A 449,972-nucleotide genomic window follows, 5' to 3' on the forward strand; every position below is an offset into this window, starting at 1 on the left:
GGCGACCTGGTCCGCGCCGGGCAGCAGGTGGCCAAGGCCGGTTCCAGCGGCCGCTCCACCGGTGCGCACGTGCACTTCGAGGTGTGGGAGAACGGGCGCGTGGTCAATCCGCGCCAGTTCCTGGGCGACAGCCGGACGCCGGTAGCCAGGCGCGGCCGCGGCTGACGCCAACCGGGCATGTCCGCGTCGAGGCCCGTTCCCGCAGGGGGCGGGCCTTACGCTTTTCCGGCCGGGTTCGCCGGGCCGCGGTCGCCGCCCAGGCGCGATGCCGGCTGCCCGGCGCCGCGCGGGACGAGGCGCCGGATCGCAGCGGTGCCGCCCGATGCCCCCAAGGCATGCGGCCGCCTTGAGATCGCCGCTTGGCGTCCCAAGCTACAATGTCACGTTGCCGCGGACCCGTTGCTGACGCATCCGGTCCCGTTCGGGCTGCCCCTCGGCGGCGGCCCTCCGGCGTTCATTCCCAACCGGCCTCATCGATGATCAACAAACTGCTCACCCGTGTCTTCGGCAGCCGAAACGAACGGCTCCTGCGCCAGCTTGACCGCACCGTCGCCAAGATCAACGCGCTCGAACCGGAGATGCAGCAGCTTTCCGACGAGGCCCTGAAGGCCAAGACCCCCGAGTTCCAGCAGCGCATCGCCGGCGGCGAATCGCTGGACAAGATCCTGCCCGAGGTCTTCGCCGTCTGCCGCGAGGCCAGCCAGCGCGTGCTGGGCATGCGCCACTACGACGTGCAGTTGATCGGCGGCATGGTCCTGCACCTGGGCAAGATCGCCGAGATGCGCACCGGCGAGGGCAAGACCCTGGTCGGCACCCTGCCGGTGTACCTCAACGCCCTGGAGGGCAAGGGCGTGCACGTGGTCACCGTCAACGACTACCTGGCCCGCCGCGACTCGGCCTGGATGGGCAAGCTGTACAGTTGGCTGGGCCTGAGCGTGGGCGTGGTCTACCCGGGCATGCCGCACGGCGACAAGCACGCCGCCTACGCCGCCGACATCACCTACGGCACCAACAACGAGTTCGGCTTCGACTACCTGCGCGACAACATGGCGCTGTCCAAGGCCGACCGCTTCCAGCGCGGCCTGCACTACGCCATCGTCGACGAGGTCGACTCGATCCTGATCGACGAGGCGCGCACCCCGCTGATCATCTCCGGCCCGGCCGACGAGTCGCCGGAGCTGTACATCCGGGTCAACCGCATCGTGCCGCAGCTCAGGCGGCAGGAAGAAGAGGAAGGCGAGGGCGACTACTGGGTCGACGAGAAGGGCAAGCAGGTGCACCTGTCCGAGGCCGGCATGGAGCATGCCGAGGGCCTGCTGCGCCGCGCTGGCATCCTGGCCGAGGAGGACACCCTCTACGGCGCCAACAACCTCTCGGTGGTCCACCACCTCAACGCCGCGCTGCGCGCGCACGCGCTGTTCCAGCGCGACGTGGACTACATCGTGCGCGACGGCGAGGTGGTGATCGTCGACGAGTTCACCGGCCGCACCCTGGCCGGCCGCCGCTGGTCCGACGGCCTGCACCAGGCGGTGGAGGCCAAGGAGGGGGTGCAGGTCCAGCGCGAGAACCAGACGCTGGCGTCCATCACCTTCCAGAACCTGTTCCGCATGTACAAGAAGCTGGCCGGCATGACCGGCACGGCGGACACGGAAGCCTACGAGTTCCAGAGCATCTACAGCCTGGAGGTGGCGGTCATCCCCACCCACAAGCCGGTGCAGCGCATCGACCACCCCGACCAGGTCTTCCTCAACCGCGAGGCCAAGTTCCGCGCGGTGCTGGCCGACATCCAGGACTGCCACCGGCGCGGCCAGCCGGTGCTGGTGGGCACCACCTCGATCGAGACCTCGGAGATGCTCTCCGACTTCCTCAACAAGTCCGGCGTGGCCCACGAGGTGCTCAACGCCAAGCAGCACGAGCGCGAGGCGCAGATCGTGGCCAACGCCGGCCGCCCCGGCGCGGTGACCATCGCCACCAACATGGCCGGCCGCGGCACCGACATCGTGCTGGGCGGCTCGCTGGAGACCGAGTTCACCGAGCTGGGCGAGGACGCCAGCGAGGCCGACAGGGCCAGGGTCAAGGCCGAGTGGCAATGGCGCCACGACAAGGTCAAGGCTGCCGGCGGCCTGCACATCGTCGGCACCGAGCGCCACGAATCGCGGCGCATCGACAACCAGTTGCGCGGCCGCTCCGGCCGCCAGGGCGACCCGGGCTCCTCGCGCTTCTACCTGTCGCTGGAAGACAACCTGATGCGCATCTTCGCCTCCGACTGGGTGCAGAAGGCGATGCGCATGATGGGCATGAAGGACGACGACGTCATCGAGGACAAGCTGGTCAGCCGGCAGATCGAGAAGGCCCAGCGCAAGGTCGAGGCGCACAACTTCGACATCCGCAAGAACCTGCTGGAGTTCGACGACGTCAACAACGACCAGCGCAAGGTGATCTACGCCCAGCGCGACGAGCTGCTGGAGGCCGATTCGGTCCACGACAACATCGAGGGCATCCGCGGCGACGTGGTCAACGAGCTGGTGACCCGCCACGTGCCGGCCGAGTCGGTGGACGAGCAGTGGGACCTGCCGGGGCTGGAGGCCGCGCTGGAGGGCGAGTTCGGCCTGCGCCTGGACCTGCAGCGGCTGGCCCGGGAAAGCGAGGAACTGGACGCCGATCAGATCGACCGGCACGTGCAGGCCGCGGTGGTGGAGATGTTCGCGCGCAAGGAAGAGCAGCTCGGTCCCGAAACCGCGCGCGCGCTGGAGAAGCACATCATGCTCAACGTGCTCGACCAGGGCTGGAAGGAACACCTGGCGAGCATGGACTACCTGCGCCAGGGCATCCATCTGCGCGGCTATGCGCAGAAGCAGCCCAAGCAGGAATACAAGAAGGAAGCCTTCGAGCTGTTCGCCGAGATGCTGGAGAACGTCAAGCGGCAGGTGGTCACCCTGCTGGCGCGCGTGCGCATCCGCAGCGAGGAGGAGGTCGCCGCGCTGGAGGCGCAGGAGCGCGCCCAGGCCGAGGCCAAGCTGCGCCAGGCCCAGTTCCATCATGCCGAGACCGGCGGCTACGGCACCGAGGACGAGGTGGCGCAGATGCAGGGCCGGGTGGGCGCGGCCATGGGCAGCGGGCAGGTGGTGCGCGAGTCGCCCAAGGTCGGCCGCAACGATCCGTGTCCCTGCGGCAGCGGCAAGAAGTACAAGCACTGCCACGGCCAACTCGGCTGACGCCGCCGTCCCCGTGGGCAACGGCAAGGCCGGACGGTTCCTGCACGGCCCGTCGCGCCCCGCAGGCGCCGGCGTCCGCGGGCCCGGCCTTCCTGTGGGCTTCGGCCGGCGACCGGCATCCGAAGCCGAGCGCCGGTGCGCGGGCATGGCCGCCACCGCCGGTGCCAGGCTCCCATGCGCCAGGGGACGCATGCCGGCGGGAGCCCGCCCGATTCCAGGCATCCCCGCGCTCCCGGTAAGCTGGCGGGCATGAGTTCCCCCCTGCGTTCCATTCACGTGGTGGCCGGCGTCATCGTCGACGTGCGCGGCCGGGTGCTGCTGGCCCGCCGTGGCGAGGACAGCGACCTGGCCGGCCTGTGGGAATTCCCCGGCGGCAAGCGCGAGCCGGGCGAGACCTCCGAGCAGGCCCTGGTCCGCGAATTGCACGAGGAGCTGGGGATCGAGGCCGAGGTCGGCGAGGCGCTGATCGAGGTGCCGCAGGAATACCCGGGCAAGCGCCTGCGCCTGGAAGTGCGCCGGGTACCGCGCTGGAAAGGCACGCCGCGCGGCCGCGAAGGCCAGGCCCTGACCTGGGTGGCGCCCGACCGGTTGCTGCGCTACTCGATGCCCTCGGCCGACCTGCCGGTGGTCGGCGCCCTGCGCCAGCCCGACCGCTACCTGGTCACGCCGGAGCCGGGCGCGGACCTGGATGCCTGGCTGGCCGGGCTGGACGACGCGCTGGCAGGCGGGATCGCCCGCGTGCAGTTGCGCGCGCCCGGCGCCGCCGCTGGAACACCGGCCGGCCGCTGGCGCGACCTCGCCGAGGCCACGGTGACGCGCTGTCGCGACGCCGGTGCCGAGATCCTGCTCAACCGCGACCTCGCCCTGGCCGCCGAGCTGGGCGTGGGCGTGCACCTGGGCAGCGAGCAACTGGCCGCGCTGGCGTCCCGCCCGCTTCCGCCCGGCGCGACGGTGGGCGCCTCGTGCCACACCCTGGCCGAACTGGAAGCGGCCCAGGCGCTGGGCTGCGATTTCGCGGTGCTCGGCCCGGTGCGCGCCACCGCCACCCATCCCGGCGCCGCGACCCTGGGATGGGACGGATTCGCCCGCCTGCGCGAGCGGGTCGGGTTGCCGATCTATGCCATCGGCGGCCTTGGCCCCGACGACCTTCCCGAGGCGCGCCGCCAGGGTGCGCAGGGCATCGCCGCCATCCGCAGCTTCTGGCCGGCCTCGTAAGCGCGGACGAGCCGGCCTGGGCCGGCTTCGGGGACCGGGGGGCGGCATGCGGGCATGGCGGTCGCCGGCTACCCGGCTCCTACAACCGTCCGGACTTGTCGGTGCCTGCCGGGACGCGCTTGGACGGGATGCCTTGAGCCTCCGTTCGTCGTCGCAGCCGCACGCCATCGTGCGCCAGCGCTCGCTAGGGCGGGGCGGCGGCCAGGGCGAGGTAGCGCCGGTGCAGCATGTCCACGGCGGTGTCCAGGCGGTCGGGGTGGCCGTCATTGAGCAGCACGTCGTCGGCGATCGCCAACCGCGCCTGGCGCGGCGCCTGCGCGGCGATCATCCGCGACGCCAGCGACTCGTCCACGCCGTCGCGCAGCATCAGCCGCGCGTGCTGCAGCTCCACCGGCGCATCCACCACCAGGATGCGGTCCAGCCAGGGATAGGCCGTGCACCCGCCGGCCTCGGCCAGCAGCGGTATCGCGGCGATCGCGTACGGGCCGGGCGCCGCCCGGCATCCGGCTTCCAGCGCGGCGCGGATGGCCGGATGGGTGATCGCCTCCAGCGCCCGCCGCTCGCCGGCGTCGGCGAAGATCCGCTCGCGCAGGCGCCGCCGGTCCAGGCGCCCGTCCGGCCGCAGGGCAGCGTCGCCGAAGTGCGCGGCGATCCGCGCCAGCGCGGGTTGCCCCGGCTCGACCACCTCGCGCGCGGCCAGGTCCGCATCGGCCACGTGCACGCCCAGCGCCTGGAAGCGGCGGGCGACCTCGCTCTTGCCCGATGCCACGCCGCCGGTGAGACCGATGATGAAACCGCTCATGCGCGCCCGTCGCTGGAAAGGGCCACCAGTCTAGGGCCGCGCGCGCAGGCGGGAACAGGCCGGCGGCGGTGGCCTGTCCCGCCAAGGGCGCCCCGCGTCTGCCGGGGCGGGAAGCGCCATGGTCCCGCCGTCTTCGGTACGAGGCCGATCTCGCGCGAGTACCGGGACGAGCGCAAAGGTCCCGCCGTCCCCCGGCGGTGCGAGGCACGGCGCAGGCCGGCTGCCCGGGTGCCGTCCAGGCGGCGTGATCGGCACCGTCGCTTCCGCCGGTATCATCGCCGCTGGCTTCCGATCCGGTCCTCGCCATGAAGGATTCCCTGCGCATCGCCCTGGCCCAGTTCGATTTCCCGGTGGGCGCCGTGGCGCGCAACGCCGAGCGCATCGCGGAGATGATCGCCGAGGCCCGCGACGAGTACGGTGCCGACGTGGTCCTGTTCCCGGAGCTGGCGGTCAGCGGCTATCCGCCGGAGGATCTGCTGCTGCGGCCCGCGTTCCTGGCCCAGTGCGAGGCCGCGGTGCGGCGGATCGCCGCCGGCGTGGAGGGCATCGTGGCGGTGGTCGGCTGGCCGGAGGCGGCCGGCAGCGCGCTCTACAACACCGCCAGCGTGCTGCGCGACGGGCGGGTCGAGGCCAACTGCCGCAAGCGCGAGCTGCCCAACTACGCGGTGTTCGACGAGCGCCGCTACTTCGACGTCGACCCGGCCGGGAATGCCTGCGTGTTCGACATCGGCGGCGTGCCGGTGGGCCTGCTGGTGTGCGAGGACCTGTGGTACCCCGAGCCGCTGGCCGACGTCGTGCGCGCCGGCGCGCACCTGGTGCTGGTGCCCAACGCCTCGCCGTTCGAGCGCGGCAAGCACGCCCAGCGCGACGCGCTGCTGGCCCGCGGCACGCGCGAGTCCGGCGCGGCGCTGGTCTACCTCAACATGGTCGGCGGGCAGGATGCGCTGGTGTTCGACGGCGCCTCGGTGGTGGCCGATGCGGACGGCACGGTGCACCCGGCCGCGGCCGCCTTCACCGACCAGTGGCTGGTGCTGGACTACGACACCGCCGCGCGCGCCTTCATCCCGCTGCAGTGGATGGACGACGGCGACGAGAGCATGGACGCGCTGGCCTGGCGCGCGGTGGTGCGCGGCATCCAGGACTACTGCGGCAAGAACGGTTTCTCGAAGGCGTGGCTGGGCCTGTCCGGCGGCATCGACTCGGCGCTGGTGCTGGCGCTGGCGGTGGATGCGCTGGGCGCGGACAACGTGACCGCGGTGCGGCTGCCCTCGCGCTTCACCGCCGGCCTGTCCAACGACCTGGCCGCCGAGCAGTGCGCGGCGCTGGGGGTGAGGCTGGAGACGGTGCCGATAGAGCCGGCGTTCCAGGGGTTCCTGCAGGCGCTGGGGCCGCTGTTCGAGGGCCGGGACGCGGATGCCGCCGAGGAGAACCTGCAGTCGCGCAGCCGCGGCGCGATCATGATGGCGCTGGCCAACAAGTTCGGCGGGCTGCTGCTGACCACCGGCAACAAGAGCGAATACGCGGTGGGCTACGCCACCATCTACGGCGACATGTGCGGTGGCTACGCACCGCTGAAGGACCTGTACAAGACCGAGGTCTACGGCCTGTCCAAGTGGCGCAACACCGTCGGCGGGGCGCCGGTGATCCCGCCGGCGGTGATCGAGCGGACGCCCTCGGCCGAGTTGCGCGAGAACCAGACCGACCAGGACTCGCTGCCGGCCTACGACGTGCTCGACGGCATCCTCTACCGCTACGTGGACCAGGAGCAGTCGCGCGAGGAGATCGTCGCCGCCGGCTATGCCGCCGAGGTGGTGGACCGGGTGCTGCGCCTGGTGCGCACCAGCGAGTGGAAGCGGCACCAGGCCGCGCCGGGCCCCAAGGTGTCGCGGCGTGCCTTCGGACGCGAGCGGCGCTACCCGATCAGCAACGGCTTCGACGGCTGAGCGCGCCGCACGCGCGGCCGCACGTGGCCGCGGCATCGGCCCGGAGAAGCGGGATGCAAGCACGCCGGCCTTTCCGTGGGGCCGTCGCCGCCTGAAGCCGGCTTCTGCAAAGGCCACGGCGGTCCTGCCTGCCGCCGGCCCGGGGCGGAATCGAAGCGCCGCCTGGCCGTGGTCGTTCCCACGGCCGGGCGGCTCAGCGGCTGATCACCGCGTTGGGCTGGCCGGTGGGCGACTTCTCGCCGGCGAACGGGTTCAGGCGGCGGATCACCCATGGGTACTTGGGCCAGTCGCCGCTCAGGTAGGGGTGCTGGGGGGCGTTGAGCCTCAGCACCCGCACCGCGTCGTCGGACAGGGCTGGCTCGCCCAGCTCCTTGTAGGACTCGGCCAGCGCGGCGATCGCGTCGTATTGGTAGTCGCTCTGCGGGTAGGTTTCCAGGATGTAGCTGGCCCGGCTCACCGCCGACAGCCAGGCGCCGCGGCGCATGTAGTACAGCGCCGTGTCCATCTCGTGGCGGGCGAACACGTTGCGCAGGTTGACCATGCGCGCGCGCGCGTCGGCGGCGTAGCGGCTGTTGGGGTAGCGCTGCAGCACGCTGTTGAAGTCCTCGTAGGCCTGCTGCGGCGAGGACAGGTCGCGCCGGCTCGGGTCCAGCGACCACGCCCGGCGCAGGAACACCGCGTCGCGGTTGGAGTTGCACATGCCGCGCAGGTAGTAGAAATAGGCGATGTTGCGATGGGTCGGGTAGGTGCGGATGAAGCGGTCGATGGTGGACACCGCCTCGTCGTGCCTGCCCGCCTTGTACTGGGCGTAGGCCGTCTCCATCAGCGCCTGCTCGGTGTGCGGGCCGTAGGGGTACTGCGCGACCAGGCGCCGGAAGCCGATCTCGGCCCCGTTCCAGTCGCCGCGCTCCATCTTGTGGTGGGCCTTCTCGTAGAGCTCGGCGACCGGCACGCCCTCGTCGGCGTCCTTCTTCTTGGCGTTGCGTCCGCAGCCGGCGGCCAGGAACACGACCGCGAGCAGCAGCAGGGCCAGGCGCAGCGGGGCGGGGACGGTGAAGCGGGTGCGATGGGCCATCGGTGGGCGTGCTGGCGCGGAAATGGAAGGGCCGATGATAGCCTAGTGGCCTGTCCGGCGACTGACCGCGGTGCCGGACCGTCCCCGCAGCGACCCCGACCATGCCTCAGCCTTCCCCCGACCCGCGCCAGGCCATCGTTCCCGACGAGGCCGCCGGCCGCCGCTTCGACGCGGTGCTGGCCGAGCTGTTCCCCGAGTACTCGCGCTCGCGCCTGGCGGCGTGGATCAAGTCCGGCGACGCCCGGCTGGACGGCGCCCTGACGCGGCCGCGCGACCCGGTGAAGGGCGGCGAGACCGCGACCCTGGCCGCGGTGGCCGAGGTCCAGACCCAGGCCGAGCCGGAGGACATCCCGCTGCAGGTGCTGTACGAGGACGAGGACCTGTTCGTGCTGGACAAGCCGGCCGGGCGGGTGGTCCACCCCGGTGCCGGCAACCCGGCCGGGACCCTGGTCAACGCCCTGCTGTACCGGGACCCGGCCCTGGCCGCGCTGCCGCGCGCGGGCATCGTCCACCGCCTGGACAAGGACACCAGCGGGGCCATGGTGGTGGCGCGTACCCTGCCGGCGCACACCGGCCTGGTCGCGCAACTGGCCGCGCGCCAGGTCCATCGCCAGTACCTGGCGGTGGTGGTGGGCGCGCTGGTGGCCGGCGGCACCGCCGATGCGCCGATCGACCGCCACCCGCGCGACCGCCTGCGCATGGCCGTGCGCGAGGACGGCCGCCAGGCGGTCACCCACTATCGCCTGCGCGAGCGCTTCCGCGCCCATACCGCCCTGGAGTGCCGGCTGGAGACCGGGCGCACCCACCAGATCCGCGTGCACATGCAGCACCTGCGCCATCCCATCGTCGGCGATCCGCTGTACGGCGGCCCGCTGAAGCTGCCCAAGGGCGCCAGCGAGGAACTGGCCGCGGAGCTGCGCGGCTTCAGGCGCCAGGCGCTGCATGCCGAACGGCTGGAGTTCGCCCATCCGCGCAGCGGCGAGGCGGTGCGCGTGTCCGCGCCGCTGCCGGCCGACATGGCCGCGCTGCTGCGCTCGCTGCGCGAGGACACGCGCGCCTGGGACGAGAGCCAGCGGCGGTGAGCGCCGCGCCGCCGCGTGCAGGCGGCCCGCGGCCGGGCATGGGCCGGCGTGCGGCCGCGCCGCGGCCGCGCCGCGCCCGTCCACCGGGGCCTGGCAGATGAGCGGGCCGATCCTCCGCGCCGACTGGCCCGCGCCGCCGCGGGTATGCGCCTTCGCCACCCTGCGGCACGGCGCCGGGGATTCGGCCGCGCCTTTCGACACCTTCGACCTGGGCATGCGCAATGGCGACGACCCGGGCGTAGTGGCGGCCAATCGCGCGGCGTTGGCGCGGATCGGCGGGCTGCCGTCCGCGCCGCACTGGTTGCGCCAGGTGCACGGCACCGGGGTGCTGCGCTTCGACGCGCCCCTGGCCGTGCCGCGGGCGCGGGAGGACGAGCCGGAAGCCGATGCGGCGGTGACCTCCACGCCCGGCACGGTGCTGGCCGTCCTCACCGCCGATTGCCTGCCGGTGCTGCTGGCGGCCGCCGATGGCGGCGAGGTGGCGGCCGCGCACGCGGGCTGGCGCGGCCTGGCGTCCGGCGTACTGGAGGCCACCGTGGCGGCCATGCGCACGCCGCCGGGGGAACTGGTGGCGTGGCTGGGCCCGGCCGCCGGGCCGCTGGCCTACGAGATCGGCGCCGAGGTGCGCGACGCCTTCCTCGCCGGCGACCCTGCAGCGGCCTTCGCCTTCGCCGCCACCCGCGCCGGCCACTGGCGGATGGACCTGTACGCGCTGGCCCGGCGCCGCTTGCAGGCAGCGGGCATCGCGGCCGGGGCGGTCCACGGCGGCGGCCTGTGCACGATCTCCGATCCCCGGCGCTTCTATTCGCACCGCCGCGACGGGCGCGGCGGGCGCATGGCCTGCATCGCGTTCATCGAGCCGTCGCGCGCCGGGTAGCGCGCGACGGAACGGCGTTCAGTCCCGGCCCGGGTCCGGCGCCCAGCGGTAGGCGCGCACCGCGTGGTCCAGCAACAGCGGCACCACCAGCAATTGCCGGTCGACCACGTAGTGGTGGTCGGCCGCGCCCTTGGGCAGGGTGAACAGCCGCGTCGGCTCGCCGTCGGCGGTGAGGTGGATCACGTGGCCGCGGGTCCAGTCGGTCACCGTGTAGCCGCCCAGCCCGTCCGGCTCGATGCCGTCGATGTGGCCGATGGGGACGGTGCCGATCCGGCCCAGCGCGCGGTCGGCGTAGGCGACCGTGGAGATGTGGCCCTCCTGGTCGCCGTCGGGGCCGGGCACGACCCAACTGCCCAGCAGCAGGCGGTCGCGCTCGGCACGCAGCCCGTTGGGCTTGCCGGTGCGCGCCGTGTCCACCTCGGCCCAGGGCTCGAAGCGGCCGCCGGCCAGGCGGAACACCGTGTCCAGCCGGCCGCTGAACACGTAGACGTTGCCGTCCGGGTCGGCGGTGCAGTCGTTGAAGCGGCCAGGGCCGTCGGCCGGCGCGTGGCGAGCGAGGATGGCGCCGGCGTCCGGGTCGATCTCCACCAGGTCGTCGTCGTCGGCCACATATAGCCGGCCGTTGGCCAGGGCCAGGCCCTTGGGGTTCTCCAGTCCGGTCACCCATTCCCGCTCCAGGACCCGGCCCTGGCCGTCCAGCAGGCTGACGAAGCCGTCGCCCGGCACGGCGCCCTCGCCCCAGGTCGCCATGTTGGAGACGTAGAAGCGGTCGCGGCCGGCGTCGAACACCACCGATTCCGGCGCCAGCAGGCCGGTGGCTTCCCACAGCGGCACGGCGGCCACGCCCGCGGCGTGCGCCGGCGCCGTGTCGGCAAGCACCGGGCCGGCCAGTGCCAGGGCGGCGGCGGCGGCCAGCGCGCGGGTGCGGATCGATGCGTTCATGCGGACTCCCGATGACATGCCGGCGGCGGGCGCCGCCCTCAGCGGAAGTTATAGACCAGATTGACCGTGGTCAGCGTATCGGTCCTCTCGACCCCGGCCGTCCGGTCCACGTCGGTGTTGTGGCGCGCCTGCAGGCCGGCCTTCAAGGCGAAGCGCTCGTTCATCGCCACCGACACGCCCAGGTCGTTCTGGACGAAGGTGTTGTCCCGGCCCGATTCCACCAGCAGCGTGTCGAACAGCTCGGTGTTGGCGGTGAGCTGGTGGCGGAAGTCGAGCAGGCCGCGGCCGATCAGACTGCTCTGCACCAGGCCGGTCTCGGTCTCGCGCGCACGGCGGTAGCCGGGGCCGATCTCGCCGACCAGCTTGGTGCGTTCGTTGTCGACGAAGCGGTGGCCGTAGCCGAGGGTGAGCGTGGCCTGGTAGTCGTATGAGGAGAAATCGTCGCGCTCGTAGCGGGCCGAGCCGTAGGTGTGGTTGCGCGGGTCGAAGCGGTAGGCGCTGGTCGCGCCAAGATCGTAGCGGTTGGCGCTGAGCACGTAGCGCCGCTCGGCCACGCCGTCGCCGTCGAAGTCGCCGTTGACCTCGCCCTTGGCGCGCAGCGCGGCCGCGCTGAAGGCGTGCTTCCACTGCGCGTCCTCCCGCGAGAAGGCGATCTTGGCGTTGAGGTTCTCCGAGCGCGAGTTGCCGCGCGCCATGGCGAGGCCGAGTTCGCCGGTGCCTTTCCAGCCATCGTCCTGGGGGGTGTCCTGGGCCAGGGCGGCGAAGGGGAGCAGGGCCGCCAGCAATGCGGAGGCGGGCAGCGATGCGATCGATGTGGGGTGTGGCATGTGGGTCCTGTGCATGGCGAGAGGGTCGAGGGTGGAAGCTGGAGGCCCCGCCGCCGCATCCTGCGCGCGGCCGGGCCGTGCGCGATGCGGCGGGGGCCGTGCGCGTGCTACATGATGCGAAGCGTTCCTGAGCCGGACCTGTCAGGCGCTCTCGAGCGCGGCCAGGTAGTTCTTGCGCCAGGCGTGGATGTCGCGCTTGCGCAGCCGTTCCATCATCGCGTGCCAGCGTTCCCTGCGCTCGTCCAGGGGCATCGTGGCGGCGGTGGCGATGGCGTCGGCAACGCCGTCCAGGTCGTGCGGGTTCACCTGCAGGGCCTCGGGCATTTCCTGAGCCGCGCCGGCAAGCAGGGACAGCACCAGCACGCCGGGGTTCTCGCGGTCCTGCGAGGCCACGTATTCCTTGGCCACCAGGTTCATGCCGTCGCGCAGCGGGGTCACCAGGCCCACCCGCGCGCTGCGGTAGAAGCCGGTGAGGGTGGCATGGGGGAAGTTGCGGTTGACGTAGCGCAGCGGCGTCCAGTCGGGCGCGGCGTGGGCGCCGTTGATGTGGCCGGCGATCTGTTCGAGCTGGTTGCGGAGCTGCTGGTACTCGCCCACGTCGCCGCGCGAGACCGGGGCGATCTGCAGGTAGGTCAGGCTGCCCTTCTGGTCGGGGTGGCGCTGCAGGTAGCGCTCGAAGCCGTGGAAGCGCTCGGGCAGGCCCTTGGAATAGTCCAGCCGGTCCACCCCGATGGCCAGCATCCTGCGCTCCAGGCTGGTGCGCAGGTTGCGCAGCGCCGGCTTGGACATGGCCGCGGCGGCTTGCCGCTCGATCTGCGCGGTGTCGATGCTGATGGGAAAGTTGCCGGTGCGGAAGCGGCGCCCGTCCGGCGCCTGCAGCAGGTCCGGCTCGATGATCCGCCCGCCGCCGTACAGGCGCACGTAGGACTGGAAGCGGTCGTTGTCGCGCCGGGTCTGGAAGCCGAGCAGGTCGTAGGCGTAGAGCGTGGAGAACAGCCGGCGGTGGTCGGGCATGGCCATCATCAGGTCGGCCGAGGGCACCGGCACGTGCAGGAAGAAGCCGATCCGGCAGCCGATGCCGCGCTCGCGCAGCAGCGCCGCCAGCGGGATCAGGTGGTAGTCGTGGATCCAGACGGTGTCGTCCTCGCGCAGCAGCGGCGCCAGGCGGTCGGCGAACATCGCGTTGACCCGGCCGTAGCCCAGGCGGGTATCGCGGTCGTAGTCGACCAGGTCCAGGCGGAAGTGCAGCAGCGGCCACAGCGTGCGGTTGGAGAAGCCGTTGTAGTAGGCGTCCAGGTCGGCGCGGTTGAGGTCGACGGTGACGTAGCGGATGTCGCCGTCGCGCTGCTCGTGCAGCTCGCCGCTGTCGCCGCGCACGGTGCGGCCGCTCCAGCCGAACCACATCCCGCCGCGCTCGCCCAGCGCTGCCTGCAAGGCCACGGCCAGGCCCCCGGCCCGGTTCTCGCCCGGGATAGCCACGCGGTTGGAAACCACGACCAGACGGCTCATGAAGCCTCCTGCCAGGAACGCGAAAGCCGCGTGGCGGCGATGATCAGGCCCACGTGCGAGTAGGCCTGCGGGAAGTTGCCCCAGCCCTCGCCGTCCTCGAAGGCCATGTCCTCCGAGAGCAGGCCCAGCCGGTTGCGGCGCGCGAGCACGCGCTCGAACAGTTCGCGCGCCTCGTCCATGCGCCCGATCGCCGCCAGCGCATCGATGTACCAGAAGGTGCAGATGGTGAAGCTGGTCTCGGGCGTGCCGAAGTCGTCCGGGGCCACGTAGCGGAACACCCCGTCGCCGTGGCGCAGTTCGCGGCCGATGGCCTCCACCGTGGCCACGTAGCGCGGGTCGTCCGGGGGCAGGAAGCCGATGTCGGCCAGCAGCAGCAGCGAGGCGTCCAGGTAGTCGCTCTGGAACGAGGCGCTGAAGTGGCCGGCCTCGGCCCGCCAGGCGCGCGCCAGGGTCGCCTCGCGGACCACGTCGGCGCGTTCGCGCCAGTAGCCGGCGCGCGCGTCCAGGCCCAGTCGCAGCGCGATCTTGGCCAGCCGGTCGCAGGCCGCCCAGCACATCGCGGCGGTGTAGGTATGGACCTCGGCGCGGCCGCGGAACTCCCACAGGCCGGCGTCGGGCACCTCGTACAGGGCGAAGGCGCGCTCGCCCAGCGGTTCCAGCTTGGCGAACGCGTCCGCGTCGCCGGGGTCGACCAGGCGCTGGTCGAAGAACAACTGGGTGGAGGCCAGGACCACGCTGCCGTACACGTCGTGCTGCTTCTGCACCCAGGCCAGGTTGCCGCGCCGCACCGGGCCCATGCCGCGGTAGCCGGCCAGCGATTCGACCTCGTGCTCGTCCAGGCGGTCCTCGAAGCCGATGCCGTACAGCGGCTGAAGGCTGCCGTCGCTGGTGGCGATGTTGAAGATGTAGCGCAGGAACTCCTCCATGCTGCGGGTGGCGCCCAGGCGGTTGAGCGCGCGCACCACGAAGGCCGCGTCGCGCAGCCAGCAGTAGCGGTAGTCCCAGTTGCGCGAGGTGCCCGGCGCCTCCGGCACGGAAGTGGTCATCGCGGCGATGATCGCGCCGCTGTCCTCGTACTGGCACAGCTTCAGGGTGATCGCGCTGCGGATCACCGCCTCCTGCCATTCCAGCGGGATGGACAGGTAGCGCACCCATTCGCGCCAGTAGTCCAGGGTGCGCCCCAGCGCCTCCTCCACGTAGCCGGCGATGGAACGGTCGAGCGGTTCGTCCGGGCCCAGCACCAGGTGCAGGCGGTGGGTGAGGGTGAAGGGCAGGCCGTCGCGGACGAAGCGCACCGGCACGTCGGTGGTCAGGCGCAGGGCGAAGCCGGGCAGCAGCCAGCGCATGTGGTTGCTGCCCCAGGTGTACTCGGGCACGCGCGCGCCCCAGTCGGCCAGCGGGCGCATGCGCACGCGGATGCGCGGGCTGCCGGCCAGCGGGGTGATCCGGCGGATGATCGACACTGGCCGGTAGACGCGGCCGTTCTGCTTCCAGCGCGGGGCGAAATCGACGATCTCCAGCGCCCCGCCGCGGGTGTCGTGCAGCACCGTGCGCAGCACCGCGGTGTTGGGCAGGTAGGCCTGCTCGGCGTGGCTGAAGTCCTCCAGGTCGATGCCGAAGTCGCCGCCGGCGTGGTTGCGCGGCGACAGCAGCGCGCAGAACGCCGGGTCGCCGTCGAACGCGGGCAGGCACCCCCAGACCACGCGCCCCCGCGCGTCCACCAGCGCGCCGAAGCTGCCGTTTCCGATGACGCCCAGTTCCAGGTTCGATTCGTGAACTTCCATTTCCTTCCCAAGGTCGGGGCGGCGCGCGGGCGCTACCGCGTGGTGGCTTCCTCTTCCCGCACGGCATTGGCGGCCAGCCAGGCGTGCACGGCGCCGGTGCCGGGCAGCGCGTGGGTGGCGATGCTGCCGGCGCGCTCGCCGACCAGCACGCTCCAGCCTCCGGCGCGATGCGCCGCGGCGAAGCCGAACTCGTCGGTGAGGTCGTCGCCGACGAATACCGGCACGCGTCCGGCGAACGGGGCGCGCGCCATCATCCGCTCCAGCGCGCGGCCCTTGTCGGCGCCCTCGGGCACGAACTCGATCACATGGTCGCCGGGCTGCAGCCGGTAGCCGGGCAGCGAGGCGATGCGCTCGCGGGCGAAGCCGGTCACCCGTTCGGCTGCTTGCGGCGCGGTGCGCCAGTGCAGCGCCAGGCTCACGCCCTTGTCCTCCACCAGGACGCCGGGATGGGCGGCGGCCAGTTGCGCGGCCTGGCGGTGCAGTTCGTGGAGGAGACGGGAGGCGGCGTCGAGCGCCGGCGCGCCGGCCTCGGCTTGCGCACCGGCGCGGAGCTGGTGGCCGTGCAGGCCGGCGGCGGGCAGCCGCAGCGGCGCGAACAGGGCGTCCAGTTGCAGCAGCGGGCGGCCGCTGACCAGGGCCACGGCGCCGCCGAGGCGGTCGCTTATCCGGCCGATGGCCTCGCGCACCTGCGGCAGCAAGCGCACGCTGGCGGGATCGGGAGCGAAGTCGATCAAGGTGCCATCCACGTCGAGGAACAGCGCGCAGGCGTCGTCGAGCGGCGGTGGCGACGGGCGGTGGGGAATCGCGTCGGCCATGCCTCCATTCTGCACGAATGCGGCGTGAGGGTCAGGTTGTGGATGCGCGCCCGGCCGCGCCGCGGCCTCCGCCACCGGGTCCGGCGGATAGCCGCGCGGTATGCGGGAGCGCGCCGGAACGGCCCGCGGCGCTATGCTTCATGCCATCTTCGTACCCGCCAGACCCATGTATCCGACCGTGTTCCAGCAGGTGCTGCGCGCGCCGTTCTTCACCTTGCCCGACGCGGTGCGCGCGCTGCACTCGATCCGCGGGCGCGGCACCTATGCCGGACGCGTGGACATCCAGCGCGGGACCAACGCACTGGCGCGGCTGTGCGCGGCCGTGGCCGGGCTGCCGCCGGCGATGCGCGACGCCCCGCTGCGGGTGGAGTTCACCGCCGGCGCGGACGCGGAGACCTGGCGCCGCGACTTCGGCGGGCATCCCATGGCCTCGCGGCTGCGTTGCCGCGACGGCCTGCTGGTCGAGCGGCTGGGGCCGCTGCAGTTCCGCTTCGCCCTGCACACCGCCGGCGGCGCGGTGTACTGGAACGCGGTCGGCGCGCGCCTGTTCGGCATCGTGCCGCTGCCGGCGCGGCTGTTCGCGCAGGTGCGCTGCCGCGAGCGCGTGCACGAGGGCCGCTACCAGTTCCTGGTCGAGGCGACGCTGCCGCTGCTCGGCCTGCTGATCCGCTACGAAGGCTGGCTGCAGCCGGCCTGAACCGCGCCGGTGGAGCGGGGTGCAGATCGTGCGCTCGGCCGCGGAGGCGGCACCGGCGCAGCGGCATCCGGGCTGCGCCGCCTTGCCGGCCATGGCCGGCGCCGATGCAGGACGGCCAGCGCCAGCGGGGCGTCCCGTGCCGGCGATCACCATGGGCTCCGGCCGCGGGCCAGCGGGCACCATGCCGAGGCCGAGCGCGCGTTCCACCGTTCCAGTGGCGGCGGCAACGCCTGGGCGAGGGCAGCGGCATCACCTGGTACAGCGCCGCGCTGTGGGGGCAGCGAGCTGCGCCGAATCGGCCGCACCGGCCGAAGCCGCCGACATCCAGCGCGACGCCCTGCGCCGGCCGGGCAGCCGCCGTGCACGCCGGCCGCGCCGTTACGCCACCGGCGTGGCGGCGCGCGCGGGATCGCCCCCGGCCTCCTCGTCCAGCAGGAAGGCCAGCTTGCGCTCCCGCGGCAGTTGCCGGATCGCCCATTCGGCCCGCGCGGCGGCCGCGCGGTCGGCGAAGCGGCGGCTGCCCAGCAGGCGCAGCGGCGGGTTGGCGCGGGTGTAGCGGGCGCCCTTGCCGGCCGCGTGCGCACGGTAGCGCGCCTCCACGTCGTTGCTGATCCCGGCGTAGTAGGCGCCGTTGCGGCACAGCAGCAGGTACAGGTACCAGGGCGCGGAGGCGGCGGGCATGGCGGCATTATCTCCCGGTGGCGGCATGAACCGGGGGCCGCGGCGCCCTTGAAACGGAGGGGGGCAGCCGCATCTGGATAGCATCGCCGGCGCCGCCGGCCGCGGTTTCCACTGGGAGATTCCCGATGCGGATGGACAAGCTCACCTCGCGTTTCCAGCAGGCGCTGGCCGACGCGCAGTCGCTGGCCGTGGGCCGCGACCACAACCTGCTCGAGCCGGTGCACGTGCTGGCTGCGCTGCTGGACCAGTCCGGCGGCAGCACCCGCCCGCTGCTGGCCCAGGCCGGGGTCAACGTGCCGCTGCTGCGCGAACGCCTGGGCGAGGCGCTGGAAGCGCTGCCGAAGGTCTCCGGCCAGGCCGGCAACCTGTCGGTCGGCAACGACCTGACCCGCCTGCTCAACCTCACCGACAGGCTGGCCCAGCAGCATGGCGACCAGTTCATCGCCAGCGAATGGTTCGTGCTGGCCGCGCTGGAGGACGGCGGCGCCGCCGGCCAGGCACTCAAGGCGGCCGGGGCGGCCAAGGCGAAGGTGGAAGCGGCGATCGGGAAGATCCGCGGCGGCGAGAGCGTGCAGTCGGAGAACGCCGAGGACCAGCGCCAGGCGCTGGAGAAGTACACCATCGACCTCACCGAGCGCGCCGAGTCCGGCAAGCTGGACCCGGTGATCGGCCGCGACGAGGAGATCCGCCGCACCATCCAGGTGCTGCAGCGGCGGACCAAGAACAACCCGGTGCTGATCGGCGAGCCGGGCGTGGGCAAGACCGCCATTGTGGAAGGCCTGGCCCAGCGCATCGTCAACGGCGAGGTGCCCGAGGGCCTGCGCGGCAAGCGCGTGCTGTCGCTGGACATGGGCGCGCTGATCGCCGGGGCCAAGTTCCGCGGCGAGTTCGAGGAGCGCCTGAAGGGCGTGCTCAACGACCTGGCCAAGAACGAGGGCCAGATCATCCTGTTCATCGACGAACTGCACACCGTGGTCGGCGCGGGCAAGGCCGACGGCGCCATGGACGCGGGCAACATGCTCAAGCCGGCGCTGGCCCGCGGCGAGCTGCACTGCATCGGCGCCACCACCCTGGACGAGTACCGCCAGTACATCGAGAAGGATGCCGCGCTGGAGCGCCGCTTCCAGAAGGTGTTCGTGGGCGAGCCCAGCGTGGAGGACACCATCGCCATCCTGCGCGGGCTCAAGGAGCGCTACGCCATGCACCACGGCGTGGAGATCACCGACCCGGCCATCGTCGCCGCCGCCACCCTGTCCAACCGCTACATCGCCGACCGCCAGTTGCCGGACAAGGCCATCGACCTGATGGACGAGGCCGCCAGCCGCATCCGCATGGAGATCGACTCCAAGCCGGAGGAACTGGACCGCCTGGAGCGCCGACTGGTCCAGCTCAAGATCCAGCGCGAGATGCTGAAGAAGGAGAAGGACGAGGCGAGCAAGCAGCGCCTGGCCGACCTGGAGGCCGACATCGACAAGCTCGGGCGCGAGTTCTCCGACCTGGACGAGGTGTGGAAGTCGGAGAAGGCCGCGCTGCAGGGCGCCACCCGGATCAAGGAGCAGATCGAGCAGGCCCGGCTGGAGCTGGAGGCCGCGCAGCGGCGGCAGGACTACACCCGCATGGGCGAGATCCAGTACGCCACCCTGCCGGCGCTGGAGAAGCAGCTTGCCGCCGCGCAGGAGGCCGAGCAGAAGGAGTTCAGGCTGGTCCAGGACCGGGTGACCGACGAGGAGATCGCCCAGGTGGTCTCGCGCTGGACCGGCATCCCGGTCAACCGGATGCTGGAAGGCGAGCGCGACAAGCTGCTGCGCATGGAAGCCGAGCTGGGCGCCCGCGTGGTCGGCCAGGAGGAGGCGATCCGGGTGGTGTCCGACGCGGTGCGGCGCTCGCGCGCCGGCCTGTCCGACCCGAACCGGCCGATCGGCTCGTTCCTGTTCCTGGGCCCCACCGGCGTGGGCAAGACCGAGCTGTGCAAGGCGCTGGCCGGGTTCCTGTTCGACAGCGACGAGGCGATGGTGCGCATCGACATGAGCGAGTTCATGGAGAAGCACTCGGTGGCCCGCCTGATCGGCGCGCCGCCCGGCTACGTGGGCTACGAGGAGGGCGGCTACCTGACCGAGGCGGTGCGCCGCCGGCCGTACTCGCTGATCCTGCTGGACGAGGTGGAGAAGGCGCACCCGGACGTGTTCAACATCCTGCTGCAGGTGCTGGACGACGGCCGCCTCACCGACGGCCAGGGCCGCACCGTGGACTTCCGCAACACCGTCATCGTGATGACCTCCAACCTGGGCTCGCACCAGATCCAGGAGCTGAGCGGCGACGGCTCGGCCGAGGCCTACACGCAGATGAAGGCGGCGGTGATGGGCGTGGTGCAGGCGCACTTCCGCCCGGAGTTCATCAACCGGCTGGACGACATCGTCGTGTTCCATGCGCTGGACAAGCGGCAGATCAGGTCGATCGCGCGGATCCAGTTGCGCGGGCTGGAGAAGCGGCTGGCCGAGCGCGGGCTGAAGCTGGATCTCTCCGAGCCGGCGTTCGAGCTGCTGGGCGACGCCGGCTTCGACCCGGTGTACGGCGCGCGCCCGCTCAAGCGCGCGATCCAGGCCCAGGTCGAGAACCCGCTGGCGCAGAAGATCCTGGCCGGCGAATTCGGCAACGGCGACACGGTCCGGGTCGATGCCGAAGGCGGGAGGCTGGTGTTCGCCAAGGAGTAAGGGCGGTTCCCGGCGCATGGCCGGGGAGGGCGCCGCCGGCGCGGCGCATCCGCCCGGCCGCCGCGCCGGCTCATGCCCGCGCGCGATGACGACATGCCGCCCCGCACTCCGTAACAACTGAAAGCGTACATGCCCGCGGGCGGGCGCTGGGCTATCGTGACCGATGCCGTCACACCGAGTGCATCGCCATGACCGAACAGAACTGGAAGCCCGAAACCATCGCCGTCCACGGCGGCTACAGCCCCGACCCGACCACCCGCTCGGTGGCCGTGCCGATCTACCAGACCGTCGCCTACGCCTTCGACAACACCCAGCACGGCGCGGACCTGTTCGACCTGAAGGTGCCGGGCAACATCTACACCCGGATCATGAACCCCACCACCGACGTGCTGGAGAAGCGGGTGGCGGCGCTGGAGGGCGGCATCGCCGCGCTGGCGCTGGCCTCCGGGCAGGCGGCGGTCACCTACGCCATCCAGACCATCGCCGAGGCCGGCGACAACATCGTCTCCTCCAGCGCACTGTACGGCGGCACCTACAACCTGTTCGCCCATACCCTGCCGCAGTTCGGCATCCAGGCGCGCCTGGCCGACTACCGCGACCCGGACGCCTTCGCCCGGCTCATCGACGACCGCACCAAGGCGGTGTTCGTCGAGTCCATCGGCAACCCGCGCGGCAACGTCACCGACATCGAGGCGGTGGCCAAGGTCGCCCATGCCCACGGCGTGCCGCTGATCGTGGACAACACCGTGGCCTCGCCCTACCTGCTGCGGCCGATCGACTTCGGCGCCGACATCGTGGTGCACTCGCTGACCAAGTACCTGGGCGGGCACGGCAACAGCATCGGCGGGGCGATCGTCGATTCCGGCAGGTTCCCGTGGGCCGAGCACAAGGCGCGCTTCCGCCGCCTCAACGAGCCGGACGTGAGCTACCACGGCGTGGTCTACACCGAGGCGCTGGGCCCGGCCGCCTACATCGGCCGCGCGCGGGTGGTGCCGCTGCGCAACACCGGCGCGGCGCTGTCGCCGTTCAACGCCTTCCTGATCCTGCAGGGCATCGAGACCCTGGCCCTGCGCATGGACCGGATCAACCAGAACACCCTGGCCATCGCCAGGCACCTGCAGAAGCACCCGAAGGTGGCATGGGTGAACTACGCCGGCCTGGACGACCATCCCGAGCACGCGCTGGTGCGCAAGTACCTGCCCAAGGGCGCCTCCGGGCTGTTCACTTTCGGCCTGCCGGGCGGACGCGAGGCGGGGGCGAAGTTCCTCGACGCGCTGCAGTTGTTCACCCGCCTGGTCAACATCGGCGACGCCAAGTCGCTGGCCACCCACCCGGCCTCCACCACCCACCGCCAGCTCTCGCCCGAGGAGATGGAGAAGGCCGGCGTCAGCGAGGACACCGTGCGCCTGTGCATCGGCATCGAGCACGTGGACGACCTGCTGGCCGACCTGGAGCAGGCGCTGGCTGCGGTCTGACCCGGCGCCGCGTTGGGCCGCGGGCGGCCGCCGCCGCGGCGTCGCCTCAGCGGCCGCGCCCGAAGGAGAACAGCGCCTTGAGCGGGTGCGGCCGCCGTTCGAGGGTGGCGCGCAGCAACCCGGCGCCCAGCGCGGAGTAGGTGATGCCGTTGCCGCCGTAGGCCATCGCGAACAGCACCCGCGGTCCCCACTGCGGGTGCGTGCCGAACCAGGGCAGGCCGTCCTCGGTCTCGGCGAAGGTGCCGGCCCAGGCGAAGGCCGGCCGCAGCGGCAGGTGCGGGAACAGCTCCTGCGCGCGGGCGGCCAGCTTCCGGGCCTTGGCCATCACCCGCGCGTCGCGCCGGGCCGGCAGGTCGACGGCATCGTCCTGGCCCCCCACCAGCAGGCGATGGTCGGGGGTGGTGCGCAGGTACAGGTAGGGGCGGGCCGTTTCCCAGACCAGGCTGTCCACGAGCCCGCCCAGCGCTTGCGGCGGCAGCGGGTCGCTGACGAAGGCATAGCTGCTGCGGTTGCGGGCCACGCGCTTGCGCAGCCAGCGCTGGCTCTCGTAGCCGCAGGCCAGCACCACGTGCCCGGCCCGCACCCGGAAGCCGGACACCGTGCGCAGCACCGCCCGCCGCGAGGTCGCCCGCAACTCGGCGATCTCCTCGTGGTCGTGCACGGGCGTGCCGCCGCGCGCCAGCCGCTGCAGCAAGGCCAGGGTCATGCGATAGGGGTCGACCTGGGCGGCCTGCCGGCTGAGGATCGCCGCCGGCGCGCGGAAGCCGTAGGCGGCCTGGATGTCGCCGGCCTCCCACCACTCCACCTCGATGCCGTGGCGCAGGCGCGCGGCGAACTCCTCGCGCAGGCCGCGCACGTGCCGGCGCCGGCTGGCGTAGTAGAGGCTGCGGCAGGGGGAGAAGGGAACCCGGCCCAGGCCGGCGGCGCGTTCGTGCAGCCAGTCGATGGCGTCCACGCAGGCACGGTAGGCCAGCACCGCATCGGCCTGGCCGTAGCGCCGGGCCAGGTCGACCAGGTGGGTGTCGATCTCGTACTGCAGCAGCGCGGTGCTGGCGCTGGTGCTGCCCCAGCCGAGGTCGCGCTTCTCCAGCACCGCCACTGCGTGCCCGTGCCGGGCCAGTTCGTCGGCGATCAGCGCGCCGGTGATGCCGCCGCCGACCACGGCCACGTCGCAGTCCAGGTCGGCGTCCAGTGCCGGCCGCGGGCGCGCCAGCCCGTTCCTGATCGCCCAGAAGGGATATCCGCTCTTGAGGTCCATGTCGCAGTCAAGCCCGCGCCGGCGCATGGTGTCGTGAAGATCGGGCGCGGCGTGCGGGGCGCGGCTGCCGGTCCGCCGGTGCCGGGAACGCGGACCGAAGCCGGCGCCTGCAGGGGGCGAGGCGGGCCGCGTTCCCGGGGCCGGGCGGGCGGCGCCGGGAAGCGACCGGTGCGCCGGCGGCCGCGGCCCGGGGGTCAGACCGGAGGCAGCGCGGTTTCGCGGCCGATGTAGCGGAACGGCGGGGTGGCCATGATCATCTCGGCCAGCGAGTGGGCCAGCTCGCGCTCGGCCATCACCGCGCCGTCGGCGCCGTGCGCCAGCAGGTGCCTGACCTCGGTGTCGCTGTGCGCGCGCGCCAGCAGGGTCAGCCCCGGGTTGATCGCGCGCAGCTTGGCCAGCGCCTCGCCCGCCTCCAGCGGCTGCGGGATCGCCAGGACCGCGATCTTGGCGCGTTCCGGGTGGGCCTCGGCCAGCACCCGGTCGGCGGCGGCGCTGCCGCGGATGGCGGGGATGCCTGCGCGGTGCGCGCGCTCCACGTGTTCCTTGTTGTCGTCGATCACCAGCACCGGCACGCCGCGTTCGCGCAGGATCGCGGCCAGGGTGCTGCCGACCCGGCCGTAGCCGATGACGATGGCATGGTCGTGCAGGTCCAGCGGCGGCCCGGGCGGCACTTCCGGCTCGGCCTTGGCGGGCAGGGCCTCGGGATGGCGCAGTACCCAGCGGTCCAGCAGGCCGAACACGAACGGGTTGAGCATGATCGAGATCAGCGCGCCGGCCAGCACCAGCGACTGCGCGGTGAGCGGCAGGATCTTCAGCGACACGCCCAGCCCGGCGATGATGAAGGCGAACTCGCCGATCTGCGCCAGCGAGGCGGAGATGGTCAGCGCCGTGCCCTTGGAGTGGCCGAAGGCGCGCACGATGAAGAACGCCGCCGCCGACTTGCCGAAGATGATGATCAGCACCGTCGCCAGTACCTGCCACGGGTGCTGCACCAGGATCGCCGGATCGAACAGCATGCCCACCGAGACGAAAAACAGCACCGCGAAGGCGTCGCGCAGCGGCAGCGAGTCGTGCGCCGCCTTCTGGCTCAGCTCGGACTCGTTGAGCATCATCCCGGCGAAGAACGCGCCCAGCGCGAACGACACCCCGAACAGGTAGGCCGCGCCGAACGCCACGCCCAGGGCGATGGCCAGCACCGACAGGGTGAACAGCTCGCGCGAGCCGGTGGCGGCGATCTTCTCCAGCACCCACGGGATCACCCGCCGGCCGACCACCAGCATCACCGCCACGAACAGGCCCAGTTGCACGAAGGTCCAGCCGATGGAGGCCAGCACGCTGCCGAGGCTGGGCTGCCTGCCGGCCTCGGGGCCGAACACCCCGGCGATCACCGGCATCATCACCAGCGCCAGCACGCAGGCCAGGTCCTCCACGATCAGCCAGCCCACCGCGATCTTGCCGCGCGTGGTGTCCAGCAGGCGGCGTTCCTCCATCGCCCGCAGCAGGACCACGGTGGAGGCGGTGGCCAGCGAGAAGCCGAAGATCACCCCGTGCAGCGCCGGCCAGCCCATCAGCGAGGCCACGCCCCAGCCCAGCACGGTGGCCACGAGGGTCTGGCCGACCGCGCCGGGGATGGCGATGGTCTTCACCGCCAGCAGGTCCTTGATCGAGAAGTGCAGGCCCACGCCGAACATCAGCAGCATCACCCCGATCTCGGCCAACTGGTGGGCGATCTCCTGGTCGGCGACGAAGCCGGGGGTGAACGGGCCCACGCAGATGCCCGCGAGCAGGTAGCCCACCAGCGGCGACAGGCGCAGGCGGTTGGCGATGGCGCCCAGCACGAAGGCAAGGGCGAGACCGACCGCGACGATGTCGATCAGGCTGGTGTCGTGGTGCATCGGGGGGCAGAGGCGTGCGCGGTGCGCTCGGGTAGGGAGTTTCGCCGATCGACCGGGGCGACGGCAAACGGGACGGCCGCCATTCCCGGCCCGGCTGGCCCGTGGCGGCGCGGATCGCGCCCGTGCGGCGGCACCCGCCGGCCCGCATGCCGGGCCGGGCGCGAACATCGCCGCGGCCGGCCAGGGGAAACGGCGCCCCGCCGATGCGGGACGCCGGTGCGCTTACCAGCGGTAGGCGATGCGGCCGTACACGTACGCGCCGTTGAAGCCGGCCGGCGAGTAGTTGCTGTACGGGAATACGCCGTAGGTGCTGTTGAGCTCGTTGACCTGGCGGTCGGGGTAGCTGTCGGTCACGTTGTCCGCGCCCAGGGTCACGGTCCAGGCCGCGCTCGGGCGGAAGCTGGCCGACACGTCCACCACCCACTGCTCGCCGTAGCGCTGGTCGCGCGCGGTGCCGGCGGCGTTGCGCACGGTGAAGTCGCCGTAGCGGGTGGCGTTCACGCCCAGGGTCCAGCGGTCCGAGGTCCAGGCGGCGCCGAGGATGCCCTTGTCCTTGGGAAAGCTCTCCTCGATGCGGCCCAGTTCGTCGCGCCCGATCAGCGAGGTGGTGATGCCCAGGTCGGCGAACACCGCCGGCGAGTCGGCCGCGCGGGTGATCTCGGTATCGTTGTAGCTGTAGCTGGCGGTCAGGGCCAGCGAACTGGCGGCCAGCGGCACGGTGTAGGTGGCCACCACGTCCACGCCCTCGGTGGTGGTGTCCAGGGCGTTGGTGAAGTAGGCGAAGCGGTCCACCGGCGACAGGCCCAGGCCGGTCAGCAGCGCGCGCGCGGCGGGCGTGGCGGTGATGTTGGAGGAGTAGACGATGCGGTCGTCGATCTTGATCCGGAAGGCGTCCACGGTGACGTACAGCCGGTCGGTGGGCTGCAGCACCAGGCCCAGGCTGTACGAGGTGGAGGTCTCGGCCTGCAGCGGCTGCGCGCCCAGGGCCTGGGCGGCGGCGCTGCTGGCCGGGAACGTGCCGCGCTCGGTGAACACGCCCGCGTCGATGATGCTCGACACCGCCTGGTAGCCCTGCTGGGCCAGCGACGGGGCGCGGAAGCCGGTGGACACGGTGCCGCGCAGGGCCACCGCGTCGCTGAAGGCGTAGCGCGCCGAAAGCTTGCCCGAGGTCTCGCTGCCGAAGTCGGAGAAGTCCTCGTAGCGGGCGGCGAGGCCGGCGGAGAAGTTCTCGGTGAAGTCGCCCTCCAGGCCCGCGTAGGCGGCCCAGTTGTGGCGCTTGGCGTGCACCGCATTGACCGGGGTGAAGCCCGGGAAGCCCTGCGCGCCGCCGTCCTCGTAGGAGCCCGGCTCGCCCGGCGACTGGTTCCACTTCTCCTCGCGGTACTCGGCGCCGAAGGACAGCGTCACCGGGTAGGCCAGGCCCCAGTCCAGCGACTGGGTGAAGTCGGCGTTGAGGATGTTGTGGGTGTATTCCAGCGCGCCGTCGTAGAAGCTGCTCGGGCTGGCGGTGCCCAGCGAGTAGTTGATGGTGTTGCGGGTGTGGAAGTCGATCAGGTCGTAGCCGTAGTTGTAGCTGACGTCCCAGTTGAAGCCGCCGTCGGTACCGCCCTTGACGCCGGCGACCAGCGAGCGGTCCTTGAGGTACTGGTTGATCTCCGGTACGTAGCCATCGGGGTAGACCTGCGCCAGCAGCGCGCCCTCGCCGCCATGGGTGCGCGAGCGGTAGAAGGCGAAGGAGGTGATGTCGCGGTTGCTGGCGATGGCGCTGGCGTAGCCGCTGACGCTGTCGCTGAAATCGAAGCTGCCGTTGGCCGCCACCGCCGCGGTCTGCGCCTGCGGGTCGCCGATGATGAACGCGGTCTCGCCCACGCCGGGGAAGTTGCCGGTGTGCGGTGCGGTGCCCTGGTAGGGGCCGCTGCGGTTGGTCTCGTCCTGTTGGCTGAGCTGGCCGGCCAGGTGCAGCCGGCCGCGGCCGTCGGCGAAGCCCAGCCCGGTGTCGCCGGAAAGCTGGTAGCGGGCGCCGTCGCCCTTGGAATGGCGGCCGTGGTCCACGGCCAGGCTGCCGCCTTCGCCGGCGCCCTTGAGCACGATGTTGACCACGCCGGCGATGGCGTCCGAGCCGTACTGGGCCGAGGCGCCGTCGCGCAGCACTTCCACCCGCTCGATGGCCGAGACCGGGATCGCGTTGAGGTCCACCGCCGAGGAGCCGCGGCCCATGCTGCCGTTGATGTTGAGCAGGCCCGACAGGTGCCGGCGCTTGCCGTTGACCAGGATCAGCACCTGGTCCGGGGCCAGGCCGCGCAACTGCGCCGGGCGCACGCCGCTGGTGCCGTCGGTCAGCGCCGGGCGCGGGAAGTTGAGCGAGGGCAGGGCGCGGGCCAGGGCGGTGGCCAGCTCGCCGGCGCCGGTGGCCTGCAGCGACTCGGCGGTGATGATGTCGATCGGCGACTGCGACTCGGCCACGGTGCGGTCGGCGATGCGGGTGCCGGTGACGATCAGGGTGTCGAGCACGGTGGTCGGGCGGGCCGCGTCCTGGGCCTGCGCCCAGGCGGACGGGGCGAGCAGGGTGGCGACGGCGGCGGCGAGCAGGGAGGGCTTCAGGGGCATGGGGGGGACTCCGAAGTGGTGCGGTGATGCGGATGCGGGGATGCAGGGATGCGGTGACGCCCGCCGATGCGGCGGGAGGCGCCGGGGTTTTCGTGTACGCCGACCCCGTGCGCAATGTCAAGTATTCGTTAAAATAGAAGGAATGTCGCAGTATTCATCGGCATCTGCTGATTCCCGTTTCTTCATAAGCCTCGCCGCCTGTAGCCCTTTCCCATGATTTCCTTGCGCAATTTCGCCCTGCGCCGCGGCGAACGCCTGCTGCTGTCCAACGTCGACCTGGCCCTCCACGCCGGCTACCGGGTGGGCGTGGTCGGCCGCAACGGCACCGGCAAGTCCAGCCTGTTCGCCGCCATCCGCGGCGAGCTGGAGGCGGACAAGGGCGACGTCGACCTGCCCGGCAAGGTGCGCATCGCCTCGGTCGCCCAGGAGACCCCGTCGCTGCCGGACCCGGCCATCGATTTCGTGCTCGGCGGCGACGCGGTGATCGCCGCCGTGCTGCGCGAGGAGGCCGCGGCCAATGCGCGCGAGGACTGGGAGGCGGTGGCCGCCGCGCACCAGAAGCTGGCCGAGCTCAACGGCTACGACGCCGAGGCCCGCGCCGGCCGCCTGCTGCACGGCCTCGGCTTCCCGGCCGACACCCACCGCCGGCCGGTGGCCTCGTTCTCCGGTGGCTGGCGCGTGCGCCTGAACCTGGCCCGCGCGCTGATGATGCCCAGCGACCTTTTGCTGCTGGACGAGCCGACCAACCACCTGGACCTGGATGCGGTCTACTGGCTGGAGCAGTGGCTGCTCAAGTACCCCGGCACCCTGCTGCTGATCTCCCACGACCGCGAGTTCCTGGACAACGTCGCCACCCACACCCTGCACCTGCACGGTGGCGGGGCGAAGCTGTACGTGGGCGGCTACACCGACTTCGAGCGCCAGCGCGCCGAGCAGTTGCGCCAGCAGCAGATCGCGCACGAGAAGGAGCAGGCCGAGCGCGCCCACCTGCAGAGCTTCATCGACCGCTTCAAGGCCAAGGCCTCCAAGGCCAAGCAGGCGCAGAGCCGGATGAAGCGCCTGTCCAAGCTGGCCGGCACCGAGGCGGTGCGCGCCGAGCGCGAGTTCCGGATCGAGTTCGCCCCTCCGTCGAAGCTGCCGCACTCGCTGATCCGCTTGAACGAAGTGGACTGCGGTTATCCGCTGCATTCGCGGCCCGGCGATGCGGACCCCGCGCAGCGCGAGGGCCTCGCGCCGGCGCGAGAACCGGCATCGGGCGAGCGCCACGTCCTCGTCCTCCGGGAGATCGGCTTCGGCCTGGAGGCCGGCGACCGCATCGGCCTGCTCGGCCCCAACGGCGCGGGCAAGACCACCCTGGTGCGCACCCTGGTCGGCGAGCTGCCGCCGCTGGCCGGCGAGCGCGGCGCGCACCCGGACCTGCGCATCGGCTACTTCGCCCAGCACACGGTGGAGTCGCTGCACGAGGGCCAGTCGCCCATCGACCATTTCCGCGACCTTTCGCCGGACACGCCGACCCAGGCCTTCCGCGACTTCCTCGGCAAGTGGAACTTCCCCGGCGACCGCGCCTTCGAGACCGTGGACGGCTTCTCCGGCGGCGAGCGCGCGCGCCTGGCGCTGGCGCTGATCGCCTGGCAGCAGCCCAACGTGCTGCTGCTGGACGAGCCGACCAACCACCTGGACCTGGAGATGCGCGAGGCGCTGGCCGAGGCGCTGAGCGACTTCGACGGCGCCATCGTCATGGTCAGCCACGACCGGCACCTGATCGGCCTGGTCTGCGACACCTTCTGGCGCGTGGCCGACGGCGCGGTGGAGCCGTTCTCCGGCGACCTGGACGACTATGCGGCCTGGCTGCGCACCCGCCCGGCCGCGCAGGGCACCCGCCAGCGCATGGCCGAGGCCGTGCCCGTGCCCGCGCCGGCGACACCGGCCGTGGCGAGGAAACCGGCCAACCCGGTCAAGCTGGCCGCCGCCGAGAAGCGGGTGACCGAGCTGGAGAGCCGGATCGCCGACCTGGACCGGCAACTGGCCGATCCATCGCAACTGTCCGACCCGGCGCGGGTCACGGTGCTGGGACGCGAGCGCGAGACCGCCGCCCAGCACCTGGAGCAGGCCGAGCAGGCCTGGCTGGAATTGCTGGAAAGCGCCGGCTGACCCGCGCACCGCCGGCACCAGGGGTGTCGGGATTCGCCGCCGCCATTCGTAGGAGCCGACTTCGGTCGGCGACACCGCCCCGAAGCCACGAAACGGCCAACCCGCCCGCAGGCCAGCGCCGGCCGAACCAGTGCTTGCTCCCTTTCTCGGGGCGAAGAACCTAGAATCCCTCGTTGCCGGCGCTCGCCGGCCGTACCAACCCCCTCGACTTCCCGTTGCCATGCCGATCTACGCTTTCCAATGCACCCTGTGCGGCCATGCCTTCGACCGCCTGCAGAAACTTTCCGACGCCGATCCCGAGACCTGCCCGGCCTGCGCCGCCGCCGGCGGCATCCGCCGGCAACTGACCGCGCCCTCGTTCCGCCTGGCCGGCAGCGGCTGGTACGAGACCGACTTCAAGAAGGACGGCGACAAGAAGCGCAACCTGGCCGATGGCGGCGAAGGGGCCAAGCCCGCCGCCGCTTCCACGCCGGACGCCCCCGCCGCGGCCGTCAAGCCCGACAGCGCCCCGGCGCCCGTGTCCAAGCCGGCCACGCCCGCCAGCGACAACTGATCGGCCCGGAGCCGGCCGCACCACATCGCCCGCGACGGCCGGAATCGCCAGGCCGCCGCGGGCTGTTCCGGGCCCGGACCGCGCGCGCCGCCGCGCCGCCGCGCCGCCGCGATGGCGGCGACCCGAGGAGCGTTCAGCCGCCACAGGACGGTCGCCCACGGGTGCCGGCGCGGCCTGGACACGTGCGACCGTAGCCATGGCCGCTGCCCGGATCGCCCGCGGTCGCCGGCGCGGCCTTCGGATCAGCGCGCGCCGAAGCGCGCCCGGCAGCCGCCGTTGACCCAGATCGTGCCGTTGCCGTCCCAGCCCCAGTTGCGGCCTTCCTGGCAGCGGGTCTTGGAGATCTGTTCGACCAGCACCGGGCGTCCGCGGCGCCGCTCCCAGGTGCAGGTGCGCGCGCGGTTGTCCTCGCTGCTGCAGACGAGGGTGTAGCCGCTGTCGCCGCGGCCACCGCCGCGGCGGTCCTCGGCGAACTCGCCCCGGCAGCCGCCGGACACCCAGATCGAGCTGCCGCGCTGGCCCCAGGTGCGGCCCTGGATGCAGGCGGCCTTGGACAACTGCCGGACCAGCACCGCCGGGTTGCCGAAACCGGCCGGGCAGGTGCGGTCGCGGTTGTCCTGGCTCTCGCAGCGCACGGTGCGCGCTTCGCTCGTGCCGCCACGGCCCTGGGCGAAGCGCCCGCGGCAGCCGCGGTCGACCCACATCGTGCCGCCGCCGCCGCCGAAGTTCACGCCCTCCACGCAGCGCGTGTCGGAGATGTTCTCCACCAGCACGGGGCGGCCGCCGAACGGGGTGCGGCACTCGCGCCGGCGGCGGTCCTCGCTGGAGCACACCAGGGTCTGGCCGTTCCAGTTGGAGCCGTTCCAGCCGCCCTGGCCGGCGCCGGGCCGGTGCCCGCCGCCGTTGCCGCGCAGCGATGCGGAGATGTCCTGCCTGATCCGGCTCATGCCCCAGCCCGAACCGGCGCGGTCCAGGTAGAACTCGAGCTGGTCGTCGGGAATGCGGCGGCCCCGCGACTGCTCGGCGTACTCGCGCTCGATCGCCCGTGCCCGCTCGGGCGCGGGAAGCGCGCGCAGGTTCTCCGGTGCGTGGGCGCGGGCCGGTTGCGCGGCGGCCGGCGCGGAGGGCGCCGCGAAGAGGGCGAGGCCGAGGGCCAGGCACGCGGTGGACAAGGAACGAACCATCACCAACCCCCTGCAAGCCGCCATACCGTGGCGGGTTGGGCGGATTTACCCATGTACCGGCTTAATGCCGGCTCACCGCGACGGGGAAGGCGCGTCAACCTCCGGCCATCGTGCGCGCCGGGCGTCTCTGCGGCACCAGCGCGATGCGCTCGACCTCGATGTCCTCCGCGTAGTCCAGCCAGGCGCGGATCACCAACTGGTCCACGGCCGAATCCAGCCACAGCGGCAGGCGGATCTGGCCGCCGCTGCCGCCCGGTTCGATCTGCACCCATTCGCGCGCGCGGATCACCTTGCCGTCGTCGGACACCGCCTCCAGCCAGAAGGAGTGGTTGGGCAGGCTGCGGGTATTGACCCGAACCTGGTACTGGCCGGGTGCCATCGGCCGGCTCTGGCGGCTGAGGGTGAACGCGCGGCGCGGGCGCGGGCGCGCCTGGCTGCTGGCCTCCAGCGGCGAGTCGACCTGGATGCCGCGCTGCAGTTGCCAGTCCGGGTACAGCTTCAGGCCGTTGTGGCGGTCCACCAGCAGCGCGCACCACTCGCCGCTGGAAGGGTCGTCCACGAACGCGGTGCAGCGGTCGATGTAGGCCAGGATGTTGTCCGGGTCGCTGTCGGCGAACTGGCGCGGCGCGTCCTCCAGCACGATCGACTTGATGTTCCAGCCGCTGTCGTACTCCAGCATCACCGGCGGCTTGATCCGCTGCAGCCCGGTCACCACCTGGTCGTCGTCGATGCGCAGGGTCCGGGTCTCGGTGCCGGTCCACAACTGCCGGGCGAAGCCCAGGTACAGCGGATAGCGCGCGCCGTCCCCGGTCAGCGCAGCCACGCTGGCGCTGGGCTGCGGCGCCTGCGCCAGCAGCGAGCGGCCGAAGCCCAGTTCGCCGATGTCCGGGTCCAGCAACTGCAGCAGGGTCGCACCCGAGTCCAGGGTGCTGCCGGTGCGCGCCAGTTGCTGCGGTTCCAGGCCGGTGCCCAGGAACAGCAGTAGGTTCTCGCGCTCCATCCCGGCCAGCACGTGGCTGAGATGGTTGGGCATGGCCAGGTGGTCGGAGGCCACGACGATCAAGGTGTCGTCGGCGTATTCGCTGTCGCGGATCCGGTCGACCAGGCGCGAGATCAGCCGGTCGCTGCACGCCAGCGCGCGCAACAGGCCGATGTCGCCGTGCTCGCTGTCGTAGCGCACGTCGCGGCAGGCCACCGGCAGGTGCCCGGCCGGATGGTGGGTGTCCATGGTGAGCGCCGAGAGCAGGAACGGCTGGCCGGCCGCGGACAGGCGCAGGAAGTCCTCGAACACGTCGTCCAGCAGCACGTCGTCGTGCACGCCCCAGTTGGAGAAGTGCTTGCGGGCCACGCCCTTGTCGCGGAAGTGGCGCTGGTCCTTGACCGTGTCGAAGCCGTGGCTGGCCAGGAACTTGTCCTTGGCGGCGAAGGCCGCGTTGGCGCCGCCGCTGAAGTGCGTCGCGTAGCCCTGCTGCTTGAGGTAGTCGCTCAGGCAGAACGCGCCGGGCAGGAAGTGGTCCATCCGGCCCATGCTGTTCTCGTCGCCGCGCGCGGCGGTCAGCGGCACCCCGCACAGCGAGGAGACCAGGCCGGCGATGGTCCAGCCGCTGCCGTCGGCCGAGGCGATGCCGCGGAAGTCCAGCGCCTGCCCGGCCAGGCGGGCGAGGTCGGGCATCAGGCCGGGGAAGGTGCGTTCGTCCAGGTAGGTCCGTTCCAGGCTTTCGGCGTAGATCCAGACGATGTTCTTGCGCTGGCGCAGCGGCCGGTCCGGGACCGCGTACTCGGAGGCGACCTGGCTGGTGTCCACCGGGCGCGAGTCGCGGTACAGGCGCAGTGCGTCGCCGGCCAGCGGGCTGCTCAGCACCGCCACGGCGAACACCGCCGCGAACGCGGGCGCTGCCGCGCCGCCAGGGATGCGCGGCCGTGGCCGCCGCACCCGCACCAGCAGCAGCGGCGCCAGCGCCAGCGGGACCAGCGCGGCCAGGCCCAGGATCGGGCGGGCGAAGTCGCCGACCCCGGCGCCGTCCATCCCGCTGTGGAGATGGTAGATGGTGGCCGAGTTGATGCCGTCGCCGCTGAGCTGGTCGATGAACCACCAGGCGCTCAGCGCGAGCAGCAGGCCGCTCAGCGATGCGGCCTTGGCCCATGCCCCGCGCGGGGAGGCCAGCAGCAGCGCCAGCAGGGCCAGGATGCAGGATGCCAGCACCAACGCCGGCACGCTCATGCGGTGCCGTTCCTGGCCGGGGATTGCCGCCGTGCCGCGTGCCCGCCGCGCTGCCGATCGATCATGGTTACGCCCTCTCCGTCGTGACCGGCGGACAAACTGCCGGGCCTTGCCTGAACGAAATGTATTTCCAGGCCCGGCCGCCCGCGCCCGCGGCTCCCGCGCCGGCCATGCCGCAGCGCTCCGGCGCCGGGTTAAAATTCGCGCCGTCGCCCCGATCCGGGCGCGCGTCCCCTCTCGCGGAGCCTTCATGCGTACCCATTTCTGCGGCCTGATCGACGAGTCGTCGATCGGCCAGACCGTCACCCTCGCCGGCTGGACCGACGTGGCCCGCAACCTGGGCGGGGTGTGCTTCATCGACCTGCGCGACCACGAGGGCATCGTCCAGGTCACCGTCGAGCCCTCCAACGCCGAGGTCTTCGCGGTGGCCGCCTCGCTGGGCTACGAGGACGTGCTCCAGGTCGAGGGCACGGTCCGCGCGCGCGAGGCGGTCAACGAGAAGATCCGCAGCGGGCGGGTGGAGGTGATCGCCACCCGCATCACCGTGCTCAACAAGGCCGCGCCGCTGCCGTTCCACGCGCACGAGAACCCGGGCGAGGAAACCCGCCTGAAGTACCGCTACCTGGACCTGCGCCGCCCGGAGATGCAGCGCATGCAGCGCACCCGCATCAAGCTGGTGCAGGCGCTGCGCCGGCACCTGGACGCGGCCGGCTTCCAGGACATCGAGACCCCGATCCTGACCAAGGCCACGCCCGAGGGCGCGCGCGACTTCCTGGTGCCCGCGCGCATGCACCCCGGCGAGTTCTACGCGCTGCCGCAGAGCCCGCAGTTGTTCAAGCAGATCCTGATGGTGGCCGGCTTCGACCGCTACTACCAGATCGCGCGCTGCTTCCGCGACGAGGCCCTGCGCGCCGACCGCCAGCTCGAGTTCACCCAGTTGGACATGGAGTTCGCCTTCGTGCGCGAGCGCGACGTGCAGGACTTCGTCGAGGCGATGATCCGCGCGGTGTTCGCGGAAGTGGTCGGCGCCGACCTGGGCGCGCCGTTCCCGCGCATGACCTGGGCCGAGGCCATGCGCCGCTACGGTTCGGACAAGCCCGACCTGCGCATCGGCCTGGAGCTGGTGGACGTGGCCGAGCGGGTCAAGGACAGCGGCTTCGCCGTGTTCTCCGGCGCGGCCAACGATCCGGACGGCCGCGTGGCCGCGCTGCGCATCCCCGGCGGCGCGGCGCTGTCGCGCAAGCAGATCGACGAGTACGCCGCGCACGCGGCCAAGTTCGGCGCCAAGGGCCTGGCCTACATCAAGATCGACGCGGCCGGAAGCGTCAGTTCGCCGATCGCCAAGTTCTTCGACGAGGCCGCGTTCGCCGCGCTGATCGCCGACGTGGGCGCGGGCAACGGCGACATCGTGTTCTTCGGCGCCGGCGCCTACGGCAGGGTCTGCGACTTCATGGGCGCGCTGCGGCTGAAGGCCGGCCGCGACTTCGGCCTGGTCGCCGAGGGCTGGAAGCCGCTGTGGGTCACCGACTTCCCCATGTTCGAATGGGACGAGGAGGCGCAGCGCTACGTGGCCCTGCATCATCCGTTCACCGCCCCGGCGGTGAACGACATCGCCGAGCTGCGCGCCCATGCCAGGACCGCGGTGTCGCGCGGCTACGACATGGTGCTCAACGGCAACGAGATCGGCGGCGGCTCGATCCGCATCCATCGCCCGGAGATGCAGAGCGCGGTGTTCGAGCTGCTGGGCATCGGCGCGGAGGAGGCGCAGGCCAAGTTCGGCTTCCTGCTCGACGCGCTCAAGTACGGCGCCCCGCCGCACGGCGGCATCGCCTTCGGCATCGACCGCATCGCCGCGCTGATGGCCGGCACCGAGTCGATCCGCGACGTGATCGCGTTCCCCAAGACCACCACCGCGCAGTGCCTGATGACCGGCGCGCCCTCGCCGATTCCCGAAGCGCAACTGGCCGAGGTGCACGTGCGCGTACGGGCGGACGGAGCGTCCGAATGACCGGGCCCGCGTTCGCTTTGCAGTGGGAAAGGCTGGACAACGAAGGCGCCGAGGTCGGGCTGGTGACCGAGCGCGCCCGCGTGTTCGGCGGCTGGCTGGTGCGGGTGGGCGGCTCGCCGGCGTCGATGGCCCTGGCCTTCGTTCCCGATGGCCAGGGCCGCTGGGACGGCGAGGACTTCGGCGAGGACGACTACGAATACGAGGAAGAAGAGGACGAGGACGAGGACGACGAATACGAGGAGGATGAGGACGGCCTCGAAGAGGAAGCGGGCGAGGACGCCGAAGAAGACGAGGACGCGTGAGCCTGCGCATCCGCCGCGCCGGGCCGGCCGATGCGGCGACCCTGTCGGCGCTGGCCGCGCGCACCTTCACCGAGACCTTTGGCCACCTCTATCCGGCCGAGGACCTGGAGGCCTTCCTGGCCGGCACCTACACCGTCGCCCGGCAGGCGACGATCCTGGGCCATCCCGACTACGCGGTGTGGCTGCTGGAAGAGGGCCATACGGCCGTCGGCCACGCCGCGGCCGGCCCCTGTGGCCTGCCGCATGCGGACGTGGCCCGGGGCGATGGCGAGCTCAAGCGCCTGTACGTGCTGGCCGGCCACCAGAATGGCGGCTGGGGCGGCAAGCTGTTCGACGAGGCCGAGCGCTGGCTGCTGCGTGACGGTCCGCGCGCGCTGTGGGTCGGAGTCTGGTCGCAGAACCTCGGCGCCCAACGGTTCTATGCGCGCCACGGGTTCGAGCGGGTCGGCAGCTACGAATTCCCGGTCGGGCGGGTGCGCGACCTGGAGTTCGTCCTGCGTCGGCCAGCCGGCGGCGGCTGATGCCGTGCCTGCCGGGCGTGGACGGAAGAACGGCCGCTTCGCAGCGGCCGTTTTCCTTTTGCGGCGCGCCCCAGGGGCGCGCCCGCGCCCGCATCACTTCCGCAGGAACTCCAGCAGGTCCTGGTTGAGCCGGTCCTTGTGCGTGTCGCTCAGGCCGTGCGGCGCGCCGGGATACACGATCAGCTCGGCGCCCTTCACCAGCGCGGCCGAGGCGCGTGCCGACGCGTCGATCGGCACGATCTGGTCGTCGTCGCCATGGATCACCAGGGTCGGCACGTCGAACCTGGCCAGGTCGCCGCGGAAATCGGTGGCCGAGAACGCGGCGATCGAGTCGTAGGTGGCCTTGTGCCCGGCCTGCATGCCCTGTACCCAGAACGACTGGATCAGGCCCTGGCTGGGCGTGGCGCCGGGCCGGTTGAAGCCGAAGAACGGGCCGGAGGCGATGTCCAGGTACAGTTGCGAGCGGTTGTCCAGCGAGCCCTTGCGGATGTCGTCGAAGGCCTCGATCGGCAGCCCGCCCGGGTTGTCGGCGGTCTTCAGCATCAGCGGCGGCACCGCGGCCACCAGCACGGCCTTCCTCACCCGCGCGGTGCCGTGGCGGCCGATGTAGCGCGCGACCTCGCCGCCGCCGGTGGAAAAGCCCACCAGGACGACGTCCTTCAGGTCCAGCGCCTGGATCACCGCGGCCAGGTCGTCGGCATAGTGGTCCATGTCGTGGCCGTCCCAGGGCTGGCTGGAGCGGCCATGGCCGCGGCGGTCGTGGGCAACCACGCGGTAGCCCTTGGAAGCCAGGAACAGCATCTGCGATTCCCAACTGTCCGAGTTCAGCGGCCAGCCGTGGCTGAAGGTCACCACCTGCCCGTCCTTCGGGCCCCAGTCCTTGAAGTAGAGCTGCACGCCGTCGGCGGTGGTGACGTAGCTGCCCTGCGCGGTGGCGCGGGCGGCGGCGGAAGCGGGGGTGGCGTCGATGGACATGGGGATGTCTCCGGAAGGTCGTTGGGGGAGGGAATGCCCGGCGGGCAGGACGTACTTTGCGCTTCTGGCGCGTACTTGGCGGGATGTAGAATCCTGAAAAATTGATCGGGAGTACGGAATGGTCGATCGCCTGGCGGTCCTGCTGGAGCGCTTCCCGGTAAGCGCGCAGGTGTTCCACGCCGGCCCGCTGTGCGGCATCAACACGCTCGAAGGCGAGCGCGAACTGGGCCAACTGCACCTGGTGCAGCGCGGCCCGGTGGAGGTCTTCCATGGCGGGGAGACGGTATGCGTCGACCGGCCCAGCCTGTTGCTGTACCCGCGGCCGCTGACCCATCGCTTCGCCACCGACCCGGAGCGCGGCGCGGACATGGCCTGCGCCAACCTGCGCTTCGAGGGCGGCGCGCAGAACCCGGTGGCGGCGGCGCTGCCGGCCTTCGTCTGCCTGCCGCTGGAGGCGCTGCACGGCACCGGGCCGGTGCTGGCGCTGCTGTTCGAGGAGGCGTTCGCGCGCAACTGCGGCCGCCAGGCCATGGTCGACCGCCTGTTCGAGGTGGTGATGATCCAGGTGCTGCGCCAGTTGATGGAACGCGGCGAACTGCGCGGCGGGATGCTGGCCGGGCTGTCGCATCCACGGCTGCGCCACGCGATGGTGGCCATGCACGAGTCGCCGGCGCGTGAATGGACGCTGGAGGACCTGGCCGCGGCGGCCGGCATGTCGCGCAGCGTGTTCGCCAGCGCCTTCCGCGAGCGGGTGGGGCTCACCCCGGGCCATTACCTGCAAGGCTGGCGGGTGGGGCTGGCGCAGCGCGCGCTGCGCCAGGGACGGCCGTTGAAGGTCGTCGCCGCCGAGATCGGATACGGCAGCGAGGCGGCGCTGTCGCGTGCGTTCAAGGCCCACTGCGGGCTGTCGCCGCGCGCATGGAAGCAGCAGGACGCGGCCGCGGCGGCGGAATGAGCCGGCCCGGCGACACGCCGCGGGTGGTGCTGGTCCACGGCCTGTGGAACGCCAGGTCCTGGCTGGCGCCGCTGGCCTGGCGCCTGCGGCGCGCCGGTTTCGCGGTGGAAGGCTTCGGCTACCCCAGCATCCTCGGCGGGCCGGAGGCGGCGATCGAGTCCCTCGTCCGCCGCCTGCGCGCGGGCGGGCCCGCGTACCTGATCGGGCACAGCCTGGGCGGGATGCTGGGGCTGGAAGCGCTGCGCCGCGCGCCGGAACTGCCGGTGGAGCGCATGGTCTGCCTGGGCTCGCCGTTGCGCGGCAGCGGTACCGCGCGCGCGCTGGCCGCCCGTCCCCGCCTGGGCTGGGTGCTGGGCCGCAGCGCCTGCCTGCTGCGCGGCGGTTGCCGCGCGTGGGACGGGCGCGTGCCGGTGGGCATGGTGGCCGGCGACGTGGCCCACGGCGTCGGCCGCCTGCTCGCGCGTCTGGACGCGCCCTCGGACGGCACCGTGGCGGTGGCCGAGACGCGCCTGCCCGGGCTGGCGGCCCATTGCCTGGTGCACGCCAGCCATACCGGGCTGGTGTTTTCCGCCGCCGCCGCGCGGCAGGCCGCCGCGTTCCTGCGCGACGGCGCCTTCCTGGACGATGCCGCGGGGCCATCCGCGCGGCGGCCGCTATAATCGCGCCTTCGCTCTTCAATGCAGTGTGGTGGCACATGGGTCGTGGTCCCTCGATCGAAGCCCGCAAGAACGCCAGCGACGCCAAGCGCGGCAAGGTCTTCACCAAGCTGATCCGGGAAATCGGCGTGGCCGCCCGCGGCGGCGGCGGCGACCCGGCCAACAACCCGCGCCTGCGCGCGGCGATGGACAAGGCGCTGGCGTCGAACATGTCCAAGGACGTGATCGAGCGCGCGATCAAGAAGGCCACCGGCGAGCTGGAAGGCGTGGAGTACGAGGAAGTGCGCTACGAGGGCTACGCCCCCGGCGGCGTGGCGGTGATCGTGGACTGCCTCACCGACAACCGCGTGCGCACCGTGGCCGACGTGCGCCATGCCTTCTCCAAGTGCGGCGGCAACATGGGCACCGAGGGCTCGGTGGCCTTCATGTTCAAGCGCCTGGGCGTGCTCAGCTACGAGGGCGGCGCGGACGAGGAGCGGATCACCGAAGCGGCGATCGAGGGCGGCGCCGACGACGTGGTCGTGTACTCCGAGGACGGCGCCATCGACGTGGTCACCGCGCCGGAGAGCTTCGAGGCGGTCAAGCAGGCGATGGAGGCCGCCGGCCTGGCCCCGGGCTACGCCGAGGTGACCTTCCGCGCCGACAACGACATCGCCGTGTCCGGCGAGACCGCCCAGCAGGTGCGCAAGCTGCTGGGCATGCTGGAAGACCTGGACGACGTGCAGAACGTCTATTCCAACGCCGAGCCGGGCGGCGAGGACTGAACGTGCGCCGGCCCGGGAGCGAAGCGCCGGCACGCATGGCCCGGACCCGTTTCCCGGAGCCGGCGTGAGCGCCACGCGCGCGCCGGCGGCGCCGGTGGCGGTCCGCATCCTCGGCATCGACCCGGGGTCGCAGCGCACCGGCGTGGGCATCATCGACGTGGACGCCGGCGGCCGCGCGCGCCACGTCCACCACCAGCCGCTGCTGCTGCTGGGCGAGGGCGGCTTCGCCCTGCGCCTGCGCCGCCTGCTGGACGGGCTGTCGCGGCTGATCGACGAGTACGCGCCGGACGAGGTGGCCATCGAGCAGGTGTTCGTCGGCCGCAGCGCCGCCTCGGCGCTCAAGCTGGGCCAGGCGCGCGGCGCGGCGATTTGCGCGGTGGTGCTGCGCGACCTGCCGGTGAGCGAGTATGCCGCGCGCGAGGTGAAGCTGGCGGTGGTCGGCAGCGGCGGCGCGGAGAAGGCGCAGATCCAGCACATGGTGGCGGCCATGCTCGGCCTGTCGGGCAAGTTGCAGGCCGACGCCGCCGACGCCCTGGCCATCGCCCTGACCCACGCCCACGTGCGCGCCACCGCGCAGCGGCTGGGCGTGGACGCGCGCATGGCCTGGAGCAGGAAATGAGGAGCACGACATGATCGGTCGCCTGCGCGGCATCCTCGCGCACAAGCAGCCGCCTTGGCTGGTGGTGGACGTGGGCGGCATCGGCTACGAGCTGGAGGCGCCCATGAGCACGTTCTACGACCTGCCCGAGCTGGGGCGCGAGGTGGCGTTGTTCACCCACTATGCGCACAAGGAGGACAGCGTGGCGCTGTACGGCTTCCTGCGCGAGGCCGAGCGGCGCCTGTTCCGCGACGTGCAGCGGGTCAGCGGCATCGGCGCGAAGATCGCCCTGGCCATCCTATCCGGCGTGAGCGTGGAGGAGTTCGCGCGGCTGGTTCAGGCCGGCGACGTCACCGCGCTCACCCGCATCCCCGGCATCGGCAAGAAGACCGCCGAGCGCATCCTGGTCGAATTGCGCGACCGCGCCGCCAGCCTGGCCGGCGGGCCCGCGGCCGGCATGCCCGCCACGGCCGCCGACCCGCAGTCCGATGCGGTCACCGCGCTGCAGCAACTGGGCTACAAGCCGGCCGAGGCGGTGCGCATGGCGCGCGAGGCCGGCGCGCCCGGCGACGACGCGGCCGCGATCATCCGCAAGGCGCTGCAGTCGGCGCTGCGCTGACGCGCCCGCCCACCCCCATCCCGCACCGGACCGCGCCAGGCCAGCCCATGCCCTCCACTCCTTCTCCCGTGCCCGATCCCGACATGCGCCGGCGCCCCGGGCACGGCGGCAAGGGCGCCGGCCTGGCCCTGGCGATCGGCGCCATCGGCGTGGTCTTCGGCGACATCGGCACCAGCCCGCTGTACACGCTCAAGGAAGCGTTCTCGCCGCACTACGGCCTGGACAGCGACCACGACACCGTCCTGGGCGTGCTGTCGCTGGCGTTCTGGTCGCTGATGATCGTGGTCACGCTCAAGTACGTGACCATCATCATGCGCGCCGACAACGAGGGCGAGGGCGGGATCATGGCGCTGATGGCGCTGGCCCAGCGCACCCTGCGCAACGGCTCGCGCTCGGCCTACGTGGTGGGCATTGCCGGCATCTTCGGCGCCTCGCTGTTCTTCGGCGACGGGGTGATCACCCCGGCCATCTCGGTGCTGGGCGCGATCGAGGGGCTGGAGATCGCCGCGCCGGGCCTGCACCACTTCATCGTGCCCATCACCGTGGCGGTGCTGCTGCTGGTGTTCATGGCCCAGCGCCTGGGCACCGAGAAGGTGGGCAAGGTGTTCGGGCCGATCACCACGCTGTGGTTCCTGGCACTGGCGGCCATCGGCACCTGGAACATCGTCCAGTCGCCGGAGGTGCTCAAGGCGTTCAACCCGTGGTGGGGTGCGCTGTTCTTCATGGAGCACGGCTGGCACGGGGTGTTCATCCTCGGCGCGGTGGTGCTGGCGGTCACCGGCGGCGAGGCGCTGTACGCGGACATGGGCCACTTCGGCGCCCCGCCCATCCGCCACGCCTGGTACTTCTTCGTGCTGCCGTGCCTGGTGCTGAACTACCTGGGGCAGGGCGCGCTGGTGCTGGAGCACCCGGAACTGGTGCGCAACCCGTTCTACGAATCGGTGCCGGGCTGGGCGCTGTACCCGATGATCGTGCTGGCCACCCTGGCCGCGGTGATCGCCTCGCAGGCGGTCATCACCGGCGCGTTCTCGGTATCGCGTCAGGCCATGCAACTGGGCTACATCCCGCGCATGCGGATCAAGCACACCTCGCGCGACACCATCGGCCAGATCTACATCCCCGGCATCAACTGGCTGCTGGCGGTGATGGTCATCGGCCTGGTGCTGGTGTTCCGCAGTTCCTCCAACCTGGCGGTGGCCTATGGCATCTCGGTGTCGGCCACGATGCTGATCGACACCGTGCTGCTGGCCCTGGTGGCGCGCGCGCTGTGGCCGGGCCGGCGCGGCTGGGTGCTGCCGCTGTGCGTGGTGTTCATCCTCATCGACGTCGCCTTCGTGGTGGCCAACGGCGCCAAGCTGCTGCAGGGCGCCTGGTTCCCGGTGGTGCTGGGCATCGTGCTGTTCACCCTGATGCGCACCTGGCGGCGCGGCCGCGAGCTGTTGGGCGAGGAAATCCGCAAGGACGGCATCCGCGCCGACACCTTCCTGCCCGGGCTGATGCTGGCGCCGCCGGCGCGCGTGCCGGGCACGGCGGTGTTCCTCACCGCCGACGTCGCGGTGGTGCCGCATGCGCTGCTGCACAACCTCAAGCACAACAAGGTGCTGCACGAACGCAATGTGTTCCTGACCGTGGAGACGCTGCCGGTGCCGGTCGCGCCGGCGGCGCAGCGGCTGCGCATGGACCAGATCGGCGACGACTTCTACCGCATGGTGGTGCGCTTCGGCTTCATGGAGGTCCCGGACGTGCCGTTGGCGCTGATGCGCGCCTGCGATGCCGGGGTGTCGTTCGACCCGATGGACACCACCTACTTCGCCAGCCGCGAGACGGTGGTGTCCAGTGCGCGCCGGGGCATGCCGATCTGGCGCGACAAGCTGTTCGCGGTCATGCACCGCAACGCGGCGCCGGCCACCGGGTTCTTCCGCATTCCCGGCAACCGCCTGGTGGAGCTGGGCTCGCAGGTGGAGATCTAGCGCCCGCCGGCCACGCCCCGGCGAAAGCGCATGGATTCCCGAGGGAATGGCCGGCCACCGCCGGCGCGGCGGCGGCCCCGCGGCCCCCCTGGCGCGGCGCCGCGAAGCCGCCGGCCGTGCGAACATGGCCGCATGAGCGAGCAGCGCATCATCACCGCCGGCGTCACCCACGAGGACGAGGCCGCCGAATCCTCGATCCGCCCGCAGCGGCTGGACGAATACCTGGGCCAGCAACCGGTGCGCGAGCAACTGGGCATCTACATCGAGGCCGCCCGCCGCCGCGGCGAGGCGCTGGACCACGTGCTGATCTTCGGCCCGCCGGGGCTGGGCAAGACCACGCTGAGCCACGTCATCGCCAACGAGCTGGGGGTGAACCTGCGAGTCACCTCCGGCCCGGTGATCGAGAAGGCCGGCGACCTGGCCGCGCTGCTGACCAACCTGCAGCCGCACGACGTGCTGTTCATCGACGAGATCCATCGCCTCTCGCCGGTGGTCGAGGAAGTGCTGTACCCGGCGATGGAGGACTTCCAGATCGACATCATGATCGGCGAGGGCCCGGCCGCGCGCTCGATCAAGCTGGACCTGCCGCCGTTCACCCTGATCGGCGCCACCACCCGTGCCGGCCTGCTGACCGCGCCGCTGCGCGACCGCTTCGGCATCGTCCAGCGGCTGGAGTTCTACACCCCCGAGGAACTGACCCGGATCGTGCGCCGCTCGGCGCGGATCCTGGGCATCGACTGCCAGGCCGAGGGCGCCGGCGAGATCGCCACGCGCGCGCGCGGCACCCCGCGCATCGCCAACCGCCTGCTGCGCCGGGTGCGCGACTACGCCCAGGTCAAGGCCGGCGGCCGCATCGACCATGCCGTGGCGCAGGCGGCGATGGGCATGCTCAAGGTCGATCCGGAAGGCTTCGACGAACTGGACCGGCGCATGCTGCGGATCATCGTCGAGCACTTCGACGGCGGGCCGGTGGGCGTGGAATCGCTGGCCGCCTCGCTGTCGGAGGAACGCGGCACCCTGGAGGACGTGATCGAGCCCTACCTGATCCAGCAGGGTTTCCTGGTGCGTACCGCGCGCGGGCGCATGGCCACCTCCAAGGCCTACAGCCATCTGGGCCTCAAGGCCCCGGCGCGCGAGGCCGGCGAGTTGTTCTGACGTCGCGGGCTGGCGGCCGCTTCGCCCGTTTGCCTGGAGGAGCCGGCTTCCGTCGGCGACCGGGGCCGGGCAGGATCGGCGTGGGATAGGGCGCTCGCCGGAGGCCGCCTACAGGGAAGGCGGCGGGCCGTAGAAGCGCGCCAGGTGCGCGGCCACCGCCGGCATTTCCTCTTCCAGCAGCGCCGGGGCGGAGAAGTGGTATTCGCTGACGACTGCGAAGAATTCCTCCGGCGCCTCGGCCGCATAGGGGTCGATGGCGGTCTTGCGGCCGGCGTCCACCTGCGCGCGGAAGGCATCGTAGGCGCGCTGGAAGTCGCGCGCCCACGCGTGCTGCCAGCGCGCCGGCAGCGGGGGCGTGCCATCCAGCTCGCCGTCCAGCGCGTCGAGCTTGTGCGCCATCTCGTGCACCGCCACGCAGTAGCCGGCGTCGGGCTCGTCCAGGTCGGCCTGCACGTCGGCCCAGGACAGGATCAGCGGGCCGTGGTCCCAGGCCTCGCCGATCAGGTCGTCGTCCCATTCGTGCAGCACGCCCGCGGCGTCGACGTGGCTGCGGCGCACGCGGAAGGCCTCCGGGTAGACGATCAGTTGCGACCAGCCGCGCAGGCCGGCCCGGCCGAATTCAAGCAGCGGCAGGCAGCACAGCGCGGCCAGCAGCACGCGCTGCTCGGACGCCAGTTCCAGGCCCGCCAGCGGGGTGATGGTCTTCTCGTGGAGGAAGCGCGCCGCCAGCCGGCGCAGGCGCTCGCGCCGGGGCGGATCGAGCGCGGCGGCCCAGGGCAGGCGCGCGCTGGCGCGCTCCCAGAGGGCGTCGTCGATGCAGGGCGGGCGCGGCCGCAGCCAACGGAACAGCGTGCCGATCAGCGGAACATGCCCGGCAGGAAGCTGTGCCAGCGCGGGCCGCGCGCGCGGGGCGCCATGGGCGCTTCCGCATCGCCGCCGCCGCTGGCCGGCTTGGGGACGCTGCGGGCCACCGCAGGCGTGGCCGGCCGCGCCTGCGGGGCGTCGTGGTCGGGGGCTGCCGTGGCGGCGGGGCGCACGTAGACGCAGGCGCCCCGCTTCGGGGCCGCGTCGGGATCGCCGTCGGCGGCCCAGCACAGCGCCGGGGCGGCGAGCAGCAGCAGCGGGACCAGGCAGCGCATCGTCGGTCCATGGACTGGAGCGGAACGCGGACTATAACGCGCCGGGGCATCGCCGGCATGTGCCGCCGTCCCGGCGCCGCCCGGGAACGGGCGATAATCGGCCGTCATGGAGCCGGGGCCACCGGCGCCGAGGAGCGGATTTGGACGATCGCGAACTGCTGGTCCGGCTGAGCGCCGGGGGCGTCTCCGGCGATGCCCTGGCGCGCGCGGCGGGCATCACCCGCGCCGCGGTCTGGAAGCGGATCCGGGGGCTGCGCGCGGCCGGGGTGGAGATCCTGGCCCGGCCGGGCCAGGGCTACGTCCTGGCGCATGCGCCCGACCTGCTCGAGGCCGCGCGCCTGCGCGCCGCGCTGCCGGCCGGCCTGCTGGATCCCCAGGACACGCTGGAGGTGGCCTGGAGCCTGGACTCGACCAACAGCGAGCTGCTGCGCCGGCCGCCGCCTGCGGGCGTGTCCGTGCTGCTGGCCGAGCGCCAGACCGCCGGCCGCGGCCGCCTGGGCCGGGCCTGGGCCTCGCCGCTGGGGGCGCAGGTATGCATGTCGGTGCGCCGCGGCTTCGACGGGGGGCTGGCCCGCCTGGGCGGCCTGAGCCTGGTGGCCGGCGTGGCCGTGGCCGAGGCGCTGCGCGGCCTGGGCTGCGCCCAGGTCGGGCTGAAATGGCCCAACGACCTGGTGGCCGGCGGCCGCAAGCTGGCCGGGCTGCTGGTGGAAGGCGGCGGCGAACACGGCGGCCCGGTGCACGCGGTGGTGGGCATCGGCATCAACGTGCGCCTGCCGGCCACGGTGGGCGCGGACATCGACCAGCCATGGACCGACCTGGCGCGGCTGTCGGGCGGGCGTGCGCCGCCGTCGCGGCAGGCGGTCGCGGCCGCGGTGCTGGCGGCGCTGCTCCCGGCCCTGGCCGGGTTCGACCGCGACGGGCTGGCGCCGTTCCTGCCGCGCTACGCGGCCCTGGACGCGCTGGCCGGGCGCGAAGTCCGGGTGATGGCCGGGCATGCGGCCTGCAGCGGCCGCGTGCTCGGGCTCACCGCCGACGGCGCCCTGCGGGTGGATGCCGGGAGCGGCGAGGGCGGAGAGCGGGTGTTTCATGCCGGCGAAGTGAGCGTGAGGCCGCAATGAGCGACTGGCTGTTCGACCTGGGCAACTCGCGCTTCAAGGCCGCGCCGTGGCGGCCCGACGGCGGCATCGGCCAGATCCTGGCCTGGCCGCACGGTGCCGACGCGCTGGCCGCCGGCGACGCCAGCCAGGGACCGCTGCCGCGCGGCCGCCGCGCCTGGGTGGCCAGCGTCGCCGCACCGGCGCTGACCCTGCAACTGCTGACCCTGCTGCGCGAACGCTTCGAACAGGTACGCATGGCCGAGAGCCGGGCCGAGTGCGCCGGCGTGCGCGTGGCCTACGCGCAGCCGCAGCGGCTGGGCGTGGACCGCTTCCTGGCCTTGCTCGGCGCGCGCGCGGTAGGCGGCGACGTCCTGGTGGCGGGGGTGGGCACGGCGCTGACCATCGACCTGCTCGGCGCCGACGGCACCCACCATGGCGGGCGCATCGCCGCCTCGCCGACGCTGATGCGCCAGGCGCTGCACCAGCGCGCGGCGCAACTGCCGGCGAGCGGTGGCGGCTATCGCGAGTTCGCCGGCGACACCGAGGACGCCCTGGCCTCCGGATGCGACGGCGCGGCGGTGGCGCTGATCGAGCGTTCCCTGCGCGAGGGCCAGGCGCGGCTGGGGCGCGCGCCCGCGCTGCTGCTGCACGGCGGCGGCGCGCCGGCGTTGCAGCCGCTGTTGCCGCAGGCACGCGCGCATCCGGCGCTGGTGCTGGAAGGATTGGCGCTGTGGGCGAGCGTGGACCCGGATGCCTAGAATCGATCTTCCACAACGGCCTTCCGCCATGCTCGCACGTGCCCTGATCGTCGTCCTGCTGGCCCTGAACCTGGGCGTGGCCGCCTGGTGGCTGCTGCGTCCTTCGCCGCCGCCGTACCGTGTGCCGGCCTCGGACGCGGGCGGCCTGGAACTGCGCCTGGTCCCGCCGCCGGCCGGCGGCGCGCCGGCCGCGCCGCTCGCCGCGTCCGGACCTTCCCGGGCGCGGCAGTGCCTGCGCGCCGGCCCCTTCGCCGAGCTGGTCGCCGCGCAGGCGGCGCAGGCCGCGCTCGCCGGCCTGGCGGATGGAATGGTGCTGGAGGAAGTGCCGGGCGAGGCGGCCGGCTATCGCGTGCTGCTGCCGCCGGCGGACGACCTGGCCGAGGCGCAGGCGCTGGCCGGACGGATCGCCGCCGCCGGCGTCCAGGACTACCTCATCGTCCGCCAGGGCGAGGAGACCCATGCGATCGCGCTGGGCAGCTATCGCAGCCGGGAGGCCGCGCAGCGCCGCCTGCAGGCGCTGCGCGATGCCGGCTTCCCGGCCGTCCTGCGCGCGCAGGGCCGGGCGGCGTCATCGCAATGGTGGCTGGAACTGGAAGTGGACAGCGTGGATGCCGATGCCGCGCGCGCGCGACTGGAAGTGGAAGGCACGGAAACGGCCGCATGCCTGTTGCCGCGCGACGCGGCCACGTCCACCGCCGTGCAGGCACTGCGCTAGAATCCTGCGCCAATGCCGCTTTAGCTCAGTTGGTAGAGCAACTGTCTTGTAAACAGTAGGTCGTCCGTTCGATTCGGACAAGCGGCACCAGTTCCCTTGCAGTCGGCGGATTTCCGCGCTGCGCTTCATGGGCCTCGGTCGGAGCCTGGCCGCGCTGCTCCCGATACTTGACCGGAAATCCGAGCAGCGGCACATACCCGGCGCGGTCCGGCATGGTCATATGCGGTTTCCGGCATCCGAGACAATTCCGCAGGGGTTCTAGATCCTTAGTGCTATTGCTTTCGGTATTCGTCTAAATCCACAGATTCGCCAGAGATGATGCGTTTATAGATATCCTTCATCACCTTCGGTGTCGTGTCCTTGTCGATGAACCGGAACGCTGAGGTTCCCACGTACTCGCGCAGGATCTCGAACGCCATCCACCGACGCCCTTGCGCCTCTGCCACTTGGCCGGTGGTGTTGGAACCGCCGAAGATGTCCACGACGAGGTCGTCGGGGTCCGTCAGCATCCGAATGAAGAACTCCGGCAGTTTCGCGGGGAAGCGTGCGGGGTGCCCCTTGAGGTCGACGGCCTTGCAGCCGGACAGGTACTGCCCATTGGACTCGGAGTTCGGAATCTGTAAGAGGTTGGGCGGGATCGCGCCGCCATTGTCCTTCGCGAAGCCCTTGCCGATATCGTGCCCCGAAGGACGGACCTTGGGAGTGTAGAACTTGTCTGGGTCCTCGATCAGCTTCTTCATGCGGTCGCTGTAGGGGGCAAGGACCCTGGTGATGTCCGACTTGGGCCACTCGGTCTTGCTGAACCACCAGACGGTATTGATCGCGTCCTTGACGCGCATCTTGCGCTTGTTCACCCATTCGATCGGGCTCGGAAGCTTGGACGGATTGAACCAATAGAAGTCTTCCGCGAGGAAGAACCCCAGTTCGTCCACGATTCGGATCATCACACGAAAGTTGTAGAGACTCCGGGCCGGCACCCCCTTCATGTAAGCCCCGCCGAAGTCGACGACGAAGCTGCCGTCGTCCTTCAACTTTTGATGCACCAGCTTCGCGAACCCAAGGAACCAGTCGATGTACTCGTGCTGGTCGAGGTTGCCGTATTCCTTCTGTCGCTGGAGTGCGAAGGGAGGACTGGTCATTACCAGGTTGACGCTGTTGTCGGGCAACGTGGCCAGGAGCTTGCGAGCGTCGCCTATGTAGGCCGCACCCTTGCAAGTGAAATAGGCCGGGGAGAAATCATCGCCCATGCCGCATGCTACTCATCGTCTGTAGATTCATTGTCATCATGCTTCAATTATCCCTTGCATGAAGAAGAAGTTAAAGCTCTCTGAGGCACGGCAGCGGTTCGCCGTGCACCTAAGGGTCGCGCGGGGGAGGCTCGGATTATCGCAAGAGGCGCTAGCCGATGCGGCGGGCCTGCATCGGACCTACGTGGGTTCGGTGGAGCGGGGTGAGAGGAACATCTCCATAGACAACATCGAGCGGCTAGCAATCGCTCTGGGCGTTTCTCCCGCGTCACTGCTGGAGGAACCGAAGGAATGACACTGAAGCCGCACGCCGACTACGGACGCCTGCAAACCGTCTGGCCATCCGTCGAGGAGTATCAGAGGCTGGCGACCGAGCATGGCATTGACGATGTTTTCCAGGACAACGGGGGCAAGCTGCTGCAGGTGCTACTTCTTCTTGGCCTGCGCATCATCCCTGGTCGCGAGGGCAATGACGCTATTGACGCAGACGGCCGCGAGTACGAGCTCAAATCGGTGAACATCGAATTGACCAAGGGCTTCTCGACTCACCACCACATGAACCCCGCCATCATCGCCAAGTACCGGCAGGTGCCTTGGGTCTTCGCCATCTACCGGCATATCGCGCTCCAGGCCGTGTATCTCCTGGAGTCCGCAGCCTTGGAGTTCTATTTTCTGAAGTGGGAGCAAAAGTGGCACGCGGATGGCGGCAAGGACATCAACAATCCAAAGATCCCAGTCAAGTACGTCATGGAACATGGGCGCCTAATCTATGGTCAGGCTCCTGAGCTATCGGCCCGGCGCCGCATACAACCGACTCCAACAGATGCCGCGGGTTTCGGGCCTGACGAGGCATAGGGAAGCATTCCGCAACCTCTCACGCCGCCCCCGTCGACGGCCGCGCACCCCACAGCGCGTAGAACAGCACGTACAGCTCGCAGGCCGCGGTCAGCAGGAACGACATCTGCAGGCCGTAGCGGTCGGCCAGCCAGCCCTGCACCACCACCAGGGCGCCGCCGGCGATGGCCATCACCAGCAGGCCGGCGCCTTCCTCGGTGAGGGGGCCCAGCCCGCGGATGCCCAGTGTGAAGATGGTCGGGAACATGATCGAGTGGAACAGGCCCACCGCGATCAGCGACCACATCGCCAGCTTGCCGCTGGCCAGCACGGTCGCGACCATCGCCACGAACGCGCCCACCGCGAACAGGGCCAGCACCTTCTCCGCCGCGATCGTGCGCATCAGGACGCTGCCGGCGAAGCGGCCGACCATCATCCCGCCCCACAGCAGGAACAGGTAGTGCGAGGCCTGCGCATGGGTGAGATCGCCGATGTGCGGCTGGGAGACGAAGTTGATGAACAGGTTGGACACGCCGATCTCGGCGATGAGGTAGATGAAGATGGCGGGGATGCCCAGCACCAGGTTGCGGTGCGACCACAGCGAGTGGCGCGCGCGTTCCTCGCGGCTGGCGCGGCGGGTGGCCTGGCCCAGCGCGGGCAGGCGGAAGCGGGCGATCACGATGGCCAGCAGCACCAGCACCGCGGCCACGATCAGGTAGGGCAGTTGCACCGACTGCGCATCGGCCAGGCGCTCGGCCGGGGACAGCACCGCGTCGGCGGCGGCGGTGCCGGAGGCCGAGCGGCCGAGGATGAGGTAGCCGCCGAACAACGGCGCCAGAGTGGTGCCGAACGAGTTGAACGCCTGCACCAGGTTCAGCCGCGAGGATGCCGTCTCCGGCGAGCCGATCACCGCCACGTAGGGATTGGCGGCCACCTGCAGCAGGGTGATGCCGCTGGCGATGACGAACAGCGAGACCAGGGTGACGGTGTAGGAGGGCAGCCGCGCGGCCGGGATCATGCCCAGCGCGCCCAGCGCCATCACGGCCAGGCCGATCACCAGCGCGCGCTGGTAGCCGACCCGCTCGATCAGCCGGGCCGAGGGCAGGGAAGCGACGAAGTAGGCGATGAACCACACCGACTCGATCAGCGTGGCCTGCGTGTAGGTCAGGTCGAACACGCTGCGCAGGTGCGGCAGCAGGGTGTTGTTGATGACCGTGATGAAGCCCCACATGAAGAACAGCGAGGCCAGCAGCGACAGCGCCGCGCGATGGGAAACGCCGCGCGCGCGCGCGGCAGCCGGAGCCAGGGGCTCCACCGGTCCTGTCATCGGGGCGTTCCCTCCGCAGCGGTCGATACGAGATGCCGGGCGCGCGTGCGTACCCGTCCATCCCACCGGGCCGCAGCATAGGCGGCGGGCGTCCCGCGCGACCAATGACGAGACAGGCGCCTCGCATATCGCATTTGCAATGCTGCGACGCAGCGGCGACGGGGCGTGGGAGATACGGATGCCGCCCCGCTGCTGCGATGCGGCGTGGGGCCCGCGTGCGGATGGCTAGACTGGCGGCATCTTCCAACAATCGCGCGGGAGCGGGCTGCATCCATGATCCGAGGCCATCCACCCATATCCCTCATCGGCGTCCCCACCGACATCGGCGCCGGCCACCGCGGCGCTTCGATGGGGCCGGAGGCGCTGCGCATCGCCGGCATCGGCCAGGCCCTGGCCGCGCGCGGCGTCGATGTGCGCGACTGCGGCAACCTGGCCGGTCCGGCCAACCCCTGGCAGCCGCCGGCCGCCGGCTACCGCCACCTGGGGCAGGTGGTGGAATGGAACCGCATGCTGATGGAGGCCAGCCTGCGCGAGCTGCGCGACGGGCGCCTGCCGGTGATGCTCGGCGGCGACCATTGCCTGGCGATCGGCTCGATCACCGCGGCGGCCCGGCATTGCCGCGATACCGGCAAGCGCCTGCGCGTGCTGTGGCTGGATGCGCACGCCGACTTCAACACCAGTGCGGTCACGCCCTCGGGCAACGTACACGGCATGCCGGTGGCCTGCCTGTGCGGGCTGGGTCCGGATGCGCTGACCCGCCTGGGCGGCGACGCCCCGGCCATGCGCCCGGACCAGATCCGCCAGATCGGCATCCGTTCGGTCGACGCGGAGGAGAAGCGCCTGGTCAAGGAATACGGCCTGGACATCTACGACATGCGCTACATCGACGAGATCGGCATGCGCCGGGTGATGGAGCAGGCGCTGGACGGCGTGGACGATGCGACCCACCTGCACGTCAGCTTCGACGTGGATTTCCTCGACCCGGGGATCGCGCCGGGCGTGGGCACCACCGTGCCGGGCGGGCCGGACTACCGCGAGGCGCAACTGGTGATGGAGATGATCGCCGACACCGGGCGCATGGGGTCGCTGGACATCGTCGAGCTCAACCCCGCGCTGGACGACCGCAACCGCACGGCGCAACTGGCGGTGGACCTGGTGGAGAGCCTGTTCGGCAAGTCGACGCTGATGCGGGACTGAACGCGGCGGGTGCCGAATTCACGCCGGTTCGACGGCCCGCCGTGGAGATTGGCGCCACCGCCGCACCGCTGCGTGCGGCCCCCGCGTCACAAGGAGCCCACCATGAAACGCATCATCGTCATGTCCATGCTGAGCCTGTTCTGCGCAGGCATGCTGCCCGCCTGCAACACCATGAAGGGTGCCGGCCAGGACGTCCAGAAGGTCGGCGAGAAGCTCGAGGACAAGGCGCAGGACTGCAAGGACGGCAGGTGCTAGAAGTCGCTTTTGCGCAGGGATGTGCACGTTCGACCACGGGGCCGGAAACGGCCCCGTTTTTTGTCCGGCGCTTGTCGCCCGCGCTTTGCGTTCAGCCGGCTAACACCGCGTTGACGCGCGCTGGACCCCGGCCCAACGCACCCCTGCGCAGACTGTGCGTGCGGCCGCTGCATGGCCGCCTTCCCAACACGCAGGAGCAGTCTATGAACCGCGACATCATTGCTGGCAACTGGAAGCAGCTTAAGGGCCAGATCCAGGCCAAGTGGGGCGATCTGACCGATGACGTCTTCGACGTCGCCGCGGGCGACGCCAAGTACCTGGCCGGAAAGCTGCAGGAACGCTACGGCTGGGAGCGCGACCGCGCGGAGAAGGAGGTCACCGAGTTCGAGCGCGGCCTCGACGAGCGCTATCGCCACTGATGCCGTCGGGCGCACTGCGCGCGCCGTGCCCCGCGCATCGATGGCCCGCCATTCTCCGGAGTGGCGGGCATTTTCATGGACGGTGCGGGTTCCTTGAGCGCCGGCTTCAGTCGGCGACGGTATCCGGCGCCACGCAAGGTCGGCCGGTAACCGCATGCGCAGCCGCGCGCGTGGACACGCGGGCATGGGCGGTCGCCGGCTTGGCCCGGTTCCTGCAACGCCCTGGAGTTTTCCGGGGAGGGTCCGCCCGCTCACGGTCTGGGCCCGTTGCAGCAGGGCGGGTCCGGCACGAATCCATGATGGGGGAATGCGCGCGGTTCGGCCGGGTCGCGGTGCGGCCGATGCGGCGCGTGCGGCGCGATGTCGATGCCGCGCGCCAGCAGGGCGTGGCGGGTGTCGTAGCGCAGTTCGGTCAGTTGCGCCGGTGCCGGCTCGCGGACGAAGCCGGTGCGGTAGGCCGGGGCGCTCTCCACGCTGCCGTGGCCGGTTCCCAGGCGGGGCCGCATGTCCGCATGCGTGGCGCGATGGCCCGATGAGGCGCCACCGGAGTCGTGCGCCCGGTCCTGCGCCGGCGATGCCGCTTCCGCCGCCGCTTCGGCGTGCGCGTCGGTCGCGCGCGCCGAAGGCGCGGCACCGGCGATCCGGGGGATGGGCGATGCGGGCAATGGCCGCTCGCGGAACACCGCGATGCCGATCACGCCGACGTTGCCCGGGCGCCCGGTACGCGCCGCGTAGCTGGCGGCCGGGTCCACGAACACGAAGCCGGCCACCGCCTCGAGCGACTTGCGCCAGCCGGCGATCTCCAGCGTCTGCCATGGCCCGAGCACGTAGCCGGCCTGCCGCGGGTCGGCGGTGCGCCCGTCGACCACGTTGACGCCGTCCACCGACACCACGGCCAGCACGCGCTGCGGGCCGTGATTGCGCAGGCGCAGCGCGTAGCGGCGGCCCGGCTCGCCGGGCAGCCAGGCCTGGCCGCGGTGGCGGTACTGCGGCAAGGGCATGCCGCTGTCGCGGTCGATCACCGCCAGCTCGACCAGCGGCGTGCGCGGCTTGGGCATCGATGCCAGCGCCGGGGGAAATGCCGGGAACGCCAGCAGGGAAAACGCAAGCAGCGCCCGCCAGGGGCGCCGGGACAGGATGGATGGCAGGTGCATGGTCTCGCTCCGCGTCGGGCCTGGACGGGGGAACGGGCCAGGTGGGCCATTGGGGTCGCCATCGGACCGGGGCCGCGGCCATCACGCTAGAATCGCCGGGTCTCCCTGCCGTATTCGCCATGACCGTCCGCGTCCTCACCGGCATCACCACCACCGGGACCCCGCACCTGGGCAACTACGCCGGCGCCATCCGCCCGGCCATCGCCGCCAGCCGCGCGCCGGGCGTGGAAAGCTTCTTCTTCCTGGCCGACTACCACGCCCTCATCAAGGCCGACGATCCGCGGCGCGTGGCGCGCTCGCGCCTGGAGATCGCCGCCACCTGGCTGGCCTGCGGCCTGGACCCGGAGAAGGTGACCTTCTACCGCCAGTCCGACATCGTCGAGATCCCGCAGTTGACCTGGCTGCTGACCTGCGTGGCCGCCAAGGGCCTGCTCAACCGCGCCCATGCCTACAAGGCGGCGGTGGACAGGAACCGCGAGGCCGGCGAGGACCCGGACTTCGGCGTGACCGCGGGCCTGTACATGTACCCGGTGCTGATGGCCGCCGACATCCTGGCCTTCGGCGCGCACAAGGTGCCGGTGGGCCGCGACCAGATCCAGCACATCGAGATGGCGCGCGACATCGGCCAGCGCTTCAACCACCTCTACGGCGACGCCTGGCGCGCGGCCACCGGGCAGGCTGGCGAGCCGCTGGCGCTGCCGGAGGCGCAGATCGACGAGAGCGTGGCCACGCTGCCGGGCCTGGACGGGCGCAAGATGTCCAAGAGCTACGACAACACCATCCCGCTGTTCGCGGCTCCGGCGGAGCTGAAGAAGCTGGTGATGTCCATCGTCACCGACTCGCGCGCGCCGGGCGAGGCGAAGGACACCGAAGGCTCGGCCGTGTTCCAGCTCTACCAGGCGTTCGCCACCGCGCACCAGGCGCAGGAGATGCGCCACGCCTTCGCCGAGGGCATCGGCTGGGGCGACGCCAAGCAGCGCCTGTTCGCGCGGGTCGACGAAGCCGTGGCGCCGATGCGCGAGCAGTACGCGCAACTGGTCGCACGCCCAGCGCGGCTGGAGGAGATCCTGCTGGAAGGCGCGCGCAAGGCGCGCGAGGTCACCGTGCCGCTGCTGGACGGGCTGCAGCGCGCGGCCGGCCTGGGTGCGTTCGCCGCGCCGGGCGCCACCGCCGGGGCGCGTCCGGCCGTCGCCGCGAAGCTGCCGCAGATCAAGCAGTACCGCGAGGCCGACGGGCGTTTCCACTTCAAGCTGGTCGACGCCGAGGGGCGGGTGCTGCTGCAGGGCGCCGGCTTCGACTCCCCGCGCGAGGCCGGGCAGTTGATCGCCCGGCTCAAGCGCGAGGGTGCCGACGCGCTGCATGAGATGGAACAGCGCGCGGTGGGCCTGGCGGGCGAGCGGGTCGGCGTGCTGGGCGAGGATGCGGCCGGGGTGGCCGCGATCATCGATGCACTGCGCCTGATGGCCGAAGGCCAAGCCTGATGGCCTGGTTGTCGCTGTTGCTGTTCCTGCCCTGGTTCGGGCTGATCGGCACGCTGTACTGGTGCTACCCGCGCCGGCCCCGGCCGCGCGCGCGGCGCCTGTTCGACGCGGCGGTGCTGGCGCTGGCGCTGGTCCTGAGCGTGGCCGGGATGCACTGGGGCTACGCCGAGGGCGTGGCCCATGCGGGCGCCGGCCCAATCTGGCGCCAGGTGCTGGCGGTGCTGTACGCCTACGGCGCGTTCCTCGCGGTGCTGGCGCTGGCCGTGCCATGGCGCATGCGCCTGCTGGCCGGGCGCTGGAGCGGCCATGGATGAGCGTCCGTTGCCGGCCGGGCGCAGGTTCGCGCGCGCCTGTGCCGGCCTTTCGCTTCCGGCGTTCCTGGGCCTGGCGTGGCTCGGGCTGCTGGCGGCCACCCCCGGGCGGGCGCAGGACGCTTCGCCCCCGGCTCCCAAGAGCCTGGAGGAAGTGGTCGCCCTGGTGGACCAGTACTGCGGCGCCTGCCACCGGGTGCCGCCCCCCGATGTGCTGCCCAAGCGAAGCTGGCCGGCCGCGGTGCAGACCATGGCCGAGATGTCGCGCGAGATCATGGGCCACGAATTCATCCCGGTCGACGCGCTGCCCCACATCAAGGCGTACTACTACGGCAGCAGCCCGGCCGAGCTGCCGCGCCTGCCCTACCTCCCGCCGGCCGCCTCGCCCGTGGCGTTCCGCGTCTCGACCATCGGCGCCGGCTCGGATGCGCCGCTGGTGACCAACATCGCCCCCGGCCTGACCGGCGCGCCGACCGACTTCCTGGTGGCCGACGCCGGCCAGCGCCAGGTGATGCGGGTGTGGCACGAGGACGGCCGCTGGAAGGAGCGGGCGCTGGCGGACATGGCCGTGCCGGTGCACACCCAGGTGGTCGACCTGGATGGCGACGGCATCCAGGACATCCTGGTGGCCGAACTGGGCGAGCTGCCGCCCTCGGGCAAGAAGGTCGGCAAGGTGGTCGTGCTGCGCGGGCAGGCGTCCGGGGAATTCGTTCGCCACACCCTCGTCGAGGGCCTGGGCCGGGTCACCGACGTCCGTGCCGTGGACCTGGACGGCGACGGCGACCTGGACGTGGCCGTGGCCGTGTTCGGCGGGCAGAACCAAGGCGAGATCCTGTGGCTGGAGAACCGCGACGGCTCCTACCACCCGCACACGCTGGTGTCGCTGGCCGGCGCCCTCGGCGTGGAGCCGGTGGACCTGGACGGCGACGGCCGGCTGGACCTGGTCAGCCTGGTGGCCCAGGAGCACGAGATGGTGCTGGCCTTCCGCAACCTGGGCGGCGGCCGCTTCGAGCAGGAGGTGATCGCGCGCGCGCCGCACCCGATGTTCGGCTCCACCTTCATGCTGCCGGTGGACCTGGACCAGGACGGCGACATCGACCTGGTGTTCACCAACGGCGACGCGTTCGACCTGCAGACCGAGCCCAAGCCCTACCACGGCGTGCAGTGGCTGGAGAACCTGGGCGGCATGGAGTTCCGCTTCCACGACATCGGCCGCCTCTACGGCGCGGCCACCGCGGCCGTCGGCGACCTGGACGGCGATGGCGACCTGGACATCGTGGTGAGCAGTTGGGTCAACTACTGGAACGACCCGGGCCGGCACACCCTGGTGTGGTACGAGAACGACGGCCGGCAGGGTTTCACCGCCCACCCCATCGCCAGCCGTCCGGCCGGGCTGGTCTCGCTGCGCCTGGCCGACGTCAACGGCGACGGCCGCACCGACATCGTCGCCGCCGCGTTCCGCATGGACCTGCTGCTGGAGCGGATGGGCTTCCCGTTCAACCCGGACACCCGCCCCAAGATGCCGGAGGACGGCGGCCAGGACAGCCCGCGGCTGCTGCTGTTCGAGAACCTGCCCGCCAGCGGGGGCGCCGGTACCCGCTGAGCGCGTGCGGCATATCCCGCTTTCGCCGGCGCGAGGAATGTCCGGGTGAAGGCGCCGCAACGCCAGACGCACACGGTCGGATAAGATTCGCACCTCCTTTCCCGCCCGGGCGTCTCCGGGCTCCCGCCAGGGCATGCCCAAGCGCCGATGAAGCTGGCGATCCTTTCCCGCAACGGTTCGCTGTACTCGACCCGGCGCCTGGTCGAGGCCGCGCGCGTGCGCGGCCACACGGTGCGCGTGCTCGACCCGCTGCGCTGCTACCTGCGCATCGCGCCGGGCGGCTTCGCCATGCGCTACAAGGGCAAGCCGGTGGCCGGCTACGACGCGGTGATCCCGCGCATCGGCACCTCGGTCACCCGCTACGCCACCGCGGTGCTGCGCCAGTTCGAGCTGATGGGCGTCTACAGCCCCAACCCGTCCGACGCCATCCTGCGCGCCCGCGACAAGCTGCGCGCGCACCAGTTGCTGGCCGCGCAGGGCATCGGCCTGCCGACCACGGTGTTCGGCGACAACCCGGACGACACCGACGACCTGCTGTCGCTGCTGGGCCCGCCGCCGCACGTGATCAAGCTCAACGAGGGCACCCAGGGCGCGGGGGTGATGCTGACCGAGAAGCCCGCCGCCTCGCGCGCGGCGGTGGAGGCGCTGCGGGGCCTGTACGCCAACTTCCTGGTCCAGGAGTTCGTGGCCGAGGCCGGCGGCGCCGACCTGCGCTGCTTCGTGGTCGGCGACCGGGTGGTGGCGGCGATGCGTCGCCAGGCGCCGGACGGCGAGTTCCGCTCCAACCTCCACCGCGGCGGCCAGGCCAGCCCGGCGCAGGCCGATGCCCAGGAGCAGGCGGTGGCGGTCGGCTCGGCGCGGGCGCTGGGGCTGGGGGTGGCCGGCGTGGACCTGGTGCAGTCCTCGCGCGGCCCGCTGGTGCTGGAAGTGAACTCCACGCCGGGCCTGGAGGGCATCGAATTGGCCTGCCGAGTGGACGTGGCGGGGGCGGTAATCGAATACGTGGCCGGGAATATCTCTTGTTGAATCAACGGGATGGACATGAATGCGGGGCGCCTCCCCCGACCCGGGCACCGGTTTTTAACACGCCTTTAATCGAAATCGGCTTAGTCTCCCGCAGACCGCAGCTCCATCGTCAGCCGGCGACGCCCGCGCCGCCGGATGTACCAAGAGATACGGTAATCGGGGCAATCCTTTGGCCCAGGCGGTGCCACCGCTTGGGCCTTTTTGTGCCCGGCCGGCCGCTGGACGCGGCGGCGGGCGCGGTTTGCCCTGCCATGCGGACACCGGCATCATTCGGCGTGGATGCCGGCCGCGTGGCCGTGCCGGTCCGCGCACGCAACCGAGACAGGGATGCGGATGCGCGGGCGGTCCGGTCGCGCGAGCGGAACCGGGCGCGATGCCCACGCGGCGGCGCACCGGCCGCCGCGCCACACCCCTTCACGAAAGGCCGCTGAAGGCCGGAGCAGAACGTGCGCATCCTCGTCATCGAAGACAACAGCGACATCGCGGCCAACCTCGGCGACTACCTGGAGGACCGCGGGCATACCGTGGACTTCGCCGCCGACGGCGTGACCGGCCTGCATCTGGCCGTGGTCCACGACTTCGACGCCATCGTGCTGGACCTGAACCTGCCGGGCATGGACGGCGTGGAGGTCTGCCGCAAGCTGCGCAACGAGGCGCGCAAGCAGACCCCGGTGCTCATGCTCACCGCACGCGACAGCCTGGAGAACAAGCTGGCCGGCTTCGATTCGGGCGCCGACGACTACCTGATCAAGCCGTTCGCGCTGCAGGAGGTCGAGGTGCGCCTGAACGCGCTGGCCAGGCGCGGCAAGGGCGTGCAGACCCGGGTACTCAACACCGGCGACGTGGAGTACAACCTGGACACGCTGGAAGTGCGCCGCGAGGGCAAGCTGCTGCAGCTCAACCCGACCGCGCTGAAGATCCTGCAGGCGCTGATGGAAGCCTCGCCGGCGGTGGTCACCCGGCAGGAACTGGAGACCCGGGTGTGGGGCGAGGAACTGCCCGATTCCGACTCGCTGCGCGTCCACATCCACGGCCTGCGCGCGGTGATCGACAAGCCGTTCCCGGTTCCCTACATCCAGACCCGGCATGGCATCGGCTATCGCATCGCCGCCCCCGATGGCGGCAACTGACGGGGCCGCCCCGCCGCCCCGGTCGCGGCGTTTCCGCCGGCGGCTGCGTACCCGCATCATCCTCTCGTTCCTGCTGCTGGGCACGGGCCTGACGGCCCTGTTCGCGTTCCTCACCGACTACTCGCGCCAGCGCGTGGAGAGCCAGTTGGTCGAGGACGTGATGAACAAGAACATCGACGAGTTCGCACGGCTCTACTACCTGGACCCCTCGCGCAACCCGGAACTGCCGGTGCAGCAGATGCGGGCCTGGGTGTACCCGGCCGACCGCTTCGACCGGGTGCGGCAGGAATACCCGGAGTGGGCGCGGCTGCCGAACGGCAACCACACCATCACCAACATCGGCCCGGACGGCGAGTCGTTCCCGTACCGGCTGGCGGTGCGCAAGACGCCCGACACCTGGTTCTTCCTGGCCTACGACATGAGCCAGGCCACCCGCGGCGAGGCCCAGCTCAAGCGCGCGCTGATCGCCTCGATCCTGCTGTTCAGCGCGCTGTCGCTGCTGATCGGCTGGTGGTCGGCCTCGCGGGTCATGCGCCCGGTGACCGACCTGGCCGCGCGGCTGCGCGCCTATCGCGGCAGCAGCCAGCCCAAGCGGCTGGCCACGCACTTCCCCGAGGACGAGGTGGGTCAGCTCGCCGAGGCGCTGGACGACTATTCCATCCGCCTGACCGAGGTGGTGCAGCGCGACCGCGAGTTCAACGCCGACGTCAGCCACGAGCTGCGCACGCCGCTGGCGGTGATCAAGGGCGCAGTGGAGCTGCTGCTCTCGCGCCCGGAACTGGACGAGCGCACCCGCGCGCGGCTGCAGCGCATCCAGCGCGCCGAGCAGCAGTGCAGCGACCTGATCGGTTCGCTGCTGCTGCTTTCGCGCAACGAGCGCGGCCAGGGCCGCAGCGACGTGGCCAAGGTGGCCGAGCAGTTGCTGGATTCCCACCGTGCCCAGCTCGGCGGCAAGCCGCTGGAGCTGCGCCTGGAGGGCGAGCCGGGCGTGGTGGTGGTGGCGCCTGAGGCGGCGCTGTCGGTCGCGCTGGGCAACCTGGTCGGCAACGCGGTCAAGTACACGCCGCAGGGCGAGGTGGTGGTACGGCTGCTGTCCGATGCGGTGGAGGTGGTCGACAGCGGACCGGGCCTGAGCGAAGAGGATGCCGCCGGCCTGTTCCGGCGCGGCTACCGCGGCACCCATGCCGGCCATTCGCAGGGCGCCGGCATCGGCCTGTCCATCGTCAGCCGGTTGTGCGACCTCTACGGCTGGGAGGTCAGCGTGCGTCCGCGCACCGATGGCGAGCACGGCGTGGTGGCCGCGCTGGCGTTCGGTCCCTCGGCGGAGCCGGAAACGGGCGACGCCGCGGGTTGAGCGCGCCGGCCGCCGGCCCTCGGATCAGACGTATTCCAGCCAGCCGCGCGTATCCGCCGTGCCGCCGTCGAACAGGCCGAAGAACAGCTTCTGCAGCCGCCGCGTCACTTCGCCCGGCTTGCCGTCGCCGACCGGCTTGCCGTCGACCGAGCGCAGCGGGGTGATCTCGGCGGCGGTGCCGCACATGAACAACTCGTCGCACAGGTACAGGTATTCGCGTGGGATGTCGCGCTCGACCACCTCGATGCCGGCGTCGCGCGCCAGCTTGATGATGGAATCGCGGGTGATGCCGGTGAGGATGGAGGCGCTGGCGGGGGTGGTGTGCAGCACGCCGTCGAACACCAGGAACAGGTTCTCGCCGGCGCCCTCGCTGAGCAGGCCGGAAGAGGCCAGGGCGATGCCCTCGCCGTAGCCATGGCGTCGCGCCTCGCGGGTGATGAGCTGGCCGGAGAGGTAGTTGCCGCCGGCCTTGGCCCCGGCCGGCACGGTGTTGGGCGCGAAGCGCTGCCAGCTCGACACGCAGGCGTCGATGCCCTGTTCCAGCGCCTCGGCGCCGAGGTAGCGGCCGAAATCCAGCGCGGCCACCGCCACGTCGATCGGGGTCTCCGCGGCGATGCCCACGCTGCCCACGCCGCGGAAGGCGACCGGGCGCAGGTAGGCGCTGCGCAGCCCGTTGGCCTTGACGATGTCGCGGCAGGCGGCGTTGATCTCCTCCAGCGCGTACGGGATGACGATGTCGTAGATCTTGGCCGAGTTGAACAGGCGCTTGTTGTGCTCGGTCATCCGGAAGATCGCCGTGCCCCGGGGCGTGTCGTAGGCGCGGATGCCCTCGAACACCGACGAGCCGTAATGGATCGCGTGCGCCATCACGTGGGTGGTGGCCTCGGCCCACGGCTTGATCGTGCCGTTGTGCCAGATCTTCTCGGGGAACTGCATCGACCTGCTCCGTGAGGGGAAGGGGCTATTCTGCCGCAAGCGCGGCTGGCCTGCCGCCCGCCGCCGCCATCGCCGGGCCGGTGCGCTCAAGTCCTGCGCCGCCGGACCGATAGTGGACTTGAGGGAGACCATCCCTTGGGGGCGATATGGACCTGGTACCGCTGCACAGATCCGATATCCAACTGGGTCGCGAGGCCCCTTTCGATATCTACGACCCGCACGGCAACAAGCTGTTGTCGAAGGGCGTGCTGATCGCCAGCGAGGCGGTGTGGGAGCGGTTGCTGGAGCGTGGGCGGCGCGATTCGAGCGACGAGGGGGCGTCGGGTTCGAGGAACGCCGAGCGCGAGGTCCCGCCGCCGCCCACGGTGTTCGACAAGGTGGAGGCGTTCTCCGGAGAGCTCGGAGCGCTGCACGATTCCCTGGTCGGCGGCCGTGCCTCGGGCGCCGCCGCCGCCTTCCATGCCCTGTCCGACCGCGTGGTCGCCTGTTTCGACGCCGACCAGGACGCCATGCTGGCGGCCTTCCAGATCGGTTGCGGGGACGACACCCCGGCCACGCGGATGCTGCACGTGTGCGTGCTGTCCGAGCTGATGTCCGCGCGCCTGGAACTGGAGCAGGCCGCGCGCCGCCTGGTCCGCGTGGCCGCCCTGAGCTACGACCTGGGCATGCATGCGCTGTACGGGCAACTGGCCCTGCAGGCGTTCGGGCTGAGCCGGGAACAGCAGGCCCAGCTCCACGGCCACCCGCAACTGAGCGTGGAACTGCTGCGGCGGGCGGGGATCGAGGACGCGGGCTGGCTGGAGCTGGTACTGAGCCACCACGAGCGGATCGACGGCAGCGGCTATCCGCGGGGCCTGCACGACTCGGACATCACCCGGCCGGCGCGCATCCTGGCGATCGCCGACATCTACTCGGCCATGATCCGCCCGCGCGCCTACCGGGGCGCCATCAACGCGCGCGAGGCGATGCGCGAGATATTCCTGGAGCGCGGCCGCTGGGTGGACCCGGACCTGTCCGCCATTCTCATCAAGGCGGTGGGCATGTACCCGCCGGGCAGCTTCGTGCGCCTGGCCAGCGGCGAGGTGGCCGTGGTCGTCGGCCGCACCGACAACGCCAGCCTGCCGGAGATCCGCTCGGTGGTGGGCATGGAGGGGATGCCGCGGGCCGTGCCGGTGGCCCGCGATCCGCAGGACCCGCTCTATGCCATCGTCGCCACGGTCCCGCCCAGCGAGTACCGGTTCCCGATGGCGCCCGTGCGCAAGCTCTGGCGATAGGCCGGGCCGCGTACGGGCCTCGCTTCACAGCGCGATCCACAGGCAGCCGAAATTGCGGCGCAGGCCGAACACGGTACGCATCGGCGTGGCGCCGCCGGCCAGGGTCTGTTCCAGCCGCAGTCCCACCGGGCGCGGACGCGTGGTGGTGGCCCGGATCGCCGCCGTTGCGGCCTCGGCCGGTACCGGTGCCGGTGGCGGGTCGGTGCGGCGGGGCCAGTTCGGCATCCAGGCCGGACTGGCCGGGGCGGGTTCCAGCAGGGCGCCTTGCGCGGCCGGCAAGTTCCCGTCGCCCGGCACGGGCATGCCGGTGCCTTCCGCCGGATCGGCCGCCATGACCGGGGCGACATCGACCAGCGGCCGCGCCACCACCGCTTCGAGCCGGTCGAGGATGCGGCTGGCCGAGGCGTTGGAGACGCCGGCCCAGTCGTAGACGCCGGCCAGCCTGTTCACGTCGCCGGCCCGTACCGCCGCGCCGACCTCGCCGGCCAGCGCGCCGAGCGTGCGCGCGCAGCCGATGCGCTGCAGGCGCCCGTCCGTGGCCGCCGTGCCGCGGGGCGGCGGCACCCGGTCGACCGCGCCCAGGTCGGCGCAGCGGCGGTCGGTGTAGAGGGTGCGCCCCTCATCGGTCACGCAGCGCTGCACCGGGCCGGCCGCCGGCGCGGGGTTCTGCGCGACGGCCAGCATGGCGGCCGCGGCGGCGAGCAGCGTGGGCAGGCGAAGGCGCATGGTGGAACAGCCTAGCCTCGCGCACGTCGCGGGGAAAGCCGGGGATGCCGGCGCGGGCGGAAGCTTCAGCCCAGGCGCTGCAGCACCGCCTCGGTGGGCCTGGCCAGGTTGAGCGTGTAGAAGTGCAGCGCCGGCGCGCCGCCGGCGACCAGGCGCCGGCACAGGGCGGCGACCGCGTCGGCGGCGAACTCGCGTACCGCCTTGGCGTCGTCGCCGAAGCCCTGCAGGCGCTTGTCCATCCAGCGCGGAATCTCCGCGCCGCAGGCTTCGGAGAAGCGGCGCAACTGGGCGTAGTTGGAGATGGGCATGATCCCGGGGACGATCGGCACGTCCACGCCCAGCGCGCGCGTGTCGTCCACGAAGCGGAAGTAGGCGTCGGCGTTGTAGAAGTACTGGGTGATGGCCGCGTCCGCGCCGGCATCGACCTTGGTCTTGAAGTGGCGCAGGTCGGCCACGGCGCTGTCGGCCTGCGGATGGGTCTCCGGGTAGGCGCCCACTTCGATGCGGAAGTGGTCGCCGTGGTCGGCGCGGATCAGTTCCACCAGTTCGGCGGCGTAGCGCAGGTCGCCGGGATGGCCCATGCCCGAGGGCAGGTCGCCGCGCAGGGCGACGATGCGGCGGCAGCCGATGGCCCGGTACAGCCGCAGCAGTTCGCGGATCTCCTCGCGGGTGCCGCCGACGCAGGACAGGTGCGGGGCGGCATCGAAGCCATGCTGCTGGTGCAGGTGGCGCACGGTCTCGGAGGTGTAGCTCAGGGTCGAGCCGCCGGCGCCGAAGGTGCAGGAGACGTACTCGGGCGCGTGCGCGCCCAGGCGCTTGGCCGCGCGGTCCAGTTGCGCGCGCTGCTCGTCGCTCTTGGGCGGGTAGAACTCGAAGCTGATCGGGGTCATCGCGGGGCGGGCTCGGAAGTCTGGCCGAGATAATATCTCTTTATCGCGATGGATGTGAATAGTGATGTGTGCTGGGCGCTTGCAGCGTGCCGCGGGCACCGGCACCCGGTGCTTCTACCGGCCCGTTCCCCACCGTATGCTGGGGCCATGCCAGACCGAACCGACGCCGATCCCCACCGGCTCCAGCAGCGCCATCGCGACTTGCTGGTGCAGGAGGCCGTCGAGACGCGGCAGCGCGCGCGCCTGGGCGGCTGGTTCTATGCGGTGGCCGCCGCGCTGGCCTTCGCGGTCACCGGCCTGGTGCCGCCCTACGGCATGATCGGGCTGCCGGTGGTGGGCGGTCTGCTGGCCCTGGCCTGCCTGCGCGTGCTGGTGCCGCTGCCGGCCGCGCCGGGCGAACGCGAGGCCGCGCGCTACCTGCGGGCGATCTGGGCGGTGGTGCTGGTCACCACCCTGGCCTGGGGCGCGTTCAGCGCCTGGGCCCAGTCCGCGCTGCCCGATCCGGCGCCGCTGATTGCGCTGCTGTTCTCCGGCGCGTTCGGCATGGCGCTGGCGCACACCATGTGCATGCGCATCCTGCCCTCGATGCTGACCGTGCTGCTGGTGATGCTGCCCACCCAGGGGGTGCTGTGGCGCGACGTGTCGATGGGCGTGGGCGCGATGTGGCTGGTCTACACCCTCTACATGCTGCTGGTGATGCGCCGCAGCCACCGCGAGTACCGCGCGCGCATCGAGCTGGAGGAGGAGCTGCGCCACCAGCGCAACCTGTTCGAGCGGCAGAGCCGGCTCGACGGCCTGACCGGGCTGCCCAACCGCCGCGAGTTTTCCGCCTCGCTGGAGCGCGCCCGCGACATGGCCGCGGACGGCCGGCCGCTGTCGCTGTTGATCCTGGACATCGACCACTTCAAGCGGATCAACGACAGCTTCGGCCACGTGGCCGGCGACGCCTGCCTGCAGGCCTTCGCCGGACGGCTGCAGGCCTTCTTCCCCTGCACCGACGACGCGCTGTGCGCGCGCCTGGGCGGGGAGGAGTTCGGCGTGATCCTGGCGCTGGACGGCGCGGCCGCCCACCTGCGCGCCGAGGCGTTCCGCCAGGAGCTGGCGCGCGCCGAGCTGGCGTTCGACGGCCTGCGCGAGGCGGTGACCGTGAGCATTGGCTGCAGCGGCTTCGATGCCGCCCGCCATGGCGATGCCGATGCGCTGTACCGCCATGCCGACGCGGCCCTCTACCGGGCCAAGGTCGGCGGCCGCAACCGCAGCGAACTGGCCGTCTGAGCGGCGCACGCGCGGACCCGGGGCCGTCGTGTCCGTCGCGCGGCGGACTCCCGCGCTTGCGGCCAGACCGCGCTTGCGTGGCGGTAGGCGGGCCTGCCGCTAGACTGGCTCCGTCTTTTTCGCCGGCCCCCGAGCATGTCGATCTTCCTGACCCCGTTTGCCCGCACCCGCCTGTTCCCGCGGCAGCCGCGCGGCAACACCCTTCGCGACTGCACGCCCGAGCAGTTCGAGCGCCATCTCAACGAGCACCCTCCGCTGAAGGCGCTCGACGGCTACGCGCCGTTCTGCAAGCTGCACGTGCACCGCAACTGGACCTCCACCCGCTGCCTGACGGTGCCGATCACCGCGGCGAACCGGCACCGGCTGCGCTCGGCCTACGAGGCGCGCGCGCGCGAGGAGCTGCCGGTGCTGGTGCGCTGGTTCGAGGGCATCGAGCCGCCGGTGGCCGACTACCTGGTGGTCATCCTCTACAGCCGCGAGCAACTGGCCCTGGAAGGCACGCCCATCGATGCGGATTGGGGCGTGGTCGGCTGCCTGTACACCGCCACGCCGGAGGAAATCCCGATGGCGCCGATCACGATGATGCGCAATGCGCTGGGCGTGGAGGAGGGTGGCTCGGGCGTGCCGCTGGACCGCGCGGCCTATTGGCGCGCCGTCGATTTCTGGGAGAACAACGCCAACTGGCGGCCCTAGAGTCGCGGCGCGGCCCGGCCGTGGAGAAGCAAACGGGCGCCTTGCGGCGCCCGTTCCGTATCCTGCATCGGCGCCCGGCCAAGGGCGGCGCATGCGGGGTCAGGGGGCGGCCGCGGCCTGCGGCGCCGGGCCCAGGTAGGTCGGCGGCAACGGGCCTTCGGCGACCACCAGCTTCTGCAGCACCACGTTGTCGTCCAGGCGCCAGATCTTGACGGCGTGGCGGCCGGCCGGCACGCCGGCGAAGCGGGCCTGGATCATCCGTGCGTTGTCCTCGACCGCCGCGTTCCAGTCGCGCTGCGCCTGCAGCGTGGTATCGGTCGGAGCCGGGACCAGGCTGTCGGTCAGCACCTGCACCGGGCCGTCGTCGATCGACACGCCCACCCGCAGCCGGTCGCCGCCATCGACGTCGAGCGTGGGCACCAGGTACAACTGCACGGCCAGGTCGCCGGAACCGGCGGTGGTCACGTCGTACTCCAGACGCATGCCGTCCTCCACCGTGGTGGCCGGCCGGCCCTGGGGCAGGGCGACGACCGCGCCCCCGGTGCGGCCCAGGTGCGCGATGGCGTGCCAGCGCAGCCCGGCCGCATCGACCTTGCGCGCGTAGTGCGGGGCCTCGAACGCGGTCGCGCCCGGCGCCACCGGGAAGGCGGCGGGGCGGAAGCGGACCGGCGGCGCGGCGCCGGTGGCGCGCACGCGCTTCACTTCCGGCATCACCTGCTTCTCCGGCTGCTGCCAGTTCGTGTAGCCGATGTGGGTCTGCAGCATCATCCCGTCCCACTTGCCGCCGTTGAGCGCGTGGTACTGCGCGCTGATCGCCTCGTCGCGGGCGAACGCGGCCCGCGCCCGCTCGGCGAAGACGTTGGCGCGCGCATCGCCGGCCGCGGCCAGGCGCCGGTTCCAGGCCACCGCGTAGTACAGCCGGTACAGGTTGGCCATGGCGATGACGGGGTGCTCGACCAACTGGAAGTAGGCGTCGTGGTGGCCGGCCGGCAGGGCGGCCTTCACCCGCAGCGCCTGTGCTTCCAGCGCGTCCCATTCGGCCACCATCGCGCCGAACTCGCCGCCGTCTAGCTCCTCGCCGATGCCCTCGCCGAGCGGGAAGCTGCCGGCGTCGATCAGCTCCGGCTTGCGCCGCGCCGAGTACTGGCTGAAGCGGGTCACCAGGTCGGCGATGGCCTCGGCCTGTTCCTCGCCGAAGCTGGCGCGCGCCCACTCCCGCGGGAAGCGCCGCAGCGCATCGGCATCCATCGCCTCCGGGTCCCAGGCGTGCTTCATGAAGAAGTCCAGCGGGTATTCCACCGGCTTGATGTCGCCGACGTTGACGATCCACATCGCGCGCGCGCCGCGCCGGTAGGAGAGGTCCATCTGCTGCCAGGTCTTCTCGACCTGGGTGGTGTTGAGCCACTTGTAGTTGCGCGGCCCGCCCACGTAGTCGAAGTGGTAGTACACGCCGAAGCCGCCGGGGCGGTCGAAGTCCTTGGTCGGCAGGCGCCGCACCTGGCCCCAGTTGTCGTCGGCGAACAGCAGGATCACGTCGTCCGGCACGGTCATGCCGTGGTCGTAGTAGTCCTGCACCTCCTTGTACAGCGCCCACACCTGCGGGGTTTCCGTGGCGGGACGGCCGGTGGCCTCCTCGAGGATGCGGCGCTGGTCGGCGACGATGGTCTCCAGCAGCCGGGTCGCGGTGCCCTCGGACATGGCCTCGTCGCCATCGCCGCGCATGCCCAGGCTGACCACGCTTTCGTAGGGGCGGCCGTCGCCGCGCGACATCATCCGCTCGATGCCGCCGCGCCAGAAGGCGCGCAGGTTCTCGCCGTTGCTGGCGTAGTCCCAGCGCCCGCCGGTGACGCCGCCGCCGGTGTTGCGGTGCCACTCGTCGTGGGCGCGCATCATCGGCTCGTGGTGGGTGGTGCCCATGACCACGCCCATCGCGTCGGCCAGCACCATGTTCTGCGGGTCGTCGTCGTTGAAGGCCTTGGGCGTCCACATCGCCGGCCACAGGTAGTTGCCCTTGAGCCGCAGCAGCAGCTCGAACACATGCGCGTACATGGCCGAGTTGATGCCGCCGAAGCGCTTGCGCGCCCAGGTGCCGAACGCCGGCTCCTCGTCGTTGATGAAGAAGCCGCGGTACTTCACCTTCGGCTGGTCGTGGCGTGCGCCGGCCGTCAGGTACACGCCGGACCTGCGCTGGACCGGGACGTCGGCAAACCAGTGCCAGGGCGAGACGCCGATCTTCTCGGACAGGTCGTACAGGCCGAACACCGCGCCGCGGCGGTCGGCGCCGGCCACCACCAGGGCCCGCTCCACGCCGGGCCAGGGGTGCTCGACCACGGCCTGGCGGTAGGCTTCCCACTGGCCGGCCAGGCCGTCCGCGTCGAGCTTGCCGGCGCGTACCAGGGCATCGATCAGCGGGCTGTCGCCCAGCACGCCCACCACCACCAGCGCGCCGCGCGCCGCGCCGGTGTCGCCCACGCGCTGCGGCGCTTGGCCGCCGACCCGTTCCAGGTCGGCGGCGAAACCGTCCGCCGCGTGGCGCACCGCCGGATCGGCGGAGGCTTCCACCAGCAGCGCCGCGGGGCGTCCGTCCTCGATCAGGGCGAAACTGCCCTTGGCGCCGTGCGCGCAGACCGAAACGGGTGTGGTGCAGGCCAGCGCCGCGGGCGCGGCCAGGGCGGCGATCAGGGCCAGGCAGGTCAGTAGGGGTTTCATGTCTGTAAGGTCCATCCCTTCGGGTGAGGCGGCGTTTCGGAAGGCGACCGCATAACTGGTAGCGCTATCATTTCGACTATAGCCAATTCCTGCCCGGGGGGCGTGCTGCGCTGCGGCGCAAGGCCGAAGGGACAAGGTTTGCCGGGCTCGCCGCCGCCCGATGCGCGGCCTTGCAGGGAGCCGGCTCCAGTCGGCGACCTTCCCCCGGACGCGGCATTCCCATGCACCCGGCTCAGGATATTCCCGCGGCGGCCGATCTGCTTGTGTCCCCCGGCCCTCGGTGGCGGGCTGTCGCCCCGACGCGCGCCACGGGCCGGAGACGCCTCCCTTCCCACTTCCCCCCGACCCGCATGACCCTCTTCCCACTCATCCTCATGGCCATCCTGGCGGGCTGGGCCGTCACCGCGACCCTGCTGGCGGCCAGCCTGGGCGGGCGGCTGCGGCGCGAGCGCCAGGAGCACGCCCAGGCGCAGGAACGGAACGCCCGCTACCGCGCCGCCCTGCGCCTGCTGGAAGGGAAGGCCGCCGCCATCGCCGCCCGGTTCGAGGCGCTGCAGCGCGAGCACGCCGACCTCAGGCAATCGGTCGAGGCCCGGGACCGGGCGCCCGTGGAGCGGCCGCTGCCGACGATCGTAGTCGACAGCCTCGACATCTCCGGGGAGGTCGGCACCCTGTTCGAGCACGTCGCGCGCGTGGCCGTGGCGATCAGGAACTACAGCGCCTATACCCGCGGGCACTACGGTCCGGAGCCGAACAAGGCCCGCTACGACCTGCTCTGGCTGGCGGACTGCCTGCACACCTTCGACCGGGTCGGGAAGGCGCTGGCGGCCGGAAGCCAGCGGGAACTGGCGGCGGCCAGTGGGGAGCTGCTGTCCATGTACGACATGTACCTCAAGGACGGCTCCGGCTACGACAGCCGCGATACCTTCAGGCGGCTGGCCGAGCGCGTGCCGCTGGCCGGCGTGACCGACGCCATCCGCTCGATCGCGATGAAGACCGCGCCGGACCCGGAGGAGGCCACGGGCGCGCAGGTTCCAGCCGCGGGCGCCGCGCCGCCGGTGTCCGCCGCCGCGCAGGGCTGAAGGAACGGTCCGCCGGCGGACGCTTTCCCGCGGCGCATCGCCACGGGTGTCCCGGCGCACGCCGGCGAGGGTCTATGCACCAGGGTTGCGCGCCTGGGGGTGCGCCTGCGCCCGTATCCGCCCGAGGGCGCTTGCCGGGGCCTGACGAGATGGCGTTCACCGCAACGGGAACGGGCGCCCTGCGGCGCCCGTTCCGTATCCATGCGGCATGGACGCCGCTCAGTAGCGGTAGTGCTCCGGCTTGTACGGGCCGTCCACCGGGATGCCCAGGTAGTCGGCCTGGGCCTGGGTCAGCCGGGTCAGCTTCACCCCGATCTTCTCCAGGTGCAGGCGCGCCACTTCCTCGTCCAGCTTCTTCGGCAGGCGGTAGACCTCCTTGCCGTAGGCGTCCTTGTTGGCCCACAGGTCGATCTGGGCCAGGGTCTGGTTGGAGAAGCTGTTGGACATCACGAAGCTGGGATGGCCGGTGGCGCAGCCCAGGTTCACCAGGCGGCCCTCGGCCAGCAGGAAGATCGAGTTGCCGGCTTTTCCATCGCTCGTCGCGAAGGTGAACTTGTCCACCTGCGGCTTGATGTTGGTCCGCACCGCGCCGGAGGCGTACAGCGCGTCGACCTGGATCTCGTTGTCGAAGTGGCCGATGTTGCAGACGATGGCCTGGTCCTTCATCGCCTGCATGTGGGCCAGGGTGATGATGTCCTTGTTGCCGGTGGTGGTGACGTAGATGTCGGCGGTGCCCAGGGTGTCTTCCACCGTGTTGACCTCGAAGCCCTCCATCGCCGCCTGCAGCGCGCAGATCGGGTCGACCTCGGTGACGACGACGCGGGCACCGTAGGCGCGCAGCGAGTGCGCCGAGCCCTTGCCGACGTCGCCGTAGCCGCACACCACGGCGACCTTGCCGGCCAGCATCACGTCCATCGCCCGCTTCAGGCCGTCGGCCAGCGACTCGCGGCAGCCGTACAGGTTGTCGAACTTGCTCTTGGTCACCGAGTCGTTGACGTTGATCGCCGGCACCAGCAGGGTGCCGGCCTCGGCCAACTGGTACAGGCGGTGCACGCCGGTGGTGGTTTCCTCGGACACGCCCTTCCAGTCGGCGACCACGCGGGTCCAGTAGCCGGGACGCTCGCCGGCCACGCGCTTGAGCAGGTTCTTGATCACCTGCTCCTCGTGGCTGCCGGAAGGCGTATCCACCCAGTCGCTGCCGTTCTCCAGCTCGTAGCCCTTGTGGATCAGCAAGGTCACGTCGCCGCCGTCGTCCACCACCAGCTCCGGGCCGGTCAGGGTGCCGTCGGGCAGGGCGAAGGTCAGCGCGTCCAGGGTGCAGTCCCAGTATTCCTCCAGGGTCTCGCCCTTCCAGGCGAACACCGGTGTGCCGGTGGCGGCGATCGCCGCGGCGGCGTGGTCCTGGGTGGAGAAGATGTTGCACGAGGCCCAGCGCACGTACGCGCCGATGTCCTTCAGGGTCTCGATCAGGACCGCGGTCTGGATGGTCATGTGCAGCGAGCCGGTCACGCGCACGCCCTTGAGCGGCTGCGCGGCGGCGTACTTGCGGCGGATCGACATCAGCCCGGGCATCTCGTGCTCGGCGATGTCGATTTCCTTGCGGCCCCAGTCGGCCAGGGCGATGTCGGCGACCTTGTAGTCGCCTTCGGTGGAGAAGGTCTTGGCGACGGCGTTCATTGCGGGTGCTCCGGTGTGGGGCGAGACGGGGTCTCGCTTTGGCCGGGCGCCGTTGTTGCATGTTCGTAACCTGCGCCGAGCCTGGCCGTGGAAGCCCGGCACGTCGAAGTGCCGGCGCCTGCGGAAGGTTCCGCCGGTCCACGGTCGCAGCGCCCCTCGGCGGGCGTCGCGCATTATATCGGCCCGGGCACGGTCCGGCGGCCGGCCGGGGGCGAGGAAGCCCGGCGCGGAGCCGTGCCGGCCTTCACGCGCGCACTCCCGCGGAACCCGGCGCGGTCGGGAGGCCGCGCGGCGCGCGGCGCGCCGGCGCCGCGGCGCGAACGCCTTCGGGAGCGCGGCGCGTGGGGGTGCCGCCGGCGGGCGTCGCGGGCGGATCGGAGGGCGTCCGGCGTACGCGGACGGCGCATTTGGACGGGGGTCGATTCGGTTGAAACTTTTGCGGCGGCGCACAAAACGCGGCTAAGCTCGGGAGTTCGCCCTTGATCTACGGAGTCGCGCGCTTCGATGAACGCCCCCCGCAACCTCGAATTCGCCTCCCCGGACCTGCCGCTGCGCGACGACGTGCGCCGCCTCGGCGCGCTGGTCGGCGACATGCTGGTCGAGCAGGTCTCGCCGGCCTTCCTCGACGAAGTGGAGCGGGTACGCACCACGGCCATCGCCCGGCGCCAGAACGGCGGGGAGATGGAATCGCTGTCGGCGCTGCTGGACGGCCTGGCGCCGGCGCACGCCGAGGCGCTGGTCCGTGCCTTCAGCACCTATTTCCAGGTGGTCAACATCGCCGAGCGGGTCCATCGCATCCGCCGCCGCCGCGACTACCAGCGCGCCGGCACCGGCGTGCCGCAGCCGGACAGCCTGCACGACGCGCTGCACCGGCTCAAGGACAAGGGCGTGACCCCGGCCGAGCTGGGCGGGTGGCTGGAGCGCATCGACATCGAGCCGGTGTTCACCGCGCACCCGACCGAGGCGGTGCGCCGCGCGCTGCTGGAGAAGGAGCAGCTCATGGTGGCCGCGCTGATCGACGACCTCGACGGCGGGCGTACCCCCGACGAGCGCGCCGCGGACCTGGCCCGCTTCCGCATGGCCCTGACCTCCACCTGGCAGACCGCCGATTCCTCGCCGGTGCGTCCGGACGTGGAGGACGAGCGCGAGCACGTCGGCTTCTACCTGACCGAGGTGCTGTACCGGATCATGCCGGCGTTCTACGAGACCCTGGAACAGGCCATCGGCGAGACCTTCGGCATCGCCACCGAGCTGCCGCGCCTGCTGCGCTTCGGCACCTGGGTCGGCGGCGACATGGACGGCAACCCGAACGTGGATGCCGGCACCATCCGCAACACCCTGCAGGTGCAGCGCCGCAACATCCTCGGCAAGTACCTCAAGGAACTGCAGCAACTGGCCACCCTGCTCACCCAGACCATCAGCGTGGTCGCCGTGGACCCGCAGGTGCTGGCCCAGGTCGAGCGCTACCGCGCGCTGCTGCCCGAGGCCGCCGCCGCCGCGCGCCCGCGCCATGCCGACATGCCGTACCGGCTGCTGATCGACCTGATGCGCGCGCGCCTGCAGGCCACCCTGGAGGACCGCGACGAGGGCTACGAGTCGCCGGAGGCGTTCGCCGCCGACATCGACCTGATCCGCAAGAGCCTGGAGCACAACCGCGGCATCCACGCCGGCTGGTTCTCGGTGCGCCGGCTGGTGTGGCGCCTGCGCACCTTCGGTTTTCACCTGGCGCGGCTGGACGTGCGCCAGGAGTCCAGCATGCACGCCCGCGCGGTGGCCGCGGCGCTGGGCGACGAGCAGTGGGAGTCGCGCGATGCGGTCGACCAGGCCACCCGCCTGGGCGCCTACGCCGCCGGCACCGAGGCGCTGCCGCAGGCGGACGACCCGGGCAACCAGCGCCTGGACGCGGTCTTCTCCGCGCTGGGCGATGCCCGCCGCAGCCATGGCGGCGACGCCGTGGGCGCCTACGTCATCAGCATGGCGCGCAGCCGCGCCGACGTGCTCACCGTGCTGGCCCTGGCTCGCCGCGGCGGCCTGGTTGCCGACGCCGGCCCGGCGTCGAAGGGACACGTCCCGCTGGACATCGCCCCGCTGTTCGAGACCGTGGACGACCTGCGCCAGGGGCCGGACACCCTGCGCGACCTGCTGGCCGACCCGGTGTACCGCGAGCACCTGGCCGCGCGCGACAACGTGCAGATGGTGATGCTGGGCTACTCCGACAGCGGCAAGGACGGCGGCATCGCCGCCTCGCGCTGGAGCCTGCAGCGCGCCCAGGTCGAGCTGATGCAGGCCGCCGAGGAGCTGGGCATCAAGCTGACCTTCTTCCATGGCCGCGGCGGTTCGCTCAGCCGCGGCGGCAGCAAGACCACCCGCGCGGTGGACGCCTCGCCGCGCGGCAGCGTCGACGGCCGCCTGCGGGTGACCGAGCAGGGCGAGGCGATCCATCGCCGCTACGGCATCCGTGCCCTGGCGCTGCGCTCGCTGGAGCAGGCCACCGGCGCGGTGCTGGTGTCCAGCATCCGCCCGCGCGCGCCGGAGCCGCGCGAGGAGCGGTGGCGCGAGGTCATGGCCACCGTGGCCGATGCCAGCAGCCGCGCCTACCGCGGCTTCGTCGGCGCGCCGCGGTTCATGGACTACTTCCGCAGCGCCACCCCGATCGACGTGATCGAGCGCATGACCCTGGGCTCGCGCCCCTCGCGCCGGCTCGGCCAGGATGCGGCGCTGACCAACCTGCGCGCGATCCCGTGGGTATTCGCCTGGAGCCAGGCGCGCGCGGTGATCCCCGGCTGGTACGGCGTGGGCAGCGGCCTGCAGGCGGCGGTGGCCGCGCACGGCGAGGACGTGCTGCGCGAGATGGGCCGCGACTGGCCCTTCTTCAAGGTGTTCCTGGACGACATCTCGATGGTCCTGGCCAAGGGCGACATCGACATCGCGCGGATGTTCTCGCACCTGGCCGGCGACGAGCTGCACCAGGAGTTCTTCCCGCGGATCGAGGCCGAGCATTCGCTCACCCGCGAATGGGTGCTGCGCCTGAACGGCAACGAATGGCTGCTGCAGCACGACCAGCGCCTGGCCCTGTCGATCCGCCTGCGCAACCCGTACGTGGACCCGATCAGCCTGCTCCAGGTGGACCTGCTGCGGCGCTGGCGCGCCAGCGGCCGCGAGGACGAGGCGCTGTTGCGGGCCCTGGTGGCCAGCGTCAACGGCGTCTCCCAGGGCGTGCAGAATACCGGCTGACCGGGGAAGGCCCGGGGGTGCCGGAGGGGGACGGGGGATGGAAGAGGGCAGCGGGCGTTACCAGCGGGTCAAGCGCATCGTCCTCGAGGCCCTGGAGCTGCAGGGCCGCGCGCGCGAAGCGCTGATCGAGCGCGAGACCGGCGGCGACCCGGGGCTGGCCCAGGAGGTCCGCGCGCTGCTGGCCGAGATGGAGGCCGACCCGACCCTGGCCGTATCGCTGCGGCCCGCGCCCGGCAACGACGACCCGGGCAGCGACCTCAGCGGCCAGGAGACCTCGGCGCAGACGCCGCGCGAGTACCGCCTGCTGCGCCGGCTGGGCGCCGGCGGCATGGGCGTGGTCTACCTGGCCGAGCGCAGCGACGGCGGCTTCGTGCAGAAGGTGGCGCTGAAGCTGCTCAACGCCGTGGCCGAAGCCTCGCCCGAACTGCGCGAGCGCTTCGCCCGCGAACGCGAGCTGCTGGCGCGGCTGGACCACCCCGGCATCGCCCGCCTGCTGGACGGCGGCATCCTCGCCGACGGCCGTCCGTTCCTGGCCATGGAATACGTGGAAGGCGAGCGGATCGACCTGCATGCCGAGCGGCTGCCGCTGAACGAACGCATCGCCCTGTTCGCCAAGGTCTGCGAGGCGGTGGCCGACGCCCATCGCTGCCTGGTCATCCATCGCGACCTCAAGCCGGCCAACATCCTGGTCGACGCCCGCGGCCAGCCGCGCCTGCTCGACTTCGGCATCGCCCGCCTGATCGAGGACGAGGACGTGGCCGCGCAGACCCAGACCGGCCAGCACGCCCTGACCCTGGCCTACGCCAGCCCGGAACAGGTGGCCTGCCAGCCGCTGACCACCGCCACCGACGTGTACTCGCTGGGCGCGGTGCTGTACCAGTTGGTTTGCGGCAGCGCGCCGTTCGCCGACGTCGATACCCCGGCCGGCCTGTACCACGCCATCGTCCGCACCGACGTGACCCCGCCCAGCCGGCGGGTGCGCCGCGGCGAGCCGCCGCCGCCGCGCGGCCGCGGCCGCGCGGTGCCGGCCGACATCGACGCGATCGTGCTCAAGGCCCTGCGCAAGGAGCCGGAGCAGCGCTACGCCTCGGTGGCCGCGCTGGCCGACGACCTGCATCGCTACCTGCGGCGCCGGCCGGTGGCCGCGCGCGGCGGCGAGCGCTGGTACCGCCTGCGCCGCTTCCTGCGCCGCAACGCCTGGTCCATCGCCGGCGCGGCGGTGGTCGCCCTGTCGGTGCTGGCCGGCCTGGTCGCCTCGCTGTACGCGTTGCGCGAGGCGCGCGTGCAGCAGGCGGTGGCGGAGACGCGGGGCCGCGACCTGCAACGGATCGTGGATTTCCAGCAGTCGATGCTGGAAGGCGTGGACATCGATGCGATGGGCCATGCGCTGACCGACACCCAGCAGCGGCAGGTGCTGGCGGCGCTGGCCGGGCAGCCGCCGGGAACGGCGCTGGAGGAGCGGCTGGAGCAGGCGTTCGCGCAGGTCGGGGCGCCGTCCATCGCGCGCGATGCATTGGATGAGCACGTGGTTTCGTACGCGCTGTCGCGGCTGGACCAGGATTTTTCGGACGCGCCGCTGCTGGCGGCGGACATGCGCCAGTCGCTGGCCCGGGTGCTGATGGCGATCGGCCACTACCCGCACGCGGCCGAAGAGCTGCGGCGCGTGCTGGAGGCCCGCTTGGTGGCGCTGCCGGCCACCGACGCCAGGAGGCTTTCGGCACGGGTCGACCTGGGCCAGGCGCTGCACCTGCAGGCCCAGGACGAGGAGGCCGGCCGGGTATTGGCCCGCGCCCTGGACGATGCCGCGCGGCTGCCGCCGCTGGACCCGCTGCGGCGCGCGGCCGAGGCGGGCGCGGCGCGGGTGACGGCGGCCCGGGGCGGGTTGCAGGCGGCGCTGGCCCGGCAGGGCGAACTGCGCGATGCCTGGATGGCGGCGCTGCCGGAGAACGACCTGGAACTGCTCGCGCTGCGCCGCGACTACGCGGACACGCTGGTCAAGCTGGGCCGGCGCGACGACGCCCAGACGGAGATGGAGCATCTGCTGCCCCTGTACGTGGCGCGCTTCGGCGAGGATTCCAACAAGACCCTGGCGGTGAAGCAGGTCCTGGCCGAGCACGCCTTCACCCGCCACGATTTCGAGAAGTCCGCCGAATTGGCCCGCGCCGTGGCCGAGGCGCGCGAGCGGCGGTTGGGCGCCGAGCACCCGGACACCCTGAGCGCATGGGGTACGGCCGCCACCAGCCTGGTGCGCCTGGCGGTCACGCCGGAGGACTTCGTCCAGGTGCACGCGCTGCTGGACCGGCTGCTGCGGGTGCAGGGGCGCATCCTGGGCATGGACCACCCGGCCACCCGCCAGTTCGTGGTCGACCGGATCCGCCTGCTGAGCAAGGAGGAGCGCCAGGAGGAGGCGCTCGCGCTGCAGCGCGAGCACTACGCGCGCTGCCTGCATGCGCTGGGCGCCGAGCATCCGGACACGTTGTTCGCGCGCGGCTCGCTGGCCAGCCTGCTCAGCTACGCGGGCCGCTACGACGAGGCCCGTGCGCATGCGCAGGCCACCCTGGACGCCCAGCGCCGGGTGATGGGCATCGAGCACCCGATCGGCACGGCCACGCTGGACCTGATCGGCCGGATCGAGCGTGGCGCCGGCAATTGGGAGGCCTCGCGCGATGCCCATGCCCAGGCGCTGGAGATCCGCGCGCGCACCCGCGGCATGCTGGACGCGCACACCATCGAGAGCGCCTCGCGCCTGTACGTGTCGCTGTACCACCTGCACGACGAGGCCGGCATGGCCGACATCCGCGCCCGCTTCCTCGACCCAGTGATCGCGCTGGACCCGGGGACGATCAACGCCAGCATGCGCAGCGTGCGCGATGCCTCGTTGCGGGCGCTGGAGGGGCGCTGGGAATAGCGCCCTGGCCTGGAGCCGCGCCCCGGCGGGCTGACCCAAGTCGCCGGCCGGCGGCGTCGCCTGCGGTCGGACGACGGACCAAAAAAAGAACGGGCCGCGCGAGCGGCCCGTTCCGGTGGCACGGAGGCGGGCGCGGGCCTACTTCAGCTTGGCATCGGCGCGCAGCGCCTCGGCGCGGTCGGTCTTCTCCCACGAGAACGCGGTGGCGGCCTGCTTCTTGCCGGCCGCGTCGGCGTAGCTCACTTGCTGCGGCTTGCGGCCGAAGTGGCCGTAGGCGGCGGTGGCCTGGTACACCGGGTGGATCAGGTCGAGCATCTTGACGATGCCGTAGGGGCGCAGGTCGAAGTGCCTGCGGATCAGCTTCTCGATCCTGTCGTCGCCGATCTTGCCGGTGCCGAAGGTGGTGACCGAGATCGAGGTCGGCTCGGCCACGCCGATGGCGTAGGAGAGCTGCACCTCGCACTTGTCGGCCAGGCCGGCGGCGACGATGTTCTTGGCCACGTAGCGGGCGGCGTAGGCGGCCGAGCGGTCCACCTTCGACGGGTCCTTGCCGGAGAACGCGCCGCCGCCGTGGCGGGCCATGCCGCCGTAGGTGTCGACGATGATCTTGCGGCCGGTCAGGCCGCAGTCGCCCACCGGCCCGCCGATCACGAAGATGCCGGTCGGGTTGATGTGCACCTTCTTCCTGGGCAGCGACTCCAGCCACTTCCTGGGCAGCACCGGCTTGAGGATGTGCTCGTACACGCCGTCGAACAGGTCCTTGTACTTCACTCCCGGGTCGTGCTGGGTGGACAGCACCACCGCGTCCAGGCCGATCACCTTGTGCGCGTCGTCGTAGCGCAGGGTGACCTGCGACTTGGCGTCCGGGCGCAGCCACGGCAGCGGCGAGTTCTTCTTCTTGCGGATCTTGGCCTGCTGCTCGACCAGGCGGTGGCTGTAGTAGATCGGCGCCGGCATGAACTCCGGGGCCTCGTTGCAGGCGTAGCCGAACATCAGGCCCTGGTCGCCGGCGCCCTGTTCCTCGGGCTTCCTGCGGTCCACGCCGGCGGCGATGTCCGGGGACTGCTTGCCGAGCATGTTGATGATGGCGCAGGTGTGGCCGTCGAAGCCGACGTTGGAGTTGTCGTAGCCGATCTGGTTGATCACCCGGCGCGCCAGCGCCTCGATGTCCACCCACGCGGTGGTGGTGACCTCGCCGGCGATGATCGCCGCGCCGGTCTTCACCAGGGTCTCGCAGGCCACGCGGGCGCGCTTGTCCTGGGCCAGGATGGCGTCGAGGACGGCGTCGGAGATCTGGTCGGCGATCTTGTCCGGATGGCCTTCGGAGACCGACTCGGAGGTGAAGAGATAGCTGGACATCGAGGCTCCTGGGACGTATCCCTGTATTCGGATGAAGAGATGGGTGCGCATGATACACGGGCGCGGGCCACGGTGCATTGTGCCGGGGCAGGGGTTAAACGGGTGGAAGGCGGTGGCCGGCCGCGCGGTTGCGGGTATCCGCCCGGGCCGGTCGGGCCTGGGGTGCCGCGGGCCCGGCTGCTAGCATCCGGCGCATGGATTCGCTCACCCAGATTCTCCTCGGCGGCGCGGTCGCCGCCGCCATCGCGCCTGCTTCGCACCGTCGCGCGGCCCTGCTGGCCGGCGCCGCGCTGGGCACCCTGCCGGACCTGGACGCGCTGCCGATCATGCTGTTCAGCGACGACCCGGTCGTGCTGATGACGGTGCACCGCAGCTTCAGCCATTCGCTGCTGGTGCTTCCGCTGGTCGCCTGGGCGGTCTGGTGGCTGTTCCGCCGCTACGGCCGCGGCCGGGTGGCGGAGGCGCCCGGCCGTTGGTTCTGGGCGATCCAACTGGCGCTGCTCACCCATCCCGTGCTGGACGCCTTCACCGTCTACGGCACCCAGTTGTGGTGGCCGCTGCCGGTGGCGCCGACGATGTGGTCGAGCGTGTTCATCATCGATCCGCTCTACACGGTGTGGCTGCTGCTGGCCTGCGCGGTGGCCTGGCTGGCCCGCGCGCGGCCGCTGGCGCGGCATGCGCTGCTGGTCGGGCTGGCCTTGAGCAGCGCCTACCTGGGCTGGTCGCTGGTGGCCAAGGGCATGGTCGAGCGCGAGGCGCAGCGCAGCCTGGCGGCGATGGGCCTGGGAGACGCACCGCGCTTCTCGGTGCCGATGCCGTTCAACACGCTGTTGTGGCGGGTGGTGGCGATGACCCCATCCGGTTTCGTCGAAGGCGAGCGCTCGCTGGTGGCCGACCGCGGGCCGATGCAGTTCCGCGGCCATCCGTCGAACGCGCAGGCGCTGGCCGAGGCCGGCGACGTCCCCGCGGTGCGCCGGCTGGCCTGGTTCAATCATGGCTTCATGAAGGCGCGCGAGCGCGATGGCCGCCTGGAGCTGAGCGACCTGCGCATGGGCGCCGAGCCGGACTACACCTTCGTGTTCGCGGTGGCACAGCGCGACGGCGGCCACTGGCGCGCGATCCCGCCGCAGCAGTTGCGCGAACCCTGGCAGGCGCGGCGCCGGCTGGGGCAGATGTGGCAGCGCATCTGGCAGGCGCCGGCGGCGGTGGCCGGCAGCGGGCAGGCGGTCCCCGCGGCGGCCGAGTGAGGCGATGCGCGGCACCGGTCGCCGGTCCGCGCTTCTTGCGCTTCCTTGCAGGAGCCGGGTCCAGCCGGTGTCCCCATGTCCGTGCAGTCGGCCCGCTTTCCTGGCGCCGGGAACCGTCGCCGGCTGAGTCCGATTCCTAGGCGACCAAGGGGGCAGCGCGGTGCGCAGGCACGGCCGCTCCGCCGCCAAGGCCGGCCCTAGGCCGCGTCGGGCAGCGCCGGTGCCAGCCCGGCTTCCAGCGCATGGAAGTAGTCGCCGGTCAGTTCCAGTTGTTCGTGCGCGGTCCGGGCGCGGTTGACCACGGCGCGGAAGGCCGCGTTCTCCGGGCGGTCCTTGGCGTACCAGCCCAGGTGCTTGCGGGCGATGCGCACGCCGTGTTCCTCGCCGTAGAACGCATGCAGCGCCCGCAGGTGACCCAGCAGGATCTCGCGCACCTGGGCCAGCGGCGGTGGGGGCAGTTCCTCGCCGGTGGCCAGGAAGTGGGCGATCTCGCGGAAGATCCACGGCCGTCCCTGCGCGGCGCGGCCGACCATCACCGCGTCGGCGCCGGTGTCGCGCAGCACCTGCGCGGCGCGGCGCGGCGAGTCGACGTCGCCGTTGGCGATCACCGGGATGCGCAGGTCGGCCTTGATCCGGGCGATGGTGTCGTACTCGGCGCGGCCGGCGTAGTGCTGGTCGCGGGTGCGGCCGTGCACGGTCAGGGCCTGGATGCCGGCGGCCTGGGCGATGCGCGCGATCGTCGGCGCGTTGCGATGGTCCGCGTCCCAGCCGGTGCGGATCTTCAGCGTCACCGGCACGTTCACCGCGGCCACCACCGCCTCCAGGATGCGCCCCACCAGCGCCTCGTCGCGCATCAGCGCCGAGCCGGCCCAGGCGTTGCACACCTTCTTGGCCGGGCAGCCCATGTTGATGTCGATGAGCTGCGCGCCGTGCTCGACGTTGTGGCGCGCGGCATGCGCCAGTTGCGCCGGTTCGGTGCCGGCGATCTGCACGCTCACCGGTTCCGGCTCGCCGGCATGGTCCATGCGGTGCAGCGACTTGCGGGTGTTCCAGAAGCGCGGGTCGCTGATGGTCATTTCCGACACCGCCAGCCCCGCGCCCAGGCCCTTGCACAGCAGCCGGAACGGCTTGTCGGTGACCCCGGCCATCGGGGCCAGGACCACGCGCGGATGGATGGAATAGGGGCCGATGCGCATGGCGTCATTCTAAGGGCGCCCGCGCCGGACATCCCTTCCTTCGCCCGGATGACGCCAGCGACGAGCGCGCTGCCGCGCAGCGGGGCGCACCGCGCGTTCGCCTCACTGGCCGAAGCGCGCCTCCACCTCGGCCCGCAGCGGCATGGCCAGCGCCGCGCCGGCGCGCTCGGTGGACAGGCCGGCATAGCGGTTGGCGAAGCGTACCTGCGCGCAGAACGGCTGCCCGGGGGCGCGCGCGAGCGCGGCAGCCAGGGCGCCGTTGAAGGCATCGCCGGCGCCGGTGGTGTCGATGGCCGCCACGCTTTCGGCGCCGAGGCGGTAGCCCGGCTGGGCATCGCCGCGCGGCGCGTGCGCCGGGTGCGAGACGAACACGCCGACCGATCCCAGGGTCACCACCACGCTGCCGTGGGGCAGCAGCTTGCGGCACAGCGCGTGCAGACTGGCGCCGTCCAGCGCGGCCACCGCGTCGGCGTCCACCCGTTCGCCCACGTGGCGGGCGAGCAGGGCGGCGAACTCGGTCTCGTTGGGCGTCAGCAGGTCGGCCAGGCGCAGCAGGCCGGCGGTGGTGGCCGCATCGGCCGGCGCCGGGTTGAGCAGGGTGGTCGCGCCGGCATGGCGCGCGCCGTCCAGCGCCGCCGCGATCGCCTCCGGCGGCGATTCGAGCTGGGCCAGCACCACGTCGCCGCGCGCCGGCCGCGCCGCGCCGGAGGTGGCGTGCACCGGGTCGAGCGTGCCGTTGGCGCCGGCGCCGACGACGATGGTGTTGCGCCCGCGCGCATCCACGTAGATGCCCGCCGTGCCGGTGGGCAGCTCGCTGGCCTGGGCATGCAGGGCGATGCCCTCGGCCGCGGCCAGGTCGCGGGCCAGGGTGCCGCCGGCGTCGTCGCCCAGGGCGCAGGCGAACGTGGTGGCGGCCCCCGCGCGGGCGGCCGCCATGGCCTGGTTGAAGCCCTTGCCGCCGGGCCCGCTGGCGTACCGGCCGGCGAGGGTGGCGCCCACCGCCGGCAGCTCGGCGCAGTGCCAGACGTGGTCCACGTTGAACGAACCCACGACGATGACCGAACCCATGTGCGACCTCCGCATCGCGGTGGAGAAAACGGCGCGCCGGCAGGCGGGCCCGCGCGGCGCCGGAATCAGCCCAGGTGCGTCAGCACCCCGGCGATGGTGGCGGTCATCAGCGTGGCGATGCTGCCGCCGAGCACCGCGCGCAGCCCGAACCGGGCCAGGTCCTGGCGCCGCTCCGGCGCCAGCCCGCCGATGCCGCCGATCTGGATGGCGATCGAGCTGAAGTTGGCGAAGCCGCACAGCGCGTAGGTCGCGATCAGGCGGCCCTGCTCGGTCAGGGCCACGCCGCCCACCCGGCCGTTGACGATGTCGGCCAGTTGCAGGTAGGCGACGAACTCGTTGATCACCACCTTCTGCCCGATCAGCGAGCCCACCGTGGTCGCGTCCTGCCACGGCACCCCGATCACCCAGGCGATGGGCGCCAGCAGCCAGCCGAAGATCGTGGACAGGTCGGTGGGCCGGCCCAGCATGGCCTGCAGCCCGGTCGCCTCGCCGATCCAGGTCAGCGGCCAGTTGACCATGGCGATCAGGGCGATGAAGGCCAGCAGCATTGCGCCGATGTTCAGGGCCAGGCGCAGGCCGTCGCTGGCGCCGGCCGCGGCCGCGTCGATCACGTTGGCGGTGGTCTTCTCCACCTCCATCCTCACCGTGCCGCGGGTCAGCGGCTCGCCGGTCTCCGGGACCAGGATCTTGGCCACCACCAGGGTGGCCGGCGCAGCCATGATGCTGGCCGCCAGCAGGTGCTTGGCGTAGAACGCCTGCTGCTCCGGGTCGCCGCCGCCGAGCATGCCCACGTAGGCGGCCAGCACGCCGCCGGCGATGTGGGCCATGCCGCCGATCATCATCGTGAGCAGCTCCGACTCGGTCATCCGGGCGATGTACGGGCGCACGGTCAGCGGCGCCTCGGTCTGGCCGATGAACACGCTGGCGCACACGCTGGTGGTCTCCGCGCCGGACACGCGCATGACCTTGGTGATCGCCCAGGCCATGGCCCGCACCACCGCCTGCATCACCCCCAGGTGGTACAGCACGCCCATCAGCGAGGCGAAGAAGATGATGGTTGGCAGCACCTGGAAGGCGAAGATGAAGCCGTAGGTCGAGACGTCCATCAGGTCGCCGAAGATGAAGGCCGACCCGGTGTTGACGAAGGCCAGGATCCTGACGAAGCCATGGCCCAGCGCATCGAACACCTCGCGCCCGCCCGGCACCAGCAGCACCAGCGCGGCGAAGGCGATCTGCAGGGCCACCCCGGTGCCCGCCAGCTTCCAGTCCACCGCGCGCTTGTTGTTCGAGAACAGCCAGACGATGCCGACCAGCACGGCCAATCCGAACAGGCCGAAGCCGATCCGCCCGAGTGCCTCGATCATGGAATGCCCTGGGTATGTTTGAGGACCCGCGGAAGCCTAGCAGGTCGACGGTGGACGCGTCCGTCGCGCCGGCGCTTACACTGCCGCCATCGCGCGCTCCATGGAGAACGAACATGCACTACCGCCGCCTCGGCGCTTCCGGCCTGCAGCTCTCGGCGCTCTCGTTCGGCGCGTGGATGACCTTCGGCCGCCAGGTCGGCCGCAACCAGGCGCGCGAACTGGTCGCCGCGGCCTGGGACCACGGCGTCAACTTCTTCGACAACGCCGAGGCCTATGCCAATGGCGAGGCCGAGCGGGTGATGGGCGACGTGATCGCCGACCTGCGCCTGCCGCGCGACGGCTTCTGCGTCTCCAGCAAGGTGTTCTTCGGCGCGGCCCAGGCGCCGCGCCCCACCCAGCGCGGGCTGTCGCGCAAGCACGTGATCGACGCCTGCCACGCGGCGCTGCGGCGCCTGCGCGTGGACTACCTGGACCTGTACTACTGCCACCGCCCCGATCCGGACACGCCGGTGGAGGAGACCGTGGCGGCGATGGACCTGCTGGTGCGGCAGGGCAAGGTGCTGTACTGGGGTACCTCGGAATGGCCGGAGGCGCTGATCCGCGAGGCGGCGAAGTTCGCGCGCGGCCACCACCTGGCCGCGCCGGCGATGGAGCAGCCGCAGTACAACCTGCTGCACCGCGAGCGGGTGGAGCTGGAGTACGCGCCGCTGTATTCCGAACTGGGCCTGGGCATGACCACCTGGTCGCCGCTGGCCTCGGGCCTGCTGACCGGCAAGTACGCCGGCGGCGTGGGCGCGGAAGGGCGGCTGGCCCGGCCCGAGGCCGGATGGCTGCAGGAACAGGTGGTCGGCGACGGCGGCGAGCGCCGGCTGGAGCGCGCGGGGCGCTTCGCCGAGGCGGCCGCCGAACTGGGCGAGCGGCCGGCCCCGCTGGCCATCGCCTGGTGCCTGCGCAACCCGCACGTGAGCAGCGTGATCCTGGGCGCCAGCGGCACCGCGCAGTTGCTGGAGAATCTGGGCGCGCTGGAACTGAGCGCGCGCTACGACGAGCCGGTATGGCGCCGGCTGGAGGCGGCGGTGATGCAATGACCGCTTGACATGCGAATGCGAACAATTATCATTCATCGGGTTCCGCGCATTCCTCCCTGGAGCTCCGCCATGAACGTGCATCGCCTGACCCTGCCGCACTCCTCCGCCCCGAACGCCGTCTCCGCCGTCCCCGCCGCCGTTCCGGAGGCGCTGGACAGCGAACACCTGCTCAAGGGCCGGCGCGAGATCCTGATCCGCCATGGCGACAAGCTCTACCGCCTGCGCCATACCAGCAACGACAAGCTGATCCTGACCAAGTGACCGCCGCCGCGCGTCCGTCGGCGATGCCCGGCATGGCGCCGAGGCGGCGATAGCCATGGCCCGCCTTGCCCCGGGCATGGCCCAGATCGTGGCGAACGCGGCGGCGCACCGCGGCGCGGCGCTGCCGCAGCCGCGGCAACTGGCCGAACTGGGTACGGTGCTGTGCATGTACCGCCCGCAGCGGGGCAGCGAACTGGCCGGCTGGACCCAGGCGGTGCGCGCCGAGTGCCGCACCGGCATGGACAGCGACGGTCCGTACGAGAGCCTGCGGTTCTTCGATTGCCATGGGCGCTGCTGCTGGCGTTTGTTCCTGTTGCCGGACAGCGACTTCCTCGCCTGGGACATCCTGGTCGCGCAGTTGCCCGCCCGCGCCGAGGAGGAAGGCGCGCAGGGCGGGGTCACCGAGCGCCTGTGGCGGCGGCTGGCCGGGCGCCTGGGCGGCGGCGACTGGCGGCTGTGCGCACTGCGCCTGCATGCCCTGCCGCAGTCCGGGTGGACGGCGGCCCTGGCCGCCAGCCCGGCGCCGGTGTCGGCGGTGGGCGTGGCGATCGCCCGCCGCATCGCCCGCCAGGAAGGCGCCGTCGGCGAAGTGAGATTGGACGACTGCTGCTGCGCCGGCGCGGCGGTGGCGACGGGGCTCTCTCCCACCGGTGGCAGCGAGGTGCCGCTGGTCAGGCTGTAGCACGTGGACCTCGCACCGCCACGGATGGCGCCCTCCCATCACGCACGGAGCCGAACATGCGCCGGTCGCCCTTCCCGATGAATCCGCCGCCGGCCGTCGCGCGTCGGCCCCTCGCGCCGGCGAGCGCCGTGCTGCTGGCGATCGTGGCACTGGCCTCCATCGGCACGGCGCGCGCGGCGGACCCGGAGCGCGATCGCCGGAGCATCCTGGCGATGCGCGGCGAGTACCGGGTCGATTTCGCCTTCGACGAGACGGTGCTGCTGGCGCCGGGCTACGCGCGTGCGCCGGCCATGCGCAGCGGCGGCGACGAGGTGGTGATCGTGGTCGAGGACGGTCCGCGCAGGGTGGTGCTGCAGCACCTGCTGGTGGAGCCGAAGAGCGGGCACGTGACCAAGCACTGGTGCCAGGACTGGACCTACGAGGCGCCGCGGCGCTTCGAGTACAGCGCCGAGCGGACCTGGACCGTGCGCGAACTGCCGCCGGAGCTGACCCGTGGCGCTTGGACCCAGTGCGTCTACGAGGTGAGCGATGCGCCGCGCTATTGCGGCACGGGCCGCTGGCGCTACGACGACGGCGTGGCCACCTGGACCGGCGACCCGTCCTGGCGCCCGCTGCCGCGCCGCGAGTACACCCGGCGCAGCGACTACAACGCCTTGTCGGTGGTGAACCGGCATACCATCGCCCCGGGCGGCTGGACCCACGAGCAGTTCAACACCAAGGTGCAGCGCGGGCCGGATGGCCGCCGCCGCGAGATCGCCCGCGAGTTCGGCTTCAACGACTACCAGAAGGACACCGACGTGGACTTCGCGCCGGCCCATCGCTACTGGCAGGCCACCGCGGCGTACTGGGCCAGGGTGCGCGCGCGCTGGGAGCGGTTCCTGGCCGGGCCGCCGGGCCTGCGCATGAAGACCGGGGTGGACGGCATGGCGATGATCGTGCCGCTGTTCGTCCAGGCCGGCCGGGTGGAGCAGGGCGAGGCGGTGGCGGACGCGCAGATCGATGCGGTCTTCGCCCAATGGGTGGAGCCGGCGCCCTGACCCGGGCCGCGCCCCGGGCGGGCCGGACGGAAGGCGGGACCGGGCCGGCGCGCGGCGTGCGGCCATGCCGCCTGAAGGGCGCGGCGGCGGCCTCGGCCGGGCGCCTCGGCGGCCCTCGCGCGGGGCGCGCTTCCCGGGGCACCGGCATGCCTATACTGGAACGTCATGGAATGGCCGGACGGCCGGGAGGATGGGATGTTCCCTACGAGTTTTCTTGCACTGGTATTGCTGGTCGCCGGCGTGATCGTGCTGTTCAAGACCGTGCGCATGGTGCCGCAGGGGTTCGAATGGACGGTCGAGCGCTTCGGCAAGTACACCCACACCCTGGACCCGGGCCTGCACTTCCTGATCCCGGTGGTCTACGGGGTCGGCCGCAAGGTGAACATGATGGAGCAGGTGCTGGACGTGCCCAGCCAGGAAGTGATCACCAAGGACAACGCGGTGGTGCGCGTGGACGGGGTGGTGTTCTTCCAGGTGCTGGACGCGGCCAAGGCCGCCTACGAGGTCGCCAACCTGGAGGTGGCCTCGATCGCCCTGGTCCAGACCAACATCCGCACCGTGATCGGCTCGATGGACCTGGACGAGTCGCTGTCCAACCGCGAGCGGATCAACGCCCAGTTGCTCAACGTGGTCGACCACGCGACCAGCCCCTGGGGCATCAAGGTCACCCGCATCGAGATCCGCGACATCCAGCCGCCGCGCGACCTGGTCGACTCGATGGCCCGGCAGATGAAGGCCGAGCGCGACCGCCGCGCGGTGATCCTGGAGGCCGAGGGCCACCGCTCCTCGGAGATCCTGCGCGCCGAGGGCGACAAGCAGGCCGCGATCCTGCAGGCCGAGGGCCAGAAGGAAGCGGCGTTCCGCGAGGCCGAGGCCCGCGAGCGCCTGGCCGAGGCCGAGGCCAAGGCCACGCAGATGGTGTCCGAGGCGATCGCCAATGGCGACGTGCAGGCGATCAACTACTTCGTCGCCCAGAAGTACGTGGAGGCGTTCAAGGAGCTGGCCACCGCGCCGAACCAGAAGTTCGTGCTGATGCCGATGGAGGCCAGCGGCATCATCGGCTCCATTGCCGGCATCGCCGAGCTGGCCAAGGAGGCGCTGGGCAAGCAGCAGGGCGCCACCGCCACGCGCCTGGCGCGCGGTGCGCAGCCGCCGCGGATGGGGGACTGAGCCATGCGCTGGGACGTGACGACCTGGGCGGTGGTGGCGCTGGCGCTGATGGCCGCCGAGACCCTGGCGCCGGGCGCGTTCATGCTGTGGATGGGCTTCGCCGCCGCGGCGGTGTTCCTGGCCGTGCTGCTGGTGCCGGGCATCCCGGTGCTGGCCCAGGTGGCCGCGTTCGTGGTGCTGAGCTTCGTCTCGATCCAGATCTACCGGCGCTGGTTCCGCAAGGGCGCCCGGCAGAGCGACCGCCCGCTGCTCAACCGCCGCGCCGAGCAGAACATCGGCGCGGTCGCGCCGCTGGACCAGGCGATCGCCGGCGGCCGGGGGCGCATCAAGCTGGGCGACGCCTTCTGGGCGGTCGAAGGCCCGGACCTGCCGGCCGGGACGCCGGTACGCGTGATCGCCGTGGACGGCATGGTGCTGAAGGTGCAGGAAGCCTGACCCGGATGCACAGCAGCCCGGCTTCTGCGCCGCCGAGGGCACGGCCGGGAGGCGGCTGATGGCGGGCTGCTGCGGATGCGAGGTCGAGGTGCGCCTGCTGCAGGCGCGGCAGCGGCGCGTGCTGGCCTGGGTGCTGGCGATCAACGCGGCCGCGTTCGCCGGGATGGTCGCCGCGGCGCTGCACGCCGGTTCCAGCGCGCTGCTGTCCGGCGCGCTGGACAACCTCGGCGACGCGCTGACCTATGCGCTGAGCCTGGCGGTGGTGGGTGCCTCGCTGCGCGCCAAGGCCTGGGTGGCGATGTTCAAGGCGGCCCTGATCCTGGGCGCGGCCGCGGCGGTGTGCGGTTCCATCGCCTGGCGCCTGCTCGTCGATCCGGCGGTGCCGCTGTTCGGCACCATGGGCTGGGCCGGCGGTCTCAACCTGGCGGCCAACCTGCTGTGTCTGTGGCTGCTGCGGCCCTACCGGGACGGCGACGTCAACCTCGCCTCCGCCTACGAATGCGCGCGCAACGACATCGCCGACGGCGTGGCGGTGCTGGCCGCCGGCGCGGCGGTGTGGTGGACCGGCGCGGGATGGCCCGACCTGCTGGTGGCCGCGCTGTTGCTGGCGGTGTTCCTGCGTTCGGCCTGGCGCGTCTTCCTCGCCGCGCGCCGGGCGCTGGCCGAAGCCGGCCGCGCCGCGCCGCGGCCGGGCTGACGGGGGCGGGCGGCGCATCTGGGATAATGGCGTCCTTCCCTTTCGCGAGACCGCCATGACCCGCAAGACCGTGCTCAACGACAGCCACCGCGCGCTCGGCGCCAGGATGGTCGACTTCGGCGGCTGGGACATGCCCATCCACTACGGCTCGCAGATCGACGAGCACCACGCGGTCCGGCGCGAGGCCGGCATGTTCGACGTCAGCCACATGACCGTGGTCGACCTCCACGGCGCGCGCGCGCGCGCGTTCCTGCGCCGCCTGCTGGCCAACTCGGTGGACAAGCTGCAGACGGCGGGCAAGGCGCTTTACAGTTGCATGCTCGACGTGCGCGGCGGCGTCATCGACGACCTCATCGTCTACCTGCAGGACGAGTCGTTCTTCCGCATGGTCGTCAACGCGGCCACCCGCGAGAAGGACCTGGCGTGGATCCGCGAGCAGGCCGCGCCCTTCGGCGTGGACGTGCGCGAACGCACGGAGCTGGCGATCATCGCCGTGCAGGGGCCGCAGGCGCGCGCCCGGGTGATCGGCCTGCTGCACGAGGGCGACCGCGCGGCGGCGCAGGAACTCGGCCGCTTCGCCGCGGTGCACGTGCGCTCGGCCGGCGGCGCGCCGCTGTTCCTGGCCCGCACCGGCTATACCGGCGAGGACGGCTTCGAGGTCGTGCTGCCCGAGGATGCGGCGGTGGCGTTCTGGAACGCGCTGCTGGCGGCCGGGGTGACGCCGGCCGGCCTGGGCGCGCGCGACACCCTGCGCCTGGAGGCGGGCATGAACCTCTACGGCCAGGACATGGACGAGAGCACCACGCCGTGGGAGGCGGGGCTGGCGTGGACGGTGGCGCTGGACGAGGCGCCCGCCGGGCAGCCGCGCGACTTCATCGGCCGCGCCGCGCTCGAGGCGCAGCGCGAGGCCGGGGTGCCGCGCCGGCTGGTCGGCCTGGTGATGGACGGTAAGGGCGTGCTGCGCCACGGGCAGAAGGTGCTCACCGCGCAGGGCGAGGGCGAGATCCTGTCGGGCACCTTCTCCCCGACCCTGGGCAAGGCGATCGCCTTCGCGCGCGTGCCGGCCGGCGAGACCGGCCGGGTGCGGGTGGACATCCGCGGGCGCGAGGTGCCGCTGCGGGTGGCCCGGTTCCCGCTGGTGCGCGAGGGCCAGGCGCAGCCGGACGCGCTGGGCTGAACGCGCCGCCGGCAGGATTCCTGCGCCGTCCGGTCCTCCGCTAAACTGGCCTCCCTTCCCGAAGCAGCGTGTGACCGGAGCCACCCATGAGCGAGATTCCTGGCGACCTCAAGTTCCTCAAGTCCCACGAATGGGCCCGCGTCGAAGGCAATGGACGCATCACCGTGGGCATCTCCGACCATGCCCAGGGCCTGCTTGGCGACCTGGTCTACGTCGAGCTGCCCAACGTCGGCGACAGCATCGAGGCCGGCAACCCGGTGGCGGTGGTGGAGTCGGTGAAGGCCGCGTCCGACGTCTACAGCCCGGTCGGCGGCACCGTGGTGGAGGTCAACGCGGCGCTGGCCGACAAGCCCGAGACCATCAACGAGGACGCCTACGGCGAAGGCTGGCTGTTCGTGGTCGAGACCAGCGACGCCGACCAACTGGCCGACCTGCTCTCGCCCGACGACTACGCCGAGCTGATCGAGGAAGACGACCACTGAGCCGCCCGGCGCGCACGCCGGTTCCTCGGTTGTCGCAACGACGCCCGCCTGCCCAGGCGGGCGTCCGCGTTTGCGGGCATCGGTTTCTCCTGCGGCGCGCGCGCGATCGCTCGCCGAAGACGCCGAATCGGCTTGCGCAGTTCTGCGCAAATCGGCTTGTGCGGCGCGAAACGGAAGCGCCGCCCGAGAAATTTTTCGACGCGTCGTGACGGCGCCTTGACGCGCCGTTCCGGCATGCCGGCGCGCATGCGACGCCATCGGCGCGCGGCGATGGTCGACGACGCCATCGCGAAAAATCGCTTGTTTTACGCATCCGTTTGCGAAGCGCCGCGCGGCGGCGGGCGGCGCGGACGGCACATGGCGCCCGCGTGGCCGGCCGCCGGCAGCGGATCGGCCGCGCGCGGCGCGCAAAAAAAATCCGCGCGGGTGTTGACAGTAAAAAAAACCGTGATTAGGTTTCGCCCAGCAGACGCTGCCTGCCGAAGCGAGTGAGTCGAATCAACACCACAACGCAAAGCACAACCCGGGCATCCGCCAAGAAGATCACGACGGTGGATCAGGCCCGCTTCCCTCCGAAAAAAGCAGCGAACCCCAATTCTTCCGCCCGCGCCGTCGCAACGCGCGGGCTTCCCCGTATCCGTATCGACGTGCGTACCGCGCCGACGGACTCCCCTCGGCGGATGTCGCCGCGGGTTTTCGCGACTGGGCGTTACCCATCCGTAATCCACTGACGAGGAGCCAACCATGGCTGTCAAGAAAGCTGCCAAGAAGAAACCCGCCGCCAAGAAGGCGGTGAAGAAGGTCGCCAAGAAGGCCGCCGCCAAGAAGGCGGTGAAGAAGGTCGCCAAGAAGGCCGCCGCCAAGAAGGCGGTGAAGAAGACCGCCCGCAAGGCCACCGCCAAGAAGGCGGTGAAGAAGACGGCGAAGAAGGCGGCCAAGAAGTCCACCGCCAAGAAGGCCGCCAAGAAGACCGCCCGCAAGGCCACGGCCAAGAAGGCGGTGAAGAAGACCGCGAAGAAGGCCACGGCCAAGAAGGCCGCCAAGAAGGCGGTGAAGAAGACGGCGAAGAAGGCCGTCGCCAGGAAGACCGTGAAGAAGGCGGCCAAGAAGACCGCCAAGAAGGCCGCCGCCAAGAAGCCGGCCGCGAAGAAGGCCGCCAAGAAGCCGGCCGCCAAGAAGACCGCGAAGAAGCCGGCCAAGAAGAAGCCGGCCCCGGTCGCGCTGCCGGCCACCCCGGCGCCGCTGATCTGATCGATCCCCGATAGCCGTACGACCATGACTCCCTCCCCGATGCCCAGCGGGGAGGGAGTTTTTTTATGGGCGCGAGGCGGAGGCCCGCCGGGTCATCGCGGCGAGGCGACCGAGGAGGAGGAGGAGACGCCCGCCGACGGCGAGGCCGGCGAGGTGCCGTCGTCGGCCATCAGGTTGTCGCTGCCGAAGTCGGTGTCCACGTCCAGCCAGCGTTGCGCCGGCATGCCCAGGGCGCGGTCGAGGATGGTGGGCAGCAGGCCGGAGGGCAGGTTGCTCTCGCCGTTCCAGAGAATGGCCACGCCCAGGTCGCGGCCGGGCAGCAGCGCGGTCAGGCCGCGATAGCCCTGCACCGCGCCGGCATGGAACACCACCTCCTCGCCGGCGTAGTCGAACACGCGCCAGCCCAGCGCATAGCTGGCCGAGTTCACCCGCTCGTGCCGCCAGCCCGAGCGCATCTCCCCGGGCGTGGCCACGATGGGGGCGTGCAGGGTGGCCAGCAGCGGCGCCGGCAGCACGTCGGGCCGGTGCCCGGTCTGCGCCAGCAGCCATTGCGCCATGTCGCTGGCGCTGGCGTTGACGCCGGCGGCGGGCGGCAGGCGGTAGTAGGTCGGCTTCGGGTTCAGCGACACCCAGCCGTTGCGGCTGCGCGCGTGCGGCTTGGCCCAGCGCGCGCTGCCCTGCAGCCCGGCCAGGCCCAGGCTGGCGTCGCGCATGCCCAGCGGTTCGAGCAGGCGGCGTTGCACCGCCTGCTCGTAGAAGGACCCGGAAGCGGCGAAGACCACGTCGCCGACCAGGCTGAAGGCCACGTTCTGGTAGGCGTAGCACTCGCCCGGCGCGCAGCGCATGGGCGCGGCCGCCAGTTTCTGCACCACCTGGTAGTACTCGGCGTTGCCTTCGATGTCGCGGTCGAAGGCGTTGTACGCCTTCAGCCCCACCCGATGGCTGAGCAGGTCGGCCACCGTGACCTGGCGGGTGTAGCCCTCGTCGGTCAACTGGAAGCCGGGCACGTAGTCGGACACGTGGCTGTCCCAGCGCAGGCTGCCGTCGTTGACCAGCAGGCCGGTCATCGCGCCGGCGAAGGCCTTGGACAGCGAGGCCAGGCGGAACACGGTGTGGGCGTCCACCGGCTGCGGCCGGACCACGTCGGTGACGCCGTAGCCGCGGGCGCTGAGCACGCGGCCGTCCTGGACGATGGCCATCGCCAGCCCGGGCACGCGTTGGCCCTGGACCAGTTGCTCGGCCATCGCCTCGAACCGGGCCACGTCGAACCCGGCCGCCACCGGCTGCACCGGCGCGGCGGGGAAGGTGCGGTACGGCATCGGCTGGGTTGGCGGCAGCGCCGGCACGTCGGCCGACAGGGTGGGCGTGCGCGCGATGGAGGGCAGCGCCATGGCCAGCAGCAGGGCCAGCGATGCGGTCTTCAGCGACCGGGAGCCGTAGGCGTGGGACGAGGGCCTTGCCGGCCGGCGCGCGCGTGCATCGTTCATCGCTGCTGGTGCCTGTAATCTACTGCTTGGATCGATTCTAGCGCCGGCTTTCCGGAATGCACAAACCAGGAGAAGATGAATGGGCAGTTTGTTGATCCTGTTGGTATTTTTGGGTCTTCTCGCGGCCGTGGCGCTGTGGGCGGTGGGCATCTACAACGGGCTGGTCACCAGCCGCAACGGCTGGCGCAACGCCTTCGCCCAGATCGACGTGCAGTTGCAGCGGCGCTTCGACCTGATCCCCAACCTGGTGGAGACCGCCAAGGCCTACATGGCCCACGAGCGCGAGACGCTGGAGGCGGTGATCGCCGCGCGCGCGGCCGCGCAATCGGGCCTGGCCGCGGCCAAGGCCGATCCCGGCGATGCGGTGGCGATGGCGCAACTGGCCGCGGGCCAGGGCCAGCTCAACGGCGTGCTCGGCCGGCTGCTGGCGGTGGCCGAGGCGTACCCGGACCTGAAGGCCAACCAGAACATGATGCAGCTCAGCGAGGAGCTGTCCTCCACCGAGAACCGGGTGGCGTTCGCGCGGCAGGCCTACAACGACGCGGTGCTGGCCTACAACAACAAGCGCGAGATGTTCCCCTCCAGCGTGGTGGCCGGCATGTTCGGCTTCGCCCCGGCCGCGCTGCTGGACATCCCCGCCGACACGCCCCAGGTGCGCGAGGCGCCGAAGGTGCAGTTCTGATGGACCGCCGGCCCCGATGAACCTGCGCGCATGAACTTCTTCGAGCGCCAGGCCGCGGCGCGACGCGGTTCGGGGCGGCTGGTGGTGCTGTTCGCGCTGGCCGTGCTGTGCATCGTCTTGGCGGTGGACGCGGCGACCCTGCTGTTGACCGGCAGCGCCGGCGCCACGCTGGCCGCGACCGTGGCCACGCTGGCGGTGATCGGCCTGGGCTCGCTGTACCGGATCGCCTCGCTGCGCGGCGGCGGGGCGGTGGTGGCCGCGCAACTGGGCGGCACCTGGGTGCCCGAGGACACCCGCGACCCGTCGCTGCGGCGGCTGCGCAACGTGGTCGAGGAGGTCGCCATCGCCTCCGGCGTGCCGGTGCCCAAGCTGTTCGTGATGGAGCAGGAGCCGGGCATCAACGCCTTCGCCGCCGGCTACAGCCCGTCCGACGCGGCCATCGCGGTGACCCGCGGCGCGCTGGACCGGCTCAACCGCGACGAGCTGCAGGGCGTGATCGCGCACGAGTTCAGCCACGTGCTCAACGGCGACATGCGCCTGAACGTGCGCCTGATGGGCGTGCTGTTCGGGATCATGATGCTGGCCCTGATCGGCCAGCGCATCCTCATCTACGGGCGCGGCGGCCGCAGCCGCAACGGCGGCGCGGTGCTGGTGGCCGCGCTGGTGGCGATGGTCGTGGGCGGCATCGGCGTGTTCTTCGGCCGCCTGATCAAGGCCGGCGTCAGCCGCCAGCGCGAATACCTGGCCGATGCGGCGGCGGTGCAGTTCACCCGGCAGACGCGCGGGCTGGCCGGCGCGCTGAAGAAGATCGGCGGTCTGCCCGCCGGTTCGCGCCTGGACGACAAGGCCGACGCCGAGGAGATCGGGCACATGCTGTTCGGCCAGGGCAGGGCGGCGTCCTCGTGGCTGGCCACCCATCCGCCGCTGGCCGAGCGCATCCGCCGGCTGGAACCCTCGTTCGACGCGCGCCAGTTGCAGGCGCTGCAACAGCGCTGGCGCGCGCATCCGCCCGATGGCCTGGCCGAGGACGTCGCGCTCGGCCTGGCGCAGGCGCCCGTGGCCCCGCCGTCCTTGCCGGCATCCGGCGCACGCATGGCCATGACGCCGCCGCAGGTGGCCGGCCAGGTGGGCGCGCCGGCCGAGGACGACTACCGCCATGCCCACGACCTGGTGGAGGGCCTGCCCGAGTCGCTGCGCGAACTGGCGCGCGGGCGCGCCACCGCCATGCCGCTGCTGGCCGGCCTGCTGCTGGAGGCCGACCCGGCCGTGGCCGCGCGCCAGCGCAGCGAACTGGTGGCGCGCTGCGGCGAGGCCATGGCTGCGCACGCCTTCGAGCTGCGCCGGCAGCGGCTGGAAGCGCTGCACCCGATGCAGCGCCTGCCGCTGGCGGCGCTGGCCTTCCCGGCGCTGCGCCAGCGGCCGCGTCCGGAATTGGACGCCTTCCTCGGCGCGATCGAGGCGATGGTCCATGCCGACGGCCAGGTCTCGGTCTTCGAGTACTGCCTGTCGCGGCTGCTGCAGGTGCAGGTGCGCGAGGCGCTGGACCCGTCGCGCCATGCGCGCTTCGGCCGGCGCAAGGCCAGCGGCGTGCGCGAGGAGTTCGCCACCTTGCTGGCGGTGCTGGCCCAGGCTGGGCACCCGGACCAGCCGCTGCAGGCGCAGCGCGCCTACCTGGCCGGGCTGCAGCGGGTGCTGCCGCGCGACCACGTGGCGTACGCGCCGCCGGCCGAGGGCGTGCGCGCCCTGGACGCGGTGTGGGAGCCGCTGGACGCGCTGGCGCCGCCGGCCAAGCAGGTGCTGGTGGAGGCCCTGGTGGACGCGGTCTCCCACGACGGCCGCGTCGGCGTGGCCGAGGCCGAGCTGCTGCGCACGGTGTGCGCGCTGCTGCACTGTCCGCTGCCGGCGATGCTCGAGCGGGGCCGATGAGCCCGGCCGCCGCGGCCCCGTCGCGGCTCGGCCGGTTCCGCGCCGCGCTGTCCGAATCGCCCCCGCTGCTGTGGGCCTTCGTCTACTTCTTCTGCCTGCTCAGCGGCTACTACGTGCTGCGCCCGGTGCGCGAGGCGATGGTGGCGTCCAGCGACATCGAGGCGGTGTTCCCGCACGCCATGGTCGCCTTCTTCGCCGGCCGCGGCGTGGCCCTGGGCGAGTTCACCCTGCAGGTCATCTTCACCGCGGTGTTCGCGATCATGCTGCTGCTGCAGCCGGTGTACGGGTGGCTGGTGAGCCGCTTCCCGCGGCGGGTGTTCCTGCCGGCGATCTACGGGTTCTTCATCGGCACGCTGCTGCTGTTCTACCTGATGTTCGACAGCGGCGTGGCCGGCCGCGGGCTGGCCTTCATCCTCTGGATCACGGTGTTCAACCTGTTCGCCGTGGCCGTGTTCTGGAGCTTCATGGCCGACGTCTTCGACAACGCGCAGGCGCGCAGGTTCTACGGCTACATCGGCGCGGCCGGCACCTTGGGGGCGTTCCTCGGCCCGATGCTGACCAAGGCCCTGGTCAAGCAGGTCGGCATCGCCAACATGATGCTGGTCTCGGCCGTGCTGCTGAGCGCGTGCGTGGTCTGCATCCTCAAGCTGCGGGCCTGGGCGGTGCTGCGCGAGCGCGAGCGGCGCCTGGCCAGCGGCGAGGTGCCGATGGGCGGCAAGTTCCTGGCCGGGCTGAAGCTGGTGGCGCGCGAGCCGCTGCTGCGCTGGCTGGCGTTGGTCGTGATCGCAGGCGTGGGCGTGGGCACGCTGCTGTACAACGAGCAGAACGCCATCGCCCGCACCGCCTTCGCCACCGCCGCCGAGCGCGCCGACTACTTCGCGACCCTGGACCTTGCGGTCAATTCGCTGACCCTGCTGGTGCAATTGTTCGCTACCCGGCCGCTGCTCTCGCGCTTCGGCATCGCCCCGGCACTGCTGATCCCGGGCTTCGCCATCATCGTGGGCTTCTCGGTCCTGGCCGCCTCGCCGCTGCCGTTGATGGTGGCCGTCGTCCAGGTGGTCACCCGCGCCAGCGAGTTCTCGCTGGCCAAGCCGGCGCGCGAGACCATCTACACCCGGGTCGGCCGCGAGTGGCGCTACAAGGCCGGCGCGGCGATCGACACGGTGATCTACCGCGGCGCCGACCTCGGCTTCGTGTGGCTGCACAAGCTGCTGTCGGCGTTCGGCTCCAGCGCGGTGTTCGGGGCCGGGTTGCTGGTGGCCACCGGCATGACCGTCGGCGTCCTGCGCCTGCTGCGCGAGGAGGCCAAGCTGCCGTCCGAGCGCGGCGCCGGAGGAGCGGTGGAGGATGCGCCGGCGTCGCCGGCCTGAGGCGGCGGCCCACATCAGGCGGCAGGACGGGTGCGGTGCCCGTGTTCGGTCGCGCAGCCCGCGCCCGGCGTCGTCAGGCCCGCAGCGGCAGCGCGAACAGCGCCGCGCCGAGCACGAACAGCGCGGTCAGCACGTGGACCAGCGGACGGTTCACGCGCAGGAAGATGAACTGTTCGAGCGCGCGCCCGATCCAGAACAGCACCATGAACCACAGCAGCGCGCGTCCCAGTGCCGTGCCGCGCAACTGCGCCGGATACAGCAGGCACAGCAGGCCGATGCCGAGGAACACGTAGACCAGGCGCAGGTTGAGGATCTGGACGATGGCGCGGGTCGGCAGGCCGACCTTGGCCAGTTCGCGCTTCCAGCCGAACAGCCTCCAGAACGCGAGATGGAACGCGGCGAAGCCGAAACTGTGCAGGGCGCAGAGCAGCAGCGGGAGATCCGGGCGCATCGGGGGGTCCTCAGGCGGCGGCCTGGCGGCCTGGCGGCGGTGCCACGGCAGGGAAGGGATGCGAAGACGGCGGGCACGGGGCCCGCCGTCGTGGCAATGCCGCCAGGCGCGCGGGCGGCTCAGGCCGCTTCGCGCTTGCCGGCCGGGTGCTTGTCGTAATAGCCGGCCGAGCGCAGCTCGTGGACGTCGAAGTCGTCCACCGTGATCGTCTCCAGGGTGATCCGGCGCAACTCCTCCAGCAGCACCCGCTCCTGCGCGGTGATCACGCCCTCGGCCACGGCCTCGTCCAACTGCGTGTGGAACTCCAGCGCCTCGATGCCGCGGGTCTTGATCGCCTTGAGGAACTTGCGCTCCACCGGCTCGGCCTGGATCGCCGTGGCCAGGTAGCTGTCGATGCGGCCGCCGGGATTGTTCGCGCAGGGGGTGGTGAACACGCCCGCGCCCAGGCGGTCGCGCGCCTCGTTGGGCGACATCAGCAGCGCGGCCACGCGATGGCACAGGCGGTCGCCGGGCGCCTCGGCGCGGCGACCCAGCGGGAACACCAGCAGCCACAGCGCCCAGCCCACCGGGCGGATCGGGAAGTTGCGCAAGGCATCGGACAGCGCGGTCTCGATGGCGTGGAAGCTGTTGTACATGCTCCACGCCAGCAGCGGCTTGTCCGCCTCCGGCGCGCCCTCGTCATGGTGGCGCTTGAGCACCGCGCCGGCCATGTACAGGTGGCTGAGCACGTCGCCCAGGCGTCCGGACAGCGACTCCTTGAACTTCAGCTTGCCGCCCAGCAGCAGCATCGACGCGTCGGCCAGCAGGGCCAGGTTGGCGGCGTAGCGGTCGAGCTTGCGGAAGAACGGGCGGGTGTAGCCGTCGCCGGGCGCACCGCCGATCCTGGAGCCGGTGATGCCGAACCAGAACGAGCGGAAGGCGTTGGAGACGCCGAAGCGCACGTGCCCGGACAGGCTTTCGTCGAATGCGTCCAGCCCGGCCTTGTGGTCTGGGTCTTGCGCGGCCTTCATCTCCTTCATCACCCACGGATGGCACAGGATCGCGCCCTGGCCGAAGATCAGCAGGCTGCGGGTCATGATGTTGGCGCCCTCGACGGTGATGCTGATCGGCGCGGCCTGCCAGTTGCGGCCGGCGAAGTTGCGCGGGCCCAGGATGATCCCCTTGCCGCCGATCACGTCCATCACGTCGGACACGACCTCGCGGCCCATGTTGGTGCAGTGGTACTTGGCGATCGCCGACGGCACCGACGGCACGTCGCCGCGGTCCACGGCGGCGGCGGTGGCCTGCGACAGCGCGCTGATGGTGTAGGCCTTGCCGCCGATGCGGGCCAGCGCTTCCTCCACGCCCTCGAAGCGGCCGATCGACAGGCCGAACTGCTTGCGGATGCGGGCATAGGCGCCGGTCACCCGCGCGCCGATCTTCGCCCCGCCCGAGGCGGTGGAGGGCAGGGTGATGGAGCGGCCCACGGCCAGGCACTCGTTGAGCATGTTCCAGCCCTTGCCGGCCATCTCCGCGCCGCCGATGAGCTGGCTCAGCGGGATGAACACGTCGCGGCCGCGGATCGGCCCGTTCTGGAACGGCGAGTTCAGCGGGAAGTGGCGGCGGCCGATCTCCACCCCGGCGGTGTCGCGCGGCAGCAGCGCCAGGGTGATGCCGATGTCCTTGGTGTCGCCGATCAGCCCGTCCGGGTCGTACATGCGGAAGGCCAGGCCGATGAGCGTGGCCACCGGCGCCAGGGTGATGTAGCGCTTGTCGAAGGTCAGGCGCACGCCGAGCACGTTGGCGCCGTTCCACTCGCCCTTGCAGACGATGCCGAAGTCGGGGATGGACGTGGCGTCGGAGCCGGCGAACGGGCCGGTCAGGCCGAAGCACGGAACCTCCTGGCCGGAGGCCAGGCGCGGCAGGTAGTGGTCCTTCTGCTCCTGGGTGCCGTAGTGGTTGAGCAGCTCGCCCGGGCCCAGCGAGTTGGGTACGCCCACGGTGGAGCTGACCACGCTGGAGATCGAGGCGATCTTCTGGATCACCTTGTGGTGGGCCAGCGCCGAGAAGCCCAGGCCGCCGTACTGCCTGGGGATGATCATGCCGAAGAACCTGTTCTGCTTGATGAACGCCCACAGCTCCGGCGGCAGGTCGGCGTGGATGTGGGTGATCTCCCAGTCGTCGATCATCCGGCAGAGTTCCTCCACCGGGCCGTCGAGGAAGGCCTGCTCCTCGGCGGTGAGCTGCGGCTTGGGGTAGTCCAGCAGCTTCTGCCAGTCCGGGTCGCCGGTGAACAGCTCGCCCTCGAAGCCGACCGAGCCGGTCTCCAGGGCGATGCGCTCGGTCTGCGACAGCGGCGGCAGGACGCGGCGGAAGACCTTGAGCAGCGGCCCGGTGACCAGCGGCTTGCGCAGGAAGGGCAGCAGCAGCGGTACCGCCACCAGCGCGGAGACGGCGGCGACCGTGGCGGTGGCTGCCGGGTGCGCGCCCAGCAGCCAGCAGGCGGCCAGCGCGGTGGCCTGCAGCGCGGCCCAGGTGGCCAGGCGCAGCCGGTGGTAGGCGGCGAACCCGCCGATCAGCACGAAGGCCAGGATGGGTGCGGCGATACTCATGAGCTTGCTCCGGTGACGGGCATGGGCGCCCGATGCGCGGGGGAGCGTCCGGTCCCCTCGTTCCGGTCCAGGTCCGCCAGGCAGTCCAGGACGGCGGCGGTGAAGCGGTCGTTGTCGTCGCCGGCCAGCATATGCGTGGCATCGGCCAACTGCACGTGGCGCGCGTGCGGCGCCAGTTCCATGAAATCGGCCACGGTACGCGCCGATACCAGGTCGCTGCGGCCGCCGCTGACCAGCAGCAGCGGGCAGCGCACCGCGCGCGTGGCCGCGGCGATGGCGTCCTGGTGGCGTTCGCCGTCGCGGGCCAGCTCGTCCACCAGGCGCCGGTCCCAGTGCCAGTGCCAGCGGCCGTCCGCGTCGCGGCGCAGCAGCTCGCGCAGCGCGCCGGGCGGCCCGGCCGCGTCCGGCTCCCGGCGGCGGTGCGGCAGGTAGGCGGCGATGGCCGCGGCGGCCTGTTCCAGCGACGCGAAGCCTTCGGGGAAGGCGGTCATGAAATCGATAACGCGCTGCAGGCCCGCGCTTTCCCAGCGCGGGGTGATGTCCACCAGCACCATGGCGCGGAACAGGCCGGGCCAGCGCGCCTCGGCCAGCAGCCCGAACAGGCCGCCCATCGAGGCGGCGACCAGCAGCGGTGGCCGTGGCAGTTCGCCGGCCAGCACGATCAGGTCGTCGGTGAACTGGTGGCCGGTGTAAGGATCGTCGTCGGCGTTGCGGCCGGAGCCGCCATGGCCGCGGGCGTCGTAGGCCAGGCCGGCGAATCCGCGCGCGGCCAGCGCGTCGGCGGTGGCCGCCCACGCGCGCCGGGTCTGGCCGAAGCCGTGCGCGTACAGCACCGAGGGCATGCCCGCGTCCTGCCCGGCCCGCGCATGGGCGGTGGCGGCCAGCGTGACGCCCGCACCGGCCAGGCTCAGGCCGGTGGAACCGAAGGAGACGGGCACGGAGCAAACCATACCAGTTAGTATGGATGGCCGCGGAGGATTGTCAATACGACTGCGTATGGGCAAGTCCGCCGCGGTGCGGAATTCCTGCCAGCCCTTGCCGCGCCTTGGTTTCCGCCGCAACCGCATACTGCGACGAACCACAGCGTATGGTTAAATCCGGAGCATGAACACGATGACCACGCCTGCCATCCCCACTCCCACCGCCGCCGCCCCGGCCTCCGCGCGCAACACGCGCCTGAGCGCCGCCGACTGGGCCCAGGTCGCTCTCGACGTGATCGCCGAGCAGGGCGTGTCCGCGGTGGCGGTGGAGCCGCTGGCGCGGCGGCTGGGCGTGACCAAGGGCAGCTTCTACTGGCACTTTCCCTCGCGCGATGCGCTGCTGCAGGCCGCGCTGGAGCGCTGGGAGGACGTGGAGCAGGAGCAGGTGTTCGGCAGCCTGGAGGAAGTGCCCGATCCGCGCGAGCGGCTGCGCGTGCTGTTCCAACTGGTGGGCCACGAGACCAAGCCCCACGCGATCTACAGCGAACTGCTCAAGGCGCTGGACCATCCGGCGGTACAGCCGGTGGTGGAGCGCGTCTCGCAGCGGCGCCTGGACTACCTGACCGCGTCCTTCCGCCAGGCGGGGCTGGTCCGGAGCGAAGCGCAGCACCGCGCGCGCCTCACCTACGCCGCCTACGTCGGCTTCCTGCAGTTGCGTCCGCAGCAGCCGAAGATGACCCACGAGGAATTCGACGAGTACCTCGAGCACGTGATCAATACGCTGATCCCGGGCTGATTCGCGGTCGCCGTTCCCCGGCACAGGAACCTGCCTCAGTCGGGGCTGGCCCGGCGGCGCGCCGGCTGCCCGCGTCCCTCCACACCGGGCCAGCACCGGCCGAACCCGGCTCCTGCAAGCAGCGGGCCCGTGGCGGCGCGATCGTGCCAGGCGCCCTCAGGCCGCGAATGCCGGCCGCGTCAGGTTCTCCGGCGCGTCCTCGGTGCAGGCCACGTCGTCCTCGATGCGGATGCCGCCGTAGGGGCGGAACGCCTCTACCCGGGCCCAGTCCACGCTGTCGGCGCGCCCGTCGCCCTTCAGTTCGTCCAGCAGCATGTCGATGAAATAGATGCCCGGCTCGATGGTCACCACCATCCCCGGCTCCAGCACCCGGGTCATGCGCAGGTAGGGGTGGCCCTCCGGGCGCGGGATGCTGCCGCCGCGGTCGCTGGCGGCGAGGCCGGCCACGTCGTGCACCTGCAGGCCGATCGGGTGGCCCAGGCCGTGCGGGAAGAACGCCGCGCTCACGCCGGTGGCCAGCGCCGCCTCCGGCGAGGCCTTCAGCACGCCGAACTCGCGCAGGACGCCCATCAGCGCCAGGTGCGCGTCCAGGTGCAGTTGCCGGTAGTCCGCGCCTGCGCGCACCGCGGCGCACATCGCCTGCTGGGCGGCGTCGACCGCCTCGATCATGGCCTGGAACTCGCCGCCATGGTCGCTGGCGTGGGTGCGGGTGATGTCGGCCGCGTAGCCGCAATGACTGGCGCCGGCGTCGATCAGGAAGCTGCGCGGCTCGGTCGGCGGGGCGCGGTCCAGTTCGGTGTAGTGCAGCACCGCGCCGTGCTCGTTCAGGGCGACGATGTTCTGGTACGGCACCTCGGTGGCGTCCTGGCGCGCGGCGGCGCAGTAGGCCATGTGGATCTCGAACTCGCTGGCGCCGGCGCGGAACGCGGCCTCGGCGGCGACGTGCGCGCGCGCCGCCCGGTGCTGGGCCATGCGCATCAGCGCCAGCTCGTACGGGGTCTTGAACGAGCGCTGGTAGTGCAGGTAGTCCAGCGCCGGCGCCGGGTTGTTCGGTGCGTAGTCGCCCAGCGCGCTGTTGGCCTCGCCCAGGATCGCGCAGCGCGCGGCGGGGCCGGGCAGCAGCGGCAGGGCTTCCTCGGGGGTGCGGACCACGTGCACGTCCACGTGCTCCACCCACCAGCCGCCGGGCGCGTCCGGCACCACGTGCCAGTAGTCCCGCGGCTGCAGGTAGATGACCTTCGGCCGCTGGCCGGGGGTGTACGCCAGCCAACTGTCGGCCACGGCGGTCAGCGGCAGCCAGTGCTTGAAGTGCGGGTTGACCGCGAACGGGTAGTCGCGGTCGTCGAACGCCTGGTAGTGGCGGCGGCCGCTGGGAATGAGCAGGTGGTCGTGGCCGCTGCGGGCCAGCGCCTCGTCGGCGCGCGCGCGCAGCACGGCCAGGTGCCGGGGATAGAGCAGGGCGGGATCGGTGTCGTTCATGGCGCGGGTGGAAAGCGGGAAGACCGGTAGTGTGCCCCATCCGCTCCCGCCGGGAATCCGCGGCCGCAGCAACCCCGGGTGCTGCTCGTGATCGTGTCGTGTGGCGGCGCATCGCCTCGGAAGGCGGAGGGTGCGGCGGCGTACCGCGACACGAGTGTCCTCCGGCGCCCACTGGACGGCTCCCCTTTGCTGCGTGCCGGCAGGACGTACGACGCACGCGTGCCGATGGCCGCCGCTGGCGGGAGGGCGCGAGCGATGCGGCGGTGTGGAGTCCGTTTGCGCGAAGTGGAGATGGCCGGCGATCAGCGCGCCGCCGCGTCCTCGCCGACCCAGTCGCGGATGAGGCCGCGCTGCTCGTCGGAAACGGTCAGGAAGCGGAATCCGCACCAGGCCTGGCCGGGCGTATTGGCCGCGCCGGACCAGAGCAGGTGCACGCCGACCATGATCGGCGCCGCGCCGCGTCCGCCGAGATGGAAGCGCAACTGGTACAGCGCATCCTCCAGCAGCGGGCTGGAGGCCAGCAGCAGCATGCCCGACTCGGACAGGTTGCCCAGGTGGCCGACGATCTCGTCGGTCATCACGTCCACCACCGGTACGCTGTCGGCGACCTGGCGGCGCGGGGCGCGGCGGGCTTCGTGGATCATGCGCCGCCCACCTCGGTCCCGTCCGCCGATGGCGCGGCCCTGCCGCCGGCCAGCCCGCGCAGCGTGCGCAGCGTGGCGTGCCAGGCGCGGTCGATCAGCCGGCCGCGGTCCTCGGTGACGATCCGCGCCTGTCCCTGCGCCATCAGCCGCGCCAGGGCGTCGAGCGAATGCTCGCCCACCTTGTGCCCGCGGGCGTTGACGAACAGTGCGTTGTCGGTGACCGGGCTGTACCAGGACAGGCGCTGGCGGCGCACGTCGCCCTGCTGGTTGGACACGAACTCGAACCAGGTGCCGAACGGCAGCGTGCGCAGCCGCTCGTAGCAGGCCTGCTCGCCGTCCGAGCGCGGCGGCAGGTGCGCGCCGCGCGCCTCGGCCTGCTCGCCCTCGCCCAGGCGGGTGCGGGCCTTGAGCTTGGCGGTCAGTTCGGTGCGCGAGGTGGTTTCGTCGTCCTCGCTGCGCGAGAGCCGGCGCGAGATCGCACTGGCCTCGTCGGCGTGATAGCCCACCTGGCGCAGCGCGGTGTCGATCTGCCCGGCCAGGGCCGGGTCGGCCGGCGCGTCGGGCGCGCAGGTGATCTCGACGATGCGCGAAGTGGCCTCGTCGCGCTCGCGCCATTCGGGCGAGTCCTCGCCATGGCGCAGCGCGGTCAGGGTCAGCACGTCGGCCCAGGCCTGGCCCAACAGCGCCTGCACGAACTGCGGCGGCTTGCGCCCGCCCAGGCGCGCGGCGATGGCCTCGGCGGCGCGGTGCTTGGCCGTCTCCAGTCGGTCGCGCCCGCGCGCGGCCTCCACCTGGCGGCGTTCGCCGACCTCGGCCTTGCGCGCCTGCGCGCGGTGGTGCTCCTGCACTTCGCGGTTGGCCCGCTCGAACACGGCCTCGTCGCCGTCGTACTCCTCGACCACGCGGTCCACCGCGCGCTCCAGGCGCTGCACCAGTTGCGGGTCGGCGTCGTCGTCGGCCAGCCAGGTCGCGCCGGACTCGGCCACCGAGTTGAGCAGCTCGCGCGCCGGATGCTGGTCGCGGACGAAGAAGCTGCGGTCCTGCACCGCGGCGCGGGCCACCGGCACCTGCAGGCGTTCGAGCAGGTCCTGCGCCGGGGCGTTGCGGTGCACCTCGCGGCCGATCTCGCGGTAGAGCATGCCCAGCAGCTCGAAGGTGTCGCTGTGCTCCTGCGAGAGCCCGGCCTCGGGGCCGTGCGACTGGCGCACGTGCTCCAGCATCGAGTGGTGCAGGTCGTCCATGGTCCGCCGGCGCTTGCCCGGCAGGCGCGCGGGCGGGGCCGATTGCAGCGTGCCCAGCGCATTGGTCACCGCATCCAGCGGCAGGATGCGGCCCGGTGCCTGTCGCGGCGTGGCGCCGCCGGCCGTGTTGGCCTGGCGGTGTGCGGACAGCATGCCCTGCAGCGCGCCGAACACGGCCTGCTCGGGAAGCCCGGGACGGGCGCCGGGGCTGGCGGGAGCGGCCGCCGTGGCCGCGCCGCCCTCCACCACGCCGGGTGGCGCCTGCGGGGCTTCGGGCAGCCCCGCCAGCAGCGCCCCGTTCCAGTCCGAGCGATGGCCCTGGCCCTGCCATCCGGTCAACGGCCGCGGTCTGGGGGTGCCGGCGGTGCCAGGCGCCCCGGGCGCCCCGGGCCGGGCCGGGCGCCGGCTCTGGCCCGCGGTGCGCGGCCGGTACGGCAGGTAGGCCAGCCCGGGCAGCACGCCCTCGTGCGCCAGCAGGGTGTTCAGGCGCCCGACCAGTTCGCCGTAGCGGTCCATCACCTGGCGCTCGAACATGCGGTACAGCAGCAGTTGCGAGTCCAGGTTCATCCGCAGCGACTCGCCCGCCTCGCGCAGAATCCGGCACAGCGCGAACGGGCCGATCGGCAGGCGCTCGGGATCGAAGGCCGGGCGCGCGGCCAGCACGCCGAAGCGCTGGCCCAGCAGCAGCAGCGGGGTGCCGCCGCGCTGGGCCTGGTGTCGGGCGATTTCGCGCAGCACGATGTCGCGGTCCAGGTCGGTATCCTCGACCAGGGTCAGGCGCTGGTACTGCAGCGGGTCCTCGGGTTCCTCGGCCGGCGCCTCGGGCATAGGCGCCTCGCGCAGGCGCGCCAGTTCGGCTTCCAGCGCGGCCAGGTAGCGGGGGATGAGGTCGGCGCGATGCTGGCGCAGGTACTGCAGCTCGGCGAAGCACTCGGCCTGGTGCTGGCTGCTGCGGGCCCGCTCGGCCTGCTTGAACAACTGCCGTTCCAGTTCGTTGAGCGCCAGTTCCAGCGAGGTGGACAGGTACTGCGCGGCCAGCGCGTTCACCGCCCCCAGCAGGTGGCGCACGCGCGGCGGCAGCGCGGCGCTGGCCAGCGTCGTCGGTGGCGCGTCGCGGCGGGCGGCGGTGTGGGGGCTGGGGGACATCCGGCGGCGGCTTTCCCTGTGCACAGGGGCGTTGGCGTGTCGCCGCGGGGGCGGCGAGCCACACCGGCGAGTATGGCCGATCGGGCGGGCTACAGGAACAAGCCGATGACGTCGTTGGCGAAGCGGCGGCCCAGCGCGGTCGGGCGCACGCGATCACCCTCGACCTGCAGCCACTGGCGCTCGCAGGCCTGCGCCAGCGCGGCGTCCAGGCTGTTCCCGGGCAGCCCGGTGCGGGCCTGGAAATCGGCCAGGGCGAAGCCCTCGTGCAGGCGCAGCGCGTTGAGCATGAATTCGAACGGGCGCCGCTCCGGATCGATCCGCTCGTCACCGCCGATGGCGCCGGCGGTGCCGGCCGCGGCCATCCACGCCGCCGGGTGCCGCTGCTTCCAGCGGCGCAGGATGGCCTGCTCGGCGCCCAGGGTGATCTTGCCGTGGGCACCGGCGCCGATGCCCAGGTAGTCGCCGTAGCGCCAGTAGTTGAGGTTGTGCGCGCATTGCCGCCCGGGGCGGGCGTAGGCGCTGGTCTCGTAGTGCGCGTAGCCGGCCCGGGCCAGCAGCGCCTGGCAGCGTTCCTGGATGTCCCAGGCCAGGTCGTCGTCGGGGATATCCGCCGGCGGCTTGGCGAAGAACACCGTGTTCGGCTCCAGGGTGAGCTGGTAGTGGCTGACGTGCGCCGGCCGCAGGGCCAGGGCGCGTTCCAGGTCGTGCTCGGCCATCGCCAGGTCCTGGCCGGGCAGGGCGTACATGAGGTCCAGGTTGAGGTTGTCCAGGCCGGCGTCCTGGGCCAGCTTCACCGCCGCCTCGGCCTCGGCGCCGTCGTGGATGCGGCCCAGGCGGCGCAGGCAGCCGTCGTCGAAGCTCTGCACGCCGAAGCTGACCCGGTTCACTCCGGCGGCGCGGTAGCCGTCGAAGCGGCCGTGCTCGGCGGTGCCGGGATTGGCCTCCAGGGTGATCTCCGCTTGCGGCGCGATCCGCAGCCGCGCCGAGGCGGCCTGCAGGAAGCGGTCGATGGCCTGCGGCGGGAACAGGCTCGGCGTGCCGCCGCCGAAGAACACGCTGTGCACGGTGCGGCCCCAGGCCAGCGGCAGGTCGTGCTCCAGGTCGCGCACCAGCGCGTCGACGTAGTCGTCGAACGGCAGCGCGCCCTTGGCCGCGTGCGAGTTGAAGTCGCAGTAGGGGCACTTGCGCACGCACCAGGGCAGGTGCACGTACAGCGCCAGCGGCGGCGTCAGCAGCGCGGGCGTGGCGGCTTGCTCCACGGGCCGCGGCGCGTCCGGCGGCGGCGTGCCGGGCCGTGGTCCGGCAGGGCTAGGCGTGCTCGCCATGGAACGCCGCGGTGCCGGCCAGGGCGGCCAGGTCCAGCCCGCCCAGGCGCGACTGCAGCACGGCCAGCGCCTTGCCGCGGTGGCTGATGCGGTTCTTCAGCGCCGGCTCCAGCTCGGCGGCAGACAGGCCATGTTCCGGGTCCAGGAACACCGGGTCGTAGCCGAAGCCGCCGGCGCCGCGCGGTGCGTCCAGGATGGTGCCGGCCCACGCGCCCTCGGCGATCAGCGGCTGCGGGTCGTCGGCGTGGCGCAGCAGCACGATCACCGCGTGGAAGCGGGCGGTGCGCCGCGCCGGCGGCAGGCCCGCCAGTTCGTCCAGCAGCCGGGCGATGTTGGCCGCGCTGTCGCCGTGGCCGCCGGCATAGCGGGCCGAATACAGGCCCGGCGCGCCGTCCAGCGCGTCCACGCACAGGCCGGAATCGTCGGCCAGCGCCGGCAGGCCGGTGAGGCGTGCGGCATGGCGGGCCTTGAGCAGTGCGTTCTCCACGAACGTCAGCCCGGTCTCCTCGATGTCCTCCACTCCCAATTCGCCCTGCGGGACCAGGACCGCGCCGGTGCCTTCCAGCAGCGCGCGCAGCTCGGCCAGCTTGCCGGCGTTGCCGCTGGCCAGGACCAGGCGCGGAGCGGGAAGGGAGGCCACGGGTGCGGGGCTCAGGCGTCCAGCGCCTTGCGCTGGGCGGCGAGCAGGTCGCCGATGCCCTTTTCCGCCAGGGCCAGCAGCGCGTCCAGCTCGTCGCGTCGGAAGGCATGGCCCTCGGCGGTGCCCTGCAGCTCGATGAAGCCGCCGCCGTCGTTCATCACCACGTTCATGTCGGTATCGCAGGCGCTGTCCTCGGCGTAGTCCAGGTCCAGCACCGGCACGCCCTGGTACACGCCCACCGACACCGCGGCCACCGCGCCGAATACCGGGTTGCGCTTGATTTCGCCGCGCTTGAGCAACCAGTCCACCGCATCGACCAGGGCGACGTAGGCGCCGGTGATCGCGGCGGTGCGGGTGCCGCCGTCGGCCTGGAGCACGTCGCAGTCCAGGGTGACGGTGCGCTCGCCCAGCGCGGCGCGGTCCACGCAGGCGCGCAGGGTGCGGCCGATCAGGCGCTGGATCTCCAGGGTGCGCCCGCCCTGCTTGCCGCGCGCCGCCTCGCGGTCGGAGCGGGTGTGGGTGGAGCGCGGCAGCATGCCGTATTCGGCGGTGACCCAGCCCTCGCCCTTGCCGCGCAGGAACGCCGGCACCCGGTTCTCCACGCTGGCCGTGCACAGCACGCGGGTCTGGCCGAAGCAGACCAGCACCGAGCCTTCGGCATGGCGGGTGAAGCCGCGTTCGATGCTCACCTGGCGCAACTGGTCGGGAGCGCGGCCACTGGGACGGACGACGGTCATGCGGGATTTCCGGCTGATGAGGGAGTGGAGCGGGCGGCGGCATCCGCCGCACGGGCGGCCGCGCAGATGCACGGCGTGCCGCGAAGGGCCGGCTAGATTACCATTCGCGCCTTGCCATCGATGGATTCGCGCATGATCCGCAGCATGACCGCCTTCGCCAGCGGCGAACGCTCCACCCCGTGGGGTGTCCTGGGCTGCGAGCTGCGCTCGGTCAACCATCGTTTCCTGGAGACCGGACTGCGCCTGGCCGATGACCTGCGCGCGCTGGAGCCGGCCCTGCGCGAACGCGTGGCCGCGCGCGCGCAGCGCGGGAAGCTGGACCTGGCGCTGCGCCTGCGCGCGCCGGAAGCGGCGGCGACGCTGGCGGTGGACGAGGCGCTGGTGGAGCGGCTGGGCGCACTGGCGCAGCGGCTGGACGCGAAGTTCCCGCGCCTGCGCGTGGAGTTCACCCAACTGCTGCAACTGCCCGGCGTGCTGCAGGCGCCGGTGGCCGACGGCGAGGCCCTGCAGGCGCAGGCGCTGGAGCTGCTGGACGAGGTGCTGGACGAGTTCGTCGCCGCGCGCGAGCGCGAGGGCGCCAAGCTGGAGGCGGCCATCGGCGAGCGGGTGGATGCGATCGAGCGCATCGCCGCGCAGGTGCGCGAGCTGATCCCGGCCATCCGCGAGGGCCAGCGCGCCAAGCTGGCCGCGCGCCTGGCCGAACTGCCGCACCCGGTCGATCCGGGCCGCACCGAGCAGGAACTGGTGATGTGGCTGCAGAAGCTGGACGTGGACGAGGAACTGGACCGCCTGGACAGCCACATCGCCGAGATCCGCCGCGCACTGCGCCAGCCGCAGCCGGTCGGGCGCCGGCTCGACTTCCTGCTGCAGGAATTCAACCGCGAGGCCAACACGCTCGGCTCCAAGTCGGTGGATGCGCGCACCTCCAATGCGGCGGTGGAGCTGAAGGTGCTGATCGACCAGGTCCGCGAGCAGGTGCAGAACATCGAATGAGCATCAGGGGCACGCTGTACATCGTCGCCGCGCCGTCCGGGGCCGGCAAGAGCAGCATCGTCAACGCGGTGCTGGAGCGCGACCCGGGCATCCGCCTGTCGGTCTCGTTCACCTCGCGCGCGCCGCGCCCGGGCGAACGCGACGGGCAGCACTACCACTTCGTTTCCGCCGCGGAGTTCCAGCGCATGATCGATGCCGGCGACTTCTTCGAGTACGCCCTCGTGCACGGCGACTGGAAGGGCACCGCGCGGCAGTCGGTGGAGCCGCAACTGGCCGCCGGCCACGACGTGCTGTTGGAGATCGACTGGCAGGGCGCGGCCCAGGTGCGGGCCAAGGTGCCCGACGCGGTGAGCGTGTTCATCCTGCCGCCTTCGCGGCAGGCGCTGGAGCAGCGCATGCGCAAGCGCGGCCAGGACAGCGACGCGGTCATTGCCCGGCGCCTGGCGGCGGCGCGCGAGGAGATGTCGCATTACGCCGAGTTCGACTACGTGATCGTCAACGAGGTGTTCGACGCCGCCGTGGACGAGATGTGCGCGGTGTTCATCGCCAGCCGCCTGCGCCTGGCCCGGCAGCAGGCCCGCCAGCGCGGGCTGATCGAGGCGCTGGTCGCGCCGGACGTGCCGGACGTGCCGTGATGGGCGGCTTGTTCAGGAGTCGTCGGCTTCAGTCGGCGCCCGCCATGCTGGCGAGCCGACCCTGGCCGGTTCCCGGGCCCTGTCGCCGACCGAAGCCGGCTCCTGCAGGCGCCGCACCGGATAGCGCTGGCGGCTCCGTCATCCCCGCCGCGCCTACGCCCAGTCGATCTGCCCGCGCACCACGCTGACCACCCGGCCGCCGGACCAGACCTCGCCGTCGGCGTCCACGCGCATGTCCAGGCGCGCATCGTGGCCGACCTCGCGGCCCTGGCTGACGCGGTAGCGCCCGTCGGCGCCCGGCAAGGCGCCGCGCAGCGCCAGCCATGCGGCCAGGGTGGCGTTGGCCGCGCCGGAGGCGGCGTCCTCGAAGATTGCCGGGCCGCCGACGAAGGCGCGCGCGGCGATGTGGTAGTCGCCGCCATGGCAGCGGGCGAAGGCCAGCACCCCCATGCTGTCGGTGGCATGGGCCAGCGCGGCGACCGCGTCCCAGTCCGGCGCCGCGCCGCGCAGGCCCGCCTCGTCCCGTGCCTCGGCCACCCACCAGCGGCGGCCGCCATCCATCAGCGCCGGCGGCAACTCGCCGGGCGGCAGCCAGCCCAGCGCGGCGTGCGCGGCGCGCGCATCGGCGGTCTCGACCAGGCGCGCGCGCGGCGTGCGGATGGCGATGCGGCGCGCGCCCTCCGCCTCGTCCACCTGCAGCGGCAGCACCCCGGCGATGCCTTCCTGCAGCAGCAGGCCGTCGCGCGGCCGGGCCCGCCCGGCTTCCAGCACGACGTGCGCGGTGCCCACGCTGGGATGGCCGGCGAACGGCACCTCGCGCTTGGGGCTGAACATGCGGATCGCATAGCCGGCGCCCGGGCGCGTGGGCGGGAACACGAAGGTGGTCTCCGGCAGCCGCGTCCAGCGCGCGATGGCCTGCATCGCGACATCGTCCAGGCCGGCGGCGTCGAGCACCACGGCCAGCGGATTGCCGGCGCCGGGCCGGTCGGCGAACACGTCCACCTGGACGAACGGGCGCAGGGCCATCGATGGCGATCCTCGGAGCGAAGGGCGGCCGAGCTTACCAAGCCATCGGCCGGTGTTCGTCGGCATGCGGCCAGCTCGCAACCGGCGGGCGCAGCGTGGCGGCAGGATTCGCCGCTTCCGCGCGGTGCCGCCTGGCTGTTCGCAGGGGCCGGGCAGGGCCGGCGGCCGCCGCGCCGGTGCATCGAACCATCCCCGGCATCCGGCCGAGATCGCCGGCCGAAGCCGGCTCCCGCAGGAGAGGGTCGCGCGCCGGGCGATCGCCGGCCGGGCGGCACGCCGAAAGCCGCGGCGATGGTTGCGCGTGTGACGCTTCTACGCCTGCGAAAAGCCACGTGGAACGGCGATTCCGCAGGGCGATTCGGCTTAGAATCGGCAATTCGTGCCCGATGATCGGGCGTTCTTCCGAAAGCAGCCCCATGTCCGCAGTTTCGCCCGCGCAAGACGCCGCCTCCGGCGGCTGGATCGTCCTCAAGTTCGGCGGCACCTCGGTGTCGCGCCGTCATCGCTGGGACACGATCGGCAGGCTGGCGAAAAAACGCGCGGACGAGACCGGCGGGCGCGTCGTGGTGGTGGTGTCGGCGCTGTCGGGCGTGACCAACGAGCTGACCGCCATCACCGATGGCGCCGCCGACACCGCCCAGCGCATGGACGCCCTGGAGCGGCGCCACCGCGAATTCCTGGCCGAGCTGGAACTGGACGCCGACGCGGTGCTGGGCGAGCGCCTGGCCGCGCTGCGCGCGCTGCTGGCCGACCCGCGCGCCGCGTCGCGCCCGCTGGACTGGCAGGCCGAGGTGCTGGGCCAGGGCGAGCTGCTTTCCTCCACCCTGGGCGCGGCCTACCTGCGCGCGCAGGGGCTGGACTTCGGCTGGATGGACGCGCGCGACTGGCTCGACGCGCTGCCGCCGCAGCCCAACCAGAGCGAGTGGTCGCGCCGGCTGTCGGTCAACTGCCGCTGGGAAGCCGACGATGGCTGGCGCGAGCGCTTCGCCGCCCAGCCCGCGCGCATGCTGATCACCCAGGGCTTCATCGCCCGGCACCAGGACGGCGGCACGGCGGTCCTGGGCCGTGGCGGCTCGGACACCTCGGCCGCCTACCTGGGCGCGCTGCTGGGCGCGCGCCGGGTGGAGATCTGGACCGACGTGCCGGGCATGTTCAGCGCCAATCCGCGCGAGGTGCCCGACGCGCGGCTGCTGAGCCGGCTGGGCTACGCCGAGGCGCAGGAGATCACCACCACCGGCGCCAAGGTGCTGCATCCGCGCTCGATCAAGCCGTGCCGCGATTCGGGCGTGCCGATGGCGGTGCTGGACACCGAGAACCCGGACCTGTTCGGCACCGTCATCGACCGCAGCGCGGCCACCGTGCCGGGGGTCAAGGCGATCAGCCGCCGCAACGGCGTGGTGCTGGTGTCGGTGGAGGACATCGGCATGTGGCAGCAGGTGGGCTACCTGGCCGACGTGTTCGAGCTGTTCCGCACGCACGGCCTGTCGGTGGACATGATCGGCACCTCGCAGACCAACGTCACCGTGTCGCTGGACCCCAGCGAGAACCTGCTCAGCCAGGACGTGCTCTCGGCGCTGGCCCAGGACCTGCAGAAGATCGGCCGGGTCAAGGTGATCGTGCCGTGCGCGGCCATCACCCTGGTCGGGCGCGGCATGCGCTCGCTGCTGCACCGGCTGCCGGAGGTGTTCTCGCGCTTCGGCCACGAGCGCGTGCACATGATTTCGCAGTCCTCCAACGACCTCAACCTCACCTTCGTCATCGACGAGGCCGATGCCGACGGCCTGCTGCCGCAGTTGCACGCCGCGCTGATCGACAACGGCGCCATGCCGGTGCAGGAGGCCGAGGTGTTCGGCCCGCGCTGGCGCGAGATCAACGGCGCGGTGCGCCCGCGCCCGCGGCCGTGGTGGCGCGGCGAGCGCCGGCGGCTGCTGGACCTGGCCCGGGCCGGCACGCCGCGCTACGTCTACCACCTGCCCACCGTGCGCGAGCGCGCCCGGCAACTGAAGGCGGTGGCGGCCGTGGACCACCGCTACTACGCGATCAAGGCCAACCCGCATCCGGCGATCCTGCGTGCCCTCGTGGACGAGGGCTTCGGCCTGGAGTGCGTGTCGCTGGGCGAGCTGCGCCACGCGTTCGCGGCGCTGCCGCACCTGGACCCCAAGCGGGTGCTGTTCACCCCCAGCTTCGCGCCGCGCGAGGAGTACGAGCAGGCGTTCGCGCTGGGCGCCACGGTGACGGTGGACAACGTGGAGCTGCTGCAGCGCTGGCCGGAGACCTTCCGCGGCCGCTCGCTGTGGCTGCGCATCGACCTGGGCCATGGCGACGGCCACCACGAGAAGGTCAACACCGGCGGCAAGGCGGCCAAGTTCGGCCTGTCGGCCGCGCGCGTGGACGAGTTCGTCGAGCGGGCGCGCACGCTGGGCGTGGCCATCGCCGGCCTGCACGCGCACCTGGGCAGCGGAGTGGAGACTGCCGGGCACTGGCGGCTGATGTGCGACGAACTGGCCGGCTTCGCCCGCCGCATCGGCAGCGTCGGCATCCTCGACATCGGCGGCGGCCTGCCCATTCCGTACAGCGCCGACGACGAGCCGTTCGACCTGGAGGCGTGGGCGGCCGGCTTGGCCGAGGTGCGGCAGGTGCATCCCGCATTCGAGCTGGCGATCGAGCCGGGCCGCTTCCTGGTGGCCGAGGCCGGCGTGCTGCTGGCCCGCGCCACCCAGGTGGTGGAGAAGGACGGCGTGCTGCGGGTGGGCCTGGACGCGGGCATGAACGCGTTGCTGCGCCCGGCGCTGTACGACGCCTGGCACGACATCGTCAACCTGAGCCGCCTGGACGAGGCCGACGAGGGCATGTTCGACGTGGTCGGCCCGATCTGCGAGTCCAGCGACATCTTCGGCCGCCGCCGCCGGCTGCCGGCGGCCACCGCGCCGGACGACGCCATGCTGGTGGCCGACGCCGGCGCCTACGGGCAGGCCATGGCCAGCACCTACAACCAGCGGGCGCTGCCGGTCGAGGACGTGCTCGATGGGGCCGCGGGCTGACTCGGCTCGGCCGGCCGAGCCGCGCGGCAGCGGCATGCCGGCCGGCGCACGGCCGCGGTGGCTGCCTTCCATCGAGCTTGGCGCTACGCTGGCGGCCCTGAGCGCCGGCATCCTGCCGGCCCTGGCCATCGCCTTTTCGCCCGGCGGCTGCTGCAGGCACCGGCCGGCATGGCTCATCACGGATACCGCATGACCACTTTCGACCGAGACGCCATCCAGGTTTTCCGCTTCGTGCGATGCGGCTTCGACGCCGCCACCGGCGTGGCCGAACTGGTCTACGCCTTCGACGACGGCCCGGAACTGGTGGAGACCGTGACCGTGCCCGGCGCGCCATTCGCGCTGGCCGGCGCGCGCGCGGCGGCGGTGGAACGGGCGCTGCGCCTGCTGCACCTGATCGCCGGGGTGAGCTACTACAAGGCGGCGGTGCCGCCGCGGATCGCCATCGACGGCTACGCCATCGACGCGGACACCGCCGCGCTGGTGGAGCGGATCTACGTCAACGGCCTGGGCGAGTTCGCCTATCGCAACGGGCTTGACCTGCATGGGCGGATCGGGTTCCCGGCCGAGGCGGGCAGCGGCCCTCCATGGCGCGGCGACGCTGGCTCCGGCGAGGGCGCGGCGGATGCCGATGGAGCGCCTGCCGGGCGCGCGCTCGTAGCCATCGGCGGCGGCAAGGATTCGCTGGTCAGCATCGAGGCGTTGCGCGCGGCGGGCGTGGCGCAGACCGTGGCCTGGATCGGCAGCTCGCAACTGATCCGCACCTGCGCCGAGCGCACCGGCCTGCCCACGCTCAACATCGGCCGCGCGCTGGCGCAGGAACTGTTCGAGATCAACCGCCAGGGCGCGTACAACGGCCACATCCCGGTTACCGCGGTGAACTCGGCGATCCTGGTGCTGGCCGCGTTGCTGACCGGCCACGGCCAGGTGGTGTTCTCCAACGAGCGCTCGGCCAGCTACGGCAGCTGCATCGTCGCCGCCGACGGCACGGTCACCGGCGAGGTCAACCACCAGTGGTCCAAGGGCTGGGACTTCGAACGCGCCTTCGGCGAGCACGTCGAGCGCCACGTGGCCGCCACCGGCGCTGTCCCGGCGCTGCGCTACTACTCGCTGCTGCGGCCGCTGTCCGAGCTGGCGGTGGCGCGGCAGTTCGCCCGCAACGACCACTACGACGCGCACTTCTCCAGTTGTAACCGCAACTTCCACATCCTCGGCGAGAAGCCGGCGCAGCGCTGGTGCGGGCTGTGCCCGAAGTGCCAGTTCGTGTTCCTGGCGCTGGCGCCGTTCATGTCCAAGACCCGGTTGATGGGCATCTTCGGCCGCAACCTGCTGGACGACGCGGCGCAGGCGCCGGGCTTCGACGCGCTGCTGGAGTTCGGCGACCACAAGCCGTTCGAGTGCGTGGGCGAGGGCCGCGAGTCGCGCGCGGCGATGGCCTGGCTGGCCGAGCGCCCGGAGTGGCGCGAGGACGCGCTGGTGGCGCGCTTCGCCCGCCAGATCCGGCCGCTGCTGGACGAGGCGGAACTGGCGCTGGAGCCGTTGCTGGCGCCGGACGGCGAACACCGCGTGCCCGCCGAGGTGTGGGAGCGGGTGCGTGCGTATTTCGCAGCTTGAGGGGCAGCGCGTCGCGCTGTGGGGATGGGGCCGCGAGGGCCGCGCGGCGTACCGCGCCCTGCGCGGGCGCGAGGCGCCCGGGTCCCCGCTGCCGCTGACCCTGTTCTGCACGCCGGCCGAGGCCGGGGAGGCGCACGCGCTGGGCGATGCGGCGCTGCAGGTGGAGACCGAGGCCAGCGCCGAGCGCCTGTCCGCGTTCGAGGTGGTGATCAAGTCGCCGGGCATCAGCCCGTACCGGCCCGAGGCGCAGGCCGCGGCCGCGCGCGGCACCCGCTTCGTCGGCGGCACCGCGCTGTGGTTCGCCGGCCATGCGCAGGCGCGCGCGGTGTGCGTCACCGGCACCAAGGGCAAAAGCACCACCACCGCGCTGCTGGCCCACCTGCTGCGCGCCGGCGGCCACCGCACCGCGCTGGCCGGCAACATCGGCCTGCCGCTGCTGGACGTGGCCGAAGAACCCGCGCCGGAATTGTGGGCGATCGAACTGTCCAGCTACCAGACCGGCGACGTGGCCGCCGCCGGCGTGCGCCCGGAGGTGGCGGTGGTGCTGAACCTGTTTCCCGAGCACCTGGACTGGCACGGCAGCCAGGCGCGCTACGTCGAGGACAAGTTGGCGCTGGTGACCGCGGCGCGGCCGCGCACCGCGGTGCTCAACGCCGCCGACCCGCGCCTGGCCGCGCTGGACCTGCCGCACAGCCACATCGCCTGGTTCAACCGTGGCGACGGCTGGCACCTGCGCGGGGATGCGCTGTACCGCGGCGATGCCTTCGTGCTGGATGCCGGCGAGGTGCCGCTGCCCGGGCGCCACAACCGCGGCAACCTGTGCGCGGCGCTGGCCGCGATCGAGGCGCTGGGCGTGGACCCGGTGCCGCTGGCGCCGGCCGCGCGCGATTTCCGCCCGCTGCCGCACCGCCTGCAGTGGCTGGGCGAGCGCGATGGGATCGGCTGGGTCAACGACTCGATCAGCACCACCCCGCACGCCAGCCTGGCGGCGCTGGACTGCTACGCCGGCCGCCGCACCGTGCTGCTGGCCGGCGGCCACGACCGCGGCCTGGACTGGCACGATTTTGCCGCGCGGATGCAGGCGCATGCGCCACTGGGCATCGTGACCATGGGCGCCAACGGCCCGCGCATCCACGCCCTGCTGCAGCCATTGGCCGCGGCCGGCCGGCTGCGGCTGGGCGCGGCCGGAGGCCTGGCCGATGCCGTCGCCCAGGCGCGCGCGCTGCTGGCCGGCGATGGCGTGGTGCTGCTGTCGCCCGGCGCGCCCAGCTTCGGCGCCTACCGCGACTACACCGAGCGCGGCCGCCACTTCGCCGCGCTGGCCGGTTTCGACCCGGACGCGATCAGCGCCATCCCCGGGCTGGGCGTGGCCTGAGCCCGGCCACGCCGGCGCGCGCCGGGGCCGGGCGCCTGCCGGCCGGCGGGACGGCCGCAGGCCATGCACGGGTGCCGGCCGCATTACACTCGCCCTTCCCGACCGCAGGAGGCCGCACCATGCGCAATTCCTCGATTGCCTCCGGCAGGCTGTTCGCCGCCATGCTGGCCTCCGGGCTGGCGGCGTTGCTGGCGCTTCCGGCCGCGGCGCGGCCGCGCGCCGAACCGGTGGAGTGGACCATCGGCCACGAGCGCTTCAGCGGCTTCCTGGTCTACGACGACCAAGGCGATGCCAGGCGCCCAGGGCTGGTGATGGTGCCGAACTGGAGGGGCGTGAACGAATCGGCCGTGGCCAAGGCGCGCCAGGTGGCCGGCGACGACTACGTGGTGCTGGTGGCCGACGTCTACGGCAAGGACGTGCGCCCCAAGGACAACCAGGAGGCCGGCCGGGTGGCGGGCGCCTTGCGCGATACCCCGGCCCTGCTGCGCGCGCGCGCGCGGGCGGCGGTGGAGGCGCTGCGCGCCCAGGCGGGCCGGGCGCCGCTGGACCCGGCGCGGATCGGTGCGTTCGGGTTCTGCTTCGGCGGCACCACGGTGCTGGAACTGGCCCGTGCCGGCGCGCCCCTGGCCGGGGTGGTGAGCCTGCATGGCGGCCTGGGCACCGCGGCGCCGGCCGCGCCCGGCGCGGTGACGACGCCGGTGCTGGTGCTCAACGGCGCGGCGGACAAGGGCGTGGGGGCCGAGGACATCGCCGGATTCGGGCGCGAGATGGACGCGGCCGGCGCCGACTGGCAGTTCGTGAACTTCAGCGGCGCGGTGCACTGCTTCGCCGAGGCCGATGCCGGCGACGACCCGGCCAGCAACTGCCGCTACGACGCGCGCGCGGCCAGGCGCGCCTACCGCATGCTGGAAGACTTCTTCGACGAGCGCTTCGGCGACTGACGCGGCCGGCCATCGCGGCGGCGGTGCGGCGCCCGCTGCCCGCCGCCACGGCTCAGTGCGTGCGTTCGACCGCGTAGCGGGCCAGCCCGCGCAGCGCGGCCAGGGCCTCGGACTCGGGCAGCCCGGCCAGCGCCGCCTCGGCGGCGACGGCGTATTCCCGCGCGCGCCGGCGGCTGTATTCCAGCCCGCCGGTGGCGCGGATGGCCGCCAGCACCGCCGGCATCGCCGTGCCGTCGCCTTCCTGCACCGCCCGGCGCAGGCGCTGGCGGGTGGCTTCGTCGGAGTGCGCGATGGCGTGGATCAGCGGCAGGGTGGCCTTGCCCTCGGCGAGGTCGTCGCCCAGGTTCTTGCCCAGGTCGCCCGCCTCGGCGGCGTAGTCGAGCACGTCGTCGGCGATCTGGAAGGCGTAGCCCAGGTTCATGCCGTAGTCGTACAGCGCCTGCTGCACGGCCTCGCCGGCGCCGGAGGCCAGCGCGCCCAGGCGGGTGCCGGCGGCGAACAGCACCGCGGTCTTGCGCTCGATCACGCGCAGGTAGGCGGCCTCGTCGGTGTCCGGGTTGCGCACGTGCAGCAACTGCAGCACCTCGCCCTCGGCGATGCGGTTGGTGGTGTCGGCCAGCACCTGCATCACCTCCATCCGGTCCAGCTCGACCATCAACTGGAAGCTGCGCGAATACAGGAAGTCGCCCACCAGCACGCTGGCGGCGTTGCCCCAGATCGCGTTGGCGGTGCTGCGCCCGCGGCGCAGGTCGGACTCGTCAACCACGTCGTCGTGGAGCAGGGTGGAGGTGTGGATGAACTCGACGATGGCCGCCAGTTGGTGGTGGTCGGCGCCGGTGCCGGCATCGGCGGCGCTGGCCTGGCCGGCCAGCAGCACCAGCATCGGCCGCAGGCGCTTGCCGCCGGCCGAGACGATGTGCTCGGCGATCTGGTTGATCAGGACCACGTCCGAGGCCAGGCGGGCGCGGATCAGGGCGTCGACCGCGGCCATGTCGGCGGCGGCCAGGGCCTGGATGCGCGGCAGCGGGGCGTGGGGGAGGGGGGAAGGGTGATCGGCCATGCGAGGCGCCCGGGAAAGTGCCTGAATTATAAGGCGGCGATGGGAAGAATCCCTACATCGCCGGGCGTTGTTCAGCGCTGGCGCATGGCGCGCGGCTATACTCCAATGCCTTTCGAGCGGGCCCGGCCGGGCCCGAAGACGGAACCCACACTATGGCGCGCGGCATCAACAAGGTGATCCTGGTCGGCAACCTCGGCAACGACCCCGACACCAAGTACACCCAGGCAGGCATGGCCGTGACCCGCATCAGCCTGGCCACCACCAGCGTGCGCAAGGACCGCGAGGGCAACTCCCAGGAGCGGACCGAGTGGCACCGGGTGGTGTTCTTCGGCAAGCTCGGCGAGATCGCCGGCGAGTACCTGCGCAAGGGCTCCCAGGTGTACGTGGAAGGCGAGATCCGCTACGACAAGTACACCGGCCAGGATGGGCAGGAGCGCTACAGCACCGACATCGTCGCCAACGAGATGCAGATGCTTGGCGGCCGCGGTGGCGGTGGCGGCGAGGGCGGCGGTTCCGACCGCGGCGAGCGCCCGCCGCGCAGCGCCCCGCCGCGCCGCGAATACCCGCAGCGCAACGCACCGGCGGCCGCTCCCGCCGAGCCGGCCGCCGGCGGCTTCAACGACGACTTCGCCGACGATGACATCCCGTTCTGAAGACGGACGGGTGTGCAGCCGTTTTCCCGAGTGTGCGTGAGGAGCGATCCGTGCCGACCTGGCTCGTGACCGGCGGCGCCGGTTTCATCGGTGGCAACTTCGTGCTGGAAGCGGTGGCGCGCGGCGTGCGCGTGGTCAACCTCGACGCGCTGACCTACGCCGGCAACCTGCACACGCTGGCCGCGCTGGACGGCCATCCGGACCACGTCTTCGTGCATGGCGACATCGGCGACCGCACGCTGGTGGCGCGGCTGCTGGCCGAGCATCGCCCGGACGCGGTGCTCAATTTCGCCGCCGAGAGCCACGTGGACCGCTCCATCGACGGCCCGGCGGCCTTCGTGCAGACCAACGTGGTCGGCACTCTGGCCCTGCTGGAGGCTGCGCGCGACCACTGGCGCGCGCTGGAGGACGGCGCCCGCGAGGCGTTCCGCTTCCTGCACGTGTCCACCGACGAGGTCTACGGCGCCCTGGGCGACACCGGCACGTTCAGCGAGACCACGCCCTATGCCCCCAACTCGCCGTACTCGGCGAGCAAGGCCGCCTCCGACCACCTGGTGCGGGCCTTCCACCACACCTACGGGCTGCCGGTGCTCACCACCAACTGCTCCAACAACTACGGTCCGTACCACTTCCCCGAAAAGCTCATCCCGCTGGTGATCGCCAAGGCGCTGGCTGGCGAGCCGCTGCCGGTCTACGGCGACGGCCGGCAGGTGCGCGACTGGCTGTACGTGTCCGATCACTGCGAGGCGATCCGCACCGTGCTGGCCCGCGGCCGGGTGGGGGAGACCTACAACGTCGGCGGCGACGCGGAGCGGCAGAACATCGAGGTGGTGCGCACGGTCTGCGCGTTGCTGGACGAGCGCCGTCCGCGCGAGGACGGGCTGCCGCGCGCGCGCCAGATCGCCCACGTCGCCGACCGCCCCGGCCACGACCGCCGGTATGCGATCGACGCCTCCAAGCTCAAGGGCGAACTGGGCTGGACGCCGGCCTACACCTTCGAGCAGGGCCTGGCCGCCACCGTGGACTGGTACCTGGACAACCAGGACTGGGTGCGGCGCGTGCTCGACGGCAGCTACCGGCTCGAGCGCATCGGCACCACGGTCTAGACGCGGGTTCCACACGGGCGCCCGCATGCTTTCCAGGCGCGAGCCGGCGCGGGCGCCAGGCATCCTTCCAATGCGGGTCCCTCGCAACAGCCCGCATCTCCCCGCGCGGGCCACCAAGGGCAAGGCGAAATGACACAACGCAAGGGCATCATCCTGGCCGGCGGCTCCGGCACGCGGCTGTATCCCATCACCCGCGCCATCAGCAAGCAATTGCTGCCGGTGTACGACAAGCCGATGATCTACTACCCGCTCAGCGTGCTGATGCTGGCGGGCATCCGCGAGGTGCTGGTGATCAACACCCCGCACGAGCAGGCGCTGTTCCAGGCGCTGCTGGGCGACGGCTCGCAGTGGGGCCTGGACATCCACTACGCGGTGCAGCCCAGCCCCGACGGGCTGGCCCAGGCCTACCTGATCGGCCGCGAGTTCGTCGGCGCAAAGCCCAGTTGCCTGGTGCTGGGCGACAACATCTTCCACGGCCATGGCCTGACCGGGCTGCTCGCGCGCGCGGGCGCGCGCAGTGAGGGCGCCACCGTGTTCGGCTATTGGGTGCGCGACCCCGAGCGCTACGGCGTGGCCGAGTTCGACGCGCAGGGCCGGGTGGTGGGCATCGAGGAGAAGCCGGAGCGGCCGCGCTCCAACTACGCGGTCACCGGGCTGTACTTCTACGACGGCCGGGCCAGCGACTATGCCGCCGAACTGAAACCCTCGGCGCGCGGCGAGCTGGAGATCACCGACCTCAACAAGCGCTACCTCGCCGATGGCGAGCTGTACCTGGAACCGCTCGGCCGCGGCTACGCCTGGCTGGACACCGGCACCCACCGCTCGCTGCTGGAGGCGTCCACTTTCATCGAGACGATCGAGGCGCGGCAGGGGCTGCGCGTGTGCTGCCCGGAGGAGATCGCCTTCGGCAACGGCTGGATCGACGCGGCGCAACTGGAAGCGTTGGCCGCGCCGCTGGCCAAGAACGGCTACGGCCAGTACCTGATGGACCTGGCCCGGCGCGGCACGGTGGTGCGATGAGGCTCGTCCAGACCGATCTGCCCGGTTGCGTGGTGGTCGAGCCGGCGGTGTTCGGCGATGCCCGCGGCTTCTTCTACGAGGCCTGGAACGCGCAGCGCTACGCCGGGCACGGCCTGCCCGGAAGCTTCGTGCAGAGCAACGTGTCCTCGTCCTCGCGCGGCGTGCTGCGCGGGCTGCACTACCAGTGGCCCAACCCGCAGGGCAAGCTGGTCAGCGTGCTGGAAGGAGAGGTCTACGACGTGGCGGTGGACATCCGCCGCGGCTCGCCGCATTTCGGGCGCTGGACCGCGGCCGTGCTGAGCGGGGAGAACAAGCGCCAGTTCTGGATTCCGGAAGGCTTCGCGCACGGCTTCCTGGTGCTGTCGGAGCAGGCGTTGTTCAGCTACCTGTGCACCGCGCCCTACGACAAGGCCGCCGACGCCGGCATCCGCTGGAACGATGCGGCCATCGGCGTGGACTGGCCGGAATCGGCGCCGCTGCTGTCGGACAAGGACGCGGCCGCGCCGTTCCTGGATGCGATCGCGCCCGAGCGCCTGCCGGTCTTCCCGGGATGAAGCTGCTGCTCGTCGGCGCCAACGGCCAGCTTGGCCGCGAACTGCGGCGCAGCCTGCGGACGCTGGGGCAGGTGGTGGCGGCCACGCGCGACGGGCGCCTGGACGATGCCGGCGCGGGCGACGCCGCGCCGGGGCCGGGCGCCTGCGCGGTCGCCGACCTGTCCGATCCCGCCGGCCTTGAGGCCCTGGTCGGCGCGGTCGCGCCCGACGCGGTGCTCAACGCCGCCGCCTACACCGCGGTGGACCAGGCCGAGGGCGACGCGCAGAACGCGTTCCGGGTCAACGCGCAGGCGCCGGGCATCCTGGCCCGCGGCTGCGCCGCCGCGGGCGTTCCACTGGTCCACTATTCGACCGACTACGTGTTCGACGGGCAGGGCACCCGCCCGTACCGCGAGGACGACCCGACCGCGCCGCTGGGCGTGTACGGCGCCAGCAAGCTGGCCGGCGAGGACGCGGTGCGTGCCGCCGGCGGCCGCCACCTGGTCCTGCGCACCGCCTGGGTGTACGCCACCCACGGGCACAACTTCCTGCGCACCATGCTGCGCCTGGGGGCCGAGCGCGAGGAATTGCGCGTGGTCGCCGACCAGGTCGGCACGCCCACGCCGGCGGCGTTGATCGCCGACGTCACCGCCGCCCTGCTGGGGCAGGCGCTGGCCGACACCTCGCTTCGCGGCACCTGGCACCTGACCGCCGGGGGCGATACCAGTTGGCACGGCTTCGCCGAGGCGATCTTCGCCGAAGCGGTCTCCACCGGCCTGCTGCCGCGTGCGCCGCGGGTGCGGCCGATCGCCACCGCGGACTACCCGACCCCGGCCCGCCGCCCGGCGTACTCGTGCCTGGACACCGCCCGCCTGCGCACCGATTTCGGCATCGAGCCGCCGCACTGGCACGACGGGCTGCGTGGGGTGATCGCGGCGCTGGCGGCCGCTCGCTGAGCCGGCCGCGCCGGTTCCCGCACCGCATCGATCCATGGCCCCCGCCTTCCGTGTAGGGGCCGGCTTCGGTCGGCGACCGGGCACCGGAGCCGGAGCCGGCATGTACGCCCGGGCGTCGAACGCCGGCCCGCCCGGCTTCCAGCAAATCCAGGCCGGCGGCCCCCGGCCTTCCTCCACTGGACTTGCCGCCGCCGGGCCGATAGCGTGTCGGGCTTCATGATTGCAGGGGAAACCAAGTGGCCCATCCCGCCGGTACGCCGCAACTGACCTTCCGCGCTGTGGTCCTGGCCATCGTCCTGGCCGTGGTGCTGGCGGCGGCCAACGCCTACCTGGGCCTGTTCGCGGGCCTGACCGTGGCCACCGCGATCCCCGCGGCGGTGGTGTCCATGGGCGTGCTGCGGCTGCTGGGCGGCGGCACCATCCTGGAGAACAACATCGTCCAGACCGGCGCCTCGGCCGGTTCGTCGATCGCGGCCGGCGTCATCTTCACCATCCCCGCGCTGGTGCTGATGGGCTACTGGCCCGACTTCAAGTACTGGTGGGTGCTGGGCATCGCCGGCCTGGGCGGGCTGCTGGGCGTGCTGTTCTCGGTGCCGCTGCGGCGCTCGATGATCGTCGAGGACCCGCTGCCGTTCCCCGAGGGCAAGGCCGCCGCCGAGGTGCTCAAGGCCGGCGACAACCCGGGGCCGGGGCTGAAGATCCTGGGCCTTTCGGCCGGCATCGGCGCCCTGGTCAAGCTGGCCGCGGGCAACGGCCTGCGCCTGATCCCGGACAGTTGGGCGGTGGCCGGCTACTTCGCCGACAATCGCGTGATCGGCTACCTGGGCACCGGCCTGTCGCCGGCGCTGCTGGGCGTGGGCTACATCGTCGGCCTGAACGTGGGCATCGTGGTCCTGTCCGGCGCCATCCTGTCCTGGCACATCGCCATCCCGCTGTACCACGCCTTCTTCCTCCAGAGCGACCCGTCGCTGGCCGCCGCCATCGCCGGCCAGCCCGCGGCCGATGCGGCGTTCGCGATCTGGAACGCGAAGATCCGCTTCCTGGGCGTGGGCGCGATGCTGGTGGGCGGGGTGTGGACCCTGTTCTCGCTGCGCAACTCGCTGCTGGCCGGCATCCGCAGCGGCTTCGCGGCCGCGCGCAAGGGCGCCGCGCAGGGCACCGCCGAGACCGACCGCGACCTGCCGATGAAGTGGATGCTGGCGGCGCTGGTGCTGTTCGTGCTGCCGCTGCTGGCGCTGTACCAGGCCATCGTCGGTCAGTGGCATGTCAGCATCCCGATGACGATCATCATGATCGTCGCCGGCTTCCTGTTCGTGTCGGTATCCGGCTACCTGGCCGGCCTGGTCGGCTCGTCCAACAACCCGGTCTCGGGCATCACCATCGCCACCATCCTGTTCGCCTCGGTGGTGCTGCTGGTCTTGCTGGGCAGCGACGGCCAGACGCAGGTGGGCGGCGCGCCGCTGGGCGCGGTGGCCGCGATCATGATCGGCGCGGTGGTGTGCTGCGCGGCGGCGGTGGGCGGCGACAACCTGCAGGACCTGAAGACCGGCTACCTGGTCGGCGCCACGCCGTGGAAGCAGCAACTGATGCTGGGCATCGGCGCGTTCTCCTGCGCCCTGGTCATGGCCCCGGTGCTGAACCTGCTGCAGCAGGCCTACGGCATCGGCTCCAAGACCCTGCCGGCGCCGCAGGCCAACCTGATGGCCTCGGTGGCCAAGGGCCTGTTCGGCGGGCAGTTGCCGTGGACGATGATCGCCATCGGCGGCGTGGTCGGTGCGCTGGTGATCGCGCTGGACGGCTGGCTGAAGGCGCGCGGCTCGCGCTTCCGGGTGCCGGTGCTGGCCGCGGCCATCGGCATCTACCTGCCGCTCGAGTTGATGGTGCCGATCTTCCTCGGCGGCCTGCTCGCGCACCTGGTGCAGCGCCTGCACAAGGTGCGCGACGACGACGAGGCCGGGCTGGACCGCGTGCACCGCCCCGGCGTGCTGTTCTCGGCCGGCCTGATCACCGGCGAGGCGCTGATGGGCATCGCCATCGCCCTGCCCATCGTGATCGCCCGCGACTCGGAGGTGCTGGCGCTGCCGCTGGATTCCGGCGCCTGGGCGCAGTGGATCGGGCTGGCGGTGCTGGCCTTCGTCGGCTGGCTGCTGTACCGAACCGGCAAGCGTGGCGAAGCGGCCGCCTGATGCCATCCCGCCGGCGGGGGGCAGCGCCTTCCGCCGATGCGCCGGCCCGGCGGCGCTGTCCAGCACCCGGGACCGTTCCCGCCAGGAGAAGCCCCGGATGAAACCCGACCGTTCCCTCATGTTCGCGCTTGCCGGCCTGCTGGGCCTGGCGATGCTTCCTTCCGCGGCCGAGGCCGCGCGCGGCTTCGACGTGCGCGACCTGCAGGCCCTGAACCGCGTGTCCTCGCCCACCCTGTCGCCCGATGGCGCGCGGGTGGTGTTCGCTCAGCGCGAGATCGCGGTCGAGGGCGCGGGCGGGGACCTGGGCAAGGCCACCACCGGGCTGTGGATCCGCGACCTGCGCACCCGCGACCTGGCGCCGCCCAGGCGGCTGACCCCGGAGGACTGGAGCGTGAACTCGCCGGCCTTCGCCCCCGACGGCCGCACGGTGTACTTCCTCAGCGCCAGGTCCGGCACGGCCCAGCTCTACGCGGTCGCGGCCGCCGGCGGCAAGCCGCGCCAGTTGACCGACTTCGCCCTGGACATCGGCAGCTACCGGTTGTCGCCGGACGGGACGCGGGTGGCGTTCAGCGCGGACACCTTCGCCGACTGCGCGGCCGATTTCGCCTGCACCCGCAAGCGGCTCGACGCGCGCGCGGCGGGCAAGGCCAGCGGCGTGCTGTACGAGCAACTGTTCGTGCGCCACTGGGACACCTGGAAGGACGGGCGCCGCAGCCGCCTGTTCGTGGCCGCGCTGCCCGCCTCGGGCGGCGGCGCGGTGCAGGCGGCCACGGCGCTGAGCGCGGCGCTGGACGGCGACATCCCGGCCAAGCCGTTCGGCGGCAACGACGACTACGCCTGGGCGCCGGATGGCGCCAGCGTGGTGGCCAGCGTGCGCATCGCCGGCGGCAGCGAGCCGTGGTCGACCAACTTCGACCTGTACCGGCTGCCGGTGGACGGCGGCGCGCCGGTCAACCTGACCGCGGCCAACCCGGCCTGGGACGCGGGCCCGGTGTTCAGCGCCGATGGCGGGACGCTGTTCTACCGCGCGATGAAGCGGCCCGGCTTCGAGGCCGACCGCTTCGCCCTGATGGCGCGCGACATGGCCACCGGGCAGGTGCGCGAGATCGCCCCGGACTGGGACCGCAGCGCCGACGGCATCGTCGCCTCGGCCGATGGGCGCACCCTGTACACCACCGCCCAGGACACCGGCGAGCATCCGCTGTTCGCGGTGGACGTGGCCAGCGGCAGGGTGGACAGGCGGGTCGGCGGGGGCACCCTCGGCGCGTTCGAGATCGCCGGCGACACCTTGGCCTTCACCCGCAACTCGCTGCACAGCGGCGACCAGTTGTTCACCGCCTCGCTGTCCAGCCCGCAGGTGCAGCGCGCGATCACGCCCAGCGCCGGCGATGCGCTGCCGGAGGTGGCCTTCGGCGCCTACGAGCAGTTCAGCTTCCCCGGCTGGAACGGCGAGACGGTGCACGGCTACGTGGTCAAGCCCTGGAACTACGAGGAGGGAACGAAGTACCCGGTCGCGTTCCTGATCCACGGCGGTCCGCAGGGCAGCTTCGGCGACGGCTGGAGCTACCGCTGGAACCCGCAGACCTACGCCGGGCAGGGCTACGCGGTGGTGATGATCGACTTCCACGGCTCCACCGGCTACGGCCAGGCCTTCACCGATTCGATCAGCGGCGACTGGGGCGGCAAGCCGCTGGTCGACCTGCAGAAGGGCTGGGCCGCCGCTCAGGACAGGTACGCCTTCCTCGACGGCGGCCGCGCCTGCGCGCTGGGCGCCAGCTACGGCGGCTACATGATCAACTGGATCGCCGGCAACTGGTTCGACGAGGCCGGCGCCTCGCCGTGGAAGTGCCTGGTCAACCACGACGGCGTGTTCGACACCCGCTCGATGGGCTACGTGACCGAGGAACTGTGGTTCAGCGAGTGGGAGAACGGCGGCACCCCGTACCAGGTGCCGGAGAACTACGAGAAGTTCAACCCGGTCAACCACGTGGCCAAGTGGCGCGTGCCGATGCTGGTGGTGCAGGGCGAGAAGGACTACCGGGTGCCGGTGGACCAGGGCCTGTCCGCCTTCACCGCGCTGCAGCGCCGCGGCATCGAGTCGCAACTGCTGTATTTCCCGGACGAGAACCACTGGGTGCTCAAGCCGGCCAACAGCGTGCTCTGGCACGACACCGTCAATGCCTGGCTGAAGAAGCACATCGGGCAGTGATCCAGCCGATGGCCGGCGCGATGCCGGCCATCGCCTCTCCGGGGCTGTGGACCGGGACGAACAGGAGAACCGACGCCGATGGCGATCCAGGCCACCGCACCTTCCGCCGCACTGGTCCAGAACGACATCGTCCTGTTCGGCCTGATCGCCGCCACCCTGGGCGCGATCTTCTGGCTGGCCAGCGGGCCCACGCCGTTCTGGAGGAAGTTCTTCGCCTGGATCCCGGCGCTGCTGCTGTGCTACTTCGTGCCGGCGCTGTACAACACCGTCGGCCTGATCGACGGCGTCGACAACCACATCTACAACCCGGTGGCCAGCCGCGTACTGCTGCCCGCCGCGCTGGTGCTGCTGACCCTGTCCGTGGACCTGAAGGGCATCCTCAGGCTCGGCCCGCGGCTGCTGTTCGTGTTCTGCGCGGGCACCCTGGGCGTGGTGCTGGGGGCGATGGTCTCGTTCCAGGCGATGGCCTGGCTCCATCCCCCGGCGGTGGCCGGCGATACCTGGAAGGGCATGGCCGCGCTGGCGGGAAGCTGGATCGGCGGCGGCGCCAACATGGTCGCCATCCGCGAGGTGTACCAGGTCGACGCGACCTTGTTCGGGCAGTTCGCGGTGGTGGACGTGGCCATCGCCAGCCTGTGGATGGCCACGCTGCTGTTCCTGGCCAACCGCGCCGCGCGGATCGACGCGCGCAGCGGCGCCGACACCCGCGCGCTGGACGAGATGCAGGCCCGCATCGTCGCCTACGAGGCGGCCAACGCGCGCATCCCCAGCCTGACCGACCTGATGCTGATCGTGGGGCTGGCGTTCGGCGCGGTGGGGCTGGCCCATGCGCTGGGCGCGCCGGTCGCGGCCTGGTTCGCCGCGAACGTGGCCAACGCGTCGCAGTTCAGCCTGGACTCTTCCTTCGTCTGGGTGGTGGTGCTGTCCACGCTGGCCGGCCTGGGCCTGAGCTTCACGCCCGTGCGCCGCCTGGAAAGCGCCGGCGCCTCGAAGCTGGGCACGGTGTTCCTCTATTTCCTGATCGCCAGCATCGGCATGCAGATGGACTTCATGGAACTGGCCGGGCGGCCGGAACTGCTCGCCATCGGCGCGATCTGGATGCTCACCCACGTCCTGGTGATCTGGCTGGCGGCCAGGCTGCTCAAGGCGCCGCTGTTCTATTTCGCGATCGGTTCGCAGGGCAACATCGGCGCGGCCGCCTCGGCGCCGGTGGTCGCCGCAGCGTTCCATCCGAGCCTGGCGCCGGTGGGAGTGCTGCTGGGCACGGTCGGCTACGCCAGCGGCACCGTCATCGCCTATGGCATCGGCCAGATCCTGCGCGTGATGGCAGGGCAGTAGCCAGTGCCGTAGCCGGCCGTCGCATGCGGCCCTGCAGGAGCCGGCCATATCCGGTTCCTGCGGGCACGCCGCCGCCGCGCGGCGTCAACAGCACCTGAACCCGGAGCGCCCGCCGAAGCGGGCCTCCTGGCGTTCGCGGAAGAAGGCCTTGTAGTCCATCGGCTCCCGGTCCGGATGCTTCTCCAGCATGTGCCGGACGTAGGTGTCGTAGTCCGGGATGCCGCAGCACAGCCGCGCGGTCTGCACCAGCCGGCGCCACACCCGCTTGTGCGTGGCGAAGTAGTCCAGCGGCACCAGTTGCCCGGCCATCACAGCCACGCCTTCTGCTGCTCGGGGGCGAGCGCCACGTAGGGCGTCTCCCGGTCGGTACGCGCCGGATTGGCGCGTGCCTTGCGGATCGCGCCCACGGAATAGAACAGCACGCTCAGCACCACCAGCATGAACAACAGGGTCAGCCCCGCGTTGACGTAGTTGTTCACCATCACCTGCTGCATGCCGCCGAAATCCTTGGACGGGGCGATCAGCTCGCCGGCGGCCAGTGCGTCGCGGTAGCGGTTGGCCTGGGCCAGGAAGCCCACGCCCGGGTCGGCCGAGAACAGCTTGATCCAGCCCGCGCTGAGCGTGCAGGCCAGCAGCCACACGGTGGGCAGCACCGGCACCCAGGCGTAGCGGTCCTTCTTGGCCTTGAACAGCACCACCGTGCACAGCATCAGCGCGATGCCCGCCAGCATCTGGTTGGCGATGCCGAACAGCGGCCACAGCATGTTGATGCCGCCCAGCGGGTCGGTGACGCCCTGGTAGAGGAAGTAGCCCCACAGCGCCACGCAGCCGCCGGTGGCGACCACGTTGGGCACCCAGGCGTCGGTGCGGCGCATGGCCGGGACGAAGCTGCCGAGCAGGTCCTGCAGCATGAACCGGCCCGAGCGCGTACCCGCATCCACCGCGGTGAGGATGAACAGCGCCTCGAACAGGATCGCGAAGTGGTACCAGAACGCCATCATGCCTTCGCCCGGCAGCGCGCTGTGCAGGATCTGGGCGATGCCCACCGCCAGCGTGGGCGCGCCGCCGGCACGCGAGAGGATGGACGGTTCGCCCACGTCCACCGCGGTCTGCTGCAGCACCTCGGGGGTGACCACGAAGCCCCAACTGGACACGGTCTGGGCCACGCTGGCGACATCGGTGCCGATCAGCGCGGCGGGGCTGTTCATGGCGAAGTACACGCCCGGGTCGATGATCGCCGCGGCCACCAGCGCCATCACCGCCACGAACGATTCCATCAGCATGCCGCCGTAGCCCAGATACGTGGCATGGCGCTCGTTGGCCATCAGCTTGGGTGTGGTGCCCGAGGCGATCAGCGCGTGGAAGCCGGACACCGCGCCGCAGGCGATGGTGATGAACAGGAACGGGAACATCCCGCCCTTCCATACCGGGCCGGTGCCGTCGGTGAAGCGGGTCAGCGCCGGCATGCGCAGCTCGGGCATGACGATCACGATGCCGATGGCCAGCGCCAGGATGGTGCCGATCTTCAGGAACGTGGACAGGTAGTCGCGCGGCGCCAGCAGCAGCCACACCGGCAGCACCGCGGCGACGAAGCCGTAGCCGATCAGCATCCAGGTGATCTGGGTGCCGCTGAAGGTGAAGGCCGGGCCCCACACCGGATCGGCGGCCACCCGCCCGCCGAACCAGATCGCCGCCAGCAGCAGGACCAGGCCCACCACCGAGATCTCGCCGATCCGCCCGGGGCGGACATAGCGCATGTACAGGCCCATCAGGATGGCGATGGGCATCGTCGCGATCACCGTGAACATGCCCCACGGGCTCTCGGCCAGCGCCTTGACCACGATCATCGCCAGCACCGCCAGGATGATGATCATGATCAGGAACGCGCCGAACAGGGCGATGGTGCCGGGCACCGGGCCCATCTCCTCGCGCACCAGGTCGCCCAGCGAGCGCGCGTCGCGGCGGCTGGAGATCACCAGCACCATGAAGTCCTGCACCGCGCCAGCCAGGACCACGCCGGCCACCAGCCACAGCAGGCCGGGCAGGTAGCCCATCTGCGCGGCCAGCACCGGGCCGACCAAGGGGCCGGCCCCGGCGATGGCGGCGAAGTGGTGGCCGAACAGCACGTGCTTGTTGGTCGGCACGTAGTCCAGGCCGTCGTTGTTGAGCATCGCCGGGGTGGCCCGGGACGCGTCCAGGCCCAGCACCCGGTCGGCGATGAACAGCGCGTAGTAGCGGTAGGCCACCAGGTAGATGGACACCGCCGCGACCACGATCCACAGCGCGTTGATCTGTTCGCCGCGGCGCAGGGCGATGGTGCCCAGGCAGAACGCGCCCAGCAGGGCCAGCGCGGCCCAGGCGACTTTGGAAAGGGCTTTCATGGAGGACGCCTCCGAAGGGACCGGCCAAGGGTCCGCCCGCGCGTCGGGCAGGTCAATGCGCGGTGCGCAAATGCCGCTGCGACTTTGGTCGAAGCGTGCGCGCGATCGCACGGGAAGGCATCGCGACGCGTGCCGGCGCCTTCACAGCCAGCGCGCGCGCTTGAACAGCCGGTACAGCCCGAAGCAGGCCACGGCCAGGCCGGCCACCAGCAGCGGATAGGCCCAGCGCGGTTCCAGTTCGGGCATGTGGGCGAAGTTCATGCCGTACCAACTGGTGACCAGGGTCGGCGCGGCCAGCAGCGCGGCCCAGGCGCCCAGGCGCTTGACCGTCTCGCCCTGGGCCAGGGTGACCAGCGACAGGTTCACGCTCAGCGCGGTGCCGAGCATGTCGCGCAGGGTGTCGATGGCGTCGTTGATGCGCAGCACGTGGTCGTGCACGTCGCGCAGGTAGACCCGCACCTCCTCGCGGATCAACTGGCCCTGCGCGGCCTGGCTGCGCATCAACTGGGCCAGCACGTCCTGCAGCGGCGAGACCGCCACGCGCATCGAGGTCAGGTCGCGCTTGAGGTCGTACAGGCGCACCACGATCGCGCGGCGGTAGGTGTCGGAGAAGATGTCGCGCTCCAGCGCCTGCAGGGTGTCGCGGTGTTCGTCGACGATGGGCAGGTAGTTGTCGACCACGAAGTCGAGCGCCGCGTACAGCGCCATCGCCGGCCCCAGCCGCAGCAATTCCGGCTCGCGCTCCATGCGCGCGCGCACGGCCGCGTAGGACAGCGAGGCGCCGTGGCGCACGGTCAGCAGGAAGCGCGCGCCGAGGAAGGCATGGGTCTCGCCGTAGCGGATGCGGCCGTCGACCATCTGCGCGGTGTGCACCGCCAGGAACAGGGTGTCGCCATAGGCCTCCACCTTCGGCCGCTGGTGCGCGTTGCGCGCGTCCTCCACCGCCAGCGGGTGCAGGCCCAGTTCCTCCTGCAGCCGCGCCAGCACGTCGTCGGTCGGTTCGTATAGCCCGACCCAGGCGAACCCCGGCGCGCCTTCCTCCAGCCGGTCGCTCAGCCGTTCCAGCGGCAGGTCGTGGCGGTGGCCCTGGCCGTCGTACCAGACGCAGTTGACGACGCAGGTGGGATTGACGGGGGCGGCCTGGGGATTCATGCGGCGCATCCTGCACTGCGCCGGGAGGAGGGGCAAGGCGAGCGCCGCGGCCCCGAGGCCGGGCGCACCGCAGGATGCGGCAAGGACGGCGGAGGGGGTGCCTGCGTGCCGATCGTCCCGGGCTCGGGCGGTCGCCGCCGCCCGAAGCTGGCCCCTACGGTGCGGCGACCGGGTCGCGGCGCGTGCGCGGCCTGCGGCCCAGCGCCAGGGCCAGGGCCGCGTGCACCGGCAGCAGCAGCGCGATCCACGGCAGGTTGTACTGCGGGGCCTGGCTGAGCCATTGCAGTATCCAGCCCAGCGCGGCCAGCGCGGCGACCGCCCACAGCGCGAGGCGGAAGAACCCGCCGGGCATGCGCCCGCGCAGCAGCGCCACCGCCCCGGGCAGCAGCAGCAGGCACAGCGGATCGAGCAGCCACAGGTTGCGGTTGGCCCAGGCGGCCTGGTGCGCGGTGAAGCCCCACAGGAACACCAGCAGCGTGCCCCCCGTCCCGCACAGCAGCCAGAACGGCAGTGCGATCCCGCCCAGCAGGCGCGTCCGGCGGCGCGCGGCCAGCAGCGCGGCGGCGGCGGCCAGGCCGGCCAGCAGCCACGGCCAGGCGCGGCGCGGCCGTTCGGACGGCTCGGGGGCGATGCGGTGCGGCAGCAGTTCCTCCTCGGCCAGCACCAGCGGCCGGCCGTCGGGGGTGTGCGCCTCGCGCAGGCTGTCGGCCAGGCGCATCGGCACGAAGGCCTCGTCCCAGCGCGACAGCCGCCGGTCGGCGTACGGCCCCAGGCCCAGGTCGAACCCCAGCCACATCCACGCGGCCGGCCGCGCCAGGCGCACCGACTCGCTGCGGAAGGTGTTGCCGCGCGAGCGGCCGGACAACTGCGCCTTCAAGCCGCCGTCCAGGGCGTCGTCCAGCGCGTCGCGCACCTGGGTGGCGCAGTTGGCGGTGAAGTAGTCGTAGCGGTAGCGTGCGTTCTCCGGCCGCGCCCGCTCGGCCAGCGCATCGGCCAGCGCCCGCGCCCGCGCCGGTTCCAGGTCCAGCCACTGCACGCGCACGCCGCGCCCGGCGTCGCGATACTGGCCCAGGTCCTCGGCCATCGGCAGGGCGACCAGGTAGTACATCATCTCGCCGCGCACGAAGCGGCCGAGGAAGTCCGGCTCGGAGGGGTCGAAGTAGCCGAAGTTGTACGAGGTCGCCGTGCCGGTGCCGGCATCGGCGACGAGGATGGCGTCGTGGCCGAAGCGCTCGAAGAACGCCTCCCCCGGCTGCATGGTCATCACCCCGATGCGCGGCGCGGCGGCCTGGGCCGGGCCCGGCAGCCATGCGAGCAACAGCAGCAGGAGCCATGCCCGCGGGCCGCGCGTGGCGACGCGGGTGCGCGCCACCGGCGGCGCGCTCCGTGACTCGGGCGGGGCCGGCCGGCGCGGCCGCGGTGACGCCGGCGCGCACGGGCGCATCAGTCCTCGTCCTCCGGCTCCGGCGCCAGCACGCCGACCTGGAACGCCAGCACCCGGCGCGCATCGGCGCGGATCACCCGGAAGGCGAAGCGGTCCAGGGTCAGTTCCTCGCCGGACTCGGGCAGGTGGCCGATGGCCTCGGTGACCAGGCCACCGATGGTGTCGTACTCGTCGTCGGGGAAGCTCGCGCCGAAGCGCTGGTTGAAGTCGCCGATCGGGGTGAGCGCGTCGACCACGTACTGGCCGTCGGCCTGGGCCGCGATCAGCGCGCTGTCGTCCTCGGCCTCGTCGTGCTCGTCGTCGATCCGGCCGACGATCTGCTCCAGCACGTCCTCGATGGTGACCAGGCCGGCCACGCCGCCGTATTCGTCCACCACGATCGCCATGTGGTTGCGCGAGAGCCGGAATTCCTTGAGCAGGACGTTGAGCTTCTTCGACTCGGGGATCAGCACCGCCGGGCGCAGCAGCGCATGGATGTCGCCGGAGCCGTTGTCGGCCACCACGCCGCGCAGGAGGTCCTTGGCCAGGAGGATGCCGAGGATCTCGTCGCGATCCTCGCCGTGCACGGGGAAGCGCGAATGCCCCGACTCGACCACCTGCCGCAGCAGCTCGGCGAAGCCCGCGTCGGCCGGCAGCGAGACCATCTGCGAGCGCGAGACCATCACATCGCCCACGGCCAGCTCGGACACCGACAAGGCGCCTTCCATCATGCGCAGGGTGTCGGCGTCGATCAGCCCGTTGCCCTGCGCGTCTTGCAGCACGGCCAGCAGGTCCTCGCGGGTGTCGGGCTCTCCGGAGAAGGCGGCGCTGATGCGCTCCAGCCAGTTGCGCCGCTTCTCGTGCGGTTCGGATGCGGTTCGGCTGCTACTGTCGTCTTCTGACATCGGGGGCGGACGGGCGCCGGAGATACGGCGTTGGCCGGAGTCTAGCGCGGAACGGCGGCGGCCGGCGAGGCGGCGGCGGCCTGCTGCGGGGCTTCCGCCGCGTCCTGCGGCTCCAGCGGGTCGCGGCTGTAGCTGCAGCCGGCCAGGGTCTTGCCCGGGTGTGAATCGACGTTGGATACGGTGACCACGGCCGAGTCGATCCAGACGATCCCGTCCTCGCCGGCCGGCAGTTCCTCGGCGCGCACCTCGCGCCCGAACAACGCCTTGTCCGGGGTGTCGATGCCGGCCTCCAGCGCCAGTTCGCGGGCCAGCACGCGCGGGTCGGGCAGGTCCAGCACCGCCACCACGCCCTCGCCGGCCAACGCGATGTGGTCGCTGGCATGGCCGAACACGGTGATCGGCGCATTGAGCCGGTACTCGGCCATGAACGGATTGGCCTGCGGCTGCGGGCGCCAGCCCAGGGCCACGGCCGCGAGCGGATCGGCCTGCACCGGCGCCAGGGACATGAAGTCCTCGTAGCTCGCGCGGCATTCGATCAGCGCGGCCAGGTCCGGCGGCGCGGCCGCGGCCTCGTCCCGGGCGAACGCGGCCAGCGGCGCGAGCAGCAGCGCCAGGACGATCACCCACCCGGTCATGGAGGGGACGCAGGCGTCCGCTCGTGGCGCCGCCGGTTCCAGGATGCGCATCGGTTCACTCCCCGGCATACGGGTCGGGCAGGCCCAGGCCGGCCAGGATCTCGCGTTCGAGCTGTTCCATGGCCTCGGCCTCGCGGTCGTCCTCGTGGTTCCAGCCCAGCAGGTGCAGCACGCCGTGCACGGTCAGGTGCGCGTAGTGCGCGTTCGCCGGCTTGCCCTGTTCCCGGGCTTCGCTGGCCACCACCGGCGCGCAGATCACCAGGTCGCCCAGCAGCGGCAGCTTCACCCCCTTGGGCAGGCCCTCGGGCAGCTCGGCCGGGAAGCTGAGCACGTTGGTCGCGTAGTCCTTGCCGCGGTAGTGGCGGTTGAGCGCGCGGCCTTCCTTGGTGTCGACGATGCGGATGGCCAGGTCGGCCTCGCGGATGCGGCCGGCCAGCGCGGCGGCGGCCCACCTGCGGAAGCTGGCCGCCGCCGGCACGCCGGTGCGCGGCACGGCATAGCTGATGGCGACGTCGAGGCGGACGGGGCCACGGGTCATGGCCGTGGGCTCCGGTGTGGCCGGACCCGGCTGCCCGCGGTGGAGACCGCGGCGGCGCCGTCCTCGATCGGCCGCAGGGGCTTCATGTCGGCCCGGTCTCCCGGTCCTGCGCGTCGCGCATGTCGTAGGCGCTCACGATCCGCGCCACCAGCGGGTGGCGCACTACGTCGCGGGCCTCGAAGAAGGTGAAGCTCACGCCCTCCACGCCGCGCAGGACGTCGATGGCGTCGCGCAGGCCGGACTTGACGTGCTTGGGCAGGTCGATCTGGGTCAGGTCGCCGGTCACCACCGCGGTGCTGCCGAAGCCCAGGCGGGTGAGGAACATCTTCATCTGCTCGATGGTGGTGTTCTGCGCCTCGTCCAGGATCACGAAGGCGTCGTTGAGCGTGCGCCCGCGCATGTAGGCCAGCGGTGCGATCTCGATGACGCTTTTCTCCAGCAGCTTGGCCACCTTCTCCACGCCGAGCATCTCGTACAGCGCGTCGTACAGCGGGCGCAGGTAGGGGTCGACCTTCTGGGTGAGGTCGCCCGGCAGGAAGCCCAGCTTTTCGCCGGCCTCCACCGCCGGGCGTACCAGCACCAGCCGCTGCACCCGCGATTCGTTGAGCGCGTCCACCGCCATGGCCACGGCCAGGAAGGTCTTGCCGGTGCCGGCCGGGCCGACGCCGAAGTTGATGTCGTGGGTGGCGATGGCGTGCAGGTAGCGCGACTGGTTGGCGCCGCGCCCGCGCACGGTGCCGCGGCGCACGCGCACCGCCACGTCCTGCGGCTGGTAGCCGGGCTCTTCGGCCTGGTCGACGTTGGCCGCGTTCAGGCGCAGGTGGATGACGTGGCTGTCGTAGGTGGTCTCGGCGCTCTCGGCGTAGAGCGCCTGCAGCAGGCGCTCGGCGCGGACGACGGCCGGCTCCGGGCCGCTGACGCGGAACACGTTGCCGCGATTGGCGATCTCCACGCCCAGGCGCATTTCGATCTGGCGCAGGTGTTCGTCGAACGGGCCGGCCAGGTTGGCCAGCCGCTCGGTGTCGGCCGGGTCGAGGGTGAAGTCGCGCTGGGTGGGGACGGTCATCGGTGGACGGCACCGCGCGCGGGCGCACGGTCGCCGTGATCGCGGCGGGGCAGGGAAGCGTAGCGCGGTCCGGGGTCCGGCGGCCAGCGGGGCCGCACCCGCCTGGGCCGGGCCGCGGCCACGCGCCGTGCGGCGGCCGTGGCGCCGGCGGTCCGTACCCGGCGGCGGGCACCTGCCCGCCGGCCTGCGCTAGGCCGCCGTGCCCGCCGCGGCTTCGTCCCCGCGCATGGCCACCCGGCCGCGCAGGGAGTTGGCCAGCGCCTCGGTGATGACGACATCGGCGAACTGTCCGACCAGGCGCCGCGGCCCGGGGAAGTTCACCGAGCGCATGTTCTCGGTCTTGCCGGTCAGCTCGTCGGGGTTCTTCTTCGAGGGGCCTTCCACCAGCACGGTCTGCACGCTGCCCACCATCGCCCGGGAGATGCGCGCGGCGTTGGCGTTGATCGCCGCCTGCAGCCGTTCCAGGCGGGCGTGCTTGACCGCATCCGGGGTGGTGTCTTCCAGGTCCGCGGCCGGGGTGCCGGGGCGGCGCGAGTAGATGAAGGAGAAGCTCTGGTCGAAGCCCACGTCCTCGATCAGCTTCATGGTCTTGTCGAAGTCGGCATCGGTCTCGCCGGGGAAGCCGACGATGAAGTCCGAGCTGACCGAGATGCCCGGCCGCACCGCGCGCAGCTTGCGGATCTTCTGCTTGAACTCCAGCGCGGTGTAGCCGCGCTTCATCGCGCTCAGCACCCGGTCGCTGCCGGCCTGCACCGGCAGGTGCAGGTAGTCGGCCAGTTGCGGCACGTCGCGGTAGGCCTCCACCAGCGAGTCGGAGAACTCCAGCGGGTGCGAGGTGGTGAAGCGGATCCGGCCGACGCCCTCGATCTGGGCGATGGCGCGGATCAGCAGGCCCAGGTCCGCGGTCTCGCCGTCCTCGCCGTAGGGGCCACGGTAGGCGTTGACGTTCTGGCCCAGCAGGTTGATCTCGCGCACGCCCTGGGCGGCGAGCTGCGCCACCTCCACCAGCACGTCCTCGAACGGGCGGCTGACCTCGGTGCCGCGGGTGTAGGGCACCACGCAGAAGCTGCAGTACTTGGAGCAGCCCTCCATGATAGAGACGAACGCGCTCGGCCCTTCGGCGCGCGGCTCGGGCAGGCGGTCGAACTTCTCGATCTCCGGGAAGCTGATGTCCACCTGCGGCCGGTTCTGCTCGCGGCGGGCGCGGATCAGCTCGGGCAGGCGGTGCAGGGTCTGCGGGCCGAACACCAGGTCCACGTAGGGCGCGCGCTTGACGATGGCCTCGCCCTCCTGGGACGCCACGCAGCCGCCGACGCCGATGATGACCTCGCGGCCCTGGTCCTTGAGCCTGCTCTCCTTCAGCACGCGCCAGCGGCCGAGCTGGCTGAACACCTTCTCCTGCGCCTTCTCGCGGATCGAGCAGGTGTTGACCAGGACGACGTCGGCCTCTTCCGGGTCGTCGGTCAGTTCCAGCCCCTCGTGCTCGGCCAGCACGTCGGCCATCTTGGCCGAGTCGTACTCGTTCATCTGGCAGCCGTGGGTCTTGATGAACAGTTTCCCGCGCGCGCCGCCCGGGATGGCGCGCGGCGTGGCGCCCGGCAGCGGGACCAGGGCGGGGGCGGCGGAGGGAGCGGGCGCGATGGCGGCGTCCGGAGCGGCGTCCGGCGTGGCGTTCATCCCGGTCATGGCGGTCAATCCAGGCGGGCGGAAGGCGCACAGTGTAGCGGCCGGCGCCCGCCATGGCGCGGCCCGGAGCGTCCGCGGCCGCGACTTTCCTCTTTGCGGACAACGGCTTGGCAAGCGCCCGGGAAGCTGGGAAACTCCGCGCCATGAAGGGGATGCCGGGGATCCTGGGGCTTGTGCTGTTCGCGCTGGTGGCCGCGCCCGCCGGTGCCGGCACCCTGTATCGCTGCGTCGGCCCGGACGGCGCGACCAGCTACGTCAACACGCGGATTGCCGGCGCGCAGTGCGCGGTGTTCAGCCGCTACGTGCCGGATCGCTCGCCGGCCCGGCCGGCGCCTCCGCCTCCGCCGCCCCCGGCAGTGGCGTCTGTCGGTGGGGCCGATGCCGCGCCGGCAAGCCTGCGGGTCTCCCATGCGCCGCTGCCGCCCGGGCCGCACCGCAGCAACGCCGGCAGCGCGCCGCAGCGCCGGGTCGCCGGCCAGGTGTATTCCTACATGCAGGACGGCGTGCGCCACTTCAGCAGCCGCCCGCCGGCGCGCGGCGCCGCCGCCGAACAGGTGCGCACCATCGCCTACAGCTTCATCGAGACCTGCTACGCCTGCGCGCTGCAGCCGGGAGTGAGCTTCGCCACGGTGCGGCTGAACACCAACGCCTACCAGGGGGAGATCGCCGCCGCCGCCCGCGAGTTCGGGGTCGATGAGGCGATCGTGCGCGCGGTCATCCATGCCGAGTCGGCGTTCAACCCCACCGCGCTGTCCCGGGTGGGCGCGCAGGGGCTGATGCAGTTGATGCCGGCCACCGCGCGCCGGTTCGGGGTGGCCGACAGCTACGACGCCGGGCAGAACATCCGCGGCGGCGTGCAGTACCTGGCCTGGCTGCTGAAGCGCTTCAACGGCGACCTGACCCTGGCCGCGCCGGCTACAACGCCGGCGAGGGCGCGGTCGACCGCTACAAGGGCGTGCCGCCCTACAGCGAGACCCAGCGCTACGTGCAGCGCGTGGCCATGCTGGCCGAGCGCTACCGCGGGGTGCAGGCCGCGCGTTGAGGCCGGGAAACGTCGCCGCGGCGACGCATGGGGGGTGCGCAAAACGGGGCGCACCGGGGCGGGCGGCGGCGTCCGCCATTGTCGGCCCGTTAAGCGTTCCGTTACACTTCGTTGTCTTTTGCGGCCGGCCTGCCTCTCCTGGCAGGTTCGGGTCGCAGGCAGCCAACGCTACCAGCAGAAGATTTTCGGAGTGCCGGATGGCCAATGATGAGGTCCAAGCGCCCGTGAACACGGGTCGACGCCGATTCCTGACTGCGACCACCGCCGTGGTCGGGGCGGTCGGTGCCGGGTTCGCAGCAGTTCCCTTCATCAAGTCCTGGAATCCCAGCGCGCGGGCCAAGCTCGCCGGCGCTCCGGTGACCGCGGACATCAGCGCGTTGCAGGAAGGCCAGCGCCTGATCCTGGAATGGCGCGGCCAGCCGATCTGGATCGTCAAGCGTTCCAAGGCCGTGCTCGACGCGCTGCCCACCCTGGACGGCCACCTGCGCGACCCCAAGTCGGAGAACGCCGACCAGCAGCCGGAGTACGTGCGCCAGGCCAACCCGGAGCTGCGCTCGCTCAAGCCGGAGATCTCGGTGCTGGTGGGCCTGTGCACCCACCTGGGCTGCTCGCCGGAGATGGCCGCCGAGATCAAGCCCGAGCCGTACGATCCGGACTGGAAGGGCGGTTATTTCTGCCCCTGCCACAAGTCCCGCTTCGACATGGCCGGGCGCGTGTTCCAGGGCGTGCCGGCGCCGACCAACCTGGTCGTGCCGCCGCACCACTACGTCGACGACGGCACCATCGTCATCGGCGTCGATCCCTCCAACGGCACGGGGGCGTAAGCCATGGCGAACATCTTCACCCGCACCGCCACCGGCGCGATGGACTGGGTCAACGCCCGCGCCCCGGCGCTGGCGCCGATGTACCGGAAGCACATGTCCGAGTACTACGCGCCGAAGAACTTCAACATCTGGTACATCTTCGGCGTGCTGTCGATGGTGGTGCTGGTCAACCAGATCGTCACCGGCATCTTCCTGACGATGCACTTCAAGGCCAGCGCGGCGGAAGCCTTCGCCTCGGTCGAGTACATCATGCGCGACGTGGAGTGGGGCTGGCTGATCCGCTACATGCACAGCACCGGCGCCTCGCTGTTCTTCATCGTCGTCTACCTGCACATGTTCCGCGGGCTGATGTACGGCTCCTACCAGAAGCCGCGCGAGCTGGTGTGGATACTGGGCATGCTGATCTACCTGGTGCTGATGGCCGAGGCCTTCATGGGCTACGTGCTGCCGTGGGGCCAGATGTCGTTCTGGGGCGCGAAGGTGATCATCTCGCTGTTCGGCGCCATCCCGGTGATCGGCAACGGCCTGACCGAGTGGATCATGGGCGACTACCTGCCCTCCGACGCCACCCTCAACCGCTTCTTCGCCCTGCACGTCATCGCCCTGCCGCTGGTGCTTTTGCTGCTGGTGGTGCTGCACCTGGGCGCGCTGCACGAGGTCGGCTCGAACAATCCGGACGGCGTGGAGATCAAGAAGGGCCCGAAGGGCAACCGCTGGTCCCCCACCGCCCCGGCCGACGGCGTGCCGTTCCACCCGTACTACACGGTGAAGGACACCTTCTACGTGTTCGCGATGCTGGTCATCGCCGCCTTCATCATCTTCTTCGCCCCGGCGTTCGGCGGCTGGTTCCTCGAACACGACAACTTCACCGAGGCCAACAGGCTGGTCACCCCCGAGCACATCAAGCCGGTGTGGTACTACACCCCGTACTACGCGATGCTGCGCGTGGTCCCGCACAAGCTCAGCGGCGTACTGGTGATGTTCGGCGCGATCGCCATCCTGTTCGCGCTGCCGTGGCTGGACCGGGCCAAGGTCAAGTCCTACCGCTACCGCGGCCTGCTGTCCAAGGTGCTGCTGGGCCTGTTCGCTCTGAGCTTCGTGTGGCTGGGCAAGATCGGCGCCGGCCCGGGCACCGACCCGGTGGAGACCATCGTCGGCCGCTTCCTGACCGCGTATTACTTCCTTTTCTTCCTGACCATGCCGCTGTGGACCAAGCTGGACCAGACCAAGCCGGTGCCGGAACGGGTGACGACGCATGACTAAGAAGTGGATTGCCCTGCTAGCCGCAGCCGCCACCGGGCTCCTGTTCTCCGCCACCGCGCTGGCCGCGGCCGGCGGCCCGGTCCAGCAGGCCGACAACGACCTGTCCGACCGCGCCTCCCTGCAGCGCGGCGCGCAGTTGTACATGAACCACTGCTCCGGCTGCCATTCGCTGAAGTACCTGCGCTATTCGCGCATGGCCGAGGACCTGGGCCTGACCGAGGACGAGGTGATGAACCACCTCAACTTCACCGGCGCCAAGTACGGCGAACAGATCCACGTGGCCATGACCCAGGCCCAGGGCGACAAGTGGTTCGGCAAGATGCCGCCCGACCTGAGCGTCATCTCCCGCGTGCGCGGCAGCGACTGGATCTACACCTACCTCAAGTCCTTCTACCTGGACGAGTCGCGCCCGCTGGGCTGGAACAACAAGCTGTTCCCCAACGTGTCCATGCCCAACCCGATGTGGGAGCTGCAGGGCCTGCAGCACGCCGAGTTCGGCGAGCCCGACGCGGTCGGCGAGCGCCACCCGGAGCGGCTGGTGGTCACCACGCCGGGGCACCTGTCGGCGGCCGAGTTCGACCGGGCCGCGCGCGACGTCACCAATTTCCTCGAATACGCCGGCGAACCGGCCGCGCTCAAGCGGCAGGCCATCGGTGTGTGGGTGATCCTGTTCCTGGTCGCACTGACCTTCCTGGCCTACCTGCTCAAGCAGGAATACTGGCGGGACGTGCACTGAAGTGCTGCGATGCGGCGTGCCCGTCCGGCCGGCGTGCCGGCCCCGGGCGGCCCCCGCCCTTGCGCTTTTCCGCCGGGGGATAGCACACTCGGGGACTGTGACGACCGTCGGCGAGGGGCTGGCGGCAGCGGTACGGCCGGCGGATTCCGGCCGTCGGAGGCCTAGATGGCAGCGAGCGTGCGCATGCGCAATACCCTGACGTTGTTCTCCTCCGTCGATGACGTTCTTTGTCATCGCGTGCGGCTGGTCCTGGCGGCCAAGGGCGTGACCTACGACCTGGTGCCGGTCGACGCGCAGAACCCGCCCGAGGACCTGATCCACCTCAACCCGTACCACTCGGTGCCGACCCTGGTCGAGCGCGAACTGGTGCTGTACGCGGCGTCGGTGGTGAGCGAATACCTGGACGAGCGCTATCCGCACCCGCCGCTGATGCCGGTGGACCCGCTGTCGCGGGCGCGCCTGCGCCTGGCGATGCTGCGCATCGAGCACGACTGGGTGCCGCAGGTGCAGGCCATCCAACTGGGCAACAAGCAGCAGGCCGAGGCCGGTCGCAAGCGCCTGAAGGAACTGCTGACCGAGTCGCTGCCGCTGTTCAAGGCCAGCAAGTTCTTCCTCAACCCCGAGATGAGCCTGGCCGACTGCGCGATGGCGCCGATCGTCTGGCGCCTGCAGGCGCTGGACGTGCCGCTGCCCAAGGACGGCAAGGCCATCGAGGACTACGGCAACCGCATCTTCCGCAATCCCGGTTTCCTGCGCAGCCTGACCGACCAGGAAAGGAAATTGCGCGACATGCCGGCATGACCGGACGGCGATGCGCGCGCCCGGCCCGGCGGCGTAAACTGCGGGCATGAGCGATGACGCCGCGAGCATGACCAGTTATCGCCCGTACCTGCTGCGGGCCTTGACCGAGTGGATCAACGACAACGGCATGACCCCGCACATCCTCGTCGATGCGGGCGTATCCGGCGTGCAGGTGCCGCCGGGCGCGGTGCGCGACGGGCGGGTGGTGCTGAACATCGCCGACCGTGCCGTGGTCGGCCTGCACATCGACAACGAATGGGTCGGCTTCACCGCCCGCTTCGGCGGGGTCAGCCAGGCGGTGAACGTGCCGGTGGGCGCGGTGCTGGCGGTGTACGCGCGCGAGACCGGGCAGGGCATGGTGCTGCCGGAGGAAAGCAGCGCCTCGCCGCCGGGCGATGGACCGGGCGATGGCCCGGGGCCGCATGCGCCGCCGCCGGCCGATCCGCCCACGCCCGGCAAGCGCCCGCACCTGCGCGTGGTGAAGTAGCCGCGCAGCGGGCGCCGTTGCCGGCCGTCGGTGCCGGCGAAGATCGTCCGAGGGTGGCTTGTCCGGCGCCGAGGCGCCGGGCGGCATTCAATCGCGCCGTTCCAGCGGGATGATCCGCGCGCCCGCGGAAGGGCCGGTAAAGGACACCAGCCGCCCGGCCCTGAGCACCAGGCGCCCGCTGTGGCGGTCGGCGCCATCGTAGGAATAGTCGAAGCGGAAGCTGCGCTCCAGGCCGAGCCAGCCGTCCTGGCGCCGGTACACCCGCACCCCGTTGGCATGCACGCTCTGGTCCAGCCACTGCACCCCGGCGGCGGCGCAGGCGTCGCGGCCCAGCGCCTCGGCGCGCTCGGCCGCCGCGCGCGCGGCGTTCCAGAATGCCGCCGCGGCGGCACCGGCGATCATCAGCAGGATCAGGCTAGGCATGGCGCCATGGTGCCGTAGCCCGAGCGGGCGGTAAATGCGGCCATGAGTTGACCTAGGTCATTGGTCGCGGGCGTGCCAGGGGCGAGCATGCCAACCATGAGAATGATTCTTATTGGTGGTCTTGCCCGTTCCGGCCTGCGGACGGCGCGCTGGGCGTTGCTGCTGGCCCTGGCGGCCTGTGCCGGCGAGCCGGACGCCCCCTCCCCGGTTGCTGAGCCCGCCGCCGTGCCGGTGCGGCTGGCCGGTCCCTCGGCGGTGGTGAGCTTCCCGCTGATGCACATGGCGCTTACCGGCATCGACGTGCACGGCCGGCGCCCCCGGCCCGCGCGGTTCCGGCTATGGCAGAACCCGGACCAGTTGCGGGTGCTGCTGGCCCGCGGCGAACTGGACTACAGCGCGGTCCCGGCCAACCTGCCGGCGCTGATGGCCAACCGCGGCGAGCCGGTGCGGCTGTTGAACGTGTCGGTGTGGGGCCTGCTGTGGCTGGTCAGCCGCGATCCGGACGTGGCCGGGTTCGACGACCTGCGCGGGCGGACGCTGCTGACGCCGTTCCGCCGCGACATGGGGGCCATCGCCCTGCACGAGCTGCTCAAGGCGCGCGGCATCGAGGCCGGTGCCGGCATCCAGTTGCGCCAGGCCCGCGACGGCCTGGACGCGGTGGCGCTGATGCTGGCCGGCCAGGGCGAGCATGCGCTGCTGCCGGAGCCGACCGCCTCGCTGCTGCTGTGGCGCAACCGCGACGAGGGCGGGGCGCCGCTGTACCGCGCGCAGAGCCTGGAGCAGGCGTGGGCGCAGGCTTTCCCCGCGCGGCCGGAACTTCCGCAGGCCGGGGTGATGGCCGCCGCGGGCACGGATGGCGATCCGGCGCTGGACCGCGCCGTCGCCGCCGCCTACGCGCGCTCGGCGCGGTGGTGCAAGGCCGATCCGCCCGCCTGCGCGGCCCTGGCCCACCGGTACCTGCCGCACATGCCGGTACCGGCACTGGAGGAGTCGATCCGGGTCACGCGCCTGGACGGGCTGGACGCGGCCGCGGTGCGGCCACAGCTCGATGCGCTGTACCGGTTGATCCTCGACAGCCAGCCCGAGGCCGTCGGCGGCCGTCTGCCGGATGCCGGGTTCTACGGCCCATGAACGTCCACAGGCCAGCGACGAGCGCGACGCCGGTGCTGTGGTCGGCCCTGGGCCTGCTGGCGTTGCTGGCGGCCTGGCACCTGGCCGCGCTGCGGCTGGGGCCGCTGCTGATGGCCACGCCGGCGCAGACGGTGCAGGCGCTGGCAGCGCTGCTCGCCGGGGAAGGCTTTCGCCACCACGCCGCGGTCAGCCTGCTGCGGGTGGTGGCCGGGGTCGGGCTGGCCATCGTCATCGGCCTGGTGCTGGGCCTGCTGGCCGGCCGCCATGCGCGCCTGCGCGCGCTGCTGGAACCGCTGCGCTGGGTGCTGATGGCGGTGCCGGGCGTGATCGTGGTGGTGCTGGCGATGCTGTGGTTCGGCCTGGGCACGGCGATGGTGGTGTTCATGACCGTGGCGCTGGTGGCGCCGGGGGTGTACGTGAACACGCTCAAGGGCCTGCTGCTGGTGGACCCGGCGCTGGTGGAGATGGCCCGGGTCTACCGCTTCGGGCGCCTGCGCCGGCTGCGCCACGTGGTGTTGCCCGCGTTGACCGCGCCCTTGTGCGCGGCCCTGTTGATCGCCACGTGCAGCGGCGTGCGGCTGGTGGTGATGGCCGAGGTGCTGGGCGCGGTGGACGGCGCCGGCTACGCCCTGGCCAACGCCCGCGGCACCTTCGACAGTGCCGGACTCTACGCCTGGGCCGTGCTGGTGCTGGGCCTGGTGGCGGTGCTGGAACTGGGGCTGCTGCAACCGCTGCAGCGGCACCTGACGCGCTGGCGGCAGGACGCCGCACCGGCGCTGGCCGCACTCGCGCGAGGACGCGCCGATGCTTGAACTGGACGGCATCGCGCTGGACCTGGGCGGCCGCCGCGTGCTTGCCGGTTTCGCCCTGCGCCTGGCGCGCGGCGAGCGGCTGGGGCTGGTCGGTCCCAGCGGCGCGGGCAAGAGCAGCGTGCTCAAGCTCGCCGCCGGCCTGCTGGTCCCTGGCGCCGGCAGGGTCCGCAATGGCTTCGCCCGCCCCTGCCTGGTGTTCCAGGAGCCGCGGCTGCTGCCGTGGCGCAGCGTGCGCGAGAACCTGGTCATTCCCCTGCGCGCGGCCGGGCGCACCCGGGACGACGCGCGCTCCGTCGCCGAAACCTGGCTGGCCCGGGTCGGCCAGGCGGGCGAGGCGGGCGCCTGGCCGCGCCAGTTGTCCGGTGGCATGGCCCAGCGCGTGGCCCTGGCACGGGCATTCGCGCTGGAGCCGGACCTGCTGCTGCTGGACGAGCCCTTCGGCGCGCTGGATCCCGAGCTGCGCCGCACCCTGGGCGCGCTGTGCGACGCGGAACTGGCGCGCACCGGCGCGGCGCTGGTGTGCGTGAGCCACCACCCGCAGGAACTGGGCGAGCGGGTCGACCGCTGCATCCGCCTGGAAGGCGGCCGCGCCTGGCCGCATGCCCTGCCCGGGCACGCACCTCGCGCGCCCGGCCGCGCGCCAGCCCTCCCTGGACATCCTTCTTCCGCGCCGGCCCATGCCCGCGCGCCCGGACTTCTCCCGCCAGCCGCGTCCCCGACGCAAGCGAGCCCGCCATGAGCCACTACGCCGTGTTGTTGATCCTGCACCTGTTCGCCGCGCTGATGTTCGTCGGTACGGTGTTCTTCGAGGTGTTGATCCTGGAAAGCGTGCGCAGGCACGTGCCGCGCAACGTGATGCTGCAGATGGAGACCGGCATCGGCAATCGCGCGCGGCAACTGATGCCGTGGGTGCTGGCGGTGCTGTACGGCAGCGGCATGGGCATGGCCTGGCGCTACCGCACGCTGCTGGCGCACCCGCTGGAGAGCAGCTTCGGCCTGCTGCTGACGATCAAGATCGTGCTGGCGCTGAGCGTGTTCGGCCACTTCCTCTACGCGATGTCGCTGCGCCGCCGGCGCCGGCTGGCATCGACCGCATTCAAGCGCATCCACCTGAGCGTGTTCTGCCACATGGTCGGCATCGTGTTGCTGGCCAAGCTCATGTTCCACCTGGGGTGGTGAGCGCTTCCGCTTCCTTCGCCGAGAACCTCCACATGACCTCCCCCCGCCCCCATCTTTCACTGCTCGTCCCGGCCATCGCCGTTGCGCTGGCCTGCGTGCCGGCTTCGGCCTTCGCGGCCGACGCCCGCGAGCCGGTCGACCTGGACCGCATCGACGTGCTCGGCCGCAGCGGCGATACCCCGGTCGCGCCGACCGTGGCCGACGAGCGCGAGCGCCTGGCCCGCGTGCCCGGCGGCACCAACCTGGTCGACCTGCGCAACGCCGGCCGCCAGGCCACCCTGCGCGATGCCCTGGAGCACCAGCCCGGCATCGTCCTGCAGGAGTTCTTCGGCGGCATCGACCAGCCGCGCCTGAACATCCGCGGCTCCGGCATCCAGAGCAATCCGGTCAACCGGGGCGTGCTGCTGCTGCAGGACGGGCTGCCGCTGAACGAGGCCGACGGCTCGTTCGTGATCGGCCTGCTGGAACAGCGCAACGCCGCCTTCATCAGCGCCCGCCGCGGCGCCAACGCGCTCAGCCCCGGCGCCACTGCCCTGGGCGGCGAGATCGACTTCTACAGCCTCAACGGCGCCGACGAGCGCGGCCGCCTGCGCCTGGAGGGCGGCAGCGACGGCCGCCGCGGCGGACAACTGGCCTGGGGCGTTTCCGGCCCGCGCGCCGACGGCTGGATCGGCGCCAGCCACGATGCGTACGACGGCTACCGGCGCCACGCCGACGGCGAGCGCGATTCGGTCCACGTCAACACCGGCTGGCGCGCGGGCGAGACCTTCAGCAACCGCACCTGGCTGTCGTGGACCGACCTGTTCTTCCACATCCCCAACGTGGTGCCCAAGGCGCGCATCCACAGCGACCCGCGCGGGGTGATGGGCGACGGCGACACGCCGCAGGACAATCTGTTGAACGTCTATCGCCGCGACCCGCTGCGCGACACCCGGCACTGGCGCGTGGCCAACGCCTCGCAATGGGGCGGCGAGCGGCTGCGGCAGTCGCTGGGCCTGTGGTGGCAGCACACCGACGACCTGTTCAAGAACCCGACCACCCACAACGTCAGCGACACCGATACCTGGGGCGCGCAGTACCAGGCGGCCGGCGAGCGCGGCGACCTGGACTACCGGCTCGGCGGCGCCTACACCGCCGGCGACACCGCGCGCGACTTCTACGCCAACAGTCCGGCCGACGGCACCCGGCTGCAGCGCTTCGGCCACTACGGCCTGGACGCGGCCAGCCTGGACCTGCAGGCCGCGCTGGGCTGGCGCACCGGCGAGCACTGGCGCCTGCTGGCCGAGGCCAAGTGGAGCCGGGTCGAGCGCGATGCCGCCGACCTGGCCCGCGGCGGCGGCCTGGAGCAGCGCTACGCCCATGCCAGCCCGCGGGTGGGGGCGATCTGGCAGCCGCGCCCGGGCCTGCGCCTGTTCGCCAACCTCAGCCGCAGCAACGAGGTGCCGACCTGGTGGGAGATCGTCAGCGCCGAGGTGCCGCCGGCCAGCCCGGCCGGCGCGCAGGCGCAACTGCTGCGCCTGCGCGTGCAGGCCGCCGACACCCTCGAGATCGGCGGCAGCGGCCGCTTCGGCGGCGCCGAGCGCGGCGCGGACTGGTCGCTGGCGGTGTACCGCAGCGCGGTCGACGACGAGCTGATGTCGATGGTGGACGCGTTCGGCAACCGCGTGGGCACCTACAACTACACCGCCGGTACCACCCACCAGGGGGTCGAGGCCGGCCTGGACGGCCGCTTCCCCGCCGTCGGCGGCGGCGTGCTGGAATACCGGCTGGCCTGGACCTGGAGCGACTTCACCTTCGACGACGGCCAGTTCGCCGGCAACCGCATCGCCGGCGTACCCAGGCACCTGGTCAGCGCCGAGCTGGCATGGCGCAGCGGCGGCTGGCGCATCGGTCCCAACGTGCGCTGGCTGCCCGGCGACACCCCGACCGACCACGCCAACACCCGCGACATCTACCAGGACGGCTACGCGCTGCTCGGCGCCAGGCTCGACTACACCGCCGCCGATGGACGCTGGACGGTGTTCGTGCATGCCGACAACCTCACCGACCGCCGCTACGCCAGCAGCTACGTGATCCGCAACCAGGGCACGCTGGCGCAGCCCGGTTTCCTGCAGGGCGTGGGCCGCAACGCTACGCTCGGCCTGACCTGGAGGTTCTGACCATGCACGCCCCTTCGCCATCCCCCGATCCCGGTGCCTGCTGCAGCGAGGAGGACGTGGTCGCCCTGGTGCACCGCTTCTACGCGCGGGTGCGCCTGGACCCCGACCTGGGCCCGGTGTTCGAGCGCCACGTCGCGGACTGGCCGGCGCACCTGGCGCACCTGGTGGATTTCTGGTCGGCGTTGCTGCGCGGCACCCGCCGCTTCAGCGGTGCGCCGATGCCCCGGCACATGGCGCTGCCGGGGCTGAACGCCGCGCTGTTCCGGCGCTGGCTGGAGCTGTTCGCGCAGACCACCGCCGAGCTGGGCAATCCGGCGATGCAGTCCGAGGCCGATACCCGCGCGCGGATGATCGCCGAGCGCTTCTGGCAGCAGTACCAGGTCGCCGGCCACGACGTCCTTCACCATTGCCCCGTTTCATCGCCCACCGGAGAGACGCCATGAACCGCATCCGCTTCCCCGCGATCCTGCCGCTGGCGCTGCTGGCCGCCCTGGCCGCCACCGCCACCAGCACCGCCACCGCGCTGGACGCCGGGGCGGACGCGCCCGTGCCGCCGCGGTTGTCCACGCTGGCCGGTGCGCCCGACCCGGCCACCGCTCAGGCGCGCACCACCACCCAGGTGGGCCGCTACGGCCAGGCCCGGGTGATGCAGTTGCAACTCAAGGCGGGCACGCGGATGCCGGCCCATGCCGCGCCGGAGCGGGTGCTGGTGGTGGTGCTCGCCGGCCAGGGACGCTTCGAGTTCGACGATGGCCCGGTGCCGGTGCGCGCGCGCCAGGTGCTGCACCTGGCGCCGGGCGAGAACCACGGCGTGAGCGCGGACACCGACCTGGACCTGCTGCTGGTGCGCATGGCCGAGCACTAGGAGGCACGGCCGCCTGCCCCGACGATCGCGGGACCGGGCATCCTGCCCGCCCGCCCGCCTCCGCACCGCGGGATGCGGGCGGTATCGCGCCCGTCCGCCTTGCGCCATCGTGGGTCGCCCGTGAAGCGGCGACGCGGCGCACGCGGAATCCGCCGCCATAGCCCGGATCAGATCGGTGCCGGCCCCAGCTTCATCGACAGGTCGATGGCGCGCACGTGCTTGGTCAGGCCGCCGATGGAGATGCAATCCACGCCGTCCTGCGCGATCGCGCGCAGGCCGTCCAGGCCGACCCCGCCGGAGACCTCCAGCGGGATGCGCCCGTCGAACGGCGCCGTACGGGCGATGCGCACCGCCTCGCGGCGCATGTCCGCGGTGAAGTCGTCGATCAGCACGCGGTCGCAGCCAGCGGCCAGCGCCTCGCGCAACTGTTCCAGCGTCTCCACTTCCACGATCAGCGGCAGGGCCGGCTGTGCCTGGCGCGCCCGCGCGATCGCCGCGCCCACGGAGCCGGCGACGCGGACGTGGTTCTCCTTCAGCATCACCGCGTCGTACAGGCCGATGCGGTGGTTCGCCCCGCCGCCGGCGCGCACCGCGTACTTCTGCGCCTGGCGCAGGCCCGGCAGGGTCTTGCGCGTGTCCAGGATGGCCGTGCCGGTGCCGCGCACGGCATCGACGTGGGCGGCGGTGGTGGTGGCCGTGCCGCACAGCGTCTGCATGAAGTTCAAGGCGGTGCGCTCGGCGCTGACCAGCGTGCGGCTGCGGCCTTCCAGCAGCGCCAGCACGGTGCCGGCGGCCACGCGCTGGCCTTCGGCGACGCGCCAGTCGATCCGCACCTGCGGGTCCAGCGCGCGGTGGCAGGCGTCGAACCACGGGCGCCCGGCGATCACCGCGTCTTCCTTGCACAGCAGGTAGGCGCGTTCGGGCACGTCGGGCAGCAAGGCAGCGGTGACGTCGCCGCCGCCGAGGTCCTCCTCCAGCGCGCGGCGCACGTCGGCCTGTACGGCCTCGGTGGGTGGAGGCGTCAGCGGCGGGGCGGGGCGGGGCATGGTCAGGCGCCGGGGAAGCCGGGCACCTGCGCGGTGGCCAGGGCTTCCTCGACCAGCAGCACCGGGATGCCGTCGTCGACCCGGTAGACCTGCCTGCGGTCGCGGGTGACCAGCGCCTCGCGCAGCGGCTCGCGCTGCGGGCTGCCGTCGCCGCGCTGCACCTGGCCGTCGGCGATGGCGCGGTTCAGCGCTTCCAGCGCGCGCGGCTCCAGCAGCGCCAGCGGCTGGCGGGTATCGGGCGAGCACAACAGGTCGAGCAGCTTGCGATCCATGGGCGGGAACGGATTGGGGGGAAGCCGGAATGCGCGGAAGCGTACCACCCAGGGGCCTCGGGAGGCCGCGGTGCCATGCCGTAGGCCGAGCGGGTCGTCGTCGTACCCGGCGTGCGCGGCGATCGTGGAGTCCGGTACGCCTTCGATCCCTGCGCCTGCCGCCGATCGGGGCGAGGCGGCACGCGGGCTGCCGCACGGTCGAAGGCCCGGGCGAGCGGCGGCCGGCCGTCGCGGCCGGTTCGGGCAGCCTGCCGTGCAACTTCCGCTAAAATGGCCCTTTAGCGACCGAGGCCGCCATGACCGTCACCCCAACCGCCCCGCTGGTGGGCATCGTGATGGGATCCCGTTCCGATTGGGAAACCATGCAGCACGCCGTGCAGAAGCTCGACGCGCTGGGTGTCGCGCACGAGGTGAAGGTGGTGTCCGCGCACCGCACGCCCGACGTACTGTTCGAGTACGCCGCCAGCGCGAAGGCGCGCGGCCTGCGCGCGATCATCGCCGGCGCCGGCGGCGCGGCGCACCTGCCGGGCATGCTCGCGGCCAAGACCGCGGTGCCGGTGCTGGGCGTGCCGGTGCAGAGCAAGGCGCTCAACGGCATGGACTCGCTGCTGTCGATCGTGCAGATGCCGGCCGGCGTCCCGGTGGCCACCTTCGCCATCGGCAACGCGGGCGCGGCCAATGCCGGGCTGTTCGCCGCCGCCCTGCTGGCGGCCGATCATCCGGACATCGCCCGTGCGCTGGAGGCGTTCCGCCGGCACCAGACCGACGACGTCGTCGCCCACGACGATCCGCGCCAATGAGCGCTCGCCACGGCGTTCCGCGCGGGGCGACGGCATGACCCGTCCCACCGTGGGCATCCTCGGAGGCGGGCAGTTGGCGCGCATGCTGGCCCTGGCCGGCGCGCCGCTGGGGCTGCGCTTCCTGGTGATGGACACCGCATCCGACGCCTGCGCCAGCCAGTTCGCGCCGCTGCGGGTGGGCGACTACCGCGACGAGGCGGTGCTGGCCGAGTTCGCGGCGAAGATCGACGTGGCCACGTTCGATTTCGAGAACGTGCCGGCCGAGAGCGCCGAGTGGCTGTCGGCGCGGGTGCCGGTGTTCCCCAACCCGCGCGCGCTGGCGGTGGCGCAGGACCGGCTGGCGGAGAAGACCCTGTTCCGCGAACTGGACATCCCGGTGCCGGCGTTCGCCACCGTGGACACCCGCGAGGAACTGGACCGCGCGCTGGCCTCGGTCGGCGTGCCGTGCATCCTCAAGACGCGCCGGCTCGGCTACGACGGCAAGGGCCAGTTCCGCATCCGTTCCGCCGGCGATGCCGAGGCGGCCTGGCAGGCGCTGGGGCCGCAGGCGGCCGGCGTGGGCCTGATCGTCGAGGCCTTCGTGCCGTTCGAGCGCGAGCTGAGCGTGGTGGCCGTGCGCGGCCGCGACGGCGAATTCCGGACCTGGCCGCTGACGGCCAACTGGCACGTGGACGGCGTGCTCTCGGCCAGCCTGGCGCCGGCGCGGGTGGACGCGGAACTGGCCGCCACCGCCGTCGCCCATGCGCGGCGGCTGGCCGAGCGGCTGGACTACGTGGGCGTGTTCGCGCTGGAACTGTTCTGCCGCGGCGGCGAACTGCTGGCCAACGAGATGGCGCCGCGCGTGCACAACTCCGGGCACTGGACGATCGAGGGCGCGGAGACCTCGCAGTTCCAGAATCACCTGCGCGCGGTACTGGGCCTGCCGCTGGGATCGACCGCGATGCGCGGCCATGCCTGCATGCTCAACTGGATCGGGCAGATGCCCGATCCGGCCGCGGTGCTGGGCCAGGCCGGCGGCCACTGGCACGACTACGGCAAGGAACCGCGCGCCGGGCGCAAAGTGGGCCATGCCACCCTGCGCGCCGACACGCCCGGGGCGCTGGCCGAGGCGCTGGAGCGAGTGGGCCGCGCATTGGACCGCGATGCGCAGGTCGCACCGCCGGTGGCGGCGCTGCGGGATTGAGGCCAGCGCCGGGGAAGCGGCAGGGCGCGGACGATTCGACGCGTCGCCGACTGAGGCCGGCTCGTGCAGCCCGGCCGCGCGTCAGCGCAGCCGCTTGCCCGCCGCCTCCCAGTCCACCACGTTCCAGAACGCCTCCAGGTACCGGTCGCGCGCATCCTGGCGGTCCAGGTAGTAGGCGTGCTCCCACAGGTCGCACGCCAGCAGTGGCGTGCCGGCACCGGTCAGCGGGGTGGACGCGCCGTGGGTGACGACGATGCCGGGCGAGCCATCCGGGTGCTGCACCAGCCACGCCCAGCCCGAGCCGGCCAGGCCCAGCGCCGCATGCGCGAACTCGTCGCGGAAGCGCGGGAAGTCGCCGTAGCGCCGGGCCAGCAGGTCGCCCAGGCGGCCGCCGGGTTCGCCGCCGCCGCGCGGGGACAGGCAGGTCCAGTGGAAGGCATGGTTCCAGGCCTGCGCGGCCTGCTCGAACAGGCGCCCACGGGCACGGCGCACGATGTCCTCCAGCGCCAGTTCCTCCAGGCCGCTGCCTTCCAGCAGCCGGCGGGCCGCGTCCACGTAGGCACGGTGGTGCACGCCGTGGTGCAGGTCCAGGGTGGCGGCCGTGATGTGAGGTTCCAGCGCGGTGCGGGGGTAGGGCAGGTCGGGCAGTTCGATGGGCATGGTGCGGGGGCGCGGAGGTGGGCGGCGTCGGCGTGGCGGCGCGCAGGGATTACAATTGCAACTTCAGTTTAGCCGACGCCGGGGCCGGCCCCCGGCGCCGAGGGAGAGACGCAATGGCGGTGATGGAGCGCATCCAGGCCGAGGTCGAGGGCCACCCGATCGTGCTGTTCATGAAGGGCACCCCGGCCTATCCGATGTGCGGCTTCTCCGCGCGCGCGGTGCAGGCGCTGCAGGCCGCCGGCGCCGAGCGGCTGCACACGGTGAACGTGCTGGAGGAGCCGGAGGTGCGCGCCAACCTGCCGCGCTATTCCAACTGGCCGACCTTCCCGCAGTTGTTCCTGCACGGCGAGTTGCTCGGCGGTTGCGAGGTCACCCTGGAGTTGCTGGAGTCGGGCGAGCTGCAGCGCATGGTCAGCGAAGCGCAGTCGCAGTGAGCCTGCTCGGCCTGCCCACCGCCGCTCCGCAGCCGCTGGCCGGCCGCGTGATCCTGGTCGCCGGCGCCCATGGCGGCCTGGGCGCCGCCGCCGCGCAGGCCTGCGCCGCCGCCGGCGCGACCCTGGTGCTGCTGGGCCGGCGCCTGCCCAAGCTCAACCGGGTCTATGACGCCGTCGCCCAGGCCGGCCCGGAGCCGCTGCTGTACCCGCTGGACCTGGAGGGCGCCGCGCCGGACGACTACGCCCAACTGGCCGAACGCCTGCACGCCGAACTGGGTCGGCTGGATGGGCTGCTGCACTGCGCCGCCGACTTCCGCGGCCTGACCCCGCTGGAGCACCAGGACCCTGCCGCCTTCGCCCGCGCCATCCACGTCAACCTCACCGCGCCGTGGTGGCTGGTGCAGGCCTGCCTGCCGCTGCTGCGCCACTCGCCCGATGCCTCGGTGGTGCTGGCGGCGGACGACCTGGACCGGGTCGGCCAGGCCTACTGGGGCGGCTACGGCGTGGCCCAGCACGGCTTGCACGGGCTGGTCCCGATGCTGGCGGCCGAACTGTCCGGCACCTCGGTGCGGGTGGCCGGCCTGCAGCCCGGGCCCATGCGCACGCCGCTGCGCGCCCGCGCATACGCGGACGACCTGCACGAAGGCGTGCGCGACCCGGCGGCCTACGCCGGGGCCTGCGTCGCCCTGCTGTCGGCGGCCGGCGCGGCCCATCGCGGGACCGTGTGGCGCCCCGAGCCGGAAGGCGTGCCGGCGTGACCATCCTGTCGGCGGCGCTGCTGCTGTTCCTGATCCTCGACCCGCTGGGGAATGTTCCCGTGTTCCTCAGCGTGCTCAAGCCGGTGGCGCCGGAGCGGCACCGGAGGGTGCTGGTGCGCGAGATGCTGATCGCCCTGGCGGTGCTGATGCTGTTCCTGTGGTGCGGCAAGTACGCGCTGGAGCTGATGCACCTGCGCCAGGAGTCGGTCTCGATCGCCGGCGGCATCGTCCTGTTCCTGATCGGCATCCGCATGGTGTTCCCGCGTGCGGAAGGCCTGATGGGCGAGATCCCGGACGGCGAGCCCTTCATCGTGCCGCTGGCCATCCCCCTGGTGGCGGGGCCCTCGGGCATGGCCGCGGTGATGCTGATGGGCAGCAGCGAGCCGGACCGGCTCGGCGAATGGAGCCTGGCCCTGCTGCTGGCCTGGGGCGTGACCGCCGCGATCCTGCTGGCCGCGCCCTTCCTCTACCGGCTGTTGGGGCCGCGCGCGCTGGCCGCGGTGGAGCGGCTGATGGGCATGTTGCTGGTGGCCATCTCGGTGCAGATGCTGCTGGACGGGCTGACCGCCTACCTGGGCCTGGCCATCCCGGCGGCGTGAGGCCCCGGGGTTTAGCCGCCCCGCCCGTCGGTTTCCCTGCCTATCCACCGACATCCGGCCGTCACATGGCGGTCACATGTCCCCCCTAACATGTTAACCTGTTGTTAACGCCCATGCGCAGCCGTATGCAGGCATTTGTAGGCATTCCAGCCGCTCGCCCTGCAACGGGGCCAGACCGCATTCCGTCCCCCTCCGAGGCCACCCCCATGACCGATCCACGTCGATTCCGGCTGTCCAAGCTCACCCTGGGCCTGGTCGTCGCCCTCGCCGCCGCCCCCGCCTTCGCCCAGAGCACCTCCGCCGGCGTCGGCGGTGTGGTGACCGGCTCTTCCGGCCAGCCGGTCGCCGGCGCCGAGGTCACCATCACCCACGTCGAGTCGGGCACCGTCAGCCGCGCCACCACCGACGCCAGCGGCCGCTACAGTTCGCGCGGCCTGCGCGTGGGCGGCCCGTACACCATCACCATCAACAAGCAGGGCGAAGGCGCCAGGACCGAGGAGGGCGTGTACCTGGGCCTGAACCAGGTCAACACGGTCAATGCCGCGCTCAGCGGCGACATCACCACCCTGCAGGGCGTCACCGCCACCGCCATCGGCGGCTCGGAAGTGTTCAGCGCCAGCAAGATGGGCGCCGGCACCAACGTCAGCCAGGAGCAGATCGAGGCGCTGCCGTCGATCAACCGCAACATCCAGGACTACATCCGCCTGGACCCGCGCATCAGCCAGAGCGACAAGTCGCGCGGCGAGATCACCGTCGGCGGCCAGAACCCGCGCTACAACGCCATCCGCATCGACGGCGTCAACACCAGCGACACCTTCGGCCTGGAATCGAACAACTTCCCGACCATGCGCCAGCCGGTGTCGATGGACGCCATCGAGGCGATCAACGTCGACATCTCCAACTACGACACCACCATCACCGGCGCCACCGGCGCGGTGATCGACGCGGTGACCAAGTCGGGCACCAACGAGTTCCACGGCTCGGTGTACGGCGTGTACCGAGACAAGGACATGGTCGGCGACCACCCGGTCACCGGCGCGCCGTTCAACGGCTTCAACGACGAGGTGACCTACGGCGCCACCTTCGGCGGCCCGATCGTCAAGGACAAGCTGTTCTTCTTCGCCAACTACGAGCAGTACACCCGCGACCGCGCGGCGCCGTCCTACGGCCCGGCCGGCTCGGGCGCATCCAACATCATCGCCATCGAGCCGGGCTGGATCGCCGAGGCCCAGCAGATCGCGCGCGAACGCTACGGCATCGACCTGGGCTCGCAGGAGTCGCCGCCCAGCATCAAGCAGGAGGTCGAGGAATACGCGATCAAGATCGACTGGAACATCAGCGACAACCATCGCGCCTCGGCCCGCTACTCCAAGCTCGAGCAGACCGACCCGAACCTGGCCGGCTCCAGCACCAGCATCAACTACGACAGCCACGGCATCTCGCGCGGCCCGAGCCTGGGCCTGAACAGCCGCTGGTACGACGTCACCAAGAACGTCGAGACCGCGGTGGTGCAGTTGTTCAGCGACTGGAACGACAGCCTGTCGACCGAGTTCAAGGTCGGCCGCCGCACCTACGATTCGCTCAGCTCGGTGTACTCGCGCCTGCCGCAGATCGTCATCGGCTTCGGCAACGGCGCCGACCCGGACCAGGCCGTCGCCCCGTACCTGAGCGCGGGCGCCGACGAGTTCCGCCACGGCAACCAGATCAACACCGAGACCACCACCGCCTTCGGCGCGGCCACCTGGTACGTGGGCGACCACACGCTGAAGTTCGGCTTCGACTGGGAAGAGAACGACGTCTACAACCTCTACGCGCAGAACATCTGGGGCACCTACGCCTTCGCCGGCCTGGACGCCTTCCGCGCCGGCCAGTACTGGGTCTACGACCTCAACGCACCGGTGCCGGGCAACGACCTGGACTCGGTGGCGATGCGCTACAAGCACCGCAACACTGGCCTGTTCGTGCAGGACAGTTGGGCGGTGAACTACAACCTGACCCTGCTGTTCGGCCTGCGCGTGGACATCCCGGACATGGACGACGTGCCGGTCCAGAACCTGCTGGTGCAGCAGGTCTACGGCCGCGACAACCGGGCCAAGCTCGACGACGCGCTGATCCAGCCGCGCTTCGGCTTCAACTACACCTTCGACAGCGACCGCCCCACCCAGTTGCGCGGCGGCCTGGGCCTGTTCCAGGGCGCGGCGGCCAACGTGTGGATCGGCAACTCCTACCAGAACTCCGGCTTCGGCCTGATCGGCTACAACGCGCGCGTCACCGCCGCCATGAGCCAGGCCGATCGCGAGGCGCTGTGGGCCAGCCTGCCGGTCAGCATGGACCCTGACAACCCGACCGTGCCGTCGCCGGCCGCCGGCTATTCGATGATGGTCAACCTGATGGACGACGGCTTCGAGCAGCCGTCGGTGTGGAAGGCCAACCTGGCGTTCGACACCGAACTGCCCTGGCACGGCATCGTCGCCTCGGCCGAGCTGCTGCATACCAAGGTCAACAACGGCCTGCACTTCGAGCGGCTGGACCTGGGCAACGTGAGCTACGCGCAGGGGCCGGACGGGCGCTCGCTGTACTGGGCCGATCCCTACGCCCGCAGCGGCGCCCGCAACGGCAGCAATACCGGCGTGGCCGCCATCGCCGACACCATCCCCGGCTACGAGAACGTCACCGGCTGGCACGGCGACGGCGTGGTGCTGATGACCAACACCGGCAACGGCCGCAGCACCCAGTTCACCGTCGGCCTGAACAAGCCGCTGGTCCAGGACTGGGCGTGGTCGCTGCACTACACCTATACCGACGCCACCGAGGTCAGCCCGCTGACCTCCTCCCGCGCCATCTCCAACTGGTCCAACAAGGCGGTCTTCGACCCCAACTCGGACGTGGCCGCGACCTCCAACTACGAGATCAAGGACCGCATCACCGGCAGCCTGACCTTCCGCAAGGCCTTCTTCGGCGACTACGACACCACGTTCTCGGCCTTCTACGAGGGCCGTTCCGGCGTGCCGCACAGTTGGCGCTACCGCAACGACATGAACGGCGACGGCTACAGCAACGACCTGCTTTACGTGCCCGGCGGCCCCGGCGACGTGATCTTCAGCGGCGGCGTGGCGATGGAGCAGGCGTTCTTCGAATGGCTGGGCCGGCATCCGGACCTGGCCCGCTACCGGGGCGGCGTGGCCGCGCGCAACGGCAGCCGCAACCCGTGGGTCAACAGCCTGGACATCCGCGTCAGCCAGGAACTGCCCGGCTTCTTCCGCGGGCACAAGTCGGAGATCTGGCTGGACGTGCTGAACGTGGGCAACCTGATCGACAAGAACTGGGGCCGCATCGACTACGCCTCGCCGTACGGCGACCGCACCGTGGTCGACTTCGTCGGCGTGGACCAGGCCACCGGCAAGTACGTCTACAACTTCAACCCCGACAGCATCTCGGCCATTCCCGTGACCGACTGGGAGTCGCGCTGGTCGGTGCAGGTGGGCTTCCGCTACAAGTTCTGACAGCGGCCGCACCGCCGAGCGTTCGAGGACGGCCGGGTTTCCCGGCCGTCCTCTTTTCATGCGCACGCGACGGCGCCCCGGTGCCGGGGCGCCGTGCCCGCCGGCCCGCGCTGCGGTAAAGTCGCCGACCGGTCCGATCCATCCGCATCGAGAAACACGCCCCATGAACGAAACGGTTTCGAGCACGCTGCCCGTGGAAGACGCGCGCATCTACCCGCGCGGCGGGCTGGACGTCCTCTCGCGCACCGAAGTGGCGCGCCTGCGCGACGCCTCCAGCGGCGGCATGCACGAGCTGCTGCGCCGCTGCGCGCTGGCGGTGCTCACCAGCGGCAGCGCCAACGACGACCCGCGCGCCGCGCGCGACCTGTACCCCAGCTTCGACATCCAGGTCGCCCAGCAGGACCGCGGCGTGCGCATCGACCTGAAGAACGCGCCGGCGATGGCCTTCGTCGACGGCGAGATCATCCGCGGCGTGGCCGAGCTGCTGTTCGCCGTGGTCCGCGACCTGGCCTGGACCGCGATCGAGCTGGGGCCGGAGTATGCGGAGGACCTGGAAAGCTCGGCCGGCATCACCGACGCGGTGTTCGGCCTGCTGCGCAACGCGCGCGTGCTGCGCCCGGCCGACCCCAACCTGGTGGTGTGCTGGGGGGGGCATTCGATCTCGCGCGAGGAATACATCTACACCAAGCAGGTCGGCTACGAGCTGGGCCTGCGCGGGCTGGACATCTGCACCGGCTGCGGACCGGGCGCGATGAAGGGGCCGATGAAGGGCGCCACCATCGCCCACGCCAAGCAGCGCAAGCGCACCAACCGCTACATCGGCATCACCGAGCCGGGCATCATTGCCGCCGAGTCGCCCAACCCGATCGTCAACGAGCTGGTCATCATGCCGGACATCGAGAAGCGGCTGGAGGCGTTCGTGCGCCTGGCCCACGGGATCATCGTGTTCCCCGGCGGGGTGGGCACGGCCGAGGAGATCCTGTACCTGCTGGGCATCCTGCTGCGTGAGGAGAACGCCGGCCTGCCGTTCCCGCTGATCCTCACCGGGCCGACCATCGCCGCGCCCTATTTCGAGCAGATCGACCGCTTCCTGCGCCTGACCCTGGGGGAAGCGGCCACCTCGCGCTACCAGATCGTGATCGGCGACCCGGCCGCGGTGGCCAAGAAGATGTCCACGGGCATCCGCAAGGTGCGCGAGGCGCGCCTCGCGCACAAGGACTCGTTCTACTTCAACTGGGGCATCGACGTTCCGCTGGAGTTCCAGCAGCCCTTCGTGCCCACCCATGCGGCGATGGCGGCGCTGGACCTGCACCATGGCCGCGCGCCCTCGGCGCTGGCGGCCGACCTGCGCCGCGCGTTCTCCGGCATCGTGGCCGGCAACGTCAAGGAGGAGGGCATGCGCCGGATCGAGGCGCACGGTCCGTTCGAGATCCATGGCGCGGCGGACATGATGCAGGCGCTGGACGGCCTGCTGCGCGCCTTCGTCCAGCAGCGGCGGATGAAGATCGCCGGCGAGTACCGGCCCTGCTACCGCGTGGTGGCCTGAAGGCCCGGCGAGGGACGGCGGGCCTCCGTCCGCCGTGCGCGACCCCGGCCGGCCCCCGGGGAGCGGCCGTCTCTCCGCCCATTCCAACCGCTCGTCCCGTCCGCGCTTGCGTCCGGGCCCGGCCCGGCTAGGGTGGGAACACCACGCTGGGGAGCCATGTGCATGCGGCCCGAACGCCAGTCCGGCTTCACCTTGATCGAGCTCCTGGTCACCATTTCGGTGGTGGCGATCCTGCTCGCCTGGGGGCTCCCCAGCTTCCAGCAGAGCCTGCGCACCAACCGCATCGCGGCCAGCACCAACGAGATGATCGCCTCGCTGGCCCTGGCCCGCAGCGAGGCCATCCGCAACGCCCGCGGCAGCGGCGTGTGCGCCAGCGCCGACGGCGCGACCTGCGGCACCGAATGGGGAAGCGGCTGGCTGGTCTGGGCCGATGCCAACGGCAACGGCTCGCTGGACAGCGGCGAGACCGTGCTGCGCTACAGCCAGGGCCGGCCGCAGGTGTCGGCCACCGGCGCCGCCGGCACGATCACCTTCGACTCGCGCGGGCGCCGCCGGGCCGCCGCCGACCAGACATTGAGCCTGCGGCCGACCGACTGCGGCGGGCAGCCGATGCTGCGCACGCTCACCGTCAATGCCGCCGGCCAGGTACGCACGGCGAAGGGAGCCTGCTCATGAACCGCCGTTCCTGCCCGCGGCCGGGCGCCGCCAGGCCCACCGCCGCCGGCTTCAGCCTGATCGAGGTGCTGGTGGCGATGCTGGTGCTGGGCATCGGCCTGCTCGGCTTCGCCCTCCTGCAGACCATGAACGTGCGCTTCACCCAGAGCGCCAATTTCCGCACCCAGGCGACCAACCTGACCTACGAGATGTTCGACCAGATGCGCATCAGCCGGGTGTCCTCGGCCGCCTACCTGGGCGACTACACGGCCGCGACCGCCAACTGCACGCCGGCCACCGGCGCCAACCTCGGCGCCACCCAGTTCCGCAACGCATGGTCGTGCCGGCTGGGCAAGGCGCTGGGGCAGGGCGCCACGGCCGCGGTCGCGCGCAACGGCCAGGACGTCACCGTCAGCATAAGCTGGGGCGACGATCGCTGGGACGCGGATGCGACGGCCCGCACCTTCAGCGCGACAACCCAGCTATGAGGCCGATCATGTTCCGCCGTCCGCAGGGCCTGACCCTCATCGAACTGATGATCGCGCTGTTGATCGGCACGATCCTGATCCTCGGGCTGGTGCAGGTGTTCGCCGCCTCCCGTTCGGCCTACATGCTGTCCGAGGGCATGTCCCGGGTGCAGGAGAACGGCCGCTTCGCGCTGGATTTCCTCCAGCGCGACATCCGCATGGCCGGCCATTTCGGCTGCGTCAACGACCAGGCGCACATGGCCAACGCGCCGGTGGGGCTGGTGACCACGTTCGGCAGCCACCCGGGCCTGGATTTCTTCACCTCCATCCAGGGCTACGAGGCCACCGGCACCGCGCCGGGCGCGACCCTGGCGGTGGCGGAGACGCCGGCCACCGGCGGCACCGGGTTCACGCCGGTGCTGCCGGCGGAAATCGCGGCGGCCACCTCCAACCGGGTGAACGGCAGCGACATCATCGCCCTGCGCTTCCTCATGCCCGAGGGCGTGCCGGTGACCGCCATCCAGGGCAGCGCCGGCACACCGGTGTTCCGCTTCGACGCCGCCCGCTGGGACGTGCTGCGCAGCGGCGTGGAGAACCCCGGGTTGTTCGGCGTGGCCGACTGCCTGAACACCGTCGTGTTCCAGGCCGCGGCGGTGGGCTCGGCCGCGGGCAGCGTGACCGCCGGCTCCACCAACCCGATCAACGCCTCGTCGGCGTTCACCCGCGTGTTCACCGAAGGGCAGGCGATGCTGCATCGCGCCGAGAGCGTGGTCTATTACGTCGGGCTCAACAACGGCCGTCCCTCGCTGTATCGCGTGCGCTTCACCGCCGCGCCCGGCGGCGGCCTGACCGCGCAGAGCCAGGAGCTGATCGAGGGGGTGGAGAACATGCAGCTCCTCTATGGCCTGGACCGCGAACTCACCGCGAATCGCCCCCCCACCGGCTACATCGACCGGTTGCTGGCGGCCAACGGCGTGCAGACGGCGGTCGTGCCGGCGGCCGACGCCTGGCGCCGGGTGGGCGCGGTCCAGATCGGCCTGCTGACGGTCAGCCCGGACCGGGCCACCGCGGCCCAGGCGCAGGCGGACCTCCGGCCGCTGTCGGCGCTGGGCGTGGCCTACACCGCTCCCGGCGACGGACGCTACCGCTCCGTCTACGAAAGCACCATCGCCTTGCGCAACCGCCTGTATGGCAACTGAGCCGGTTCCCCGCCCATGAACATTCCTTCCCGGTCCGCCGTTTCCTTCCCGGCCCCACGCCGCCAGCGCGGTGCGGTGCTGTACGTGGCGCTGGTGATGCTGATCCTGCTGGCGCTGATCGGCATCGTCGGCATGCAGGTCGCCGGCCTGCAGGAGCGCATGGCCGCCAACTACCGCAACGTGAACCTCGCCTTCCAGAACGCGGAGTCCGTCGCACGCGGGATGGAACGCCAGATCGAGGCGTCGCTGCTGGGCGAGGTGGCCACCTACGAGGCCGACCAGGAAGTCTGCCAGCCCACCTTCGACCCGGTGACCTGGGCCGACAACGTCACCGCCACCGAGTCCACCTACACGCGGCGCATCGACCACTGCTTCCCGGCGTCGAGCCGGGTGGCCGGCAAGAAGAAGAACGAGCAGACCGGCAACATCTACGAGGTCAATTCGCTCGCCAGCGACAACGACACCAACGCAACCGCAACCGCGGTGATCAGCACCATCTATATTCCCTGAGGTACCGGTCATGAACGGCATTGCGATCCCCCAATGGCTGCGCTGGTCCGCGCTCGGCATAGGCTTGGCGGCGGTGGTCGGCTGGATGCTCAGCCTGTCGGCCGCTGTCGGCGACTACGACATCGCGCAGAAGCCGCTCTACCAGGGCGCGGCCGAGCCCCCGCTGATGATGATGGTGATGTCGCGCGACGAGCGGCTGTTCACCAAGGCGTATTCGGACTACACCGACCTGGACGAAGACGGCACGATCGATACGACGTACACCGACAAGTTCGACTATGCGGGCTACTTCGATTCCTTCCTCTGCTACGAGTACGCCAGCAACCAGTTCAGGGCGGTCGCCAAGGCCGAGGGCGCCAACAACCACACCTGTCCCGGTGCCAGGTGGAGCGGCAATTTTCTGAACTGGACCACCATGAGCCGGCTGGATATCGTGCGCCACGTGCTGTATGGCGGAACCCGGTCGACCGATGCCGCGACCACCGTCCTGGAGCGCGCGCATATTCCCAACGACCTGCATGCCTGGGTCAAGATCTACAACGACAACGGCGACTTCACCCCCAACTCGGGCACGCGTTCGTATTGCAACTCCTCGACCGGCGCCGATTCGGCCCCGATCATGCGCATGGCGACCGGTGCCTATTCCGAGTGGTCCTCCACCTCCCTGTACCAGTGCCGGACCGGCCGTACGGCCGAGGGCGAGCCTTCCAGCGCGACGGACTACAACGTCCGCGTGCAGGTCTGCGCCGGGAACAACACCGACCTGCACGAGACCAACTGCCGCCGTTACGGCACTTCCGCCTACAAGCCCGTGGGCCTGCTCCAGGAATACGGCGAAAGCGGCAGCCTGCGCTTCGGCCTGATCAGCGGCAGCTATTCGGCGCCGCGCAGCGGCGGCGTGCTCCGCCGCAACATCGGCCGGTTCTCCGGTAACGGCTCCGGCTGCAATGATGGCAACGAGGTCGACCTGGCCACGGGCCGATTCTGCAAGGCCGCCGGGGCCGAAGGCATCGTCAACACCCTCGACCGCTTCAAGCTGACCCAATGGAGCGGCTGGAGCAGCGAAATCCTGTGGAACGATTGCAACACGTGGGGCATCCTCAACCGGCAAGGCCAGGGCGGCCGGGACAACCTGAACAATCCCGGCAACAATGGCCAGACGTGCAGCGCCTGGGGCAACCCGGTCGCCGAGATGTACGCCGAGGCGTTGCGCTACATCGCCGGACAGACCAGGACAGACGGGTTCAACGTAAGTGGCGACCTGACCGGCCTGCCCACGGGGCTGGCGTGGAAGGACCCCTACAAGCCGGCGGCCTCGGGCGGCGGCGGCAATTCCTACTGTGCCTCGTGCAACATCCTGTTGCTGTCCTCCAGCTATCCCACCTTCGACAGCGATGAGATTCCCGCCGCTGCCGGGATCAACGCCGCCACCGCGACCGACGCCGTGGGCGTGGCCGAAGGCATCAGCGGCAGCTACGTGGTGGGTGGCGTGGGGGCCACGCCCAAGGGCAGTTCCATCGCGACCCATTCCTACCTGTGCTCGGCCAAGAACGTTTCCGGGTTGAGCCTGGTACGGGGCATCTGTCCCGACATCCCATCGATGGAAGGCAGCTACCTGCTGGCCGGCCTGGCCCACAAGGCCAACACGACCGACGTGCGCAGCAGCAATGTCCCGACCGGTCGCCCGGCCGGGTACAGGAATACGGTCACCACGTATGCGGTGGCCTTGGCGGACAACCTGCCCAAGTTCGAGATTCCCATCGGCGACGGCACGGTCGGCCTGGCGCCGCTGTGCCAGTCCAACAGCAGCGGTACCGCCGTCGCCACCGATTCCGGCTGGGGCAGTTGCTTCCTCGGTTCGGTCGGCATCGGCCCGAAGACTTCGACGTTCGGCACCCGGTACACCTACGGGCGTCCGCTGGCGGCCGACAGCCGGTCCGGCAGTTTCTCCCTGGTCTGGGAGGACTCCCTGTACGGCAGCGACTTCGACAACGACGTGGTGACCATGATCACCTACTGCGTCGGCGATACCTGCGATGCGGACCATAACCCGAACAACAACGGCAGTTATACCGGCAAGGAAATCTGCTGGCGCGCACCGACCAGCGGCGTCTGCGGCACCAATCGCAGGCCCACGGTGGCCGCCGACGAAGCGCTGATCCGGATCGAGAACCTGTCGGCCTACGCCGGCTATACCCTGTTGACCGGCTTCATGCTGTCCGGTTCCGACAACGATGGCGTACACCGCCTGACACGGGTTCCCGGCAACGACAGCTTCAAGTCGATCCTGTCCGGGCAGGACGATCCCCCGGCGAGCTGGACCGCGCCGACGGTCATGAAGGTCAAGCTGGGCACCAGCTCGGCCAAGCAGCTCGAAAGCCCGCTGTGGTACGCGGCCAAGTACGGCGGCTTCAAGGACGCCAACAACAATGGCCTGCCGGACCCGGGTGAGTGGGACTCGAAGAAGGCCGGCGTGCCCGACAACTACTTCTTCGCGCGCAACCCCTCCAAGCTCAAGCGCGAGATCGAGGACATCTTCCGTGCGGCGGTGCTGGAGGGCGCGACGACCGCCGGCGGCGGCGCCGGTTCACGCATCGGCGACGGTTCGGTGACGGTCGAGGTCGGGTTCCAGCCTGGTCCCGAGGACAACCCGGGCGATTGGACCGGTTATCTGCGGGCGCTGGAAGTGACGGCGCTGGGCGGCCAGGGAAGCGTCGTATGGGAGGCTTCCAGCAAGATCCCGGCACCCGACGCGCGCGACATATTCATGGTGACCCGGTCCACCACCGTCAATGCAGCCGGTACGGTGACGCAGGCGGTGCAGGCCTCGCCATTCCTCGCGACGAACCTGCCTGGCGCCAACAATGCCGCTCGCCTCCAGGCGCTGGGCGTGCCGACGCCGGTACCGACCTGGCTAGGAGCCTCGCCGACGCCCGGCAACCTGGTGAACTACCTGCGCGGCCAGCCGGTGACCGGTTACCGCAACCGGAGTTCGCTGCTGGGCGACATCGTCAACTCGCAGCCGGAAATCGTGACTCCACAGGACGATTTCGGTTACGGCTACTGGAGTTACGCCGCGTCCGGCGCGCCTGAATGGCGGGCCGGGCTGGGCGGTGGCTACCGCGACTTCCTGGCCGCCAAGCGCACTGCGGGGCGAAGGATGATCTACGTGGGAGCCAATGACGGCATGCTGCATGCGTTCGACGCGGCACAGGGCTCGGGCGGTGGCGCGGAAGAGTTCGCCTTCATTCCCAATGGCTCCCTGCGGCACATGTACGAGTTGGCCAACCCCAACTACGACCACCGCTATTTCGTCGACGGCCCCATCACCGTGGGCGACGCCTCGTTCAGCGGCAGCGGCGCCGGCGACTGGCGCACGGTGCTGGTGGGGACCACGGGCGCGGGTGGCGCAGGCATCGCCGCGGGCGCCAGTGCGCGCGGTTTCGGTTCCGTATACGCCCTGGACGTCACCAACCCGGGCAGCTTCGATGCCAGCAAGGTGCTGTGGGAACTCAATGCCCAAACCGACGACGATCTCGGATTCGCGCTGGGCAAGCCCGCGATCGTGCCGGTTGCGGGTGCAGGTGCGGACGCCGCGCCGAGGTGGGTGGCCATCTTCGGCAATGGGCCGAACTCGGCCAACGGCGCCCCGGTGCTGTACGTGGTCGACCTGGCCACCGGCGCGGTGCTGTCCAGGCTCAAGCCCACATCCAGCACCTACGCCAGCCAGAATGGCCTGATGAGCGTGGCCCCAGTGGCCGTCTACAACAGCGAAGGCCTGGTGGATACCGTCTATGCCGGCGATCTGCAGGGCAACCTGTGGAAGTTCGACCTGCGCAGCGGTACCCCGTCCAGTTGGCTGGTGGCCTTCGGCGGCGCACCGCTTTTCCAGGCCGTCTACGATGGGCAGCCGCAGCCGATCACGGGCGGCATCGAGGTCTCCAGCGGGCCGGGGGGCGGCGTCAGCGTGTTCTTCGGTACCGGCAGGTACTTCACCCAGGGCGACAACACCACGTCCTCGGTCCAGTCCTTCTACGGGATCTGGGACAACCTCAGCAGCACCCCGGTCGGCACCCGCGATTCGCTCGTTTCCCAAGGCCAGGAGGCACAGGGGATCAGCAACGGGTACAACACCCGTGGAGTGGGTCCGCTGCCGCCCAACCCCGTCAACTACGGGACCCACCATGGCTGGTACGTGGACCTGCTCGTAGAAGGCGAGGCCGCCGGCGAGAGGTTCATCGGCACGCCCACGCTGCAGAGCGGCAAGGTGGTGTTCACCACCTACGTGCCCGCTTCCGCGATCTGTTCGGCCGGTGGCGGCGTCAACTGGATGTATGCGCTGGACCTGCTCAACGGTACGGGCAGCATGGCCGGCATCAGCCTGACGCCCGGTGGGGAGGCGGTGTGCACCGATAACTGCGGGGCCATCTCCTTGAACAAGGAGGACGCGCCGCAGGCGCCGGTGACCGGCACCAATGTATTCGTGCCCAAGCTGACCGGCTGCGACCCCGCCGACCCCGCATGCACGGTGGATGAGTTGATCGCCGCCGAGCAATGCAGCTTCGTCCTGCGCGCCGCCGGCGCCGATCCCCTGTACCTGCCGCGTCCGTGCGGCCGCCAGTCCTGGCGCCAGGTGCGTTGATGGAAGGAAAGACCGCCATGAGCAAGACCGCTTCCGCCATCCGCCCGGCCCAGCGCCCGCCGTCGTCGCGGCGGGCACGCCGGGTCCGGGGCTTCACCTTGATCGAGCTGATGATCACCGTCGTGATCGTCGCGATCCTGGTGGCCCTGGCCTATCCGGCCTACAACGACCACGTGCGCAAGGCCCGCCGCGCCCAGGCCAAGGCCGACCTGGTGGAGTACGCGCAACTCGCCGAGCGCTGGCACACCGTCAACAACACCTATGCCAGTTTCGACCCGGGCGTCACGCAGTCGCCGCGCGAAGGCTCCACCGTTTACTACGCGGTCGAGGTGAGCGACCTGGGCGCGGCCACGTTCACCATCACCGCCACTCCCCAGGGCGGGCAGACGGCCGACCGCTGCGGAACCTTGACGATCAACCAGGTCGGGGTGAGGGGCTCGGGAGACGGCACCGCGCGCAATCCCGAGTGCTTCTGATGCCGGATGCTTGATGGGCGGTCCGGATCGGACCTATAATTCCGCCCCCGCCCGAATAGCTCAGCCGGTTAGAGCACTTGACTGTTAATCAGGGGGTCGTTGGTTCGAGTCCAACTTCGGGCGCCAGAAAATTCAAGGGCTTGCGAGCGATCGCAAGCCCTTTTTTTCTGCCCGAATGCAAATCCGGCGCCGAAAAATGCGAACCTGGCGCGCCGCCACTTGCATGGGGAACAGGGTAAGCCGCCCACTGTCGTGACAACCTCGCGACGCGGCCCGATGCAGCATGCGGGCATGAAGACCCGCGCCGACATCCATGCCGAACTGGAACGCCTCGAGCGGCGGCTCCCCCGCTTGATGGCCGAGCTGGCAGCGGACAAGGTGCTGGAGGCCTTCGCCGCCGAGGCCGAGACATTGACCCGGCGACTGCCGGCCGAGCACGAGGCCTACGTCAACCGCCAGCTCAATTGCATGCTGGCCGCGGCCGGCTTGGTGCCGGGCGAGACCGAGGGCGAACCCTGCCCGAAGGGCGGCTGAAAGTCCTCGCGGACCGGCCGCCTTCTCGCCAGGAGACCGGCCGCCGTCCTGGCAGCCGGCACGTGCTCATGTACGCCCCGCACGCTCGGCGCGTGCCGGAAGTGTGCGCAAGCGCTTTTTCAGTTTCCCGTACAGGCGCTGCCCGCGGGCGGCCTGCGCGTGCGTACCCGGCCGACGTTGTTGACGATGATCTCGCCGCCCAGTACCGGGCCGTGGCACACCTGCAGGGTGAGGTTGCTGCCGCCGCTGCGGCCGTCGGGCTGGTAGCGGACGCGCTGCCGGCCGGCGCTGGAGCGGACCTGGACCGAGCCGGGCAGCGGCTGGCGCACGTCCCGCAGGATGTCCGCCGCGGCGAGCGGCTGGTTGCCGCGCCGCGGGTCGCGATACAGCAGCCAGCCCGCGCTCCAGTCCGGATCGTCGCGGCAGCGGCCGTCGCCCCGCGAGGGGCACAGCGTCACCGGCACGCGCTGCGTGATCGCCGTGTTGCGGGCCTGGGCCAGTTGCGCGCTGACCAGGTGCATGGCCGTGGCGATGTGCTGGCGCCGCAGGGCCTCCTGGAAGCCGGGCAGGGCCAGGCCGTAGAGGAGGGCGACGACGGCGATCACGGTCAGGCATTCGATCAGGGTGAATCCCGGCGCATCCTTGCGCATGGGCGAAATCCTTTCGCTCGGGAGTGGCGACAGGATCGCGCCCGTTCCGTCGCCGCGGAATCGGCCGGTGGCTGGGCCGCCTGTAGGAATTCCCGGTACAGCATGTAGGAGGTGGCTTCAGCCGGTGGCTGCCGTGCCTCGTACCAGTTCTTCCAGGCTCCGGAGGCGGTCGACGACTGAAGTCGGCTCCTGCAGGGAGGCGGCCATGAAGCGATCGTTCGTAGGGGCCGGGTACGGCCGACACGGCTCCTGGAGCCGCAGGACCGTACGCGCCGGCATGCCATCCGGCGGCCCTGTCCGGATGCCCGCCGTCCGGGTGACGGCGGGCGGGCATGGGGCCTGTCTATACTGATCGGTCCCCCAAGCCGGTGCCGCCCATGAGCGAGCGATTCGAACTGGTGTCCCCGTATTCCCCCGCGGGCGACCAGCCGCAGGCCATCGCCAAGCTGATCGAGGGCTTCGATGCGGGCCTGGCCAAGCAGGTGCTGCTGGGCGTGACCGGTTCGGGCAAGACCTACACCATCGCCAACGTGGTCCAGGCGGTGCAGAAGCCCACCCTGGTGATGGCGCCGAACAAGACCCTGGCCGCGCAGTTGTACGGCGAGTTCAAGGCGTTCTTCCCGAACAACGCGGTCGAGTACTTCGTCAGCTACTACGACTACTACCAGCCCGAGGCCTACGTCCCCTCCACCGACACCTTCATCGAGAAGGACAGCTCGATCAACGACCACATCGAGCAGATGCGGCTGGCGGCGACCAAGGCGCTGCTGTCGCGGCCCGACGCGCTGGTGGTGGGCACGGTCTCGGCGATCTACGGCCTGGGCGCGCCGGAGGACTACCTGTCGCTGCGCCTGATTCTCTCGCGCGGCGAGCGCATCGACCAGCGCGAGCTGCTGCGCCACCTCACCCAACTGCAGTACACCCGCAACGAGTACGAGCTGCAGCGCGGCACCTTCCGCGTGCGCGGCGAGGTGGTGGACGTGCACCCGGCCGAAAGCGACGCCGAGGCGGTGCGGATCGAGCTGTTCGATGGCGAGATCGAGAACATCGCCCTGTTCGACCCGCTGACCGGCGAGGTGCTGCGCAAGCTGCCGCGCTACACCATCTACCCGAAGACCCACTACGCGACCACGCGGGAAAGAGTGCTGAGCGCGGTCGAGACGATCAAGGCCGAACTGAAGGCGCGGCTGGAGCAGTTGTACGCGCAGAACAAGCTGGTCGAGGCCCAGCGCCTGGCCCAGCGCACCCAGTTCGACCTGGAGATGATGGCCGAGGTGGGCTATTGCTCGGGCATCGAGAACTACTCGCGGCACCTGACGGGCAAGGCGCCGGGCGAGCCGCCGCCGACCTTGTTCGACTACCTGCCGGCCGATGCGCTGCTGGTGGTGGACGAGTCGCACGTGACCATCCCGCAGATCGGCGCGATGTACAAGGGCGACCGCTCGCGCAAGGAGACGCTGGTGGAGTTCGGATTCCGCCTGCCGTCGGCGCTGGACAACCGGCCGCTGAAGTTCGAGGAGTGGGAGGCGCGCGCGCCGCGCGCGGTGTACGTCTCGGCCACGCCCGGGCCGTACGAACTGCGCGAGGCCGGCGACCAGATCGTGGAACTGGTGGTGCGCCCGACCGGCCTGGTCGACCCGCGGGTGGAGATCCGCCCGGTGTCCACTCAGGTCGACGACCTGATGAGCGAGATCAACCTGCGCGTGGCCCAGGGCGACCGCGTGCTGGTGACCACCCTGACCAAGCGCATGGCCGAGAACCTCACCGACTACCTGGCCGAGCACGGGATCAAGGTGCGCTACCTGCACTCGGACGTGGACACGGTGGAGCGGGTGGAGATCATCCGCGACCTGCGCCTGGGCAAGTTCGACGTGCTGGTCGGCATCAACCTGCTGCGCGAGGGCCTGGACATGCCGGAGGTGTCGCTGGTGGCCATCCTGGACGCGGACAAGGAGGGCTTCCTGCGCTCGACCGGCTCGCTGATCCAGACCATCGGCCGCGCCGCGCGCAACCTGCGCGGCACCGCGATCCTGTATGCGGACCGGATGACGAAGTCGATGCAGGCCGCCATCGAGGAAACCGACCGCCGCCGCGAGCGGCAGGTGGAGTACAACGCCGCCCATGGCATCGTGCCCAAGGCGGTGGTGCGCCAGATCATGGACGTGATGGAAGGCGCCCGCACCGAGCCGGGCCAGGGCAAGTCCACCCGCGGCAAGTCCCGCCAGGTCGCCGAGCCGGCCGCCGACTACGCGGCCATGGACCCGGCCAAGGCGGTGGCGAAGATCCACGAACTGGAGCAGCGCATGTACCAGCACGCCCGCGACCTGGAGTTCGAGGATGCCGCACGCCTGCGCGACCAGATCCGCAGGCTGAAGGAGGCGAGCCTGGCCGGCTGAACCGCTCGCGCAGGGGCGTCGTCGCGCTCGGCCACGCCGGGTCGGACCAAGTCGCGACAGCCTTCCCTCCACGCATCGCAGGAGCGGCCTTGGCCGCGACGCCTTTGGCGGGCATGCGGGGAAGTCCCCCTCTATTGAATCCTGGGCAAGCCCCCTCGCGCCCGAGGGCGCTCCCAGGGCGAGGGCGGCGCCGGTTGTGGCGGGCCCCGGCCCCACGGTAGAATGCGCGCCCCTGTGGCGGGCGATCCCGCGCAGGATGCGGTTCCCGGGCGGTTAGCTCAGCGGTAGAGCACTACCTTGACATGGTAGGGGTCACAGGTTCGAACCCTGTACCGCCCACCACTTGAGGCGCTGGTTCCAGCGCGCTCCGTGGTTGTCCCTCAAAGCCGGCCGGCGCGCCGGCTTTTTCGTGCCCGGCATGCGGGCATGGCGACCGCTGGCGATACCCGGATTCTGCACGATCCCAGGTCCCCTCGGCCGGCTTCGGCCGCGGTACCGATGGACGATCCGATACGCACTTTATCCTTCCACGAACTCATCCATACCGTTTTCCATATCGGATGCCGGGTAAAAGTCATTGGATCGTTCTCGCATATTCACGCATGGTCCGTGGATAACCTGTCCCCCGATCCGCCACCGATCCATCCTGACGAGGAGAAGCACGATGTCCCTGCGTTCGTCCCTGCTGGTCCTGTTCCTGGCGGCCGCGCCGGCCGCCGCCCAGGACGTGCTCCTCAAGGTGGAGGCCGACAAACCCGGCGCGAAGATCGACCGCCACATCTTCGGCCAGTTCGCCGAGCACCTCGGGCATGGCATCTACGAGGGCGTGTGGGTCGGCCCGGACTCGGACATCCCCAACACCCGCGGCATCCGCAACGACGTGGTCGCCGCGCTGAAGGCGATCAAGGTGCCCAACATCCGCTGGCCGGGCGGCTGCTTCGCCGACGAGTACCACTGGCGCGGTGGCATCGGCCCGAAGGAACGGCGCCGGGCGATGGTCAACACCAACTGGGGCGGGGTGATCGAGCCCAACACCTTCGGCACCCACGAGTTCTTCGACTTCATCGAGCAGGTCGGTGCCGATGCCTACGTGTCGGTCAACGTGGGTTCGGGCACTGTGCAGGAGGCGGCGGAGTGGATGGAATACATGACCGCCGTGCATCCCACCGCGCTGGCCCAGGAGCGCGTGGGCAACGGCCGCAAGGCCCCGTTCCAGGTGCCGTTCGTGGGCCTGGGCAACGAGAACTGGGGCTGTGGCGGTGCGATGTCCGCTGATTACTACGTGGACCTGATGAAGGCGTTCGCGCGCTACACGCGCAACTACGACCCGGACCAGAAGAGCAAGCTGATCGCGGTCGGCCCGGACGGCGCCAAGACCGAGTACACCGAGGCGGTGATGAAGGCGTGGTCCGAGCGGGTGTGGAGCTGGACCATCGACGGCCTGTCGCTGCACAACTACACCCTCAACGGTTGGCCGCCCAGCGTGAAGGCCACCGGTTTCGGCGAGCCGGAGTATGCGAAGTTCATCGAGGAAACCCTCGGCATGGACACCTTGATCCGCACCCACTCGGCGATCATGGACAAGTACGACCCGGAGAAGGAAGTCGCCCTGGTGGTGGACGAGTGGGGCGCGTGGCTGGCGCCGGCCGAGGGCACCAACCCCGGATTCCTGGTCCAGCAGAATTCCATGCGCGACGCGATCCTGGCCGCGCTGAACCTCAACATCTTCGCCCGTCACGCAGAGCGCGTGCGCGTGGCCAACATCGCGCAGATGGTCAACGTGCTGCAGGCGATGATCCTGACCGACAAGGAGCAGATGCTGCTCACGCCCACCTACCACGTGTTCCACATGTACGTGCCGTTCCAGGATGCGGCCTTCGTGCCGGTGGCGTTCGACAAGGGCCGCTATACGGTGGGCGACGTCGTCCTGCCGCGGGTGGACGCGATCGCCGCGAAGGCGGCCGACGGCACCTTGTGGGTGGCGGTGACCAACGTCGATGCCGGCCGTGCGGTGGAGGTCGGGCTGGAGGTGGCCGGGTTCGATGCGGCATCGGCACGTGGGCTGCTGCTGACCGCGCCGCGGGTGGACGCGGTCAACACCTTCGAGGCGAAGGACACGGTCGCGCCGAGGCCGGTGACGCTGTCCAACGGGCGCCTGCAACTGCCGCCGCACTCGGTGGCGGTGGTCGGGCTGAAGCCGCGCTGAGGCGGCGTTTCCGGGGGTTCTCACTCCCTCCCTGTGGGAGGGGTGGTGCGCGCGGCCAGGGGGCCGCACGCGGCCCCCCGGTGGTGCCGTCAGTGCGAGTCGCGGGCGACCGCGTCGCCGCTGCCGCCGGCCAGGAAGTCCAGGTCGGCGCCCAGGTGGGCCTGCTGCACGTGGTCCACGTAGAGCTTGGCCCAGCCACGCGCGGGCGCCGGCGGCGGGGCCCATGCGGCGCGGCGGCGCGCAAGTTCCGCGTCCGGCACGTCCAGGTGCAGGCGCCGGCCGGGCACGTCCAGTTCGATGAAGTCGCCCTCGCGCACCAGCGCCAGCGGGCCGCCGGCCGCCGCCTCGGGCGAGACGTGCAGGACCACGGTGCCGTAGGCGGTGCCGCTCATGCGCGCGTCGGAGATGCGCACCAGGTCGGTGACGCCGCGGCGCAGCAGCTTGGGCGGCAGCGGCATGTTGCCCACCTCGGCCATGCCCGGGTAGCCGCGCGGGCCGCAGTGCTTCAGCACCATCACGCAGCTCTCGTCGATGTCCAGCGCCTCGTCGTCGATGCGCGCCTTGAAGTCCTCGATGTCCTCGAACACCACCGCGCGGCCGCGATGCCGCAGCAGGTGCGGCGAAGCGGCCGAGGGCTTGATCACCGCGCCGTCCGGGGCCAGGTTGCCGCGCAGCACGGCGATGCCGGCCTCGGCCTTGAAGGGGTCGCCCAGCGGGCGGATCACCTCGTGGTTCCAGCACGGTGCATCGGCGATGTTCTGGCCCAGGGTGCGGCCGTTGACGGTCGCCGCATCCAGGTCCAGGTGCGCGGCGATCTGGCGCAGCACCGCCGGCAGGCCGCCGGCGTAGTAGAAATCCTCCATCAGGTACTCGCCCGATGGCTTGAGGTTGAGCAGGCAGGGCAGGCGCGAGCCCAGTGCATCCCAGTCGTCCAGGGTCAGCGGCACGCCCAGGCGCCCGGCGATGGCCAGCAGGTGGATCACCGCGTTGGTCGAGCCGCCGATGGCGGCGTTGGCGCGGATGGCGTTGGCGAACGCGGCGCGGGTGAGCACCTTGGACATGCGCAGGTCCTCGCGCACCATCTCCACGATGCGCCGCCCGGACAGGTGGGCCAGGCGGAAGCGGCGCGAATCGACCGCGGGGATCGCCGCGTTCTCCGGCAGCGACATGCCCATCGCCTCGACCATGCTGGCCATGGTCGAGGCGGTGCCCATGGTCATGCAGCTTCCCTTGGAGCGCTGCATGCAGGCCTCGGCCTCGGTGAACTCGTCCTGCGACAGGGTGCCGGCGCGGACCATCTCCGACATCTCGATCACGCCGGTGCCCGAGCCCACCGGCCTGCCGCGCCAGTGGCCCGAAAGCGACGGTCCGCCGGAAACGCCGATGGTGGGCAGGTCCACGCTGGCCGCGCCCATCAGCAGCGAGGGCGTGGTCTTGTCGCAGCCCATCAGCAGGACCACGCCGTCGATGGGATTGGCCCGGATCGACTCCTCCACGTCCATGCTGGCCAGGTTGCGGAACAGCATGGCGGTGGGGCGCATCTGGGTCTCGCCCAGCGACATCGCCGGGAATTCCAGCGGCAGGCCGCCGGCCTCGTAGACGCCGCGCTTGACGTGCTCGGCCAGCTCGCGGAAGGAGCTGTTGCACGGGGTCAGTTCCGACCAGGTGTTGCAGATGCCGATCACCGGGCGGCCATCGAACAGGTCGTGCGGCAGGCCCAGGCCCTTGAGCCAGCTACGGTAGTAGAACCCCTGCTTGCCATCGCGGCCGAACCACTGCCGGCTGCGGAGAGGCGGTTTCCTGAAGTCGCTCATGCGGTCGGGGTTCCTGCCGGGGATGCGGAGTGGAGGGGGCGTAAGTGCGGTGGCCGGCTCTTTACCGAGGCGATCCTACCGGGCATATTCATGCTGTAAAAATAACAATAGCCATGATATCGATACATAAACATATATCTATATCTGGCCTTTCCATCGACGCGACGGGACAGGCGCATGACAACGGGGACGGGCGCGGAGCAGCGCCATCTGCAAGAACGGGCGAGCTATCCGAACCTGGCCGGGCGGCGGGTATTCGTCACCGGCGGCGGCAGCGGCATCGGCGCCGCGCTGGTGGAGGCCTTCGCCGGCCAGGGCGCGCAGGTCGCCTTCGTCGACATCGCCGAGGAGGCCGGCGCGGCGCTGTCCGGGCGGCTGGCGGCGGCCGGCCATCCACGCCCCTGGCATCGCCACTGCGACGTGGCCGACGTGCCTGCGCTGCAGCAGGCCATCGCCGACGCGGCAGCCGCGCTGGGCGACTTCCACGTGCTGGTCAACAACGTCGGCAGCGACGATCGCCACGCCCTGGACGAGGTCACGCCGGAGTACTGGGACCGGAGGGTGGCGATCAACCAGCGCCCGGCGTTCTTCGCCATCCAGGCGGTGGTGCCGGGGATGCGGCGGCTGGGCGGCGGCTCCATCGTCAACCTCGGCTCCACCGGCTGGAGGACCAAGACCGGCGGCTACCCGGTGTACGCCGCCGCCAAGTCGTCGGTGAACGGCCTCACCCGCGGCCTGGCCCGCGAGCTGGGTGCGCAGCGCATCCGCATCAACGTGGTCACGCCCGGCTGGGTGATGACCCAGCGCCAGATCGAGCTGTGGCTGGACGAGGCCGGCGAGGCCGACCTGCGGCGCAATCAGTGCCTGCCGGACAAGGTGTGGCCGGACGACATCGCGGCGATGGCGCTGTTCCTGGCCTCGGACCAGGCGCGCGCGATCACCGCGCAGGAGTTCGTGGTCGACGCCGGCTGGAGTTGAGCGCCTGCCGGCATGGCGCTTCCCGCGCATCCGCCCCCGTCGCCGGCCGACGCCGGCTCCTGCAACGGCGAGGCCGCCGCCGCCGCGCCTATGCGGACGGCGTGCCGTAGATCTCGGCGGCCGCTTCCCGCACCGCCTGCAGGACGGTGCGCACGCCGGGCGAGAGCAGCCAGTCGCTGCGGGTGATCAGGCCGAACGCATCCATCCGGCACGACAGCTCCACCGGCACGATGCTCACCATGCCGTGGTCGGCGTAGTGCCGGGCCACGTCCACCGGCATCACCGCCAGGTAGTCGCTTTCCCGCAGCATCTTGGTCAGGAACATCAAGGCGGTGGTCGCGATGACCTGGCGCGGCGGCTGCAGGCCGGCGCTCTGGAACATCAGCTCGAAGCGGTGGCGCAGCACGCTGCCCTCCGGCGGCACGATCCAGTGGGCCTGGGCCAGCTCGCGCAGCCCCGGCCGGGCCAGCGACAGGACCGGATGCCCAGGCCGGGCGATCGCGCAGATCTCCTCCTCGGCCAGCGCCTGGTAGTGCAGGTGGCGCTTGTCGTGGCGCGGGAACAGGCGCGCGATCAGGAAATCCAGCCGGTTCTGTTCCAGCCGCTCCAGCAGCACGTCGCTGCTCTCCACCAGCAGCGACACCCGCAGATTCGGATGCCGCCGGGTGATCCCCGCCAGCGTGGCCGGCAGCAGGCTCATCGCCGGGCCGGCGATCGCGCCGATGGCCACGCTGCCGGACCAGCCGTTCCTGATCGCTTCGATCTCCGCGCCGGCCTCGCCCAGGCTGGACAGGGCGATGCGCGCGTGCCGGATCATGGTCTCGCCGTACCAGGTCGGGCGCATGCCGCGCGGCAGCCGCTCGAACAGCGGCACGCCCATCATCTCCTCCAGGTCCTTGAGCAGCTTGGAGGCAGCCGGCTGCGACATCGCCAGGGTCTCGGCCGCGCGGTGGATGTTGCCTTCCTCGTCAATGGCGATCAGCAGCATCAACTGCCGGGTCTTCAGCCGCGCGCGGACGAACCAGGGGATGCTCGGGACCATATGGCGAATCTCTGATCGATATTGTTATTCGTATATGTTATTCGACAAATTGGATTGGATGTATATGAATTGGGTGGGCAGAATGCGAGGCGGCACATCCAGTCGGCTTCACCTCTCCCAAGGAGGCTGCGTGCCATCCAGATTCCGAGCGATGCGGGCCGAGCGATGCGATTGATCCAGTTGGTGGACGATGCCGGGCAGACCCGGGTGGGCGTGGTCGACGGCCACGGCCGCAGCGCGCGCCTGCTCGACGGCGTATCGAGCACCTACGAGCTGGCCGTGCGCGCCATCGCCGCCGGCGAGCGGCTGGAGCGGCAGGCGGCCGCCTCGCCCGGCAGCCTGTCGCTCGACTACGCGGGCCTGTTGCGGGAGGGCCGGGTGCGCGCGCCGCTGCACCACCCCGACCCGGCGCACTGCCTGGTGACGGGCACCGGGCTGACCCACCTGGGCAGCGCCAGCGCGCGCGACGCCATGCACCAGAAGCTGCGGCAACAGGCCGAGGAGGGCACGCTCACCGACTCCATGCGCATGTTCCAGTGGGGCGTGGAAGGCGGCATGCCCGCGCCGGGCCGGGTCGGCGCGCAGCCGGAATGGTTCTACAAGGGCGATGGCGACATCGTGGCCGCGCCGGAAGCGACGCTGGACTCGCCGGACTTCGCCCTGGACGGCGGCGAGGAGCCGGAGCTGGTGGGCCTGTACGTGGTCGGCCCGGACGGCACGCCGCACCGGCTGGGCTTCGCCATCGGCAACGAGTTCTCCGACCACGTCACCGAGCGCCAGAACTACCTGTACCTGGCCCATTCCAAGCTGCGCGCCTGCGCCATCGGGCCGGAGCTGCGCACCGGCGAGCTGCCGCGCGACCTGCGCGGCGCCAGCCGCCTGGTCCGCGATGGCGCGGTGGTGTGGGAGAAGCCGTTCCTGACCGGCGAGGCCAACATGTGCCATTCGCTGGAGAACCTGGAGTACCACCATTTCAAGTACCCCGCCCACCGGCGCCCGGGCGACGTGCACCTGCACTTCTTCGGTACCGCCACGCTCAGCTTCGCCGATGGCGTCCGCGCGCAGCCGGGCGACGTGTTCGAGATCGAACTGCCCGAACTGGGCGCGCCGCTGCGCAATCCGCTGCGTACGGTGGCGTCGGGTTTCGTCCCCGGTGGCGTCCGCGTACTGTGACGCGCGGGATCGCATGAGGAGATCGAAGTGAACCAGCGTTTCAGCAGCTACATCGCCGGCCAGTGGGTGGAAGGCGACGGCGGACACGCCGACGAGAACCCGTCCGACCTGGACGTGCCGGTCGGCCAGTACGGCGTGCTCGACGCCGCGCGCACCGCGCAGGCGGTGGACGCGGCCAGCGCCGCGCTGCCGAAGTGGGCACTCTCCAACCCGCAGCAGCGCGCCGACATCCTCGACGCGGTCGGCAGCGAGATCCTGGCGCGCAAGGAGGAACTGGGCCGGCTGCTGGCGCGCGAGGAGGGCAAGACCCTGGCCGAGAGCATCGGCGAGGCCGCGCGCGCCGGGCAGATATTCAAGTTCTTCGCCGGCGAGGCGCTGCGCATCCCGGGCGAGAAGCTGGCTTCCACCCGTCCCGGCGTGGACGTGGAGATCACCCGCGAGCCGGTCGGTGCCGTGGGCATCATCGCGCCGTGGAACTTCCCGCTGGCGATCCCGGCCTGGAAGATCGCCCCGGCGCTGGCCTACGGCAACACGGTGGTGTTCAAGCCGGCCGAGATCGTGCCCGGCTGCGCCTGGGCCATCGCCGAGATCCTCGCGCGCGCGGGCCTGCCGGAGGGCGCGTTCAACATGGTCCTGGGCAGCGGCCGGGTGGTCGGCCAGGCGATGATCGAGCACAAGGGGCTGGACGCGCTGACCTTCACCGGCTCGGTGCCCACCGGCCACGCGCTGCTCAAGCAGGCCGCCGCGCGCGCGCTGAAGGTGCAGATGGAGATGGGCGGCAAGAACCCGCTGGTGGTGCTGGCCGACGCCGACCTGGACAAGGCGGTGGAGTGCGCGGTCAACGGCGCCTTCTTCTCCACCGGCCAGCGCTGCACCGCCTCCAGCCGGCTGATCGTGGAGAACGCGGTGTACGACGTGTTCGTGGCGCGCATGCAGGCGCGGATGGCGAAGATCAGGGTCGGCGACCCGCTGGAGCAGGGCGTGGACATCGGCCCGGCGGCCAGCCAGGCGCAACTGGACACCAACCTGTCCTACATCCAGGCCGGGCACGAGGACGGCGCCGAGCTGCTGGCCGGTGGCGAACGGGTGGAGTGGAAGACCCGCGGCCACTTCCTGGCGCCGACTCTGTTCGCGGCCAAGCCGTCCGACCGCATCGCCCGCGAGGAGATCTTCGGGCCGGTGGCCGCGCTGCTGCGCGCCGACGACTACGAGCACGCGCTGGCCCTGGCCAACGACACCGAGTTCGGCCTGTGCGCGGGCATCTGCACCACCTCGCTCAAGCATGCCACTCATTTCAAGCGCCATGCGCAGGCGGGCATGGTGATGGTCAACCTGCCCACCGCCGGCGTGGACCCGCACGTGCCGTTCGGCGGGCGCAAGGCCTCCAGCTACGGCCCGCGCGAGCAGGGCCGCTACGCGGTGGAGTTCTACACCACGGTCAAGACCGCCTACACCTCGGCCTGAGGCGCGGGCATCCGCGGCAGCGGCAGCGGGACACATCAATCGGGAGGGAGCGATGAGGAAGCCGTTTTTGGTGCTGGCGCTGTGCGGCGTATTGCTCGCCGGCTGCTCCGGCGGCGGCCGGAGTGCGGTGGACGCCAATGAGGCGATCACCGTCGGCTTCAGCCAGGTGGGCGCCGAGAGCGAATGGCGCACCGCCAACACCCGCTCGGTGAAGGAGGCGCTGGCCGTGCCGGAGTTCAGGCTGAGGTTCTCCGACGCGCAGCAGAAGCAGGAGAACCAGATCAAGGCGCTGCGCGGCTTCATCGCCCAGCGCGTGGACGTGATCGCGTTCTCGCCGGTGGTGGAGTCGGGCTGGGAGACGGTACTGCGCGAGGCCAAGGCCGCCGGCATCCCGGTGGTGCTGACCGACCGCGCGGTGAACGTATCCGACGCATCGCTGTACGCCACTCTCATCGGCTCGGATTTCGTCGAGGAAGGCCGCCGCGCCGCGCGCTGGCTGGTCGAGGACAGCGAAGGCCGGCCCGAGCCGGTGCGCATCGTCGAGCTGCAGGGCACGGTGGGCTCGGCCCCGGCCAACGACCGCATGCGCGGCTTCAAGGAGGCGATCGAAGACGACGATCGCTTCAAGGTGGTGCGCTCGCAGAGCGGCGACTTCACCCGGGCCAAGGGCAAGGAAGTGATGGAGGCCTTCCTCAAGGCCGAGGGCCGGAACATCGACGTGCTGTTCGCGCACAACGACGACATGGCCATCGGCGCCATCCAGGCCATCGAGGAGGCCGGGCTGAAGCCGGGCACCGACATCCGCATCGTTTCCATCGACGGCGTGCGCGGTGCGTTCGAGGCGATGAAGGCCGGCAAGCTCAACGCCACGGTGGAGTGCAATCCGCTGCTCGGCCCGCAGCTTGCGCAACTGGTGCGCGACGTGCACGCCGGCAGGGCGGTGCCCAGGCGGGTGACGGTGGACGAGGGCGTGTTCACCCGCGACCAGGCCGCCGCCGAGCTGCCCAACCGCAAGTACTGACGGCCGATGCGCGCGCCCGCATTCCTGCCCCGCCGGTCGCCGCGCCGCGGAGCCGGCGGATGAACGCGGTGGTGCTGCAGGCCCGCGGCCTGCGCAAGTGCTTCGGTGCCACCGTGGCGCTGGACGGCGCCGGCCTGGACCTGCGCGCCGGCGAGATCCACGCGCTGATGGGCCAGAACGGCGCCGGCAAGTCGACCCTCATCAAGCTGCTCACCGGGGCCGAGGCGCCCGACGCCGGCAGCATCGCGTTGGATGGCCGCGCCATCGCCCCGGCCACGCCGCTGCAGGCGCAGCACGCGGGCATCGGCACGGTCTACCAGGAAGTGAACCTGTGCCCGAACCTGTCGGTGGCCGAGAACCTCTACGCGGGCCGCTATCCGCGCCGGCGCTGGAGCCGGCTGATCGACTGGCCGAAGGTGCGCGCGGGCGCCCGCGCGCTGCTGGCCGAGCTGCGCCTGGACATCGACGTCGACCTGCCGCTGGGCGGCTACCCGGTGGCGGTGCAGCAGATGGTGGCCATCGCCCGCGCGCTGGGCGTGTCGGCGCGGGTGCTGATCCTGGACGAGCCCACCTCCAGCCTGGACGAGGACGAGGTGGGCGAGCTGTTCGCAGTGATGCGCCGGCTGCGCGAGCGCGGCATGGCGATCCTGTTCGTCACCCATTTCCTGGACCAGGTGTACGCGGTGTCCGACCGCATCACCGTGCTGCGCAACGGCGCCCTGGTCGGCGAGTACCTGCCGGCCGCGCTGCCGCAGTCCGCGCTGGTGGCGGCAATGGTCGGGCGCCAGGTCGAGCTGGCCGCCGCGCGCGAGGCCGGGGACGCGCCGGCCGCCGGCGCGCGGGTGGTGGCCGAGGCGCGCGCGCTGGCGCGACGCGGCGGCCTGCATCCGGTGGACCTGCAGGTGCGCGCGGGCGAGGTGCTGGGGCTGGGCGGGCTGCTCGGTTCCGGGCGCACCGAACTGGCGCGGCTGCTGTTCGGGCTGGACCGCGCCGACGGCGGCGAGCTGCGCCTGGGCGGCGCGGCGGTGGACCTGCGCCACCCCGCCGAGGCGGTCGCCCATGGCCTGGCGCTGTGCCCGGAGGAGCGCAAGACCGAGGGCATCGTCGCCGGGCTGTCGGTGCGCGAGAACATCGTGCTGGCGCTGCAGGCGCGGCGCGGCGGGTGGCGGGCCTTGCCCCGGGGCGCGCAGGACGCGATGGCGCGGGAGTTCGTGGCCCTGCTCGGGATCAAGGCGCCCAGCATCGAGACGCCGGTGGACGCGCTGTCCGGCGGCAACCAGCAGAAGGTGGTGCTGGCGCGCTGGCTGGCCACCCGGCCCAGCCTGCTGATACTGGACGAGCCCACGCGCGGCATCGACGTCGCCGCCAAGCAGGAGATCATGGCCGAGGTGGTACGGCTGGCGCGGCGGGGCATGGCGGTGCTGTTCATCTCGGCCGAGATCGAGGAGCTGACGCGATTGAGCGACCGCATCGCGGTGATGCGCGAGCGGCGCAAGGCCGGCGAACTGCCGGGCGGAGGCGATGGCCGGCAGGTGCTCGAACTGATCGCCGGGCACGCGTGATGGAACGCAAGGACGTGCCGCCGGCACCCGCTTCGCCCCCGTCCGCGGCGCCCCTGCCGGCGGCGCGGCCCCCCCTGTCGCAGCGCATGCTGGCCCATCCGCTGCTGTGGCCGCTGCTGGCCCTGGCCCTGCTGCTGCTGGGCAACGCCGTGTTCAATCCCGGCTTCCTCGCCCTGCAATGGCGCGACGGCCACCTCTACGGCAACCTGGTCGACATTGCCAATCGCGCCGCGCCGCTGGCGCTGGTGTCGCTGGGCATGACCCTGGTGATCGCGGTGCGCGGGCTGGACATTTCGGTTGGCGCGGTACTGGCCATCGCCGCCACCGTGGCGGCCTGGAGCATCGCCCGGATGCAGGCCGGCGGGGCCGGCGACGGGCTGCTGCCGCTGCTGGCGGCGGTGATCTGCGCGCTGGGCGCCGCCACGCTGTGCGGGCTGTGGAACGGCCTGCTGGTGGTCAAGGCCGGCATGCAGCCGATCATCGCCACCCTGATCCTGATGGTGGCCGGGCGCGGCCTGGCGCAACTGGTCGCCGACGGGCAGGTCCTCACCATCTACTACGCGCCCTATGCGTTCCTGGGCAACGGCTTCCTGCTGGGGCTGCCGTTCTCGCTGTTCGTGGTCGCGGCGGTGTTCGCCGGCCTGAAGCTGCTGCTGGAGCGCACCGCGCTGGGACTGTTCGTGCGCGCCATCGGCCACAACCCGGTGGCCGCGCACGTGGCCGGGGTGCGCGCGCGCGCCATCACCCTGGCGCTGTACGTGTTCTGCGGCTTCAGCGCGGGCCTGGCCGGCCTGCTGGTCAGTTCCAACGTGGCCAGTGCCGATGCCAACAACGCGGGCCAGTTGCTGGAACTGGACGCGATCCTGGCGGTGGCGCTGGGCGGCGGCGCGCTGGCCGGCGGGCGCTTCAGCCTGGCCGGCAGCCTGGTCGGCGCGCTGATCATCCAGGCCCTGACCACCACCATCTACGCCGCCGGCGTGCCGCCGCAGGTCAACCTGGTGGTCAAGGCGCTGCTGGTGACCGCGGTGCTGCTGCTGCAGTCCCCGCGGTTCCGCGGGCAGGTGCGCGCGCTGGTGTCGCGCCCGGCCGCCGGAGGAGGCGCATGAGCGCGGCGCCGCCCGGTGCCGTGGCGTGGACCGGCATGCGCCGTCGCCTGCGCGACCCGGGCGTACTGTCGCTGGCGGTGACGGTGTCGCTGTTCGTGGCCATGTCGGCGGCGGGCGGCGGGCTGTACGACGGCTTCCTCGCGCCGCAGGTGTTCCTCAACCTGCTGATCGACAATGCCTTTCTGCTGATCGTCGCGGTGGGCATGACCTTCGTGATCCTCACCGGCGGCATCGACCTGTCGGTGGGCGCGGTGATCGCGTTCAGCACCGTGCTGCTGGCCAGCCTGGTGGAGCGGCACGGCTGGCACCCGCTGGCGGCCATCGCGCTGGTGCTGGCGCTGGGCACGGCCTTCGGCGCGCTGATGGGGATGCTGGTCCAGCGCTACCGGCTGCAACCGTTCGTGGTGACCCTGGCCGGCATGTTCCTGGCCCGTGGCGCGGCCACACTGGTGAGCGTGGATTCCATCGGCATCGGCCACGGGTTCCACGTGGCCGTGGCCAGCCTGCGCATCCCGCTGGGCGGTGGCGCATCGCTGTCGGCCGGTGCGGCGGTGGCGCTGGCGGTGGTGGCCGGCGGCGCGCTGCTGGCGGGCGCCACCCGCTTCGGACGCACGGTGTACGCGATCGGCGGCAGCGAGCAGTCGGCGGAGCTGATGGGCCTGCCGGTGGCCGCCACCCTGGTGCGGGTATATGCGCTCAGCGGTTTCTGCTCGGCGCTGGCCGGGGTGGTCTACACCTTCTACATGCTCAGCGGCTACAGCCTGCACGCGATGGGGCTGGAACTGGACGCGATTGCCGCGGTGGTCATCGGTGGCACCCTGCTGGCCGGCGGCCGCGGCTACGTGCTGGGCACCCTGTTCGGCGTGCTGGTGCTGGGGCTGATCCAGACCCTGATCGTGTTCGACGGCACCTTGAGCTCGTGGTGGACGCGCATCGCCATCGGCGTCCTGTTGCTGGCGTTCTGCCTGCTGCAGCGGCTGCTGGCGCGTCGCGAGCGCGTCGCGGGCGGATAGGCCGCCGGGGCGGGCATCCGCCGCGTACGCCGGACAGGGCGCGGATGCCGGTCCCGCCATCTCCGACGCCTATAATCGCTCCGGCCCGCGCGCCCTGGTTCTCCTGCGCGGGTCCGCCGATGGGGAATGGACGTGTCCGACGACATCACCAGGCTGCTGCATTCGTGGCGCGCGGGCGACCTGCAGGCGCGCGAGTCGCTGTTCGACTCGGTCTACGCGATGCTGCGCGACATGGCGGCCTCGCGCCTGGACCGGAGCCGCGGCGATGCGACGCTGCGGCCGACCTCGCTGGTGCACGAAGCGCTGCTGCGCATGCTGGGGCGGGAGGTCGGCTTTGCCGACCGCGCCCATTTCTTCGCCCTGGTGGCGCTGAAGATGCGGGCGGTGCTGGTGGACCACGCCCGCGCTTGCGCGGCGGCCAAGCGCGGCGGCGGCGCCATCAACGTCACCCTGTCGCACGTGGACGGCAGCGGCTACCGCGAGGACGCGGGCAACTACGACGTGCTGGCCCTGCACCAGGCGCTGGAGCGGCTGAGCGGGTACGACGAGCGCGCCGGGCGCGCGGTGGAACTGGCCTATTTCGGCGGCATGTCGCACGAGGAGATCGCCGCCGTGCTCGACGTCTCGGTGCCCACGGTGGACCGGGACCTGCGCTTCGCCAAGGCCTGGCTCAACCGGCAACTGGCGTCCTGATCCGGCCGCGCGCGCTCCGCCCCGCGACCGGACGACCCGTGCCGTCGCCGCTGCGGCGGGCATCGGTGGACGGCCGGCGTCAGACTTCCAGCGAGGCCAGGTCGCCCTTGGTCTCCAGCCACGCCTTCCGGTCTCCGGCCCGCTTCTTGGCCAGCAGCATGTCCATCAGCGCGCGGGTCTGCTCGCCGTCGTCCACGGTCAACTGCACCAGCCGGCGGGTGTCGGGATGGATGGTGGACTCGCGCAACTGCTGCGGGTTCATCTCGCCCAGGCCCTTGAAGCGGGTGACGCTGACGGCGCCCTTGATCTTCTCGCGCGCGATCTTCTCCAGCAGCAGGCGCTTCTCCTCCTCGTCCAGCGCGTAGAACACTTGCTTGCCCACGTCCACGCGGAACAAGGGCGGCATGGCCACGAACACGTGGCCGGCCGCCACCAGCGCCGGGAAGTGGCGCAGGAACAGCGCGCTGAGCAGGGTGGCGATGTGCAGGCCGTCGGAGTCTGCGTCGGCCAGGATCACGACCTTGCCGTAGCGCAGGCCCGAGATGTCGTCCTTGCCCGGGTCGCAGCCGATGGCGATGGCCAGGTTGTGCACTTCCTCGGAGGCCAGCACGGTGCTGCTGGCCACCTCCCAGGTGTTGAGGATCTTGCCGCGCAGCGGCAGGATCGCCTGGAAGTCCTTGTCGCGCGCCTGCCGCGCACTGCCCCCGGCCGAGTCGCCCTCCACCAGGAACAGCTCGGTGCGCGAGAGATCCTGGCTGATGCAGTCGGCCAGCTTGCCCGGCAGCGCCGGGCCCTGGGTGACCTTCTTGCGCACGATCTGCTTTTCGGTCTTCAGCCGCGCGCTCGCGCGTTCGATGGCGAGCTGGGCGATGCGCTCGCCCAGTTCCACGTGCTGGTTCAGCCACAGGCTGAAGGCGTCGTGGGCGGCGCCCTCGATGAAGCCGGCGGCCTGGCGCGAGCTCAGCCGCTCCTTGGTCTGGCCGCTGAACTGCGGGTCGGTCAACTTCACCGACAGGACGAAGGACACCCGGTCCCACACGTCCTCCGGCGCCAGCTTGACCCCGCGCGGCAACAGGTTGCGGAAGTCGCAGAACTCGCGCAGCGCCTCGGTCAGGCCCGAGCGCAGGCCGTTGACGTGGGTGCCGTGCTGGGCGGTGGGGATCAGGTTGACGTAGCTCTCCTGCACCAGCTCGCCTTCCGGGGCCCAGGCCACGGCCCAGTCCACCATCTCGGTGTCCTTCTTCAGCGCGCCGGTGAACAGGCCGGCCGGCAGCAACTCGCGCCCGGAGGGCTCGTTCTTCAGCAGTTCCTGCAGCAGGTAGGCGCGCAGCCCGTCCTCGTAGTGCCAGGCGTCGCGCTCGCCGGTGGCCTCGTCCAGCAGGGTCACGGTCAGGCCGGGGCACAGCACCGCCTTGGCCCGCAGCAGGTGGCGCAGCGCGCGCAGGTTGAACTTGGGCGTATCGAAGTACTTGGGGTCGGGCCAGAAGCGCAGGCGGGTGCCGCTGTTCCTTTTCCCGACCGCGCCGACCAGTTCCAGCGCCGTGGCGCGGTCGCCGTCGCGGAAGCCGATGCGATGCTCGCCGCCATCGCGCTTGATGTGCACCTCCAACCGCGTGGACAGCGCATTGACCACGCTCACGCCCACGCCGTGCAGGCCGCCGGAGAAGGTGTAGTTCTTGTTGCTGAACTTGCCGCCGGCGTGCAGCCGGGTGAGGATCAGCTCCACCCCCGGGATCTTCTCCTCCGGGTGGATGTCCACCGGCATGCCGCGGCCGTCGTCGGACACCTCGCAACTGCCGTCCCGGTACAGGACCACCGCGATTTCCCTGGCGTGCCCGGCCAGCGCCTCGTCCACCGCATTGTCGATGACCTCCTGCGCCAGGTGGTTGGGCCGGGTGGTGTCGGTGTACATGCCCGGGCGGCGCTTGACCGGGTCCAGGCCGGAGAGGACTTCGATGTCGGCGGCGTTGTAGCGGCTGCTCATGGAACCTTGCGGATGGCGCGGAAACGACGCGGAAGTGTGCGGCCTGGCCCCGGTTTTTGCACGCCCGGCACCGTTCAGGGCCGCGTCGGCGCGGGAGGCGTATAAGGGCGCCGTGACCGGGCCGAGGCCCCGGGCACTGGAAATGCCGCACCGTCGTCGCCATGTCTGCGGTTGCAACGATAGATGCGGGGCCCGCCCGCGAACGAGGAGGAGCGCATGAACCGACGTCTGTTCTGGAGTGCACTGGCCGCCGTGGCGGTCGTGGCCGCGGCGGTGCCGCTGCTGGCGCTGGCGCAGAACCGTCCTTCCCAGGGCCAGCCGGGCGCCCAGCAGGGCGCGCTGGCCGAGCACAAGGCGCAGGAGCAGCGCGAGCGCGACGAGGCCGCCGAGCGCGCCAAGCGCCGCGAGGCCGCCCGCACCGGGCAGGACAGCCGCGCCAAGGCCCGGCCGCAGAAGGAAGAGGAAGAAGAAGAGCGCGGGCGGCGCTGAACGGCCGCCCCGCCGGGGCCGCAACGGCCGGCGGGACCCGCTTTCCGGGCCGGCGTGGAGGGCGCGCTCGCGGGCGTCCGCTTGGGCAATCCCGGGCCACCCGCTAAACTACGGGTTTCCGGAGCCCCGCCATGACTCCCCTGATATTCGTGACCGGCGGCGTCGTGTCCTCGCTAGGCAAGGGCATCGCCGCCGCTTCGCTTGCGTCCATCCTCGAAGCGCGTGGCCTGAAGGTCACGATGATGAAGCTGGACCCCTACATCAACGTGGACCCGGGCACGATGAGCCCGTTCCAGCACGGCGAGGTGTACGTCACCGACGACGGCGCCGAGACCGACCTGGACCTGGGCCACTACGAGCGCTTCGTCCGCACCCGGCTCAGCCGCAGGAACTCCGTGACGACGGGGCGGATCTACGAGAGCGTGATCCGCAAGGAGCGCCGTGGCGACTATCTCGGCGCCACCGTGCAGGTGATCCCGCACATCACCGACGAGATCAAGCGCTGCATCGACGAGGCCACCGAGGGCTTCGACGTGGCCCTGGTCGAGATCGGCGGCACCGTGGGCGACATCGAGTCGCTGCCGTTCCTGGAGGCGATCCGCCAGATCCGCGCCGAGCGCGGCCCGGACAAGGCGCTGTTCATGCACCTGACCCTGGTGCCGTACATCGCCGCGGCCGGCGAACTGAAGACCAAGCCGACCCAGCACTCGGTCAAGGAGCTGCGCTCCATCGGCATCCAGCCCGACGTGCTGCTGTGCCGCTCCGAGCAGCCGCTGCCGGACGGCGAGCGCCGCAAGATCGCCCTGTTCACCAACGTGCCCGAGCGCGCGGTGATCTCGGTGCAGGACGTGGACGTGCTGTACAAGCTGCCGCTGGAACTGCACGCGCAGGGCCTGGACACGCTGGTCGTGGACCGCCTGCGCCTGCCTTCCGTGCAGGCGCCGGACCTGGGTGAATGGGAAGCGGCGGTCGATGCCACCGTGCACCCGGTGGACGAAGTCACCGTGGCGGTGGTCGGCAAGTACGTGGACCACAAGGACGCGTACAAGTCGGTGGGCGAGGCGCTCAAGCACGGCGGCCTGCGCCAGCGCACCAAGGTCAACCTGAAGTGGCTGGAATCGCAGGACGTGGAGGCCGGTGCCGAGGCGCTGCTGGGCGACGTCGACGGCATCCTGGTGCCGGGCGGCTTCGGCGACCGCGGCTTCGAGGGCAAGGTGCTGACCTCCCGGTACGCGCGCGAGCACGGCGTGCCGTACTTCGGCATCTGCTACGGCATGCAGGCGGCGGTGGTGGACTATGCCCGCCACGTGGCCGGCCTGGAGGGCGCCAACAGCACCGAGAACGACAAGCAGTGCGAGCATCCGGTGATCGGCCTGATCACCGAGTGGCGCACCGCCAGCGGCGAGGTGGAGCAGCGCAGCGAGGGCTCGGACCTGGGCGGCACCATGCGCCTGGGCCTGCAGGAGCAGCGGCTCAAGCCCGGCACCCTGGCGCGCGAGCTGTACGGCAAGGACGTGGTCGCCGAGCGCCACCGCCACCGCTACGAGTTCAACAACCGCTACCGCACCCAGTTGGAGGACGCCGGCCTGGTCATCTCGGCCAAGTCGATGGACGACCTGCTGGTGGAGATGGTGGAGCTGCCGCGCGGCGCGCACCCGTGGTTCCTGGCCTGCCAGGCGCATCCGGAATTCCTGTCCACGCCGCGGGACGGCCATCCGCTGTTCGTCGGCTTCATCCGCGCCGCGCGCGAGAAGAAGGCCGGCGGCAAGTTGCTGAAGGAAGCGCGGGCCTGAGCCCGCGGCCGGCGGCGCGGACGGTTCCGCGCCACCGCCCTACCGATCGCGTCGGCGACCGGAGTCGTGATCGCGGTCGCGCCCGTGCCGACGGCGGCCCCCAGAGAGGAATGAGCCAATGAAGCTGTGCGGATTCGAGGTCGGCCTGGACCGGCCGCTGTTCCTGATCGCCGGGCCCTGCGTGATCGAGTCGATGCAGTTGCAGCTCGACGTCGCCGGCCGGCTGAAGGAGATCACCGGCAGGCTGGGGATGAACTTCATCTTCAAGTCCAGCTTCGACAAGGCCAACCGCACCTCCGGCACCAGCTTCCGCGGGCCGGGCATGGAAGAGGGGCTGAAGGTGCTGGCCGAGGTGAAGCGGCAGCTCGGCGTGCCGGTACTGACCGACGTGCACGAGTACACGCCGATGGACGAAGTCGCCTCCGTCGTGGACGTGCTGCAGACCCCGGCCTTCCTGGTGCGCCAGACCGACTTCATCAAGAAGGTGTGCGCCGCCGGCCGGCCGGTCAACATCAAGAAGGGCCAGTTCCTGTCGCCATGGGACATGAAGCCGGTGGTGGAGAAGGCACGGTCCACCGGCAACGAGCAGCTCCTGGTGTGCGAGCGCGGCGCCAGCTTCGGCTACAACAACCTGGTCAGCGACATGCGCTCGCTGAGCGTGATGCGCGAGACCGGCTGCCCGGTGGTGTTCGATGCCACCCATTCGGTGCAGTTGCCGGGCGGTCAGGGCACCAGTTCCGGCGGCCAGCGGGAGTTCGTGCCGGTGCTGGCGCGCGCGGCGGTGGCGGTGGGCGTGTCCGGCCTGTTCGCCGAGACCCATCCCGACCCGGCCAAGGCCCTGTCCGACGGCCCCAACGCCTGGCCGCTGGGGCGCATGGAGGAACTGCTGGAAACCCTGCTGGAACTGGATGCGGTGACCAAGAAGCACGGCTTCGCCGAGCAGTCGCTGTAGCCCTGTCCCGGCGGCGCGTCCCGCCGCCCGGGCACCCTTCGCCCCCGATGCTCGGCACGCCGGGCCCCGGGATGGTTCCAGGCGAAGGCGCACGCATGCGATTCCCCGCCTGACGGCCCGCGGAGCGCCCGGATGCTTTCCCCGGCAACCGAACCGGCGGCCGCAAGTGACGGAAAACAGGGGCAATGCGCGGCAGGAGGGGCCAGGCTCCGTTAAACTCTCGCCCGACTCCACCCCACCGGACGTTTGCGCTTCCATGACCAGCATCGCCAAGATCCACGCCCGCGAAATCCTCGACAGCCGCGGCAATCCCACCCTCGAAGCCGAGGTCACCCTGGCCGACGGCTCCTTCGGGCGCGCCGCGGTACCGTCCGGCGCCTCGACCGGCACCAAGGAAGCGGTGGAGCTGCGCGACGGCGACAAGATCCGCTACCTGGGCAAGGGCGTGAAGAACGCGGTCGCCAACGTCAACGGTGCCATCGCCGCCGCGCTGGCCGGCTTCGACGCGGCCGACCAGCAGGGCCTGGACCGCCGCATGATCGACCTGGACGGTACCGAGAACAAGGGCCGCCTGGGCGCCAACGCGCTGCTGGGCGTGTCGCTGGCCACCGCCCATGCCGTGGCCGCTTCCAGGAAGCAGCCGCTGTGGCGCTATCTGGCCACCCTTTCCGGGACGGCCGAGTCCGACGTCTCGCTGCCGGTGCCGATGATGAACATCATCAACGGCGGCGCCCATGCCGACAACAACGTCGACTTCCAGGAGTTCATGGTCCTGCCGGTCGGCGCGTCCTCGTTCTCCGAGGCGCTGCGCACCGGCACCGAGATCTTCCATTCGCTCAAGTCGGTGCTCAAGGGCCACGGTCTGAGCACCGCGGTCGGCGACGAGGGCGGCTTCGCCCCGGACTTCCGCAGCAACGTCGAAGCGCTGGACACCATCCTGGAGGCCATCGGCAAGGCCGGCTACACCGCCGGCGAGGACGTGCTGCTGGGCCTGGACGTGGCCTCCTCGGAGTTCTTCGACAACGGCAAGTACCACCTGGTCGGCGAGAACAAGCGCCTGACCAGCGAGCAGTTCGTCGACTTCCTGGCCGACTGGGCCGCCCGCTACCCGATCGTCACCATCGAGGACGGCCTGGCCGAGGACGACTGGGCCGGCTGGAAGCTGCTCACCGAGCGCATCGGCGACAAGGTGCAGTTGGTCGGCGACGACCTGTTCGTGACCAACCCGAAGATCCTCAAGCAGGGCATCGAGTCGGGCACCGCCAACGCGATCCTGATCAAGGTCAACCAGATCGGCACCCTGACCGAGACCCTGGAGGCCATCGCCATGGCCCATGCCGCCAAGTACGCGGCCATCGTCTCGCACCGCTCGGGCGAGACCGAGGACACCACGATCTCCGACATCGCCGTGGCCACCACCGCCACCCAGATCAAGACCGGCTCGCTGTGCCGCAGCGACCGCGTGGCCAAGTACAACCAGTTGCTGCGCATCGAGGAAGCGCTGGGCGCCTCGGCCCGCTACGCCGGCCGCGACGCGTTCGTCTCGCTCAAGCGCTGACGCGGAAGCCATGCGCATCCTGCGCTGGGTGCTGCTGGGGCTGGTGCTGCTGCTGGGATGGCTGCAGTACCGGCTCTGGTTCGGCACCGGCAGCGCGGGCGAGGTGGCGGCGCTGCGTTCCCAGGTCGAGGGCCAGCGCCGCGAGAACGAGGGCCTGCAGGAGCGCAACGCCGCGCTGGCGGCCGAGGTGCGCGACCTGAAGGAAGGCGTGGCCGCCGTCGAGGAACGGGCGCGCAGCGAACTGGGGATGATCCGGCCCGGGGAAGTGTTCTACCGCGTGGTCGAGGACCCGGCGCAACGCACCACGGTGCCGCCGGCCGCCGAGCCCGGCACGGATGGACCCGCCGGGGAGGCGGACTGATGTCCCAGGTATGGGCGGTGGTGCCGGCGGCCGGGCAGGGCATGCGTTTCGGCGGGCAGGTGCCCAAGCAATACCAGGAGGTGGCCGGCCGGCCGCTGCTGGCCTACACGCTGGACGCGCTGCTGGGGCATCCGGCGGTGGCGGGCGCGGTGCTGGCCCTGTCGGCCGGCGACCCCCATTGGCCCGGCTGGCGCGAGCATGCCGGCAAGCCGCTGCTGGCATGCACCGGCGGGGACAGCCGCGCCGCCTCGGTGCTGGCGGCGCTGGCGGCGCTGCCCGACTCGGTGCGCGCGGACGATTTCGTCCTGGTCCACGATGCGGCGCGGCCGAACCTGGCGCCGGGCGACCTGGAACAGCTCCTGGAGCGCGGCCGCGCCGATCCGGTCGGCGCGATCCTGGCCGCGCCGGTGCGCGATACCCTCAAGCGTGCGGGCGACGATGGCGGCATCGACGGCACCGAGCCACGCGAACGCCTCTGGCGCGCGCTCACGCCGCAGTTGTTCCGGCGCCTGCAGCTCACCCGCGCCCTGGAGGCCGCCGCGGCCGCCGGCGTGGACGTCACCGACGAGGCCATGGCGCTGGAACGCCAGGGGCTGCGCCCCCTGCTGATCGAGGGTGGCGAGGACAACTTCAAGGTCACCACCCCGGCCGACCTGGCCCGTTTCGAGTTCGAGCTTTCCCGGCGCACTTCCCCGTAGGAGCCGACTCCGGTCGGCGAAAGGCCCCGGAGCCATGAAACGAAACGGCGCACCCGCCGGCCCTGTCCCGTCCCCGCGGATGGGGGGGCTCGCGCCGCTGTCCTTCCTTCCACTCCCGATGCGGCCCGGCCCGGGCCTCGCAGGTTCCCGCTTCAGTCGGCGGCCTGGCGTGAACCGGGAATGCCAGGGCTTGCGGGCAGGCCGGTCGCCGGCGCCGCTTCCGGTGCGCGTGCGGCATACAGCCCGAACACCGCGCCAGTGAACCCCCCGGCCCTGGCCGTGCTCAGCAACGTACCGTCCAGGCCTTCGGACAGGCTGCGCCACTGGCCGGGCTGGAGCGCGTATTCGAAGTCGTACTTCGCGCCGCGCGCACGGATGCGCAACTGCACGGACGCCTCGGCGGAGGGAAGGGGAACGGCCAGCAGCCGCTCGCCTTCCGGCGCGGCCTCGCGGCGGTCGCGGCGGAACAGGGCGATCACCGGCGCGCCGGCCTCGCGCGTCACCGCCAGCAGGTACCAATGGTCCTCGTTCTGGAATGCGGCCAGCCCGGCGGTATCGCCGTCGCGCTGCGGCGAGAAGCGCAGGGACGTGGTGGCGGTCGCGTCCTGGTGCTGCTGGCGCCGTGCCAGGAACGAGGGGTTGTCGCGCTCGCCCAGGCGGACCGGACGCGCCCGCAGGTGCAGCGCGCCGCCTTCCAGCCGGTACCAGCGCTCGCGGGGGGTGCGCACCGTCATCCAATACAGCGGCAGCCGCTGCGCGTCGAACTCGTCCTCGATGGCGAAGCCGCCGCGTGTCGGCAGCGCGGCCGTACCCGCGGGCAGCTTCGGTGCGTCCAGCACGTAGGGGACGGTTTCGCCGGGCGCGGTGATGCGCGGCCAGCCATCCTGCCAGTGGACCGGCAGCAGGAAGGTCTCGCGGCCGGTGTTGACGTAGTGGCCGTCCAGCGGCGGATAGGGGCGGTTGCCCAGGAACACCGCCCACCAGTCGCCGTCCTGGGTCTGCACCAGGTCGGCATGGCCGGCCGAGGTGATCGGGAACGGGCGTTCGCGCGGCAGGTCGGACTGGGTCAGGATGGGGTTGTCCTTCCAGGGTTCGTAAGGCCCGGTCACCCGGCGGCTGCGCAGCGCCACCTGGCGGTGGCCTTCGCCGGTGCCGCCCTCGGCGGCGACCAGGTAGTACCAGCCGTCCTTCTTGTACAGGTGCGGGCCTTCGACGTACTCGGGCCGGTCCGCCGGCACCCCCCCGCCGTCCAGGATCACCCGGCGCGGGCCGGTGGTGCGCATGGCCTTCGGATCGAACTCCTGCAGCCACACCGCGCGATGGCCCTCGTAGCGCAATGGGCCGGCGGGCACGTCGTTGTTGACGATCCAGGCGCGCCCGTCGTCGTCGAAGAACAGGGAAGGATCGATGCCGCCGCCCAGGTCCGGCAGCCAGACCGGGTCGGACCACGGGCCGGCCGGGTCGGCGGCGGTGATCACGAAGTTGCCGCCGCAGGAAGGAAAGCAGGTGTTGACGATCCAGAAGCGGCCGTCGTGGTGCTCGATCGCGGGCGCGAACACCCCGTTCACCAGGTCATGCCTGCCGAAATCGAGTTGGTCGGGGCGGTCGATGGCGTTGCCGATCTGGGTCCAGTTCACCAGGTCGCGGCTGTGGAACACGGGGATGCCGGGGAACCAGCCGAAGGTCGAGGCGACCAGGTAGTAGTCCCCGCCGACCCGCACGACGCTCGGGTCCGGGTAGAAGCCCTTCAGCACCGGGTTGCGGAACTGGCCGGCGGCCAGCGGGTGAGCTGCGTCGGCCGGGTCGCTGCCTTGGTAGTGGAACCGATCGAACGTCGCCTCCAGCCCGTGGCCGGACGCGGCGACCGGCGCAGGCGCGAGCAGCGCGGCCAGCAGCGTGGCGCAGGCGGTGCGGGAAAGGCCCATGGTTCCCTCGTTTCGATAGGCGGCGCGTGCCGGTTCCAGCGCGCGACCGTAGCAGCCGCCGGTGCCGGCATGGCAGGGCTGCCGCCGGGGAATACGTGCCGGCCTGCGCCGCGGGCGCCGGGAGCCGGCCCGGTCGCGCCGACTATCATGTCCCCATGAAGGCACGACTGATCGCCACCGGCGAGCGCGCCCCGTCCTGGGTGGCGGAGGGCTTCGGCGAGTACCGCAAGCGGCTCTCGCACTGGTTGCCGCTAGAACTGGTGGAGGTGGAGCCGGGCCTGCGCGGCAAGGGCCGCGACCGGCAGCGCGCGATCGAGGACGAAGGCCGGCGCGTGCTGGCGGCCCTGCCGAAGAACGCGCACGTCGTCGCCCTGGACATCCCCGGCAGGCCCTGGACGTCGGAGCAACTGGCCGGACGCATGGAGCACTGGCGCGGGCAGGGCCGCGACCTGGCCTTCCTGATCGGCGGGCCGGAGGGCCATGCCCCCGACGCGCTGGCGGCGGCCACGGAGTCCTGGTCGCTGGGTCCGCTGACCCTGCCGCACATGCTGGTGCGCCTGGTGGTGGCCGAGCAGCTCTACCGGGCGGCGGCGCTGCTGGCCAATCATCCGTATCACCGGGGGTAGATCCTATTCAGTTCCCATTGAAACTGAATAGGGGGAAAAAAGAAAAGATGGTTTCGGAAGACTCCAATTGGGCGGAAAAACGTTATATTCGGGTTAACCGGGGATGCCGTTGCTGCGGCTATCCGGGATGCTTCAGCCCGGTGTCGGGCATCTGTCCCATCCGTCAACGTCTAAGAGAGAGGCTTATATCGTGGCCAATTCCCAGAGTTCCCGTATTGCAAAAGGCCTTACGCGGACCGCGCTCAGTGTTGCTTTAGGCTTGTGCTTTGCGGGTGCCGTACAGGCACAGAGCACTACCGGCAACATCTATGGTTCCGTCGCAGCCGGCGAGGGCAGCGCAATCGCCGTGACCAATGACAGTGGTTTCAATCGCACTGTCTCCGTCGACTCGTCCGGCCGCTACAACATCAGCTCGCTGCCGGTCGGCACCTATACGGTTACGCTGCAACGCGATGGCCAGGCGGTCGCCACGCGCAACATAACTGTCCGCGTGGGTGCGGGTGTCAATGTCTCTTTCGAAGATGCGACCACCCTTGCGACGGTAACCGTCACCGGGGCAAACGTTGCCCCCATCGATATTACGGCGCTGGATACCCGCACCGTCATCACCGCCGAGCAGTTGGAGCGTTTGCCGGTGGCCCGTTCGGCCGAAGCGATTGCTCTTCTGGCCCCCGGCGCGGTATCCGGAGCGGGCGGCTACTTTGGGAGGCTCGTCTCCTTCGGTGGTGCGGGCATCTCCGAGAATGCCTATTACGTGAACGGTTATTTCACCGGTGAGCCGTTGTCGAATCTTGGCGGCGTGACTCTGCCGTATGGGGCGATCGAGCAACAGGAAACCTATACCGGTGGTTACAGTGCGAAGTACGGGCGTTCCGATGGCGGCGTAATCAGCCAGATCGGCAAGCGCGGTACCAATAAGTGGGAGTTCGGTGGTCAAGTGGCCTTCGTGCCCAAGTCCTTGCGTGAGCAGAACGAGGATCTTTACCTTCCGGATATCGACCTGGCCAAGGCCAATTCCAATCCGAATATTCCGATCAATCCCGATACCGGCGAGCGTTACCAGTATGCCTATGAAGATCCAACGGCTGCGGGCACGCTTTACACGACGGGCAAGGGGGAATCCCATGAAAACATCACCTACAGCGCGTATGTGGGCGGCCCCATTATTCGTGATCGACTGTTCTTCTTCCTGAGCGCAGAGGCATACAAGGAGGATACCGTCATCAACCCCACAACGCTGGGTACTCCCCGAGTGACCAAGCGTGGGCTTGACGATCCTCGCCTTTATGCAAAGCTGGATTGGAACATAACCGATGATCACATGCTCGAATTCACTTATATGAAGGAAGAATACGAGCGTACTGGGAAGTTCTATGACCTTGATACGGGTGATCGGCTGGAGGCGGTTGAGAATTCCATCAATAGGGATAGTGAATACAATATCCTGAAGTACACGGGATATCTCAGCGACAATATTACATTCAGTGCGGTATACGGAGAGAGCGACTATATCTATAAGAATCTCCCCAAGATCATCGCTGGGGTTCCTTATGTTACTTCAACCACTCTGCAGGATCCGTCCATCACGGGCGGCACTCCCATTCCCAACCGGCAGGGCGGTTATCAGGCGAGGGATGCCCGAGACAAGACGAAGGGCCTTCGTGCCGACCTGGAGTGGGTGCTCGGTGACCACACGCTTACCTTGGGCGTGGACAATATCGAGTTTGATGCCAAGAACGAAGGCACTTCTCAATTGGCCGATTATTGGCAGTACCAGCGTTTGGCCAATCCGAACGGCAATATTTCGGGAGGCTTGGGTGTTGGCGCGCCCGGCGGGGATGGCTACTACGTACGCCAGTTGAAGTATTTCAACAACACCAACATGTCGTTGGAGCAGAAGGCTTGGTACCTGGAGGATCGTTGGCAGATCACCGATAACTTCCTGCTGTCGCTGGGTGTTCGCAACGACAAGTTCACTAACAAGAACGAGTTCGGCGAAGCGTATATGGACGCCAAGGATCAATGGGCGCCACGCATCGGCGCTACTTGGGATGTGTTTGGCGACTCTTCGTTCAAGGTGTTCGCAAACGCCGGCCGCTACTTCCTGGCCATGCCCAACAATGTGGCCATTCGTGGTGCCTCGGCCTCTACCTACACTTGGGAGTACTTCACCTACAACGGTATCGATTCCGACGGGCGTCCCACTGGCCTGACTCCCGTTCCCGGGATCAATGGCGGGCCGGCTCCTGGCCCTGTATCCGGGAACCTGGAGACGGGCGCCAGGATCGATGTGCAGTCCTTCGCCCCGTCCGACCTGAAGAATATGTACCAAGACGAATTCATCTTGGGCATGGAGACGATGTTCACGGAGAATACCGTGCTGGGTGCCAAGGTCACCTATCGCGATCTGAAGTCTTCGATCGACGACTTCTGCGGCTACGACGACCTAGCGGCGGCAGCCGGACTTGAGGCTTATGCGATCGATTGGGCGGCAGGCAAAGTCCTGGCCGAGGACGCCAATGGCAATGGCTATCAGGTTTCTGCTTGCTACATGTTCAACCCGGGTGGCAGCAACACCTATAGCTTTGTCCAGATCGACGCCGATGGAAATCCCACCGGGCAGCGGCTTGAGAAGAAGATCAGCGCTGCCGAATTGGGTTTCACCGATAGCATGAAGCGCAAGTACACCGCGCTTGACATCTACTGGGAGCGTCCCTGGGACGGGAAGTGGGAAGCCCGCGTGGACTACACCTTCAGTTTCAGTAAGGGCAACAACGAAGGTCAGGTGAAGTCCGAGTTCGGACAGGACAACATTTCCAAGACCCAGGACTGGGACGTTGCGGAAATGATGCGCTACTCCTATGGCTATCTCGCCAATGACCGTCGTCATCAGATGAAGGCACGCGGCAGCTACGCCATCACTCCGGAATGGAGCGTCGGCGGCAATCTCCGTGTCCAGTCGGGCATGCCCATCAGTTGCTTGGGCTTCTATAACCCGGATGGAAGCATCGATGAGACGTCGGAGGATGCCGATCCGGTGGGTTACGGCGCCAGCTACCACACGTGCTTCGGTGAGATCGCCAAGCCGGGCAGCCAGCGCACACCATGGACCAAGTCGATTGATCTGGGCGTTACCTACAAGCCCCAGTGGTTCGAAAATCTGACGCTGGGCGTGCAGGTGTTCAATGTGATGAACGACAACAAGCCCCTGCAGGTGGATGTGACTTCGGAGGCCGATGCGGGATACACCGTGTCGAATACCTACATGTTGCCCATCGCCAGGCAGACTCCGCGTTACGTGATGTTTACGGCTTCGCTGGCTTTCTGATCGCGGCGGATGCGCAGACTCATGAATTGACTTTGCAATAATCGCTGTGTAATTGAACCGGCCCCTTCTAAGGGGCCGGTTTTTTTATTTCTCGGATGAGCTTATCCGTGAATTATGTGGCTTTCCCTCAAGGGCCCATATCCCGCATGACGTGGAGCGATTTCGTACTGGACCTGGCGTGCCGGGACTGCCAGTTTTCGTTACGCTGGCTGCAGTTTTCTTACGGTTTGGAACCATCGCATGTGCCCGTGGCCGCCGGTACGAGCGCGGCCCTCGCCGAGGACCTGCATGGTTCCCGCCTGGAGAACCAGGAGGCCGGTCTTTGGCATCCCTGGCCAGCCGGACAAAGCCGAGGGCGGCCATCGCGGGCCTCGGCTATCGCGGCAGGGAGGTCGGCGGCGTCGATGTTGTGCGCCAGGGTAAACCTGAAGTCGCAGACACACGCCGACAGCGGGCGTGCGTGAAGCGGCGGCAGGCGGTCGAGCCGGTGATCGGGCATCTGAAGGACGACTGCCGCTATGCCGCTGCCCCCTCAAGGGCGCCGATGGCGACGCACTGCACGTAATCGCCTGCGGCCGGGTACAACATCCGCTGGCTGCTGCGGTGAATCGTAATTCTTGCGCGCCTGGATACGAGCAACGGCAATCCGGCCCGTTTCAAAGCGGCAAGATCAGTACATCACCGCGGCGGCCCGAGACAGATTCTCCAGGGCCGACTTATGAGAAGCGGGTACTGGCTTCCTGGTAATCATCTGGTCGCCGCGATCGTTGTTCTCCGGAAAGTGTCTATGTAAGGTCAATATAATTTACGGATAAGTTCTAAATCACTGCCCCAACTCGAACACCACCTCCAACTGCACCGACACGCTGCTCTCGCCCACGGCCACCGGGGTGCTGTCGAAGGCCTGGGCCTTTGCCATCGCCATGCGCGGCATCGGTCCGGGCATCGCGCCGCCGCCCTCGTTGAGGCTGATCACGCGCCGCACGCGCAGGTTCAGCGCCTTGGCGTAGGTTTCCGCGCGGGCCTGGGCCAGCTTCAGCGCGTCCACGCGGGCCTGGTCGTACAGCGGCTCGGGGTCGTCGATGCCGAAGCTGGGGCCGTTGATCTGGTTCGCGCCGCTGGCCACCAGCGCGTCGAGCACCTTGCCCATCTTCTCCACGTCGCGCAGCTTCAGGCTGACGTTGTTGCTGGCCTGGTAGCCGGTGATCCGCGGCGGCTGGTTTTCCTGGTAGTGGTACTGCGGGTTCAGGTTGATGCCGCTGGTCTGGATGTCGCGCGGGGCCACGCCGGCGGCCTTCACCGCCGCCAGCACCTTGTTCATCAGTTCGGCGTTCTGCCGCATCGCCATGTTGCCGTCGGCGGCCTGGGTGACCACGCCCGCCGACACGGTGGCGATGTCGGGGGCGCGGCTGGCCTGGGCCTGCGTGGAAACCGACAGCAGGGTGGCGGGCGGCGGGGCGGCCGGCTGGGCGGTGGCGGGTGCGGACAGGGCCAGGAGGGCGAGCAGTGAGGCGAAGGGGCTGCGCATGACGGGATCTCCTTGAATGGATTGCGGGACGATGGCGCGGCATGTGGGGAGGCGCCGAGCGTCGGTCCGTACCGATGAACGCGCCGTGAGTCCGATCGGGGTCGATCCGTCCCGATCCCGCCGCGATGGCCGTTAAGCCGGCCGCAGCGGGTTATCCTTTCGGCATGCTCTACCTGGCCTCCAAGTCCCCACGCCGCGCCGAACTGCTGCAGCGCCTCGGCCTGTCCTACCGCCTGCTCGACGTCGACGTCCCGGAATCGCGGGCGCAGGGGGAGGGTGCGGCCGACTACGTGCGCCGGGTGGCGCGGGACAAGGCGCGGGCCGGCTGGGCCGCCGTGTCCGGCGAGGCCGGAGCGCAGGTGCTCGGGGCCGATACCGAGGTGGTGCTGGACGACGAGGTGTTCGGCAAGCCGGCCGATGAGGCCGACGCGGCGGCGATGCTCCGGCGCCTGTCCGGGCGCACCCATACCGTGCTGTCGGCGGTGGTGGTGGTCGGCGCCGGCGGCGAACGCGAGGCGCTGTCGGTCACCGAGGTCCGCTTCGCCCCGCTGGCGGACGCGGCCATCCAGGCCTACGTCGCCACCGGCGAGGCCATGGGCAAGGCCGGCGCCTACGCCATCCAGGGCTGCGCGGAGGTCTTCGTCGAGCATCTGTCCGGAAGCTATTCCGGGGTGATGGGGCTGCCCCTGCACCATGCCGCGCGGCTGTTGGCGGGCACCGGGCCCGGCCTGCCCGGCGCGCGCAGCGCGGTGTCCGGGTGAGCGCGGTCGTGTCCGAGGAGATCCTGGTCAACGTCACCCCGCGCGAGACCCGCGTGGCGGTGGTCGAGAGCGGCATGCTGCAGGAGCTGCACATCGAGCGCGGCTGGCGCCGCGGGGTGGTCGGCAACATCTACAAGGGCAAGGTGCAGCGGGTGATGCCGGGCATGCAGGCGGCCTTCGTCGAGGTGGGGCTGGAGCGCGCCGCGTTCCTGCACGCCAACGACGTGGTACGGCCGACGCCGGTGGACGCGGGCCCGGTGGACGACGCGCCGGCGCCGCTGCCGGCGCCGCCGTCGATCGTGGAGCTGCTGCGCGACGGCCAGGAGATCGTGGTCCAGGTGGTCAAGGACCCGATCGGCGGCAAGGGCGCGCGGCTGACCACGCAGATCAGCATCCCCTCGCGCTACCTGGTGCTGCTGCCGCAGTCGCGCACGGTGGGCGTGTCGGCGCGGATCGAGGACGAGGCCGAGCGCCAGCGCCTGAAGACCCTGGTCTCCGACCTGGCCGCCAGCCACGGCGGCCATGGCTACATCGTGCGCACCAACGCGGAGGGGCAGCCGGCCGAGGCGCTGGCCGAGGACATCGCCTACCTGTCGCGGGTGTGGAACATCGTGGACAAGCGCGGCCGCGAATCGCCGCCGTGCAGCGTCATCTACGAGGACCTGAGCCTGCCCCTGCGCGCGGTGCGCGACCTGATCCGCAAGGACGTGGAGAAGGTGCGCGTGGACTCGCGCGAGACCTACGACCGGCTGCAGGCCTTCGTCGCCAAGTACATGCCGGTGCTGGCCGAGAAGCTCGAGCTGTACACCGGCGACCGCCCGATCTTCGACCTGTACGGGGTGGAGGACGAGATCGGCCGCGCCCTGGACAAGCAGGTGCCGCTGAAGTCCGGCGGCTACCTGGTCATCGACCAGACCGAGGCGATGACCACCATCGACGTGAACACCGGCTCGTTCCTGGGCCAGCGCAACCTCGAGGAAACGGTGTACCGCACCAACCTGGAGGCGGCGCAGGCGGTGGCGCGGCAACTGCGCCTGCGCAACCTGGGCGGGATCATCATCATCGACTTCATCGACATGGCCGACCCGGAGCACCGCCGCCAGGTGCTGCGCACGCTGGAGAAGGCCCTGGCCCGCGACCACGCCAAGACCACGGTGTACGAGTTCTCGCCGCTGGGCCTGGTGGAGATGACCCGCAAGCGCACGGTCGAGAGCCTGGAGCGGCAGCTTTCCGAGACCTGCCCGCAGTGCGGCGGCCGCGGCTCGGTCAAGACCGCCGAGACGGTGACCTACGAGATCTTCCGCGAGATCACCCGCGCGGTGCGCCAGTTCGAGGCCGCGCGCCTGCTGGTGATCGCCTCGGCCAAGGTGGTGGCGCGGATCACCGAGGAAGAGTCGGCGGCGGTGGCCGAGCTGGAGGAATTCCTCGGCAAGACCATCCGCTTCCAGGCCGACGAGCAGTACCTGCAGGAGCAGTTCGATGTGGTCCTGCTGTGAGGCCGGGAACGGCACCGGGCAGGGAGGACGCGGGATAGGGAACGGGGACGAGGGCGGAAGGCCGCTCCGGTCCACCGTGCCGCATTTCCCGCTCCCCGGGCGCAAGGCGCGCCGTTGATGCACACCCCGCCGCGCCGTCGCCTGCGCCTGGTCCGCCGCTGGGCGGTGTCCCTGCTGGCCATGGCCCTGGTCGCGGTGGCGCTGGCCATCGGCACGATCAGCCAGTTGTTGCCGCTGGCCGAGCGCCATCCCCAGCGCATCGCGGCCTGGCTCAGCGACAAGGCCGGGCGTCCGGTGGCCTTCGATCGCCTGGAGACGCAGTGGACCCGGCGCGGTCCGCTGCTGCGCCTGGAAGGGCTGAGGATCGGCGAGGGCCAGGGAGGCGTGCGCATCGGCCAGGCCGAGGTGCTGGTGTCGCTGTATGCCGGCCTGTTCCCCGGCCGCTCGTTCACCGAGCTGCGCCTGCGCGGCCCGTCGCTGGGCCTGCAGCGCGCCGACGATGGACGCTGGGCCATCCGTGGCCTGCCCTCGGCCGATGGTGCGCAGGTGGATCCGCTCGACTACCTGGAAGGGCTGGGCGAGTTGCAGGTGATCGGCGGCCGCCTGGACGTGGAGGCGCCGCAACTGGGCCTGCAGGCCAGCATCCCCCGCATCGACCTGCGCCTGCGCGTGGATGGGGTCCGCGTGCAGGCGGGGCTGCGCGGCTGGATCCATCCCCAGGGCAAGCCGCTGCTGCTGGCGCTGGACTTCGACCGGACGCGGGGCGATGGCCGCGCCTACCTGGACCTGGACAGCGACGACCTGGCTGCCTGGGCGCCCCTGCTGCGCCACGCGGGCGTGGCGCCGGCGTCCGGGCACGGGCGCGTGCAAGGCTGGGGCGAACTGCGCGACCACCGGGTGGTGCGGGTCACCGGCCAGTTCCAGTTGCGCCAGGTGGTGCTGTCCGGGGCGCCGCTGCCCGGGCGCACGCGCCCGCAGCAGGCTTTCGACGAGTTGCGCGGCCGCCTGCGCTGGCGCGTGGACGGCCAGGGCTGGCGGCTGGATGCGCCGTTGCTGCGGATGGGCGACGCGCGCGGCATGCAGGCCCTGGACGGGCTGACCCTGGCCGGCGGTCCGCGCTATGCGCTGGCGGCCGAGCGCATCGATGCCTCGCCGCTGCTGGCGCTGGCGGCGCTGGGCGACCGCCTGCCCGTGCCGCGCCGCGCCTGGCTGCTGGATGCCGCGCCGCGGCTGCGGGTTTCCGCGCTCGAGGTGGCGGGGGAGCGCGGTGGCGCGCTGCGCCTGTCCGGCCACCTGGATGGCGTGGCCTTCGCCGCGGTGGGGGATGCACCCGGGCTGGACGGGCTGGCCGGCGCGTTCGAGGGCGATGCGCAGGGCTGGCAACTGGCGCTGGACCCGGATGCGGCGTTGAGGGTGGATTGGCCGCATGGCTTCGGCGTCGTCCACGAAGTGCAGCTCGATGGCCGGTTGCTGGGCTGGCGCGAGGGCCAGGGCTGGCGGATCGGCACGCCCGGGCTGCGCATCCGCGGCCAGGACTACGGCGCCCGCTTGCGCGGCGGGCTGTGGTTCCAGGGCGATGGCAGCCGGCCCTGGATCGACGTGGCGGCCGAACTGGACGACGCGCCGGTGCCGGCGGCCAAGAAGTTCTGGCTGCGCCACTCGATGCCGCAGGCGGCGGTGCAGTGGCTGGACATGGCCCTGGAGGACGGCAGCGTGCGCCAGGGCCGCGCGCTGGTTTCCGGCGACCTGGACGACTGGCCGTTCACCGACCGCAACGGCTTGTTCGAGGCGCAGGCGCGGATCGAGGGCGGGCGCTTCCGTTTCCAGCGGCAATGGCCGGCGCTGGACGACACCGCCGCGGAGGTGGTGTTCGTCGGCAACGGCTTCCGGGTGCAGGGCAGCGGCCAGTTGGCCGGGGTGCCGGTGCGCCGTTTCGAGGCCGGGATCGCCGACTACGGCGATGCGCCGCTGCAGGTGCGCGCCGAGGCGACGGCGGATGCATCGCGCTTCGTGGCGCTGCTGCGCCGCAGCCCGTTGCACGCGCAGCATGCGCAGACCCTGGACAACCTGGCCGCGTCCGGTCCGGCGCAGGTCGGCTTCGTCCTGGACCTGCCGCTGCACGAGGAACATGGCGACGGCCGGGTCGAAGGCAGCGTCCGGCTGCTCGGCGCGAAGCTGGCGGAGAAGCGCTGGAACCTGGATTTCGAAGGCGTGCGCGGCCTGGTGCGCTACGACAGCGACGGCTTCGCCGCGCCGGCGCTGGAAGTGGTCCATGGCGGCCAGCCCGGCGCGCTGGCGCTGCGGGCCGGGACGACGCACGTGCGCGATACCGGCCATGCGTTCGAGGCCGAACTGCGCGCGCCGATGGACGTGGCCGACCTGCTGGCGCGCGCGCCCACGCTGGACTGGCTGAAGCCCTTCGTGCGCGGCCGCTCGCCCTGGACGCTGATGCTGGCGGTGCCGGCCGTCCCGCATCCGGTGGCCGGCCCCGCCAAGGACGGCGATGTCCCGGCCGGTGAGCTGCTGCTGCGTTCGGACCTGGTCGGCACCCGCCTGGACCTGCCTTCGCCGCTGGACAAGCCGGCCGCGCATGCCCTGCCCACCGGGGTGAAGGCAGCGCTGCCGCTGGGCAGCGGCGACATCGAGGTGTCCATGGGCGAGCGCCTGGCGATCCGCACGCGCGAGCGCAATGGCGCCACCGGGGTGCAGGTCACCCTGGGACGGGCCACGGTCGATGCCGAGCCGCCGGCATCGGGCATGGTGGTCGGCGGGCGGACCGACGAGCTGGATGCGCTGGAATGGATCGGCCTGGTCAAGGGCACCGGGCAGGGCGACCTGCCGCTGCGCCAGGTCGACCTGCTGGCCGGACGGCTGCGCCTGTTCGGCGGGGATTTCCCGCAGACCCGGCTGCGCCTGCGCCCGGTGGCCGGCGCGGTGTCGGTGAGCGTGGACGGGCCGGCGCTGGCCGGCAGCCTGACCGTGCCCGAACGGGACGGGCAACCGGTGCAGGGCCGTTTCGCCCGGTTGCACTGGCAGCCCTCGGCCGGGGCGGCCGGCGCGGATGGCAAGCCGGAAGACAGGGCGGAAGACGACGGAGCGGAAGGCATCGCGGAAGAAGCGACGGGAAGCCCCGCGGAAGGAACGGGAGAAAGCGCCGCGGAAAGCGCCGCGCCCGACCCGGCCGCGACCTCCCAGGCCAGCGCCGCGCCGCCGGCGAGCGGCTTCGACCCGGCCGCGATCCCGCCCCTCGCCCTGGAAATCGATGACCTGCGCTACCGCGACGCCAGCCTGGGCCGGGCGCGGCTGCGCACCCGCCCGGTGGCCGGCGGCCTGCGCCTGGAGGAACTGCAACTGCGCTCGGACTGGCAGCGCGCCGACCTCACCGGCGAATGGCTGGGCCGCGGCGCGGCCTCGCGCACCCACCTGGACATGCGGGTGGACAGCGAGGACATGGGAAGGCTGGTCGGCGGCCTGGGCTATGCGGACTGGCTGGCGCGCGGCAAGGGCAGCATCCGCCTGGATGCAAGCTGGCCGGGAACCCCGGCCGGACTGCGCCTGGACGCGCTGCAGGGCGGCCTGCACATCGACGTGCGCGACGGCCAGTTGCTGGAGGTCGAGCCGGGCGCCGGACGCGTGCTCGGCCTGCTCAGCGTGGCCCAGTTGCCGCGGCGGCTGATGCTCGATTTCCGCGACTTCTTTTCCCGTGGTTTCGCCTTCAACCAGTTGCAGGGCAGCGTCCGCTTCGCGGACGGCGCCGCCCACACCGCCGACATGCGCATCGACGGCCCGGCCGCCGACATCCTGATCCGCGGGCACACCGACCTGCACGCGCAGCGCTTCGACCAGACCATCGACGTGCAGCCCAAGTCCGGCAACCTGCTGACCGTGGTCGGCGCGGTGGCGGGCGGGCCGGTGGGGGCGGCGGTGGGCGCGGCGGCCAATGCGGTGCTGCGCAAGCCCTTGGGGGAAATCGGCGCGCGCACGTATCACGTCAGCGGGCCATGGAAGGAGCCGAAGGTGGAGGTGATCGAGCGCGACCAGGCCCCCGGCTCCCCGGGGCCGGGGCCGAACGGCGCGGCGGACCTGCGGCATGCGCCCGGCGCCGCGGACGATGCGCCCCCGGCGATGCGCGCCGACGCGGACGCCGACCCGCCCCGCTGAATGCATGCCCCTGCGCATCCTCGCGCCCGGCCGCTGCAGGCGCCGGGTGGACCAGGCGATGAAGGCCCCTGGCGAGTTGCTGTCATCATAGGCCGCCTGCCGGCAGCGGTACGCCGGCCCGCGCCCACCCGTTCGAGTCCCCATCCGCGATGACCCAATCCGTCCTGACCCTCGCCGAATCCCGCCTGCTGCTGCCCGGCGGCCTCGATCCGGCGGGGCTGGAGCGCGCCTTCGGCGCCCTGCTGGGGCCGGGGATCGATTTCGGCGACCTCTACTTCCAGCATTCGCGGCGCGAGAGCTGGACGGTGGAGGACGGCATCGTCAAGGACGGCGCGCATGCCATCGAGCAGGGCGTGGGCGTGCGCGCGATCAGCGGCGAGAAGACCGGTTTCGCCTACTCGGACGACATCAACGCCGAGGCGCTGCGCCTGGCGGCCGGCTCGGCCCGCGCCATCGCCCGCGACGGCGGCGCGCAGGCACCGCGCGCGCTGGTGCGCGGCGGCGGGCACGTCGCCGCGTCGAACAGCCTCTACCCGGCGCTCGACCCGGTGGACGGCATGGGCAACGAGGACAAGGTCGAGTTGCTGCGCTCGCTGGATCGGCTGCTGCGCGCGGCCGATCCGCGGGTGATCCAGGTGGCGGTGAGCCTGTCCGGCGGTGTGGACACGGTACTGGTGGCGCGCAGCGACGGCGTGCTGGCCGCCGACGTGCGCCCGCTGGTGCGGCTGAACGTGCAGGTGATCGTCGAGCACGGCGGCCGCCGCGAGTCCGGCTATGCCGGCGGCGGCGGGCGCCATTCCTACGGGGAACTGTTCTCCGCCGGCCGCCCGGAGCGGCTGGCGCGCGAGGCGCTGCGCCAGGCGCTGGTGAACCTGGAGGCCGTCGACGCCCCGGCCGGCACCATGCCGGTGGTGCTCGGCGCCGGCTGGCCCGGCGTGCTCCTGCACGAGGCGGTCGGCCATGGCCTGGAGGGCGACTTCAACCGCAAGGGCACCTCGACCTATGCCGGCCGCATGGGCCAGCGCGTGGCCGCGCCGGGCGTGACCATCGTCGACGACGGCACCCTGGACGGGCGCCGCGGCTCGCTCAACATCGACGACGAGGGCACGCCCACGCGCTGCACCACGCTGATCGAGGACGGGGTGCTGGTCGGCTACATGCAGGACACGCTCAATGCGCGGCTGATGGGCATGGCGCCCACCGGCAACGGCCGCCGCGAGTCGTTCGCGCACCTGGTGATGCCGCGCATGACCAACACCTACATGCTGGCCGGCACGCACGACCCGCAGGAGATGATCCGCTCGGTGAAGAAGGGCCTGTACGCGGTCAACTTCGGCGGCGGCCAGGTCGACATCACCAGCGGCAAGTACGTGTTCTCGGCGACCGAGGCGTACCTGATCGAGGACGGCAAGGTCACCGCGCCGGTGAAGGGCGCCACGCTGATCGGCAACGGCCCGGAGACGATGCAGAAGGTGCGCATGGTCGGCCACGACCTGGCCCTGGACGAGGGCGTGGGCGTATGCGGCAAGGACGGGCAGAGCGTGCCGGTGGGCGTGGGCCAGCCTTCGCTGCTGATCGACGGGCTGACCGTGGGCGGCACCCGCGCGTGAGGCAGGGCCGCGTGGCGCACACGCGGGGGCGGGCGCGATGGGGACGGGGCGGGTCAGTCCTCGCCCGCGCCGGCGCCCGGGTCGCCGGGAAGGATGCCGGAATCGGCCTCGCCGTCTTCGGCGGCGCTCCCGTCGGCCAGCAGTGCGCGCAGTTCGCGGAACAGCTCGCGGAAGGCGCGCGGCGGCTTGTCGCGCAATTTCTCCTCGCGGGCATTGCGCGCCAACTGGCGCAGGCGCTGGCGGTCGCCGGCCGGGTGTTCTTCCAGCAGCGCGGCCAGGGCGGCGTCGCCGTCGGCCAGCAGGCGCTCGCGCCAGGTCTCGATGCGGTGCATGGCGGCGACTTCGCGGCGGGCGGCCACGCCATCCTCGTCCAGGGCGTCGCGGATCGCCTCCAGGGTCGGGTCGTCCTCGCGCCGCATCTGCTTGGCCAGGAACGCGAGCTGGCGCTTGCGGGCGATGTGGGCGGTGATCTTCCGGGTCTGCTCCAGGTGGGGCAGCAGGTCCTCGGGGATCGGCAGCTTGGCCAACTGGGTGGGCGTGAGGCCGGCGAGCTTCTCGGCCAGGTCCAGCACTTCCAGCGCCTCGCGGCGCTGCTGGCTGCGGCTGGGGGAGAGGTACTGGCCGGTGTCTTCGTCGCGTCCGCGCATGGAGTGGGGGCTCATTCGGATGCCGGGATTCTACGCGGTCGGGGGCTGGCACGACGGCAACGGCGAAGGCAAGAGCGCTGGCTCCGGAGGGGGCCGCCCTATCCCCAGGGTACGGCGGCCTTCGCGTGCTTCCAGTGCGTGGCTTCTCTGGGCTTCCGAAGAACCGGCCGCCGCATGCGGCGGCGTGCAGCGGAACCTTCCGGTCGCCTGATTTTTTTGACTTCTTCCGATCGAGTGCAACGGACAACAGGATGGAACGCGTGAACGACATCGTGCGCAACGACGACAGCCGTGAGCGGCTGGACCGGCTGGCGGAAATCTCGCAGCGGCTGCTGGCGCGGGCCAAGGCGCTGGGCGCCAGCCAGGCCGAGGTGAGTTGCAGCGAGGAGCGCGGGTTGAACGTGTCCGTGCGCATGGGCGAGGTGGAGACGGTGGAATCCACCCGCGACCGCGGCATCGCGGTGACCGTGTACTTCGGCCAGCGCAAGGGCAGCGCCAGCACCGCCGACCTGCACGAGTCCAGCCTGGAGGCCACGGTCGAGCAGGCCTGCGCCATCGCCCGGCATACCGAGGACGACGTGGCCGCCGGTCTGGCCGAGGCCGCGCTGATGGCGCGTCCGCTTGCGGACGGCACCTTTCCCGACCTGGACACCTGGCACCCGTGGCGGCTGGACGCGGACGAGGCCATCGACCTGGCCCTGGCCTGCGAGGCCGCCGGGCGCGAGGCGGACGCGCGAGTGAGCAATTCCGACGGGGCTTCCCTGGGCAGCGGCCAGAGCCTGTCGGTGTACGCCAACAGCCACGGCTTCATCGGCCGCGAGCGCGAGACCCAGCATTCGCTCGGCGTGGCCCTGATCGCCGGGCAGGGCGAGGGCATGCAGCGCGACGGCTGGTACAGCATCGGCCTGGCCCGCGGCGACCTGGAGGCGCCGGCCGCCATCGGCCGGCGCGCCGCCGAGCGCGCCGCCGCGCGGCTGGCCCCGCGCAGCGTGCCCACCGGCGCGTATCCGGTGCTGTTCGCCGCCGAGGTCGCGCGTTCCCTCATCGGCCACCTGCTCGGCGCGGTGTCCGGCGGCGCGCTGTACCGCCGGGCGAGCTTCCTGCTGGACAGCGCCGGTACCCGGCTGTTCCCGGAGTGGCTGTCCATCGACGAGCGCCCGCTGCTGCGCCACGGCCTGCGCTCCACCGCCTTCGACGCCGACGGCGTGGCCACCGCCGACAACCCGCTGGTGGTGGGCGGCGTGCTGCAGCGCTACGTACTGGGCAGCTATTCGGCGCGCAAGCTGGGCTTGCGGACCACCGCCAACGCCGGCGGCGTGCACAACCTGGAGGTCTCGTCCAATGCCGGCACGCTGGAGGACATGCTGCGCGGCATGGGGCGCGGCCTGCTGGTCACCGAGCTGATGGGGCAGGGCGTCAACGGCGTCACCGGCGACTATTCGCGCGGCGCGGCCGGGTTCTGGATCGAGGACGGTACGGCGGCGTATGCAGTGGACGGGTTGACCGTCGCCGGCAACCTGCGCGACATGTTCGCCCGGGTCGAAGCGGTGGGCAGCCAGCCCGATCCGCGCTCGCACATCCGCACCGGGCCCATCCTGGTCGGCGAGATGACCGTTGCGGGCGTGGATTGAGTATCCTCGGCGGCGGGGCGAGCGCGGGACGCGCGGTGCCCGCCATCACCACAACCACCGGGGAACAAGATGAGCGAATTCGACAACGTCACCGCACCGCCGCCCGCGCCTGTCGGCGGCTCCTCCAACGACGACCGTACCGTGGCCCTGCTGGTCCACCTGTCGGGGATCATCCTCGGCTTCATCGTCCCGCTGATCGTGTGGCTGATCAACAAGGACAAGCCGGAGAAGGGGTTCCTCAACGATCAGTCCAAGGAAGCGCTCAACTTCCAGATCACGCTGTTGTTCGTCTACATCGTCGGTACTGTGCTGACCATCATTCTGATCGGCGCGCTGATCAACTTCGCTGCCTGGATCGCTTGCATCGTGTTCAGCATCATTGCTGGCCTGGCCGCGAACAAGGGCGAGGCCTACCGCTATCCGTTCGCGATCCGCCTGATCAAGTAGGCCGCCAGCGACATGGATGCCTGCGGGGCCCGGGAGACCGGGCCCCGTTTTGTTTCCAGACGCCGCCAAACGCCTTGCGGCCTGCGTCGCCTCGACGCCTGCGCGGCCTTGCGTGACCGCCCCGTGGAAATGGCGTCGGCCGGCGGCCTCCAGCGATCGGGAAGCCGGGTTTCCTGCAGTTGCATCACGCCGACCGTCGGTTGAAGCCGGCTCCCGCCGCGGCGCTGGGCGGGCTCGCCCGGCGGCCGGGTTCAGTACGAACGCCGTATCGCCAGTTCGCCCAGCGCGGCCAGTGCATTCGCCCGGTCGCCCAGGACGGCCAGCGTTCCACGCATCTCCTCCGCCAACTCCTCCAGCCGGGCGCGGGCGCCGTCCACGCCCAGCAGCGCCGGGTAGGTGGACTTGGCCTGGGCCACGTCCTTGCCGGCGGTCTTGCCCAGTTGCTGGGAGCTGGCCTCGATGTCGAGCAGGTCGTCGCGAACCTGGAAGGCCAGGCCGAGCGCGGCGGCGAAGGCGTCCAGCCGGGACAGGGTGGGCGTGTCCGCCGCGGCGGCCAGGGCCCCCATCCGTACCGCGGCGCGGATCAGCGCGCCGGTCTTGAGCGCATGCATGCGTTCGAGCAGGCCCAGGTCGCCGGCGCGCCCGTCGGCCGGTACGGGGCGGTCGGGGACTTCCTGCCGGCCATGGCCGGTGGCGTCGATGTCCAATGCCTGCCCGCCGCACATGCCGGCCACGCCGGAGGCGCCGGCCAGCGTCCTCACCCAGTCGATGCGCAGCGCCGCGGGCGCATCGGCCTCGGCCAGGGTGGAGAAGGCCAGGGTCTGCAACGCATCGCCGGCGAGGATCGCGGTGGCCTCGTCGAAGGCCACGTGCACGGTGGGACGGCCCCGGCGCAGGGCGTCGTCGTCCATCGCCGGCAGGTCGTCGTGGACCAGCGAATAGGCATGGACCAGTTCCACGGCCGCCGCCGGGGCGTCGAGCAGCGGTTCGTCGGCGCCCAGCGCGCTGCCTGCGGCATAGACCAGCAGCGGTCGCATGCGCTTGCCGCCGCCCAGGGTGGCGTGGCGCATGGCCGCGTGCAGCCGCGCCGGTTCGGCGGGGCCGCCTGCCGAGGCGGGCAGCCGCCGTTCGAGCGTGGATTCGGTGCGCGCGGCCCAGCGCGCGAAGACCTCAGGGGCCATCGTCGGCGGCGAAGGGGCGGGCCGCGTCGGGCTGGTCGGGGTCGGCGAGCAGGCGCACGCGCAGTTCGGCCTGTTCCAGCGCGGTCTGGCAGCGGCGGTAGAGGCCGACGCCGCGCTCGTAGGCGGCCAGCGAATCCTCCAGGCTCATCTCGCCCTGTTCCATCTTTTCGACCAGTTGTTCCAGTTCGTCCAGCGAGTGCTCGAACTGCGCCACCGGTGAGGCGTCGGGTGGGATTTTGTTGGGCATGGGTGCAGTGTGCGCGGTGCGGCGGGGAAGGGTCAACGCGGTGCGGCGGCCGTACGCGGCGGTTGCCAGACCAGGTGCAGGTGGCGGGCGCGCAGCCACCGGGCCAGGTCGTCGGCCCAGGCCACGTCGCCGGCGGCGAGCAGGCGCCCGCCGGCATCGGACAGCAGGGGCAGGTGCGCGCGCCGCCACGGCGGCACCCCGCGGGCCTGCAGCACGTGCTTGAGCGCATGCGAGTGGCCGCGGCCGGGCAGGACGATGCGCTCGCCGCCGCGCCGCGCGTGCACGCGCAACGGGCCGGCGAAGCCGGCGCCGGAGGCATGTCCCTCGTCGTCGCGCAGGAACAGGCGGCCGCCGCCGGGCAGGTCCAGCGGGTCGCGGCCGTCCCAGGGGGCGCTCCACTCCGGCGGCAGCGGATCGCGCAATACGTCGGCGTGGAGGAAGCCGCGCCAGCGGGTCATCCGCGCGCCGGCCCAGACGATGGCGGCCTGCGCGTCGGCACGGGCATCGAGCAGTTCACACTCGACCTGCTCCAGGCTGCGGCCGGGCAGCCGCGGCAGGCCGAGCCGCCGCACCCACAGCCGCAGCACGCGTGCGCGCCGTGCGGCGGGCAGCGTGCCCAGGCCGGCCAGGCACAGGGTGTGCGGGTCGTCGCCGGCATGCAGGCGCAGCAGGTGGACGTCGTCGGCGTCCAGCAATTCGTCGGCCTGCGCGCACAGGCCCGCGCTGCGCGCCAGCGCCGCGTCGGCATGGGGCCAGCGCTCGCGCAGCAAGGGCAGCACGTGCAGGCGCAGGTAGTTGCGGTCCGGATCGGGGCGGGCGTTGCTCGGGTCCTCGATCCATTCCAGCCCGTGCGCGCGTGCGTATTCGTGCAGCGTCTCGCGCGCGAGCGACAGCAGCGGCCGCCAGTGCCAGCCGTGGCCCAGGCGGCGCAGCGGCCGCATCGCGCCCAGGCCCTCGGGGCCGGAGGCGCGCAGCGCGCGCAGCAGGAAGGTCTCGGCCTGGTCGTCCAGGTGATGGGCGGTGACCAGCACGTCGCCGGGCGCCATGGCGGCCCCCAATGCGGCATAGCGTGCCGCGCGGGCGGCGGCCTCCAGCCCTGCGCCTCCACGGTGTGGCACCTCGACGCGGTATAGCTCGAACGGTACGCCTAACTGTAGGGCCTGTTGCCGGCAATGCTCGGCCCAGGCGTCGGCTGCCGGTTGCAGCCCGTGGTGCACGTGCACCGCGCGCAGGGGGCGGCGGCCAGGCTCGGCGGCCAGGCGGTGCAGCAGGGCGGTGGAATCCAGGCCGCCACTGAAACCGACGACCCAGGCGCCCTCCTGTCCCTGCAGGGTGTCGAGCCCGAGCGGCAGATGCGGTGGCATGGCCGATATCGTACCCGTTGCTGGACGCGGGCCCAGCCCCGCGCGATGTGGGATTCGGTCCAGTCGTCGGGTGTGCCTGGACCGCGGTTCAGCGCGGCGCCGACGCGGCCAGCGGCGGGCAGTCCGATGCCGTGGCGACGGGTTGCGCGCATATTCGCGTGCCGATGCGCTCCAGGTAGGACATCAGCGACGGAGGAGGCGATTCCAGCCGCGTTGCCAGGGCTTGCGCGTGGCGCAATGCTTCGGCGGCGCCGGCCGCGTCGCCCGTTGCGAAGCGTGCCTCGGCCAGGGTGGCATGGGTCGAGGGATGGCGCGGATGGGGGCCGGAAAAAACGCGGTCGGCCATCGCGGCGCCGCGCTCGGCCATGGTCACGGCCCGGGTGCTGTCGCCGGTGGCCACCAGCAGCCGGGCCACGTTGGCCAGGCCGACCACGGTGGAGGGGTGGTCGCCCGCGAAAACGCGCTCGCGCACGTCCAGCGATTGCCGGTACAGCGCCAGTGCGCCGGTGAGGTCGTCGCGGTCTTCGGCCAGCATGCCGCGATTGCCCAGGACCACCGCCAGGTCCGGACTGCCTTGCGGATGCAGGCGTTCAAACTGCGCCTGTGCCTGCCCGTACAACGCTTCGGAGCGCGCCAACTGGCCGCGTGCATGCGCCACCTGGGCCAGGTTGGAGAGCAGGTTGGCGTGGTCGGCATCGGCCCCCTCGCGCCGGTGGGCGCTTTGCCACAGGGCCAGCGCGCGGTCCAGCATTACCCCGGCGTCCTCGTAGCGGTCCTGGCTCATGTAGAGCAGGCCCAGGTTGCTGACCAGGTACAGGTAGACCGGGTCGCGCTGCAATTGCGCGCGTTCACTGCGGGCGATGCCGTCGAGGTAAGCCGCCTCGGCATCGGCAATGCGGCCCTGCGCGTGGCGGAGTCCGGCAAGCCCTTCGACCACGCGCAGCGTGCGCGGGTCGTCGCGGCCGTACAGGCGCTCGCTGTCGCGCAGCGCACGCTCGATCTGCGGTGCGGCCTGTTCCAGCCGGAAGCGGCTGAGCATGCTGTAGCCGATGCCGAAGCGGACTTCGGCCGACAGATCGGCGCGGTCGGGGAAGTGTGCGTCGATGCGCGTGGCGGCCATGTCCAGCGCTTGGCTCAGGGTCAGCTCGTGGCCGCTTTCGTAGGGATCGGAGGCGGACAGCACTTCCATCAGGAAGGCGTTGACCTGGCGCATGTCGGAGGCTGCGCCTGCGGCCTTGCGTGCCTGCCAGGCGGCCATTCCCGTGGTACCGGCCACCGCCAGCAGCGCCACGGCCGCGAAGGCGCTGCCCATGCGGTGCCGGCCAACGAATTTGCCAACACGGTACCGGGCCGAATCCGGGTGCGCATGCACCGGCCGGCCGGCGAGATGGCGGCGCAGGTCGTCACCCAGCTCCTGCGCGGAGCCGTAGCGTTGCCCGGTGTCCCTGTGCATGGCCTTGGCGACGATGTGCTCCAGGTCCTGGCCGAGCCGCGCCGCGCGCCGGCGCCGTTCGGCTGCGTCCAGGGACGCCGTGTCCAGGGCCTGCCGCAGGGGCCGTGGCCGGGTATGGAAGACCGTGCGTTCGGCTTCGGTGCGGTCCAGGCCCGCGAGCGCATAAGGCCGCATGCCGGCGAGCAACTGGTACAGGATCACGCCCAGCGAATACACGTCCGAGCGCGTGGTGGTGGGCTGCCGGCGCAACTGCTCGGGGCTGGCATAGGCGGGGGTCATGGCGCCCAGTGCGGTTGCTGCCTCGTCCACGGGTTCTTGTTGCGCACACACCCAATCCGGGTATTCCCCGTCGTCACCCCGCATGAGGGCAATGCCGAAGTCCAGCAGCCTGGGCTCGCCATCGGCCCCCACCAGGATGTTCTCCGGTTTCAGGTCGCGGTGCACGATGAGGTGGCGGTGTGCCTCCTGCACGGCATCGCAGACCTTGCAGAACAGGCGCAGACGCGCGGCCACGTCCAGCGCCTGGCGGTCGCAGTACTCGGTCAGCACCACGCCTTCGGCCACGTAGTCCATCGCCAGCCAGGGCATGCCGGCCTCGGTGGTGCCACCGTCGAGAATGCGGGCGATGTTGGGGTGCGCCAGCCGGGCCAGCAGTGCGCGTTCGTTCTCGAAACGGGCGGCCAGTTGTGCCTGCAGGGTCGGGTCGCTGCCCAGGCGCGGCGGGCGGATCAGTTTGATGGCGACCTGCTGCGCGTATGCGCCATCGGCGCGGTGAGCGCGGTAGACCACGCCCATGCCGCCGCTGTCGATGCGGTCGTCGAGCTGGAATGGGCCGATACGCTCGCCCGGCTGGGGCAGGCCATCCGCCGCGGCCTTGGCCGCGGGACGTTCGAGGAAATCGCCGAGGGATGATTCGGCATCCAACAGTCGTTCCACGCGTCGGCGCAGGGATTCGGAGGGCACCTGTGCCTGCAGCCAGGCGCGGCGCGTGGGCGCGGGTTGCGCAAGCGCGCGTTCCAGCCATTGCAGCACCCGGGTTTCGTTCGACGTATCCATGTGTTTTCCCGGCCCGGTGTTGCGCCACTGGCGCCCCGACGCTAGCAGACGAGCGTGGCCTTGCCCACATTCAGGCCGTGGCGGTGGCGCTGCTAGACTCGGGCAGTGAACGGGGAATTCACCACATGGTTGGCGGATTGGCGACGGGGCGACCTGACCGCGCGCGACCGGCTGGTCGATGCGGTGTACCCGGAGTTGCGCGCAATCGCGCAGCGCCAGCTACGCAATGAACGCGGGGGGCATACGCTGCAGGCCACCGCGCTGGTCAATGAGGCCTACCTGCGGCTGAGCGGGCTGGACCGCATCCAATGGCGCGACCGCGTACATTTCGTCCACCTGGCGGCGCGGGTCATGCGCGAGGTGCTGGTGGACCATGCGCGCCGGCGCTCGGCGCAGAAGCGCGATGGCGGCGAGCGGGTGTCGTTGACCGCACTCGAACTGGCTGGCGAGGATGCGGGTGGAGTGGACGTGGCCGCCTTGGACGCCGCGCTCGATGCCCTGCATCGGCTGGACCCGGACAAGGCCAAGCTGGTGGAGCTGCGCTATTTCGGCGGGCTGACCATCGAGGAGACGGCCGAGGCGCTGGGCAGCTCGCCGGCGACGGTCAAGCGCCACTGGCAGGTGGCGCGTGTCTGGTTGTTCGAGGCGCTGTCGGAACCGGGCTGAAGCCGCGAGGGTGCCGAGGCGCCTGCGGAGGTGTGAGCCGGTTGCGTCGCTTCCTGCGCCTTGTCAGGGGAATGCCCCGGTGTGCGATGCACTCCACCGGGGGCCCCTTGTCCTGCGCCCGATCGGGCGCCGAGCCGGAGCCGCTCCTCATGACACCCACCCGCCGCCGCGTCGCCGCCATGGCCTTGATCTTCAGCGCGTCCTGCCTGCTGCCGGGCGCAATCCTGGCGCAGGACAGTTTCGGTGGACAGACCTCCCAGCGGCCGTCGCCCACGCCGCGTGCGCCTGTACCGCCGCCGCCGCGCACCACGCCACCGCCCATGCCGCCGTCCACCCAGGGGAGTGGCAGCCTGGATGAGGCGCAGGATTTCGGCGTGCCTGCGACCCAGAAATTGCGACCTTCGGATCAGCTTGGCGGGCCGACCCCCACCCGTATTCCAGGTGGCCGTGTCATCGCCACCCAGCAACTGGTGCAGTTGCTGCAGGCGAAGCAGGGCGCGCCGATGCTGCTGCACGCCTATCACAGCATGGAGCATCTGCCGGGTGCCATCGCGGTGGTGCCGGCGGCGCAAGGCGGGAGTTTCGACGACGAGGTACAGCGTGGCTTCGGCCAATACCTGCAGCAGGCCACCAACGGCGACGTTTCGCGGATGCTGGTGTTCTATTGCGGCGGGCCGCAGTGCTGGGGTTCGTACAACGCCTCACTGCGCGCCATACACCTGGGTTACCGCAACGTGCATTGGTATCGCGGCGGGGTGCAGGCCTGGCGCCAGGCGGGCCTTCCTGTGCAGACAGCACCGGACCCGGGTGCCCAGCCATGAATCCCCATCTCCGGTCCTGGCCGTGAGCCTATTGGCCGGCGTCCTGCGCCTTCATGGTCGAGGGCGAAATCCATCGCCAGAGTGTGGAGACATGAAGATGCACATGGGATATCGGATCGTTCCGTGCCTGGCGGCACTGCTGGCGCTGGTCGCATGCGGCAGCGGCCAGATGCGGGCGGGCGCTGGCGGTGAGGGCGAGCCTGAGGGCAGCAGTGGTGTGGCGGCCAGCAATGGCGTCGGCATGTGGCGCGTGGTGCGCGACGCGCTGGATTCCACGGAAGGCGGCATGGTGGATGTGGAGATCATGGACGAAGCGGGCTTTGGCCAGCCGATCGTGGCGGCGCGCCTGCAGGTACCGGCGGGCTGGCGGACGGCGGGGGGCATCCGCTGGAACGATGCTGCCGAATGCTTTTCGGGGCAGGTGTACAGCAGTTGGAGCGCAAGCTCACCCGACAACGCCAGCGTGCTGGAGGTGCTTCCCGGGTTTGCGTGGCAGATCAAGGGCACGCAAATTGCCACCGACCCCTGCCCGGTGGCCACGTACCGCTCGGCACGCGAGTTCCTGGAAGCGGCGGCGCAGCACATGCGGCCGGGCGCGCGCGTGCTGGATTACAGCGACTGGCCCGAGCTGGTGCAGAAGACGGAGGAGAAGGTGCGCCAGGAAGGCGTGCCACTGGGCGAGGGGCAGCGGCGCAGGTTTGAGGCCGGCCGGCTTCTGGTCGGGTACCGGGCCGAAGGCGTGGAGATGCGTGAGGTGTTCGCCACCGTGGTGTCCTTCATGAGCCTGGGCAACAAGCAGGACGGAAGTGCTGGCCGGTTGCTGGCCTATCGTGCGCCCAATGGCCGGTTGGACCTGGGGTTCATGGACGATGTTGTCGCTTCGTTCCAGGAAAACCGTCAGTGGACGCCGCTGGCCATGGAACGGGTGAAAGGCAACGTCCAGCGCTATTTCACGACACAGCGCCAAGGCATCGATAGCTGGCACGCCCGGCGCATGGCGGAAATCAACGCGCGTGGTGAGGCCGACCGGGCGGCAATCCGTTCGCAGACGGTGCGCGACGTGGCCGCCATTCGTAGCCAGACCCATGCCAATACCATTGCCACCAACGATGGCATCCATGCGCGCACCATCGACGGCATTTACGAGCGCAACACTTACGCTGGCGCCGACGGCAATACGGAGGTGCATAGCTCGATCCACGGGGGGCAGCGGGTGTTCCAGGAGAACAACAACCCGTACAACGCCTGGAGCACCGACGATCCCTATGCACAGCCGGCGGATGCGACCGAGTTGTCGCGGATCCGATGAATCCGGAGGGCATGGCCCTGCCACGACCAAGGCATGGCGTATGGGTGTTACTGCTGTTGGGCGCCTGCGTGCAGGCGCCTCCGGCCAGCCCCGGGATGGCCGGAGGCGAGACGTCCGTCCCGGAGGCACCCCTTGTCATGGAGGCGCCGGCTCCCGGCGCGCCTCATGCGCCTGACGCCTGGGACGCGCCCATGCGGGAATGCATGAGCAATGCCCATATGACCAATCAGATGCAGTACCTGGGGGCACACGAGGACAGCCAGCGTGCGAAGTCGGCCTGCTACCAGGAGTGGGAATGGCGCATGGGCCCCCAGGCCCCGGTTCGGTTGCCTTACGGCCCGGATGCGGATGCAGGGCCGCCCGTACCTGCGCCGCGCTGACGGCACACGGTTGCCGTCAGCGAGTTGTGGTGCTCAGGCAGCCTCGTAGGCGCCATAACCGCGCAGCCGGGCGTAACGCCGCTGCAGCAGTTGTTCCTGGGGGATGGCTTCCAGGGCGTCCAGCTCGTTGAGCAGCACGGCCTTCAGCCGGCGCGCCATCTGCCGGGGATTGCGGTGGGCACCGCCGGTGGGCTCGCGCACGACCTTGTCGACCAGGCCCAGGTTCTTGAGCCGCTTGGCGGTCAGGCCGAGCTGCTCGGCCGCATCCTTGGCCTTGGCCGAATCCTTCCACAGGATCGAGGCGCAGCCCTCGGGCGAGATCACCGAGTAGGTGCTGTACTCCAGCATCACCGTGCAGTCGCCGACGCCTATCGCCAGCGCGCCGCCGGAGCCGCCCTCGCCGATCACGGTGCAGATCACCGGGATCTTCAGTTCGGCCATCTCCAGCAGGTTGCGGGCGATGGCCTCGGACTGGCCGCGCTCCTCGGCGTCGATGCCCGGCCAGGCGCCCATGGTGTCGATGAAGGTCAGCAGCGGCAGACCGAAACGCTCGGCCAGCTTCATCAGGCGCAGCGCCTTGCGGTAGCCCTCGGGCTTGGGCATGCCGAAGTTGCGCTTGATCTTTTCCTTGTTGTCGCGCCCCTTCTGGTGGCCGATGACCACCACCGGGCGGCCGTCGATCCGGGCCAGGCCGCCGACAATGGCCTTGTCGTCGGCGAAGGCGCGGTCGCCGGCCAGTTCCTGGAACTCGTCGCAGATCACCCGCAGGTAGTCCAGGGTGTAGGGCCGGGCCGGGTGCCGGGAAAGCTGGGAGACCTGCCAGGAGTTGAGGTCGCGGAAGATCTGGGCGGTGCGCTTGCGCAGCTTCTCCCGCAGGGCGTGCACCTCGGCGTCGACGTTGACGGCCGGGCCGGTGCTGGCGCTGCGAAGTTCCTGGATCTTGGCTTCCAGGTCGGCGATGGGCTGCTCGAAATCGAGGTAGTTCGGGTTCATCGGGAACCGGGTCGTACAGGAAGCGGGCAGTGTAGCCGAACGCCCGGAGCGGGACCGGACCATACGGTACGGTGGCGGAGGCGGCCGGTCGAGCGCCCGCTCAGTGCGCCCACGGCCGCGCGATGGCGATCTTCACCGCGCGCACGCCCGGCTGCGCGCGCAGCGCATCGAGCAACTGCGGGGCCACGCGCACCGAGTTGGAACCGTTGAGGTCGAGCACGCCGGTGGCGCCCTGGCCCTTGCCGCCCACCTGCAGGTGCAGGCGCAGCGGGGTGGGGCCGGGACGATGGCGCGCCAGCATCGCGTCGATGCGCGGCCACATGCCGGGGTCGCGCAGGTCCACCCGCAGCGACAGCCGCTGGGCGTGCTGCGCGCACAACTGCTCGTAGTCCCAGGCCTGCTTCAGGCGCAGGCTCCAGCCGCCGTTGAACTCGTCCTCGCGCAGCCCGCCCTGCACGATCAGCACCCGGTCGCGCAGCAGCAGGCTGGACATCTCCTGCGCCGCCTCGGCGAACACGCCGCATTCCAGCCGGCCGCGGCCGTCCTCCAACTGCACGAACACCTGGCTGTCGCCCTTGCGCCGCAGGCCGACCACCAGGCCGGCCAGCACCACCTGCACTTCCGGCCGCCATCCGCGCTTCTCGCCGCTGCCGCCGGCCGCCCACAGCTTGTCCAGCTCGCCCAGGTCGTTGCCGACCAGGGCGCGCACCTCGTCGCGGAAGGGGTCGAACGGGTGCCCGCTGAGGTAGTGGCCCAGGGTGTCGCGCTCGCCGTCGAGCTTCTGCCGCAGCGACCACTCCTCGGCCTCCGGCAGGTCCAGCTTCAGCGTCGGGCCGTCGTCGCCGGAGGGCGCGCCGAACAGCGATACCTGGCCGGCGGCGGCTTCCCGGGCCATCTGGTCGGTGGCCTTCACCACTTCCGGCAACTGCAGCATCAAGGTGGCGCGGTTGCGGCCCAGCGCGTCCAGCGCGCCGGCATTGACCATCGCCTCCAGCGCACGCCGGTTGAGCTTGGTCGAGTCCACCCGCCGGCAGAAGTCGAGCAGGTCGGCGTAGCGGCCGCCGCGCTCGCGCTCGGCCACGATCGCCTCGCACAGGCCGCGGCCCACGCCCTTGATCGCGCCCAGGCCGTAGCGCACGGTGTCGGCGGCCATCGCCTCGAACATGTAGGGCGAGTCGTTGACCTGCGGCGGCAGCACGGTCAGGCCCAGCTCGCGCGCCTCGGCCAGGAAGCCGACCACCTTGTCGGTGTTGTCCATGTCCGAGGACAGGGTGGCGGCCATGAACTCGGCCGGGTAGTGGCGCTTGAGCCAGGCGGTCTGGTAGCTGACCAGGGCGTAGGCGGCGGCGTGCGACTTGTTGAAGCCGTAGCCGGCGAACTTCTCCATCAGGTCGAAGATCTCGTCGGCCTTGGCCTCGCCGACGCCGCCCCCGGCCGCGCCCTCGCGGAAGATCTCGCGGTGCTTGGCCATCTCCGCCGGCACCTTCTTGCCCATCGCCCGGCGCAGCAGGTCGGCGCCGCCCAGCGAGTAGCCGCCGACGATCTGCGCCATCTGCATGACCTGTTCCTGGTAGACCATGATTCCGTAGGTCTCGCTCAGGATCGCCTCGGTGCGCGGGTCGGGGTAGACGATCTCCTGCTGGCCGTGCTTGCGCGCGTTGAAGTCCGGGATCAGGTCCATCGGGCCGGGGCGGTACAGCGACACCAGCGCGATCAGGTCCTCGAAGCGGTCCGGGCGTGCGTCCTTGAGCAGCCGGCGCATGCCCGCCGATTCGAACTGGAACACCGCGCCGGTGTTGCCGTTGGCGAAGATGTCCTGGTAGGTCGGGGCGTCGTCCAGCGGCAGCGCGGCGATGTCCAGCGGCGGGATTCCTGCGCGCCCATGCCGGACATTTATCGCCTTCACCGCCCAGTCGATGATGGTCAGCGTGCGCAGGCCGAGGAAGTCGAACTTCACCAGGCCCACCGCCTCCACGTCGTCCTTGTCGAACTGGGTGACCGGGTTGCGGCCCAGGCCGTCGTGGTCGTGTTCGGCGAACAGCGGGCAGAAGGTATGCAGCGGGTCGGGCGCGATGACCACGCCGCCGGCGTGCTTGCCGGCGTTGCGGGTGAGGTCTTCCAACTGGCGCGCCAGGTCGATCAGGTCGCGCACGTCCTCCTCGGCCTGGTAGCGGTCGATCAGCTCGCCGGAGGCCATCTCGCCGTCGCGTCCCTGCTTGCCCTCGCCCATCGCGTCCTTGAGCGAGATGCCCAGGATGTTGGGGATCAGCTTGGCCACGCCGTCGACGAAGCCGTAGGGGAAGCCGAGCACGCGGCCGGTGTCGCGCACCACCGCCTTGGCCGCCATGGTGCCGTAGGTGATGATCTGGCTGACCCGCTCGCGCCCGTACTTGCCGGCGACGTAGTCGATCACCTCGTCGCGCCGGTCCATGCAGAAGTCGATGTCGAAGTCGGGCATCGACACGCGTTCCGGGTTGAGGAAGCGCTCGAACAGCAGGTTGTAGGGCAAAGGGTCCAGGTCGGTGATCTGCAGCGCCCAGGCCACCAGCGAGCCGGCGCCGGAGCCGCGGCCCGGGCCGATCGGGATGCCCTGCGCCTTCCCCCACTGGATGAAGTCGGCCACGATCAGGAAGTAGCCGGGGAAGCCCATCTCGATGATGGTGTCCAGCTCGAATTCCAGCCGCGCGGAGTAGTCCTCGCGGGTCTTGCCCGGCGCCAGCGGGTTCTTCGCCAGGCGCGCCTCCAGGCCGTCGCGCGACTGCTTGCGGATCCAACTGTCCAGGGTCTCGTCGGTCGGCACCGGATAGGCCGGCAGCGCGTACTTGCCCAGGGTCAGTTCCAGGTTGCAGCGGCGCGCCAGCTCGACCGTGTTGGCGATCGCGTCGGGGGCGTCGGCCGCGAACAGGCCCGCCATTTCCTGCGCCGACTTCAGGTATTGGTCGGGGCTGTAGTCGCGCGGGCGCTTGGGGTCGTCCAGCACCCGGCCCGAGGCGATGCACACCCGCGCCTCGTGCGCCTCGAAGCCGGCCGCGTCGAGGAAGCGCACGTCGTTGGATGCCACCACCGGGATCCCGCGCGCGGCGGCGGCGTGCAGGGCGAAGGCGTTGAACGCCTCCTCGCCGTCGCGGCCGGTGCGCACCAGTTCCAGGCACAGGTTGCCGTCGAAGGCGCGTTGCCAGTCGGCCAGTTGCTGTTCGGCCAGGTCGTGGCGGTGCTCGGCGGCCAGGCGCCCGGCCAGGCTCTCGCGCCCGGCCAGCAGGATCAGGCCCTGGCCGCATTCGCGCAGCCACTCGGGCATTACCGCCACTCCGCCCTCGGGCCGGTGGCCCTCCATCCAGGCGCGGGTGAGCAGGCGCGACAGGTTGAGGTAGCCGCCATGGTCGCGGCACAGCGCGGTCAGCCGCCAGGGCGCCTCGCCGGGGCCGGCGGCCACCGCCAGGTCGGCGCCGGCGATGGGCTTGATGCCCACGCTCTCGGCCGCCTTGTAGAACTTGATCAGGGCGAACAGGTTGTTGAGGTCGGTCACCGCCAGCGCGGGCAGGCCCAGCTCCACCGCGCGGCTGAGCAGGTTGGCCTGCTTGGCCTTGGCTGGATCGGCCTGGTCCGGTTTTTCGGGCACGCGGATGGTCGAGTCCGCAAGCGAAAACTCGGTGTGGACGTGAAGGTGGACGAACCCGGTCATGCGGCGACGAGGGTACCGGCGGGGGGGAGGGGGGACAAGGCTTGACGGCGGGCGGCACGCCGCTGGCGCCCGCCCTGGCGGCGTGCCGGGCGTTTCCGGCGCCCGGCGCCCCGGTCGCCGCCCCGCAGGGGGCCTGCAGGCTCCTTCGGGCGCGGGGCGAATCCGTGGGAACCGTGCGGGCGCGGGGTGGTGCGCACGCGGCTTCCATCGGCCATGATGTGGCGCCCTCGAAAGCCCGGCCACGATGCCCACCCCGCCCTTGCAGCCCATCGCTCCGGACGAACGCATCGCCTTGCTCGATGCCCTGCGCGGGTTCGCCCTGTGCGGCATCCTGCTGATGAACATGGAGGGCTTCGCCGGGCCGCTGCTGGCCTCCACCACCGGCCTGGACCCGTCCCTGCGCGGCGCCGACCGGGTGGCCGACGCGCTGGTCTACTTCTTCGTCCAGGGCAAGTTCTTCACCCTGTTCTCGCTGCTGTTCGGCATGGGCTTCGCGGCGATGTCGCAGCGGGCCGAGGCCGCGGGCCGGCCGTTCGCCGGGGCCTACTGGCGGCGCGGGCTGGCGCTGCTGGGCATCGGGCTGGTCCACGGCGTGCTGGTCTGGTCCGGCGACATCCTGGTGATGTACGCGCTGCTCTCGTTCTTGCTGCTGGCCTTCCGGCCGGCGCCCTCGCGCTGGCTGGCCTGGCTGGGGGCGCTGGCGTGCCTGGCGGCTCCGGCAATGATCCTGGCCCTGGGCGGGCTGGCCTGGCTGATGTCGTTGTCGCCGGATTCGGCCGCCGACTGGAACCGGGCCATGGCCGGGCAGGGCGAGCACATCGAGGCGCTGATCCAGAGCGCGCGCCAGGCCTATGCCGCGGGCGGCTATGCCGATGCGGTGGCCCAGCGCGTTCGCGAACTGGGGACGATGCTGTCCGCACTGCCGGTGGTGGGGCCGCTGGTGTTCGGCATGTTCCTGCTGGGCGCGGCCTTCGTCCGCGGCGGCGCGATCGCCGCGCCTGGGCGCCACGCCGGCCTGTTCGCATGGCTGCGCTGGGGCGCGTTGCCGCTGGGGCTGCTGGCGATGGGTAGTTCCTTCGCCATCGCGCCGAGCATGCCGCCGGACCGCTTCGACCCGGGCCTGGCGCTGGCCCAGGCGCTGGGGATGCTGGCCGGGGGACTGATGTGCCTGGGCTACGTGGGCTGGCTGGTGCGCGCGTTCGGCACCCGCATCGGCGCGCGCGTGGCGGCATGGCTGGCGCCGGCCGGGCGCATGGCGCTGACCAACTACCTGATGCAGTCGGTGGTGTGCACGCTGGTGTTCTATCACTATGGCCTGGGTTTCTTCGAGCGCTTGCCGCGCGCCTGGCAGGTGCCGTTCGCGCTGGTGCTGTTCGCGCTGCAGGTGCCGGCCAGCCGCCTGTGGCTGGCGCGCTTCCGGTTCGGCCCGGCCGAGTGGCTGTGGCGCTCGCTGATCTACCTGTGCTGGCAGCCGATGCGCGTGCGCGGGGCCGCGCCGCGCTGATCGCTGCGCCTGGCGCGGCTGCGGTGCGCGCGAAGCGGCCTCTCCCGGATTGGCCCGCCGCACGCGCGGTGGCCAGGGGCGGTGGCCCGCGTCGGGAGGAAGGCGCACGCCAGGCGGGTGTTTCCCAGGCAACCACGCGCGGGCGGCCGCGCGCGGTCCGCTAGAATCGGCGAGTGAATTCCCCCCCAGACGATGTCCTCATCCTCGGCGGCGGCGCCATCGGCCTGACCACCGCCCTGGCCCTGCTCGAATCCGGCCGCGGCGTGCGCATACTGGAAGCGGCGACCGTCGGCGGCGCCACCTCCCACGGCAACTGCGGCACCATCACGCCCAGCCATGCGCCGCCGCTGGCCGCGCCCGGCGTGCCCTTGCGCGCGCTGCGCTGGATGCTCACGCCCGATGCGCCGTTGTACCTGAAGCCGCGCATGGACCCGGGGCTGTGGCGCTGGCTGCTGCGCTTCGCCGGGCGCTGCAATGCGCGCCACTGGCTGGCCGGCACGCGGGCGCGGGCGGCGATCCTCAACGACTCGCGCGCGCGGCTGAAGGACTGGGTCGGCCGCTATGGGCTGCAGTGCGAATTCGGCGAGGCCGGGCTGGACTACGTGTTCCGCGACCGCGCCAACTTCGACCACTACGCCGCCGAATGCGCCACGCTCAATGCGCTGGACATCGCCACCGAGGTGATCGGCGGCGCCGAATACCTGCGCCAGGAGCCGGCGCTGCGCGAGGGCGTGGTGGGCGCGATCCGCTTCCCCGACGACGCCCACCTGCGCCCGGACCGCTACGTGGCCGAGCTGGCGCGCGCGGTGCGCGAGCGCGGCGGGGTCGTCGAGGAGGGCGCCCGGGCCGAATCGCTGCACCCCCGGGACGATGGCGTGTGCGTGCGCCTGGCCGGCGGCGGCGAGCGCCACGGCCGCGACGCGGTGGTGGCGATGGCCGCCTGGACCCCTGCGTTCGTCCGCCGGCTCGGCCTGCGCCTGCCGATCCAGCCGGGCAAGGGCTACTCGATCACCTACCCGCGCCCGGCGCTGGCGCCGCGGCGGCCGCTGGTGCTCAAGGACCGCTGGACGTTCGTCACCCCCTGGTCCGACGGCCTGAGGCTGGGCGGCACCATGGAGTTCTCCGGCCAGGACCGCAGCCTCAACCCGGTGCGCCTGGCCGCGCTGGAGCGCGCGGCGAGCGAATACCTGCGCGAACCGATGGGCCAGGCGGTGCAGGAGAAATGGTGCGGCTGGCGCCCCATGACCTGGGACGACCTGCCGGCGCTGGGCCGCTCGCCGCAGCATCCTCACGTGTGGTTGGCGGCCGGGCACGGCATGCTGGGCATCAGCATGAGCGCGGCCACCGGCCAGCTCATGGCCGACCTGATGACCGGGCGCACGCCGTCCATCGACCCCGCGCCCTACCGGGTGGAACGCTTCCAGTAAGGAGATCCCATGAGCCAGCGCCGCGATGCAGCCCCTGTGCAGGCGGGTTTCGACCTGGTGGTGATCGGCGGCGGGTCCGGCGGGCTGGCCGCGGCGTTCCGCGCCGCCGAGCACGGCGCGCGGGTGGCGCTGCTGGAGCCGCGCGAACTCGGCGGCACCTGCGTCAACACCGGCTGCGTGCCGAAGAAGGCGATGTGGCTGGCCGCCGACCTGGCCGGGAAGATCGCGCTGGCCGCCGACCTGGGCTTCGAGGCGCCGCCGCCGGCGCTGGACTGGGAAGTGCTGGTGGCGCACCGGCAGCGCTACATCGGCAACATCCACGCCAGCTACCGCCGCCGCCTGGACGAGGCCGGCATCGCATGGATGCCGTGCCGCGGCCGCCTGCTCGATGCGCACACGGTCGATACGGACAGCGGCATGCGCCTGCGCACCGGGCACGTGCTCGTGGCCACCGGCGGGCGCCCGCTGCGCCCGGACATGCCCGGCGCGGAACTGGGCGGGGTATCCGACGATTTCTTCGACCTGCGCCAGGCGCCGGCGCGCGTGGCCATCGTCGGCGGCGGCTACGTCGCGGTGGAACTGGCCGGCGTGCTGCAGGGGCTGGGCAGCCGGGTGGAGGTCTTCGCCCGCGGCCCGCGGCTGCTGTCGGAGATGGATGCCCAGGTGGTGGCGCAACTGCAGGAGGACATGCGCGCCCAGGGCGTGCGCCTGCACCTGGAGGCGCCGGTCCACGCGCTGGAGGCCCGGGACGGCCGCGTGCGCGTGCTGCAGAAGGGCAGCCTCGAAGGCGCGCCGCCCGATGCGTTCGACACCGTGCTTTTCGCCACCGGCCGCCGTCCCAACAGCGATGGGATGGGCCTTGAGGAGGCCGGCGTGCGCATCGGCGAGCGCCACCAGGTCGAGGTGGACGACTACGAGAACACCTCGCTCGACGGCGTGTACGCCGTTGGCGACGTCACCGGCAAGCTGGCGCTGACGCCGGTGGCCATCGCCGCCGCGCGGCGGCTGATGGACCGCCTGTTCGGCGGCCGGCCCGAGGCGCGGCTGGACTACGACCAGGTCGCCACCGTGGTGTTCTCGCATCCGCCGCTGGGCACCGTGGGCCTGACCGAGGAACGCGCGCGCGCGCGGCACGGCGACGCGGTGAAGGTGTTCACCGCCGGCTTCCGGCCGATGCTGCATGCCCTGGCCGACTCGCCCCGGCGCAGCCTGTTCAAGCTGGTGTGCGTGGGCGAGGAGGAGCGGGTGGCCGGCATCCACCTGCTCGGCGATGCGGCCGACGAGATCCTGCAGGGCTTCGCGGTGGCGCTGAAGCTGGGCGTGACCCGGCGCCAGTTGGAGGACACCGTGGCGATCCACCCGACCTCGGCCGAGGAAGTGGTGCTGATGCACTAGGTGTGCCGCGCCTGCCCGTGCGGGCGGTGGAAAACCGGGATCGACGGCACGTCCCCGCCGCCGCGGCCTGGGGGAGCGATCCCGGCCCAAGCCTACAATCGCGCCATGGACGACCGCCGCCGCCCCGATGCCGGAAGCGCACGCGTGCCCGCGAACGCGGCGCATGCGGGTGCCGTCCGCGGTATGCCGCGCCACGCGCCCGCGCGGCAGGACGCATCCGGGCCGGCGCCGCGCGCCGCGGACGCGGCTCAGCGCCGGCGCCGGCTGTCCGGCGCGCTGCTGGCGGCGGCCGGCGCGATCCTGTTCTCGGGCAAGGCGATCATCGTCAAGCTCTGCTTCCGCCATGGGGTGGACGCGGTCACCCTGCTGGCGCTGCGGATGCTGGTCGCCTTTCCGTTCTTCCTGCTCATGGCAGGGTGGGCCGCGCGCCGCGCGCCGGCGCCGCTGCCGGCGGGCGACCGCTGGCGTGTGGCGCTGCTGGGCTTCGTCGGCTACTACCTGGCCAGCTTCCTCGACTTCGCCGGGCTGGCTTACATCACCGCCACCCTGGAGCGGCTGATCCTGTACCTCACCCCGACCCTGGTGCTGCTGATCGGCTGGGCGGCGTTCGGCCGCCGTCCGGGCCGCCTGCAGTGGGTGGCGCTGGGCGTGAGCTACCTGGGCGTGGCGCTGGCCTTCGGCCACGACCTGCAGACCGGTGGCGACGACATCGTGCTGGGCGGGGCGCTGGTGTTCGGCAGCACGCTGGCCTATGCGTTCTACCTGGCCGGCAGCGGCGAGGCGGTGGCGCGCGTGGGCGCGGTGCGGCTGACGGCCTACGCCAGCAGCGTGGCCTGCGTGCTGTGCATCGGCCAGTTCCTGCTGCTGCGGCCGCTCGCGGCGTTGGCGCTGCCGCCGCAGGTGTACTGGCTGTCGCTGCTCAACGGCACGCTGTGCACCGCGGTGCCGATGCTCATGGTGATGCTGGGCGTGGCCCGGATCGGCTCCGGGCCGGCCTCGCAGATCGGCATGCTCGGCCCGGTATCCACCATCGTCCTGAGCGTGTTGATCCTGGGCGAGCCGATGGGGCCGTGGCAGGTGGCCGGCACCCTGCTGGTGCTGGGCGGCGTGCTGCTGGTCACGCGCGCACCGGTTTCCGCACCGCGGCCGCCACGCGCCGCCTGACCGGGCGGCGGCGTCCGTGCCACGGCCACGGGACGCTAACGAACGCATCGCTACGCTGGCAATTCCCCCACAGACCGAGGCAACCGCCATGGGCATTTCGCGCCACGCCACCGCGCATTGGGACGGCGACTTCAAGAGCGGCCGGGGTACCCTCGGCACCCCCCAGAGCGGCTTGCTGTCCGGCACCCGCTACGGCTTCAACAGCCGCTTCGGCCAGGAGAAGGGCACCAACCCCGAGGAGTTGATCGCCGCCGCCCACGCCGGCTGCTTCGCCATGGCGCTGTCGGCCAACCTGACCGAGGCCGGCTTCCCGCCGGAGACGATCGACGCCCGCGCCGAGGTCGACCTGTCGATGGAAGGCGGCCCCACGCTGTCGCAGATCCGGCTGAAGGTGGAGGCCAAGGTGCCCGGCATCGACGAGACCAGGTTCCGCGCCGTGGCCGACGACACCAAGCGCAACTGCCCGGTCTCCAAGGCCCTGTCGGCCGTGCCGATCTCGATGGAAGCGACGCTGGCCGGCTGATCCGCCCTCGCAGGGCGGTTTGTGGAGCCGCCGGTCGGGCGCCGAGTCACCCGATGGAGAGTCTGCCGCTCCCTTCGGCCGTTGCAGGAGCCGGGCGCGGCCGGCGACCGGAATGCTCGGGCATGCCTCTCCGGTGCCGTGTCGCCGGCTGAAGTCGGCCCCTACAGGGCACGGGACCCTGAGGCCGAGATCCAGGGTCCGGAGAGCGGTCCCCTGCCCGCCATCGGCCCATGCGAGGGCGCACGGGCCGGCGCAGTGGCTCCCCGCCCCCAAAACCCGGATAATCCCAAAAAGCCGGACGGGGGCCGCTACCCAGCACGCCACCGTCCGGCTTTTCCGTGTCGGGCCCTCGGCCCTGCCCGAGGCGCCCCGATGGCGCCTCGCCCGGGCAGGCCGCATGGTCCGGGCCACGGTTTCCCATCCCGCGGCCCCGATGGCCGCCAGACAAGTCAGGAGTCGCCCGCCATGGGTCAGTCAGTCGTCGTTCTCGGAGCCCAGTGGGGCGACGAGGGCAAAGGCAAGATCGTCGATCTGCTCACCGAGGGCATCGGTGCCGTCGTCCGCTTCCAGGGCGGCCACAACGCCGGCCACACCCTGGTCATCAACGGCAAGAAGACCGTGCTGCACCTGATCCCCTCGGGCATCCTGCGCGAAGATGCGCTGTGCCTGATCGGCAACGGCGTGGTGATCTCCCCGGCCGCGCTGCGCAAGGAGATCGACGAGCTGGAAGCCTCCGGCGTGGAAGTGCGCTCGCGGCTGAAGATCAGCCCGGCCGCGCCGCTGATCATGCCGTACCACATCGCCCTGGACCAGGCCCGCGAGAAGGCCGCCGGCGGCAAGGCCATCGGCACCACCGGCCGCGGCATCGGACCGGCGTACGAGGACAAGGTCGCCCGCCGCGGCATCCGCATCGCCGACCTGCACTACCCGGACCAACTCGCCGACAAGCTGCGCGCCGCGCTGGACTACCACAACTTCGTGCTGACCCAGTACCTGGGCGTGGACGCGGTGGACTTCCAGCGGACCCTGGACGAGGCGCTGGCCTTCGGCGACTACGTGGAGCCGATGAAGTCCGACACCGCCGGCATCCTCCACGACCTGCGCAAGGCCGGCAAGCGGGTGCTGTTCGAGGGCGCGCAGGGCGCGCTGCTGGACATCGACCACGGCACCTACCCGTACGTCACCAGTTCCAACACCACCGTCGGCGGCGCGCTGGCCGGCACCGGCGTGGGCGCCGATGCGATCGACTACGTGCTGGGCATCGCCAAGGCCTACGCCACCCGCGTCGGCGGCGGCCCGTTCCCGACCGAGCTGGACGACGAGGTGGGCCAGGGCATCCGCGACCGCGGCGCCGAGTACGGCGCCTCGACCGGCCGCCCGCGACGCTGCGGCTGGATGGACATCGTCGCGCTCAAGCGCGCGGTGGCCATCAACGGCATCTCCGGCCTGTGCATCACCAAGCTCGACGTGCTCGACGGCATGGAGAAGCTGAAGGTGTGCATTGCCTACGAGTACCGCGGCAAGCGCACCGAGTACGCGCCGCTGGACGCCCAGGGCTGGGAAGAGATCACGCCCGTCTACCTGGAGTTCCCCGGCTGGAGCGAGAACACCCACGGCGTGACCGCGTGGGACGACCTGCCGCCGGCCGCGCGCGCCTACCTGCGCGCGCTGGAGGAACTGGCGGGGTGCCCGATCAGCATCGTCAGCACCGGGCCGGACCGCGAGCACACGATGGTGCTGCAGGATCCGTTCGCCTGAGTGGCGTCTGGCCCGGCGGGCCCGCAATCGACACGAAAGCCCCGCGGAAGCGGGGCTTTTCCTTGTCCGCGCCGGCCCGTCCGCGCCTGCACCGGCGGCCCGCGGATTCAGCTACGCTCCGCCCCAACGAACCACGGATCGATTCCAGGGGAAAGGCGATGAAGCGGATCCTGGCAGTGCTGCTTGGCTGGGCGTGTATTGCTTCGCCTGGGCGTGCCGCCGACGCGCCGGCCGCGCCGGAACCGATCCCGCCCATGCCCGCGGAACTGAAGGAATACTTCGATGCGGCACTGAAGGCCGAGCGCCTTGCCGATCCGCTGCAGCGGTGTCTTGCCTATCCGGACCTTCCCGGCCACCCATGGCCCGAGCATGTGGTCATGGCCCATTGCACCCGGGTGGCGCGGCCCAAGGCACTGACGCTCGACGAGCTCGAGCAGATGCTCGGCCAGCCCGACGGCGCCACGGCCATCGATGCGCGCCTGTCCGGCCTGCTGGACGCCCACTTCCAGGACCCAGAGCAGCGCGACCGCATCCACGAGTTCTTCCGCCAGTTCGACAGGAACGAGCGCAGCGGTGCCATCGCCACGCGCTGGGTGCGCGCGGCCCCGGAGAGCGCCTTCGCCATGGCGGCGCTGGGCAGCCATCGCGCCAGGCTCGGGTGGGAGGCACGTGGCACCGCCCTCAGCAAGGACACCTCCCGCCAGCAGCTCAAGCGCATGGAGCAGCATTTCCTCGCCGCGATCCCGCTGCTCGATGGCGCGCTCGCCCGGGAGCCGCGCCTGGGCCCGGCCTGCGTGGGCCTGTCCCAGATCGGGCGCATGTCTTCCGATGCGCTGAAGTGGCATGCGCTGGAACACTGCCAGACCATCGACCCCCTCTCGTACTACGTGGTGTCCGAGCTGGTGTACGTGGCGATGCCCAAGTGGGGCGGATCGGAAGCGGCCCTCGACGCGATGACCGCCTACATCCGTGAGCACATGGACCGGAACCCCGCGCTGCAGGCACAGTTGGCCGTGGTGGAGATGGAGCGCCTGAAGGCACGGGGGCACGAGGGTGTTGACGCATACATCGCCGCTGCGCGGCTGGCGCCGCAGGCCGACGTGCTCTACGAGGCGAGCTACAGGACCCACCAGTGGACGAGGGCGGTCTACCTGGCCCAGACCCTGCGCTTCTGGCCCGACTACCGGAACGCCCGCGAGGGACGCTACGCCCACATGTCCAACGCCGAACTGTGGGACTGGGTGGAGGTGGACCTGGCATGGCTGGTGGAGCACGTTCCCCAGGATCCGGTGTACCGCAACAACTACGTATGGTTGCTGATGAACCAGGAGCGGTTTGGCGAGGCAGTGCCGCACCTGCGCGTCATGCTCGCGTTGCCCGATCCGACTCCAGGTACGGACCTGACGCTGTGCATCGCCTTGGCGCGGGACCCCAGGACGGCGGACAGCGACGAAGTCGGCGAGTGCGGTGCAAGGATGATCGTGGCGTATCCGCAGGAAGAGGCCCCGTGGCACTGGCGCGCCCGCTACCTGGCGGAGCGCGGACAGCGCGAGGCCTTGGTGGAGCTGGTCGCCGAGCTCAGGAAGGTGAGGTTCAAGGGACCCAGTGCATACCGGAGCCTGCTCATTCGCGGTATCGAGCGCTACCTGGAGGACACCCAGTGAGGCGGCGCAGGCTGCTCGCCTGGACATGCCTGCTCGGCGCGCTGTATCCAGCCGCGGCCTTTGCCGCTGCCATGGCCGAACCGCCGGACGGCCCGCCTGCGGAAGCACCGGTCGTCGAAGCTTCACCCGATGCGCCCATGCCTGCAGACCAGGATGACGATGCACTGGACCCGGCCACGCTGACGGTCGCCTGGTGGCAGTGGGCCATGGCACTGCCCATCGAACCGATGCTCGACGTCGACGGCAGCATGTGCGAGCTGGGTGACTTCGGGCCGGTCTGGTTCCTCGCCGGGACCGACGGCATCCGCGACGACATCACCCGCACCTGCCAGATCCCGCTGGGCGCGCGCCTGCTGGTGCCCGTGGCCACCCGCTACATCGCGCGGACATTCGCGCCACGCAAGGGCGATCCGGTTCCCGGGTGCGAGCACTTGCAGGACCAGGCCGCCATGCCGCCGGAAGGCCTGCTGCAGGCGACGGTGACGCTTGACGGCGTGGACGTCGGCCCGGTCGCCGAGCGCCGCATCCGCAGTCCTGGCTGCTTCGATCCCTATCCCTGGCTGCCCGCGCCGGAGGACAAGCCGCCGCCGCTGGCCGCCAGCGATGGCTACTGGTTCCTGCTCGAACCGCTGCCACCTGGCGAGCACGTGCTGGAGGTGAACGCGCATTACCGCCGCGAAGGGCAGAGCGGGTTCGAGATCGTGCAGCGTTACCGCTATGTCCTGCGCGCCGGGATGGGCGCGCGCTACGTGGGGCTTTGACCTGCGGCGCAGGAGGCGCCCAAGGCCCCACATCCCGCCACCAAGCGCACGTCTCCGCAGGCCCGCCATGACCCCTCGCACCACCCCCGGCTTCCTGGCCGCAGCCCTGGTTCTCCTCGCCGGCTGCACCACCGCGCCCGCCACCACGGTCGCGCCATCCCGCGATCCCGGCACCGCCGCGCAGGCCCGGGTACTCGACCGCTTCGCCACCCCCGTCCCCGGCATCCACACCGGCGGCCGCATCACCGTCGAGGACCTGCCCGCCCTGCGCGCCGCCGGCATCACCCGCGTCATCGACCTGACCCCCGACGCCGAGACCCCCGGCCTGGACGAAGCCGCCGCCGTGCGCGCCGCCGGCCTGTCCTACGACAACCTGCCCATCGCCAGCGCCGCCGACCTCAACCACGAATCCGTCGCCGCCTTCGACCAACTGCTGCGCGCCGCCGACGGTTCGACCCTGGTCCACTGCGCCAGCGGCAACCGCGTCGGCGCGCTGGCCGCGCTGCGCGCCGCCTGGCTGCAGGGTGCCGGCGAGGAGGTTGCCATTGCAGAAGGCCGGCGCTGGGGGTTGCGCAGCCTCGAAGGCGAGGTGCGCAAGCGCCTGGCACGGGAGCGCTGCCTGGCGTCGGCGCTGCCCAGCAGCGCGATCGAGCAGTGCGGACCGGATGGCTGACCGACGACGAGCCTGCCCGCAAGCGTGCCTGCTCTGGAACAGGCGTGCCTATGTGGGCCTGGAGTACCTGGGTATCACCGGGCTTCCCAAGTACAACTACCAGTTGACGGGCAGGAAATATGCCGAACTTTGCGAGGTCGGCAAGGGGTTGGCCGAGGAGCTGCGTGGCCTTGGGCTCGAGGGGGCCGGCCTGCTTGATGTGGACTACTTCATCTGGGAGGAGCTCCAGGTCGAGGAGAACCTGAGCCGGATCGGCCACCAGGAATCGCCCGCGCAGATGTCGCGGGAGGTCGCGCAGGCTGACCCGGAGACGGCGGAGTTCATCCACAACGAGGTCAAGGACAAGCTGGCGGTATGCCCTGTCCCAATGGCGCGGCGTGTATTACATCTTCGACACTGCATTGAAGCAGGGATACGTTGGGTCGGCCTGTGGTTCGGAGAATATTCTCGGCCGATGGAAGGACTATGCCGCGCGCGGGCATGGGGGCAACAGTCTGCTGAGAAGGCGGAACCCCGAGGATTTTGAGTTCAGCGTCCTGCAGCTCGTCGCACCGTCAATGGAGGCGGGGGAAGTGGTGGCAATCGAGGGTTGCTGGAAACGTCGCCTGCACACGCGCGCGCCGACGGGATTGAACGACAACTGACGGCAGTCTCTACACACCCGGGCGGCGCAGCCGTGCGGCACCTCTGATGGGCCCGCGGTTGCGATGCGATCGAAGATAGCGTCCCGCGGTTGCAGGAACGGCCTGAACGGAGCCCCCCCGGCGTTCACCGCGACGCGATGGGCAATCCATGGTGGCGGGGCACCCACCCCGGTATCCTGACTTTCCCCGACAAACCCCTCGGTGCCCCCATGGCCAAGGCCAACCCCCTCCAGGAACAGCTGCTCAAGGCCGGGCTGGTCAAGAAGTCCAAGGTGGCGCAGGTCGCGCGCGAGCAGGCCAAGGCGCGCGCGGGCAAGGCGCCGCCTGCGGCGGGCGGGATCGAGCGCGAGGCGCAGCGGGCGCGGGCGGAGAAGGCCGAGCGCGACCGCGCCCTGGAGGCGGAGCGCCGGGCCAGCCTGCGCCAGCGCGAGCTGCAGGCGCAGGCGCGGCAGATCATCCGCGACCGGCGGGTGCCGCGCAGTGGGGAGAGCGAGTACCGCTTCACGGCCGACGGCGTGATCCGTACGCTGCTGGTGGACGATGAGTTGCGGCAGAAGCTGGCCGCCGGCGTGCTGGTGATCGTGCGCGGCGAGGGCGATGGCTTCGAGCTGCTGCCACGTGCCGCCGCCGACCAGGTGCGTGAGCGCGACGCGTCGATGGTCATGCTGGACCACGGCCAGGCGGATGCGGCGGTGGAGCTGCCCACCGACGAGGACGCGGCCTACTACGCGCAGTTCAAGGTACCGGACGACCTGGTCTGGTAGCCGCGGTGCGGTGCATCCACCGGGCGCGGGCAGGCTCGGAGCCCGGCACGGCATGGCGCGCGGTCCGGGGCGTGAAAGCGCGGCCGACCGGGTTCGTCAATAGATTGGCGTCAGTCGGTCGGGTCGGACGTCCGCGCGCCGACATGCGCTGGATGGGCGGAGGAGCGGAGGAAATGCCTTCAAGATCGGGTGCTTGCTGCCGATCTTGCAGACGAAGGCTCGGCAATTCCCATGATTCCCGGGCTGGCGGTTCACCTGGCACGAATCCTGCTTGGATATCCGTGCGTCCAGGCTCAACCCTTTTGGGGCGGCCCCGGCGCAGGCCCATCGGCCGACGGAGTACCCCTATGTCCCGCAATGCAGCCCAATCCACCGTCGTTTCAGGGCCCTGGCCCTCGTCCCCGGCCGTGCTGCCCAAGGGCAAGCCGGAGCGCCGCGCGCCGCCGCCGGCCGACCCGGCGGCGGCGCGTGCCGGGCTCACCCCGGCGCAACTGAACACGCTCGAGGCGATGGAGATCTTCCGCTGGCGCCTGGCATTCGTGCGCCGGCCGATGTTCATGGCGCCGATCCCGGTGCTGTTCGACGCGGACAACACCCGCTACGTCGTGATCCAGGAAGACGGCTCGCTCGACGAGCATCCCACGCTCAAGCTCCGGAGCTGACGCCGGATCTGGCACTGGCAGTCGCCGCTGCGGCGCCGGTTCTCAGGGCGTGGCGATGTGGTAGCGGTTGCGCCCCGTGTTCTTGGCTACGTACAGCGCGGCATCGGCCTCACGCAGGAAGCCGATGATCTGCGCTTCGGTAAAGCGCTTCTTCACGTCCAATCTCCTCGTGTTGGGGAATTGGGCTCCAGATCGTCGCGCTACTCAAAACCGGGGGGCGTCGTGGCGGGCCGCTGACGCCGGCATCGGAGCGTTCATGCCCCGGCCGCCACAATGGCGGCCCCGCGCGTCATTGGTCGCATGTGAGCCCTCAACGCCTGCTTCCCCTCATCGTCGCCACCGCCCTGTTCATCGAGAACATGGATTCCACGGCGATTTCCACTTCGCTGCCGCAGATCGCGGCGGACCTGGGAGTGGCGCCGGTCGCGCTGAAACTGGCGCTGACCACCTACATGCTGGCGCTGGCGATATTCATCCCGGTCAGCGGCTGGGTGGCGGACCGGTTCGGGGCACGGCCCACGTTCGTGAGCGCCATCGCCGTGTTCCTGCTCGGCTCGCTGGGCTGCGCGGCCAGCGACGGGCTGGGCCAACTGGTGGCCGGCCGCTTCGTGCAAGGCGTGGGCGGGGCGATGATGGTGCCGGTCGGGCGGCTGGTGCTGCTGCGCAGCGTGGAGAAGTCCGACCTGGTGCGGGCGCTGAGCTGGCTGACGGTGCCAGCCATGCTCGGGCCGATGCTCGGGCCGGTGCTGGGCGGGGCGATCACCACCTATACGCACTGGCGCTTCATCTTCCTCATCAACCTGCCGATGGGGCTGCTGGGCATGTGGCTGGCGTGGCGGCACATCCCGATGCTGCGGCAGCCGGTGGGGCCGCTGGACGGGCGCGGTTTCCTGCTGTCGGCCGGCGGGCTGGCGCTGGCGATGTTCGGGCTGACGGCGATCGGGCACGGGCTGGTGCCGAATGCGGCGCTCGCCGCGTGCGTGCTGGCCGGCGCCGGACTGATGGCCGGCTACGTGCGGCATGCGCGCCGCCACCCGTATCCGCTGCTGCGGCTGGACTTGTTCCGCGTGCCGACCTTCCGCGCCGGCGTGCTGGGCGGCCTGTTGTTCCGCGTCGGCATCGGCGCCACGCCGTTCCTGCTGCCGCTGATGCTGCAGCTCGGCTTCGGCCTGGACCCGCTGCAGTCGGGCCTGGTCACCTTCACCTCCACCGCGGGGGCGATGTTCATGAAGGTGGTGGCGCCGCGCATCATCCACCGTTTCGGCTTCCGTCCGGTGCTGGTGTGGAACGGGCTGCTGGCCTCGCTGCTGCTGTGCGTCTTTGGCCTGTTCCGCGCCGATACGCCGTATCCGCTGATGGTGGGCGTGCTGCTGGTCAGCGGCTGCTTCCGTTCGTTGCAATTCACCGGCATCAACGCCATCGCCTATGCCGACATCGGCCAGGAGCGGATGAGCCAGGCCAGCAGCTTGGCGGCCATGGCGCAGCAGGTGTCGCTGGCGCTGGGGGTGACCATCGGCGGCTATGCGCTGAGCGTGGCCGGCGTGCTGACCGGGCGGCCGGACGGCGCGGCGATCAACTTCACCTTCGCCTTCCTCACGGTGGGCCTGGTCTCGGCGGTGTCGGTGCTGCAGATGCGCCGGCTCGCGCCCGATGCCGGCGCGGAGATGGCCGGCCACGCCGAGACCGGACGCGAGGTGGCCGAGCCGAAGGCGGAAGTGCGCCCGCAGGCGTGAGGATGGGGGGCTCGCGGGTGCCCGTGGGCAGGCCGGTGCTTCCTACGATGCGGGCGCCGCGGTCGACGCGCGCAGCATCAGGCTGAAATCCAATGTTTGTTGATGCGGCACTTCCACGGCCTCGATGATGGCGAGCAGGAGGTTGACGGCCCGGATGCCGATCTCCCGCATGGGCTGGGCAATGGTCGTCAGCGGCGGGGTGAGATAGCGGGACGACGCCAGGTCGTCGAAACCGACGATCGAAAAGTCCTCCGGCACGCGGATTCCCAAGTCCCTGCACGCGGCGAGAACGCCCAGCGCCATCTGGTCGCTGAAACAGAACGCGGCGGTGGGCGCGGACGCGCGGCCCAGCAGCTTTCTTGCGGCGGCATAGCCGGACTCGACCGAAAAGTCGCCCGGCGTGATCGTCAGCATGCGCAGGCGACCCCGCGCCCTGGCAGCGGCCCTGGCCCCTTCCAGCCGTTGCCGGTGCAAGGGGTTGTCGGGAGGCCCCCCCACCACGGCGATCCGCTCGTGCCCCAGTCCATACAGATGCTCCATCGCGGTGCGCGAGGCGGCCGCGTTGTCGATGTGGACGCTGGGAATGCCCAGCGCCGGGTCGAATTCGCATCCGTTGACCACCGGCGCGGCGGCGCCAAGCTGCTTGACGATATCCCGCGCCGTCGGCGGAAGCCGGTGTCCCAGGACGATCAGGCCGTCCGCCTCGTTGCGGGGAAGCATCTGCGCGTAGCGTTCCTCCCGTTCCGGCTGGTGCTGGGTATCGCCGAGCAGAACGGCGTAGTCGGCGGCCTGTGCGGCTTCTTCCGCCCCCTGGAGTATCTTGGCGAAGAACGGGTTGGCGATGTCCGGGACCGTGACCAGGATCTTGCCGCTTCGCTGGGTCTTGAGCGTCCTGGCCACCGTGTTGGGGACGTAGCCCAGCGCGGCGGCCGCCCGCTCGATGCGCTCGCGCGTGGCCGGCAGGACTTTCTCCGGCCGGGAGAGCGCGCGAGACACGGTGCCTGCCGAGACGCCGACGTGCCTTGCGATGTCGTAGATGGTCGCCATGGATCAGGCCGATGTTCCCCGATGCGGTGCACAACGCGTGTCCCGAGCGTCCCATGCTAGGATGATGCAATCGATTGCATGAAAGCGGATGACCGTGAAGACACTCAAGGGTCCAGCGCTGTTCCTGGCGCAGTTCATCGGTGAAAAGCCTCCTTTCGATCGGTTGGACACCCTGGCCGAGTGGGCCGCCGGGCTTGGCTATTCTGGCGTACAAGTGCCGACCGGCGCGCCCCACATCTTCGATCTCGCCCAGGCGGCGCAGAGCCAGGCCTACTGCGACGACGTCGCCGGCGCGCTGGCCCGGCACGGCATCCGGATCACCGAGCTGTCCACGCACCTGCAGGGACAGTTGGTCGCCGTCCACCCAGCCTACGACACCTTGTTCGACGGTTTCGCCCCGCAGGAGCGACGCGGCGACCCGGCGGCCCGGCAGGCCTGGGCCGTCGAGCAGGTGACGCTGGCGGCCAAGGCCAGCCAGCGCCTGGGGCTCACGGCGCACGCCACGTTTTCCGGTGCGCTGGCCTGGCCGTATCTCTACCCCTGGCCGCAGCGGCCGGCCGGGCTGGTGGAAGAGGCCTTCGCCGAGCTCGGCCGGCGCTGGCGTCCCATCCTGGACGCCTTCGACGCCTGCGGCGTGGACCTGTGCTACGAGATCCATCCGGGCGAAGACCTGCACGACGGTGCGACCTTCGAGCGGTTCCTCGACGCCGTCGACCACCACCCGCGCGCCAGGATCCTCTACGACCCCAGCCACCTGCTGCTGCAGCAGATGGACTACCTGGGCTTCATCGACCGGTATCACGACCGCATCGGCATCTTCCACGTCAAGGACGCCGAATACCGCGCCAACGCGCGCAGCGGCGTCTATGGCGGCTACCAGGACTGGATCGACCGGCCGGGCAGGTTCCGCTCGCTCGGCGACGGACAGATCGATTTCAAGGCGATCTTCTCCAAGCTGGCCCAGTACGACTTCCCGGGCTGGGCCGTGCTGGAGTGGGAGTGCTGCCTGAAGCATCCGGAGGACGGCGCGCGCGAGGGGGCGGCCTTCATCCGCGAGCATCTCATCCGCGTGACCGAGCACGCGTTCGACGATTTTGCCGGCAGCGGCGCCAGTCCGCAGGCGCTGCGCGGCATGCTGGGGATCTGATCCGACACCGACCTGGGAGGGGGAAGCCATGACGTCCACCATGTCGCGCCTGGGCGCGATGATGTTCCTGCAGTTCTTCATCTGGGGCGCGTGGTTCGTGACCCTGGGCACGTACCTGGTCAATGGCCCGCTGCAGGCCAGTGCGAGCCAGGTGGCGACGGCATTCCTCAGCCAGTCCGTCGGTGCGATCGTCGCGCCGTTCCTGGTCGGGTTGATCGCCGATCGCTACTTCGCGGCGCAACGCATCCTGGCGCTGCTGCACCTGGCCGGCGCGGCGCTGATGTGGGGCGCATCGACGGCCGCCAGCTTCAACGCCTTCTCCGGGTTCGTCTTCGGCTACATGCTCCTGTTCATGCCCACCCTGGCGCTGGCCACCAGCATCGCGATGCGGCACATGCAGTCGCCCGAGAAGCAGTTCCCGCCGGTGCGCGTGGCCGGCAGCATCGGCTGGATCATCGCCGGCGTGCTGATCGGCTGGCTGGGCTGGGAGCAGGCCCAGCGCCTGGACTTGACCTTCAAGATGGCGGCCATCGCCTCGGCGGCACTGGGCCTGTACGCGCTGACCCTGCCGCACACCCCGCCGCTGGCGCGCGACCGCAATGCGCGGCTGGGCGAGATACTGGGGCTGGACGCGGCGCTGCACCTGCTCAAGTCGCGCGCCTACCTGGTGTTCTTCCTGGCCTCGATCGCGATCTGCATCCCGCTGTCGTTCTACTACAACTTCACCAATCCCTACCTCAACGACCTGGGCGTGCGCGGTGCGGCCGGGCTGCAGTCGCTCGGCCAGGTGTCGGAAGTGCTGCTGATGCTGGCCATGCCGTTCCTGTTCGTACGCCTGGGGGTGAAGGCCATGCTCGCGGTGGGCATGGCCGCATGGGTGCTGCGCTACGCGATGTTCGCCTTCGGCGACGCGGATGCGGGCTTCTCCCTGCTGGTGATCGGCATCGTGCTGCACGGCATCTGCTACGACTTCTTCTTCGTCACCGGGCAGATCTACACCGATACCCACGCCGGCCCGGCGTTCCGCAGCAGCGCCCAGGGCTTCATCACCCTGGCGACCTACGGCGTCGGCATGCTGATCGGCACCTTCCTGTCCGGGGCGGTGGTGGAGCACTACACCACCGCGGCGGGCAGGGACTGGCAGCAGATCTGGCTGTTCCCTGCGGGTGTCGCGCTGGTGGTGCTGGTGGCCTTCCTGTTCCTGTTCCGCGAACGGCCGGCCGCCACGGCCGCCAACCCATCCGCGCACTGAGGATCAGGCAGATGAGCAAGCTTGGGGTCGCCATCGTGGGTACCGGGATGATCGGCGCCGTGCATCGCCGTGCGGCGATCCTGGCCGGCGCCGTCATCAGGGGCGTGGGCGCCTCGTCGCCGGAGCGTGCCAGGGACGTGGCGCAGGCCTGGAACGTGCCGCGCGCCTACCGCGACATCGAAGAAGTCGTCGCCGATCCGCAGGTGCAGGTCGTGCATGTGTGCACCCCCAACCACCTGCACCGGGCGATGGCACAGGCCGCGCTGGAGGCGGGCAAGCACGTGGTCTGCGAAAAGCCGCTGGCCACGACGCTGGAAGACGCCATGGCCCTGGCGGCGCTGGCCGCTTCCACCGGGCAGGTGGCGACGGTGCCCTTCGTCTACCGCTACCACCCGGTCGTGCGCGAGGCGCGCGCCCGCATCGCCCAGGGCGAACTGGGGCCGCTGCGCCTCATCCACGGCAGCTACCTGCAGGACTGGCTGCTGGACCCCGCCAGCAACAACTGGCGCGTGGACCCGGCGCTCGGCGGCGCTTCCCGCGTGTTCGCCGATATCGGCTCGCACTGGTGCGACCTGGTGGAATGGGTCGCCGGCGAGCGGTTCGCCGAGGTCAGCGCCGCATTCGAAACCGTGATCGCCGAGCGGGGCGCCGCGACCGGCCGGAGTTTCGTCGCGCCGGCGGCGGGCGTCGAGATGCGCGCCGTGTCGAGCGAGGACGTCGCGGCGGCCCTGTTCAAGACCGGGAGCGGCACCCTGGCTTCGTTGACCGTCAGCCAGGTGTCGGCCGGGCGCAGGAACCGCCTCTGGTTCGAGATCGACGGCGCCAAGGCCAGCGTGGCGTTCGACCAGGAAGACAGCGAGCGGCTCTGGATGGGGTTTCCCGACCAGCGCGAAGAGATCTTCGTCCGCGGCCCGGCCGCGGGAAGCGCCGAGCAGCGCAGGCTCGCGGTGCTGCCGGCCGGCCATGCGCAAGGCTACGGCGACTGCTTCGGGGCCTTCGTCGCGGATACCTACCGTGCCATCGCGGCCGAGCGGCCAGAAGGCCTGCCGACGTTCGACGACGGGCTGCGCTCGGCCCTGATCGTCGACCGCGTCATCGCATCGGCCAGGTCGCGCGCCTGGACCCCCATCGGTGGGGAGCGTCGCGAGAATCGCGCAAGCAAGATGGACGACTGAACCTGTACCCCCTCGCTGCAAGTGCACCCTGCACGCGAGCCATTTCCCGTCCGCAGCCACCAGAATCCCGGGAGGAAACAATGACCATCGCCACTCCGCGCAGAATCGCGACCGCCGCACTTCTGCTCTGTGCCGCCCTGCCTGTCTTCGCGCAGGATGCCGGAACCCAGGCCGAACCCATCGCGGTGCAGATGTATACGCTGCGCAGCATCGCTTCGCTCGAGGACCGGTTGAAGGTCGTCCACGACGCGGGCATCCATGCCGTGGAGACCGTCGGCACGCAGAACGTCTCGGCCGAGGAGCTGAAACGGCTTCTGGACAAGTATTCGATCAAGGCGATCTCGACCCACGCGCAGTTGTCCGACCTGCGCGACAACCTCGACGACGTGGTGGCGTTCAACACGTCGATCGGCAACGCCACGCTCGTGGTGCCCTACCTGCAGGAAGGGGAGCGCCCGGCCGATGCCGCTGGCTGGATCGCGCTGGGCAAGGAGCTGGGCGGGATCTCGGACAAGGTCCAGGCCAAGGGCATGACGCTGGCCTATCACAACCACGACTTCGAGATCGTCGATTTCGATGGCAAGACGGGCCTCGAGCTCATGTTCGAGGCGGCCGGCCCCGGCGTCGAGGCCGAGCTCGACCTGGCCTGGATCGCGCGTGCCGGCTACGATCCGGCGGCGTTTCTCGACAAGTTCCGCGGGCGCGTGTTTGCGGTCCACGCCAAGGACAACGCTCCGGAAGGCCAGGCCGAGGATGAGAAGGGCTTCGCCGCGTTGGGCAAGGGCGTCCTGGACTGGGATGCGATTCTCCCCGCGGCCGCGGCCGCGGGCGTGAAGTGGTACATCATCGAGCACGACCATCCGCTCGATCCAGCCGCCGTCGTCGAGACCGGCGCGGCCTACCTCAACGAGCACCTTCCCGCGGGTACGGGTCGCTAGCACGCGGGGGGCAATGCCGAATCCATCTTGATGGCTGCCCTTCCCCCCCTCGCTGCGGCGCTTGCGAGCGCACCGGCTTCATCGCAGGATGCCGAGACGGGCGCCAAGCTCTACGCCGCCCACTGCGTGGCCTGCCATGGCGCCGATCGCGCTGGCGTGGCCGGAACGTTCGCTGCCCCGACCGACGTGGGCAAACGGCTCGATCGAAAGAAGATCAAGGAAGCGATCAGGAATGGGGGAGGGCTGATGCCGCCCTTCGGCCACCTGTCGGAGAAGGATGTCGAAGACCTCGCTGCCCTGCCTTCCTGAAGCGGTGACAACGGGCGCGGAGGATCGCTCCGCGCCCGTCTCTCACAGCTCGCGCACCCAGACGTTGCGGAAACTGACCTTGGAATCGTGGTCCTGCAGGTAGATCGGCGCGCAGCCGTGCGGCGAGTAGGACGGCGCTCCGATGTATTCGGTCTTGCCCGACACGATGACGGCGTCCTGCACCAGGACGCCGTTGTGCATCACGGTGATGCGGGCGGGCGAGGCGAGTCCGCCGCCTTCGGAGAAGCGCGGCGCCTTCCAGATGACGTCGTACTCCTGCCAGAGGCCCGGGGGGCGCGAGGCGTTCACCAGCGGGATGGCCTGCTTGTAGATCGAGGCCGCCTGGCCGTTGGCATAGGTGGGGTTGTCGTAGCTGTCGAGCACCTGCAGTTCGTAAAGCTCCTGCAGGAAGATCCCGCTGTTCCCCCGGTTCTGGCCATCGAACCCTTCGATCTCGGCGGGGCTGCGCCATTCGACATGGAGCTGGATGTCGCAGAAGCGCTGCTTCGTGCGGATTCCCTTGCTGCCCGGCACCACGGTGAAGGCCCCATCGGCTACGGCCCAGGGGGCATGGCCGCCCTGTTCTCCCTCCCAGGCCGAGAGGTCCGTGCCGTCGAACAACACCACGGCATCGGATGGAGCGGCGCCCTTGGGCGTGGCGACCGCCACCGGGACCGGCGTCCACACTTCGGTCTTCGCCGGCTCGCCGCGCCGGTCGCCCTGCGCCTGTGCGAGCGCGGGCGCTGCGGCCAGGACGCAGGCCGCCATCACGATCGATCTGGTCATCGTCTTTCCCTCCAGGAAGGTCGGCTCAAGCGAGCCGCGGCCTGTATCGGCTGGCCTGCACCGGCCGTCCCGCATCAGCGGGTGGCCCAGGCAGGCGTGCCGGGTTCATAGGCCAGGTCGCCGTCGTAGTGGCCCGGCACGGCGACGTATCGCAGTACCTCCGTCGCGCCCACCTCGGAGGTGAAGAAGCCGAAGAGGACCAGTTGCTTGATCATCGTGAAGTAGTGCGGCTTCGCCGGCCCCGGGCTGGAACCGTCCGAGGCCACCCATGCGTTGCCGGACCGCGCCTTGGCCTCCGCGTCCAGGGTACGCAGCAGCGCGGCGCGGGCTTCGGGCGTCATCGCCATGAAGCGGCCGCCCGCGCGCTTGTCGAGATCGGCCAGGCCCGAGCGGAAGATGGCCTGGTCCTCGGGCGTGTAGCAGTCGGTCACGAACCGCGCCATGAACGGGCCTACGCCCGCATCCCTGGCCCCGGGCGTGCTGGTCCGCGGCAGGATCGTCTCCGCGATCTCGTCCAGCAGGGCCACCTCGCCCTCGGAGAAGGCACCTTCCGTGGCCGGGACCGTGGACTGCCCGTAGACGAAGGCCGGCATGCCGATCATCGCCGCGCCGGTGGCGGCGGCGATCATTTTCAGAAGCTCGCGACGTTCCATCACAGGTTCCCCGCTTTGAGTTCGCGCACGGCATGGTCCGCGGCCCGCGCCGTCAGCGCCATGTAGGTCAGCGACGGGTTGACGCAGCCACTGGAGGTCATGCAGGCCCCGTCGGTGACATAGACGTTCGGCGCGTCCCAGACCTGGTTGTGCATGTTCAGTACCGAACTGTTCCGGTCGCGGCCCATCCGTGCCGTGCCCATCTCGTGGATGCCCATGCCCGGGGCGTAGTCGCCCTCCACCACCCTGACGTTCTTGACGCCGGCGGCCTCCAGCATCTCGGCGGCGTCGGCGCCCATGTCCTTGCGCATGGTCAGCTCGTTTTGGCGGAGGGACACATCCATCGCCAGCACCGGCAGGCCCCACTTGTCCTTGCGGTCCGGATCGAGCCCGATGGTGTTGTCGTGGTAGGGCAGCATCTCGCCGAAGGCGGTCATGCCTATGGTCCAGTCTCCTGGCACGCTCAGCGCGTCCTTCAGGCCGGCGCCGATGTTCAGTTCGGCGATGTCGCGCGCCCAGCCGGTGCGGCTGGCCGAGCCTTGGTAACCGAATCCACGGACGTAGCCGCGCCTGTCGTCGCCGACGTTTCGGAAGCGCGGGATGTAGAAGCCGCAGGGGCGGCGACCGAAGTAGTACTTGTCCTCGTACCCCTCGACCGTGCCGGAGGCGCCCCTCTGGAAATGATGGTCCATGACGTTGTGGCCCAGCTCGCCCGAGGAGGACCCCAGGCCGCCTTCCCAGACGTCGGTGGCCGAATTCATCAGCACCCACGTCGAGTTGAAGGCCGATGCGTTGAGGAAGATCACGTTGGCCGTGTACCGGTAGGTCTGGCCGTTCTCGGCATCGATGATCTCGACCCCGCGCGCGCGCCTGCGGTCCTTGTCGTAGAGCACCTCCTTGACGATCGAGAACGGGCGCAGCGTCAGGTTGCCTGTTTTCATCGCCGCGGGTAGCGTCGCCGACTGGGTCGAGAAGTAGGCGCCGAACGGGCAGCCCAGGACGCACTTGTTGCGGTACTGGCAATTGACGCGGCCCTGCTCGATCTTGGGCTCGGTGATGTTCGCGGTACGGGAGTGGATCAGGTGGCGGGTGCCACCGAACGCTTTCTCGATCCGCGCCGCCACGTCCTTCTCGACGACGTTCAGCGGGATGGGCGGCAGGAACTGGCCGTCGGGCAGGACGTCCAGTCCCTCGACGGTGCCGGCGATGCCCGCGAACCTCTCGACGTGGTCGTACCAGGGCGCGATGTCGGCGTAGCGGATCGGCCAGTCGGTGGCGATGCCTTCCCGGGCGTTGGCCTCGAAGTCCAGGTCCGAGAGGCGATAGCTCTGCCGGCCCCACAGCAGCGAGCGGCCGCCGACGTGATAGCCGCGGAACCAGTCGAAGCGCTTGGTTTCCGTGTAGGGGCAGTCCTTTTCGTCGGCCCACATGCCCAGGGTGTTCTCAGCCAGGACGTAGTCGCGCTTCAGGACCGGGTAGTCCGCCTTCATCGCCTGGGTCGGAATGTTGCGGTGCGGGAAGTCCCACGGCTCCTTCGCCGCGTTTACGTAGTCCTTGGCGTGCTCGATGTTCCGGCCGCGCTCGAGCATCAGGACCTTGAGCCCCTTCTCGGTCAGTTCCTTGGCGGCCCAGCCGCCGCTGATTCCCGACCCAACGACGATGGCATCGTAGTGATTGTCTGCCACGGGTGTTCCTCCCTTGGTGGATACTCGAACTCAGGCGTCGCAGAGGCGGATCGCATCGCGCAGCGAGGCGACCGGATCGGGCGCCTCCGGAATGAATTCCTGCGCCAGGTAGCCGTCGAAGCCGGTCTGGCGGATTGCGCGGCAGATGGCCGGATAGTTGAGCTCCTGGCCCTCGCCGATCTCGTGCCGGCCCGGCACGCCTGCAGTGTGGTAGTGCACGAAGAACGGATGGTTCTTGCGGATGGTGGCGATGATGTCGCCCTCCATGATCTGCATGTGATAGATGTCGTAGAGCAGGCCGAAGTTGCCCGATCCGATCCGCTTGCACAGCTCGACGCCCCACGCGGAGCGATCGCAGAGGTAGTCGGGGTGGTCCACCTTGGAATTCAGGAGTTCCATCACCAGCACGACGCCGCGCTTCTCGGCATGCCCGAGGATGCGTTTGAGCCCCGCCTCGGCGTTCGCCAGCCCCTCCCCGGGGTCCATGCCGTTGCGATTGCCGGAGAAGCAGATGAGGTTGCGGTAGCCGGCATCGGCCACCAGGTCGATGTGGCGGGTGTAGCGCTCCACCAGCTCGTCGTGGAACTGGGTGGCAGCGAAGCCTTTTTCCAGGCCCATCTCCGCGCCATTGCACATCGAGCTGAACACGCCATGCGCCTTCAATGCGGGCCAGTCTTCCGGGCCGACCAGGTCGATGGCGGAAAAGCCGATGCGCCGCACTATCCGGCAAAGCTCGGCGACGGAATACCGCTGGAACGTCCAGCGGGCAACGGAATGCTTCAGGTTGGCCCTCAGCGGTTCCACGGCGCCCGCCCGCGCGGAAACGACCCCGGGTGCGGCCAGCCCCATCCCGCCGATCATTGCGGCGCGCAGCGCGTCGCGCCGGGTGAATTTATGGTTCAAGGCAGGCCGCCTCGGCCGCGCCCAGGGCCCCAGCCGCTGTCGAACGCCAGAGCCATCCCGGTGCCGACGGCAGGCGCCGTCTCCTGACCCGCCTCAATCCGCCCGATCGAAAAGTACTCATCCTCTATCGGCCTCCCACCGGTACAGGTAAGCAAATTCACGTTGATGCAATCGATTGCACGATAACAGCCGCGCGATCGATTGCAAGGCCCTGAATGAACCCTTGGCGCTCCGTTCGGCGAGAAAGTGCGACGGGGTTTGGAGATAGGCCCGATGCGGCAATCCCGTCCCGCACCCCTGCCATGGTTTCCGTCCGCGCCTGGCCGAGGCTTGCTGCATTGCACCACCGAAGCGGCGCTCCCAAGCCTTGCAGCCCCGCAGGGCAGGGCGAGCCGGGCGGGCGGGGCGTGGGCGCTGTAGCCCGTGCCGGCCGGCATCGAAGGGCCGGCTTCGCCCGCGCGGGCATAATCCGCTGCGATGCGTGCGATCGCCCCGGGGGCGGGCCGCATCCACTCTTCTTTCGACGCGGATACGACGCATGGACGACGGCAGCCCGGGGCAGTGCAGGAACGCATGGAAGAGGGTGCGATACCCGTGGGCCGGCGCCTGCATGCTGGGGACGCTGCTGGCGATGGCCGGGGGCACGGCTTCCGCGGCCGAGCCGCGGCCAGATGAATCCGCCGCCGCCGCGATGGCCGCCCGGCCCGGACCTGCACTGGCCGCAAGCGAGGATGCCCCGCCCCCGGGGCGCTCCTGCCCCCAGCGCGACGGCGATACCGCTCGCCCGCGCGTGGGCCTGGCCTTGGGCGGCGGCGGCGCGCGCGGCATGGCCCATATCGGCGTGCTGCGCAAGCTGGAGCAGATGCGCATCCCGGTGGACTGCATCGCCGGCACCAGCATGGGCTCGCTGGTCGGCGGGCTGTACGCGGCGGGCATGCAGGTGGATGCGCTGGAGAAGCTGGTGCTGGACACCGACTGGAAGGGGATCTTCGACGACTCCATCGAGCGCCGCGAGCGCACCTACCGGCGCAAGCAGGACGACCGCGACGGCATGGCCCGGGTCGGCGTGGGCATGCGCGAGGGCAAGTGGAGCGTATCGCCCGGCGTGCTGCAGGGCGGGCGCATCCTCTCGCTGATCGAGCGCAGCACGCTGGGAGTGAGCGGCATCGACGATTTCGACGAGCTGCCGGTGCCGTTCCGCGCGGTGGCCACCGACCTCAACACCGGCGAATCGGTGGAACTGGGCGCGGGCAGCCTGTCCCGCGCGATGCGCGCATCGATGTCGCTGCCGGGCATCTTCCAGCCGCTGGAGATCGACGGACGGGTCCTGGTGGATGGCGGCATCGCCGAGCAGGTGCCGGTGGATACGGTGCGGCGGATGGGCGCGGACATCGTCGTCGCCGTGGACGTGGGCACGCCGCTGGAGGTGCTGGACGCCGACGCGGGCGTGCTGCAGGTGATGTACCAGCTCACCGGGCTGCTCACCGTGCGCAATACCGCGGCCTCCACCGATGGCCTGGGGCCGGCCGACGTGCTGGTGGTGCCGGAACTGGGCGGGGACGTTTCCACCGGCGATTTCGCCAAGGCCGCCGACGCCCTGCGCATCGGCCGGGAGGCCGCCGACGCGGCCGAGCCGCGGCTGGCGGCGCTGCCGCGCTGGCGCGGCGACGTGCCGCGGCGCGACCCGGGCGATGCGCGGCCGGTGATCGAGTTCGTGCGCCTGGAGAACGACAGCGGCTACGCCGACGCGGTGCTGGAGTCGATCATCGACGTGCCGCTGGGCAGGCTGCTGGACGCCGGCCGGCTGGAGACGACCACGCTGCGCATCTACAGCCTGGGCACCTTCGCCAGCGTCGGCTACGACGTGGTCCGCGAAGGCGGGCGCACCGGCGTGGTGGTGCGTGCACGCGAGAAGGCACAGGGGCCCAACTACCTGCAGCTCGGCTACCGGCTGCAGACCGACTTCGGCGGCACCTACGACTCCAGCCTGCGCGCGGCGCTGGTGCGCGCGCCGGCATCGCCGCTGGGCGCCGAGGCGCGGGTGATGGTGGACCTGGGCAGCGAGCCGGCCCTGCGCGGCGAGTACTACCATCCGTTCGATCCGCAGGCGCGCTGGTACTTCCACGGCATCGCCAGCGCCTGGAACGACAACGTCCCGCTGTTCGACGCCGGTGGCCACCGCATCGCCACCTACGATGCGCGGCTGGCCAGCCTGCGCCTGGGCCTGGGGCGCACCCTCGGCCGCTACGGCGCGCTGGACGCGGGCATCGAGCGCACGGTGGGCAATGCCAGCGTGGAAGTCGGCGACCCGGCCCTGCCCAAGGTGGAGGTGGCCTCGGGGGTCTGGTTCGCCACCGGCATCATCGACCGCCTGGACAGCCTCTACTTCCCGCGCCATGGCCATGCGCTGCGGCTGGGCTACCGTGCCACCAGCGGCTGGCTGGGCGGCGAGGCCGATTTCTCGCTGGCCAGCCTGGAACTGCTGGCCGCGCGCAGTTTCGGCCGCGGCGCGGTGCAGGCGGGCTGGTCCTGGCGCAGCACCCTGTCGGGGGCGCTGCCGCTGCACGAGCGCATCGCCATGGGCGGGCGCGGCAACCTGGTCGGCTTCCGCTACAACGAGTTGACCGGCCAGCATGCCTCGGTGCTGATGCTGGGCTACAGCTACCAGTTGGCCACGGTCTTCGGGCGCTCGGCGGTGGTGGGCGCCACGCTGGAATACGGCAACGCCTGGGAGCGACGGCGCGACATGCGCTGGTCCGACGGCGTGGCCAACGGCAGCGCCTACATCGGTTTCGATTCCTGGATCGGGCCGATGCTGTTCGGCTATGGCGCGCGCGAAGGCGGCCAGGACCTGTTCTTCCTGGAGATCGGGCAGCCGTTCTGAGCGCGCGCAACGTCGTACGCCGGCAGGCCGGCGCGCGAGGCCGCGCGTTTCGCAGCCCGCCCACGCGCCGTCATCGTCATCGTTGCCATGTGAGCGATATCAGTCCCCGCGCCGGATGCGGCCGGGTTACCCTCGGCCATCCACGCAATGGGGAGAGAATCGTGAAGCCGATTTTTCTGACGGCGCTGGCCATGCTGCAGGCGATGCCGGCGCTGGCCGCGGAAAGCGCGCAGCCGGCGGCCGCCGGGGATGCGGTGGTGGTCTACACCACCGCGCAGGGCGCGCAACGGCAGATGGTCCGCAGCGAGCTCGTGCCGCTGCAGCCGGGCCACGCGCTGACCGAGGCCGAGAACTCGGTCTTCGTCGAGCCGGGCACGCGCTTCCAGGCCTTCCTCGGCATCGGCGGCGCGATCACCGACGCCACGGCCGAGACCTTCGCCAAGCTCGACGATGCGCGCCAGGCCGAACTGCTGCGCGCCTACTACGACCCCGAGCAGGGCATCGGCTACACCCTGGCCCGCACCACCATCCATAGCTCGGACTTCAGCAGCGGCAGCTATACCTACGTCGAGGAAGGCGATGGCGAGCTGAAGACCTTCTCGGTCGAGCACGACCGCCGGTACCGCATCCCGATGATCAAGCGCGCCATCGCCGCGGCGGGCGGCACGCTGCCGATGATGGCCAGCCCGTGGAGCGCGCCGGCCTTCATGAAGGACAACCGCCACATGCTCCAGGGCGGCAGCCTGTTGCCCGAGTACGCGCAAGCCTGGGCGCGCTACTACACCAGGTTCATCGCCGCCTACGAGGCCGAGGGCATCCCGATCTGGTCCATCAGCCTGCAGAACGAGCCGATGGCCCGGCAGACCTGGGAGTCGATGCTGTACACCGCCGAGCAGGAGCGCGACTTCCTCAAGTACCACCTCGGCCCGGCCATGCACGCGGCCGGCTACGCGGACAGGAAGATCGTGGTGTGGGACCACAACCGCGACATGATGGTCCACCGCGCCAACGTGATCTTCGGCGACCCGGAGGCCTCCAAGTACGCCTGGGGCATGGGCTTCCACTGGTACGAGACCTGGGCCGGGTTCGATCCCATGTTCGAGAACGTCGGCAAGGTGCACGCGGCGTACCCGGACAAGGTGCTGCTGCTGACCGAGGCCACGGTGGAAGGATTCGACTGGTCGCAGGTGCAGCGCTGGGCCAACGGCGAGCGCTACGGCACCTCCATCATCCACGACCTCAACAACGGCGCCTCGGCCTGGATCGACTGGAACATGCTGCTGGACGAGCGCGGCGGGCCGAACCACGTCGGCAACTACTGTTTCTCGCCGGTGCATGCCGACACCCGCAGCGGCGAGCTGGTCTACACGCCCAGCTACTGGTACATCGGCCACTTCTCCCGGTTCCTGCGCCCGGGCGCGCAGCGGGTCGGCGCGGCAAGCAGCCGCAGCAACCTGCTGGCCACGTCCTTCCTCAACGAGGACGGCACCCTGGCCACGGTGGTGATGAACCCGACCGACGTGGCGATCGACTACAACTTCTACGTCGGCGCGGCCTCCACGCGGGCGACCATCCCGGCCCACGCGATCCAGACCTTGCTGCATTGATCCGGGAGCGCAGGCCGCGGCCTGCGGGCGGCGGCCTTCAGCCCGGCTTGCGCGCGCTCAGGAAGGTCCACAGGTCGCGGTAGGACGGAACCAGCACGTCCTGCTCGCAGCGGTCGGTGAAGTGCGCGTCCACCGCTTGGCGGATCAGCGGCAGCAGGCGCCGCCGGTGCGCACGGTCGCCCGCGTCCTCGCGCCCATGGCCGCAGCACTGCATGCTGAACACCCCGCCCGGCCGCAGCGCGCGCGCCACCAGGGCCACGATGCCGGCGACGAAGTCGTCGCGCGACTGGCCTTCGCGCACCGGGTCCATGGTCAGGTCGTAGATCACCGCATCCAGGTCCCGCGCCCGGGCGAGCCAGGCGAAGGCATCGCCGATCTCCAGCCGCGCGCGCGGGTGCGCGTAGGCATCGCCGCACACCGCCGGCAGGTGCCGCCGGCAAAGCTCCACCACGCGCGCGTCGATCTCCACCATGGTCACCTCCGGCGCGTGGGCCAGCGGCTCCAGGCTGCGCAGCAGTTCGCGCAGCACCCCGCCATCGCCGCCGCCGAGGATGGCCACGCGCGACATGCGCGACAGGCCCAGCAGGGGGCTGACCATGGCCACGCCGTAGGCGGAATCGGATTCGGAGATTTGCAGGTCGCCATCGAGGAACAACTGGCCGCCGAACACGGGGTGGCGGGCGATGCGGACCTGCTGCAGGCCGGTGTGCTCCTCGGCCAGGACGATGGGAGCAGGGGGGAGCAGCATAGAGGGACGGGGCTGGAGGCCGGCTCGGTGGCCGTGGAGTAGTGGCATCGGGTATCCGGTTCCGCGCGATCGGGATCACATGCATCCTGTGCAAACTCGCCCGCGGTTGCAAGTTCGCGCCCGCCACGCGCGGGTGCTGCATGGCGGCGATGCCCGCTGACTCGTTCATCCGCCGGGCTGGGCATTGCCCGTTGCGGTCCCCATCTTTCGCCGATGGATCTTTTCCCCCACGGACCGCTGCGCCTGGTCGAGGATGCCGAAGGCGGCATCCGCTACTGGCCCGATGCCGTGCCGGCGGCGGGCGCGCAGGCCTGGTTCGACGCGCTGCGCGCGCACGCCGGCTGGGAACTGCAGCGGCGGCCGATGTACGACCGCCAGGTCGAGGTGCCGCGGCTGCTGGCCGCTTATCGCCTGGACGCGCCCTGGCCCGAGGCGCTGCCGCTGGGCGAAATACTGGAACGGGTGCAGGCGCGGGTTGCCGCGCCCTACAACGCCGTCGGATTGAACCTGTACCGCGACGGCCGCGACAGCGTGGCCATGCACCACGACAAGCTGCACACCCTGGTGCCCGGGCAGCCCATCGCGCTGGTGTCGCTCGGCGCGCCGCGGCGGATGAACATCCGCGCCAAGGCCGGCGGCCGCGCGCAGGCGGTCGAGCTGGCGCCGGGCAGCGTGCTGGCGATGAGCCACGCTTCGCAGCTCACCCACGAACATGGCATTCCCAAGACCGCGCGCGCGGTGGGCGAGCGGGTGAGCGTGGTGTTCCGGGTACGCCCGGCCCGCGACCTGGCACGCGGCCGCCACGGCCCGTATTGGCGGGCGTCCACCGCGATGGAGGGTCGATGAGGCCCGTGCGCGCCATCGTTCCCGCCGGTATCGGGCCATCGTGCGGGGCGGCACGCCGCATCGCAGCCGCTGCGATCGCTCGCCGGCAGGCTCGGCCGATGTCGAGGGAGCGCACGCCATGAGCCGCCGCGGCGGCAGCGCCGACCTGCCCCTGCACGGCGGCCGGGTACCGCCCTGGCTGGCCGCGCGCATGTCCGCGCTGGGCGCGGTGCTGTGCCAGGCCATCGTCATCGAGTACGGCCGCGACGAACTGCTGCGCCGGCTTGCGCATCCGTTCTGGTTCCAGAGCTTCGGCGCGATGATGGGCATGGACTGGCATTCCTCCGGCATCACCACCAGCGTGATCGGTGCGCTCAAGCGCGGCCTGGCGCCGCTGTCGGCCGAGCTGGGGCTGCACGTGTGCGGCGGCCGTGGCCGCCATTCGCGCGCCACCCCGGCCGAGCTGCTGGCGGTGGGCGAGCGCACCGGCCTGGACGGCGCGGCGCTGGCGCAGGCCAGCCGCCTGGTGGCCAAGGTCGACAGCGCCGCGGTGCAGGACGGCTTCGACCTGTACCTGCACGGCTTCATCGTCGCCGACGACGGCCGCTGGGTGGTGGTGCAGCAGGGCATGAACGGCGCGCGCGGGCAGGCGCGCCGCTACCACTGGCTGTCCGAAGGCCTGGAAAGCTTCGTCGACGCGCCGCACGCGGCCATCGATGGGCCGGGGCAGGGACGCATCGTCAACCTTGCCGACCGCCGTGCGGCGGCCTCGCGCAGTGCGCAGGCGCGGTTGCTGGCCGACCTGGGACCGGACGGACTGGTGCGCGCGTACGCGAAACTGCCGGCGGCCAGGTCCGTGCCGCGCACGTCGCCGGAAGCGCCGCGCGGCGGCCACGGACGTGCCGATGCCGACGCGGTGACCGGCTCAATCCGCTCGCGCGCATCCGCACGTGCCAGGAAGGCGCGGACGGATGCCGCCGCGCCGCCGACCACCGGCGACCTGTTCGCGCCATCCTCGATGCGCGACGCCTCCATCGCCCCGACCGCCTCCACCGCCCCGTTGCCGGCATGGAGCCCGTCCCGCGTGCCGCACCTGTCGCTGCCCGACCACCACGACGTGCGCGCCGGCGACGTGGTCCTGCGTCGCCTGCACGGCGCCCTGGCCGCCGCCGCCGAGTGCGGGCCGCGGGATTTTCCCGAGCTGCTGCAGGTGCCCGGCGTGGGCGCGCGCACCGTGCGCGCGCTCGCCCTGGTGGCCGAGGTGCTGCACGGCACGCCCTGCAGGTTCACCGACCCGGCGCGCTTCTCGCTGGCCCACGGCGGCAAGGACCGGCAGCCGTTCCCGGTGCCGACGCGGGTTTTCGACCACACCCTGGGCGTGCTCAAGGCCGCGGTGGCGCAGGCGAAGCTGGGCAACGAGGAGAAGCTGCGCGCCATCGCCCGGCTGGATGCGCAGGCGCGGCGGCTGGAGTCGGTGGCCGGCGGGCCTTCGCTGGAGGCGCACATCGCCGGCGAGCGGCGCGACGCGCACCGCTACGGCGGGCGCAGCGTGTTCGGCTGGGAGAAGCCGCAGGCCCCGGCCGGGCCCGCGGCCGCCGGTGCGCCCGACAAGGCGGGCTGAAGGTGCCCGGCGCCGCGTCCGGCGACGATGTGCCGATCGACGGCCGCTGCTTCGCCTATGTCTTCCTCTGTCGCGGGGAGGACCGCTGCAAGATCGGTTTCTCCCGCGATCCGCTGGCCCGCATCGGTGCGCTGCATCCGCGCGGGCCGCCACCTGCCGCCCTCCGTGCTCGCCTGGTACGTGCGCGGCTGATCGCCGTGCCGTAAGAGGACGGCGGCATCGACCACGCCCCGGGGGCTGCGCCTGCGCCGTTGACGCGCCTGCCGTCGCGGCGCATGCACGGCGGCTGCCCCCGGGCAGGCGCCGCCGCGCGGTGCGGCGGGCGCCGGCCCGGACCGCTCAGGCGGTCCGCTCGCGGTACGCGTCCACCGGGATGCAGGCGCAGAACACGTTCTTGTCGCCGTGCACGTTGTCCACCCGCGAGACCGGCGGCCAGTACTTCTGCAGTTTCAGCGACGGCAGCGGGAAGGCGGCCAGTTCGCGCGGGTAGGCGTGGGTCCACTCGCTGCCCGACACCTGCAGCGCGGTGTGCGGGGCGTGGCGCAGCGGGTTGTCCTCGCGGTCCAGGCGGCCGTCCTCGACCGCGGCGATCTCCTGCCGGATCTGGATCATCGCGTCGATGAAGCGATCGAGTTCGTGCAGCGACTCGCTCTCGGTCGGCTCGACCATCAGCGTGCCCGGCACCGGGAAGCTCAGGGTCGGGGCGTGGAAGCCGAAGTCGATCAGGCGCTTGGCCACGTCCTCGGCGGAAATGCCGGTGGCCTTCTCCAGCGGGCGAAGGTCGAGGATGCACTCGTGCGCGACCAGGCCGTTGCGGCCGGTGTACAGCGTCGCGTAGTGCGGCGCCAGGCGCTTGGAGACGTAGTTGGCGTTGAGCAGGGCGACCTGGGTGGCCTTGCGCAGGCCGGTGGCGCCCATCAGGGTCACGTACATCCAACTGATCGGCAGGATCGAGGCGCTGCCGTAGGCCGCGGCGCTGACCATGCCGCCTCGTGATGTGCGGTCGTCCTGGTCGCCGCCAGGGATGCCGGCACGAGGCAAAAACGGCGCCAGGTGCGACTTCACCGCGCACGGGCCCACGCCCGGGCCGCCGCCGCCGTGCGGGATGCAGAAGGTCTTGTGCAGGTTCAGGTGGGAAACGTCCGAGCCCCACTTGCCCGGCTTGGCCACGCCGACCAGCGCGTTCATGTTGGCGCCGTCGGTGTACACCTGGCCGCCGTGGGCGTGCACGATCTCGCAGATCTCGACCACGTCCTCCTCGAACACCCCGTGGGTGGACGGGTAGGTCATCATGATCGCGGCCAGGTGGGCCGAGTGCTTCTCGGCAGCGCGGCGGATGTCCTCCACGTCGACGTTGCCGCTGGCGTCGCACTTGGTGACCACGACCTTCATCCCGCACATCTGCGCCGAGGCCGGGTTGGTGCCGTGCGCCGACTCGGGGATCAGGCAGATGTCGCGGTGGCCCTCGCCGCGCGAGCGGTGCCAGGCGCGGATCGCCAGCAGGCCGGCGTACTCGCCCTGGGCGCCGGAGTTGGGCTGCAGGCTGACCGCGTCGTAGCCGGTGCATTCGGCCAGCATCGCTTCCAGCTCGGCGATGAGCTGGCGGTAGCCCTCCGTCTGCTCGGCCGGGGCCAGCGGGTGGATGTCGGCGAACTCCGGCCAGGTCACCGGAATCATCTCGGCGGTGGCGTTGAGCTTCATGGTGCACGAGCCCAGCGGGATCATCGTGCGGTCCATCGCCAGGTCCTTGTCGGCCAGGGCGCGCATGTAGCGCAGCAACTCGTGCTCGCTGTGATGGGTGTTGAACACCGGGTGCTGCAGGAAGGGGCCGGTGCGGCGCAGCGCGTCCGGGATCAGCGAGGGCGCCTGCGCGTCGAGCGCGTCGACCGAGGGCAGGGCGGCGCCGTCGGCGGCGAACACGCTCCACAGCGTTTCGACGTCGGCGCGGGTGGTGGTCTCGTCCAGGGAGATGCAGATCGAGCCGTTGCCGCGCACCCGCAGGTTGATCCGGGCCTCGCGGGCGCGGGCCAGGATCGCCGGGCCGGCGTCGCCCGGCTCGATGCACAGGGTGTCGAAGGCGCTGGCGTGGACCGTCGCGTGGCCGAGCCGGCGCAGGCCGGCGGCCAGGATCGCGGTCAGCCGGGCCACCCGCGAGGCGATGCGGGCCAGGCCCTCGGGGCCGTGGTAGACCGCGTACATCGAGGCCATCACCGCCAGCAGCACCTGCGCGGTGCAGATGTTGGAGGTGGCCTTCTCGCGGCGGATGTGCTGCTCGCGGGTCTGCAGGGTCAGGCGGTAGGCGGGGTTGCCGTCGGCATCGACCGACACGCCGATCAGGCGGCCCGGCATGGAGCGCTTGTAGGCGTCGCGGCAGGCCATGAACGCGGCGTGCGGGCCGCCGAAGCCCAGCGGCACGCCGAAGCGCTGCGAGCTGCCGACCACGATGTCCGCGCCCATCTCGCCCGGCGGCTTGAGCAGGGTCAGCGCCAGCAGGTCGGTGGCGAACACGAACAGGGCCTGGTGGCCGTGGACGGCCTCGGCGTCGGCGCTCCAGTCGGCGATCCAGCCGCTCGACGCGGGGTACTGCACCAGCACGCCGAAGTAGTCGCCGGCGGCCAGCTTCTGGTGGAAGGCGTCGGTCGAGCGCGCGACCTCCACGGCCAGGCCCAGCGGCTCGGCGCGCGTGCGCAGCACTTCCAGGGTCTGTGGGTGGGTGTCGCCGGCGACCAGGAAGGTATTGGACTTCGACCTGGCCGAGCGCCGGGCCAGGGTCATGGCCTCGGCCACGGCGGTGGCCTCGTCCAGCAGCGAGGCGTTGGCGATCTCCATCCCGGTGAGGTCGGCGCACATCGTCTGGAAGTTGATCAGCGCCTCCATGCGGCCCTGCGAGATCTCCGCCTGGTACGGGGTATAGGCGGTGTACCAGGCCGGGTTCTCGAGGATGTTGCGCAGGATCACCTTGGGCGTGTGGGTGCCGTAGTAGCCCTGGCCGATGAAGTTGCGGAACGCCTGGTTCTTGGAGGCGATGGCGCGCAGCCTGGCCAGCGCCTCCTCCTCGGTGAGGCTTTCGGGCAGGGCCAGCGGCGCGGCGGCGGCGTTCGTGCCGGACCGGATCAGCGCGGGCACGATGGCGTCGGTCAGGGCCTCGAGCGAGTCGTGGCCGACGGCGGCGAGCATGGTGGCGATCTCGGCGTCGTTGGGGCCGATGTGGCGGCCGACGAAGGCATCGTGCTGCTCGAGTTCGCGCAGGGAAGGTTGGGACATGGCAATGGGCACCGGAGAGAGGAGGGTCGTCCCGACATCCGGATCCTTCGCCGGTCGTCCCCGTGGATGCGGGAGTCCAGTGCCTCTGCCCTCGCGGCCCGTCGGTCCGGTCCGGGGAAAGGGGGAAGCGCAAGCCACTGGGCCCCGCCTGCGCGGGAACGACGCACGAAAGCCGGTCTCGGCCTGTGCCCCTCTGTCCTTTTGCCTGAGAGTTTGGAAGCTGCGGACGAGGACGCGGCTTCGTGCCCCTTCGGCGCCGGCGCGGCCCTGGCGGGCGGCCGATCTCTCCAGAGTGTTTGGAACGGCGGTGGTATCGGGCCTGAGCGATTACGGGCGTTGCGCCTTCGGCAGCCGGCCGGGGCCGGCTTCTCCCACCTGTGCAGCGTGGCGATTATAGCCGAGCGCCGGCGGGGCGCGGGGCGGTGCGCCGCATGGCTTAACATGTCGGCGGCGCGGCCGTCCGTGCCGCCCGGTACCTTCCCCCCACCGCCCGCCGGCACCGCCGCGGGCGGGCGCCCCCGCCGCCACGATCGCCCGCCGCAATGAGCCCAACCCCCGCTCCGAGAACCGGGATCAGCACGCGACGCCTGGCCCTGCTGCTGGCCGGGCTGGCGATGTTCGGCCCGTTCTCCATCGACACCATCTTCCCCGCCTTCCTGCAGATGGGCGCGCAACTGGGCGCGGACAAGGTGGCGATGCAGCAGACCATCAGCGTCTACCTGATCGCCTATGCGCTGATGAGCGTGGTCCACGGGCCGCTGTCGGACGCCATCGGCCGGCGCCGGGTGATCCTGGGCGGGCTGGCGGTGTTCACCCTGGCCTCGGCCGGCTGCGCGCTGTCGCGCGACCTGGGCACGCTGCTGGCGTTCCGCGCGCTGCAGGGATTGTCGGCGGGCGTGGGCCTGATCGTGGGCCGCGCGGTCATCCGCGACGTGCTGCACGGCGACGACGCGCAGCGGCTGATGAGCCAGGTGTCGATGATCTTCGGCATCGCCCCGGCGATCGCGCCGATCATCGGCGGCTGGATGCTGGGCGCGGGGCGGTGGCCGCTGATCTTCTGGTTCCTGGTCGCGTTCGGCGTGCTGCTGCTGGGCAGCGTCGGCCGCTGGCTGCCGGAGACGCACCCGGCCGAGCTGCGCCTGCCGCTGCGGCCGCGCGGGCTGCTGCGCGATTACCTGGCCATCGGCGCCAACCCGCGCTTCCAGCGCCTGGCCGCGGCCGGTGCGCTGAACTTCGCCGGGCTGTTCCTGTACATCGCCTCGGCGCCGGCCTTCGTGATGGACCTGCTGAAGCTGGGCGAGCGCGATTTCGCCTGGCTGTTCATCCCCACCATCGGCGGCATGACCGTGGGCGCGTTCCTCTCGGGACGCCTGGCCGGGCGCTGGCCGCCGATGCGGCAGGTGGAGGCCGGCTTCGTCTGTTCCGGCCTGGCCGCGCTGGCCAACGTGGCCTACAACGCCCTGGCGCCCTCCATCGCGATTCCCTGGGCGGTGCTGCCGATGACCCTGGCCGCGTTCGGCGTGGCCCTGGTGTTCCCGGTGCTCACCCTGGCGATCCTGGACATGTACCCGCGCCAGCGCGGCTCGGCCTCCTCGCTGCAGGCCTTCTTCCAGTTGCTGCTCAACTCGGCCGTGGCCGGGTTGCTGTCGCCACTGCTCAGCCACCGCGGGCTGCATCTGGCGCTGGGCATGGCCGGGTTCGTGGCCGCCGGCTGGCTGTTCTGGCGCTGGGAGGCGAGGATGGCGCGGCGTTTCCCGCCGCCGGCGTCCTCGCCGATGATCGAGCCCGGCGAACAACTCTGACCCCCGCGGCCTGCCGCGCCAAGACAGGAAGCCCCCATGTCTGTCCAATCCAAGGCCCGCCGCGATGCGCGCAAGCGCAAGGCCGTGCGCGAGCGCAACCAGGCCCGAGCCGACGCTCCACGGATCGAGCCGCACGCCGAGCTGCGCGACCGGGAGGGCAACCTGCTGGCCGGCATCGTCCGCCAGTCCGGGGTCTGGGTACTGGGCATGGACGGGCGCATCGCCGGCAGCACCGACAGCGCGGCCCAGGTGTTGATGCTGATCCGCCGCGCCCAGCGGCTGCACGACGCGCAGGGCGTGCCGGTGAAGCTGGTGTACTCGGACGCGCTGCGCGACGAGGCCGAGCTGGAGGCGGCTGCGCAGGGGCTGTCGCTGGCCGATCACGAAAAGCGGCTGGAGGAGGAGATGGCCGCGGCCCGGCCGGCCGGGCAGGACGGGAGCGACACCACACATTGAGCCACGGAGAGGGGGATTTTCTTCGGCAATGCGGTGGCATCGACGGCAGTCCTCGTTGCATTGTCGTTGCCGTCGCGGCCGGGAGAAGAACCAAAAAGATAACGGGCGCCCGAAGGCGCCCGTTCCGTGTCGTGGTGGCCCGGGAGGCCGCCTCAGGTCTGCGGTTGCGGTGCCGCCGGCGGGGGCGCGGTGGCCGTGGTGCCGCCGGTCTGCCAGCCGCAGGACCTGCCTTCGTTCTGCTGCTGCAGCCATTCCTGCAGCGGCGCGAAGTATTCCAGCACCGCGCCGCCGTCGATCTGCTCGCTGCCGGTCAGCTCCTTCAGCGTGGCCTGCCACGGCTGGCCGGCGCCCTTGGCCAGCATCGTCTGGAACTTCCGGCCGGCCTCGGCGTTGTCGTAGAAGGTGCATTCGTACAGCGGGCCGGTATGGCCGGCGGCCTCGCACAGCGACTTGTAGAACTGGAACTGCAGCACGTGCGAGAGGAAGTAGCGCGTGTACGGCGTGTTGCCGGGCACGTGGTACTTGGCGCCCGGGTCGAAGAACTCCTCGCCGCGCGGGGTGGCCGGCGCCACGCCCTGGTACCGGGCCTTCAGCTCCCACCAGGCCTGGTTGTAGTGGTCCGGGGCGATGGAGCCGTCGAACACGCCCCAGCGCCAGCGGTCGATCATCAGCCCGAACGGCAGGAACGCCACCTTGGCCAGGGCCATGCGCATCTGCGCGTTGATCAGCGCCTGCCGGCTCTGGCCCTGGCTCTGGACCAGGCCGATCGACTCCAGGTAACTGGGGGTCATCGCCAGCACGATGGTGTCGCCGATGGCCTCGTGGAAGCCGTCGTTGGCGCCGTTCTGGAACAGCGGCGGCTGCCCGTTGTAGGCCAGGTAGTAATAGACGTGGCCCAGCTCGTGATAGATGGTGGTGAAGTCCTCTTCGTTGGGCTTGATGCACATCTTGGTGCGCACGTCGCCCTCCATGTCCATGTCCCAGGCGCTGGCGTGGCAGACCACGTCGCGGTCCAGCGGCTTGATGAACTGGGTCTTCTGCCAATAGCTCTCGGGCAGCCTGGGCATGCCCAGGGAGACGTAGAAGTCCTGGGCGCGCTCGGTCATCTGCCGGGCCACCTGCGCCTGCGCCTCGCGCTCGGCCTCGAAGCGGGCCTTGGCGTCGGCGCCGGGGCCGCGCCGGTACAGCGCGGCGCCCAGGTCGCGCTGGTACTGGCGCTCCAGCGCGCCGGTGATGTCCAGGTTGCCGGCGCCCTTGTACGGCTCCAGCATGTCCCACAGGTTGCCCCAGTCCTGCTGCCACATGTTGCCCATCAGGTGCGCCGGCAGCAGGCCCTCGCCGACCCGGCCGCGTTCCACGCCGTAGGTCTGCTGCAGCCGTTCGCGGGCATAGCAGTGCAACTGCTCGTACAGCGGCCGCACCTGCTCCCAAAGCCGGTCGGTCTCGGCGGCGAAGGCGTCGGCCGGCATGTCGTAGCCGCTGCGCCACATCGTGCCGGCGTCGGCATAGCCCATCTCCCGCGCGCCCTCGTTGACCAGTTCGACGAAGCGCGCGTAGTCCGGGCGCATCGGCTGGGCGATGGAATGCCAGCCCTGCCAGGCATCCAGTTGCGCGTCGTAGTCGCGGCTGGCGCGCAGCACGTCCTCCAGTTGGCCGAGCTGGCGGCACTGCCGGGCCGGGCCCTCGCCGGTGCAGTAGGCGCCCTTGCCGTAGGTGCCCTCCATGCGCGCGGCGATCCGGGTCAGCTCGGACAGCTTGGCCGGGTCCTTGGGCGCCGGCATCGCGGTCATCAGCTTCAGTTGCGCCAGCGCGCGGGCGCTGTCCGGGCTCATCGGCCGCCCTTCGAACCGCCCGGCCTCCTCGATCCACCCGTTGAGCGTGCCCAGCCAGCGCTCCTGCGCCTTGGCCGCCAGGCGCTCGCTGTCGTCGTTGATGTAGGTGGAGGAAAGCCACTGCGCGGAGGACAGCTCCGGGTACATGGCCTTGTACTCGGCATTGACCCGGGCGACGAAGGCGTCGGCGTCCTCGCCGTCCTGCGCGGTGCCGGGGGAGGCGGTCGCGGCCGGGTCCGGCGGCGCCGGCGTGTTGCAGGCGGACAGCGACAGCAGGCCCGCGACGAGGGCGAGCGAGGGCAGCAGGTGGCGGTGGTTCACGTGGATTCCCCGGTGGGATGCGGTTGCCGGCAGGCTAGTGGGGCCGCGTGCGCCGGGCAAGTGGACGTTCGCCGATGCCGTGCCCGCCGGTGAGGAGGGACAGGGGCCGGCGTCAGGCCGGCAGCAGGCCGCGCTCAAGCAGCCAGGCGCGCGTATCGCTGGCATCCTGCTCGAACCACGCCCGTGTCGATCCCAGCCGGTAGGTGTAGCCCCAGGCGTCCATGTCGGCCATCAGCCGTGCTCTGCCGACGCCGGGCAAGGCATCGGCGAGCACGATCTGCAGGTAGCAGGCGGCGTCCTCCTCGGCGACCGAGTCGGTGGCATCGGTGTGGACCGCGGCGCGGCGCTCGGGCGGCAGCACGATCAGGTGGCAGGCTTCGTGCAGCATCGAGTGCACGGGGGTGTCGCCGCGCACGTGGACGGTGCCGCCGATGATGCCGGCCTCCGGCTCGCCCCAGTAGCTGCCGGGGATCGGCGCGCCGTCGGCCACCGTTTCCAGCCGCAGGCCGTGGCCGGCGAGCAGGGCGGCGGCATCGGCGAAGGCGATGTCGCGCAGGCACAGGACGTCGGGGGCGGGGACGGATTGCATCGGCATGTACGTGGTGCGGGAACCGCGGCGGCGCTGTCGCGTCCCTGTAGGAGCCGGCAGGACCGGCCCTACAAAGGGCCGGCGGCCAGGCCAGGGAAGCGCCCGGACCGGCCGGCGGCATCGTCCGCCGCGGCTCGCCGGGACAGCCGGCCCGCGGGATGGCCTCAGGCCGGTCCTTCCGGCAGCGCCACCGAGATGTCCAGCACGTCGTGCTCGCCGTCCTTGATCAGGTCGACCTTGACCGCGTCGGCATCGACGTTGACGTACTTCTTGATCACTTCCAACAGCTCCCGCCGCAGCAGCGGCAGGTAGTCCGGCGCGCCGCGGCTGCTGCGCTCCTGGGCGATGATGATCTGCAGGCGGTTCTTTGCCGTCTCCGCGGTGTTCTTCTTGGTCTTGAGGAAGTCGAACAGGCCCATGCTCACCCTCCAAACAGCTTGCTGAAGAAGCCCTTCTTCTCCAGGGTGGTGAAGCGCATCGGCCGTTCCTCGCCCAGCAGGCGTGCCACCGCGTCTTCGTAGGCCTGGCCGGCCTCGGATTCGGCCTCCAGGATCACCGGCTCGCCCTTGTTGGAGGCATTGAGCACGTCGGTCGATTCGGGGACCACGCCCAGGGCCTTGAGCCCCAGCACCTCCTCCACGTCGGTGATGCTGAGCATCTCGCCGGTGTCCACCCGCCCGGGGCTGTAGCGGGTCAGCAGCAGGTGCGCCGGCAGCGGCTCGCCGCCCTCGGCGCGGCGGGTCTTGGAGTCGAGCAGGCCGATGATGCGGTCCGAGTCGCGCACCGAGGACACTTCCGGGTTGACCACCACCACCGCCTTGTCGGCGAAGTACATGGCCAGGAACGCGCCCTTCTCGATGCCCGCCGGCGAGTCGCAGACGATGTATTCGAACCCGTCGGCGGCCAGGTCCTTGAGCACCTTCTCCACGCCTTCCTTGGTCAGCGCGTCCTTGTCGCGGGTCTGCGAGGCGGCCAGCACGAACAGGTTGTCGAAGCGCTTGTCCTTGATCAGCGCCTGCTTGAGCGTGGCCTCGCCCTGGACGACGTTGACGAAGTCGTACACCACGCGGCGCTCGCAGCCCATGATGAGGTCCAGGTTGCGCAGGCCGACGTCGAAGTCGATCACCGCGGTCCGGTGCCCGCGCCGGGCCAGGCCGATGGCGATGCTGGCGCTGGAGGTGGTCTTGCCCACGCCGCCCTTGCCGGATGTGACTACGATGATTTCAGCCAATGGATGTCTCCTTGACGCCGTGTGCGGGGTCGTGTCGGGTGGGAACGCGCGCCTGGCGTCCGGGGGATGCCGGCGCGCGCCGGGTCATTCGAGGGCGGCCAGCCGGAGCTGGTCGTTTTCCAGCCAGACCTGCACGGCCTTGCCGCGCAACTGGTCGGGGATATCGTCCAGTACCTTGTAGTGGCCGGCAATGGCCACCAGTTCGGCGTGGAACTGGTGGCAGAAGATGCGGGCCTCGGCGTTGCCGCGGGCGCCGGCCAGGGCGCGCCCACGCAGGGTGCCGTAGACGTGGATGGAGCCGTCGGCGATCACCTCGGCACCGGCGCCCACCGTGGACAGCACGGTCAGGTCGCAGCCTTCGGCATACAGTTGCTGGCCGGAGCGCACGGCGGTCTTCTGCATCCGGCCCGGCGGCCGCGGCGCTTCGACGGCCTTTGCGGGCGCGGGCTTGCGCGCCGCCGGCGCGGGTTCGCGAGCCGGCGGCGGGGCCGGGGCCGGCTCGGCGCGCCCGGCCTGTTCGTATTGGGCGCGGAACTTGGCCAGCACCGGCAGGCCCAGGCGTTCGGCCAGGGCGTCGTTGTCGCGGGTGCCGTAGGCCAGCGCCACCGGCAGCACGCCGGCGTCGCGCAGGCCGTCGATCAGCGCACGGGCGCTGGCCTCGTCCGGGGTCTGCGCCAGGCCGCCGAAGTCGACGATGACCGCCGCGCGGCCGAACAGCTTGGGCGCGCGCTGCACCCGCTCGCGCATCTCGCGCACCAACTGCGCCACGTCCAGGGTGCGCACGCGCAGGTTGGCGATGCCGACCTGGCCGATCTTCAGTTCGCCCGCCTGCTCGTAGTCGTTCGCCGCCAGCGCCACGTCAGGTCCCCGTGGCGCGGCTGTCGCGCGGCTGTGGCCGGCGCGGGCGGCCGACCCAGGGCAGGTCGGGCAGGGCGTCGCCGTAGGTCTGGCGGATCCACGGGTAGCTGCACAGTTCCTTCATCATCATGCTGGCGCGCACGTCGACCTCAGGCATCACGTTCTGGCCCGCCTCGTGGAAGCCGAAGCTGCCGTGGAACAGCAGCGCCGAGTCGGCGCCGTGGTCGAGGAACACCTCGCTGCACAGCAGCGGGTAGCGCAGCTCGGCATAGCTCTGCACGTCGGCGTAGAAGGCCCGGCCCACGCCGCCGCCGCGGCGGCGGCTGGCCACCACGATGCGGTCGATGTAGAAGAAGTGCGGGTAGCGCTGCTTGAACCAGGCGAAGTTGCAACTGTCGTGGCCGCTGGCGCTGCCGAAGCCCACCAGGAAGCCGGCCAGGTTGCCGTCGCGCTCGGCCACGCGGAAGTATTCGGCGTTGTCGTAGAAATCGTGCAGCTTGGCCGGGTCCAGCGGCAGGATCGCCGAGCCGGCGTTGTTGTTGAGCGCCAGGACCGAGTCCAGCTCGTGTTCGCGCACGTCGCGGATGACGAAGGACATTGGGTGGAAAAACCGGTTCCAGGAGGGCGGATGGCCGCTGTCGCGACCGCGGGATTATCGCATGGGTCGCGGGGCGGCGGGCATGACTTCCGGCGCAGCGCGGCGCCGTGCCGGCGGCCGTAAGATGCGGGCATGCTCGGATCCATCAGCCATACCCGCCTGCTGCGCTATGCCGGCCTGTTCACCTGGGCCATGGTGGGCGTGCCGCTGGTCTACTCGCAGTACGTGCCGGCCTACGGCAGCGAGGAATCGGAGAGCGCCGCCGAGGGCGCGCGCGCGGTGTGGCTGTTCGCCTGCTACCTGGGCTTCGGCGCCTGCTACTGGTGGCTGACCCGCGGCCCGGGCTACGCGCGGCAGCGCTGGCACGACCGCCTGCTGCTGGTGGTGCTGACCGTGCTGGCCCTGGCGGTGAGCTATTTCAACGGCTCGGGCCTGGGCAGCATCCTGCTGATGGTGGCCGCCGGCGCGATCCCCTGGCTGCTGCCGGCCGGCTCGGGCGTGCTGCTGCTGCTGGTCAGCCAACTGGCGGTGCTGCCGATCTACTACAGCGTGTTCCTGATGCCGCTGTTCGAGGCGCTCATGCAGTCGCTGCTGTACGGCGGCTTCTCCATGTTCATCTACGTGACCAGCCTGGTGGCGCGGCAGCAGGCCCAGGCCCGCGACGAGCAGCGCCGGCTCAATGCCGAATTGCGCGCCACCCGCGCCCTGCTGGCCGACAGCGCGCGGGTCAACGAGCGCACCCGCATCTCGCGCGAGCTGCACGACCTGCTGGGCCACCACCTGACCGCGCTGAGCCTGAACCTGGAAGTGGCCGGGCACATGACCGAGGGCCGGCCGCAGGAGCACGTGCGCCAGGCCCATGCCCTGGCCAAGCTGCTGCTGACCGACGTGCGCGAGGCGGTGAGCCAGTTGCGCGACGCCAGCGGCGGCATCGACCTGGCCGCGGCCCTGCGCCCGCTGGCCGACCACGTCCCGGCGCTGCACATCGACCTGCAGATCGAGTCGCCGCTGGCCGTGGACGACCCCGAGCGCGCCCACGTGGTACTGCGCTGTACCCAGGAGATCATCACCAACGCGGTGCGCCACGCCGGCGCGCAGCGGCTGCGGATCCGGGTCTGGCGCCAGGACGGCGCGATCCGCCTGGAGGCGCGCGACGACGGCCAGGGCGCCGACGGCCCGGTGCCCGGCAACGGCCTGCGCGGCATGCGCGAGCGCCTGCAGCACTGTGGCGGTACGCTCGACATCCAGACCCGGCGCGGCGCCGGGTTCGGCCTGAACCTTTCCGTTCCCCTCTCCGTCCCGGCCCGGCCCGCCATCGAAGGAACGCTGCCATGATCCGAGTCTGCCTGGTCGACGACCAGACCCTGGTGCGCCAGGGCATCCGTTCCCTGCTGGCGCTGGACGGCGGCATCGAGGTGGTCGCCGAGGCCGGCGACGGCCGCCAGGCGGTGGAGCTGATCCCGCAGGCGAAGCCGGACGTGGTCCTGATGGACATGCGCATGCCGGCGATGTCCGGCCTGGAGGCGCTGCAGGTGCTCTCGCGCGACGGCCTGCTGCCTCCGACCATCATCCTCACCACCTTCGACGACGACCAACTGGTGCTGGCGGGCCTGAAGGCCGGGGCCAAGGGCTACCTGCTCAAGGACGTGTCGCTGGAGCAACTGGTCGGCGCCATCCGCACCGTGGCCGGGGGCGGCTCGCTGGTGCAGCCGGCGGTGACCCAGCGCCTGCTCTCGGGCCTGGAGCACATGCGCAACGACTTCGTCAGCCTGGACCGGCCGGACCCGCTGACCGACCGCGAGACCGAGATCCTGCGGCTGATGGCCTCGGGCTTCTCCAACAAGGAGATCGCCAACTCGCTGGGCGTGGCCGAGGGCACGATCAAGAACCACGTCTCCAACATATTGAGCAAGCTCGGCGTGCGCGACCGCACCCGGGCGGTGCTCAAGGCGTTCGAGCTGCAACTGGTCTGAGGCCGGCCGGTTCCCGCGCATGCCTTGCGCTGCGGGGCCCTCCGGCCCGCGCACGGCTCCGCGCCGGGCACCGGTCCGCTGCGCCGGCCCGGCTGTCCGCTGGACAGCGTGCCCGCCGGGAATGTAAGAATTCCGTTCTATCGCCCGCCACGGCACTTCCTGGCTGCGCGTGGGCGGCGAAGCCTGTTAGGATTCGCGTTTCGCATCGACAACTTGCCGTGGAATCGGCCCCGGAGACTCCCGAATGACCCGCATTATCGAGTTCCTGATCGCCTTGGGGATCGTGGCTGTCCTGTTCCTGGTGGTCGGCGTGGTCCTGCCGTCGCACCAACACATCTCCGAGAGCGTGGAGACCAACCGCAAGATGACCATCGTGTACGACACGGTGAACAACCTGCGCCGCTTCAAGGACTGGAACCCGCTGGTGCTGCGCGATCCGAAGGCACAGCTCAACGTCACCGGCCCCGAGGCCGGCGTCGGGGCGCGCCTGGAGTACGTCTCCAACGAAGGCTACATCGGCAAGGGCAACTGGGAGATCGTGGAAAGCGTCCCCAACCAGAAGGTGGTGATCAAGATCGAGGACGAGCGCCGCGGCCACGACAAGACCACCCAGTTCCTGCTGGAGCCGACCGGCAAGAACAACCGCAACGTCAAGATCACCCAGACCTACGACGTCGAGTACGGCTGGAACCTGCTGGGCCGCTACGCCGGCCTGTACGTGAGCCGCCACGTCGGCGACGACATCAAGCTGGGCCTGAGCCGCATGAGCAACATGCTGGCCACCGTGCCGAACTTCGACTACCGCGGCGAAGGCGTGACCCTGCGCGACCTGAAGCTGGTCGACGTCCCGGCCGAGGACCTGCTGGTGGTCAACGCCGGCAACATCGACCGCAGCAACGATGCGATCAAGCAGTCGATCAAGAACAATCAGGAGTGGATCAAGCGCACGCTCGAGGCCAACAACCTGGAGCCGGCCGGCCCGGTGCGCATCATCACCACCGATTTCGGCGCCGAGAAGTACGCCTTCGACGTGGCCGTGCCGGTGCGCCGCAAGGGCTCGGGCAGCGCCGCCGCGCCGGCCGCGGGCGAGGGCGAGGCCGCCGACGAGGCCGCCGCCAAGGCCAAGGCCGAGCAGGCGGCCGCGTTCGCCGCGCCGGCGCCCGCGCAGGGCGAGCCGCTGAAGGTCGCCATTCCCGCCGGCGCGCCGGTGGAGTACCTGCGCACCGCCGCGCATCGTGCCGCCTTCGGTTCCTACTCCGGCTACATGGCCGAGCTGGACGCCGTGCGCAACTCGATCCGTGCCTGGTCGCTGACCAACGGCTACGAAGTCACCGACCGTCCGTACGAGGTGTGGGAAGGCGGCGTGGACAAGGCATTCACCGCCGAGGGCGAGTACGACGTCTACTGGGCGATCAAGTAACGCGACCGGCGCTGTCGATGGCCGGGCATGGCCGCCTCGTGAAAAGCGCCGCGCAAGCGGCGCTTTTCCGTTCGAGGGCCGGGCAGGATCGAGAAAGGGGCCGGCGCCGGGGCCGTGCGGGCCTGGAGGAGCGATGGACGTGAACGCGGGCGGGACGGGGCAAGGCTGGGCCGGGGCGGCCGGCGGCGTGCTGGCGGCGCTGGCGATCGGCCTGTCGGCCTATGCCGCGCACGGCATCGACGATGCGCACGCGCGCGCCGGCGTCCAGACCGCCAGCCTCTACGCGTTCGGGCACGGGGTCGCACTGGCGGCGCTGGCGCGTGCCGCGGTGCGGCGCCTGGGCGCGGCGGCGCTGGCGGTGCTGCTGCTGGGCACGGTGCTGTTCTGCGGCAGCGTGGCCGGCGGCGCGCTGCTGGGCTGGCCGACGCGGCTGGCGCCGGTGGGCGGCAGCCTGATGATGCTCGGCTGGCTGCTGTGGGCGGCCGACGCGGTCAGGCGCTGACCATGGCGCGCCACGCCCGCGGCTTCGACGTGCAGGCCGCCTACGCGCACCTGGCGCGCCGCGACCGCAGGCTCGCGGCCTGGATGAAGCGCCTGGGCCCGCTGCCGGCCGAGCCGCGCTGGCGCAAGTCCTTCGATCCGGTCGATGCGCTGGCCCGGGCGATCCTGTTCCAGCAATTGTCCGGCAAGGCCGCTTCCACCATTGTCCGGCGGGTGGAGGCGGCGATCGCCAGCGACCGCCTGCACCACGACACCCTGGGCCGCATCGACGACGCGGCGCTGCGCGCCTGCGGCGTATCCGGCAACAAGACCCTGGCTCTGCGCGACCTGGCCGCGCGCGAGGCGCGCGGCGAGATCCCGGACCTGCGGCGGATGTCGCTCATGCACCAGGACGAGATCGTCGCCGCGTTGGTGCCGGTGCGCGGCATCGGCCGCTGGACGGTGGAGATGATGCTCATGTTCCGCCTCGGCCGCCCGGATGTGCTGCCGGTGGACGACCTGGGCATCCGCAAGGGCGCGCAGAAGGTGGACCGGCTGGAGGCCATGCCCATGCCGAGGGAACTGGCCGCGCGTGGCGAGAAGTGGGGGCCGTACCGCACCTACGCCAGCCTGTACCTGTGGAAGATCGCCGACTTGGCCGGCGCGGCGAAGGCGGCCACCCCGCGCTCGCAGGAATGACCTCTCTTCTCGTAGGAGTGTAGGAGCCGGTCTTGCGGCGCCGCCTGGGTATACAGCCCGTCTTCGGCCCACGAGGCGGTGCGGCCGATGCTGCGCCGCCTCCAGCGTCCGCCAGGCCGACACAGCGCTTCGATGCCGGCGTCGGCCATGCCGCCCGGGTCAGCCACCGCGGTAGCGCCAGTGCCAGGGTTCGTAGACGATGCCATGGGCGTTGTCGCGGGGATAGCTGAGGGCGAAGCCATGGCCGCCGGCATGCGCCTGCAGCCAGGCGAACGCGGCGGTGCGCTCGAACGATTCCTCCGCCGGCGGTTCGCCGGGCGTGCCGATGTCCAGCGCGTCGCCGCCGTGGTGCTCGCTGTAGCCCGGCGCCGCATTGACCTGGAGGATGTCCGGCACGCACTGGCCGCGCGCGATCTTCCGCTCGAAGATGCCCAACTGGTAGTCGTGGCTGCGGTAGCCGGAGATCGCGTCCAGCGCCACGCCCTCGCCGCCGGCCGCGCGCCGCATCGCCTCCCATGCCCGTGACGCGCCCAGGGTCAGCCATAGCGGGCGCCGCCAGCGGTCGAAGCCGGCGAAGGCCAGCCAGTCCGGCTCGGCGACCCGCGGCAGGGCGGTGCGCGCGGCATACGTTTGGGCGTCGATGCCCAGCGCCTGCAGGCGTTCGTGCAGGCGCAGCACGGGAAGCTCGGCCGGCGGCGGGGGCGGGCCGCGGCGGACGGAGGGCGCCTGGTGCGCGTCCAGCGCATCCAGCGCGGCGTCGATGCCCGGTTCGCGTGCGAGCCGTGGCACCAGTGCGAGCAGGCCGTCGTCCCGCGCGGCAGCCAGATAGCGGCCGTCGCGCTTGCGCCGCAGCACCAGGCGGGCGCGTGCCAGCGCCCGCGCATCGGCGTTGCCGCGCGCGCGCAGCAGCGCGCAGGGCCACAGTTCGATCTCGGGCGTGTTGAGCAGCCGCGTGCGCAGCCGGACCGGAGGCAGGTGCATGCGCGCAGCTTAGTGGCGCGTGCGTGCGTCCGCCAGTTCGCGCAGGCGCGCGAGCAGGGCCGCCGGGTCGCGCGGTTCGATCAGCAGGTCGGCGCGTCCATGGGTGGGCAGCCACAGCTTGCGGCGCCCGTCCTGGAGGGCGACGAAGGCGCGGCGCCGGTTGCCCAGGCGGAACCAGCCGGCGCGAAAACCCGGCAGGGTCATGGTGTTGTTGCACCACAGGCTGGGGCGCAGCTCGACCCGTTCGTCCAGGTCGACCACCCGTGCCCGCGCCAGGTCCAGTTCCGCCAGCGGGACGCGGTGCCGGTAGAACGCCGACCATACCTTCAGGCCGTCGCCGTCGAGCGCGATCCCCTGCCGGTTCATCATCATGGCCAGGAACCGCCATAGCACCGTCAGCACCACCAGCGCGCCGCCGAGGTGGACCGCGATGGTCAGCGCCGGGCCGCCGGCCACCAGCACGATGGTGCCGTCCCGCACCGCCAACGGCACGGCGGTGGCGACGAACGCGAGGGGCATGCCGACGCACAGCCAGAACAGCCAGCGCCGGCTGCGCGCGCCGGGTGCGGCCGGTTGCAGGCGCGGATCGTCCAGGGCGGTCATGGCGCGGTTCCGGGCAGCAGGACGGGGGCGAGGACGTGCAGCACCAGGTCGGCGGCGAAGTGGGCGAGCATCGCCATCTCGATCCCACGCTTCCAGTACAGCCAGCCGAAGACCATGCCGCCGACGCCGTTGAGCAACAGGGTGCGCGCGACCACGGCCGCGTCCAGGCCCCACACGTGCGCGGCCGCAGGCAGGTGGCCGGCGCCGAACAGCAGGGCGGCCACCGCGATGGCGACCCAATAGGCCGATGGCGGCGGCGCACCGCGCCGGCGCGCCACCACCCACACCAGCAGCGTCATCAGGAACAGGCGCAGTTGCAGTTCCTCGGCGATGCCGCCGTAGAACGAGGCGAGCAGGCCATTGAGCGCGGAGGCGCCGGCCGTGGCCTGGGCAGGCGGATGGACCGCCGGCGGCAGGAAGCCGTCGACCAGCGCCGACAGGCCGAGGATCGCGGCGCCGGCCGCCATGCCCAGCAGCATGGTCTGCAGCGGCCGCAGCCGCGCCCAGTCCGGAAGCGTCCGCAGCACCAGCCAGGCGCGCAGCACCGGGCTGCCGAGGCCGACGCGATGGCCCATGCGCAGGCCCAGCCAGGACAGCAGTCCCAGCAGCACCAGCGCCTGCGCGGCCTGCATCGCGACCACGACGCCCAACGGCAGCGGCAGCCGCGCGAAGCGCTCGGGCATCAGTTGCATCAGATAGGGCACCACCGCCGCGACCGACAGCGCGGCCAGCGCGCCCCAGGCGGCGGCCAGCTTGAGGTCCTGCAATGCGGAGGAAGGCGGGGACGAGGGCGGTGCGCTCATGAGGGCCGGTGCATGGACGGGGGTCAGGGAATGCGGCGGGTGCCGGTCGGGGCCGGTGCGCGTCGCCGCGGGGATCGGGCCGCGGGCATGCGCCAGGCCCTTCGGGTGGGGTGGAAGCCCGGGCGGCGTGGCCGCGTCATGCCGGCCGCCTGAAGACCACCATCATCGCTGCGGTCGGCCCCGACGCGACGACCTGCACCAGTTCCCAGCCGGAGGCCGCCTGGCGGTCGAGCAGCGCCTGCAGGTCCTCGGGTTTGTGGCTGCCGAGCATGCTCGGCTTCAGGCTCGCCACGTGGTATCGCCAACGGTCGCTCATGCTTCGTCCTCCTGTTCGTGTCCCGGCCTGGGCAGGCGCCCGGCCTTGCGCAGTGCGTCGCGCAGCACGTATTCGATCTGGGCGTTGAGGCTGCGCAGCTCGTCGTCGGCCCAGCGCTGCGCGGCGGCCAGGACCTGGGCGTTGATGCGCAGCGGATAGGCTTTTTTCTCGGCCATCGTCAGCGCCTCCGGTCGCCGCGGCGCAGGTGCAGCAGCAGCGACACGCCCAGCGCGTTGACCGCCACCACCAGTGCGAGCACCACCGCGGCGGTGCGGCCCTGGTCGCCGCGGGCCCAGTACAGGCCGCATGCGCCCAGGAACAGCGCCAGCGCGATCAGCGCCCAGCGCAGGGCGACGCCGCGCACGTGCGGGCCGCCGCCGCGCGCGTACCAGCCGGCCGCCCCCAGCGCGGGCAACCCGGACAGCGCGACCAGCAGCGGCACCAGCGCTTCCATTCCCGCGCCTCAGTACAGCGAGCCGGCGTTGACCACCGGCTGGGTGCCGCGGTCGGCGCACAGCACCACCAGCAGGTTGCTGACCATCTGCGCGCGGCGCTCCTCGTCCAGGTGCACCACGCCGTTCTTCTGCAGTTCGGACAGGGCCATCTCGACCATGCCCACCGCGCCGGCCACGATCCGGGTGCGCGCGGCGATCACCGCATTGGCCTGCTGCCGCTGCAGCATCGCCTGGGCGATCTCCGGGGCGTAGGCCAGGTGGCTGATGCGCGCCTCGATCACTTCCACGCCGGCCGTGCCCAGGCGCTCGGCGATCTGCGCCTGCAGGTGCTCGGAGATTTCCTGCGGGTGGCTGCGCAGCGCGGTCTGGCCGTCGTCGTGCTGGTCGTAGGGGTAGCTGGAGGCCATCGCCCGCAGCGCCGATTCGGACTGGATGTGGACGAAGCTCTCGTAGTCGTCGACGTTGAACACCGCCTCGGAGGCATCCACCACCTGCCAAACGATCACCGCGGCGATCTCGATCGGGCTGCCGTCCAGGTCGTTGACCTTGAGCTTGCCGCTCTCGAAGTTGCGCACGCGCTGGCTGACCTTGCGCTTGGAGTAGAAGGGGTTGTTCCAGCGCAGGCCGGCCTCCTTGACCGTGCCCACGTACTTCCCGAACAGGCTCAGCACCGCGGCCTGGTTGGGCTGGATGGTGTACAGCCCGGACAGGCTGGCCAGGGCCAGGATGCCGACCGCCAGCGCGCCGATCATCGTCAGCCCGCCGCCTTCGCCGCGATTCAGGTCCTGGACCCCGGCCACGAACAGCCAGGCGGCACCGGCCGCGACCAGCAGGGCCACGCCGACGACCGGCAGGCCGGAAATGGAACCGAGGGGGCGTTCTTTCATGGCACGTTCTCCAGTTGGTGCATGAAAGATATCAATTTGATATCAGATGTCAACGAGTACGGTGCGCCGGCTGGCCCGGCAAGGCGCACGGGCACCCGCCGCCGGCCGGGTTGGCAGGCGGCACGGACCCAGGCCGCGCATGGCCCCAAGCGGGGAAACACCGCGGCAATCGCGGGCCGGGGCGCGGCTACGGACCGGAAGACGGCTGCAGTGCGAGGTCGACCCAGACCAGATGGTGGTCGCTGCCGTCGGCGATGGCGGCATCGGGGTCCGACGCCGGCGGCCAGAACACGCCGCTGCCGCGCACCTCCAGGCCGGTGGAAGGCAGTACGTAGTCCAGCCGCAATGCGCCGGTCCTGGGGCCGAAGTCGCCGGTGACGTGTTCCGGCGCGCCACGCCGCGCGATGCCGGCGGCGGCGTAGGCGCGCGCGGCCTGCGCGCCGCCGTCCGAGCGCGGCGTGGGCATGCGCAGCACGCGCGGGTGCTCCAGCAGTTCGACGATGGCCTCGTGGTGGCCGTCGCCGTCGGCCGGGTCGTTGTTGAGGTCGCCTGCGATCACGAAGCGCGCGCCGTCCGCCAGTCCGCCGCAGACGCCGGCGTCGTCGCACAGCCATCCGTGCGCGCCGGGCGAGATGTATTCGCGCCACAGCCGGATCTCGTCCGCGTTGCGCGCGCCGTTGCGGTCCTCCGGGCCGTCGAACACCGGCGGGGTGGGGTGGGAGGCCAGCAGGTGCAGGCGGCCGGCGGGCGTATCCACTGGCACGTCCCAGTGCGACTTGGACGAGAGCCGCAACCGCGGCCACACCGCATCGTCGTGCCAGTAGCCGCCGGTGGCGGGATCGACCGGGCGCCGCGCGCCGGGCATGGCCGCCCAGCGCAGCAGGCGGAAGCTGCGCGCCTGCGCCGCGTCGATCGGGAAGCGCGACAGCACCAGCATCCCGTACTGGCCCGGGTGCAGGCCGTAGCCCCAGGCATCGTTGCCGCGGTCGCGGGCGGTATCGCCGTTCCCGCCGTTCCTGCCTGATGCGACCGTCCCGTTGCGGTCCAGGTCCAGGCCGCTGGGCACGCCGGTGTTCACTTCGGCCAGGTAGCGGTACGGGTAGTGCAGCGCCGCGCCGCCGCCGGCCTGCGGGCGCGCCAGGTAGTCGCGCTGGAACAGGTCCGCGGCGCGTCCCTCGGCGTCGTAGTCGAACTCGTTGAGCAGCACCAGGTCCGGCCGCACCCGCTGCAGCACCGCGGCGATCTTGCGTGCGCCCTCGTCGCCTCGTCGCAGGCGGCCGACGAGCCCGCCCGCGGCATCGTCGTAGAGCGAGGCGTTGTAGGTGGCCACGCGCAGGGCCGTGGCGGCGGGCGCGGACGCGGCGGTGGCCGGTTCGCGGCCGGCGCAGGCGGACAGCATGGTCAGCAGCAGGAAGAGGGACGAGCGGTGGATGGACATGCGCATGCCGCGATTCTGGCATGCATGGACGACGGCGATGCTGCGGCGCCTCGGCCGGCGGAGGCGGGCGGGATCATGGCGATGCCGCCGCCCGCTGGCCCACTCACCACGGGAAGTCGCGCCAGCGCCGCCCGTCGAATGCCTGCAGCGGATGGAAGCGCCGCTTGTAGTCCATCTTGCCGTGGCCTTCGATCCAGTAGCCCAGGTAGAGATGCGCCAGTCCCTCGCGCCGCGCCCACTCGATCTGGCGCAGGATCGCCAGCGTGCCCAGCCCGCGCGCGCGCATGTCCGGGTCGAAGAACGTGTAGACCGCCGACAGCGCGGTCGGCGCGCGGTCGGTCACCGCCACCGCCAGCAGCCGCCCCGGCGCATCGACGCCGGGCGCCTCGCGCAGCTCCAGGAAGCGGGTGTCCGGCCAGGTACCGAGGAGGAACTGGTCGAACTCGGCCGTGCCGTGGCCGTCCATGCCGCCATCGCGGTGGCGCGCTTCCAGGTAGCGCTGGTACAGGGCGAAGTGCTCGGCCGTACGCTGCGCCGGGACGATGCGCGCCTCCACCGTCGCGTTGCGGGCCTCGCACCGACGCTGGCTGCGGTCGGGCGCGAACTCGGCCACCGGGATGCGCACCGCCACGCAGGCCCGGCAATGCGCGCAGTGCGGCCGGTAGACCAGGTCGCCGGACCGGCGGAAGCCCCAGTCCAGCGCCTGCGGGTAGACCTGCGCCAGGCGCGGGTCGCGCGGGTCCAGCACCAGGTCGCGCGCGGCGCGCTCGGGCCAGTAGCCGCAGGCGTGGCCGCCGGTCTGGAACAGGCGCAGGTCGTCGGTCGGGGAAGAGTCGTTGCCCATGGCGATGCGGTCGACGGATGCGTGCAGCATAGCGCGCGCCCTCGCAGCGGCTGCGACCGGCTGCCGGCTGAACGGCGGCGCCGGCCCGTCAACGCATGGCGGCGCCCGGCGTTTTCCCCCACGTGGTCATCGAGTCCACGACTTTCCTGGAGCACACCGTGAACAAGACCCCTTCCCTGATCGCCGCCGCGCTGCTGGCCGTCACCGCCGGGGCCGCCCTGGCGCAGGCCCCGGCGCCGGATGCGCGCGCGCCCATGCACAAGCCGCTGGACGTCAACAAGGACGGCGTGATCGACCGCGACGAGGCCGCCGCGCACCCGCGCCTGGCCGAGCGCTTCGACACCCTGGACGCGAACAAGGACGGAAAGCTGGACCGCAGCGAGCTGCGGCGCTCGCCGCGCGGCCATCACGGCCGCCGCGGTGCGGGCGGCCATCCCTTCGTCCAGCTCGACAAGGACAAGGACGGCCGCATCAGCAAGGCCGAGGCGGCCGCCGATGCGAAGTTCGCCGAGCGCTTCGAGCGCATGGACGTCAACAAGGACGGCTTCGTCGACCGCGCCGACCGCGAGGCGGCGGCCAAGCAGCGCCGCGACGCGTGGTTCGAGTCCGCCGACGGCAACGGCGACGGCAGCCTGAGCAAGGCCGAGTACGACGCCGCGCATGCCAAGCGCGCCCAGGCATGGGGCGACCGTCGCGGCCGGGGCCCGGGCCATGGCCCGGCGTCGGCGAAGGACGCATCGGCGAAGTGACGCGGCAGGAGGCCACCGGCCTTGGCCGGTGGCTCAGTCCGAGGGCGGCGGCGGGGGGATGCGCACGCGGATCTCCTCGTCGCCGCTTGCGTCTTGTCCGGCCGGCGCGGGGGCGGCCGGCGGCGGCGAGGCCACGGGCGCTTCGGGCGCAGTGCCGCGCGTGTCCCGTCCCATCCAGATGACCGCCACCACCGCGGCGATGAGCAGCAGCAGGCCGATGCGCACGCGCCAGGCCCAGCGGCCGCCGCTGCGCCCGAAGCGTGACAGCGGCGGTTCGATGGCCAGCGCGGCCGCGTTGGCCTGCGGCCGCGTACTCGTCATCAGGCCGGCCTCGCGCAGCAGTTCGCGCGCGCGCGGCTGGTCCTCGGGCTTGCGTACCCATACCGCCGGCTGCTGCTTGGCGGGCACCGGTTCGGAATAGCTGAACTGGCCCCGGCGGCCGCCGCGATAGGAGCGCGGCTGGCTGATGTGCACGCCGATGCCCGCCTCCTCCAGCAGCCGGGCGACGCCTTCCACGGTTTCCAGCCGCTGGCTGGTGAATATCTGGCGCATGCTCAGTCCTTCGCCGAGGCCTTGCCGGCCCCGGGCCGCACGCGGATCAGCCCTTCCTGCGCGGTACTGGCGACCAGCCGGCCGGCGCGGTCGAATACCTGGCCGCGCGCCAGCCCGCGCGAGCCCTGGCTGCTGGGGCTGTCCAGCGCGTACAGCAGCCATTCGTCGGCGCGGAACGGGCGGTGGAACCACAAGGCGTGGTCCAGCGAGGCCATCTGCACGTTCGGCGAGTAGTAGCTGATGCCGTGCGGCAGGTTGGCCGTGCCCAGCAGGTGGAAGTCCGAGGCGTAGGCCAGCAGCGCCTGGTGCAGCTCGAAGGGGATGTCGCCCACGTCCTGGCGCAGGCGGAACCAGATGTACTGGCAGGGCGGCAACCGTGGCGGGGCCAGCTCGTCGCGCGGGTTCACGTGGCGGAACTCGAACGGTCCGCCGCGCTGCAGCCAGCGCTGCACCTTGGTGGGCAGCGCGGCCATCGCTTCCGGCGACAGCGGCGGCGCGGGGACGATCTCCTCCGGCGCGGGCACCTCGGGCATCGACGGCTGGTGCTCGGCGCCGGATTCGGCGTCCTGGAAGGAGACCGCGCAGAAGAAGATCGCCTTGCCGTGCTGGATCGCGGTGATCCGCCGTACCGAGAAGCTGCCGCCGTCGCGGGTACGGTCCACGTCGTAGACGATGGGGTGTTCGATGTCGCCGGCGCGCAGGAAGTAGGCATGCAGCGAGTGGGCGCCGCGGCGGCTGTCGAGCGTGGCCTGCGCGGCGGCCAGCGCCTGGCCGAGCACCTGCCCGCCGAACACGTACCGGGTGCCGATGTCGCGGCTCTGGCCGCGGAACAGGTTGTCCTCCAGCCGCTCCAGGGCGAGCAGGTCGATCAGTTCGGATACCACGGGGCCGAGGGCGGGAGGCACGAGGGCGGGCCATGGGCGGGAAGGGCCGCCGATTATACCGGCGCGGACCTGGCGGGCTTTCGCGCGGCCGGAAACGTTGTCCGGGGCTAGCCGGTCAGGCGGTGCAGCGGGACTTCGGCCAGCACGCGCGGCCAGGGAAAGCGCGGGCCGGGGTCGAGCTTGCGCCGGACCTGCAGCGAGGGATCGTCGCTGGCCGCGACGGTCCCGCGGTCCAGGTCCTGGTGGCCGGCGATGTGGCGCAGCGAGGGCAGTTCGGCGGCCAGGCGATGCAGCAGGGCGACGAGCGCATCGATCTGCACGTCCGGATAGGCCTCGTCCATGGCTTGGCGGCGCGAATCCAGCCAGTGCGGGTAGCGGCCGGCGTTGACCAGCTCGATGCCGATGGCGCGCGCGTTGTGGCCGCGCACGTGGTGGGCGATGTGGTCGTCGGGGACGTAGCGCCGCACGCTGCCGTCGCGGTCGATGTAGTAATGGCCGCTGTTGCCGGTGCCGCTGGGATAGAGCTTGCGTTCGCCGTATTCGCGCGCCGCCGCCAGGTCGGGCAGTTCGGTGCAGTGGATCACCACCAGGTCCACCTGCTCCAGTGGCCGCGTTTCCAGGTGCGGCACGTAGGGCAGCGGCGCGTCGACGATGGACAGATCGGGCAAGGGCGGCATGGGCCGGATGCTAGCATCGGCGCCTGCGGTCGCAGCGGCCGCACGTGCGGCGGGCGCCGCTACCCAGGGTGGATGGAAGGTCATGGAGGCGGAGTGAGCCGGGGTCATTGCATTCTTTCGCACGGGTTCGAGAGCGGCCCGGACGCGACCAAGGTCGCCGCGCTGGCGCGGGCCGCCGAGGACCTGGGCTGGACGACCGAGCGTCCCGACTACACCGACCTCGATGCGCGCGCCGAGGTGGGGCGGCTGGGCGACGTGCCCGGCCGCCTGCGGCGCTTGCTGGCCATCGCCGGTGCGGCGGCCGAGCGCGGCGGCCCGGTGGTGCTGGCCGGCTCCAGCCTGGGGTCGTACGTCTCGGCCCTGGCCTCGCTGCAGGTGCCCACCCGGGCGTTGTTCCTGATGGTGCCGCCCACCCGCATGGGGCCGCTGCCGGCGCTGGAGGCGGCGCCGGTGCCGATCTCCATCGTCCATGCCTGGCACGACGAGCTGATCCCGGCGGCCGAGGTGGTGGAATGGGCGCGGACGCGTTCGGCGCGGTTGCTGATGGTCGACGACAGCCATCGCCTGGCCGGGCACGTGGAAACCACGGCGCGCGCCTTCGCGCAGTTGCTCGAATCGCTGTAGGAGGCGACGCCGGCGGGGCGAATCCGCGCCGGCCCCGGCGTCGCGCGGCGATGGGTGGCCGTGCGCGCGGCCGGGCTGGCTTTGCACGCGCCGATGCCGGACCATTCCCGGCTTGCAACGATTCGATCCAGGCCCACCGCGCCGATGCCGGATCCCGCCCCTCCCGCGAGCTCCCTTCCGATGAAGTTCTTCGTTTCCTGCGCCAAGGGCCTGGAATACCTGCTGGCCGACGAGCTGCTCGCGCTGGGCGCGGCGAAGGCGACCGCCACCGTGGCCGGCGCCAATGCCGAGGGCACGCTGGTCGACGCCCAGCGCGCGGTGCTGTGGTCGCGCCTGGCCAGCCGAGTGCTGTGGCCGCTGGCCGCGTTCGACTGCCCGGACGAGCAGGCGCTGTACGACGGCGCCGCTGCCGTGCCCTGGCACGCGCACCTGGGCGAGGGCCACACCGTGGCGGTGGACGCGCACGTGTCCGGCGAGGCGATCACCCATGCGCGCTTTGCCGCGCAACGGGTCAAGGACGCGGTGGTGGACGGGTTCCGCGCGCAGGGCCTGGCCCGGCCTTCGGTGGACGTGGAGTCGCCGGACCTGCGCCTGAACCTGTCGCTGCGCAAGGGCCGGGCGACGCTGTCGGTGGACCTGGGTGGCGGCCCGCTGCACCGGCGCGGCTGGCGCGCCGCCCGGCACGAGGCGCCGCTGAAGGAGAACCTGGCCGCGGCGGTGCTGCTGCGCGGCGGCTGGCCGGCGCTGTACGCCGAAGGCGGCGCATTGCTGGACCCCATGTGCGGCAGCGGCACGCTGCTGATCGAAGGCGCGCTGATGGCGGCCGACGTGGCGCCAGGCCTGGGGCGGATGCACGCGCAGGCACCGCCGGACGCGCGGCCGCACGATGCCGACGCCCCGCGTGGCGGCGATGGCGGGCCGCCCGCCGCCGTCCCGGCTCCGGGCGCGCGCGACCTCCACGGCCTCCGCATGCGGACCGATGCGATCGCCGGCGAAGCGGGTCGCCCCGAGGCGCACGCCCCGTGGCAGGCGGCGATGGCGAAGATCGCACCCGCGCCCGTGACGGGCGATGCCGGCCACGTCGAAGAACGCGAAGGCGTGGCGTTGCCGACTCGCTGGCTCGGCTTCGGCGTCGACGCCTGGAACGCCCTGGTAACCGAGGCGAGGCGCCGCGCCGATGCCGGCCTGGCCGCCTTGCGCCCGGTCTTCCACGGCAGCGACCTGGATCGGCAGGCGATCGCGGCCGCCCACGCGAACGCACGGGCGGCCGAGGTCGCCGATGCCCTCGTCTTCGCGTCGTGCGACATCGATGCGCTGCCGGCGTGCGCCGCACCGCGCGGGCTGGTCGTGTGCAATCCCCCCTACGACCGGCGCCTGGCCGCCGATGGCGCGCTGTACCGCCGCCTGGGCACGGCGCTGCAGCGCGCGGTGCCGGGCTGGCGCGCCAGCCTGCTGTGCGGCGATGCCGACCTGGCCTACGCCACCGGCCTGCGCGCGGCCAGGAAGTACCAGGTGTTCAACGGTGCGCTGGAATGCGTGCTGATCGTGTGCGATCCGGTGCGGCCGCCGGTGCGCGAGGCGGATGCGCCGCGGGAGCTTTCCGAGGGTGCGCGCATGGTCGCCAACCGGGTCCAGCGCAACCTGCGCCGGCTGAGGAACTGGCGCGAGGTCGAGCAGGCGGGCTGTTTCCGCGCCTACGATGCGGACATCCCGGAGTACGCGGCGGCCATCGACGTATACGCCGAGGACGGCGGCGAGCGGCGCACCTTCCTGCACGTGCAGGAGTACGCGCCGCCGAAGGAGATCCCCGAGGCGGACGTGCGCCGACGCCGCAACGAACTGCTGGCCGCCGCGCGCGAGGCCTTCGCCGTGCCGGCCGCGCAGGTGGCGCTGAAGACCCGCGAGCGCGGCAAGGGCGGCAGCAAGTACGCCCAGGCCAGGACGGGCGGATTCCAGCAACGCGGCGAGCGCTTCGCCGTGCGCGAGAACGGCGCGCGGCTGTGGGTGAACCTGTTCGACTACCTGGACACGGGCCTGTTCCTCGACCATCGCCCGTTGCGCCGGCGCATGGCCGCGGAGGCCAAGGGCAGGCGCTTCCTCAACCTGTTCTGCTACACCGGCGTGGCCAGCGTGCAGGCGGCGGTGGCCGGCGCGGCCTCCACCACCAGCGTGGACCTGTCCGGCACCTACCTGCAATGGTGCGCGGACAACCTGGCGCTCAATGGGGTGGCCGGCACGGCGCACCGGCTGGTCCAGGCCGACGCGGTGGCCTGGCTGGAAGCCGAGCGGGCCAGGTACGACGTGATCTTCTGCGACCCGCCGACCTTCTCCAACTCGGCCCGCGCCGAGGACTTCGACGTGCAGCGCGAGCAGGTGCGCCTGCTGCGCGCGGCGGTGGCCCGGCTGGCGCAGGGCGGGGCGCTGTACTTCTCCAACAACTTCCGCCGCTTCCGCCTGGACGAGGATGCGGTGGCGCAGTTCGCCCACTGCGAGGAGATCAGCGCCTCGACCATTCCGCCGGATTTCGAGCGCAATGCGCGCATTCATCGGGCGTGGCGGCTGACGCGCGACTAGGCGCCGCTTCGGTGGGGTGCGCGGGGACATTGCGGTAGCGGGCGCGGGCGCGGCGGGATCGCGGCGGTTGCAGTGCAGCCGTGCCGCCAAAGGCGGGGCATGCCGACTCCGGGAGGAGCCGCGCCGGGCTTCCGCCATCGCCTGCGGCGGGATGCACCGGCACAATAGCCCGGTGGCGGCACGGCCACGCGACGAATTCGGCAGAGGCATCCATGGCAGACATTCCTCCCTTCCGCATCGGCCAGGGGTTCGACGTCCACATCTTCGGCGAGGGCGACCACATCATGCTCGGCGGGGTGCGCGTGCCGCACGACTGCGGCGTGGTGGCGCACAGCGATGGCGACGTGGCGCTGCATGCGCTGTGCGATGCGGTCCTCGGTGCGCTGGCGCTGGGCGACATCGGCGTGCATTTCCCGCCCACGGATGCGCGCTGGAAGGGCGCGGACAGCCTGGAGCTGCTGCGCCACTGCGTCGGGCTGGCGGCCGGTCGCGGCTGGCGCCTGGGCAACGCCGACGTGACCGTGATCTGCGAGCGGCCGAAGGTCGGCCCGCATGCGGCGGCCATGCGTGAACGGATCGCGGACGCCTGCGGGGTGGCGGTCGATGCGGTGGGGGTCAAGGCCACCACCAGCGAGAAGCTGGGCTTCACCGGGCGCGGCGAGGGCATCGCCGCGCAGGCGGTGGCGCTGATGGTGCGCGCATGAGCGCCGCCGCGGGACGGTGCCCGGCGTTCGGCGCCCCGGTGCTGTCGGCGCGGATGCGGGTGAGCGTGGAGGATTTCCGGGTCGAGGAAATCGACGGCTTCGAAGCGGGCGGCGAGGGCGAGCACCTGCTGCTGGCCGTGGAGAAGCGCGGGATGAACACGGTCTTCGCCGCGCGTGCGATCGCGCGCTGGGCCGGCGTGCCGGACCATGCCGTGGGCTATGCCGGGCTCAAGGACCGGCATGCGGTCGCCCGCCAGCGCTTCAGCGTGCACCTGCCGGGCCGGGAGCCGCCGGACGTGGCGGCGCTGGAGCAGGACGGCCTGCGCGTGCTGGCCCGGTCCCGGCATCGCCGCAAGCTGCCGCGCGGGGCGCTGGCCGGCAACCGGTTCGTGCTGACGTTGCGCGAGGTGGAAGGCATGCGCGATGCGATCGAGGCGCGGCTGGCGGCGATCGCCGCGCGTGGCGTGCCCAACCTGTTCGGCGAGCAGCGCTTCGGCCGCGGCGGCGGCAACGTCGGCAAGGCCTTGGCGATGTTCGCCCAGGGAGGGCGCGGCAAGCGGCCCGGCCGCGAGCAGCGTTCGATGCTGCTGTCGGCGGCGCGGTCGGTCCTGTTCAACCGGGCGCTGGCGGTGCGCGTGGCCGATGGCCACTGGGAGCGCGGGCTCGAGGGCGAGGTCTGGCTGCTGGCGGGCAGCCGCAGCGTGTTCGGGCCGGAGCCGTGGAGCGAGGCGCTGCAGGCCCGGCTGGAAGCGTTCGACATCCACCCCAGCGGCCCGCTATGGGGGCGTGGCGAACTGCGCAGCGAAGGCGCGTGCCGCGAACTGGAGCTGGCGGCGCTGGCCGACGCCGAGTCGCTGGCGCTGCGCGATGGCCTGGAGTGTGCGGGGCTGGAACAGGAGCGCCGTGCGCTGCGGGTGCGGCCGGAGGGGCTGGCCTGGGAGTGGCCGGAAGCGGGCAGCCTGCGGCTGGCCTTCGCGCTGCCGCCGGGCAGCTATGCCACGGCGGTGCTGGACCAGTTGGGCGAGGTGGTTGACGCGGCCGATGCAGATGCATCGGGCCTGGCGCCCGCTTAAGCGGGCCGGCTGCGCGCGGCCGGCCCCCGCCGTCCTCGCGGGCATCTTCCTGTAGAAGCCGACTTCGGCTGGCGATCCGGCACCGGATTCCGGAATGACCGCACGCCGGTCGCCGGCCCTGCCCGGCCCCTACAAGCGGCCCGCAATCGCCCGGCCCTTCGACCGTCCGCGCCGAGGGGCGGCGCGGACGATGCCGGTCAGAAGCCGCCGCCGAAGGTGAACTGCAGGCGCTCGATCTCGTCGCCTTCCTTCTTCTTGAACGGGTAGGCATAGCTGATCGAGATCGGGCCGACCGGGGCGCGCCACAGCAGGGCCACGCCGGCCGAGGCGCGCAGTTCGCCGGCATCGAAGTCGTCGGTGCCGGAGTAGACGTTGCCGAAGTCGACGAAGGCCGACACGCGCGCGGCCTTGCTGTCGAACAGCTTGGGGAACACCATCTCGATCTGGCCGACGGTCTTGAGCGAGCCGCCCAGCGGCTGGCCGCGGTAGCCGCCCAGCGCTTCGGAACGCGGGCCCAGGGTGTTGTCGCGGAAGCCGCGCACCGAGCGCGTGCCGCCGGCGTAGAAGTTCTCGAAGAACGGCAGGCCCGTGGCGGTGACCGTCCGCGTGTAGTCCGGCGAGGTGGTCAGGCAGGGATTGCTGGCGCCCGGGGTCGGGTTTTCCTGGGTGGGCATGGTCCAGCAGATGTCGCGGACGATGTCGTTGCCGTAGCTGTCGCCGTAGCCCAGGTCCAGGCCGGTGCGCAGCACGAACGCCGGGCTGAGCCGCCAGTACCTGGAGACTTCGTAGTTGAGCTTGTAGTACTCCACCGTGGAGCCGGGCAGGGTGGTCTCCAGGCCCACGCGCTGGTACGTGCCGCGGGTGGGCATGAAGAAGTCGTTGCGGGTGTCGCGCGCCCAGCCCAGCTCGCTGCGCCAGGCGTGGAAGGTGCGCCGGCCGATCGCGTGGACGTAGTCGACGATCGCCGCCGGCGTGTAGCCCGAGTAGGTCTGGATCTGGTTGCTGTCGATGCCGAACAGCAGCGAGATGGTGCTGTTCTCGGTGATCGGCAGGCCCAGCACGGCCTGCGCGGCGGCGTTGGTGCTGTTGTACTGGGCGGTGTTGAAGTCCGAGTAGTCCAGCTCGCGCCACCACAGGTTGTAGCCCAGCGACATGCCCTCGTCGGTGAAGAACGGGTTGATGTAGGAGAAGGCGTAGCGCTGCAGGTAGTCGCTGCGCTGCGCCTCCACCGAGACCCGGTTGCCGCCGCCGAGGAAGTTGTTCTGCGAGAGCTGGATCGAGGTGGTCATGCCGGCCAACTGCGAGTAGCCCAGGCCGAACACGAAGCTGCCGGAGGTGGTCTCCTTGACGTTGTAGACCACGTCCACCTGGTCGCCGGTGCCGGGCACGGCCGGCGTCTCCACTTCCACCGTCTCGAAGTAGCCCAGGCGCTGCAGGCGGATCTTGGAGCGGTCGATGGCCGCCTGCGAGTACCAACTGTTCTCGAACTGGCGCATCTCGCGGCGCAGCACCTCGTCGGAGGTGCGGGTGTTGCCCTTGAACAGGATCCGGCGCACGTTCACGCGCGGGCCGGGCAGCACCTGCAGGTTGATCGCGACGGTGCGGTCCTCCCGGTTGGGGGTGGGCACCGGATTGACCCGGGCGAAGGCGTAGCCGATGTTGCTGAGGGTGTTGGTGATCCCGTCGGAGGTGATTTCCAGCAGCGCGCGCGAGAACGTGTTGCCGGGCTTGGGGATGACCATCCGCTCGACCTGCTCCTGCGGCAGGATGGTGTCGCCGGTCACCTTGATCTCGGAGATCGTGTAGATCTCGCCCTCGGTGATGCTGGCGGTGAGGTACATGTCCCGCTTGTCGGGGCTGATCGAGACCTGGGTGGAGTCGATGTTGAAGTCGATGTAGCCGCGGTCCAGGTACCAGGAGTTGAGCTTCTCCATGTCGCCGGAGAGCTTCTCCTTGGAGTACTGGTCATCGCGCCGGTACCAGGACATCCAGGTGCTGGCGCGCGACTCCCAGGTGTCGAGGATGTCCTCGTTCTGGAAGTTCTCGCTACCGATCAGGTTGACGTGGCGGATCTTGGCCGCCTTGCCTTCCTTGATGTCGATGGTCACGTCCACGCGGTTGCGGTCCAGTTGGCTGACGCTGGGCGTGATCTGGACGTTGTACTTGCCGCGGTTGTTGTACTGGCGGTTCAGCTCCTGGGTCACCCGGTCCAGGCTCAGGCGGTCGAAGGTCTCGCCCTCGGCCAGGCCGATGTCCTGCAGGCCCTTGAGCAGGTCGTCGCTCTTGATGTCCTTGTTGCCGTTGACCGTGAGCTTGTTGATCGCCGGGCGCTCGACCACGGTCACCACCAGGATGTCGCCCTGGCGCTCCAGGCGCACGTCCTCGAAGAAGCCGGTGCGGTACAGCGCGCGGATGGTGTCGCCGGCCTCCACCTGGTTCATGACCTCGCCGCGTTCCACCGGCAGGTAGGTGAACACGGTGCCGGCGGCGATGCGCTGCAGGCCGTCGATACGGATGTCGCGGACGGTGAACGGCTCCACCGTTTGCGCCAGCGCCGGCAGGCCATAGGTCGAGGCCAGCGTCGAGGCGAGGGCGAGGGCCAGCAGGCGGCGAACGGGGAATCGCGTCATGTCACATCCGGTGGAGGAGCTTTGGGGCAGGTGGGGCGGGCTGGAGCCGGGAGTGGAGTGTGTCATCGCGGCAGCAAGCCCAGTATGTCGTTGTAGAAGGCCAGTCCCATCAGCCCGGCCAGCAACGCCAGGCCTACGTACTGCCCGGCGGCCATCGCGCGTTCGCTCAGCGGGCTGCCCTTGACCAACTCGATAAGGTAATACAGCAGGTGACCGCCGTCCAAGATCGGGATGGGCAGCAGGTTGATGATGGCCAGGCTCAGCGACAGCAGGGCCAGGAAATACAGGAACCAGTCGGCGCCGCGCTTGGCCGAGGCGTTGGCGGCCCGGGCGATGGTCACCGGGCCGGACAGGTTGTCCCTGACCGAGGCGTCGCCGGTCAGCATCCGCCGGATCATCCCCAGCGAGTCGGAGGCCAGCCGGCCGGTCTCGCGCAGCGCGGCCGGGATCGCGGCCACGGGGCCGAAGCGCTGCACGGCGTCGTACTCGGGCGCCTGCGGGGCGGACATGGCGATGCCCAGTTCCCAGGTGCCGGCGCGGCGGGGGTCGGTGCTGGGCCGCGGCCGCAGCTCCAGGGCCAGGCGCTCGCCCGCGCGCTCCACCTCGACCATGCCCTCGCCGCCGCGCTCGCCCAGGGCCTGGACCAGCGGGGCGACCCGGTCGGCCGCGTCCACGCGCTGGCCGTCGATGGCCAGGATCAGGTCGCCCGGCAGCAGCACGCCGGCGGCGGCGGCGTCCTCGCGCACGCTGTCGACCAGCGCCGGGGCCAGCAGGAAACGCCAGGCGAAGCCGGCCTGCTCGGGGATGCGGCGCTCGTCCAGGCCGGCCGGCAACCGTGACAGGCGCAGGGTGCGCACCGCCTCGCGGCCGGCGGCGTCCTCGCTGCGGACCTGGATGTCGCGGCGGTCCAGCGCCGGCGCGGCCATCGCCATGGCGACCTCGGTCCAGGTGGCGACCGGGCGGCCGGCGATCTCGACCAGACGGTCGCCCGGCTGGAAGCCGGCCTCGGCCGCGATGCCGGCGCTGCGCCCGACCACCGGGGCGTAGTCCTGGCGGCCGACGATGAACATCGCCCACAGCAGCGCCACGCACAGCAGCAGGTTGGCGGCCGGCCCGGCGACGACGATGGCGATGCGGCGCCATACGTTCTGGCGGTTGAACGCATGCGCCTGGCGGTGGGCCGGCACGTCGGCCTCGCGCTCGTCGAGCATCTTCACGTAGCCGCCCAGGGGGATGGCGGCGATGGCGAACTCGGTGCCGGCGCGGTTGCGGCGCGACCACAGCGGGCGCCCGAAGCCGATCGAGAAGCGCAGCACGTCCACGCCGCAGCGGCGGGCGACCCAGTAATGGCCGTACTCGTGGAAGGTGACCAGCAGGCCCAGGCTCACCGCCAGCCACCAGATGGAACCGATGAGATCAGCCATGGCCGGTGGAGTCCGTTCGGGCGGTGGCGCTCATGCAGCGGGGCTCCCAGGGGGGGACGAATCGATCCGGTGGCGGGTACGCCGGCGTGCGTCCGCGTCCGCCGCCAGCAGCGCCTCCAGCGAATCGGCCGGTGCGGCGGGCAGGGCGGCGAGGGCGTCCTCGACCAGCTCAGGGATGGCTAGGAAACCGATCCGGCCCTGAAGAAAGGCTGAAACCGCTTCCTCGTTGGCCGCGTTGAGCACCGCCGGGGCGGTGCCGCCGGCCGCCAGGGCCTCGCCGGCCAGGCGCAGGCAGGGGAAGGCGTCCAGGTCCGGAGCCTCGAATTCGAGCCGCCCCTGGGCCAGCAGGTCCAGCCCGGTCACGCCCGAGTCGATCCGCTCCGGCCAGCCCAGGCCCACCGCCAGCGCGGTGCGCATGTCCGGCAGGCCGAGCTGGGCCAGGGTGGAGCCGTCCACGTACTCGACCAGCGCATGGACCAGGCTCTGCGGGTGCACCAGCACGCCGATGCGCGCCGGCGGCAGGCCGAACAGGTGGTGGGCCTCGATCACCTCCAGGCCCTTGTTCATCAGCGTGGCCGAGTCCACCGAGATCTTCGGGCCCATCGACCACTTCGGGTGCGCCACCGCCTGGGCCGGGGTGACCCGTGCCAGGCGAGCGCGGTCCCAGCCGCGGAACGGCCCGCCGGAGGCGGTCAGCACGATCCGGCGCACGTCGCCGGCGCGGCACGCCTGCAGGCACTGGAACACCGCGCTGTGCTCGCTGTCGATCGGCACCACCTGGGCGCCGGAACGGCGGGTGGCGGCCATCACCAACTCGCCGGCCAGCACCAGCGATTCCTTGTTGGCCAGCAGCAGGCGCTTGCCGGCGCGCGCGGCGGCCAGGGTCGAGCCCAGCCCGGCGGCGCCGACGATGGCGGCGACCACGGTGTCGCATTCCGGGCCGGCGGCCAGCGCCTGCAGCGCGTCCGGGCCGGCATGGGCATGGGTGGGCAGGCCGGCGTCGCGCAGGCCGTCGCGCAGGCGCGGCCAGGCGGCCGGATCGGCGACCGCCGCATGGTCCGGCCGATGGGTGATGCACAGCTTCACCAGGGCCTCGGCGTTGCTTCCCGCGGCCAGCACGCTGGCGCGCAAGCGCCCGCGGTGGCGGGCGATCACGTCCAGCGCCGAGGCGCCGATCGAGCCGGTGGCACCGAGCACGGCGACCTGGCGCATGTCCGCGGTGGGCTGCATGTCCAGTCTCAGAAACCGAGGATGTCCTTGCCGATGGCGAACACCGGCAAGGCGGCGAGCACGCCGTCGATGCGGTCGAGCACGCCGCCGTGGCCCGGGATCAGGTCGCCGGAATCCTTCACCCCGGCCTGGCGCTTGAGCAGGCTCTCGACCAGGTCGCCGACGATGGATGCCAGCACCGCGGCCACCGCGGCCAGCGCCAGCGCCGGCAGTTGGCCGGGGCCCGCACCGGCGAGGATGCCGAAGCCCACCGCGGCGGCCAGGCCCGCGGTCAGCCCGCCGAGTGCGCCCTCCACCGTCTTGTTCGGGCTGATGGTCGGCGCCAGCTTGCGCCGGCCCCAGCGCCGCCCGGCGAAATAGGCGCCCGAGTCGGCGGCCCAGACCAGCGCCAGCGCCGCCAGCAGCCAGCGATGCGCGCGCGGGTCGCCGCCGCCGGCCAGGGCGGCGAAGTTGTCCGAATGGATCAGGCACAGCGCGCACCAGGCCGAGACCGCGGCCAGGGTGCCGGCGCCCAGCTTGAAGGCGCGCGTCCAGGAGCGGTGGTTGCCGCTCACGCCCGGCCGCCACAGCCACAGCAGGGCCAGTGCCCAGCCCAGCACCCCGGCCAGGGTGGCGATCTGGAACAGCGCCGGGGAGAACCCGCTCTCGCCGCGTGAGGCCCAGACCAGCAGCACCATCAGCAGCAGGGTCAGCAGCAGCAGCACCGTGCGCGACAGGCTGTCGTCGATGCCGGCCAGCTTCAGCCACTCCCACAGGCCCGCCAGTACCACCGCCGCGGCCAGCGCGGCCATCCACGGAGTGGGCAGCAGGAGGATGGCCGCGATCGCGGCCGGCGCCATCATCAGCGCCGCGATGACGCGGGTACGGGTCATGCCGGGGTCTCCATGGCGGCGATCTGCGCGCTGGTCAGGCCGAAGCGGCGCTCGCGCCCGGCGTAGTCGTCCAGCGCGCGCTGCAGCAGCCCGGCGTCGACGTCGGGCCACAGCGTCTCGGTGAACCACAATTCGGTATAGGCCAGTTGCCAGAGCAGGAAGTTGCTGATCCGGCAGTCGCCGCCGGTGCGGATGAACAGGTCCGGCGGCGGCAGGTCGGCCAGGGCCACGTGCGCGGCCACGGCGGCCTGGTCGATGCGCTCAGGATCCAGGCGGCCGGCGGCGGCCTCGCGGGCCAGCGCCCGGGCCGCGGCGGCGATGTCCTGGCGTCCGCCGTAGCTGGCGGCGATGTTCAGGTGCAGGCGCCCGTTGCCGGCGGTCTGCGCCTCGGCCGTGGCCATGCGCGCGCGGATCGGGTCGACGAAGCGCTCGCGCTCGCCGATGAAGCGCACCCGCACGCCGCGCCGGTGCAGTTCGTCGACCTCGCGTTCCAGCGCGTTGAGGAACAGCTTCATCAGCGCGCCCACTTCCTCTTCCGGCCGGCCCCAGTTCTCGCTGGAGAAGGCGAACAGGGTCAGCGCGCCGATGCCGCGCTGCAGGCAGAAGTCGATGGTCAGGTTGACCGCGCGGGCGCCGGCGCGGTGCCCGACCACGCGCGGCCTGCGCCGCTGCTGTGCCCAGCGGCCGTTGCCATCCATGACGATGGCCAGGTGCTGCGGGACTGCGGGGCGGGCGGGGGCGGGCATGGCCGTCATGCGCAGGACTGACCGCTTCAGACCGCCATCAGTTCCTGTTCCTTGGCCTTGACCACCTCGTCCACGTCCTTGATCGCCTTGTCGGTGATCTTCTGGATCTCGTCCTCGGTACGGCGGACCTCGTCCTCGGTGACCTGCTTTTCCTTGAGCAGGTCCTTGACCTGCTGGTTGGCGTCGCGGCGGACGTTGCGGACGGCGACCTTGGCGTCCTCGCCCTCGCTGTGCACGACCTTGGTCAGGTCGCGGCGGCGCTCCTCGGTCAGGGCCGGCAGGTTGAGGCGGATGGTGGTGCCGGCGGTGTTCGGGGTCAGGCCCAGGTCCGAGGCCAGGATCGCTTTCTCGACCGGGCCGACCATGCTCTTGTCCCACGGGGTGATGACCAGCGAGCGGGCGTCGGAGACGGCCACCGCCGCCACCTGCGACAACGGCACCTCGCTGCCGTACGCGCTGACCCGGATCGTCTCGACCAGGCCGGTGGAGGCGCGACCGGTGCGGATCTTGACCAGGTTGTGGCGCAGAGCCTCGATGCTCTTGGCCATGCGGGCCTGCGCGTCTTGCTTGATTTGGTTGAGCATCGCCGTGGCTTCCATCTTTTCGCCTGAATCGGCCGATTATACGGATATTGCCGGGTGCGGCCCGCCGCGCCGTGCCCGGGACGACGCCGGCGGGAAAGGCGGAAAGGGCTTCGCCGCCGCCCGCAGGCGCGGCCGGGCGGGAGCGCGTATGCCGGGCGCCGGGGGCGCCGGGGGCGCCGTCAGTGGCGGCCGCGGACCAGGGTGCCGATGTTGGCGCCCTGCAGGATGCGCATCAGGTTGCCCGGCACCGAGACGTCGTAGACCCGCAGCGGGATGCCATGGTCGCGGCACAGGGCGAAGGCGGCGGTGTCCATCACCTGCAGGCCGCGGGCGATGACCTCGTCGTGGTCCAGTTCCTCGAAGCGCACCGCGTCGGGGAACTTCTTCGGGTCGCGGTCGTAGACGCCGTCGACCTTGGTCGCCTTGAGCAGCAGGTCGGCGTCGATCTCGATCGCGCGCAGGGCGGCGGCCGAGTCGGTGGTGAAGAAGGGGTTGCCGGTGCCGGCGGCGAAGATCGCGATGCGGCCCTTCTCCAGGTGGCGCACGGCGCGGCGGCGGATGTAGTCCTCGCACACGTCGTTGATCTTGATCGCGCTCATCACCCGGACCTTGCCGCCCAGCTTCTCCAGCGCGTCCTGCATGGCCAGCGCGTTGATCACCGTGGCCAGCATGCCCATCTGATCGCCGGTCACCCGGTCCATGCCGCCGGCGGCCAGGCCGGCGCCGCGGAAGATGTTGCCGCCGCCGATCACCAGGGCGATCTCCGCGCCGGCCTCGCGCGCCTCGATCACCTCGCCGGCGACGCGGCCGATCACCCCCGGGTCGATGCCGTAGTCCTCGGCCCCCATCAACGCCTCGCCCGAGAGTTTCAGCAAGACGCGGCGGTGGGCGAGCTGGGACATGTGGGGCCTCTGCGGGTGCGGAAAACCTGCGAATTCTAGCGGAAACCGCCTGCGTCCGCGCCGCCGGGCGCGCGGCGGCGCCGGTGCCGCCTCACTGCCCGTGCTGGCTGACCCGGTTGCGGCCCTCGCGCTTGGCGCCGTAGAGGGCGTCGTCGGCCGCCTGCAGCAGGCTGCGCGCATCGCTGAACTCGTTGGCCGCGCTGTCGTGGGTGGCCACGCCGGCGGAGAAGGTCACGTACAGCGACTGGCCGTCGACCACGGCCATCGGCAGGCGCGCCACCTCCTCCAGGATGCGCTGCAGCACGCGGGTGGCGGCGGCCTCGTTGGAGTGGCTGAGCACGACCAGGAACTCCTCGCCGCCGTAGCGGGCGATCAGGTCGGTGCTGCGCAGCATGCGCTGCAGGGTCTGGGCGAACTGGCGCAGCACCTGGTCGCCGACCAGGTGGCCGTGCTGGTCGTTGATGCGCTTGAAGTCGTCCAGGTCGACGAAGGCGATCGACAGCGGGTGCTGCAGGGCCACGGCGGTGGCGAACTCGCGCTCGAGCACCTCCTCCATCTGCAGGCGGTTGTAGACCCCGGTCAGCGGGTCGCGGCGCGACTGCTCGGTCAGCCGGCGCATGCGCTCCTCGGAGACCTGGGCGTCGTGGCGGGCCTGGGTGGCCTCCTGGATCTCGCGCAGGTTGCGCAGGATCAGCAGCTCCTTGGCGTGGTCGGAGATGGCCTGCAGGTGCTCGGGGCGGCTGATGCGCACCTCGAACAGGGCGCTGATCTCCGGCAGCGCGGCGGCGATCTGCACCAGCAGGTCGTCCAGCGCCTCGGTGCCGCGGCCGGTGCAGGCGCGCACCGGCGCCAGGGTGCGCTCGCGCAGGCGGCCATCCGGGTCGGCGGGCGCCAGCCACAGGTCGGCGACCACTCCGGAGGCGTGCACGCAGCGCTGGAAGGCGTCTTCCGGCGTCGATTCGCTGGCGGCAATGGCGTCGACCAGGTAGGAAGGCAGCCGCCACTGCCGCGCCAGCCAGGTGCCGACCTCGGCGTGGTCGGCGCCCAGCACCTCGCGCTCCAGCTCCAGCAGCGCGTCGTTGTCGGCGGCGCGGGCGCAAAGCGCGGCGTATTCGTCGGGCACCGCCTGCAGCAGCGCCAGGCGGCCGATGTCCTGCAGCAGGCCGGCCAGCATCAGGTCCTCGGCGCGCTGCACCCCGGCCGGGGTGCCCAGCAGGCGCGCGGCCAGCGCGGCCAGGACGCTGCGCCGCCACACGCGCTCCTGCTCGTGGGCGGTGCCGTTGTGCCCGCGCAGGCCCTGGACCAGCGAGAAGCCCAGGGCCAGGCTCAAGGTCGCGTTGAGGCCGAGCATGGTCATCGCCTGGGCGAGGTTGTCGACCCGGCGGCGGCCGGCGTACAGCGGGGAGTTGGCCACCCGCAGCAGGCGCGCGCTCAGCGCCGCGTCCATGCTGATGATGTGCGCGGTGGCGCCCAGGTCGGCGTTCGGATCCTGGGCCAGCTCGATGATCTGCAGCGCAACGCCGGGCGGCGAGGGCAGATTGCGGCAGTGCAGGAGGCTGGCTTCTAGTTCCGGTCGCATCACGCTGCGGGTCAGATCCGATGCCCGGAGTATGCAGGCAAATGCGTTGCGCGGTAAGCGCCCGCCGCCATCGGCGCGGCGCGGTTTCCGTTTTCGGGGAAAGAGCGCCGGAAAAAGGAAAGCCGCGGCGGGCCGCGGCTTTCCGGATGACATCCGCGCGGCGGGCGCGCGGATCAGGCCAGGCCGGCCTGCTTCATCACCTCGGAGGCGAAATCGTCCTCCTTCTTCTCGATGCCCTCGCCCACGGCCAGGCGGTCGAAGCGCACGACCTCGGCGCCGGCCGCCTTCAGCGCGGCCTCGACGGTCTGGTTGGTGTCCAGCACGTAGGGCTGGCCGTACAGGGTGACCTCGTTGACGATCTTGGCGATCTTGCCGGAGATGATCTTCTCCAGGATGTCGGCCGGCTTGGCCTTGTCCTTGTCGGACATCTTGGCCAGCTCGATCTCCTTCTCCTTGGCGATGAAGTCGGCGGGCACGTCGGAGGCCCTGACGTGCGGCGGGTTCATCGCCGCCACGTGCATGGCGATGCCGCGGGCCAGCTCGGCGTCGCCGCCCTTGAGCTCGACCAGCACGCCGATGCGGCCGCCATGGACGTAGGACGCCACGTTCTGCGCGCTGTCGATGCGCGCCAGGCGGCGCAACTGCACGTTCTCGCCGACCTTGGCGATGACCGCCGCGCGGGTTTCCTCAATGGTCTCGCCGGAGGCCAGTTTGGCCGACTTCAGCGCTTCGACGTCGGCGGCGCCGGAAGCCAGCGCGGCCTGGGCGACGGTATCGACGAACGCAAGGAAGTTGGCGTCCTTGGCCACGAAGTCGGTCTCGGAGTTGATCTCCACCAGCACGGCCTTGCCGCCGTCCTGGGCCACGGCGATACGGCCGTCGGCGGCGACCCGGCCGGCCTTCTTGTCGGCCTTGGCCAGGCCGGACTTGCGCAGCCACTCGGCGGCGGCGTCGATGTCGCCGTTGTTCTCGGTCAGTGCCTTCTTGCACTCCATCATGCCGGCGCCGGTGCGCTCGCGCAGTTCCTTGACCAGGGAAGCAGTGATTTCCACGGGAATACCTCGTTAATGGGATGAAGGTGGCTCCGCTGCGCGGAGCGGGGCGGGCGGTGTGCCGCGCGCGGGACGGCGCGCGGGGTCCGGCCCGGCCCGGAGCGGACGGGGGCGCTTGGCGCCGGCCGTGCGCGGGGGGAGGCGGCCGCGCGCGGCGGCCGCCGGGGCATCACTCGGCGGCGGGGGCGGCGACCTCGCCGTCCTCGGGCGCCTTCTTGGCCGCGGCCTTCTTGGCCGGTGCGCGGCGCGGGGCCTTGCCCTCGCCCTCGCCCTCGCCGAAATCGCTTTCGGTCACGTTGGCGGCGTGCGGGGCGGCGGCCTTGCCTTCCAGCACGGCGTCGGCGGCGGCGCGGGCGTAGAGCTGCACGGCGCGGATGGCGTCGTCGTTGCCGGGGATGGCGTAGTCGACCAGGGCCGGGTCGTAGTTGGTGTCGACCACCGCGATCACCGGGATGCCCAGCTTGCGGGCTTCCTTGATCGCGATGTCCTCGTGGCCGATGTCGATCACGAACAGGGCGTCGGGCAGGCGGTTCATGTCCTTGATGCCGCCCAGCGAGGCTTCGAGCTTGTCGCGCTCGCGGCGCAGGCCCAGCACTTCGTGCTTGACCAGCTTCTCGAAGGTGCCGTCGGTCTCGGCCGCTTCCAGTTCCTTCAGGCGCGCCACCGACTGCTTGACGGTGCGGAAGTTGGTCAGGGTGCCGCCCAGCCAGCGCTGGGTCATGTACGGCATGCCGCAGCGCTCGGCCTCTTCCTTCATGGCTTCGCGCGCGCTGCGCTTGGTGCCCAGGAACAGGATGGTGCCGCGCTTCTGGGCGATGGCCGAGATGAAGTTCATCGCGTCGGAGAACAGCGGGACGGTCTTCTCCAGGTTGATGATGTGGATCTTGCCGCGGGCGCCGAAGATGTACGGAGCCATCTTCGGGTTCCAGTATCGGGTCTGGTGGCCGAAGTGGACGCCGGCTTCCAGCATCTGGCGCATGGTGATCTGGGGCATTGCTTGAAACTCCTGGCGGTGGAACCGCGCCCGCGGCCGTTGCGTTCGGCGCCTGCGGGACGTGCGGCCATGGCGGCGCGCAGCGACGGTTCCGGGGTTGGGCCTCCCTGGCGCTTCCGTGTCCGAACCCGCTTCCAGAAACTGCGGGCACCCCGGCACGGGGGATGGCGTCAGGTGTGTATTCGCCGGACCGGGACGGACGCCCGGAACTCCGCGCCCGGCGTGGGCGGCCCCGGCGAGGGGGCGGGCAGAGCCGGGGGAGTATAGCGGCCGTGGCGGGTCGGGGGCAAAGCCCGGCGGCGCGGGCGATTCAGCGGCCGCCCAGGCGGTCCGGCGCCGGGACCAGGACCACCGGCCGGCCGTCGACGTCGGCCTGGAAGCGCCCATAGGGCGGGTCCCCGGCATCGGCGGGCATGGGCCAGTGCTTGTAGCGCCCGGCCAGGACGTAGCCGGCCAGGTTGGGTGCGAGCGGATGCACGCGCCCGCCGGCGCCGATGAAGGCCAGCTCGGCGATGCGGGCGTGGCGGTCGCCGGTGTTGTCCAGGCGCAGCATGCGCCGGCCGCCGGCATCGTCCTCGACCCGGGCGCTGAGCCGGGCGCCGAGGGGCGGGGCGGCGGTGGGCACGAAGACCGGGAGGGAATAGCGCAGCAGCGGCGTTGCCGGGGCATCGGCCGGCGGGGCGGCGGCCGGCAGTTCGTCCACCACCAGGCGGTAGCTGGACTCCACCGCCGGGTCGAGGTCGGTCAGTCTCAGCACCCGCACCAGTTGTCGTTGTTGCGGCGGGATTTCCAGCAATGGCGGGCTCACCGCCAGGTCGCGGGTGGGGGCCAGCACCTCGCGCCCGTCCACCTGGGTCCAGGCGAAGATCCGCGCCTGCGCATGCATCGGTGCCTGGCCGGTGTTGCTCAGCCACAGGACCGCCGCCGCCTCGCCCGCCTGCAAAGTCAGCGACACCGGTGCGATGCGCAGGTCGCCGCCGGTCGCCGGAGCGGCGGCCAGGCACGTGGCCAGGGCCAGCAGCGATGCCAGGGATGCCGGCCATGCCATCGCCGCACGCGCCATCAGAACACGATGGTGGTGACCCGCGCGGGGTCCACCGGGCCACCGTCGGGCACCGGCATCCGCGCCGGATCGCCATCCGAAGTGGCGGTCGTGGGGACCGGTGCCGCATCCGGGGCCGCCGCGGGGGCGACGAGATAGGGCGTTCCCGCGGAGCAGGCGACGCTCGGGGCGGCGCCGGCGGACGTGCGCACGTCGCAGCGGTCCAGCAGGGTGATGCCCACCCGGACGGTCCGGCTGCTGGATGCCTCGACACCGGCCATCCCGAGCAGCAGGAGGGCCAGGACCAGGGGCTTGCACGCGCGCATCGGCGAGTTCCTCGGCCGGTCGGGGGAACCGGCTGTCAGCCACGCTGTCGGCGCGGGACCGGGAAAGTTGAGGCCGGCGGCCGCTTTCGGCCCGCACCGTGTGCCCAACTGTGCGGCGGGTCACGCATGGGCCGCGTGTAGGCGGCCGCTTCGCCGGATCAGTAGGTCAGGGTGACCGTCACCGTGTCCGAGTAGGTGCCCGGCATCGCCTCGGGCTGGGGCGGGACCCGGCCGTGGACCGTCAGCGTCTGCGCCTGGCCGGTGCCGGTGCCGCCCTGGTCGGCGCCCTGGGCGTTGTCCCAGACCAAGCCGTGGCCGGGGTCCTGGTAGAGCTCGTAGGCCAGGTGCCCGCCCGGTCCGGCCATGCGGCGGACCGGGCCGGCGGCATGGCTGCCGGCGCCCAGGCCCACCCTCCAGGCCGCGTTGACCGGGCAGCGCAACTGGATGGAGGAGGTGGCGGTGCGCGCCGTCGCCAGCGAGGCCACGTAGCCGAAGTCCATGACGGTGGAAGCGACGATGGTGCAGGCATTGGCGAAGCTGGCCACCACGCCGCTGGAGCTGAAGCCCACGTTCGCGCCGCCGGCGACGAGGCAGTCGCTTGCCGGCGGCGGGGCGATGGCGCTCTGGCGGAAGCGGACGATGCCGTTGACGCCCTGTTCCTGGTAGCCGCCGGCGGGCAGGTTCTGCCCGGCCGGCACCCGGCCGTACACGGGGATGCTGCGGGTGACGCTGGTGCCGGGAGCGACCTGGTCGGTCCAGCTATGGACGGGAAAGCCGCCGCCGAGCGGGCCGAGCACCTGGGTGCGGGCCGGGTCGGCGTACAGGTCGTAGCTCATGTACGCCGGGCTGGAGTAGTTGAACATCCGCCGCGGCGCGACCGTGCCCCATTGGCCCGGATTGGCGAAGACGCACACCCGCAGGTAGGCGGTGTCCTGGGTGCCGTTCTGGCAGGTGTAGCTGAGTCCGCTGGACTGGGCATCCGTGTGCCCGGCCGGGGTGACGGCGCCGAAGTCCAGGTGCAATGCGCCTCCCGTCCAGCAACTCTGCGCCACGGCCATCCGCGCGGGCGCCAGGCCCAGCAGCGCCGCACAGAGCACGGCCGCCGCCAGAGCGGCGATGGGCCTCGGGCCGGCGGGCGGGCGCCGGGTCCATCCGTCGGCGAGGGATCGCGCGTTCACCGGCATTCCAGTTCCCCGAGTTCGACCCAGCCGCGGTCGGGCAGCGTGTCGGGCAGCGCCGCGCTGCACGCAGCGGGGCCTTCGCCGGCCCGCAGGCGCGCCGCGACGGGCGGGTCCTGCAGGTACACCAGGCCATCGTAGCCGACCACCGTGTCCGCCACCGCCTCGCCCGCGCCCGGCGCCTCCACGCCGACCACGGTGCCGGGTGGCAGCCATTCCCCGTCGCGGCCGCGCAGGGCCAGTTGCACCGACGCCGTGCGCCGCATCGGGAACAGCGCCAGCATGCCGCTGCGGCTCTCCGGCACGGCGTCCATGCCGGTGCGCTCGATGTGCATGTCGGCCGGCAACTGCAGCGGGTCGATCGACAACCGGTTGCGCTGCCAGGCATTGAGCCGCGTGACCAGCAGCAGGCCGTCGCGGTCGGTCTGCCCGATCGGGCGGTTCTCCAGCATGACCGGCACCCCGGCCACGCCCTGGGTGGACACCAGCGCGAACGCGTCCTCCACCCGGCGCAGCGCGAACAGGCGATGCCGCATCAGCAACAGGCCGCCGTTGGCGCTGGCGTAGCCCTGGGTGGCCCCGTCGCTCCCGTCCGCGCCGCGCCAGTGGGTCAGGCCGGCGCTCCATTGCCCATGGCTGCCCAACTGGGTGAGCTGGGCCTGGGCGCCCGGGCGGTCGCCCAGCGTGGCCTGCGCGCGCCAGCCCCAGCCGCCTTCGTCGCTGGGCACGGCGCGGTTGGCCTCCAGCGCCAGGCTGCGCAGGTCGCCGGTGCGGTGCGCCGAGGCCGAGGTGGACAGGTGGCGGTCCAGGGGCATCGACCAGTACAGCGAGGCGCTGTCGCCGCGCGCGCCGTCCAGGTCGCGGCTGAAGCCGAGGTTGAGGCTACCGTAGCGGCGCAACTGCTGCGACCAGCTCAGGCTCAGGTAGCGCGAGGCGGGCAGTCCCGGATATTCCTGGCGCAGGTAGCTGCTGCCGACCTGGCCATAGGGCAGGCCCACGCCGATGAAGATGCGGTCGCTGCGCAGCGGCAGTGGCGTGCCTTCCAGGCTGGCCGCGTCGCGGAAGCCCTCGCTGCGGCGCAGCGAGGCCAGGTTCACGCTGAAGGCGCGGGAGATCCACTGGTAGCCGATGCCGCGTTGGCGTCCTTCCTGGCCCGCGTGGCGGCTGGCGGCCAGGGCCAGGTCGAGTACGCCGCCGTGCTCGCCCAGCCGCAGCACGCCGCCGGCGCCGGCCATGCGCAGGTCCGCGACGGTTTCGAAGTGGCCCTCCAGCGTGGCCAGCCGGTTCAGGCCGTAGCGCCCGGTGGCGCTGGCCATCGGCTCGCTGGCGTAGGCCGACGAGCGCAGGCCGTAGTCGCGGCGCACCTTGCCCAGTTCCAGCGACCAGTCGCCCAGCCCCGCCTGCAGCAGTTGCGGCGCGTTGTACAGGGAGAATCCGATCACGCGGCTCTGGCCGTTGATGTCGGTGATCACCATCTGCGCCTGGCCCGCGCCGTTGAGCGTGGGCACGCTGTCGATCTGGAACTGCCCCGGCCGCACCTGCCGGCTGGACTGGCGGATGCCGTCGATGAACAGGTCCACGGTCGACGGCAGCGCCGCTTCGCCGGCGAACGATGCCAGCGGCGCGGTGACCCGGTAGGGCTGCAGGGCGAAGTTGCGCGAGACGCGCACGCCGCCGATACGGGTCGGGCGGGTCCAGGCCAGCGCGCCGGTGATCGCGTCGCCCACGGCCAGCGAGACCATGCTGTCGGGGAAGTCGAGCTGCCAGGAGGTGTCCAGGCGCACGCCGTCGCGCCGGTCGTCGTGGCCGCTGGCCTGCACGCTGCGGCCGACCGCGCTGGTGCTCCAGGTGCCGGCGCCCAGCCCGAACAGGCGCAGCTCGCTCCAGCCGCTGAAGCTGCGGTGGTCCCCGTCGCCCTGGGCGTACAGGTCGTAGTTCAACAGCAGTCCGCGCGCGCGCGCCCGGGTCGGCCCGCGGGCGCTCAGGCTGCTCGAAGCCGATCCTCGTGTCGCCGGACAGCGACCCCACCGGGACCCACAGGGCGATGCGCTGGCGCGCGGCGTCGTACTCGGCACGCAGGCCGGGGATGCGTTGCAGCGGCACCATCCCGGCGGCCCGGTCGCCGCCCGGCCAGGCCAGGCCAAGGCCGCGCAGGGTTTCGGCGCTGGCGAAGAAGGCGCCGTCGTCCAGCACGAAGCGCGCCAACTGGCCGCTGGCGAACTGGTTGACGGAGACTTCTAGGAACAGCTCCTGCCCCGTCGCGGACGCCTCGTCTCCGTCCGCGCCCGCGGGCAGGGACGTCGCGCTCGACCCGGCGGCCACCGCCGAAGGCACGCCGTCCTGGCCCGCCGCCAGGGCGGGCAGAGGCGACGCGCAGGCGGCGGCCAGGCTAGCGGCCAGCGCCGTCCAGCGGCAGCGGCCGCGCATCCGGGTCGTCATTGAATCTCGCCTCGAGGGTCTGATCCGGCGCAAGCGGATGGGAGACCGGCAGCGGCCAGCTCATCGTCTGGCCGGCCAGCACGTAGCCGAGCAGCCCCTGGTTGAGCGCGCGCGCGCCGCCGTCGGCGGCCACCAGGACGAGCTGGCTCAGCTTGGCCCGGCGCGTGCCGGCGTTGCTCGCCACCAGGCGGCTGCCGCCGGGCGCGGGCTCCAGCGCGAAACGCAGCGATGCCGGGCCGGTTCCCGGGAGGGACGCCTGCGCGGCGGGCACCGCCGGTGCCGGCCCGGCCGGTTCCAGGAACACGGGAATGGAATAGCGCAGCAGGAACTGGAGACCGGCCGGCCTGGCTTGCGCTGCCGCCGGGGGCAATTCGTCCACCAGCAGGCGGTAGGACCGCTCCGTGGGCGCCGGCCCCGGCTGCAGCCGCACCACGCGCACCATCTGCTGCGCGCCCGGGGCGATCTCCAGCGTGGCTGGGCTGGCGACCAGGTCGCGCGTGGGCGCCAGCCGGTCCTCGCCGCCATCCTGCGACCAGGCATGTACGCGCACCTGCGCGCGCAGCGGGTGCTGCCCGCTGTTGCTGAGCCAGATCGCCTGCGCCTGCTGGGCCTGCGCGAACTCCAGCAGGATCGGCGACACCTGCAGGTCGGCGGCGCGCGCGCCCACGCCGGCTCCGGACAGGGCCAGGCAGGCCGCCAGCAGCAAGGCCCTGCGGCGCACCGGCACCGCAGGGCCGGGGAACGGTCCTGCCATCCTGGTCACGCGTCCGGGGGCCTTCAGAAGGTCAGGGTGACGGTGACGTCGTCGGCGTAGCTGCCGGCCGGCTCGTTGCCGACCAGGGTGGCACGGGCGTTCACCGTGTGATCGACCTGGTACGCACCGCCCAGGCCGGCGCCGATGCCGGTGACCGCCTGTCCGCCGCTGCCCCACACGGTGGTGAAGCCGCCCGGCTGGTAGAGCTGGTAGGCGATGGTCTCGCTGCCCCCGTCCCGGGTCATGCGACGGGCGGCGGTATCGCCGGCATCGCCGCCGTCCAGTTCCAGGGTGTAGTCGGTGCCGTTGGTGCACTGCACGGAGATGGTGCCGGTCTTGTCCACCGTGCCGGCGGTCGGGGTGGCCGGATCGAACAGGATGTCGGTCGCGGTCAGCACGTTGCAGGTCTCGTTGATGGTGATCCTGACCTCGAACTGGTCGGTGGCCGTTGCGGCGGCGGCGCTGCCCGCGAAACCGGCGGCGGTCAGGGCGGCGATGGCCAGGGACAGCTTGAACTGCTTCATCGGGTGCTCCGTTGGTTGGAGAGTGTATTGCGGGGGATGCGGCTCGCCAGACGCAGGAGCAGGAACCGTGCCAACTCTATGACGCCATAGATCCCTCTCACCGGCGAGAAAAACTAGCGGGTTTCATATTCGTGAATACACGATTTATGACGAAGTAGACAAGATTTGACGAACACAGTGCGCATAAATTGACGCATTGCGTCACATTTCCGGCGCGCTGGAAGCTAAGGTTTTCCGACAGAATGGAATATGAATACGATAGTGTCGAATTTCCGGCTGAGCCCGGCGCGCGTTCAGCCAGGCGCCGTGATCGGCGATAATCCGGAGATGAGCCTGCACCTGAAGACCCCCGCCGAAATCGAACAGATGCGCATCGCCGGCCGCCTGGCCGCCGAAGTGCTGGAAATGATCGCCCCGCATGTGAAGCCGGGCGTGACCACCGAGGAGCTGGACCGGCTTTGCCACGACCACATCGTCGGCGTGCAGGGCGCGGTGCCGGCCAACGTCGGCTATCGCGGCTATCCGAAGACCGTGTGCACCTCGGTCAACAACGTCATCTGCCACGGCATCCCCAACGAGGGGAAGGTGCTGAAGGAAGGCGACATCCTCAACATCGACGTCACCGTCATCAAGGACGGCTGGCACGGCGACACCAGCCGCATGTACTACGTCGGCGCCCCGTCGGTGATGGCCAAGCGCCTGGTGGAGGCGACCTTCGAGGCGATGTGGCGCGGCATCCGTGCGGTCAGGCCAGGTGCCACCCTGGGCGACGTCGGTCACGCCATCCAGGAGTACGCCGAGAGCCAGCGCTTCTCGGTAGTGCGCGAGTACTGCGGCCACGGCATCGGCAAGGTCTACCACGACGAGCCGCAGGTGCTGCACTACGGCCGGCCCGGCGCCGGCCTGGTACTTGAGCCCGGCATGACCTTCACCATCGAGCCGATGATCAACGAGGGCACCCGCTACACCCGGGTGCTGCCCGATGGCTGGACCGTGGTGACCAAGGACCGCAAGCTCTCGGCGCAGTGGGAGCACATGGTGGCCGTGACCGAGGACGGCGTGGACGTGCTGACGCTGGCCCCGGGCCAGTCGCCGCCCGCGTGAACGCCGGCACGGGCCTGGCGCCGGCGGGCGCGGCGGTCGACGCCGCCAGCGATGCCGCTTGGGCCCTGCGGGCCCGCGAGAATCTGGCCCAGGTCGATGCCCGCCTGGCGCGGCGCTACGGCCCCAAGGCCGCCATCGACCGATTGCTGGCGCTGCGCGCGCGCGCGGTGGACGAAGTGCTGCGTGCGGCCTGGGCGCGCTGCGTGCCGGCGGGTGCGCCGCTGGCGCTGTTCGCGGTCGGCGGCTACGGCCGCGGCGAGCTGTTCCCGCGCTCGGACATCGACCTGCTGGTGCTGGCCGAGCCGGACGCGCAGCGGGCGCAACAGGCCGGGCTGTCGCGGTTCTGCGCCCTGGTCTGGGACGTGGGGCTGCCGGTCGGCCACGCGGTGCGGTCGGCCGGGGAATGCACCGCGGCCGCGGCCGGCGACCAGACCATCCTCACCGCGCTGATCGAGTCACGCCCGCTGGTGGCCGATGCCGCCGCGCAGGCGGCGCTGGCCGCGGCGGTCGCGCCGGAGCGGGTCTGGCCGCCGCGCGATTTCTTCGAGGCCAAGCGCGGGGAACTGCACGCACGGCACCAGCGCTACGGCGATACTTCCGACAACCTGGAACCGAACATCAAGGACGGCCCGGGTGGCCTGCGCGACCTGCACACGCTGGGCTGGATGGCGCTGCGCGCGTTCGGCGTGCATGGCCTGGACGCGGTGGTCGGCCTGGGCCACCTCGGCCCGGACGAAGCCGCGGCGCTGGCCCGCGAACGCCGCGCCCTGGGCCGGCTGCGCTTCGGCCTGCACCTGGTCGCCGGGCGGCCGGAGGAGCGCCTGCGCTTCGACTACCAGAAGGCGCTGGCGCAGCGCCTGGGCCTGGCCGACGACGCGCACAGCCTGGGCGTGGAAAAGATGATGCAGGGCTTCTATCGCAGCGCGGCGATCGTGCGCCGGATCAGCGACCGGCTGCTGCAGCGCTTCGAGGAAACGTTCGAGGGCGAGGCCGTGCCGGAGCCGATCGACCCGGATTTCGCCCTGCTGCGCGGCTACCTGGCGGCCTCGGCGTCGTACTGGCCCGAGGGCGACCTGCGCGAGGTGCTGGCGCTGTTCGCCACCTGGGCGGCGCATCCGCGGGTGCGCGGGCTGCACTCGCGCACCGCGCGCGCGCTGGCCGAATCGCTGCCGAGGCTGCCGCCGTACGCCACCGCCGGCCCGGCCGCGCGCGCGCGCTTCATGGCCCTGCTGCGCGGGCCGCGCGCGGTGGAAACCCTGACCCGGATGGCACGCCTGGGCGTGCTGGGCCAGTACCTGCCGGCCTTCGCCCGGGTGTCCGGGCGGATGCAGTTCGACCTGTTCCACGCCTATACGGTCGACCAGCACACGCTGATGGTGCTGCGCAACCTGGCCGGTTTCGGCAGCGGCGTGGCCGACGAGCGCTTCTCCATCGCCCACGGCGTCTGGCCGCGCCTGCGCAAGCCGGAGCTGCTGCTGCTGGCCGGCCTGTTCCACGACATCGCCAAGGGCCGCGGCGGCGACCACTCCGAACTGGGCGCGGTCGATGCGCGCGAGTTCTGCGTCGCGCACGGCCTGAGCGAGGCCGACACCGGGCTGGTCGCCTGGCTGGTGGAGCAGCACCTGCGCATGTCCACGACCGCGCAGAAGCAGGACATCTCCGACCCGGACGTGGTCCATGCCTTCGCCCGCCTGGTCGGCGACCGCGACCGGCTGGACTATCTCTACCTGCTCACCTGCGCCGACATCGCCGGCACCAGCCCCGAGCTGTGGAACGCGTGGAAGGACCGCCTGCTGGCCGACCTCTACCTGGCCACCCGGCGCGTGCTGCGCGCGGGCCTGGAGGTGCCGGTGGACGCCGAGGCGCGCGAGGCCGAGGCGCGCGAGGGCGCGCGTGCGCTGCTGCGCGGGCAGGGCTTCGGCGAGGACGTGGTCGCGCGCCAGTTCGCGCAGATGCCCGACGAGAGCTTCCTGCGCTTCCGGCCCGAGCAACTGGCCTGGCAGGCCGCCTCGCTGGTGCGGGTGCGGCCGGGCGATACCCGGGTGGCCGTGCGCCGGATCGGCGGCGAAGACGGCGAGCACGGCGCCGCCCTGGAGGTGTTCGTGCATTCGCCCGACCGCGACGGCCTGTTCGCCGCCATCGTCGCCACCCTGGACCGCCACGGCTACGGCGTGCACCAGGCGCGGGTGCTGATGGGGCCGAACGGCACCGTGTTCGATACCTTCGAGGTGCTGCCCGCCGACCGCTTCGCCAGCGGCGACCCGGCGCAACTGGAGGAGGCGCTGTGCACGGCGCTGGCCGGCGCGCTGGACCAGGTGCGCGCGCCGCGCCGGGTGGTGCCGCGGCAGTTGCGGCACTTCCGCTTCCCGCCGCGGGCCGAGTTCAACCTCAGCGCCGACGGCCGCCGCAGCCTGTTCAGCCTGGTCTGCCCGGACCGCCCGGGCCTGCTGGCCGAGGTGACCCAGGCCCTGCGTGCCTGCCGCCTGCGTGTGCACGACGCGCGCATCGCCACCTTCGGCGAGCGCGCCGAGGACCTGTTCCAGATCACCGACGAACACGACCAGCCGCTGGACGAAGCCGCGCAGCAGGCGCTGCGCGCCGAACTGCGCGCGCGGCTGGATCCTGACAACCCAACGAACGGAGCCGCCTGCTGATGGCACAGACCCCCAAGAAGACCCCCGTCCGCAAGGCCGTGCGCAAGGCCGCCGGCGCGGACAAGCCCGGCCTTGTCGCGCTGAAAGGCTCGATCGAGAGCGCGTTCGAGCGCCGCGCCGCGCTGACCCCGGACGAGATCGACGGCTTCACCCGGCCGCTGGTCGAGCGCGTCATCGGCGGGCTGGAGTCGGGCGAGCTGCGCGTGGCCGAGCCGGACGGCAAGGGCGGCTGGCAGGTCAACGAGTGGCTGAAGAAGGCGGTGCTGCTGTACTTCCGGGTCCACGACATGGGCGTGATGAAGGGCACGCCTGCGCCGTTCTGGGACAAGGTGCCGCTGCGCTTTGAAGGCTACGGCGAGGCCGAGTTCCGCAAGCTCGGCGTGCGCGTGGTGCCGGGCACCGTGGCCCGCCGCGGCAGCAGCTTCGGCAAGGACGTGGTGCTGATGCCCAGCTTCATCAACATCGGCGCGCACGTGGGCGAGGGCACCATGGTCGACACCTGGGCCACGGTCGGCTCCTGCGCCCAGGTCGGCAAGCACTGCCACATCTCCGGCGGCGCCGGCATCGGCGGCGTGCTCGAGCCGCTGCAGGCCAGCCCGACCATCGTCGAGGACCACTGCTTCATCGGCGCGCGCTCGGAGGTGGTGGAGGGCGTGGTCGTCGGCCACCACAGCGTGATCGGCATGGGCGTGTTCATCGGCCAGTCCACCCGCATCTACAACCGCGCCACCGGCGAGGTCTCCTACGGCTACGTGCCGCCGGGCAGCGTGGTGGTGTCCGGCTCGCTGCCGGCCGCCGACGGCAGCCATTCGCTGTACTGCGCGGTCATCGTCAAGCAGGTCGACGCGAAGACGCGGGCCAAGACCAGCATTAACGACCTGCTGCGGGGGTGAGGGAGCGCGCCGGGCGGCCCTTGGCGGGCCCGCGTTGCGAACGCCCGGCCATGGGCGAGCGCGGTACGCTTGCGTTGCATCGCCTCGCGTACCGGGTGAACGCCGCCGGCGATCCGGCGTACGCATGGGGCATCGGCGCGGCCTCGCATGCCGGACAGGTACCCGGCGCGCCGGAGCCAGGGAAGCCGGCATGGCCGGACCATGGACGGCAACGTCTCGACAGGAGCATTCGCGGATGACCACCACCCTCTACGGACTGAAGAACTGCGACACCTGCAGGAAGGCGACGAAATGGCTGGACCGCTTCGGCGTGCCCCACGCCTTCGTCGACTACCGCCAGGACAAGCCCTCGCCGGAAACCCTGGTGGAATGGGCGGACAAGGCCGGCGGCTTCGACGCCCTGGTCAACAAGTCCTCCACCACCTGGCGGCAACTACCGGACAACCGCAAGGCGCCGGGCAGCCAGGCCGAGTGGAAGCTGCTGCTGCGCGAGCACCCGCAGTTGATCCGCCGCCCGGTGGTGGTGATGGCCGACGGCGGCTTCAGCCAGGGTTTTTCCGACAACGGCTTCAAGAAGCTGTTCGCCTGACGGCCGCGGAGGCCGGCCGCCGCTCTTCCCGCAGGAGCCGACGTCGGGTCGGCGACGCGGGGTATCGTCGCCCCGGGAACGTCGCCGGCGCTGGCGGTCCCCTACAGTTGCCGCCGCCACCGCCGCTACTTCCTTCGAGGCCGGCGCGCGCGCCGGCGATCCTTCGATGGGACGATGAAGTGGACGCCGGTTTCCCGACGCGGCACGCCGCCGGCTGACTACGGCCGCTGCGGGCCTCATCGGGCCGGTGGCGTCGCCTACAATGCCATGGCCCCCTCCTTGCGCCGACCGCCGATGAGCGACGTGCTTGACCTGGCGTGCGAGCTGATCGCGCGTGCCTCCGTGACGCCCGACGACGCGGGCTGCCAGGCGCTGGTCGCCGCGCGGCTGGAACGTGCCGGCTTCGCCTGCGAGCACCTGCGCCATGGCCAGGTGCACAACCTCTGGGCCACCCACGGTGCCGGCGCGCCGGTACTGGTGCTGCTGGGCCACACCGACGTGGTGCCGCCGGGGCCGCGCGCGGACTGGACCAGCGACCCCTTCGCCCCCGAGGTCCGCGACGGCGTGCTGTACGGCCGCGGCGCGGCCGACATGAAGTCGGGCGTGGCCGCGTTCGTGGTGGCCGCCGAGCGCTTCGCCGCCGCCTATCCCCGGCATGGCGGCACCCTGGCGCTGCTGCTGACTTCCGACGAGGAAGGCGACGCGATCGAGGGCGTGCGCAAGGTCGCCGACACCTTCCGCGAGCGCGGCCAGCGCATCGACTGGTGCATCACCGGCGAGCCGTCCTCCACCGCCAGGCTGGGCGACCTGCTGCGCGTGGGCCGCCGCGGCAGCCTCTCCGGCACGCTGACGGTCAGGGGCGTGCAAGGCCACGTGGCCTATCCGCACAAGGCGCGCAACCCCATCCACCAGGCCGCGCCCGCGTTGGCCGAGCTGGCGGGGCGGGTCTGGGACGAGGGCTACGAGAGCTTCCCGCCCACCAGCCTGCAGATCAGCAACATCCACGCCGGCACCGGCGCGGGCAACGTCATCCCCGGCGAGCTGCAGGTGCTGTTCAACCTGCGCTACAACCCGAACTGGAACGCCGAAGGGCTGGAAGCGGAGATCGCCGCCCTGCTGGACCGGCACGGGCTGGAATACGGCCTGCGCTGGCACCGCAGCGGCGAGCCCTTCTACACCCCCGAAGGCCGCTTGCGCGCGGTCGCGCGGGACGTGCTGGGCCGGTTCGCCGGCGCGCCCCCGGAAGAAAGCACCGGCGGCGGCACCTCCGACGCGCGCTTCATCGCGCCGCTGGGCGCGCAGTGCATCGAGGTCGGGCCGGTCAACGCCAGCATCCACCAGGTCGACGAGCACGTACGCGTGGACGATCTGCGGGCACTGCCCGACCTCTATTTCCAGTTGATCGCCGAACTGCTGGCCTGAGCATGCGCTCCCCGGGCGCCACCTCCAGCCGCCGGGCGCCCGGCCCGGGAGCCCGCGGCCACGGCGGGGGCCGCTGGCGTCGCCTGCCATGGGCGCTGTTCGGGCTGTGGCTGGCGCTGCAGGCGCATCCGGCCTTCCCGCAAGCGCATGGCCTGCCCCTGATGCGCCATTTCGCCGCTGGCGATCTCCCGGCCGCGCCTAGCTATTCCGACGTCGTGGTCGATGCGCAGGGCACGCTCTATGCCGGCAGCAAGGAGGGCGTGATGGTGCTGCGCAGCGGCACCTGGGAGCTGTTCGAGCTGCCGCGCAAGGCGGCGGTGTTCTCGCTGCTGATGGCCACGGACGGCAGGCTCTACGTGGGCGGTCCCGGCGTGCTGGGCGAACTGCACCGGGAGGACGACGGCAGCCTGCGTTTCGAGGACCTGCTGGCACGCTTCTCGGGCGGCGGCCAGGCACCGCCGGCCGGCGAATTCTACGGGCTCGTCGAGACCGCGCGCGGGGTGTACTTCAGGGACGCGGCCACCCTGTTCCTGCTCGAGCGCGGCGGCGGCGCATGGCGCCATCCCCTGCCGCGCGGGCTGGGACAGCGGTTCTTCGCCGTCGGCGACGATGCCCTGTATGGCCGCATCGACGGCATCGGCCTGTGCCGGATCGAGGATGGCGTGCCCGTTGCGGTGCCGGGCGCGGAGGCCTTCGTGCGGTCGCGCATCACCGGCATCTGGCCGCATGCCGATGGTCTGCTGATCGCTTCCGACGAGGGCTTCCACCTGGGCGATGCCCACGGCGTGCGTCGGCTGTCCACGGACGCCGACGCCGCTTTCGCCGCGCACACGCCGTATTCCAGTCTCCGCCTGGCCGATGGCAGCCTGGCGTTCGGCGGCTATGACGGCACCTTGATGCGGTTTTCGCCGGACCTGCGCCTGGTCGATCGTTTCGTGCCGGCGCCGGGCGGGCTCGACGGATTCGCCATGGACCGCGAAGGCGGGCTGTGGACCGTGGGCGAGGCCGGCCTGACCCGCCTGCGCCTGCCTTCGCCCTGGACGGTGTACGACCGCCGCCACGGCCTGGAGAACCGCCTCTTCGACAGCGCCTGGTACGACGGTGCGTTGTGGGTGGCCACCCTGGGCGTGCTTCGCGCCGAACCCGCCCGGCAGGGCGGCGCGCCGCGCTTCGCGCCGCAACCGTGGACCGATACCGAGCTGGAGGCCTTCGCCCTGGAGGGGACCGCCGCCGGCCTGCTGATCGGCGACCGGCTCGGCCTGATGGTGCTCGACCCCGGGGCGGACAGGCCGCGCCGGTTGCTCGGCCCGCAGCGCTACGCGGGAATCCACACCCTGGTGCGCTCGGCTTCCGGTCCGGAGCAGGTGCTGGCGCTGGGCGGACGGGAGGCGGCGTGGCTGGTGCTGCGCGAAGGGCGCTGGCAGGTGGGCGCCCGGTGGGAGCCGCTGATCGGCGAACCCAGCGGCCTGCACTGGACCGCGCCGGAAGAGGTGTGGATCGGCGACGCGCGCGGCGGCGCGCACCGCTGGCGCTTCGACCCGGCCACGGGAGAGCTGCGCGAGCGCCGCCATTTCGGCCCCGCCCAGGGCCTGGCGGCCGACCCGGAACTGGGCACGCACCTGTTCCGGATGGAGGGTGTGCTCTACGCGGTATCGGGCGCCCGCGTGCAACGCCTCGAAGGCGAGCGCTTCGTCGCCGCCGAACTGCCGGTACTGCCCGGCCTGCGGCGGCCGTGGGAACTGGAAAGCGCCGATACCGCGATCGGCAGCTTCGCCTGGACCTCGCGCCAGCTCTGGCGGCGCCGCGCCACCGAGGGGGAGTTCCGCCTGCTGCACGTGAGCGCGAGCCGGGTGCCCGGCTATGCCGCGCTCAAGCTGCAGGGCGACGGCCAACTGCGCCTGGTCGCCCGCGACAGCCTGCTGCAGTTCGACCCGGGCATCGAGGACCTGCCGCCACCGCCTCTGCTGGCGCGGCTGGACCGGATCCGGCTGCATCCGCCGGACCGCGCGTCTTCGCTGCTGCCGCTTGCACCGGGGCAGGTGCAGGTCCTGCCGCCCGGGTCCGGGCTGGGCCTGCGCTTCGGCCTGGCGACGATGGAGCCGGACGTCGAGTTCCGCTTCCGCATGCCCGGCTACAACGACGCGTGGTCGGGCTGGGACGACAACCGCGAGCTGGGCTACCGCCGGCTGCCGCCGGGCGACTACACGTTCCAGTTGCAGGCCCGCATCCGCGGCGGGCGCGAGGCCGAGCCGCTGCACTACCGGCTGCGGGTGGCGCCTTTCTGGTACGAGCGCGGCTGGGTGCGGGCGCTGTTCTGGATCGCCGGGCTGCTGGCGGTCGTGCTTGCGGCATGGCTGCGCAACCGCCGCACCAACGCGCGCAACCGCGAGCTGGAGCGCAAGATCGCCGAGCGCACCATGGAACTGGAAGCGGCCAACCGCCGGCTCACCGAACTGGCCATCGTCGACGGGCTGACCGGCATCGCCAACCGCCACGCGATGGAGCGCGCGCTGGAACGCGGATGGCAGCGCTGCCGCGAGCGCGGCGAGCCGCTGGCGGTGGTGATGTCGGACGTGGACCGCTTCAAGGAATTCAACGACAGCCACGGCCACCGGGCCGGCGACGAGCAGTTGCGGCGCGTGGCACGGGTCTTCGATGCCGAAGTGGTCGGCATCGACGAGGTCGCCGCGCGCTACGGCGGCGAGGAATTCGTGCTGATCCTGCCCGGCCTGGCGCTGGAAGCGGCGATGGCGCGGGCCGAGCGGGTGCGGCGGCGGGTGGAACGGGTCACCGCCGAGGCCGGCCTGCCGAGCAGCATCAGCCTGGGCGTGGCGGTGACGGTGCCGGTGGCGGGCATCGACCCGGCGATGCTGATGCATTGCGCCGACCAGGCGCTGTACCGGGCCAAGCGCAATGGCCGCAACCGGGTCCAGGCGGCCAGCGACGAGGACATGTCCGCCCTGTCGGGTGCCCCCTGAGCCGGCCGGGGCGGCCCGTAGGGGGTCGATTGCGGCCGCAACTGTTGCGCGGCGGCGCCGGAATGCGGTAGTTTCGCCCGTATGCCGTTTTCCTGCGCCAGCGCCGCCAACGTCAACAACCGCAACAATCTGCGCGCGAACAATCGTGCGCGGCCGATGCGGGTGCGCGACCAGGGATAAAGCAGGAAGCCCGGTAGTCGAACAACCCGCATCGGCCGATGCGGGTTTTTTTGTGCCCCGGCACCGGCCGCCCCGACAACAAACCACCACCCAGGAGTCCCTCCATGTGTTCGATCTTCGGCATCTTCGGCCTGCAGCCGGGCGATGACCTGCAGGCGCTGCGCCGGCAGTCGCTGGACCTGTCGCAGCGGCAGCGCCACCGCGGCCCGGACTGGAGCGGCGTGTACGTCGACGACGGCGCGATCCTGGTGCACGAACGCCTGGCCATCGTCGACCCGGCCGGGGGCTCGCAGCCGCTGGTTTCCGAGGACGGCCAACTGGCGCTGGCGGTCAACGGCGAGATCTACAACCACAAGCGCCTGAAGGGCGAGCTGCAGCGGCCGTATGCGTTCCGCACCGAGTCGGACTGCGAGGCCATCAACGCCCTCTACCGGGAGAGCGATGCCGACGGGAGCGGTCCGGCCGCCTTCCTCAACCGGCTCAACGGCATCTTCGCCTTCGCCCTGTGGGACAAGGCCAAGGGCCGGGCGATCGTCGCCCGCGACCCGATCGGCGTGGTGCCGCTGTACTGGGGCCACGACAAGGAAGGCCGCCTGCGCGTGGCCTCGGAGATGAAGGCGCTGGTGGACGACTGCGCCGACGTGGCCCAGTTCCCGCCGGGCCACTGGTACGACACCGCCACCGACCAGTTGACGAAGTACTACGAGCGTCCATGGCGCGACTACGCCGCGGTGGAAGGGGTGGAGGTCCCGCCGACCGAGCTGCGCGAGGCGTTCGAGGCGGCCGTGCACCGCCAGTTGATGACCGACGTGCCCTACGGCGTGCTGCTGTCCGGTGGCCTGGATTCCTCGCTGGTGGCGGCGGTGGCCGCGCGCTACGCCCGCCACCGCATCGAGGAGGACGACAAGGCCGAGGCCTGGTGGCCGCGGCTGCACTCCTTCGCCATCGGCCTGAAGGGCTCGCCGGACCTGGCCGCCGCGCAGATCGCGGCCGATGCGCTGGGCACCGTGCACCACGGCTTCGAGTACACCTTCGAGGAAGGCCTGGACGCGGTGCCGGAGGTGATCCGCCACGTCGAGACCTACGACGTCACCACCATCCGCGCCTCCACCCCGATGTTCCTGCTGGCGCGCCGGATCAAGGCCATGGGCGTGAAGATGGTGCTGTCCGGCGAGGGCAGCGACGAGATCTTCGGCGGCTACCTGTACTTCCACAAGGCGCCCAACGCGCGCGAGTTCCACGAGGAGCTGATCCGCAAGCTCGACGCGCTCAACAACTACGACTGCCTGCGCGCCAACAAGTCGATGATGGCCTGGGGCGTGGAACCGCGCGTGCCGTTCCTGGACCGCGAGTTCCTCGACGTGGCCATGCGCATGGACGCCAAGTTCAAGATGGTCGACAAGAACCGCAGCGACGCCCAGCGGATGGAGAAGGGCGTGCTGCGCCAGGCCTTCGACGGCTACCTGCCCGAGTCGATCCTGTGGCGGCAGAAGGAGCAGTTCAGCGACGGCGTGGGCTACGGCTGGATCGACGGGCTCAAGGCGCACGCCGAGGCGCAGGTGAGCGACCGCGAGCTGGCCGCGGCCGACAAGCGCTTCCCGGTGAACCCGCCGCAGACCAAGGAAGCCTACTTCTACCGCAGCGTGTTCGAGCGCTTCTATCCCACCCCGGCCGCGGCCGAGACGGTGCCGGGCGGCAAGTCGATCGCCTGCTCCTCGCCGGCGGCGATCGCCTGGGATGCCAGCTTCGCCAGCATGGCCGATCCCTCCGGCCGCGCGGTGGCCGGCGTGCACGAGCAGGCACTGGCGGGCTGAGTGGCGCGCCACGGCCCGCCGCGATGCGGGCCGTGGCGTTTCCCGATGGAGCCGCCCCACACATCCATGGAGATTCCGATGCGCATGCGCGCCCTGTTGCTGCTTGGTCTGTTGGCCGGTTCATCCGTTGTCGCCGCCGAGGTCCCGCTGGAGCGGCATTCCCTGGGGAGTTGGGAGGCCGACATCGGCTATGCGGGCGCGGTCCGCGATGGCGATACGCTGCACATCTCCGGCATCGCCTGCGAGGGCGCGGACATGCAGGCCGCGGTGCAGGCCTGCTACCGCGAACTGAGCGGCATCCTGCAGCGCTTCGGCGCCGACAGCAGCCAGGTGGTGAAGGAAACCCTCTACACCACCGACATGGACGCGCTGATCGAGGCGATCCCGGACCGCAAGACGTTCTTCGCCGATGCCCGCTACCCGGCCGCGACCTGGGTGCAGGTCGCCCGCCTGTTCGGCCCCGGACACCTGCTGGAAGTGGAGTGGACCGTGCGCCTGCGCTGAGGCGGTGGTCTTCCGGCGTTACGCCGGCGCTTGCGCGGTGCGGCTGCCACTGGCGCCTCGGTTCGGGGTCGGCAGCTTTTGCAAGGTCATGGGTGGGGTTTGCGTCGGCGGGAACGGCGGCGGGCGGCGGGCTTGGCAGGGGGCATGCGGCATTCGCGCACGGCGGTGCGCAGCAGCCACAGGCCACAGCCCAGCAGGACCAGGCCGGTGCCGCACAGCCACCACGTCCAGTGCGAACCGCCGCGTTCCAGCACCGCCTGCGCGGGCGCGGCCGGGTTCACGTAGGCGGTGAGGTCGGCGCCCGCGGGGTAGGTGCGTCGCAGCCAGTCGTCGGTGCCGTCGCGGTCGCTGCTGGTCAAGGGGCGCAGGGCGATGCGGTGGCCGGTCCGGGTTTGTCCCGCATGGCGGTATTCGTAGCGCACCTCGGGACGCCAGCCGGGGCGGCTTGAGCGCGGCTGCATCACTTCGACCAGATCGCTGCGGACGATGCGCGCCGGCACCGGCTGCCATTGCCAGGTCTGCCCGGCACGTACCGCGTCGGTGCCATGCATGGCGGCCAGCAGCAGGCCGAGCAGGGCCAGCCCCAGCGCGAACGGCAGCATCGCCAGCGCGAGGGGGTCGCGCCCGCCACACAACGGTCGCAGCAGCGCATCGGGCAGCAGCGTCGCCAGCAGGCCGCTGCCGAGCAGCGCCAGCGGCACGGCGGCCATGGCCAGTGACAGCCAGGCGGGGACGGCCATTGGCATCAGTGGCCGTCGCGCATGCAGCGGACCGACTTGCTGAACAGCACCGGCGTGTCGGCCACGTCCAGCCGGAAGGCGTTGCCGCTATCGAAGTCCAGCCCGCTGGCGGCGCGGCCGTCGCGGTTGGAGGACCAGTAGCCGTGGTCCTGGTCGCTGTCTTGCAGGATTCTCAGATAGGCCAGTGGATCGCTTTCATCGTCGGCCGGATCGGCGAAGCCGCCGATGGCATGGCGGTGGCGGTACGGCACGGTCCGTTCCCCGGCGGTGGGCAGCCGGCAGTCGTCGCGGCCGTGCGTGGCGGCGCGTGCGCACCCCTGCGTGGCCGCGTCCCAGGCCGTCCGCTCGGGGGCGTCGGCGCGTTCGTGGCGCAGCGCCAGACACGGCCACGGCACCGTGCTGCCGGTGGCGGTGACCAGCGGCGCCGTCGCCAGAGGGGCGGCGATGCACGGGAACCACGGCGGGCGGAATGCGGGCATGCCGGCACCGTTCCATGCCGGCGTGCGGCCTGCCATCCCACAGATGCGGGATGGTGACGATGTACCTGCAAGACCATGCTCGCCGGCGAGTGGGGCGCGCCAGCCCCGGTGCCGAGTGGAGGCAGTGCGCATGATGATTCATCACCGGACAGGAAAAGCGGCCGCACTGGCGCTGGCCGTGCTGCTGGCCCTGCCGTCCTGGGCGGCGGCGCAATCGTTTGCAAAGGCCGATTCGTGGGAAGGCGCGGAGCGGTGGCTGACGCCGGACCAGCAGGCACGCTACGAACTCTATCTGGGTGAAACCGAGGCCGCAAAAACCGGCGGCGGCATGACCGGCCAGGGCGCCGGCGACGTGCTGTACCGGTTGGCGCTGTCGGCCTATGCGGACGGGGAGTACGCGCTTGCGGCGGCGGTGGCCGAGCAGGCGGTCAGGAACGGCAAGGTGAAGGAGGGGACGAAGTTCCTCGGGACGCTTTACTTCAGCGACCGCCTGGGCCGGGAAAACCGCTCCAACGCGATTCCGTGGTTCATCCGTTCGGCCGGCCAGGGCGATGCCGACTCGATGCACGCATTGGGTTCGCTGTACCACATGGCGCTCGGCTTGGACGAGGCCGCCAAGTGGTACGGCAAGGCCGCCGCGCTGGGCCATGCCGAGTCGAAGAAGGCGCTGGAAGCGATGATCGCCGATGGCAGCTACAAGCCCGATACCGGCGAGCGCGACTTCGACAACGCCGAAATGGACCGCAAGCTCGGCTCGATGCCCAAGGCCTTTGCCGGCTACCTGCGCGCCGCGCAGAAGGGGCACGTGCAGGCCATGTACAACGTCGGCTTCATGTACGAGGAGGGGCATGGCATCGAGGCGCGTCCGGTGGATGCCGTGCTCTGGTACAACCGCGCCGCCGGGCGTGGCCACGTCAAGGCCATGACCAAACTGGGTTTGGCCTACGTCGGCGGCGGGGGCGTGGGCAAGGACGTGGCCGAGGGCCGCAAGTGGCTGCAACGCGCCGCCGCCGCTGGCGACCCGCAGGCGGCGATGAGCCTGGCGGTGATGGAGGGCGGGCAATGAGCCGGTCCCTCACGATCGCCGGCCAACGCCGCAACGGGGAAACGCCATGAATAGGACCGGGACGTCCATCGCCTGCCTGATGCTGCTCGCGGCCTTGCCGGACGCACGGGCGCAAGCCGCGCCGGCCGATCCCGCGCTGGAGGCCTACGTTTCGCTGGAACGGATGCTGGCCTTGAACGGGCGCTGCCACTGGCTGGCGGGCAACACGCTGGAATACCGGGGCTTGAGCAACACCCGCGACGAGCGGCTGGCGTGGCTGACGGCCTCCGGCAAGGTGCTGGCGGCGAGCCTTGCGGTCCAGAACCTGCCGCAGGTGGTTGCCGGCCTGCCGTCCTGCACCGGCAAGGAGGGCGAAGCCCTGGGCCGGCAGATACGCGGCATTGCCGGGCAAGTGGCCGTGCAGTGGATCCTGCGTGCGTACATCCTGCAAAGCCCGCAATTTCCGGACCGGGACCTGCGCCGTGACGCGAACCCCTCCGCGGACGCGACCGACCCGCAAGGGCGTCCGCATTGGTTCCACGGCCTGAGCTTGCTGGGCGGCGAGAGGGAAAAACTGAGCGCCGTTGTGCTCGGGTTGCAGAACCCCGCGCAGCACGGCCCGCAGGAGATCGCCTGGGTGGAAGCGCAGCAGAAGCAGGCATTGGCCGACGCGCTGCGCTGGGGGCGCTTCTCCTGCAAGCCGTGGAAGGGCGGCATCTACCACGACGCCGGCACTTGCCCGGCGATACCGATGGAAGACAGGCAATACCGCGACTACGCGCAGCACTGGGGAACGCTGGTCAACGACATGGCGATGGCCGTGTCCTATCGGGATTGACCGGGCCGAATGTGATGTGCGCACGGGACACTGGAATGAAGGCCGGGGCGGCGCATGGAAGGTGCCGCCATCCCGCATCTGCGGGATGGCGGACCCGGCGTGATTCCCCCAGCCTTTCGCCGTGATTTGTATCTGCTTCATCGCCCATGCGGCGGGGCAGGCCCAGGGTTGTCCGTATCCCACCAATGAAGGCGCAGCGCGATGAAAACCGGGAAATTCCATGTGGCGGTGCTGTTGGCGGCCGTCTTGTCGGCGGCGGGCGCTGCCGTGGCGCAGGACGTGATCGACGAAACCGGTCCGGCCCGGCGCGAGGCGCTTGGCGCCAGGCGCACCGGCGAGGCCTTGTGGCCGGTGCCGCCGAAGGCGCAATGGGGACAGGTGATCGAGCAGAAGGGCAAGAACATCTGGAAGGACGCGGTGTACACCGACCGCGAGGGGCGCTGGCAACTGGTCTATCCGTCCACCATGACGGACTTCTATGGCGACAGCCTTTCCCGCGAGCGCATGTACCGCTATCCCGGCCAGCCGCATATTTCCTGTGGTATCGGCTACAAGCCCCGCGTGTTCGAGAACCTCGGCGAGGATGCGCCGGTGCTCGCGCCGCAGGCGCTGGCCGAGCGCCGCGACGAACTGGTGGCGCTGATGGGCGAGGAAGGCGCAGCGGCAACCCAGGTGCAGATGATCGCGCTGCCTTCGCCGGCGGGTGCCTCGGGCACGCCGGTGCAGGCGATCATGTTCGACCAGCGCGGCAGGCTGCTGGAGCCGCTGGGCGTGGAGCGCGAGGTGGTGATGCGCAGCCTGCTGGTCAGCGACGGCGAGGATCTGGTGCATGCATTCTGCACCGCGCATGCGGGCCAGAAGGGCTGGGTGGAAAAGCACGTGCCGCTGGCGCTGCGCCTGACCGAGCTGGCGCGGGAGGCCGGGGAATGAGCCGCGCCGGTTGCGCAAGGCTGTTGCTGGCGCTCGCGGTGCTGGCGGGCAGCGCCACCGCGCATGCGCAGCAGGCAACCGACAGCCTGGAAAAGCTGGCGATCCGCAGCATGAACATCTGCCTGTCCTCGGCGGCGGGTGGCGATCTCCACCGGCTTGCCAGTGCGCAGGGCTACGATTTCTATACCCACACCTATTCCCGCCGCATTGGCGATCGCTGGACGTTCTTCCGCGCATTCCCGGTGCAGACCGGCCAACAAGGCCAACCGGGGTATTCCTGCCGCATGACGGTGATGCGGCCGCGCCCGCTCGCCAGCGATCCGGTCAGGTTCAGCCAGCCCGGCCCGGTGTTCGGGGATGTCGAACACGTGATGGAACGGCTCACCAGCGGCCCGGTTGCCTTCGGCAATCCGTTCGGCGTGTTCTACCTGCGACAGAACCACCCGGATCGACCGGGCCATCGGCGTACACAGTTGCAGCGCCTGACCGGCGACACCATCGAGATCATCTACCTGGAGGAAAGCCACTTCGCCTTCGAGATGTTCTACGTCCGCGGGCCGAGGGGGAAGGTCGGCAGGCAGGAGATGATCGATGCGGCCACCGATCCGGGGATCAATGCGGCGATCCACGAGCAGATCACCTGGGAAGCGCGCAATGACCACTGCGCGCGGCAGCGCGGTGGATGCCCGCCGGCACAGCCACTGCCGCGCGAACGGCAGACGGCGCAGGCCTCCCCGTCCGGTGGCGTGTTCCTGCGCAACAGCGGCCCCGGCGCACGGGCGCTTTCGTCCCTGGAGCAGGATTACTACGCCAACAAGGGCTATGTGATCGTGCCGGGTACGCGGTGAATCGCGAATCCCGCGAAAGGACGGGCAGGCGATGATGAACGAATCTAGCGGGATTGCAGCCAGGAAATACCTGGTTCCGGCGGCATGCGCGCTGGCGTTCGGATGGCTGGCATCGACACAGGCGCTGGCGCAGAAGAAGCCCCGATCCGAGGCGCCGGATGCATCGTCGGAGCAGTTGCGGCAGGCGCGGGCGCAGGAGGCCGGTTGCGCCATGCCCGCTTCCCCGCCGACGCGCAGCGCGATGGCGCCGGGGGCGCTGGAACGGTTGCAGGCCCGCTTCGAGCAGGCCGAAGCCGCGCGTACCGGCAGCACCTCTCCCGATGCCGTGATCCACGGCCATGGCGGCCTCTACCCCCATGCGTCGATGGCGGGCATCGCCAAGGCCGCGCATGTGCTGGCCGGGGCGTATGACCGGCAGGCCGATGCCGCTGCCGCGAAGGGTCTTGATCCCTCGCTCGTCCGGAAACGGGGCCATGACGCCCTCGCCAGGGCCGCCGCGCTGGGATTGGACGCGGCGCAGTACGAACTGGCGCTGGCGTGCGCCACGCCGTTCCCGGCGCAGGCGCGGCAATGGATGCACAAGGCCGCCGACCAGGGCCATGCGCCGGCCCGGCAGTGGCTGCAACGCAATCCGTGACCCGGCCGGCCTCCTGCGTGCGACTCAACGCACCGTCGTTTCGCGCTGCCGGCGCCCCGCGCCCCACAGCGGTGACAACAGCGACAGCACGAACAAGGTGGCGATGCACTTGGCGGCAAGCAGCAGCCGCAGGCGCTTGCGGTGGGTGCGGCGCAGGTCGGCCTGCACGGCACTCAACGGCGTTTGCAGCAGCGATTGGATCCAGTAACGGCCATCGCGGCCGGTGCGGCCCAATGCCAGCACCGGGTCGCCGTCGTGGAAGCCACGGCTGCTGCGGTCCCAGTTGTCGAACAGGCCGGGTTCGATGCGTGGGGCATGGTCGAGCCGGTAGCTGTCGGCGGCGATGGCGATGTGCCGGCCGTCCCAGTGCAAGCGCAGCGGCGGGCGGTATTGCGCCACGGTCACCACACGCATCGCCTTGCCGCCACGGCCCACGTCGCGAAGGGTGCGGTGGACGTGGATGTCGCGGCCCTGCCATGGGCGCGGCGGCGTGTCGCCGGGCAAGTGCACGGTGCCGGCCAGCAGGAAGGGCGTGTCTGCCGGCAGGGTCTCCAGGGCCGCGGTGTTGGCGGGCTGCACGGTGGCGGCGGGCAGCGGTGTGGGCGCGAGGGGCATCCAATGCCACAGCCCGAACAGTGCCACGGCCGCCGGCAGCAACCAGAAACCGTCGATGCTGCGATGGCCGACCGTGCTCACGGCGGCGTGTCGGCCGGGTGGCGATCGAGGATTTCCCGCGCCTGTGGCGAAGCCGGCAATTGCCAGCGCTGCGCCAGGCGGCGGGTGAACTGCCAGTCGACCAGGTGCACGCGGCCACCGCTGTGCCGGACGACGACCGGGTGGTAGCCGGTGCTCCCGCGCACGCGATAGGGCTGCACGTCGACGCGCAGTGCATCCTGCCGCGCGAGGCTGCGGAAATAGAAGCCGTACAGCCGGACTTCGGCATGGTCGTCGCTGGCCGCCAGCCGCTGGCTGCCGATCGCCCAGGCGGTTGCGCCGCTGACGGGCAGCGCCAGCAGGCAGAACGCCAGGTAAGCGCCGTTGAGCCGGGAGCGGCCCCTGCATGCGCGCGCCGCGCCGGCCAGTGCGGCGGCGAACACGATGGCCGCAGGCGCCAGCGCGGTGCCTGGGCGCAGCGCCTGCAGCCGCCATGGGTGGCCGGGCCATGATTGCCAATACAGGCAGTGCGGCGTCCATTCGCGCATGCACAGCCACAACAGCGCGGCGGCGGCCAGCCACACCGCCACGCGCAGGTCGGCCAGGTGCCGCCAGTGCGGCCGCTCGACCCCCGTTGCTTGCAGGCGTGGCCGGCCGTGGTTCATTCCGCCACCGGCGTGCGGCGCAGGCGCGGCCACCGCCACGGGAAGAAATACACGGCGTAAACCGCCAGATAGGCCCACATGCCGCCGATGCCGGCAAACACGGCGCAGGCGAAGAAGAAAATCAGCAGGTGCAGGCGGATGACGTTGCGGTAGGGCGCGGCCATGCGCGCGTCGGGCGCGACGGGGCCTGCATCGCGGCCGGTGGCCGGGGACGGGGCAAGCAGCCGCCCGCGTTCGGCCACCAGCGCCAGCGGCACGAACCCCCCGCCCTGGCGCAGCACGGCCAGGTATTCGTCCAGCCTCGGCATCGGGCTGCGGGTGAGCGGGTCGCCGCCATCGATGGGGAAGAACATGTTGAGGAAAACGGAGTGGCCCCAGTGGAAGCCGCCGAAATGCAGGCTGAAGAACGCCAGCAGGAACAGCCCGTATAGCAGTGCCAGCGGCGTGGCCAGGCGCGCCAGCGGGGCGCGGGCGGACGGCGGGACAGCGTGCGCGCCGCCGGCAAGCCCGCCGCGCAGCGACTGCCGCGTGGCGCCGGCGGTGGCGAGGATGCCGGCGACGATGGAGACGTAGCCCACCGCCAGGCTGGACAGCCACAGGCTCCATACCAGCGTGCGCGTGTCCCAGCCGTTCCACCACGCCCAGCCGATGCCTGCGGCGAAGGCCAGCAGGTCGGGCAGGCAGCGTGCGCGGGAGTGGCCGCGGGGCGCGTCCATGGGGCAGGCGATCCCGGGTTATGGCTTGCTGTAGATCACCGGCACCATGCCTTCCCTCGGGAAGCTGAGGTCGAGCTTGCGCCCGTCGCCGGTGCGCCCCCAGTGGCGCATGCCGTGCAGGGGCCGGGTATTGCCGGCGGACGATAACGGAAGGTCATGGGTGTGCTCCCTGGAGGGATGGGTGTCGCGCGCGCCGGCTTCGGTCGGTGCCGGGCATGGGACAGGTACGCCATGCCCTCACGAAGCCGCATCGAGCGGGGCCGTGCATCCGCTCCGGTGCGATGGCGGCGATGGGCGGGCGGCGTTCCATGGCGGTGTCTCCGGAAGGGCGCGGCGGGTCAGTCGCCGCGCGCTTGCCGCAAAGCGTCGATCAGGGCGGTATTGGCCTCGCCCAGCAGCCGTTCGCTGATGCCGCGGTAGCGCTCCGGGTCGGCGTGGATCTGCAGGTCCTTGCGCGAGAAGCCGCGGCCACTGAGCAGCCCGGACACCGCGCCCAGGGCGTTGACGCCACCTTTGGTCACGTCCTCGGTGCGGCCATAGGCCTGTTGCGAATGCACCGCCTGGCCGAGGGTGATGCTGCCGTTCGCATGGGGGCAATAGCCCTTGCACTGGCTGCCCTTCAAGGTGGCGTAGCCGATGCCGCTGCCCGCGCGCACCGACAGGCCCTGGCCCATCGACACTTCCGCATCGCCGCCCAGCACCTGGGTCTTGCCGCTGCTGTCGGCATTGAGGAAGTCGAGGTAGTAGGTCACGCTCATCACCCCGGCCTGCTGTTCGCGGATGATGGCGGGCCATACCTGCACGGCGCTGGAGGCATTGAAGCCGGAGAAGGCCGAGCCGGCGCCGGTATCGCCCGGCAGCATCGTCAGCTTTGCGCCGGTGGGGGCGAACATCAGCAGCTTGCCCTGGTCGGCATCGAGCGCCGCCGGGCTGGATACGCCGGCCAGCTTGCCGTAAGCGCCGTATTCCACGTCGCGCGCTTCCAGCACGGTCAGGCCGGCGGCTTTCAGCTTCTCCAGGAAATCGGCATGGGCCGCATCGGTGATGGCCTGCCAGACCTCGTTGTCCAGCCCGCTCAAGGTGCCGTGCATGGCGGCCGAGGCGGAGCTCTTGCCAAACAGCGAACTGCTTTGCGCCGACGCCTTCACTTCCTGGCCGAAGGCCACGCGGAACGAAGCGACGACCACCTTGTCCTCGCCGGCGAAGTACTTGTCGCCCGTGGTCTGCACCTGCTGCTGCGCCACGCCGAAGGCGCCGCGCTGGGTCTTGGGCTTGGACGCATGGACACCGCCGATGCCGGCCAGCAGCGTGGCGGCCAGCACCAGGCCGGCGACGGGTTTGCAGCGGGAATGGACGTGCTCGGCATGCGGCATGGCGTGGCTCCTGCGGCGATGGAAATGGCCGTTGCAGGAGATGGTGCGGGCGCAATGGGGCGGGAACCATCCCGCAGATGGGGGATGCGCGGGGCGCCATGCGTCCGCTTCGCGTAGCGCGGGGCTTGCCCCACTGGAGCCTTGCCGGGAAAGCCACTCGCCGAGCAAGCCCGCACCGCGAAAAGCGGCTCCGGTCAGCGCGGCGACGCCACCAATCCCAATCTCGCCGCTTCCAGCGCCGCTTCGGCGCGGCTGTTGACGTTGAGCTTGCGGTAGATGCTCTTCAGGTGGTCGGACACGGTGTGGCGGCTGATCCGCAGTTTCTCGGCCAGTTCCGGCAGGCGGCAGCCCTTGCTGACCAGCACCAGCACTTCGCGCTCGCGCGCGGTGAGTTTCTCGGCCTCGGCGCTGGCCGGGGCCGGCGGTTCGGCGAAGCTGCGCAGCAGGCGGCGGGCGATGGACGGGGAGAGCGGCGGTTCGCCGCGCAGGATGCCGTCCAGCGCCGCGCCCAGCCGTTCCTCGGGCTGGTCCTTGAGCAGGTAGCCGTGCGCGCCGGCGCGCAGGGCCGGGAACACGTGGGCGTCGTCGGCGAACAGGGTGGTGACGACGATGGTGCAGGCCGGGTGCTGGCGCGACAGGCGGGCAATGAGTTCCACGCCGCTTCCGTCGGGCAGGCCGAGGTCCACCAGCGCCAGTTGCGGCGATGGGCCGTCGTCCAGGTGGCGATGGCCCGCCGCCAAGGTGGCGGCATGGGCCACTTGCACACCGGCAAAGCGCTGGCACAGCAGCGCCGTCAGCCAGTCGGCCACTTCGGGCAGGTCTTCCAGCAGCAGGGCGTGGCGCGGGATGCCGTTCATTGTGCGATGTTCCCCGGCGCGGCGGCGTTCGCCCATCCCGTCGATGCGGGGGTGTCGCCGCCGGGCAGCGGGAAGCGCAGGCGTACCTTGGTGCCGCCGAGGGTGCCGGCCTGCCAACTGATGTCGCCGTGCAACTGGCTGGCGCGGGCCTGCATGCTGCGGGTGCCGCGCCCGTGGCCGATGCGGGCCGGGTCGAAGCGGCCGTCGTCGGTCACCTCGAACACCAACTGGTCGCCGGCCACGTCGACGACCACCCGCAGGGCGTGCGGATGGGCGTGGCGCAGGGCGTTGGTGATCGACTCGCGGCCGATGCGGAACAGGTGCATGGCCTGGGCCGGGTCGAGCGCTGGGTCGGGCAGCTCGTCGGCCTGTTGCCAGTCCAGGTCGATGCCGCGCGTTTGCAGGCGCTGCTCGGCTTCCTCGCGCAGTTGCGCCAGCACTTCCAGCAGGGTGCCTTCCACGCCGCGCTCGCGGGCGAGGATGGCGCGCAGGTCCTGCAGGATTTCGCGCACCCGTTGCTGTTCGGCGGGCGGCACGCGGTGCAGCAGGGTGAGCAGTTGGCTGCCGACGTCGTCGTGCAGGTCGTCGTGGATGCGGCGGCGCTCGGCTTCGACCGCGCGGGCGATGTCCAGTTGCCGTTGCAGGTCGGCCAGGTGCGCTTCGCTGGCGGCGGGGCGCGGCGGGCGCAGCCGTTGCAGCCAGCGTTTCATGGCGCACATCCATGTGCGCCACCCTTCGGGCGGATTCGCCTTGAAAAACGGCTGTCCTGCCGTTTTTTCATGCGCTGCCCCCGGCGGCGATCAGGCGTTGGCGGTTCTTCTGCACGCGCGCGTGCTCGGGGCCGAGGCGGGCTTCCAGCACGGCTTGCGCCTTGCGCAGTTCGCGCAGGGCGTCGGCGTTGCGTCCGGCGTGGGTGAGGATTTCGCCGTAGTTGCTGCGGAAGATGCCGACGTAGGGATGGTCGTCGCCGAGCGCGCCGGCCGCCGCCTCCACCACCGCGCGCATCGTCGCCGTCGCTTCGCCGTGCTTGCCGCGCTTGGACAGCAGCATGGCGAGGTTGCTGCGCGGGGCCAGGCGTTCGGGGTGCACGTCGCCGCCCTGCGCGTCGAGGGTGGCGACGATGGTGCGCAACTGCGCTTCGGCTTCGTCCAGCCGGCCCAGGTCCTCCAGCGCGTAGGCGCGCTGGTTCATTGCCATCAGCGTGCGCGGGGCGTCGGCGCCGAAGCGTTCGCCGGTGGCGGCCACCAGCGTGTCCAGCAGCGGGCCGGCTTCTTCCAGCGCGCCGCGCTGGATCAGCAGGGCGCTGAGGTTGTTCAGCGTGACCAGGCTGCTGGGGTGGCGCTCGCCGAGGCTTTCGCGGCGCGCGGCCCAGGTCTGGCGGTAGATCGCTTCGGCCTCCTCGGTGCGGCCCAGCCGGTCGAGGATGCCGCCGAGCTGGTTGTGCGAGTACAGCGTCAGCGGGTGGCCGGCGCCGAGCGCGGCTAGGCGCCGGTCGTACACGTCGCGCGCCAGCGGTTCGGCGGCGGCGAAATCGCCCCGGTACTTGAGCAGCGCGGCGTGGTTGTGCAGCGCCGAGAGCGTGGCCGGGGCGTCGGTGCCCAGCGCGGCGCGGGCGCGGGCGACGGTCCGTTCGGAGACGGCGAAGGCATCATCGATGCGGCCGAGGCTTTCCAGGTGCGAGCCAAGTGCGATGCCGGCCTCCACTTCGCCGTTGGCGTCGCCGGTGGCGCGGGCGTCGTCCAGCAGGGCGCGCAGCAGGGTCTCGGCGGCGTCGGGATCGGCCTCGGCCTTGGCGCGCGCGGCCTCGATGGCAACGGCCAGCGTGGCGGGCGCGCGTGCGCCGTGCAGTTGCGCGGCCAGCGCCTGCGCCTCGTCCAGGCGCGGGCCTGCCAGTGCCGGCTCGCCCAGGTGCAGCAGCGCGGTGCCGAGGGTGCGCGCCAGCGAGTGCCGTACTTCCGCGGGCAGCGTGGCGGCGCGGCTCTGGTAGCCGGCATTGGTGGTGGCCAGCCATTCGCGCACGCGGATGTCGCTGCCGGCCCCGTGTTCCGGGTCGGCCGAGAGCAGCATGTCGGTGAGGAAGGCGTTGACGCTGTCGCGTTCGGCGAGGCGCAGTTCGGCGTTGCGGCGGGCGTCGGCCTCGGCCAGGGCCATGCGGGTGGAGACCGCGGTGGCCGCCACCAGGGTCGCGGCCACCGCGGCCACGGCCCAGGACAGGGCGCGGTGGCGGCGCACGAACAGCCGCAGCACGCGCCAGGCGCCGGGCGGGGCGGCCTCGACCGGGCGGCCCTCCAGCCAGCGGCGCAGGTCGTCGGCCAGCTCGGCGGCCGAGCCGTAGCGGTCGGCCGGGTCGTGGGCGATGGCCTTCATCGCCACCGTCTCCAGCTCGCCCCGGGCCGCCGGGGCGATGCGGCCCAGCGGCACCGGATCGCGCGTGGCGACGATCCGCATCGCCGCGACCACCGAGGTGGCCTCGGCCAGGCCCGGGTACGGCAGCGCGCCGCCGAGCAACTCGTAGGCGATCACGCCCAGCGCGTAGACGTCCCAGCGCGGGTCGGTCGCGGCGCTGCCGTCGAGCTGTTCGGGGCTCATGTAGGGCAGGGTGCCCAGCACCGCGCCGGCGGCGGTCATGCGGGTCAGGTCGCCGCGCTCCAGGGCGGCGGCGATGCCGAAGTCGATGATGTGCGGGCGGTCCTGGGCATCGACCAGGATGTTGGACGGCTTGAGGTCGCGGTGGATCACTCCGCGCGTATGGGCGAAGTGCACCGCGCGGCACAGCGATTCGAGCAGGCGCACCCGCTGCGCCGGTGCGGGCGCGGCGGCGGCCCAGGCGTTGAGCGGGCGGCCTTCCACGTACTCCATCGCCAGCCACGGCACCGGGCCGGTGGGGCCGTCGACCGTGCCCGAGTCGTACAGCCGGGCGATGCCGGGGTGTTCGAGCATGGCCAGCAGCTCCACCTCGCGGCGGAAGCGCTGCTGCAGTTCGCCGCCGGCCAGGCTGCCGTTGAGGATCTTCAGCGCCACCGTGCGCTGCGGCTCGGCCTGGCGCGCCAGCCATACCGTGCCGTGGCCGCCCGCGCCCAGCGGCGACAGCCGCTCGAAGCGGCCGAACCTGCCGCCGCCCTGTACCGCCTCCCCGTCGACCATGGCGATCCGCATTCCCCCGAGTGCTGGCGCATTGTAGGAGCAAATCCGCCGTTTCCGCGCCATCCCCGTGCCGCCCCCGACCGGTGTCCACCCAAGGCCGCCGGGGCCGGCGCAGCGCTCGCGCAGCCCCGGCCGGAACGCGGCCCCGCGATTGCGATTGCAAGTGATTCCGATTGAAACATCGCCGCGACCGTTGCGGCACACTGCATGCCGGAATCACCCGCGGAGTCTGCGACCATGAAAGGCCACCCCGACGTCATCGAATGCCTCAAGGAACTGCTGCGCGGGGAGCTGGCCGCGCGCGACCAGTATTTCCTGCACTCGCGCCGCTACGAGGACCAGGGCCTGAAGGCGCTGTACGCGCGCATGGACCACGAGATGCAGGAGGAAACCGAGCACGCCGACGCGATCCTGCGCCGGATCCTGTTCCTGGAGGGCGACCCGGACATGCGCCCGCATCCCTTCACTCCGGGCAAGACGGTGTTGGAGATGCTGGAGGCCGACCTGGAGGTCGAGTACCGGGTCCGGGCCAACCTCGCCGCGGCGATGAAGCTGTGCGAGGACCGGCAGGACTATGTGAGCCGCGACATGCTGCTGGTCCAGCTCAAGGACACCGAGGAAGACCATGCCTGGTGGCTGGAGCAGCAACTGGGCCTGATCAAGCGCATCGGCCTGGAGAACTACCAGTTGTCGAAGATCGACGGCGGCGCGCCGGCCCACGGCTGAGCCGCCCGGCGGCGGCGCGCGCCGCATCGTCCGCCGCGCGTCGCCCGGGCGGGCTACTGCACCTCCAGCCCGTCCACCTTCTGCCACCCGCGCGGCAGCAATCCACCGCGGGTGGCGCGCGTTCCGAGGTAGGGCTCCAGGTCCTTGAACGACAGCGACATGGTGCGCTGGCCGCTGCGTACCTGCAGGGTCTGCCCCGGCGCGACCGCGGCGATGGCCACCACCCGCTCGGTGCCGAGCCTGGCCTTGGGGATGTCGATCAGCTTGTTGCCCTTGCCCTTGTCCAGCTCCGGCAGTTCGCCGGCGGGGATCGCCAGCAGGTGGCCGGCGCTGGTGACCGCGACGATGCGGTCCGCCTCCACGCTGGATAGCGCCGCCGGCTGCAGCACGCGCGCGTTCGGGGTGAGGTTGAGCATGGCCTTGCCGGCCTTGTGGCGGCCGGTCAGGTTCTCGAAGCGGGTGACGAAGCCGTAGCCGTGCGAGGACGCCAGCACGAAGCGGCTATCGCCGTCGCCGCTGGCCAGCGCCTGGAAGCTCGCCCCGGCGGCCGGCGCGAAGCGCCCGGTCAGCGGCTCGCCGTTGCCGCGCGCCGAGGGCAGGCCGTGCACGATGGTGGAATAGCTGCGGCCCTGCGAATCGAGGAAGGCCACCTGCTGGGTGCTGCGGCTGCGCACCGCCGCCAGCAGCGCGTCGCCGTCGCGGTAGGACAGGCCGGCCGCATCGATGTCGTGGCCCTTGGCCGCGCGCACCCAGCCCTTCTCCGACAGCACCACGGTCATCGGCTCGCTGGGCACCAGCTCGGTCTGGTCGATGGCGTGCGCGGCCCCGCGCAGCACCAGCGGCGAGCGGCGCGCGTCGCCGAACTTCTTCGCGTCGGCCAGCAGTTCCTCCTTGACCAGCTTCTTCAGCTTCGCCGGGCTGCCCAGGATGGCCAGTAGGCGCTCCAGTTCCTTGGCCAGCTCGTCCTGCTCGCCGCGGATCTTCATTTCCTCCAGCCGCGCGAGCTGCTTGAGCCGGGTGTCGAGGATGTAGTCGGCCTGTTCCTCGCTCAGGCCGAAGCGGGCGATCAGCGCCGCCCGGGGCTCGTCCTCGGTGCGGATGATGCGGATCACCTCGTCCAGGTTGAGGAAGGCCACCAGCAGGCCCTCCAGCAGGTGCAAGCGGCGCTCGACCTTCTCCTGGCGGTGCTTCAGCCGGCGGGTGACGGTGTTGGTGCGGAACGTCAGCCATTCCTGCAGCAGCGTCTTCAGGCTCTTCACCGCCGGGCGGCCGTCCAGGCCGATCACGTTGAGGTTGACCCGGTAGCTCTTCTCCAGGTCGGTGGTGACGAACAGGTGGCCCATCAATTGTTCGGCGTCCACCCGGCTGGAGCGCGGCACCAGCACCACCCGCACCGGGTTGGCGTGGTCGGACTCGTCGCGGATGTCCTCCAGCCACGGCAGCTTCTTGGCCCGCATCTGCGCGGCGATCTGCTCGATCACCTTGGACGGGGACACCTGGTAGGGCAGGGCGGTGACGACGAAGTTGCCGTTCTCCTTTTGCCAGGTGGCGCGGGCGCGCACGCTGCCCAGGCCGGTCTCGTACATCGCGCGCAGCTCGGCCGGGGGGGTGATGATCTCCGCGCTGGTCGGGTAGTCCGGGCCGCGCACGTGCTCGCACAGGTCGGCGACGCTGGCTTGCGGGTCGTCGATCAGGCGCACGCAGGCGCTGACGATCTCGCCCAGGTTGTGCGGCGGCACGTCGGTGGCCATGCCGACCGCGATGCCGGTGGTGCCGTTGAGCAGCAGGTGCGGCAGCCGTGCCGGCATCCAGCCCGGCTCCTCCAGGGTGCCGTCGAAGTTGGGGTTCCAGTCCACCGTGCCGTGGGCCAGCTCGCCCAGCAGCACCTCGGCGATGGGGGTGAGCTTGGACTCGGTGTAGCGCATGGCCGCGAACGACTTGGGGTCGTCCGTGGAACCGAAGTTGCCCTGGCCCTCGATCAGCGGGTAGCGGTAGGAGAACGGCTGGGCCATCAGCACCAGCGCCTCGTAGCAGGCGCTGTCGCCGTGCGGATGGTACTTGCCGATGACGTCGCCCACGGTACGCGCGGACTTCTTCGGCTTGGAGGCAGCGTTCAACCCCAGCTCGCTCATCGCGTAGACGATGCGCCGCTGCACCGGCTTGAGCCCGTCGCCGACGAAGGGCAGGGCGCGGTCCAGGACCACGTACATCGAGTAGTCCAGGTAGGCGCGCTCGGCGTACTCGCGCAGCGGGATCTGTTCGAAGCCGTGGAAGGAGGGGGGGAGGGTGTCGGTCATGGGCGAAGCGGAGGCCGGGAATGCGTGGCCTGCGATTCTACCCGCCGCGGCCTGGCCGGCCGCGGCGGCGTTTCAGCTCATCGCGGACGGCGCGTCGTAGGGAAGCCGCTTCGCGCCGGCCTCCTCCATCGCCCTGAGGGTCTCGGGGAGCATGGTGTCGTCCTCGTCGATCAGGATCAGGATGTTGCCGGCGTCGATCTGTTTCTCGAAGCGCCTGCGCACCGGGTCCTGGACCCCCGCGCCCATCAGGGACGCCGCCAGCCCGCCGATGGCCGCGCCCACCCCGGTGCCCAGCAGCACCGCCAGCGGGCCGGCGCCGTGCACGGCCATCACGATCAAGGACGCGGCCAGGCCCAGGATGCCGCCCCCGGCGACGCCGCGGAGGGCGGCCGGGATGAAGTCGCTGTCCGCCATCTTCCTGCGGTCGTGGATCTGGCGGGCCTCGATGTCGGACCGGGCCACGACATGGATGTCGTCGTCGGGAGTGCCGTGGGCGAGCGCGGCGCGCACGGCCCGGTGGGCCTGCGCCATGTCGGCGGTCAGGAAGACGTGTCGGTGCCTGGTAGCCATGGGATATCTCCTGCTTCCTCGCCGAGGGGCGGCGCTCGCCAGGCCCGGCCTGCGCCGATGGCGCCGCCCGGACCGCCGGTGCGAACGGCTGCGATCCCGCAGCCGGAACGATGTCCGCGACGGCCGATATCGATTGGGCCACACGGCCCGTGGAGGCGGGATCACGCCACCGTGCACGCACCGTAAAGGCGCCCGGGCGCGGGGTGGCGGCGCGCACCGGTGTGCCGGCGATGCGAGCCCGGGGCTTCCTCGTTTCCCGGGTGGATCGATCGCGGTTCCCGGCGGCGCCCGCTACCGCGGCCCGTGTTCCTCGCGGGCCCGTGCCCGGTGGTCGCTCAGCAGCGAGCTGGCGACGATCCCGCACCCCAGCCCGACGCCCAGCAGGAAGAACAGCAGCGCCAGCAGCGGGTACCCGAGCAGCGTATGCGTGGCCGGAACCCGCATGATCAGCGCCGAGGCCATGATCAGCGATGCGGCGATGACACCCACGGCGATGCGGTTGGCGATCTTCTGCAGGTTCTCCATCAGCCGCGAGTTCTCCAGCCCGGTCAGCCGGACCTGGAACCGGTTCTCGGCCACCAGCGAGAGGATGTCGGAAAGCTTGCGCGGCCCGTCGCGCAGCAGCGACTGCACCTCCATCAGCTCGCTGGCCAGGTTGGGCGAGGACAGCGACTTGCGCAGCCGGGCGCGCATGACGTGCTGCAACTGGTCCTCCACCACCCGCTGGGTGTCCAGGCTGGGGGAGAGGTAGTGGCACGCCGTGTCCAGGTTGAGCAGTGCCTTGCCCAGCAGGCTCAGTTCCGGCGAGGTGCGCAACCCGCAGCGCGTGCCGATGCGGACCAGTTCCAGCACGGTGCGCCCTTCGGACATCGAGCCGCGGTGCGCGGCGTAGCGCGAGATGAGCTGGCCGACCTCGCGCATGTAGCGCGGCTCGTCGTAGTCCTCCAGGCGCACGCCCAGGGCGATGCTCTCCTCGGCCACCTGCTCGCCGCGTCCGTCCACCGCGGCGAACAGCAGCTTGAGCAGGCGGTCGCGCTGCTTGGGCGGCACGTTGGCGACCATGCCCAGGTCGAAGATCGCCAGCCTGCCGTCGTCGGTCACCCGCAGGTTGCCGGGATGCGGGTCGGCGTGGATCTCGCCGTGCACGAACACCTGGTCCAGGAACGCGCGCAGCAGCTCCTCGGCCAGCGGCGTCATCGACTGCTCGGTGCGGCGCAGGCCCGGGATCTCGTCCACGCGCACCCCGCCCGCCCGTTCCATCGTCAGCACCCGGCGCGCGGTGTAGTCCCAGTACGGCTGCGGTACCCACAGGCGCGGGAAGTGGCGCATGTGCGCGCGGAAGCGTTCCAGGTTCTCCGCCTCGGCCACGTAGTCCAGCTCGGCCATGAGCGTGCGCGAGAACTCGTCCAGCCACTCGGCGAAGTGCACGTGCCGGCCGATCCGGGTGAACCGGTCCGCCGCGCCGGCGAAGCCGCGCAGCAGGTCCAGGTCGCCGAGCAGGCGCTGGGCGACGTCGGGGCGCTGCACCTTGACCGCGACCGCGCGCCCGTCGCGAAGGGTGGCGGCATGCACCTGCGCCAGCGAGGCGCAGCCTAGCGGCCGCTCGTCGAAATCGGCGAACGCCTTGCCGATGCGCACTCCCAGTTCGGCCTCCACCTGCGCGCGGATGAGCGGGAACGGCACCGCCGCCACGTTCTCCTGCATCCGTTCCAGGGCCTCGGCGTAGGCGGGCGGCACGATGTCCGGGCGCGTGGACAGCATCTGCCCGAGCTTGACGAAGGTCGGACCCATGGCCTCGAGCTCGTTGGCGAACTCGGCCGGGCTTCCTTCTCCCGCGGACTCGACCTCGGTGGGCGCGGAAATGGACAGGCCGGAGAACACGCCGGAATTCCGGTAGCGGAACAGGAAGCGGAGGATGGCGCCGCGCCGCGCCATCTTCCCGGGTGCGTTGCCGGTGGCGACGGAATGTGCTTCGGAGTCCATGCCTGTCCTCGATCCCGGGGCGATCCGGATTGTCCACCGCACGTCCGTGACCGGGGGATGAAGCCCATGGCCCGCACGCGCGGCCGCCACGCGCAATTCACGCGCTTGTTAGACCGGCGTGGATTCGGCGCGCCGCGCTCGTCATGGGAAACGAATCCGCCCGCCCGGACGATGCTCGCGAGGCGGCCCAGGTGCGCCTGGCAGTGCGGCGCGCGTTTACGGACGCACCTGCCCACGGACGCGCGCCACGCCCCGCAATCCAGTATTCGAGGGAGGTCGACAGGATGGGTCTTCTGCTGGCGGAAGCGAGGCAATCGATCGTGCCGGGCACCGTGGCCGGCGGCTTGCGGGCAGTGGCCGTGCTCCGTCCCGGCAAGGGCGGGGATGCCTCCGCCCACGAGGTCGCGACCGTGCGGTTCGCCGCCGCGCGCATCGCCGCGCTGCTCGGGCTGGACTATGCGCAGGCCGGGCGGCGGGCCGCGGGCAATGGCGGCGAATGCTACTGGCTGCCCCTGTCCACGCTGTCGCGCGAGCAGGCGGCGGCGGCCGGGATCCTCGACGAGTCGCGGCTGTGGGGCGGCGTGGTGCCGTTCGCGTTCGTCGCCACCAAGCTGGTGAGCCATCCGCTGTGGCGCAAGGACGCCGCCGCGCCGGCGGGATGGAAGGCCGTGCGCGGGATCGAGGACTGCACCTTGCCCGGCTACTCGGTGTTCGCCCGCCAGGATGCCGAGGAGGCCGGCATCCATCTGCTGCAGGCCGGCGACATCCGCCTCAAGTGCGCGCATGCGCGCGGCGGCCACGGCCAGGTCGTGATCCGCGGCGAGCGGCAGCTCGCGCAGTGGCTGGACTCGGCCGCCGGCGAAGCGGTGGCCGACGGCCTGGTCGTCGAGCGCCACCTGGTGCAGTCCATCACCTACAGCATCGGCAGCACCCGCCTGCCGGGGCACGACATCGCCTACCACGGCGAGCAACGCAACGTGGTCGACCGCGCCGGCGCGGAGGTATACGGCGGCTCGGTGCTGACGGTGTGGCGCGGCGACTTCTCCACGCTGTGCGCCGAGCTGCCGGAAGGCGAGGTCGCCGGCGCGGTACGCGCGGCGATGCGCTACGACCGCCTGGTCCGGGCGAACTACCAGGTGCTGGCCTCGCGGCGCAACTACGACGTGATCGCCGGCGTGGACTCGCGCGGGCGCCGGCACCTGGGCGTGCTGGAGCAGTCCTGGCGCTTCGGCGGGGCGAGCATGGCCGAGGTGCTGGCGATGGAGCGCTTCGCCGAACGGCCCGGGCTGCCATGGGCGATCGCCGAGACCGTGGAGTCCTACGGGGACGGCCCGCTGCCGCCCGGCGCGGTGGAATACTGGCCGGGCGACGCGAAGTCTCCGCGCAAATACGCCAGGATCGTCCGCGATGGATGTTGAGCTGGACCGCCTGGACATCGAAGTGGCCCAGGGCGACGCCGTCCAGGCGACGGTGCTGGTGCCGCAGCGGGAACTGCCGGGCGCGCTGTTCGTGCACGGCTGGGGCGGCAGCCAGGGGCAGGACCTGAGCCGCGCCCGCGAGGTGGCCGGGCTGGGCTGTGTCTGCCTGACCTTCGACCTGCGCGGGCACCGCGCCAACGCGGCGCGCAAGGACGTGATCACCCGCGGCCAGAACCTGCAGGACCTGTGCGCGGCGTACGACTGGCTGGCCGGCCGGCCGCACGTGGACGCCGCGGCCATCGCCGTGGTCGGGGTGAGCTATGGCGGCTACCTGGCGGCGATCCTGTCCGAGCTGCGGCCGGTGCAGTGGCTGGCCCTGCGCACCCCGGCCCTGTACCTGGACCGCGACTGGGAACTGCCCAAGAAGCGCCTGCACGACGACCCGGAGCTGGCGCGCTACCGGCGCCAGCCGGTGGCGCCGCAGGACAACCGCGCGCTGCGCGCCTGCGCCCGCTTCGGCGGCGACGTGCTGCTGGTGGAGGCCGAACACGACCGCATCATCCCGCGCCAGGTGATCGACAACTACGCCGGCGCGTTCGGCAAGGCGCGCTCGATGACCCGCCGCCTGATCCGCGACGCCGACCACGGTTTCAGCGAGAAGGCCGCGCAGCGCGGCTACACCGACGTGCTCATGGCGTGGATGACCGAGATGGTCGTCGGCTCGCGCGGCGCGATCGCGGCCGACAAGGTGCGCGCCGACAAGCAGGAGCGCCGCGTACGCGCGCCGGCCTAGCGCGTGCCACGGCCCTTACCCGCGGCCGTTCGCCCATGCCGAGGCGCCGCGGCTGGTCACCAGCCTGGCCGCCTTGGACCCGGCCAGGACCTTCAGCGCGCTCGCCCGCAGTTCCGGCAATCCGGCCACCGCGTCCTTCGCCACCGCCACCTCGAACTCGCGCGCGTTGGCGTCCATGGCGGTGGCCAGGATGCAGCTCTCCAGCGCCATCCCGGCCAGCAGCAGGCGCCGTACGCCGAGCTTGGCCAGCAGCACCGCCAGCGGCGTGGACAGGAACGCCGAGTGCTTGGGCTTGAGGACCAGGTAGTCCTGCGGCAGGGGGGCGAGCAGTTGGGCGATCTGCGCCGCCGCGCCGCCGGCCGCCGCGGCCATGGCCACCAGCCCGTGGAAATCCGAGTGCCAGCGCGCGAAGTTGTCGTTGGCGAACACGACCGGCCAGCCGTGCGCGTGGCACCGCCGGCGCAGCGCGTGGATGCGGCGCGCGGCATCCACCGGCGCCATGCGCGCGGCGCCGGGGAAGTCCAGCAGGCTGATCATGTCGACGATGAGCAGCGCGGGCGGCGCCTGGCCTGCGGCCACCGGTCAGTCCGGCGCCTTGGCCGGGACGAAGGGCGAAACCGGGTCGCTGGCGGGGAAGGTTTCCTCCAGTGCCTCGTCCTGGTTGTCGCTTTCCTTTTCCTTGCGCTTGCGCCGCTGGTGCGGCTGCTCCGCCGAGGGGTAGATCTCCGGGGATTCCGGGGGGTCTTTGCGGTCGCGGGTCATGGTGGCCTCGCCAGGCGGGCGTGGTGGGGAAGCACTCTTTAGCGCCACGCGCGTTGCGGCGGCGTGACCGCGCCGTTCATGCGCCGTCGCGGTGCGTACCCGCGCAAGCCGCGCCCGCATGGACGCCGGGTCGCGCCGGCCTCGCGACCGCGCACGTTCCCGCCCGGGAACCTTCGCGTTTCCCTGAGCAATCCGCCACGCGGCCTGCACGCGGCGCATGCCACCGTCCCTGCAAGTCCGATGCTGCGGGGCACGACATGAACGAAGAAGCGAAGAAGCAGCAGCGCCCCCCGCAGCAGCAGGACCACCAGCCGGGCAAGCAGGCGCCGATGGTCCCCCAGCCGCAGAGCATCCGCGACAGCTATCGTGGGTCGGGCAGGCTGCAGGGCAAGGTCGCCATCGTGACCGGCGGCGACAGCGGCATCGGCCGCGCGGTCGTGCTGCATTTCGCCCGCGAGGGCGCCACCGTCGCGTTCGGCTATCTCGACGAGGAAGAGGACGCCGCGCAGACCGAGCGCCTGGTCCGCGCCGAGGGCGGCACCTGCCTGTCCATGGCCGGCGACGTGGGCGACCCGGAGTTCTGCCGGCGATTCGTGGACCACGTGGTCCGGACCTGCAAGCGCCTGGACATCCTGGTCAACAACGCCGCCGAGCAGCACACGGTCGATGCGCCGGAGGAACTGACCCCGGCGCAGGTGGAGCGCACGTTCCGCACCAACGTGTTCGCGTACATCCACATGGCCGCGGCCGCGATCCCGCACCTGGGCAAGGACGGCTGCATCGTCAACACCGGCTCGGTGACCGGTGCGCGCGGCCACGAGAAGCTGATCGACTACGCGGCGACCAAGGGCGCGGTCCACGCCTTCACCTTTTCGCTGGCGCAGGCGCTGGCCGGGCGCGGCATCCGGGTCAACGCGGTGGCCCCCGGGCCGATATGGACGCCGCTGATCCCGGCCAGCTTCACCGCCGAGGAGGTGGCCCGGTTCGGCGCCGAGACGCTGCTCGAGCGCGCCGGCGAGCCGGCGGAGGTGGCGCCGGCCTACGTCTTCCTCGCCTGCGAGGAAGCATCGTTCATCACCGGGCAGACCATCCACGTCAACGGCGGGGGATACATCAGTGCGTGACCGGCCGCCGCGGGCATCGGTACGGCCGCCCGGGCCCGGCCGCCCGACCGCCGGCATCGGCGAGTTCAGGGCGGTGGTGGAGCAGATTCTGGAAACGGGCGCGCGCTGCCTGGGGCAGGGGCGCGGCCGGCGGGAGACGACGAGGACCGAGGACATGAGGCAGGAACAGGAATGGAAAGAGGGCAGGGACGCGGCGCGGCGCGGGTACGAGGAACGGCGCGGGGCGGCTGACGACGCCGAGCGGCAGCCGTACCGGCATGGGCCGGACGGCGGCGCCGGCGCCCAGGCCGTCGGCTGGGCGCGCCCGGCACCGCGCTACGCGGGCCAGGGCGAGGCGGAGCCGGAGGGCCCGGTATCCGCCCCGGCACCCGAAATTCGCAGCGCGGAAGAGCGCGCCGTGGCCGTGGAGCCGCCCGCCGCGGGCGCGCGAAAGGACGCGCCGGGACGGGCGGCGCCACCCCGTGAGCGGTAACCGCGGCGGCTTCGGCTGCCCGGCCGGCGCCATGCCGGACTGCCCGTGCGGCACGGCGCCGGCCAGGAGCGGAGGTGCGTATGGATGACGTCATTGACCGGTTGTTCTCGCTCAGCGGCCCCTGGTGGGAGTTCCTGCTGCGCGGAATCGTGGTCTACGTCGCGGTGCTGGTGCTGGTGCGGATCGTGGGCAAGCGCACGGTGGGGCAGTACACGCCGTTCGACATGATCGTGGTCGTGCTGCTGGGCACCGCCGTGCAGAATTCGCTCATCGGCGAGGATGTCTCGCTCATCGGCGGGCTGATGATCGCGGCCACGCTGCTGGGGCTGAACTGGCTCGTCGGGTTCTTCGGTGCCCGCTACCGCGCGTTCGACGCCTTTGTGGAGGGGCGGCCGGTGGTGCTGGCCCGGGACGGCACCGTGTTCCACGACCAGTTGCGCCGGCAGTCGGTGAGCGAGGAGGACCTGGCCATCGCGCTGCGCAAGGCCGACTGCCACCAGGCCGCGGACATCCGCCTGGCGATGCTGGAGACCTCGGGCGAGATCACCGTGCTCAAGTGCGAAAGGCCGGAGGCCGGGGCAGGCCGCGGCCTGCCTGAACACTGACGCGGGACGAGCGGATATTTCACCTCGGAGGAAGGTTTCCGGCGCTAGCGTGGAATCGCGACGATCCGTCGCGCATCGGGCTTACGAAGATGAACCAGCCACGTCGACCGGGCGAACAGGACCCGGCCCAGAAAGGTCGCACCGACGACCAGAAGAACCAGAAGAACCCACAGCAGGCGCAGGGCCAGGGCCGCGGCAAGGAGAACCAGCCGCGCAACCACCCCCGCGGCTAGCGATGTAGGGACAGTGCAAGTGCGATAGCGGGGACGGGTGCGCTCGGGACGGGCGCGCCCGCACCGCGGGGACGGGGAACAGGAATATCCGCATGCGGCGATCTCCGGCAATGAAGATCGCGTCCCGGCCATCCGCCGGCCGGGTGGGGCCGGGCCATCGGAGGAACCGTCGGCTAGCCCGGCGCGCGGCTCCCGGCCGATGCGCGATGGGCGCGGACCAGGAAGCGCCGCGCGGCCGTTTCCCACTGCCGGGCGCCGCGTGCGTTGCCGGCGGCGGCGTGCAGGCGGCCGTCGCGCCAGCCGGGGAATACGCAGGGATCGATGTAGGACGTGCGGCAGACGGCGGCGGTATTGCCCAGCAGCGCGGCGACTTCGGCGACCGTGGACCGCTCGGCGTCCGCCAGCGCGCGCGCGGATGGCGGGTCCGGCAGCGGCGTGGCCGCCAGCAGGCGGAAGGCGGCGAGCGTGGCGCCCCAGGTGCGGAAATCCTTGGCGGTGAAGTCCTCGCCCATGCGCTCGCGCAGGTAGGCGTTGACCGCGCCGGAATCCACGGGCTGCAGCACGCCGTCGCCGTCGCGGTACTGGAACAGCGCCTGGCCCGGAAGCTGGTGCATGCCGCGTACCAGCCTGGCCAGGCGCCGGTCGTGGACGTCCACGTCCTGCACGCGCCCGCCCTTGCCCGGGAAGTGCAGGCGCAGGCCGTCGGCGAGGAAGCGGGCGTGGCGGTTGCGCAGCGTGGTCAGCCCGAAGGAACCGTTGTCGCGCGCGTATTCGGCGTTGCCGACCCGCAGCAGCGTGGCCGACATGATCCGGACCACCGCGGCGAGCGCCTTCGGCTGCGGCAATCCGGGCAGGGCCAGGTCGGCGCGCACGGCGCGGCGCAGCCGCGGCAGCGCGGCCGCGAAGGCCGCCAGCCGGTCGAACTTGTGGCTGTCGCGCCGGGTCCGCCATTGCGGGTGGTAGCGGTATTGCTTGCGGCCGCGGGCGTCGCGCCCGGTCGCCTGCAGGTGCCCGCGCGCCGAGGCGCAGATCCACACCTCGCGGTACGCCGGCGGGATCGCCAGCGCGCGGATGCGGTGGAGCGTTGCCCGGTCGCGCACGGCGGTGCCGTCGGCGTGGAGGTAGCGGAATCCGCGGCCGCAGCGGACCCGGCGGATGCCGGGCGCGGCGTCGCCGACGTAGTGCAGCCCGGCGTCCGCCGCGGCGCCGGACAGGGCGTCGTCCGCGGGTGGCGCCTGGGATGATGCGGCCATGGCGGAAACGCTACCGGGCCGGCGTGATCGCGCGATGAATCCGCCGGCCTGCGGCCGCGTTCGCGCGACCTTGACCTGGCGCTTGCTATAGCAGCCGCAGCCCACCACGCCATGCGCACGGAGCCGCCATGCCCGAGAAGAAGACCACCCAGCGCGCGCAGAAGGCCAAGCGCGAAGGCAAGTCCGCCAGCACCCAGGCCGGGGAATACGTGCGCGAGGAAATCCACCACGTGCGCGAGGGCAAGCATGGCGCCAAATCGACCCAGCAGGCCATCGCCATCGGCCTGTCCAAGGCGCGCCGCGCCGGGGTCGAGGCCAAGCCGGGCAAGGACGCCTCCGCGGCGACGAAGAAGAAGGCCGCCCAGGACAGCGCCAAGGCCGGCCTGGAAAAGAAGCCTTCCGCCGCGCGCTCGCGCGCGGCGAAGAAGGCGTTGAAGACCGCCAGCAAGGGCACGTCGCGCAAGAGCGTCGCCGGCAAGAAGGCGCTGTCCGGGCAGGCTGGCGAGGCCGCCTCCAAGCGCAGCGCCACCCGCCGTTCGCAGGCGGCGAAGAAGGCCGCCAGGACCCAGGGCGCCCAGGGGCGCAAGACCGCGGCCAGGAAGGCCGCCCGCACCCGCGCGCGCAAGGCCGGGTGAGGGCCGTGTCCCTGCCGTGCGGCGGGCCCACCGGCCGTGGTCCTTCCGGGCGGCCCGCCGCGTGCGCCGTTTCCGGGCCGCGGGCCGCCCTGCCTGTCCTTCCCGCGCGGTGGACCGCCGCGCATGTCGTTTTCGGGCGGCCTGCCGCCGTCGTCGCGAGGTGATGCCATGGCGCGTCCCATCTGGACCGGAACGCTGTCGTTCGGCCTGCTCAACATCCCGGTCAAGCTGATGTCCGGCGAGCGGCGGGTGGACCTGCAGTTCCGGCTGCTCGACAGCCGCGACAACGCGCGCGTGCGCTACGAGCGGGTCAACGAGGAGACCGGCGAGGAAGTGCCCTGGAAGGAGGTGGTCAAGGCCTTCGAGTACGACAAGGGCAGCTACGTGGTGCTCGAGGAGGACGACATCGCCGCGGCCGCGCCGGACCGCAAGGAGACCGTCGACATCGACACCTTCGTCGATGCGGCGCAGATCGGCCCCGAATACTTCGACAAGCCCTACGTGCTGGAGCCGGCCGGCAAGGCGGAGAAGGGCTACGTGCTGCTGCGCGACGTGCTGGCGCGCACCGGCAAGGCCGGCGTGGGCCGGGTGGTGATCCGCACCCGCGAGTACCTGGCCGCGGTGCTGCCCAAGGGCGATGCGCTGGTGCTGATGGTGCTGCGCTTCGCCCAGGAGCTGGTGGACCCGGCGGACTACCGGCTGCCGGAGGGCTCGTCGTCCAAGTGGAAGATCACCCCGCGCGAGACGCAGATGGCCGAGCAGCTCATCGAGTCGATGAGCGGGGAGTGGAACCCGGAGGAGTTCAAGGACGACTTCCGCGAGCGCCTGCAGAAGGTGATCGAGCAGCGCGTGCGTTCCAGCCAGGTGGTGCAGCCGCAGGCCGAGGAGGACGAGCGCCCGCCCGAGGGCGCGGCGACCAACGTCATCGACTTCGCCGAATTGCTCAAGCGCAGCCTGGAGAAGAAGGGCGGCGGGAAGCGCGCCGCGAAGGCCGCCAAGACCGCCACCAAGACCGCCCCGAAGGCCGCCGGGCCGGGCAGGCCCACCAAGGCGGCGGCCAAGAAGGCGGCGCCGGCCAAGACGGCCAAGAAGCGCCCGCGCAAGGCCGGCTGAGCCATGAGCCTGCGCGATTACGCGCGCAAGCGCAGCTTCGACGCCACGCCCGAGCCGTCGGCCGAGTCGCGCCCGCGCCGCCGCCGCGCCGGTGCGCCCATCTTCGTGGTGCAACTGCACCATGCGCGCGCCCGGCACTACGACTTCCGCCTGGAGGCCGACGGCGCGCTCAAGAGCTGGGCGGTGCCGAAGGGGCCTTCCATGCGCGCCGGCGAGCGCCGGCTGGCGGTGCAGGTGGAAGACCATCCGCTCGACTACGCCGCCTTCGAGGGCGAGATTCCCGAAGGCCAGTACGGCGCCGGCCACGTGGCGCTGTTCGACCGCGGGACCTGGGCGCCGGAAGGCGACGCGCTGGAGCGCATCGCCGCCGGCCGGCTCGATTTCGCGCTTGCCGGCACGCGCCTGCGGGGACGCTTCACCCTGGTGCGCACCGCCTCGCCCGCGCGCCAGCCGCAGTGGCTGCTGATCAAGCGCAGCGACGAGTACGCGGGCGACACCGACGCCGACGCGATGGTCGATGCGCCGCCGCCGGCCACGCCTTCGCCGGCCGCGAGCGGGAAGCGCGCGGCGAAGGGGACGGCGAAGGCGGCGCGGACCGCCGGCCGTCGCGTGGCGGGCCCCGGGCCGGCGCACGCGGACTGGACGGCGCAGGCGCGGGCGTTGCCCGGCGCGGCTGCCGCATCGATGCCGCGCGGGATCGAACCGCAACTGGCGACGCTGCGCACCCGGCCGCCCGTCGGCGAGGGCTGGCTGCACGAGGTCAAGTGGGATGGCTACCGCCTGCTCGCCTACCGCGACGAAGCGGTGGAGCTGTGCTCGCGCAACCACCTGCCCTGGGCGCCGCGCCTGCCGCACCTGGTCCAGGCATTGGCGGAGCTGCCGGTGCGCGAGGCGGTCGTCGACGGCGAGCTGGTCGCCATCGACGATCGCGGCCGCAGCGATTTCGGCCTGTTGCAGCGCCTGCTCGAACGCGGCGATACCACCGGCCTGCGCCTGGTCGCGTTCGACCTGCTGCATATCGACGGCATCGACCTGCGCGGCGTGGCGCAGGTGGAGCGGCGGCGGCTGCTCGCCGCGCTGGTCGCACGGGCGGCCTCGCCGGCGCTGGCGTTCAGCGCCCACGTCGAAGGCGATGCGGCGGCGGTGCTGGAGGCCAGCGCCCGCGCCGGGCTGGAGGGCATCGTCTGCAAGCGCGCCGACGCGCCGTACCGCAGCGGCCGTCACCAGGCCTGGATCAAGCTCAAGCACGTGGCCGACGAATCGTTCCTGGTGGTCGGCCACACCCGGCCGCGCAACGGCCGCCACGGGTTCGGCTCGCTGCTGCTGGCGCAGCGGCGGCGCGGCGGGCTGCAGTACGTGGGCCGCGTCGGCAGCGGCTTCGGCGACGCGTCCCTGCGCATGCTGGCGCGCCGGTTGCAGGCGCTGCATGCCGACGCGGCGCAGGTCGAGCTGCCGGCGCACGTCCCGTTCTCGCCGCGCGAGGTGCGCTGGGTCCGGCCGGAACTGGTGGTCGACGTGCATACCCGCGGCCGCGGCAAGGAGGGCCTGGTCCGCCAGGCCAGCTTCGTGCGCGTGCGCGAGGACCTGGACGCGCGCGGCCTGGGGCCGCGGTCACCGCGCGCGGCCCCACGACAGGAGAACGACATGGCCGCATCCCGGCTCAGCAGTCCCGAACGCGTGGTCTATCCCGACGCCGGCATCACCAAGCAGGACGTGGCCGACTACTACACGGCGGTGGCCGCCTGGCTGCTGCCCGAGCTGGCCGACCGGCCGCTGTCGCTGCTGCGCTGCCCGGACGGCGTCGAGGGGCAATGCTTCTTCCAGAAGCACCATCGCGACAGCCTCGGGCCGGGCGTGCATCCGGTCCTGCTGGACGAGCGCGACGGCCAGGACGAGTACCTCTACGTGCGCGACATCGAAGGCGTGCTTTCGCTGGTGCAGATGAACGCGATCGAGTTCCACCCCTGGGGCGCGAAGCGCACCGCGCCCGACCGGCCCGACCGGCTGGTCTTCGACCTGGACCCGGCGGATGAGCTGCCGTGGGCCGAGGTCAAGCGCGCCGCGCGCGAGGTGCGCGACCGCCTGGCGCAGGTCGGGCTGCGGAGCTGGCCGCGGCTGTCGGGCGGCAAGGGCATCCACGTGTGCGTGCCGATCGCGCCGGGGCCGGGCTGGGACACGGCCAAGGACTTCTGCGAGGCCTTCGCCAAGGCGATGGTGGCGCAGTCGCCGCTGCGCTATGTCGCCGTCGCCTCCAAGCAGGCGCGCCGCGGACGCATCTTCATCGACTGGCTGCGCAACGGGCGCGGCGCCACCAGCGTGGCCGGTTGGGCGCTGCGCGCGCGCGCGGGCGCGCCGGTGGCGATGCCGCTGCGCTGGGAGGAACTGTCGCGCACGGCATCGGCCGCGGAGTACGGCCTGGCCCGTGCCAGGCAGCGCGCCGCGCGGCTGCGCAGCGATCCCTGGGACGGGTTCGCGGCCCTGCGCCAGGCATTGCCGGGAAGCTGAAGGCGGGCCCGCCGCCGTTGCGAGGGCAGCGAAATCCCCGGCCCGGTTCCACCCACGGTTAACGGCAGCGGCCGCAGCATCGGGCTTTCAGGTGCACGAGCCGAGTGCACATTCCAGGCCGGGATCCGCACACGGCGCGGCCACCGGCACGACGAAGGAGGACGCCCCATGAACGCCGCATTGAGATGGATCGTCGGGCTCGCAGCCGGTGCCGCGGCGATGTACCTGTTCGATCCCCGTTCCGGCCGCCGCCGCCGCGCCCGCGCGCGGGACCAGGGTGCGGCGGCCTGCCGCAAGGCCGCCCGCTACGCGACGGGCAAGTCGCGGCGCCTGGCCGACCACGCCAAGGGCAGCCTCGCTCGGATACGGGCAAGGGCCACGATCGGTCCGGTCGACGACGAGACCCTGGTCCAGCGCGTCCGCGCGGGGCTGGGCCACGTGGCCGCCCATCCGGGCGCGATCGCGGTGGAGGCGCGCGAAGGACGCGTCGTGCTCAAGGGCGATGTGGGTGCCGACGAACTGCGGGACATCGTCGGCCGGGTCGCGGCGATCGCGGGCGTGGTGGAGGTGGACGACCGCCTCTTGCCGCAGGAGGCCGGGCCCGGCGGGGCGCAGGCATCGCATTGAACGGGCGCGCGCCGCGACGGCGGCGCGCCGGAAAACAAAAAACCCCGCTGGCGCGGGGTTCTTGCGGGGCCATGCGGCCTTGTGTCTGGTGCCCAGGAGAGGACTCGAACCTCCACGGTTTTACCCGCTAGTACCTGAAACTAGTGCGTCTACCAATTCCGCCACCTGGGCAGGTGAGGCCGCGCATTTTGCGGGGTGCCGTAAATCTTGTCAACGCCTTGCCAGGGCTGGCGCGCGCCGCGATGGCGGTCACCTGGCGGTGCGGAAGCGGGGTGTACCATCCGCCCATGAAAAACAACGGTGATCGCAGCGGGAAAACCACGGGCGGCTCGGGCCGCAAGAGTAGCGCGACGGGCGAGCGCCCCCGCGGCGGGCAGGACCCGGCGGCGGCGGGCAAGCCCGGCGGCGGGGGCAAGGGAACCCGGGTGCCGCCCTGGATGCCGCCACCGCCACCGGGGCAGGCCGAGCGCGCATCCCGTTCCAAGGCGCCGCCGCCGCGGCCCGGCGACTTCCAGGACCCGCACGCCGCGCGCGAGGCCGTGCGCTACGCCAATCCCATCGCCAGCCGCGAGGCCATCCTCGCCACGCTGGAGGCGGCCGGCGGCCCGCGCACCGCCGCGGAACTGGCGCAGGCGCTCGGCCTGGCCGCGCCGGATCGCCTCGACGCGCTGGGCAAGCGCCTGGGGGCGATGGTCCGCGACGGGCAACTGGTGCAGAACCGCCGCGGCGGCTTCGCCCCGGTCGAGCAGACCGACCTGATCGCCGGCGTCATCATCGCCAACCCGGACGGTTTCGGCTTCCTGCGCCCGGACGCGGGCGGCGGCGACGACCTGTTCCTGCCGCCCTACGAGATGCGCAAGGTCATGCATGGCGACCGGGTGCTGGCCAACGTCACCGGCATCGACCGCCGCGGGCGCCGCGAGGGCAGCATCGCCCGCGTGCTCGAGCGCGGCGTGACCCGCCTGATCGGCCGCTTCGGCAGCGAGGCCGGGATCAGCTTCGTGGTCCCGGACGACAAGCGCATCCAGCGCAACGTGCAGGTGCCGCCGGACGGCACCGGCGGCGCCCGCGAGGGGCAGTTGGTGGTGTGCGAGCTGACCCAGCCGCCGGAGGCGCGGCGGCCGCCGATCGGCCGGATCATCGCGGTGCTGGGCGACAAGCTCACGCCCTCGCTGGTGGTGGAGACGGCGATCCACGGCCACGACCTGCCGCACGAGTTCCCGCAGGAGGTGCTGGACGAGGCGACGGCCATCCCGCTGACGGTGGAGCCGGCCATGATTGGCGGCCGCGTGGACCTGCGCGCCACCGCGCTGGTGACCATCGACGGCGAGGACGCCAAGGACTTCGACGACGCGGTCTGGTGCGAACCCAACCGGGCCGGCTTCCGCCTGGTGGTGGCCATCGCCGACGTCTCGCACTACGTGCGCCCGGGCACGCCGCTGGACGACGAGGCGCAAAAGCGCGCCACCTCGGTCTACTTCCCCGGCTTCGTGGTGCCGATGCTGCCGGAAACGCTGTCCAACGGCATCTGCTCGCTCAACCCCCGGGTCGACCGGCTGTGCTTCGTCTGCGACATGCAGGTGGACCACGAGGGCGAGGTGACCGGCTCGAAGTTCTACGAGGCGGTGATGAACTCGCACGCGCGCCTGACCTATGCCCAGGTCTGGCAGGCGGTGGGCGAGGACGACCCGCAGGCGCAGGCGCAACTGGGCCCGGTGCTGCCGCAGGTGCAGCGGCTGCACCAGCTCTACCAGGTGCTGGCCAAGGCGCGTGCGCGGCGCGGGGCGATCGAGTTCGAGACCTCGGAAGTGCGCTTCGTGCTGGACAACCGCGGCGAGGTCGCCCAGGCCGGCATGCTGGTGCGCAACGACGCGCACAAGCTGATCGAGGAGTGCATGATCGCCGCCAACGTGCAGGCGGCGTGGCACCTGACCGGCGCACAGGTCCCCGCGCCGTACCGCATCCACGACAAGCCGCCGGAGGCCAAGTACGCCGACCTGCTGGAGTTCCTCAAGGAGTTCAAGCTGAGCCTGCCGGCGTGGGGCAAGGTGCAGCCGGGCGACTACACCCGCCTGCTGAAGAAGGTGCGCGACCGTCCCGACGCCGCGCTGCTGGAGTCGGTGCTGCTGCGCAGCCAGAGCATGGCGGTGTATTCGACCGACAACGCGGGCCATTTCGGCCTGGCGCTGGACGCCTACGCCCACTTCACCTCGCCGATCCGCCGCTATCCCGACCTGCTGGTGCACCGAGCGATCAAGCACGCGCTGACCGGGCGCAAGCCCGAGGCGTTCGCGTATTCGCCGCGCGACATGGCCGCACTGGCGCTGCAGTGCTCCGAGCGCGAGCGCCGCGCCGACGAGGCCGAGCGCGAGGTGGACGAGCGCTTCCGCGCGGCGTGGATGGAGAAGCACGTCGGCGGCAGGTTCGACGGCGTGATCAGCGGGGTGACCAGCTTCGGCCTGTTCGTGGAGCTGGACGAGTCCAAGGTCAACGGCCTGGTCCACGTCACCCAGTTGCCGCACGACTACTACCACTTCGACCCGGTGCGCAAGACCCTTTCGGGCGAGCGCCGCGGGATGGAGTTCCGGCTCGGCGACCGGGTGCGCATCGTCGTGCTCAAGGCCAGCCTGGAGGAGCGCAAGATCGACTTCCGCCTGGTCGAGGAGAACGAGGCCGAGGGCGGCCCGCCGCCGCCGCCGCCGCGCGGCCGGCCGGCGAAGCGGACCAAGCAGAAGTATTGAGGCCCGGACGCGAGGGGCGGCGATGGACGAGGGCGTACCGGTGCATACGGGTGGCTGCCAGTGCGGTGCGGTGCGCTTCCGCGTCGCCGGCGTACTGGAGGATGCGTCCGTCTGCCACTGCCGGATGTGCCAGAAGGCCTTCGGCGCCTACTACGCGCCGCTGGTCTCCACCCGCGGCGCGGCGCTGGCGTGGACCCGCGGGGCGCCGCGGCATTTCCAGTCCTCCAACCTGGTCCGGCGCGGCTTCTGCGCCGGCTGCGGCACTCCGCTGACCTACGAGGGCCCGGATGGCGTGGCCCTGGCCGCCGGCGCCTTCGACCGCCCGGCCGCGCTGGCGCCGCGGATCCAGTACGCCATCGAGGGCCGGCTGCCCTTCGTGGACGGCCTGGCCGCGCTGCCGGCGCGGCGCACCGAGGAGGACGAGGCGGCCGCGGATTTCCTCGCCCGGATCGTTTCCTGCCAGCACCCGGACCACGACACCGGCGACTGGCCGCCTGCCCGCTGACCCCGCACCTCTCCCTCCAGGAGGACGAGCATATGGTCCGGCGGGAAGCGCTTCCGGGCCGCCGCGGGCGGACCATCCAGCAGGCTTGCCTTCCTTGCAGGCCTCTCAGCCAAGCTTGTGGAAGTGGTGGCCCGAACGCCGCGGAGAACGACGGCCCCTTCCGAAGCCGCCGCAACCCGAACGCCGTTGCCGTTGCTCCCGCGTACGCCCTTGCTTCGCTCTCTCCCGTATCTCCGCCCCCACCCAGCCCCGCCCGCGCCGGGCGATGCGATAATGCCGGCCTTCCTCCGGCGGTCGCGCGGCATGAGCAAGCAGAACCAGTGGATCGTCGGCGTCAACGCGGTGGCCTCCGCCGTCGAGAACGATGCCGAGCACGTGCGCGAGGTGCTGATCGATTCCGGCGCGCGCAATCCGCGCCTGGTCGAGATCGAGGAACAGGCGCGGCGGCGCGGGATCGAGGTGCGCAAGGTCGCCGCTCAGGCGCTGGACGGCATCGGCGGCAGCGTGCGCCATCAGGGCGTGGCCGCGCGCTATGCTGCCGCGCGCACCTGGGACGAACACGAACTGGCCGGGCTGGTCGAGGCCGCCGACGGCCGCGCGCTGCTGCTGGTGCTGGACGGCGTGCAGGACCCGCACAACCTCGGCGCCTGCCTGCGCAGCGCCGCCGCCGCCGGCGCCACCGCGGTGGTGATCCCCAAGGACAAGTCCGCGCCGGTCAACGCCACGGTGCGCAAGACCTCGGCCGGCGCCGCCGACCGCCTGCCGGTGGTGGCGGTGACCAACCTCTCGCGCACCCTGCGCGAGCTGCAGAAGCTGGGCGTGTGGATCTACGGCCTGGCCGGCGAGGCGCAGCCTTCGCTGTACGGCCTGGACCTGGCCGGCAACGTGGCGCTGGTGCTGGGCGGCGAGGCCGAGGGATTGCGCCGGCTCACCCGAGAACACTGCGACGGGCTGGTGCGGATTCCGATGCCGGGCGACATCGAGAGCCTGAACGTGTCGGTCGCCGCCGGCGTTTGCCTGTTCGAGGCGGTACGGCAGCGGAGCTGACGGAAGCGCAGGCATGATGGCCGAACCGCAGGGAGGGGGGATGCCGGCCACGACACGCGGCCGGCGCGTCCGGTGCGCGATGCGATGGAGGGGATGGCCGCCGGTGTGCGCGGCGGCGCTGCTGTCGATGGCGCTGCTGGCGTCTTCGGCGATGGCCGCCGAGGGAAACGCCGTCGCGCCGAAGGCGGCGCCGGCCGCGGCCGATGGCGCCGCCACCGCCCCGCCGCCGCTGCGCGACTACGCCATCGACGCCTGGAGTTCGCGCAACGGGCTCCCGCACAATTCGCTGCGCGACATGGCCCAGACCCCGGATGGCTACCTGTGGTTCGCCACCTGGGAAGGCGTGGTCCGCTACAACGGCGTGGCCTTCACCGTGTTCGACCGCGGCAGCGAGCCGGGGCTGCGCGACAACGGCGTGGGGGCGCTGTACGTCGACCCGCAGGGACGGCTGTGGCTGAGCGACTCGCGCGGCAACCTGGCGTGGCTGGCCGGCAACGGCCGCTGGGAATTCGTCGAGCGCACGCCGCAGTGGCCGCAGGCGCTGATCCACGACCTGGCGATGGATGGCCGCGGACGGCTGTGGCTGCTGTTCGAGGGCCATGGCCTGGGCTGCCTGCATCCGGACGGGCGCTTCGACTACCTGGCCGCGCCGCCGCAGGTGCCGTTGCGCGCCAGCTTCCCGCGCATGGCGATCGACGCCGGCGACCGCATCTGGATCGGCACCCTCGACGGCCTGGTGATGCGCGACGACGCGGGCCGCTGGCATCGCTTCGGCGCCGATGCCGGCCTGCCGTCGGGGCTGGTGTGGCCCTACGTGGCGCCGGACGGCACGCTGTGGGTGGCCGCCGAAGGACAGGTATTCCGCCACCACGGGAACGGCTTCGCCCGCGTGCACGCGCTGCCCGGCGCCGGCCATTTCACCTCGATGCTGCAGGACCGCCACGGTGCACTGTGGCTGGGCACCGAGAACCGCGGCGTGGCCCGCATCGGCGTGCACGGCGTCGAATGGCTGGCGCCCGGCCCGGTACTGCCGCGCGGCCGCATCGCCAGCCTGCTGGAGGACGCGGAAGGCAGCGTGTGGGTGGGCGCCAACGGTGGCCTGTTCCGCCTGCGCGAGACCCTCTTCAGCAGTTGGACTCGCCGCGACGGGCTCGGCGGCGACTACGTGCGCGCGGTACTCGAGGACCGCGATGGCACGCTCTGGGTGGGCGGCGGCGGCGGCCTGGACCGGCAGGTGCCCGGCGGCGGCTTCCGGCCGGTGCCGCTGCCTGGCGCCGGCGGGGAAACGGCATCGGTGCTGAGCCTGGCCCAGGGGGCCGACGGCGACCTGTGGGTGGGCACCTTCGCCGATGGCGTCTACCGCCTGCGCGATGGCGTCCTGCTGCGCCGCTACGGCCAGGCCGACGGCGTGCCCAGCGGGCACGTGCGCGCGCTGGCGGCCGACCGCGGCGGCGCGGTGTGGGTCGGGACCCGGCGCGGGGTGGTGCGCATCGATGCGGCGGGCGTGCATCCGCCGCCGCCGGTGCCGGACCTGCCGGACGGATTGGTGACCGCGCTGGCGGTCATCGGCGAGGACCTGTGGATCGGCTCGGTGGCCGGCGCCAGCGTGCTGCGCGGCGGCACCCGGGTGGAGCGCCTGGACCTGGACGCGGCCGGCGGCGGCGCGCGCACGGTGTTCGGCTTCCAGCAGGTGGACGGCCGGACCTGGATCGCCACCGACCGCGGCCTGTTCCGCCATCGCGACGGCGGCCTGGCCCGCATCGGCCTGGAGCAGGGGCTGCCGGTGGACGCGGTGTTCCAACTGGTGCCCGACCGCGAGGGCGCGGCCTGGATCACCAGCAACCGCGGCGTGCTGCGGGTGCCGATGGCGGCGCTGCGGGAACATGCCGACGGCACCGCGCGGCGGCCGCTGGCGGTGCAGCGCTATACCGAGATCGACGGGCTGCCCAGCGCGCAGGGCAACGGCAGCTCGGCGCCGGCGGCGATCCTGCGCCGCGACGGTACGCTGTGGGTGGCCACCGCCGCGGGCATCGCCAGCGCCGATCCCGCGCGCCTGCGCCGCTACCTCGACCGGCCGCCGCCGCCGGCGGTGATCGAGTCGGTGCAGTTGGACGGACAGGCACTGGACTGGAGGAGCCGCGATTCGCTGCCCGGAGGCGCGCGGGTGACCGTGGCCTATGCGGGCCTGAGCTATCTGCTGCCCGAGCGCATCGGCTACCGCACCCGCCTGCACGGCCTGGACGAGGACTGGATCGAGCGCGGCACCCAGCGTGCCGTGGAGTTCATCGGCCTGCCGCCGGGCGAGTACACCCTGGAGGTGGCCGCCGCGCATCCGGAGGGCGGCTGGAGCGCGCAGCCGGCGCGCTGGACGTTCGGCGTGCGGCCGCTGTGGTGGCAGCGCACCGACGTGCGCGCCGCGGCGCTGCTGGCCGTGCTGCTGGGGCTGTTCGCCCTGGTGCAGCGCTACCGCGCCAGCAACCGGCGGCTGGCGCGGCTGGTGGACGAGCGCACCGACGACCTGCGGCACCAGGCCAGCCGCCTGGAAGCGGCCGATCGCGAGAAGCAGGAACTGCTGGACCGCCTGAGCGCCCACGCCGAGCTGCTGGAGCGGCACGCCTACCAGGATGCGTTGACCGGCCTCCCGAACCGGCGCGCGTTCGAGGAGGTGGCCACGCGCCAGCTCGCGCAGGCCAGCGCCGGTGGCGCGCCGCTGGCGCTGGCGATCCTGGACATCGACCACTTCAAGCGCATCAACGACGAGCGCTCGCACGCCGTGGGCGACGAGGTGCTGCGCGACTTCGCCCGCGTGATCCGCCAGGCCTGCCGGCCCGAGGATTTCCTCGCCCGCACCGGCGGGGAGGAGTTCGTGCTGCTGCTGCCGGGCGTGGAGCTGCCGCGCGCGCGCGAGGTGTGCGAGCGGGTCCGCCGCGCGGTCGAGCGCTCCGGCCTGGAGCGGACCGCGCAGGGCCTGGCGGTGACGGTCAGCGTGGGCGTGGCCGAGCGTGCCGGCGCCCACGGCCTGGACGTGCTGATGCAGGCCGCCGACCAGGCGCTCTACCGCGCCAAGCGGCTGGGCCGCAACCGGGTGCAGGCGGCCGGCGAGGCCTGAGCGGGGTTCAGCCCGGCAGCGCCGCGGGCCAGGCGTTGGCGATCTTGCAGAACAGGCGCGCGGTCTGCTCGGCGTCGTACACGGCCGAGTGCGCGTCCTCCGCGTTCCAGTCGAAGCCGGCCGCGGCCATCGCCCGCGCCAGTACGGTCTGGCCGTAGGCGACGCCGGCCAGGGTCACCGTGTCGAACACGCTGAAGGGGTGGAACGGGTTGCGCTTGTGTCCGCTGCGGGCCACCGCGGCGTTGACGAAGTTCAGGTCGAAGTGGGCGTTGTGGCCGACCAGGATCGCGCGCTGGCAGCCGTGCCGGCGCACCGCGGCGCGGACCTGGTTGAAGATGTGGCCCAGCGCGTCGCGTTCCGGCTTGGCCAGGCGGAACGGGTGGTCCAGGTCGATGCCGGTGACTTCCAGCGACTTGGGGTCGATCTCGGTGCCGGGCGCGGGGACGAAGTGCGCGCTGGCGGTCTGGCCGGGCACGAAAAGGCCCTGTTCGTCCAGCTCGATCGGTACGGCGGCCATCTCCAGCAGCGCGTGCCGGTTCCAGTCGAAGCCGCCGGTCTCCACGTCCACCACCACCGGCAGGAAGCCGCGGAAGCGGCGCGCCATCGCGCTGTTGACGGCAGGGGGCTCGGCTTCGGCCGGGATTTCCAGATCGCTCTCGCTCATGCACGAAGGGTAGCAGAGCGGACTGCCGGGCCGGCGCCGGAATCGCCGCGCGCCACGCCAGCGCGACGGCCCGCCGCGATCGTGCCGCCCGGCGGTCCGGCTGGCCGCTACCGGGGCGGGGCGGTGCCCAGCACGGTGCCTTCCGCGCGCAGGCGTTCGAGCATCGCCGCGCCCTGGGCCAGGAAGCCGTCGTCGGCCGGCACGCCCGCCTCCGCGGCCAGCGCGCGTACCTGCTCGCCGCCGCGCAGGCCGCCTTCGCCCAGGCGTTCCAGCAGGCGATGGACCAGCGGCGAGATCGCGGCGAACCGCGCCTGGCCCTGGGCATCGCGATGGACCAGCAGCAGCGTCGGCGCCTCCGGCGGGTGTTCGGGGCGGTGCCCCGGGCCGATCGTATGCACGGGCCAGCGGTAGGCCAGCGCGCGCGCGCACGGCGCGACCACGGGCACGCCGTGCATCAGGTCGCCGTGCGGCGCGTGCGCCGGCGTCGGCGTGTCGTCGATCCGCACCGCCAGCTCGATCCACTCGTAGTGCGCCAGCTCGGCCAGCCATGGCGGGTCGCCGGGGGCGCCGCCGCCTTCGTCGAGGAAGCGGACGAACTCGCGCGGGAGTTCCGGGAACAGCGGCGTGCGGCTGCGATGGCCGGCGTGGAAGCGGCGGACCAGCGCGGTCCAGGCGTCCTCGCCCAGGGTGCGGCGGATCACCGGGAAGCCGCCGCCGAGCAGGCCGGCGACGCCGTTGAAGAACAGCTCGCGGTAGACCGCCATGCGCCGCGGTTCGATGCCCGGCGGCGGCGGGTTGGCCTGCGGGTCGCGCAGGTGCGCGGCGAAGGCGAACTGCTGCGCGCGCAGGTCAGGCATGCGTGGCGCCCCGGGCGCGGGGCGCGGTCGCGGCGTCGTGCTGCAGCGCGCGGATGCGCGCGACCTCGGCCAGCAGGTCGGCCAGCGGCGGCAGGTTGAAGTCGCGTTCCAGCAGGGTGGGGCGCACGCCGTGCACGCGGTAGGCATGGGCCAGCAGCGCCCACACGTCGTCCTTCACCGGCGCGCCGTGGGTGTCGATCTTCAGGTCCTCGGCCTGGTCGTAGTGCCCGGCCACGTGATAGGAGGCGACCCGCCGCGAGGGCATGCGCTCCAGGAACGCACGGGCGTCGTAGCCGTGGTTGATGGCGTTGACGTAGACGTTGTTCACGTCCAGCAGCAGGTCGCAGTCGGCCTCCTCCAGCACCGCGAGCACGAAGTCGGCCTCGTCCATCGCCTGCCAGGGCGCGGCGTAGTAGGAGACGTTCTCCACCGCGATGCGCCGTCCCAGCACGTCCTGCGCACGGGCCACGCGCGCGGCGACGTGGCGCACCGCCTCCTCGGTGAAGGGGATCGGCATCAGGTCGTAGAGGTGGCCATCGTCGGCGCAGTAGCTCAGGTGCTCGCTGTACAGCGCCACCCGGTGGCGGTCGAGGAAGCGGCGGGTCTTGTCCAGGAAGCCCTCGTCCAGCGGCTCGACCCCGCCCAGCGACAGCGACAGCCCGTGGCAGGTCAGCGGATGCCGGGACGAGAGTTCGTCCAGCGCCTCGCCCAGGCGGCCGCCGACGCCGATCCAGTTGTCGGGCGCGCACTCGAGGAAATCGAAGGCGCCGGCCGGCGCGACGCGCAATGCGTCGAGCATCGCGCGCCGCAGGCCCAGCCCGGCGCAGGCGTCGGGCAGGCTCATCGGCAGCCGGAAGCCGATGCCGGCCGGGCGACGGAGCCGATCCCTCGACCGCCCGCACCTCGATGCGCGGGCTCTTGCGAGGGACCCGCGCCTACGCCATGCCGCCGCACTTGCCCTCGCCGCACTTGCCTTCCCCGCACTTGCCTTCCCCGGCCTTGTCCACGGCGCCGTGCGCGCCGCAGCCGCCCTCCGGGGTGCCGGCGTGGTAGGCCTTCATTTCCTCGGTGTCGATGTAGCCGTCGCCGTTGGCGTCGGCCTGGGCGAAGCGGTCGGCCTCGGCCGGCCAGGCGGCGGCGAACTCCTGCGGCGAGACGCGCCCGTCACCGTCGGTGTCGGGGATGGACACGCCGCACATGCCCTCGCCGCAGCGGCCTTCCACGGCCTTGCCCGCCTCGCCGGCGGCGAGCATGTAGCCCTGGGCCAGCGGCTGCATGGCGAAGGCCGATCCGGCCAGGGTCAGGCCGGCCAGGGCGCCGCCGAGGGCGAGGGCGGCGGATTTCTGCTTGGACATGGTGTTCTCCGGAAGAAGGGCGGGCACGCTTTCCCGGCACGGGGCGTGCCATGCCGGGCCGGGGGGAGGGCCAGAGTCTACCCCGCGCCGGCCGGTCTCCGTCCATGCCCGGTTGCCATACCCGACCGTGTCCACGTCCTGCGGACGCGCCGCGGCGCGTCGCGCGCGGAGGCCGCGGCGCCGTTCAGGCCGGGCCGGCGGTGCTGGTGTCGTCGCGCTTGTCGCGCGGCGGCAGCGGGCGATCGCCGTGCAGCAGGAACCACACGTTCTCGGCGATGTTGGTGGCGTGGTCGCCGATCCGCTCCAGGTTCTTGGCCATGAACAGCAGGTGCGTGCACGGGGTGATGCTGCGCGGGTCCTCCATCATGTAGGTCAGCAGCTCGCGGAACAGCGCAGTGTACTGGCGGTCGAGCTGGGCATCGTTCTCGCGGACCCGCAGGGCCAGTTCGTCGTCGTCCTCGCTGTAGGCGCGCAGCGCCTGCCGGACCTGGCCGGCGGCCAGCAGGCCCAGCGCGCGCAGCCCGGCGACGTGCGGCATGGGCGGGGAGGCGTTGAGCGCGATCGAGCGCTTGGCCACGTTGGAGGCGTAGTCGCCGATGCGCTCGATGTCCGACGGGATGCGCAGGCCCGCCAGGATCTCGCGCAGGTCGCGCGCCATCGGGCCGCGCAGGGCCAGGCGCATCACGTCCTGGCTGATGCGCCGCTCGGCCGCGTCGATGGAGTCGTCGTTGGCCACGATCCGGCGCGCGGCGCTGTCGTCGCGCCGGTCGACCACGTCCAGCGCCGCCTCGAGCTGGGCCACCGCGGTCTGGCCCATGCGCACGATCTCCTCGACCAGACGGCGCTGCTCCTCGTCGTAGCTCTTGACGATGTGTTCGTGGGGCTGGGTAGTCATGGCGATTCCGGGTGTCGAAAGGGAGTGGGCCGCCGTCCCTGGCGGGGCGCGGCGGGCGGTGGACGGCCGGGCCCGGTCGCCGCCGGGCATGCGCCCGGCCTCACCCGAACCGCCCGGTGATGTAGTCCTCGGTCTGGCGCTTGGAGGGGCTGGAGAAGATGACCTCGGTGCGGTCGTGCTCGATCAGGTCGCCCAGGTACATGAAGGCGGTGTAGTCGCTCACGCGCGCGGCCTGCTGCATGTTGTGGGTGACGATGACGATGGTGTATTCGGACTTCAGCTCCTCGATCAACTGCTCGATGCGGCTGGTGGAGATCGGGTCCAGCGCCGAGGTCGGTTCGTCCAGCAGCAGCACGTCCGGCCGCAGGGCCACGGCGCGGGCGATGCACAGGCGCTGCTGCTGCCCGCCGGACAGGCCCAGCGCGCTCTGGCCCAGCTTGTCCTTCACCTCGTCCCACAGCGCGCCCTGGCGCAGGGCCTGCTCGACCCGCTCGTCCATCCGCGGGCGCGAGAGCTTCTCGTGGTGGCGGATGCCGTAGGCCACGTTTTCGTAGATCGTCATCGGGAACGGCACCGGCTTCTGGAACACCATGCCGACCTTGCTGCGCAGCCGGTTGATCGGATACCTGGGCGAGAGGATGTCCTCGCCGTCCAGTAGTACCTCGCCGCGCGCCTCCAGCTTCGGGTACAGCGCGTAGATGCGGTTGAAGACGCGCAGCAGGGTCGACTTGCCGCAGCCGGAGGGGCCGATCAGCGCGGTGACCCGCTTCTCCGGCATGTCCAGGTCGATGCTCTTCAGTGCGTGGAAGCGGTCGTAGTGGAAGTCCAGGCCGCGGGCGGCCAGCTTGACCGGCGCGGCGGCGGACGCGGCGCGGGAAGGGGACACCGAGATGCGCTGCATCTCGGGCGCGCGCGCGGCGGAGGGAAGCTCGTTCATGGCCAGGTTCCGGGAAGGGTCAGTCATGGGTGATCCTGTTGCGCAGGAGCAGGGCGCGCGCGGTCAGGCTGACCAGCAGCACGAACACGGTCAGGACCAGGGCGCCGGCCCAGGCCAGCACCTGCCACGATTCGTAGGGGCTGCCGGCGAACTGGTACATCACCACCGGCACCGAGGCCATCGGCTGGAACACGTTGCCGTTCCAGTACTGGTTGCCGAAGGCGGTGAACAGCAGCGGCGCGGTCTCGCCGGAGATGCGCGCCAGCGCCAGCAGGATGCCGGTGAGGATGCCGGCGCTGGCGCTGCGGTACAGCACCTGCACGGTCACCTTCCATTGCGGCACGCCCAGCGACAGCGCCGCCTCGCGCATCTGCACCGGCACCAGGCGCAGCATCTCGTCGGTGGTGCGCACCACCACCGGCAGCACGATGAAGGCCAGCGCCAGCGCGCCGGCGAAGGCGGAGAAGCTGCCGCCGGTCTGCATCACGTACAGGGTGTAGACGAACAGGCCCAGGACGATGGACGGGGCCGACAGCAGGATGTCGTTGACGAAGCGCACCACGGTGCCGGCCTTGCGCGCGTTGCCGTACTCGGCCAGCCAGGTGCCCGCCGCGATGCCCAGCGGCGTGCCGATGGCGATCGCCAGCGCGCACATCACCGCGCTGCCGAAGAAGGCGTTGGCCAGGCCGCCTTCCTGCAGCGGCGGCGGGGTCATCCGGGTGAACAGGTTCCAGTCGATGCCGGCGATGCCGCGGGCGGCCAGGGTCCACAGGATCCAGCCCAGGAAGAACAGCCCGAACAGCGCGGTGGCGCAGGACAGCAGCAGGGCGGCGACGTTGACGATGCGGCGGCGCGCGTACAGGCGCCCGGGGGAGGCGCGGAAGAGGGAGACGGACATCAGTTGCCCTCCTTGCGCGCCAGGCTCATCAGCATCAGCCGGGCGATGGCCAGGACCACGAAGGTGACGATGAACAGCACGAAGCCCAGCAGCAGCAGTGCCGAGCGGTAGGTCTCGGTGGCCTCGCCGAAGTCGTTGGCGATCAGCGCGGCGATGGTGGTGCCCGGCTCCAGCAGCGAGGGCGACAGGCGCACCGCGTTGCCGATCACGAAGGTCACCGCCATGGTCTCGCCCAGGGCGCGGCCCAGGCCCAGGAAGATGCCGCCGATCACCGCCGAGCGGGTGTAGGGCAGGACGATGTCCCAGCTCACCTCCCACTTGGTGGAGCCCAGCGCGTAGGCCGATTCCTTCAGCCGGGTGGGCACGGTGAGGAACACCTCGCGCATCACCGAGGAAATGAACGGCACCACCATGATCGCCAGCACGAAGCCGGCGGTGAGCATGCCGATGCCCAGCGGCGGGCCCTGGAACACCGGCCCGACCAGTGGCAGGGTGCCGGCGTGGTCGTTGAGCCAGGGGGTGACGTACTCGGTCATCACCGGCACCAGCACGAACAGGCCCCACATGCCGTAGATGATCGACGGGATGCCGGCCAGCAGCTCGATCGCCGTGCCGACCGGGCCGCGCAGCCAGCGCGGCGCGACCTCGGTCAGGAAGAAGGCGATGCCGAAGCTGACCGGCACCGCGATCAGCATCGCGATCAGCGCGGTGACCAGGGTGCCGTAGATCGGCGCCAGCGCCCCGAACTTGTTCTCCACCGGGTTCCATTCGGCCGAGTAGAAGAAGCTTAGCCCCTGCGCCTCCAGCGCGTGGCGCCCGCCCCACAGCATCGACAGCGCCGCGCCGGCCAGGGCCACCATCACGAACGCCACGCACCCGATCAGCGCATAGCGGAACAGGCGGTCGGCGCGGGCGTCGCGCCCGCCGGCGGCGGGGAGTGCATCGAGGGCGGCGGTGTTCATCCGATGGTCACTCGAACTCGGCCGCCCAGTACGCCTCGATCTGCCGCACCAGCTCCGGCGGCAGCGGCACGTAGTGCAGTTCCTGCGCCTGCGCCTGGCCCCGCTCGAACGCCCACTCGAAGAACGCCAGGGTCGCCCGGCTGCGGGCGGCGTCCTTCGGCCGCTTGGGCATCAGCATGAAGTTGGTGGCGGTGATCGGCCAGGCATCCTGGCCCGGCGCATCGGTGATCACCAGGTCGAAGTCGCCGGCGCCGGCCCAGTCGGCGCTGGCCGCGGCGGCGGCGAAGCTTTCCGCGTTCGGCTGCACCCACTGCCCGGCCGCATTGCGCATCGACGCATAGGGCATGCCGTTCTGCAGCGCGTAGGCCAGCTCGACGTAGCCGATGCCGCCCTTGATCTGCTTCACGTACGCGGCCACGCCCTCGTTGCCCTTGCCGCCCACGCCGCCGGGCCACTGCAGCGAGGTGCCCTCGCCGATCCCCCGCTTCCACTCGGGGCTGACCTTGGACAGGTAATTGCTGAAGTTGAAAGTGGTGCCCGAGCCGTCGGAGCGGTGGACCACGGTGATCTTTTCCGCCGGCAGGGCCAGGCCGGGGTTGGCGGCGGCGATGGCCGGGTCGTCCCAGGCGGCGACCTTGCCCAGGAAGATGTCGGCCAGCAACGGGCCGGTCAGGCGCAGCCGGCCCGGCTCCATGCCCGGCAGGTTGAACACCGGCACCACCCCGCCGATGGCCGAGGGGAACTGGCCCAGGCCGGCGGCGGCCAGCTCGTCGCTGGGCAGCGGCTTGTCGGAGGAGCCGAAGTCCACGGTGCCGGCCTTGATCTGGGCGATGCCGCCGCCCGAGCCGATGGACTGGTAGTTGATCTTGTTGCCGGTGGCGGCGTGGTAGTCGGCCGACCACTTGGACACCAGCGGGTAGATGAAGGAGGCGCCCGCGCCGGAGATTTCGGCGACGGCCGGAGCGCCGGCGGCGGATGCCTCGCCGGCGTTGTCGGCGGGCTTGCACGCGGCCAGGGCCACGGCGGCCAGCGACAGGACGAGGAGGTGGACCGTTGAGGGTTTCATGGGCTCATGGCGCCGTGCGGGGCCGGGCTGTCCGGCGGTGCGTACATGGAATGATGTTTTTGTTACATCCGTATGACGGCGCTCGCCGGCGACGGCGGCCGGCCGGTGGCCGCCGCGCATCGGTGCCGGAAAAGACGGACGCGGGCCGGTGGCCCGCGTCCGGTGACGAACGGCGAGGGGGAGAGGAACCCGCCGTTCAGTACTTCATGTTCTGCGACCAGTACGCCTCGATCTGCCCGACCAGCGCATCCGGCAGCGGCACGTAGTCCAGTTGGCGGGCCTGGGCGTCGCCGTTGGCGTAGACCCACTGGAAGAAGGCCTTGGCGTTCTTCGAGCCGGCCACGTTCTTCGGCTGCCGGTACATCAGGATGAAGTTGGTGGCGGTGATCGGCCAGGCGTCCTCGCCCGGGGCATCGGTCATCACCAGGTGGAAGTCCTTGCTGGCGCCCCAGTTGGCGCTGGCCGCGGCGGCGGCGAAGGACTCCTGGCCGGGCTGCACGAAGCGGCCGGCGGCGTTCTTCAGCGAGGCATGGGACAGCTTGTTCTGCAGCGCGTAGGAAAGCTCGACGTAGCCGATGCCGCCCTTGATCTGCTTCACGTAGGCGGCCACGCCCTCGTTGCCCTTGCCGCCGATGCCCGCCGGCCACTGCACCGAGGTGCCTTCGCCGACCTTGCTCTTCCACTCCGGGCTGACCTTGGACAGGTAGTTGGCGAAGTTGAAGGTGGTGCCCGAGCCGTCGGAGCGGTGGACCACGGTGATCTTGGTGTCCGGCAGGGCCAGGCCCGGGTTGAGCGCGGCGATGGCCGGATCGTTCCACTTGCCGACCCTGCCCAGGAAGATGCCGGCCAGGGTTGGGCCGTCCAGCTTCAGCGCGCCCGGGGCGATGCCCTGCACGTTGAGGATCGGCACCACGCCGCCGATCACCGACGGGAACTGGGCCAGGCCGAACTTGGCCAGTTCCTCCGGCTTGAGCGGCGCGTCGGAGGAGCCGAAGTCCACGGTGCCGGCCTTGATCTGGGCGATGCCGCCGCCCGAGCCGATGGACTGGTAGTTGACCTGCTTGCCGGTGGCGTCCTTGTAGTCGGCCGACCACTTGGACATGACCGGATAGATGAAGGAGGCGCCCGCGCCGGTGACGTCGTTGGCGTGGGCGAAGGGGATCGATGCGGAAGCCGCGATCAGTGCGGCGGCGACGCGGAACTTGAACCTGGCGTTCACGTGGGACTCCTGCAAGTGCGTGGAACGGACGAGGGGGGTGCGGACGCGGCCGGGCGCGTCCATCCCGTCCATTGCATAACCGCGCGATGACAGCAGTGCGTATTCCGGATGACGCCCGCATGACAGTGCGCGGCATCGCGCGCGCGGGGCGGCCGCGAGGGTGCGCGCCCTCCGGGTCACATTTCCGTCATGCCGCCGCAGCGTGGCTGTCAGATTCGCGTCGCAAGCTGCGCGGCGTCTTGACGGGTGCTTCACGTCGCCGCCGGGGAACGGGGCATCCGCACGCCACCACCATCACCATCCGGAGAGCTCCCATGCGTCATTCCTACCTCGCCGTCGCGCTCGCCGCGGCCCTGGGCACCACCGCCTCGTTCGATGCCGCCGCCGACAACGCCGGGCTGGCCGAGCTGAAGGCGCAACTGGCCGCGCTGCAGGCCAAGGTGGCCGAACTGGAGACGCGCACCGATGCGCAGTCGGACATCAACGTCGGCACCCAGCAGAGCCTTGAGAGCATCGCCGCCAGCGCGCCCAAGGTCGAGACCAAGGGCGGGCTGAAGGTCACCTCGGCGGACAAGAAGTTCGAAGTCTCCCTCGGCGGCCGCATCCACTTCGACGCCTACGCCTTCGACCGCGACCTGGCCGCCAGCACCGGCACCAGCGAGTTCCGCCGCGCGCGCCTGACCCTGGCCGGCAAGGCCTACGGCTGGGACTACAAGGTCGAGCAGGATTTCGCCGCCGGCACCAACCTCGACGGCCTGCGCGACCTGTACATCAGTACCGGCTTCCTGGGCGGCAAGGCCACCATCGGCCACTTCAAGCCGTACCGCTCGATGGAGGAACTGACCAGCTCCAACGAGATCCTGATGATGGAGCGCCCGTTCGCTTCGGCCACCGGCCTGTTCAGCGGCCGCCAGTTCCAGCAGGGCGTGGGCTACCAGCGCGCCGGCGACAACTACAGCGCCGGCTTCACCGTGTTCAACCTGCGCGGCGCCGCGGGCGCCCGCAACGAGGGCATGGGCGTGGCCGGCCGCGTCACCTTCGCCCCGATCAACACCGACGACAGCACCCTGCACTTCGGCGGCTGGGCCAGCCAGGAGAACAACAACCAGGGCTCGGCCGACCTGGCCGCCACCGCCAACTACGCCGGCCGCCGCGGCCCGGCGCAGGCCATCGCCATCACCACCGGCGCCAGCCGCAACACGGTCACCGCCTACGGCCTGGAAGCGGCCGGCTCGTTCGGCCCGCTGTTCTTCCAGGGCGAGTACGTCAACGCCACCTTCGGCCAGCCGGCCGGCGCCGACCAGGACGTGGCCACCTGGTACCTGCAGGGCAGTTGGCTGCTCAACGGCGGGCACAAGGCCTACAAGCCGGCCACCGGCGTGTTCGCCTCGCCCAAGGTCGCCGGCAAGGGCCTGTGGGAGCTGACCGCGCGCTACGACACCATCGAGAACAAGGACATCGCCAACCGCGAGGCGACCAGCGTGATCCTGGGCGTGAACTACTACGTCAACCCCAACCTGCGCTTCATGTTCAACTACACCCAGGGCGACAACGAGTTCACCGGCGACGAGACCGGCCAGTACGCGCTGCGCACGCAGTTCAGTTGGTAAGCGGCGGCATCGGCGCCGATGGACGGACGCCCCGCTTCGGCGGGGCGTCCGTGTTTTTGCGCCCTCGTCCGCCGCGCGCCTGGGTACCTGGGCGCCGCCGGCATGGCGATTCGCGGTTCCCGTCCGGGCCTACCCCGGTGGGGTTTTGTCCGGAAACCGGCAGATGTCGCGGATCACGCACTGCGGGCAGTCCGGCTTGCGCGCCTTGCACACGTAGCGGCCGTGCAGGATCAGCCAGTGGTGCGCGTCCTGCATGAATTCGGCCGGCACCACCTTAAGCAGGCCGTCCTCCACCGCGCGCACGTCCTTGCCCGGGGCCAGCCCGGTGCGGTTGGCGACGCGGAAGATATGCGTGTCCACCGCGATGGTGGGCTCGCCGAAGGCGGTGTTGAGCACCACGTTGGCGGTCTTGCGGCCCACGCCCGGCAGCGCTTCCAGCGCGGCGCGGTCGCGCGGCACCTGGCCGCCGTGCCGTTCCACCAGGATGCGGCAGGTGGCGATCACGTTCCTGGCCTTGGCGTTGAACAGGCCGATGGTGGCGATGTGCTTCTTCAGCCCCTCCTCGCCCAGGCCGAGGATCGCCTGCGGCGTGTTGGCCAGTGGGTACAGGCGGCGGGTGGCCTTGTTCACGCCCACGTCGGTGGCCTGCGCGGACAGGATCACCGCCACCAGCAGCTCGAACGCGGTGGTGTATTCCAGCTCCGTGGTCGGGTGCGGGTTGAGTTCGCGCAGGCGTACGAACATTTCGCGTACTTCCTCGGGCCGGAGCCGGCCGGCACGGGCGCGCGGCTTCTTGGCGGCGCTGGCGGGGGCGGGCCCGCCGGCCGTGGCCGCGGGGGCGCCCGCGGTCTTCCGCCGGCCGGCGGGAACGGCCGCGGCGCGGTCGGCGGCGCGGCGCGTGGAGGCGTCCTCCGTGCGCCCGCCGGGGGCGGTGCGGGCCGCGGCGCCGGGGCGCCGCCGGTCGTGCGGGCTCATGCCGGACCGCCCTTGGCGGCGCGCGCCCGCGCCCGCGCCAGCGCGGCGGCGGCGGCGGCCGGAAGCGCCGGTGCGGTGCGCGGTGCGGCATCGGCCGCGGGCGGCGCGGCCGGCGGTGCGGCCAGGCGCCGCGACTGGCGCTCGGCGGCGATGCCGGCCAGCCGGGCGGCGCGGGCGCGATGGCGTTCGCGCGCGTCCCAGGCCTGGCGCAGGCGCGCCTGCGCCTGCCGCAGCGGTGCGTCCTCCGCCGCGGCGGCACGGGCCGGGTAATCCATCAGGCCGGCCTGCAGCGCGGCGTCCACGTCGCCGCCCGCCAGCAGCGCCAGCAGGCGCAAGCGCAGTTCGTCGGGAGCAGGGCCGGCAGCGGGCGGGCGCGTCATGGCGGTGCGGGGGCGCTCAATGGCCGCCGAACCGCGGCGTGCGCTTCTCGAGGAATGCGGCGGTGCCTTCGCGCATGTCCTGGCTGGCGAACAGCAGGCCGAACCGCGCGCTCTCGAAGGCCAGGCCTTCCTCCAGCGGGCACTCGCCGCCGGCCAGCACCGCGTCGAGGATGCCGCGCAGCGCCAGGGGCGCGGCGGCGGCCAAGCGTGCGGCCAGTTCCATGGTGGCCGTTTCCAGGTCGGCGGCGGCCACGACCCGCTGCACCAGGCCCAGTTGCAGCGCGCGCGCCGCGTCGATGGGCGCGCCGAGCAGGCACAGTTCCAGGGCCGCGCCGCGGCCGGCCAGGCGCAGCAGGCGCTGGGTCCCGCCGAAGCCGGGCATCAGGCCCAGGCCCACCTCCGGCTGGCCCAGGCGCGTGCCCTCGGCGGCGATGCGCAGGTGGCAGGCCAGGGCCAGTTCCAGCCCCCCGCCCAGCGCATAGCCGTTCACCATCGCCACCACCGGCTTGGGCAGCCGCTCGATCCGGCGCATCAGGCGCTGGCCCAGGGCGGAGAACTCGTGGGCCTGGATCGGCGTCAGCGCGGCCATCTGGGCGATGTCGGCCCCGGCGACGAAGGCTTTCGGGCCGGCGCCGGTCAGCACCACCACCCGCACCTGCGGGTCGTCCTCGGCGGCCGTGAAGGCCACGTCCAGCGCTTCCAGGGTCTGCCGGTCCAGCGCGTTCAGGCGCTCGGGCCGGTCGATGGTCAGGACCCGGACGCCGTCGGCGTCGCGGCTGAGGACGGGGCTGGCCGTCATGTAAGGGCTCCTGGCTGAATCGGGGGGCCTGTGGGGCGGGTGGGCGGAACTTCCCGGCGCGGCGGGTGTCGGAAAGCCCAGGCCGCGCTGGCGGGCCGCCGGTGCGGCGGCTATCCTATCGCGTCCGCTACGGCCGGGTATCCCCCGGCATTTCCCTTCTCCGGAGAAGAACTAGATGAAGTTGCGTCCCATCGCTGTCGCCGTTGCCGCCCTGTTCCTGGCCGGTGGCGCCTTCGCCCAGGACACCACGTCCGAGAAGGGCAAGCTGAGCTACTACTTCGGCTACGACTACGGCAACAACCTGGCCGAGCTGGCCGACCGCGGCGAGCAGTTGGACGTCAACTCGGTGGTCAAGGGCCTGCAGGACGCGCTGGGCAAGAAGCAGCCGTCGATCACCGCCGAGCAGCTCAAGCCGGCGCTGGAAGCGTTCCAGAAGCGCGAGCAGGCCCGCGCCGAGCAGGCCAAGGCGCAGTACGACCAGGCCGCCGCCGAGAACAAGACCAAGTCCGACCAGTTCCTCGCCGGCTACAAGGGCCAGGCGGGCGCCAAGACCCTGCCCAGCGGCGTGGCCTACAAGATCGTCGAGAGCGGCACCGGCGCCAAGCCGACCCAGGCCAGCACCGTGCAGTTGGAAGTCGCCGGCCCGTACCCGTTCGGGCAGAAGCCGGAGCAGGCGCGCCCGGCGCAGCAGATCCCCAGCATCAAGGTCAGCGAGGTCGAGATGGCCGCCATGCGCGAGGTGCTGCTGCAGATGCCGGCCGGTTCCAAGTGGGAAGTGGCGCTGCCGCCGGACAAGGCCTACGGCGCCGATCCGCGCACCCCGTTCCCGCCGAACGTGGCGGTGGTGTTCGAGATCAGGCTGGTCGCGATCAAGTAATCCGCGTCACGGTCGTTCCCCCCTGCGCCGGCTCCATGCCGGCGCAGTCGTTTCTGCGCGGCGCATTCCGCGCTACGCTTCCCGTACATGCCACGGTTCGCGTGCACTCCCTGCCTTCCCCGCCCACGGACGTCCCGCCCGCGGACGCCGCGCCGTCCAGTCCATGCGTGCGCGCCTGCCGGCTGGGCACGGATGGCCTGTGCGGCGGCTGCCTGCGCAGCGGCGCGGAGATCGCGCAATGGACGCGCCTGGACGCGGCGACGCGCCGGCGCATGATGGAGACGGTGTTGGCAGGCCGCGAGCGCGAGCGTTACCGCTTCCTCGACCAGTTGCAGGAGCGGCAGGCGCTGCGCGGCGTGCTGCATCCCCTGCCGCGGCCGCCGGCAGGCGAGGGCTGGAACCGCTCGGAACTGGACGACCTGCTGCCGCCCGCGCCGCTGGCCGAGGCCGCGGTGCTGGTGGGCCTGGTACCGCGTGCCGGCAGCGGCACGCAGGTGCTGCTGACCCTGCGCACCGACACCCTGCGCCACCACGGCGGCCAGGTCAGCTTCCCCGGCGGCCGGGTGGAGCCGCAGGACGCGGGCGTGCTGGCCGCCGCGTTGCGCGAAAGCCGGGAGGAGATCGCGCTGTGCGACCGCCAGGTGGCGCCGCTGGGCTATCTCGATCCGTTCCTCACCATCAGCGGGTTCCGGGTGACGCCGGTGGTCGCGGCGGTCGATCCGGACTACGTGCCGCGCCCGGAACCGGGCGAAGTGGCCGCGGTGTTCGAGGTTCCGCTGGACTACCTGATGTCGGCCGCGCATCTTCGCCAGGTGGAGATCGACTACGGCGGCCGCCCGCGCAGCGTGCTGGAATACGACTGGCCGGGCCAGCGCATCTGGGGCGCGACCGCGGCGATCCTCTACAACCTGCGGCGCCGCCTGGAGGCGGGACCATGAGCGATCCGGCCTGGACCACCCTGATATCGGTCGAGCGGCTGCACGCGGCGCTGGACGACGAGGCGCTGCGCCTGCTCGACGCGCGCGCGGTACTGGCCGATCCGGCCGCCGGCGCGGCCGCCTGGGCGGTCTCGCACCTGCCCGGTGCGGCCCATGCCGACCTGGATCGCGACCTGTCCGACCCTTCGCGCCTCGGGCAGGGACGGCATCCGCTGCCGGATGCGGCGGCCTTCGTGCGCCGGGTCGGCGAGTGGGGCATCGGCCCCGCGCACCCGGTGGCGGTGTACGACGCCGGCGACGGCAGCATGGCCGCCGCGCGGGCGTGGTGGCTGCTGAAGCTGCTTGGCCATGCACGGGTGGCGGTGCTCGACGGCGGCCTGGCCGCGTGGCGCGCCGCCGGCCTGGCCGAGACCGCCGATCCGGCCGTGCCGGCGCCGCTGCCGCGGTATCCGGCCGTCGGTTTCGAGGGTTCGCGCATCGCCGATGCGGCCGAGGTGCTGTCGCGGCTGGGCCAGGCGCCGGGCTGGCTGCTCGACGCGCGCGGCGGCGAGCGCTTCCGTGGCGAAGTCGAGCCGATCGACCCGGTCGCCGGCCACGTGCCCGGCGCGCTCAACCGGCCGTTCGCGCTGAACCTGCGCGACGGCCGCTTCCGCCCCGCCGCGGAGCTGCGTGCCGAGCTGGAGCCGCTGCTGCACGGCCGTGCTCCCTCCGAAACGCTGCTGATGTGCGGTTCCGGGGTGACCGCCTGCCACCTGCTGCTGGCGATGGAGCATGCCGGCCTGGCGGGCGCGCGGGTGTATGCCGGTTCGTGGAGCGGCTGGATCGCCGATCCCTCGCGCCCGGTGGCGACCGGCCCGGCGTAGGCGCCGGTCTCGCCGGCGACCGCTGGCTGGCGGAGTGCCGACACTTCTCGTAGCGCGGGGCTTGCCTCGTTCTACGAGGAGGCCCGAGGAGCCTCTCGCGGATGCCCTGGGAACTCGGTCCGATGTGGCAGGCGACGACGCCCGCGCATGCGATCCGGACGCACTTGTCCGGAACGAAGGCATGGCGGCCGACGGCAAGCCGGCGCATGCGGTCCAGGCCGCATCGCCGCGCGCCGCTCCGCGCTACAGCATCATTCCGCCCGAGGCCTCGATCCGCTGCGCGTTGATCCAGCCGGTGCCCGGCGCCAGCAGCGCGGCGACCACCGCGCCGATGTCGTCGGGCAGGCCGACCCGGCCCAGCGCGGTCTGCGAGGCGATGAAGGCGTTGACCTGGGCGTTGTCGCGCACGGTGCCGCCGCCGAAGTCGGTCTCGATCGCCCCCGGTGCCAGCGTGTTCACCCGTATCCCGCGCTCGCCCAGTTCCTTGGCCAGGTAGCGGGTCAGGACCTCGATGCCGCCCTTCATCGTCGCGTAGGCGGCGTAGCCGGGCAGGGCGAACCGGGCCAGGCCGCTGGAGACGTTGAGGATGCGGCCGCCGTCGGCGATCAGGGGCAGCAGCGCCTGGGTGAGGAAGAACGGGCCCTTGAGGTGGATCTTCACCAGTTCGTCGAACTGCGCCTCGCCGGTGTCGGCGAAGGCCGCGTGCACGCCGGTGCCGGCGTTGTTGAGCAGGTGGTCGAAGCGCTCGCGGCCCCAGCCGGCCAGCACCTGGCGCACCTGCGCGGCGAAGGCGGGGAAGCTGGCGCTGTCGGCCACGTCCAGCGGCAGCGCCGCGGCCTGGCGGCCGAGCGCGCGGATCTCGGCCGTCGCCGCCTCGGCCTCGGCCTGCGCGCTGCGGTAGGTCAGGATCAGGTCGCTGCCCTGGCGGGCCAGGTGCAGGGCGGCGTTGCGGCCCAGGCCGCGGCTGCCGCCGGTGATCAGGGCGATGGGGGCGGACGGGGAGGGGGAGCGGTGCATGCCGGCGACTCCTGCGTGGAAGATGGCGTAGAGGTTATTGCCCTGTACGGGGCGGATAAATTTGCAGGTAACGATCAATTTGTTCGCTGATTGCGAACAGTCTCTACGAGGGCGCCATGGACCAGCTCGAGCAGTACCGGATCTTCCTGCGCGTGGCCGAGCTGGGCGGTTTCACCCGTGCGGCCAATGCCCTGGGCCTGCCCAAGTCCAGCGTGTCCACCGCCGTGCGCAGGCTGGAAGCGTCGCTGGGTGCGCAGTTGCTGCACCGGACCACGCGCCGGGTGCAGCTCACCCGCGAGGGCGCGCTGTTCCTGGAGCGCTGCCGCGACCTGCTCGGCGAGGCCGAAGAACTGCAGGCGCTGTTCCGCGAAGAGCCGCGCCTGCTGCGCGGGCGGGTGCGGGTGGGCATGTCCGGGAGCATGGCCGCGCGGCTGGTGCTGCCGCGGTTGGGCGCTTTCCTGCAGGCCCATCCCGGGCTGGAGATCGAACTGGGCGCGGGCGAGCGCCGGGTCGACGTGGTGCGCGAAGGCTACGACTGCGTGGTTCGCACCGGCGGGGTCGGCGACGACAGCCTGGTGGCGCGGCCGCTGGGACTCGCGCCGGTGGTGAGTTGCGCCAGCGTGGACTACCTGCGCCGCCATGGTGTGCCGCGCTCGCTCGCTGACCTGGCCGGGCATCGCCTGGTGCATTTCGCCGGCCGCTTCGGCCAGCGCCCGGCCGGGTGGGAATATCCGCTGCCCGGTGGCGGCTACGCCAGCTTGGAGATGGCCGGCGCGGTCACGGTCGATGGCGGCCAGGCCTATGTCGGCGCGGCCCTGGCCGGACTCGGCCTGATCCAGGTGCCGCGCCTGGGCGTGCAGGCGGCGCTGGAGGACGGGCGCCTGGTGGAGGTGCTGGCCGACCTGCCGGCCGAGCCGATGCCGGTGGCCCTGCTGTATCCGCAGCAGCGCCACCTGCCGCGGCGCGTGCGCGAGGTGATGGACTGGCTGGCGCAGGTGCTGGCGCCGTACCTGCTGCCGCTGCCGCGTTGAGGGCATGCGCATCGGGCGCGTCCGGTCCTACCGGTTTGCCGTCGCCGACCGCCGCTTCCACAGGCGGCCTGGCTGCCGCCGGGCCGGAAGCCGGCCGCTCAGCCCTTGCCGAGCCTGGCCAGCAGCGCGTGCAGGCCGGCCTGTGTATCCGGCTCGTACCAGCCCTCGACGAAGCGGTCCAGGTGCAGGTGCTCCGGGTCCAGCGCCTGTATCAGGTCGGCGCGGGCCAGGGCGCGGGTCTGCAGCATCGGGGCGCGTGGCAGGCGCAGCAGGTCGTCCAGCCAGGCGACCGCGCGCGCGACCGCCGCATCGCCGTCGGCCAGCTCGTCGACCAGGCCGATCCGCAGCGCCTCCTCGGCCGCGACCATGCGGCCGGCCACCAGCAGCCGCTCGGCACGGTGGCGGCCAATCACGCGGCGCATCAGTTGCTGCGCGCCGTCGGGTACGGCCAGGCCCACCTGGGTCTCGTTCATGCCGATCGCGTAGGGCCGGGCCGGGTCCGGCGAGCGCGCCATCACCCGGTAGTCGCAGCACAGCGACAGCACGCAGCCGCCCGCGGGCGCGTGGCCGGTGATCGCCGCGGCCACCGGCACGCGCAACCCGGCCAGCGCCCGCGCCGCGCCGAAGAACGCACCCCAGGCCGCGCGCAGCGCGTGGCGGTCCTCGCCCAGCGACAGCAGGTGCGGCACGTCCAGCCCGGCGGAGAACACGCCCGGGGTGCCCGACAGCACCACCGCGTCCGCATCGCCGGCCACCGCCGCGTCCAGCGCGGCGATCAGGGCGCGGCACAGCGCCGGATCGAGCGCGTTCACCGGCGGCCGCGCCAGGCGCAGCTCGCGGACGCGGCCGTGGTCGAAGGTCTGCACGTGCGAGGTCATTGCGATCCGGTGCATGCGGGATGTGGCCGTATCATAGGCGCATGCGCGCGTCGCGCACGTTCGGCCCGCGCGACCCGGATCCGCCAGGAGAGACACGATGCAGGGGGAGAGGCTACGCATGAACGCGCAGGCGAGGGGCCTGGCCGCGCCGGAACGCATCCTGCTGGCCACCGACCTGGGGCCGCGCAGCGACCGCGCGCTGGACCGTGCGGTGCAACTGGCCCGCGCCTGGGGCGCACAGATCGTCGCCGCCACCGTGGTCGAGGAGAACGCGAGCGAGGCGCGCGCGATGCTGCTGCGCGACCCGCCCTCCTGGTACCGCGGCGAGGACCCCGTGCGGCAGGCCGAAAGGCGCCTGCTCGACGACGCCTCGGCGCAGGATGTCGAAATCGTGGTGCGGGTGCGGCAGGGCGATCCGGCCGATCGCCTGCTGGAGCTGGCCCGGGCCGAGTGCTGCGGCCTCATCGTCACCGGGGTGGCGCGGCAGGAAGCGCTGGGGCGGATGCTGCTCGGCTCCACCGTGGATCGCCTGGCCAGGCGATCGCCGGTGCCGGTACTGGCGGTGCGCCGCCGGGTGCATGCGGCATACCGGCGCATGGTGGTGGCCAGCGACTGGTCCGATTCCTCCGTCCACGCGATGCGCACGGCCATGGACCTTTTCCCGGAGGCGGCGGCCAGCGTGCTGCACGGGTACGAGGTGCCGATGGCCGGGCTGCTCGACACCGCCCGCGACGAGGCCATCGACCAGGCCGGCGAGCGGGCGCTGGCCGATGGGCGCGCCTTCATCGAGCGCGGCCGCCCGCCCGCCGGCGCGGACAGCGTGGGCCTGGTGGTGGAGCGCGGCGACCCGGCGCTGCTGCTTCCGCTCTACGCCAACCAGTACCCGGTGGACCTGGCGGTGGTCGCCAGCCATGGCCGCAGCGCGCTGTTCGACATCCTGCTCGGCAGCGTGGCCCAGCGCCTGCTGGAGGCCTCGCCGGTGGATACGCTGGTGGTGCGCGACCCGCGCGCGCGCGCCGGCTGACGCATGCCCGGGCCTTCTGCCGGGACCGCCCGTAGGAACCGGCGGGGTTACGCGGACGCCGCGCGGATGGCGTCCGGCAGCGGCGCGCTGCGGCCGGTGCGGGTGTCGATCCACACCACCACCACGTTCCCGTCCGAATACAGCACGCCCCCGTCCTTCTGGTCGACGATGCGATGGCCGATGGTCACGCTGCTGTTGCCCAGGCGCTCGACGAACAGTTCCACGACGATGTCGTTGGGCCACACGATCGGCGCGCGGTAGTTGACGTGGGTCGCGGCCACCACCGGAGCGACCGCGTCGGTCATCGACGCGCCGGGCACGCCCAGCATCCAGCGCACGCGCGCCTCCTCCAGGTAGGAGACGTACTTGGCGTTGTTGACGTGGCCCATCGCGTCCATGTCGCGCCAGCGCACGCTCATCGGGACGCGGGCCAGCAGCTTCGGCGCGCCGGCGGCCGGGACCTGGCTCATCCGCTGGCCTTCTTCGCTTTCTTGGCCGTCTTCGCGGCGTTCTTGCGCGGCGGCAGCACGTCCGGCCTGGCGGTGGCCGCCGGCTTGCTGCCCTTGGACGCCTGCGACGCCGGCAGCAGCCTGGCCAGGAAGCGCCCGGTGTAGGAGGCCGGGTTGGCCGCGATCTCCTCCGGGGTGCCGGCGGCGATGACCTGGCCGCCGCGGTGGCCGCCCTCCGGGCCCAGGTCCACGACCCAGTCGGCGGTCTTGATCACGTCCAGGTTGTGCTCGATCACCACCACCGTGTTGCCCTCGTCGCGCAGCCGGTGCAGCACGCCGAGCAGGTGCTCGATGTCGTGGAAGTGCAGGCCGGTGGTCGGCTCGTCCAGGATGTAGAGGGTGCGGCCGGTGTCGCGCCGCGACAGTTCCTTGGACAGCTTGACCCGCTGCGCCTCGCCGCCGGACAGGGTGGTCGCGCTCTGGCCCAGCTTGATGTAACTCAGGCCCACGTCCACCAGCGTCTCCAGCTTGCGCGCGATGGAGGGCACCGGCTCGAACAGGCGCAGCGCGTCCTCGACGGTCATCTCCAGCACGTCGTGGATGCTGTGGCCCTTGTACAGGATGTCCAGGGTCTCGCGGTTGTAGCGCTTGCCGCGGCACACGTCGCAGGGCACGTACACGTCCGGCAGGAAGTGCATCTCCACCTTGATCAGGCCGTCGCCCTGGCACGCCTCGCAGCGGCCGCCACGCACGTTGAAGCTGAAGCGGCCCGGCGAGTAGCCGCGCGCGCGCGCTTCCGGCACCTGCGCGAACAGCTCGCGCAACGGGGTGAACAGCCCGGTGTAGGTGGCCGGGTTGGAGCGCGGCGTGCGCCCGATCGGCGACTGGTCGATGTCCACGACCTTGTCGAACAGGTCCAGGCCCTCGACCTCGCGATACGGCGCCGGGGTGTGCGAGGCGCCGTTGATCTCGTTGGCGGCCAGCGCGTGGAGGGTGTCGTTGACCAGGGTGGACTTGCCCGAGCCCGATACCCCGGTGACGCAGGTCAGCAGCCCGGAGGCGATGTCCAGGTCCACGTCCTTGAGGTTGTTGCCCGATGCGCCGCGCAGGTGCAGGGTCATCTTGGGGTTGGGCTTGTGGCGCAACCTGGGCACCTCGATCCGGCGCTTGCCGGACAGGTACTGGCCGGTCAGCGAGCGCGGCGCCTGGAGGATGTCGTCCAGCGAGCCCTCGCCGACCACCTCGCCGCCGTGCACGCCGGCGCCGGGGCCGATGTCGAGGATGTAGTCGGCGGCGCGGATCGCGTCCTCGTCGTGCTCGACCACGATCACCGTATTGCCCAGGTCGCGCAGGCGCACCAGGGTGCCGAGCAGGCGCTCGTTGTCGCGCTGGTGCAGGCCGATGGACGGCTCGTCGAGCACGTACATCACCCCCACCAGGCCGGCGCCGATCTGGCTGGCCAGGCGGATGCGCTGGGCCTCGCCGCCGGAGAGGGTGTCGGCCTTGCGTTCCAGGGTGAGGTAGTCCAGGCCCACGTCGACCAGGAACCCCAGCCGCTCGTTGATCTCCTTGACGATCTTGGCCGCGATCTCGCCGCGCCAGCCGGCCAGCTTCAGCGCGCTGAAGAAGGCCAGCGCCTCGTCCACCGGCAGCACCACCAGGTCGGGCAGCGGCCGGTCGGCGACGAACACGTTGCGCGCGGCGCGGTTCAGGCGCGCGCCGCCGCAGTCCGGGCACGGGCGCTGGCTGATGTACTTGGAAAGCTCCTCGCGCACCGCCGGCGACTCGGTGTCGCGGTAGCGGCGCTCGAGGTTGTTGATGATGCCCTCGAAGCGGTGCTTGCGCTGGGTGCGGCCGCCGGCCTCGGTGAGGTAGGTGAAGGCGATCGCCTCCTCGCCGCTGCCGTACAGCACCGCTTCGCGCACCGCCTCGGGCAGGCCCTGCCACGGCGCGTCCACGTCGAAGCGGTAGTGCCGCGCCAGCGAGTTGATCAACTGGAAGTAGTACGCGTTGCGCCGGTCCCAGCCGCGCACCGCGCCCGCGGCCAGCGACAGCGCCGGGTGGGCGACGACGCGCGCCGGGTCGAAGAACTCGGCCACGCCCAGGCCGTCGCAGGACGGGCAGGCGCCCATCGGTGCGTTGAACGAGAACAGGCGCGGCTCCAGCTCGGGCAGCGAGTAGTCGCACACCGGGCAGGAGTACTTGGACGAGAACAGTTGCGGCGGCGCGGCCGGGTCGTCCAGCGACATCACCATGGCCATGCCGTCGCCCAGCTTGAGCGCGGTCTCGAACGACTCGGCCAGGCGCTGCTTGATGTCCTCGCGCGGGCGGAAGCGGTCGATCACCGCCTCGATGGTGTGCTTCTGGCGCAGGGCCAGGGCCGGCACCGCATCGACCTCGTGCAGCTCGCCGTTCACCCGCACCCGCACGAAGCCCTGCGCGCGCAGTTGCTCGAACACCTGCACGTGCTCGCCCTTGCGCTCGCGCACCACCGGCGCCAGCAGCATCCAGCGCTGCTCGCTGTCCAGGGCCAGCACCTGGTCCACCATCTGGCCCACGGTCTGCGCCTCCAGCGGGTAGCCGTGGTCCGGGCAGCGCGGGATGCCCACCCGCGCGTAGAGCAGGCGCAGGTAGTCGTAGATCTCGGTGATGGTGCCCACGGTCGAGCGCGGGTTGTGCGAGGTGGACTTCTGCTCGATCGAGATGGCCGGCGACAGGCCCTCGATGTGGTCCACGTCGGGCTTTTCCATCACGCTGAGGAACTGCCGGGCATAGGCCGACAGCGACTCCACGTAGCGGCGCTGGCCCTCGGCGTAGATGGTGTCGAAGGCCAGCGAGGACTTGCCCGACCCGGACAGGCCGGTGATCACGATCAGCCGGTTGCGGGGAAGCTCGATGTCGAGGTTCTTGAGGTTGTGCGTCCGCGCGCCGCGGATCTTGATGCTGTCCATCAGTTGGGGGGTCTGCGGAAGCCAATGGACCAGACTAGCGACTGGCCGATCCGGGGGCAAACCGTCCGTTGGGCGGGGCGGCGGGGCCCGCCTCTCGGAGGGGGGGGGCGGATTGACCCTGGATGCCCCGGTGCCCTAGAATTCCGCTTCTGTCCGCCCCGAGGGCTGGCAGGCGACCACAATAACAACAGAGGAATGCCTGGTCATGTACGCAGTTCTGGTAACCGGCGGTAAGCAATACCGCGTGGCGCAGGGCGAATCGCTCCGCGTCGAGAAGCTCGAGGCCGAGGCCGGCAGCGAGATCAAGTTCGACAACGTCCTGCTGCTGGGCGACAGCGACGGGATCAAGATCGGCGACGCCCTCAAGGGCGCCAGCGTCACCGCCAAGGTCGTCGGCCACGGCCGCGCCGACAAGATCCGGATCATCAAGTTCCGCCGCCGCAAGCACCACATGAAGCGGCAGGGCCACCGCCAGTACTACACCGAAATCGAGATCACCGGCATTGCCGGTGGCGACAGCAAGTAAGGAGAAGCAGTCATGGCACATAAGAAGGCTGGTGGTTCGACCCGCAACGGCCGCGACTCCAACCCGAAGTACCTGGGCGTGAAGCTGTTCGGCGGCCAGGCCGTCGAGGCCGGCAACATCATCGTCCGCCAGCGCGGCACCCAGTTCCACCCGGGCGCCGGCGTGGGCCTGGGCCGCGACCACACCCTGTTCGCGCTGGTCGACGGCAAGGTCGAGTTCTCGACCAAGGGCGCCGCCAAGCGCCGCACGGTCAGCGTCGTCGCCTGAGCCCGCCCGGCGCGATGCCGCGTACCGCGCGGGCAACCGCCGCGGTCCCGAACGAAAAACCCCGCTTCGGCGGGGTTTTTCGTCGGCGCGGCGAAAAACGGCATGGCCCGCGCGCCGCGCAGGACGCGGCCGCCGGTTCCCGCCTGCGGCTAGACTGGGCGTCCGCCGGCCTGCCGCGCCCTGCCTTTCGCGCGGCGCCGTGCATGCCGTCGTTTCCATTCCTTATTCCCAGCGCCAGCCCATGAAACTCGTAGACGAAGCTGAAATCGAAGTGACCGCCGGCAACGGCGGCAACGGCTGCGTCGGTTTCCGCCGCGAGAAGTTCATCCCGCTGGGTGGGCCGGACGGCGGCGACGGCGGCAGCGGCGGCAGCGTGTGGCTGCTGGCCGACGAGAACCTCAACACCCTGGTCGATTTCCGCCACGAGCGCCGCTTCCGCGCCCAGCGCGGCGAGAACGGCATGGGCCGGCAGATGTACGGCAAGGGCGGCGAGGACCGGGTGGTCACCGTGCCGGTCGGCACCGTGGTCACCAACGTCGACACCGACGAGGTGATCGGCGACCTCACCCGCCATGGCGACCGCCTGCTGGTGGCCCGCGGCGGCAAGGGCGGGCTGGGCAACATGCACTTCAAGAGTTCGGTCAACCGCGCCCCGCGCCAGGCCACCCCGGGCGAGCCGGGCGAGCAGCGCACGCTGCGCCTGGAGCTGAAGCTGCTGGCCGATGTGGGCCTGCTCGGCTTTCCCAACGCCGGCAAGAGCACCTTCATCCGCGCGGTGTCGGCGGCCACGCCCAAGGTGGCCGACTACCCGTTCACCACGCTGTATCCCAACCTGGGCGTGGTCAGCGTCGAGGCGCACCGCAGCTTCGTCGTCGCCGACATCCCCGGCCTGATCGAGGGCGCGGCCGACGGCGCGGGCCTGGGCGCGCAGTTCCTGCGCCACCTGCAGCGCACCCGGCTGCTGCTGCACCTGGTCGACCTGGCGCCGGCCCTGGGCGTGTACGACGAGGAAGAGGCCGCGGGCATGTCGCCGGCCGAGCAGGTGCGCGCCATCGAGCGCGAGCTGGGCCGGCACGATCCCGAATTGCTGGCCAAGCCGCGCTGGCTGGTGCTGAACAAGGCCGACCTGATGCCCGAGGACGAGGCGGCCGAGCGTGCGGCCCAGGTGGTGGCCGAGCTGGGCTGGGAACAGCCGTGGTTCCTGGTCTCGGCGCTGGGCCGCGAAGGTACCTGGCCGATCATGCTCGAAACGATGGCGTTCCTGGACCGCCAGCGCGCGGCCGCGGCGGAGGATGCCGGCCCCGATGCGCCCTGAGCAAAGAAAGTTTTGGGTTTGAAGATAGCCGCCGCATGCTTCGCGGCCCGGGAATGGCTCCACACTCCGGCTCCGTATAGAGGACCGGATCCGTGCGCAGCAAGCTATTCGTCCCGGGTTCCCGCGGGGAACTCTTCGCCAAGGCGTTCGCGGGTGACGCGGACGCGGTTTCCTTCGACCTGGAGGACTCGGTGCCCGGGTCCGGCAAGGCCGCCGCGCGCGAGCGCGTGGCCGGATTCCTGAAGGGGCTCGACCCGGGAACCAAGATGCTGGTCGTGCGCACCAACGCGGTCGACAGCGCGCACTTCGACGAGGACTTCCGCGCCCTGGCGCTGCCGTGCGTGGACCTGCTGAACCTGCCCAAGACCGAGGACCCGGAGGCCCTGCACGGTGTCGGCGAGCGCCTGGACGCGCTGGAGCGCGAGCACGGCCGGCGCATGCCCGGCCTGCTGGTGAACATCGAGACGCCGCGCGGCCTGCGCCGGGCGCCCTCGCTGGCCGCCGCCCATCCGCGCGTGCGCGGCCTGCAGTTGGGGCTGGGCGACCTGTTCGAGTCGCAGGGGATCGACCGCGACGACCACGCGGCGGTCCATGCCGTGCAACTGGCGGTGCGCATGGCCGCCGGCGAGGCCGACGTGTTCGCCTGGGATGGCGCCCACCCGGACCTGGAACGGCCCGAACGCTTCCTGGCCGAGGCGCGCATCGCGCAGCGGCTGGGCTACTGCGGCAAGAGCTGCGTGCACCCGCGCCAGGTCGGGTGGGCGCACGAGGTGTTTTCCCTGCCGCCCATGGACGTGGAACTGGCGCGGCGGATCGTGGCGGCGGCCGAGGAGGCCCAGGCCCAGGGACGGGGCGCCTTCGTCGTGGACGGCCGCATGGTCGACCTTCCGTATCTGCAACACGCGCGCCGGGCACTGGTCTGGTCCGCGGAAAAGGCCAATGCCTGAGGAAACGTGCCAATGACCAAGTCGATGAGCCGATCGAGCGCCGGCTGGCTGCTCCTGCTGCTGGCGGCCTTGATGGCGCCGCCGGTGCAGGCCGAGGACCTGGTGTCGGTGGAGTCCACGCGGCTGCCGGATTGGGACGCACGGCGCCCGGTCGATGCCGGCCTGGCCATCGGTGGCCAGCCGGTCGTGGTCAGCGGGACGAGCGCCTGGGAACTCAAGGACGGGCAGTGGCAGGACGCCGGCTGGCGCGTGCCGGACGGGCTGCGCATCGCTTCGGTCGCCACCGGCGAAGTGCCGTACCTGGTGCTGGAGGACGGTGCCGGCCGGGCCCTGCAACTGGCGAAGATGGTCCGTACCCAGCGTGGACTCTCGCACGAGCCGTTGCCTGCCTTGCCGCAGCCGCTTTCGCAGGTGCGCGCGGCGGGATTCGGCAACACGGTGACCGTCGCGGGCCTGGACGCGGAAGGCGCGCCGGGGCTGTGGCAATACGATGGGCGCGCGTGGCGCCGGCTGGGCGCGTGGTCGCCCGCCGCCGCGCCGCAGCGCCTGATGGTGCAGGGCGGCGGCACCTGGCTGGCGGTCGCCGGCGAGGGGGGCGACCACCTGCTGCACCGGGATGCGGATGGTGCGTGGACCGACCGGGGCGCGTTGCCCGAGGGCACGGATGCGGCCACGGGACGCACGCTGGGCCAGGCCCACCTGTTGTTCCTGGTGCGCGGCGCCGGCGGGACCGCGGCGCTGGCGCGCTACCATGTCATCACCGATTCCTGGGCCAGCCTGGACGCCCCCGTGCCGGCATCGGCGCGCGTGGTCGCGCCGGCGGCCGGCGGGATGTACTGGCTGGACCCGGCCAGCGGCCAGTTCGCCCAGGTCGGCCTCGGTTCCGGCCAGCACCTGCTGCGGACCACGGACTGGGTGGTGATCGTGCTGTACCTGGCGGCCATGCTCGGCATGGGCGCGTACTTCTACTTCCAGGGCCAGAACGCCAGTACCTCCGACTTCTTCGTCGGCGGGCGCAGCATCCCGTTCTGGGCGGCCGGCATCAGCCTGTACGCCACCAACACCAGTTCGATCAGCTACATCGCCATCCCGGCCAAGGCGTTCGAGACCAACTGGCAGTACCTCACCAACAACCTCATGGCGGTGCTGGGCCTGGTGTTCGTCGCGATCTGGATCGTGCCGCTGCTGCGGCGGCTGGACCTGATGTCGGTCTTCACCTACCTGGAGACCCGCTTCCACCCGGCCATCCGCATGCTGGCCAGCCTGCTGTGCATCGTCATGCAGATCGGCAGCCGGCTGAGCGTGATCCTGTTCCTGCCGTCGCTGGCCATCGCCACCATCACCGGCCTGGACGTGGTCTGGAGCATCCTGCTGATGGGCGTGTTCACCATCGTCTACACCACCATCGGCGGCATGCGCGCGGTGGTGTGGACCGATGTGGTGCAGGTGATCGTGATGTTCGGCGGGGCGGCCTTCGCCATCGGCTACATGCTCATGCACATGGACGGCGGCGCCTCCGGGTTCGTCGCCGAGGCCCTGGCCCAGGACAAGACCAAGATCTTCGACTTCAGCTTCGACCTGACCAAGGCCACGGTGTGGGGCTTCATCTTCCTGGTGCTGTTCGACGTGGTCCTCACCTTCCCCAAGGACCAGGTACTGATGCAGCGGGTGCTGGCGACCCGCAACTCGCGGGACGCGGGGCGCTCGGTATGGATGTTCGCGGCGATCATGATCCCGGGCGGCTTCGTGTTCTACGGCATCGGCGCGGCGCTGTGGGGCTACTACCGCTCGCACCCCGAGCGCCTGGACCCGAGCCTTCCGATCGACGCCACCTTCCCGCTGTTCATCGCCGCCGAGCTGCCGGCGGGCGTCACCGGGCTGATCATCGCCGGCATCTTCGCCGCGGCGATGTCGACCATGTCCTCGATCATCAACAGCGTGTCGACCCTGATCTCGGTGGATTTCTACGAGCGGATCGCGGCCCGGCCCTCGCAGGAGACCTCGGTGCGCATCGCCGAATGGAGCGGCGTGCTGGTGGGCGCGGCCGGCATCGCCATCGCGCTGGTGATGAGCCGCTACGACATCCACTCGCTGTTCGACGTGTCCATCGAGCTGGCCGGGCTGCTGGGCGGCGGTTTCGCCGGCGCCTATACGCTGGGCATGTTCACCCGCCGGGCGAACGCCAAGGGAGTGGCCATCGGCGTGGTGGGCAGCATCGTCATCACCCTGGGCTGCTGGCTGATGGACCTGGTGCACCCGTATTTCTACCTGGCCATCTCCATCATGCTGTGCATCGTGATCGGCTACCTGGCCAGCCTGCTGTTCCCAGCGCCGCAAACGCAGGCGCTGGACGGCCTGACCATCCACCACCCGCGACAAGGCTGAACGGGCGTTTTTCCGGCGCCGGCGCCGGCCCGTATGATGGACCCGTGGAGACTTCGTTCCTGCAGACGCTGGTGCTGGTGGCCGAGCACGGCTCCATGGCCGCGGCTGCGCGCAAGCTGAACATCACGGCGGCGGCCGTGGCCCAGCAGATCCGCGCGCTGGAGCGCGAGATGGGCACGCCGCTGGTAACCCGCGCCGGCCGCACCGTGGGCCTGACCGAGGCCGGCGCGCGCATGCTGGAACCCACCCGGCAGTTGCTGCGCGACGTGGCCGACCTGCGCAGCTTCGCCAACGACGGCACCCTGTCCGGCGAGCTGCGCCTGGGCGCCTGTCCCACCGTGCTGGCCGGCCTGGTCCCGGACGTGCTGTCGCGGATGGTGGCCGACTTCCCGCAGATCAACGTCTTCATCAAGCCCAGCTACTCGGCCGAGCTGTACGCCGACGTCGAGCGCGGGGTACTGGATGCGGCCATCGTGCTGCAGGCGCCCTACGACCTGCCCAAGACCTGCCGCTTCGAGGTGTTGCGCGAGGAGCCGCTGGTGGTGCTGGTGCCGGAGCGGTTCGCCGGCCGCGACGCGCACGAGGTGCTGCGCGAGGAGCCGCTGATCCGCTACGACCGCCACCAGTGGGGCGGCCGTCTCGCCGACGACTACCTGCGCCGGGTCGGCATCGCCCCGCGCGAGCGCTTCGAGCTCAACGCACTGAACGCGATCGCGGTGATGGTCGATCGCGGGCTGGGGGTGTCGCTGGTGCCGGACTGGGCGCCGCCCTGGCCGGAAGGCATCCGGGTGGCGCGCCTGCCGCTGCCCGAACCGTGCGAGCCGCGGCGCATCGGCCTGGTCTGGTCGCCGGGCGGGGTGCGCGCGCGCGCGGTGACCGCGCTGCGCGAGGAATGCCTGCGCGCCTGCGAAGCGCAGCGCGCGGGTTGATCCCGCCCCCGGCGGGGCGGGGCCATCGAGGCTTCAGCGGAAGTCGGCCGGGTCCGGCAGGCGCACGGGGGTGCCGTCGGCGTCGCAGGTGCCCGCCGCGCACAGGCGCTCGCGCAGGCGCGGGGCGGACTGGACGATCACGTGGTAGAGCACGTTCTGCTCCATGGTGCCGCGGAACGCCTCGCTGCCCGGGCCGACCGCCCACACGCCCACGTCCTCGCCGCCATGGGTCTCGTCGCGCATCGGCACCAGCGCTTCCTGCAGGTAGTCCGGGTGGGCGGTGTCCACGCCGCGCAGGTCCGGCCGGCCGGTGCCGGCCTGGTAGGCGCGCGGCTTGTGCGGCAAGTGCTTGGGGCCGGCGGGCTGCTGTTCGCTGGCACCGGTGTAGCCGGCGCCGTTGGCGTAGCTCAGCGTGGTGTAGGGCAGGCCCAGGCCGTCCAGCATCTCCCCGTCGCTCCGCCCATCGTCGGACAGGCGTCCGCGCACCGTGCCCAGGATCGGGTTGCCGCGACCGGGATAGCCGGCGAAGCTCATCGTGTGCGAGTGGTCGGCCGTGACCACGATCAGGGTGTCCTCGCGCGAGGTCGCCTCCAGCGCCGCCTCGACCGCGCGCGACATGGCGATGGTCTCGTCCAGGGCGCGGAAGGCGTTTCCGGCGTGGTGGGCGTGGTCGATGCGCGCGCTCTCCACCATCAGCACGAACCCGTCGTTCCCGCCGGACAGCTTCTCGATCGCGAAGCGGGTCATCTCCGCCAGGTCGGGCGTTTCCGGATCGTCGCCGGTGCGGTCGTGGTGGTAGGGCATGTGCTCGAAGGCGAACAGCCCCAGCACCGCGCTCGCGCCGGCGGCCTGGCGCATCTGCGCCGCGTTCCATGCCAGTGCGCCGCCCGGATGGGCGGCCAGCCATTCGGCGGTCAGGTCGCGGCCGTCGCGGCGCAGGCCGGTGAGCGAGGCGTCCTGCGGGTCGGCCGCCGTCGTCGGCAGGAAGCGGCCGCGGCCGCCGCCCAGCGCGACCGACGGCCCGCGCCCGGGCGCGAAGTCCAGCAACTGCCGGGCGATGTCGCGGCAGCCCGCCTCGATGGCCGCGGCGGGCATGTTGCGGTCGCTTTCCCATTCGCGGTTGGGAACGTGGGCATAGGTGGCGGCCGGGGTGGCGTGGGTGAGACGGGCGGTGGTCACGATGCCGGTGGCCATGCCGGCGCTGGAGCCCAGGCGCAGCCACGACAGCACGTGGCGCGCGTGGCTGCCGGCGCAGTCGTCCACGTGCCCGGCCGAGACGCCGATTGCGCCCATGTGCGTCTTCACGCCGGTGGCGATGGCGGTCATGGTGCCGGCCGAGTCCGGCGTCTGGTGGTCGGTGTTGTAGGTCTTGCTCAGCGCGGTGTGCGGGAAGCGCTCCCAGGCCAGCAGGTTCTCCTCGCCGTTCTCGCCGCGTCGCTGGCCTTCCATGATCCGCGCCGCGGCCACGGTGGCCAGGCTCATGCCGTCGCCCAGGAACAGGATCACGTTGCGCGCGCGGGCCTTGCCCGCACCATTGGCGTGGGCGTGAAGGGCGCCGTTGCGGTACCACCAGGCCGCGCTCTCGCGGACCGGAGGCGCATCGTCGACGGCCGTGTCGACGGCCGTGGCGGCGCGCGGTCGCACGGGTGCGTGCGCGGAGGCGGCGCAGCCGCACAGGAGGGTGGTTGCCAACAGCGGGAAAATCCAGGTGCGGGAGAGTTTCATCGGCTCGATGCGTGCGGAGTGAGCGGCGATCCTACAAAAGATGCGGGACGACGGAAGGCGTTCGAGGCCGGCGCGGAAGCGGCACGGGAGTCGCCGGATTACAGGCGGATGCGCGGAAAGGCATGTGCCACATGAGATTGCTGCAAAGCAACACGAATTAAGTTGTTTGAAAGGCAAAAAAATCTTTCGATTGAACATAGCTGCGCGTCCTGCGTTCGTCGCTCACGCACACCTAACATGCGCTCCGTTGCGGAAGGTCGCTGTGGCGTTCCGCACTTAGCCAACCAACGGAGCTCAGGTAATGCTCAAGCCGTTAAGCCTCGCCATCGCCGGTGTGCTCGCCACCGCCTTCATCCAGCCCGCCCATGCCGACGAGGCCGAAGCCGCGCCGGAAGGCGAAAGCGTGCGCACCGCCTCGCCGACCACGCTGGACAACGTGATCGTCACCGGCACGCGCATGCCGCGCGCCGCCGACCGCATCCCCGGCGCGGTGAGCGTGATCACCAAGCAGGAGATCTCCAACTCCCTGAGCCTGACCGAGGACGCGACCGCGGTGCTGTCGCGCATGATCCCCGGCTATTCCGAGTCCACCCAGGCGCTCACCAACTCGGGCGAGACGCTGCGCGGACGCATCGCGCTGCGCCTGTTCGACGGCGTGCCGCAGACCTCGCCACTGCGCGAGACCAACCGTGCCGGCAGCTTCACCGACCTGGGCATCATCGAGCGCATCGAAGTCATCAACGGCCCGTCGGCGGCCGAGGGCATCGGCGCGGCGGGCGGCATCATCAACTACATTTCCAAGCGCCCGGTGCACGGCACCGAAGCCACGCTCAGCACGCGCTGGAGCACCCAGGGCTACGGCGACAGCGACGGCTGGAAGGTCGGCCTGACCGTGGGCCACGGCCAGGACGAGTACGACGTGCTGGTGTCGGCCTCCTTCGTCGAGCGCGGCATGGCCTACGACGGCAACGGCCGCGCCATCGGCATGCGCGGTTCGGGCACGATCAGCGACTCCGACGCCAAGAACCTGTTCCTGAAGTACGGCATGAACTTCGGCGAGAACGACATGCAGCGCATTCAGGCCACGATCAGCAAGTTCAACCTGGTCGGCAAGGGCAACTACACCGGCGTGGACGGCGACCGCGCCAACAACCGCACCAACACCGCCGTGCGCGGCACCCCGCTGGGCGCCAAGACCGAGTTCAACGACTTCGACCAGATCCAGTTGCAGTACCGGCACGACGACCTGTTCGGCGGCAGCCTGCTGGTGGACGCCTACCGCGCCGACCAGGCCATGCGCTACCCGGCGGAGAACGGCAGCGACAAGCAGGACCCGGACATCGCGCCGCTGGGCACCCTGATCGACCAGTCCGAGGTCAACTCCGCCAAGCGCGGCCTGCGCGCCTCCTATGCGCGCACGGACGCGTTCGGCATCTCCGGCCTGGAAGTGCGCGGCGGCGTGGACCGCGTCGAGGACGTCACCGACCAGCGCCTGGCGCTGACCCAGCGCGTGTGGGTGCCGCCGATGGAGTACACCAGCACCGCGCCCTACATGCAGGTGTCCTACGACCTGGACAAGCTGACCCTGAGCGCAGGCGTGCGCCGCGAGCGCGGCGAGCTGTCGGTCGACGACTACACCACCACCTGGTTCAACAACCGCGTGTTCGTGAAGGGCGGTTCGCTGGACTACCGGGCCACGCTGCCCAACGTCGGCATGGTCTGGCGCTTCACCGACCAGTGGTCGGCCTACGCGTCGTACGCCGAAGGCTTCAGCCTGCCCAACGTCGGCATCCCGCTGCGCAACATCAACAAGCCCGGCTACACCGTCGCGGGCATCCTCGACCTGGAAGCGATCATCGTCGAGAACAAGGAAGTGGGCGCCAACTTCCGCGGCGACCGCGTGACCGCGGGCGTTTCGGTGTACCGCAGCTTCTCCGAGTTCGGCGTGTCGCTGAGCACCGATCCGGTCACCGGCGACTTCGTGATGAACCGCGGCCCGGTCGAGGTCGACGGCGTCGAGCTGCTCGGAAGCTTCGCCCTCAGCGACACGCTGAGCGCCACCGCGATGTACTCGCGCATCCTGGGCAGGACCTGGTGGACGACCGGCGGCCCGCTGACCAAGCAGATGGGCGCCAGCGACATCGGCCCGGACAAGCTGGGCATGAACGTGCAGTGGCGCTTCGTGCCCAACGCCGAGTTCGTGCTGGCCTCGACCACCTACCGCGGGCGCACGCTGAACACCGGCGAGCACACCTCAGGCCGGACCCTGCTGGACCTGACGATGGGCTACGACACCGGCCGCTTCGGCAAGCTGAGCCTGGGCGTGGAGAATCTGCTGGACAAGCAGTACATCCTGTTCGGTTCCGAGTCCAGCACCAGCAACAGGGACTGGATGGCCGGCCGCGGCCGCATGTACTCGCTGAGCCACACGGTCACGTTCTGACCGCGCCGCGGGCGCGGTGCCGGTTCCCCGGTGCCGCGCCCGCACCGACCGACCGCCACGGCGGTCGGCCGCCCTCTCCCCTGCGGCGGGTGCCGCACCGTCTTCCCCCTTCCTTGGACGGTGCGGCGCCTGCCCTTTCATGGCCATGTCGCTACGTCGCTCGCGTGCCTTCCTCTTCATCGTGCTGTGGCTTGGATGCGCCATGGGCGGCCATGCCGCCGCCGCGCAGGCCGGGGCCGGCGCATGGCTGCACAGGCACGTTCTGGAACAGGGCCATCCGGGCGCGCACTTGGTCGTGGCCACGGCCGATGCGGCGCCGGTGGACCTGGCCGTCGGCAGCGCCGACACCGAGCGCAGGCATCCGCTGCGCGGCGACGCCATCTACCGCATCTACTCGATGACCAAGCCGGTGGTCTCCGCGGCCGTGCTGCGCCTGATCGGCGAAGGCCACGGCGGGCTGGACGACGCGGTGGCCCTGCACTTGCCCGAACTGGCCGCGCTGCGGGTCCTGGACCGGGACGGCCTGCGCGCGCCGCGCCGCCCGCCGACCCTGCGCCACCTGCTCACCCATACCGCCGGCTTCCCGGTGGTGCCGGGACAGGCCTTGCTCCGGCGCGAGGCGGTGCGGCTGGAGGACAGCGATTCGCTGGCGACCTACGTCGCGCGTGCGGCCCGGGTGCCGCTGGCGCACGATCCGGGCACCGTCTTCGCCTACGACGGCATGGCCACCGAGATCCTGGGGCGTCTGGTCGAGGTCTGGAGCGGCCAACCCCTGGGGCGTTACCTGGATGCGACGTTCTTCGAACCCCTGGGCATGGCCGACACCGGTTTCGTCGTGCCCGAGGCCGGGCGCGGGCGCGTGGTCGAACTGACCTGCCTGCGCGACGGCGCGCTCGTGCGTGCCGACCAGGCGCACGCTCGCGACCCAGGCATTGGCCTGCGGCCGTACGCGTCCGCCGCCGGGGGGCTGTATTCCACCGCGCACGATTACCTCGCGTTCGCGCGGATGCTGCTGGCCGGCGGTCGCCATGGCGACCGCCAGTACCTGCCGCGTCCATTGGCCGAGGCCATGTTCCGGGACCAGTTGGCGGCGATGGGCCTGGACCGGCCGCACGTGGATGCCGGCGCGGGACGCGGATTCGGTCTGGGCGTATCGGTATTGCTGGACCCCCCCGCCATGGGAAGGCTGGGGGCGCCGGGGCAGGTCGGCTGGAGTGGCGCGGCCTCGACGTATTTCGTGATCGATCCGGTGCGCGGGCGCATCGGCCTGCTGCTGCTCCAGCACCTGCCGTGCGGTGGGCGGGAGCGGCTGCCCTCGGTCGCGCTGCCGTTCTACAACTTCGTGCAAGAGGTGGAGTTCCCATGAGCCAGGCTTCCTCTCCGACGGTGCTGGTCGCCGGCTCGGCCAATCTCGATTTCGTGGTGCGCGCGCCGCGCATTCCCGCCCCGGGCGAGACCGTGCTGGGCGGCGGCTTCCGTACCTATCCGGGCGGCAAGGGCGCCAACCAGGCCGTTGCCTGCGCACGCGCGGGCGGCGTGCGCACGCGCATGCTGGTGGCGATGGGGCAGGACGCGCACGCCGTGCCGCTGCTCGGCTCGCTGCAGGCGGCGGGCGTGGAAACCGAGCTGCTGAAGCGCGATGGCGCCGCCACCGGCGTGGCCTTCGTCTGCCTCTCGGAAGATGGCGAGAACGCCATCACCGTCGCGCCCGGCGCCAACATGACCCTGTCCGCCGCCGACCTGCCGTCGCTGGACGGCGTGGCCTGCCTGCTGCTGCAACTGGAGTCGCCGCTCGAGGCGGTGACGGCCTGGGCGCGCCGTGCGCGCGCCGCCGGCGTGAAGGTGGTGCTCAATGCGGCACCGGCCTGCAGGCTGCCGGAGGAACTGCTGGACGCGGTCGACGTGCTGGTGGTCAACGAGGGCGAGCTGGCGGCCGTGGCCGGCATCGCCGATCCCGGCCGTGCGCTCGCCGCGCTGGCGGTGCCCATGGTGGTGGTGACCCTGGGGGGCGCCGGCGCGGTCGCGCGCCGCCGCGACGGGCGGCGATGGATGCAACCGGCCTACGATGTGGTCCCGGTGGACACCACCGGGGCGGGCGATACTTTCTGCGGCGCCCTGTGCGCGGCGCTGGCGCGCGGCGCGGACGCGGGCGACGCCATGCGCGAGGCCGCCGCCGCCGCCGCGCTGGCCTGCACCCGCGCCGGTGCGCAGACCGGCGTGCCGGCGCGCGCCGAGGTGCTGGCGCTGGTCGCCGCGGGCCGGCTGCGCGACGGCGCGGCGCTGCATGCGCGTTTTCCCTCTCCCCCAACAGGTAGCCCGACATGACTTCCTCCCCCTACCGGTTCCACGATCCCGGCCACGCCGGGCACGACCACGGCCCGCAGCCGGTGGGCACCGAGTACAAGTTCTCCCACGTCACCACCGGGCGCTATTTCCCCACCCCGGGCAAGTGGCCGGCGTGGCCGTTCTCCGACATCGGCGGGTGGATGGTCGATGCCCAGGCCAGCTCGGCGGACTGGCTGCAGGAGCTGAAGGACTGGCGCCGCGAGCACCTGGTCAGGATCGGCTACACCGACCACAACTACCGGCGCCCGGAGCTGCAGTGGGCGCAGCGCAACTTCGTCCACGCGCAGATGATGGTCGAGGACCGCTACTTCTACGACCCGGTCCGGGGCGAGTACACGGTGGACCGCTACCTGGACGACCTGGTCGCGCGCTACGGCGGCATCGACAGCGTGCTGATCTGGTACGTGTATCCCAACATCGGCGTGGACGACCGCAACCAGTTCGACCTGGCCGGCGACATGCCCGGCGGCCTGGAGGGCCTGCGCCGCGCGGTGGATGCCTTCCACGCGCGCGGGGTGAAGGTGTTCCTGCCGGCCAAGCCCTGGGACCACGGCACCCGCGACCCGGGCTGCACCCATTGGGACGGACTGGCGGAGGTCATCGAGAAGGTCGGCGCGGACGGCATCAACGGCGACACCTTCAACGGCGTGCCGCACGCGTTCTTCGACGCCTGCCTGGAGCGCGGGCGGCCGGTGGTGCTGCAGCCGGAGTCCACCATCAGCGCCGAGGAACAACTGATCTGGAACGTGCAGAGCTGGGGCAAGAAGGCCCCGGACGGCCCGGTGCCGCCGGTCTCCAAGTGGAAGTGGCTCGAGCCCCGGCACATGGTCAACTACGAGAACCGCTGGGGCCGCGACCGCACCCACGACCTGCAGTACTGCTTCCTCAACGGCATCGGCTACAACGCCTGGGAGAACATCTGGGGCATCTGGAACGGCTTCACCGCGCGCGACGGCGAGGTCCTGCGCCGCATCGCCACGATCTACCGTCAGTTCCCGGACCTGGTGGTGAGCATGGACTGGGAGCCGTACCAGCCCTGCCTGCAGAAGGGCGCGTTCGCCAGCCGCTTCCCGGGGCGCGGCATCGGCCTGTGGACCCTGGCCAACCGCAACGAGTACGCGCTGGACGGCGAGCAGCTCGCGCTGGTGCATGCGCCGGGACGCCGCTACTACGACGCCTGGCACGGCACGCCTTTGCAGCCGCGCATCGAGGGAGAGCGTGCGGTGCTGTCGTTCGCCCTCGAGCGGCGCGGCCTCGGCGCGGTGCTGGCGGTGGACGTGGGCGTCCAGGCGCCGGGCCTCGATGCCTTCCTCGACACCGTGCGCCGCCAGGCCGGCGTGCCGCTGTCCGCGCACTCGGCGACGTGGAAGCCGCTGCCGCAGTCGATGGTGGAGGTCGCGCCGACGCCGCCGTCGGCGCAGCCGCCGCAAGGCATGGTCGCGATCCCGGCAGGCGAGTTCGATTTCGCCGTCGGCGGCATCGAGATCGAGGGCTTCACCTGGGCGGGCGTGGACGTGCAGTTCCCGTGGGAGGACTGCCCGCGCCGCCACCATCGCCGGCGCATGTCCCTGCCCGCGTTCCACATCGACCGCCACCCGGTGACCAACGCGGGGTTCAAGGCGTTCCTGGACGCCACCGGCTACCGGCCCGGCGACGGCCGCAACTTCCTCCTGCACTGGGAGCAGGGGCGTCCGCGCCCGGGCTGGGAGAACAAGCCGGTGACCTGGGTCTCGCTGGAGGATGCGCGCGCCTACGCGGCCTGGGCGGGCAAGCGCCTGCCGCGAAGTTGGGAGTGGCAGTACGCGGCGCAGGGCAGCGACGGGCGCGCCTATCCCTGGGGCGACGCCTGGGACGAGGCGCGCGTGCCGCGCACCAACCGCGGCCGGCGCCTGGCCGCACCCGACGACGTCGACGCGCATCCGGACGGGGCCAGCCCGTTCGGCGTGATGGACCTGGTCGGCAACGTCTGGCAATGGACCGACGAGTTCGTCGACGAGCACACCCGCGCGGCGATCCTGCGCGGCGGGTCGAGCTACCAGCCGCAGACCTCGCACTGGTACTTCCCGCAGGCCTACCGCCTCGACCAGCACGGCAAGTACCTGCTGATGGCGCCGTGCAAGGACCGCTCCGGCACGATCGGCTTCCGCTGCGTGGTGGATGCGGCATGAGCGGCCTGCAGCCCCGCATGACGCCGCTTCCGCCCCCGGCGCTGCGCCTGGACGGCCTGCTGGGCGAGGCGATGGAGGCCAACCGCCGCGGGCGCCTGTCGACTTTCGTCACCGGCCCCGGCAGCCCGGCCATCGCCATCTTCGATCCGGCGCGCCGCGCGGGCAACGAGGGCGGCGACTGGTACGGCGAGCATGCCGGGAAGTGGCTGGTGGCCGCCTCGCGCGCGGCGCAGCGCAGCGGCGACGAGGCGCTGCGCGGCCATGTGGCCGCGGTGGCCGACCACCTGGCCGCGTGCCAGGAGCCGGACGGCTACCTGGGCAACTACCCGCCGCACCGCCGCTTCGACGTACCGCAGCCGCCGCGTCCGGAAAGCTGGAACGGCGAGCCGGCCCTGCGCACCTGGGACGTGTGGACGCACAGCTACCTGGTCCTGGGACTGGTGGAGGCCTGGAGGCTGACCGGCGACGCCGGCCACCTGCGCGCCGCCGCCCGCATCGGCGACCTGTGCCACGACACCTTCGTGGTGCGCGGGCTGGACATCACCACGGTGGGCAACCACCACGGCATGTCGGCCACGGTGCTGCTGGACCCGGCCGTGGAGCTGTACCGGGCGACGGCGGCGCCGCGCTACCTCGAACTGGCCGAGACGATCCTGGCCCAGGCCGACGCCCATCCCCGACTGGCGCTGCTGCGGCAGGCGCTGGACGGCGCCGACGCCTCGGAGATCGCCACCGGCAAGGCGTACCAGTTGTGCTGGAACCTGGTCGGGCTGGCCAAGCTGCATCGCGCGACGGGCCGCGCCGAACTGGGCGAGGCGGTCGACCGCCTCTGGCGCAACATCCGCGACCACCACCTCAGCCTGGGCGGCGGCCCGTTCGGCGGCATCGGCCACCGCTCGCGCGAGGTCTTCAATCCCGCGTTCGTCTTCGACCCCGGCGCCTACATCGAGACCTGCTCGGTGCTGGCCTGGATGCAGCTCAACCGCGAGCTGCTGCTGCTCACCGGGCAGGCCCGCTATGCCGAGGAACTGGAGCGCAGCGCCTACAACGACCTGCTCGGCGCCGCCGCGCCCAATGGCGAGGACTGGTGCTACTACAGCTTCGCCAACGGCCGCCGCATCCACACCAAGTACTGGCGCTGCTGCAAGTCCAGCGGCGCGATGGCGCTGGAGGAACTGCAGGCGGTCGCATGGACGCGGCGGGGCACCGACGGCGTATCGCTGAACCTGCTCGCGCCCGGGCGGGCGGAGTTCGAGCTGGGCGGGACGCCGGTGGCGTTCCAGGTCCGGACCGGCTATCCGCACGCGGGCACGCTGGCCGTCGCGGTGGCGCCTGCGCAGGCCTGCGAATTCGAATGGCAGTGCCGCCTGCCGGCCTGGGCCGGCGCAGCGGTGCTGCGGGTCAACGGCGAGGTCGCGCCCGTTTCCGCGGCGGACGGCTGGCTGCGGCTGCGCCGGCGCTGGCAGCCGGGCGACCGGATCGAGATCGAACTGTCGATGTCGCCGCGGCTGGAGCGGCGCACCTATCGCAACGTGCAGGAGTCCCTCGCGCCGGACGGATCGCCGGTGCGCCAGCAGGTGCTGCTGCGCGAGTACGTGGCCCTGGCGCGCGGGCCGCTGGCCTATGCCACCGGGCTGATCGACGGCTATCGCACCGGCGAGACCGTGCTGCCGCCCGAATGCGGCGAGGCGTGGGTGGCCGCGCTGCCCGCGGACCCGGACGGCAGCGTGCCGCTGGAGCTTCGCCCGGCGCGGCGCGCGCCCATCGTGTTCCGGCCGTACTACGGCATCGACGGGCGCACCGACGGCGCATGGCGGATCACCTGGCTGGAGCACGCGCCCGCCGCCGACCACCGCGGCGGGAACGACTGTGGCGACATGTGAGGCCACAGGCAAGTGCAGCCCGGCTATTGAAGATAGCGCCGCCGGGTTGGTCGCGAGCCTTCCCCCCTACACACTGACTGCGAGCACGGATTGCATGGAGACGACGAGCAGATGAGCGCACGATCCCCCTTCGATTTCCCCAGGCAGGGCCCCGCCGGGCCGCTGACCGGGGTCAGGGTGCTGGACCTGAGTGCCTACATCGCCGGCCCGTACGGCTGCTCGCTGCTGGCCGACCAGGGCGCGAGCGTGCTCAAGGTCGAACCGCCGGCCGGCGACAACCTGCGCCGCTATCCCTCCACCCTGGAGGCGGAGAGCCGGGCCTTCCTCGGCGTCAACCGCAGCAAGCGCGGCGTGGTGCTGGACCTCAAGGCCGATGGCGACCACGCGCGCCTGCTGCGCCTGGTGCGCGAGGCCGACGTGCTGGTGCACAACTTCCGACCCGGCGTGCCCGAGCGCCTGCGCATCGACCATCCGACGCTGCAGGCGATCAACCCGCGCCTGGTCTACTGCGCGGTGACCGGCTACGGCGAGACCGGGCCGCTGAAGGACAAGGCCGGCTACGACCAGGTCCTGCAGACCATGACCGGCATGTGCGTGGAGCAGGGCGACCGTCGCGGCGCGCCGGAGGTCCTCTACGGCTCGGTCGTGGACTACTACGCGGCGGCGCTGGTGGCCGCGGGCGTGTCGTCGGCCCTGTACGAGCGCGAGCGCAGCGGCGAAGGCCAGTACGTGGGCGTGTCCCTGCTGCGCGCGGCGCTGGCGATGCAGTCGGCGCGGCTGGTCTGGGCCGAGGGCGAGCCGGCCAACGTGCGCCGCGACATGCGCTCCGGCGGCATCACCGGCCTGCATCCCACCCGCGAGGGCTGGCTGTACCTGTCGGCCAACACGCCGCACTTCTGGCAGGCGCTGTGCGAGCTGGTCGGATTGCCGGCACTGGCCGAGGACCCGCGCTACGACAGCGTGCGCAAGCGCGCCGAGCACACCGACGAACTCGTCCCGCGGCTGCACCAGGCCCTGTCCGCGCGCACCGCGCTGGAATGGGAGGCCGTGTTCGGGGAACGCGTGCCCTGCGCGGCCGCGCGCCGGGTCGAGGAGATGTTCGACCATCCGCAGGTGGCGGCCGAGGGCATCGTCGAGACGATCCCGCATCCGCTGCTGTCCAGCTACCGCGGCGTGGCCCACCCGATCCGGTTCGGGCGCACCCCGGGCCCGGCGCCGTTCGCCGCGCCGATGCTGGGCGAGCACAACGGCCTGCTTCCCGGCGAGGACGGCGCGGTCGCCTGACCTCGGCCCGTCCGTCCCGCCGCTGGGCCGCCTCGCCCAGGGCGGGCGGAACGCGGACACGGAAAAGGCCCGGAGACGATCCGGGCCTTTCGTTTGCTTGCCGTTTCGTCAGCGCGCGCGGCCGGGCCGCGCGGCGCGAGGAATCAGGCGGCGGCCAGCGCCTTGATGCGCGCGCTCAGGCGGCTCTTGTGGCGGGCGGCCTTGTTCTTGTGGATCAGGCCGCGGGAGCTGAGGCGGTCGAGCAGCGGCTGGGCCGACTTGAAGGCTTCCTGCGCGGTCGCCGCATCGTTGGCATCGAGCGCTTTGATAACCTTCTTGACGGCGGTGCGAAGCATCGAGCGCTGGCTGTTGTTGCGCTGGTTGCGCACGACGGTCTGCTTGGCGCGCTTCTTGGCGGACTTGATGTTGGCCACGGTGGAAATCCTGGAAACTGGGATGGAATTTTACGGCACGCAGCCCGGCAGATGCCGGGCGCGGGCAACGGAAGAAGGAAATTATGGTGTATTCAGGGACTTGCGTCAACCGAGCCGGTGCCCGGCGGAGCCTGGCGTGAGCCGACCCAGCGACGGGGCCGGCCGGGCCGGGGAGGCCCGGCCACCGGCGCGGCAATCCGGGCTGCTGCGCTCGACCGCCGTGTTCAGCGCGATGACCCTGTTGTCGCGGGTATCGGGCCTGGTCCGCGACCAGGTCTACGCCCACGTCTTCGGCGCCGGCGCGGCGATGGACGCCTTCTTCGTCGCCTTCCGCCTGCCCAACTTCATGCGCCGGCTCTCGGCCGAGGGCTCGTTCTCCATGGCCTTCGTGCCGGTGCTGGCCGAGTACCGGCAGACCCGCGACCACGCCGAGGTCAAGGAGCTGGTCGACCGGGTGGCCGGCACCCTGGCCGCGGCGCTGCTGGTGGTGACCGCGGCGGTGCTGCTGCTGGCGCCGTGGATCGCCCGCCTGGTCGCCCCCGAGTTCGCCCCCGAGCAGCAGCGTCTGCTGGCCGACCTGCTGCGCATCACCTTCCCGTACGCGCTGTTCATCTCCCTGGCCTCGCTGGCCGGCGGCATCCTCAACACCTGGCGCCGCTTCGCGATACCGGCGCTGTCCCCGGTGCTGCTGAACCTGTCGATGATCGCCGCCGCGCTGGGGCTGGCGCCGCTGATGGGCGGCTCGGTGCTGGCCCTGGGCTGGGGCGTGCTTGCCGCCGGCATGCTGCAACTGGCGTTCCAGTTGCCCTGGCTGGCCCGGCTGGGGCTGCTGCCGCGGCCGCGCTGGGGCGCCGCGCACGCCGGCGTGCGCCGGATCATGACGCTGATGGTGCCGACCCTGTTCGGTTCGTCGGTGGTCCAGTTCAACCTGCTGTTCAACACCTGGGTGGCCGCGTTCCTGGCCGGGGGCAGCGTGAGCTGGCTGTACTACAGCGACCGATTGCTGGAATTCCCGCTGGGCATGTTCGGCGTGGCGATCGGTACGGTCATCCTGCCGCACCTGTCCTCGCGGCACGCGGCGACCGACCCGGAAGGGTTCTCGCGCGGGCTCGACTGGGGCTTCCGCCTGTGCGTGCTGATCGGGGTGCCAGCGGCGCTGGGCCTGGTCGTGTGCGCGCAGCCGCTCATCGCCACGCTGTTCCAGTACGGCCGGTTCGACGCACTGGATGCGCGCATGAGCGCCTGGAGCCTGATGGCGCAGTCCATCGCGGTGCCGGCCTTCCTGCTGGTGAAGGTGCTGGCCCCGGCCTTCTATTCGCGGCAGGACACGCGCACGCCGGTACGCGCGGCGGTGGCGGCGGTGCTGGTCAACGCGGCCTGTACCGCGGTGCTGCTGGGGCTGCTGCTGTATGCCACCGATGCCGGGCGCGCGGCGCTGGATGCGGCCGGAGGCCGTATCGGCCAGGCGCTGGCCTCCCTGCAGGGGGCGCACGCGCTATTGGCCCTGGCCATCGCGATTGCCGGCTGGACCAATGCCCTGCAACTGGCCTGGCTGCTGCGCCGGGCCGGGGTCTACCGGCGCTCGCCGGGCTGGGGGCGTCTGCTGGTCCAGGTGGCGGTCGGGGCGGCCGGGCTGCTGGCGGTGGTGCTGTGGCTGCGCGGTCTGTGGCCGGACTGGGACCACTGGGCCTGGTGGGAGCGGGGGTGGAGGCTCATGGCGCTGGTCGGCGGCGGCGCGGTGGCGTACGCGGGGTTGCTGCTCCTGCTGGGCCTGCGGCCGCGCCATCTGCGCGCTTGAGCCGCCCCGGCGCTTGGCGGCGGCTATACTTCGGGGTTCGGCCCCGGGCCGGCGCCGTCGTGGCGCCGCGGGGCGCCGCAACCGGTCATAAGCGAGTAGATGAGCAGGCTGTTCCGTGACGTCGATGGCGGGTCGCTGTGCCCGCGCGGCAGCGTGGTCTGCATCGGCGCCTTCGACGGCCTCCACCTGGGCCACCGGGCGCTGCTGCGGCACGCGGTCGCGCGCGCGCAGGCGCTGGGCCTGCCCGCGGTGGCGCTGAGCTTCGAGCCGCTGCCGCGCGAATTCTTCGCCAGGGCCGCGCCGCCGCCGCGCCTGACCCTGCCGCGCGACCGGATAGAGGGCCTGCTGGCCCTGGGCATCGACAAGCTCGGCCTGCTGCGCTTCAACGCCGCATTGGCGGCGATGCCGGCGGAGGAGTTCGTCCGCCGCGTGCTCGCCGGGCGCCTGGGGGCGCGCGAGATATGGATCGGGCCGGAGTTCCGCTTCGGGTACCGCCGCGGCGGCGACCTGGCGCTGTTGCGGGCGATGGGCGCGGAACTGGGTTTTGGCGCCGACCAGATCGTGCCGGTGCAGGCGCACGGCGAGCGCGTCTCCAGCACCCGCATCCGCGAGGCGCTGGTGGAGGGCGACTTCGCCCGCGCCGCCGCGTTGCTGGGGCGTCCGTACGCCATCGGCGGGCGCGTGGTGCGCGGCCGCCAGCTCGGCCGTACCCTGGGTTTCCCCACCGCCAACCTGCGCTTCCCGAAGACGCCGGCACTGTCGGGCATCTATGCGACCTGGGTGCACGGCGCCCGCGGCACGGACCGCGGCCAGCCGTGGCCGGCGGTGTCCAGCTTCGGCACCCGGCCCACGGTGGACGGCGTGGAGCCGCTGCTGGAGGCGCACCTGTTCGACTTTTCCGGCGACCTGTACGGGCGCCACCTGGAAGTGGAATTCGTCGCCAAGCTGCGCGACGAGGAAAAATTCCCCGACCTGCCGGCGCTGACTGCGCAGATGCACCGCGACGCGGCCCAGGCGCGCCGCATCCTTTCCGAATCCGACCGACTGCGAGCCACGGCGTGAGCCAGGACTACAAAGCCACCCTCCACCTGCCGGCCACGGACTTCCCGATGCGCGGCGACCTCCCCAGGCGCGAGCCGGACACCCTGGCGCGCTGGGAAGCCGACGGCCTGTACGCGCAGTTGCGCACGCACGCCCGGGGGCGGCCGCTGTTCGTGCTGCACGACGGCCCGCCGTACGCCAACGGCGCGATCCACCTGGGCCATGCGGTCAACAAGATCCTCAAGGACATCATCGTCAAGTCCAAGTACCTGGCCGGCTTCGATGCGCCGTACATCCCGGGCTGGGACTGCCATGGCCTGCCGATCGAGATCGCGATCGAGAAAAAGTACGGCAAGGTCGGGGTCAAGCTCGACGCCACCGAGTTCCGGCAGAAGTGCCGCGAGTACGCGCAGTCGCAGATCGAGATCCAGCGCAAGGACTTCAAGCGCCTGGGCGTGATCGGCGACTGGGACAACCCGTACAAGACCCTGAACTTCCGCTACGAGGCCGACGAGATCCGCGCGCTGGCCAAGATCGTCGACAACGGCCACCTGACCCGCGGCGTGAAGCCGGTGCACTGGTGCTTCGACTGCGGCTCGGCCCTGGCCGAGGCGGAGATCGAGTACCAGGACAAGGTCAGCCCGGCGGTGGACGTGGCCTATGCCGCGCGCGACGCGCAGGCGGTGGGCAAGGCGTTCGGCGCGCAGGTGCCGGCCGATGTCGAGGTCGCGGTGCCGATCTGGACCACCACGCCATGGACGCTGCCCGCCTCGCTGGCGGTGTCGCTGGGCCCGGAGCTGGACTACGCGCTGGTGGAAGGCCCGGCGCACGATGGCCGCCGCCGCTGGCTGGTGCTGGCCGACGCCCTGGCCGAGCGCGCGCTGCAGCGCTACGGCGTGGCCGGGGTGACCGTGCACGGCCGGGCCAAGGGCGCGGCGCTGGAACACCTGCTGTTCGCCCATCCGTTCTACGACGGGCGCGACATCCCGGCGATCCTGGGCGAGCACGTCTCGGCCGAGGACGGCACCGGCGCGGTGCACACCGCGCCCGGCCACGGCCAGGACGACTACGTGGTCGGCAGGAAGTACGGGCTGATCGACAAGTACGACGCGGCCGAGCTCAATCCGGTCGACGGACGCGGCGTGTACCTGCCGTCCACCCCGGCCGCGCACGGGACGGAGCTGGCCGGCCTGCACATCTGGAAGGCCAACGACGCCATCGTCGAGGTGCTGCGCGCCGACGGCACGCTGCTGGCGGCCACCAGGCTGGAGCACAGCTACCCGCATTGCTGGCGGCACAAGACGCCGATCGCCTTCCGCGCCACGCCGCAGTGGTTCATCTCGATGGAGCAGGCCCATCTGCGCGCCGACGCGCTGGCCGCCATCGAGACCGTGAAGTGGTACCCGGAGTGGGGCAAGGCGCGCATCGCCACCATGGTGGAAGGCCGCCCGGACTGGACCATCTCGCGCCAGCGCACCTGGGGCGTGCCGATCGCGCTGTTCGTGCACCGCCAGACCGGCGACCCGCACCCGCGCAGCAGCGAGCTGATGCGCCAGGTCGCCGAGCGGGTGGAGCAGGACGGCGTGGACGTGTGGTACTCGCTGGACGCGGCCGAACTGCTGGGCGCGGAGGCCGCCGACTACGACAAGATCACCGACATCCTCGACGTGTGGTTCGACTCCGGCGTCACCCACGAGGGCGTGCTGCTGGAACGCGGCCTGGGCAAGCCGGCCGACCTGTACCTGGAGGGCTCGGACCAGCACCGCGGCTGGTTCCAGTCCTCGCTGCTGACCGGCATCGCGATCGACAAGGCCGCGCCGTACCGGCAGTGCCTGACCCACGGCTTCACCGTGGACGAGCACGGCCGCAAGATGTCCAAGTCGCTGGGCAACGGCATCGAGCCGCAGGACATCATGAAGACCCTGGGCGCGGACATCCTGCGCCTGTGGATCGCCTCGGCCGACTACAGCAACGAGATGTCGCTGTCGCAGGAGATCCTCAAGCGCAACGCCGACGCCTACCGCCGCATCCGCAACACCGCGCGCTTCCTGCTGGCCAACCTGCACGGCTTCGAGCCGGCGCGCGACCTGCGCCCGCTGGAGGACATGGTCGCCCTGGACCGCTGGATCGTGCACCGCGCCTGGGAAGTGCAGGAGAAGATCAAGGCCGCCTACGCGCGCTACGACTTCGCCGGGATCGTGCAGGCGCTGCTGAACTTCTGCAGCGTGGACCTGGGCTCGCTGTACCTGGACGTGACCAAGGACCGCCTCTACACCATGGGCGAGGACTCGCGCGGCCGGCGCAGCGCACAGAGCGCGATGTACCGCATCGCCGAGGCCTTCGTGCGCTGGATCGCGCCGGTGCTCAGCTTCACCGCCGACGAACTGTGGGGCTACCTGCCCACCCCGGCCGGCGACGGCGGGCGCGAGGCCAACGTGCTGTTCGCCACCTGGTACGAGGGCCTGGCCCCGCTGGCGGACGACGCCGAGCTGGGCGTGGCCGACTTCGAGCGCCTGCTGGCCCTGCGCGAGCAGGTGGCCAAGGTGCTGGAGCCGATGCGCGCCAACGGCCAGATCGGCGCGGCGCTGGAGGCGGAGATCACCCTGACCGCCGGCGCCGACACTGCCGCCCACCTGCAGCCGCTGGCCGAGGAACTGCGCTTCCTGTTCATCAGCGGCGACGTGTCGGTGGTGGCGGCGCAGACCGAGGACATCTTCGTCAGCGCCCAACCCACGGACAAGGCCAAGTGCGTGCGCTGCTGGCACCACCGCGGCGACGTGGGCGTGGACCCGGCGCATCCGCAGTTGTGCGGCCGCTGCGTCTCCAACGTCGAGGGGCCCGGCGAGGAGCGCCGGTGGTTCTGACATGAGTGCCTCGCCCCGGCCCAACGCGATGGTGTGGCTGCTGCTGTCGGCGGCGGTGGTCGGCCTGGACCAGTGGAGCAAGGCCTGGGTGCTGGCCCGCCTGCCCGAGTACGTCGCCGTGCCGGTGATCGAGGGCTTCTGGAACTGGTACCGCACCTACAACACCGGCGCCGCCTTCAGCTTCCTGGCCGACGCCGGCGGCTGGCAGGCCACGTTCTTCACGGTGCTCGCCCTGGCCATCTGCGCGCTGCTGGGCGGGTGGCTGTGGCGCACGCGCCGCGGCGACTGGCGCCAGGCGCTGCCGTACTCGCTGGTGATCGGCGGCGCGCTGGGCAACGTGATCGACCGCCTCGTCCACGGCCACGTGGTGGATTTCATCCAGTGGCACTGGCGCGGACACTACTGGCCGGCGTTCAACCTCGCCGACTCGGCCATTGTCGCCGGCGCCATCGGCATCGCCCTGTTCGGCGTGCTCGATGGCTGGAAGCGCAAGGCCGGTTCATGATGTCCATGCCATGCTGTCCGCCCCGGTACGCGGTGCGTCGCGCCGCCCAGAACGGTTGATTCCCTCCATGGACGTCATCCTCGCCAATCCCCGCGGTTTCTGCGCCGGCGTCGACCGCGCCATCGAGATCGTCAAGCGTGCCATCGAGACCCTGGGCGCGCCGATCTACGTGCGCCACGAGGTGGTGCACAACCGCTTCGTGGTCGACGACCTGAAGAACCGCGGCGCGGTCTTCGTGGAGGAACTGGACGAGGTGCCGGACAACGCCACGGTGATCTTCAGCGCCCACGGCGTGTCCCGCGCGGTGCGCGAGGAGGCCGACCGGCGTGGGCTGAAGGTGTTCGACGCGACCTGCCCGCTGGTGACCAAGGTCCATTTCGAGGTGGCCCGCCACTGCCGCGCCGGGCGCGACGTGGTCCTGATCGGCCATGCGGGACACCCGGAGGTGGAAGGCACGATGGGGCAGTGGAGCCGCGAGAACCGGAGCGGCACCGGGCTTCATGGCCGGATATACCTGGTCGAGGACATCGACGACGTGGCCACGCTGCGGGTCGGCCAGCCGCGCAACCTGGCCTACACCACCCAGACCACGCTGTCGGTGGACGACACCCGCGGGATCATCGAGGCGCTGCAGGCGCGCTTCCCGGCGATCCAGGGTCCGAAGAACGACGACATCTGCTATGCCACCCAGAACCGCCAGGACGCGGTGCGTGAGCTGGCGCACCGCTGCGACCTGGTGCTGGTGGTCGGCTCGCCCAACAGCTCCAACTCCAACCGCCTGGCCGAACTGGCGCGGCGCGAGGGCGTGGAGTCCTACCTGATCGACGGCGCGCATGAGATCGACCCGGCCTGGATCGCGGACAAGCGCCGCATCGGCCTGACCGCCGGTGCCTCGGCGCCGCAGGTGCTGGTGGATGGCGTCATCGCGCGCCTGCGCGAACTGGGCGCCGACGGCATCAGCGAACTGGACGGCGAGCCGGAGAACATGGTCTTCGCCCTGCCCAAGGAACTGCGCCTGCGCCTGGTGGGGTGAGCGGCCGCGCTTCTGCGGTGCCCGGGCCGCCCGGGCCGGCTCACAGCATGCGGATGTTGAGCCGGCGCATCCGCCGCAGGATCTCGAACAGTAGCGCGCTGCGGGTGGAGGCGGCCAACCGCGGAGTGGCGACGAAGCCGGTCGCGCTGAACACCACCCGCCCGTTGTCGATGCCGTCGATCAGGACCGACGGGGCAGGGGCGTCGAGGATCCCGGGGTGCTCGCGGAAGGCTTCCAGCAGCAGCCCGCGCACCATGTCCGCGTCGACGGCCAGCGGCATCGGCAGGACCACCTTCACCAGGCCTTCGGCATTGGAATAGGTGCGGTTGCGCACCGTCTTGGTGATGAACTCGGAGTTGGGCACCAGCACCGTGGTGCGGTCGCCGGTCTGGATCTCGGTGGCGCGCACGTTGATCCGGCGGATGTCGCCCTCGGCGTCGCCCACCACCACCCAGTCGCCCACCTTCACCGGGCGCTCGGCCAGCAGGATCAGGCCGGAGATGAAGTTCTGCACGATCGCCTGCAGGCCGAAGCCGATACCCACCGACAGCGCGCTGGCGATCCAGGCGATGCGCTCCAGGCCCACGCCTATCGCCGCCAGCGCCATCGCCACCGCCAGCACCGTGCCGGCATAGCCGATCAGGGCCACCACCGAGGCGCGCATGCCTTCGTCCATCTTCGTGGTCGGCAGGTAACGGCGCGCCAGCCAGCGCCGGAACAGGTGCAGCACCCCGCTGGCCAGGACGAACACCAGCAGCGCGCGGCCGATGCTGCGCGGGCTGAGCACCAGCTCGCCCACGGTCACCCCGCGGGCCAGCTCCAGCGCGCGGCCGATCAGGTCGCCGCCGCTGGTGCCGTAGGGCGCCACCAGGACGATCAGGGCCAGCAGCGCCACGCCGGTGCGCAGCGCCATCGACAGCACCACCGCGGCCTGGTCGACCCGCTGCGCCTCGATGCCGAAGCGGACGTTGATGCGGCGCCCGGCCGCCCCGCGCGAGGCCAGCAGGGCGCAGACCAGGTCGTCGATGAAGCGCATGGCCAGCCAGGCCGTGGCCACCACCACCACCGTCCACAGCAACTGCATGGCCACGAACGCCGACAGCGCCACGTAGCCCGTCAGCAGCCCCAGCACGCAGACCGATACGCCGACCCAGCCCAAGGCCACGGCCGCGTTCATCCACGGGCGGAAATGGAGGGTGCCGGGATCGGCCGGATCATCGCCCTGGTCGCCGGCCGCCGATTGCAGCGCGTGCCGCTGCAGGCGCTGGATGCCCAGCATCGCCGCCAGCACCACGCCGGTGGTCAGCACCGCGCCCAGGGCGGTGATGGCCACCGTCAACGGCAGGCTGGCATTGGCATGGGCGCCGATCTTCTGGGCCAGGATCGAGACGGCGATGGCCAGCGCCGCCAGCAGGGGATAGGGGCGCAGCGTGCGCGCGCCGACGTCGGAGATGGCGGGCAACCGCCAGGAAGGCCGCGAAACGGCGAGCAGCACCGCGCCCAGGCCGGTGACGAAGGCGGCGAGCACGGACAGGCCGAGCGCCTGCGCGGCCAGCGCATCCACGCGCGGCGCGGCGGACGCCGGCAGCAGCGCACCGCGCAGCAGGGTGGCGACGAGCGCGGTGGCCAGGACCGCCAGCAACAGCCTGGCCACGGCCGGCGCCGAGCGGCGCAGCGGCCCGGCCGGAACGTGTCCGGAAACCCACTTGTGCACCCAGCCCCGGCCCAGCCAGGCGCCCAGGCCGGCCAGCAGGGCCAGCACCGCGGCCAGGCCGGCACGCGCGGGATGGGCGGCCCAGTGCGCGGCCACGGCCTGCCGGGCTTCCCCGCCGAGAACGTGCAGGCGCACGCGGTCGCGCGGTGCACTGGCCCGGAGGTCCTGCCAGAAGCGCGCCCGCCATGGCGGCGTGGTGCGCGCGGACAGCGTGTCGTGGAAGCGCTGCTGGCGCGCGCCGGCGATCCGGTCGAGCAGTTGGCCGCTCTCGATCACGCTCAGCCGCGCCTGGCGCAATTGCGCATCCAGCGCGCTGCGCTGGGACTGCAGTGCAGCGCGCTCGCTCGTCACCTCGGCGGCCTCCGTGCCGCCCGCGGCCGGGCCTTCGCCAAGCTCGGCCAGGCGCGCATCGAGGCTTTCCAGCTCCGCCGCGCGCGTGTCGATGAGGTGCTGGGCGCGCGCCTGGATCTTCAGCGCCGCCTCGCGCCCGCCCGCCAGCGCCGCATCGTCCGCACCCCTGTCGAGTTGCGCGGCGATCATCTCCAGCTCCCGGCGGCCTTGTTCGACCGAGTCGTCCTGGGCCATGGCCGGCCAGGCCGATGCCACGGCGAACAGGAGGGCCAGGATCGGGCGGGGCGGGCGGAATCGACGCATGGGTCGGCGGAAGCGGGAAGGATGGGCTAACTTAGCATCGGCCGCGTGATCGCCCGCAATGCGCCCATCGCCGGGACTGTGGCGGCGCGAAGGTTGGCCTGTCCTGCCCGACCCGTTAGAATCCGCTCCCCGGCCCGTCATCGGCCCGGGATCGGCCGGAATAGCTCAGTTGGTAGAGCGGCGCATTCGTAAGGCGTAGGTCTAGTGCCGAAAGCCCCACGAAATGCTGGACTTCTCGGCTGTTAGCAGTGCGCTAGTAAGGCTATAATAAGGTTTCGCCGGAATAGCTCAGTTGGTAGAGCGCGTCATTCGTAATGCGTAGCTGTTGCTTGGGGCCGCCCTACATTTTCCTTCAAATCAATATCTTATGCTGATTTGCGCGGGACTGGATGCCCAGTAAAACCCGGAAAATGGACAATCCGTTGCCACTCTGTTGCCACCGTAGAGCCGCACGGCTTGTTGAGGCGTATTTGTGCTTGTAGCAGGAAGCAGTGATCGGCGACAATGAAAGACCCGCCGAAGTAGCTCAGTCGGTAGAGCAACTGATTCGTAATCAGTAGGTCGGAGGTTCGATTCCTCTCTTCGGCACCAGCGTCGCAAATGGCCCCGCGAAGTCGGGGCTTTTTTTGTTCCTGGACGCACAGCGCCCTGCCCATGTCATCGCGCCACCCGGCATAATCGAGCGGAGACTTCGTGGGGGCGATGTCCTACGCCGGCGCCGCACGTCCGGCTGCCAGCCAGGGCACCGCTCTCGGGTAATGGACGAATGTCCGCGCCGAGCGCGGACGGAGATGCTGCGCGAACATGAGCCTAGTGAAATCCAAGCAACGCGTCGCCGACCACGGGGAGGTCTTCACTCCGCCGTGGATGGTCGAGGCGATGCTCGATCTGGTGAAGGGGGAAACCGAGCGGATCGACAGTCGGTTCCTGGAGCCGGCGTGCGGGAGCGGGAACTTCCTAGTTCAAATCCTGCGTCGCAAGCTCGCCGCCGTCGAACTCAAGTATGGCAAGTCTGACTTCGAGAAGCGCCACTTCGCACTGCACGGGCTGATGTGTATCTACGGGGTGGAGCTGTTGCCCGACAACATCATCGAATGCCGCGACAATCTGCTCGAAGTCTTCGCGGAATACCTGCGCATTGACGACACGGACGACCTGTACCGAGCGGCCAGCTTCGTGTTGTCGCAGAACCTAGTTCATGGCGATGCCCTGACCATGCTCGACAGCAGCAAGCAGCCGATCACGTTTGCCGAGTGGGGCTACCTCGGCAAGGGCAAGTTCCAGCGGCGAGACTTCCGTTTCGACGTGCTGACGCATTCGTCGGCTTTCAGTCAGGAGGGCAGCCTGTTTGCCCACCTTGGTAAGCATGAAATCTTCACGCCAGCCAGGACGTATCCGGCGGCAACCGTTGGCGAACTTGCGGTGGGGGCCGCCATATGAGCGAACAAGTCGGATTCACCTTGCGCGGGCGCAACCCGGACGTGTTGACTTGCATTGCGAACCTCTCGAACGATGAAGTGTTCACTCCGCCCGAGCTGGCAAACAGGATGCTCGACACCCTTGCGGCAGATTGGGCGGCCAAGAACGATGGGGCAGATATCTGGGCCGACAAGCGCGTCAGGTTCCTTGACCCTTGCGCAAAATCGGGGGTGTTCCTGCGCGAGATCACGAATCGTCTTACTCAAGGACTTGCGCACGAAATCCCCGACCTTTCCGAGCGCGTGGACCATATCCTCACCAAGCAAGTGTTCGGTATAGGTATCACTCACCTAACGAGCTTGCTTGCGCGACGAAGTCTTTACTGCTCTAAGCACGCAAAGGGTGAGCATTCCATCGCAAAGTCATTCCAGAGTGATGACGGCAACATCTGGTTCAAACGCCAGAGGCACACATGGAGTGAAGATAGATGCACATACTGCGGGGCTAGTAAGAAATCGCTTGACCGTGGCGAAGGTGCGGAAACTCATGCCTATGCGTTTATTCACACGGACAACATCAAAGCTCGGATCGCCGAGTTTTTCGGAGGCGACATGCAGTTCGATGTAATCATTGGAAACCCCCCGTACCAGCTCGGCGATGGCGGTGGCGGCGGCGGCGCGTCGGCTACCCCAATCTATAACTTGTTCGTGGATGCGGCGTTGGCACTGGAGCCTCGTTATGCGGTGATGATTACGCCGTCGAGGTGGTTCTCGGGTGGCAAGGGGCTGGACGACTTCCGTGATCGAATGTTGCGTGATCATCGTTTTGTAAAGTTGGTTGATTTTCCGCAGCTATATGACGTGTTTCCTGGCGTAAAAATTCGGGGTGGTATCTCCTACTGGCTGTGGGGAAGAGAACATGACGGCGGGTGTGAAGTCGTCACTATGATCGGCAATGAGGTCGTCGGACAGCCCGTAGTGCGAAAGCTGGATGCCTATGACGTTCTGGTTCGCAGAAACGAGGCTGTGCGGATACTTGATAAGGTGGCGGGATACCGAGTGAAAGGCAAAGCCGAGGCGAGCCTTGGCGGGCAAGTTTCGGCGAGAAAGCCGTTTGGGCTCACGAACCAACGCGGTAAGCCGACAACAACTGGCGTCAAGAACCCTGTTCTTGTTTACGGCAATCAGATCACGTCCTATCTGCCGAGAACCGCGATCACCAACAACGCAGACTGGATTGATAAGTGGAAGGTTTTACTCGTAAAGGCTCATGGTACAAGTGGGCGTGATGACGTCACCATTCTTGGCGAGCCGGTGGTGGCTGCGCCAGGTTCGGCATGCACGGAGACGTATCTCGTTATTGGTGTTTGCAAGTCAGAGGACGAGGCGCGGAACCTTGCCGCATACATGAGGACACGGTTCGTGCGGTTCCTTGTTTCGCTGCGAAAAATAACGCAGAACATCACGCGAGACTCTTACAAATTCGTGCCGGCGTTGCCCATGGATCGTGCATGGACAGATAAGGCCTTGTTCAAGCGTTATGGGATTGATGAGGACCAAATTGCTTTCATCGAGTCCTTGATCACTGAGCGGCCCGCCAATGACGCGGCAGGCGACGAGGCTGACGATGAGTAAGCCAATCGATGAAGTCCTCGCGCCTAAGCCGGCAGCACGACCACGCATTTACGCCTATTCCATCGCTGACTCCGCGCATAAGGGCCAGTTGAAGATCGGTCAGACCACGCGCGACGTGAAGAAGCGTATCGCCGAGCAGCTCAAGACGGCGGCGATCAAGAACTACAAGATCGAACTGGATGAGTTCGCTGAGCGGGATGACGGCAGCACCATCCGCGACTATGAGGTGCGTGCCGCACTTGTCAAGAAAGGCTTCGAGAACACAACGCTGGAGTGGGTTCGCTGCACCGTCAAGGACGTGAAAACCGTCTTGACCGAACTGCGCACAGGCCAGAAGTTCACTGGTACGCACAGCGACACCTTCCCCATGCGTAAAGAGCAGGCTGAAGCCGTTAGGCTGACGCACGACTATTACCGCTCTCGTTGGGCAGAGGACAAGCGTGCGGTTCCGCGCTTCCTGTGGAACGCGAAAATGCGCTTCGGCAAGACCTTCACGTCCTACCAGCTCGCCAAGGCAATGAAAGCCAAGCGCGTGCTGGTGGTGACGTTCAAGCCGGCAGTCGAGGACGCGTGGCAGGCCGACCTCGAGAACCACGTCGATTTCGACGGCTGGCAATACTTGTCCAAGTCGTCTGGGCGCGACCCGAATGACGTTCACGATAAAACACCTGTCGTCTATTTCGGGTCATTCCAGGACTTGCTAGGTCGCGACAAGGCGACTGGCGCAATCAAGCCCCGGAACGAGTGGCTGCATGAAGTGAACTGGGACTTGGTGGTGTTTGACGAGTACCACTTCGGCGCGTGGCGGGATACCGCCAAGGAGCTATTCGAGGGCGAAGAAGAAGCCGAGGCCAAGAAGGAGGCCAAGCTCGAGTATGCGGCCGGCCTCGAGGAGGTGAACGACGACCTTGGCGTGCTGTCGGAGAAGGAAGCCGACTTCCTGCCGATCACCACCAAGGCGTACCTCTATCTCTCCGGCACGCCGTTCAAGGCGCTGGCGACCGGCGAGTTTATCGAGGAGCAGATTTTCAACTGGACGTACACCGACGAGCAACGGGTCAAGGAGGAACACGCCACCTATCATGCGGACAAGTGGAACCCTTACGGGGCGCTGCCGCAGATGCGGCTGCTGACCTACCAGATGCCCGACGAGCTCCTGGCCATTGCCAGCGCGGGCGAGTTCGACGAGTTCGACCTCAACGAGTTCTTCGCTGCTACCGGCACCGGCAAGGCGGCGAAGTTCAAGCACAAGACCGACGTCCAGAAGTGGCTGGACATCATCCGGGGCGCGTACATGCCCAAGGTGGTCGAGCACCTGAAGACCGGTACCAAGCCGCCTTTCCCGTACTCGGATAGCCGACTGCTGCCGTACCTGCAGCATTCGTTCTGGTTCCTGCCCAATGTGGCTGCGTGCCACGCAATGAAGAACCTGCTGGCCGAGAAGCACAACGTCTTCTGGCACGACTACGAGGTGATCGCCGCAGCAGGTGCTGGAGCCGGGATCGGACTTGAAGCGCTGCCGCCCGTGCGCAAGGCCATTGGCAGCGGGTTCGATACGAAATCCATCACTCTGTCCTGCGGCAAGCTGACGACGGGCGTCACCGTGGCGCAGTGGTCGTCGATCCTCATGCTGCGCAACCTGAAGTCTCCGGAAACCTACTTCCAGGCCGCGTTCCGCGTGCAGTCGCCGTGGTCGATCAAGAACCCGAACGGCGACAACCCGAACGAGGAGGAAATCCTCAAGCCGGCGTGCTTCGTCTTCGACTTCGCGCCCACGCGCGCCCTGCGCCAACTATCCGAGTACGGGATCGGGCTGTCGCCGAACGAACCGAACCCGGAAAACGCGGTCAAGGAACTGGTGTCGTTCCTGCCGGTGCTGGCGTATGACGGCGCGAACATGACACAGATCGACGCCGGCGGCATTCTCGACATTGCGATGGCCGGCACGTCTGCAACGCTGCTGGCGCGCAAGTGGGAAAGCGCGCTGCTGGTCAACGTGGACAACGACACCCTGCGGCGAGTCTTGAACGATCCAGATGCCTTGGCAGCCGTCGAGCGGATCGAGGGATGGCGTTCGCTTGGCGACAACGTCATCGAGACGATCATCAACAAGAGCGAAAAGATCAAGGCGCTCAAGAAGAAGGCGCAGGAAGGCAAGCTGACGAAGAAAGAGCAGAAGGAACTCTCAGACGAAGAGCGGGAGTTCAAGAGCAAGCGCAAATTGATCCAGGAGAAGCTGATCAAGTTTGCCACCCGCATTCCGGCGTTCATGTACTTGACCGATTTCCGCGAGAACACGCTGCAGGACGTGATCACCAAGATCGAGCCTGACCTGTTCAAGACGGTCACCGGATTGACGGTGAAAGACTTCCACCTGCTGGTGCGCTTGAAGGTGTTCAACACCGAGCAGATGAACCAGGCGGTGTTCGCATTCCGCCGCTACGAAGACGCCTCGCTGCGCTATACCGGCATCGAGAGCCACAAGGGGCTGACCCACTACGGCCTGTATGACACGGTGGTCGCGAAGGAATGAGTGGCATCCTCCATGCGACCACGGAAGAGATCATCGCCCAGAGGTTCCCTGGTCGCGTCGTCCTGTCGCCAGAGGAAGTGGCAGAGGTTTGGCGCGGTTCGCGCTCGCGGCAGGCCGTCGGTACGATCCGCAAGCGGCTCACGCGTGGGACGCTGGTTCCAGGCCTGAAGAAGAACGGCGGCAGGTGGGAAGTCCCGGTCGCAGGGCTGATCAAGGCGGTCGAGAGATTGACATCAGGCGCGGACGAGGAAGACGAAGAGGACGCAGCGCCAGTTCACCCACAGGCTGCACCGCCAAGCGGTACGCGCCGCCGCGCCATTGGTCCGCGCATGTCTGACACGGTTGGGTTCTGGAGCGAGGTGTTCGCTGCGCTCGACCGCCTCGAGGCAGAACGGATGCGCGCAGAACTAGGCGCGACCGTAATGGGGTGGAAGTGGATCAGAGCCGAGGAGCACGAAAGAATGGTGCGCCAGGTCATGAAGGATCCTCCCGGCAAGACTTACACGGACGACGAGCTTGCCGTCCTTGCGGGCCGGGGACTTCGCACACTGAGAAATTGGCGCAAGGCCGGAACCGGCCCCAAGCACAGCACGAAGAAGGTTACAAAAAGAGTCTCGAAGAAGCGCACGCTGGACGTGAAATACACGGAGATCATCTACACGCAGGCCGACCTTGTGAAGTGGCTGAAATCACGCGACCTCATGGAGAAGAGCGGCTTCATGATGTGGAACACGGATGAAGCGGGGCACGTCGCCAGAACGGGCGACCGGGAGACCGGATCCCTGCTCGATCTGCTGCAATGCGAGCACGCAAGCAGTAGGAGCTTGGCATGGGCGATGGCGCTGTATAGCCATCGGGTTGCCGATGATCTTGACGACGCGGCGTGGAGGTTGGCAGCTATGCCGCTTGAAATCGAGCAGCCACGCGTGTTCTGACCTGGCGGCAACATTCCCAGATCTGTTTATTGCTGGGCCGAAGTCCGCGAGGCTTTGGCAGACTTTTTTCCACCCACCGGCAACATTCCTCAATCTGTTGGGATCGAGTGCTGGGTCCACCCCGAATGATGGCGCCGACCCTCGCATTTCGCGAGCTAGGAGAACCGCCATGACCAACCGTACCGCCCGCCGCTCGGCTTCGAGCACCCGCACCGCCCGCCGCTCGGCTTCGAGCGCCCGCACCACTTCGACCGCCCGCTCGGGGTTCGGGAAGGGGCGGCCTCGCCATGCCTCGCCGGTTCCGCCGGCACCCGGCTCGCTCAACCTGGGCAAGTTCCAGCTGGACACCGCCAACAAGGGCAACGGCATCACGCTGCTGCGGACGCTGCCGGAGAACGCGGTCAAAACGGCGTTCTTTGATCCGCAGTATCCGGGCGGCGTGAAAAACTGGAAGAAGCTGCGCGCGAAGGGCAACAACATCCAGAAGCGCCGCGCGGAGCTCCCGCAGATGAGCGAAGCAATCATCGAGCGGTTCTTCCGCGAGCTGGCCCGCGTCATCGCACCGTCGGGGCATGTATTCCTGTGGGTGGACAACTTCCACGCGCGCACCGGGATTTCGCACTGGATTGAGGGCACGGACTTCGAGATCGTGGACAAGATCGTCTGGGCCAAGGGTATGACGACTGCGGAGAACGGCGCTGTTGGCGGCAGCGGCAAGATGGGCCTTGGCTCGCGAGCACGGCGCAGTTCCGAGGAACTGTTCGTGCTTCAGAAGCTCCCCAAGCGGGTCGAGGGCTGCTGGACGCGGAAGAACATCCGCGACGTGTGGATGGAAAAGGTCGATACGAAGGCGCACGTCCACGCCAAGCCGATGGAACTTCAGAAGGCGTTGATCGAAGCCACCACGCAGCCTGGCGATCTGGTGCTCGATCCGTGTGCAGGCAGTTTCAGCGTGATGGACGCGGCGCATGCGCTTGATCGCCGCTTTATCGGCTGTGATCTGGGAGGCGGCAAGCGCCGCCCGGTCATCGCAACCGAGCAGGAGCTGGCGGAGGCCATGCGCGTCTCGAAGACGGGCACCGCAGCGAGGTGCCGCGCCAAAGCGAGGCTGATGTCGGTGAAAGCGGCCGAGACAGCGGCAGCCAAGCCGAAGCGTTCGGCGGCGGTTCGGCCGAAGCCGGTGGCGAAGCGCAGGCCCTCCGCCGCGGCCAAAAGTGCGTCGACGGTGTCGCGTGCCAGCACGTTGAAGTCGGTGGCCAAGACGCGGCGCGCAGCGCCGGCAAGGCCGAAGACAACCAGGAAGGCGGTATGCAAGGTCAGCCCTCCCCAGCTTCGGGCGTACACATTGCCCCGCGACCTCCTGGATGGCGACTCCTTCGTCCTGGTACCCATGCCGGTTCAGGTCCTCGACATGCTAGCGGCAAACCAGGCGGCGTGGTCCAGTTCCTCTACCCCGCCTGGTCGGCGTCCGGGTGCCCGGACGCTTGCGGGACCGGTCGCCGAATGAGGTCGCGGATCGTGCCAGTCGCTCAGGATGGCGGCGCGTGGCGTCGTCATCCCTGGGCGGAACCGTGTAGCGTGAACCTTGCCGTTCCTTGCGTCAGCGGCACCACGTCGCCGAGCGCGGCCAGTGAACGACTGGCTGCGCACTCCGCAAGCGTTAGCTGCTCCACTTCGTTCCGCCCCTTCGGGTGCGGGCTGCGCCGGTCGCCAGTCGTGTGGCTGGCCCACGGCGGCGCGGTGCTGCTGCGGAGAAGCGAAATGAACGGCAAGGCTCACGACACGCGGATCGACTACCTGCCCACCGAGGCTGACATTCTCGGCCAAGCGGAGAACATCCTGCGCAAGCGACTGGAACGGCTCGGCAAGATCACCGACCCGACGCAGGCTAGCGATTTCCTGCGTATGCGCCTGGGTGGCTTGGAACACGAAGAGTTCCACGTCGTGTTCCTGGATACGCGGCACGCCATCATCGCCGTCGAGGCCATGTTCCGGGGCACCATCGACGGTGCGGAAGTCCATCCGCGCGAAGTGGCACGCGCGGCCCTGCGGCACAACGCGGCGGCGGTAGTGCTGGCGCACAACCACCCTTCGGGAAACCCCGAGCCGTCGGCGGCGGATCGCGCGCTCACGGCGCGGTTGAAGCAGGCCCTGGCACTGCTGGACATTCGCGTAATCGACCACATCGTGGTCGGCGAAACCTGCGTCAGCCTCGCGGCACGGGGATGGGTCTAGGCCCATCCCTCCGCATGCCAGAACGGCGGCTCATTCGCGGGCAGGCGCGGGTACTCGTAGCGCAGGCCCGCCAGAAAGCCTGCACCTCGCGAAAGCAGTTCGACTGGCGACGCAGCTTCGACAAGCGTCATTGCGCCAAAGCGGCCGAGGCAGAAGACGGATCGGCCGGCGTGATGGCGGTGGAAGACGTGCGCGGGATCGGCATATCTGGTGGAGAGGACTTCAGCGATCTGTTGTGCGAGTGCGTCGAGTTGCTTTTCTGTCGTTTCGTTCATGGGTGCGTTCCTTGGTAGAGGTTGGAGCGGTTGAGGGATTTAGTGCCGGGGCGGTTCCCAGTTCGGCGACATGCCGAGCTGACGCAGGGCCTCAATTCCCGCAGAGACGCTCGCGGGGTAGTTGCGTGCGACGGTATCGAGCCCTTGTTTGGTGATGATCTGGGGATTGAAGAACTGCCCCTCCGGCATGTTTAGGATGATTCCGGCCGCCTCCAGTCGCGCGAGCGCTTTCGAGACGGCGGGCTGCTTCACGCCCAAGCGCGCGGCTAGGCCGGCTTGATTCACGCTGACCAAGTTTCCGAACCGGGACAGGTCGAGCAGGAGAAACAGGAGCGCCAGCGCGGTGGAGGTCAGTTGGCGCTGCTGGATGATGGTCGAGAGTGAGCCGGTGAAGCACAGCGCAAACGGGTTGATCGGGTCGATCTGTTTGCGCTTCTTCGAGACATGGACTTGGACTGTGCCGGGGGTGTCGTCCCGCTCTTGGACGGTTTGGATGGCGCTGTCAATCTGATCGCTGGTGTTGGTATCAAGGGGCATGGGGTGCGAGGCGTGTGGGGGTGTCTCCGTTGTAGGAAAAAGAACGAGGATGTCGAGTCGTGATGGCGTGTGTATGGAATAAGACAGAGGTTAGAAGCGTAGAAGTGAAGAACTAAGAGACAGAGGTGCAAAAGAGCAGAGAAGCGAGAAGCGCCTGCTTTCTAGGGGTTTCTCCCCGTCTCGTGGTCAGCCGAATATTCCCCGCTGGAATATTTGCCACGCGCATGGAGAGGAATATTCCCAACGGGGAACGCGGCCATCACGCGAGCATGGGCGGTAGCGGCGCGTGGACACATCGTGTCCACTGCGCACCGCCGCCAAGTGGGAGCTTGAGAATCTGGCGAGATCGGTTATTCGTGGTGCCCCAAGTACGGAGTCAAGCACATGACCGACGAAAGCAAGACCACACAAACGCTTCTGCGCGCGTTGTTGAAAGAGATGGAGAAGTCGCTCGCCAAGCCCAAGCCGTATGAGCCGGATTTGGACAACTACAAGACCCGGGTCAACGTGAATGAGTTCGAGCGCGGGCAGCGCGGAGGCAATTGGTGGGATGACGACGAGAGCGGTGGCGGCGACGAGCCATTCGGCTTGGACCTACGCCCCACGCCGGCACCGAAGACGCGAGCGAAGCGTCGCTCGCTCTGACTACCAGCGCGGCTTCTGGGAACGACGTACCGTCGGCGCAGCTCTTGGAGCCTGGGTGGGAACACGGGCGGCGAGACGCACTGCGATCTTCGCGAAGCGCTCTGCCGCCGTCGGCGGCAGGGTCTTGATCTGCCGCACAGGGCGCGACGCCGCAGCCGCTTTGACGGCTACCGCGCCGCTTCCGCTTCGCGCGTTCCCGTAGCGCTGTTGCGTTCGATCACTCGCATGGCCCAGCCATGCCGCAACCCCCGCGCGCCCTTGCGACGCCTTCGCGTCGCTGGCGCGGGCATGGCGATATGCATAGGGCGACAGACCTGGCTGTACTTGGCGCATGGCGCGGCGAACGGCGCCGATATCTGCTGCTGTGGCGGAGAGGTTGCCTCCCGCTTCTTCGACATGAGCACGCAGCAAAGCAACCGCCAGCGCGGACTGGCCGCGCCCCGTCGTGTCAACCTCCAGAACTCGCAACGGCTGGCCGCGTGTCGCGTCAACCTTCGCGCCAGCCACGGCGAGGCGCAGGCCGGTGCCCGTGGTGTCGAGCACGACACCACGCATAAGCTCTGCGGGACGGATGCCGAAAATCGCGATCGCGAGGCTTAGGCGCTCAACCCGGCTGCAGCGTTTCGGCTGACGCGCCAGCGCGACAAGCAACTGATCCGGCGTTGGAGCGTGCCGGCCAGCCTTCCGTTTACTCCTACTCGGCGGGCGCTTCCCGGCGGCGCGCAAGGCCGCCGCCTTGGCCGCCCAGGTAGGGCGGTTGGCGTCGAGATACAAGGCGCGAAACACGACCGCCCGCTCGAACGCCTGGCGAGTGAACTTTCGCATGGCTTCGGGTTCCTTGGCCTTCCGAGCCGCTTCGGCCAGGGAGCGCAGCCGGGCGATCTCTTCCGCCTCCACCCACCGGCAGGCCGACCGGAGCCGGTCGAAGTGGGCGCGGGTGCTAGCCACTTCCAGCGGCGTCGCACCCGCAGCCCACAGCCGCGCGTGGTCGCGCCTGTAAGCGGCACGGCTGGCCTCTGAGGGGTTGGCCCCGCTGGCGGCCGCCTCGTCCAGCACGGCGCGCACGGCGCGATCCATCGCGACCCCTGCGGGGGTACGCAGGCGTGCCCCCTCGGCCTCAGCCCGGGCGTGCGCCTCGGCCAGTGCGTCCGCGTATCGCGTCCGCAGGCCATCCGGCAGGCCCGCCCCTGGGTCTGGCTGTCGTTCGTCGGTGGTTGGCGTGCTGTCGCTCTTCATCCTCCCCTCCATCCCAGACCCACTGGGACGGCGTAGCCGTCCCGTGTCGCCGGGCGTTAGCCCGACGACAGGCCCCAGGCTCCCGCCTGTGGCCCGCGGTCATCGCTGGTGCGCTGACCGTCGCCCGGGTCGCTCCCGCTTCCCCCTGCGTCGCTGGGCGCGACACAGGGGCCGGGCGGCCTCTCTACGCCCCGTTGCTACGCGCCAGGACTTCGAGAGGGCACATTGTCGAGCAGTGCCACGGGTGGCACGCACCACAATGTGCTTCAGCTCGATCTTGCGGACGGAACCCGGTCCGTCAAGCGTCGTCGAGGATCTGGAGCGTCGTCAGTAGCGCAGTACGGTCTGCTTTCGACATGGACTTGACCAGCGCGGCAAGTTCCTTCGCGCCCTTCGGTGCGGCCTTCGCCTTGCCTGTCGAAGACTTCCTCTGCGTGGTCGCGTCCTTGTCTGCGGCTTCCAGTCGCGCGCCAGTCGAGGGGTCCAAGTGGGTGTACCGTGCGAAGGTGCGGACGTCCGAGTGCCCAGTAATCTCCATCGCCTGACCTTGCGGTAGGATCGCCGAGATCTCCGTGGTGCGTGTGTGCCGCAGATCGTGCAGCCTCGCGTGCGGCACTTCCGCGCGCTTCACGGCACGGACGAATGCTTGGTAGAGCGTGCTCCCCGAGATCGGCTTGCTGGGATTAGTAGGCGCAGGGAACACAATCCCCTCAGTCGGTGGGGGCGGCTCCAGCTTCGGTCGCTTCTTACCCTTCAACTTCTTCTCTTTGGCGACGTAGTACCGCCATGGCTTGCCCTGGAACTCCTTCGGCGTCTGGTCGAGGTCATACCACGGGTCATACAGCCGGCGAAGGATGGGCTCCACGATCGGGAGAACTTGGATCGTACGCTCGCGGTAAGCACCACGCTTCGGCGTCTTAGTACCGACGAACACAACCTGCGGGTACTTCAGACCGTTCTCAGCCGTCGGCCAGGTGAAGTGCTCCCAGCGCAGTTTGGCGATTTCACCCTTGCGTGCGCCCGACCAGCGCAGGAACTGGATGCCTGCCCAAGTGGCGGTGTCGAGCAGCGACATGGCGTTCTCCACCGCCTCGTACTCGGCACGGGTGAGGGCGCGAGTCATTGGCTTGCTGGTCGACTTGATCTCGTACCCCTGCCAGGGGCGCTCCTTCTTCATACCCCAGTAGAGCGTGGCGTGGTTCCAGACGCAGCCCAACAGGGCGAGAATTCGACGCTTGGTGCCGGCAGCTGCAGGCTTGTAGCGCGGCGCTGGCGTTTCGCCCACCTCCTTCGCGCGATCCACTTCCTCTGGTGTCGGTTTGATCTTGCGCCCACGCAACACCGGCAAAAGGCCGTACTGCGGGTTCACAAAATCATCCATGCCCAGGTCCGACACCTTCTTGTCCATGACCGAGGGGCGGTTCGACGAGACTGCCACCTCGTCAGCGCGCAGGATGAGGTTGCGGATTTGGCCCGCGTCCTGGATGGCCCCTTTGCGTGGCTCCAGCGATCCTTCCGGCAGAGGATTGCCTTGCGCGTCGTGTAGCTCGCACGCTTCCCTGACCCATGCGTTGAGCATGTCGCGGAGTATCCACTGGCTGGCGACATACTCCGGCGGCTTATCGAAGTAGTGGAGGAACTGCTGCTTCTGGCCGGCGAACGCCTTGGCGTCCGCCAGCGCCCCGGCGCGATCCTTGCCCTTCCCCAGCTTCTTGGCAGAGGTCGTGTCCGGGATGTACGGGAAGATCTTGCGGATCGTGCCCGCCCTCTTCTCTGCCGGCTTGGCCTTACGGCCTCCGAGGCGGATACGCACCTCGAAGTACGGCCGGCTGGTGCCGATGTGGCGCTCGGTGATGTTGCGCGCGACCGTGCGCGTCTTTTCCTTCTTGGCCGACTGCTTGCCCTGCTTCTTGACCGCAGACATGCTTACCCCGGTGCGTGTGTTGCCACGGTGTTGCCACTATTTGGCGACAGTACGCACGAAATGCAGGAAAAACGCAATACGCCGTATCATTCGTAATGATGAGGTCGTAGGTTCGATTCCTATTTCCGGCACCACGCTACAGCAGGAAGGCCGCCCCCGAAGGGGCGGCCTTTTTGTTACCGGACCATCCGCTTGTCAGGCGGATCAGACTCGCGGCGTTGCCGCCACGTCTGCGAACTCCGACTCCACACCACGTCGTCAGGCGTCAGCTCGCGGAACGCTTCAAGGATGCCCTTATTGATCCCCCAGTTTCGCTGGCGGTTCTTGTAGACGTGATGCTCGCCGAAGGTCATGCGTATGCCGCGCGCAGCGGACGATTGCACCAAGCGGTTTTGCCGCCGGTACTGATCGAGCATCCACCGCGCTACGGCCTTCTCATCTTCCGAAGGGGTCATATATCACCTCCGATGGCCTGTAGAGGTGTCTTCGCCCAAGAGGGACGGGAGGGCGCCACGACGGACGCCTCCCGGGTGCTGCGCTTAGCCCGGAGGGCTGCGCCAATGCTGGCAGACGTACTCCAGACGGCCCTTACGGACCCGGGTATACGCGCACACATGCACCGTCTTGGCGTGGGACATAAGTCCTCCTGCAAGCCGGGTTTGTGAGGGCGATATCGGTATTCCGGGTCCCAGGGGGTATACTCCCTGTGTTGTACGGGCCGCGGAATCGGCAGAGGGACACCCTCAACTGCCATGCCGTGATGCCGGTACGGAGGTTCGGAACATCGTTGTAGGCACCCTTGCCGGGGTGTTTCCAACTCCGAACCAACCGCACCAGCGTTTTGCCTACCTAGCGCCTCAACTCAAGCCTGTTTCGCGACGGGGAACTTGAGTTGGGGCGTTGCTTTGTCTGGGCCACCCACGGCGGTAGTCAGCGGGCGGCCGCGATCTAATGTCATGACGATTCATCCTCCTCTTCCGCTTCCTCCGGGACCTCTTCGGCCATCGTGTCGCGGTAGTTCTTCAAGATGAACTCCGTCATCTTGATGACGTTCTCCCACTGCTTCTCCGTCATCTGTCCCGGGAGGTAGATGACGCCGTCTTGACCCCCGAAGATCGGGATGGGGATGGCCACCATGTCGGCGCGCGGGGCCTTCGGCTTTGAGGACTCATGCGGGGAGTGGACCGGAGCATGGGGTGCGACGGGTGGCGTCACCGCCGCCTTCGTCTTCCGCTTCCCGTTCCCGCTGCCGGTAACAGGCGGTACCTTCGCATGAGGGCTGACAGCAATGCCTGCCTCCTTGGCCGCCGCGAGGAAGAAGGTGATCGACTTGCTGAGAGTCGATCCGCTGATCTCGTATTGGCGGAACTGGTCGGCGAGCTGTGAGGTGGTCGCGCTGCGGAGATTGAAGGTCCCGTCAGTGATAGCCCCGTAGGAAGATTCGACCATTTCCTTGAGCAGGGTCTTGGATTCCTGCTCGTCCGCCGCAATGAAGTTCTCCAAGCGTTCGGTCGGGGTGCCGTCGTCGTTGACCAGCTCGAACCATTTGAGGGTCGCAATAAGCGCGGACTTCTCCGAGCCCGAGCGCTTGCTCAGGTAGCTGCGGTCGATAGCCGAAGGCATGACGTCATGCTCCTTCAGCTCGCTCATGAGATTCAGGAAGCTGCGGTAAGACGTGTACGGCGGCTTGACGGTCTTGTCGTTCATAGGGAACCCCTCGTCCGTTTGAGAATTTCGGACAGGCGCAGTTCACCACAGTCCCCGGCCTCATGCAACACCCTGGGCGATGGCGGCCAAAAAGGACCAGATGCCATGAAATTCAAATTCTCGGAATCTTTCGCAAACTATTGATGCGAAACGGTATTTCTATTATGTAATGTTTGTGCGCATCTCACTTCATGCGACAGGCGGGATTGTCCCGCCTCCGGAGAGCGGGTCTAGCTGCGCGAAACTGCCGCCCTCCGAAGGGCGTGGCACGGTCGGAACGGCCGTTTGTATGGTGGAGTGGCTACGGAAAGATCCACCGCGGACTCTCGCCCAATAGGGACCGCGGCGCGAGTCGCCAGCCGCGGGAGGTCTGGATGCGCCCGGCCACGAGGCCGTCCAGCGAGTCCGGCCGCAGCCCGTGTTCCTCCCGCATTTCGAGCTTGGTTCGGGAGACAATCCGCCCGGACGCGACGTGCTGCCAGCGGTAGGTGCGTTCGTCGCGGTTGAAGCCCCGGGCGCGCTCCCGGTAGGCCGGGTCCGCCCATCGAGCCTTCATCTGCGCGGATATGCGCACGCGGTAGTCGGGATCGGCCCATAGGCGGGCCATCGTGGCGCGGCTCGCCGCCACCTGACGAGAGACAGCTTCCCCCGGCGCGGTCGCCCCGTCACCGTCGCCTACGGCGTCATTCCCATCCGCGCCGGGGGTCGCTGGTTGGTCAGGGTGCCCCGGCGGCACGAGGCGGGCGCGACACGTCACCGCCGGAACACCCCGATTCGGTCAGCGACCGCGGCGAGTCGTCGCCGCGCGCTTCTTCATCTTGTTGGCCGTCGCGTTGCGCTCGGCCTGTTTCTTCTCGTGGACCGCCTTCGCCTTCCGGACGTTGGGGACCGCGCCTTTCATGCTTCGTCCTCCTCACCCGACGCTTCGGCGATGGCCCGGGCGGCGAGCTGGTTGCTCAGATTGGCGATGGGGTCGGCCTTGCCGCGCACGAACTCGTCATTTGCCGCGCGCGCGGTGCGCTCGGCCAGCAGGACGCCCTTGAGCTTGGCCGTGACCTCGGCGTGTTGCGCGCCCCACACCCTCTCGGCAAACGCCGCCACCGAGAACGGGCGGCGATCCGAAGGGCGGCGGTCTACCACGGTCGCGACCGCGGCAGCCAGAGGCATGTCCCCGGTGGCAATCGCGGTGATCGCGGCGGTTTCCAGCTCGACCGGGCCTGCGCCTTCGAGCTGCGTTTGATACTGCGTGCGCCGGGCATCGCCCAAGGCGACACGCCCGAGCATCTGCGCGGGCGACTGGCACAGGGTCAGCAGGAACGCGGCATCGGCGGCGACCTTCGCCAGCGGGCGCAGGAGTTCCTCCCGCTGGCCGCGGCTCGATTCCACGATGGTCAGGCGGAACTTGGCGATGCGCGAGGCGAGCTGACGGCGCGCGAACTGCTTGGCGACGGCGCGATTGGCGGAGTCCGTCTCACGGACGAGGTCGTCACCGTCGCGGCTGAAACGGTCGCGGGCGTCGGCGACCTGCTGCTGGATGTTGGCGATGCGCGCACCAAAGGCGGTGGCGAGTTCGGCGGCGCGGTTCGCGAGCCGGTCGATGTTCTCCACGGTCAGCGGAACATCGGTGGGAATGGTCTTGAAATTGACGTTCGGCATGGGGGCTATTCCTCAGCGTGCGGCCCAGCCAGTGGGACCGCTCGCTCCCGACCATATGGACCGGATTTGCCCCGCGCGAGTGTTATTTCTTGGGTCGGTTTACTTCTTCGGCTGGAAACGGCACGCAACGTATGGAATTCGTGGCCTCGTCCAATTTGCAGTCCATCCGCTCGAATCGTTGTTGAATCTGGCGGTTTCCGTGGCCGTTCGCGCGAAACCGCGCGGGCTGCTCCACCTCGACCCGCACCGGCGGCTGCGCGCGCGGCGAGTAGGTGCCGACCTTCGCCCGCTCCAACGTCTCCCGGGCATTGAACAACTCGCGCTGCGCCGCCTGCGCGTTACCGATCACGAGGGCCAGCATCAGGTACTTGTAGGAACGTCGCATCTTGGTCTCCTCCGTTGTCAGACCCACACCACGCGCTCATCGCGCGGCATCCGCGGTCCCGGCGTAAAGCTGGACTGCTGGACGCGCCCGCCGGACTCGCCCGCGATCGCATAGCTCGTTGCGTCCAATGCGTGATCGTTCGCCTTCGTGTCCACGTCGTCAGGGATGCGCGAATCGCGCGGCAGGCTCGGGACCGTCGCCAGCCAGAACCGGCACCGCGACGCCACGAAAAACTCGCCGTTCACCATCAACTGCTTCAACTGCTCGAAGCGCGGCACGCGCGGGCCTTTCCTCGCCGGGCTCACGCGAACACCCGCGGCCCGGAACAGGTCCGATACGCTCGCCTCCATGCGCCCAGCGGTGCGCGCCTCCGCCGCGGAGTCGATGACGCCCCGCGCGCGAACGCCGTTCCGACGCGCCACCTCGTGGAGCTTCGGCGCGATCTGTCCCGGCGTGCGGCCCGTCCCGCGGGCGAGGTTCCGCGGATCGTATTCAACGTGTTCGTCATAGATCACCCACGCCCCGCGCGGCATCACGCGGTCATCAGGCAAGCGAACGTCCACGGCGAGCTGCCCAGCGAGAACCGCGGCCATCGGCGCGGCGCTGCCCCAGTCAATGGACAGCTTCAACGTGGCGAAGAAATCCGGCGGAACGTCGTGGTGGTCGAACACCATCTTGCCCGCGTCCCATATTCCTTGGAAGAAATCGCCGACCATTTCCTCCCACCGCCCGTACCTCATGGCCTTGTAAAGCGCCGGGTCCGTGCGCGCGAGAATCTCGAAGTTCTTGCGGTACGCGGTGGGGAGGTGCGGGTTATCGTCCAAGATGGATGGGGCGTACACCCACGTATTCCCCTCGAACTCGAAAGGCATCCACGGCTCGCGGCCCGTAACATACCGCTCGGCGAGCGCGCCGTGATTCGAGCCGCCCGGATTGGCGGCAAGCACCATGCGAAGTGGAACGCCCGTGCCGCGCAACGAAAGGCCGAGTTGGTCGATGACTTCCATCGTCGGCGCTTCGCCGCTTTCGTCGCAGCAGATGAGCGAGAAATTCATGCCCTGCGCAACGTCGGACAGCGCGGATGCGGATTCGACGTGCGCGAGCTGGATCACCGCGCCGTTCGGGAGCCGGAACACGGCATCGTTCTGGTTGTAGGCAATGTCGCGCCCATAGGCAGAGCGAAGCAGTGCGCGCAGCTCCTCGCCGAATTGGAGAAGCGACTTCAACCGGCGGCGCGTCACGAGGACCCGGGCGCGGTTCTTGTATTGGTCGCAGTGGCGGAGGATCAGGAATTGCAGGGCCATCGACTTGCCGCCACCGCGGCCGCCGCCGAGAAAAACAAAGTGATCCTCCGGGACGGACAGGACCTGCGTCTGGAACGGCGTCGGACGAATCTCAACGCTCATGGGTCAGGACTCCCGGCTGCTGCTGGACCGCGATCACCTGCGCGTACTCGGCGGGCGACAGCGCCGCGTTGATGACGATGGCGACGCGGGGCGCTTCGGCGTTGCCGTCACCGCGGTTGAGCTGGAACACGCGGTCGGCGAGGAACTCGGCGGCGCGCTCGCTGCCGTCGGCCATGCGCGTCTTCATGAAGGCGATCACGTCGCCCGCGCCGTCAGCCCGACCTTCCTCCAACGCCAGCGCGAGCGGCGACAGCTCGCCGTCGTCATCGTCGGCCTTCAACGCCTTCCATACCTTCGGCGTCAGCCCAAGCACGCGGCGGATGGTGTGTTCACGCGTTCCCTCCCGGGCGAGTATCCGCACAGCGTCAAGGTTCTGCGTGGTCAGCGCGGGGAGCGTTTCAGTGGTCATGCTGCCATTGCCTTCTTGATGCGATAGACGACAGAGACGCCGACGCCCGTCTGCCGCACGATCCGGTTGACGGGCGTCTTTGCCTCTAGGAGTGCGACGATTTGCCGCTCAGTGGTAGGCCCCACCTTCGGACGCCCGAGACGCGAGCCGCGCCGCCGCGCACGTTCTAGGCCCAGTAGCGTGCGTTCCCGGATCAGGCCGCGCTCGAACTCGGCGAACGCGCCGACCATGTTGAACATCAAGCGCCCGACCGGCGTGGACGTATCCAGCGCCATGTTCTGGACGAACAGCCCGACGCGGAGGGCATCCAGCTCCGCGACCATGCCGACCAGGTGTTGCAGGCTACGGCCCAGCCGGTCAAGCGCGGTCGCCGCGACCATGTCGAACTTGCCGCGCGCTGCGTCCTTCATCATGGCGTCCAGCGGGCGCTTGTCGCGGCCCTTCGCACCGCTGATGCCTTCGTCCGTGTACTCGGCAACGACTTCGTGACCACGCGCGACAGCCCAATCCCGCAGCGCGAATAGCTGCGTTTCTACGGACTGGTCTTTGTTGGTCGAAACGCGGGCGTAGAGGGCGACACAGCCCATGTACCGTCTCCTGTCGGATCGTCTCACGATGTTGTGAGACGGATCGACCATACTGGAGACGCATTCGGAAATCGACCAATAGGCGAGGTTTCAAAGTGCCTTTCCACGGGTCCATGAAAAGCCGTCTCTGCCGACGCCATTTCCGGATACGTTTTCGGAATCTTGTTGACTGGCAGCAGGGCGGCGCTGCGCCCATGCCTCCCGCCCAACGAGCGAATCGGGCTGCGGAGGGGGTCGGTACGTGGCCGGTACGGGGGGCGGTACGCTTTCGAGCCACGTAGTAGTGGGAAAGTACCGACCGTACCGACCGTACCTACTACTTTAGGAAAGATAGAGAAAAGCGGTCGGTCGGCGCGCTCACCCTCTGGGCAGGGAGTAGGGTCGCGGGCATTTTCGCCGCCGGTCGAACTTCTGGGCGGTTCGGTGGGTACGGTCGGTACGTTTCCACGAAAACCCCATAGAAACGGGGCTCCCGGACGTACCGCCAACGTACCGACCCCGGTACGTTTGCAGAAGGGGCCGGTACGTCTCACATAGGGGGTGCGCCTACGTGGTCGGCGCGGCGTCTCGAATCGCGGTGGCGACTTCGCCGAGGGCTTCGCGGAGGCCGTCGAACGTCTAGCCCTGCAAGGGGTGGTCGGTGCGGAGCGTGTCTTCAAGCCCGCCGACCGTCTCGGCGAGGGTGAGTGTGTGCTGCGCGATGGCGAAGGTGGCCGCAGCCCGGGTCAGTTGCAATGCGGTTTCGTCGCTATTCTGTTCACCCGCCTTCTTCAGCGCCTTCTTGATTTCGATGAAGGTGTGGACGGCCACGGTAGCCGGATTGTCGTCGGTGCCAATTTGCATGGTTCGCTCCATTTCTTAAAAGGGCGGCTTCTCGTCGTCGCCGCGGCTCGGGGGTGCAACATCGAGTTCATTCTGCTGTGGGATCGTCTCGGATTCAGCGACCGCAGGCCACGTCGCCGGGAACTTCGCGGCGTCCCACTTGGTGCGCATCGCCGCGAGCGAGGGCAGTAGGAACCCGCGTCCGCCGCCACCGCCGCGCCGGTACTTTGTCGCGCCGAGCATGGTCATCAGTTCGCTCACGTCGTTACCGGAGACGTGTTGTTCACCGTGGCGAGAGCGGAGCCAGACCGATGCGGCTATGCGAAGGCTGTCCGTCGAGACAAACGGCCCCTTCTCCGGCAGGTTCTTAAGCTCGGGGAATTCGCCCACGCAAAGTAGGTCGTACAGGTAGGCGTCGAGTCCGGTCAGGCTGGCGACCTTCTGGCGCATCAGCGCATCCGTCTGCGGGACGCTCCGGCGTGGATGCCAGTCGCGCAGATCCATCGCGAGGAGGTCGAACAGCATTGCGGCGAGTCCGCCGCCGTCGAGTTCGGCGACAAGCGCGTTCCAGTAGGCCTGGTCGCCTTGACGCGCGCCGGATACGTCGAAGACAGCGAAGCGGCGTTCGTCGTCACCGGCAGGTACAACCCATTTTTCGTTGGACGCCATGACGATATGGAGGTAGTTCGGCGACATGACCGCGTTTTCGCCCTTGCCTTCGATCAACAGTTGCGGCTCCGTGACGAGCCCCTTGAGCCGCGATTCCGCAGCCTTGTCGCCGGGCGCAATCGCTTCGTCCGCGAACATCAGGCAGCAGTCGCGCAGGTGAAGGTTGAAATCGCCGGTGAGGTGCTTTGAACTGCGGATGTGGAGGCCGTGTTGCCCGAATAGGTCCTTGACGGCGCGCGCGAAGATGCCCTTGCCGACGCCCCGACCACCGCGGAAGACAAGCGCCACTTCGGCCTGACGCGCCGGGTTCTGGACCGCCCACGCCGTCCAGCGCAGGATGTAGTCGGCGTGTTCGTCGTTACCGTTGGCAAGGACAGCGCGGACGTGTTCGCGCATCTTCGACCAGTCGCCCGGCTTCGGCTCCATTGCCCATCCGCGCCATAGATTCTGGAAGCCGTTGATCTCGGCCTCTCCACCGGGGCGGAAGACCAAGCCGCGAATCTCGCGGCGGTGTTCGTGGTCAAGCCACCAGTCACCGCGCTTCATCAGCTTGGGCTTGCCGTTGTCGGAGAAGCCGACCACGACAGTCTTGTTCCGGTAGCGGTTGCGGAAATCCTCAAACGATTGCAGGTCAACGACCAGCCGCCCGGCGAGGTCGGAATGCTCATCGTCCGGCTCCACCTTCACCCACGATAGGACACGGACCTTGCCTTGTACGACAACGGCGTGGAGGCGATTCATTTCCTCCAAGATGGTGTCGTTGTCGGCAGCGTCGGCTTCCGCTTCGACTTCAGCGCGGGCCTTGCGTACCTGCATCCATGCGTAGGCCGTCGGCTTCTGCTGGCGGTGGACATGCGCCGCGCCGCCGTTGTTCTTGTCGAGGATGGCGGCTGCGATTAGTTCATCAGGGACCCCGGCACGGGCAAGCCCGCAGCAGACCGCCCACGTCGCCTCCGATCCGGACCGATAGATGCGCTGGCCGTTGTCATCGGTCAATTGCTCGCCGTGTACCAGCGCCTTGAGGGCTGCGCCCGGGAGCACCTTCCCGTTGGTCGTCGCCCACGCTTCGAGTTCGGCGACACCGTAGGGGCCAGCCGGGACCGGGACGGGCTTCTGCGTGGCGCGAGGGGCCTTCCTGCTGGCGGGGGCTTCGGCGCGTGCGGTCGGGGCCTGCTTGAAGGCGGCGAGCGGATACGGCTCCGCAGCGTGCCAGTCATACAACCTCGTCGGAGCCGGTTCGCGCCCCTTCGCCCGCTTCTTCGCGTTCGGCCAATTCGTCAGCCCGCCGGGAAGGCGCATTATCCTGTCGATGTTGTGCGTTGCGTCGCCGCCGAGCTTGCGGGCGAGTTCGATGTTGTAGCGTTCGGCGTCTTCGACCTTCGCCGGGTCGCCGTTCAGTTCGATGGGCTCCGCAAGTCGCCAAAAGGCCTGCCATCCGCCGCCGCTGTCGATGATGAAAGACGGCGTCGGGATGCCGTCGGCGGCGAGTGAGCCGTTCAAGCGCTTGCGGATGCGCTCGCGCTCGGTGGCGAGGTCTTCCCCGGCGCGCGGGTCAAGGTCCACGTACAAGAATTCAACGCGGGCAATGTCGGCCTTCGTCGCCTTCTTGTCGATTGGGCGAATCGTGGGGTTTGGCGACCAATAGATATTCTTGGTCTTGTTCTCGTCTCTCGCCCATTGTGCGGCGTCGGCGGCGCTGACGAGTGTTCGCCCGGTGGTTTTTCCCGTAGCAGGATGAATCGAAACAAGTAGCCACGGACCACCGGGACGCCACAGGTTCAAGAAGTCTTCAAGCTCACCCACGCACCACCCCCTCACCACCAACAAGGCGACGGCGGAAGCGGAGGCGGTGCGCAGCGTCGAGGTCATCGACCGCCGCAGCGAAGTCGCGCGTGAAGGCAAGGCTTGGCTTGGCAGCGAGTTGGTTGGTCAGTTCGCGCTTCCGTTCGTGGATCAGCATCGCCGATACCTCGGCGAGCCTGGTGAGCCATTCAAGCGGAACCGTCGGACGGCGCGTCCATGTGTTCAACGTCGAGACGCGAACGCCCATCGCTTTTGCGACGCGCGTCTGTGTACCGGCGGCAAGGAGGGCGGCAACAAGCAACGGGTGCGGTTCGGGGCGGCGCAGGATCATTTCGCCCCTCCAGCCTTCGCAACCGAAGCGGCGGCGGCATGTTCGTGGTTGTTACTCGCTCCCCACTGATCCAGCTTCGCCTTGTTGTAGCGGATCAGACGCCCGAAGGTGGAAAACTCCGGTCCACCGCCATCCTTGCGGAGCAGGTCAAGGTTCTGCGGCGACATGCCCATGTAGTCGGCGGCTTCCTCGCGCGTCATCCACTCTTTCGGCGCCACGCGAGCGAGCACCGCGGCTTTCAGGTCAGCGAACTGCTCATCAGTCAGCAGGGCGCGCACGGCATCAGTCGTCATCGCCGTCCGCCTCCATCTGGGCGAGCTTCAACGCGACGCGCAGCCGGAACTCGAACACGGACATGCCGTGGACGATCCACCATGCACGGTCGAGGTCGAGCAGCTTCTCAATCCACTTCGGATTGCCGATGCTGGTCGCGGGATCGTTGGCGCTTTCCAGAACTTCGATGTAGCGGCGCTGGGCCTGTTCTTGCGCTTCGTATTCGATGCGCGAAAGCAAGCCGCCGGGAATCGCGTCGCCGCGAATCCACGCCAAGACCTTATTCACTGGAAGCCCGAAAATCTGCGCGAGCTTCGGAGGTTCGCCGCCCGCGAGAATGTAGGCGGATAACAGCGGGTTCATGGTGCTTCCCGTCCATCGAAAAGTGCGATGGAGGGGAAGTTAGAGGCCGAGAAAATACCGAAAAAGCCCCCGCGAATTAGATTATTTCCCGACTGCTGCTCGCTGCTTGGCGGCCACGTTCCGTAGCCACTGCTTGGCTACGGACTTTTTGTAGATGGTATCCACAATGCGCCATACGATTTCAGCCGCAGCCGCAGCCGCAGCCGCAGCCGCAGCCGCAGCGGAGTATTCGGGTGCGGCGCGATACTTGCGACCGCCTGCCCCGTAGCCGACAGCGAGCATCAACGACATTAGCCATGCGCCCATCATGGCGCCGGGGCTCGCTGGGCGTCCGGCAGGTTTGCTGATGCGGGCGAGGATTACTTCCAGCCTAGCCGTTAACGTGTCGTGCTCGTCATCGGACACGATACCGTCAGCGTAGAGGGCGTTCAGCTCGGCGACGGCGGCGCGCAGACTGCTACCGCGCGCGTTGTTCTCGTCATCTGCGTAGCCTGCAGTCGCGAGTTCCGACAAGTTGACTTCGGGGTTAGAGCCGGACACGGTCAAGTAGTCGATGACTTGTCGCGCCATTTCTGAAGCGCGGCCCGGCTTGATGCCGAACTCGGCGTGCGCCTCCGCCCAAAGCTCAAGGCGCGCGGCGCTGCCCGGTATCGCGGCGGCGGCGGCTTCCACCTGGTCCAGCAGCTCGGAGAGGTCCGCCGGTGCGGATGCCTGCCGGGCAATGTCGCGTTTCGCGGATTCGCGGGCCTGTTTCCGGGCGTCCACGTTATGCCGCCTTCTTCGCTGGGGCGTGCCTCTTCCCCGTGGGCTTCTCGCCACAGAGAGACAGCAGCTTGTCGGTGACCTGCTGCATCGGCTTCCGGAGGCGTTCGACTTCGGCGGAAATGTAGCCCGCGGTCACGTCCTGCTTGTCGGGTAGCGAGTGATTGACCAGCATTTTGATCGCATACGGCGAGAGGTCGAGCGATTCGGCGACGGTGATGAAAGTGTTGCGGAGCCCGTGAACGGTGAAAGGGACCGGAAGCACTTTGACCGTTTCGCCCTCCTTGTTCTTCTTGGGCTTTTCCGGTTCCGCGATGTGCCCGTGCTTCTTCTTGCTGTTCGCAGGGAACACCCAGCCCGACGCGGGATACAAAGCCTTCGCGTGTTCGCAGTCCCGGCGGCGCTTCAATAGGGCCAGCAGGAAGTCGGACAGTGGCAGGTAGAACGGTTCCTGCGACTTGGGCAGCGGGACAAGGATGGCCTTGTTCGCGAAGTCCACGATGGGCGCGCGGGGGAATGCCGGGTCGGGCTCCCACCGGACGGCCTCGGCGTCAGACCGACGTAGCCCAGAGAACAGGACGAACAGATGCCAGTCGCGCCGGATTGGGTCTTGAAGGTCGTTGATATAGCCGTACCACGTCGATAGTTGGGCGCTCGGGATCGCGGCCTTGCGCCGCTTCTCCTTGTATCTGTCCACAGCAATGACGGGGTTTACGCCCAAGTCCTCGTGAACCTTGAGGGCGGTGTTGTAGACGGCGCTGAACACCCGGAAGGTGTGGTTGGCGACATAGGGGCCGTTCTCGGTGCCGATCTTCTTGTGCCGGTCGCGGCAGTCGGCCCGGGTGATTTCGCTCAGGGGGCGCTTGAGCCAGTCGGAAAGATACTGTTCGGAGAGGTAGCGGTAGTCGCTTGCCGTCCGCGGTGCCAACCCCCGGTTCGATGTGAGATGCGTTTCAAGGGCGTCGCCGTAGGTGACCGCACCCGGCTTCCGGCGCTCCTGATTCGGGTTGATGCCCTTCGTCATCTGGAAAAGGAGGGCGCGGGCCTCCTCCGTCGCCTGCTTCACGGTCAGGACGCCGTAGCGGCCCACTGTAGTCCGCACCGTCTTCCCATTCACGTCGCGCTGGACAAAGAAGGTCTTGGCCTTCGCGCCGACTAGGAGGCCGAAGCCCTTGAGGTCGGTGTCGAAGTAGAGGCGTTGGCGTTTCGCGTCCCCGGGCTGGACGAGGGGAAGCGCGGACACAGAAGACTGGGTGAGGCGTAGAGCGCTGGAGGTCATCGGGCACCACCGGATTAGTAAGGCAGTAGTAAGGGCCGCGGTTAGGCCCGGATAGCCGCCCTACTAACTCTATAGGGCGGAAACGCCGTAACCATAGTGGCTCTCATGCCTTATTAAAACCCTTTAGGTCGCCGTAGAGGCCGGGGCTAAGGATTCGTAATGCGTAGGTCGTAGGTTCGATTCCTATTTCCGGCACCAGTTCAACGACAAGGGCAGCCCCATGGGCTGCCCTTGTCGTTTTTGCCGTTACCCCGGACGTGCAGGGTACGTCGTCGCCGCTCAGGTCACAGGCGGCTCTTGGACGGCGAGGCGTTGGCCGGCCGCGGCGGCGGGGATGCCTCGTCGTTCGGGACGATCTTCTTCAGGGCCTGGGTGACGCCCAGCACCTCGATCTTCCCGCCGGACTTGCGGAAGGCGTCGAGGTCGGCCGCGATGCGCTCGTGGGTGAGGGTGGAACTGTCCTTGCTCTTGCGCGGCGCGAAGGCGCGGTTCGTCTTCGATGCGACCGCTGGCGACGGAGGAGTGGGCTTGGCGTTCTTCGGGCTTGACATGTGAATCTCCGGTCAGCAGAGCCGCAGCGGGATGCCGCGGGTATTGCAGTCGAGGTAATCCGCGCGCACCGCGCGGCAGTAGGGGCCGGACATCACGAACCGGCGGCAGACCTGCGGGCGCGTCTCGTAGATCGAGCACCGCATGTGCGCCGAGTCCACCGCCACGCACCAGCCTTCCGGGTCGTGCGCCATCACTTCCAGTCCGGCCTGGGTGATGGATGTGAGGTGCGTCGGGATGCGGTCTTCCGGCTGCAGCACGACCGTGAGCCGGCAGCAGACCGCATCGCAGCGGCCACACAGGGTGGTCCTTTCCGCAACGGCGGCGCTCATGCGGCCGGTCCGCGCGTGTAGTGCAGCATCCGGCCGCGATGTGGCGGCGGATCGGTCTCATCCATCGGGCAGCGCCGCGCCTTCATCCCGAACCCGCGCGCGGCGAGCATGCGGCTGAAGCGCGAGCTGTTGCCGCGCCCCGGATCGGCCACCACCACTTCGGCCAGGGGCAGCGCGTGGCGCTCGACGACCGTGTCGATCAACTCGGCATGGCCGCGCTCGTACAGCACGTCGCTGGCGATGATCGCGTCGAAGCGGCCGAGCGTGGGCAACGGCGTGTCCCAGCGCAGTTGCCGGTAGTGCAGCGCCGGAAGGTCGTTGAGCGCGGCGTTGTAGGCCAGGAACGCCTCGGCCAGCGGATGCGCGTCGGAAGCGATGACGTTCGCGCCGCGTTTCTGCAGCACCAGGCTGGCCAGGCCTATCCCGCAGCCCAGTTCCAGGATGCGCTTGCCCTCGATGTCGAAGCGCTGCATCGCCTGCGCCAGCAGCAGGCCCGCCGGCCACACCTGGCCGAACAGGCTCCACTGCGCGGAAGAGATGCCGATGCGTTCGCCATGGCCGTCGGGATCGGCGAACTGCTGGGTATCGCTGAGCACGCGCAGGAGATACACATGGCCACCCACGGCGTGTTGTACCTTGCGAACCCGGTAGCCCGGCATGATCGCTCCCAAAGGGGCACCGTCCCGAGGATCGGGGGGGATGCGTGAAGGAAAGCGCAGCGAGCGACGGTGGAAGCGGTCGGATGGGACGCGCGCGACAACGAAGTTGGACGCCTATCCTACGCGATGGCAGCGTAATGGATCGTTACCGGCGGAAATCACCGCTCGGCGCGGGTTTGGCGCATACTCGGGTGCCTGGTGGAGCGCTTTCATGTCCAAGCAACAAATCGCACTGTTCACCTTCACTTTGCGCAGTGGAGGGAGCATCGGGCCGGCGGCGTTGCGCGAAATATGGAAGCGCGCGAGCGGCACGGACGATGTGAGCGTGGGGCGCAAGGTCCTGCACGGAAACGAAGGCAAGCCCGTCTATACCTTGTACGCCTCGCAGGGGCTGGCCGACCTGCGCGCCGTGGAAATGCGCCTGCGCGGCTTGCTGGAAGCGGCGCACCTGAATGCATCGCTGAACGTATTGCACGCCTGATCGCCGTCTTGCGGGCTTGAGCCAGGCGCACGCGCGCACGCCGCCCGCCCTCCCCCTGCAGGACTTCGCGCCCATGGCTGGCAGGTGGCGTCTCATCGCCTGCTACGGCCCTGCGTATCGTGGGCAATCCGATCCGCACGCCCACATCGCCATGCATTCCCTATCGCGGAAGAACGAGATCCTGTCCGTCCTCCAACGCGAGGCCGGCCGGCTCGGAGTGAAATCGTTCGACGAGCCGTGGGCCGATCGCGCCGAACGCCTGGCCTGGCGCCTTTACCTGGCCGGCCTGTCGCTGCTTCCCGTGGGCGTGTGGATGTACGGGTTCGGCGGGCGGTTCCTGCCGTTGCTGCTCGCCGTGACGGTACAGATTCTCGGGTTGGCGGGTCTGCTTGCCGGTTTGGTCGCCGATGTCCTGCGGATGGCGACGCTGTCCCGCGCGGAAGTGCATTCGATCCTGGCGCGGCATGACGCGATGGCGCGCAAGGCACGCGCGCTGGCGGCCCGTTTCCCCGGTTTCGACGACTGGGACGTGCTGCACGCCGCCGTGCTCTCCTGGAAGGACCATCAGGTCCATCGGCTGGGTTTCGTCCTGGCGGTGCTCGGAATCGTGCTGTCGTTCTGCCTGTCCATGGCGTCCCAGGTCCGCGGCTGCGATGCGACCGGCCCGTTCGATGCGATGCGCATATGGGTGATGCAGCAGGGGGCGGCGTGTTCTTGGCATGGCGCGGGCGCGCTACTCTTCTGCAGCGGCCTGGCCGGCGCGCTTCTCGCGTACAGGCGGTGGCGCCGCGCCGCCACGATGGCGGAGATCCTCGGCCAGACGAAAGAACTGCATCCACAGGCAGGTGCCAAGCGTGTCCAAATCGAAAGCTAGAACCGCCTACGTCTGCGGCGAATGCGGCGCCGAATACAGCAAGTGGCAGGGCCAGTGCGGCGAATGCGGCGTCTGGAACACCCTTTCGCAGGTGGTGCTGGAACCGGCCGCGGCCACCAGCGCCGGCGCGGGGCAGGCTGCCGGGCGCCGTGCAGGCTGGGCCGGCAAGGTCGACCCGCCCAAGGTCACCGCGTTGAAGGACGTCGGCCATACGGCGGAGACGCGCGTTTCCACCGGCATCGGCGAACTGGACCGGGTCCTGGGCGGCGGCCTGGTCGAGGGCGCGGTGGTGCTGGTCGGCGGCGATCCGGGCATCGGCAAGTCGACCCTGCTGCTGCAGGCGGTGGCGAGCATGGCCGCGCAGTTGCCGGCGCTGTACGTCACCGGCGAGGAGTCGCTGGCCCAGGTTGCCGGTCGCGCACTGCGCCTGGGCCTGCCGCTGGACGGCCTGCAGGCGCTGGCCGAGACCGGGGTCGAATCGATCCTGCAGCATGCCGCGAAGGCCGGGCCGCGCCTGATCGTGGCCGACTCGGTGCAGACCCTGTGGACCGAATCGCTCACCGCCGCGCCGGGCTCGGTCAGCCAGGTGCGCGAGAGCGCGGCGCGGCTGGTGCGCTATGCCAAGGAGACCGGCACCGCGGTGTTCCTGGTCGGCCACGTCACCAAGGAGGGCGGCATCGCCGGCCCGCGCGTGCTTGAGCACATGGTCGACGCGGTGCTGTACTTCGAGGGCGAGAGCGGCAGCCGCTTCCGCGTGCTGCGCGCGTTCAAGAACCGCTTCGGCGCGGTCAACGAGCTGGGCGTGTTCGCCATGGGCGACAAGGGCCTGAAGGAAGTGCCCAACCCTTCGGCGATCTTCCTCTCCGGCAGCGCGCGCCAGCCGGGCAGTTGCGTGATGGTCACCCGCGAGGGCACCCGGCCGCTGCTGGTGGAGGTGCAGGCGCTGGTCGACAGCTCGCCGCTGTCCAACCCGCGCCGGGTGGCGGTGGGCCTGGAGCAGAACCGCCTGGCGATGCTGCTGGCGGTGCTGCACCGGCACGGCGGGGTGGGGGTGGGCGACCAGGACGTGTTCGTCAATGTCGTCGGGGGCATCCGTGTGCAGGAGACCGCGGCCGACCTGCCGGTGCTGCTGGCGGTGCTGTCCTCGTTGCGCGACCAGCCGCTGGCGGACAAGACCGTGGCCTTCGGCGAGGTCGGCCTGTCCGGCGAGATCCGGCCCGTACCCAATGGCGAGGAGCGGCTGCGCGAGGCGGCCACGCACGGGTTCCTGCGGGCCATCGTGCCCAAGGCGAACGCGCCCCGGTCCGGCAGCTTCAAGGGGCTGGACGTGATCGCGGTTGAGCGCCTGGCCCAGGCGCTGGAGCACGCATGAGCGATGCGCTTCTGGGCCGCGCTACGGGTGCCGCGCCTCAGCCGTTGTGCCGGAACGCCCACGCCGCCGCCAGCAGGGCCATCAGGCCGGCCAGAACGAGCAGGCCGAAGCGCAGGCGGAAGGGAATCGGGACTCTGCCCAGGCTGCGTTCCATCGTCCTGGTGTCCAGCCGCCAGCCGTGGCCGCACTGCGGGCAGGCCAGTTCGTAGCGCTTGCCGTAGGTGAAGCCGAACAGCATGTCGAAGCTGCCGTACTGGTAGCGCAGCCGGGGCTGGAAATCGGTGACTTCGCCGCAGCGCGGACAGTGCTGCGGCTCCGGCGGGCCGACGGGGACGATGCGCTCACCCCGCCCGACCAGGAACATCATGCCGATGCGACGCGCTTGAGCACCAGTTCGAGCACGAACTTGCTGCCGAAGAAGGCCAGCAGCAGCAGCGCCATCGCGGTCAGGGTCCAGTGCACGGCGCGGCTGCCGCGCCAGCCGTAGCGCCAGCGTCCCAGCAGCAGGCCGCCGAACACCAGCCAGGACAGTGCGCTGAGCACGGTCTTGTGGATCAGGTGCTGGGACAGCAGGTCCTCGACGAACAGCACGCCGGTCAGCAGGGTCAGGGTCAGCAGTGCGAAGCCCATCGCGATGGTGCGGAACAGCAGCGTCTCGAGCTCGGTCAGCGGCGGAAGCGCGCGCAGCCAGGCGTGGAATTCGCGCCGGCGCAGCGCGCGCTCCTGCAGCCACAGCATCACCGCCAGCAGTGCGGCGATGGCCAGGGTGGCGTAGGCCAGCAGCGCCAGCCAGGCATGCAACTGCAGCCGCCAGTCCAGCGGCGGCGACGGCGCGTGGCCGGTGCGGCTGTAGACTGCCAGCAGCAGCGCGGCCAGCGGGAACGCAAACACGCCCAGGGCGGCCATGCGTCCGCGCGCGCCCACGGCGGCGGTCATCGCGGCCATGCCCAGGCTCACCAGCGACAGTGCGGAGAAGAAATGCATGTCCGCCCCGCCAGCGGTCCGCCACGCCACCACCAGGTGGTAGCCGCCGTGCAGCACTACGCCCAGCAGCGCCGGCGCCAGCCAGCCACGCATCTCCGTCGCGCGCGCCGGCGCCAGGGAGTGGAGCAGCAGCAGGGCGGCGGCCAGGTAGGCGGCGACGGCGATGAGAACGATTGTCATCGGATGAGTGTCGCATACGTGGCCGAGGCAGAGGAATGGAGGCTCGGAGGCATCGGTTCCGGGGGCACCGGCGCCCGGCCGCGGCGGCGGCCGGATGTGGCCCGCGGGCTATAATCCTCGGCCGTTTCCCCCCGTCCTGGCCCGCCTGCATGTTCGAATCCCTGACCCAGCGCCTGTCCGGCACCATGGAGCGCCTGCGCGGCCGTGGCCGGCTGACCGAGTCCAACATCGGCGAGGCCGTGCGCGAGGTGCGCATCGCCCTGCTGGAGGCCGACGTCGCCCTGCCGGTGGTCCAGGCCCTGATCCAGCGGATCAAGGTGCGCGCGGTCGGCCAGGAGGTGCTCAAGTCGCTGACCCCGGGCCAGGCGCTGATCAAGGTCGTGCGCGACGAGCTGACCGCGGTCATGGGTTCGCAGGCCAGCGACCTCAACCTCAACGTCCCGGCCCCGGCGGTGATCCTGATGGCCGGTCTGCAGGGCGCCGGCAAGACCACCACCGTGGGCAAGCTGGCCCGGCACCTGAAGGACAAGCGCAAGAAGAAGGTGATGGTGGTCAGCGCCGACGTGTATCGTCCGGCCGCGATCGAGCAGCTCAAGACCCTGGCCGAGCAGGTCGGCGTGCTGTTCTTCCCGTCCGATGCCGGGCAGAAGCCCGAGGACATCGTCCGCGCCGCCATCGCCGATGCGCGCAAGTCCTTCGCCGACGTGCTGATCGTCGACACCGCCGGCCGCCTCGCCATCGACGAGGCGATGATGGGCGAGATCAAGGCCCTGCACGCGGCGGTCGACCCGGCCGAGACCCTGTTCGTGGTCGACGCCATGACCGGCCAGGACGCGGCCAACACCGCCAAGGCGTTCGCCGAGGCGCTGCCGCTGACCGGCGTGGTCCTGACCAAGACCGACGGCGACGCCCGCGGCGGCGCGGCGCTGAGCGTGCGCTACATCACCGGCAAGCCGGTCAAGTTCGTCGGCACCGGCGAGAAGAGCGACGGCCTGGACGTGTTCCATCCCGATCGCGTGGCCGCGCGCATCCTGGACATGGGCGACGTGCTGTCGCTGGTGGAGCAGGTCGAGCAGAACGTCGACCAGGAGAAGGCCGCCAGGCTCGCCGCCAAGGTCGCCAAGGGCAAGAAGTTCGACCTCAACGACATGCGCGACCAGCTTGAGCAGATGCAGAACATGGGCGGCATCGCGGGCCTCATGGACAAGCTGCCGGGGCTGGGCCAGGTGCCCGAGCACCTCAAGCAGCAGGTCTCGCAGGGTCGCGAGGTGCCGCGGATGATGGCCATCATCGGCTCGATGACGCCGAAGGAGCGCCGCAACCCCGGCCTGCTCAACGGCTCGCGCCGCGCCCGCATCGCCCGCGGCTCGGGCACCACCCCGGCCGACGTCAACAAGCTGCTCAAGCAGTACCAGCAGATGGAAAAGATGATGTCCAAGATGGGCCGCGGCGGCATGAAGGGCATGATGCGCGGCCTGCAGGGAATGATGGGCGGCATGGGCGGGCGCGGCGGCCTGCCGTTCCGCTGAGCCGGGCGACGGACACGCCAGTGGGCGCCGCCAGGAAGACGCGCAGGCCGGTCCGGTCCGCACCGCGTGCGGGCAGCGCTTCGCTGCGGGCGCGTGGCGAAGCGGCCGCGGCCGAGGGATGGCGATGAGCCCGGGCATGCCGACGCTGCTGCTCAATGGCGCACCGGCCGACGCCGATGGCGATGCCCTGCGCGCGCTGGCCCAGGTCAACTACGGCCACTTCACCTCGCTGCAGGTGCGTGCCGGTGCGGCGCAGGGACTGGAACTGCACCTGGCGCGCCTGCGCCAGGGCAGCGCCGAACTGTTCGACGCCGCGCTGGACGAGGCCGCGGTCCGTGGCTGGATGGCGCTGGCCGCGCACGAAGCCGGCGGTGATTGCTCGATGCGGGTGACCGTGTTCGCACGCACGTTCGACCACCGCCAGCCGCTGCGCGAGGTCGTGCTCGACGTGCTGGTGGCGGCGACCGCGCCTCTGCCCCCGTCCACGCGCACGCTGCGGGTGCAGACCCGGCACTTCGTCCGGCCGGTGCCGCAGCTCAAGCACGTCGGCACCTTTCCGCTGTTCCACCAGCGTCGCCAGGCGATGAAGGCCGGCTACGACGACGCGCTGTTCGTCGATGGCATCGGCGGCGCTGCGCAGGTGTCCGAAGGCTCGGTCTGGAACATCGGCTTCTGGGACGGGGAGAGCGTGGTCTGGCCGCAGGCGCCGGCCCTGCGCGGCACCACCGAGCGCCTGCTGCAGTCCGGGCTGGCCGCGCAGGGAGTGGCGCAGCAGGTGCGCGCGGTCGCCGTGGACGAGCTGCATGGCTTCCGCGCCGCCTTCGCCACCAACGCCAACGGCCTGCAGTCGATCCGCGCCATCGATGGAATGGATTACGCGCCGGATGCCGGGCTGCACGCGATGCTCCAGTCCGCACTGCACCCCGCGCCCTGGCAACCCCTGTAGGAGCCGGCTCCAGCCGGAGCCGGGAATGCACCGGCTGGCGGTCGCCGGCCATACCCAACTCCTGCAACGGTGGGCTGTGCCGCTGCCTTTTGCAGGCACCGGCTTCAGTCGGTCGGCGACCCGGCTCCTATGCCGAGGCCCGGGCGCCGTTCCGGGCGCGCGCGCGCAACCGGGCCAGGGCCAGGAACACCGCCGGGGTGGTGTACAGCGTCAGCCACTGGCTGACCAGCAGGCCGCCGACGATGGCGATGCCCAGCGGCCGGCGCATTTCCCAGCCCTCGCCGGTGGCCAGCATCAGCGGCAAGGTGCCCAGCAGCGCGGCCACGCTGGTCATCAGGATCGGGCGGAAGCGCAGGCGCGCCGCGTCCAGGATCGCCGCCTCGGCGGCCAGGCCACGCTCGCGCTGCGCGGCCAGGGCGAAGTCCACCATCAGGATGGTGTTCTTCATCACCACGCCCACCAGCAGGAACAGCCCCAGCAGCGAGATCAGGTTCAGCTCGCTGCCGAAGGCCAGCAGCGCCAGCAGCGCGCCGATGCCGGCCGAGGGCAGGATCGACAGGATCGCCAGCGGCTGCAGGAAGCTCTCGTACAGCACGCCCAGCACCAGGTAGACGGCCAGCACCGCGCCCAGGATCAGCCAGAGCTGGCGGTCGCGCAGTTGCTGCAGGCTGCCGGCCGCCTCGCCCAGCTTGCCGCGAACCTCGGTGGGCAGCATCAGCCGGGCGACGGCCTGGTCGATGGCCGCGGCGGCCTCGTCCAGGCTCACGCCCGGCGCCAGGGCGAAGCTGACCCGGGTGGCGACGAACTGCTCGCGGTGCTGGATGCGGTCCTGGGCCATGCCGTAGTCCCAGCGGGCGAAGGCCGCCAGCGGCACGCGCCGGCCGTCGGCCCCGATCGCGTGCACCTGCTCCAGGGTGTCCGGGGTCTGGGTGTAGCGCGGGTCCAGCTCCATCACCACGCGGTACTGGTTGAGGCTGTCGTACAGGGTGGCGACCTGGCGCTGGCTGAAGGAGTTGTTGAGCACCGTGGCCACCGTGCGCATGTCCACGCCCAGGCGCGCGGCGGCCTGGCGGTCGATCTCCAGCCGCACCTGGCGCATGCCCTCGTCGCCGCTGGAGTCCACGTCCACCAGTTGCGGCAGCGCGGCCAGCGCCTCCCGCACCTTGGGTGTCCATTCGCGCAGCGGGGCGATGTCGCCGGACAGCAACTGGAAGTCGTAGTTGCCGTCGTCGTTTCCGCCGCCGATGCGGATGTCCTGGTCCACCCACAGCCACATCACTCCGCCGGGCACCTTGGGCATGTTCGCGCGCAGCCGGTCGATGACCTCGCGGCTGGAGGCGCGGCGCTCGGACAGCGGCTTCATCTGGATCATGATGAAGGCGTTGTTCACCCCGGTGCCGCCGCCGATGTAGCCGACGATGTCGGCGATGGCCGGGTCGGCCATCAGCAGTTCGCGGTAGGCCTGGATCTTCGGCTGCATCACCTGGAACGACAGGCCGTCGTCGCCGCGGGCGAAGCCGCGCAACTGGCCGGTGTCCTGCTCGGGCACCGTACCCTTGGGCACCTGGGTGAACAGCCAGGCATTGAGCGCCACCGTGGCCAGCAGCACGGCCAGGGCCAGCGGCATGCGGCGCAGGGTGGCGCCCAGGGTATGCAGGTACAGGCCGCGCAGGCCCTCGAACAGCATCGCGCCCAGCCGCGCCCACGGCCGCACCACGGCGGTGGGGTCGTGCGCGCGCAGCACCCGTGCGCACAGCGCCGGGGTCAGGCTCAGGGAGACCAGCAGCGAAACCGCCATCGCCGCCACCAGGGTCAGCGAGAATTCGCGGAACAGCTTCTCGACGAAGTCGTCCAGGAACAGGATCGAGACGAACACCACCGCCAGGGCGAGGTTCATCGACAGCAGGGTGGCGCCGACCTCGCCGGCGCCGCGCAGCGCCGCCTGCAGCGGCGAGAGGCCGGCGCCGATGTGGCGGGCGATGTTCTCCAGCACCACGATGGCGTCGTCCACCACCAGCACCGCGGCGACGATCAGCGCCATCAGCGACAGCGTGTTGAGCGAGAACCCGGCCAGCCAGATGATCGCCAGTGCGCCGAACAGCGACACCGGGATCGCCAGCGAGGGCACCAGCGCCGCGCGCCAGCTTCCCAGGAACAGCAGTACCACCAGCACCACCAGCATCACTGCCAGCACCAGGGTGGCCTCGGCCTCGTGCAGGGTGGCGCGGATCACCGGCGAGCGGTCCATCACCACCTTCATGTCGATGGCGCCGGGCAGCAGCGCCTGCAGCGTGTCCATCTGTGCGTGAATGGCATCGACGGTCTGGATGATGTTGGCGCCGGGCTGGCGGCTGACCACCAGCAGCACCGCGGCGCGGTCGTTGTGGAAGCCGGTGGCGTAGCGGTTCTCGGTGCCTTCGCCGACCTGGGCCACGTCGCGCAGGTGCACCGGGCGGCCGTCGCGCCAGGCCACGATCAGGTCGCGGTACTCGGCGGCGGTGCGCAACTGCAGGCCGGCCTCCACCTGCCACTGGCGGTCGTCGCGGGCCACCTGGCCCAGCGGGCGCAGCGCGTTGGCGTTGCGGATCGCGCCGGCCACCTCGTCCAGGGCGATGCCGTACTGGTTCAGCGCGCCGGGGTTGAGCGAGACCCGCACCGCCGGCAGCGAGCTGCCGCTGGCCTCGACCTGGCCCACGCCCGGGATCTGCGCGATCTTCTGCGCGATCACGGTGGAGGCCACGTCGTAGACCTGGCCGGGCGTGAGCGTGGCCGAGCTCAGCGCCAGGGTCATGATCGGCGCCTGCGAGGGATTGATCTTGCGGTACTGCGGCATGCCCGGCATGCCCGCCGGCAGTTGCGCGCGCGCGGTGTTGATCGCGGCCTGCACCTCGCGCGCGGCCTCGTCCACGTCGCGGTCCAGCGAGAACTGCAGGTCGATGCGGCTGCTGCCCTGGCTGCTGGCCGAGGTCAGCCGGGTGATCCCGGGGATGCTGCCCAGCGCGCGCTCCAGCGGCGTGGCCACGGTGGCGGCCATCGATTCGGGGCTGGCGCCGGGCAGGCCGGCGTAGATCTGGATGGCGGGGTAGTCCACCTGCGGCAGCGGCGCCACCGGCAGCCGCGCCAGCGCCAGCAGGCCGCACAGCACCACCGCCACCGCCAGCAGCACGGTGGCGACCGGGCGGTGGATGAAGACCTGGGAGAGGTTGACCCGTTCCGGCTGCATCTCAGGCCGTCGCGGTATCGCCGTCGCCCGCCGCCGGCACCGGCTCGTGGCGCACGAAGCGGTCGAAGAACAGGTAGACCACCGGCGTGGTGTAGAGGGTCAGCACCTGGCTCACCAGCAGGCCGCCGACCATCACCAGGCCCAGCGGCTGGCGCAGCTCGGCGCCCGAGCCGCTGGCGAACATCATCGGGATCGCCGCGAACAGCGCCGCCAGGGTGGTCATCAGGATCGGGCGGAAGCGCAGCAGCGCCGCGCGATGGATCGCCTGCCGCGGCGGCATGCCCTGCTCGCGCTCGGCCTCCAGGGCGAAGTCGATCATCATGATCGCGTTCTTCTTGACCAGGCCGATCAGCAGGACGATGCCGATCACCGCGATCAGGTCCAGGCTGCGCCCGCTGATCAACAGCGCGGCCAGCGCGCCGACCGTGGCCGAGGGCAGGGTGGACAGGATGGTGACCGGGTGGATGAAGCTCTCGTAGAGCACGCCCAGCACGATGTACATCACCAGCACCGCGGCCAGGATCAGCCACAGCGTGCTGGACAGCGAGTTGCGGAACGCCTGCGCGGCGCCCTGCAGGCGCAGCTCGACGCTGGCGGGCATGCCGATGGCTTCGCGCACCCGCTCGATCGCCGCCACCGCCTCGCCCAGCGCCGCGCCGGGGGCGAGGTTGAACGAGACCGTCGCCGCCGGGAACTGGCCCAGGTGGCTGACCTGCAGCGCGGCCGGCCGCGTGTGGACGGTGGCGATGCCCGACAGCGGCGTCTGCCGGCCATCGGCGGTGGCCACGTGGATGCGGCCGATGGCCTCGGGGCCGAGCTGGAAGCGCGGGTCGGCCTCCAGCACCACCCGGTACTGGTTGGCGTGGGTGAAGATGGTGGAGACTTGGCGCTGGCCGAAGGCGTCGTAGAGCGCGTCGGCCACGGCCGAGACCGGAATGCCCAGGCGCGCGGCGGCATCGCGGTCGATGTCCACCCAGGCCTGCAGGCCCTGGTCCTGCAGGTCGCTGGCCACCTCGGCCAGCGACGGCTCGGCGCGCAGCGCCCGCAGCAGGCGCTCGGTCCAGGCGGACAGCTCGGCCGCGTCCGGCGTGGTCAGCGCGAACTGGTACTGGGTGCGGCTGACCCGGTCCTCGATGCTCAGCTCCTGCACCGGCTGCAGGTACAGGACGATGCCGGGGATCTCCGCGGCGCGGCGCTGCAGCCGGGCGATGACTTCCTGCGCCCCGGCGCCGCGCTCGGCATGCGGCTTGAGCTCGATCAGCAGGCGGCCGCTGTTGAGCGTGGCGTTGCCGCCATCCACGCCGATGAAGGAGGACAGGCTGGCCACGTCCGGGTCCTCGAGGACGGCGGCGGCCAGTTCCTGCTGGCGCCGGGCCATGGCCTCGAACGAGATCGATTGCGGCGCCTCGCTGATGCCCTGGATCAGGCCGGCGTCCTGCACCGGGAAGAAACCCTTGGGCGTGAGCACGTACAGCACCACGGTCAGGGCCAGGGTCGCCACGGTGGCGCCCAGCATCAGCGGCTGCCGCGCCAGCACCCAGCCCAGGCTGCGGTCGTACCAGGCGATCACCCGGTCGAACATGTCGCCCTGCGCGCCGGCGGCGTGGCCGTGCGCGCCGCCGTGGCCGGCCTTGAGGAAGCGCGCGCACAGCATCGGCGTCAGCGTGAGCGACACCACCAGCGAAATGGCGATGGCCACCGCCAGGGTGATGGCGAACTCGTGGAACAGCTTGCCCACCACGTCGCCCATGAACAGCAGCGGGATCAGCACCGCGATCAGCGACAGGGTCAGCGAGATCAGGGTGAAGCCGATCTGCCGGGCGCCCTTGAGCGCGGCCTCCATCGGGCCCTCGCCGTCCTCCATGTGCCGGGCGATGTTCTCCAGCATCACGATGGCGTCGTCGACCACGAAGCCGGTGGCGATGGTCAGCGCCATCAGGGTCAGGTTGTTGAGCGAGAACCCGGCCAGCAGCATCACCCCGAAGGTGGCCACCAGCGACAGCGGCACGGCGATGGAAGGAATGATGGTGGCCGGCAGCGTGCGCAGGAACACGAAGGTCACCCCCACCACCAGGGCGATGGCCAGCAGCAGTTCGTGCTGCACGCCCTGGATCGAGGCGCGGATGGACTCGGTGCGGTCGCTGAGCACGTCCACCTGCACCGAGGCCGGCATGGCCGCGCGCAACTGCGGCAGCAGCGCCTGCACCCGGTCCACCACCTCGATCACGTTGGCGCCGGGCTGGCGCTGGATGTTGACCAGGATCGCCGGCATCGGCCCGGACCAGGCCGCCAGGTGGCGGTTCTCCGGCCCCTGCTCGACCGCGGCCACGTCGCCCAGGCGCAGCGGCGCGCCGTCGTTCCAGGCCAGGATCAGGCGCCGGTATTCCTCGGCCGAGCGCATCTGGTCGTTGGCGTCGAGCATGATCGCCCGGGCCGGGCCGTCGAAGCTGCCCTTGGGCATGTTGACGTTGGCCGCGGCGATGGCGCGGCGGATGTCGCCCATGCCCAGGCCGGTGGCGGCCAGCGCCTGCGGGTTGACCTGGATGCGCACCGCCGGCCGCTGGCCGCCGGCCAGGCTCACCAGGCCCACGCCCGGCAACTGCGACAGCCGCTGGGCCATGCGCGTGTCGACCAGGTCGTAGACCTCGGGCAAGGCCATCGTCTGCGAGGTCACCGCCAGGGTCAGGATCGGCGTGTCGGCCGGATTGACCTTGCGGTACACCGGCGGCATCGGCAGGTCGCCGGGCAGGAAGCTGGAGGCCGAGTTGATCGCCGCCTGTACCTCCTGCTCGGCCACGCCCAGGTCCACTTCCAGCGAGAACTGCAGGGTGACGACCGAGGCCCCGCCGGAACTGGTGGAGGACATCTGGTTCAGCCCGGGAATCTGGCCCAGCCGCCGCTCCAGCGGCGCGGTCACCGCGCTGGTGGTCACCGAGGGGCTGGCACCCGGGTACAGGGTCAGCACCTGGATGATCGGGTAGTCCACCTGCGGCAGCGCCGACACCGGCAGCAGCCGGTAGGCGAACAGCCCCGACAGCAGCAGCGCCAGCATCAGCAGCGAGGTCGCCACCGGGCGCAGGATGAACGGGCGCGAGAGGTTCATCGCGACGATGCCGCGCTATCGGCTCCATCCGCGCGCACGCTGGCGTCGGCGTCCGGGTCCACGACCTCGACCTGGCTGCCCTCGTACAGCCGGTCCAGGCCTTCCAGCACCACGCGTTCGCCGGCCTCCAGGCCCTCGGCCACCGCCACGCGGTCGCCGTGGCCGATGCCGAGCTTGATCGGGCGCACGCTGGCGGTGTCGTCCTTGCCGATCACGTAGACGTAGTTGCCCTGGCTGCCGAACTGCACGGCCGCGTCCGGGATGGCGATCACCTCGTCGCTGCCCAGGCCCAGACGGACGTTGACCGACTGGTTCGGGAACAGCGCGTCGTCGGCGTCGTCGAACAGTGCGCGCAGGCGCAGGGTGCCGGTCTGGGTATCGATGCGGTTGTCCAGGCTGGACAGGGTGCCGGTGGCCAGCAGCCGGCGTTCGTCGCGGTCCCAGGCCTGTACCGACAGCGCGGTGTCGCCGCCACGGCGCATCGCCGTGGCGACCGCGGCCAGGGCGGTTTCCGGCACGGCGAAGATCACGCTGATCGGCCGGGTCTGGGTGATGGTGACGATGCCGCCCTCGTCGCCGGTGCGCACCAGGTTGCCGACATCGACGCTGCGCAGGCCGACGCGGCCGTCGATCGGCGCGACGATGCGGGTGTAGTCCAGTTGCATCCGGGCCTCGTCGACGGCGGCCTGGTCGCTCTCGCGGCGGCCTTCGAACTGGCGCACCTGCGCCTGCAGGTTGGCCACGTCCTGGGCCGAGACGTAGTTGCCGCCGGCCAGGTCGCGGTAGCGCTGCAACTGGATGCGGGTGTTCTCCAGTTCGGCCAGGTTCTGCTTCTGCTGGCCGGTGACCTGGGCCAGCCGCACCTGGAACGGGGCCGGGTCGATCTGCGCCAGCAGTTGGCCGGCATGGACCCGCTGGCCCTCCTCGAAAGCCACGCGCATCAGCTCGCCTTCCACCCGCGAGCGCACCGTGACCGTGCGCAGCGGCGTCACCGTGCCCAGTGCCTTGAGTTCCATCTCCAGCGGGCCGCGCTCGGCCACCGCCACGCGCAC

The 449,972-nt window shown here is 71.1% G+C and carries 390 protein-coding genes, 5 tRNA genes, 4 pseudogenes and 2 riboswitches (2 of these 401 only partly in view); of the genes and pseudogenes, 228 read left to right on the forward strand and 171 right to left on the reverse strand.

What is annotated here, in order from left to right; translation table 11 throughout:
* From HNR76_RS01220 to HNR76_RS01230, 3 genes are all read left to right on the forward strand, one after another.
* Positions 1-165 carry the 3' portion of a M23 family metallopeptidase gene (locus HNR76_RS01220; RefSeq protein WP_162311348.1) on the forward strand. Its footprint begins 777 nt before the window's first position, so the window shows 165 of its 942 coding nt (coding positions 778-942); the start codon falls outside the window, past its left edge; the stop codon is at positions 163-165.
* A 311-nt stretch (positions 166-476) separates the two neighbouring features.
* Entirely contained in the window at positions 477-3,215 is a 2,739-nt protein-coding gene (gene secA, locus HNR76_RS01225) for a preprotein translocase subunit SecA (protein WP_162311347.1), read from the forward strand.
* A gap of 249 nt (positions 3,216-3,464) precedes the next feature.
* Positions 3,465-4,430: a Nudix family hydrolase gene (locus tag HNR76_RS01230; RefSeq protein ID WP_162311346.1), complete on the forward strand. Its 966-nt coding sequence runs from the start codon at positions 3,465-3,467 to the stop codon at positions 4,428-4,430.
* Positions 4,431-4,614: 184 nt separating this feature from the next.
* On the opposite strand, the gene coaE is transcribed toward HNR76_RS01230, so the two are convergent.
* Positions 4,615-5,232, reverse strand: a complete 618-nt coding sequence (gene coaE / locus HNR76_RS01235; RefSeq protein WP_162311345.1) for a dephospho-CoA kinase — start codon at positions 5,230-5,232, stop codon at positions 4,615-4,617.
* Positions 5,233-5,537: 305 nt separating this feature from the next.
* Between coaE and HNR76_RS01240 the strand changes: the two genes are divergently transcribed.
* The gene (locus HNR76_RS01240) at positions 5,538-7,175 is read left to right on the forward strand and encodes an NAD+ synthase (protein ID WP_162311344.1); all 1,638 of its coding nucleotides are present in this window, start codon (positions 5,538-5,540) and stop codon (positions 7,173-7,175) included.
* A 193-nt stretch (positions 7,176-7,368) separates the two neighbouring features.
* Here the strand turns inward: HNR76_RS01240 and HNR76_RS01245 are convergent, their stop codons facing one another.
* Complete coding sequence (locus HNR76_RS01245; protein ID WP_162311343.1) at positions 7,369-8,250, reverse strand: outer membrane protein assembly factor BamD; 882 nt, start codon at positions 8,248-8,250, stop codon at positions 7,369-7,371.
* 101 nt (positions 8,251-8,351) lie between these two features.
* Here HNR76_RS01245 and rluD point away from each other — a divergent pair, with 101 nt between their 5' ends.
* Together rluD and pgeF are read left to right on the forward strand one after the other, a co-directional pair.
* Positions 8,352-9,332, forward strand: a complete 981-nt coding sequence (gene rluD / locus HNR76_RS01250; RefSeq protein ID WP_162311342.1) for a 23S rRNA pseudouridine(1911/1915/1917) synthase RluD — start codon at positions 8,352-8,354, stop codon at positions 9,330-9,332.
* Between the two features lie 97 nt (positions 9,333-9,429).
* A complete protein-coding gene (gene pgeF / locus HNR76_RS01255) occupies positions 9,430-10,209 on the forward strand; it encodes a peptidoglycan editing factor PgeF (protein WP_162311341.1) in 780 nt (259 codons plus the stop codon).
* Between the two features lie 18 nt (positions 10,210-10,227).
* Here pgeF and HNR76_RS01260 read toward each other — a convergent pair whose 3' ends face one another.
* The 5 genes from HNR76_RS01260 to otsB all read right to left on the reverse strand — a co-directional run bounded on the left by HNR76_RS01260 (position 10,228) and on the right by otsB (position 16,086).
* Positions 10,228-11,151 (reverse strand): SMP-30/gluconolactonase/LRE family protein, encoded by a 924-nt coding sequence (locus HNR76_RS01260; protein ID WP_162311340.1) that lies wholly within the window; start codon positions 11,149-11,151, stop codon positions 10,228-10,230.
* A 38-nt stretch (positions 11,152-11,189) separates the two neighbouring features.
* Positions 11,190-11,978: a DUF481 domain-containing protein gene (locus HNR76_RS01265; RefSeq protein ID WP_221301307.1), complete on the reverse strand. Its 789-nt coding sequence runs from the start codon at positions 11,976-11,978 to the stop codon at positions 11,190-11,192.
* 141 nt (positions 11,979-12,119) lie between these two features.
* Positions 12,120-13,487, reverse strand: a complete 1,368-nt coding sequence (gene otsA / locus HNR76_RS01270; protein WP_162311339.1) for an alpha,alpha-trehalose-phosphate synthase (UDP-forming) — start codon at positions 13,485-13,487, stop codon at positions 12,120-12,122.
* A complete protein-coding gene (locus tag HNR76_RS01275) occupies positions 13,484-15,271 on the reverse strand; it encodes a glycoside hydrolase family 15 protein (protein WP_162311338.1) in 1,788 nt (595 codons plus the stop codon). Before HNR76_RS01275 ends, otsA begins: the two co-directional genes overlap by 4 nt.
* Before the next feature lie 32 nt (positions 15,272-15,303).
* Positions 15,304-16,086 carry a trehalose-phosphatase gene (gene otsB, locus HNR76_RS01280; protein WP_162311337.1) on the reverse strand — a complete coding sequence of 261 codons (783 nt, stop codon included), beginning with the start codon at positions 16,084-16,086 and terminating at the stop codon, positions 15,304-15,306.
* A gap of 166 nt (positions 16,087-16,252) precedes the next feature.
* Here otsB and HNR76_RS01285 point away from each other — a divergent pair, with 166 nt between their 5' ends.
* Positions 16,253-16,783 (forward strand): DUF4166 domain-containing protein, encoded by a 531-nt coding sequence (locus HNR76_RS01285; protein WP_162311336.1) that lies wholly within the window; start codon positions 16,253-16,255, stop codon positions 16,781-16,783.
* Between the two features lie 378 nt (positions 16,784-17,161).
* Here the strand turns inward: HNR76_RS01285 and HNR76_RS01290 are convergent, their stop codons facing one another.
* Positions 17,162-17,464: a GIY-YIG nuclease family protein gene (locus tag HNR76_RS01290; RefSeq protein WP_162311335.1), complete on the reverse strand. Its 303-nt coding sequence runs from the start codon at positions 17,462-17,464 to the stop codon at positions 17,162-17,164.
* 125 nt (positions 17,465-17,589) lie between these two features.
* Between HNR76_RS01290 and clpB the strand changes: the two genes are divergently transcribed.
* Positions 17,590-20,175 (forward strand): ATP-dependent chaperone ClpB, encoded by a 2,586-nt coding sequence (clpB, locus tag HNR76_RS01295; protein ID WP_162311334.1) that lies wholly within the window; start codon positions 17,590-17,592, stop codon positions 20,173-20,175.
* A 188-nt stretch (positions 20,176-20,363) separates the two neighbouring features.
* The gene (locus tag HNR76_RS01300; RefSeq protein WP_162311333.1) at positions 20,364-21,650 is read left to right on the forward strand and encodes an O-acetylhomoserine aminocarboxypropyltransferase/cysteine synthase family protein; all 1,287 of its coding nucleotides are present in this window, start codon (positions 20,364-20,366) and stop codon (positions 21,648-21,650) included.
* 46 nt (positions 21,651-21,696) lie between these two features.
* Here the strand turns inward: HNR76_RS01300 and HNR76_RS01305 are convergent, their stop codons facing one another.
* The 3 genes from HNR76_RS01305 to HNR76_RS01315 form a co-directional block, all read right to left on the reverse strand.
* A complete protein-coding gene (locus HNR76_RS01305) occupies positions 21,697-22,908 on the reverse strand; it encodes an NAD(P)/FAD-dependent oxidoreductase (protein ID WP_162311332.1) in 1,212 nt (403 codons plus the stop codon).
* A 194-nt stretch (positions 22,909-23,102) separates the two neighbouring features.
* Positions 23,103-24,803, reverse strand: a complete 1,701-nt coding sequence (gene ybaL, locus HNR76_RS01310) for a YbaL family putative K(+) efflux transporter (RefSeq protein WP_162311331.1) — start codon at positions 24,801-24,803, stop codon at positions 23,103-23,105.
* A 222-nt stretch (positions 24,804-25,025) separates the two neighbouring features.
* On the reverse strand, positions 25,026-27,410 hold the full coding sequence (locus HNR76_RS01315; RefSeq protein WP_162311330.1) for a TonB-dependent receptor plug domain-containing protein: 2,385 nt from the start codon (positions 27,408-27,410) through the stop codon (positions 25,026-25,028).
* 213 nt (positions 27,411-27,623) lie between these two features.
* Here HNR76_RS01315 and abc-f point away from each other — a divergent pair, with 213 nt between their 5' ends.
* Together abc-f and HNR76_RS01325 are read left to right on the forward strand one after the other, a co-directional pair.
* Entirely contained in the window at positions 27,624-29,561 is a 1,938-nt protein-coding gene (gene abc-f, locus HNR76_RS01320; RefSeq protein WP_162311329.1) for a ribosomal protection-like ABC-F family protein, read from the forward strand.
* A 220-nt stretch (positions 29,562-29,781) separates the two neighbouring features.
* Positions 29,782-30,114 carry an FmdB family zinc ribbon protein gene (locus tag HNR76_RS01325; RefSeq protein ID WP_162311328.1) on the forward strand — a complete coding sequence of 111 codons (333 nt, stop codon included), beginning with the start codon at positions 29,782-29,784 and terminating at the stop codon, positions 30,112-30,114.
* Positions 30,115-30,356: 242 nt separating this feature from the next.
* On the opposite strand, the gene HNR76_RS01330 is transcribed toward HNR76_RS01325, so the two are convergent.
* Both HNR76_RS01330 and HNR76_RS01335 read right to left on the reverse strand, forming a co-directional pair.
* Positions 30,357-31,286, reverse strand: coding sequence for a DUF3011 domain-containing protein (locus HNR76_RS01330; protein WP_425501802.1), 930 nt, complete (start codon positions 31,284-31,286; stop codon positions 30,357-30,359).
* Positions 31,287-31,392: 106 nt separating this feature from the next.
* Positions 31,393-33,519, reverse strand: coding sequence for a phosphoglycerol transferase I (locus HNR76_RS01335; protein WP_221301308.1), 2,127 nt, complete (start codon positions 33,517-33,519; stop codon positions 31,393-31,395).
* A gap of 250 nt (positions 33,520-33,769) precedes the next feature.
* Here HNR76_RS01335 and aspS point away from each other — a divergent pair, with 250 nt between their 5' ends.
* Genes aspS through HNR76_RS01350 form a run of 3 tightly spaced genes read left to right on the forward strand, consistent with a single transcriptional unit; the run spans position 33,770 to position 36,350 of the window.
* Positions 33,770-35,527 (forward strand): aspartate--tRNA ligase, encoded by a 1,758-nt coding sequence (aspS, locus tag HNR76_RS01340; protein ID WP_162311327.1) that lies wholly within the window; start codon positions 33,770-33,772, stop codon positions 35,525-35,527.
* The gene (locus HNR76_RS01345; RefSeq protein ID WP_162311326.1) at positions 35,524-35,829 is read left to right on the forward strand and encodes a DNA primase; all 306 of its coding nucleotides are present in this window, start codon (positions 35,524-35,526) and stop codon (positions 35,827-35,829) included. Before aspS ends, HNR76_RS01345 begins: the two co-directional genes overlap by 4 nt.
* Entirely contained in the window at positions 35,826-36,350 is a 525-nt protein-coding gene (locus tag HNR76_RS01350) for a GNAT family N-acetyltransferase (RefSeq protein WP_162311325.1), read from the forward strand. The genes HNR76_RS01345 and HNR76_RS01350 overlap by 4 nt, the downstream gene beginning before the upstream one ends.
* Before the next feature lie 93 nt (positions 36,351-36,443).
* Here the strand turns inward: HNR76_RS01350 and HNR76_RS01355 are convergent, their stop codons facing one another.
* Positions 36,444-37,325, reverse strand: a complete 882-nt coding sequence (locus HNR76_RS01355) for an alpha/beta fold hydrolase (protein WP_162311324.1) — start codon at positions 37,323-37,325, stop codon at positions 36,444-36,446.
* Between the two features lie 118 nt (positions 37,326-37,443).
* On the opposite strand from HNR76_RS01355, the gene HNR76_RS01360 reads away from it, so the two are divergent.
* The 7 genes from HNR76_RS01360 (at position 37,444) to ruvB (ending at position 44,042) form a co-directional block, all read left to right on the forward strand.
* Complete coding sequence (locus HNR76_RS01360) at positions 37,444-38,280, forward strand: AraC family transcriptional regulator (RefSeq protein ID WP_162311323.1); 837 nt, start codon at positions 37,444-37,446, stop codon at positions 38,278-38,280.
* On the forward strand, positions 38,277-38,939 hold the full coding sequence (locus tag HNR76_RS01365; protein ID WP_162311322.1) for an esterase/lipase family protein: 663 nt from the start codon (positions 38,277-38,279) through the stop codon (positions 38,937-38,939). The genes HNR76_RS01360 and HNR76_RS01365 overlap by 4 nt, the downstream gene beginning before the upstream one ends.
* A 35-nt stretch (positions 38,940-38,974) precedes the next feature.
* The gene (locus tag HNR76_RS01370; protein ID WP_162311321.1) at positions 38,975-39,700 is read left to right on the forward strand and encodes a YebC/PmpR family DNA-binding transcriptional regulator; all 726 of its coding nucleotides are present in this window, start codon (positions 38,975-38,977) and stop codon (positions 39,698-39,700) included.
* Positions 39,701-39,794: 94 nt separating this feature from the next.
* Positions 39,795-40,319 carry a crossover junction endodeoxyribonuclease RuvC gene (gene ruvC, locus HNR76_RS01375; protein ID WP_162311389.1) on the forward strand — a complete coding sequence of 175 codons (525 nt, stop codon included), beginning with the start codon at positions 39,795-39,797 and terminating at the stop codon, positions 40,317-40,319.
* A gap of 10 nt (positions 40,320-40,329) precedes the next feature.
* Positions 40,330-40,917: a Holliday junction branch migration protein RuvA gene (gene ruvA / locus HNR76_RS01380; RefSeq protein ID WP_162311320.1), complete on the forward strand. Its 588-nt coding sequence runs from the start codon at positions 40,330-40,332 to the stop codon at positions 40,915-40,917.
* Between the two features lie 83 nt (positions 40,918-41,000).
* Positions 41,001-42,887 carry a potassium transporter Kup gene (locus tag HNR76_RS01385; protein WP_162311319.1) on the forward strand — a complete coding sequence of 629 codons (1,887 nt, stop codon included), beginning with the start codon at positions 41,001-41,003 and terminating at the stop codon, positions 42,885-42,887.
* Positions 42,888-43,019: 132 nt separating this feature from the next.
* Positions 43,020-44,042, forward strand: a complete 1,023-nt coding sequence (gene ruvB, locus HNR76_RS01390; RefSeq protein ID WP_162311318.1) for a Holliday junction branch migration DNA helicase RuvB — start codon at positions 43,020-43,022, stop codon at positions 44,040-44,042.
* 108 nt (positions 44,043-44,150) lie between these two features.
* Here ruvB and HNR76_RS01395 read toward each other — a convergent pair whose 3' ends face one another.
* Both HNR76_RS01395 and HNR76_RS01400 read right to left on the reverse strand, forming a co-directional pair.
* Entirely contained in the window at positions 44,151-44,933 is a 783-nt protein-coding gene (locus HNR76_RS01395) for a M90 family metallopeptidase (RefSeq protein WP_162311388.1), read from the reverse strand.
* Complete coding sequence (locus HNR76_RS01400) at positions 44,900-45,181, reverse strand: hypothetical protein (RefSeq protein ID WP_162311317.1); 282 nt, start codon at positions 45,179-45,181, stop codon at positions 44,900-44,902. The genes HNR76_RS01395 and HNR76_RS01400 overlap by 34 nt, the downstream gene beginning before the upstream one ends.
* A gap of 140 nt (positions 45,182-45,321) precedes the next feature.
* Between HNR76_RS01400 and HNR76_RS01405 the strand changes: the two genes are divergently transcribed.
* The 4 genes from HNR76_RS01405 (at position 45,322) to HNR76_RS01420 (ending at position 47,841) form a co-directional block, all read left to right on the forward strand.
* Positions 45,322-46,299, forward strand: coding sequence for a biotin--[acetyl-CoA-carboxylase] ligase (locus tag HNR76_RS01405; protein ID WP_162311316.1), 978 nt, complete (start codon positions 45,322-45,324; stop codon positions 46,297-46,299).
* Entirely contained in the window at positions 46,296-47,036 is a 741-nt protein-coding gene (locus tag HNR76_RS01410) for a type III pantothenate kinase (RefSeq protein WP_162311315.1), read from the forward strand. The genes HNR76_RS01405 and HNR76_RS01410 overlap by 4 nt, the downstream gene beginning before the upstream one ends.
* Positions 47,037-47,064: 28 nt before the next feature.
* Positions 47,065-47,751: an SPOR domain-containing protein gene (locus HNR76_RS01415; RefSeq protein WP_162311314.1), complete on the forward strand. Its 687-nt coding sequence runs from the start codon at positions 47,065-47,067 to the stop codon at positions 47,749-47,751.
* A 14-nt stretch (positions 47,752-47,765) separates the two neighbouring features.
* Positions 47,766-47,841: transfer RNA gene (locus tag HNR76_RS01420), tRNA-Thr, on the forward strand.
* Between the two features lie 182 nt (positions 47,842-48,023).
* On the opposite strand, the gene HNR76_RS01425 is transcribed toward HNR76_RS01420, so the two are convergent.
* Entirely contained in the window at positions 48,024-48,998 is a 975-nt protein-coding gene (locus tag HNR76_RS01425; protein WP_183982049.1) for a DNA-methyltransferase, read from the reverse strand.
* Positions 48,999-49,056: 58 nt separating this feature from the next.
* Here HNR76_RS01425 and HNR76_RS01430 point away from each other — a divergent pair, with 58 nt between their 5' ends.
* Both HNR76_RS01430 and HNR76_RS01435 read left to right on the forward strand, forming a co-directional pair.
* Positions 49,057-49,293: a helix-turn-helix domain-containing protein gene (locus HNR76_RS01430; protein WP_162311312.1), complete on the forward strand. Its 237-nt coding sequence runs from the start codon at positions 49,057-49,059 to the stop codon at positions 49,291-49,293.
* On the forward strand, positions 49,290-49,853 hold the full coding sequence (locus tag HNR76_RS01435; RefSeq protein ID WP_162311311.1) for a PDDEXK family nuclease: 564 nt from the start codon (positions 49,290-49,292) through the stop codon (positions 49,851-49,853). The genes HNR76_RS01430 and HNR76_RS01435 overlap by 4 nt, the downstream gene beginning before the upstream one ends.
* Before the next feature lie 19 nt (positions 49,854-49,872).
* Here the strand turns inward: HNR76_RS01435 and HNR76_RS01440 are convergent, their stop codons facing one another.
* Entirely contained in the window at positions 49,873-51,159 is a 1,287-nt protein-coding gene (locus tag HNR76_RS01440; protein ID WP_162311310.1) for a sugar MFS transporter, read from the reverse strand.
* A gap of 273 nt (positions 51,160-51,432) precedes the next feature.
* On the opposite strand from HNR76_RS01440, the gene rocF reads away from it, so the two are divergent.
* The 3 genes from rocF (at position 51,433) to HNR76_RS01455 (ending at position 53,030) form a co-directional block, all read left to right on the forward strand.
* Positions 51,433-52,356 carry an arginase gene (rocF, locus tag HNR76_RS01445; RefSeq protein WP_183982051.1) on the forward strand — a complete coding sequence of 308 codons (924 nt, stop codon included), beginning with the start codon at positions 51,433-51,435 and terminating at the stop codon, positions 52,354-52,356.
* Between the two features lie 102 nt (positions 52,357-52,458).
* Positions 52,459-52,611: an entericidin A/B family lipoprotein gene (locus tag HNR76_RS01450; protein WP_162311308.1), complete on the forward strand. Its 153-nt coding sequence runs from the start codon at positions 52,459-52,461 to the stop codon at positions 52,609-52,611.
* Positions 52,612-52,814: 203 nt separating this feature from the next.
* On the forward strand, positions 52,815-53,030 hold the full coding sequence (locus HNR76_RS01455) for a CsbD family protein (RefSeq protein WP_162311307.1): 216 nt from the start codon (positions 52,815-52,817) through the stop codon (positions 53,028-53,030).
* A gap of 251 nt (positions 53,031-53,281) precedes the next feature.
* Here the strand turns inward: HNR76_RS01455 and HNR76_RS01460 are convergent, their stop codons facing one another.
* Entirely contained in the window at positions 53,282-54,184 is a 903-nt protein-coding gene (locus HNR76_RS01460) for a hypothetical protein (RefSeq protein WP_162311306.1), read from the reverse strand.
* Between the two features lie 119 nt (positions 54,185-54,303).
* On the opposite strand from HNR76_RS01460, the gene HNR76_RS01465 reads away from it, so the two are divergent.
* The 6 genes from HNR76_RS01465 (at position 54,304) to HNR76_RS01490 (ending at position 61,089) form a co-directional block, all read left to right on the forward strand.
* Positions 54,304-55,665 (forward strand): tryptophan--tRNA ligase, encoded by a 1,362-nt coding sequence (locus tag HNR76_RS01465; protein ID WP_162311305.1) that lies wholly within the window; start codon positions 54,304-54,306, stop codon positions 55,663-55,665.
* Positions 55,665-55,979, forward strand: a complete 315-nt coding sequence (locus HNR76_RS01470; protein WP_162311304.1) for a hypothetical protein — start codon at positions 55,665-55,667, stop codon at positions 55,977-55,979. The genes HNR76_RS01465 and HNR76_RS01470 overlap by 1 nt, the downstream gene beginning before the upstream one ends.
* Positions 55,972-57,579 carry an FG-GAP repeat domain-containing protein gene (locus HNR76_RS01475; RefSeq protein WP_162311303.1) on the forward strand — a complete coding sequence of 536 codons (1,608 nt, stop codon included), beginning with the start codon at positions 55,972-55,974 and terminating at the stop codon, positions 57,577-57,579. Before HNR76_RS01470 ends, HNR76_RS01475 begins: the two co-directional genes overlap by 8 nt.
* Before the next feature lie 147 nt (positions 57,580-57,726).
* Entirely contained in the window at positions 57,727-58,605 is an 879-nt protein-coding gene (gene rimK, locus HNR76_RS01480) for a 30S ribosomal protein S6--L-glutamate ligase (protein WP_162311302.1), read from the forward strand.
* Positions 58,606-59,051: 446 nt separating this feature from the next.
* On the forward strand, positions 59,052-59,735 hold the full coding sequence (locus HNR76_RS01485; RefSeq protein WP_162311301.1) for a response regulator transcription factor: 684 nt from the start codon (positions 59,052-59,054) through the stop codon (positions 59,733-59,735).
* Positions 59,722-61,089, forward strand: a complete 1,368-nt coding sequence (locus HNR76_RS01490) for a sensor histidine kinase (RefSeq protein ID WP_162311300.1) — start codon at positions 59,722-59,724, stop codon at positions 61,087-61,089. The genes HNR76_RS01485 and HNR76_RS01490 overlap by 14 nt, the downstream gene beginning before the upstream one ends.
* A 24-nt stretch (positions 61,090-61,113) precedes the next feature.
* Here HNR76_RS01490 and HNR76_RS01495 read toward each other — a convergent pair whose 3' ends face one another.
* Positions 61,114-62,025 carry a branched-chain amino acid transaminase gene (locus tag HNR76_RS01495; protein WP_162311299.1) on the reverse strand — a complete coding sequence of 304 codons (912 nt, stop codon included), beginning with the start codon at positions 62,023-62,025 and terminating at the stop codon, positions 61,114-61,116.
* A gap of 146 nt (positions 62,026-62,171) precedes the next feature.
* On the opposite strand from HNR76_RS01495, the gene HNR76_RS01500 reads away from it, so the two are divergent.
* A complete protein-coding gene (locus HNR76_RS01500; protein WP_162311298.1) occupies positions 62,172-63,299 on the forward strand; it encodes an HD-GYP domain-containing protein in 1,128 nt (375 codons plus the stop codon).
* A gap of 24 nt (positions 63,300-63,323) precedes the next feature.
* Here HNR76_RS01500 and HNR76_RS01505 read toward each other — a convergent pair whose 3' ends face one another.
* Entirely contained in the window at positions 63,324-64,025 is a 702-nt protein-coding gene (locus tag HNR76_RS01505; protein ID WP_246428951.1) for a hypothetical protein, read from the reverse strand.
* Between the two features lie 65 nt (positions 64,026-64,090).
* The gene (metF, locus tag HNR76_RS01510) at positions 64,091-64,915 is read right to left on the reverse strand and encodes a methylenetetrahydrofolate reductase [NAD(P)H] (RefSeq protein WP_162311297.1); all 825 of its coding nucleotides are present in this window, start codon (positions 64,913-64,915) and stop codon (positions 64,091-64,093) included.
* A gap of 147 nt (positions 64,916-65,062) precedes the next feature.
* Here metF and HNR76_RS01515 point away from each other — a divergent pair, with 147 nt between their 5' ends.
* Both HNR76_RS01515 and HNR76_RS01520 read left to right on the forward strand, forming a co-directional pair.
* Positions 65,063-66,190: a GGDEF domain-containing protein gene (locus tag HNR76_RS01515; RefSeq protein WP_162311296.1), complete on the forward strand. Its 1,128-nt coding sequence runs from the start codon at positions 65,063-65,065 to the stop codon at positions 66,188-66,190.
* Positions 66,191-66,325: 135 nt separating this feature from the next.
* Positions 66,326-66,883: a DUF3228 family protein gene (locus HNR76_RS01520; RefSeq protein ID WP_162311295.1), complete on the forward strand. Its 558-nt coding sequence runs from the start codon at positions 66,326-66,328 to the stop codon at positions 66,881-66,883.
* 99 nt (positions 66,884-66,982) lie between these two features.
* Here the strand turns inward: HNR76_RS01520 and HNR76_RS01525 are convergent, their stop codons facing one another.
* On the reverse strand, positions 66,983-69,592 hold the full coding sequence (locus HNR76_RS01525; protein WP_246428952.1) for a glycosyl hydrolase 115 family protein: 2,610 nt from the start codon (positions 69,590-69,592) through the stop codon (positions 66,983-66,985).
* A gap of 350 nt (positions 69,593-69,942) precedes the next feature.
* Between HNR76_RS01525 and HNR76_RS01530 the strand changes: the two genes are divergently transcribed.
* A complete protein-coding gene (locus HNR76_RS01530) occupies positions 69,943-70,674 on the forward strand; it encodes a hypothetical protein (protein ID WP_246428953.1) in 732 nt (243 codons plus the stop codon).
* Between the two features lie 219 nt (positions 70,675-70,893).
* On the opposite strand, the gene ahcY is transcribed toward HNR76_RS01530, so the two are convergent.
* Positions 70,894-72,351: an adenosylhomocysteinase gene (ahcY, locus tag HNR76_RS01535; RefSeq protein WP_162311293.1), complete on the reverse strand. Its 1,458-nt coding sequence runs from the start codon at positions 72,349-72,351 to the stop codon at positions 70,894-70,896.
* Positions 72,352-72,388: 37 nt separating this feature from the next.
* Positions 72,389-72,515, reverse strand: a riboswitch (S-adenosyl-L-homocysteine riboswitch).
* Positions 72,516-72,855: 340 nt separating this feature from the next.
* On the opposite strand from ahcY, the gene ppc reads away from it, so the two are divergent.
* Both ppc and HNR76_RS01545 read left to right on the forward strand, forming a co-directional pair.
* The gene (ppc, locus tag HNR76_RS01540) at positions 72,856-75,585 is read left to right on the forward strand and encodes a phosphoenolpyruvate carboxylase (RefSeq protein WP_162311292.1); all 2,730 of its coding nucleotides are present in this window, start codon (positions 72,856-72,858) and stop codon (positions 75,583-75,585) included.
* Positions 75,586-75,622: 37 nt separating this feature from the next.
* Complete coding sequence (locus tag HNR76_RS01545; protein WP_162311178.1) at positions 75,623-78,493, forward strand: serine/threonine-protein kinase; 2,871 nt, start codon at positions 75,623-75,625, stop codon at positions 78,491-78,493.
* Positions 78,494-78,631: 138 nt separating this feature from the next.
* On the opposite strand, the gene metK is transcribed toward HNR76_RS01545, so the two are convergent.
* A complete protein-coding gene (gene metK / locus HNR76_RS01550; RefSeq protein ID WP_162311179.1) occupies positions 78,632-79,852 on the reverse strand; it encodes a methionine adenosyltransferase in 1,221 nt (406 codons plus the stop codon).
* A gap of 194 nt (positions 79,853-80,046) precedes the next feature.
* Here metK and HNR76_RS01555 point away from each other — a divergent pair, with 194 nt between their 5' ends.
* Positions 80,047-81,099, forward strand: a complete 1,053-nt coding sequence (locus HNR76_RS01555; protein ID WP_162311180.1) for a metal-dependent hydrolase — start codon at positions 80,047-80,049, stop codon at positions 81,097-81,099.
* Positions 81,100-81,296: 197 nt separating this feature from the next.
* Here the strand turns inward: HNR76_RS01555 and dusB are convergent, their stop codons facing one another.
* The 3 genes from dusB to HNR76_RS01570 form a co-directional block, all read right to left on the reverse strand.
* On the reverse strand, positions 81,297-82,295 hold the full coding sequence (dusB, locus tag HNR76_RS01560; protein ID WP_162311181.1) for a tRNA dihydrouridine synthase DusB: 999 nt from the start codon (positions 82,293-82,295) through the stop codon (positions 81,297-81,299).
* A gap of 102 nt (positions 82,296-82,397) precedes the next feature.
* Positions 82,398-83,363 carry a ribokinase gene (locus tag HNR76_RS01565; protein ID WP_162311182.1) on the reverse strand — a complete coding sequence of 322 codons (966 nt, stop codon included), beginning with the start codon at positions 83,361-83,363 and terminating at the stop codon, positions 82,398-82,400.
* 65 nt (positions 83,364-83,428) lie between these two features.
* The gene (locus HNR76_RS01570; protein ID WP_162311183.1) at positions 83,429-84,727 is read right to left on the reverse strand and encodes a NupC/NupG family nucleoside CNT transporter; all 1,299 of its coding nucleotides are present in this window, start codon (positions 84,725-84,727) and stop codon (positions 83,429-83,431) included.
* A 113-nt stretch (positions 84,728-84,840) separates the two neighbouring features.
* Between HNR76_RS01570 and HNR76_RS01575 the strand changes: the two genes are divergently transcribed.
* From HNR76_RS01575 to HNR76_RS01625, 11 genes are all read left to right on the forward strand, one after another.
* Positions 84,841-85,815, forward strand: coding sequence for an aldo/keto reductase (locus tag HNR76_RS01575; RefSeq protein ID WP_162311184.1), 975 nt, complete (start codon positions 84,841-84,843; stop codon positions 85,813-85,815).
* Positions 85,816-85,884: 69 nt separating this feature from the next.
* Positions 85,885-86,076, forward strand: coding sequence for a hemin uptake protein HemP (hemP, locus tag HNR76_RS01580; RefSeq protein WP_162311185.1), 192 nt, complete (start codon positions 85,885-85,887; stop codon positions 86,074-86,076).
* Between the two features lie 55 nt (positions 86,077-86,131).
* Positions 86,132-86,758: a Hemin transport protein gene (locus HNR76_RS01585; RefSeq protein WP_425501798.1), complete on the forward strand. Its 627-nt coding sequence runs from the start codon at positions 86,132-86,134 to the stop codon at positions 86,756-86,758.
* 77 nt (positions 86,759-86,835) lie between these two features.
* Positions 86,836-87,795 (forward strand): DUF6607 family protein, encoded by a 960-nt coding sequence (locus HNR76_RS01590; protein ID WP_246428980.1) that lies wholly within the window; start codon positions 86,836-86,838, stop codon positions 87,793-87,795.
* A 195-nt stretch (positions 87,796-87,990) separates the two neighbouring features.
* On the forward strand, positions 87,991-88,965 hold the full coding sequence (locus HNR76_RS01595; protein ID WP_162311187.1) for an SPFH domain-containing protein: 975 nt from the start codon (positions 87,991-87,993) through the stop codon (positions 88,963-88,965).
* Between the two features lie 3 nt (positions 88,966-88,968).
* Positions 88,969-89,400, forward strand: coding sequence for an NfeD family protein (locus HNR76_RS01600; RefSeq protein WP_162311188.1), 432 nt, complete (start codon positions 88,969-88,971; stop codon positions 89,398-89,400).
* Positions 89,401-89,455: 55 nt separating this feature from the next.
* Positions 89,456-90,097: a cation transporter gene (locus tag HNR76_RS01605; RefSeq protein ID WP_425501801.1), complete on the forward strand. Its 642-nt coding sequence runs from the start codon at positions 89,456-89,458 to the stop codon at positions 90,095-90,097.
* A 55-nt stretch (positions 90,098-90,152) separates the two neighbouring features.
* Entirely contained in the window at positions 90,153-91,274 is a 1,122-nt protein-coding gene (gene gcvT, locus HNR76_RS01610) for a glycine cleavage system aminomethyltransferase GcvT (protein ID WP_162311190.1), read from the forward strand.
* Positions 91,275-91,360: 86 nt separating this feature from the next.
* The gene (gene gcvH, locus HNR76_RS01615; RefSeq protein ID WP_162311191.1) at positions 91,361-91,756 is read left to right on the forward strand and encodes a glycine cleavage system protein GcvH; all 396 of its coding nucleotides are present in this window, start codon (positions 91,361-91,363) and stop codon (positions 91,754-91,756) included.
* Between the two features lie 270 nt (positions 91,757-92,026).
* A complete protein-coding gene (locus HNR76_RS01620) occupies positions 92,027-92,248 on the forward strand; it encodes a hypothetical protein (RefSeq protein ID WP_162311192.1) in 222 nt (73 codons plus the stop codon).
* A gap of 252 nt (positions 92,249-92,500) precedes the next feature.
* Positions 92,501-93,007, forward strand: a complete 507-nt coding sequence (locus tag HNR76_RS01625) for a histone (RefSeq protein ID WP_162311193.1) — start codon at positions 92,501-92,503, stop codon at positions 93,005-93,007.
* A 92-nt stretch (positions 93,008-93,099) separates the two neighbouring features.
* Here the strand turns inward: HNR76_RS01625 and HNR76_RS01630 are convergent, their stop codons facing one another.
* Positions 93,100-94,494, reverse strand: coding sequence for a serine hydrolase domain-containing protein (locus HNR76_RS01630; RefSeq protein WP_162311194.1), 1,395 nt, complete (start codon positions 94,492-94,494; stop codon positions 93,100-93,102).
* A 79-nt stretch (positions 94,495-94,573) separates the two neighbouring features.
* Between HNR76_RS01630 and HNR76_RS01635 the strand changes: the two genes are divergently transcribed.
* The 3 genes from HNR76_RS01635 to HNR76_RS01645 are packed head-to-tail and all read left to right on the forward strand — an operon-like array spanning position 94,574 to position 98,472.
* Positions 94,574-95,176, forward strand: a complete 603-nt coding sequence (locus HNR76_RS01635) for a LemA family protein (RefSeq protein WP_162311195.1) — start codon at positions 94,574-94,576, stop codon at positions 95,174-95,176.
* Between the two features lie 30 nt (positions 95,177-95,206).
* Positions 95,207-97,102: a M48 family metallopeptidase gene (locus HNR76_RS01640; RefSeq protein ID WP_162311196.1), complete on the forward strand. Its 1,896-nt coding sequence runs from the start codon at positions 95,207-95,209 to the stop codon at positions 97,100-97,102.
* Positions 97,099-98,472: an NTP/NDP exchange transporter gene (locus HNR76_RS01645; RefSeq protein ID WP_162311197.1), complete on the forward strand. Its 1,374-nt coding sequence runs from the start codon at positions 97,099-97,101 to the stop codon at positions 98,470-98,472. Before HNR76_RS01640 ends, HNR76_RS01645 begins: the two co-directional genes overlap by 4 nt.
* Before the next feature lie 73 nt (positions 98,473-98,545).
* On the opposite strand, the gene HNR76_RS01650 is transcribed toward HNR76_RS01645, so the two are convergent.
* From HNR76_RS01650 to HNR76_RS01660, 3 genes are all read right to left on the reverse strand, one after another.
* Entirely contained in the window at positions 98,546-98,923 is a 378-nt protein-coding gene (locus HNR76_RS01650) for a hypothetical protein (RefSeq protein WP_162311198.1), read from the reverse strand.
* Between the two features lie 119 nt (positions 98,924-99,042).
* A complete protein-coding gene (locus HNR76_RS01655) occupies positions 99,043-101,514 on the reverse strand; it encodes an acyl-CoA dehydrogenase (protein ID WP_162311199.1) in 2,472 nt (823 codons plus the stop codon).
* A complete protein-coding gene (locus HNR76_RS01660) occupies positions 101,511-102,464 on the reverse strand; it encodes an alpha/beta fold hydrolase (RefSeq protein WP_162311200.1) in 954 nt (317 codons plus the stop codon). Before HNR76_RS01660 ends, HNR76_RS01655 begins: the two co-directional genes overlap by 4 nt.
* Positions 102,465-102,627: 163 nt before the next feature.
* Here HNR76_RS01660 and HNR76_RS01665 point away from each other — a divergent pair, with 163 nt between their 5' ends.
* Positions 102,628-103,230, forward strand: a complete 603-nt coding sequence (locus tag HNR76_RS01665; protein ID WP_162311201.1) for a TetR/AcrR family transcriptional regulator — start codon at positions 102,628-102,630, stop codon at positions 103,228-103,230.
* A 156-nt stretch (positions 103,231-103,386) separates the two neighbouring features.
* On the opposite strand, the gene pepQ is transcribed toward HNR76_RS01665, so the two are convergent.
* The 6 genes from pepQ to rph form a co-directional block, all read right to left on the reverse strand.
* Positions 103,387-104,709, reverse strand: a complete 1,323-nt coding sequence (gene pepQ, locus HNR76_RS01670) for a Xaa-Pro dipeptidase (protein WP_162311202.1) — start codon at positions 104,707-104,709, stop codon at positions 103,387-103,389.
* Positions 104,710-105,011: 302 nt separating this feature from the next.
* Entirely contained in the window at positions 105,012-105,353 is a 342-nt protein-coding gene (locus HNR76_RS01675) for a PilZ domain-containing protein (RefSeq protein WP_162311203.1), read from the reverse strand.
* Positions 105,350-107,740 (reverse strand): DUF1631 domain-containing protein, encoded by a 2,391-nt coding sequence (locus HNR76_RS01680; RefSeq protein ID WP_162311204.1) that lies wholly within the window; start codon positions 107,738-107,740, stop codon positions 105,350-105,352. Before HNR76_RS01680 ends, HNR76_RS01675 begins: the two co-directional genes overlap by 4 nt.
* 89 nt (positions 107,741-107,829) lie before the next feature.
* Positions 107,830-109,065 carry a radical SAM family heme chaperone HemW gene (gene hemW / locus HNR76_RS01685; RefSeq protein ID WP_162311205.1) on the reverse strand — a complete coding sequence of 412 codons (1,236 nt, stop codon included), beginning with the start codon at positions 109,063-109,065 and terminating at the stop codon, positions 107,830-107,832.
* On the reverse strand, positions 109,049-109,705 hold the full coding sequence (gene rdgB / locus HNR76_RS01690) for an RdgB/HAM1 family non-canonical purine NTP pyrophosphatase (protein ID WP_162311206.1): 657 nt from the start codon (positions 109,703-109,705) through the stop codon (positions 109,049-109,051). The genes hemW and rdgB overlap by 17 nt, the downstream gene beginning before the upstream one ends.
* Before the next feature lie 11 nt (positions 109,706-109,716).
* The gene (rph, locus tag HNR76_RS01695; protein ID WP_162311207.1) at positions 109,717-110,442 is read right to left on the reverse strand and encodes a ribonuclease PH; all 726 of its coding nucleotides are present in this window, start codon (positions 110,440-110,442) and stop codon (positions 109,717-109,719) included.
* Between the two features lie 132 nt (positions 110,443-110,574).
* Between rph and HNR76_RS01700 the strand changes: the two genes are divergently transcribed.
* Both HNR76_RS01700 and gmk read left to right on the forward strand, forming a co-directional pair.
* Positions 110,575-111,435: a YicC/YloC family endoribonuclease gene (locus HNR76_RS01700; protein WP_162311208.1), complete on the forward strand. Its 861-nt coding sequence runs from the start codon at positions 110,575-110,577 to the stop codon at positions 111,433-111,435.
* A gap of 2 nt (positions 111,436-111,437) precedes the next feature.
* Positions 111,438-112,070: a guanylate kinase gene (gene gmk / locus HNR76_RS01705; protein WP_162311283.1), complete on the forward strand. Its 633-nt coding sequence runs from the start codon at positions 111,438-111,440 to the stop codon at positions 112,068-112,070.
* A 153-nt stretch (positions 112,071-112,223) separates the two neighbouring features.
* On the opposite strand, the gene HNR76_RS01710 is transcribed toward gmk, so the two are convergent.
* Positions 112,224-113,096 carry a PhzF family phenazine biosynthesis protein gene (locus HNR76_RS01710; protein WP_162311209.1) on the reverse strand — a complete coding sequence of 291 codons (873 nt, stop codon included), beginning with the start codon at positions 113,094-113,096 and terminating at the stop codon, positions 112,224-112,226.
* Between the two features lie 416 nt (positions 113,097-113,512).
* Between HNR76_RS01710 and HNR76_RS01715 the strand changes: the two genes are divergently transcribed.
* The 4 genes from HNR76_RS01715 to HNR76_RS01730 all read left to right on the forward strand — a co-directional run bounded on the left by HNR76_RS01715 (position 113,513) and on the right by HNR76_RS01730 (position 120,064).
* Positions 113,513-116,137: a bifunctional aspartate kinase/diaminopimelate decarboxylase gene (locus HNR76_RS01715; protein ID WP_162311210.1), complete on the forward strand. Its 2,625-nt coding sequence runs from the start codon at positions 113,513-113,515 to the stop codon at positions 116,135-116,137.
* A gap of 189 nt (positions 116,138-116,326) precedes the next feature.
* Positions 116,327-117,748 (forward strand): UDP-N-acetyl-alpha-D-muramoyl-L-alanyl-L-glutamate epimerase, encoded by a 1,422-nt coding sequence (gene murL / locus HNR76_RS01720; RefSeq protein ID WP_162311211.1) that lies wholly within the window; start codon positions 116,327-116,329, stop codon positions 117,746-117,748.
* Entirely contained in the window at positions 117,729-119,123 is a 1,395-nt protein-coding gene (gene murD / locus HNR76_RS01725) for a UDP-N-acetylmuramoyl-L-alanine--D-glutamate ligase (protein ID WP_162311212.1), read from the forward strand. Before murL ends, murD begins: the two co-directional genes overlap by 20 nt.
* A 161-nt stretch (positions 119,124-119,284) precedes the next feature.
* Positions 119,285-120,064 carry a dienelactone hydrolase family protein gene (locus HNR76_RS01730; RefSeq protein ID WP_162311284.1) on the forward strand — a complete coding sequence of 260 codons (780 nt, stop codon included), beginning with the start codon at positions 119,285-119,287 and terminating at the stop codon, positions 120,062-120,064.
* Between the two features lie 52 nt (positions 120,065-120,116).
* Here the strand turns inward: HNR76_RS01730 and HNR76_RS01735 are convergent, their stop codons facing one another.
* A complete protein-coding gene (locus HNR76_RS01735) occupies positions 120,117-121,124 on the reverse strand; it encodes a polyprenyl synthetase family protein (RefSeq protein ID WP_162311213.1) in 1,008 nt (335 codons plus the stop codon).
* Positions 121,125-121,276: 152 nt separating this feature from the next.
* Between HNR76_RS01735 and ssb the strand changes: the two genes are divergently transcribed.
* The 8 genes from ssb (at position 121,277) to HNR76_RS01775 (ending at position 131,125) form a co-directional block, all read left to right on the forward strand.
* Positions 121,277-121,777, forward strand: a complete 501-nt coding sequence (gene ssb, locus HNR76_RS01740; RefSeq protein ID WP_162311214.1) for a single-stranded DNA-binding protein — start codon at positions 121,277-121,279, stop codon at positions 121,775-121,777.
* A 50-nt stretch (positions 121,778-121,827) separates the two neighbouring features.
* Positions 121,828-122,883, forward strand: a complete 1,056-nt coding sequence (gene rfbB, locus HNR76_RS01745) for a dTDP-glucose 4,6-dehydratase (protein ID WP_162311215.1) — start codon at positions 121,828-121,830, stop codon at positions 122,881-122,883.
* Between the two features lie 129 nt (positions 122,884-123,012).
* Entirely contained in the window at positions 123,013-123,903 is an 891-nt protein-coding gene (gene rfbA, locus HNR76_RS01750; protein WP_162311216.1) for a glucose-1-phosphate thymidylyltransferase RfbA, read from the forward strand.
* Positions 123,900-124,457 (forward strand): dTDP-4-dehydrorhamnose 3,5-epimerase, encoded by a 558-nt coding sequence (rfbC, locus tag HNR76_RS01755; protein ID WP_162311217.1) that lies wholly within the window; start codon positions 123,900-123,902, stop codon positions 124,455-124,457. The genes rfbA and rfbC overlap by 4 nt, the downstream gene beginning before the upstream one ends.
* Positions 124,454-125,392: a dTDP-4-dehydrorhamnose reductase gene (gene rfbD, locus HNR76_RS01760; RefSeq protein ID WP_162311218.1), complete on the forward strand. Its 939-nt coding sequence runs from the start codon at positions 124,454-124,456 to the stop codon at positions 125,390-125,392. The genes rfbC and rfbD overlap by 4 nt, the downstream gene beginning before the upstream one ends.
* 236 nt (positions 125,393-125,628) lie before the next feature.
* On the forward strand, positions 125,629-127,578 hold the full coding sequence (locus HNR76_RS01765) for an OPT family oligopeptide transporter (RefSeq protein WP_162311219.1): 1,950 nt from the start codon (positions 125,629-125,631) through the stop codon (positions 127,576-127,578).
* A gap of 97 nt (positions 127,579-127,675) precedes the next feature.
* A complete protein-coding gene (locus HNR76_RS01770) occupies positions 127,676-129,787 on the forward strand; it encodes an alpha/beta hydrolase family protein (protein WP_162311220.1) in 2,112 nt (703 codons plus the stop codon).
* 78 nt (positions 129,788-129,865) lie between these two features.
* Complete coding sequence (locus HNR76_RS01775) at positions 129,866-131,125, forward strand: DUF819 family protein (RefSeq protein ID WP_162311221.1); 1,260 nt, start codon at positions 129,866-129,868, stop codon at positions 131,123-131,125.
* An 84-nt stretch (positions 131,126-131,209) separates the two neighbouring features.
* Here HNR76_RS01775 and HNR76_RS01780 read toward each other — a convergent pair whose 3' ends face one another.
* The 9 genes from HNR76_RS01780 to miaB all read right to left on the reverse strand — a co-directional run bounded on the left by HNR76_RS01780 (position 131,210) and on the right by miaB (position 140,902).
* Positions 131,210-131,434 (reverse strand): YbdD/YjiX family protein, encoded by a 225-nt coding sequence (locus tag HNR76_RS01780; protein WP_162311285.1) that lies wholly within the window; start codon positions 131,432-131,434, stop codon positions 131,210-131,212.
* Positions 131,434-133,506 (reverse strand): carbon starvation CstA family protein, encoded by a 2,073-nt coding sequence (locus tag HNR76_RS01785; protein ID WP_162311222.1) that lies wholly within the window; start codon positions 133,504-133,506, stop codon positions 131,434-131,436. Before HNR76_RS01785 ends, HNR76_RS01780 begins: the two co-directional genes overlap by 1 nt.
* Before the next feature lie 141 nt (positions 133,507-133,647).
* Complete coding sequence (locus HNR76_RS01790; protein ID WP_162311223.1) at positions 133,648-134,658, reverse strand: magnesium and cobalt transport protein CorA; 1,011 nt, start codon at positions 134,656-134,658, stop codon at positions 133,648-133,650.
* Between the two features lie 154 nt (positions 134,659-134,812).
* The gene (locus HNR76_RS01795) at positions 134,813-136,030 is read right to left on the reverse strand and encodes a lipoprotein N-acyltransferase Lnb domain-containing protein (RefSeq protein WP_425501800.1); all 1,218 of its coding nucleotides are present in this window, start codon (positions 136,028-136,030) and stop codon (positions 134,813-134,815) included.
* 71 nt (positions 136,031-136,101) lie between these two features.
* Positions 136,102-136,986, reverse strand: a complete 885-nt coding sequence (locus tag HNR76_RS01800) for a CorC family transporter (RefSeq protein WP_162311225.1) — start codon at positions 136,984-136,986, stop codon at positions 136,102-136,104.
* Positions 136,987-137,027: 41 nt separating this feature from the next.
* A complete protein-coding gene (locus HNR76_RS01805; RefSeq protein ID WP_162311286.1) occupies positions 137,028-137,621 on the reverse strand; it encodes a hypothetical protein in 594 nt (197 codons plus the stop codon).
* 55 nt (positions 137,622-137,676) lie between these two features.
* Positions 137,677-138,159, reverse strand: coding sequence for an rRNA maturation RNase YbeY (gene ybeY / locus HNR76_RS01810; RefSeq protein ID WP_162311226.1), 483 nt, complete (start codon positions 138,157-138,159; stop codon positions 137,677-137,679).
* A gap of 82 nt (positions 138,160-138,241) precedes the next feature.
* Complete coding sequence (locus HNR76_RS01815) at positions 138,242-139,225, reverse strand: PhoH family protein (protein WP_162311227.1); 984 nt, start codon at positions 139,223-139,225, stop codon at positions 138,242-138,244.
* A gap of 189 nt (positions 139,226-139,414) precedes the next feature.
* Entirely contained in the window at positions 139,415-140,902 is a 1,488-nt protein-coding gene (gene miaB / locus HNR76_RS01820) for a tRNA (N6-isopentenyl adenosine(37)-C2)-methylthiotransferase MiaB (protein WP_246428984.1), read from the reverse strand.
* A 152-nt stretch (positions 140,903-141,054) separates the two neighbouring features.
* Between miaB and HNR76_RS01825 the strand changes: the two are divergent.
* The 6 genes and pseudogenes from HNR76_RS01825 (at position 141,055) to HNR76_RS01850 (ending at position 146,064) form a co-directional block, all read left to right on the forward strand.
* Positions 141,055-141,953, forward strand: a pseudogene (locus tag HNR76_RS01825) (lytic transglycosylase domain-containing protein).
* A 197-nt stretch (positions 141,954-142,150) separates the two neighbouring features.
* On the forward strand, positions 142,151-142,777 hold the full coding sequence (petA, locus tag HNR76_RS01830) for a ubiquinol-cytochrome c reductase iron-sulfur subunit (RefSeq protein ID WP_162311229.1): 627 nt from the start codon (positions 142,151-142,153) through the stop codon (positions 142,775-142,777).
* A gap of 3 nt (positions 142,778-142,780) precedes the next feature.
* Entirely contained in the window at positions 142,781-144,040 is a 1,260-nt protein-coding gene (locus HNR76_RS01835) for a cytochrome b (protein WP_162311230.1), read from the forward strand.
* Positions 144,033-144,776 (forward strand): cytochrome c1, encoded by a 744-nt coding sequence (locus tag HNR76_RS01840; RefSeq protein WP_162311231.1) that lies wholly within the window; start codon positions 144,033-144,035, stop codon positions 144,774-144,776. Before HNR76_RS01835 ends, HNR76_RS01840 begins: the two co-directional genes overlap by 8 nt.
* 165 nt (positions 144,777-144,941) lie before the next feature.
* Entirely contained in the window at positions 144,942-145,577 is a 636-nt protein-coding gene (locus HNR76_RS01845; protein ID WP_162311232.1) for a glutathione S-transferase N-terminal domain-containing protein, read from the forward strand.
* A gap of 46 nt (positions 145,578-145,623) precedes the next feature.
* On the forward strand, positions 145,624-146,064 hold the full coding sequence (locus HNR76_RS01850; RefSeq protein ID WP_162311233.1) for a ClpXP protease specificity-enhancing factor: 441 nt from the start codon (positions 145,624-145,626) through the stop codon (positions 146,062-146,064).
* 87 nt (positions 146,065-146,151) lie between these two features.
* Here HNR76_RS01850 and HNR76_RS01855 read toward each other — a convergent pair whose 3' ends face one another.
* On the reverse strand, positions 146,152-146,487 hold the full coding sequence (locus HNR76_RS01855) for a DUF3301 domain-containing protein (RefSeq protein ID WP_162311234.1): 336 nt from the start codon (positions 146,485-146,487) through the stop codon (positions 146,152-146,154).
* A gap of 96 nt (positions 146,488-146,583) precedes the next feature.
* Here HNR76_RS01855 and HNR76_RS01860 point away from each other — a divergent pair, with 96 nt between their 5' ends.
* The 7 genes from HNR76_RS01860 to HNR76_RS01890 are packed head-to-tail and all read left to right on the forward strand — an operon-like array spanning position 146,584 to position 152,633.
* The gene (locus tag HNR76_RS01860) at positions 146,584-147,618 is read left to right on the forward strand and encodes a substrate-binding domain-containing protein (RefSeq protein WP_211373179.1); all 1,035 of its coding nucleotides are present in this window, start codon (positions 146,584-146,586) and stop codon (positions 147,616-147,618) included.
* A complete protein-coding gene (locus tag HNR76_RS01865; protein ID WP_162311235.1) occupies positions 147,615-148,430 on the forward strand; it encodes an ABC transporter permease in 816 nt (271 codons plus the stop codon). Before HNR76_RS01860 ends, HNR76_RS01865 begins: the two co-directional genes overlap by 4 nt.
* Complete coding sequence (locus tag HNR76_RS01870; protein WP_162311236.1) at positions 148,423-149,169, forward strand: ATP-binding cassette domain-containing protein; 747 nt, start codon at positions 148,423-148,425, stop codon at positions 149,167-149,169. Before HNR76_RS01865 ends, HNR76_RS01870 begins: the two co-directional genes overlap by 8 nt.
* Positions 149,166-149,609, forward strand: coding sequence for a CopD family copper resistance protein (locus HNR76_RS01875; RefSeq protein ID WP_162311237.1), 444 nt, complete (start codon positions 149,166-149,168; stop codon positions 149,607-149,609). The genes HNR76_RS01870 and HNR76_RS01875 overlap by 4 nt, the downstream gene beginning before the upstream one ends.
* A gap of 32 nt (positions 149,610-149,641) precedes the next feature.
* Positions 149,642-151,768: a TonB-dependent receptor family protein gene (locus HNR76_RS01880; protein ID WP_162311238.1), complete on the forward strand. Its 2,127-nt coding sequence runs from the start codon at positions 149,642-149,644 to the stop codon at positions 151,766-151,768.
* Positions 151,769-151,770: 2 nt separating this feature from the next.
* Complete coding sequence (locus HNR76_RS01885) at positions 151,771-152,211, forward strand: group III truncated hemoglobin (RefSeq protein ID WP_162311239.1); 441 nt, start codon at positions 151,771-151,773, stop codon at positions 152,209-152,211.
* Entirely contained in the window at positions 152,208-152,633 is a 426-nt protein-coding gene (locus HNR76_RS01890; protein ID WP_162311240.1) for a cupin domain-containing protein, read from the forward strand. The genes HNR76_RS01885 and HNR76_RS01890 overlap by 4 nt, the downstream gene beginning before the upstream one ends.
* A 167-nt stretch (positions 152,634-152,800) precedes the next feature.
* Here the strand turns inward: HNR76_RS01890 and nadC are convergent, their stop codons facing one another.
* Together nadC and HNR76_RS01900 are read right to left on the reverse strand one after the other, a co-directional pair.
* Positions 152,801-153,679, reverse strand: a complete 879-nt coding sequence (gene nadC / locus HNR76_RS01895) for a carboxylating nicotinate-nucleotide diphosphorylase (RefSeq protein ID WP_162311241.1) — start codon at positions 153,677-153,679, stop codon at positions 152,801-152,803.
* Between the two features lie 2 nt (positions 153,680-153,681).
* On the reverse strand, positions 153,682-153,951 hold the full coding sequence (locus HNR76_RS01900; RefSeq protein WP_162311242.1) for a Trm112 family protein: 270 nt from the start codon (positions 153,949-153,951) through the stop codon (positions 153,682-153,684).
* Between the two features lie 296 nt (positions 153,952-154,247).
* Here HNR76_RS01900 and purE point away from each other — a divergent pair, with 296 nt between their 5' ends.
* Together purE and HNR76_RS01910 are read left to right on the forward strand one after the other, a co-directional pair.
* A complete protein-coding gene (purE, locus tag HNR76_RS01905) occupies positions 154,248-154,751 on the forward strand; it encodes a 5-(carboxyamino)imidazole ribonucleotide mutase (RefSeq protein WP_162311243.1) in 504 nt (167 codons plus the stop codon).
* 34 nt (positions 154,752-154,785) lie between these two features.
* Positions 154,786-155,934, forward strand: coding sequence for a 5-(carboxyamino)imidazole ribonucleotide synthase (locus HNR76_RS01910; protein ID WP_162311244.1), 1,149 nt, complete (start codon positions 154,786-154,788; stop codon positions 155,932-155,934).
* An 81-nt stretch (positions 155,935-156,015) separates the two neighbouring features.
* Here HNR76_RS01910 and HNR76_RS01915 read toward each other — a convergent pair whose 3' ends face one another.
* Entirely contained in the window at positions 156,016-156,594 is a 579-nt protein-coding gene (locus HNR76_RS01915) for a superoxide dismutase (RefSeq protein WP_162311245.1), read from the reverse strand.
* A gap of 113 nt (positions 156,595-156,707) precedes the next feature.
* On the opposite strand from HNR76_RS01915, the gene grxD reads away from it, so the two are divergent.
* The 13 genes from grxD to HNR76_RS01980 all read left to right on the forward strand — a co-directional run bounded on the left by grxD (position 156,708) and on the right by HNR76_RS01980 (position 171,916).
* Positions 156,708-157,028, forward strand: a complete 321-nt coding sequence (gene grxD / locus HNR76_RS01920) for a Grx4 family monothiol glutaredoxin (RefSeq protein WP_162311246.1) — start codon at positions 156,708-156,710, stop codon at positions 157,026-157,028.
* Positions 157,025-157,786, forward strand: a complete 762-nt coding sequence (locus HNR76_RS01925) for an SDR family NAD(P)-dependent oxidoreductase (RefSeq protein WP_162311247.1) — start codon at positions 157,025-157,027, stop codon at positions 157,784-157,786. Before grxD ends, HNR76_RS01925 begins: the two co-directional genes overlap by 4 nt.
* Positions 157,783-158,385, forward strand: a complete 603-nt coding sequence (locus HNR76_RS01930) for a YhgN family NAAT transporter (protein ID WP_162311248.1) — start codon at positions 157,783-157,785, stop codon at positions 158,383-158,385. Before HNR76_RS01925 ends, HNR76_RS01930 begins: the two co-directional genes overlap by 4 nt.
* A 206-nt stretch (positions 158,386-158,591) precedes the next feature.
* Positions 158,592-161,888: a TonB-dependent receptor gene (locus HNR76_RS01935; protein WP_162311249.1), complete on the forward strand. Its 3,297-nt coding sequence runs from the start codon at positions 158,592-158,594 to the stop codon at positions 161,886-161,888.
* 163 nt (positions 161,889-162,051) lie between these two features.
* A complete protein-coding gene (ppnN, locus tag HNR76_RS01940; protein WP_162311250.1) occupies positions 162,052-163,434 on the forward strand; it encodes a nucleotide 5'-monophosphate nucleosidase PpnN in 1,383 nt (460 codons plus the stop codon).
* 162 nt (positions 163,435-163,596) lie between these two features.
* The gene (locus HNR76_RS01945) at positions 163,597-164,109 is read left to right on the forward strand and encodes a GspH/FimT family pseudopilin (RefSeq protein ID WP_162311251.1); all 513 of its coding nucleotides are present in this window, start codon (positions 163,597-163,599) and stop codon (positions 164,107-164,109) included.
* Positions 164,106-164,576 carry a type IV pilus modification protein PilV gene (gene pilV / locus HNR76_RS01950; RefSeq protein WP_162311252.1) on the forward strand — a complete coding sequence of 157 codons (471 nt, stop codon included), beginning with the start codon at positions 164,106-164,108 and terminating at the stop codon, positions 164,574-164,576. The genes HNR76_RS01945 and pilV overlap by 4 nt, the downstream gene beginning before the upstream one ends.
* Positions 164,577-164,584: 8 nt before the next feature.
* A complete protein-coding gene (locus tag HNR76_RS01955) occupies positions 164,585-165,754 on the forward strand; it encodes a PilW family protein (RefSeq protein WP_162311253.1) in 1,170 nt (389 codons plus the stop codon).
* 15 nt (positions 165,755-165,769) lie between these two features.
* Positions 165,770-166,264: a pilus assembly PilX family protein gene (locus HNR76_RS01960; protein ID WP_162311254.1), complete on the forward strand. Its 495-nt coding sequence runs from the start codon at positions 165,770-165,772 to the stop codon at positions 166,262-166,264.
* Between the two features lie 10 nt (positions 166,265-166,274).
* Positions 166,275-170,906: a pilus assembly protein gene (locus HNR76_RS01965; protein WP_246428954.1), complete on the forward strand. Its 4,632-nt coding sequence runs from the start codon at positions 166,275-166,277 to the stop codon at positions 170,904-170,906.
* A 17-nt stretch (positions 170,907-170,923) separates the two neighbouring features.
* Positions 170,924-171,382 carry a type IV pilin protein gene (locus tag HNR76_RS01970; RefSeq protein ID WP_162311255.1) on the forward strand — a complete coding sequence of 153 codons (459 nt, stop codon included), beginning with the start codon at positions 170,924-170,926 and terminating at the stop codon, positions 171,380-171,382.
* Positions 171,383-171,431: 49 nt separating this feature from the next.
* Positions 171,432-171,508: transfer RNA gene (locus HNR76_RS01975), tRNA-Asn, on the forward strand.
* A gap of 165 nt (positions 171,509-171,673) precedes the next feature.
* Entirely contained in the window at positions 171,674-171,916 is a 243-nt protein-coding gene (locus HNR76_RS01980) for a hypothetical protein (protein WP_162311256.1), read from the forward strand.
* 119 nt (positions 171,917-172,035) lie between these two features.
* Here the strand turns inward: HNR76_RS01980 and HNR76_RS01985 are convergent, their stop codons facing one another.
* Positions 172,036-172,566: a GspH/FimT family pseudopilin gene (locus tag HNR76_RS01985; protein WP_162311257.1), complete on the reverse strand. Its 531-nt coding sequence runs from the start codon at positions 172,564-172,566 to the stop codon at positions 172,036-172,038.
* A 377-nt stretch (positions 172,567-172,943) separates the two neighbouring features.
* On the opposite strand from HNR76_RS01985, the gene uvrB reads away from it, so the two are divergent.
* The 3 genes from uvrB to HNR76_RS02000 all read left to right on the forward strand — a co-directional run bounded on the left by uvrB (position 172,944) and on the right by HNR76_RS02000 (position 177,168).
* On the forward strand, positions 172,944-174,962 hold the full coding sequence (uvrB, locus tag HNR76_RS01990; RefSeq protein ID WP_162311258.1) for an excinuclease ABC subunit UvrB: 2,019 nt from the start codon (positions 172,944-172,946) through the stop codon (positions 174,960-174,962).
* 267 nt (positions 174,963-175,229) lie between these two features.
* Positions 175,230-175,304 (forward strand) — tRNA-Val (locus tag HNR76_RS01995).
* Between the two features lie 322 nt (positions 175,305-175,626).
* Positions 175,627-177,168: an alpha-N-arabinofuranosidase gene (locus HNR76_RS02000; RefSeq protein ID WP_162311259.1), complete on the forward strand. Its 1,542-nt coding sequence runs from the start codon at positions 175,627-175,629 to the stop codon at positions 177,166-177,168.
* A gap of 89 nt (positions 177,169-177,257) precedes the next feature.
* On the opposite strand, the gene HNR76_RS02005 is transcribed toward HNR76_RS02000, so the two are convergent.
* Positions 177,258-178,982, reverse strand: coding sequence for an IlvD/Edd family dehydratase (locus HNR76_RS02005; protein WP_162311260.1), 1,725 nt, complete (start codon positions 178,980-178,982; stop codon positions 177,258-177,260).
* A 177-nt stretch (positions 178,983-179,159) separates the two neighbouring features.
* Between HNR76_RS02005 and HNR76_RS02010 the strand changes: the two genes are divergently transcribed.
* Positions 179,160-179,960, forward strand: a complete 801-nt coding sequence (locus HNR76_RS02010) for an SDR family NAD(P)-dependent oxidoreductase (protein WP_162311261.1) — start codon at positions 179,160-179,162, stop codon at positions 179,958-179,960.
* A gap of 88 nt (positions 179,961-180,048) precedes the next feature.
* On the opposite strand, the gene HNR76_RS02015 is transcribed toward HNR76_RS02010, so the two are convergent.
* Complete coding sequence (locus HNR76_RS02015; RefSeq protein WP_162311262.1) at positions 180,049-181,002, reverse strand: LysR substrate-binding domain-containing protein; 954 nt, start codon at positions 181,000-181,002, stop codon at positions 180,049-180,051.
* 165 nt (positions 181,003-181,167) lie between these two features.
* Here HNR76_RS02015 and araD1 point away from each other — a divergent pair, with 165 nt between their 5' ends.
* The 7 genes from araD1 to HNR76_RS02050 all read left to right on the forward strand — a co-directional run bounded on the left by araD1 (position 181,168) and on the right by HNR76_RS02050 (position 189,034).
* Positions 181,168-182,175, forward strand: coding sequence for an AraD1 family protein (gene araD1 / locus HNR76_RS02020; RefSeq protein WP_162311263.1), 1,008 nt, complete (start codon positions 181,168-181,170; stop codon positions 182,173-182,175).
* Between the two features lie 27 nt (positions 182,176-182,202).
* Positions 182,203-183,639, forward strand: coding sequence for an aldehyde dehydrogenase family protein (locus HNR76_RS02025; RefSeq protein WP_162311264.1), 1,437 nt, complete (start codon positions 182,203-182,205; stop codon positions 183,637-183,639).
* Between the two features lie 52 nt (positions 183,640-183,691).
* A complete protein-coding gene (locus HNR76_RS02030; RefSeq protein ID WP_162311265.1) occupies positions 183,692-184,660 on the forward strand; it encodes an ABC transporter substrate-binding protein in 969 nt (322 codons plus the stop codon).
* A gap of 59 nt (positions 184,661-184,719) precedes the next feature.
* Positions 184,720-186,222, forward strand: coding sequence for a sugar ABC transporter ATP-binding protein (locus HNR76_RS02035; protein WP_183982057.1), 1,503 nt, complete (start codon positions 184,720-184,722; stop codon positions 186,220-186,222).
* A complete protein-coding gene (locus HNR76_RS02040) occupies positions 186,222-187,328 on the forward strand; it encodes an ABC transporter permease (protein WP_162311267.1) in 1,107 nt (368 codons plus the stop codon). The genes HNR76_RS02035 and HNR76_RS02040 overlap by 1 nt, the downstream gene beginning before the upstream one ends.
* Complete coding sequence (gene yjfF / locus HNR76_RS02045) at positions 187,325-188,341, forward strand: galactofuranose ABC transporter, permease protein YjfF (RefSeq protein WP_162311268.1); 1,017 nt, start codon at positions 187,325-187,327, stop codon at positions 188,339-188,341. Before HNR76_RS02040 ends, yjfF begins: the two co-directional genes overlap by 4 nt.
* A 126-nt stretch (positions 188,342-188,467) precedes the next feature.
* A complete protein-coding gene (locus tag HNR76_RS02050; protein ID WP_162311269.1) occupies positions 188,468-189,034 on the forward strand; it encodes an ECF-type sigma factor in 567 nt (188 codons plus the stop codon).
* 79 nt (positions 189,035-189,113) lie between these two features.
* Here the strand turns inward: HNR76_RS02050 and parE are convergent, their stop codons facing one another.
* Entirely contained in the window at positions 189,114-191,018 is a 1,905-nt protein-coding gene (gene parE, locus HNR76_RS02055; protein WP_162311270.1) for a DNA topoisomerase IV subunit B, read from the reverse strand.
* A gap of 216 nt (positions 191,019-191,234) precedes the next feature.
* On the opposite strand from parE, the gene HNR76_RS02060 reads away from it, so the two are divergent.
* From HNR76_RS02060 to ispD, 6 genes are all read left to right on the forward strand, one after another.
* A complete protein-coding gene (locus HNR76_RS02060) occupies positions 191,235-191,507 on the forward strand; it encodes a hypothetical protein (RefSeq protein WP_162311271.1) in 273 nt (90 codons plus the stop codon).
* A 131-nt stretch (positions 191,508-191,638) separates the two neighbouring features.
* Complete coding sequence (gene pyrG / locus HNR76_RS02065) at positions 191,639-193,300, forward strand: CTP synthase (RefSeq protein WP_162311272.1); 1,662 nt, start codon at positions 191,639-191,641, stop codon at positions 193,298-193,300.
* Positions 193,301-193,418: 118 nt separating this feature from the next.
* Entirely contained in the window at positions 193,419-194,252 is an 834-nt protein-coding gene (gene kdsA, locus HNR76_RS02070) for a 3-deoxy-8-phosphooctulonate synthase (protein WP_162311273.1), read from the forward strand.
* A gap of 256 nt (positions 194,253-194,508) precedes the next feature.
* Complete coding sequence (gene eno, locus HNR76_RS02075) at positions 194,509-195,810, forward strand: phosphopyruvate hydratase (protein WP_162311274.1); 1,302 nt, start codon at positions 194,509-194,511, stop codon at positions 195,808-195,810.
* 10 nt (positions 195,811-195,820) lie between these two features.
* On the forward strand, positions 195,821-196,171 hold the full coding sequence (ftsB, locus tag HNR76_RS02080; protein ID WP_162311275.1) for a cell division protein FtsB: 351 nt from the start codon (positions 195,821-195,823) through the stop codon (positions 196,169-196,171).
* Positions 196,171-196,869 (forward strand): 2-C-methyl-D-erythritol 4-phosphate cytidylyltransferase, encoded by a 699-nt coding sequence (ispD, locus tag HNR76_RS02085; RefSeq protein WP_162311276.1) that lies wholly within the window; start codon positions 196,171-196,173, stop codon positions 196,867-196,869. The genes ftsB and ispD overlap by 1 nt, the downstream gene beginning before the upstream one ends.
* A gap of 152 nt (positions 196,870-197,021) precedes the next feature.
* On the opposite strand, the gene HNR76_RS02090 is transcribed toward ispD, so the two are convergent.
* Entirely contained in the window at positions 197,022-198,794 is a 1,773-nt protein-coding gene (locus HNR76_RS02090; protein ID WP_162311277.1) for a glycoside hydrolase family 43 protein, read from the reverse strand.
* 155 nt (positions 198,795-198,949) lie between these two features.
* Between HNR76_RS02090 and rlmH the strand changes: the two genes are divergently transcribed.
* The 3 genes and pseudogenes from rlmH to HNR76_RS02105 all read left to right on the forward strand — a co-directional run.
* Positions 198,950-199,420, forward strand: a complete 471-nt coding sequence (gene rlmH, locus HNR76_RS02095) for a 23S rRNA (pseudouridine(1915)-N(3))-methyltransferase RlmH (RefSeq protein ID WP_162311278.1) — start codon at positions 198,950-198,952, stop codon at positions 199,418-199,420.
* A 127-nt stretch (positions 199,421-199,547) separates the two neighbouring features.
* Positions 199,548-202,748 (forward strand): TonB-dependent receptor, encoded by a 3,201-nt coding sequence (locus HNR76_RS02100; protein WP_162311289.1) that lies wholly within the window; start codon positions 199,548-199,550, stop codon positions 202,746-202,748.
* A gap of 349 nt (positions 202,749-203,097) precedes the next feature.
* A pseudogene (locus HNR76_RS02105) lies at positions 203,098-203,352 on the forward strand (transposase); the annotation flags it as partial.
* 219 nt (positions 203,353-203,571) lie between these two features.
* On the opposite strand, the gene HNR76_RS02110 reads toward HNR76_RS02105, so the two are convergent.
* The gene (locus tag HNR76_RS02110; RefSeq protein WP_162311279.1) at positions 203,572-204,276 is read right to left on the reverse strand and encodes an SIMPL domain-containing protein; all 705 of its coding nucleotides are present in this window, start codon (positions 204,274-204,276) and stop codon (positions 203,572-203,574) included.
* Between the two features lie 164 nt (positions 204,277-204,440).
* Here HNR76_RS02110 and HNR76_RS02115 point away from each other — a divergent pair, with 164 nt between their 5' ends.
* The 4 genes from HNR76_RS02115 to tldD all read left to right on the forward strand — a co-directional run bounded on the left by HNR76_RS02115 (position 204,441) and on the right by tldD (position 212,304).
* Complete coding sequence (locus tag HNR76_RS02115) at positions 204,441-205,037, forward strand: Maf family protein (RefSeq protein WP_162311280.1); 597 nt, start codon at positions 204,441-204,443, stop codon at positions 205,035-205,037.
* Positions 205,038-205,045: 8 nt separating this feature from the next.
* On the forward strand, positions 205,046-206,533 hold the full coding sequence (gene rng, locus HNR76_RS02120; protein ID WP_162311290.1) for a ribonuclease G: 1,488 nt from the start codon (positions 205,046-205,048) through the stop codon (positions 206,531-206,533).
* A gap of 117 nt (positions 206,534-206,650) precedes the next feature.
* Positions 206,651-210,694 (forward strand): YhdP family protein, encoded by a 4,044-nt coding sequence (locus HNR76_RS02125; RefSeq protein ID WP_183982059.1) that lies wholly within the window; start codon positions 206,651-206,653, stop codon positions 210,692-210,694.
* Between the two features lie 149 nt (positions 210,695-210,843).
* A complete protein-coding gene (gene tldD, locus HNR76_RS02130; RefSeq protein WP_162311281.1) occupies positions 210,844-212,304 on the forward strand; it encodes a metalloprotease TldD in 1,461 nt (486 codons plus the stop codon).
* A gap of 53 nt (positions 212,305-212,357) precedes the next feature.
* Here the strand turns inward: tldD and yjgA are convergent, their stop codons facing one another.
* Complete coding sequence (gene yjgA, locus HNR76_RS02135; RefSeq protein WP_162311161.1) at positions 212,358-212,951, reverse strand: ribosome biogenesis factor YjgA; 594 nt, start codon at positions 212,949-212,951, stop codon at positions 212,358-212,360.
* A gap of 251 nt (positions 212,952-213,202) precedes the next feature.
* Between yjgA and pmbA the strand changes: the two genes are divergently transcribed.
* On the forward strand, positions 213,203-214,582 hold the full coding sequence (pmbA, locus tag HNR76_RS02140) for a metalloprotease PmbA (RefSeq protein ID WP_162311026.1): 1,380 nt from the start codon (positions 213,203-213,205) through the stop codon (positions 214,580-214,582).
* A gap of 69 nt (positions 214,583-214,651) precedes the next feature.
* Positions 214,652-215,029: a DUF4870 domain-containing protein gene (locus HNR76_RS02145; protein ID WP_162311027.1), complete on the forward strand. Its 378-nt coding sequence runs from the start codon at positions 214,652-214,654 to the stop codon at positions 215,027-215,029.
* Positions 215,030-215,280: 251 nt separating this feature from the next.
* On the opposite strand, the gene HNR76_RS02150 is transcribed toward HNR76_RS02145, so the two are convergent.
* The 4 genes from HNR76_RS02150 to HNR76_RS02165 all read right to left on the reverse strand — a co-directional run bounded on the left by HNR76_RS02150 (position 215,281) and on the right by HNR76_RS02165 (position 220,330).
* Positions 215,281-216,210: a polyprenyl synthetase family protein gene (locus tag HNR76_RS02150; RefSeq protein ID WP_162311028.1), complete on the reverse strand. Its 930-nt coding sequence runs from the start codon at positions 216,208-216,210 to the stop codon at positions 215,281-215,283.
* Complete coding sequence (locus HNR76_RS02155) at positions 216,200-216,457, reverse strand: exodeoxyribonuclease VII small subunit (RefSeq protein ID WP_183982062.1); 258 nt, start codon at positions 216,455-216,457, stop codon at positions 216,200-216,202. Before HNR76_RS02155 ends, HNR76_RS02150 begins: the two co-directional genes overlap by 11 nt.
* Positions 216,458-216,489: 32 nt before the next feature.
* On the reverse strand, positions 216,490-217,821 hold the full coding sequence (tilS, locus tag HNR76_RS02160) for a tRNA lysidine(34) synthetase TilS (protein ID WP_162311030.1): 1,332 nt from the start codon (positions 217,819-217,821) through the stop codon (positions 216,490-216,492).
* An 88-nt stretch (positions 217,822-217,909) separates the two neighbouring features.
* Positions 217,910-220,330 carry a serine/threonine-protein kinase gene (locus HNR76_RS02165; RefSeq protein ID WP_162311031.1) on the reverse strand — a complete coding sequence of 807 codons (2,421 nt, stop codon included), beginning with the start codon at positions 220,328-220,330 and terminating at the stop codon, positions 217,910-217,912.
* 105 nt (positions 220,331-220,435) lie between these two features.
* Here HNR76_RS02165 and HNR76_RS02170 point away from each other — a divergent pair, with 105 nt between their 5' ends.
* From HNR76_RS02170 to HNR76_RS02180, 3 genes are all read left to right on the forward strand, one after another.
* Positions 220,436-220,996 (forward strand): ECF-type sigma factor, encoded by a 561-nt coding sequence (locus HNR76_RS02170; protein ID WP_162311032.1) that lies wholly within the window; start codon positions 220,436-220,438, stop codon positions 220,994-220,996.
* A gap of 149 nt (positions 220,997-221,145) precedes the next feature.
* Entirely contained in the window at positions 221,146-221,817 is a 672-nt protein-coding gene (locus HNR76_RS02175; protein ID WP_162311033.1) for a rhodanese-like domain-containing protein, read from the forward strand.
* A 91-nt stretch (positions 221,818-221,908) separates the two neighbouring features.
* The gene (locus HNR76_RS02180; RefSeq protein ID WP_162311034.1) at positions 221,909-223,126 is read left to right on the forward strand and encodes a hypothetical protein; all 1,218 of its coding nucleotides are present in this window, start codon (positions 221,909-221,911) and stop codon (positions 223,124-223,126) included.
* A gap of 413 nt (positions 223,127-223,539) precedes the next feature.
* Here HNR76_RS02180 and HNR76_RS02185 read toward each other — a convergent pair whose 3' ends face one another.
* Both HNR76_RS02185 and dnaE read right to left on the reverse strand, forming a co-directional pair.
* Entirely contained in the window at positions 223,540-224,499 is a 960-nt protein-coding gene (locus HNR76_RS02185; protein ID WP_162311035.1) for an acetyl-CoA carboxylase carboxyltransferase subunit alpha, read from the reverse strand.
* A gap of 100 nt (positions 224,500-224,599) precedes the next feature.
* On the reverse strand, positions 224,600-228,181 hold the full coding sequence (dnaE, locus tag HNR76_RS02190) for a DNA polymerase III subunit alpha (protein ID WP_162311162.1): 3,582 nt from the start codon (positions 228,179-228,181) through the stop codon (positions 224,600-224,602).
* A 244-nt stretch (positions 228,182-228,425) separates the two neighbouring features.
* On the opposite strand from dnaE, the gene HNR76_RS02195 reads away from it, so the two are divergent.
* The 13 genes from HNR76_RS02195 to HNR76_RS02255 all read left to right on the forward strand — a co-directional run bounded on the left by HNR76_RS02195 (position 228,426) and on the right by HNR76_RS02255 (position 242,853).
* The gene (locus HNR76_RS02195; RefSeq protein ID WP_162311036.1) at positions 228,426-229,685 is read left to right on the forward strand and encodes a DUF418 domain-containing protein; all 1,260 of its coding nucleotides are present in this window, start codon (positions 228,426-228,428) and stop codon (positions 229,683-229,685) included.
* Positions 229,686-229,858: 173 nt separating this feature from the next.
* Complete coding sequence (locus tag HNR76_RS02200; protein ID WP_162311037.1) at positions 229,859-231,112, forward strand: NAD(P)/FAD-dependent oxidoreductase; 1,254 nt, start codon at positions 229,859-229,861, stop codon at positions 231,110-231,112.
* A gap of 9 nt (positions 231,113-231,121) precedes the next feature.
* Positions 231,122-232,507, forward strand: coding sequence for a glutathione-disulfide reductase (gene gorA / locus HNR76_RS02205; protein WP_183982064.1), 1,386 nt, complete (start codon positions 231,122-231,124; stop codon positions 232,505-232,507).
* 183 nt (positions 232,508-232,690) lie between these two features.
* Positions 232,691-233,671 carry a DMT family transporter gene (locus HNR76_RS02210; protein WP_162311039.1) on the forward strand — a complete coding sequence of 327 codons (981 nt, stop codon included), beginning with the start codon at positions 232,691-232,693 and terminating at the stop codon, positions 233,669-233,671.
* An 88-nt stretch (positions 233,672-233,759) separates the two neighbouring features.
* Positions 233,760-234,194 carry an OsmC family protein gene (locus HNR76_RS02215; RefSeq protein WP_162311040.1) on the forward strand — a complete coding sequence of 145 codons (435 nt, stop codon included), beginning with the start codon at positions 233,760-233,762 and terminating at the stop codon, positions 234,192-234,194.
* 465 nt (positions 234,195-234,659) lie between these two features.
* Positions 234,660-235,952: an adenylosuccinate synthase gene (locus tag HNR76_RS02220; protein WP_162311041.1), complete on the forward strand. Its 1,293-nt coding sequence runs from the start codon at positions 234,660-234,662 to the stop codon at positions 235,950-235,952.
* Between the two features lie 254 nt (positions 235,953-236,206).
* Complete coding sequence (locus HNR76_RS02225; protein WP_162311042.1) at positions 236,207-237,616, forward strand: hypothetical protein; 1,410 nt, start codon at positions 236,207-236,209, stop codon at positions 237,614-237,616.
* 137 nt (positions 237,617-237,753) lie between these two features.
* Positions 237,754-238,377: a hypothetical protein gene (locus HNR76_RS02230; protein ID WP_162311043.1), complete on the forward strand. Its 624-nt coding sequence runs from the start codon at positions 237,754-237,756 to the stop codon at positions 238,375-238,377.
* Between the two features lie 67 nt (positions 238,378-238,444).
* Positions 238,445-239,050 carry a protein tyrosine phosphatase family protein gene (locus tag HNR76_RS02235; RefSeq protein WP_162311044.1) on the forward strand — a complete coding sequence of 202 codons (606 nt, stop codon included), beginning with the start codon at positions 238,445-238,447 and terminating at the stop codon, positions 239,048-239,050.
* Positions 239,051-239,102: 52 nt separating this feature from the next.
* Positions 239,103-239,576, forward strand: coding sequence for a hypothetical protein (locus HNR76_RS15650; RefSeq protein ID WP_343059232.1), 474 nt, complete (start codon positions 239,103-239,105; stop codon positions 239,574-239,576).
* 327 nt (positions 239,577-239,903) lie between these two features.
* Positions 239,904-240,458: a DUF2058 domain-containing protein gene (locus HNR76_RS02245; protein WP_162311045.1), complete on the forward strand. Its 555-nt coding sequence runs from the start codon at positions 239,904-239,906 to the stop codon at positions 240,456-240,458.
* A 347-nt stretch (positions 240,459-240,805) separates the two neighbouring features.
* Positions 240,806-241,120 (forward strand): hypothetical protein, encoded by a 315-nt coding sequence (locus tag HNR76_RS02250; protein ID WP_246428955.1) that lies wholly within the window; start codon positions 240,806-240,808, stop codon positions 241,118-241,120.
* A gap of 302 nt (positions 241,121-241,422) precedes the next feature.
* Positions 241,423-242,853 carry an MFS transporter gene (locus tag HNR76_RS02255; RefSeq protein WP_162311046.1) on the forward strand — a complete coding sequence of 477 codons (1,431 nt, stop codon included), beginning with the start codon at positions 241,423-241,425 and terminating at the stop codon, positions 242,851-242,853.
* A gap of 42 nt (positions 242,854-242,895) precedes the next feature.
* Here the strand turns inward: HNR76_RS02255 and HNR76_RS02260 are convergent, their stop codons facing one another.
* The gene (locus HNR76_RS02260; RefSeq protein WP_162311047.1) at positions 242,896-243,900 is read right to left on the reverse strand and encodes a LacI family DNA-binding transcriptional regulator; all 1,005 of its coding nucleotides are present in this window, start codon (positions 243,898-243,900) and stop codon (positions 242,896-242,898) included.
* A 94-nt stretch (positions 243,901-243,994) separates the two neighbouring features.
* Between HNR76_RS02260 and HNR76_RS02265 the strand changes: the two genes are divergently transcribed.
* The 5 genes from HNR76_RS02265 (at position 243,995) to HNR76_RS02285 (ending at position 248,721) form a co-directional block, all read left to right on the forward strand.
* Positions 243,995-245,047, forward strand: a complete 1,053-nt coding sequence (locus tag HNR76_RS02265; RefSeq protein WP_162311165.1) for a sugar phosphate isomerase/epimerase family protein — start codon at positions 243,995-243,997, stop codon at positions 245,045-245,047.
* A gap of 28 nt (positions 245,048-245,075) precedes the next feature.
* Positions 245,076-246,299 (forward strand): MFS transporter, encoded by a 1,224-nt coding sequence (locus HNR76_RS02270; RefSeq protein ID WP_162311048.1) that lies wholly within the window; start codon positions 245,076-245,078, stop codon positions 246,297-246,299.
* 11 nt (positions 246,300-246,310) lie between these two features.
* Positions 246,311-247,474 (forward strand): Gfo/Idh/MocA family protein, encoded by a 1,164-nt coding sequence (locus tag HNR76_RS02275; RefSeq protein ID WP_162311049.1) that lies wholly within the window; start codon positions 246,311-246,313, stop codon positions 247,472-247,474.
* 80 nt (positions 247,475-247,554) lie between these two features.
* A complete protein-coding gene (locus tag HNR76_RS02280; RefSeq protein ID WP_162311050.1) occupies positions 247,555-248,412 on the forward strand; it encodes a sugar phosphate isomerase/epimerase family protein in 858 nt (285 codons plus the stop codon).
* A 30-nt stretch (positions 248,413-248,442) separates the two neighbouring features.
* The gene (locus HNR76_RS02285) at positions 248,443-248,721 is read left to right on the forward strand and encodes a c-type cytochrome (protein WP_162311051.1); all 279 of its coding nucleotides are present in this window, start codon (positions 248,443-248,445) and stop codon (positions 248,719-248,721) included.
* A gap of 42 nt (positions 248,722-248,763) precedes the next feature.
* Here the strand turns inward: HNR76_RS02285 and HNR76_RS02290 are convergent, their stop codons facing one another.
* The 4 genes from HNR76_RS02290 to HNR76_RS02305 all read right to left on the reverse strand — a co-directional run bounded on the left by HNR76_RS02290 (position 248,764) and on the right by HNR76_RS02305 (position 252,694).
* Positions 248,764-249,507, reverse strand: coding sequence for a 3-keto-disaccharide hydrolase (locus HNR76_RS02290; RefSeq protein WP_183982066.1), 744 nt, complete (start codon positions 249,505-249,507; stop codon positions 248,764-248,766).
* A gap of 74 nt (positions 249,508-249,581) precedes the next feature.
* A complete protein-coding gene (locus tag HNR76_RS02295) occupies positions 249,582-250,160 on the reverse strand; it encodes a gluconate 2-dehydrogenase subunit 3 family protein (protein WP_162311052.1) in 579 nt (192 codons plus the stop codon).
* The gene (locus HNR76_RS02300; protein ID WP_162311053.1) at positions 250,160-251,845 is read right to left on the reverse strand and encodes a GMC oxidoreductase; all 1,686 of its coding nucleotides are present in this window, start codon (positions 251,843-251,845) and stop codon (positions 250,160-250,162) included. Before HNR76_RS02300 ends, HNR76_RS02295 begins: the two co-directional genes overlap by 1 nt.
* 30 nt (positions 251,846-251,875) lie before the next feature.
* Positions 251,876-252,694 carry a hydroxypyruvate isomerase family protein gene (locus HNR76_RS02305; RefSeq protein ID WP_246428956.1) on the reverse strand — a complete coding sequence of 273 codons (819 nt, stop codon included), beginning with the start codon at positions 252,692-252,694 and terminating at the stop codon, positions 251,876-251,878.
* Between the two features lie 745 nt (positions 252,695-253,439).
* On the opposite strand from HNR76_RS02305, the gene HNR76_RS02310 reads away from it, so the two are divergent.
* Together HNR76_RS02310 and HNR76_RS02315 are read left to right on the forward strand one after the other, a co-directional pair.
* The gene (locus HNR76_RS02310) at positions 253,440-255,632 is read left to right on the forward strand and encodes a patatin-like phospholipase family protein (RefSeq protein WP_281383365.1); all 2,193 of its coding nucleotides are present in this window, start codon (positions 253,440-253,442) and stop codon (positions 255,630-255,632) included.
* Between the two features lie 203 nt (positions 255,633-255,835).
* Positions 255,836-257,239, forward strand: a complete 1,404-nt coding sequence (locus tag HNR76_RS02315; RefSeq protein ID WP_425501797.1) for a glycoside hydrolase family 30 protein — start codon at positions 255,836-255,838, stop codon at positions 257,237-257,239.
* Positions 257,240-257,276: 37 nt separating this feature from the next.
* Here HNR76_RS02315 and HNR76_RS02320 read toward each other — a convergent pair whose 3' ends face one another.
* Entirely contained in the window at positions 257,277-257,987 is a 711-nt protein-coding gene (locus tag HNR76_RS02320) for a spermine/spermidine synthase domain-containing protein (protein ID WP_246428958.1), read from the reverse strand.
* Positions 257,988-258,200: 213 nt separating this feature from the next.
* Between HNR76_RS02320 and HNR76_RS02325 the strand changes: the two genes are divergently transcribed.
* The 3 genes and pseudogenes from HNR76_RS02325 to HNR76_RS02335 form a co-directional block, all read left to right on the forward strand.
* On the forward strand, positions 258,201-258,833 hold the full coding sequence (locus HNR76_RS02325) for an alpha-ketoglutarate-dependent dioxygenase AlkB family protein (protein ID WP_162311057.1): 633 nt from the start codon (positions 258,201-258,203) through the stop codon (positions 258,831-258,833).
* 118 nt (positions 258,834-258,951) lie between these two features.
* The gene (locus HNR76_RS02330) at positions 258,952-260,433 is read left to right on the forward strand and encodes a DUF763 domain-containing protein (protein ID WP_162311058.1); all 1,482 of its coding nucleotides are present in this window, start codon (positions 258,952-258,954) and stop codon (positions 260,431-260,433) included.
* Positions 260,434-260,435: 2 nt separating this feature from the next.
* Positions 260,436-260,576, forward strand: a pseudogene (locus tag HNR76_RS02335) (GIY-YIG nuclease family protein); the annotation flags it as partial.
* Positions 260,577-260,772: 196 nt separating this feature from the next.
* On the opposite strand, the gene gcvP reads toward HNR76_RS02335, so the two are convergent.
* On the reverse strand, positions 260,773-263,697 hold the full coding sequence (gene gcvP, locus HNR76_RS02340) for an aminomethyl-transferring glycine dehydrogenase (RefSeq protein ID WP_162311059.1): 2,925 nt from the start codon (positions 263,695-263,697) through the stop codon (positions 260,773-260,775).
* 183 nt (positions 263,698-263,880) lie between these two features.
* Positions 263,881-263,998: riboswitch (glycine riboswitch) on the reverse strand.
* A gap of 241 nt (positions 263,999-264,239) precedes the next feature.
* Between gcvP and HNR76_RS02345 the strand changes: the two genes are divergently transcribed.
* Together HNR76_RS02345 and HNR76_RS02350 are read left to right on the forward strand one after the other, a co-directional pair.
* Complete coding sequence (locus HNR76_RS02345; RefSeq protein WP_162311060.1) at positions 264,240-265,499, forward strand: multidrug effflux MFS transporter; 1,260 nt, start codon at positions 264,240-264,242, stop codon at positions 265,497-265,499.
* A 36-nt stretch (positions 265,500-265,535) separates the two neighbouring features.
* The gene (locus HNR76_RS02350; protein WP_162311061.1) at positions 265,536-265,955 is read left to right on the forward strand and encodes a hypothetical protein; all 420 of its coding nucleotides are present in this window, start codon (positions 265,536-265,538) and stop codon (positions 265,953-265,955) included.
* 152 nt (positions 265,956-266,107) lie between these two features.
* Here the strand turns inward: HNR76_RS02350 and HNR76_RS02355 are convergent, their stop codons facing one another.
* The 6 genes from HNR76_RS02355 to HNR76_RS02380 all read right to left on the reverse strand — a co-directional run bounded on the left by HNR76_RS02355 (position 266,108) and on the right by HNR76_RS02380 (position 271,384).
* Positions 266,108-268,108 (reverse strand): M2 family metallopeptidase, encoded by a 2,001-nt coding sequence (locus tag HNR76_RS02355; protein ID WP_162311062.1) that lies wholly within the window; start codon positions 268,106-268,108, stop codon positions 266,108-266,110.
* A gap of 112 nt (positions 268,109-268,220) precedes the next feature.
* Positions 268,221-268,697, reverse strand: coding sequence for a hypothetical protein (locus HNR76_RS02360; RefSeq protein WP_162311063.1), 477 nt, complete (start codon positions 268,695-268,697; stop codon positions 268,221-268,223).
* A gap of 164 nt (positions 268,698-268,861) precedes the next feature.
* Complete coding sequence (gene minE / locus HNR76_RS02365; RefSeq protein WP_162311064.1) at positions 268,862-269,116, reverse strand: cell division topological specificity factor MinE; 255 nt, start codon at positions 269,114-269,116, stop codon at positions 268,862-268,864.
* Positions 269,117-269,118: 2 nt separating this feature from the next.
* Positions 269,119-269,928: a septum site-determining protein MinD gene (minD, locus tag HNR76_RS02370; protein ID WP_162311065.1), complete on the reverse strand. Its 810-nt coding sequence runs from the start codon at positions 269,926-269,928 to the stop codon at positions 269,119-269,121.
* A gap of 84 nt (positions 269,929-270,012) precedes the next feature.
* The gene (minC, locus tag HNR76_RS02375; protein WP_162311168.1) at positions 270,013-270,780 is read right to left on the reverse strand and encodes a septum site-determining protein MinC; all 768 of its coding nucleotides are present in this window, start codon (positions 270,778-270,780) and stop codon (positions 270,013-270,015) included.
* Between the two features lie 7 nt (positions 270,781-270,787).
* Complete coding sequence (locus HNR76_RS02380; protein WP_162311066.1) at positions 270,788-271,384, reverse strand: GNAT family N-acetyltransferase; 597 nt, start codon at positions 271,382-271,384, stop codon at positions 270,788-270,790.
* A 132-nt stretch (positions 271,385-271,516) separates the two neighbouring features.
* On the opposite strand from HNR76_RS02380, the gene HNR76_RS02385 reads away from it, so the two are divergent.
* The 5 genes from HNR76_RS02385 (at position 271,517) to HNR76_RS02405 (ending at position 275,956) form a co-directional block, all read left to right on the forward strand.
* Positions 271,517-272,719: a sensor histidine kinase gene (locus HNR76_RS02385; RefSeq protein ID WP_183982070.1), complete on the forward strand. Its 1,203-nt coding sequence runs from the start codon at positions 271,517-271,519 to the stop codon at positions 272,717-272,719.
* Complete coding sequence (locus HNR76_RS02390; RefSeq protein ID WP_162311068.1) at positions 272,716-273,357, forward strand: response regulator; 642 nt, start codon at positions 272,716-272,718, stop codon at positions 273,355-273,357. The genes HNR76_RS02385 and HNR76_RS02390 overlap by 4 nt, the downstream gene beginning before the upstream one ends.
* Positions 273,358-273,601: 244 nt before the next feature.
* Positions 273,602-274,777, forward strand: coding sequence for a polyketide cyclase (locus tag HNR76_RS02395; protein ID WP_162311069.1), 1,176 nt, complete (start codon positions 273,602-273,604; stop codon positions 274,775-274,777).
* A 133-nt stretch (positions 274,778-274,910) separates the two neighbouring features.
* The gene (locus tag HNR76_RS02400) at positions 274,911-275,279 is read left to right on the forward strand and encodes a DUF423 domain-containing protein (RefSeq protein ID WP_162311070.1); all 369 of its coding nucleotides are present in this window, start codon (positions 274,911-274,913) and stop codon (positions 275,277-275,279) included.
* Positions 275,280-275,281: 2 nt separating this feature from the next.
* A complete protein-coding gene (locus tag HNR76_RS02405; RefSeq protein WP_162311071.1) occupies positions 275,282-275,956 on the forward strand; it encodes a DNA-3-methyladenine glycosylase family protein in 675 nt (224 codons plus the stop codon).
* Between the two features lie 159 nt (positions 275,957-276,115).
* On the opposite strand, the gene HNR76_RS02410 is transcribed toward HNR76_RS02405, so the two are convergent.
* From HNR76_RS02410 to HNR76_RS02450, 9 genes are all read right to left on the reverse strand, one after another.
* Positions 276,116-276,937 carry a M15 family metallopeptidase gene (locus HNR76_RS02410; protein WP_162311072.1) on the reverse strand — a complete coding sequence of 274 codons (822 nt, stop codon included), beginning with the start codon at positions 276,935-276,937 and terminating at the stop codon, positions 276,116-276,118.
* A gap of 9 nt (positions 276,938-276,946) precedes the next feature.
* Positions 276,947-277,540: a hypothetical protein gene (locus HNR76_RS02415; RefSeq protein ID WP_162311073.1), complete on the reverse strand. Its 594-nt coding sequence runs from the start codon at positions 277,538-277,540 to the stop codon at positions 276,947-276,949.
* Positions 277,537-278,343 carry a CPBP family intramembrane glutamic endopeptidase gene (locus HNR76_RS02420; protein ID WP_162311074.1) on the reverse strand — a complete coding sequence of 269 codons (807 nt, stop codon included), beginning with the start codon at positions 278,341-278,343 and terminating at the stop codon, positions 277,537-277,539. Before HNR76_RS02420 ends, HNR76_RS02415 begins: the two co-directional genes overlap by 4 nt.
* 136 nt (positions 278,344-278,479) lie before the next feature.
* Positions 278,480-278,659, reverse strand: a complete 180-nt coding sequence (locus HNR76_RS02425; protein ID WP_162311075.1) for a DUF4177 domain-containing protein — start codon at positions 278,657-278,659, stop codon at positions 278,480-278,482.
* Positions 278,656-278,835 carry a type II toxin-antitoxin system antitoxin gene (locus HNR76_RS02430; RefSeq protein ID WP_162311076.1) on the reverse strand — a complete coding sequence of 60 codons (180 nt, stop codon included), beginning with the start codon at positions 278,833-278,835 and terminating at the stop codon, positions 278,656-278,658. The genes HNR76_RS02425 and HNR76_RS02430 overlap by 4 nt, the downstream gene beginning before the upstream one ends.
* 2 nt (positions 278,836-278,837) lie before the next feature.
* Complete coding sequence (locus tag HNR76_RS02435) at positions 278,838-279,113, reverse strand: hypothetical protein (protein ID WP_162311077.1); 276 nt, start codon at positions 279,111-279,113, stop codon at positions 278,838-278,840.
* Positions 279,114-279,122: 9 nt separating this feature from the next.
* Positions 279,123-280,001 carry an SPFH domain-containing protein gene (locus HNR76_RS02440; protein ID WP_162311078.1) on the reverse strand — a complete coding sequence of 293 codons (879 nt, stop codon included), beginning with the start codon at positions 279,999-280,001 and terminating at the stop codon, positions 279,123-279,125.
* A gap of 187 nt (positions 280,002-280,188) precedes the next feature.
* On the reverse strand, positions 280,189-281,445 hold the full coding sequence (locus HNR76_RS02445; protein ID WP_425501792.1) for an endonuclease/exonuclease/phosphatase family protein: 1,257 nt from the start codon (positions 281,443-281,445) through the stop codon (positions 280,189-280,191).
* A gap of 97 nt (positions 281,446-281,542) precedes the next feature.
* The gene (locus HNR76_RS02450) at positions 281,543-282,313 is read right to left on the reverse strand and encodes an arginyltransferase (protein WP_246428959.1); all 771 of its coding nucleotides are present in this window, start codon (positions 282,311-282,313) and stop codon (positions 281,543-281,545) included.
* A 128-nt stretch (positions 282,314-282,441) separates the two neighbouring features.
* Here HNR76_RS02450 and HNR76_RS02455 point away from each other — a divergent pair, with 128 nt between their 5' ends.
* The gene (locus tag HNR76_RS02455) at positions 282,442-283,032 is read left to right on the forward strand and encodes an EF-hand domain-containing protein (protein ID WP_249065657.1); all 591 of its coding nucleotides are present in this window, start codon (positions 282,442-282,444) and stop codon (positions 283,030-283,032) included.
* Positions 283,033-283,065: 33 nt separating this feature from the next.
* On the opposite strand, the gene HNR76_RS02460 is transcribed toward HNR76_RS02455, so the two are convergent.
* The 3 genes from HNR76_RS02460 to HNR76_RS02470 form a co-directional block, all read right to left on the reverse strand.
* Positions 283,066-283,584: a hypothetical protein gene (locus HNR76_RS02460; protein WP_162311080.1), complete on the reverse strand. Its 519-nt coding sequence runs from the start codon at positions 283,582-283,584 to the stop codon at positions 283,066-283,068.
* A 2-nt stretch (positions 283,585-283,586) separates the two neighbouring features.
* Positions 283,587-284,489 carry an acyl-CoA thioesterase gene (locus HNR76_RS02465; protein ID WP_162311081.1) on the reverse strand — a complete coding sequence of 301 codons (903 nt, stop codon included), beginning with the start codon at positions 284,487-284,489 and terminating at the stop codon, positions 283,587-283,589.
* 86 nt (positions 284,490-284,575) lie between these two features.
* Positions 284,576-285,145 (reverse strand): N-acetylmuramoyl-L-alanine amidase, encoded by a 570-nt coding sequence (locus tag HNR76_RS02470; RefSeq protein WP_162311082.1) that lies wholly within the window; start codon positions 285,143-285,145, stop codon positions 284,576-284,578.
* A gap of 93 nt (positions 285,146-285,238) precedes the next feature.
* Between HNR76_RS02470 and HNR76_RS02475 the strand changes: the two genes are divergently transcribed.
* From HNR76_RS02475 to truD, 4 genes are all read left to right on the forward strand, one after another.
* Positions 285,239-285,769 (forward strand): alpha/beta hydrolase, encoded by a 531-nt coding sequence (locus tag HNR76_RS02475; RefSeq protein WP_162311083.1) that lies wholly within the window; start codon positions 285,239-285,241, stop codon positions 285,767-285,769.
* A 180-nt stretch (positions 285,770-285,949) separates the two neighbouring features.
* The gene (gene rlmKL, locus HNR76_RS02480) at positions 285,950-288,343 is read left to right on the forward strand and encodes a bifunctional 23S rRNA (guanine(2069)-N(7))-methyltransferase RlmK/23S rRNA (guanine(2445)-N(2))-methyltransferase RlmL (protein WP_162311084.1); all 2,394 of its coding nucleotides are present in this window, start codon (positions 285,950-285,952) and stop codon (positions 288,341-288,343) included.
* Between the two features lie 212 nt (positions 288,344-288,555).
* Complete coding sequence (gene ispF, locus HNR76_RS02485; RefSeq protein WP_162311085.1) at positions 288,556-289,047, forward strand: 2-C-methyl-D-erythritol 2,4-cyclodiphosphate synthase; 492 nt, start codon at positions 288,556-288,558, stop codon at positions 289,045-289,047.
* Positions 289,044-290,120, forward strand: coding sequence for a tRNA pseudouridine(13) synthase TruD (truD, locus tag HNR76_RS02490; RefSeq protein ID WP_162311086.1), 1,077 nt, complete (start codon positions 289,044-289,046; stop codon positions 290,118-290,120). Before ispF ends, truD begins: the two co-directional genes overlap by 4 nt.
* A gap of 197 nt (positions 290,121-290,317) precedes the next feature.
* Here truD and bamA read toward each other — a convergent pair whose 3' ends face one another.
* The 16 genes from bamA to HNR76_RS02570 all read right to left on the reverse strand — a co-directional run bounded on the left by bamA (position 290,318) and on the right by HNR76_RS02570 (position 308,396).
* Complete coding sequence (gene bamA / locus HNR76_RS02495) at positions 290,318-292,750, reverse strand: outer membrane protein assembly factor BamA (protein ID WP_162311087.1); 2,433 nt, start codon at positions 292,748-292,750, stop codon at positions 290,318-290,320.
* A gap of 62 nt (positions 292,751-292,812) precedes the next feature.
* Positions 292,813-294,174 carry an RIP metalloprotease RseP gene (gene rseP / locus HNR76_RS02500; protein WP_162311088.1) on the reverse strand — a complete coding sequence of 454 codons (1,362 nt, stop codon included), beginning with the start codon at positions 294,172-294,174 and terminating at the stop codon, positions 292,813-292,815.
* A gap of 30 nt (positions 294,175-294,204) precedes the next feature.
* Positions 294,205-295,404, reverse strand: a complete 1,200-nt coding sequence (locus HNR76_RS02505; RefSeq protein WP_162311089.1) for a 1-deoxy-D-xylulose-5-phosphate reductoisomerase — start codon at positions 295,402-295,404, stop codon at positions 294,205-294,207.
* Positions 295,405-295,412: 8 nt separating this feature from the next.
* A complete protein-coding gene (locus HNR76_RS02510; RefSeq protein ID WP_162311090.1) occupies positions 295,413-296,276 on the reverse strand; it encodes a phosphatidate cytidylyltransferase in 864 nt (287 codons plus the stop codon).
* On the reverse strand, positions 296,273-297,022 hold the full coding sequence (gene uppS, locus HNR76_RS02515) for a polyprenyl diphosphate synthase (protein ID WP_425501793.1): 750 nt from the start codon (positions 297,020-297,022) through the stop codon (positions 296,273-296,275). The genes HNR76_RS02510 and uppS overlap by 4 nt, the downstream gene beginning before the upstream one ends.
* A gap of 26 nt (positions 297,023-297,048) precedes the next feature.
* Positions 297,049-297,606 (reverse strand): ribosome recycling factor, encoded by a 558-nt coding sequence (gene frr / locus HNR76_RS02520; protein WP_162311092.1) that lies wholly within the window; start codon positions 297,604-297,606, stop codon positions 297,049-297,051.
* 179 nt (positions 297,607-297,785) lie between these two features.
* The gene (pyrH, locus tag HNR76_RS02525) at positions 297,786-298,508 is read right to left on the reverse strand and encodes a UMP kinase (protein WP_162311093.1); all 723 of its coding nucleotides are present in this window, start codon (positions 298,506-298,508) and stop codon (positions 297,786-297,788) included.
* 91 nt (positions 298,509-298,599) lie between these two features.
* Positions 298,600-300,087: a GGDEF domain-containing protein gene (locus HNR76_RS02530; protein ID WP_162311094.1), complete on the reverse strand. Its 1,488-nt coding sequence runs from the start codon at positions 300,085-300,087 to the stop codon at positions 298,600-298,602.
* A 173-nt stretch (positions 300,088-300,260) separates the two neighbouring features.
* The gene (gene tsf, locus HNR76_RS02535; protein ID WP_162311095.1) at positions 300,261-301,139 is read right to left on the reverse strand and encodes a translation elongation factor Ts; all 879 of its coding nucleotides are present in this window, start codon (positions 301,137-301,139) and stop codon (positions 300,261-300,263) included.
* 169 nt (positions 301,140-301,308) lie between these two features.
* Entirely contained in the window at positions 301,309-302,133 is an 825-nt protein-coding gene (gene rpsB / locus HNR76_RS02540) for a 30S ribosomal protein S2 (protein WP_162311096.1), read from the reverse strand.
* 310 nt (positions 302,134-302,443) lie between these two features.
* The gene (locus tag HNR76_RS02545) at positions 302,444-303,181 is read right to left on the reverse strand and encodes a fimbrial biogenesis chaperone (protein WP_162311097.1); all 738 of its coding nucleotides are present in this window, start codon (positions 303,179-303,181) and stop codon (positions 302,444-302,446) included.
* Between the two features lie 14 nt (positions 303,182-303,195).
* A complete protein-coding gene (locus HNR76_RS02550) occupies positions 303,196-303,501 on the reverse strand; it encodes a hypothetical protein (protein ID WP_162311098.1) in 306 nt (101 codons plus the stop codon).
* Between the two features lie 158 nt (positions 303,502-303,659).
* Positions 303,660-304,679: a Csu type fimbrial protein gene (locus HNR76_RS02555; RefSeq protein ID WP_162311099.1), complete on the reverse strand. Its 1,020-nt coding sequence runs from the start codon at positions 304,677-304,679 to the stop codon at positions 303,660-303,662.
* Entirely contained in the window at positions 304,676-306,619 is a 1,944-nt protein-coding gene (locus HNR76_RS02560; RefSeq protein ID WP_162311100.1) for a fimbria/pilus outer membrane usher protein, read from the reverse strand. The genes HNR76_RS02555 and HNR76_RS02560 overlap by 4 nt, the downstream gene beginning before the upstream one ends.
* Before the next feature lie 449 nt (positions 306,620-307,068).
* Entirely contained in the window at positions 307,069-307,872 is an 804-nt protein-coding gene (locus HNR76_RS02565; RefSeq protein WP_162311101.1) for a fimbrial biogenesis chaperone, read from the reverse strand.
* A gap of 23 nt (positions 307,873-307,895) precedes the next feature.
* Positions 307,896-308,396 carry a Csu type fimbrial protein gene (locus HNR76_RS02570; protein WP_162311102.1) on the reverse strand — a complete coding sequence of 167 codons (501 nt, stop codon included), beginning with the start codon at positions 308,394-308,396 and terminating at the stop codon, positions 307,896-307,898.
* A 327-nt stretch (positions 308,397-308,723) separates the two neighbouring features.
* Here HNR76_RS02570 and map point away from each other — a divergent pair, with 327 nt between their 5' ends.
* The 8 genes from map (at position 308,724) to HNR76_RS02610 (ending at position 320,534) form a co-directional block, all read left to right on the forward strand.
* Entirely contained in the window at positions 308,724-309,500 is a 777-nt protein-coding gene (gene map, locus HNR76_RS02575; protein WP_162311103.1) for a type I methionyl aminopeptidase, read from the forward strand.
* A gap of 14 nt (positions 309,501-309,514) precedes the next feature.
* Positions 309,515-312,154 carry a [protein-PII] uridylyltransferase gene (gene glnD / locus HNR76_RS02580; protein ID WP_221301333.1) on the forward strand — a complete coding sequence of 880 codons (2,640 nt, stop codon included), beginning with the start codon at positions 309,515-309,517 and terminating at the stop codon, positions 312,152-312,154.
* A complete protein-coding gene (dapD, locus tag HNR76_RS02585; protein WP_162311105.1) occupies positions 312,154-313,047 on the forward strand; it encodes a 2,3,4,5-tetrahydropyridine-2,6-dicarboxylate N-succinyltransferase in 894 nt (297 codons plus the stop codon). The genes glnD and dapD overlap by 1 nt, the downstream gene beginning before the upstream one ends.
* 235 nt (positions 313,048-313,282) lie before the next feature.
* Entirely contained in the window at positions 313,283-313,636 is a 354-nt protein-coding gene (locus HNR76_RS02590) for an arsenate reductase (protein WP_162311106.1), read from the forward strand.
* Positions 313,637-313,930: 294 nt separating this feature from the next.
* Positions 313,931-315,058, forward strand: coding sequence for a succinyl-diaminopimelate desuccinylase (gene dapE / locus HNR76_RS02595; RefSeq protein WP_162311107.1), 1,128 nt, complete (start codon positions 313,931-313,933; stop codon positions 315,056-315,058).
* Positions 315,059-315,060: 2 nt separating this feature from the next.
* Positions 315,061-318,036 carry a diguanylate cyclase gene (locus tag HNR76_RS02600; protein WP_162311108.1) on the forward strand — a complete coding sequence of 992 codons (2,976 nt, stop codon included), beginning with the start codon at positions 315,061-315,063 and terminating at the stop codon, positions 318,034-318,036.
* 284 nt (positions 318,037-318,320) lie between these two features.
* Positions 318,321-320,030 (forward strand): asparagine synthase B, encoded by a 1,710-nt coding sequence (gene asnB / locus HNR76_RS02605; RefSeq protein ID WP_162311109.1) that lies wholly within the window; start codon positions 318,321-318,323, stop codon positions 320,028-320,030.
* Between the two features lie 78 nt (positions 320,031-320,108).
* The gene (locus HNR76_RS02610; RefSeq protein ID WP_162311110.1) at positions 320,109-320,534 is read left to right on the forward strand and encodes a Rid family hydrolase; all 426 of its coding nucleotides are present in this window, start codon (positions 320,109-320,111) and stop codon (positions 320,532-320,534) included.
* An 86-nt stretch (positions 320,535-320,620) separates the two neighbouring features.
* On the opposite strand, the gene HNR76_RS02615 is transcribed toward HNR76_RS02610, so the two are convergent.
* Positions 320,621-321,274 carry a DUF3592 domain-containing protein gene (locus HNR76_RS02615; protein ID WP_183982072.1) on the reverse strand — a complete coding sequence of 218 codons (654 nt, stop codon included), beginning with the start codon at positions 321,272-321,274 and terminating at the stop codon, positions 320,621-320,623.
* Between the two features lie 5 nt (positions 321,275-321,279).
* Positions 321,280-321,753, reverse strand: coding sequence for a hypothetical protein (locus HNR76_RS02620; protein WP_162311112.1), 474 nt, complete (start codon positions 321,751-321,753; stop codon positions 321,280-321,282).
* Between HNR76_RS02620 and HNR76_RS02625 the strand changes: the two genes are divergently transcribed.
* The 5 genes from HNR76_RS02625 to HNR76_RS02645 all read left to right on the forward strand — a co-directional run bounded on the left by HNR76_RS02625 (position 321,752) and on the right by HNR76_RS02645 (position 326,051).
* Positions 321,752-322,819 (forward strand): tetratricopeptide repeat protein, encoded by a 1,068-nt coding sequence (locus HNR76_RS02625; protein ID WP_162311113.1) that lies wholly within the window; start codon positions 321,752-321,754, stop codon positions 322,817-322,819. The two genes, HNR76_RS02620 and HNR76_RS02625, sit on opposite strands and share 2 nt — an antisense overlap.
* Before the next feature lie 46 nt (positions 322,820-322,865).
* Positions 322,866-323,636, forward strand: coding sequence for a hypothetical protein (locus HNR76_RS02630; protein WP_162311114.1), 771 nt, complete (start codon positions 322,866-322,868; stop codon positions 323,634-323,636).
* Between the two features lie 201 nt (positions 323,637-323,837).
* Positions 323,838-324,566 (forward strand): hypothetical protein, encoded by a 729-nt coding sequence (locus HNR76_RS02635; RefSeq protein WP_162311115.1) that lies wholly within the window; start codon positions 323,838-323,840, stop codon positions 324,564-324,566.
* The gene (locus HNR76_RS02640) at positions 324,563-325,414 is read left to right on the forward strand and encodes a hypothetical protein (protein ID WP_162311116.1); all 852 of its coding nucleotides are present in this window, start codon (positions 324,563-324,565) and stop codon (positions 325,412-325,414) included. Before HNR76_RS02635 ends, HNR76_RS02640 begins: the two co-directional genes overlap by 4 nt.
* A gap of 211 nt (positions 325,415-325,625) precedes the next feature.
* On the forward strand, positions 325,626-326,051 hold the full coding sequence (locus HNR76_RS02645; RefSeq protein WP_162311117.1) for a hypothetical protein: 426 nt from the start codon (positions 325,626-325,628) through the stop codon (positions 326,049-326,051).
* Between the two features lie 24 nt (positions 326,052-326,075).
* On the opposite strand, the gene HNR76_RS02650 is transcribed toward HNR76_RS02645, so the two are convergent.
* The 7 genes from HNR76_RS02650 to HNR76_RS02680 all read right to left on the reverse strand — a co-directional run bounded on the left by HNR76_RS02650 (position 326,076) and on the right by HNR76_RS02680 (position 333,472).
* A complete protein-coding gene (locus HNR76_RS02650) occupies positions 326,076-326,747 on the reverse strand; it encodes a hypothetical protein (protein ID WP_162311118.1) in 672 nt (223 codons plus the stop codon).
* Positions 326,744-327,370 carry a hypothetical protein gene (locus HNR76_RS02655; RefSeq protein WP_183982074.1) on the reverse strand — a complete coding sequence of 209 codons (627 nt, stop codon included), beginning with the start codon at positions 327,368-327,370 and terminating at the stop codon, positions 326,744-326,746. The genes HNR76_RS02650 and HNR76_RS02655 overlap by 4 nt, the downstream gene beginning before the upstream one ends.
* Entirely contained in the window at positions 327,367-328,086 is a 720-nt protein-coding gene (locus HNR76_RS02660) for a DUF6498-containing protein (RefSeq protein WP_162311120.1), read from the reverse strand. The genes HNR76_RS02655 and HNR76_RS02660 overlap by 4 nt, the downstream gene beginning before the upstream one ends.
* 338 nt (positions 328,087-328,424) lie before the next feature.
* Positions 328,425-329,459, reverse strand: a complete 1,035-nt coding sequence (locus HNR76_RS02665; RefSeq protein ID WP_162311121.1) for a hypothetical protein — start codon at positions 329,457-329,459, stop codon at positions 328,425-328,427.
* 194 nt (positions 329,460-329,653) lie between these two features.
* Positions 329,654-330,316: a LuxR C-terminal-related transcriptional regulator gene (locus HNR76_RS02670; RefSeq protein WP_162311122.1), complete on the reverse strand. Its 663-nt coding sequence runs from the start codon at positions 330,314-330,316 to the stop codon at positions 329,654-329,656.
* Positions 330,313-331,026: a sensor histidine kinase gene (locus tag HNR76_RS02675; protein WP_162311123.1), complete on the reverse strand. Its 714-nt coding sequence runs from the start codon at positions 331,024-331,026 to the stop codon at positions 330,313-330,315. Before HNR76_RS02675 ends, HNR76_RS02670 begins: the two co-directional genes overlap by 4 nt.
* 67 nt (positions 331,027-331,093) lie before the next feature.
* Positions 331,094-333,472 carry a serine/threonine-protein kinase gene (locus HNR76_RS02680; RefSeq protein ID WP_183982077.1) on the reverse strand — a complete coding sequence of 793 codons (2,379 nt, stop codon included), beginning with the start codon at positions 333,470-333,472 and terminating at the stop codon, positions 331,094-331,096.
* 225 nt (positions 333,473-333,697) lie between these two features.
* Between HNR76_RS02680 and bfr the strand changes: the two genes are divergently transcribed.
* The gene (gene bfr / locus HNR76_RS02685; RefSeq protein ID WP_162311125.1) at positions 333,698-334,186 is read left to right on the forward strand and encodes a bacterioferritin; all 489 of its coding nucleotides are present in this window, start codon (positions 333,698-333,700) and stop codon (positions 334,184-334,186) included.
* A 53-nt stretch (positions 334,187-334,239) separates the two neighbouring features.
* Here the strand turns inward: bfr and parC are convergent, their stop codons facing one another.
* The 3 genes from parC to HNR76_RS02700 all read right to left on the reverse strand — a co-directional run bounded on the left by parC (position 334,240) and on the right by HNR76_RS02700 (position 339,036).
* Positions 334,240-336,483 carry a DNA topoisomerase IV subunit A gene (gene parC, locus HNR76_RS02690; RefSeq protein WP_162311126.1) on the reverse strand — a complete coding sequence of 748 codons (2,244 nt, stop codon included), beginning with the start codon at positions 336,481-336,483 and terminating at the stop codon, positions 334,240-334,242.
* A 72-nt stretch (positions 336,484-336,555) separates the two neighbouring features.
* Positions 336,556-337,053, reverse strand: coding sequence for a DUF1269 domain-containing protein (locus HNR76_RS02695; RefSeq protein ID WP_162311127.1), 498 nt, complete (start codon positions 337,051-337,053; stop codon positions 336,556-336,558).
* Positions 337,054-337,344: 291 nt separating this feature from the next.
* The gene (locus tag HNR76_RS02700) at positions 337,345-339,036 is read right to left on the reverse strand and encodes an ABC1 kinase family protein (protein WP_162311128.1); all 1,692 of its coding nucleotides are present in this window, start codon (positions 339,034-339,036) and stop codon (positions 337,345-337,347) included.
* A 284-nt stretch (positions 339,037-339,320) separates the two neighbouring features.
* Between HNR76_RS02700 and HNR76_RS02705 the strand changes: the two genes are divergently transcribed.
* Together HNR76_RS02705 and HNR76_RS02710 are read left to right on the forward strand one after the other, a co-directional pair.
* On the forward strand, positions 339,321-340,454 hold the full coding sequence (locus HNR76_RS02705) for a DUF3182 family protein (protein ID WP_162311129.1): 1,134 nt from the start codon (positions 339,321-339,323) through the stop codon (positions 340,452-340,454).
* A complete protein-coding gene (locus HNR76_RS02710; protein WP_162311130.1) occupies positions 340,444-341,247 on the forward strand; it encodes an alpha/beta hydrolase family protein in 804 nt (267 codons plus the stop codon). Before HNR76_RS02705 ends, HNR76_RS02710 begins: the two co-directional genes overlap by 11 nt.
* 15 nt (positions 341,248-341,262) lie before the next feature.
* On the opposite strand, the gene HNR76_RS02715 is transcribed toward HNR76_RS02710, so the two are convergent.
* Entirely contained in the window at positions 341,263-341,826 is a 564-nt protein-coding gene (locus HNR76_RS02715) for a cysteine hydrolase family protein (protein ID WP_249065660.1), read from the reverse strand.
* 3 nt (positions 341,827-341,829) lie between these two features.
* On the reverse strand, positions 341,830-342,009 hold the full coding sequence (locus HNR76_RS02720) for a hypothetical protein (protein WP_162311025.1): 180 nt from the start codon (positions 342,007-342,009) through the stop codon (positions 341,830-341,832).
* Positions 342,010-342,266: 257 nt separating this feature from the next.
* On the opposite strand from HNR76_RS02720, the gene HNR76_RS02725 reads away from it, so the two are divergent.
* The 4 genes from HNR76_RS02725 to HNR76_RS02740 all read left to right on the forward strand — a co-directional run bounded on the left by HNR76_RS02725 (position 342,267) and on the right by HNR76_RS02740 (position 344,443).
* Positions 342,267-343,133, forward strand: coding sequence for an SDR family oxidoreductase (locus HNR76_RS02725; protein WP_162311131.1), 867 nt, complete (start codon positions 342,267-342,269; stop codon positions 343,131-343,133).
* 76 nt (positions 343,134-343,209) lie between these two features.
* Positions 343,210-343,605 carry a hypothetical protein gene (locus HNR76_RS02730; protein ID WP_183982079.1) on the forward strand — a complete coding sequence of 132 codons (396 nt, stop codon included), beginning with the start codon at positions 343,210-343,212 and terminating at the stop codon, positions 343,603-343,605.
* 80 nt (positions 343,606-343,685) lie between these two features.
* Positions 343,686-344,210 (forward strand): DUF421 domain-containing protein, encoded by a 525-nt coding sequence (locus tag HNR76_RS02735; protein ID WP_221301313.1) that lies wholly within the window; start codon positions 343,686-343,688, stop codon positions 344,208-344,210.
* 89 nt (positions 344,211-344,299) lie between these two features.
* A complete protein-coding gene (locus HNR76_RS02740; RefSeq protein ID WP_162311133.1) occupies positions 344,300-344,443 on the forward strand; it encodes a hypothetical protein in 144 nt (47 codons plus the stop codon).
* 173 nt (positions 344,444-344,616) lie between these two features.
* Here the strand turns inward: HNR76_RS02740 and HNR76_RS02745 are convergent, their stop codons facing one another.
* The gene (locus HNR76_RS02745) at positions 344,617-345,696 is read right to left on the reverse strand and encodes a DNA topoisomerase IB (RefSeq protein ID WP_162311134.1); all 1,080 of its coding nucleotides are present in this window, start codon (positions 345,694-345,696) and stop codon (positions 344,617-344,619) included.
* Between the two features lie 128 nt (positions 345,697-345,824).
* Between HNR76_RS02745 and HNR76_RS02750 the strand changes: the two genes are divergently transcribed.
* The 4 genes from HNR76_RS02750 (at position 345,825) to HNR76_RS02765 (ending at position 350,576) form a co-directional block, all read left to right on the forward strand.
* Positions 345,825-346,331 carry a DNA-binding protein gene (locus tag HNR76_RS02750; RefSeq protein WP_162311135.1) on the forward strand — a complete coding sequence of 169 codons (507 nt, stop codon included), beginning with the start codon at positions 345,825-345,827 and terminating at the stop codon, positions 346,329-346,331.
* Positions 346,332-346,499: 168 nt separating this feature from the next.
* A complete protein-coding gene (gene ku / locus HNR76_RS02755) occupies positions 346,500-347,444 on the forward strand; it encodes a non-homologous end joining protein Ku (protein ID WP_162311136.1) in 945 nt (314 codons plus the stop codon).
* Between the two features lie 3 nt (positions 347,445-347,447).
* Positions 347,448-349,949 carry a DNA ligase D gene (gene ligD, locus HNR76_RS02760; protein WP_162311137.1) on the forward strand — a complete coding sequence of 834 codons (2,502 nt, stop codon included), beginning with the start codon at positions 347,448-347,450 and terminating at the stop codon, positions 349,947-349,949.
* A 168-nt stretch (positions 349,950-350,117) separates the two neighbouring features.
* Positions 350,118-350,576, forward strand: a complete 459-nt coding sequence (locus tag HNR76_RS02765) for a BON domain-containing protein (protein WP_162311138.1) — start codon at positions 350,118-350,120, stop codon at positions 350,574-350,576.
* A gap of 86 nt (positions 350,577-350,662) precedes the next feature.
* Here HNR76_RS02765 and HNR76_RS02770 read toward each other — a convergent pair.
* Positions 350,663-350,747, reverse strand: a tRNA-Leu gene (locus HNR76_RS02770).
* 116 nt (positions 350,748-350,863) lie between these two features.
* On the opposite strand from HNR76_RS02770, the gene rnr reads away from it, so the two are divergent.
* The 4 genes from rnr (at position 350,864) to HNR76_RS02790 (ending at position 357,978) form a co-directional block, all read left to right on the forward strand.
* Entirely contained in the window at positions 350,864-353,317 is a 2,454-nt protein-coding gene (rnr, locus tag HNR76_RS02775) for a ribonuclease R (protein WP_246428960.1), read from the forward strand.
* A 22-nt stretch (positions 353,318-353,339) separates the two neighbouring features.
* On the forward strand, positions 353,340-353,822 hold the full coding sequence (locus HNR76_RS02780) for a GFA family protein (protein ID WP_162311139.1): 483 nt from the start codon (positions 353,340-353,342) through the stop codon (positions 353,820-353,822).
* A 303-nt stretch (positions 353,823-354,125) separates the two neighbouring features.
* Entirely contained in the window at positions 354,126-354,869 is a 744-nt protein-coding gene (gene rlmB, locus HNR76_RS02785) for a 23S rRNA (guanosine(2251)-2'-O)-methyltransferase RlmB (RefSeq protein ID WP_162311140.1), read from the forward strand.
* Positions 354,870-355,020: 151 nt separating this feature from the next.
* A complete protein-coding gene (locus HNR76_RS02790; RefSeq protein ID WP_183982106.1) occupies positions 355,021-357,978 on the forward strand; it encodes a diguanylate cyclase in 2,958 nt (985 codons plus the stop codon).
* Positions 357,979-357,985: 7 nt separating this feature from the next.
* On the opposite strand, the gene rnt is transcribed toward HNR76_RS02790, so the two are convergent.
* The 10 genes from rnt to pstS (HNR76_RS02840) form a co-directional block, all read right to left on the reverse strand.
* A complete protein-coding gene (rnt, locus tag HNR76_RS02795) occupies positions 357,986-358,642 on the reverse strand; it encodes a ribonuclease T (RefSeq protein WP_162311141.1) in 657 nt (218 codons plus the stop codon).
* 107 nt (positions 358,643-358,749) lie between these two features.
* Positions 358,750-359,499: an HvfC family RiPP maturation protein gene (locus tag HNR76_RS02800; protein ID WP_162311142.1), complete on the reverse strand. Its 750-nt coding sequence runs from the start codon at positions 359,497-359,499 to the stop codon at positions 358,750-358,752.
* Positions 359,492-360,343 carry an HvfB family MNIO-type RiPP peptide maturase gene (locus HNR76_RS02805; protein ID WP_162311143.1) on the reverse strand — a complete coding sequence of 284 codons (852 nt, stop codon included), beginning with the start codon at positions 360,341-360,343 and terminating at the stop codon, positions 359,492-359,494. Before HNR76_RS02805 ends, HNR76_RS02800 begins: the two co-directional genes overlap by 8 nt.
* Before the next feature lie 91 nt (positions 360,344-360,434).
* On the reverse strand, positions 360,435-360,854 hold the full coding sequence (locus tag HNR76_RS02810) for an HvfA family oxazolone/thioamide-modified RiPP metallophore (RefSeq protein WP_170298599.1): 420 nt from the start codon (positions 360,852-360,854) through the stop codon (positions 360,435-360,437).
* A gap of 184 nt (positions 360,855-361,038) precedes the next feature.
* A complete protein-coding gene (gene phoU / locus HNR76_RS02815; RefSeq protein WP_162311144.1) occupies positions 361,039-361,749 on the reverse strand; it encodes a phosphate signaling complex protein PhoU in 711 nt (236 codons plus the stop codon).
* A 100-nt stretch (positions 361,750-361,849) separates the two neighbouring features.
* Positions 361,850-362,713 carry a phosphate ABC transporter ATP-binding protein PstB gene (gene pstB / locus HNR76_RS02820; protein WP_425501795.1) on the reverse strand — a complete coding sequence of 288 codons (864 nt, stop codon included), beginning with the start codon at positions 362,711-362,713 and terminating at the stop codon, positions 361,850-361,852.
* A complete protein-coding gene (pstA, locus tag HNR76_RS02825) occupies positions 362,706-363,584 on the reverse strand; it encodes a phosphate ABC transporter permease PstA (RefSeq protein WP_162311145.1) in 879 nt (292 codons plus the stop codon). Before pstA ends, pstB begins: the two co-directional genes overlap by 8 nt.
* Positions 363,584-364,546 (reverse strand): phosphate ABC transporter permease subunit PstC, encoded by a 963-nt coding sequence (gene pstC / locus HNR76_RS02830; RefSeq protein WP_162311146.1) that lies wholly within the window; start codon positions 364,544-364,546, stop codon positions 363,584-363,586. The genes pstA and pstC overlap by 1 nt, the downstream gene beginning before the upstream one ends.
* A 7-nt stretch (positions 364,547-364,553) precedes the next feature.
* On the reverse strand, positions 364,554-365,612 hold the full coding sequence (gene pstS / locus HNR76_RS02835) for a phosphate ABC transporter substrate-binding protein PstS (protein WP_162311147.1): 1,059 nt from the start codon (positions 365,610-365,612) through the stop codon (positions 364,554-364,556).
* Between the two features lie 196 nt (positions 365,613-365,808).
* On the reverse strand, positions 365,809-366,831 hold the full coding sequence (gene pstS / locus HNR76_RS02840) for a phosphate ABC transporter substrate-binding protein PstS (protein ID WP_170298600.1): 1,023 nt from the start codon (positions 366,829-366,831) through the stop codon (positions 365,809-365,811).
* A gap of 314 nt (positions 366,832-367,145) precedes the next feature.
* On the opposite strand from pstS (HNR76_RS02840), the gene HNR76_RS02845 reads away from it, so the two are divergent.
* Positions 367,146-368,441, forward strand: a complete 1,296-nt coding sequence (locus tag HNR76_RS02845) for an OprO/OprP family phosphate-selective porin (RefSeq protein WP_162311149.1) — start codon at positions 367,146-367,148, stop codon at positions 368,439-368,441.
* Between the two features lie 129 nt (positions 368,442-368,570).
* Here the strand turns inward: HNR76_RS02845 and nth are convergent.
* From nth to HNR76_RS02860, 3 genes and pseudogenes are all read right to left on the reverse strand, one after another.
* Positions 368,571-369,197 (reverse strand): annotated as a pseudogene (gene nth, locus HNR76_RS02850) (endonuclease III); the annotation flags it as partial.
* 215 nt (positions 369,198-369,412) lie between these two features.
* Positions 369,413-369,796: a hypothetical protein gene (locus HNR76_RS02855; RefSeq protein WP_162311151.1), complete on the reverse strand. Its 384-nt coding sequence runs from the start codon at positions 369,794-369,796 to the stop codon at positions 369,413-369,415.
* Between the two features lie 16 nt (positions 369,797-369,812).
* A complete protein-coding gene (locus HNR76_RS02860; RefSeq protein WP_162311152.1) occupies positions 369,813-370,595 on the reverse strand; it encodes an enoyl-CoA hydratase/isomerase family protein in 783 nt (260 codons plus the stop codon).
* Between the two features lie 175 nt (positions 370,596-370,770).
* Here HNR76_RS02860 and HNR76_RS02865 point away from each other — a divergent pair, with 175 nt between their 5' ends.
* The 3 genes from HNR76_RS02865 (at position 370,771) to HNR76_RS02875 (ending at position 373,273) form a co-directional block, all read left to right on the forward strand.
* Positions 370,771-371,472, forward strand: coding sequence for an FKBP-type peptidyl-prolyl cis-trans isomerase N-terminal domain-containing protein (locus tag HNR76_RS02865; RefSeq protein ID WP_162311153.1), 702 nt, complete (start codon positions 370,771-370,773; stop codon positions 371,470-371,472).
* A 167-nt stretch (positions 371,473-371,639) separates the two neighbouring features.
* On the forward strand, positions 371,640-372,410 hold the full coding sequence (locus HNR76_RS02870; protein ID WP_249065665.1) for an NUDIX hydrolase: 771 nt from the start codon (positions 371,640-371,642) through the stop codon (positions 372,408-372,410).
* A complete protein-coding gene (locus tag HNR76_RS02875; protein ID WP_162311155.1) occupies positions 372,407-373,273 on the forward strand; it encodes a sulfurtransferase in 867 nt (288 codons plus the stop codon). The genes HNR76_RS02870 and HNR76_RS02875 overlap by 4 nt, the downstream gene beginning before the upstream one ends.
* Positions 373,274-373,516: 243 nt before the next feature.
* Here HNR76_RS02875 and HNR76_RS02880 read toward each other — a convergent pair whose 3' ends face one another.
* On the reverse strand, positions 373,517-374,290 hold the full coding sequence (locus tag HNR76_RS02880) for an SDR family NAD(P)-dependent oxidoreductase (protein WP_162311156.1): 774 nt from the start codon (positions 374,288-374,290) through the stop codon (positions 373,517-373,519).
* Positions 374,291-374,406: 116 nt separating this feature from the next.
* Here HNR76_RS02880 and HNR76_RS02885 point away from each other — a divergent pair, with 116 nt between their 5' ends.
* Positions 374,407-375,321, forward strand: a complete 915-nt coding sequence (locus HNR76_RS02885; RefSeq protein ID WP_162311157.1) for a LysR family transcriptional regulator — start codon at positions 374,407-374,409, stop codon at positions 375,319-375,321.
* A gap of 98 nt (positions 375,322-375,419) precedes the next feature.
* On the opposite strand, the gene HNR76_RS02890 is transcribed toward HNR76_RS02885, so the two are convergent.
* Positions 375,420-376,199 carry an enoyl-CoA hydratase/isomerase family protein gene (locus HNR76_RS02890; RefSeq protein WP_162311177.1) on the reverse strand — a complete coding sequence of 260 codons (780 nt, stop codon included), beginning with the start codon at positions 376,197-376,199 and terminating at the stop codon, positions 375,420-375,422.
* Positions 376,200-376,317: 118 nt separating this feature from the next.
* On the opposite strand from HNR76_RS02890, the gene HNR76_RS02895 reads away from it, so the two are divergent.
* The gene (locus tag HNR76_RS02895; protein WP_162311158.1) at positions 376,318-377,223 is read left to right on the forward strand and encodes a universal stress protein; all 906 of its coding nucleotides are present in this window, start codon (positions 376,318-376,320) and stop codon (positions 377,221-377,223) included.
* A gap of 47 nt (positions 377,224-377,270) precedes the next feature.
* Here HNR76_RS02895 and HNR76_RS02900 read toward each other — a convergent pair whose 3' ends face one another.
* Both HNR76_RS02900 and uvrA read right to left on the reverse strand, forming a co-directional pair.
* Positions 377,271-377,693 (reverse strand): acyl-CoA thioesterase, encoded by a 423-nt coding sequence (locus HNR76_RS02900; protein WP_162311159.1) that lies wholly within the window; start codon positions 377,691-377,693, stop codon positions 377,271-377,273.
* On the reverse strand, positions 377,690-380,623 hold the full coding sequence (uvrA, locus tag HNR76_RS02905; RefSeq protein ID WP_162311160.1) for an excinuclease ABC subunit UvrA: 2,934 nt from the start codon (positions 380,621-380,623) through the stop codon (positions 377,690-377,692). Before uvrA ends, HNR76_RS02900 begins: the two co-directional genes overlap by 4 nt.
* A gap of 205 nt (positions 380,624-380,828) precedes the next feature.
* Between uvrA and rplU the strand changes: the two genes are divergently transcribed.
* From rplU to HNR76_RS02935, 6 genes are all read left to right on the forward strand, one after another.
* Positions 380,829-381,149, forward strand: a complete 321-nt coding sequence (gene rplU / locus HNR76_RS02910; RefSeq protein WP_162311395.1) for a 50S ribosomal protein L21 — start codon at positions 380,829-380,831, stop codon at positions 381,147-381,149.
* Between the two features lie 12 nt (positions 381,150-381,161).
* Positions 381,162-381,416 (forward strand): 50S ribosomal protein L27, encoded by a 255-nt coding sequence (rpmA, locus tag HNR76_RS02915; protein ID WP_162311396.1) that lies wholly within the window; start codon positions 381,162-381,164, stop codon positions 381,414-381,416.
* A 241-nt stretch (positions 381,417-381,657) separates the two neighbouring features.
* Positions 381,658-382,731 (forward strand): GTPase ObgE, encoded by a 1,074-nt coding sequence (gene obgE, locus HNR76_RS02920; protein ID WP_162311397.1) that lies wholly within the window; start codon positions 381,658-381,660, stop codon positions 382,729-382,731.
* A gap of 92 nt (positions 382,732-382,823) precedes the next feature.
* A complete protein-coding gene (locus tag HNR76_RS02925) occupies positions 382,824-383,678 on the forward strand; it encodes an HpcH/HpaI aldolase/citrate lyase family protein (protein WP_162311398.1) in 855 nt (284 codons plus the stop codon).
* Between the two features lie 12 nt (positions 383,679-383,690).
* Positions 383,691-386,063, forward strand: coding sequence for a sodium:solute symporter (locus HNR76_RS02930; protein ID WP_162311399.1), 2,373 nt, complete (start codon positions 383,691-383,693; stop codon positions 386,061-386,063).
* A gap of 44 nt (positions 386,064-386,107) precedes the next feature.
* Positions 386,108-386,992 carry a LysR family transcriptional regulator gene (locus HNR76_RS02935; RefSeq protein WP_162311400.1) on the forward strand — a complete coding sequence of 295 codons (885 nt, stop codon included), beginning with the start codon at positions 386,108-386,110 and terminating at the stop codon, positions 386,990-386,992.
* Between the two features lie 33 nt (positions 386,993-387,025).
* On the opposite strand, the gene HNR76_RS02940 is transcribed toward HNR76_RS02935, so the two are convergent.
* Positions 387,026-388,717 (reverse strand): alkaline phosphatase, encoded by a 1,692-nt coding sequence (locus HNR76_RS02940; protein ID WP_162311401.1) that lies wholly within the window; start codon positions 388,715-388,717, stop codon positions 387,026-387,028.
* 301 nt (positions 388,718-389,018) lie between these two features.
* Here HNR76_RS02940 and HNR76_RS15545 point away from each other — a divergent pair, with 301 nt between their 5' ends.
* The 6 genes from HNR76_RS15545 (at position 389,019) to HNR76_RS02970 (ending at position 398,841) form a co-directional block, all read left to right on the forward strand.
* The gene (locus HNR76_RS15545; RefSeq protein ID WP_162311402.1) at positions 389,019-391,160 is read left to right on the forward strand and encodes a TonB-dependent receptor; all 2,142 of its coding nucleotides are present in this window, start codon (positions 389,019-389,021) and stop codon (positions 391,158-391,160) included.
* Between the two features lie 145 nt (positions 391,161-391,305).
* Positions 391,306-392,526, forward strand: a complete 1,221-nt coding sequence (locus HNR76_RS02950; protein ID WP_162311403.1) for a serine hydrolase domain-containing protein — start codon at positions 391,306-391,308, stop codon at positions 392,524-392,526.
* Positions 392,523-393,485, forward strand: coding sequence for a ribokinase (locus HNR76_RS02955; protein WP_162311404.1), 963 nt, complete (start codon positions 392,523-392,525; stop codon positions 393,483-393,485). The genes HNR76_RS02950 and HNR76_RS02955 overlap by 4 nt, the downstream gene beginning before the upstream one ends.
* Entirely contained in the window at positions 393,482-395,674 is a 2,193-nt protein-coding gene (locus tag HNR76_RS02960) for a formylglycine-generating enzyme family protein (protein ID WP_162311405.1), read from the forward strand. Before HNR76_RS02955 ends, HNR76_RS02960 begins: the two co-directional genes overlap by 4 nt.
* A gap of 17 nt (positions 395,675-395,691) precedes the next feature.
* Positions 395,692-397,557 carry a glycoside hydrolase family 127 protein gene (locus HNR76_RS02965; RefSeq protein ID WP_162311406.1) on the forward strand — a complete coding sequence of 622 codons (1,866 nt, stop codon included), beginning with the start codon at positions 395,692-395,694 and terminating at the stop codon, positions 397,555-397,557.
* A gap of 111 nt (positions 397,558-397,668) precedes the next feature.
* Entirely contained in the window at positions 397,669-398,841 is a 1,173-nt protein-coding gene (locus HNR76_RS02970) for a CaiB/BaiF CoA transferase family protein (protein WP_162311407.1), read from the forward strand.
* A gap of 143 nt (positions 398,842-398,984) precedes the next feature.
* On the opposite strand, the gene rpsT is transcribed toward HNR76_RS02970, so the two are convergent.
* Positions 398,985-399,254: a 30S ribosomal protein S20 gene (rpsT, locus tag HNR76_RS02975; RefSeq protein ID WP_162311408.1), complete on the reverse strand. Its 270-nt coding sequence runs from the start codon at positions 399,252-399,254 to the stop codon at positions 398,985-398,987.
* A 202-nt stretch (positions 399,255-399,456) separates the two neighbouring features.
* Between rpsT and murJ the strand changes: the two genes are divergently transcribed.
* The 5 genes from murJ to ispH all read left to right on the forward strand — a co-directional run bounded on the left by murJ (position 399,457) and on the right by ispH (position 406,495).
* On the forward strand, positions 399,457-401,052 hold the full coding sequence (murJ, locus tag HNR76_RS02980) for a murein biosynthesis integral membrane protein MurJ (protein WP_281383369.1): 1,596 nt from the start codon (positions 399,457-399,459) through the stop codon (positions 401,050-401,052).
* A gap of 99 nt (positions 401,053-401,151) precedes the next feature.
* Positions 401,152-402,114: a bifunctional riboflavin kinase/FAD synthetase gene (locus HNR76_RS02985; RefSeq protein ID WP_162311410.1), complete on the forward strand. Its 963-nt coding sequence runs from the start codon at positions 401,152-401,154 to the stop codon at positions 402,112-402,114.
* The gene (gene ileS / locus HNR76_RS02990) at positions 402,111-404,957 is read left to right on the forward strand and encodes an isoleucine--tRNA ligase (RefSeq protein ID WP_162311411.1); all 2,847 of its coding nucleotides are present in this window, start codon (positions 402,111-402,113) and stop codon (positions 404,955-404,957) included. The genes HNR76_RS02985 and ileS overlap by 4 nt, the downstream gene beginning before the upstream one ends.
* Before the next feature lies 1 nt (position 404,958).
* Positions 404,959-405,462 carry a signal peptidase II gene (gene lspA, locus HNR76_RS02995; RefSeq protein WP_162311412.1) on the forward strand — a complete coding sequence of 168 codons (504 nt, stop codon included), beginning with the start codon at positions 404,959-404,961 and terminating at the stop codon, positions 405,460-405,462.
* Positions 405,463-405,529: 67 nt separating this feature from the next.
* Positions 405,530-406,495: a 4-hydroxy-3-methylbut-2-enyl diphosphate reductase gene (gene ispH / locus HNR76_RS03000; protein ID WP_162311413.1), complete on the forward strand. Its 966-nt coding sequence runs from the start codon at positions 405,530-405,532 to the stop codon at positions 406,493-406,495.
* Between the two features lie 40 nt (positions 406,496-406,535).
* Here ispH and HNR76_RS03005 read toward each other — a convergent pair whose 3' ends face one another.
* Positions 406,536-408,863: a DUF3772 domain-containing protein gene (locus HNR76_RS03005; protein ID WP_162311414.1), complete on the reverse strand. Its 2,328-nt coding sequence runs from the start codon at positions 408,861-408,863 to the stop codon at positions 406,536-406,538.
* A gap of 515 nt (positions 408,864-409,378) precedes the next feature.
* Between HNR76_RS03005 and HNR76_RS03010 the strand changes: the two genes are divergently transcribed.
* From HNR76_RS03010 to HNR76_RS03040, 7 genes are all read left to right on the forward strand, one after another.
* Positions 409,379-409,454 (forward strand) — tRNA-Thr (locus HNR76_RS03010).
* Between the two features lie 222 nt (positions 409,455-409,676).
* Positions 409,677-410,303 (forward strand): N-6 DNA methylase, encoded by a 627-nt coding sequence (locus tag HNR76_RS03015; protein WP_249065681.1) that lies wholly within the window; start codon positions 409,677-409,679, stop codon positions 410,301-410,303.
* Positions 410,300-411,916 carry an Eco57I restriction-modification methylase domain-containing protein gene (locus tag HNR76_RS03020; protein WP_162311416.1) on the forward strand — a complete coding sequence of 539 codons (1,617 nt, stop codon included), beginning with the start codon at positions 410,300-410,302 and terminating at the stop codon, positions 411,914-411,916. Before HNR76_RS03015 ends, HNR76_RS03020 begins: the two co-directional genes overlap by 4 nt.
* Positions 411,909-414,449 carry a DEAD/DEAH box helicase family protein gene (locus HNR76_RS03025; RefSeq protein ID WP_162311417.1) on the forward strand — a complete coding sequence of 847 codons (2,541 nt, stop codon included), beginning with the start codon at positions 411,909-411,911 and terminating at the stop codon, positions 414,447-414,449. The genes HNR76_RS03020 and HNR76_RS03025 overlap by 8 nt, the downstream gene beginning before the upstream one ends.
* A complete protein-coding gene (locus tag HNR76_RS03030; protein ID WP_162311418.1) occupies positions 414,446-415,384 on the forward strand; it encodes a hypothetical protein in 939 nt (312 codons plus the stop codon). Before HNR76_RS03025 ends, HNR76_RS03030 begins: the two co-directional genes overlap by 4 nt.
* A gap of 169 nt (positions 415,385-415,553) precedes the next feature.
* A complete protein-coding gene (locus HNR76_RS03035; RefSeq protein WP_162311419.1) occupies positions 415,554-416,891 on the forward strand; it encodes a DNA methyltransferase in 1,338 nt (445 codons plus the stop codon).
* Between the two features lie 254 nt (positions 416,892-417,145).
* The gene (locus HNR76_RS03040) at positions 417,146-417,619 is read left to right on the forward strand and encodes a JAB domain-containing protein (RefSeq protein WP_162311420.1); all 474 of its coding nucleotides are present in this window, start codon (positions 417,146-417,148) and stop codon (positions 417,617-417,619) included.
* On the opposite strand, the gene HNR76_RS03045 is transcribed toward HNR76_RS03040, so the two are convergent.
* Entirely contained in the window at positions 417,616-417,894 is a 279-nt protein-coding gene (locus HNR76_RS03045) for a hypothetical protein (RefSeq protein WP_162311421.1), read from the reverse strand. The genes HNR76_RS03040 and HNR76_RS03045 overlap by 4 nt on opposite strands.
* A gap of 39 nt (positions 417,895-417,933) precedes the next feature.
* On the reverse strand, positions 417,934-418,431 hold the full coding sequence (locus HNR76_RS03050; protein ID WP_162311422.1) for a MarR family transcriptional regulator: 498 nt from the start codon (positions 418,429-418,431) through the stop codon (positions 417,934-417,936).
* A gap of 384 nt (positions 418,432-418,815) precedes the next feature.
* On the opposite strand from HNR76_RS03050, the gene HNR76_RS03055 reads away from it, so the two are divergent.
* Complete coding sequence (locus tag HNR76_RS03055) at positions 418,816-419,076, forward strand: hypothetical protein (RefSeq protein ID WP_162311423.1); 261 nt, start codon at positions 418,816-418,818, stop codon at positions 419,074-419,076.
* Here HNR76_RS03055 and HNR76_RS03060 read toward each other — a convergent pair whose 3' ends face one another.
* The 21 genes from HNR76_RS03060 to HNR76_RS03155 form a co-directional block, all read right to left on the reverse strand.
* The gene (locus HNR76_RS03060) at positions 419,077-420,312 is read right to left on the reverse strand and encodes a hypothetical protein (RefSeq protein WP_162311424.1); all 1,236 of its coding nucleotides are present in this window, start codon (positions 420,310-420,312) and stop codon (positions 419,077-419,079) included.
* A gap of 298 nt (positions 420,313-420,610) precedes the next feature.
* Complete coding sequence (locus tag HNR76_RS03065) at positions 420,611-422,236, reverse strand: tyrosine-type recombinase/integrase (RefSeq protein WP_162311425.1); 1,626 nt, start codon at positions 422,234-422,236, stop codon at positions 420,611-420,613.
* 176 nt (positions 422,237-422,412) lie between these two features.
* Positions 422,413-422,691 carry a DUF6953 family protein gene (locus HNR76_RS03070; RefSeq protein ID WP_162311426.1) on the reverse strand — a complete coding sequence of 93 codons (279 nt, stop codon included), beginning with the start codon at positions 422,689-422,691 and terminating at the stop codon, positions 422,413-422,415.
* A gap of 499 nt (positions 422,692-423,190) precedes the next feature.
* Positions 423,191-423,943 (reverse strand): DUF5343 domain-containing protein, encoded by a 753-nt coding sequence (locus HNR76_RS03075; protein ID WP_162311427.1) that lies wholly within the window; start codon positions 423,941-423,943, stop codon positions 423,191-423,193.
* Between the two features lie 301 nt (positions 423,944-424,244).
* A complete protein-coding gene (locus HNR76_RS03080; RefSeq protein WP_162311428.1) occupies positions 424,245-424,550 on the reverse strand; it encodes a hypothetical protein in 306 nt (101 codons plus the stop codon).
* A gap of 171 nt (positions 424,551-424,721) precedes the next feature.
* On the reverse strand, positions 424,722-424,844 hold the full coding sequence (locus HNR76_RS15550) for a hypothetical protein (RefSeq protein WP_281383360.1): 123 nt from the start codon (positions 424,842-424,844) through the stop codon (positions 424,722-424,724).
* Positions 424,841-425,599 (reverse strand): hypothetical protein, encoded by a 759-nt coding sequence (locus tag HNR76_RS03085; protein WP_162311429.1) that lies wholly within the window; start codon positions 425,597-425,599, stop codon positions 424,841-424,843. Before HNR76_RS03085 ends, HNR76_RS15550 begins: the two co-directional genes overlap by 4 nt.
* 82 nt (positions 425,600-425,681) lie before the next feature.
* On the reverse strand, positions 425,682-425,984 hold the full coding sequence (locus HNR76_RS03090) for a hypothetical protein (protein WP_162311430.1): 303 nt from the start codon (positions 425,982-425,984) through the stop codon (positions 425,682-425,684).
* A gap of 17 nt (positions 425,985-426,001) precedes the next feature.
* Complete coding sequence (locus HNR76_RS03095; protein ID WP_162311431.1) at positions 426,002-427,390, reverse strand: phage terminase large subunit; 1,389 nt, start codon at positions 427,388-427,390, stop codon at positions 426,002-426,004.
* A complete protein-coding gene (locus HNR76_RS03100; RefSeq protein WP_162311432.1) occupies positions 427,380-427,799 on the reverse strand; it encodes a hypothetical protein in 420 nt (139 codons plus the stop codon). Before HNR76_RS03100 ends, HNR76_RS03095 begins: the two co-directional genes overlap by 11 nt.
* On the reverse strand, positions 427,796-428,386 hold the full coding sequence (locus HNR76_RS03105) for a recombinase family protein (RefSeq protein ID WP_162311433.1): 591 nt from the start codon (positions 428,384-428,386) through the stop codon (positions 427,796-427,798). The genes HNR76_RS03100 and HNR76_RS03105 overlap by 4 nt, the downstream gene beginning before the upstream one ends.
* A gap of 618 nt (positions 428,387-429,004) precedes the next feature.
* Positions 429,005-429,229, reverse strand: coding sequence for a hypothetical protein (locus tag HNR76_RS03110; protein WP_162311434.1), 225 nt, complete (start codon positions 429,227-429,229; stop codon positions 429,005-429,007).
* Positions 429,230-429,244: 15 nt separating this feature from the next.
* Entirely contained in the window at positions 429,245-431,746 is a 2,502-nt protein-coding gene (locus HNR76_RS03115) for a primase-helicase family protein (RefSeq protein ID WP_162311435.1), read from the reverse strand.
* On the reverse strand, positions 431,673-432,011 hold the full coding sequence (locus HNR76_RS03120; protein ID WP_162311436.1) for a hypothetical protein: 339 nt from the start codon (positions 432,009-432,011) through the stop codon (positions 431,673-431,675). The genes HNR76_RS03115 and HNR76_RS03120 overlap by 74 nt, the downstream gene beginning before the upstream one ends.
* The gene (locus tag HNR76_RS03125) at positions 432,008-432,304 is read right to left on the reverse strand and encodes a helix-turn-helix transcriptional regulator (RefSeq protein ID WP_183982081.1); all 297 of its coding nucleotides are present in this window, start codon (positions 432,302-432,304) and stop codon (positions 432,008-432,010) included. Before HNR76_RS03125 ends, HNR76_RS03120 begins: the two co-directional genes overlap by 4 nt.
* Positions 432,294-432,647: a hypothetical protein gene (locus HNR76_RS03130; protein ID WP_162311438.1), complete on the reverse strand. Its 354-nt coding sequence runs from the start codon at positions 432,645-432,647 to the stop codon at positions 432,294-432,296. Before HNR76_RS03130 ends, HNR76_RS03125 begins: the two co-directional genes overlap by 11 nt.
* 81 nt (positions 432,648-432,728) lie before the next feature.
* Positions 432,729-433,412 (reverse strand): hypothetical protein, encoded by a 684-nt coding sequence (locus tag HNR76_RS03135; protein ID WP_162311439.1) that lies wholly within the window; start codon positions 433,410-433,412, stop codon positions 432,729-432,731.
* A 1-nt stretch (position 433,413) separates the two neighbouring features.
* On the reverse strand, positions 433,414-434,688 hold the full coding sequence (locus tag HNR76_RS03140; RefSeq protein ID WP_162311440.1) for a tyrosine-type recombinase/integrase: 1,275 nt from the start codon (positions 434,686-434,688) through the stop codon (positions 433,414-433,416).
* A 284-nt stretch (positions 434,689-434,972) separates the two neighbouring features.
* Complete coding sequence (locus HNR76_RS03145) at positions 434,973-435,239, reverse strand: hypothetical protein (protein ID WP_162311441.1); 267 nt, start codon at positions 435,237-435,239, stop codon at positions 434,973-434,975.
* Positions 435,240-435,251: 12 nt separating this feature from the next.
* Positions 435,252-435,569, reverse strand: coding sequence for a YkgJ family cysteine cluster protein (locus HNR76_RS03150; protein ID WP_162311442.1), 318 nt, complete (start codon positions 435,567-435,569; stop codon positions 435,252-435,254).
* Positions 435,566-436,228, reverse strand: coding sequence for a class I SAM-dependent methyltransferase (locus tag HNR76_RS03155; protein ID WP_162311443.1), 663 nt, complete (start codon positions 436,226-436,228; stop codon positions 435,566-435,568). The genes HNR76_RS03150 and HNR76_RS03155 overlap by 4 nt, the downstream gene beginning before the upstream one ends.
* A 211-nt stretch (positions 436,229-436,439) precedes the next feature.
* Here HNR76_RS03155 and HNR76_RS03160 point away from each other — a divergent pair, with 211 nt between their 5' ends.
* Genes HNR76_RS03160 through radA form a run of 3 tightly spaced genes read left to right on the forward strand, consistent with a single transcriptional unit; the run spans position 436,440 to position 438,955 of the window.
* Positions 436,440-436,709, forward strand: a complete 270-nt coding sequence (locus HNR76_RS03160) for a hypothetical protein (RefSeq protein ID WP_162311444.1) — start codon at positions 436,440-436,442, stop codon at positions 436,707-436,709.
* Between the two features lie 16 nt (positions 436,710-436,725).
* Positions 436,726-437,583 carry a hypothetical protein gene (locus HNR76_RS03165; protein WP_162311445.1) on the forward strand — a complete coding sequence of 286 codons (858 nt, stop codon included), beginning with the start codon at positions 436,726-436,728 and terminating at the stop codon, positions 437,581-437,583.
* A complete protein-coding gene (gene radA / locus HNR76_RS03170) occupies positions 437,564-438,955 on the forward strand; it encodes a DNA repair protein RadA (RefSeq protein ID WP_425501807.1) in 1,392 nt (463 codons plus the stop codon). Before HNR76_RS03165 ends, radA begins: the two co-directional genes overlap by 20 nt.
* Before the next feature lie 37 nt (positions 438,956-438,992).
* On the opposite strand, the gene HNR76_RS03175 is transcribed toward radA, so the two are convergent.
* Positions 438,993-439,322 (reverse strand): hypothetical protein, encoded by a 330-nt coding sequence (locus HNR76_RS03175; RefSeq protein WP_343059236.1) that lies wholly within the window; start codon positions 439,320-439,322, stop codon positions 438,993-438,995.
* Positions 439,319-440,119 carry a cytochrome C assembly family protein gene (locus HNR76_RS03180; RefSeq protein WP_162311447.1) on the reverse strand — a complete coding sequence of 267 codons (801 nt, stop codon included), beginning with the start codon at positions 440,117-440,119 and terminating at the stop codon, positions 439,319-439,321. The genes HNR76_RS03175 and HNR76_RS03180 overlap by 4 nt, the downstream gene beginning before the upstream one ends.
* A gap of 149 nt (positions 440,120-440,268) precedes the next feature.
* On the opposite strand from HNR76_RS03180, the gene ffh reads away from it, so the two are divergent.
* Together ffh and HNR76_RS03190 are read left to right on the forward strand one after the other, a co-directional pair.
* Positions 440,269-441,648 carry a signal recognition particle protein gene (gene ffh, locus HNR76_RS03185; RefSeq protein WP_162311448.1) on the forward strand — a complete coding sequence of 460 codons (1,380 nt, stop codon included), beginning with the start codon at positions 440,269-440,271 and terminating at the stop codon, positions 441,646-441,648.
* A gap of 136 nt (positions 441,649-441,784) precedes the next feature.
* A complete protein-coding gene (locus HNR76_RS03190) occupies positions 441,785-442,594 on the forward strand; it encodes an aminotransferase class IV (RefSeq protein WP_162311449.1) in 810 nt (269 codons plus the stop codon).
* A 127-nt stretch (positions 442,595-442,721) separates the two neighbouring features.
* Here the strand turns inward: HNR76_RS03190 and HNR76_RS03195 are convergent, their stop codons facing one another.
* The 3 genes in view from HNR76_RS03195 to HNR76_RS03205 are tightly spaced (at most 1 nt apart) and all read right to left on the reverse strand, a layout consistent with a single transcriptional unit that may run on beyond the window.
* Positions 442,722-445,817 (reverse strand): efflux RND transporter permease subunit, encoded by a 3,096-nt coding sequence (locus HNR76_RS03195; protein WP_162311450.1) that lies wholly within the window; start codon positions 445,815-445,817, stop codon positions 442,722-442,724.
* Position 445,818: 1 nt separating this feature from the next.
* On the reverse strand, positions 445,819-448,920 hold the full coding sequence (locus HNR76_RS03200) for a multidrug efflux RND transporter permease subunit (RefSeq protein WP_162311451.1): 3,102 nt from the start codon (positions 448,918-448,920) through the stop codon (positions 445,819-445,821).
* Positions 448,917-449,972 carry the 3' portion of an MdtA/MuxA family multidrug efflux RND transporter periplasmic adaptor subunit gene (locus HNR76_RS03205; protein WP_246428962.1) on the reverse strand. 141 nt of this gene lie beyond the right edge of the window, so 1,056 of the gene's 1,197 nt are visible here — the last part of the coding sequence; its start codon lies beyond the right edge, outside the window; its stop codon occupies positions 448,917-448,919. Before HNR76_RS03205 ends, HNR76_RS03200 begins: the two co-directional genes overlap by 4 nt.

Source organism: Pseudoxanthomonas broegbernensis, assembly GCF_014202435.1.
In the GTDB taxonomy this organism is placed as follows: Bacteria; Pseudomonadota; Gammaproteobacteria; order Xanthomonadales; family Xanthomonadaceae; genus Pseudoxanthomonas; species Pseudoxanthomonas broegbernensis.

What these genes read in the sequence shown, in the direction of transcription:
- secA (WP_162311347.1), top strand. Translation starts at nt 477, where the DNA reads ATGATCAACAAACTGCTCACCCGTGTCTTCGGCAGCCGAAACGAACGG.
- HNR76_RS01230 (WP_162311346.1), top strand. Translation starts at nt 3,465, where the DNA reads ATGAGTTCCCCCCTGCGTTCCATTCACGTGGTGGCCGGCGTCATCGTC.
- coaE (WP_162311345.1), bottom strand. Translation starts at nt 5,232, where the DNA reads ATGAGCGGTTTCATCATCGGTCTCACCGGCGGCGTGGCATCGGGCAAG.
- HNR76_RS01240 (WP_162311344.1), top strand. Translation starts at nt 5,538, where the DNA reads ATGAAGGATTCCCTGCGCATCGCCCTGGCCCAGTTCGATTTCCCGGTG.
- HNR76_RS01245 (WP_162311343.1), bottom strand. Translation starts at nt 8,250, where the DNA reads ATGGCCCATCGCACCCGCTTCACCGTCCCCGCCCCGCTGCGCCTGGCC.
- rluD (WP_162311342.1), top strand. Translation starts at nt 8,352, where the DNA reads ATGCCTCAGCCTTCCCCCGACCCGCGCCAGGCCATCGTTCCCGACGAG.
- pgeF (WP_162311341.1), top strand. Translation starts at nt 9,430, where the DNA reads ATGAGCGGGCCGATCCTCCGCGCCGACTGGCCCGCGCCGCCGCGGGTA.
- HNR76_RS01260 (WP_162311340.1), bottom strand. Translation starts at nt 11,151, where the DNA reads ATGAACGCATCGATCCGCACCCGCGCGCTGGCCGCCGCCGCCGCCCTG.
- HNR76_RS01265 (WP_221301307.1), bottom strand. Translation starts at nt 11,978, where the DNA reads ATGCCACACCCCACATCGATCGCATCGCTGCCCGCCTCCGCATTGCTG.
- otsA (WP_162311339.1), bottom strand. Translation starts at nt 13,487, where the DNA reads ATGAGCCGTCTGGTCGTGGTTTCCAACCGCGTGGCTATCCCGGGCGAG.
- HNR76_RS01275 (WP_162311338.1), bottom strand. Translation starts at nt 15,271, where the DNA reads ATGGAAGTTCACGAATCGAACCTGGAACTGGGCGTCATCGGAAACGGC.
- otsB (WP_162311337.1), bottom strand. Translation starts at nt 16,086, where the DNA reads ATGGCCGACGCGATTCCCCACCGCCCGTCGCCACCGCCGCTCGACGAC.
- HNR76_RS01285 (WP_162311336.1), top strand. Translation starts at nt 16,253, where the DNA reads ATGTATCCGACCGTGTTCCAGCAGGTGCTGCGCGCGCCGTTCTTCACC.
- HNR76_RS01290 (WP_162311335.1), bottom strand. Translation starts at nt 17,464, where the DNA reads ATGCCCGCCGCCTCCGCGCCCTGGTACCTGTACCTGCTGCTGTGCCGC.
- clpB (WP_162311334.1), top strand. Translation starts at nt 17,590, where the DNA reads ATGCGGATGGACAAGCTCACCTCGCGTTTCCAGCAGGCGCTGGCCGAC.
- HNR76_RS01300 (WP_162311333.1), top strand. Translation starts at nt 20,364, where the DNA reads ATGACCGAACAGAACTGGAAGCCCGAAACCATCGCCGTCCACGGCGGC.
- HNR76_RS01305 (WP_162311332.1), bottom strand. Translation starts at nt 22,908, where the DNA reads ATGGACCTCAAGAGCGGATATCCCTTCTGGGCGATCAGGAACGGGCTG.
- ybaL (WP_162311331.1), bottom strand. Translation starts at nt 24,803, where the DNA reads ATGCACCACGACACCAGCCTGATCGACATCGTCGCGGTCGGTCTCGCC.
- HNR76_RS01315 (WP_162311330.1), bottom strand. Translation starts at nt 27,410, where the DNA reads ATGCCCCTGAAGCCCTCCCTGCTCGCCGCCGCCGTCGCCACCCTGCTC.
- abc-f (WP_162311329.1), top strand. Translation starts at nt 27,624, where the DNA reads ATGATTTCCTTGCGCAATTTCGCCCTGCGCCGCGGCGAACGCCTGCTG.
- HNR76_RS01325 (WP_162311328.1), top strand. Translation starts at nt 29,782, where the DNA reads ATGCCGATCTACGCTTTCCAATGCACCCTGTGCGGCCATGCCTTCGAC.
- HNR76_RS01335 (WP_221301308.1), bottom strand. Translation starts at nt 33,519, where the DNA reads ATGAGCGTGCCGGCGTTGGTGCTGGCATCCTGCATCCTGGCCCTGCTG.
- aspS (WP_162311327.1), top strand. Translation starts at nt 33,770, where the DNA reads ATGCGTACCCATTTCTGCGGCCTGATCGACGAGTCGTCGATCGGCCAG.
- HNR76_RS01345 (WP_162311326.1), top strand. Translation starts at nt 35,524, where the DNA reads ATGACCGGGCCCGCGTTCGCTTTGCAGTGGGAAAGGCTGGACAACGAA.
- HNR76_RS01355 (WP_162311324.1), bottom strand. Translation starts at nt 37,325, where the DNA reads ATGTCCATCGACGCCACCCCCGCTTCCGCCGCCGCCCGCGCCACCGCG.
- HNR76_RS01360 (WP_162311323.1), top strand. Translation starts at nt 37,444, where the DNA reads ATGGTCGATCGCCTGGCGGTCCTGCTGGAGCGCTTCCCGGTAAGCGCG.
- HNR76_RS01365 (WP_162311322.1), top strand. Translation starts at nt 38,277, where the DNA reads ATGAGCCGGCCCGGCGACACGCCGCGGGTGGTGCTGGTCCACGGCCTG.
- HNR76_RS01370 (WP_162311321.1), top strand. Translation starts at nt 38,975, where the DNA reads ATGGGTCGTGGTCCCTCGATCGAAGCCCGCAAGAACGCCAGCGACGCC.
- ruvA (WP_162311320.1), top strand. Translation starts at nt 40,330, where the DNA reads ATGATCGGTCGCCTGCGCGGCATCCTCGCGCACAAGCAGCCGCCTTGG.
- HNR76_RS01385 (WP_162311319.1), top strand. Translation starts at nt 41,001, where the DNA reads ATGCGCCGGCGCCCCGGGCACGGCGGCAAGGGCGCCGGCCTGGCCCTG.
- ruvB (WP_162311318.1), top strand. Translation starts at nt 43,020, where the DNA reads ATGAGCGAGCAGCGCATCATCACCGCCGGCGTCACCCACGAGGACGAG.
- HNR76_RS01400 (WP_162311317.1), bottom strand. Translation starts at nt 45,181, where the DNA reads ATGCGCTGCCTGGTCCCGCTGCTGCTGCTCGCCGCCCCGGCGCTGTGC.
- HNR76_RS01410 (WP_162311315.1), top strand. Translation starts at nt 46,296, where the DNA reads ATGAGCGACTGGCTGTTCGACCTGGGCAACTCGCGCTTCAAGGCCGCG.
- HNR76_RS01415 (WP_162311314.1), top strand. Translation starts at nt 47,065, where the DNA reads ATGCTCGCACGTGCCCTGATCGTCGTCCTGCTGGCCCTGAACCTGGGC.
- HNR76_RS01425 (WP_183982049.1), bottom strand. Translation starts at nt 48,998, where the DNA reads ATGGGCGATGATTTCTCCCCGGCCTATTTCACTTGCAAGGGTGCGGCC.
- HNR76_RS01430 (WP_162311312.1), top strand. Translation starts at nt 49,057, where the DNA reads ATGAAGAAGAAGTTAAAGCTCTCTGAGGCACGGCAGCGGTTCGCCGTG.
- HNR76_RS01435 (WP_162311311.1), top strand. Translation starts at nt 49,290, where the DNA reads ATGACACTGAAGCCGCACGCCGACTACGGACGCCTGCAAACCGTCTGG.
- HNR76_RS01440 (WP_162311310.1), bottom strand. Translation starts at nt 51,159, where the DNA reads ATGACAGGACCGGTGGAGCCCCTGGCTCCGGCTGCCGCGCGCGCGCGC.
- rocF (WP_183982051.1), top strand. Translation starts at nt 51,433, where the DNA reads ATGATCCGAGGCCATCCACCCATATCCCTCATCGGCGTCCCCACCGAC.
- HNR76_RS01450 (WP_162311308.1), top strand. Translation starts at nt 52,459, where the DNA reads ATGAAACGCATCATCGTCATGTCCATGCTGAGCCTGTTCTGCGCAGGC.
- HNR76_RS01455 (WP_162311307.1), top strand. Translation starts at nt 52,815, where the DNA reads ATGAACCGCGACATCATTGCTGGCAACTGGAAGCAGCTTAAGGGCCAG.
- HNR76_RS01460 (WP_162311306.1), bottom strand. Translation starts at nt 54,184, where the DNA reads ATGCACCTGCCATCCATCCTGTCCCGGCGCCCCTGGCGGGCGCTGCTT.
- HNR76_RS01465 (WP_162311305.1), top strand. Translation starts at nt 54,304, where the DNA reads ATGACCGTCCGCGTCCTCACCGGCATCACCACCACCGGGACCCCGCAC.
- HNR76_RS01470 (WP_162311304.1), top strand. Translation starts at nt 55,665, where the DNA reads ATGGCCTGGTTGTCGCTGTTGCTGTTCCTGCCCTGGTTCGGGCTGATC.
- HNR76_RS01475 (WP_162311303.1), top strand. Translation starts at nt 55,972, where the DNA reads ATGGATGAGCGTCCGTTGCCGGCCGGGCGCAGGTTCGCGCGCGCCTGT.
- rimK (WP_162311302.1), top strand. Translation starts at nt 57,727, where the DNA reads ATGAAGCTGGCGATCCTTTCCCGCAACGGTTCGCTGTACTCGACCCGG.
- HNR76_RS01490 (WP_162311300.1), top strand. Translation starts at nt 59,722, where the DNA reads ATGGCGGCAACTGACGGGGCCGCCCCGCCGCCCCGGTCGCGGCGTTTC.
- HNR76_RS01495 (WP_162311299.1), bottom strand. Translation starts at nt 62,025, where the DNA reads ATGCAGTTCCCCGAGAAGATCTGGCACAACGGCACGATCAAGCCGTGG.
- HNR76_RS01500 (WP_162311298.1), top strand. Translation starts at nt 62,172, where the DNA reads ATGGACCTGGTACCGCTGCACAGATCCGATATCCAACTGGGTCGCGAG.
- HNR76_RS01505 (WP_246428951.1), bottom strand. Translation starts at nt 64,025, where the DNA reads ATGCGCCTTCGCCTGCCCACGCTGCTCGCCGCCGCGGCCGCCATGCTG.
- metF (WP_162311297.1), bottom strand. Translation starts at nt 64,915, where the DNA reads ATGACCCCGATCAGCTTCGAGTTCTACCCGCCCAAGAGCGACGAGCAG.
- HNR76_RS01515 (WP_162311296.1), top strand. Translation starts at nt 65,063, where the DNA reads ATGCCAGACCGAACCGACGCCGATCCCCACCGGCTCCAGCAGCGCCAT.
- HNR76_RS01520 (WP_162311295.1), top strand. Translation starts at nt 66,326, where the DNA reads ATGTCGATCTTCCTGACCCCGTTTGCCCGCACCCGCCTGTTCCCGCGG.
- HNR76_RS01525 (WP_246428952.1), bottom strand. Translation starts at nt 69,592, where the DNA reads ATGAAACCCCTACTGACCTGCCTGGCCCTGATCGCCGCCCTGGCCGCG.
- HNR76_RS01530 (WP_246428953.1), top strand. Translation starts at nt 69,943, where the DNA reads ATGACCCTCTTCCCACTCATCCTCATGGCCATCCTGGCGGGCTGGGCC.
- ahcY (WP_162311293.1), bottom strand. Translation starts at nt 72,351, where the DNA reads ATGAACGCCGTCGCCAAGACCTTCTCCACCGAAGGCGACTACAAGGTC.
- ppc (WP_162311292.1), top strand. Translation starts at nt 72,856, where the DNA reads ATGAACGCCCCCCGCAACCTCGAATTCGCCTCCCCGGACCTGCCGCTG.
- HNR76_RS01545 (WP_162311178.1), top strand. Translation starts at nt 75,623, where the DNA reads ATGGAAGAGGGCAGCGGGCGTTACCAGCGGGTCAAGCGCATCGTCCTC.
- metK (WP_162311179.1), bottom strand. Translation starts at nt 79,852, where the DNA reads ATGTCCAGCTATCTCTTCACCTCCGAGTCGGTCTCCGAAGGCCATCCG.
- HNR76_RS01555 (WP_162311180.1), top strand. Translation starts at nt 80,047, where the DNA reads ATGGATTCGCTCACCCAGATTCTCCTCGGCGGCGCGGTCGCCGCCGCC.
- dusB (WP_162311181.1), bottom strand. Translation starts at nt 82,295, where the DNA reads ATGCGCATCGGCCCCTATTCCATCCATCCGCGCGTGGTCCTGGCCCCG.
- HNR76_RS01565 (WP_162311182.1), bottom strand. Translation starts at nt 83,363, where the DNA reads ATGGGTTCGGTCATCGTCGTGGGTTCGTTCAACGTGGACCACGTCTGG.
- HNR76_RS01570 (WP_162311183.1), bottom strand. Translation starts at nt 84,727, where the DNA reads ATGATCGAGGCACTCGGGCGGATCGGCTTCGGCCTGTTCGGATTGGCC.
- HNR76_RS01575 (WP_162311184.1), top strand. Translation starts at nt 84,841, where the DNA reads ATGCACTACCGCCGCCTCGGCGCTTCCGGCCTGCAGCTCTCGGCGCTC.
- hemP (WP_162311185.1), top strand. Translation starts at nt 85,885, where the DNA reads ATGAACGTGCATCGCCTGACCCTGCCGCACTCCTCCGCCCCGAACGCC.
- HNR76_RS01585 (WP_425501798.1), top strand. Translation starts at nt 86,132, where the DNA reads ATGGCCCGCCTTGCCCCGGGCATGGCCCAGATCGTGGCGAACGCGGCG.
- HNR76_RS01590 (WP_246428980.1), top strand. Translation starts at nt 86,836, where the DNA reads ATGAATCCGCCGCCGGCCGTCGCGCGTCGGCCCCTCGCGCCGGCGAGC.
- HNR76_RS01595 (WP_162311187.1), top strand. Translation starts at nt 87,991, where the DNA reads ATGTTCCCTACGAGTTTTCTTGCACTGGTATTGCTGGTCGCCGGCGTG.
- HNR76_RS01600 (WP_162311188.1), top strand. Translation starts at nt 88,969, where the DNA reads ATGCGCTGGGACGTGACGACCTGGGCGGTGGTGGCGCTGGCGCTGATG.
- gcvT (WP_162311190.1), top strand. Translation starts at nt 90,153, where the DNA reads ATGACCCGCAAGACCGTGCTCAACGACAGCCACCGCGCGCTCGGCGCC.
- gcvH (WP_162311191.1), top strand. Translation starts at nt 91,361, where the DNA reads ATGAGCGAGATTCCTGGCGACCTCAAGTTCCTCAAGTCCCACGAATGG.
- HNR76_RS01620 (WP_162311192.1), top strand. Translation starts at nt 92,027, where the DNA reads ATGGTCGACGACGCCATCGCGAAAAATCGCTTGTTTTACGCATCCGTT.
- HNR76_RS01625 (WP_162311193.1), top strand. Translation starts at nt 92,501, where the DNA reads ATGGCTGTCAAGAAAGCTGCCAAGAAGAAACCCGCCGCCAAGAAGGCG.
- HNR76_RS01630 (WP_162311194.1), bottom strand. Translation starts at nt 94,494, where the DNA reads ATGAACGATGCACGCGCGCGCCGGCCGGCAAGGCCCTCGTCCCACGCC.
- HNR76_RS01635 (WP_162311195.1), top strand. Translation starts at nt 94,574, where the DNA reads ATGGGCAGTTTGTTGATCCTGTTGGTATTTTTGGGTCTTCTCGCGGCC.
- HNR76_RS01640 (WP_162311196.1), top strand. Translation starts at nt 95,207, where the DNA reads ATGAACTTCTTCGAGCGCCAGGCCGCGGCGCGACGCGGTTCGGGGCGG.
- HNR76_RS01645 (WP_162311197.1), top strand. Translation starts at nt 97,099, where the DNA reads ATGAGCCCGGCCGCCGCGGCCCCGTCGCGGCTCGGCCGGTTCCGCGCC.
- HNR76_RS01650 (WP_162311198.1), bottom strand. Translation starts at nt 98,923, where the DNA reads ATGCGCCCGGATCTCCCGCTGCTGCTCTGCGCCCTGCACAGTTTCGGC.
- HNR76_RS01655 (WP_162311199.1), bottom strand. Translation starts at nt 101,514, where the DNA reads ATGAGTATCGCCGCACCCATCCTGGCCTTCGTGCTGATCGGCGGGTTC.
- HNR76_RS01660 (WP_162311200.1), bottom strand. Translation starts at nt 102,464, where the DNA reads ATGGTTTGCTCCGTGCCCGTCTCCTTCGGTTCCACCGGCCTGAGCCTG.
- HNR76_RS01665 (WP_162311201.1), top strand. Translation starts at nt 102,628, where the DNA reads ATGACCACGCCTGCCATCCCCACTCCCACCGCCGCCGCCCCGGCCTCC.
- pepQ (WP_162311202.1), bottom strand. Translation starts at nt 104,709, where the DNA reads ATGAACGACACCGATCCCGCCCTGCTCTATCCCCGGCACCTGGCCGTG.
- HNR76_RS01675 (WP_162311203.1), bottom strand. Translation starts at nt 105,353, where the DNA reads ATGATCCACGAAGCCCGCCGCGCCCCGCGCCGCCAGGTCGCCGACAGC.
- HNR76_RS01680 (WP_162311204.1), bottom strand. Translation starts at nt 107,740, where the DNA reads ATGTCCCCCAGCCCCCACACCGCCGCCCGCCGCGACGCGCCACCGACG.
- hemW (WP_162311205.1), bottom strand. Translation starts at nt 109,065, where the DNA reads ATGGCGAGCACGCCTAGCCCTGCCGGACCACGGCCCGGCACGCCGCCG.
- rph (WP_162311207.1), bottom strand. Translation starts at nt 110,442, where the DNA reads ATGACCGTCGTCCGTCCCAGTGGCCGCGCTCCCGACCAGTTGCGCCAG.
- HNR76_RS01700 (WP_162311208.1), top strand. Translation starts at nt 110,575, where the DNA reads ATGATCCGCAGCATGACCGCCTTCGCCAGCGGCGAACGCTCCACCCCG.
- HNR76_RS01710 (WP_162311209.1), bottom strand. Translation starts at nt 113,096, where the DNA reads ATGGCCCTGCGCCCGTTCGTCCAGGTGGACGTGTTCGCCGACCGGCCC.
- HNR76_RS01715 (WP_162311210.1), top strand. Translation starts at nt 113,513, where the DNA reads ATGTCCGCAGTTTCGCCCGCGCAAGACGCCGCCTCCGGCGGCTGGATC.
- murL (WP_162311211.1), top strand. Translation starts at nt 116,327, where the DNA reads ATGACCACTTTCGACCGAGACGCCATCCAGGTTTTCCGCTTCGTGCGA.
- HNR76_RS01730 (WP_162311284.1), top strand. Translation starts at nt 119,285, where the DNA reads ATGCTGGCCTCCGGGCTGGCGGCGTTGCTGGCGCTTCCGGCCGCGGCG.
- HNR76_RS01735 (WP_162311213.1), bottom strand. Translation starts at nt 121,124, where the DNA reads ATGGCCGATCACCCTTCCCCCCTCCCCCACGCCCCGCTGCCGCGCATC.
- ssb (WP_162311214.1), top strand. Translation starts at nt 121,277, where the DNA reads ATGGCGCGCGGCATCAACAAGGTGATCCTGGTCGGCAACCTCGGCAAC.
- rfbA (WP_162311216.1), top strand. Translation starts at nt 123,013, where the DNA reads ATGACACAACGCAAGGGCATCATCCTGGCCGGCGGCTCCGGCACGCGG.
- rfbC (WP_162311217.1), top strand. Translation starts at nt 123,900, where the DNA reads ATGAGGCTCGTCCAGACCGATCTGCCCGGTTGCGTGGTGGTCGAGCCG.
- rfbD (WP_162311218.1), top strand. Translation starts at nt 124,454, where the DNA reads ATGAAGCTGCTGCTCGTCGGCGCCAACGGCCAGCTTGGCCGCGAACTG.
- HNR76_RS01770 (WP_162311220.1), top strand. Translation starts at nt 127,676, where the DNA reads ATGAAACCCGACCGTTCCCTCATGTTCGCGCTTGCCGGCCTGCTGGGC.
- HNR76_RS01775 (WP_162311221.1), top strand. Translation starts at nt 129,866, where the DNA reads ATGGCGATCCAGGCCACCGCACCTTCCGCCGCACTGGTCCAGAACGAC.
- HNR76_RS01780 (WP_162311285.1), bottom strand. Translation starts at nt 131,434, where the DNA reads ATGGCCGGGCAACTGGTGCCGCTGGACTACTTCGCCACGCACAAGCGG.
- HNR76_RS01785 (WP_162311222.1), bottom strand. Translation starts at nt 133,506, where the DNA reads ATGAAAGCCCTTTCCAAAGTCGCCTGGGCCGCGCTGGCCCTGCTGGGC.
- HNR76_RS01790 (WP_162311223.1), bottom strand. Translation starts at nt 134,658, where the DNA reads ATGAATCCCCAGGCCGCCCCCGTCAATCCCACCTGCGTCGTCAACTGC.
- HNR76_RS01800 (WP_162311225.1), bottom strand. Translation starts at nt 136,986, where the DNA reads ATGTCAGAAGACGACAGTAGCAGCCGAACCGCATCCGAACCGCACGAG.
- HNR76_RS01805 (WP_162311286.1), bottom strand. Translation starts at nt 137,621, where the DNA reads ATGACCGGGTGGGTGATCGTCCTGGCGCTGCTGCTCGCGCCGCTGGCC.
- ybeY (WP_162311226.1), bottom strand. Translation starts at nt 138,159, where the DNA reads ATGACCCGTGGCCCCGTCCGCCTCGACGTCGCCATCAGCTATGCCGTG.
- HNR76_RS01815 (WP_162311227.1), bottom strand. Translation starts at nt 139,225, where the DNA reads ATGACCGTCCCCACCCAGCGCGACTTCACCCTCGACCCGGCCGACACC.
- miaB (WP_246428984.1), bottom strand. Translation starts at nt 140,902, where the DNA reads ATGAACGCCACGCCGGACGCCGCTCCGGACGCCGCCATCGCGCCCGCT.
- petA (WP_162311229.1), top strand. Translation starts at nt 142,151, where the DNA reads ATGGCCAATGATGAGGTCCAAGCGCCCGTGAACACGGGTCGACGCCGA.
- HNR76_RS01835 (WP_162311230.1), top strand. Translation starts at nt 142,781, where the DNA reads ATGGCGAACATCTTCACCCGCACCGCCACCGGCGCGATGGACTGGGTC.
- HNR76_RS01840 (WP_162311231.1), top strand. Translation starts at nt 144,033, where the DNA reads ATGACTAAGAAGTGGATTGCCCTGCTAGCCGCAGCCGCCACCGGGCTC.
- HNR76_RS01845 (WP_162311232.1), top strand. Translation starts at nt 144,942, where the DNA reads ATGGCAGCGAGCGTGCGCATGCGCAATACCCTGACGTTGTTCTCCTCC.
- HNR76_RS01850 (WP_162311233.1), top strand. Translation starts at nt 145,624, where the DNA reads ATGAGCGATGACGCCGCGAGCATGACCAGTTATCGCCCGTACCTGCTG.
- HNR76_RS01855 (WP_162311234.1), bottom strand. Translation starts at nt 146,487, where the DNA reads ATGCCTAGCCTGATCCTGCTGATGATCGCCGGTGCCGCCGCGGCGGCA.
- HNR76_RS01860 (WP_211373179.1), top strand. Translation starts at nt 146,584, where the DNA reads ATGAGAATGATTCTTATTGGTGGTCTTGCCCGTTCCGGCCTGCGGACG.
- HNR76_RS01865 (WP_162311235.1), top strand. Translation starts at nt 147,615, where the DNA reads ATGAACGTCCACAGGCCAGCGACGAGCGCGACGCCGGTGCTGTGGTCG.
- HNR76_RS01870 (WP_162311236.1), top strand. Translation starts at nt 148,423, where the DNA reads ATGCTTGAACTGGACGGCATCGCGCTGGACCTGGGCGGCCGCCGCGTG.
- HNR76_RS01875 (WP_162311237.1), top strand. Translation starts at nt 149,166, where the DNA reads ATGAGCCACTACGCCGTGTTGTTGATCCTGCACCTGTTCGCCGCGCTG.
- HNR76_RS01880 (WP_162311238.1), top strand. Translation starts at nt 149,642, where the DNA reads ATGACCTCCCCCCGCCCCCATCTTTCACTGCTCGTCCCGGCCATCGCC.
- HNR76_RS01885 (WP_162311239.1), top strand. Translation starts at nt 151,771, where the DNA reads ATGCACGCCCCTTCGCCATCCCCCGATCCCGGTGCCTGCTGCAGCGAG.
- HNR76_RS01890 (WP_162311240.1), top strand. Translation starts at nt 152,208, where the DNA reads ATGAACCGCATCCGCTTCCCCGCGATCCTGCCGCTGGCGCTGCTGGCC.
- nadC (WP_162311241.1), bottom strand. Translation starts at nt 153,679, where the DNA reads ATGCCCCGCCCCGCCCCGCCGCTGACGCCTCCACCCACCGAGGCCGTA.
- HNR76_RS01900 (WP_162311242.1), bottom strand. Translation starts at nt 153,951, where the DNA reads ATGGATCGCAAGCTGCTCGACCTGTTGTGCTCGCCCGATACCCGCCAG.
- purE (WP_162311243.1), top strand. Translation starts at nt 154,248, where the DNA reads ATGACCGTCACCCCAACCGCCCCGCTGGTGGGCATCGTGATGGGATCC.
- HNR76_RS01910 (WP_162311244.1), top strand. Translation starts at nt 154,786, where the DNA reads ATGACCCGTCCCACCGTGGGCATCCTCGGAGGCGGGCAGTTGGCGCGC.
- HNR76_RS01915 (WP_162311245.1), bottom strand. Translation starts at nt 156,594, where the DNA reads ATGCCCATCGAACTGCCCGACCTGCCCTACCCCCGCACCGCGCTGGAA.
- grxD (WP_162311246.1), top strand. Translation starts at nt 156,708, where the DNA reads ATGGCGGTGATGGAGCGCATCCAGGCCGAGGTCGAGGGCCACCCGATC.
- HNR76_RS01935 (WP_162311249.1), top strand. Translation starts at nt 158,592, where the DNA reads ATGACCGATCCACGTCGATTCCGGCTGTCCAAGCTCACCCTGGGCCTG.
- ppnN (WP_162311250.1), top strand. Translation starts at nt 162,052, where the DNA reads ATGAACGAAACGGTTTCGAGCACGCTGCCCGTGGAAGACGCGCGCATC.
- HNR76_RS01945 (WP_162311251.1), top strand. Translation starts at nt 163,597, where the DNA reads ATGCGGCCCGAACGCCAGTCCGGCTTCACCTTGATCGAGCTCCTGGTC.
- pilV (WP_162311252.1), top strand. Translation starts at nt 164,106, where the DNA reads ATGAACCGCCGTTCCTGCCCGCGGCCGGGCGCCGCCAGGCCCACCGCC.
- HNR76_RS01955 (WP_162311253.1), top strand. Translation starts at nt 164,585, where the DNA reads ATGTTCCGCCGTCCGCAGGGCCTGACCCTCATCGAACTGATGATCGCG.
- HNR76_RS01960 (WP_162311254.1), top strand. Translation starts at nt 165,770, where the DNA reads ATGAACATTCCTTCCCGGTCCGCCGTTTCCTTCCCGGCCCCACGCCGC.
- HNR76_RS01965 (WP_246428954.1), top strand. Translation starts at nt 166,275, where the DNA reads ATGAACGGCATTGCGATCCCCCAATGGCTGCGCTGGTCCGCGCTCGGC.
- HNR76_RS01970 (WP_162311255.1), top strand. Translation starts at nt 170,924, where the DNA reads ATGAGCAAGACCGCTTCCGCCATCCGCCCGGCCCAGCGCCCGCCGTCG.
- HNR76_RS01980 (WP_162311256.1), top strand. Translation starts at nt 171,674, where the DNA reads ATGAAGACCCGCGCCGACATCCATGCCGAACTGGAACGCCTCGAGCGG.
- HNR76_RS01985 (WP_162311257.1), bottom strand. Translation starts at nt 172,566, where the DNA reads ATGCGCAAGGATGCGCCGGGATTCACCCTGATCGAATGCCTGACCGTG.
- uvrB (WP_162311258.1), top strand. Translation starts at nt 172,944, where the DNA reads ATGAGCGAGCGATTCGAACTGGTGTCCCCGTATTCCCCCGCGGGCGAC.
- HNR76_RS02000 (WP_162311259.1), top strand. Translation starts at nt 175,627, where the DNA reads ATGTCCCTGCGTTCGTCCCTGCTGGTCCTGTTCCTGGCGGCCGCGCCG.
- HNR76_RS02005 (WP_162311260.1), bottom strand. Translation starts at nt 178,982, where the DNA reads ATGAGCGACTTCAGGAAACCGCCTCTCCGCAGCCGGCAGTGGTTCGGC.
- HNR76_RS02010 (WP_162311261.1), top strand. Translation starts at nt 179,160, where the DNA reads ATGACAACGGGGACGGGCGCGGAGCAGCGCCATCTGCAAGAACGGGCG.
- HNR76_RS02015 (WP_162311262.1), bottom strand. Translation starts at nt 181,002, where the DNA reads ATGGTCCCGAGCATCCCCTGGTTCGTCCGCGCGCGGCTGAAGACCCGG.
- araD1 (WP_162311263.1), top strand. Translation starts at nt 181,168, where the DNA reads ATGCGATTGATCCAGTTGGTGGACGATGCCGGGCAGACCCGGGTGGGC.
- HNR76_RS02030 (WP_162311265.1), top strand. Translation starts at nt 183,692, where the DNA reads ATGAGGAAGCCGTTTTTGGTGCTGGCGCTGTGCGGCGTATTGCTCGCC.
- HNR76_RS02035 (WP_183982057.1), top strand. Translation starts at nt 184,720, where the DNA reads ATGAACGCGGTGGTGCTGCAGGCCCGCGGCCTGCGCAAGTGCTTCGGT.
- HNR76_RS02040 (WP_162311267.1), top strand. Translation starts at nt 186,222, where the DNA reads ATGGAACGCAAGGACGTGCCGCCGGCACCCGCTTCGCCCCCGTCCGCG.
- yjfF (WP_162311268.1), top strand. Translation starts at nt 187,325, where the DNA reads ATGAGCGCGGCGCCGCCCGGTGCCGTGGCGTGGACCGGCATGCGCCGT.
- HNR76_RS02050 (WP_162311269.1), top strand. Translation starts at nt 188,468, where the DNA reads ATGGACGTGTCCGACGACATCACCAGGCTGCTGCATTCGTGGCGCGCG.
- parE (WP_162311270.1), bottom strand. Translation starts at nt 191,018, where the DNA reads ATGAGCAGCCGCTACAACGCCGCCGACATCGAAGTCCTCTCCGGCCTG.
- HNR76_RS02060 (WP_162311271.1), top strand. Translation starts at nt 191,235, where the DNA reads ATGAACCGACGTCTGTTCTGGAGTGCACTGGCCGCCGTGGCGGTCGTG.
- pyrG (WP_162311272.1), top strand. Translation starts at nt 191,639, where the DNA reads ATGACTCCCCTGATATTCGTGACCGGCGGCGTCGTGTCCTCGCTAGGC.
- kdsA (WP_162311273.1), top strand. Translation starts at nt 193,419, where the DNA reads ATGAAGCTGTGCGGATTCGAGGTCGGCCTGGACCGGCCGCTGTTCCTG.
- eno (WP_162311274.1), top strand. Translation starts at nt 194,509, where the DNA reads ATGACCAGCATCGCCAAGATCCACGCCCGCGAAATCCTCGACAGCCGC.
- ftsB (WP_162311275.1), top strand. Translation starts at nt 195,821, where the DNA reads ATGCGCATCCTGCGCTGGGTGCTGCTGGGGCTGGTGCTGCTGCTGGGA.
- ispD (WP_162311276.1), top strand. Translation starts at nt 196,171, where the DNA reads ATGTCCCAGGTATGGGCGGTGGTGCCGGCGGCCGGGCAGGGCATGCGT.
- HNR76_RS02090 (WP_162311277.1), bottom strand. Translation starts at nt 198,794, where the DNA reads ATGGGCCTTTCCCGCACCGCCTGCGCCACGCTGCTGGCCGCGCTGCTC.
- rlmH (WP_162311278.1), top strand. Translation starts at nt 198,950, where the DNA reads ATGAAGGCACGACTGATCGCCACCGGCGAGCGCGCCCCGTCCTGGGTG.
- HNR76_RS02100 (WP_162311289.1), top strand. Translation starts at nt 199,548, where the DNA reads ATGCTTCAGCCCGGTGTCGGGCATCTGTCCCATCCGTCAACGTCTAAG.
- HNR76_RS02110 (WP_162311279.1), bottom strand. Translation starts at nt 204,276, where the DNA reads ATGCGCAGCCCCTTCGCCTCACTGCTCGCCCTCCTGGCCCTGTCCGCA.
- HNR76_RS02115 (WP_162311280.1), top strand. Translation starts at nt 204,441, where the DNA reads ATGCTCTACCTGGCCTCCAAGTCCCCACGCCGCGCCGAACTGCTGCAG.
- HNR76_RS02125 (WP_183982059.1), top strand. Translation starts at nt 206,651, where the DNA reads ATGCACACCCCGCCGCGCCGTCGCCTGCGCCTGGTCCGCCGCTGGGCG.
- tldD (WP_162311281.1), top strand. Translation starts at nt 210,844, where the DNA reads ATGACCCAATCCGTCCTGACCCTCGCCGAATCCCGCCTGCTGCTGCCC.
- yjgA (WP_162311161.1), bottom strand. Translation starts at nt 212,951, where the DNA reads ATGCGCGGACGCGACGAAGACACCGGCCAGTACCTCTCCCCCAGCCGC.
- pmbA (WP_162311026.1), top strand. Translation starts at nt 213,203, where the DNA reads ATGGAACGCGTGAACGACATCGTGCGCAACGACGACAGCCGTGAGCGG.
- HNR76_RS02145 (WP_162311027.1), top strand. Translation starts at nt 214,652, where the DNA reads ATGAGCGAATTCGACAACGTCACCGCACCGCCGCCCGCGCCTGTCGGC.
- HNR76_RS02150 (WP_162311028.1), bottom strand. Translation starts at nt 216,210, where the DNA reads ATGGCCCCTGAGGTCTTCGCGCGCTGGGCCGCGCGCACCGAATCCACG.
- HNR76_RS02155 (WP_183982062.1), bottom strand. Translation starts at nt 216,457, where the DNA reads ATGCCCAACAAAATCCCACCCGACGCCTCACCGGTGGCGCAGTTCGAG.
- tilS (WP_162311030.1), bottom strand. Translation starts at nt 217,821, where the DNA reads ATGCCACCGCATCTGCCGCTCGGGCTCGACACCCTGCAGGGACAGGAG.
- HNR76_RS02165 (WP_162311031.1), bottom strand. Translation starts at nt 220,330, where the DNA reads ATGGATACGTCGAACGAAACCCGGGTGCTGCAATGGCTGGAACGCGCG.
- HNR76_RS02175 (WP_162311033.1), top strand. Translation starts at nt 221,146, where the DNA reads ATGACACCCACCCGCCGCCGCGTCGCCGCCATGGCCTTGATCTTCAGC.
- HNR76_RS02180 (WP_162311034.1), top strand. Translation starts at nt 221,909, where the DNA reads ATGAAGATGCACATGGGATATCGGATCGTTCCGTGCCTGGCGGCACTG.
- HNR76_RS02185 (WP_162311035.1), bottom strand. Translation starts at nt 224,499, where the DNA reads ATGAACCCGAACTACCTCGATTTCGAGCAGCCCATCGCCGACCTGGAA.
- dnaE (WP_162311162.1), bottom strand. Translation starts at nt 228,181, where the DNA reads ATGACCGGGTTCGTCCACCTTCACGTCCACACCGAGTTTTCGCTTGCG.
- HNR76_RS02195 (WP_162311036.1), top strand. Translation starts at nt 228,426, where the DNA reads ATGCCCACCCCGCCCTTGCAGCCCATCGCTCCGGACGAACGCATCGCC.
- gorA (WP_183982064.1), top strand. Translation starts at nt 231,122, where the DNA reads ATGAGCCAGCGCCGCGATGCAGCCCCTGTGCAGGCGGGTTTCGACCTG.
- HNR76_RS02210 (WP_162311039.1), top strand. Translation starts at nt 232,691, where the DNA reads ATGCCGCGCCACGCGCCCGCGCGGCAGGACGCATCCGGGCCGGCGCCG.
- HNR76_RS02215 (WP_162311040.1), top strand. Translation starts at nt 233,760, where the DNA reads ATGGGCATTTCGCGCCACGCCACCGCGCATTGGGACGGCGACTTCAAG.
- HNR76_RS02220 (WP_162311041.1), top strand. Translation starts at nt 234,660, where the DNA reads ATGGGTCAGTCAGTCGTCGTTCTCGGAGCCCAGTGGGGCGACGAGGGC.
- HNR76_RS02225 (WP_162311042.1), top strand. Translation starts at nt 236,207, where the DNA reads ATGCCCGCGGAACTGAAGGAATACTTCGATGCGGCACTGAAGGCCGAG.
- HNR76_RS02230 (WP_162311043.1), top strand. Translation starts at nt 237,754, where the DNA reads ATGCCTGCAGACCAGGATGACGATGCACTGGACCCGGCCACGCTGACG.
- HNR76_RS02235 (WP_162311044.1), top strand. Translation starts at nt 238,445, where the DNA reads ATGACCCCTCGCACCACCCCCGGCTTCCTGGCCGCAGCCCTGGTTCTC.
- HNR76_RS02245 (WP_162311045.1), top strand. Translation starts at nt 239,904, where the DNA reads ATGGCCAAGGCCAACCCCCTCCAGGAACAGCTGCTCAAGGCCGGGCTG.
- HNR76_RS02250 (WP_246428955.1), top strand. Translation starts at nt 240,806, where the DNA reads ATGTCCCGCAATGCAGCCCAATCCACCGTCGTTTCAGGGCCCTGGCCC.
- HNR76_RS02260 (WP_162311047.1), bottom strand. Translation starts at nt 243,900, where the DNA reads ATGGCGACCATCTACGACATCGCAAGGCACGTCGGCGTCTCGGCAGGC.
- HNR76_RS02270 (WP_162311048.1), top strand. Translation starts at nt 245,076, where the DNA reads ATGACGTCCACCATGTCGCGCCTGGGCGCGATGATGTTCCTGCAGTTC.
- HNR76_RS02275 (WP_162311049.1), top strand. Translation starts at nt 246,311, where the DNA reads ATGAGCAAGCTTGGGGTCGCCATCGTGGGTACCGGGATGATCGGCGCC.
- HNR76_RS02280 (WP_162311050.1), top strand. Translation starts at nt 247,555, where the DNA reads ATGACCATCGCCACTCCGCGCAGAATCGCGACCGCCGCACTTCTGCTC.
- HNR76_RS02285 (WP_162311051.1), top strand. Translation starts at nt 248,443, where the DNA reads ATGGCTGCCCTTCCCCCCCTCGCTGCGGCGCTTGCGAGCGCACCGGCT.
- HNR76_RS02290 (WP_183982066.1), bottom strand. Translation starts at nt 249,507, where the DNA reads ATGACCAGATCGATCGTGATGGCGGCCTGCGTCCTGGCCGCAGCGCCC.
- HNR76_RS02295 (WP_162311052.1), bottom strand. Translation starts at nt 250,160, where the DNA reads ATGGAACGTCGCGAGCTTCTGAAAATGATCGCCGCCGCCACCGGCGCG.
- HNR76_RS02305 (WP_246428956.1), bottom strand. Translation starts at nt 252,694, where the DNA reads ATGGGGCTGGCCGCACCCGGGGTCGTTTCCGCGCGGGCGGGCGCCGTG.
- HNR76_RS02310 (WP_281383365.1), top strand. Translation starts at nt 253,440, where the DNA reads ATGGCCGCCCGGCCCGGACCTGCACTGGCCGCAAGCGAGGATGCCCCG.
- HNR76_RS02315 (WP_425501797.1), top strand. Translation starts at nt 255,836, where the DNA reads ATGCCGGCGCTGGCCGCGGAAAGCGCGCAGCCGGCGGCCGCCGGGGAT.
- HNR76_RS02320 (WP_246428958.1), bottom strand. Translation starts at nt 257,987, where the DNA reads ATGCTGCTCCCCCCTGCTCCCATCGTCCTGGCCGAGGAGCACACCGGC.
- HNR76_RS02325 (WP_162311057.1), top strand. Translation starts at nt 258,201, where the DNA reads ATGGATCTTTTCCCCCACGGACCGCTGCGCCTGGTCGAGGATGCCGAA.
- HNR76_RS02330 (WP_162311058.1), top strand. Translation starts at nt 258,952, where the DNA reads ATGAGCCGCCGCGGCGGCAGCGCCGACCTGCCCCTGCACGGCGGCCGG.
- gcvP (WP_162311059.1), bottom strand. Translation starts at nt 263,697, where the DNA reads ATGTCCCAACCTTCCCTGCGCGAACTCGAGCAGCACGATGCCTTCGTC.
- HNR76_RS02345 (WP_162311060.1), top strand. Translation starts at nt 264,240, where the DNA reads ATGAGCCCAACCCCCGCTCCGAGAACCGGGATCAGCACGCGACGCCTG.
- HNR76_RS02350 (WP_162311061.1), top strand. Translation starts at nt 265,536, where the DNA reads ATGTCTGTCCAATCCAAGGCCCGCCGCGATGCGCGCAAGCGCAAGGCC.
- HNR76_RS02360 (WP_162311063.1), bottom strand. Translation starts at nt 268,697, where the DNA reads ATGCAATCCGTCCCCGCCCCCGACGTCCTGTGCCTGCGCGACATCGCC.
- minE (WP_162311064.1), bottom strand. Translation starts at nt 269,116, where the DNA reads ATGGGCCTGTTCGACTTCCTCAAGACCAAGAAGAACACCGCGGAGACG.
- HNR76_RS02380 (WP_162311066.1), bottom strand. Translation starts at nt 271,384, where the DNA reads ATGTCCTTCGTCATCCGCGACGTGCGCGAACACGAGCTGGACTCGGTC.
- HNR76_RS02385 (WP_183982070.1), top strand. Translation starts at nt 271,517, where the DNA reads ATGCTCGGATCCATCAGCCATACCCGCCTGCTGCGCTATGCCGGCCTG.
- HNR76_RS02390 (WP_162311068.1), top strand. Translation starts at nt 272,716, where the DNA reads ATGATCCGAGTCTGCCTGGTCGACGACCAGACCCTGGTGCGCCAGGGC.
- HNR76_RS02395 (WP_162311069.1), top strand. Translation starts at nt 273,602, where the DNA reads ATGACCCGCATTATCGAGTTCCTGATCGCCTTGGGGATCGTGGCTGTC.
- HNR76_RS02400 (WP_162311070.1), top strand. Translation starts at nt 274,911, where the DNA reads ATGGACGTGAACGCGGGCGGGACGGGGCAAGGCTGGGCCGGGGCGGCC.
- HNR76_RS02405 (WP_162311071.1), top strand. Translation starts at nt 275,282, where the DNA reads ATGGCGCGCCACGCCCGCGGCTTCGACGTGCAGGCCGCCTACGCGCAC.
- HNR76_RS02410 (WP_162311072.1), bottom strand. Translation starts at nt 276,937, where the DNA reads ATGCACCTGCCTCCGGTCCGGCTGCGCACGCGGCTGCTCAACACGCCC.
- HNR76_RS02415 (WP_162311073.1), bottom strand. Translation starts at nt 277,540, where the DNA reads ATGACCGCCCTGGACGATCCGCGCCTGCAACCGGCCGCACCCGGCGCG.
- HNR76_RS02420 (WP_162311074.1), bottom strand. Translation starts at nt 278,343, where the DNA reads ATGAGCGCACCGCCCTCGTCCCCGCCTTCCTCCGCATTGCAGGACCTC.
- HNR76_RS02425 (WP_162311075.1), bottom strand. Translation starts at nt 278,659, where the DNA reads ATGAGCGACCGTTGGCGATACCACGTGGCGAGCCTGAAGCCGAGCATG.
- HNR76_RS02430 (WP_162311076.1), bottom strand. Translation starts at nt 278,835, where the DNA reads ATGGCCGAGAAAAAAGCCTATCCGCTGCGCATCAACGCCCAGGTCCTG.
- HNR76_RS02435 (WP_162311077.1), bottom strand. Translation starts at nt 279,113, where the DNA reads ATGGAAGCGCTGGTGCCGCTGCTGGTCGCGCTGTCCGGGTTGCCCGCG.
- HNR76_RS02440 (WP_162311078.1), bottom strand. Translation starts at nt 280,001, where the DNA reads ATGAAAGAACGCCCCCTCGGTTCCATTTCCGGCCTGCCGGTCGTCGGC.
- HNR76_RS02445 (WP_425501792.1), bottom strand. Translation starts at nt 281,445, where the DNA reads ATGCGCATGTCCATCCACCGCTCGTCCCTCTTCCTGCTGCTGACCATG.
- HNR76_RS02450 (WP_246428959.1), bottom strand. Translation starts at nt 282,313, where the DNA reads ATGCTGCACGCATCCGTCGACCGCATCGCCATGGGCAACGACTCTTCC.
- HNR76_RS02460 (WP_162311080.1), bottom strand. Translation starts at nt 283,584, where the DNA reads ATGCGCCAGATATTCACCAGCCAGCGGCTGGAAACCGTGGAAGGCGTC.
- HNR76_RS02470 (WP_162311082.1), bottom strand. Translation starts at nt 285,145, where the DNA reads ATGCCGCCCTTGCCCGATCTGTCCATCGTCGACGCGCCGCTGCCCTAC.
- rlmKL (WP_162311084.1), top strand. Translation starts at nt 285,950, where the DNA reads ATGAAGTTCTTCGTTTCCTGCGCCAAGGGCCTGGAATACCTGCTGGCC.
- ispF (WP_162311085.1), top strand. Translation starts at nt 288,556, where the DNA reads ATGGCAGACATTCCTCCCTTCCGCATCGGCCAGGGGTTCGACGTCCAC.
- truD (WP_162311086.1), top strand. Translation starts at nt 289,044, where the DNA reads ATGAGCGCCGCCGCGGGACGGTGCCCGGCGTTCGGCGCCCCGGTGCTG.
- bamA (WP_162311087.1), bottom strand. Translation starts at nt 292,750, where the DNA reads ATGACGCGATTCCCCGTTCGCCGCCTGCTGGCCCTCGCCCTCGCCTCG.
- rseP (WP_162311088.1), bottom strand. Translation starts at nt 294,174, where the DNA reads ATGGCTGATCTCATCGGTTCCATCTGGTGGCTGGCGGTGAGCCTGGGC.
- HNR76_RS02505 (WP_162311089.1), bottom strand. Translation starts at nt 295,404, where the DNA reads ATGCAGCCCACCGCGGACATGCGCCAGGTCGCCGTGCTCGGTGCCACC.
- HNR76_RS02510 (WP_162311090.1), bottom strand. Translation starts at nt 296,276, where the DNA reads ATGACCCGTACCCGCGTCATCGCGGCGCTGATGATGGCGCCGGCCGCG.
- uppS (WP_425501793.1), bottom strand. Translation starts at nt 297,022, where the DNA reads ATGCCCGCCCCCGCCCGCCCCGCAGTCCCGCAGCACCTGGCCATCGTC.
- frr (WP_162311092.1), bottom strand. Translation starts at nt 297,606, where the DNA reads ATGCTCAACCAAATCAAGCAAGACGCGCAGGCCCGCATGGCCAAGAGC.
- pyrH (WP_162311093.1), bottom strand. Translation starts at nt 298,508, where the DNA reads ATGTCCCAGCTCGCCCACCGCCGCGTCTTGCTGAAACTCTCGGGCGAG.
- HNR76_RS02530 (WP_162311094.1), bottom strand. Translation starts at nt 300,087, where the DNA reads ATGCGACCGGAACTAGAAGCCAGCCTCCTGCACTGCCGCAATCTGCCC.
- rpsB (WP_162311096.1), bottom strand. Translation starts at nt 302,133, where the DNA reads ATGCCCCAGATCACCATGCGCCAGATGCTGGAAGCCGGCGTCCACTTC.
- HNR76_RS02545 (WP_162311097.1), bottom strand. Translation starts at nt 303,181, where the DNA reads ATGGCATGGCCGGCATCCCTGGCATCGCTGCTGGCCCTGGCCACGTGC.
- HNR76_RS02550 (WP_162311098.1), bottom strand. Translation starts at nt 303,501, where the DNA reads ATGCGCGCGTGCAAGCCCCTGGTCCTGGCCCTCCTGCTGCTCGGGATG.
- HNR76_RS02565 (WP_162311101.1), bottom strand. Translation starts at nt 307,872, where the DNA reads ATGGCAGGACCGTTCCCCGGCCCTGCGGTGCCGGTGCGCCGCAGGGCC.
- HNR76_RS02570 (WP_162311102.1), bottom strand. Translation starts at nt 308,396, where the DNA reads ATGAAGCAGTTCAAGCTGTCCCTGGCCATCGCCGCCCTGACCGCCGCC.
- map (WP_162311103.1), top strand. Translation starts at nt 308,724, where the DNA reads ATGAGCCTGCACCTGAAGACCCCCGCCGAAATCGAACAGATGCGCATC.
- dapD (WP_162311105.1), top strand. Translation starts at nt 312,154, where the DNA reads ATGGCACAGACCCCCAAGAAGACCCCCGTCCGCAAGGCCGTGCGCAAG.
- HNR76_RS02590 (WP_162311106.1), top strand. Translation starts at nt 313,283, where the DNA reads ATGACCACCACCCTCTACGGACTGAAGAACTGCGACACCTGCAGGAAG.
- dapE (WP_162311107.1), top strand. Translation starts at nt 313,931, where the DNA reads ATGAGCGACGTGCTTGACCTGGCGTGCGAGCTGATCGCGCGTGCCTCC.
- HNR76_RS02600 (WP_162311108.1), top strand. Translation starts at nt 315,061, where the DNA reads ATGCGCTCCCCGGGCGCCACCTCCAGCCGCCGGGCGCCCGGCCCGGGA.
- asnB (WP_162311109.1), top strand. Translation starts at nt 318,321, where the DNA reads ATGTGTTCGATCTTCGGCATCTTCGGCCTGCAGCCGGGCGATGACCTG.
- HNR76_RS02610 (WP_162311110.1), top strand. Translation starts at nt 320,109, where the DNA reads ATGCGCATGCGCGCCCTGTTGCTGCTTGGTCTGTTGGCCGGTTCATCC.
- HNR76_RS02615 (WP_183982072.1), bottom strand. Translation starts at nt 321,274, where the DNA reads ATGGCCGTCCCCGCCTGGCTGTCACTGGCCATGGCCGCCGTGCCGCTG.
- HNR76_RS02625 (WP_162311113.1), top strand. Translation starts at nt 321,752, where the DNA reads ATGCCGGCACCGTTCCATGCCGGCGTGCGGCCTGCCATCCCACAGATG.
- HNR76_RS02620 (WP_162311112.1), bottom strand. Translation starts at nt 321,753, where the DNA reads ATGCCCGCATTCCGCCCGCCGTGGTTCCCGTGCATCGCCGCCCCTCTG.
- HNR76_RS02630 (WP_162311114.1), top strand. Translation starts at nt 322,866, where the DNA reads ATGAATAGGACCGGGACGTCCATCGCCTGCCTGATGCTGCTCGCGGCC.
- HNR76_RS02635 (WP_162311115.1), top strand. Translation starts at nt 323,838, where the DNA reads ATGAAAACCGGGAAATTCCATGTGGCGGTGCTGTTGGCGGCCGTCTTG.
- HNR76_RS02640 (WP_162311116.1), top strand. Translation starts at nt 324,563, where the DNA reads ATGAGCCGCGCCGGTTGCGCAAGGCTGTTGCTGGCGCTCGCGGTGCTG.
- HNR76_RS02645 (WP_162311117.1), top strand. Translation starts at nt 325,626, where the DNA reads ATGCCCGCTTCCCCGCCGACGCGCAGCGCGATGGCGCCGGGGGCGCTG.
- HNR76_RS02655 (WP_183982074.1), bottom strand. Translation starts at nt 327,370, where the DNA reads ATGAACCACGGCCGGCCACGCCTGCAAGCAACGGGGGTCGAGCGGCCG.
- HNR76_RS02660 (WP_162311120.1), bottom strand. Translation starts at nt 328,086, where the DNA reads ATGGACGCGCCCCGCGGCCACTCCCGCGCACGCTGCCTGCCCGACCTG.
- HNR76_RS02665 (WP_162311121.1), bottom strand. Translation starts at nt 329,459, where the DNA reads ATGCCGCATGCCGAGCACGTCCATTCCCGCTGCAAACCCGTCGCCGGC.
- HNR76_RS02670 (WP_162311122.1), bottom strand. Translation starts at nt 330,316, where the DNA reads ATGAACGGCATCCCGCGCCACGCCCTGCTGCTGGAAGACCTGCCCGAA.
- HNR76_RS02675 (WP_162311123.1), bottom strand. Translation starts at nt 331,026, where the DNA reads ATGAAACGCTGGCTGCAACGGCTGCGCCCGCCGCGCCCCGCCGCCAGC.
- HNR76_RS02680 (WP_183982077.1), bottom strand. Translation starts at nt 333,472, where the DNA reads ATGCGGATCGCCATGGTCGACGGGGAGGCGGTACAGGGCGGCGGCAGG.
- bfr (WP_162311125.1), top strand. Translation starts at nt 333,698, where the DNA reads ATGAAAGGCCACCCCGACGTCATCGAATGCCTCAAGGAACTGCTGCGC.
- parC (WP_162311126.1), bottom strand. Translation starts at nt 336,483, where the DNA reads ATGACCGACACCCTCCCCCCCTCCTTCCACGGCTTCGAACAGATCCCG.
- HNR76_RS02695 (WP_162311127.1), bottom strand. Translation starts at nt 337,053, where the DNA reads ATGGCTACCAGGCACCGACACGTCTTCCTGACCGCCGACATGGCGCAG.
- HNR76_RS02700 (WP_162311128.1), bottom strand. Translation starts at nt 339,036, where the DNA reads ATGGACTCCGAAGCACATTCCGTCGCCACCGGCAACGCACCCGGGAAG.
- HNR76_RS02705 (WP_162311129.1), top strand. Translation starts at nt 339,321, where the DNA reads ATGGGTCTTCTGCTGGCGGAAGCGAGGCAATCGATCGTGCCGGGCACC.
- HNR76_RS02710 (WP_162311130.1), top strand. Translation starts at nt 340,444, where the DNA reads ATGGATGTTGAGCTGGACCGCCTGGACATCGAAGTGGCCCAGGGCGAC.
- HNR76_RS02720 (WP_162311025.1), bottom strand. Translation starts at nt 342,009, where the DNA reads ATGACCCGCGACCGCAAAGACCCCCCGGAATCCCCGGAGATCTACCCC.
- HNR76_RS02725 (WP_162311131.1), top strand. Translation starts at nt 342,267, where the DNA reads ATGAACGAAGAAGCGAAGAAGCAGCAGCGCCCCCCGCAGCAGCAGGAC.
- HNR76_RS02735 (WP_221301313.1), top strand. Translation starts at nt 343,686, where the DNA reads ATGGATGACGTCATTGACCGGTTGTTCTCGCTCAGCGGCCCCTGGTGG.
- HNR76_RS02740 (WP_162311133.1), top strand. Translation starts at nt 344,300, where the DNA reads ATGAACCAGCCACGTCGACCGGGCGAACAGGACCCGGCCCAGAAAGGT.
- HNR76_RS02745 (WP_162311134.1), bottom strand. Translation starts at nt 345,696, where the DNA reads ATGGCCGCATCATCCCAGGCGCCACCCGCGGACGACGCCCTGTCCGGC.
- HNR76_RS02750 (WP_162311135.1), top strand. Translation starts at nt 345,825, where the DNA reads ATGCCCGAGAAGAAGACCACCCAGCGCGCGCAGAAGGCCAAGCGCGAA.
- ku (WP_162311136.1), top strand. Translation starts at nt 346,500, where the DNA reads ATGGCGCGTCCCATCTGGACCGGAACGCTGTCGTTCGGCCTGCTCAAC.
- ligD (WP_162311137.1), top strand. Translation starts at nt 347,448, where the DNA reads ATGAGCCTGCGCGATTACGCGCGCAAGCGCAGCTTCGACGCCACGCCC.
- HNR76_RS02765 (WP_162311138.1), top strand. Translation starts at nt 350,118, where the DNA reads ATGAACGCCGCATTGAGATGGATCGTCGGGCTCGCAGCCGGTGCCGCG.
- rnr (WP_246428960.1), top strand. Translation starts at nt 350,864, where the DNA reads ATGAAAAACAACGGTGATCGCAGCGGGAAAACCACGGGCGGCTCGGGC.
- HNR76_RS02780 (WP_162311139.1), top strand. Translation starts at nt 353,340, where the DNA reads ATGGACGAGGGCGTACCGGTGCATACGGGTGGCTGCCAGTGCGGTGCG.
- rlmB (WP_162311140.1), top strand. Translation starts at nt 354,126, where the DNA reads ATGAGCAAGCAGAACCAGTGGATCGTCGGCGTCAACGCGGTGGCCTCC.
- HNR76_RS02790 (WP_183982106.1), top strand. Translation starts at nt 355,021, where the DNA reads ATGGCCGCCGAGGGAAACGCCGTCGCGCCGAAGGCGGCGCCGGCCGCG.
- rnt (WP_162311141.1), bottom strand. Translation starts at nt 358,642, where the DNA reads ATGAGCGAGAGCGATCTGGAAATCCCGGCCGAAGCCGAGCCCCCTGCC.
- HNR76_RS02800 (WP_162311142.1), bottom strand. Translation starts at nt 359,499, where the DNA reads ATGCCTGACCTGCGCGCGCAGCAGTTCGCCTTCGCCGCGCACCTGCGC.
- HNR76_RS02805 (WP_162311143.1), bottom strand. Translation starts at nt 360,343, where the DNA reads ATGAGCCTGCCCGACGCCTGCGCCGGGCTGGGCCTGCGGCGCGCGATG.
- HNR76_RS02810 (WP_170298599.1), bottom strand. Translation starts at nt 360,854, where the DNA reads ATGTCCAAGCAGAAATCCGCCGCCCTCGCCCTCGGCGGCGCCCTGGCC.
- phoU (WP_162311144.1), bottom strand. Translation starts at nt 361,749, where the DNA reads ATGACTACCCAGCCCCACGAACACATCGTCAAGAGCTACGACGAGGAG.
- pstB (WP_425501795.1), bottom strand. Translation starts at nt 362,713, where the DNA reads ATGACTGACCCTTCCCGGAACCTGGCCATGAACGAGCTTCCCTCCGCC.
- pstA (WP_162311145.1), bottom strand. Translation starts at nt 363,584, where the DNA reads ATGTCCGTCTCCCTCTTCCGCGCCTCCCCCGGGCGCCTGTACGCGCGC.
- pstC (WP_162311146.1), bottom strand. Translation starts at nt 364,546, where the DNA reads ATGAACACCGCCGCCCTCGATGCACTCCCCGCCGCCGGCGGGCGCGAC.
- pstS (WP_162311147.1), bottom strand. Translation starts at nt 365,612, where the DNA reads ATGAAACCCTCAACGGTCCACCTCCTCGTCCTGTCGCTGGCCGCCGTG.
- HNR76_RS02845 (WP_162311149.1), top strand. Translation starts at nt 367,146, where the DNA reads ATGCGTCATTCCTACCTCGCCGTCGCGCTCGCCGCGGCCCTGGGCACC.
- HNR76_RS02855 (WP_162311151.1), bottom strand. Translation starts at nt 369,796, where the DNA reads ATGACGCGCCCGCCCGCTGCCGGCCCTGCTCCCGACGAACTGCGCTTG.
- HNR76_RS02860 (WP_162311152.1), bottom strand. Translation starts at nt 370,595, where the DNA reads ATGACGGCCAGCCCCGTCCTCAGCCGCGACGCCGACGGCGTCCGGGTC.
- HNR76_RS02865 (WP_162311153.1), top strand. Translation starts at nt 370,771, where the DNA reads ATGAAGTTGCGTCCCATCGCTGTCGCCGTTGCCGCCCTGTTCCTGGCC.
- HNR76_RS02875 (WP_162311155.1), top strand. Translation starts at nt 372,407, where the DNA reads ATGAGCGATCCGGCCTGGACCACCCTGATATCGGTCGAGCGGCTGCAC.
- HNR76_RS02880 (WP_162311156.1), bottom strand. Translation starts at nt 374,290, where the DNA reads ATGCACCGCTCCCCCTCCCCGTCCGCCCCCATCGCCCTGATCACCGGC.
- HNR76_RS02885 (WP_162311157.1), top strand. Translation starts at nt 374,407, where the DNA reads ATGGACCAGCTCGAGCAGTACCGGATCTTCCTGCGCGTGGCCGAGCTG.
- HNR76_RS02890 (WP_162311177.1), bottom strand. Translation starts at nt 376,199, where the DNA reads ATGACCTCGCACGTGCAGACCTTCGACCACGGCCGCGTCCGCGAGCTG.
- HNR76_RS02895 (WP_162311158.1), top strand. Translation starts at nt 376,318, where the DNA reads ATGAACGCGCAGGCGAGGGGCCTGGCCGCGCCGGAACGCATCCTGCTG.
- HNR76_RS02900 (WP_162311159.1), bottom strand. Translation starts at nt 377,693, where the DNA reads ATGAGCCAGGTCCCGGCCGCCGGCGCGCCGAAGCTGCTGGCCCGCGTC.
- uvrA (WP_162311160.1), bottom strand. Translation starts at nt 380,623, where the DNA reads ATGGACAGCATCAAGATCCGCGGCGCGCGGACGCACAACCTCAAGAAC.
- rplU (WP_162311395.1), top strand. Translation starts at nt 380,829, where the DNA reads ATGTACGCAGTTCTGGTAACCGGCGGTAAGCAATACCGCGTGGCGCAG.
- rpmA (WP_162311396.1), top strand. Translation starts at nt 381,162, where the DNA reads ATGGCACATAAGAAGGCTGGTGGTTCGACCCGCAACGGCCGCGACTCC.
- obgE (WP_162311397.1), top strand. Translation starts at nt 381,658, where the DNA reads ATGAAACTCGTAGACGAAGCTGAAATCGAAGTGACCGCCGGCAACGGC.
- HNR76_RS02930 (WP_162311399.1), top strand. Translation starts at nt 383,691, where the DNA reads ATGACCAAGTCGATGAGCCGATCGAGCGCCGGCTGGCTGCTCCTGCTG.
- HNR76_RS02940 (WP_162311401.1), bottom strand. Translation starts at nt 388,717, where the DNA reads ATGAAACTCTCCCGCACCTGGATTTTCCCGCTGTTGGCAACCACCCTC.
- HNR76_RS15545 (WP_162311402.1), top strand. Translation starts at nt 389,019, where the DNA reads ATGCTCAAGCCGTTAAGCCTCGCCATCGCCGGTGTGCTCGCCACCGCC.
- HNR76_RS02950 (WP_162311403.1), top strand. Translation starts at nt 391,306, where the DNA reads ATGTCGCTACGTCGCTCGCGTGCCTTCCTCTTCATCGTGCTGTGGCTT.
- HNR76_RS02955 (WP_162311404.1), top strand. Translation starts at nt 392,523, where the DNA reads ATGAGCCAGGCTTCCTCTCCGACGGTGCTGGTCGCCGGCTCGGCCAAT.
- HNR76_RS02960 (WP_162311405.1), top strand. Translation starts at nt 393,482, where the DNA reads ATGACTTCCTCCCCCTACCGGTTCCACGATCCCGGCCACGCCGGGCAC.
- HNR76_RS02965 (WP_162311406.1), top strand. Translation starts at nt 395,692, where the DNA reads ATGACGCCGCTTCCGCCCCCGGCGCTGCGCCTGGACGGCCTGCTGGGC.
- HNR76_RS02970 (WP_162311407.1), top strand. Translation starts at nt 397,669, where the DNA reads ATGAGCGCACGATCCCCCTTCGATTTCCCCAGGCAGGGCCCCGCCGGG.
- HNR76_RS02985 (WP_162311410.1), top strand. Translation starts at nt 401,152, where the DNA reads ATGAGCAGGCTGTTCCGTGACGTCGATGGCGGGTCGCTGTGCCCGCGC.
- lspA (WP_162311412.1), top strand. Translation starts at nt 404,959, where the DNA reads ATGAGTGCCTCGCCCCGGCCCAACGCGATGGTGTGGCTGCTGCTGTCG.
- ispH (WP_162311413.1), top strand. Translation starts at nt 405,530, where the DNA reads ATGGACGTCATCCTCGCCAATCCCCGCGGTTTCTGCGCCGGCGTCGAC.
- HNR76_RS03005 (WP_162311414.1), bottom strand. Translation starts at nt 408,863, where the DNA reads ATGCGTCGATTCCGCCCGCCCCGCCCGATCCTGGCCCTCCTGTTCGCC.
- HNR76_RS03020 (WP_162311416.1), top strand. Translation starts at nt 410,300, where the DNA reads ATGAGCGAACAAGTCGGATTCACCTTGCGCGGGCGCAACCCGGACGTG.
- HNR76_RS03025 (WP_162311417.1), top strand. Translation starts at nt 411,909, where the DNA reads ATGAGTAAGCCAATCGATGAAGTCCTCGCGCCTAAGCCGGCAGCACGA.
- HNR76_RS03030 (WP_162311418.1), top strand. Translation starts at nt 414,446, where the DNA reads ATGAGTGGCATCCTCCATGCGACCACGGAAGAGATCATCGCCCAGAGG.
- HNR76_RS03035 (WP_162311419.1), top strand. Translation starts at nt 415,554, where the DNA reads ATGACCAACCGTACCGCCCGCCGCTCGGCTTCGAGCACCCGCACCGCC.
- HNR76_RS03040 (WP_162311420.1), top strand. Translation starts at nt 417,146, where the DNA reads ATGAACGGCAAGGCTCACGACACGCGGATCGACTACCTGCCCACCGAG.
- HNR76_RS03045 (WP_162311421.1), bottom strand. Translation starts at nt 417,894, where the DNA reads ATGAACGAAACGACAGAAAAGCAACTCGACGCACTCGCACAACAGATC.
- HNR76_RS03050 (WP_162311422.1), bottom strand. Translation starts at nt 418,431, where the DNA reads ATGCCCCTTGATACCAACACCAGCGATCAGATTGACAGCGCCATCCAA.
- HNR76_RS03055 (WP_162311423.1), top strand. Translation starts at nt 418,816, where the DNA reads ATGACCGACGAAAGCAAGACCACACAAACGCTTCTGCGCGCGTTGTTG.
- HNR76_RS03060 (WP_162311424.1), bottom strand. Translation starts at nt 420,312, where the DNA reads ATGAAGAGCGACAGCACGCCAACCACCGACGAACGACAGCCAGACCCA.
- HNR76_RS03065 (WP_162311425.1), bottom strand. Translation starts at nt 422,236, where the DNA reads ATGTCTGCGGTCAAGAAGCAGGGCAAGCAGTCGGCCAAGAAGGAAAAG.
- HNR76_RS03070 (WP_162311426.1), bottom strand. Translation starts at nt 422,691, where the DNA reads ATGACCCCTTCGGAAGATGAGAAGGCCGTAGCGCGGTGGATGCTCGAT.
- HNR76_RS03075 (WP_162311427.1), bottom strand. Translation starts at nt 423,943, where the DNA reads ATGAACGACAAGACCGTCAAGCCGCCGTACACGTCTTACCGCAGCTTC.
- HNR76_RS03080 (WP_162311428.1), bottom strand. Translation starts at nt 424,550, where the DNA reads ATGGCCCGCCTATGGGCCGATCCCGACTACCGCGTGCGCATATCCGCG.
- HNR76_RS15550 (WP_281383360.1), bottom strand. Translation starts at nt 424,844, where the DNA reads ATGAAAGGCGCGGTCCCCAACGTCCGGAAGGCGAAGGCGGTCCACGAG.
- HNR76_RS03085 (WP_162311429.1), bottom strand. Translation starts at nt 425,599, where the DNA reads ATGCCGAACGTCAATTTCAAGACCATTCCCACCGATGTTCCGCTGACC.
- HNR76_RS03090 (WP_162311430.1), bottom strand. Translation starts at nt 425,984, where the DNA reads ATGCGACGTTCCTACAAGTACCTGATGCTGGCCCTCGTGATCGGTAAC.
- HNR76_RS03095 (WP_162311431.1), bottom strand. Translation starts at nt 427,390, where the DNA reads ATGAGCGTTGAGATTCGTCCGACGCCGTTCCAGACGCAGGTCCTGTCC.
- HNR76_RS03100 (WP_162311432.1), bottom strand. Translation starts at nt 427,799, where the DNA reads ATGACCACTGAAACGCTCCCCGCGCTGACCACGCAGAACCTTGACGCT.
- HNR76_RS03105 (WP_162311433.1), bottom strand. Translation starts at nt 428,386, where the DNA reads ATGGGCTGTGTCGCCCTCTACGCCCGCGTTTCGACCAACAAAGACCAG.
- HNR76_RS03110 (WP_162311434.1), bottom strand. Translation starts at nt 429,229, where the DNA reads ATGCAAATTGGCACCGACGACAATCCGGCTACCGTGGCCGTCCACACC.
- HNR76_RS03115 (WP_162311435.1), bottom strand. Translation starts at nt 431,746, where the DNA reads ATGACCTCGACGCTGCGCACCGCCTCCGCTTCCGCCGTCGCCTTGTTG.
- HNR76_RS03120 (WP_162311436.1), bottom strand. Translation starts at nt 432,011, where the DNA reads ATGATCCTGCGCCGCCCCGAACCGCACCCGTTGCTTGTTGCCGCCCTC.
- HNR76_RS03125 (WP_183982081.1), bottom strand. Translation starts at nt 432,304, where the DNA reads ATGACGACTGATGCCGTGCGCGCCCTGCTGACTGATGAGCAGTTCGCT.
- HNR76_RS03130 (WP_162311438.1), bottom strand. Translation starts at nt 432,647, where the DNA reads ATGAACCCGCTGTTATCCGCCTACATTCTCGCGGGCGGCGAACCTCCG.
- HNR76_RS03140 (WP_162311440.1), bottom strand. Translation starts at nt 434,688, where the DNA reads ATGACCTCCAGCGCTCTACGCCTCACCCAGTCTTCTGTGTCCGCGCTT.
- HNR76_RS03145 (WP_162311441.1), bottom strand. Translation starts at nt 435,239, where the DNA reads ATGTCAAGCCCGAAGAACGCCAAGCCCACTCCTCCGTCGCCAGCGGTC.
- HNR76_RS03150 (WP_162311442.1), bottom strand. Translation starts at nt 435,569, where the DNA reads ATGAGCGCCGCCGTTGCGGAAAGGACCACCCTGTGTGGCCGCTGCGAT.
- HNR76_RS03155 (WP_162311443.1), bottom strand. Translation starts at nt 436,228, where the DNA reads ATGCCGGGCTACCGGGTTCGCAAGGTACAACACGCCGTGGGTGGCCAT.
- HNR76_RS03160 (WP_162311444.1), top strand. Translation starts at nt 436,440, where the DNA reads ATGTCCAAGCAACAAATCGCACTGTTCACCTTCACTTTGCGCAGTGGA.
- HNR76_RS03175 (WP_343059236.1), bottom strand. Translation starts at nt 439,322, where the DNA reads ATGATGTTCCTGGTCGGGCGGGGTGAGCGCATCGTCCCCGTCGGCCCG.
- HNR76_RS03180 (WP_162311447.1), bottom strand. Translation starts at nt 440,119, where the DNA reads ATGACAATCGTTCTCATCGCCGTCGCCGCCTACCTGGCCGCCGCCCTG.
- ffh (WP_162311448.1), top strand. Translation starts at nt 440,269, where the DNA reads ATGTTCGAATCCCTGACCCAGCGCCTGTCCGGCACCATGGAGCGCCTG.
- HNR76_RS03190 (WP_162311449.1), top strand. Translation starts at nt 441,785, where the DNA reads ATGCCGACGCTGCTGCTCAATGGCGCACCGGCCGACGCCGATGGCGAT.
- HNR76_RS03195 (WP_162311450.1), bottom strand. Translation starts at nt 445,817, where the DNA reads ATGCAGCCGGAACGGGTCAACCTCTCCCAGGTCTTCATCCACCGCCCG.
- HNR76_RS03200 (WP_162311451.1), bottom strand. Translation starts at nt 448,920, where the DNA reads ATGAACCTCTCGCGCCCGTTCATCCTGCGCCCGGTGGCGACCTCGCTG.